Origin of the sequence: Streptomyces phaeolivaceus (genome assembly GCF_009184865.1) — a bacterium.
GTDB classification, from domain to species: domain Bacteria; phylum Actinomycetota; class Actinomycetes; order Streptomycetales; family Streptomycetaceae; genus Streptomyces; species Streptomyces phaeolivaceus.
Genome location: NZ_CP045096.1, coordinates 4,413,358 through 4,870,658, shown reverse-complemented (window position 1 = coordinate 4,870,658; position 457,301 = coordinate 4,413,358). Strand labels below are relative to the sequence as shown.

Annotated in this window: 409 protein-coding genes, 11 tRNA genes, 3 rRNA genes, 1 other RNA gene, 18 pseudogenes and 2 riboswitches (2 of these 444 only partly in view); of the genes and pseudogenes, 236 read left to right on the top strand and 206 right to left on the bottom strand. The window is 70.4% G+C overall.

Annotated elements, in window-relative coordinates; genetic code table 11:
* Positions 1-613: the 5' portion of a TauD/TfdA dioxygenase family protein gene (locus F9278_RS22945; RefSeq protein WP_226966876.1), read on the bottom strand. 434 nt of this gene lie to the left of the window's left edge; only the first 613 of its 1,047 coding nucleotides appear in the window; the start codon lies at positions 611-613; the stop codon falls past the left edge of the window.
* Positions 614-886: 273 nt separating this feature from the next.
* Here F9278_RS22945 and F9278_RS22940 point away from each other — a divergent pair, with 273 nt between their 5' ends.
* Complete coding sequence (locus tag F9278_RS22940) at positions 887-1,360, top strand: hypothetical protein (protein ID WP_226966875.1); 474 nt, start codon at positions 887-889, stop codon at positions 1,358-1,360.
* Positions 1,361-1,417: 57 nt separating this feature from the next.
* On the top strand, positions 1,418-2,365 hold the full coding sequence (locus F9278_RS22935) for an NAD(P)-dependent oxidoreductase (RefSeq protein ID WP_226966874.1): 948 nt from the start codon (positions 1,418-1,420) through the stop codon (positions 2,363-2,365).
* A 106-nt stretch (positions 2,366-2,471) separates the two neighbouring features.
* On the opposite strand, the gene F9278_RS22930 is transcribed toward F9278_RS22935, so the two are convergent.
* Together F9278_RS22930 and F9278_RS22925 are read right to left on the bottom strand one after the other, a co-directional pair.
* Complete coding sequence (locus F9278_RS22930; protein ID WP_226966873.1) at positions 2,472-3,863, bottom strand: cation:proton antiporter; 1,392 nt, start codon at positions 3,861-3,863, stop codon at positions 2,472-2,474.
* Between the two features lie 7 nt (positions 3,864-3,870).
* Positions 3,871-4,356 (bottom strand): cation:proton antiporter regulatory subunit, encoded by a 486-nt coding sequence (locus F9278_RS22925; RefSeq protein ID WP_193241593.1) that lies wholly within the window; start codon positions 4,354-4,356, stop codon positions 3,871-3,873.
* A gap of 635 nt (positions 4,357-4,991) precedes the next feature.
* Here F9278_RS22925 and F9278_RS22920 point away from each other — a divergent pair.
* Positions 4,992-5,417, top strand: a complete 426-nt coding sequence (locus tag F9278_RS22920; protein ID WP_152170011.1) for a hypothetical protein — start codon at positions 4,992-4,994, stop codon at positions 5,415-5,417.
* A gap of 328 nt (positions 5,418-5,745) precedes the next feature.
* On the opposite strand, the gene F9278_RS22915 is transcribed toward F9278_RS22920, so the two are convergent.
* Positions 5,746-6,981, bottom strand: coding sequence for an SWIM zinc finger family protein (locus F9278_RS22915; RefSeq protein WP_226966872.1), 1,236 nt, complete (start codon positions 6,979-6,981; stop codon positions 5,746-5,748).
* Positions 6,978-9,770, bottom strand: coding sequence for a DEAD/DEAH box helicase (locus tag F9278_RS22910; RefSeq protein WP_152170010.1), 2,793 nt, complete (start codon positions 9,768-9,770; stop codon positions 6,978-6,980). The genes F9278_RS22915 and F9278_RS22910 overlap by 4 nt, the downstream gene beginning before the upstream one ends.
* A 298-nt stretch (positions 9,771-10,068) precedes the next feature.
* Between F9278_RS22910 and F9278_RS22905 the strand changes: the two genes are divergently transcribed.
* The 3 genes from F9278_RS22905 to F9278_RS22895 all read left to right on the top strand — a co-directional run bounded on the left by F9278_RS22905 (position 10,069) and on the right by F9278_RS22895 (position 11,112).
* Entirely contained in the window at positions 10,069-10,347 is a 279-nt protein-coding gene (locus tag F9278_RS22905) for a calcium-binding protein (RefSeq protein WP_152170009.1), read from the top strand.
* A 118-nt stretch (positions 10,348-10,465) separates the two neighbouring features.
* The gene (locus F9278_RS22900; protein WP_152170008.1) at positions 10,466-10,714 is read left to right on the top strand and encodes a hypothetical protein; all 249 of its coding nucleotides are present in this window, start codon (positions 10,466-10,468) and stop codon (positions 10,712-10,714) included.
* Positions 10,711-11,112 carry a PIN domain-containing protein gene (locus F9278_RS22895; protein WP_152170007.1) on the top strand — a complete coding sequence of 134 codons (402 nt, stop codon included), beginning with the start codon at positions 10,711-10,713 and terminating at the stop codon, positions 11,110-11,112. The genes F9278_RS22900 and F9278_RS22895 overlap by 4 nt, the downstream gene beginning before the upstream one ends.
* Positions 11,113-11,604: 492 nt before the next feature.
* Here the strand turns inward: F9278_RS22895 and F9278_RS22890 are convergent, their stop codons facing one another.
* The 3 genes from F9278_RS22890 to F9278_RS22880 form a co-directional block, all read right to left on the bottom strand.
* The gene (locus F9278_RS22890; protein ID WP_152170006.1) at positions 11,605-13,026 is read right to left on the bottom strand and encodes an ATP-binding protein; all 1,422 of its coding nucleotides are present in this window, start codon (positions 13,024-13,026) and stop codon (positions 11,605-11,607) included.
* A gap of 236 nt (positions 13,027-13,262) precedes the next feature.
* On the bottom strand, positions 13,263-14,546 hold the full coding sequence (locus F9278_RS22885; protein WP_152170005.1) for a helicase-associated domain-containing protein: 1,284 nt from the start codon (positions 14,544-14,546) through the stop codon (positions 13,263-13,265).
* Positions 14,547-14,575: 29 nt separating this feature from the next.
* Positions 14,576-15,304: a hypothetical protein gene (locus tag F9278_RS22880; protein ID WP_152170004.1), complete on the bottom strand. Its 729-nt coding sequence runs from the start codon at positions 15,302-15,304 to the stop codon at positions 14,576-14,578.
* 227 nt (positions 15,305-15,531) lie between these two features.
* Between F9278_RS22880 and F9278_RS22875 the strand changes: the two genes are divergently transcribed.
* Positions 15,532-17,868, top strand: a complete 2,337-nt coding sequence (locus F9278_RS22875; RefSeq protein ID WP_152170003.1) for a 2OG-Fe(II) oxygenase — start codon at positions 15,532-15,534, stop codon at positions 17,866-17,868.
* 2 nt (positions 17,869-17,870) lie between these two features.
* Here F9278_RS22875 and F9278_RS22870 read toward each other — a convergent pair.
* Positions 17,871-18,096, bottom strand: a pseudogene (locus F9278_RS22870) (transposase); the annotation flags it as partial.
* Between the two features lie 283 nt (positions 18,097-18,379).
* Positions 18,380-18,464 (bottom strand) — tRNA-Ser (locus tag F9278_RS22860).
* A gap of 119 nt (positions 18,465-18,583) precedes the next feature.
* Between F9278_RS22860 and ffs the strand changes: the two genes are divergently transcribed.
* The 6 genes from ffs (at position 18,584) to F9278_RS22830 (ending at position 28,251) form a co-directional block, all read left to right on the top strand.
* Positions 18,584-18,680: signal recognition particle sRNA small type (gene ffs / locus F9278_RS22855), an RNA gene on the top strand.
* 99 nt (positions 18,681-18,779) lie between these two features.
* The gene (locus F9278_RS22850) at positions 18,780-21,236 is read left to right on the top strand and encodes a DNA polymerase III subunit gamma and tau (RefSeq protein ID WP_152170002.1); all 2,457 of its coding nucleotides are present in this window, start codon (positions 18,780-18,782) and stop codon (positions 21,234-21,236) included.
* Positions 21,237-21,488: 252 nt separating this feature from the next.
* Positions 21,489-22,742, top strand: coding sequence for a phosphoribosylamine--glycine ligase (gene purD, locus F9278_RS22845; RefSeq protein ID WP_152170001.1), 1,254 nt, complete (start codon positions 21,489-21,491; stop codon positions 22,740-22,742).
* A 579-nt stretch (positions 22,743-23,321) separates the two neighbouring features.
* Positions 23,322-25,406 (top strand): hypothetical protein, encoded by a 2,085-nt coding sequence (locus F9278_RS22840; RefSeq protein ID WP_152174056.1) that lies wholly within the window; start codon positions 23,322-23,324, stop codon positions 25,404-25,406.
* A 327-nt stretch (positions 25,407-25,733) separates the two neighbouring features.
* Positions 25,734-27,254, top strand: a complete 1,521-nt coding sequence (locus F9278_RS22835; RefSeq protein WP_152170000.1) for a N,N-dimethylformamidase beta subunit family domain-containing protein — start codon at positions 25,734-25,736, stop codon at positions 27,252-27,254.
* Positions 27,255-27,351: 97 nt separating this feature from the next.
* Positions 27,352-28,251: a phosphoribosylaminoimidazolesuccinocarboxamide synthase gene (locus F9278_RS22830; RefSeq protein ID WP_152169999.1), complete on the top strand. Its 900-nt coding sequence runs from the start codon at positions 27,352-27,354 to the stop codon at positions 28,249-28,251.
* Between the two features lie 62 nt (positions 28,252-28,313).
* On the opposite strand, the gene F9278_RS22825 is transcribed toward F9278_RS22830, so the two are convergent.
* The 8 genes from F9278_RS22825 to F9278_RS22790 all read right to left on the bottom strand — a co-directional run bounded on the left by F9278_RS22825 (position 28,314) and on the right by F9278_RS22790 (position 33,162).
* A tRNA-Gly gene (locus F9278_RS22825) sits at positions 28,314-28,386 on the bottom strand.
* A 23-nt stretch (positions 28,387-28,409) separates the two neighbouring features.
* Entirely contained in the window at positions 28,410-29,045 is a 636-nt protein-coding gene (locus F9278_RS22820) for a response regulator transcription factor (protein WP_152169998.1), read from the bottom strand.
* Positions 29,042-30,433: a sensor histidine kinase gene (locus F9278_RS22815; RefSeq protein WP_152169997.1), complete on the bottom strand. Its 1,392-nt coding sequence runs from the start codon at positions 30,431-30,433 to the stop codon at positions 29,042-29,044. The genes F9278_RS22820 and F9278_RS22815 overlap by 4 nt, the downstream gene beginning before the upstream one ends.
* 13 nt (positions 30,434-30,446) lie before the next feature.
* Positions 30,447-31,250, bottom strand: coding sequence for an ABC transporter permease (locus F9278_RS22810; protein WP_152169996.1), 804 nt, complete (start codon positions 31,248-31,250; stop codon positions 30,447-30,449).
* Positions 31,247-32,239: an ABC transporter ATP-binding protein gene (locus F9278_RS22805; RefSeq protein ID WP_152169995.1), complete on the bottom strand. Its 993-nt coding sequence runs from the start codon at positions 32,237-32,239 to the stop codon at positions 31,247-31,249. The genes F9278_RS22810 and F9278_RS22805 overlap by 4 nt, the downstream gene beginning before the upstream one ends.
* Positions 32,240-32,426: 187 nt before the next feature.
* Positions 32,427-32,499, bottom strand: a tRNA-Gly gene (locus F9278_RS22800).
* A gap of 80 nt (positions 32,500-32,579) precedes the next feature.
* Positions 32,580-32,651, bottom strand: a tRNA-Gly gene (locus tag F9278_RS22795).
* Between the two features lie 193 nt (positions 32,652-32,844).
* Positions 32,845-33,162 (bottom strand): histone-like nucleoid-structuring protein Lsr2, encoded by a 318-nt coding sequence (locus F9278_RS22790; RefSeq protein WP_152169994.1) that lies wholly within the window; start codon positions 33,160-33,162, stop codon positions 32,845-32,847.
* Between the two features lie 361 nt (positions 33,163-33,523).
* Between F9278_RS22790 and purS the strand changes: the two genes are divergently transcribed.
* The 3 genes from purS to purL are packed head-to-tail and all read left to right on the top strand — an operon-like array spanning position 33,524 to position 36,719.
* On the top strand, positions 33,524-33,787 hold the full coding sequence (purS, locus tag F9278_RS22785) for a phosphoribosylformylglycinamidine synthase subunit PurS (RefSeq protein WP_005482678.1): 264 nt from the start codon (positions 33,524-33,526) through the stop codon (positions 33,785-33,787).
* Entirely contained in the window at positions 33,784-34,464 is a 681-nt protein-coding gene (gene purQ / locus F9278_RS22780; RefSeq protein ID WP_152169993.1) for a phosphoribosylformylglycinamidine synthase subunit PurQ, read from the top strand. Before purS ends, purQ begins: the two co-directional genes overlap by 4 nt.
* Positions 34,461-36,719 (top strand): phosphoribosylformylglycinamidine synthase subunit PurL, encoded by a 2,259-nt coding sequence (gene purL, locus F9278_RS22775; RefSeq protein ID WP_152169992.1) that lies wholly within the window; start codon positions 34,461-34,463, stop codon positions 36,717-36,719. The genes purQ and purL overlap by 4 nt, the downstream gene beginning before the upstream one ends.
* Before the next feature lie 76 nt (positions 36,720-36,795).
* Here the strand turns inward: purL and F9278_RS22770 are convergent, their stop codons facing one another.
* The gene (locus F9278_RS22770) at positions 36,796-37,380 is read right to left on the bottom strand and encodes a Uma2 family endonuclease (protein WP_152169991.1); all 585 of its coding nucleotides are present in this window, start codon (positions 37,378-37,380) and stop codon (positions 36,796-36,798) included.
* Between the two features lie 473 nt (positions 37,381-37,853).
* Positions 37,854-38,060 carry a hypothetical protein gene (locus F9278_RS22760; RefSeq protein WP_152169989.1) on the bottom strand — a complete coding sequence of 69 codons (207 nt, stop codon included), beginning with the start codon at positions 38,058-38,060 and terminating at the stop codon, positions 37,854-37,856.
* A gap of 251 nt (positions 38,061-38,311) precedes the next feature.
* On the opposite strand from F9278_RS22760, the gene F9278_RS22755 reads away from it, so the two are divergent.
* From F9278_RS22755 to purM, 7 genes are all read left to right on the top strand, one after another.
* On the top strand, positions 38,312-39,232 hold the full coding sequence (locus F9278_RS22755; protein WP_226966871.1) for a helix-turn-helix domain-containing protein: 921 nt from the start codon (positions 38,312-38,314) through the stop codon (positions 39,230-39,232).
* Positions 39,229-39,447 (top strand): DUF397 domain-containing protein, encoded by a 219-nt coding sequence (locus tag F9278_RS22750; protein WP_193241592.1) that lies wholly within the window; start codon positions 39,229-39,231, stop codon positions 39,445-39,447. Before F9278_RS22755 ends, F9278_RS22750 begins: the two co-directional genes overlap by 4 nt.
* 8 nt (positions 39,448-39,455) lie before the next feature.
* Entirely contained in the window at positions 39,456-39,677 is a 222-nt protein-coding gene (locus F9278_RS22745; RefSeq protein WP_226966870.1) for a hypothetical protein, read from the top strand.
* An 18-nt stretch (positions 39,678-39,695) separates the two neighbouring features.
* Entirely contained in the window at positions 39,696-40,493 is a 798-nt protein-coding gene (locus F9278_RS22740; protein ID WP_152169986.1) for a maleylpyruvate isomerase family mycothiol-dependent enzyme, read from the top strand.
* Between the two features lie 147 nt (positions 40,494-40,640).
* Positions 40,641-41,456, top strand: a complete 816-nt coding sequence (locus F9278_RS22735) for an META domain-containing protein (protein WP_152174054.1) — start codon at positions 40,641-40,643, stop codon at positions 41,454-41,456.
* 84 nt (positions 41,457-41,540) lie between these two features.
* Entirely contained in the window at positions 41,541-43,067 is a 1,527-nt protein-coding gene (gene purF / locus F9278_RS22730) for an amidophosphoribosyltransferase (protein ID WP_152169985.1), read from the top strand.
* Between the two features lie 77 nt (positions 43,068-43,144).
* Positions 43,145-44,212: a phosphoribosylformylglycinamidine cyclo-ligase gene (gene purM / locus F9278_RS22725; RefSeq protein WP_152169984.1), complete on the top strand. Its 1,068-nt coding sequence runs from the start codon at positions 43,145-43,147 to the stop codon at positions 44,210-44,212.
* Positions 44,213-44,431: 219 nt separating this feature from the next.
* On the opposite strand, the gene F9278_RS22720 is transcribed toward purM, so the two are convergent.
* Complete coding sequence (locus F9278_RS22720) at positions 44,432-44,689, bottom strand: DUF3073 domain-containing protein (RefSeq protein WP_152169983.1); 258 nt, start codon at positions 44,687-44,689, stop codon at positions 44,432-44,434.
* A 312-nt stretch (positions 44,690-45,001) separates the two neighbouring features.
* Positions 45,002-46,096 (bottom strand): Leu/Phe/Val dehydrogenase, encoded by a 1,095-nt coding sequence (locus F9278_RS22715; RefSeq protein WP_152169982.1) that lies wholly within the window; start codon positions 46,094-46,096, stop codon positions 45,002-45,004.
* A gap of 223 nt (positions 46,097-46,319) precedes the next feature.
* Between F9278_RS22715 and F9278_RS22710 the strand changes: the two genes are divergently transcribed.
* Complete coding sequence (locus tag F9278_RS22710; RefSeq protein ID WP_152169981.1) at positions 46,320-47,177, top strand: hypothetical protein; 858 nt, start codon at positions 46,320-46,322, stop codon at positions 47,175-47,177.
* Positions 47,178-47,769: 592 nt separating this feature from the next.
* Entirely contained in the window at positions 47,770-47,976 is a 207-nt protein-coding gene (gene bldC, locus F9278_RS22705) for a developmental transcriptional regulator BldC (RefSeq protein ID WP_003949541.1), read from the top strand.
* A 511-nt stretch (positions 47,977-48,487) separates the two neighbouring features.
* On the opposite strand, the gene F9278_RS22700 is transcribed toward bldC, so the two are convergent.
* The 7 genes from F9278_RS22700 to F9278_RS22670 all read right to left on the bottom strand — a co-directional run bounded on the left by F9278_RS22700 (position 48,488) and on the right by F9278_RS22670 (position 55,278).
* Entirely contained in the window at positions 48,488-48,679 is a 192-nt protein-coding gene (locus F9278_RS22700) for a DUF6274 family protein (protein ID WP_152169980.1), read from the bottom strand.
* Between the two features lie 250 nt (positions 48,680-48,929).
* A tRNA-Asp gene (locus tag F9278_RS22695) sits at positions 48,930-49,004 on the bottom strand.
* A 100-nt stretch (positions 49,005-49,104) separates the two neighbouring features.
* A complete protein-coding gene (gene hrpA / locus F9278_RS22690) occupies positions 49,105-53,082 on the bottom strand; it encodes an ATP-dependent RNA helicase HrpA (RefSeq protein WP_152169979.1) in 3,978 nt (1,325 codons plus the stop codon).
* 161 nt (positions 53,083-53,243) lie between these two features.
* Positions 53,244-53,317: transfer RNA gene (locus F9278_RS22685), tRNA-Phe, on the bottom strand.
* 24 nt (positions 53,318-53,341) lie between these two features.
* A tRNA-Asp gene (locus F9278_RS22680) sits at positions 53,342-53,416 on the bottom strand.
* Between the two features lie 35 nt (positions 53,417-53,451).
* Positions 53,452-53,524 (bottom strand) — tRNA-Glu (locus F9278_RS22675).
* A 104-nt stretch (positions 53,525-53,628) separates the two neighbouring features.
* The gene (locus F9278_RS22670) at positions 53,629-55,278 is read right to left on the bottom strand and encodes a metallophosphoesterase family protein (protein WP_152169978.1); all 1,650 of its coding nucleotides are present in this window, start codon (positions 55,276-55,278) and stop codon (positions 53,629-53,631) included.
* A gap of 88 nt (positions 55,279-55,366) precedes the next feature.
* Here F9278_RS22670 and F9278_RS22665 point away from each other — a divergent pair, with 88 nt between their 5' ends.
* The 5 genes from F9278_RS22665 (at position 55,367) to F9278_RS22645 (ending at position 61,121) form a co-directional block, all read left to right on the top strand.
* A complete protein-coding gene (locus tag F9278_RS22665) occupies positions 55,367-55,717 on the top strand; it encodes a metallopeptidase family protein (protein ID WP_059249887.1) in 351 nt (116 codons plus the stop codon).
* 225 nt (positions 55,718-55,942) lie between these two features.
* Positions 55,943-56,479: a hypothetical protein gene (locus F9278_RS22660; RefSeq protein WP_193241591.1), complete on the top strand. Its 537-nt coding sequence runs from the start codon at positions 55,943-55,945 to the stop codon at positions 56,477-56,479.
* 252 nt (positions 56,480-56,731) lie between these two features.
* On the top strand, positions 56,732-59,026 hold the full coding sequence (locus F9278_RS22655; RefSeq protein ID WP_152169975.1) for a DEAD/DEAH box helicase: 2,295 nt from the start codon (positions 56,732-56,734) through the stop codon (positions 59,024-59,026).
* Between the two features lie 253 nt (positions 59,027-59,279).
* A complete protein-coding gene (locus F9278_RS22650) occupies positions 59,280-60,872 on the top strand; it encodes an amino acid permease (protein ID WP_226966869.1) in 1,593 nt (530 codons plus the stop codon).
* 176 nt (positions 60,873-61,048) lie between these two features.
* A tRNA-Lys gene (locus tag F9278_RS22645) sits at positions 61,049-61,121 on the top strand.
* Positions 61,122-61,248: 127 nt separating this feature from the next.
* Here the strand turns inward: F9278_RS22645 and F9278_RS22640 are convergent.
* A complete protein-coding gene (locus F9278_RS22640) occupies positions 61,249-61,578 on the bottom strand; it encodes a hypothetical protein (RefSeq protein ID WP_152169974.1) in 330 nt (109 codons plus the stop codon).
* Positions 61,579-61,833: 255 nt separating this feature from the next.
* On the opposite strand from F9278_RS22640, the gene F9278_RS22635 reads away from it, so the two are divergent.
* The gene (locus F9278_RS22635) at positions 61,834-63,498 is read left to right on the top strand and encodes an IS1182 family transposase (protein WP_193241490.1); all 1,665 of its coding nucleotides are present in this window, start codon (positions 61,834-61,836) and stop codon (positions 63,496-63,498) included.
* A gap of 207 nt (positions 63,499-63,705) precedes the next feature.
* On the opposite strand, the gene F9278_RS22630 is transcribed toward F9278_RS22635, so the two are convergent.
* From F9278_RS22630 to F9278_RS22620, 3 genes are all read right to left on the bottom strand, one after another.
* Complete coding sequence (locus tag F9278_RS22630) at positions 63,706-64,404, bottom strand: hypothetical protein (RefSeq protein ID WP_152169973.1); 699 nt, start codon at positions 64,402-64,404, stop codon at positions 63,706-63,708.
* 94 nt (positions 64,405-64,498) lie between these two features.
* A complete protein-coding gene (locus tag F9278_RS22625; protein ID WP_226966868.1) occupies positions 64,499-64,879 on the bottom strand; it encodes a hypothetical protein in 381 nt (126 codons plus the stop codon).
* Positions 64,880-65,002: 123 nt separating this feature from the next.
* The gene (locus tag F9278_RS22620; protein WP_152169972.1) at positions 65,003-65,689 is read right to left on the bottom strand and encodes a DUF317 domain-containing protein; all 687 of its coding nucleotides are present in this window, start codon (positions 65,687-65,689) and stop codon (positions 65,003-65,005) included.
* A gap of 357 nt (positions 65,690-66,046) precedes the next feature.
* Here F9278_RS22620 and F9278_RS22615 point away from each other — a divergent pair, with 357 nt between their 5' ends.
* The 10 genes from F9278_RS22615 (at position 66,047) to F9278_RS22570 (ending at position 71,851) form a co-directional block, all read left to right on the top strand.
* Entirely contained in the window at positions 66,047-66,277 is a 231-nt protein-coding gene (locus F9278_RS22615) for a hypothetical protein (RefSeq protein ID WP_152169971.1), read from the top strand.
* On the top strand, positions 66,255-66,767 hold the full coding sequence (locus tag F9278_RS22610; protein ID WP_193241590.1) for a DUF6879 family protein: 513 nt from the start codon (positions 66,255-66,257) through the stop codon (positions 66,765-66,767). Before F9278_RS22615 ends, F9278_RS22610 begins: the two co-directional genes overlap by 23 nt.
* A gap of 24 nt (positions 66,768-66,791) precedes the next feature.
* Positions 66,792-67,637: a helix-turn-helix domain-containing protein gene (locus F9278_RS22605; RefSeq protein ID WP_152169970.1), complete on the top strand. Its 846-nt coding sequence runs from the start codon at positions 66,792-66,794 to the stop codon at positions 67,635-67,637.
* A gap of 95 nt (positions 67,638-67,732) precedes the next feature.
* Positions 67,733-68,119 (top strand): hypothetical protein, encoded by a 387-nt coding sequence (locus F9278_RS22600; RefSeq protein WP_226966867.1) that lies wholly within the window; start codon positions 67,733-67,735, stop codon positions 68,117-68,119.
* On the top strand, positions 68,116-68,655 hold the full coding sequence (locus F9278_RS22595) for an NUDIX domain-containing protein (RefSeq protein ID WP_152169968.1): 540 nt from the start codon (positions 68,116-68,118) through the stop codon (positions 68,653-68,655). The genes F9278_RS22600 and F9278_RS22595 overlap by 4 nt, the downstream gene beginning before the upstream one ends.
* A 172-nt stretch (positions 68,656-68,827) precedes the next feature.
* Positions 68,828-68,983 carry a hypothetical protein gene (locus tag F9278_RS47280; RefSeq protein ID WP_226966866.1) on the top strand — a complete coding sequence of 52 codons (156 nt, stop codon included), beginning with the start codon at positions 68,828-68,830 and terminating at the stop codon, positions 68,981-68,983.
* 56 nt (positions 68,984-69,039) lie between these two features.
* Positions 69,040-69,840: a diaminopimelate epimerase gene (gene dapF / locus F9278_RS22585; RefSeq protein ID WP_152169966.1), complete on the top strand. Its 801-nt coding sequence runs from the start codon at positions 69,040-69,042 to the stop codon at positions 69,838-69,840.
* The gene (locus tag F9278_RS22580) at positions 69,837-70,928 is read left to right on the top strand and encodes a D-alanine--D-alanine ligase family protein (protein ID WP_152169965.1); all 1,092 of its coding nucleotides are present in this window, start codon (positions 69,837-69,839) and stop codon (positions 70,926-70,928) included. Before dapF ends, F9278_RS22580 begins: the two co-directional genes overlap by 4 nt.
* 36 nt (positions 70,929-70,964) lie before the next feature.
* Entirely contained in the window at positions 70,965-71,489 is a 525-nt protein-coding gene (locus F9278_RS22575) for a C39 family peptidase (protein ID WP_152169964.1), read from the top strand.
* Complete coding sequence (locus tag F9278_RS22570) at positions 71,489-71,851, top strand: glutamate ligase domain-containing protein (protein WP_193241589.1); 363 nt, start codon at positions 71,489-71,491, stop codon at positions 71,849-71,851. Before F9278_RS22575 ends, F9278_RS22570 begins: the two co-directional genes overlap by 1 nt.
* A gap of 58 nt (positions 71,852-71,909) precedes the next feature.
* On the opposite strand, the gene F9278_RS22565 is transcribed toward F9278_RS22570, so the two are convergent.
* Complete coding sequence (locus F9278_RS22565; protein ID WP_226966865.1) at positions 71,910-72,515, bottom strand: ImmA/IrrE family metallo-endopeptidase; 606 nt, start codon at positions 72,513-72,515, stop codon at positions 71,910-71,912.
* 138 nt (positions 72,516-72,653) lie between these two features.
* Between F9278_RS22565 and F9278_RS22560 the strand changes: the two genes are divergently transcribed.
* Complete coding sequence (locus F9278_RS22560; RefSeq protein ID WP_152169963.1) at positions 72,654-73,202, top strand: GNAT family N-acetyltransferase; 549 nt, start codon at positions 72,654-72,656, stop codon at positions 73,200-73,202.
* A 319-nt stretch (positions 73,203-73,521) separates the two neighbouring features.
* Here F9278_RS22560 and F9278_RS22550 read toward each other — a convergent pair whose 3' ends face one another.
* The 6 genes from F9278_RS22550 to F9278_RS22520 all read right to left on the bottom strand — a co-directional run bounded on the left by F9278_RS22550 (position 73,522) and on the right by F9278_RS22520 (position 78,835).
* Positions 73,522-74,223, bottom strand: coding sequence for an alpha/beta fold hydrolase (locus F9278_RS22550; RefSeq protein WP_152169962.1), 702 nt, complete (start codon positions 74,221-74,223; stop codon positions 73,522-73,524).
* Positions 74,224-75,144: 921 nt separating this feature from the next.
* Complete coding sequence (locus F9278_RS22540; RefSeq protein WP_226966864.1) at positions 75,145-75,738, bottom strand: GNAT family N-acetyltransferase; 594 nt, start codon at positions 75,736-75,738, stop codon at positions 75,145-75,147.
* Positions 75,739-75,873: 135 nt separating this feature from the next.
* Positions 75,874-76,704 (bottom strand): M55 family metallopeptidase, encoded by an 831-nt coding sequence (locus F9278_RS22535; protein ID WP_152169961.1) that lies wholly within the window; start codon positions 76,702-76,704, stop codon positions 75,874-75,876.
* 211 nt (positions 76,705-76,915) lie between these two features.
* Entirely contained in the window at positions 76,916-77,137 is a 222-nt protein-coding gene (locus F9278_RS48760; RefSeq protein WP_193241588.1) for a hypothetical protein, read from the bottom strand.
* A 311-nt stretch (positions 77,138-77,448) separates the two neighbouring features.
* Positions 77,449-78,072, bottom strand: coding sequence for an HAD family hydrolase (locus F9278_RS22525; RefSeq protein WP_152169959.1), 624 nt, complete (start codon positions 78,070-78,072; stop codon positions 77,449-77,451).
* 4 nt (positions 78,073-78,076) lie between these two features.
* On the bottom strand, positions 78,077-78,835 hold the full coding sequence (locus F9278_RS22520; RefSeq protein WP_152169958.1) for a DeoR/GlpR family DNA-binding transcription regulator: 759 nt from the start codon (positions 78,833-78,835) through the stop codon (positions 78,077-78,079).
* Positions 78,836-78,896: 61 nt separating this feature from the next.
* Here F9278_RS22520 and F9278_RS22515 point away from each other — a divergent pair.
* The 9 genes and pseudogenes from F9278_RS22515 to F9278_RS22475 all read left to right on the top strand — a co-directional run.
* A pseudogene (locus F9278_RS22515) lies at positions 78,897-79,439 on the top strand (MFS transporter); the annotation flags it as partial.
* Between the two features lie 28 nt (positions 79,440-79,467).
* Positions 79,468-80,049, top strand: a complete 582-nt coding sequence (locus F9278_RS22510) for an NUDIX domain-containing protein (protein ID WP_226966863.1) — start codon at positions 79,468-79,470, stop codon at positions 80,047-80,049.
* Positions 80,050-80,199: 150 nt separating this feature from the next.
* Positions 80,200-80,697, top strand: coding sequence for a hypothetical protein (locus tag F9278_RS22505; RefSeq protein ID WP_193241587.1), 498 nt, complete (start codon positions 80,200-80,202; stop codon positions 80,695-80,697).
* Positions 80,698-80,831: 134 nt separating this feature from the next.
* On the top strand, positions 80,832-81,596 hold the full coding sequence (locus F9278_RS22500; RefSeq protein ID WP_152169957.1) for a GNAT family N-acetyltransferase: 765 nt from the start codon (positions 80,832-80,834) through the stop codon (positions 81,594-81,596).
* A 158-nt stretch (positions 81,597-81,754) separates the two neighbouring features.
* Positions 81,755-82,438, top strand: a complete 684-nt coding sequence (locus tag F9278_RS22495; RefSeq protein WP_152169956.1) for a maleylpyruvate isomerase family mycothiol-dependent enzyme — start codon at positions 81,755-81,757, stop codon at positions 82,436-82,438.
* 211 nt (positions 82,439-82,649) lie between these two features.
* On the top strand, positions 82,650-83,588 hold the full coding sequence (locus F9278_RS22490; protein ID WP_152169955.1) for a MerR family transcriptional regulator: 939 nt from the start codon (positions 82,650-82,652) through the stop codon (positions 83,586-83,588).
* A gap of 74 nt (positions 83,589-83,662) precedes the next feature.
* Positions 83,663-84,232, top strand: coding sequence for a GNAT family N-acetyltransferase (locus F9278_RS22485; protein ID WP_152169954.1), 570 nt, complete (start codon positions 83,663-83,665; stop codon positions 84,230-84,232).
* Between the two features lie 214 nt (positions 84,233-84,446).
* Complete coding sequence (locus F9278_RS22480) at positions 84,447-85,235, top strand: GNAT family N-acetyltransferase (protein WP_226967319.1); 789 nt, start codon at positions 84,447-84,449, stop codon at positions 85,233-85,235.
* Positions 85,236-85,240: 5 nt separating this feature from the next.
* The gene (locus tag F9278_RS22475) at positions 85,241-85,477 is read left to right on the top strand and encodes a GNAT family N-acetyltransferase (protein WP_152169952.1); all 237 of its coding nucleotides are present in this window, start codon (positions 85,241-85,243) and stop codon (positions 85,475-85,477) included.
* Positions 85,478-85,997: 520 nt separating this feature from the next.
* On the opposite strand, the gene F9278_RS48755 is transcribed toward F9278_RS22475, so the two are convergent.
* The 3 genes from F9278_RS48755 to F9278_RS22460 form a co-directional block, all read right to left on the bottom strand.
* Positions 85,998-86,447, bottom strand: a complete 450-nt coding sequence (locus F9278_RS48755) for a DUF6907 domain-containing protein (RefSeq protein ID WP_404818935.1) — start codon at positions 86,445-86,447, stop codon at positions 85,998-86,000.
* 63 nt (positions 86,448-86,510) lie between these two features.
* Positions 86,511-86,696, bottom strand: a complete 186-nt coding sequence (locus tag F9278_RS47270) for a hypothetical protein (RefSeq protein ID WP_226966862.1) — start codon at positions 86,694-86,696, stop codon at positions 86,511-86,513.
* Between the two features lie 572 nt (positions 86,697-87,268).
* Complete coding sequence (locus F9278_RS22460) at positions 87,269-87,565, bottom strand: hypothetical protein (RefSeq protein ID WP_152169950.1); 297 nt, start codon at positions 87,563-87,565, stop codon at positions 87,269-87,271.
* Positions 87,566-87,655: 90 nt separating this feature from the next.
* Between F9278_RS22460 and F9278_RS22455 the strand changes: the two genes are divergently transcribed.
* A complete protein-coding gene (locus F9278_RS22455; RefSeq protein WP_152169949.1) occupies positions 87,656-87,859 on the top strand; it encodes a hypothetical protein in 204 nt (67 codons plus the stop codon).
* A 171-nt stretch (positions 87,860-88,030) separates the two neighbouring features.
* Positions 88,031-89,014: a LacI family DNA-binding transcriptional regulator gene (locus F9278_RS22450; RefSeq protein WP_193241586.1), complete on the top strand. Its 984-nt coding sequence runs from the start codon at positions 88,031-88,033 to the stop codon at positions 89,012-89,014.
* A gap of 18 nt (positions 89,015-89,032) precedes the next feature.
* Here the strand turns inward: F9278_RS22450 and F9278_RS22445 are convergent, their stop codons facing one another.
* Both F9278_RS22445 and F9278_RS22440 read right to left on the bottom strand, forming a co-directional pair.
* The gene (locus tag F9278_RS22445) at positions 89,033-91,510 is read right to left on the bottom strand and encodes an alpha-L-rhamnosidase (RefSeq protein WP_152169947.1); all 2,478 of its coding nucleotides are present in this window, start codon (positions 91,508-91,510) and stop codon (positions 89,033-89,035) included.
* Between the two features lie 227 nt (positions 91,511-91,737).
* The gene (locus F9278_RS22440; protein WP_152169946.1) at positions 91,738-92,328 is read right to left on the bottom strand and encodes a TetR/AcrR family transcriptional regulator; all 591 of its coding nucleotides are present in this window, start codon (positions 92,326-92,328) and stop codon (positions 91,738-91,740) included.
* 165 nt (positions 92,329-92,493) lie between these two features.
* Between F9278_RS22440 and F9278_RS48750 the strand changes: the two are divergent.
* Both F9278_RS48750 and F9278_RS22430 read left to right on the top strand, forming a co-directional pair.
* A pseudogene (locus tag F9278_RS48750) lies at positions 92,494-92,880 on the top strand (Scr1 family TA system antitoxin-like transcriptional regulator); the annotation flags it as partial.
* 292 nt (positions 92,881-93,172) lie between these two features.
* A complete protein-coding gene (locus F9278_RS22430) occupies positions 93,173-93,457 on the top strand; it encodes a hypothetical protein (RefSeq protein WP_226966860.1) in 285 nt (94 codons plus the stop codon).
* A gap of 114 nt (positions 93,458-93,571) precedes the next feature.
* Here F9278_RS22430 and F9278_RS22425 read toward each other — a convergent pair whose 3' ends face one another.
* Complete coding sequence (locus F9278_RS22425) at positions 93,572-94,927, bottom strand: chloride channel protein (RefSeq protein WP_193241585.1); 1,356 nt, start codon at positions 94,925-94,927, stop codon at positions 93,572-93,574.
* A gap of 258 nt (positions 94,928-95,185) precedes the next feature.
* Here F9278_RS22425 and F9278_RS47260 point away from each other — a divergent pair.
* The 7 genes and pseudogenes from F9278_RS47260 to cyaB all read left to right on the top strand — a co-directional run.
* Positions 95,186-95,443: pseudogene (locus tag F9278_RS47260) on the top strand (epoxide hydrolase N-terminal domain-containing protein); the annotation flags it as partial.
* Between the two features lie 403 nt (positions 95,444-95,846).
* Positions 95,847-96,311 carry a hypothetical protein gene (locus tag F9278_RS22415; protein WP_152169943.1) on the top strand — a complete coding sequence of 155 codons (465 nt, stop codon included), beginning with the start codon at positions 95,847-95,849 and terminating at the stop codon, positions 96,309-96,311.
* 3 nt (positions 96,312-96,314) lie between these two features.
* Positions 96,315-97,958: a hypothetical protein gene (locus F9278_RS22410; RefSeq protein ID WP_226966859.1), complete on the top strand. Its 1,644-nt coding sequence runs from the start codon at positions 96,315-96,317 to the stop codon at positions 97,956-97,958.
* A 57-nt stretch (positions 97,959-98,015) separates the two neighbouring features.
* Entirely contained in the window at positions 98,016-98,714 is a 699-nt protein-coding gene (locus F9278_RS22405; RefSeq protein ID WP_152169942.1) for an ABC transporter ATP-binding protein, read from the top strand.
* The gene (locus F9278_RS22400; RefSeq protein WP_152169941.1) at positions 98,711-99,916 is read left to right on the top strand and encodes an FtsX-like permease family protein; all 1,206 of its coding nucleotides are present in this window, start codon (positions 98,711-98,713) and stop codon (positions 99,914-99,916) included. Before F9278_RS22405 ends, F9278_RS22400 begins: the two co-directional genes overlap by 4 nt.
* A 171-nt stretch (positions 99,917-100,087) precedes the next feature.
* The gene (locus F9278_RS22395; protein ID WP_193241584.1) at positions 100,088-102,523 is read left to right on the top strand and encodes a beta-alanine-activating enzyme beta-propeller domain-containing protein; all 2,436 of its coding nucleotides are present in this window, start codon (positions 100,088-100,090) and stop codon (positions 102,521-102,523) included.
* Positions 102,524-102,665: 142 nt separating this feature from the next.
* Entirely contained in the window at positions 102,666-103,229 is a 564-nt protein-coding gene (gene cyaB, locus F9278_RS22390; protein ID WP_152169939.1) for a class IV adenylate cyclase, read from the top strand.
* 99 nt (positions 103,230-103,328) lie between these two features.
* Here the strand turns inward: cyaB and F9278_RS22385 are convergent.
* Together F9278_RS22385 and F9278_RS22380 are read right to left on the bottom strand one after the other, a co-directional pair.
* Positions 103,329-103,402 (bottom strand) — tRNA-Met (locus F9278_RS22385).
* 206 nt (positions 103,403-103,608) lie between these two features.
* The gene (locus F9278_RS22380; protein ID WP_152169938.1) at positions 103,609-104,775 is read right to left on the bottom strand and encodes a dihydrofolate reductase family protein; all 1,167 of its coding nucleotides are present in this window, start codon (positions 104,773-104,775) and stop codon (positions 103,609-103,611) included.
* A 66-nt stretch (positions 104,776-104,841) separates the two neighbouring features.
* On the opposite strand from F9278_RS22380, the pseudogene F9278_RS22375 reads away from it, so the two are divergent.
* From F9278_RS22375 to F9278_RS22350, 5 genes and pseudogenes are all read left to right on the top strand, one after another.
* A pseudogene (locus F9278_RS22375) lies at positions 104,842-105,372 on the top strand (MarR family winged helix-turn-helix transcriptional regulator); the annotation flags it as partial.
* 310 nt (positions 105,373-105,682) lie between these two features.
* Complete coding sequence (locus F9278_RS22365) at positions 105,683-106,333, top strand: GTP cyclohydrolase II (RefSeq protein ID WP_152169937.1); 651 nt, start codon at positions 105,683-105,685, stop codon at positions 106,331-106,333.
* Positions 106,334-106,555: 222 nt separating this feature from the next.
* Positions 106,556-107,686, top strand: coding sequence for a PP2C family protein-serine/threonine phosphatase (locus tag F9278_RS22360; RefSeq protein WP_152169936.1), 1,131 nt, complete (start codon positions 106,556-106,558; stop codon positions 107,684-107,686).
* A 309-nt stretch (positions 107,687-107,995) separates the two neighbouring features.
* Positions 107,996-108,157: riboswitch (cyclic di-AMP (ydaO/yuaA leader) on the top strand.
* Positions 108,158-108,167: 10 nt separating this feature from the next.
* Positions 108,168-109,235, top strand: a complete 1,068-nt coding sequence (locus F9278_RS22355) for a M23 family metallopeptidase (RefSeq protein ID WP_152169935.1) — start codon at positions 108,168-108,170, stop codon at positions 109,233-109,235.
* 239 nt (positions 109,236-109,474) lie between these two features.
* Positions 109,475-110,419: an aldo/keto reductase gene (locus tag F9278_RS22350; RefSeq protein WP_152169934.1), complete on the top strand. Its 945-nt coding sequence runs from the start codon at positions 109,475-109,477 to the stop codon at positions 110,417-110,419.
* Between the two features lie 458 nt (positions 110,420-110,877).
* Here the strand turns inward: F9278_RS22350 and F9278_RS22340 are convergent, their stop codons facing one another.
* The 4 genes from F9278_RS22340 to F9278_RS22320 all read right to left on the bottom strand — a co-directional run bounded on the left by F9278_RS22340 (position 110,878) and on the right by F9278_RS22320 (position 116,415).
* The gene (locus F9278_RS22340; protein WP_152169933.1) at positions 110,878-112,257 is read right to left on the bottom strand and encodes a PrsW family intramembrane metalloprotease; all 1,380 of its coding nucleotides are present in this window, start codon (positions 112,255-112,257) and stop codon (positions 110,878-110,880) included.
* 179 nt (positions 112,258-112,436) lie between these two features.
* Positions 112,437-113,252, bottom strand: coding sequence for a tRNA (guanosine(46)-N7)-methyltransferase TrmB (gene trmB / locus F9278_RS22330; protein WP_152169931.1), 816 nt, complete (start codon positions 113,250-113,252; stop codon positions 112,437-112,439).
* Positions 113,253-113,565: 313 nt separating this feature from the next.
* Positions 113,566-114,777: an L-2-hydroxyglutarate oxidase gene (gene lhgO, locus F9278_RS22325; protein WP_152169930.1), complete on the bottom strand. Its 1,212-nt coding sequence runs from the start codon at positions 114,775-114,777 to the stop codon at positions 113,566-113,568.
* Positions 114,778-114,990: 213 nt separating this feature from the next.
* Positions 114,991-116,415 carry an MFS transporter gene (locus tag F9278_RS22320; RefSeq protein WP_152169929.1) on the bottom strand — a complete coding sequence of 475 codons (1,425 nt, stop codon included), beginning with the start codon at positions 116,413-116,415 and terminating at the stop codon, positions 114,991-114,993.
* Between the two features lie 747 nt (positions 116,416-117,162).
* Here F9278_RS22320 and F9278_RS22315 point away from each other — a divergent pair.
* Both F9278_RS22315 and F9278_RS22310 read left to right on the top strand, forming a co-directional pair.
* Positions 117,163-119,250: an asparagine synthase-related protein gene (locus F9278_RS22315; protein ID WP_152169928.1), complete on the top strand. Its 2,088-nt coding sequence runs from the start codon at positions 117,163-117,165 to the stop codon at positions 119,248-119,250.
* Between the two features lie 223 nt (positions 119,251-119,473).
* Entirely contained in the window at positions 119,474-122,986 is a 3,513-nt protein-coding gene (locus tag F9278_RS22310; protein ID WP_152169927.1) for a BTAD domain-containing putative transcriptional regulator, read from the top strand.
* A 4-nt stretch (positions 122,987-122,990) separates the two neighbouring features.
* On the opposite strand, the gene F9278_RS22305 is transcribed toward F9278_RS22310, so the two are convergent.
* Both F9278_RS22305 and F9278_RS22300 read right to left on the bottom strand, forming a co-directional pair.
* On the bottom strand, positions 122,991-124,865 hold the full coding sequence (locus tag F9278_RS22305; protein WP_152169926.1) for a sigma-70 family RNA polymerase sigma factor: 1,875 nt from the start codon (positions 124,863-124,865) through the stop codon (positions 122,991-122,993).
* Positions 124,866-125,233: 368 nt separating this feature from the next.
* Positions 125,234-126,040 (bottom strand): TetR/AcrR family transcriptional regulator, encoded by an 807-nt coding sequence (locus F9278_RS22300; RefSeq protein ID WP_152169925.1) that lies wholly within the window; start codon positions 126,038-126,040, stop codon positions 125,234-125,236.
* A 486-nt stretch (positions 126,041-126,526) separates the two neighbouring features.
* Between F9278_RS22300 and F9278_RS22295 the strand changes: the two genes are divergently transcribed.
* Together F9278_RS22295 and F9278_RS22290 are read left to right on the top strand one after the other, a co-directional pair.
* Complete coding sequence (locus tag F9278_RS22295; protein ID WP_152169924.1) at positions 126,527-127,891, top strand: NAD(P)/FAD-dependent oxidoreductase; 1,365 nt, start codon at positions 126,527-126,529, stop codon at positions 127,889-127,891.
* A gap of 233 nt (positions 127,892-128,124) precedes the next feature.
* Entirely contained in the window at positions 128,125-129,810 is a 1,686-nt protein-coding gene (locus F9278_RS22290; RefSeq protein WP_152169923.1) for an ATP-binding SpoIIE family protein phosphatase, read from the top strand.
* 133 nt (positions 129,811-129,943) lie between these two features.
* Here the strand turns inward: F9278_RS22290 and F9278_RS22285 are convergent, their stop codons facing one another.
* Entirely contained in the window at positions 129,944-131,209 is a 1,266-nt protein-coding gene (locus tag F9278_RS22285) for an MFS transporter (protein ID WP_226966858.1), read from the bottom strand.
* A gap of 182 nt (positions 131,210-131,391) precedes the next feature.
* Between F9278_RS22285 and F9278_RS22280 the strand changes: the two genes are divergently transcribed.
* From F9278_RS22280 to rrf, 4 genes are all read left to right on the top strand, one after another.
* Positions 131,392-131,949, top strand: coding sequence for a MarR family winged helix-turn-helix transcriptional regulator (locus tag F9278_RS22280; protein ID WP_152169922.1), 558 nt, complete (start codon positions 131,392-131,394; stop codon positions 131,947-131,949).
* 690 nt (positions 131,950-132,639) lie between these two features.
* Positions 132,640-134,165, top strand: a 16S ribosomal RNA gene (locus tag F9278_RS22270).
* 304 nt (positions 134,166-134,469) lie between these two features.
* A 23S ribosomal RNA gene (locus tag F9278_RS22265) occupies positions 134,470-137,591 on the top strand.
* Positions 137,592-137,679: 88 nt separating this feature from the next.
* A 5S ribosomal RNA gene (gene rrf / locus F9278_RS22260) occupies positions 137,680-137,796 on the top strand.
* Together the 16S, 23S and 5S rRNA genes form the textbook arrangement of a ribosomal RNA operon.
* 62 nt (positions 137,797-137,858) lie before the next feature.
* Here the strand turns inward: rrf and F9278_RS22255 are convergent.
* Positions 137,859-138,530, bottom strand: coding sequence for a response regulator (locus tag F9278_RS22255; protein WP_152169921.1), 672 nt, complete (start codon positions 138,528-138,530; stop codon positions 137,859-137,861).
* Positions 138,527-139,810 carry a sensor histidine kinase gene (locus F9278_RS22250; RefSeq protein WP_152169920.1) on the bottom strand — a complete coding sequence of 428 codons (1,284 nt, stop codon included), beginning with the start codon at positions 139,808-139,810 and terminating at the stop codon, positions 138,527-138,529. The genes F9278_RS22255 and F9278_RS22250 overlap by 4 nt, the downstream gene beginning before the upstream one ends.
* Positions 139,811-139,902: 92 nt before the next feature.
* On the opposite strand from F9278_RS22250, the gene F9278_RS22245 reads away from it, so the two are divergent.
* Both F9278_RS22245 and F9278_RS22240 read left to right on the top strand, forming a co-directional pair.
* A complete protein-coding gene (locus F9278_RS22245; RefSeq protein WP_152169919.1) occupies positions 139,903-140,481 on the top strand; it encodes a GNAT family N-acetyltransferase in 579 nt (192 codons plus the stop codon).
* A gap of 30 nt (positions 140,482-140,511) precedes the next feature.
* Positions 140,512-140,892: a cupin domain-containing protein gene (locus tag F9278_RS22240; RefSeq protein WP_152169918.1), complete on the top strand. Its 381-nt coding sequence runs from the start codon at positions 140,512-140,514 to the stop codon at positions 140,890-140,892.
* A 20-nt stretch (positions 140,893-140,912) separates the two neighbouring features.
* Here the strand turns inward: F9278_RS22240 and F9278_RS22235 are convergent, their stop codons facing one another.
* From F9278_RS22235 to F9278_RS22210, 6 genes are all read right to left on the bottom strand, one after another.
* A complete protein-coding gene (locus F9278_RS22235; protein ID WP_152169917.1) occupies positions 140,913-142,541 on the bottom strand; it encodes a type IV secretory system conjugative DNA transfer family protein in 1,629 nt (542 codons plus the stop codon).
* A gap of 109 nt (positions 142,542-142,650) precedes the next feature.
* Positions 142,651-144,087, bottom strand: coding sequence for an ATP-binding protein (locus tag F9278_RS22230; RefSeq protein WP_152169916.1), 1,437 nt, complete (start codon positions 144,085-144,087; stop codon positions 142,651-142,653).
* A gap of 66 nt (positions 144,088-144,153) precedes the next feature.
* Entirely contained in the window at positions 144,154-145,692 is a 1,539-nt protein-coding gene (locus F9278_RS22225) for an SCO6880 family protein (protein ID WP_152174041.1), read from the bottom strand.
* Positions 145,693-145,715: 23 nt separating this feature from the next.
* On the bottom strand, positions 145,716-147,044 hold the full coding sequence (locus tag F9278_RS22220; protein ID WP_152169915.1) for a hypothetical protein: 1,329 nt from the start codon (positions 147,042-147,044) through the stop codon (positions 145,716-145,718).
* A complete protein-coding gene (locus F9278_RS22215; protein WP_152169914.1) occupies positions 147,034-147,903 on the bottom strand; it encodes a hypothetical protein in 870 nt (289 codons plus the stop codon). Before F9278_RS22215 ends, F9278_RS22220 begins: the two co-directional genes overlap by 11 nt.
* 220 nt (positions 147,904-148,123) lie before the next feature.
* Positions 148,124-148,432, bottom strand: a complete 309-nt coding sequence (locus tag F9278_RS22210; RefSeq protein WP_013002563.1) for a hypothetical protein — start codon at positions 148,430-148,432, stop codon at positions 148,124-148,126.
* A gap of 1,195 nt (positions 148,433-149,627) precedes the next feature.
* On the opposite strand from F9278_RS22210, the gene F9278_RS22205 reads away from it, so the two are divergent.
* The 3 genes from F9278_RS22205 (at position 149,628) to F9278_RS22195 (ending at position 152,114) form a co-directional block, all read left to right on the top strand.
* Positions 149,628-150,371, top strand: coding sequence for a hypothetical protein (locus F9278_RS22205; RefSeq protein WP_152169913.1), 744 nt, complete (start codon positions 149,628-149,630; stop codon positions 150,369-150,371).
* Between the two features lie 151 nt (positions 150,372-150,522).
* Positions 150,523-151,386 carry an immunity 49 family protein gene (locus F9278_RS22200; protein WP_152169912.1) on the top strand — a complete coding sequence of 288 codons (864 nt, stop codon included), beginning with the start codon at positions 150,523-150,525 and terminating at the stop codon, positions 151,384-151,386.
* A gap of 80 nt (positions 151,387-151,466) precedes the next feature.
* On the top strand, positions 151,467-152,114 hold the full coding sequence (locus F9278_RS22195; RefSeq protein WP_152169911.1) for a hypothetical protein: 648 nt from the start codon (positions 151,467-151,469) through the stop codon (positions 152,112-152,114).
* 47 nt (positions 152,115-152,161) lie between these two features.
* Here F9278_RS22195 and F9278_RS22190 read toward each other — a convergent pair whose 3' ends face one another.
* The 5 genes from F9278_RS22190 to F9278_RS22170 are packed head-to-tail and all read right to left on the bottom strand — an operon-like array spanning position 152,162 to position 154,304.
* Complete coding sequence (locus tag F9278_RS22190) at positions 152,162-152,629, bottom strand: hypothetical protein (protein WP_152169910.1); 468 nt, start codon at positions 152,627-152,629, stop codon at positions 152,162-152,164.
* Positions 152,626-152,925, bottom strand: coding sequence for a hypothetical protein (locus F9278_RS22185; RefSeq protein ID WP_152169909.1), 300 nt, complete (start codon positions 152,923-152,925; stop codon positions 152,626-152,628). Before F9278_RS22185 ends, F9278_RS22190 begins: the two co-directional genes overlap by 4 nt.
* A 22-nt stretch (positions 152,926-152,947) precedes the next feature.
* Positions 152,948-153,259 (bottom strand): DUF397 domain-containing protein, encoded by a 312-nt coding sequence (locus F9278_RS22180; RefSeq protein WP_152169908.1) that lies wholly within the window; start codon positions 153,257-153,259, stop codon positions 152,948-152,950.
* Entirely contained in the window at positions 153,252-153,449 is a 198-nt protein-coding gene (locus tag F9278_RS22175) for a DUF397 domain-containing protein (protein ID WP_152169907.1), read from the bottom strand. Before F9278_RS22175 ends, F9278_RS22180 begins: the two co-directional genes overlap by 8 nt.
* A 9-nt stretch (positions 153,450-153,458) precedes the next feature.
* The gene (locus F9278_RS22170) at positions 153,459-154,304 is read right to left on the bottom strand and encodes a helix-turn-helix domain-containing protein (RefSeq protein ID WP_152169906.1); all 846 of its coding nucleotides are present in this window, start codon (positions 154,302-154,304) and stop codon (positions 153,459-153,461) included.
* A 227-nt stretch (positions 154,305-154,531) separates the two neighbouring features.
* On the opposite strand from F9278_RS22170, the gene F9278_RS22165 reads away from it, so the two are divergent.
* The 3 genes from F9278_RS22165 to F9278_RS22155 all read left to right on the top strand — a co-directional run bounded on the left by F9278_RS22165 (position 154,532) and on the right by F9278_RS22155 (position 156,905).
* Positions 154,532-154,867: an ATP-binding protein gene (locus tag F9278_RS22165; RefSeq protein WP_152169905.1), complete on the top strand. Its 336-nt coding sequence runs from the start codon at positions 154,532-154,534 to the stop codon at positions 154,865-154,867.
* A gap of 66 nt (positions 154,868-154,933) precedes the next feature.
* Complete coding sequence (locus F9278_RS22160; RefSeq protein ID WP_193241581.1) at positions 154,934-155,941, top strand: C40 family peptidase; 1,008 nt, start codon at positions 154,934-154,936, stop codon at positions 155,939-155,941.
* Between the two features lie 235 nt (positions 155,942-156,176).
* Positions 156,177-156,905, top strand: a complete 729-nt coding sequence (locus F9278_RS22155) for a phosphatase PAP2 family protein (protein ID WP_152169903.1) — start codon at positions 156,177-156,179, stop codon at positions 156,903-156,905.
* A 189-nt stretch (positions 156,906-157,094) separates the two neighbouring features.
* Here the strand turns inward: F9278_RS22155 and F9278_RS22150 are convergent, their stop codons facing one another.
* Complete coding sequence (locus F9278_RS22150) at positions 157,095-158,636, bottom strand: FAD-binding oxidoreductase (RefSeq protein WP_152169902.1); 1,542 nt, start codon at positions 158,634-158,636, stop codon at positions 157,095-157,097.
* Positions 158,637-159,182: 546 nt separating this feature from the next.
* On the opposite strand from F9278_RS22150, the gene pstS reads away from it, so the two are divergent.
* From pstS to pstB, 4 genes are all read left to right on the top strand, one after another.
* Positions 159,183-160,313 (top strand): phosphate ABC transporter substrate-binding protein PstS, encoded by a 1,131-nt coding sequence (gene pstS, locus F9278_RS22145; RefSeq protein ID WP_193241580.1) that lies wholly within the window; start codon positions 159,183-159,185, stop codon positions 160,311-160,313.
* Positions 160,314-160,450: 137 nt separating this feature from the next.
* Complete coding sequence (gene pstC, locus F9278_RS22140; RefSeq protein WP_152169900.1) at positions 160,451-161,458, top strand: phosphate ABC transporter permease subunit PstC; 1,008 nt, start codon at positions 160,451-160,453, stop codon at positions 161,456-161,458.
* The gene (gene pstA / locus F9278_RS22135; RefSeq protein ID WP_152169899.1) at positions 161,455-162,510 is read left to right on the top strand and encodes a phosphate ABC transporter permease PstA; all 1,056 of its coding nucleotides are present in this window, start codon (positions 161,455-161,457) and stop codon (positions 162,508-162,510) included. The genes pstC and pstA overlap by 4 nt, the downstream gene beginning before the upstream one ends.
* Before the next feature lie 103 nt (positions 162,511-162,613).
* A complete protein-coding gene (gene pstB / locus F9278_RS22130) occupies positions 162,614-163,390 on the top strand; it encodes a phosphate ABC transporter ATP-binding protein PstB (RefSeq protein ID WP_152169898.1) in 777 nt (258 codons plus the stop codon).
* Between the two features lie 135 nt (positions 163,391-163,525).
* Here the strand turns inward: pstB and F9278_RS22125 are convergent, their stop codons facing one another.
* Both F9278_RS22125 and F9278_RS22120 read right to left on the bottom strand, forming a co-directional pair.
* Positions 163,526-164,524 (bottom strand): inorganic phosphate transporter, encoded by a 999-nt coding sequence (locus F9278_RS22125; RefSeq protein WP_152169897.1) that lies wholly within the window; start codon positions 164,522-164,524, stop codon positions 163,526-163,528.
* 7 nt (positions 164,525-164,531) lie between these two features.
* Positions 164,532-165,152, bottom strand: a complete 621-nt coding sequence (locus tag F9278_RS22120; protein WP_015659485.1) for a DUF47 domain-containing protein — start codon at positions 165,150-165,152, stop codon at positions 164,532-164,534.
* Positions 165,153-165,340: 188 nt separating this feature from the next.
* Between F9278_RS22120 and F9278_RS22115 the strand changes: the two genes are divergently transcribed.
* The gene (locus tag F9278_RS22115) at positions 165,341-165,715 is read left to right on the top strand and encodes a metal-sensitive transcriptional regulator (protein WP_152169896.1); all 375 of its coding nucleotides are present in this window, start codon (positions 165,341-165,343) and stop codon (positions 165,713-165,715) included.
* A 61-nt stretch (positions 165,716-165,776) separates the two neighbouring features.
* Here F9278_RS22115 and F9278_RS22110 read toward each other — a convergent pair whose 3' ends face one another.
* The 11 genes and pseudogenes from F9278_RS22110 to mshD form a co-directional block, all read right to left on the bottom strand.
* Positions 165,777-165,962, bottom strand: a complete 186-nt coding sequence (locus F9278_RS22110) for a hypothetical protein (RefSeq protein WP_152169895.1) — start codon at positions 165,960-165,962, stop codon at positions 165,777-165,779.
* 107 nt (positions 165,963-166,069) lie between these two features.
* Positions 166,070-166,894 carry a hypothetical protein gene (locus tag F9278_RS22105; RefSeq protein WP_152174040.1) on the bottom strand — a complete coding sequence of 275 codons (825 nt, stop codon included), beginning with the start codon at positions 166,892-166,894 and terminating at the stop codon, positions 166,070-166,072.
* Between the two features lie 431 nt (positions 166,895-167,325).
* Complete coding sequence (locus F9278_RS22100) at positions 167,326-167,595, bottom strand: hypothetical protein (protein WP_152169894.1); 270 nt, start codon at positions 167,593-167,595, stop codon at positions 167,326-167,328.
* A gap of 525 nt (positions 167,596-168,120) precedes the next feature.
* Entirely contained in the window at positions 168,121-168,552 is a 432-nt protein-coding gene (locus tag F9278_RS22095) for an NUDIX hydrolase (RefSeq protein ID WP_152169893.1), read from the bottom strand.
* A gap of 176 nt (positions 168,553-168,728) precedes the next feature.
* Positions 168,729-169,859 (bottom strand): CHAD domain-containing protein, encoded by a 1,131-nt coding sequence (locus tag F9278_RS22085; RefSeq protein ID WP_193241579.1) that lies wholly within the window; start codon positions 169,857-169,859, stop codon positions 168,729-168,731.
* The gene (locus F9278_RS22080; protein ID WP_226967318.1) at positions 169,840-172,074 is read right to left on the bottom strand and encodes an RNA degradosome polyphosphate kinase; all 2,235 of its coding nucleotides are present in this window, start codon (positions 172,072-172,074) and stop codon (positions 169,840-169,842) included. Before F9278_RS22080 ends, F9278_RS22085 begins: the two co-directional genes overlap by 20 nt.
* Positions 172,075-172,553: 479 nt before the next feature.
* A complete protein-coding gene (locus tag F9278_RS22075) occupies positions 172,554-173,558 on the bottom strand; it encodes an ABC transporter permease (RefSeq protein ID WP_226966857.1) in 1,005 nt (334 codons plus the stop codon).
* Positions 173,555-174,577: an ABC transporter permease gene (locus F9278_RS22070; protein WP_152169891.1), complete on the bottom strand. Its 1,023-nt coding sequence runs from the start codon at positions 174,575-174,577 to the stop codon at positions 173,555-173,557. Before F9278_RS22070 ends, F9278_RS22075 begins: the two co-directional genes overlap by 4 nt.
* Positions 174,574-175,542, bottom strand: a complete 969-nt coding sequence (locus F9278_RS22065; protein WP_226966856.1) for an ABC transporter ATP-binding protein — start codon at positions 175,540-175,542, stop codon at positions 174,574-174,576. Before F9278_RS22065 ends, F9278_RS22070 begins: the two co-directional genes overlap by 4 nt.
* Positions 175,543-175,646: 104 nt before the next feature.
* Positions 175,647-176,024 (bottom strand): annotated as a pseudogene (locus F9278_RS22060) (GntR family transcriptional regulator); the annotation flags it as partial.
* A 105-nt stretch (positions 176,025-176,129) separates the two neighbouring features.
* Entirely contained in the window at positions 176,130-177,056 is a 927-nt protein-coding gene (gene mshD, locus F9278_RS22055) for a mycothiol synthase (protein ID WP_152169890.1), read from the bottom strand.
* 273 nt (positions 177,057-177,329) lie between these two features.
* Between mshD and F9278_RS22050 the strand changes: the two genes are divergently transcribed.
* Together F9278_RS22050 and F9278_RS22045 are read left to right on the top strand one after the other, a co-directional pair.
* Positions 177,330-179,141, top strand: coding sequence for a bifunctional metallophosphatase/5'-nucleotidase (locus tag F9278_RS22050; RefSeq protein ID WP_152169889.1), 1,812 nt, complete (start codon positions 177,330-177,332; stop codon positions 179,139-179,141).
* A gap of 99 nt (positions 179,142-179,240) precedes the next feature.
* Positions 179,241-179,633 (top strand): erythromycin esterase family protein, encoded by a 393-nt coding sequence (locus F9278_RS22045; protein WP_152169888.1) that lies wholly within the window; start codon positions 179,241-179,243, stop codon positions 179,631-179,633.
* Positions 179,634-179,635: 2 nt separating this feature from the next.
* Here the strand turns inward: F9278_RS22045 and F9278_RS22040 are convergent, their stop codons facing one another.
* Both F9278_RS22040 and F9278_RS22035 read right to left on the bottom strand, forming a co-directional pair.
* Positions 179,636-179,935, bottom strand: coding sequence for a hypothetical protein (locus F9278_RS22040; RefSeq protein WP_152169887.1), 300 nt, complete (start codon positions 179,933-179,935; stop codon positions 179,636-179,638).
* Positions 179,932-180,177, bottom strand: a complete 246-nt coding sequence (locus F9278_RS22035; protein ID WP_152169886.1) for a hypothetical protein — start codon at positions 180,175-180,177, stop codon at positions 179,932-179,934. Before F9278_RS22035 ends, F9278_RS22040 begins: the two co-directional genes overlap by 4 nt.
* A 149-nt stretch (positions 180,178-180,326) precedes the next feature.
* Here F9278_RS22035 and F9278_RS22030 point away from each other — a divergent pair, with 149 nt between their 5' ends.
* The 4 genes from F9278_RS22030 (at position 180,327) to F9278_RS22015 (ending at position 182,127) form a co-directional block, all read left to right on the top strand.
* Entirely contained in the window at positions 180,327-181,160 is an 834-nt protein-coding gene (locus F9278_RS22030) for a helix-turn-helix domain-containing protein (RefSeq protein ID WP_152169885.1), read from the top strand.
* Positions 181,157-181,357, top strand: a complete 201-nt coding sequence (locus F9278_RS22025; protein WP_152169884.1) for a DUF397 domain-containing protein — start codon at positions 181,157-181,159, stop codon at positions 181,355-181,357. Before F9278_RS22030 ends, F9278_RS22025 begins: the two co-directional genes overlap by 4 nt.
* Before the next feature lie 66 nt (positions 181,358-181,423).
* Entirely contained in the window at positions 181,424-181,732 is a 309-nt protein-coding gene (locus F9278_RS22020; RefSeq protein ID WP_152169883.1) for a hypothetical protein, read from the top strand.
* Positions 181,729-182,127, top strand: coding sequence for a PIN domain-containing protein (locus F9278_RS22015; RefSeq protein ID WP_152169882.1), 399 nt, complete (start codon positions 181,729-181,731; stop codon positions 182,125-182,127). Before F9278_RS22020 ends, F9278_RS22015 begins: the two co-directional genes overlap by 4 nt.
* A 25-nt stretch (positions 182,128-182,152) precedes the next feature.
* Here F9278_RS22015 and F9278_RS22010 read toward each other — a convergent pair whose 3' ends face one another.
* From F9278_RS22010 to F9278_RS21995, 4 genes are all read right to left on the bottom strand, one after another.
* A complete protein-coding gene (locus F9278_RS22010) occupies positions 182,153-183,613 on the bottom strand; it encodes a HAMP domain-containing sensor histidine kinase (RefSeq protein WP_152169881.1) in 1,461 nt (486 codons plus the stop codon).
* Positions 183,610-184,350: a response regulator transcription factor gene (locus tag F9278_RS22005; RefSeq protein WP_152169880.1), complete on the bottom strand. Its 741-nt coding sequence runs from the start codon at positions 184,348-184,350 to the stop codon at positions 183,610-183,612. The genes F9278_RS22010 and F9278_RS22005 overlap by 4 nt, the downstream gene beginning before the upstream one ends.
* 178 nt (positions 184,351-184,528) lie before the next feature.
* Positions 184,529-184,720: a hypothetical protein gene (locus F9278_RS22000; protein WP_152169879.1), complete on the bottom strand. Its 192-nt coding sequence runs from the start codon at positions 184,718-184,720 to the stop codon at positions 184,529-184,531.
* Positions 184,721-184,819: 99 nt separating this feature from the next.
* Positions 184,820-186,112 (bottom strand): S1C family serine protease, encoded by a 1,293-nt coding sequence (locus F9278_RS21995; RefSeq protein WP_152169878.1) that lies wholly within the window; start codon positions 186,110-186,112, stop codon positions 184,820-184,822.
* Between the two features lie 410 nt (positions 186,113-186,522).
* Here F9278_RS21995 and F9278_RS21990 point away from each other — a divergent pair, with 410 nt between their 5' ends.
* Positions 186,523-187,332, top strand: coding sequence for a S1 family peptidase (locus F9278_RS21990; RefSeq protein WP_226966855.1), 810 nt, complete (start codon positions 186,523-186,525; stop codon positions 187,330-187,332).
* A 156-nt stretch (positions 187,333-187,488) separates the two neighbouring features.
* Here F9278_RS21990 and F9278_RS21985 read toward each other — a convergent pair whose 3' ends face one another.
* Positions 187,489-188,511 (bottom strand): LacI family DNA-binding transcriptional regulator, encoded by a 1,023-nt coding sequence (locus F9278_RS21985; protein ID WP_152169877.1) that lies wholly within the window; start codon positions 188,509-188,511, stop codon positions 187,489-187,491.
* A 106-nt stretch (positions 188,512-188,617) separates the two neighbouring features.
* The gene (locus F9278_RS21980; protein WP_152169876.1) at positions 188,618-189,409 is read right to left on the bottom strand and encodes a response regulator transcription factor; all 792 of its coding nucleotides are present in this window, start codon (positions 189,407-189,409) and stop codon (positions 188,618-188,620) included.
* A 158-nt stretch (positions 189,410-189,567) separates the two neighbouring features.
* On the opposite strand from F9278_RS21980, the gene F9278_RS21975 reads away from it, so the two are divergent.
* The 7 genes from F9278_RS21975 (at position 189,568) to F9278_RS21940 (ending at position 195,001) form a co-directional block, all read left to right on the top strand.
* Entirely contained in the window at positions 189,568-190,527 is a 960-nt protein-coding gene (locus F9278_RS21975; protein ID WP_193241578.1) for an alpha/beta hydrolase, read from the top strand.
* Positions 190,528-190,563: 36 nt separating this feature from the next.
* Complete coding sequence (locus F9278_RS21970) at positions 190,564-190,818, top strand: MoaD/ThiS family protein (RefSeq protein ID WP_152169874.1); 255 nt, start codon at positions 190,564-190,566, stop codon at positions 190,816-190,818.
* A gap of 10 nt (positions 190,819-190,828) precedes the next feature.
* Positions 190,829-192,004 (top strand): hypothetical protein, encoded by a 1,176-nt coding sequence (locus F9278_RS21965; protein ID WP_152169873.1) that lies wholly within the window; start codon positions 190,829-190,831, stop codon positions 192,002-192,004.
* 293 nt (positions 192,005-192,297) lie between these two features.
* Positions 192,298-193,032, top strand: a complete 735-nt coding sequence (locus tag F9278_RS21960; RefSeq protein WP_152169872.1) for an LmeA family phospholipid-binding protein — start codon at positions 192,298-192,300, stop codon at positions 193,030-193,032.
* A gap of 417 nt (positions 193,033-193,449) precedes the next feature.
* Complete coding sequence (locus F9278_RS21950; RefSeq protein ID WP_152169870.1) at positions 193,450-194,289, top strand: sulfurtransferase; 840 nt, start codon at positions 193,450-193,452, stop codon at positions 194,287-194,289.
* An 80-nt stretch (positions 194,290-194,369) separates the two neighbouring features.
* The gene (locus F9278_RS21945; protein WP_004986406.1) at positions 194,370-194,657 is read left to right on the top strand and encodes a DUF1416 domain-containing protein; all 288 of its coding nucleotides are present in this window, start codon (positions 194,370-194,372) and stop codon (positions 194,655-194,657) included.
* An 80-nt stretch (positions 194,658-194,737) separates the two neighbouring features.
* On the top strand, positions 194,738-195,001 hold the full coding sequence (locus tag F9278_RS21940) for a DUF3099 domain-containing protein (protein WP_152169869.1): 264 nt from the start codon (positions 194,738-194,740) through the stop codon (positions 194,999-195,001).
* A gap of 297 nt (positions 195,002-195,298) precedes the next feature.
* On the opposite strand, the gene F9278_RS21935 is transcribed toward F9278_RS21940, so the two are convergent.
* The 3 genes from F9278_RS21935 to F9278_RS48505 are packed head-to-tail and all read right to left on the bottom strand — an operon-like array spanning position 195,299 to position 196,156.
* Positions 195,299-195,661, bottom strand: coding sequence for a DsrE family protein (locus F9278_RS21935; protein ID WP_152169868.1), 363 nt, complete (start codon positions 195,659-195,661; stop codon positions 195,299-195,301).
* Between the two features lie 31 nt (positions 195,662-195,692).
* On the bottom strand, positions 195,693-195,935 hold the full coding sequence (locus F9278_RS21930; protein WP_152169867.1) for a DUF7848 domain-containing protein: 243 nt from the start codon (positions 195,933-195,935) through the stop codon (positions 195,693-195,695).
* Positions 195,932-196,156, bottom strand: a complete 225-nt coding sequence (locus F9278_RS48505; protein WP_319023113.1) for a hypothetical protein — start codon at positions 196,154-196,156, stop codon at positions 195,932-195,934. Before F9278_RS48505 ends, F9278_RS21930 begins: the two co-directional genes overlap by 4 nt.
* Positions 196,157-196,578: 422 nt before the next feature.
* Between F9278_RS48505 and F9278_RS21920 the strand changes: the two genes are divergently transcribed.
* The 5 genes from F9278_RS21920 to ygfZ all read left to right on the top strand — a co-directional run bounded on the left by F9278_RS21920 (position 196,579) and on the right by ygfZ (position 200,048).
* Positions 196,579-197,421, top strand: a complete 843-nt coding sequence (locus F9278_RS21920; protein ID WP_152169866.1) for a helix-turn-helix domain-containing protein — start codon at positions 196,579-196,581, stop codon at positions 197,419-197,421.
* On the top strand, positions 197,403-197,693 hold the full coding sequence (locus tag F9278_RS21915; protein WP_193241577.1) for a DUF397 domain-containing protein: 291 nt from the start codon (positions 197,403-197,405) through the stop codon (positions 197,691-197,693). Before F9278_RS21920 ends, F9278_RS21915 begins: the two co-directional genes overlap by 19 nt.
* A gap of 193 nt (positions 197,694-197,886) precedes the next feature.
* The gene (locus tag F9278_RS21905) at positions 197,887-198,462 is read left to right on the top strand and encodes an FABP family protein (protein WP_152169865.1); all 576 of its coding nucleotides are present in this window, start codon (positions 197,887-197,889) and stop codon (positions 198,460-198,462) included.
* A 164-nt stretch (positions 198,463-198,626) separates the two neighbouring features.
* Positions 198,627-199,073 carry a Fur family transcriptional regulator gene (locus F9278_RS21900; RefSeq protein ID WP_152169864.1) on the top strand — a complete coding sequence of 149 codons (447 nt, stop codon included), beginning with the start codon at positions 198,627-198,629 and terminating at the stop codon, positions 199,071-199,073.
* A gap of 9 nt (positions 199,074-199,082) precedes the next feature.
* The gene (ygfZ, locus tag F9278_RS21895) at positions 199,083-200,048 is read left to right on the top strand and encodes a CAF17-like 4Fe-4S cluster assembly/insertion protein YgfZ (protein WP_152169863.1); all 966 of its coding nucleotides are present in this window, start codon (positions 199,083-199,085) and stop codon (positions 200,046-200,048) included.
* 37 nt (positions 200,049-200,085) lie between these two features.
* Here the strand turns inward: ygfZ and dtd are convergent, their stop codons facing one another.
* Positions 200,086-200,511: a D-aminoacyl-tRNA deacylase gene (dtd, locus tag F9278_RS21890; protein WP_152174031.1), complete on the bottom strand. Its 426-nt coding sequence runs from the start codon at positions 200,509-200,511 to the stop codon at positions 200,086-200,088.
* Between the two features lie 224 nt (positions 200,512-200,735).
* Between dtd and F9278_RS21885 the strand changes: the two genes are divergently transcribed.
* The 3 genes from F9278_RS21885 to F9278_RS21875 all read left to right on the top strand — a co-directional run bounded on the left by F9278_RS21885 (position 200,736) and on the right by F9278_RS21875 (position 204,143).
* Positions 200,736-201,371 carry an RsiG family protein gene (locus tag F9278_RS21885; RefSeq protein WP_152169862.1) on the top strand — a complete coding sequence of 212 codons (636 nt, stop codon included), beginning with the start codon at positions 200,736-200,738 and terminating at the stop codon, positions 201,369-201,371.
* Between the two features lie 211 nt (positions 201,372-201,582).
* Positions 201,583-202,857, top strand: coding sequence for a GNAT family N-acetyltransferase (locus tag F9278_RS21880; RefSeq protein ID WP_152169861.1), 1,275 nt, complete (start codon positions 201,583-201,585; stop codon positions 202,855-202,857).
* A gap of 356 nt (positions 202,858-203,213) precedes the next feature.
* Entirely contained in the window at positions 203,214-204,143 is a 930-nt protein-coding gene (locus F9278_RS21875; protein WP_193241576.1) for a winged helix-turn-helix domain-containing protein, read from the top strand.
* A gap of 49 nt (positions 204,144-204,192) precedes the next feature.
* Here the strand turns inward: F9278_RS21875 and F9278_RS21870 are convergent, their stop codons facing one another.
* Positions 204,193-204,384, bottom strand: coding sequence for a hypothetical protein (locus F9278_RS21870; protein WP_152169859.1), 192 nt, complete (start codon positions 204,382-204,384; stop codon positions 204,193-204,195).
* A gap of 165 nt (positions 204,385-204,549) precedes the next feature.
* Between F9278_RS21870 and F9278_RS21865 the strand changes: the two genes are divergently transcribed.
* Both F9278_RS21865 and F9278_RS21855 read left to right on the top strand, forming a co-directional pair.
* A complete protein-coding gene (locus F9278_RS21865; protein WP_193241575.1) occupies positions 204,550-205,440 on the top strand; it encodes a GntR family transcriptional regulator in 891 nt (296 codons plus the stop codon).
* 113 nt (positions 205,441-205,553) lie between these two features.
* Positions 205,554-206,282, top strand: a complete 729-nt coding sequence (locus F9278_RS21855; protein WP_152169858.1) for an HAD family hydrolase — start codon at positions 205,554-205,556, stop codon at positions 206,280-206,282.
* Positions 206,283-206,337: 55 nt separating this feature from the next.
* Here F9278_RS21855 and F9278_RS21850 read toward each other — a convergent pair whose 3' ends face one another.
* Complete coding sequence (locus F9278_RS21850) at positions 206,338-206,520, bottom strand: hypothetical protein (RefSeq protein WP_152169857.1); 183 nt, start codon at positions 206,518-206,520, stop codon at positions 206,338-206,340.
* 167 nt (positions 206,521-206,687) lie between these two features.
* Here F9278_RS21850 and F9278_RS21845 point away from each other — a divergent pair, with 167 nt between their 5' ends.
* On the top strand, positions 206,688-207,545 hold the full coding sequence (locus F9278_RS21845; protein WP_152169856.1) for a GntR family transcriptional regulator: 858 nt from the start codon (positions 206,688-206,690) through the stop codon (positions 207,543-207,545).
* Here the strand turns inward: F9278_RS21845 and F9278_RS21840 are convergent.
* Complete coding sequence (locus F9278_RS21840; protein WP_152169855.1) at positions 207,526-208,350, bottom strand: HAD family hydrolase; 825 nt, start codon at positions 208,348-208,350, stop codon at positions 207,526-207,528. The two genes, F9278_RS21845 and F9278_RS21840, sit on opposite strands and share 20 nt — an antisense overlap.
* 220 nt (positions 208,351-208,570) lie before the next feature.
* Between F9278_RS21840 and F9278_RS21835 the strand changes: the two genes are divergently transcribed.
* The 3 genes from F9278_RS21835 (at position 208,571) to F9278_RS21825 (ending at position 212,997) form a co-directional block, all read left to right on the top strand.
* Positions 208,571-209,695 carry an aminoglycoside phosphotransferase family protein gene (locus F9278_RS21835; protein WP_152169854.1) on the top strand — a complete coding sequence of 375 codons (1,125 nt, stop codon included), beginning with the start codon at positions 208,571-208,573 and terminating at the stop codon, positions 209,693-209,695.
* Positions 209,696-210,054: 359 nt separating this feature from the next.
* Positions 210,055-210,672, top strand: a complete 618-nt coding sequence (locus F9278_RS21830) for a TetR family transcriptional regulator (RefSeq protein ID WP_152169853.1) — start codon at positions 210,055-210,057, stop codon at positions 210,670-210,672.
* A 51-nt stretch (positions 210,673-210,723) separates the two neighbouring features.
* On the top strand, positions 210,724-212,997 hold the full coding sequence (locus tag F9278_RS21825; protein WP_152169852.1) for a HelD family protein: 2,274 nt from the start codon (positions 210,724-210,726) through the stop codon (positions 212,995-212,997).
* A 259-nt stretch (positions 212,998-213,256) separates the two neighbouring features.
* Here F9278_RS21825 and F9278_RS21820 read toward each other — a convergent pair whose 3' ends face one another.
* Positions 213,257-214,153, bottom strand: coding sequence for a nitroreductase/quinone reductase family protein (locus F9278_RS21820; protein WP_152169851.1), 897 nt, complete (start codon positions 214,151-214,153; stop codon positions 213,257-213,259).
* Positions 214,154-214,597: 444 nt separating this feature from the next.
* Positions 214,598-215,197 (bottom strand): DinB family protein, encoded by a 600-nt coding sequence (locus tag F9278_RS21815; protein ID WP_152169850.1) that lies wholly within the window; start codon positions 215,195-215,197, stop codon positions 214,598-214,600.
* A gap of 160 nt (positions 215,198-215,357) precedes the next feature.
* Between F9278_RS21815 and F9278_RS47250 the strand changes: the two genes are divergently transcribed.
* Both F9278_RS47250 and F9278_RS21805 read left to right on the top strand, forming a co-directional pair.
* Positions 215,358-215,723, top strand: a complete 366-nt coding sequence (locus F9278_RS47250) for a hypothetical protein (RefSeq protein WP_226966854.1) — start codon at positions 215,358-215,360, stop codon at positions 215,721-215,723.
* Positions 215,724-216,075: 352 nt separating this feature from the next.
* A complete protein-coding gene (locus F9278_RS21805; RefSeq protein ID WP_226966853.1) occupies positions 216,076-216,516 on the top strand; it encodes a pyridoxamine 5'-phosphate oxidase family protein in 441 nt (146 codons plus the stop codon).
* 62 nt (positions 216,517-216,578) lie between these two features.
* On the opposite strand, the gene F9278_RS21800 is transcribed toward F9278_RS21805, so the two are convergent.
* The 5 genes from F9278_RS21800 to F9278_RS21780 all read right to left on the bottom strand — a co-directional run bounded on the left by F9278_RS21800 (position 216,579) and on the right by F9278_RS21780 (position 222,278).
* Positions 216,579-217,460, bottom strand: a complete 882-nt coding sequence (locus F9278_RS21800) for a hypothetical protein (RefSeq protein ID WP_152169849.1) — start codon at positions 217,458-217,460, stop codon at positions 216,579-216,581.
* On the bottom strand, positions 217,457-218,503 hold the full coding sequence (locus F9278_RS21795) for an ATP-binding protein (protein ID WP_152169848.1): 1,047 nt from the start codon (positions 218,501-218,503) through the stop codon (positions 217,457-217,459). Before F9278_RS21795 ends, F9278_RS21800 begins: the two co-directional genes overlap by 4 nt.
* Complete coding sequence (locus F9278_RS21790) at positions 218,494-220,584, bottom strand: Mu transposase C-terminal domain-containing protein (RefSeq protein WP_152169847.1); 2,091 nt, start codon at positions 220,582-220,584, stop codon at positions 218,494-218,496. Before F9278_RS21790 ends, F9278_RS21795 begins: the two co-directional genes overlap by 10 nt.
* Positions 220,550-221,326 carry a TnsA-like heteromeric transposase endonuclease subunit gene (locus F9278_RS21785; RefSeq protein WP_152169846.1) on the bottom strand — a complete coding sequence of 259 codons (777 nt, stop codon included), beginning with the start codon at positions 221,324-221,326 and terminating at the stop codon, positions 220,550-220,552. Before F9278_RS21785 ends, F9278_RS21790 begins: the two co-directional genes overlap by 35 nt.
* A 103-nt stretch (positions 221,327-221,429) precedes the next feature.
* Positions 221,430-222,278: an NAD(P)H-binding protein gene (locus tag F9278_RS21780; RefSeq protein ID WP_152169845.1), complete on the bottom strand. Its 849-nt coding sequence runs from the start codon at positions 222,276-222,278 to the stop codon at positions 221,430-221,432.
* 396 nt (positions 222,279-222,674) lie between these two features.
* Between F9278_RS21780 and F9278_RS21775 the strand changes: the two genes are divergently transcribed.
* From F9278_RS21775 to F9278_RS21735, 9 genes are all read left to right on the top strand, one after another.
* Complete coding sequence (locus F9278_RS21775; protein ID WP_226966852.1) at positions 222,675-223,511, top strand: TnsA-like heteromeric transposase endonuclease subunit; 837 nt, start codon at positions 222,675-222,677, stop codon at positions 223,509-223,511.
* Positions 223,508-225,781, top strand: coding sequence for a DDE-type integrase/transposase/recombinase (locus F9278_RS21770; RefSeq protein WP_152169844.1), 2,274 nt, complete (start codon positions 223,508-223,510; stop codon positions 225,779-225,781). Before F9278_RS21775 ends, F9278_RS21770 begins: the two co-directional genes overlap by 4 nt.
* Before the next feature lie 160 nt (positions 225,782-225,941).
* Positions 225,942-227,048 carry a TniB family NTP-binding protein gene (locus tag F9278_RS21765; RefSeq protein WP_226966851.1) on the top strand — a complete coding sequence of 369 codons (1,107 nt, stop codon included), beginning with the start codon at positions 225,942-225,944 and terminating at the stop codon, positions 227,046-227,048.
* Entirely contained in the window at positions 227,048-228,301 is a 1,254-nt protein-coding gene (locus F9278_RS21760) for a TniQ family protein (RefSeq protein WP_152169842.1), read from the top strand. Before F9278_RS21765 ends, F9278_RS21760 begins: the two co-directional genes overlap by 1 nt.
* Positions 228,302-228,519: 218 nt before the next feature.
* A complete protein-coding gene (locus F9278_RS21755; RefSeq protein ID WP_152169841.1) occupies positions 228,520-229,641 on the top strand; it encodes an LppU/SCO3897 family protein in 1,122 nt (373 codons plus the stop codon).
* Between the two features lie 217 nt (positions 229,642-229,858).
* Complete coding sequence (locus F9278_RS21750) at positions 229,859-231,136, top strand: TniQ family protein (protein ID WP_152169840.1); 1,278 nt, start codon at positions 229,859-229,861, stop codon at positions 231,134-231,136.
* A gap of 120 nt (positions 231,137-231,256) precedes the next feature.
* Complete coding sequence (locus tag F9278_RS21745) at positions 231,257-231,796, top strand: helix-turn-helix domain-containing protein (protein WP_152169839.1); 540 nt, start codon at positions 231,257-231,259, stop codon at positions 231,794-231,796.
* A gap of 182 nt (positions 231,797-231,978) precedes the next feature.
* Positions 231,979-232,584: a hypothetical protein gene (locus F9278_RS21740; protein WP_152174025.1), complete on the top strand. Its 606-nt coding sequence runs from the start codon at positions 231,979-231,981 to the stop codon at positions 232,582-232,584.
* A 308-nt stretch (positions 232,585-232,892) separates the two neighbouring features.
* Entirely contained in the window at positions 232,893-233,246 is a 354-nt protein-coding gene (locus tag F9278_RS21735; protein WP_152169838.1) for a DUF2516 family protein, read from the top strand.
* A gap of 71 nt (positions 233,247-233,317) precedes the next feature.
* On the opposite strand, the gene F9278_RS21730 is transcribed toward F9278_RS21735, so the two are convergent.
* The 3 genes from F9278_RS21730 to F9278_RS21715 form a co-directional block, all read right to left on the bottom strand.
* Entirely contained in the window at positions 233,318-234,820 is a 1,503-nt protein-coding gene (locus F9278_RS21730; RefSeq protein WP_193241574.1) for a response regulator, read from the bottom strand.
* Between the two features lie 1,253 nt (positions 234,821-236,073).
* Positions 236,074-237,207: a C40 family peptidase gene (locus F9278_RS21720; RefSeq protein WP_152169835.1), complete on the bottom strand. Its 1,134-nt coding sequence runs from the start codon at positions 237,205-237,207 to the stop codon at positions 236,074-236,076.
* A 257-nt stretch (positions 237,208-237,464) separates the two neighbouring features.
* Complete coding sequence (locus tag F9278_RS21715; protein ID WP_152169834.1) at positions 237,465-238,331, bottom strand: class I SAM-dependent methyltransferase; 867 nt, start codon at positions 238,329-238,331, stop codon at positions 237,465-237,467.
* A 292-nt stretch (positions 238,332-238,623) separates the two neighbouring features.
* On the opposite strand from F9278_RS21715, the gene mshA reads away from it, so the two are divergent.
* Together mshA and F9278_RS21705 are read left to right on the top strand one after the other, a co-directional pair.
* The gene (gene mshA / locus F9278_RS21710) at positions 238,624-239,964 is read left to right on the top strand and encodes a D-inositol-3-phosphate glycosyltransferase (protein WP_152169833.1); all 1,341 of its coding nucleotides are present in this window, start codon (positions 238,624-238,626) and stop codon (positions 239,962-239,964) included.
* A 150-nt stretch (positions 239,965-240,114) separates the two neighbouring features.
* Positions 240,115-240,714, top strand: a complete 600-nt coding sequence (locus tag F9278_RS21705; protein ID WP_226966850.1) for a type III secretion system chaperone family protein — start codon at positions 240,115-240,117, stop codon at positions 240,712-240,714.
* Here the strand turns inward: F9278_RS21705 and F9278_RS21700 are convergent.
* Entirely contained in the window at positions 240,680-241,606 is a 927-nt protein-coding gene (locus tag F9278_RS21700; protein ID WP_226967317.1) for a helix-turn-helix transcriptional regulator, read from the bottom strand. The two genes, F9278_RS21705 and F9278_RS21700, sit on opposite strands and share 35 nt — an antisense overlap.
* Positions 241,607-241,811: 205 nt before the next feature.
* Between F9278_RS21700 and F9278_RS21695 the strand changes: the two genes are divergently transcribed.
* The gene (locus F9278_RS21695) at positions 241,812-242,282 is read left to right on the top strand and encodes a DUF2000 family protein (RefSeq protein ID WP_404818934.1); all 471 of its coding nucleotides are present in this window, start codon (positions 241,812-241,814) and stop codon (positions 242,280-242,282) included.
* Positions 242,283-242,316: 34 nt separating this feature from the next.
* On the opposite strand, the gene F9278_RS21690 is transcribed toward F9278_RS21695, so the two are convergent.
* Positions 242,317-243,678, bottom strand: a complete 1,362-nt coding sequence (locus F9278_RS21690; RefSeq protein ID WP_152169831.1) for an MDR family MFS transporter — start codon at positions 243,676-243,678, stop codon at positions 242,317-242,319.
* 164 nt (positions 243,679-243,842) lie between these two features.
* On the opposite strand from F9278_RS21690, the gene F9278_RS21685 reads away from it, so the two are divergent.
* Complete coding sequence (locus F9278_RS21685) at positions 243,843-244,604, top strand: phosphoglyceromutase (RefSeq protein ID WP_152169830.1); 762 nt, start codon at positions 243,843-243,845, stop codon at positions 244,602-244,604.
* 91 nt (positions 244,605-244,695) lie between these two features.
* Here the strand turns inward: F9278_RS21685 and F9278_RS21680 are convergent, their stop codons facing one another.
* The 7 genes from F9278_RS21680 to F9278_RS21650 form a co-directional block, all read right to left on the bottom strand.
* Entirely contained in the window at positions 244,696-245,919 is a 1,224-nt protein-coding gene (locus F9278_RS21680) for a tyrosine-type recombinase/integrase (protein ID WP_152169829.1), read from the bottom strand.
* A gap of 610 nt (positions 245,920-246,529) precedes the next feature.
* Positions 246,530-246,772 (bottom strand): helix-turn-helix transcriptional regulator, encoded by a 243-nt coding sequence (locus F9278_RS21675; RefSeq protein ID WP_152169828.1) that lies wholly within the window; start codon positions 246,770-246,772, stop codon positions 246,530-246,532.
* Positions 246,773-247,023: 251 nt separating this feature from the next.
* Entirely contained in the window at positions 247,024-248,709 is a 1,686-nt protein-coding gene (locus F9278_RS21670; protein ID WP_226966849.1) for an ATP-binding protein, read from the bottom strand.
* Positions 248,710-248,747: 38 nt separating this feature from the next.
* Positions 248,748-249,353: an HNH endonuclease gene (locus tag F9278_RS21665; RefSeq protein WP_152169826.1), complete on the bottom strand. Its 606-nt coding sequence runs from the start codon at positions 249,351-249,353 to the stop codon at positions 248,748-248,750.
* Positions 249,354-249,356: 3 nt separating this feature from the next.
* Positions 249,357-250,232, bottom strand: coding sequence for a hypothetical protein (locus F9278_RS21660; RefSeq protein WP_226966848.1), 876 nt, complete (start codon positions 250,230-250,232; stop codon positions 249,357-249,359).
* Positions 250,229-250,645: an XRE family transcriptional regulator gene (locus F9278_RS21655; protein ID WP_152169825.1), complete on the bottom strand. Its 417-nt coding sequence runs from the start codon at positions 250,643-250,645 to the stop codon at positions 250,229-250,231. The genes F9278_RS21660 and F9278_RS21655 overlap by 4 nt, the downstream gene beginning before the upstream one ends.
* Positions 250,645-251,184, bottom strand: coding sequence for a hypothetical protein (locus F9278_RS21650; RefSeq protein ID WP_226966847.1), 540 nt, complete (start codon positions 251,182-251,184; stop codon positions 250,645-250,647). Before F9278_RS21650 ends, F9278_RS21655 begins: the two co-directional genes overlap by 1 nt.
* Before the next feature lie 232 nt (positions 251,185-251,416).
* Here F9278_RS21650 and F9278_RS21645 point away from each other — a divergent pair, with 232 nt between their 5' ends.
* Both F9278_RS21645 and F9278_RS21640 read left to right on the top strand, forming a co-directional pair.
* On the top strand, positions 251,417-252,175 hold the full coding sequence (locus F9278_RS21645) for a GntR family transcriptional regulator (RefSeq protein WP_152169824.1): 759 nt from the start codon (positions 251,417-251,419) through the stop codon (positions 252,173-252,175).
* Positions 252,145-252,741 carry an AAA family ATPase gene (locus F9278_RS21640; RefSeq protein WP_152169823.1) on the top strand — a complete coding sequence of 199 codons (597 nt, stop codon included), beginning with the start codon at positions 252,145-252,147 and terminating at the stop codon, positions 252,739-252,741. Before F9278_RS21645 ends, F9278_RS21640 begins: the two co-directional genes overlap by 31 nt.
* A 1,412-nt stretch (positions 252,742-254,153) precedes the next feature.
* Here the strand turns inward: F9278_RS21640 and F9278_RS21635 are convergent.
* From F9278_RS21635 to phoU, 3 genes are all read right to left on the bottom strand, one after another.
* The gene (locus F9278_RS21635) at positions 254,154-254,453 is read right to left on the bottom strand and encodes a hypothetical protein (protein ID WP_226966845.1); all 300 of its coding nucleotides are present in this window, start codon (positions 254,451-254,453) and stop codon (positions 254,154-254,156) included.
* A 280-nt stretch (positions 254,454-254,733) separates the two neighbouring features.
* Positions 254,734-254,895, bottom strand: coding sequence for a hypothetical protein (locus F9278_RS46255; RefSeq protein WP_193241573.1), 162 nt, complete (start codon positions 254,893-254,895; stop codon positions 254,734-254,736).
* A gap of 179 nt (positions 254,896-255,074) precedes the next feature.
* The gene (gene phoU / locus F9278_RS21630) at positions 255,075-255,764 is read right to left on the bottom strand and encodes a phosphate signaling complex protein PhoU (RefSeq protein WP_152169822.1); all 690 of its coding nucleotides are present in this window, start codon (positions 255,762-255,764) and stop codon (positions 255,075-255,077) included.
* Between the two features lie 286 nt (positions 255,765-256,050).
* Between phoU and F9278_RS21625 the strand changes: the two genes are divergently transcribed.
* Together F9278_RS21625 and F9278_RS21620 are read left to right on the top strand one after the other, a co-directional pair.
* On the top strand, positions 256,051-257,316 hold the full coding sequence (locus tag F9278_RS21625) for a sensor histidine kinase (protein WP_152169821.1): 1,266 nt from the start codon (positions 256,051-256,053) through the stop codon (positions 257,314-257,316).
* Positions 257,313-257,993: a response regulator transcription factor gene (locus F9278_RS21620; RefSeq protein WP_009340348.1), complete on the top strand. Its 681-nt coding sequence runs from the start codon at positions 257,313-257,315 to the stop codon at positions 257,991-257,993. Before F9278_RS21625 ends, F9278_RS21620 begins: the two co-directional genes overlap by 4 nt.
* Before the next feature lie 111 nt (positions 257,994-258,104).
* Here F9278_RS21620 and F9278_RS21615 read toward each other — a convergent pair whose 3' ends face one another.
* The gene (locus F9278_RS21615; protein ID WP_152169820.1) at positions 258,105-258,806 is read right to left on the bottom strand and encodes a copper chaperone PCu(A)C; all 702 of its coding nucleotides are present in this window, start codon (positions 258,804-258,806) and stop codon (positions 258,105-258,107) included.
* 665 nt (positions 258,807-259,471) lie between these two features.
* Here F9278_RS21615 and F9278_RS21605 point away from each other — a divergent pair.
* From F9278_RS21605 to F9278_RS21570, 7 genes and pseudogenes are all read left to right on the top strand, one after another.
* A complete protein-coding gene (locus F9278_RS21605; RefSeq protein ID WP_003953493.1) occupies positions 259,472-259,954 on the top strand; it encodes a CarD family transcriptional regulator in 483 nt (160 codons plus the stop codon).
* Between the two features lie 357 nt (positions 259,955-260,311).
* Positions 260,312-261,088: a 2-C-methyl-D-erythritol 4-phosphate cytidylyltransferase gene (ispD, locus tag F9278_RS21595; protein WP_152169819.1), complete on the top strand. Its 777-nt coding sequence runs from the start codon at positions 260,312-260,314 to the stop codon at positions 261,086-261,088.
* A complete protein-coding gene (gene ispF, locus F9278_RS21590; RefSeq protein ID WP_152169818.1) occupies positions 261,078-261,590 on the top strand; it encodes a 2-C-methyl-D-erythritol 2,4-cyclodiphosphate synthase in 513 nt (170 codons plus the stop codon). Before ispD ends, ispF begins: the two co-directional genes overlap by 11 nt.
* A gap of 110 nt (positions 261,591-261,700) precedes the next feature.
* Complete coding sequence (gene cysS / locus F9278_RS21585; protein WP_152169817.1) at positions 261,701-263,104, top strand: cysteine--tRNA ligase; 1,404 nt, start codon at positions 261,701-261,703, stop codon at positions 263,102-263,104.
* 152 nt (positions 263,105-263,256) lie between these two features.
* Positions 263,257-264,195 carry a 23S rRNA (guanosine(2251)-2'-O)-methyltransferase RlmB gene (gene rlmB, locus F9278_RS21580; protein WP_152169816.1) on the top strand — a complete coding sequence of 313 codons (939 nt, stop codon included), beginning with the start codon at positions 263,257-263,259 and terminating at the stop codon, positions 264,193-264,195.
* A gap of 103 nt (positions 264,196-264,298) precedes the next feature.
* Positions 264,299-264,394, top strand: a pseudogene (locus F9278_RS21575) (23S rRNA (guanosine(2251)-2'-O)-methyltransferase RlmB); the annotation flags it as partial.
* A 110-nt stretch (positions 264,395-264,504) separates the two neighbouring features.
* Positions 264,505-266,310, top strand: coding sequence for a DoxX family protein (locus F9278_RS21570; protein ID WP_152174016.1), 1,806 nt, complete (start codon positions 264,505-264,507; stop codon positions 266,308-266,310).
* A 188-nt stretch (positions 266,311-266,498) separates the two neighbouring features.
* Here F9278_RS21570 and F9278_RS21565 read toward each other — a convergent pair whose 3' ends face one another.
* The 3 genes from F9278_RS21565 to F9278_RS21555 form a co-directional block, all read right to left on the bottom strand.
* Positions 266,499-267,230, bottom strand: a complete 732-nt coding sequence (locus F9278_RS21565) for a nucleotidyltransferase family protein (RefSeq protein WP_152169815.1) — start codon at positions 267,228-267,230, stop codon at positions 266,499-266,501.
* A gap of 194 nt (positions 267,231-267,424) precedes the next feature.
* Positions 267,425-267,874, bottom strand: a complete 450-nt coding sequence (locus F9278_RS21560) for a hypothetical protein (protein ID WP_152169814.1) — start codon at positions 267,872-267,874, stop codon at positions 267,425-267,427.
* Positions 267,875-268,252: 378 nt separating this feature from the next.
* A complete protein-coding gene (locus tag F9278_RS21555) occupies positions 268,253-269,389 on the bottom strand; it encodes an ABC transporter ATP-binding protein (protein WP_152169813.1) in 1,137 nt (378 codons plus the stop codon).
* 233 nt (positions 269,390-269,622) lie between these two features.
* Here F9278_RS21555 and F9278_RS21550 point away from each other — a divergent pair.
* The 3 genes from F9278_RS21550 (at position 269,623) to F9278_RS21540 (ending at position 271,959) form a co-directional block, all read left to right on the top strand.
* Positions 269,623-269,696 (top strand) — tRNA-Thr (locus F9278_RS21550).
* A gap of 637 nt (positions 269,697-270,333) precedes the next feature.
* Complete coding sequence (locus F9278_RS21545) at positions 270,334-271,257, top strand: ADP-ribosylglycohydrolase family protein (protein WP_404818933.1); 924 nt, start codon at positions 270,334-270,336, stop codon at positions 271,255-271,257.
* Between the two features lie 132 nt (positions 271,258-271,389).
* On the top strand, positions 271,390-271,959 hold the full coding sequence (locus F9278_RS21540) for an AMIN-like domain-containing (lipo)protein (protein ID WP_193241572.1): 570 nt from the start codon (positions 271,390-271,392) through the stop codon (positions 271,957-271,959).
* Between the two features lie 16 nt (positions 271,960-271,975).
* On the opposite strand, the gene F9278_RS21535 is transcribed toward F9278_RS21540, so the two are convergent.
* The gene (locus F9278_RS21535; RefSeq protein ID WP_152169812.1) at positions 271,976-272,854 is read right to left on the bottom strand and encodes an aminoglycoside phosphotransferase family protein; all 879 of its coding nucleotides are present in this window, start codon (positions 272,852-272,854) and stop codon (positions 271,976-271,978) included.
* 117 nt (positions 272,855-272,971) lie between these two features.
* Here F9278_RS21535 and F9278_RS21530 point away from each other — a divergent pair, with 117 nt between their 5' ends.
* Complete coding sequence (locus F9278_RS21530; RefSeq protein ID WP_152169811.1) at positions 272,972-274,393, top strand: NAD(P)/FAD-dependent oxidoreductase; 1,422 nt, start codon at positions 272,972-272,974, stop codon at positions 274,391-274,393.
* Positions 274,394-274,501: 108 nt separating this feature from the next.
* Here the strand turns inward: F9278_RS21530 and F9278_RS21525 are convergent.
* A pseudogene (locus F9278_RS21525) lies at positions 274,502-275,188 on the bottom strand (alcohol dehydrogenase catalytic domain-containing protein); the annotation flags it as partial.
* An 83-nt stretch (positions 275,189-275,271) separates the two neighbouring features.
* On the bottom strand, positions 275,272-276,588 hold the full coding sequence (locus tag F9278_RS21520) for an FAD-dependent oxidoreductase (protein ID WP_152169810.1): 1,317 nt from the start codon (positions 276,586-276,588) through the stop codon (positions 275,272-275,274).
* Positions 276,589-276,747: 159 nt separating this feature from the next.
* Between F9278_RS21520 and F9278_RS21515 the strand changes: the two genes are divergently transcribed.
* On the top strand, positions 276,748-277,416 hold the full coding sequence (locus F9278_RS21515; protein WP_226966843.1) for a pentapeptide repeat-containing protein: 669 nt from the start codon (positions 276,748-276,750) through the stop codon (positions 277,414-277,416).
* A 252-nt stretch (positions 277,417-277,668) separates the two neighbouring features.
* On the opposite strand, the gene F9278_RS21510 is transcribed toward F9278_RS21515, so the two are convergent.
* Positions 277,669-278,169, bottom strand: coding sequence for a hypothetical protein (locus F9278_RS21510; RefSeq protein ID WP_152169809.1), 501 nt, complete (start codon positions 278,167-278,169; stop codon positions 277,669-277,671).
* Positions 278,170-278,176: 7 nt separating this feature from the next.
* Between F9278_RS21510 and F9278_RS21505 the strand changes: the two genes are divergently transcribed.
* From F9278_RS21505 to F9278_RS21475, 7 genes are all read left to right on the top strand, one after another.
* A complete protein-coding gene (locus tag F9278_RS21505; protein WP_152169808.1) occupies positions 278,177-279,718 on the top strand; it encodes a M1 family metallopeptidase in 1,542 nt (513 codons plus the stop codon).
* A gap of 276 nt (positions 279,719-279,994) precedes the next feature.
* Positions 279,995-280,621, top strand: coding sequence for a type 2 periplasmic-binding domain-containing protein (locus F9278_RS21500; protein ID WP_152169807.1), 627 nt, complete (start codon positions 279,995-279,997; stop codon positions 280,619-280,621).
* A complete protein-coding gene (locus tag F9278_RS21495; RefSeq protein WP_152169806.1) occupies positions 280,618-281,295 on the top strand; it encodes a cupin domain-containing protein in 678 nt (225 codons plus the stop codon). The genes F9278_RS21500 and F9278_RS21495 overlap by 4 nt, the downstream gene beginning before the upstream one ends.
* 20 nt (positions 281,296-281,315) lie before the next feature.
* Complete coding sequence (locus F9278_RS21490; protein WP_193241570.1) at positions 281,316-282,086, top strand: SDR family oxidoreductase; 771 nt, start codon at positions 281,316-281,318, stop codon at positions 282,084-282,086.
* A 13-nt stretch (positions 282,087-282,099) separates the two neighbouring features.
* Positions 282,100-282,849, top strand: coding sequence for an SDR family NAD(P)-dependent oxidoreductase (locus F9278_RS21485; RefSeq protein WP_152169804.1), 750 nt, complete (start codon positions 282,100-282,102; stop codon positions 282,847-282,849).
* 126 nt (positions 282,850-282,975) lie between these two features.
* The gene (locus F9278_RS21480; protein WP_226966842.1) at positions 282,976-284,340 is read left to right on the top strand and encodes an MFS transporter; all 1,365 of its coding nucleotides are present in this window, start codon (positions 282,976-282,978) and stop codon (positions 284,338-284,340) included.
* Positions 284,337-285,497, top strand: coding sequence for an aminotransferase class I/II-fold pyridoxal phosphate-dependent enzyme (locus F9278_RS21475; protein ID WP_152169803.1), 1,161 nt, complete (start codon positions 284,337-284,339; stop codon positions 285,495-285,497). The genes F9278_RS21480 and F9278_RS21475 overlap by 4 nt, the downstream gene beginning before the upstream one ends.
* Before the next feature lie 166 nt (positions 285,498-285,663).
* Here F9278_RS21475 and F9278_RS21470 read toward each other — a convergent pair whose 3' ends face one another.
* Positions 285,664-286,701: a bifunctional GNAT family N-acetyltransferase/NUDIX hydrolase gene (locus F9278_RS21470; RefSeq protein ID WP_152174009.1), complete on the bottom strand. Its 1,038-nt coding sequence runs from the start codon at positions 286,699-286,701 to the stop codon at positions 285,664-285,666.
* Between the two features lie 151 nt (positions 286,702-286,852).
* Here F9278_RS21470 and F9278_RS21465 point away from each other — a divergent pair, with 151 nt between their 5' ends.
* Positions 286,853-287,494 (top strand): hypothetical protein, encoded by a 642-nt coding sequence (locus F9278_RS21465; RefSeq protein ID WP_226966841.1) that lies wholly within the window; start codon positions 286,853-286,855, stop codon positions 287,492-287,494.
* Positions 287,495-287,596: 102 nt separating this feature from the next.
* Here F9278_RS21465 and F9278_RS21460 read toward each other — a convergent pair whose 3' ends face one another.
* A complete protein-coding gene (locus tag F9278_RS21460; RefSeq protein ID WP_152169801.1) occupies positions 287,597-288,172 on the bottom strand; it encodes a TerD family protein in 576 nt (191 codons plus the stop codon).
* A gap of 196 nt (positions 288,173-288,368) precedes the next feature.
* Here F9278_RS21460 and arfB point away from each other — a divergent pair, with 196 nt between their 5' ends.
* Complete coding sequence (gene arfB / locus F9278_RS21455; RefSeq protein WP_152169800.1) at positions 288,369-288,797, top strand: alternative ribosome rescue aminoacyl-tRNA hydrolase ArfB; 429 nt, start codon at positions 288,369-288,371, stop codon at positions 288,795-288,797.
* A 54-nt stretch (positions 288,798-288,851) separates the two neighbouring features.
* Here the strand turns inward: arfB and F9278_RS21450 are convergent, their stop codons facing one another.
* Positions 288,852-289,364 carry a flavin reductase family protein gene (locus F9278_RS21450; protein WP_193241568.1) on the bottom strand — a complete coding sequence of 171 codons (513 nt, stop codon included), beginning with the start codon at positions 289,362-289,364 and terminating at the stop codon, positions 288,852-288,854.
* 523 nt (positions 289,365-289,887) lie between these two features.
* Between F9278_RS21450 and cdgB the strand changes: the two genes are divergently transcribed.
* The 3 genes from cdgB to F9278_RS21435 all read left to right on the top strand — a co-directional run bounded on the left by cdgB (position 289,888) and on the right by F9278_RS21435 (position 294,628).
* Positions 289,888-291,639, top strand: coding sequence for a diguanylate cyclase CdgB (gene cdgB / locus F9278_RS21445; RefSeq protein ID WP_152169798.1), 1,752 nt, complete (start codon positions 289,888-289,890; stop codon positions 291,637-291,639).
* Positions 291,640-292,253: 614 nt separating this feature from the next.
* The gene (gene iscB, locus F9278_RS21440) at positions 292,254-293,642 is read left to right on the top strand and encodes an RNA-guided endonuclease IscB (RefSeq protein ID WP_152169797.1); all 1,389 of its coding nucleotides are present in this window, start codon (positions 292,254-292,256) and stop codon (positions 293,640-293,642) included.
* Positions 293,639-294,628 (top strand): carbohydrate-binding protein, encoded by a 990-nt coding sequence (locus tag F9278_RS21435; protein ID WP_152169796.1) that lies wholly within the window; start codon positions 293,639-293,641, stop codon positions 294,626-294,628. Before iscB ends, F9278_RS21435 begins: the two co-directional genes overlap by 4 nt.
* Positions 294,629-294,765: 137 nt before the next feature.
* On the opposite strand, the gene F9278_RS21430 is transcribed toward F9278_RS21435, so the two are convergent.
* The 3 genes from F9278_RS21430 to F9278_RS21420 form a co-directional block, all read right to left on the bottom strand.
* The gene (locus F9278_RS21430) at positions 294,766-295,167 is read right to left on the bottom strand and encodes a hypothetical protein (protein ID WP_152169795.1); all 402 of its coding nucleotides are present in this window, start codon (positions 295,165-295,167) and stop codon (positions 294,766-294,768) included.
* Positions 295,168-295,390: 223 nt separating this feature from the next.
* Positions 295,391-296,701, bottom strand: coding sequence for an N-acetylglucosamine-6-phosphate deacetylase (gene nagA, locus F9278_RS21425; protein ID WP_193241567.1), 1,311 nt, complete (start codon positions 296,699-296,701; stop codon positions 295,391-295,393).
* On the bottom strand, positions 296,701-297,654 hold the full coding sequence (locus F9278_RS21420; RefSeq protein ID WP_152169794.1) for an ROK family protein: 954 nt from the start codon (positions 297,652-297,654) through the stop codon (positions 296,701-296,703). Before F9278_RS21420 ends, nagA begins: the two co-directional genes overlap by 1 nt.
* A 172-nt stretch (positions 297,655-297,826) precedes the next feature.
* Here F9278_RS21420 and F9278_RS21415 point away from each other — a divergent pair, with 172 nt between their 5' ends.
* From F9278_RS21415 to otsB, 3 genes are all read left to right on the top strand, one after another.
* The gene (locus tag F9278_RS21415) at positions 297,827-299,134 is read left to right on the top strand and encodes an extracellular solute-binding protein (RefSeq protein WP_152169793.1); all 1,308 of its coding nucleotides are present in this window, start codon (positions 297,827-297,829) and stop codon (positions 299,132-299,134) included.
* Between the two features lie 217 nt (positions 299,135-299,351).
* Positions 299,352-299,579, top strand: a complete 228-nt coding sequence (locus F9278_RS21410; protein WP_152169792.1) for a DUF3263 domain-containing protein — start codon at positions 299,352-299,354, stop codon at positions 299,577-299,579.
* Positions 299,580-299,673: 94 nt separating this feature from the next.
* Positions 299,674-300,552: a trehalose-phosphatase gene (gene otsB, locus F9278_RS21405; RefSeq protein WP_152169791.1), complete on the top strand. Its 879-nt coding sequence runs from the start codon at positions 299,674-299,676 to the stop codon at positions 300,550-300,552.
* A gap of 129 nt (positions 300,553-300,681) precedes the next feature.
* Here otsB and F9278_RS21400 read toward each other — a convergent pair whose 3' ends face one another.
* Both F9278_RS21400 and F9278_RS21395 read right to left on the bottom strand, forming a co-directional pair.
* Positions 300,682-302,094: an alpha,alpha-trehalose-phosphate synthase (UDP-forming) gene (locus tag F9278_RS21400; protein WP_152169790.1), complete on the bottom strand. Its 1,413-nt coding sequence runs from the start codon at positions 302,092-302,094 to the stop codon at positions 300,682-300,684.
* 277 nt (positions 302,095-302,371) lie between these two features.
* A complete protein-coding gene (locus F9278_RS21395) occupies positions 302,372-303,316 on the bottom strand; it encodes a glucosyl-3-phosphoglycerate synthase (RefSeq protein WP_152169789.1) in 945 nt (314 codons plus the stop codon).
* A gap of 131 nt (positions 303,317-303,447) precedes the next feature.
* Positions 303,448-303,622, top strand: a riboswitch (SAM riboswitch).
* Positions 303,623-303,639: 17 nt separating this feature from the next.
* Between F9278_RS21395 and thrC the strand changes: the two genes are divergently transcribed.
* The 5 genes from thrC to F9278_RS21370 all read left to right on the top strand — a co-directional run bounded on the left by thrC (position 303,640) and on the right by F9278_RS21370 (position 309,242).
* Complete coding sequence (gene thrC / locus F9278_RS21390; RefSeq protein ID WP_152169788.1) at positions 303,640-304,944, top strand: threonine synthase; 1,305 nt, start codon at positions 303,640-303,642, stop codon at positions 304,942-304,944.
* A gap of 42 nt (positions 304,945-304,986) precedes the next feature.
* Positions 304,987-305,262, top strand: a complete 276-nt coding sequence (locus tag F9278_RS21385; RefSeq protein ID WP_152169787.1) for a ubiquitin-like small modifier protein 1 — start codon at positions 304,987-304,989, stop codon at positions 305,260-305,262.
* 462 nt (positions 305,263-305,724) lie between these two features.
* A complete protein-coding gene (locus F9278_RS21380; RefSeq protein WP_005486335.1) occupies positions 305,725-305,931 on the top strand; it encodes a cold-shock protein in 207 nt (68 codons plus the stop codon).
* Positions 305,932-306,283: 352 nt separating this feature from the next.
* On the top strand, positions 306,284-307,906 hold the full coding sequence (groL, locus tag F9278_RS21375; protein WP_152169786.1) for a chaperonin GroEL: 1,623 nt from the start codon (positions 306,284-306,286) through the stop codon (positions 307,904-307,906).
* A gap of 214 nt (positions 307,907-308,120) precedes the next feature.
* Positions 308,121-309,242, top strand: a complete 1,122-nt coding sequence (locus tag F9278_RS21370) for an NADH:flavin oxidoreductase (RefSeq protein ID WP_152169785.1) — start codon at positions 308,121-308,123, stop codon at positions 309,240-309,242.
* Positions 309,243-309,356: 114 nt separating this feature from the next.
* Here F9278_RS21370 and F9278_RS47240 read toward each other — a convergent pair.
* Positions 309,357-310,139, bottom strand: a pseudogene (locus tag F9278_RS47240) (hypothetical protein); the annotation flags it as partial.
* Positions 310,140-310,416: 277 nt separating this feature from the next.
* Here F9278_RS47240 and F9278_RS21360 point away from each other — a divergent pair.
* Positions 310,417-311,022, top strand: coding sequence for a hypothetical protein (locus F9278_RS21360; RefSeq protein WP_152169784.1), 606 nt, complete (start codon positions 310,417-310,419; stop codon positions 311,020-311,022).
* 21 nt (positions 311,023-311,043) lie between these two features.
* On the opposite strand, the gene F9278_RS21355 is transcribed toward F9278_RS21360, so the two are convergent.
* From F9278_RS21355 to F9278_RS21345, 3 genes are all read right to left on the bottom strand, one after another.
* Positions 311,044-312,468, bottom strand: coding sequence for an eCIS core domain-containing protein (locus F9278_RS21355; protein WP_152169783.1), 1,425 nt, complete (start codon positions 312,466-312,468; stop codon positions 311,044-311,046).
* Positions 312,469-312,587: 119 nt separating this feature from the next.
* A complete protein-coding gene (locus F9278_RS21350) occupies positions 312,588-312,794 on the bottom strand; it encodes a DUF397 domain-containing protein (RefSeq protein WP_152169782.1) in 207 nt (68 codons plus the stop codon).
* Entirely contained in the window at positions 312,778-313,617 is an 840-nt protein-coding gene (locus tag F9278_RS21345; protein ID WP_152169781.1) for a helix-turn-helix domain-containing protein, read from the bottom strand. Before F9278_RS21345 ends, F9278_RS21350 begins: the two co-directional genes overlap by 17 nt.
* 122 nt (positions 313,618-313,739) lie before the next feature.
* Between F9278_RS21345 and F9278_RS21340 the strand changes: the two genes are divergently transcribed.
* Both F9278_RS21340 and F9278_RS21335 read left to right on the top strand, forming a co-directional pair.
* Positions 313,740-313,970 (top strand): hypothetical protein, encoded by a 231-nt coding sequence (locus tag F9278_RS21340; RefSeq protein WP_226966840.1) that lies wholly within the window; start codon positions 313,740-313,742, stop codon positions 313,968-313,970.
* Complete coding sequence (locus F9278_RS21335) at positions 313,967-314,173, top strand: hypothetical protein (RefSeq protein WP_152169779.1); 207 nt, start codon at positions 313,967-313,969, stop codon at positions 314,171-314,173. The genes F9278_RS21340 and F9278_RS21335 overlap by 4 nt, the downstream gene beginning before the upstream one ends.
* Before the next feature lie 37 nt (positions 314,174-314,210).
* Here F9278_RS21335 and F9278_RS21330 read toward each other — a convergent pair whose 3' ends face one another.
* The 4 genes from F9278_RS21330 to F9278_RS21305 form a co-directional block, all read right to left on the bottom strand.
* Complete coding sequence (locus tag F9278_RS21330) at positions 314,211-314,789, bottom strand: hypothetical protein (protein WP_152169778.1); 579 nt, start codon at positions 314,787-314,789, stop codon at positions 314,211-314,213.
* 215 nt (positions 314,790-315,004) lie between these two features.
* Positions 315,005-315,238, bottom strand: coding sequence for a hypothetical protein (locus tag F9278_RS21320; protein WP_152169777.1), 234 nt, complete (start codon positions 315,236-315,238; stop codon positions 315,005-315,007).
* Positions 315,239-315,533: 295 nt separating this feature from the next.
* Positions 315,534-316,568, bottom strand: a complete 1,035-nt coding sequence (gene murQ, locus F9278_RS21315) for an N-acetylmuramic acid 6-phosphate etherase (protein WP_226966839.1) — start codon at positions 316,566-316,568, stop codon at positions 315,534-315,536.
* A 58-nt stretch (positions 316,569-316,626) separates the two neighbouring features.
* Positions 316,627-317,580, bottom strand: a complete 954-nt coding sequence (locus F9278_RS21305; RefSeq protein WP_152169776.1) for a MurR/RpiR family transcriptional regulator — start codon at positions 317,578-317,580, stop codon at positions 316,627-316,629.
* Between the two features lie 55 nt (positions 317,581-317,635).
* On the opposite strand from F9278_RS21305, the gene F9278_RS21300 reads away from it, so the two are divergent.
* Positions 317,636-318,055 carry a hypothetical protein gene (locus F9278_RS21300; RefSeq protein ID WP_152169775.1) on the top strand — a complete coding sequence of 140 codons (420 nt, stop codon included), beginning with the start codon at positions 317,636-317,638 and terminating at the stop codon, positions 318,053-318,055.
* Positions 318,052-318,339 (top strand): DUF4031 domain-containing protein, encoded by a 288-nt coding sequence (locus F9278_RS21295; RefSeq protein WP_152169774.1) that lies wholly within the window; start codon positions 318,052-318,054, stop codon positions 318,337-318,339. The genes F9278_RS21300 and F9278_RS21295 overlap by 4 nt, the downstream gene beginning before the upstream one ends.
* A 41-nt stretch (positions 318,340-318,380) precedes the next feature.
* Here the strand turns inward: F9278_RS21295 and F9278_RS21290 are convergent, their stop codons facing one another.
* The 7 genes and pseudogenes from F9278_RS21290 to F9278_RS47235 form a co-directional block, all read right to left on the bottom strand.
* Positions 318,381-319,493, bottom strand: coding sequence for a GNAT family N-acetyltransferase (locus F9278_RS21290; RefSeq protein ID WP_152174005.1), 1,113 nt, complete (start codon positions 319,491-319,493; stop codon positions 318,381-318,383).
* A gap of 29 nt (positions 319,494-319,522) precedes the next feature.
* A complete protein-coding gene (locus tag F9278_RS21285) occupies positions 319,523-320,215 on the bottom strand; it encodes an MFS transporter (RefSeq protein ID WP_152169773.1) in 693 nt (230 codons plus the stop codon).
* A gap of 98 nt (positions 320,216-320,313) precedes the next feature.
* Positions 320,314-320,997 (bottom strand): HD domain-containing protein, encoded by a 684-nt coding sequence (locus F9278_RS21280; protein ID WP_152169772.1) that lies wholly within the window; start codon positions 320,995-320,997, stop codon positions 320,314-320,316.
* Between the two features lie 88 nt (positions 320,998-321,085).
* Positions 321,086-321,907 (bottom strand): SGNH/GDSL hydrolase family protein, encoded by an 822-nt coding sequence (locus tag F9278_RS21275; RefSeq protein ID WP_404818932.1) that lies wholly within the window; start codon positions 321,905-321,907, stop codon positions 321,086-321,088.
* Between the two features lie 149 nt (positions 321,908-322,056).
* On the bottom strand, positions 322,057-322,395 hold the full coding sequence (locus F9278_RS21270; protein ID WP_152169770.1) for an SCO4225 family membrane protein: 339 nt from the start codon (positions 322,393-322,395) through the stop codon (positions 322,057-322,059).
* 132 nt (positions 322,396-322,527) lie between these two features.
* Positions 322,528-322,602: pseudogene (locus F9278_RS21265) on the bottom strand (hypothetical protein); the annotation flags it as partial.
* A gap of 50 nt (positions 322,603-322,652) precedes the next feature.
* Positions 322,653-322,808: pseudogene (locus F9278_RS47235) on the bottom strand (transcriptional regulator); the annotation flags it as partial.
* A 143-nt stretch (positions 322,809-322,951) separates the two neighbouring features.
* Here F9278_RS47235 and F9278_RS21255 point away from each other — a divergent pair.
* The gene (locus F9278_RS21255; protein ID WP_152169769.1) at positions 322,952-323,659 is read left to right on the top strand and encodes a copper homeostasis protein CutC; all 708 of its coding nucleotides are present in this window, start codon (positions 322,952-322,954) and stop codon (positions 323,657-323,659) included.
* A gap of 252 nt (positions 323,660-323,911) precedes the next feature.
* Here the strand turns inward: F9278_RS21255 and F9278_RS21250 are convergent, their stop codons facing one another.
* Positions 323,912-324,682 carry an NPP1 family protein gene (locus F9278_RS21250; protein ID WP_152169768.1) on the bottom strand — a complete coding sequence of 257 codons (771 nt, stop codon included), beginning with the start codon at positions 324,680-324,682 and terminating at the stop codon, positions 323,912-323,914.
* Between the two features lie 313 nt (positions 324,683-324,995).
* Between F9278_RS21250 and F9278_RS21245 the strand changes: the two genes are divergently transcribed.
* Positions 324,996-326,252 (top strand): trypsin-like serine peptidase, encoded by a 1,257-nt coding sequence (locus F9278_RS21245; RefSeq protein WP_152169767.1) that lies wholly within the window; start codon positions 324,996-324,998, stop codon positions 326,250-326,252.
* A 101-nt stretch (positions 326,253-326,353) separates the two neighbouring features.
* Positions 326,354-326,902, top strand: coding sequence for a hypothetical protein (locus tag F9278_RS21240; protein WP_152169766.1), 549 nt, complete (start codon positions 326,354-326,356; stop codon positions 326,900-326,902).
* Positions 326,903-326,930: 28 nt separating this feature from the next.
* Here the strand turns inward: F9278_RS21240 and F9278_RS21235 are convergent, their stop codons facing one another.
* On the bottom strand, positions 326,931-328,991 hold the full coding sequence (locus F9278_RS21235) for a HelD family protein (protein WP_152169765.1): 2,061 nt from the start codon (positions 328,989-328,991) through the stop codon (positions 326,931-326,933).
* A gap of 318 nt (positions 328,992-329,309) precedes the next feature.
* On the opposite strand from F9278_RS21235, the gene F9278_RS21230 reads away from it, so the two are divergent.
* Complete coding sequence (locus F9278_RS21230) at positions 329,310-329,507, top strand: hypothetical protein (RefSeq protein ID WP_086765221.1); 198 nt, start codon at positions 329,310-329,312, stop codon at positions 329,505-329,507.
* Positions 329,508-329,673: 166 nt separating this feature from the next.
* On the opposite strand, the gene F9278_RS21225 is transcribed toward F9278_RS21230, so the two are convergent.
* Together F9278_RS21225 and F9278_RS21220 are read right to left on the bottom strand one after the other, a co-directional pair.
* Positions 329,674-329,958, bottom strand: coding sequence for a hypothetical protein (locus F9278_RS21225; protein ID WP_152169764.1), 285 nt, complete (start codon positions 329,956-329,958; stop codon positions 329,674-329,676).
* Between the two features lie 89 nt (positions 329,959-330,047).
* The gene (locus tag F9278_RS21220) at positions 330,048-331,691 is read right to left on the bottom strand and encodes a DNA repair helicase XPB (RefSeq protein ID WP_152169763.1); all 1,644 of its coding nucleotides are present in this window, start codon (positions 331,689-331,691) and stop codon (positions 330,048-330,050) included.
* A gap of 132 nt (positions 331,692-331,823) precedes the next feature.
* Here F9278_RS21220 and istB point away from each other — a divergent pair, with 132 nt between their 5' ends.
* Positions 331,824-333,215 carry an IS21-like element helper ATPase IstB gene (istB, locus tag F9278_RS21215; protein WP_152169762.1) on the top strand — a complete coding sequence of 464 codons (1,392 nt, stop codon included), beginning with the start codon at positions 331,824-331,826 and terminating at the stop codon, positions 333,213-333,215.
* Between the two features lie 3 nt (positions 333,216-333,218).
* Here istB and F9278_RS21210 read toward each other — a convergent pair whose 3' ends face one another.
* Together F9278_RS21210 and F9278_RS21205 are read right to left on the bottom strand one after the other, a co-directional pair.
* Complete coding sequence (locus F9278_RS21210) at positions 333,219-333,410, bottom strand: hypothetical protein (RefSeq protein WP_152169761.1); 192 nt, start codon at positions 333,408-333,410, stop codon at positions 333,219-333,221.
* Between the two features lie 203 nt (positions 333,411-333,613).
* Complete coding sequence (locus tag F9278_RS21205; protein ID WP_152169760.1) at positions 333,614-336,238, bottom strand: helicase C-terminal domain-containing protein; 2,625 nt, start codon at positions 336,236-336,238, stop codon at positions 333,614-333,616.
* A gap of 267 nt (positions 336,239-336,505) precedes the next feature.
* Here F9278_RS21205 and F9278_RS21200 point away from each other — a divergent pair, with 267 nt between their 5' ends.
* Positions 336,506-337,600: a hypothetical protein gene (locus F9278_RS21200; RefSeq protein ID WP_152169759.1), complete on the top strand. Its 1,095-nt coding sequence runs from the start codon at positions 336,506-336,508 to the stop codon at positions 337,598-337,600.
* Between the two features lie 250 nt (positions 337,601-337,850).
* Complete coding sequence (locus tag F9278_RS21195) at positions 337,851-338,468, top strand: HAD family hydrolase (RefSeq protein ID WP_152169758.1); 618 nt, start codon at positions 337,851-337,853, stop codon at positions 338,466-338,468.
* 28 nt (positions 338,469-338,496) lie between these two features.
* Here F9278_RS21195 and F9278_RS21190 read toward each other — a convergent pair whose 3' ends face one another.
* Positions 338,497-338,748, bottom strand: a complete 252-nt coding sequence (locus F9278_RS21190) for a hypothetical protein (RefSeq protein ID WP_152169757.1) — start codon at positions 338,746-338,748, stop codon at positions 338,497-338,499.
* A gap of 63 nt (positions 338,749-338,811) precedes the next feature.
* Between F9278_RS21190 and F9278_RS46250 the strand changes: the two genes are divergently transcribed.
* From F9278_RS46250 to F9278_RS48495, 3 genes are all read left to right on the top strand, one after another.
* The gene (locus F9278_RS46250; protein WP_193242115.1) at positions 338,812-339,042 is read left to right on the top strand and encodes a hypothetical protein; all 231 of its coding nucleotides are present in this window, start codon (positions 338,812-338,814) and stop codon (positions 339,040-339,042) included.
* A 24-nt stretch (positions 339,043-339,066) separates the two neighbouring features.
* On the top strand, positions 339,067-339,606 hold the full coding sequence (locus tag F9278_RS48500) for a transposase (protein WP_319023146.1): 540 nt from the start codon (positions 339,067-339,069) through the stop codon (positions 339,604-339,606).
* Positions 339,607-339,946: 340 nt separating this feature from the next.
* Positions 339,947-340,330, top strand: a complete 384-nt coding sequence (locus tag F9278_RS48495; RefSeq protein WP_152169756.1) for a cold-shock protein — start codon at positions 339,947-339,949, stop codon at positions 340,328-340,330.
* Between the two features lie 31 nt (positions 340,331-340,361).
* Here F9278_RS48495 and F9278_RS21175 read toward each other — a convergent pair whose 3' ends face one another.
* From F9278_RS21175 to F9278_RS21160, 4 genes are all read right to left on the bottom strand, one after another.
* A complete protein-coding gene (locus tag F9278_RS21175; RefSeq protein WP_404818931.1) occupies positions 340,362-341,249 on the bottom strand; it encodes a 1,4-dihydroxy-6-naphthoate synthase in 888 nt (295 codons plus the stop codon).
* Positions 341,212-341,964 (bottom strand): futalosine hydrolase, encoded by a 753-nt coding sequence (locus F9278_RS21170; RefSeq protein ID WP_152169755.1) that lies wholly within the window; start codon positions 341,962-341,964, stop codon positions 341,212-341,214. The genes F9278_RS21175 and F9278_RS21170 overlap by 38 nt, the downstream gene beginning before the upstream one ends.
* A gap of 16 nt (positions 341,965-341,980) precedes the next feature.
* Positions 341,981-342,451 (bottom strand): hypothetical protein, encoded by a 471-nt coding sequence (locus F9278_RS21165; protein WP_152169754.1) that lies wholly within the window; start codon positions 342,449-342,451, stop codon positions 341,981-341,983.
* An 88-nt stretch (positions 342,452-342,539) separates the two neighbouring features.
* Positions 342,540-343,928, bottom strand: coding sequence for an MFS transporter (locus F9278_RS21160; RefSeq protein WP_152169753.1), 1,389 nt, complete (start codon positions 343,926-343,928; stop codon positions 342,540-342,542).
* Positions 343,929-344,433: 505 nt separating this feature from the next.
* Between F9278_RS21160 and F9278_RS21150 the strand changes: the two genes are divergently transcribed.
* The 4 genes from F9278_RS21150 to F9278_RS21135 all read left to right on the top strand — a co-directional run bounded on the left by F9278_RS21150 (position 344,434) and on the right by F9278_RS21135 (position 350,867).
* On the top strand, positions 344,434-345,366 hold the full coding sequence (locus F9278_RS21150) for a DUF3027 domain-containing protein (RefSeq protein ID WP_152169751.1): 933 nt from the start codon (positions 344,434-344,436) through the stop codon (positions 345,364-345,366).
* A 263-nt stretch (positions 345,367-345,629) separates the two neighbouring features.
* Entirely contained in the window at positions 345,630-348,812 is a 3,183-nt protein-coding gene (locus F9278_RS21145; protein ID WP_152169750.1) for a sacsin N-terminal ATP-binding-like domain-containing protein, read from the top strand.
* A gap of 187 nt (positions 348,813-348,999) precedes the next feature.
* A complete protein-coding gene (locus F9278_RS21140) occupies positions 349,000-349,833 on the top strand; it encodes a DUF5707 domain-containing protein (RefSeq protein WP_152169749.1) in 834 nt (277 codons plus the stop codon).
* Positions 349,834-350,018: 185 nt separating this feature from the next.
* Positions 350,019-350,867, top strand: a complete 849-nt coding sequence (locus F9278_RS21135; protein ID WP_152169748.1) for a hypothetical protein — start codon at positions 350,019-350,021, stop codon at positions 350,865-350,867.
* 52 nt (positions 350,868-350,919) lie between these two features.
* On the opposite strand, the gene F9278_RS21130 is transcribed toward F9278_RS21135, so the two are convergent.
* Both F9278_RS21130 and F9278_RS21125 read right to left on the bottom strand, forming a co-directional pair.
* Positions 350,920-353,328: an HAD-IC family P-type ATPase gene (locus tag F9278_RS21130; protein WP_152169747.1), complete on the bottom strand. Its 2,409-nt coding sequence runs from the start codon at positions 353,326-353,328 to the stop codon at positions 350,920-350,922.
* A gap of 146 nt (positions 353,329-353,474) precedes the next feature.
* Positions 353,475-353,891 (bottom strand): DUF2530 domain-containing protein, encoded by a 417-nt coding sequence (locus F9278_RS21125; RefSeq protein ID WP_152169746.1) that lies wholly within the window; start codon positions 353,889-353,891, stop codon positions 353,475-353,477.
* A gap of 169 nt (positions 353,892-354,060) precedes the next feature.
* Here F9278_RS21125 and F9278_RS21120 point away from each other — a divergent pair, with 169 nt between their 5' ends.
* Positions 354,061-355,512 carry an NCS2 family permease gene (locus F9278_RS21120; RefSeq protein WP_226966837.1) on the top strand — a complete coding sequence of 484 codons (1,452 nt, stop codon included), beginning with the start codon at positions 354,061-354,063 and terminating at the stop codon, positions 355,510-355,512.
* Between the two features lie 80 nt (positions 355,513-355,592).
* On the opposite strand, the gene F9278_RS21115 is transcribed toward F9278_RS21120, so the two are convergent.
* Positions 355,593-355,775, bottom strand: coding sequence for a ribbon-helix-helix protein, CopG family (locus F9278_RS21115; RefSeq protein ID WP_086764347.1), 183 nt, complete (start codon positions 355,773-355,775; stop codon positions 355,593-355,595).
* Positions 355,776-355,940: 165 nt separating this feature from the next.
* Here F9278_RS21115 and F9278_RS21110 point away from each other — a divergent pair, with 165 nt between their 5' ends.
* The 3 genes from F9278_RS21110 to thpR all read left to right on the top strand — a co-directional run bounded on the left by F9278_RS21110 (position 355,941) and on the right by thpR (position 358,721).
* On the top strand, positions 355,941-356,378 hold the full coding sequence (locus tag F9278_RS21110; RefSeq protein WP_152169745.1) for a MarR family winged helix-turn-helix transcriptional regulator: 438 nt from the start codon (positions 355,941-355,943) through the stop codon (positions 356,376-356,378).
* A 195-nt stretch (positions 356,379-356,573) separates the two neighbouring features.
* Positions 356,574-358,112: an MFS transporter gene (locus F9278_RS21105; protein ID WP_226966836.1), complete on the top strand. Its 1,539-nt coding sequence runs from the start codon at positions 356,574-356,576 to the stop codon at positions 358,110-358,112.
* Between the two features lie 36 nt (positions 358,113-358,148).
* Positions 358,149-358,721, top strand: a complete 573-nt coding sequence (gene thpR / locus F9278_RS21100; protein WP_152174001.1) for an RNA 2',3'-cyclic phosphodiesterase — start codon at positions 358,149-358,151, stop codon at positions 358,719-358,721.
* A gap of 307 nt (positions 358,722-359,028) precedes the next feature.
* On the opposite strand, the gene F9278_RS21095 is transcribed toward thpR, so the two are convergent.
* Positions 359,029-360,024 carry an aldo/keto reductase gene (locus tag F9278_RS21095; protein WP_152169744.1) on the bottom strand — a complete coding sequence of 332 codons (996 nt, stop codon included), beginning with the start codon at positions 360,022-360,024 and terminating at the stop codon, positions 359,029-359,031.
* A gap of 111 nt (positions 360,025-360,135) precedes the next feature.
* Here F9278_RS21095 and F9278_RS21090 point away from each other — a divergent pair, with 111 nt between their 5' ends.
* Together F9278_RS21090 and F9278_RS21085 are read left to right on the top strand one after the other, a co-directional pair.
* On the top strand, positions 360,136-361,026 hold the full coding sequence (locus tag F9278_RS21090) for a nuclear transport factor 2 family protein (protein WP_152169743.1): 891 nt from the start codon (positions 360,136-360,138) through the stop codon (positions 361,024-361,026).
* A 74-nt stretch (positions 361,027-361,100) separates the two neighbouring features.
* A complete protein-coding gene (locus F9278_RS21085; protein WP_152169742.1) occupies positions 361,101-363,755 on the top strand; it encodes a DUF6185 family protein in 2,655 nt (884 codons plus the stop codon).
* 27 nt (positions 363,756-363,782) lie between these two features.
* Here the strand turns inward: F9278_RS21085 and F9278_RS49045 are convergent.
* The 3 genes and pseudogenes from F9278_RS49045 to F9278_RS21065 form a co-directional block, all read right to left on the bottom strand.
* Positions 363,783-364,424, bottom strand: a pseudogene (locus tag F9278_RS49045) (MFS transporter); the annotation flags it as partial.
* A 477-nt stretch (positions 364,425-364,901) separates the two neighbouring features.
* Positions 364,902-365,522: pseudogene (locus F9278_RS48745) on the bottom strand (MFS transporter); the annotation flags it as partial.
* Between the two features lie 156 nt (positions 365,523-365,678).
* Positions 365,679-366,362 (bottom strand): GDSL-type esterase/lipase family protein, encoded by a 684-nt coding sequence (locus F9278_RS21065; protein WP_152169741.1) that lies wholly within the window; start codon positions 366,360-366,362, stop codon positions 365,679-365,681.
* A gap of 318 nt (positions 366,363-366,680) precedes the next feature.
* On the opposite strand from F9278_RS21065, the gene F9278_RS21060 reads away from it, so the two are divergent.
* Positions 366,681-367,715, top strand: a complete 1,035-nt coding sequence (locus tag F9278_RS21060; protein ID WP_152169740.1) for a WD40 repeat domain-containing protein — start codon at positions 366,681-366,683, stop codon at positions 367,713-367,715.
* Between the two features lie 75 nt (positions 367,716-367,790).
* Here the strand turns inward: F9278_RS21060 and F9278_RS21055 are convergent, their stop codons facing one another.
* Positions 367,791-368,633: a TetR/AcrR family transcriptional regulator gene (locus tag F9278_RS21055; RefSeq protein ID WP_152169739.1), complete on the bottom strand. Its 843-nt coding sequence runs from the start codon at positions 368,631-368,633 to the stop codon at positions 367,791-367,793.
* 89 nt (positions 368,634-368,722) lie between these two features.
* Between F9278_RS21055 and F9278_RS21050 the strand changes: the two genes are divergently transcribed.
* The 3 genes from F9278_RS21050 to F9278_RS21040 all read left to right on the top strand — a co-directional run bounded on the left by F9278_RS21050 (position 368,723) and on the right by F9278_RS21040 (position 372,416).
* Positions 368,723-369,838, top strand: coding sequence for an ATP-binding cassette domain-containing protein (locus F9278_RS21050; RefSeq protein ID WP_193241565.1), 1,116 nt, complete (start codon positions 368,723-368,725; stop codon positions 369,836-369,838).
* Positions 369,835-370,656 (top strand): ABC transporter permease, encoded by an 822-nt coding sequence (locus F9278_RS21045; protein WP_152169738.1) that lies wholly within the window; start codon positions 369,835-369,837, stop codon positions 370,654-370,656. The genes F9278_RS21050 and F9278_RS21045 overlap by 4 nt, the downstream gene beginning before the upstream one ends.
* Before the next feature lie 155 nt (positions 370,657-370,811).
* A complete protein-coding gene (locus F9278_RS21040) occupies positions 370,812-372,416 on the top strand; it encodes a cellulase family glycosylhydrolase (protein ID WP_152169737.1) in 1,605 nt (534 codons plus the stop codon).
* Positions 372,417-372,528: 112 nt separating this feature from the next.
* Here the strand turns inward: F9278_RS21040 and F9278_RS21035 are convergent, their stop codons facing one another.
* A complete protein-coding gene (locus F9278_RS21035; protein ID WP_152173999.1) occupies positions 372,529-373,512 on the bottom strand; it encodes a BtrH N-terminal domain-containing protein in 984 nt (327 codons plus the stop codon).
* Between the two features lie 246 nt (positions 373,513-373,758).
* Between F9278_RS21035 and F9278_RS21030 the strand changes: the two genes are divergently transcribed.
* Together F9278_RS21030 and F9278_RS48210 are read left to right on the top strand one after the other, a co-directional pair.
* Positions 373,759-375,378: an alpha/beta hydrolase gene (locus F9278_RS21030; RefSeq protein ID WP_152169736.1), complete on the top strand. Its 1,620-nt coding sequence runs from the start codon at positions 373,759-373,761 to the stop codon at positions 375,376-375,378.
* A 147-nt stretch (positions 375,379-375,525) separates the two neighbouring features.
* Positions 375,526-375,654 carry a hypothetical protein gene (locus F9278_RS48210; RefSeq protein ID WP_264300175.1) on the top strand — a complete coding sequence of 43 codons (129 nt, stop codon included), beginning with the start codon at positions 375,526-375,528 and terminating at the stop codon, positions 375,652-375,654.
* 91 nt (positions 375,655-375,745) lie between these two features.
* Here F9278_RS48210 and F9278_RS21025 read toward each other — a convergent pair whose 3' ends face one another.
* From F9278_RS21025 to F9278_RS48490, 6 genes are all read right to left on the bottom strand, one after another.
* Positions 375,746-376,003, bottom strand: a complete 258-nt coding sequence (locus tag F9278_RS21025; protein WP_193241564.1) for a hypothetical protein — start codon at positions 376,001-376,003, stop codon at positions 375,746-375,748.
* A gap of 387 nt (positions 376,004-376,390) precedes the next feature.
* Entirely contained in the window at positions 376,391-377,509 is a 1,119-nt protein-coding gene (gene serC / locus F9278_RS21020) for a phosphoserine transaminase (RefSeq protein WP_152169734.1), read from the bottom strand.
* 256 nt (positions 377,510-377,765) lie between these two features.
* Complete coding sequence (locus tag F9278_RS21015; protein ID WP_152173998.1) at positions 377,766-379,013, bottom strand: cytochrome P450; 1,248 nt, start codon at positions 379,011-379,013, stop codon at positions 377,766-377,768.
* 25 nt (positions 379,014-379,038) lie between these two features.
* Positions 379,039-379,386, bottom strand: a complete 348-nt coding sequence (locus F9278_RS21010; RefSeq protein ID WP_152169733.1) for a DUF742 domain-containing protein — start codon at positions 379,384-379,386, stop codon at positions 379,039-379,041.
* Positions 379,383-379,889, bottom strand: coding sequence for a roadblock/LC7 domain-containing protein (locus tag F9278_RS21005; RefSeq protein ID WP_152169732.1), 507 nt, complete (start codon positions 379,887-379,889; stop codon positions 379,383-379,385). The genes F9278_RS21010 and F9278_RS21005 overlap by 4 nt, the downstream gene beginning before the upstream one ends.
* Positions 379,886-383,116 carry a sensor histidine kinase gene (locus F9278_RS48490; RefSeq protein WP_319023112.1) on the bottom strand — a complete coding sequence of 1,077 codons (3,231 nt, stop codon included), beginning with the start codon at positions 383,114-383,116 and terminating at the stop codon, positions 379,886-379,888. The genes F9278_RS21005 and F9278_RS48490 overlap by 4 nt, the downstream gene beginning before the upstream one ends.
* Positions 383,117-383,398: 282 nt before the next feature.
* On the opposite strand from F9278_RS48490, the gene F9278_RS47210 reads away from it, so the two are divergent.
* The 3 genes from F9278_RS47210 to F9278_RS20970 all read left to right on the top strand — a co-directional run bounded on the left by F9278_RS47210 (position 383,399) and on the right by F9278_RS20970 (position 388,047).
* Complete coding sequence (locus tag F9278_RS47210; protein ID WP_404818930.1) at positions 383,399-386,854, top strand: FAD-binding and (Fe-S)-binding domain-containing protein; 3,456 nt, start codon at positions 383,399-383,401, stop codon at positions 386,852-386,854.
* Between the two features lie 375 nt (positions 386,855-387,229).
* Positions 387,230-387,475, top strand: coding sequence for a hypothetical protein (locus tag F9278_RS20975; RefSeq protein WP_152169731.1), 246 nt, complete (start codon positions 387,230-387,232; stop codon positions 387,473-387,475).
* Positions 387,476-387,729: 254 nt separating this feature from the next.
* Positions 387,730-388,047 carry a hypothetical protein gene (locus tag F9278_RS20970; protein WP_152169730.1) on the top strand — a complete coding sequence of 106 codons (318 nt, stop codon included), beginning with the start codon at positions 387,730-387,732 and terminating at the stop codon, positions 388,045-388,047.
* Between the two features lie 111 nt (positions 388,048-388,158).
* On the opposite strand, the gene F9278_RS20965 is transcribed toward F9278_RS20970, so the two are convergent.
* The 3 genes from F9278_RS20965 to F9278_RS48205 all read right to left on the bottom strand — a co-directional run bounded on the left by F9278_RS20965 (position 388,159) and on the right by F9278_RS48205 (position 389,012).
* Entirely contained in the window at positions 388,159-388,521 is a 363-nt protein-coding gene (locus F9278_RS20965; protein ID WP_152169729.1) for a DUF952 domain-containing protein, read from the bottom strand.
* Between the two features lie 78 nt (positions 388,522-388,599).
* On the bottom strand, positions 388,600-388,890 hold the full coding sequence (locus F9278_RS20960; protein WP_152169728.1) for a hypothetical protein: 291 nt from the start codon (positions 388,888-388,890) through the stop codon (positions 388,600-388,602).
* Positions 388,890-389,012, bottom strand: a complete 123-nt coding sequence (locus F9278_RS48205; protein WP_264300174.1) for a hypothetical protein — start codon at positions 389,010-389,012, stop codon at positions 388,890-388,892. The genes F9278_RS20960 and F9278_RS48205 overlap by 1 nt, the downstream gene beginning before the upstream one ends.
* 318 nt (positions 389,013-389,330) lie before the next feature.
* Here F9278_RS48205 and F9278_RS20955 point away from each other — a divergent pair, with 318 nt between their 5' ends.
* Positions 389,331-389,591, top strand: a complete 261-nt coding sequence (locus F9278_RS20955) for a GntR family transcriptional regulator (protein ID WP_152169727.1) — start codon at positions 389,331-389,333, stop codon at positions 389,589-389,591.
* Between the two features lie 21 nt (positions 389,592-389,612).
* Here the strand turns inward: F9278_RS20955 and F9278_RS20950 are convergent, their stop codons facing one another.
* The gene (locus F9278_RS20950) at positions 389,613-389,897 is read right to left on the bottom strand and encodes a hypothetical protein (protein WP_152169726.1); all 285 of its coding nucleotides are present in this window, start codon (positions 389,895-389,897) and stop codon (positions 389,613-389,615) included.
* A gap of 254 nt (positions 389,898-390,151) precedes the next feature.
* On the opposite strand from F9278_RS20950, the gene F9278_RS20945 reads away from it, so the two are divergent.
* Positions 390,152-390,709 carry a GntR family transcriptional regulator gene (locus F9278_RS20945; RefSeq protein ID WP_152169725.1) on the top strand — a complete coding sequence of 186 codons (558 nt, stop codon included), beginning with the start codon at positions 390,152-390,154 and terminating at the stop codon, positions 390,707-390,709.
* A 99-nt stretch (positions 390,710-390,808) separates the two neighbouring features.
* Here the strand turns inward: F9278_RS20945 and F9278_RS20940 are convergent, their stop codons facing one another.
* Complete coding sequence (locus F9278_RS20940) at positions 390,809-391,945, bottom strand: alpha/beta fold hydrolase (protein ID WP_152169724.1); 1,137 nt, start codon at positions 391,943-391,945, stop codon at positions 390,809-390,811.
* Positions 391,946-392,059: 114 nt separating this feature from the next.
* Complete coding sequence (locus F9278_RS20935) at positions 392,060-393,082, bottom strand: EamA family transporter (RefSeq protein ID WP_193241563.1); 1,023 nt, start codon at positions 393,080-393,082, stop codon at positions 392,060-392,062.
* Positions 393,083-393,542: 460 nt separating this feature from the next.
* On the opposite strand from F9278_RS20935, the pseudogene F9278_RS20930 reads away from it, so the two are divergent.
* From F9278_RS20930 to F9278_RS20890, 8 genes and pseudogenes are all read left to right on the top strand, one after another.
* Positions 393,543-394,374 (top strand): annotated as a pseudogene (locus tag F9278_RS20930) (ABC transporter transmembrane domain-containing protein); the annotation flags it as partial.
* Between the two features lie 225 nt (positions 394,375-394,599).
* Positions 394,600-395,397 (top strand): TIGR03084 family metal-binding protein, encoded by a 798-nt coding sequence (locus F9278_RS20925; RefSeq protein ID WP_152169723.1) that lies wholly within the window; start codon positions 394,600-394,602, stop codon positions 395,395-395,397.
* Between the two features lie 20 nt (positions 395,398-395,417).
* Positions 395,418-397,130, top strand: coding sequence for an acyclic terpene utilization AtuA family protein (locus F9278_RS20920; protein ID WP_152173996.1), 1,713 nt, complete (start codon positions 395,418-395,420; stop codon positions 397,128-397,130).
* A gap of 165 nt (positions 397,131-397,295) precedes the next feature.
* A complete protein-coding gene (locus tag F9278_RS20910) occupies positions 397,296-398,900 on the top strand; it encodes an acyl-CoA carboxylase subunit beta (RefSeq protein WP_152169721.1) in 1,605 nt (534 codons plus the stop codon).
* 11 nt (positions 398,901-398,911) lie between these two features.
* Positions 398,912-400,792: an acetyl/propionyl/methylcrotonyl-CoA carboxylase subunit alpha gene (locus F9278_RS20905; RefSeq protein ID WP_226966832.1), complete on the top strand. Its 1,881-nt coding sequence runs from the start codon at positions 398,912-398,914 to the stop codon at positions 400,790-400,792.
* 111 nt (positions 400,793-400,903) lie between these two features.
* The gene (locus F9278_RS20900; RefSeq protein ID WP_152169720.1) at positions 400,904-402,067 is read left to right on the top strand and encodes an acyl-CoA dehydrogenase family protein; all 1,164 of its coding nucleotides are present in this window, start codon (positions 400,904-400,906) and stop codon (positions 402,065-402,067) included.
* A gap of 38 nt (positions 402,068-402,105) precedes the next feature.
* Positions 402,106-402,843: an enoyl-CoA hydratase family protein gene (locus F9278_RS20895; protein ID WP_152169719.1), complete on the top strand. Its 738-nt coding sequence runs from the start codon at positions 402,106-402,108 to the stop codon at positions 402,841-402,843.
* A 26-nt stretch (positions 402,844-402,869) separates the two neighbouring features.
* Complete coding sequence (locus F9278_RS20890; RefSeq protein ID WP_152173994.1) at positions 402,870-403,502, top strand: TetR/AcrR family transcriptional regulator; 633 nt, start codon at positions 402,870-402,872, stop codon at positions 403,500-403,502.
* Positions 403,503-403,522: 20 nt separating this feature from the next.
* Here F9278_RS20890 and pdxH read toward each other — a convergent pair whose 3' ends face one another.
* Complete coding sequence (gene pdxH, locus F9278_RS20885) at positions 403,523-404,152, bottom strand: pyridoxamine 5'-phosphate oxidase (RefSeq protein ID WP_152173993.1); 630 nt, start codon at positions 404,150-404,152, stop codon at positions 403,523-403,525.
* Between the two features lie 199 nt (positions 404,153-404,351).
* Here pdxH and F9278_RS20880 point away from each other — a divergent pair, with 199 nt between their 5' ends.
* Complete coding sequence (locus tag F9278_RS20880) at positions 404,352-405,458, top strand: citrate synthase 2 (RefSeq protein WP_152169718.1); 1,107 nt, start codon at positions 404,352-404,354, stop codon at positions 405,456-405,458.
* Between the two features lie 28 nt (positions 405,459-405,486).
* On the opposite strand, the pseudogene F9278_RS20875 reads toward F9278_RS20880, so the two are convergent.
* The 6 genes and pseudogenes from F9278_RS20875 to F9278_RS20860 form a co-directional block, all read right to left on the bottom strand.
* Positions 405,487-406,514 (bottom strand): annotated as a pseudogene (locus F9278_RS20875) (isopenicillin N synthase family dioxygenase).
* A gap of 898 nt (positions 406,515-407,412) precedes the next feature.
* The gene (locus F9278_RS48740; protein WP_404819020.1) at positions 407,413-407,475 is read right to left on the bottom strand and encodes a hypothetical protein; all 63 of its coding nucleotides are present in this window, start codon (positions 407,473-407,475) and stop codon (positions 407,413-407,415) included.
* Between the two features lie 2 nt (positions 407,476-407,477).
* Positions 407,478-407,833 (bottom strand): annotated as a pseudogene (locus tag F9278_RS48735) (RRXRR domain-containing protein).
* A 51-nt stretch (positions 407,834-407,884) separates the two neighbouring features.
* Positions 407,885-408,037: pseudogene (locus F9278_RS48200) on the bottom strand (maltokinase N-terminal cap-like domain-containing protein); the annotation flags it as partial.
* A gap of 114 nt (positions 408,038-408,151) precedes the next feature.
* Positions 408,152-409,660 (bottom strand): PAS domain-containing protein, encoded by a 1,509-nt coding sequence (locus F9278_RS20865; protein ID WP_152173992.1) that lies wholly within the window; start codon positions 409,658-409,660, stop codon positions 408,152-408,154.
* A 199-nt stretch (positions 409,661-409,859) separates the two neighbouring features.
* Entirely contained in the window at positions 409,860-410,621 is a 762-nt protein-coding gene (locus tag F9278_RS20860) for an SIS domain-containing protein (RefSeq protein WP_152169717.1), read from the bottom strand.
* A 306-nt stretch (positions 410,622-410,927) separates the two neighbouring features.
* On the opposite strand from F9278_RS20860, the gene F9278_RS20855 reads away from it, so the two are divergent.
* Together F9278_RS20855 and F9278_RS20850 are read left to right on the top strand one after the other, a co-directional pair.
* Complete coding sequence (locus F9278_RS20855; RefSeq protein WP_152169716.1) at positions 410,928-411,620, top strand: metal-dependent transcriptional regulator; 693 nt, start codon at positions 410,928-410,930, stop codon at positions 411,618-411,620.
* A 987-nt stretch (positions 411,621-412,607) separates the two neighbouring features.
* Positions 412,608-413,465: an alpha/beta fold hydrolase gene (locus F9278_RS20850; protein ID WP_152169715.1), complete on the top strand. Its 858-nt coding sequence runs from the start codon at positions 412,608-412,610 to the stop codon at positions 413,463-413,465.
* Positions 413,466-413,605: 140 nt separating this feature from the next.
* On the opposite strand, the gene F9278_RS20845 is transcribed toward F9278_RS20850, so the two are convergent.
* The 3 genes from F9278_RS20845 to F9278_RS20835 all read right to left on the bottom strand — a co-directional run bounded on the left by F9278_RS20845 (position 413,606) and on the right by F9278_RS20835 (position 416,789).
* Positions 413,606-415,225: a transporter gene (locus F9278_RS20845; protein WP_152169714.1), complete on the bottom strand. Its 1,620-nt coding sequence runs from the start codon at positions 415,223-415,225 to the stop codon at positions 413,606-413,608.
* Positions 415,222-415,995 (bottom strand): ABC transporter ATP-binding protein, encoded by a 774-nt coding sequence (locus F9278_RS20840; protein WP_152169713.1) that lies wholly within the window; start codon positions 415,993-415,995, stop codon positions 415,222-415,224. The genes F9278_RS20845 and F9278_RS20840 overlap by 4 nt, the downstream gene beginning before the upstream one ends.
* A gap of 134 nt (positions 415,996-416,129) precedes the next feature.
* Positions 416,130-416,789 (bottom strand): bifunctional DNA primase/polymerase, encoded by a 660-nt coding sequence (locus F9278_RS20835; RefSeq protein ID WP_404818929.1) that lies wholly within the window; start codon positions 416,787-416,789, stop codon positions 416,130-416,132.
* 329 nt (positions 416,790-417,118) lie between these two features.
* Between F9278_RS20835 and F9278_RS20830 the strand changes: the two genes are divergently transcribed.
* Positions 417,119-418,501: a transcriptional regulator gene (locus F9278_RS20830; protein ID WP_152169712.1), complete on the top strand. Its 1,383-nt coding sequence runs from the start codon at positions 417,119-417,121 to the stop codon at positions 418,499-418,501.
* Positions 418,502-418,731: 230 nt separating this feature from the next.
* Complete coding sequence (locus F9278_RS20825) at positions 418,732-420,297, top strand: hypothetical protein (protein ID WP_152169711.1); 1,566 nt, start codon at positions 418,732-418,734, stop codon at positions 420,295-420,297.
* Positions 420,298-420,420: 123 nt separating this feature from the next.
* On the opposite strand, the gene F9278_RS20820 is transcribed toward F9278_RS20825, so the two are convergent.
* The gene (locus F9278_RS20820; RefSeq protein ID WP_152169710.1) at positions 420,421-421,734 is read right to left on the bottom strand and encodes an ABC transporter substrate-binding protein; all 1,314 of its coding nucleotides are present in this window, start codon (positions 421,732-421,734) and stop codon (positions 420,421-420,423) included.
* A gap of 128 nt (positions 421,735-421,862) precedes the next feature.
* Between F9278_RS20820 and F9278_RS20815 the strand changes: the two genes are divergently transcribed.
* On the top strand, positions 421,863-422,363 hold the full coding sequence (locus tag F9278_RS20815; RefSeq protein ID WP_152169709.1) for an SCO4402 family protein: 501 nt from the start codon (positions 421,863-421,865) through the stop codon (positions 422,361-422,363).
* A 120-nt stretch (positions 422,364-422,483) separates the two neighbouring features.
* A complete protein-coding gene (gene purU, locus F9278_RS20810; RefSeq protein ID WP_152169708.1) occupies positions 422,484-423,365 on the top strand; it encodes a formyltetrahydrofolate deformylase in 882 nt (293 codons plus the stop codon).
* A gap of 122 nt (positions 423,366-423,487) precedes the next feature.
* Here the strand turns inward: purU and F9278_RS20805 are convergent, their stop codons facing one another.
* On the bottom strand, positions 423,488-425,068 hold the full coding sequence (locus F9278_RS20805; protein ID WP_226966831.1) for a zf-HC2 domain-containing protein: 1,581 nt from the start codon (positions 425,066-425,068) through the stop codon (positions 423,488-423,490).
* Positions 425,065-425,643 (bottom strand): sigma-70 family RNA polymerase sigma factor, encoded by a 579-nt coding sequence (locus F9278_RS20800; RefSeq protein ID WP_152169707.1) that lies wholly within the window; start codon positions 425,641-425,643, stop codon positions 425,065-425,067. The genes F9278_RS20805 and F9278_RS20800 overlap by 4 nt, the downstream gene beginning before the upstream one ends.
* A 485-nt stretch (positions 425,644-426,128) precedes the next feature.
* Between F9278_RS20800 and F9278_RS20795 the strand changes: the two genes are divergently transcribed.
* Both F9278_RS20795 and F9278_RS20790 read left to right on the top strand, forming a co-directional pair.
* Positions 426,129-426,545 carry an STAS domain-containing protein gene (locus F9278_RS20795; RefSeq protein WP_226967311.1) on the top strand — a complete coding sequence of 139 codons (417 nt, stop codon included), beginning with the start codon at positions 426,129-426,131 and terminating at the stop codon, positions 426,543-426,545.
* 166 nt (positions 426,546-426,711) lie between these two features.
* Positions 426,712-427,224, top strand: coding sequence for an EF-hand domain-containing protein (locus F9278_RS20790; protein ID WP_152169705.1), 513 nt, complete (start codon positions 426,712-426,714; stop codon positions 427,222-427,224).
* On the opposite strand, the gene F9278_RS20785 is transcribed toward F9278_RS20790, so the two are convergent.
* Positions 427,203-428,714: an AMP-binding protein gene (locus F9278_RS20785; RefSeq protein ID WP_152169704.1), complete on the bottom strand. Its 1,512-nt coding sequence runs from the start codon at positions 428,712-428,714 to the stop codon at positions 427,203-427,205. The genes F9278_RS20790 and F9278_RS20785 overlap by 22 nt on opposite strands.
* Before the next feature lie 152 nt (positions 428,715-428,866).
* On the opposite strand from F9278_RS20785, the gene F9278_RS20780 reads away from it, so the two are divergent.
* From F9278_RS20780 to F9278_RS20760, 4 genes are all read left to right on the top strand, one after another.
* On the top strand, positions 428,867-430,060 hold the full coding sequence (locus F9278_RS20780; RefSeq protein ID WP_152169703.1) for an amidohydrolase family protein: 1,194 nt from the start codon (positions 428,867-428,869) through the stop codon (positions 430,058-430,060).
* An 11-nt stretch (positions 430,061-430,071) separates the two neighbouring features.
* Entirely contained in the window at positions 430,072-431,202 is a 1,131-nt protein-coding gene (locus F9278_RS20775; RefSeq protein ID WP_152169702.1) for an acyl-CoA dehydrogenase family protein, read from the top strand.
* 128 nt (positions 431,203-431,330) lie between these two features.
* A complete protein-coding gene (locus tag F9278_RS20770) occupies positions 431,331-432,218 on the top strand; it encodes an acyl-CoA dehydrogenase family protein (RefSeq protein WP_152169701.1) in 888 nt (295 codons plus the stop codon).
* Between the two features lie 529 nt (positions 432,219-432,747).
* On the top strand, positions 432,748-433,302 hold the full coding sequence (locus F9278_RS20760) for an ATP-binding protein (RefSeq protein WP_152173988.1): 555 nt from the start codon (positions 432,748-432,750) through the stop codon (positions 433,300-433,302).
* A gap of 476 nt (positions 433,303-433,778) precedes the next feature.
* On the opposite strand, the gene F9278_RS20755 is transcribed toward F9278_RS20760, so the two are convergent.
* On the bottom strand, positions 433,779-434,720 hold the full coding sequence (locus F9278_RS20755; RefSeq protein WP_152169700.1) for a cyclase family protein: 942 nt from the start codon (positions 434,718-434,720) through the stop codon (positions 433,779-433,781).
* A 117-nt stretch (positions 434,721-434,837) separates the two neighbouring features.
* Here F9278_RS20755 and F9278_RS20750 point away from each other — a divergent pair, with 117 nt between their 5' ends.
* The 3 genes from F9278_RS20750 (at position 434,838) to F9278_RS20740 (ending at position 438,166) form a co-directional block, all read left to right on the top strand.
* Positions 434,838-435,749 carry an SDR family NAD(P)-dependent oxidoreductase gene (locus tag F9278_RS20750; RefSeq protein ID WP_152169699.1) on the top strand — a complete coding sequence of 304 codons (912 nt, stop codon included), beginning with the start codon at positions 434,838-434,840 and terminating at the stop codon, positions 435,747-435,749.
* A 192-nt stretch (positions 435,750-435,941) separates the two neighbouring features.
* Positions 435,942-437,096 carry an acyl-CoA dehydrogenase family protein gene (locus F9278_RS20745; protein WP_152169698.1) on the top strand — a complete coding sequence of 385 codons (1,155 nt, stop codon included), beginning with the start codon at positions 435,942-435,944 and terminating at the stop codon, positions 437,094-437,096.
* Between the two features lie 20 nt (positions 437,097-437,116).
* Positions 437,117-438,166, top strand: a complete 1,050-nt coding sequence (locus F9278_RS20740) for a Zn-dependent alcohol dehydrogenase (protein WP_152169697.1) — start codon at positions 437,117-437,119, stop codon at positions 438,164-438,166.
* A 22-nt stretch (positions 438,167-438,188) separates the two neighbouring features.
* Here the strand turns inward: F9278_RS20740 and F9278_RS20735 are convergent, their stop codons facing one another.
* Entirely contained in the window at positions 438,189-439,214 is a 1,026-nt protein-coding gene (locus tag F9278_RS20735) for a GlxA family transcriptional regulator (protein WP_152169696.1), read from the bottom strand.
* Between the two features lie 71 nt (positions 439,215-439,285).
* On the opposite strand from F9278_RS20735, the gene F9278_RS20730 reads away from it, so the two are divergent.
* Together F9278_RS20730 and F9278_RS20725 are read left to right on the top strand one after the other, a co-directional pair.
* The gene (locus tag F9278_RS20730) at positions 439,286-440,716 is read left to right on the top strand and encodes an MFS transporter (protein ID WP_193241562.1); all 1,431 of its coding nucleotides are present in this window, start codon (positions 439,286-439,288) and stop codon (positions 440,714-440,716) included.
* 91 nt (positions 440,717-440,807) lie between these two features.
* Complete coding sequence (locus tag F9278_RS20725; RefSeq protein ID WP_152169694.1) at positions 440,808-441,350, top strand: hypothetical protein; 543 nt, start codon at positions 440,808-440,810, stop codon at positions 441,348-441,350.
* 17 nt (positions 441,351-441,367) lie between these two features.
* Here the strand turns inward: F9278_RS20725 and F9278_RS20720 are convergent, their stop codons facing one another.
* The 5 genes from F9278_RS20720 to F9278_RS20700 all read right to left on the bottom strand — a co-directional run bounded on the left by F9278_RS20720 (position 441,368) and on the right by F9278_RS20700 (position 447,643).
* On the bottom strand, positions 441,368-442,048 hold the full coding sequence (locus tag F9278_RS20720) for an alpha/beta fold hydrolase (RefSeq protein WP_152169693.1): 681 nt from the start codon (positions 442,046-442,048) through the stop codon (positions 441,368-441,370).
* Positions 442,049-442,093: 45 nt separating this feature from the next.
* The gene (locus F9278_RS20715) at positions 442,094-442,804 is read right to left on the bottom strand and encodes a flavin reductase family protein (protein ID WP_193241561.1); all 711 of its coding nucleotides are present in this window, start codon (positions 442,802-442,804) and stop codon (positions 442,094-442,096) included.
* 120 nt (positions 442,805-442,924) lie between these two features.
* A complete protein-coding gene (locus F9278_RS20710) occupies positions 442,925-443,728 on the bottom strand; it encodes an enoyl-CoA hydratase/isomerase family protein (RefSeq protein ID WP_152173986.1) in 804 nt (267 codons plus the stop codon).
* Positions 443,729-443,864: 136 nt separating this feature from the next.
* Complete coding sequence (locus tag F9278_RS20705) at positions 443,865-446,171, bottom strand: acetate--CoA ligase family protein (protein WP_152169692.1); 2,307 nt, start codon at positions 446,169-446,171, stop codon at positions 443,865-443,867.
* 248 nt (positions 446,172-446,419) lie between these two features.
* Positions 446,420-447,643, bottom strand: coding sequence for a flavin-containing monooxygenase (locus F9278_RS20700; protein WP_152169691.1), 1,224 nt, complete (start codon positions 447,641-447,643; stop codon positions 446,420-446,422).
* Positions 447,644-447,949: 306 nt separating this feature from the next.
* Between F9278_RS20700 and F9278_RS20695 the strand changes: the two genes are divergently transcribed.
* From F9278_RS20695 to F9278_RS20665, 7 genes and pseudogenes are all read left to right on the top strand, one after another.
* A complete protein-coding gene (locus tag F9278_RS20695) occupies positions 447,950-448,300 on the top strand; it encodes a trypco2 family protein (RefSeq protein WP_152169690.1) in 351 nt (116 codons plus the stop codon).
* On the top strand, positions 448,297-451,596 hold the full coding sequence (locus tag F9278_RS20690) for an NACHT domain-containing protein (protein WP_152169689.1): 3,300 nt from the start codon (positions 448,297-448,299) through the stop codon (positions 451,594-451,596). The genes F9278_RS20695 and F9278_RS20690 overlap by 4 nt, the downstream gene beginning before the upstream one ends.
* A gap of 109 nt (positions 451,597-451,705) precedes the next feature.
* Entirely contained in the window at positions 451,706-452,155 is a 450-nt protein-coding gene (locus tag F9278_RS20685) for a DoxX family protein (RefSeq protein WP_152173985.1), read from the top strand.
* Positions 452,155-452,628, top strand: a complete 474-nt coding sequence (locus F9278_RS20680; RefSeq protein WP_152169688.1) for a Zn-ribbon domain-containing OB-fold protein — start codon at positions 452,155-452,157, stop codon at positions 452,626-452,628. Before F9278_RS20685 ends, F9278_RS20680 begins: the two co-directional genes overlap by 1 nt.
* 24 nt (positions 452,629-452,652) lie before the next feature.
* Positions 452,653-453,243 carry a GNAT family N-acetyltransferase gene (locus tag F9278_RS20675; protein ID WP_152169687.1) on the top strand — a complete coding sequence of 197 codons (591 nt, stop codon included), beginning with the start codon at positions 452,653-452,655 and terminating at the stop codon, positions 453,241-453,243.
* A 143-nt stretch (positions 453,244-453,386) separates the two neighbouring features.
* Complete coding sequence (locus tag F9278_RS20670) at positions 453,387-454,181, top strand: class I SAM-dependent DNA methyltransferase (protein ID WP_152173984.1); 795 nt, start codon at positions 453,387-453,389, stop codon at positions 454,179-454,181.
* A gap of 78 nt (positions 454,182-454,259) precedes the next feature.
* A pseudogene (locus F9278_RS20665) lies at positions 454,260-454,892 on the top strand (DUF3500 domain-containing protein); the annotation flags it as partial.
* 25 nt (positions 454,893-454,917) lie between these two features.
* On the opposite strand, the gene F9278_RS20660 reads toward F9278_RS20665, so the two are convergent.
* From F9278_RS20660 to F9278_RS20650, 3 genes are all read right to left on the bottom strand, one after another.
* Complete coding sequence (locus F9278_RS20660; RefSeq protein ID WP_152169686.1) at positions 454,918-455,658, bottom strand: pyridoxine/pyridoxamine 5'-phosphate oxidase; 741 nt, start codon at positions 455,656-455,658, stop codon at positions 454,918-454,920.
* A gap of 13 nt (positions 455,659-455,671) precedes the next feature.
* Positions 455,672-456,097, bottom strand: a complete 426-nt coding sequence (locus F9278_RS20655) for a pyridoxamine 5'-phosphate oxidase family protein (RefSeq protein WP_152169685.1) — start codon at positions 456,095-456,097, stop codon at positions 455,672-455,674.
* A gap of 202 nt (positions 456,098-456,299) precedes the next feature.
* Positions 456,300-457,301 carry the 3' portion of a thiolase C-terminal domain-containing protein gene (locus F9278_RS20650; protein WP_193241560.1) on the bottom strand. The gene runs 180 nt beyond the window's last position, so only the last 1,002 of its 1,182 coding nucleotides appear in the window; its start codon lies beyond the right edge, outside the window; it ends in the stop codon at positions 456,300-456,302.

Genomic DNA, 457,301 nt, shown 5'->3' with positions numbered 1-457,301 from the left:
GCTCGGCGCGCAGCCCGTCGGCGAACCGGCGCACCGGCTCGGACAGACCCGCGTAGGCGGCGGCGAGGTTGGCCCACGTGGTGTCGCCGCCGTACGGGGGCACCCGCTCGGCACGGAGCAGGGTCAGGGCGGGCGGGTCGATACGCGCGGTGTGGTCGGCGTGCCAGCCGCGGAGGGTGGAGTGACGGCGGCGCTCCAGCCATTCGGCCTGGTCCATGCCGTGCTTGCGGCCCAGCTCCTGGCGGTCGGCCGTCGTCTCGATCTCGGGGTGCCCGGCGGGCGAGACCGAACCCCGCGAACGCAGCCGGATCGGCTCCCCGAAGCGGCGCGCGAACGCGATCTGCCCCTCGTGGTCCAGCTTCTGCCCCCGGAAGAACACGACCTTCCAGCGGAGCAGCGCCGCGCGGACACCCGCGACGGTCGCGTCGTCGAGCGGACCCGCGAGGTCGACGCCGTGGATGTCGGCGCCGATGTACCCGGAGGCCGGCCGTACGTCGAGACCGGCCGGCCGGACGTCGAGACCGGCCGGCCGTACGTCGAGGCCGCCACCGCTCGTGAGCCCGTCCGGCTCCTCCGCGTGCATGGCGGACGCGTTCGTGCCGTTGCCCCTCACTCGCTCACCCGCCCGTTCTCTCAAACCCTCGCGTCCGGCGTCCGGCGTCCGGCGTCGGATGTCCGGCGTCGGACGTCCGGCCGGTATTCGTGGTTCGGTCTTCTTCCCATGGTGCGGCCCACGCATGCGGCCCGGCCGGGAAAGTGTCCTGATCGTCTGCCACCGGCCACTGATCCGGAGCGGCGGCCCGAGCCCCCGACTCATCGGAGTCCCGATATCAGGAATGGACCTTCCTATTGGTACTCCGATTCCTTCCGAACCTACCTTCGTGTCATGACCACCAACACCAACACCACCCCCACCGTCCAGAACGCCATCACCTGGCCCGACCGCTACCTCCCCGGCACCGGCGACAACTTCGTCTCCAACGAGGTCGTCGTAAGGGACATCACGGCGTCCCAGGTCTGGCGGTACCTGACCGACACCTCCACCTGGGAGTCGTACTACGACAACGTCGCCGACATCTCCTTCCCCGAGGGCGACGGCCCCGAGCTGAGGACGGACGTGGCGTTCACCTTCGGCACCTTCGGCTTCCCGCCCCTCGCCGCGCACGTCGTCGAGTTCCAGGCCCAGGCGGAGGGCGTACCGGGACCCAGATCGGCGCCCCCGCCGCCGCGCTCGCCCAGGAGCGCCCCAACCCGATGCTCAACGGCCACCAGGCCTGGCTCGACGGCCTCGTCACCGCGGCCTCCAAGTGACCGAGACGGCGCCCGGTGTCGTACCGGCCTCCGGCCCGCCCCGGGCTGATAACACTTAGAAGAATCAACGCACTGTACGCGGCAGGAAGTTCAGGAAGTTGACGTCATGACCGACAAGCTCACCGTAAGTGTCCTGGGTACCGGCATCATGGGTGCCGCGATGGCCCGCAACCTCGTCCGCGCCGGTCACACCGTACGGGCGTGGAACCGCACCCACGCGAAGGCCGAGCCGCTCGCCGCCGACGACGCGTACGTCGCCGACAGCCCGGCCGAGGCCGTACGGGGTGCCGACGTCGTCCTCACGATCCTGTACGACGGTGCCGCCGCCCGGGACGTGATCCGCGAGGCGGCGCCCGCGCTGAGTCCGGGCACGGTCTGGGTCCAGTCGACCACCGCCGGGCTCGAAGCCGTAGCCGATCTGGCCGCGCTGGCCGCCGAACACGGACTGGTCTTCTACGACGCCCCGGTCCTCGGCACCCGGCAGCCCGCGGAGGCCGGGCAGTTGACGGTGCTGGCGGCCGGGCCGGTCGCGGGCCGGGAGACGGTGACCCCCGTCTTCGACGCGGTCGGCGCCCGCACGGTCTGGACCGGCGAGGACGGCGCGACCGGCACCGCTACCCGGCTCAAGCTGGTCGCCAACAGCTGGGTGCTCGCCGCCACCAACGCGGCCGGGGAGGTCCTGGCCCTGTCCCAGGCCCTCGGCGTCGACCCGGGGTCCTTCTTCGAGATCATCGAGGGCGGCCCGCTCGACATGGGCTATCTGCGCGCCAAGTCCGCGCTCATCCTCGACGGCGGTCTCTCCCCGGCCTCCTTCGCCGTCTCCACGGCCGCCAAGGACGCCCACCTGATCGTCGAGGCCGGCCGACAGCACGGCGTACGCCTCGACGTGGCCGCCGCCGGCGCCGCCCGCCTCACCCGCGCCGCCGCCCAGGGCCACGCCGACGAGGACATGGCCGCGGCGTATTTCGCCAGCTTCGACGAGACCGAGGGGACGGGCTCCGCCAAGACCGAGGGGACGGGCTCCGCCAAGGGCGAGAGGGACGGGGAGGGCTAGCCTAGGGCTAGCTAGGGCACGCGCGCGAGGGTGGGGGCGGGGGAAGAGGAGCCCCCTGCTCCCTGCCCCCTGCCCTTCGTCCCTTGCCCCCTGTGGCCCTGTCCCCTCAAGCTCGGTCGGCCGCGCCCACTGCCGTACCGTCCCCGCCGGATGCGCCCTCCCCTGCCCCGGCCCCTGCCTCTCCCGATCCACCCTCACTCAATCCACCCTCACTCAATCCGCTCTCTCCCGATCCGCTCTCTCCCGATCCCGTCGTCGCAGGTCGGTGCAGGCGGTCGGTGAGCCACATCCCCACCGGTTCGGTCCAGCGGGCGGTGAGTGGGCCGACGATGACGAGGATGAGGACGTAGGCGGTGGCGAGGGGGCCGAGGGAGGGTTCGATGCCGGCGGTGACGGCGAGTCCGGCGATGACGATGGAGAACTCGCCGCGCGCGACGAGCGTGCCGCCCGCCCGCCAGCTCCCCTTCGCGGAGATCCCGGCCCGGCGCGCGGCCCAGTAGCCGGTGGCGATCTTCGTGAGTGCGGTGACGACGGCCAGTACCAGCGCGGGCAGCAGCACGGGCGGAATGCTGGCGGGGTCGGTGTGCAGCCCGAAGAAGACGAAGAAGACCGCGGCGAACAGATCCCGCAGCGGCGCCAGCAGACTGTGCGCGCCCTCGGCGACCTCACCCGACAGCGCGATGCCGACGAGGAACGCGCCGACGGCCGCCGACACCTGCAACTGCTGCGCGAGCCCGGCGACGAGGAGCGTCACCCCCAGCACGACGAGCAGCAGTTTCTCGGGGTCGTCGCTGGAGACGAAGCGGGAGATGTGCCGCCCGTAGCGGACGGCGACGAGGAGGACGATCCCGGCCGTACCGAGCGCGATGGCCAGGGTCACGCTGCCGGCCGCCAGACCGGCCCCGGCCAGCAGCGCGGTGACGATCGGCAGATAGACGGCCATGGAGAGGTCTTCGAGGACGAGGATGCTCAGGATGACCGGGGTCTCGCGGTTGCCGAGCCGCCCGAGGTCGCCGAGGACCTTGGCGATGACGCCTGACGACGAGATCCAGGTGACTCCGGCGAGGACGACGGCGGCGACGGGTCCCCAGCCGAGGAGCAGGGCCATGGCGGCGCCGGGGAGGGCGTTGAGGGCGGCGTCGACGAGTCCGGCCGGGTACTGGGTCCTGAGGTTGGAGACGAGATCGCTGGCCGTGTATTCGAGGCCGAGCATGAGCAGCAGCAGGATCACGCCGATCTCGGCGCCGATCGCCACGAACTCCTCACTGGTCCCCAGCGGCAGCAGCCCGCCCTCCCCGAACGCCAGCCCGGCCAGCAGATAGAGCGGTATGGGCGACAACTGGAACCGCCCCGCGAACCGCCCCAGCAGCCCCAGCCCGAGGATGATCGCGCCGAACTCGACGAGGAACACGGCGGAGGAGTGCGAGGCGGACTCGGCGGCGGCCTGAGCGGAGACGGCGCCGGGGGCGGAGAGGGCGCCGGAGACGGAGACGTACATGAACCGCTCACTCCCGCCCGAGTATCGCGGCGGCCGTCTCCACGCCTTCCCGGGTGCCGATCACGATGAGCGTGTCACCGCCGGCCAGCCGGAAGTCCGGCGTCGGCGACGGAATCGCCTCGGCCCGCCGCAGTACGGCCACGATGGACGCGCCCGTCTCGGTCCGCATCCGGGTGTCGCCCAGCACGCGCCCGTTCCAGTGCGAGGTCGACGCCAGCTCGATCCGCTCCGCGACCAGCCCCAACTCCGTGGTGGACAGCAGATTCGGGCTGTGGTGGTCCGGTGCCAGCGCGTCGACGAGGGCGGTCGCCTCCCCCGACGTCAGCCGCAGCGACAGCGCGCACGCGTCCGGATCGTCCTGCCGGTACGCGCTCAACGTCCGCGCACCGTCCCGATGAGCGACCACCGAGATCCGCCGCTGCTCCCTGGTCGTGAGGTCGTAGCGGACCCCGATACCCGGCAACGGCGTACTGCTGAGGCGCGGAGCACCCACGGCTGGCCCCCTGTCTGATTCGGATATGTCGTCGGACAACCGTCGGTGCCACCCTAACGAGACCCCGAAAACCCTCCACCGCCCCCGAGACCACCGATCGACCACGGCGCCCGCCGATCGACCACGGCGCCCGCCGATCGACCACGGCGCCCGCCGACCGACCACGGCGCCCGCCGACCGACCACGACGCCCGCCGACCGACCACGACGCCCGCCGACCGACCACGGCGACCGCCCACAGACCCTGACCGACGGTTCACCGTCCCCCCGACCGCGAGACCAACCTCCGATGGAACAATCCCCCTTCGACCAATCCCCCTTCGACCAACCCCCGGCCCCGGCCCCAAACCCGGATCGGCCGCACCACGCCCCGCCCCGAGGGCTGACCGGACCGAAAGGACCCACCACCATGACCCCCACGGGTGTCCCCCCGACCCCCGCGGCGGACGCCCCGCCGAAGCACGGCGGCGACACCCCCACGAGCCATGGCCCGGCCGCCCTGGCCCCCCGCACCACGAAGGCGATACCCATCCCCCTCCAGCTCCAGGTGCCTTCCCGAACGAGCCGGACCGCCGTGACCTCCGTGACTCCCAGGACCCCCGAGGCGCAGGTGTCCGAAACCCCCGGAGGGCGTCCGTGATCCAGTGGGTGTCCCTGGGGAGCGGCCCCCGCCCGGTCCCCCAGCCCGTGGCCACGCCCCTGGTGTGGGCCACGGCCTTCGGGGGTGCGATGGCGTTGGTGGCCGTGCACAACGCGCTGGTCGGAACGGACCGCCCCGGCCTGGCCCTGGTCGCGCTGTCCCTGCTCGCCGCACTCCTCGGCGCGTACGCCCGCTTCACCGCGGCCCCGGGCACGGCAGCCCTGTGCTGGCTCTTCCTCAACGGTTTCGCCATCCCCCCGGCAGGCGTCCTGACCTGGACCAACCCGCGCGACACGGTCTGGCTGGTCTGCCTCCTCACCGCGGCCCTGACCGGCACCACCCTCGCCCGCCTACTCCAGGCCCGAGCCGCCTACCGCCGCCTCACCACCCCCGAGCCTTCGGACCGGCCCCCACCCCACTGACCACGACGCCCACCACCCGGCCGCAACAACCAACGTCGAAGGGCCCGTGAACGGTGGGGCCCTTCGACGTATTGCCCGGTGAGAGCAATGGCGGAGGATACGAGATTCGAACTCGTGAGGGGTTGCCCCCAACACGCTTTCCACATGTTCGTCTGGGGGTTCCGGGGCCTACGGCAACGTCCTGACCTGCGGTGCAGCTGGTCCTGGCGGGGGCTCTGAACGGTGCTGTGCGCCGATGAACGCAACCAGAACCGCAACCACGGAAGTGGAGCAGTGTGAGTGTGTCCAGCTTCTGCTCGTGGTTCCTGGTCAACGGGGAGTCGCCTCCTTACTCCCCGTTCTGCGACCAGGCCGAGGTGAGCGCGGTGACCGGGTCACTGTCGGCTGGTGCCGCGGGCCACCATTCGCCGTCGTCGTTCTGGAGGAAGGGGTACCAGCGGGCGTCGGGGCCCAGACGCAGCTGGATGCCGTGGTGGGTGAGGGTGAGGCGGTTGCGCCAGGTTCTGAGGTGTGTGGGGGAGTCGGTCATCTCGGCGAGGGCCGCGTCCAGGGCGGTGCGGGCGGCCTTCATCACCGTCGGGTCGGGGGCGTAGGGCTGTTCGGCGACGGTGATGCCCGTGGGGCCGCCGTGGCGCCAGGCGCGGGTGAGGCGTGCGAAGGCAGTGGGTTTGGTGCCGGTGTTCTGGATCAGGTGGTGGAACCACTCGGGTCCGGGGTTGCTCGCGGCGATGCGGACGGCGTCCTGGTACTGGGTCAGGTGCAGGTCGGCGGTGTCGCCCGCGAGGAGCCGGGCGGCGCGCGCGGTGGCGTGGGCCATGAGGCGTTCCAGGTCCGCGGCGGCCAGGCCGGTGCCGGGTGGCGGGGCGAGGGGCAGCGCTGTGGTGTGGGCGGTGGGTTCCGGGAGTTCGGGCAGTTCGGGGGGCTCTTCGGCCCAGCGGGCGTACGCGGCGGCGGCCGGGGTGCCGGCAGGTGCCGGTGGGGCGGCGGTCTCCAGCGCTGCCGTACGGCGTGCGCGTAGCTGGGCGAAGACCTCCTCGCGACCGCGGCCGCGCAGCGCGAAGAGCACGAACGGGTCGGTGTCGATGGTGGCGGCGATGGCGTAGCAGAGCGCGGCGGCGTGCTTGCAGGGGTATCCCCAGTCGGGGCAGGAGCACTCCGGATCGAGCTCGGTGGGCAGTGGGAGCAGTGGGACGCCTGCGTGCCGGGCGTCGTCCACGAGTTCGGCGGGCATCTCGTTGTCGAGAAGTGCCGCGCGATGTCCGGCGCGGGCCGCGATCGTGTCGAGCAGGGTGTCCCACTGAGGGTCGGTGAGGACGGGCAGGTGGACGGCGGAGCGGTAGGGGCGGGGCCTGCTGCCCTGGACGGCGGCTTTGACCTGGCCGGGGGCGATGGTGACGGCGCCGACCATGCCCTGGCGGGCGTAGGTGCGTCCGCGGGACAGGCGCCCCGAGTCCAGCGTGGAGTCCTCCAGGGCCGTCACCCATGCCTGGCCCCACCAGGTCGCGGCGAAGGTACGCCTGCCGCGAGCGGGCGCGCGGCGCTGGCCGGGAAACGAAGGGCTCATGTCTGCCTCCCCAGGGCGACGAGTTCGGCGAGGTCGGCATCGGACAGTTCGGTCAGGGCGGCCTCACCGGAGCCGACGACGGCGTCGGCGAGCGCGCGCTTGGACTCGAGAAGCTTCGCCACCTTGTCCTCCACGGTGCCCTCCGCGAGGAGTTTGTGGACCTGTACGGGCTTGTCCTGGCCGATGCGGTAGGCGCGGTCGGTGGCCTGGTCCTCGACGGCGGGGTTCCACCAGCGGTCGTAGTGCACGACGTGAGTGGCGCGGGTGAGATTGAGTCCGGTGCCCGCGGCCTTGAGGGAGAGCAGGAACACCGGCACCTCGCCGCGCTGGAAGCGGTCCACCATCTCCTCGCGCGCGGTGACGGGGGTACCGCCGTGCAGGAAGAGAGTGGGGACTCCTCGCTCTGCGAGGTGCTTCTCCAGCAGGGTCGCCATCTGCTTGTACTGGGTGAAGACCAGCACCGACTCGCCCTCGGCCGTGATGGTGTCGATCAGTTCGTCGAGCAGGTCGAGCTTGCCGGACCGGCCGCGCAGGGGTGTCGACTGGCGCAGGTACTGGGCGGGGTGGTTGCAGATCTGCTTCAACGCGGTGAGGAGCTTCAGAACCAGACCGCGGCGGGCGATGCCCTCGGCTTCGGCGATCTTCGTCATGGTTTCGCGGACCACTGCCTCGTACAGGCTCGCCTGCTCGGCCGTCAGCGGGACGACGCGGTCGGTTTCGGTCTTGGCGGGCAGCTCGGGTGCGATGCCCGGGTCGGACTTCCTGCGGCGCAGCAGGAACGGGCGGACAAGACGGGACAGCCGGTCGGCAGCTTGTGGGTCCTCGCCCGACTCGATCGCTCGGGCATGCAGGTCGCGGAAGGCCGTGAGCGGGCCGAGGAGTCCGGGGGTGGTCCAGTCGAGGAGCGCCCACAGTTCGGAGAGGTTGTTCTCCACGGGGGTGCCGGTGAGGGCGACCCGGGCGCGGGCGGGCAGGGCACGCAGCTCACGGGCGGTGACGGCGTAGGGGTTCTTGACGTGCTGGGCCTCGTCGGCGGCGATCAGCGACCATGCGTGCTCGGTGAGGGTCTCCCGGTCGCGGCGCAGGACGCCGTAGGTGACCAGGACGATCTCGTCATCGGCGAGGTCCTTCAGGTGGCGGTCGCCGCCGTGGTAGCGGCGCACGGGGATGGAAGGCGCGAACCTGGCGGCCTCGCGCTGCCAGTTGCCGAGCAGAGAGGTCGGGCAGACGACGAGCGTGGGGCCCGCGGTGGCGGGGTCGCTCTGGCGGTGCAGGTGCAGAGCGAGCAGGGTGATGGTCTTGCCCAGGCCCATGTCGTCGGCGAGACAGCCGCCGAGGCCGAGTGCGCACATCTCGGCCAGCCAGGCCAGGCCCCGCTTCTGGTACTCGCGCAACGTGGCCTCGAGCGCGGCGGGCTGGGGCGCGGGGGTGCGGGACTCGGGATCGCGGATACGAGCGACCAGGTCGCCGAACGCACCGACCGCCGCACAGGGAACCCGGTCACCGTCCCGCTCGGCCTCGCCGGTCAGCGCGGCGCCGAGCGCCTCCATGGGGGTGAGCGGTTCCATCCGGCGGCGCTTGGCGCGGGCCACCAGCTTCGGGTCGGCGAGCACCCACTGGTCGCGAAGCCGGACGAGGGGACGGCGTGACTCCGCGAGAGCATCCATCTCGGCCTCGGTGAGCGGCTCGCCGCCGAGGGAGACCTGCCAGCGGAAGTCGAGGAGGGCCTCGGTGTCCAGCAGGCCGCCCGCGGTGGAACCGGGGGCGGTGCGCTGCCCGATCTCCGCGGTCGCGGTGAGCGCCTTGACCAGGTCGCGCGGCCAGTGCACGTCGACACCGGCCGCGAGCAACGCGTCCGTGGCGTCCCCGAGGAGATCGAAGGCTTCGTCGTCGGTCAACCGGAGCTGATCGGGAGCGGCATCGTCGAGCAGCCTCCGCAGCGGGGGCCAGGCGCGGGCGCAGCGGCGCAGGGCGAGAAGGGTCTCGGTCTCGGCGCGCGGGCCGAGTAGCCGCTCCACCTCGGCCGGCTCGCTCCAGAGTCGTGCGGCCTCGATGACGAGCGCCGGGTCCGCCGCGGTGTGCAGTTGCAGGACGGCCCGGAACTGCCGTCGGCGTCCTTCGGGTACGTCGACGCGCAGGGAGACACTGACGTCGGCGGTGAGCGCCGCCTGGGTCTCCTCGGCCCATTCACGCAGGGCGGGCACGGCGCGGGCTTCGCGCCAGGCGTACGGCAGCGCCCCCATGGCGAGCGGCGCGGCCGGCGTACGGACCAGATCATCGGCGACCGCGTCGCAGAACTGCCGTACCAGCGCGGCCGGTTCGGCGATCCGTACCGGAGCGGGGCCAGGCTCGGGCAGGCAGTGGGCGTGGGGCGGGAAGGCGGCGGCCAGGGCGTCCAGCGCCTGGCGCTGGGCGGCGGTGAAGGGACCCACCTGCCAGGTGTCGTAACCGGCGGGGGTGAGGGCCGGGTGGAGGCGGCCGTCGGCGAGCAGCCGCAGCGCGAAGCGAGTGGCGGCCTGCCAGGCGGCGCCCGAGGGATGCGTCGGCTCCGCATCGACCAGGGCGGAGACAGCGACGGCGACAGGCACCACGTAACCCTCCACCTTTCGCCGCCTGACCGAACGGCCGTGCGGCAGAACCAGCTCCACCACCTCGGTCTCAAGGCCGGTGGGCGCCATACTGTCCCCGGCTGCTGCCCCGGTCGGCTTCCACAGCAGCAGCCGCCCGAGGCGGGCGGGCTCACCGGGCAGGAAAACCGCCGCCCAGCCGGCGCCGAGCAGCTCCCTCACGAAGGCGGATGTTTCCTGCCGGGCCAGCGGCGGTGCGCTCCTCGCGCCCGTACTCGGCTCTCGTACGACGACTCGTGCCACTCTCTTCCGCCCTGTCGCTTGCCGGACCCTCCCCTGGGCCGCGGACCACCTAACCCCACCAGGCAACGTCACACGCTGGCAACCGCGAGCCTCGGCTTGACTGCTGGCGACGGCGCCACGACGGATAAGCCGCTGCTGAACAACCGGTCCTCAACCCTACGGTGCAGCGCTACGGTGAGGCCATGGCAGCACCTGCGCCCCAGCCGCGCTGGAGGCGTTGATCGAAGAGGCCACCGTCGACGCCTACGGCGAGGATGAGCAACTCACCGGCTTCTTCACGATGATCGAGGAGACCCTTGCCGTGCCGTTCACCACGACAGTTCTCGGCGTCGAGGTGAGCGTGGTCGGTGGCGATCTGGCCAAGGACGGGCGCGTGGTCGCACGCTGCGCCCGGGAATCGGTCCGACAGGACATCGGAATTCTGGACCTGCCCCTGCCGGAACCCGCCCCCGAGGGCTGGCAGTGGATCGAGGCGTACCGCTACTGGGCCCGATGAACTGGCGAGTCGTACAGCTGAGCCCCCGCTGGAAGGGACGGTCGCCCCGACTGCCGCTGACCGGACCGGCTGCGGAAAGGGGAGGAAATGGCGTGCATACCGAAGTATGCTTGCCGCCATGGCTGACACCACACGTATCACGGTGACACTCCCCACCGAGCAGGTGGCGGAGCTGAAGAAGATCACGGACAACATCTCCGGCTATGTGGCCGAAGCGGTTGCCAGGCAGATCCGGCACCAGCTCCTGGGGGCCGATCTGCGCAGCCACACGGACGAGTACGGGGCCTTCAGTGAGGAAGAGCTGGCCGAGGCGCGAGCGCGGATCTTCGGTACGACGCAGGCCGCCGGTGGCGCGAGCGCCGCGTGAGCGGGCACATCGAGACCGTCGTCCTGGACAGCGAAGGGCTGTCGGCCTGGGTGGCGCAGGACCGGAAGGTTCTGGCGATGTTCCAGGTGTTCCACGACATCGGAGCGGACCTTGTCGTCAGCGCCAACACCATCGTGGAGGTGAGCCACGCCAGGGTGAACCTGCCCCGACTGCAATGGGCGCTCTCCCGGGTCAAGGTGGAGCCGATCACGGAGGCGGCGGCCAAGGCGGCGGCCCAACTGCTCAAGGGCGCCGGTCTGCACGGCCACAAGTACGCGATCGACGCCACCGTCGCGGAAGCGGCCTTGCGTCAGCCTGGCCCGGTCGCCATCCTCACGTCGGACGCCGATGACATGACCCGACTGTGCGGCAGCAAGGTCCGGATGATCGGGCTATGACCGCGACATCGTCCCGGGATCATGGACAGATCCGCATGGATCCGCCGAGAAAGCCAGAGTCGCCGCAGGCCGGCCCGCGATGGGTGAATCAGGCATCGACGGATGCGGGGCATGGCCGCGTTCGGTGTCAAAGCTCCTCAGGGTCTGCGCCGGTCGCCCCGTAGGACGCGGGCGTGCGCCTTTCCTGCTCGAGGATGTGTCCTAAATGTCACCTATAAATGCAACCGAAACTGCAACCAGGGCACGCCGAAGAGCCGGACCACAATGAGGGGTCCGGCTCTTCGTTTCGCCTGTTCAGGCGACTGCGGAGGATACGAGATTCGAACTCGTGAGGGGTTGCCCCCAACACGCTTTCCAAATGTTCGTCTGGGGGTTCGGGGTGGGTCGGGGGCGTTCTGACCTGCGGTGCAGCAGGGTCGGGTGGGGCTTCCGGACGGTGCCGTACACCAGTGAATGCAACCAGAACCGCAACCACAGGAGTGCAGCCGTTGCTCACGCCCTGCGCCAGGCGCTGAGCAGGTCCTCGGGGCCGTACACCGCCTGAAGGCCGGAACAACCGACCCCGCTGCGGGAGACCGCCACGAGCGGTACCGGCTCGTCGGTGATCGCCGCCCGGTGCTTCTGCAGCGCGGCCAGATCGTGGTTGTCGAACGCGGAGTTTTCCAGCCACTTGACCGAACCGAGAAAGAGCAACTGCTTGGCCACCGGCTGCCGGTCGGCGCCCACCAGGTCGATTTCGACGTCGTTGCTGCGGGTCCAGTACCCGCCGATCGCTGGAGCGGCGGGCAGGTCCTCGTCCGGCAGGAGCCGGGCGAGGGATTCCCGGACGAGAGGTTCGATCGCGCGGCCACGCCAACTCGTCCACTGCTCCTTGATCCGGCTCAGCGTGAGATCTCCCCGCATCCGCTCGATCTCCGCCATGTGCGGATCCAGAAATGCGAGCCAGAACCGGAGATAGGGGTCAGCCACGCGGTAGCGGCGTTCCTTCGACGGCCTCAGTGAGAGCGGCAGCTCGGCGGCCACGACCCGTTTCTCGGTCAGGACGTCCGTGGCTCGGGTGAGAGTCGTGTGGGCGATGCCGCCGGCCGCGCGCGCGATGTTGGTGAAGGTTCGCTCCCCGCTTCCGATGGCCCGCAGTACCTCCCTGCTCATCGCCTGCGGTGGAAACTCCGCGGCCAGTGAGCGCTCGGCGGAGACCAGCAAAGCGGAGATCGGGTTGTCCAGCGAGTCGCCCAGGAACTCCCAGACATCCGTTCCGGCCTGCCACTCGGCGCAGATCAGTGGAAGACCGCCCGTGATCAGGGCGGCGTCGAACGCGGCCGCCGGAGACAGGCCGAGCATCTCGCCGATGTCGGCCGGGTTCAGGGGCCCCACGACCATTTCCCGGCCCCGCTGGTGAAAGGGGCGGTCGTAGCTGTTCAGCGCCTCCATCATCGACAGATCGGACCCGACCAGGAGGAGAAGCACCGGCTTGCGGCTGAGCAGGCGGTCCCATGCCCGCTGGAGCATGCCCTCGAAGGCGTCGATGCGGTCCATGAGATAGGGAACTTCGTCGATGACGATCACGCTCGGGCTGTCGTCGGGAAGGATCTCCGCAAGCAGCCTGAACGCCGCGTTCCACTGTTCTGGAGCCTCCTCCGTGAACAGTTCCCGTTCCGGGAGGGTGGATCTGGCGACGGCGTCGAGCAGTTCCGTCAGCTCGTCCTCCGCGGTGCCGCCCGCCGCGGTGAAGAAGAGGTACGGCACCTCGGTGCGCCGAAGGAACTCTTCGACGAGGCTGGACTTGCCGACCCGCCGTCTTCCCCGCATGAGGATGCACTGCCCCGGTTTCGCCGCCCCGACGGCATCGTGAACCACCTGCAAGGCGTTGCCGAGCACGTTCAGCTCGCGGTCCCGCCCGATGAAGCGATGCATGGCAAGCCTCCCGATGGTAATAGTCTCGGCAGGGATACTATCTCCATCGATACCATCTATCTCCCTATTGGTGCGGTTCGCTCATGACGCTGTGGATGCGGGAGAGAGTGAAGACGCGCTCGCCGCTCTGAGGCAGGGCAGGTCGAGCACGAGGCGGCTGAGGGTGCGTACGGGCCGGTTGCCGGAGGCGGCGATGTACTCGACCGTGATGGCCGCACCGGTGGCGATGGCGTGTGTCAGCCGACGGGGTAACCCTGGGCAAGGGCGGACCTGCGGAATGCGGGGAGCTTGTCGAGGGGGACGGCGAGGTGGCGTTCGCCGAGGCGGGTGCAGTGGGCGCGGGTGCGGCGGTCAGTGGCGAGGAGGGCCGCGACGGCGGGGTCCGCGCACTCGATGAGATGCACTGGCCCGGTGTCACGGACCTGGCCGACGCGGCGGGTGGCATCGTCCAGGAGCGTGGTGACCGTCTGCGGGAGCGGACCAGCGGCGGCCTCCAGATGGCGGCGGAGTTCGGCGAGGTCGCGGCCTGTGCCGACGGCGGTGAGCAGTGAGGCGGAGGTCAGGGACCACACTCGGTCGCCGGTGCGCTCGGCGAAGGCGTCGAGGAGAAGGATCTCGGCGGGGGCGAGTCCGTCGAGGGCCACCACGTCGTGGTTGGGGAGGACCTTCAGGCCGCCGGAATCCTTCGGGGCGGTGTCGGCCGGTGCGAGGGTGGGGATGTAGGTGGCGGTCTGCCCGGTTGCGTAGGCGCCGAGCGGGTTGAGGCGGAGGGCGAGGAGGCCGTCGTAGCGGCTGATGCAGTCGGTCCAGTCGGCGCCCCAGTTGTCGCGGTAGTCGTCGCGGGCGCCCACCGGCGGCTGGTAGTCCACGTCGATCAGGCCGAGGACCGCGGCGTACTCGAAGAACACGGCGAGGGTGTAGCGGCCTTGGAGGAGTTCCCAGTTGTGGAACCCGTCGTAGCCGAGGCTGCCGTATTCGGGGTCCTCCAGGTAGAGCTTCCACAGGGCGCGCTCGGTGCGGGCGATCCTGGGATCGTGACCTGCCTTGCGCATGGTGCGGAAGAGCGTGTCGACGTCGGTCCACTCACCGGGTGTGCAAGCGGCCAGGGCCGCGCCGACCTGGGCTCGGCGAGGCTTGACGGCGGTGAGGACGTTCGCCGCGCGTTGGCCCTTGATCGCTTCGACGCGGGAGAACTCGTCGATCACACCGTGGCTGAGCCAGCGCCGCCACAGCAGGGCGAGCGTGTCGTATGCCGGTTTGGTCAGCGCCGCCCTGCCGCGTGCGGTCAGCGCGAGTTTTCCGGAAGCGAGTTCGGCGAGTCCGCCGGCCTGGAGCAGCAGCGGCCAGGCGAAGGCCGCGATGGGTTCCTCGGCGTAGAAGTCGCCGGCGCCGAGCGCTTCCGCGACCGCCTTGACCGTCGCCGCGGACGGACGGAGTGTCTTCTCGCTGCAGCGCAGTCGGCCTGCCGCGCACAGTTGGAGCACCGCCCGAAGGTTGGCCTGCGCCTCGTGCTCGGTCATGCGTACCTGACGCTCGTCCCGGTCGCCGGTCACATCGATCCCGTCCCCACGACGTAGTCGTAGTTGCCGGCGCCGCAGGTGCGCTCCAGCGTCCCTACGATCTTCCGGGCGTCGTCGCGTGGGCCGTTGATGTAGAACGGCTTGCCCTGGCGGCCGAAGCCGACCTGCGGGGCCGCCGGGCCGGGCTCACCGAGGTGTACGGAGACCTGCGCGAAGTCCGGCCCGGGCTCGAAGCCGAGGGTGCGGGCGTAGGCCACACCACCGTGCACGATGCTCTGCGCCTGCTCCAGACCGATCCGCAGCGGAGGTCGGTCGAACGCCCGGTAGTAGTCGCGTACGTAGGCGTCCAGCGATCCTCCGCCCATCACCTGAGGGCCGACGGTGTCCTTGACGCCGAGGCAGTAGACGTCGACCAGGAACCCGCAGACGGTGACCCGGCTGGCGCGTTCCTGACGGGCGATCAGGACCTGGGCGAAACCGGCGACCCCGGGATCCCCGGCGCCCTCGTCGTCCGCGCGCGCCCAGTCAGGGGCCGCGGACAGCTCCAGGTCCGTGCTCCAGTCGGCGCTCACCCAGCAGCCCACCACCGGGCGCGCGGCCGGCGCGGCCGTGCTCTGCTGTTCGTGGGCCACCTGGCGCACCAGCGCGCCGGCCCGGGCCGGTTTCAGCCCGAGGGCCCGTGCGATCTGCTTCGGTCCGCTGCCCTTCTCCCGCAGCGACCGTACCTGGGAAAGCAGTTGAGCGTCGTCGTCGTACACGGGGCCATTGTTCCGCAGCGCCGGGGCGTCAGGTGCGGGGGTCGGCTGTTCTCCTCGTCCCTGGATGAGTGACGTGCGGGAGCACGCGGGCCCGAACCAGGTGTTTCCGGGCCGCCCGTCCGTGCCGGGGAAGGCGTTCCCGTACGGGTGAGACGGCCACCCGCGGTCCCGCTGCTCCGTAGAGTCGGGGCAGGCGGCACGGCCGTGGGAACAGGGAGGGCGGAGTGATGACCAAGAGTGCGAGGGAGCGGCTGGGCGTGCTCCTCGGAGGTGCGAAGGCGGCGGAGTTCAGCGCCCGGCTCGAAGCACCGGCGGACGGCGTCCGCCTTGAGGTGGTCGGGGTCGGACCGGTGCGTCTGCCGCTGCGCGCGCCGCAGGTGAAGAAGCTGATCGCGGTGGCGCGTCCGGCGCTGTTCGGCCGGGGGGAGGACACCCTGAGCGACAGCAGTGTGCGCGACACCTGGCAGATCCCGCCGGACCAGGTCACGCTGGGCGGCCCGGCCTGGCCGACGCTGCTCGACGGCGCGCTGGAGTACGTCCGGGACGAGCTCGGGCTGCCCGCGCCGACTCGGCTCAGGGCCGAGCCGCACGCGCTCCTCGTGTACGGCAAGGGGCAGTTCTTCCTCCCCCACCAGGACTCCGAGAAGGACGACGCCATGGTGGGCACGCTGGTGCTTTCACTGCCCTCGGCGCACACCGGCGGCGAACTGGTCATCGGGCACGCCGGGCAGAGCCGGACCTACCGTGCGTCGAGGACGGAGCTGAGCCTGGTGGCCTTCTACGCCGACTGCCCGCACGAGGTGACACCGGTCAGGAGCGGCTACCGGGTGACCCTCACGTTCAACCTGCTGGCCGAGCGAGGGGCCCCGGAGCGGGAGTCCGGTCCGCTCGACGACCTGGCGCACTGCCTGGAGCAGCACTTCAACGCACCAGCCAGGCCGCGCTACGGCGGCCAGCACCTCGATCCGCCCCGTCGTCTCGTCTACCTGCTCGATCACGAGTACACCCAGCGGGGTCTCGGCTGGGACCGGCTCAAGGGCGCCGACGCGGAGCGTGCCGCGCTGCTGCGCGCCGCGGCGGCCCAGGCGGGGTGCGAGACGGTACTCGCCCTCGCAGAGGTGAAGGAGACCTGGGACGCCACTCCGGCCGGATACGACCCCTGGGACGACTACGGCTACGACGAGGAGGAGGGAGAGGAAGAGGGGGAGGAAGCAGCTGCGGTCGACGGCGCGGGCGCCGACGAGGACTACGAGCTCGGCGAGCTGGTCGACGACGAGATCACCCTCGGCTGGTGGACCGGTCCGGACGGCGCCGACGGCGAGGAGATCGCGCTCTACGTCCGCGACTACGAGAGCTGCGCCAGTACCCCGAGTGCTGACCTGAAGCCCTATGACTCCCAGTACGAGGGCTACATGGGCAACTACGGCAACACACTGGACCGCTGGTACCGGCGGGCCGCGGTCGTGGTGTGGCCACGGGAGCGGGCCTTCGCGGCGCGCGGCGAGGCCGGATCGCGGTGGGCACTGGAGGAACTGCAGGCCCGTATCACCACGGGTGACCGGGACGGCGCACGCGCCGCGGCCGAGTCCCTCGCGCCGTTCTGGAAGGGCAGTGGTGTACAGCCCGGGCAGCTGGGGAGCGCGCTGCGGGTGGCCGAGGGCCTTCGGGCGCCCGGGACCGCCGCGATGCTCCTTGAGCCGTTCCGGGTCGACGCGCTCACTCCGGAACACGCGGACGACCTGGCCGCAGTGGCGAAGCGGTACGGCGTCCCGTGGCTGGGCCGGGTCACCGAGGGCTGGTTCGGCGGCGCGCGGAACCGCTTCGAGGAACACCGGTACGACTGGACCGAGCGGCTTCCCCAGCTGTGCGCGGCGCTGCGCTCCGCCCGGAGCCCGGCGGCGGCCCAGCTGCTGTTGACCGGGGCCTGGACCCAGGTGGACGGTGAGCTGCGGCTGTGGGCCGCAACCGGGCCGGCCGAGATCCGCCGCGCGCGGTTGGAGCGGCTGAGCCTGCCACTGCTGCGCATCCTGGAAGCGGTCGACGAGCAGCTGCTCGGCCGGATCATGGCAGCGTTGCGTTCCTGCCCGGACACGGTCCTGGAGTGCCTGCTGCCGATGCTGCGCCACGCGGCGCGGGAACAGACGGAGGGCGAGCCCCGGACGGCCGGCCTCGCGGCGGTGGCACGGGAGTGCGGGGACCGGCTCGGCGCGCTCGCGCGCCGGGCGCCACGTGCCGCGGACGACTGGTCGGTAGCGTGGACCGGGTGCGGCTGTGAGCTGTGCGGCACCCTGGGTGCGTTTCTCGGCTCCCGGTCGCGGCGGACGCTGGAGTGGCCGCTGGCGAAGGACGGGCGGCGGCACGTGCACAGCAGGATCGACACGGCCGAGCTGCCCGTAAGTCATGTGACCAGGAGGCAGGGACGCCCGTACACGCTGGTGCTGACGAAGACCGAGGAGCTGTTCACGCGCGAGCGGGCGACCCGCCGTCAGGCCGGAGCCGACCTGGCCTGGCTGGCCTCGACATGGGACCTTTCCGACGAGGTCGGAGTTGACGCGAGGCCGTGACACGAGGCGCGGGGCGCCGGAGCGACGCCGGCGGAGAAGGCCGCCAGGGCGTCCGGCGAGGCGAACTCCTCCCAACCGCCGCCGACGGCCGCGAGGAACTCCGCGTCCAGGACGGCGCCGATGCCGGGGACGCTCTGGGCTGTCAGCGAGTTCGTGTTCGCGAAACGGGCCTTCGACGAGCTTGTCCAACTCAGTGATCTGCTCGTTGAGGGCCATCACTTCCCTGGCCGGGTCGGCGACTACCGCGTTGTCTACACCGCTGAAGACCGTCAGCTGATCGTGTGGGTCCTGGCCGTCGGCAACCGCCGCGACATCCACCGCCAAGTTCCATGGGACCTCCGCAGTGCAGGCCGGTGCCGACTGCCCGCCGGGGGTCGCGGCGTGCGCCTGCCTGTCCGTAGAAATGTCCTTAATTCCGCCTGTGAACGCAACCAAAACTGCAACCAACGCACACCGAAGAGCCGAGCCACAATCGTGGCTCGGCTCTTCGTTTCGCCTGTTCAGGCGGCTGCGGAGGATACGAGATTCGAACTCGTGAGGGGTTGCCCCCAACACGCTTTCCAAGCGTGCGCCCTAGGCCTCTAGGCGAATCCTCCGCCAGGAACATTACATGACGTCGAAGGGTGGTTGCGAACCCGTTCGAGGTGGGGTGATCAAGGAGGGCGGTGGGGGTGGAGAGGCGGGACGGCGGCCGTCCGGGATCGGGTAGGCTGGGCTCAGCCCCTCACGCGGCGCTATCTGACTGAACTCCCCCAGGGCCGGAAGGCAGCAAGGGTAGGTTGGCTCTGGCGGGTGCGTGAGGGGTCTTGTGCGTTCGGGCCCGCTCGTCGTCCCAGTCAGTTTCCCGGTCGGCGTCCCCGTCTCGTCCCGGCCGGTCCGTGTTGTCAGTGGGCGCCTATAACCTCGTATGCGTGTCGTCTCTCGCGCTGTACCGCCGTTATCGCCCGGAGTCGTTCGCCGAGGTCATCGGGCAGGAGCATGTCACCGACCCGTTGCAGCAGGCGCTGCGGAACAACCGGGTCAATCACGCGTACCTGTTCAGCGGGCCGCGCGGATGCGGGAAGACGACCAGCGCGCGCATCCTCGCCCGCTGTCTGAACTGCGAGCAGGGGCCCACTCCGACGCCGTGCGGAGAGTGCCAGTCCTGCCAGGACCTGGCACGCAACGGACCGGGTTCGATCGACGTCATCGAGATCGACGCGGCCTCGCACGGTGGTGTGGACGACGCCCGTGAGCTGCGCGAGAAGGCCTTCTTCGGACCCGCGAGCAGCCGGTACAAGATCTACATCATCGACGAGGCCCACATGGTCACGTCGGCCGGTTTCAACGCGCTGCTGAAGGTCGTCGAGGAGCCGCCGGAGCACCTCAAGTTCATCTTCGCGACCACCGAGCCCGAGAAGGTCATCGGCACGATCCGGTCGCGTACGCATCACTATCCGTTCCGGCTCGTACCCCCCGGCACGCTCCGCGAGTACCTCGGCGAGGTCTGCGGCAAGGAGAAGATCCCGGTCGAGGAGGGGGTTCTGCCCCTGGTCGTGCGCTCCGGGGCCGGGTCCGTGCGTGACTCGATGTCCGTCATGGACCAGCTGCTGGCCGGTGCGACGGACGAGGGCGTGACCTACGCCATGGCCACGTCGCTGCTCGGTTATACGGAAGGGTCGTTGCTCGACTCGGTCGTCGAGGCCTTCGCCTCGGGGGACGGGGCCGCGGCCTTCGAGGTCGTCGACACCGTCATCGAGGGGGGCAACGACCCGCGGCGGTTCGTCGCCGACCTGCTGGAGCGGCTGCGGGACCTCGTGATCCTCGCCGCCGTGCCCGACGCCATCGACAAGGGCCTCATCGACGCCCCCACCGAGGTCCTGGAGCGGATGCGCGCCCAGGCCGGCGTCTTCGGCGCCGCCGAGCTCAGCCGCGCCGCCGACCTCGTCAACGAGGGCCTCACCGAGATGCGCGGCGCCAACTCGCCCCGCCTCCAGCTCGAACTGATCTGCGCCCGCGTACTCCTCCCCGCCACCTACGGCGACGAACGCTCCGTCATGGCCCGCCTGGACCGCCTGGAGCGCGGGGTGAACTTCTCGGGCGGCGGCCCCGGCCCCGCCATGGGATACGTGCCGGGCCCCGACGCGCACGGGGGAGCGGCCGTCGTCGCCCCACCCATGGGCATGCCCCCACAGGCCCCACACGTCCCGCAGGTCCCGCAAGGCGCACCGGCCGCGCAGGTTCCGCCCGGCGGCGGACCCGCGGCTGCTCGCGCCGCGGTCCGGGGAGCCGGAGGCGGAGGCGCGAGCACCCCCGGTCCCGCCGCGGGTCAGGCTCCGGGTTCCGACGCGTACGGTGCCGGGGGCGCCGCCGGTGGACAGCCGGGCCCCGGCCCGGCGGCTCCCCCCGCCCCGCCGCACGAGCCCGCCCCGGCCCCGGCCGCCACCACCGGCGCTCCGACCGCCCCACCCACGGCTCCCGCGCCCGCCCCCGCGCCCACGAACCAAGGCGCGAGCCCCACGCCCCCTCCCCACCCCAACGCGCCCGGCGGTGCCGCCCCCGGCTCCTGGCCCACCCCGGCCGCCGCGGGCAGCGGACGTCGACCCGGCGGGTGGCCGACGGCCGCACCCGCCGGCGGTGGCCCCGCACCCGGGACCCCGGCCGCGCCCGCCCCCTCGGGCCCACCTCCCGCGTACGCCCAGCCCGCCCCCCCGGCGGCCCAGGCTCCCGCCGCGTACAACCCGGCCCCGGGCGGCCCCGACCCCCGCACGCTCTGGCCGAACATCCTGGAGACGGTCAAGAACCGCCGCCGCTTCACCTGGATCCTGCTCAGCCAGAACGCCCACGTCGCCGGATTCGACGGCACGACCCTGCAGATCGGCTTCGTCAACGCGGGCGCCCGGGACAACTTCGCGAGCAGCGGCAGCGAGGACGTCCTGCGGGCGGCCCTGGCCGAGCAGTTCAACGTGCACTGGAAGATCGAGGCCGTCATCGACACATCGGGTGGCTCGGCCTCACCGGGTGCCCCGGGCGGCTACGGATCTCCGGCACCGGCCGCCGGTGGCTACGGCGGCGGTGGCTACGGAGGTGGCGGCGCCGGCGGTGGCTACGGCGGCTCCCCGGCCCCGGCCTCCCGTCCCGCCGCGCCCCAGGCCTCGGCTCCGGCGGCCCCGCGTCCGGCATCCCCTGGCCCGTCCGAGCCCCACCAGTCGACCCAGGCCGCTCGGCCGACCGCCCCGCCACCGCCCCCCGAACCCCCGCCCGTCTCCCCCGAGGACGACACCCCCGAGGACGACGACCCCGACCTCGACGAGTCCGCCCTCTCGGGCCACGACCTGATCGTGCGCGAACTGGGCGCGACGGTGGTCGAGGAAATCGCGAACGAGTGACCGAGCAGGACGAGTTGACCGAGCAGGACGAGCCAGGACGAGCAGAGGGCGTAGAGCACAGCCGTACGGCGGCGCGTCACGACAGCGCCCGACCGTCCCCCTCATCCCTCCCTCCCTCCCTCCCTCAATCACTCACTCCCTCACTCACTTCATCTCTCACCCCCGCCTTCGTACGATCCAACGAACCCCCGCCGTCCCACTCCTCGGAAGCCCGCACAAAGCCCCCCGCCCCCTGCGGCTAGGCTGGCCCCTGTGAAGGTCCTCGTCATTGGTACCGGTGCTCGTGAGCACGCGCTGTGCCGTTCGCTGTCCCTCGATTCCGACGTCACCGCACTCCACTGCGCGCCAGGCAACGCGGGCATCGCGGAGGTGGCCGAACCGCACGCGGTCGACGCGCTGGACGGCGCCGCCGTGGCCGCGCTGGCCACGCGGCTGGAGGCCGATCTCGTGGTCGTGGGCCCGGAGGCCCCCCTGGTCGCGGGTGTCGCGGACGCCGTGCGCGAGGCGGGCATCCCGGTGTTCGGCCCGTCCGGCGAGGCCGCGCAGCTGGAAGGTTCCAAGGCCTTCGCCAAGGAGGTCATGGCCGGGGCCGGCGTCCCCACCGCGCGTTCGTACGTCTGCACGACCGCCGAGGAGATCGACGAGGCCCTGGACGCCTTCGGCGCGCCGTACGTCGTCAAGGACGACGGGCTCGCGGCCGGCAAGGGCGTCGTCGTGACGGCGGACCTCGCCCAGGCCCGTGAGCACGCGCTCGCCTGCGGCCGGGTCGTCATCGAGGAGTTCCTCGACGGCCCCGAGGTCTCCCTCTTCGCCATCACCGACGGCGTGACCGTCCTCCCGCTCCAGCCCGCGCAGGACTTCAAGCGCGCGCTCGACGGCGACGAGGGCCCCAACACCGGCGGCATGGGCGCGTACTCACCGCTCCCGTGGGCCGACCCGAAGCTGGTCGACGAGGTTTTGCAGACCGTGCTGCAGCCGACGGTCGACGAGATGCGGCGCCGCGGCACCCCGTTCTCCGGACTGCTCTACGCGGGCCTGGCGATCACCGGTCGAGGCGTACGGGTGATCGAGTTCAACGCCCGGTTCGGCGACCCGGAGACGCAGGTCGTCCTCGCCCGCCTCAAGACCCCGCTGGCCGGCGTCCTGCTCGCCGCCGCCAACGGCTCCCTCGGCGACCTCGAACCCCTCCGCTGGAGCGGCGACGCCGCCGTCACCGTGGTCGTGGCCTCGCACAACTACCCCGGCACGCCGCGCACCGGCGACCCCATCACCGGCCTCGACGAGATCGCCGCCGTGGACGCCCCGCACGCGTACGTCCTGCACGCCGGCACCAAGCGCGCCGGTGACGATGTCGTCAGCGCCGGTGGCCGCGTCCTCTCCGTCACCGCCACCGGCAAGGACCTGACCCAGGCCCGCGACCGCGCGTACACCGCCGTCGCCCGCATCGGCCTCGACGGCTCCCAGCACCGTACGGACATCGCGGCGAAGGCGGCGGCCGAGGTGTGACCGTCCGTGGCGCGCCCGTCCGTGGCGCGCCCGTCCGTGGCGCGCCCGGCTGACGCCCGGCCGCCCAAGCCCGGCCGCCCAAGCCCGGCCGCCCAAGCCCGACCGCCGTCCGGTCCCGCCGTACGCACCGCCAGGTGTCGCCGGGCGCCGCCATGCACCGCCACGCATCCGCACACAACCGAACACACCCACCCCCTTCGCCGCATCCGCATGCGAAGCATCACCAACGGGTACGAACCCCAGGCCCCGGAATCCCTCGGAGACCTCCAGGAACCACTGGAGAACCGGTCGGAATCCGGGGCCCGATCCTTGCCCAGCGTCATTCACCTCTCCCCATAGCCATTCCATCGAGTGAGCGATGGCCCATCCGGCTGACGGCGGCCGGGGCCCCAACTAGGGTGCGGCGCAAGTGTTCCGGCACTTGGCCCACCGGCATTGCGATGTCAGTGGTGGGTGCCACAGTGGGGGAGTGAGCAACGTCAGGGCGTTCGGCGGCGACCACTGCGACGAGCAGTCGGCGCAGGCGTCGCGGTGTGCGCCGCACGGGACAGCAGGGGGTGACGTCGGGTCGTGACCGGTATGGCAGGTGGTGAGGAGGCGGGCGCGCAGGCCGCGCGCTCCCGGGCCCTCGCCGTGCTGCGTGTCCGCAGCAGGGCGCTGGCCGTGGCGGTGCTGCCCGCGGCCGTCGCGGTCGTCCTGCTGGTCGGTGGGTCGACCGGCCATCTGACCGGGCCCGGCTGGTCCATGGCCGGCTGGGTCGTGTCGGGCATCGCCGCCGTCGTGCTGCTGGCCGCCGCGGGCATCGCGCTCGTCGTCGCCCGCGCCCGGCCCGCCGTGAGCCCGACGGTCTCGATCACCGAGGAGGCCGCGCCCGATCTCTACCGTCTGGTCCGGGACCTGGCCGACCGCCTCGACGTCCCGGCCCCCTCCGCGATAGCGCTCACCCCGGACTGCGACAGCTGGCTGGAGGACCGCACCCACCCGGCCCACAACACGTCCGCTCCGTCCCGCCCCGCCGATGCCCTGGCAGACGGGGCAGCCGGGACCGACGAGATGGCGGACGCCCGCGGATCGTCGCCCGGCCCACAGCCCCATCTGCGGTCCGGCCCACAGTCCGATCTGCGGTCCGGTGCGGAATCCGGCCTCTCCTCCCCTCGGCGGCACCGCGCGCCCACCGCCCCGGTGCTCGTCATCGGCTCGCCGTTCCTGTGGTGGATGCGGGTCGGCGAGCTACGAGCGGTGCTGGCACCGGTCGTCGCGGGTACGGGCCCGTCGGCGCACCCGGACATAGCCGCGGCCCGCCGTTTCGTACGCGGCCTGGACGCCGCCGTGGCCGTCACCTCCGCCCCGAGCGGCCCCCTCGTCCGTACGGTCCTGGCCGGCGTCGGCTGGGTGACCCGGCTGCTGCTGCGCGGCTGCCGGGGGCACGCGGCCGAGATGGAGCGTGGGGTAGCCGCCGCGGCGGCCGAGCGCGCACAGGCTGTGGACTACGGTCTGCGGATCGTCGCCCAGGAGCAGGTCGGCCTGGCCTACGCGGGCTGGGACCGGCTGCTCACCCGGGTCGCGCTGCCCGCCTGGCGGATGGGCCGCTGGCCGTCCCGTCTGGACGCGGGTGTCGTCGCCGCGCTCACGGAGCTGTCCCGCCGCGATCGCCTCGCCGAGGGCTTCGCCTCCCGGCTCGGCGAGCGCCCGGCCTGCGACCTCCTCGAAGAACCCGGCACGGTCGACGAGGCCGCGTCCCTCCTCGCCGCCCGTCTCTTCCACGGCGGCCCGGCCGAGCCCGGCCCCGACTGGTCCCCGGTCGACTGGCACGAGTACCCGGACGAGGTCGTCGACCGCAAATGGCGCACCGACGCGGCCCGCCTCCACCGCGTCCTCGACACCCTGGGCGTCCGCCACACCACGAGCGACCCGACCACCGACCCCACCGGCCCGACCCCCCACGGCCCCACCCTGTCCCGCGTACTGAGCCATCTGACCACCACGCACCAGACCCCCGGAACCGCCACCGGACCCCTCCCCGCGGCCTCGCACGACTCCCACGATCACGAACACGAGCCCGACCTGACCGAGACCCCGGCCCGGCACCAGATATCCCCTCTCGACGGCGACGGCGACGGCGACGGCCCCGACCCCGGCCCTGGTCACGACGGCGGCCCCGCCAAAGTCGCTGACCCCGGCATCGACGGAAACACCGACAATGACAATGACAATGACAATGACAATGACGACGACGAACCCGGCCTCACCAACCCCCACTCCGCCGCCCTCGCCGCCGCGCTGACCGCCGAGCTGGCGCGGGAGGAGGCTGCGGCCCCGCCCGCCGCACCCACCGCGACCGGCGGAGCCGAGACGCAGGGCCCGGACCGGGCGTTCTGGGACGACGGGCTGCTGCCCCTGTTCCCGATGCAGCCGCCCCGCACGGGCCGCGAGCTGCTGACGGAGCACGTCGCCGCGATGGTCTGCTGCGCGGCGATGGACACGGCGGGCGCGACCCCGGGCCTGGACTGGCTGGACGGCCCCTCCCTCCTCGTCGACGGAGTACGGGCGGCCGACCTGGCCCCCCGGGTCCTGACCCTCGTGGAGGACGGCGACCCGGCCCCCCTCCGCGACTGGCTCCGCCGCCTCGGGGTCCGCCCGGAGAAACCGGTCCGCCTGGTCTGATCGCCGCCTCCTCGCCCTCACCCCCGACCACTCACCACCCCCGACCACCCACCACCCCCGACCACCCACCACCCCCGACCACCCACCACCAGCCGCCACCGACCACCAGCAACAACCCACCGACCACCACCCACGACCGCCCCCTCGCTCACCCGCTGACCCGCTCATCCCGCCCGCCCAACTCCCCATCCGGACCCCGTTGTTCCACTCTCGCCAATTCGCGACGAACGGTGACGGAGCGCGTGCGTAATGTGATGTGCTGGGACCGATCGCGTACATAGCAAGGGCTTGCGAAAGCTCACGGGGGACGAGGGAGGGGAACAACTCATGGGCTCGGAGCACCACATCCGCCGTTGGGAGTCGGGCGCACTCGCCCACGCCGTGACGGACCCCTTCGGCCAGGGCCCCGTCCCCTGGCTCCGCGGCAATGTGACGTACTTCGACGACACCGGCCAAGTGGTCCCCTGGTACGTGGAGCCGGGCCCACCCGAGCCCGAGGCCCCGGCCAAAGGCACCCGGGCACGCGCACGCGCCCACGTGCCCGCCCCGCGCACCCCGTCGGGCCCCCGCTCCGCCGACGACGTGCGGCGGCAGATCAAGGGCTTCACGGCGACCGGCGCGGCCGCCCCCGGCGAGTCCATCGACTTCCACATCACCGTGGACCCGCCCCAGGAATTCGGCGTCGACATCTACCGCATCGGCCACTACAGCGGCGACGGCGCGGCGAAGATCACCACCAGCCCCCGGCTCTCCGGCATCGTCCAGCCCTCGCCCCTCACCGCCGACCGCACGGTCTCCTGCCACCACTGGTGGCTCTCCTGGCGGCTGCAGATCCCGAGCTACTGGAACACCGGCGCGTACGTGGCGGTCCTCACCACCGCCGACGGCTACCGCTCCCACGTGCCGTTCACCGTCCGCGACGACCGCCCGGCCGACCTGCTGCTCCTGCTCCCGGACATCACCTGGCAGGCGTACAACCTGTACCCGGAGGACGGCCGTACGGGCGCCAGCCTCTACCACGCCTGGGACGAGGAAGGCCGGCTGCTCGGGGAGTCCGAGGCGGCGACGACCGTCTCCTTCGACCGCCCGTACGCCGGCGCCGGCCTCCCCCTCCATGTCGGCCACGCCTACGACTTCATCCGCTGGGCCGAGCGCTACGGCTACGACCTCGCCTACGCCGACGCCCGCGACCTGCACTCCGGCCGCGTCGACCCCACCCGCTACCGAGGGCTGGTCTTCCCGGGCCACGACGAGTACTGGTCCTCGCCGATGCGCCGCACCACCGAGCTGGCCCGCGACGGCGGCACCTCCCTCGTCTTCCTCTCCTCCAACACCATGTACTGGCAGGTGGAGCTGAGCCCGTCCCCGTCCGGTGTCCCCGACCGTCTCCTCACCTGCCGAAAACGCCGGGGCCCCGGCAAACCCGCACTGTGGCGCGAAATCGACCGCCCCGAGCAGCAGTTGATGGGCATCCAGTACGAGGGCCGGGTCCCCGAACCCCACCCCCTGGTCGTACGCAACGCCGACCACTGGCTCTGGGACGCGACCGGCGCCCATGAGAACGACGAGCTGCGGGGCATGGTCGCCGGCGAGGCCGACCGCTACTTCCCGCGCACCCCGCTCCCCGAGCACCAGGGCCGTATCCTCCTCGCCCACTCCCCGTACCGGGACACCGAGAATGTGCTCCGCCACCAGGAGACCTCTCTCTACCGGGCCCCCTCCGGGGCCTGGGTCTTCGCATCCGGGACGTTCGCCTGGTCCCCGGCCCTGGACCGTCCGGGCCACGTCGACACCCGTGTCCAGCGCGCCACCGCAAACCTCCTGGACCGCATCTGCAAACGCGACTGAGCAGCGCATCGCATCCCGCCCGCACCACCCCTGGCCAAGATCGGTCGTCCCCGTACGGGAGAATCGAGCCACTTGGACATCACCACGGGGAGGAACCGTGTCCGGATTCGTAGAAAAGCCCGAGCCGATCGAGGTTCCGGGCCTGGTGCATCTGCACACCGGCAAGGTGCGCGAGCTGTACCAGAACGAGGCGGGCGACCTCGTGATGGTCGCCAGCGACCGCACGTCCGCGTTCGACTGGGTGCTGCCGACGGAGATCCCCGACAAGGGGCGCGTCCTGACGCAGCTGTCCCTCTGGTGGTTCGACCAGCTCGCCGACCTGGTCCCGAACCACGTCCTGAGCACCGAACTCCCGCCGGGCGCCCCCGCCGACTGGGCGGGCCGCACCCTGATCTGCAAGTCCCTCAGGATGGTCCCGGTGGAGGCCGTGGCCCGCGGCTATCTCACCGGCTCGGGCCTGCTGGAGTACGACGACTCCCGTACGGTCTGCGGCCTCGCCCTCCCCGAGGGCCTGGTCGACGGCTCGGAGCTGCCGGCACCGATCTTCACCCCGGCCACCAAGGCCGCCGTCGGCGAGCACGACGAGAACGTGTCGTACGAGGAGGTCGCACGCCAGGTCGGCGCGGAGACCGCCGCGCAGCTGCGCCAGACGACCCTCGCGGTGTACGGCCGGGCCCGGGACATCGCCCGTGACCGGGGCATCATCCTGGCCGACACCAAGTTCGAGTTCGGCTACGAGGACGACACCCTCGTCCTCGCCGACGAGGTGCTCACCCCGGACTCGTCCCGTTTCTGGCCGGCGGATCTGTGGGAGCCGGGCCACGCCCAGCCGTCGTTCGACAAGCAGTTCGTCCGCGACTGGCTGACCTCGGGCGCCTCCGGCTGGGACCGCAGGAGCGAGCAGCCCCCGCCGCCGCTGCCGGAGGAGATCGTCGCCGCGACCCGCGCCAAGTACGTGGAGGCGTACGAGCGTCTGACGGGCACGAGCTGGAGCTAGAAGCCGCCCGCCCGTGCGCACGAAGAAGGCCCCGGTCCAGTGGACCGGGGCCTTCTCTCACGAGCGGACGACCAGGTTCGAACTGGCGACCTCAACCTTGGCAAGGTTGCGCTCTACCAACTGAGCTACGTCCGCGCTGCGCCGTGGCGCGAGGCCTACTATACCCAACCTCGCTCCCGGGCGAGACGCACCGCCGCGTGCCGGTTCTCCACCCCCAGCTTGGAGACGGCCGACGAGAGATAGTTCCGGACAGTTCCCTGGGACAGCGAGGCCCGCTCGGCGATCTCCGCGACGGGTGCCCCGTCCCCGGCCAGCTCCAGCACCTCGGCCTCCCGCGCGGTCAGCGGGGAGTCCCCGGAGGAGATCGCGTCGGCCGCCAACTCCGGATCCACATAACGGTTCCCGGCGTGCACGGTCCGGATGATCTCCGCCAGCCGCTGCGCGCTGACGGTCTTGGGGACGAACCCGCGCACACCCGCCGCAAGCGCCCGCTTCAGATGCCCCGGCCGACCGTGGCCGGTCACGATCAGCACGCGGCAGCCCGGCAGTTCGGCCCGCAGTGATGTGGCCACCCTCACACCGTCGGCGCCCGGCATCTGCAGGTCCAGCACGGCCACATCCGGCTCGTGCGCCAGCGCCATCGCGAGCGCCTCCGGTCCGCTGGCCGCCTCCGCGACCACCACCAGATCGTCCTCCAACGCCAGCAGCGCGGCCAGCGCCCCCCGGATCAGATGCTCGTCGTCGGCGAGCAACAGCCGCACCGGCCGCCCAGCCGCCCCCGGTACGGCGGTCATGAGGCACTCCCCGGTACGACGGCCGACCCGACCGACCCGACCGACCCGACCGAGTCCGCCGAACCCCTCGCAGCCGAGCCCGACCCCGAGCCCGACCCCGAGCCGGAACCCCGACCCGGCGCGGAGGCCACCCCCGACCCCGCCCCCGAGCCCCCCGCCCCCAGCGGCACCCGCGCCACCACCCGGAACGCCTCCCCGTCCACCGGCCCCGCCTCCAGCGTCCCGTCCACGACCGCCAGCCGCTCCCGCAGCCCCGCGAGCCCGGACCCGCCGGCCCCCACGGAGCGCCCGGCGTCCCCCGCCTCCGTACCGGCCGCCGCCCGGATTCCGTCGTTCTCCACGGTCAGCACCACCTGCCCCTCCGCCACCTTCAACACCACCACGCACTGATCGGCGTTCCCATGCCGCAGCACGTTCGTCGTCGCCTCCCGCACCACCCAGGCGAGCGCGGACTGCACCTCGCCGGGCAGTCCCGTGGTGTCCGCCCCGTCGACCGAGCAGTCGATGCCGGCCGCCGCCAACACGCCCTGCGCACCGGAGAGTTCGACCCCGAGGTCGGCCTCCCGGTACCCCCGTACGACCTCCCGCACCTCGCGCTGCGACTCCTGGGCGATGCGCTGGACCTCGATCATCTGCTCGACGGCCGCGGGCTGTTCCCGGCGGGCCAGCCGGACGGCCAGCTCGCTCTTCAGGGCGATGACCGCGAGGTTGCGGCCTATCACGTCGTGCAGATCGCGTCCGAAGCGCAGCCGCTCCTCGGCGACGGCGAGGCGGGCGCGGGTCTCGCGGGCGTCGGCGAGTTCGTAGACGGCGTCGAGGAGCCAGACGGAGAAGACGGCCGTGAAGGCGAGGGCCCCACCGCTGATCAGCACGATCATCCCCGTGACCAGCGCGCCGGGCCCCGGGGTGCCCAGCAGGAGGACCAGGAGCGCGGAGCCCGCCGCGAAGCCGCCGACGATCGCCAGGACCCGCTTCCGGCCGCGGACGCCGAGCGTCACGTTACCGACGCCGAAGACCACCACGATGCTGAAGATGCCGGCGTTGTCGGCGACCTCCCCCTTCATCGCGTGGTCGGCGATCACGAAGGTGATGACGGCGATCACCGCGGTGACGGCGGTCAGCACCCACAGCAGCCGTACGGGCTGGGCCCGCTGTCCGCGCGTCCAGTCGAGCGCCCGGGACGCGGTCACCGCACAGGTCGCCGCGTGCGCGCCCACCACGAGCAGCATCAGCCAGCCGGCCGGCCGCCCCGGCCCCACCTCGGCGAAGGCGGGCAGTCCGGCCGCGAGGAGCTCGATCGCCGCGAACATGTGGAACGACCACCGCGTGTACGCCTCCACCTTCGCCGGTGTGCTCTTCACCCGCCACCAGGTCCCCGGCCCCCGCATGGCACAACTCCCCTCATCGGCGCGGTTCCCAGCGGAACCACCGCCGTACAGCAAACACCGAGAGCACGGTCCAGGCCAGCGCGGTGACGACGGCGCCCAGGGCCTCGTACGCGGACAGGTCGCCGGTCCAGCCGCCGCGCACCAGTGTGATGACGGGGCTGAGCGGCAGCAGTTCGAGGACGGACGCCACCCGGTCCGGCAGCACCTCCAGCGGCAGCGTGATGCCCGAGCCGAGCAGTGAGACGAACATCAGCGGCAGGCTCGTGACCTGCGCGCTCTCGGCGGTGCGGCTGAAGCTCGCGGTGACCGCCGCCAGCGCCACGCACATCACGACGCCCAGCAGCAGCCCCAGCACGGCCAGGTGCGGTGCCCGCGGCGCCCCGAGGTCCAGCAGGACCGAGCAGCCGACCGCCATGAGCACGCACTGCGCGATCCCGATGCCGACGGCGGGCAGCGCGGCCCCGATCATGATCTCCGGATCACGCAGCTCACCGGTCCGCAGCCGCTTCAGGACGAGTTCCTCACGGCGTACGACATAGATGTTGGTCAGGGCGGTGTAGATCGCGAAGAGCAGCGAGAAGCCGATGCCGGCGGGCAGGATGACCATCCCGACGCTCAGCCCCGCCTCCTTCAGATCCATCTGGTCCGTCGCCGAGCTGACGCTGAGCGGCAGCAGCAGCGGGATGAACAGCGCCGTGACCAGCGTGGCCCGGCTGCGCCCGAGGAGCGTCAGTTCGGCGCGGGCGAGCGCGGTCATCCGGCTCTTGAGGGTCGTGGTGCCCGTTCGACCGCCGTGTACGGGGATGGTGGTGCTCATCCGACCAGTTCCTCCTCGCGTGACTGCTTCGACTTGGCCGCCGTCTCCCGGGCGATCCGCAGGAACGCCTCCTCCAGCGACGCCGACCGGACTTCGAGGCGCCGCAGCTCGACCCGGGCCCGCTCGGCCCAGAGCAGCAGCCCGGTGGCCGCCCGCTGGAGCTCCTTCGTGCGCAGCACCACCACGCGGTCGTGCTCCTCGTGCCCGGTGACGCCCAGTTCGCCGAGTGGCGGCAGGTCGCCCAGGAAGTACCCGGTGGGTAGTTCGAAGGAGATTCGGGACGGCTGGGAGGCGGTCACCTCGGCCGGGGTGCCGGTCGCGGCGACGCCGCCCTCGTGGAGGATGGCGAGCCGGTCGGCCAGGTCCTCCGCCTCCTCCAGGTAGTGCGTGGTGAGCAGCACGGTCGTCCCCCCGTCGCGCAACTCCCGTACCAGCTCCCAGGTGTCCTGGCGGCCCTCCGCGTCGAGGCCGGTGGTCGGCTCGTCCAGGAAGAGGACCTCGGGGCGCCCGAGGAGCGCGAGCGCCAGGTCGAGGCGCCGCTTCTCACCCCCGGACAACTGCTTGACCCGTACGCCGGCCCGCCGCCCGAGTCCGACGATCTCCAGCGCCTCGCCGACGGGCCGCGCCACGCTGGTGCAGCCGGCCCACATCCGTACCGTCTCCGCGACGGTCAACTCGGAGGGGAAGCCGCCCTCCTGCAGCATCACGCCGATCCGGGGGCGTACGGCGGCGCGCTCCTCGTAGGGGTCGTGCCCCAGGACCCGTACCCGGCCGCCGGAGGGCGGCGCGAGTCCTTCCAGCAACTCGACCGTCGATGTCTTGCCCGCGCCGTTGGTGCCCAGGAGGGCGAAGAGTTCTCCCCGGCCGACGGAGAAGGTGATTCCCCGTACGGCCTCGAAACCGCCCCCGTACACGCGCCGCAGGTCGGTGACCTCGATCACGTTCTCGTGATCGTGAGTGTTCACGTCCTCGTGCCCGTTCGTTTCCATGTCTTCAGCGTCCCGGCGATACGGGCCGCGGAGCAGTGCGCGGTGTCATCGCTCGACATGACAAATGTCAGACGCGGAAGCGGAAGCGGAAGCGGAAGCGGGAGGGGGAGCGGGAGAGGGAGCGGGATACGAGGAAGAGGGGACACGAAGAAGGCCCCGATCCATTGGACCGGGGCCTTCTTTCACGAGCGGACGACCAGGTTCGAACTGGCGACCTCAACCTTGGCAAGGTTGCGCTCTACCAACTGAGCTACGTCCGCATTGCCTCCGACCGGCTCCCACCGATCGGCGCGAGGACTACTTTACCTGATCCACAGGAGTGGTCGGTCAAGTGATCCAGAGCGGGTGACAGGAATTGCACACTGCGCCTTCCCCCTGGAAGGGGGATGTTCTACTACTGAACTACACCCGCGTGACTCCGGTGAGCCGGGCCTTTCGGCCTTGCCCCTCGGCGTGCTCCAAACTCTAGCCGATCCGGCGGGGTGCAACGCAAGTCGGTTGTCCCCCGGTCCCAAGTCGGCCGTCCCCGGGGCCCGCTGACGGACCCTGAGAACGGCCGGCGGGAGGCGCGTCCACGCGGCACCCGCCGCGTGGACGCCACGTACCTACTGCGCCTCGGCGAACGCCTCGTAGACCTTCTTGGGGATCCGGCCGCGCGCGGGGACGTCCAGCTTGTTGGCCTGGGCCCAGGCGCGGACGGCCGCCGGGTCCGGGGCCACCTGGGTCTGCTTGTAGGCCTTGCCCGACTTCGACCGCTTCCGGCCGGCCTCCACGTACGGCGCGAGCGCCTTACGCAGTTTCTTGGCATTGGCTTCGTTCAGGTCGATCTCGTACGACTTGCCGTCGAGTCCGAAGGCGATCGTCTCCGCCGCTTCCGAGCCGTCGATGTCGTCGGAGAGAGTGACCACGACACGCTGCGCCACGAATATCGGTCCCTTCGTGCGACATCTCTCCGTCGACGTGCCCTGACGTCAGGAAGATGTCGGCTGTCCGGCTGTTAATTGGGCAAAGTATCGGCTAATGCCAATTCATTTGTACAGTGCCCGGCATTGCATTGCGAAGACAGACTTAATCCGCCCGCGTGTCCCTCGCGCAATAGGGTTCCGGGATCTTTCCCAGAAGTTTTCATGAGGGTGATCGCCCGACACCTGATCGTGACCGCCGTCACCGGGATTCTCCGTGGATCCCTGTAGTTTCCTACAAATCTACCCGCGTAGAAATTTTGTACGGGTAGTCTGAAGCCACCTGTAGGAACCTGCTCAGCACCACACACCGGGAGTGCCAGTGGCACGCGTCGTAGTCGACGTCATGCTCAAGCCGGAGATCCTCGACCCCCAGGGCCAGGCGGTGCAGCGCGCGCTGCCGCGCCTCGGTTTCGAGGGCGTCTCCGACGTACGTCAGGGAAAGCGATTCGAACTGGAAGTTGACGGACCGGTGGACGACGCCGCGCTCGCCCGCATCCACGAACTGGCGGAATCCTTCCTCGCCAACACCGTGATCGAGGACTTCACCGTCAAGGTCGAGGAAGTCGCGGAGGCGGGAAAGTGACCGCTCGTATTGGCGTCGTCACTTTTCCGGGCAGCCTCGACGACCGGGACACGCAGCGCGCGATCAGGCTCGCCGGTGCCGAACCCGTCGCCCTCTGGCACAAGGACAAGGACCTCCACCAGGTCGACGCCGTGGTGCTGTGCGGCGGTTTTTCCTACGGTGACTATCTGCGCGCCGGCGCCATCGCGCGCTTCTCGCCGGTGATGGAGACGCTCATCGAGCAGGCGAAGGCCGGACTGCCGGTCCTCGGCATCTGCAACGGCTTCCAGATCCTCACCGAGGCGCATCTCCTCCCCGGCGCGATGCTCGGCAACGACCACCTCCACTTCATCTGCCGCGACCAGAGGCTGCGGGTGGAGAACGCGGAGACCGCCTGGACGACCGACTACACGGCCGGCCAGGAGATCCACATCCCGCTGAAGAACATGGACGGCCGGTACGTCGCCGACGAGTACACCCTCGACAAGCTGGAGGCGGAGGGCCGGGTGGCGTTCCGCTACCTGGACTTCAACCCGAACGGCTCGCAGCGCGACATCGCCGGCATCACCAACGAGGCCGGGAACGTCGTGGGCCTCATGCCGCACCCGGAGCACGCCGTCGAGCCGCTGATCGGCACCGGTCGCACCGACGGCCTCCCCTTCTTCACCTCGATCCTCAAGAAGCTGGTCAACGCATGAGCCGGACGCCTCTGGACACGGTCGAGCACGCGGCCGAGACCCCCGACGTCGAGCTGCCCTGGGCCGAGCTGGGCCTGAAGAAGGACGAGTACGAGCGGGTCGTCGAGATCCTCGGCCGCCGCCCGACCGGCGCCGAGCTGGCCATGTACTCCGTCATGTGGTCCGAGCACTGCTCGTACAAGTCCTCGAAGGTCCACCTCCGCCAGTTCGGCGAGAAGGCGCCTCAGTCGGACGCCCTCCTCGTCGGCATCGGCGAGAACGCGGGCGTGGTCGACGTCGGCCAGGGCTACGCGGTCACCTTCAAGGTCGAGTCGCACAACCACCCCTCGTACGTCGAGCCCTACCAGGGCGCGGCCACGGGTGTCGGCGGCATCGTCCGCGACATCATCGCGATGGGCGCCCGCCCGGTCGCCGTCGTCGACCCGCTGCGCTTCGGCGCGGCCGACCACCCCGACACCAAGCGCGTTCTCCCGGGCGTCGTCGCGGGCATCGGCGGCTACGGCAACTGCCTGGGCCTGCCGAACATCGGCGGCGAGGTCGTCTTCGACGCCTGCTACCAGGGCAACCCGCTGGTCAACGCCGGTGCCATCGGCGTCATGCGGCACGAGGACATCCACCTCGCGAAGGCCTCCGGCGCCGGCAACAAGGTCATCCTCTACGGGGCCCGTACCGGCGGCGACGGCATCGGCGGCGCCTCGATCCTGGCCTCCGAGACCTTCGACGACGCCAAGCCGAGCAAGCGCCCCGCCGTCCAGGTCGGCGACCCCTTCCAGGAGAAGCTCCTCATCGAGTGCACCCTGGAGGCCTTCAAGGAGAAGCTGGTCGTCGGCATCCAGGACCTCGGCGCGGCGGGCCTGTCCTGCGCGACGAGCGAGCTGGCGTCGAACGGCTCCGGCGGCATGCGCGTCACCCTCGACGACGTCCCCCTCCGAGACTCGACCCTCTCCCCTGAGGAAATCCTCATGAGCGAGTCGCAGGAACGGATGTGCGCGGTCGTCGAGCCGGAGAAGGTCGACCGCTTCCTCGCGATCTGCGACAAGTGGGACGTCATCGCCACGGTCATCGGCGAGGTCACCGACGGCGACCGTCTCGAAATCTTCTGGCACGGCGGCAAGATCGTCGACGTCGACCCGCGCACGGTCGCGCACGACGGCCCGGTCTACGAGCGCCCGTACGCCCGCCCCGAGTGGCAGGACGCGCTCCAGGCGGACGACGCGAACAAGCTGCCGCGGCCCACGACGAGCGAGGAGCTTCGGGAGCAGGTCCTCGCGCTGGTGGCCTCCCCGAACCAGGCCTCCAAGTCCTGGATCACCTCCCAGTACGACCACTTCGTGCAGGGCAACACGGTCCTCGCCCAGCCCGAGGACTCCGGCATGATCCGCGTCGACGAGTCGACCGGCCTGGGCGTCGCCATCGCCACGGACGGCAACGGCCGGTACGCGAAGCTGGACCCGTACGCGGGCGCGCAGCTGGCGCTGTCGGAGGCGTACCGGAACGTGGCGACGACCGGCGCGAAGCCGCTGGCCGTCTCCGACTGCCTGAACTTCGGTTCCCCGGAGGACCCGGCGGTCATGTGGCAGTTCGCCGAGGCCGTACGCGGTCTGGCGGACGCCTGCCAGCAGCTGGGCACCCCGGTGACCGGCGGCAACGTCTCCCTCTACAACCAGACGGGCGAGGTGGCGATCCACCCCACCCCGGTCGTCGCGGTCCTGGGCGTCATCGACGACGTGGCCCGCCGCACCCCCGTCGCCTTCCAGGAAGAGGGTCATCTCCTCTACCTCCTCGGAGACACCCGCGAGGAGTTCGGCGGCTCGGCCTGGTCCCAGGTCGTCCACGACCACCTCGGCGGCCTTCCTCCGGCCGTGGACCTGGAGCGCGAGCGCCTGCTCGCCGAGATCCTGATCTCCGCCTCCCGCGACGGCATGATCGACTCCGCGCACGACCTCTCCGACGGCGGCCTGATCCAGGCCGTGGTGGAGTCGGCCCTGCTCGGCGGCAAGGGCGCCCGCCTGATCGTCCCGGACGGTCTGGACGCCTTCACCTTCCTCCTCTCGGAGTCGGCCGGCCGCGCGCTGGTGGCGGTCCCGCGCTCGGAAGAGGTCCGCTTCAACGACATGTGCGGCGCGCGGGGCCTCCCGGCCACCCGCATCGGCGTCGTGGACGGCGACACGGTCGAGATCCAGGGCGAGTTCACACTCCCCCTGGCCGAACTGCGGGCCGCCCACGAGGGCACGATCCCGGCGCTGCTGGCGTAGTCCCGGTAGTCGCACGGAAGCCCCGCCCGGTCGGTCATCGACCCTTTCGGGCGGGGCTTTCGTGGGTCCTGGCGGGTCAGCGGACGTAGGTCTTGAGGATCTCGGTGTCCAGTTCGATGCTCATCGGGCCCGGGATGCGGATCTTCTCGCCGAACTTCGCTGTGTGGATGTCGCGGTAGCCGCCGACCTGTCGGTCCGGATTGCTGTGCACGGTGACTGTGCAGGAGTCCCGGTCGATCAAGAGGTACAGGGGGATTCCAGCCTGGCCGTAAGCGGTCGGCTTCTCGTGCCGATCCCGTCGGTCGGTGTCCGAGTCATACGAGGTGACCTCGACGACCATGAGGGCACCCTCGGGATCAGCCCACTCTCCATGCCCGGCGAAGTGGGCTTCGGGAGTGATCACTGCATCCGGCTTCGCCCTGCCCTGTCTGTAGGACTCGACCCTGAGCCCGCGGCCCTGATACAGGTCCAGGTCTGGCCTGGCCTGCATACAGCGTCGTGCAAGCCACGTCACGATCGTGTCGTGGTCTCCGTCCGCCACCTTCTTGACCCCGATCTGTCCGTCGATGAACTCCAACGTGACGGTCTCGGGAGCGGAGGAAGCGATCGTTTCGAACTCCTCCACCGACATCTGAGACGTGCGCTCGGCCATAACCGTCATGTTGCCCCCCTTTCCAGGCGAAGGCCAGTGTCGCCAGCGGGCGTCGAACCGGGGCGTACTTCGCCGTCGATCACCCTCACGGATGACGGCCCTCCCCGGTCCGCGCAGCCCCGGCACGCGTACTCGGTACGCCCCGGCCCCGAACCCCCGTGGACGAAGGCCACGGGCACCGGCTTCTCTGCCGGGCACTGGCAGCGCGAACAGATCCGGGTCCGGCGCAGACAGTCGGCGCACATCCGCCCGGTGCGCTCCAGGGTGCCGTAGCGCAGGAAGGGGGCGCGGCCGGTACCGCAGATCGTGCACAGGAGTTCGGGGCGCGCTTCGTCAGCAGCGGCAGGCATGATCGCCCACTCGCTCGCTGCTCGTGGCCGGCCGGGGCCCGGACACACCCCAGCCCAGCAGCGGCGCCGGGGGCGTGACGTCCACCTGGTGTCGCCGCCGCACCAGCCGCCCGAGCCTCCGCAGCAGCGCCCTCACGACCGGCCTTCCCCGGCGACGAGTTCCGTCTCCTCGACGAGCGACTGCCGCTCGGTGCAGTCCGCGAGCCGCGCCCAGAGATACGGCCGCTCGTCCACATCGACCTGCCCATAGCCGGACCCGACCTGCACGACGACCCCCTCGAACGGTTCGGGCCGCTCACGGCGGAGGAGATCGGGCGGGACGTAGGTGACACCGCGCACGCGGTCACCGACACGGAAACGGGGGTGGGCATGGGGTTTGCCGCCTTTCGGGTGGGGGGTGTCCTGGGACCACTGTTGGGCGGCGGGGGTCTGCGGGCAATCGAACGTAGAAGTTCCGTCCTAAGTGGTATATGCCGGTAGGTAGGCAAATGGCTGCGCGTGCAGGGCATCGCCTGCCAGACTGGCGGCACTGAGTGGGATCGACCCGACACGGCTCGTAATCGCCGGGCATGGGTGCTCAGTTGGTGGGCATGACCGATGAGAAGGAGGGCACGTTGGCCGCGAAGACGGGACCGACGATCCGCCGCTTGCAGCTCGGGCAGGAGCTCCGCCGCCTGCGTGAGCAGACCGAGAGGGGCGACGGAACGGGGCGTGGGCTGACAAGGGAACAGGCGGTCAAGGGGACGAGCGTCACCGAGACGCAGCTGCACCGTGTGGAGAAGGGCGTGACCAGCCTCCCCAAGGTTCAACAGCTACGGCAGTTGCTGGACCGGTACGGCGTCACGGACCTCGACGACGTGGAGTTCCTGTTGGACGTCCACAAGAACTCGCTGGACCGCGGATGGTGGTCGCCTTACCGGACGTTCATGCCGTCCGGATTCAACATCAGCGTTGGCCTGGAGGGGGACGCGAAGATCATTCGCGCCTATCAGCCGAACGTCATCTTCGGTCTGTTCCAGACGGAGGGGTACATGCGGGCGATGTTCGAGATCTCCAAGCCCGTGGAGGAGCGCACGACCGAGTTCGTCGAGCGGAACATCGAGATTCGTTTGCGGCGCAAGGAGATCATCACACGCACCAACCGGCCGGTCGAGATTCACGCCATCCTGGACGAGGCCACGCTCGTACGGGTCTACGGCAGTGTGGAAGTGATGCGGAATCAACACCAACACCTGGCCGAGTTGGCCGCGTTGGAGAACGTGACCGTGCAGATCCTGCCGATGGGCCAGCCCGTCTACCGTTCCACCAAGAACTTCGCTCTCATGGAGTTCGAACAACCGCTGCCCTCAGTCGTCAGCATCGATACCTGGGAAGGGGTGTCCGTCACGGACAAGGACACCGAGATCTGGAACACCGCCCGCAGGTTCGACGCGATGAGAGCCGAGGCAGCCTCGCCACGGGAGACGCAGCGCTTCCTGGAGCGGGCTGCACGAGAATGGGAACAGACATGAGCACCCACCCCGATGCCCTTGAACCGGCCGAGACGCGGGCCTGGTTCAAGTCCTCCTACAGCGAGGACAACGGCGGCAACTGCCTCGAAGTCGCCGCCGACCTCATACCCACCCACAACCTCATAGCCCTCCGAGACTCCAAGAACCCCACCGGCCCCACCCTCACCCTCTCCCCGGACGCGTTCACCACCTTCGTCGACTCGGTGAAGGCATAGGCGAGGCCATGAGCGACGAGTCCACCCAGAGCGGCAGCCTGGAGCACTCGATCCGTGCGCTCGGTGGTCTGTGGGACACCACGCGTGGGATGACCGTCCTGAGAGACGCCGGGTACACGCCGAACGAGAAGCACGTGCGCCGAACCTACCGCCGTCTCGCCGAAGCCGGCCTGCTGACCAAGGTGCAGGATCGGCCCGTGCAGTACCGCGTCGAGTCAGGCGCGGTGTAGCCGCATAGGCTCCCCACCATGCCTCCTGCCGGAAAACGCGCCCGCGCCTACGACCCCGCCAAGACCCGCACCGCGGTCCTGGCCCAGTTCGGGAACGTACGGGAGGCCGTGGGCACCCTCGGGGAGGACCGGCTAGCGCTGCCCACTCGGCTCGGGGTGTGGACCGTGCGGGATCTCGCCGCGCACCTCACGATGGCCGTGGAGAGCGTCAGCAGGGCCCTGGAGCGGCCGGAGCCGCCGAAGGCCGAGCTGAACCCGCTCGACTACGCCTCCGCGACCGCCGCGTACGCGGGGGCCATCGCCGAGGGCAGCCACACCCTGGCCGAGGCCAACCCGGACGTCGTCGCTCTCTACTCCCACGTCGGGCAGCGGATCACCGACGCCCTCGCCGTCGCCCCGCGTGGCCGGATCGTCGACACCCGCGCCGGCGGCATGCTGCTCGACGACTACCTCCTCACCCGCACGATCGAACTCGTCGTCCACACCGACGACCTGAACGCCGCCGTCCCCGGCCTCGACATCCCGTACGACCGGCACGCCCTGGCCACCTGTGTCCGGCTGCTCGCCGACACCCTGGCCGCGCAGGCGCCCGGCGGCTCGACGGAGGTGCGGATCCCGCCGTACGCCGTCGTGCAGTGCGTGGAGGGGCCCCGGCACACCCGGGGGACCCCGCCCAACGTCGTCGAGACGGACCCACTGACCTGGATCCGCCTCGCGACCGGCCGCGTGGAGTGGGCGACCGCCCTGGAGGAGGCCGACGTCAGCGCGAGCGGCGAGCGGGCGGACCTGAGCGGACTGCTGCCGCTCATGGGCTGAGCCGGGCGCACCCCTGCCAAACGTTTGGCGACCCCTGCCAAACGTTTGATGGACCTCTGCCAAACGTTTGTTAGATCCGCCAAACGTTTGTTGGGCCCACCCCGCCCAGCCATGGAACCGCCCACCCACCCCACCCGTCCCACCGCCATGGACAAGCGACTGACCCTCACCGCCCTCGCCCTGCTCCCGCTCCCGCTGCTCGCGGCCTGTGGAACCGAGTCGTCCGGCGACTCCGGCAGCCAGAACGTCGGCTCGACCGCCCCGAAGTCCTCGGTCACCGGAGTCCGCTGGAAGGTCGACAGCCTCACCGTCGGCGACAGGACCGAACAGGCCCCCGACGGCGCCTGGCTCAAGATCGCCGACAACGGCCAGGTCGACGGCAACTACGGCTGCAACACCTTCGGCTCGACCGCCGCCTTCAAGGACGACGGCATCGACTTCGAGACCGCCCGGTCCACCGAGATGGCCTGCGACGATGCCCCGATGGAGTTCGAGAAGAGCTTCGCCCGCACGCTGGACGCCGAGAAGTTCACGGCCCGGACCACGGACGGCGGACTGACCCTCACCACGGGCGACGGCGACACCGTGAAGCTGAGCGAGGAGCAGCCCGCCGAGCTGTACGGCACCAGGTGGAGGATCGATTCGCTGCTCGACCACGACGTCGCCACCTCGCTCCCCGAGGCCGCCCAGGGCAAGGCCTGGTTCACCCTCGACAAGAAGGCGGGCACGCTGAGCGGAGGCGTCGGCTGCAACGACATCTCCGCCAAGGCGACGGTGAGCGAGGACCGGATCACCCTCGGCAATCCGCGGACCACCCGCAAGATGTGCTCCGACTCACTCATGGCCGCCGAACGAAGCCTCCTGGAGCTCTTCAAGGGCACGGTGGAATATCAGATCGATCACCGCACTATCACGCTGACCAGCGAAAACGACACTGGTATCGGTGCGGTCGCCGACAAGTGACCTGCGACCGCCCGCAGTCGGGAACCGGGGCGGGCGAGATCACCGGATTCGGACCGGTGCGCGATCTCGCCTACACTCGGTGGCGTGCCACGTGGTGACGGACGACTCAACCACGACCTTCTCCCCGGCGAGAAAGGCCCCCAGGACGCGTGTGGCGTCTTCGGTGTCTGGGCCCCGGGTGAAGAGGTCGCGAAGCTCACTTACTTCGGGCTCTACGCCCTCCAGCATCGGGGCCAGGAATCCGCGGGTATCGCGGTCAGCAACGGCTCCCAGATCCTCGTCTTCAAGGACATGGGCCTCGTTTCCCAGGTCTTCGACGAGACCTCGCTCGGTTCCCTCCAGGGTCACATCGCGGTCGGTCACGCCCGCTACTCGACCACCGGCGCCTCCGTCTGGGAGAACGCCCAGCCCACCTTCCGTGCGACAGCGCACGGTTCCATCGCCCTCGGCCACAACGGCAACCTGGTCAACACGGCCCAGCTCGCCGAGATGGTCGCCGACCTGCCCAAGCAGGAGGGCCGTACGCCCCGCGTCGCGGCCACCAACGACACCGACCTGCTCACCGCGCTCCTCGCGGCCCAGGTCGACGAGGACGGCAAGCCGCTGACCGTGGAAGAGGCCGCCCCGAAGGTCCTCCCGCAGGTCCGCGGTGCCTTCTCCCTGGTCTTCATGAACGAGCACACCCTGTACGCCGCCCGTGACCCGCAGGGCATCCGCCCGCTGGTCCTCGGCCGGCTGGAGCGCGGCTGGGTCGTCGCCTCCGAGGGCGCCGCCCTCGACATCTGCGGCGCGAGCTTCGTCCGCGAGATCGAGCCGGGCGAGTTCATCGCCATCGACGAGAACGGTCTGCGCAGCTCCCGATTCGCGGAAGCGAAGCCCAAGGGCTGTGTCTTCGAGTACGTCTATCTGGCCCGCCCGGACACCGACATCGCCGGCCGGAACGTGTACCTCTCGCGGGTGGAGATGGGTCGCAAGCTGGCCAAGGAAGCCCCCGTCGACGCCGACCTGGTCATAGCGACCCCGGAGTCCGGCACCCCGGCCGCCATCGGCTACGCGGAGGCCTCGGGCATCCCGTTCGGTGCGGGTCTGGTGAAGAACGCGTACGTCGGACGTACGTTCATCCAGCCCTCCCAGACGATCCGCCAGCTCGGTATCCGGCTGAAGCTGAACCCGCTCAAGGAAGTCATCAAGGGCAAGCGCCTGGTCGTGGTCGACGACTCGATCGTCCGCGGCAACACCCAGCGCGCACTGGTCCGGATGCTCCGCGAGGCGGGCGCCGCCGAGGTCCACATCCGGATCTCCTCGCCGCCCGTGAAGTGGCCCTGCTTCTTCGGCATCGACTTCGCGACCCGCGCCGAGCTGATCGCCAACGGCATGACGATCGACGAGATCGGCACCTCGCTGGGCGCCGACTCCCTCTCCTACATCTCCATCGACGGGATGATCGAGGCGACCACCATCGCCAAGCCGAACCTCTGCCGCGCCTGCTTCGACGGCGAGTACCCGATGGAGCTGCCGGACCCCGAGCTGCTCGGCAAGCAGCTTCTGGAGACCGAGCTGGCGGCCGGACCCGCCGCCACGGCTGCGGCCGACGCGATCCGTCGCCCGTAGGTCAGCCCGCCAACCGCCGTAGACAGCCGGTAACACCTGCTTACCTGCCGCAGTACGACACGAAAGTTCTCACCGTCATGTCTGAGACAACTGGTGCCAGCTACGCAGCCGCGGGCGTCGACATCGAGGCGGGCGACCGCGCCGTAGAGCTGATGAAGGAGTGGGTGAAGAAGACGCAGCGCCCCGAGGTCCTCGGTGGCCTCGGCGGTTTCGCCGGTCTCTTCGACGCCTCCGCCCTCAAGCACTACGAGCGCCCGCTGCTCGCCTCCGCCACGGACGGCGTCGGCACGAAGGTCGACATCGCGCGTCAGCTCGGCGTCTACGACACCATCGGCCACGACCTGGTCGCGATGGTGATGGACGACATCGTGGTGTGCGGCGCCGAGCCGCTGTTCATGACCGACTACATCTGTGTCGGCAAGGTCCACCCCGAGCGGGTCGCCGCCATCGTCAAGGGCATCGCAGAGGGCTGCGTCCTCGCCGGCTGCGCCCTCGTCGGCGGCGAGACCGCCGAGCACCCCGGGCTGCTCGGCCCGGACGACTTCGACGTGGCCGGCGCCGGCACGGGCGTGGTCGAGGCGGAGCGGCTGCTCGGCCCGGATCGTATCCGTACGGGTGACGCGGTGATCGCCATGGCGGCCTCCGGCCTTCACTCGAACGGGTACTCGCTGGTCCGGCACGTCCTGCTCAACCAGGCCGGCCTCTCCCTGGACGCCGAGATCGCCGAACTGGGCCGCACCCTCGGCGCGGAGCTGCTGGAGCCCACCAAGATCTACTCGCTGGACTGTCTGGCCCTCACCCGCACCACCGAGGTCCACGCCTTCAGCCACGTCACCGGCGGCGGTCTCGCGGCCAACCTGGCCCGGGTGATCCCCGACACCCTCCATGCCACGGTCGACCGCTCCACCTGGACCCCGGCCCCGATCTTCGACCTGGTCGGCAGGACGGGCCAGGTCGAGCGCCTGGAGCTGGAGAAGACCCTGAACATGGGCGTGGGCATGATCGCCATCGTCCCCCAGGAGTCCGCAGACGTGGCCCTGACGACCTTGGCGGACCGCGGCGTGGAAGCCTGGGTGGCCGGCGAGATCACCGACCGCACGGACCGCACGACGGGCGCGGAACTGGTGGGCGACTACGCACGCTGACCAGCGGCGCGTTCGGGGCACGACGGAAGCGCCCCTGATGGGCCGAAGGCCCAAAAGGGGCGCGGGGTACGGCGCGACCAGCCACGATGTACCCGCAGCAGCAAACGCACAGTGCCCCCCGAGCTGCTGGGCGCCCGGCACTCCCAGCGGAGCGAACACGCACAAAACCCGGTCCGGCGGGAGCAACCCGCCCGGACCGGGTGGAGCGCAAGTGGATCGTCAAGCGCCGCGACGATGAGAAGCGGGACCGGACTGATCGTCCTCGTCATCCTCATCGTCGTCGTTGTAAAGATCCGCGTACTGGGCGTACGGGTCGTCGTCGTCTTCGTCGTCCTCGAACGGTTCGCCGTTCGGAGGTTGGCTCGAAGTCGATGCGCCCAGCTCGCTGGCCAGACGCGACAGGTCAGTCCCGCCGCTGTTGTACTTCAGCTGGCGGGCGACCTTCGTCTGCTTGGCCTTGGCCCGGCCGCGCCCCATGGCTCGACCCCCTCGGTGACGGGGCTCGACGGCCCCAGAGTCTTGACACGCGTTCATGATCTAGAACGGGCTCTCCGTGGAGAGACCGGTCCGTAGGGCTTCCACGGTACCTGAGCCCACGCCCATACGGTACGTCGCCCGCAGGACGTGCCCGTGCCCAGAACCTGCGAGGAGCCCTTTCCCCGCTGGTCAACGGTGATTTTAACCGTTTCTCGGCGAGCGACCCGCCGACGGAAGTGAGAGTTCTCTCTAAAGCCGCCGACGGGTACCGGCCGGCGCCGTACGAAGCCGGTACGGCGCCTCCGCCGAGGCTCAGCGACCGCGCCCGGCGCCCGCCTCGTGCATCCGCTGCTCGGCGATCCGGTCGGCCGCGGCGGCCGGCGGAATGCCATCCAACTTCGCACGTGCGAAGATCGCCAACGTGGTGTCGAAGATCTGCGCGGCCTTCTCCTTGCACCGCTCGAAGTCGAAGCCGTGGAGTTCGTCGGCGACCTGGATGACCCCGCCGGCGTTCACCACGTAGTCCGGTGCGTAGAGGATCCCGCGGTCGGCGAGGTCCTTCTCGACACCGGGGTGCGCGAGCTGGTTGTTGGCCGCGCCGCACACCACGCCGGCGGTGAGCACGGGCACCGAGTCGTCGTCGAGGGCCCCGCCCAGCGCGCAGGGCGCGTAGATGTCGAGCCCCTTGGTCCGGATGAGCGCGTCGGTGTGCGCGACGGCGGTGACCCCTTCCGGGTACCGGTCGAGGATCCGCCGTACGGCGTCCTCGCGCACGTCCGTGATCACGATCTCGGCGCCCTCGGCCCGCAGATGCGACACGAGGTGGTGGCCGACCTTGCCGACGCCCGCGATGCCGACCCTGCGTCCGCGCAGCGTCGGATCGCCCCATAGATGCTGGGCGGAGGCCCGCATGCCCTGGTAGACGCCGAAGGCGGTGAGGACGGACGAGTCGCCCGCGCCGCCGTTCTCCGGGGAGCGGCCCGTCGTCCAGCGGCACTCGCGTGCCACGACGTCCATGTCGGCGACATAGGTGCCGACGTCGCAGGCGGTGACGTACCGGCCGCCCAGCGAGGCGACGAACCGGCCGTAGGCGAGCAGCAGCTCCTCGCTCTTGATCCGGTCGGGGTCGCCGATGATCACGGCCTTGCCGCCGCCGTGGTCGAGCCCGGCCATGGCGTTCTTGTACGACATCCCGCGTGCGAGGTTCAGCGCGTCGGCGACGGCCGCGGCCTCGGTCGCGTACGGGTAGAAGCGCGTGCCGCCGAGAGCGGGGCCCAGCGCGGTGGAGTGGATGGCGATGACGGCCTTGAGGCCGCTGGCCCGGTCCTGGCAGAGCACGACTTGCTCGTGACCGCCCTGGTCCGACTGGAACAGGGTGTGCAGGACGCCGTCAGATACATCGGTCACGGTGGTGACTCCTGGGTAAGAAGCGGCGGTTGCTGACAGGTCCCCGTACGGGTGGCGGGGTCTGTGAGCATGAGATTAGAGCCTGCGTCCGCCGTACAGCGGCGCAGCCTCAGGATCACCCCACTCCCGGAGTACGGACGTGGTGCGATCCGCACAGTTTTCCGGTCCGCCCGTGTGCGGGTTCGGCAGGTTTCCCCGGTGGCAGCCGGGGGAGGGAGCAGGCGTGCCCAAGGTGTCCTCGGTGATCGTCCCGTACGCGTCCTACCTTCGCGTGTACGAGCCGCTGGCGGCCTTCCCCGAGCCGGAGCGCGGCCACTGGGCCCGGTACGCGCGGCGCACCGACCGGCCCTCCTACCAGGACGAGCTGCGCCGTTCGCTGGCCGATCTGCTGCCGACCCCGCCGGTCCCGGTGCCGGTGCACGAGAGCGGCGACGCCTTCGTGCTGGACGTCGACGGGGTGGTCTGCGTCTGCCCCTGGCGGACCCGGCTGCGCGGCTGGCAGGCGCTCGGCGATCTGGCCGAGGAGCTGCCGGCCCCGGTGCTGGACGCGGTGCTGCCCCCGCTGGTGCGTCACCAGGCGAGCCAGGACTACGAGCGCTGGATGGCCGGCAACCCCGACGCCCGGCCGTGGATCCGCACCGCGACCTGGCAGGTGCCGCTCAGCTGGTTCGTCCTCGTCTCGGACGAGGAGCGGACGTACGAGAAGGGGTCGGGGGAGAAGGGATCCGGCGAGATTTCGCCGGTGCTTCGCTATCGCACGCCCATGGTGCAGGCCCGGCGGCGGGTGGCGCGGGGGCTGCGGGCGCTGCGCGACACCCTCGACGAGGGGCCGCTCATCGACGGTCTGATCGATGTGGGCCGCTGGCTGGAGGAGTTCCATCCGCGCTCGCTGGTCGAGCTGGACTACGGCGGCCTCGTGCATGTGCTGCCCGCCGACGAGCTGGACGGCGACCACTCGGCCGCGGACGTCGCCGAGGGCATCGAGGCCCTGCGCGGCGGGGACGGCCTGGCCGCCGGGGAGGCGTACGGGCGGCTGGTCGAGCGCTGGCGGGCGGTTCGGGACCGGCGCTCGGCGAACTGAACCGGATCGACGTTCTGGCCGTACTTGTGACTTGTGGGGCCTGTGGGAAAAGGCTTTCCACAAAAGCTGAAGCATGGTGAACTGTCCACCCTTGGCCCAGGCTTGACACGCTGAAGTTCCACAGGCATGTCATCGTGGGACTTAGGCCTCGATCCGGGCTTTTGTGTCAAGCAGGCGTCAAGCGTGACGGATTGCACTTACGCGGGCCTTGCCTCTTACGCACCTCCTCGTGTCAAAATAGGACAAGGAGCCCGGGGGAGGCTCCTTCTGCCCGCGTATGGGTGGAATCTCAGCATTGCACGCTATTGGGGGGTCTCGTGACTCCTGCACGCCACTGTGACTGATCGTCACAGTGGCGTGACTGTCCGCTATGGCATGGTCCATCGGCATCCGTCGCTGATGAACACCTGGGAGGGCAATTCCATCGGTTTGGCCGACGCGGCTGGACGGATGGTGTAGTTGTAGTGCCGAGGACAAGCCGTTCGTCCTATAACCGACTCGACTCGCGTCCGCCATTTCGGGCAACGCGGGTCAAGGTGCAGAATTTAGAGGAAAGAACCGAGAAGGTTCGGTTCTCCCGAGGAGGCCGCTCATGACCGCTCGCACCCCTGATGCCGAGCCGCTGCTGACCCCGGCTGAGGTCGCCACCATGTTCCGCGTCGACCCCAAGACGGTCACGCGGTGGGCGAAGGCCGGCAAGCTCACGTCCATCCGCACGCTCGGCGGACACCGCCGTTACCGCGAGGCTGAGGTCCGCGCACTGCTCGCGGGCATTCCGCAGCAGCGCAGCGAGGCCTGAACAATCGCATAACAGGGCATTTCGGCTGGTCCCCCAATCAGTCGGAAGCCTGAAAGCACCGCTCAAGCAGCTCCGAGCGACGCGGGTTCTGCCCCAACAGATCCCACGCCCGAGCCACACAGAACTTTCCGGGAGGCCCAGGCCCTCCGGACATCGACAGGCAAGCAACAAGGGTGCGTCGTAGATCGCGCTGGACTCCGCCGGGTCCAGCGCGATCTTTTTTGTGCGCCTGACCGGGGGTTTCGGGTCCGTGGACGAGGAGTTGTGCGCGGGCTTGTCGGACTCTGGGGAGGGCTGTCGGATCTCCTGTGCAGGTCCCCGGGGACTGGTGCAATTGCACATATTAAATTGACCAGTTGTAGGGGAGTGGTAAGAACCGGCGTTCTGAAAACTCGTACGGTGACACCCGTCACACGCCGGGATCCTTGCTGCCCGAGCGACATCTGCGGTAATGGGGACGGGAGTTGAGCGTGACGCACCCTAGTCGAGTGTGTTCCCTGCGGGACGCGTCTCACGCCTTGGAGGGCGCCTCGTCCTCCGCGGGCTCCTCCAGGTCGTCCTCGCCGTCGGCCCCGGGCTCCGTCGCCAGCCGCAGCAGCCGGTGGCAGATCGGGCAGTGGCGGGTGAGGTGGCGGTACGAGGAGGCGGCCGACAGATGGGCACGGAGCAATGCGCGGGTCTCGTGCCGAGCGGACGCCGCCATACGCCACCTCCGGGGGTCTCTGGGCCCTGAATCTGAGGTACCGGCGGAATGTGACGCCGTCAACCCCCACCGGGCCAAGGAGGGGTCGCAGGCCCCCTCCAGGGGCGCGGGGAACTGCGCGACCAGCCACAGCTGCCCCGCACGCGCCCAACAGCCCCGACATCCCGAGCTCTTGGGCGAAACCGGCGCACCCTGGCCGCCGAACAGCAAGAAGGCCCGCATCCAATCGGATGCGGGCCTTCGAATCGTGCGGTCCTGACGGGATTTGAACCCGCGGCCTCCACCTTGACAGGGTGGCGAGCACTCCAAACTGCTCCACAGGACCAGGTTTCGCAGTCCGCGCCATGTTCCCGCGCTGGCCTGCGAGAAGAGACTGTACAGGAGTCGAAGCCCCTCGGTCGAACTCACCCAGTGTGCGGGGTCCGTTACGGAACGGCCGCGTCGATCGCCTTCACGATCCGCTTGTCGGAGACCGGGTAGGCCGTGCCCAGGGCGTGCGCGAAGTAGCTGACCCGCAACTCCTCGATCATCCAACGGATCTCCAGCACCGAGGAGGGCACGGGCCGCCCCTGCGGCAGCTGTTCCAGCAGCCAGGCGTACTCGTCCCGCATCTCGTGCACCTTCTCCATCCGGGCCGTGTCCCGCTGCACCCCGGTCGGCATCTGCTGCAACCGCCGGTCGGCCGCCACCAGATAGCGCATCAGGTCCGGCAGCCGCCGCAGCCCCGCCTCCGTCACGAACCCGGGCCGCACGAGGGCGTCCAGCTGCCCGCGTACGTCCGCGAGGTTGGCGAGGAGGGCCGGACTGCGGGTGGACTTCAGACGGCGCTCACAGGCCTGCCAGGCGGCCAGCACCTGCTGCACCTGGCCGACCGTGCGGACCGTGGTGTCGACGATCTCGGCGCGGACCTTGTCGTAGAGCTTGCGGTACGACGACTCGTCCCAGGCCGGCCCGCCGAATTCGGCGATCAGTCTGTCGGCCGCCGCCATCGCGCAGTCGTCGAACAGCGCCTGGATCGAACCGTGCGGATTGGCGGACAGCGCCAGCTTCTGCGCGTTGGTGAGCTTTTCGCTCGCGAACTTCGCAGGGTTGACCGGAATGTTTCGGAGGATGAGCCTTCGGGTGCCCTTCCACATCGCCTCCGCCTGCTCCGCCTCGGTGTCGAAGAGGCGTACGGAGACGGTGTTCGCCGTCGGCCCGTCGTCCACGAGCGCCGGATACGCCTTCACCGGCTGCCCGGCCCGGCGGGTCTCGAAGACCCGGGTGAGGGAGCCGATCGTCCAGTCGGTCAGACCCTTGCGTTCCAGGGACTCGCCGCCCTGGCGCTCGGCGGTGGCGGCGGCCGCCTGGGAGAGGGCCTGGCGCGCCTTCGGCTTCAACCGCAGCCGCAGCGACTCCAGATCCTTGTCCTCGGCCACCTTCCGGCGGCGCTCGTCGACGATCCGGAAGGTGATCTTCAGGTGGTCGGGGACCCGGGCCCAGTCGAAGTCCTCTGGCGTCACCGGCACGCCCACCATGCGCTTCAGCTCACGGGCCATCGTCACCGGCAGCGGCTCCTGAAGGGGCACGGCCCGGTCCAGGAAGCGCTGGGCGAAGTTCGGCGCCGGTACGTAGTTCCGGCGGATCGGCTTCGGGAGGGAACGGATCAGCTCCGTCACCACCTCCTCCCGCAGGCCCGGGATCTGCCAGTCGAAGCCCTCGTCCGTGACCTGGTTGAGGACCTGGAGGGGGATGTGGACGGTCACACCGTCCGCGTCGGCGCCCGGCTCGAACTGGTAGGTGACACGGAACTTCAGCTGTCCCTGCCGCCAGGAGTCCGGATAGTCGGCCTTGGTGACCGCCTCCGCCGACTCCCGGATGAGCATCTCCCGCTCGAAGTCCAGGAAGTCGGGCTGCTCGTGCCGCTTGTGCTTCCACCAGGAGTCGAAGTGGGCGCCGGAGACGACATGCTCGGGGACCCGCTGGTCGTAGAAGTCGAAGAGCGTGTCGTCGTCGACCACGATGTCCCGGCGCCGGGCCCGGTGTTCCAGCTCCTCGACCTCGCTGAGGAGCCTGCGGTTGTCGCTGAAGAACTTGTGGTGGGTACGCCAGTCGCCCTCGACCAGCGCGTTGCGGATGAACAGCTCGCGGCTGGCCTCCGCGTCGATCCGGCCGTAGTTGATCTTCCGCTGGGCGACGATCGGTACGCCGTACAGCGTGACCTTCTCGTACGCCATCACGGCCGCCTGGTCCTTCTCCCAGTGCGGCTCGCTGTACGTCCGCTTGAGGAGGTGCTCGGCGAGCGGCTCGACCCACTCGGGCTCGATCCGCGCGTTGACGCGGGCCCAGAGGCGTGAGGTCTCCACCAGCTCGGCCGACATCACGAAGCGCGGGGGCTTCTTGAAGAGGGCCGAGCCCGGGAAGATCGCGAACTTGGCGTTCCGGGCGCCCAGATACTCGTTCTTCCCGGTGCTCCGCCCGCTCTCGCCGCCGGTCTCCTTCACGTCCTTCATGCCGATGTGGGAGAGCAGTCCGGCGAGGAGGGAGAGGTGGACGTGCTGCTCGGGGGCGTCGTCCTCGTTGAGATGGATGTCCATCTGCTTGGCGACCGTGCGCAGCTGGCTGTAGATGTCCTGCCACTCGCGGATCCGCAGGAAGTTCAGATACTCCTGCTTGCACATCCGGCGGAAGGACGACGAGCCGCGTTCCTTCTGCTGCTCGCGGACGTACCGCCAGAGGTTGAGATAGGCGAGGAAGTCGCTGGTCTCGTCCTTGAAGCGGGCGTGCTGCTGGTCCGCCTGGGCCTGCTTGTCGGCGGGGCGTTCGCGCGGGTCCTGGATGGAGAGCGCGGCGGCGATCACCATGACCTCGCGGGCGCAGCCGTTCTTGTCGGCCTCGACGACCATCCGGGCCAGCCTTGGGTCGACGGGCAGCTGGGAGAGCTTGCGGCCCATCGGGGTCAGCTTCTTGCGGACGTCCTTCTCCGCCGCGTCGAGCGCCCCGAGCTCCTGGAGGAGCTGGACGCCGTCGCGGATGTTGCGGTGGTCCGGCGGGTCGATGAAGGGGAACTTCTCGATGTCGCCGAGGCCGGCCGCGGTCATCTGGAGGATGACGGAGGCGAGGTTCGTCCGCAGGATCTCCGCGTCCGTGAACTCGGGGCGGGCCTCGAAGTCGTCCTCGCTGTACAGCCGGATGCAGACACCGTCGGACGTACGACCGCAGCGGCCCTTGCGCTGGTTGGCGCTGGCCTGGGAGATCGCCTCGATCGGCAGCCGCTGGACCTTGGTGCGATGGCTGTAGCGGGAGATACGGGCGAAGCCGGGGTCGATGACGTACTTGATGCCGGGGACCGTGAGGGAGGTCTCGGCGACGTTCGTGGCCAGAACGATCCTGCGGCCGGTGTGCGCCTGGAAGACGCGGTGCTGCTCGGCGTGCGAGAGCCGGGCGTAGAGGGGCAGTACTTCCGTGAACCGGTAGTTCTTCTTGACCAGCGCGTCGGCGGTGTCCCGGATCTCGCGCTCACCGGAGAGAAAGACGAGGATGTCGCCCTTGCCCTCCCCCTGAAGCTCCTCGACGGCGTCGCAGATCGCGGTGATCTGGTCCCGGTCGGCGTCGTCGCCGTCCTCCTCCAGAAGGGGCCGGTAGCGCACCTCCACCGGATACGTACGGCCGCTGACCTCGACGATCGGGGCTTCGCCGAAGTGCCGGGAGAAGCGCTCGGGGTCGATGGTCGCGGAGGTGATGACGACCTTGAGATCGGGGCGTTTGGGCAGCAGCTGGGCGAGATAGCCGAGCAGGAAGTCGATGTTGAGGGACCGCTCGTGGGCCTCGTCGATGATGATCGTGTCGTAGGCGCGCAGCTCGCGGTCCGTCTGGATCTCGGCGAGCAGGATGCCGTCCGTCATCAGCTTGACGAAGGTCGCGTCCGGGTTCACCTGGTCGGTGAAGCGGACCTTCCAGCCGACGGCCTCACCGAGCGGTGTCCGCAGCTCCTCGGCGACGCGCTCGGCGACCGTACGGGCGGCGATACGTCTCGGCTGTGTGTGGCCGATCATGCCGCGTACGCCACGCCCCAGCTCCATACAGATCTTGGGGATCTGCGTCGTCTTCCCGGAGCCGGTCTCCCCCGCGACGATGACGACCTGGTGATCACGGATGGCCGCCGCGATCTCGTCCTTCTTCTGGCTGACGGGCAGCTGCTCGGGGTACGAGACGGCCGGGACGCGCGCGGCGCGCTCGGCCATGCGGGACTCGCCCTTGGCGACCTCCGCCTCGATCTCGGCGAGCACGGCGGCGCGGGCCTCGGGCTTACGGATCTTGCGCGCGCCTTCGAGCCTGCGCCCGAGCCGGTGCGCGTCGCGCAGGGACAGCTCGGCCAGACGGGGGGCGAGGGCGCCGAAGGCGGGGGCAGGTGGCGTAGACATACGGAACCCAGGATCTCACCTCGACGAAACGAGGAGCGAACGCTTTTGCGTCCGCCCCCGTCGGCACTCCTGCCGACGCTCCCGCCGGCACTCTTGCCGGCGCTCCTGGCGGTATACGCGAAGACCCCCTCCGGTGGCCCGGAGAGGGTCTTCGTCTGATGTGGCTGGGGCCGGGGTCGAACCGGCGACCTATCGCTTTTCAGGCGATCGCTCGTACCAACTGAGCTACCCAGCCGCAGTGTTTCACGTGAAACACCAGCGGTCCTGACGGGATTTGAACCCGCGGCCTCCACCTTGACAGGGTGGCGAGCACTCCAAACTGCTCCACAGGACCAAGATGCGTACGACAGTCTCGCACACGTTCTTGCGTGCCCCCAACGGGATTCGAACCCGTGCTACCGCCTTGAAAGGGCGGCGTCCTAGGCCGCTAGACGATGAGGGCTATCGGCCCGCCTGGGCGCTTTGTCAGCGCGTCGGGGACGTGAGAAGCATATGGGATGCCGGGAGCTATCGCCAAAACGGTTTACGGGGCCGCCCGCGCGGGGGTTACGGGCCGTCGGGGGACCGCTCGCCCGATGTGCTGCCCGAGGGGGACGGAGGCTGTCCGCCCCCGGGTTCGGCACCCGGCTGGTTCTCCTTCGGCAGGTGGCGGCTGACCTCGGCCGTCGTCAGGCCCAGGCCGCCGAGTCTGATCTCGTCCCACGCCTGGAGGCGGCGGGTGTCGCGGTCGAGGTAGAGGACGGAGGCCTCGATCGGGTCGGGGTCCTTGCCCTCCACGGCCCGCAGACCACTGCCCCCGGTCGAGCCCTCGATACGGAGCCGGGTGCCCTGGCTCAGCATCTCCATCTCGGGGTGGTGGAGATGCCCGGCGAGCACGAGCGGGACCTGGCCGTCGGTCTCCCGGGCGGCGTCCGGGTTGTGGGCGACCGCGATGTCCACGGGGGTGCCCGCCGCCTTCTGGGCGCGCAGGGCGTCCGCCAGCCGCTGCCCGGCCGCCTCCTCCGAGGGCAGGCCCGACTTGTCGGTCGAGCGGTCCGGGGTGAACTGCGGGTCCCCCATCCCCGCGAAGCGCAGCCCGCCCACGGTCACCGCCTTCCCCTCGTCGAGGACGTGCGTGTTCTCGACGCCCTCCACATAGCGCTGGGTCAGGAGCGAGTCGTGGTTGCCGCGCACCCAGACGTACGGCGCCCCGAGGTCGGCGATCGGGTCGAGGAAGCCGTTCTCGGCGGCGCTGCCGTGGTCCATGGTGTCGCCGGAGTCGACGATGACATTGATCTCGTACTGCTCCACCAGCGAGGCGATGATCTTCCAGCTCGCCGGGTTCAGATGGATGTCGGAGACGTGCAGGACGCGGATGGTGGTCGGGTCCGGCTGGTACGCGGGGAGCGTGGACGTGACGTCGTACAGCTTGGTCACGTTCGTCACCAGGCGGGCCAACTCCTTCTGGTAGACGTCGAACTCGGTGACGATGCTGCGTGCGTTGCCGACGATGGAGGGTGCTGAGGAGAGCAGCCCCGAGAACTTCGGCTCCAGGACGGAGTTCGGGTTCCAGGTGGCGGCTGCGGTCCCTCCGGCGCCCGCCAGGAGCACGAAGGCGAGGCCGCCGGCGGCCAGGGCGCGGCGTGGACGGCGGTACACGGCGAGGCCCAGCGCGGTGGCCCCGGAGACGACGGCCACGCCGGAGCGTACGGCCAGGTCGATGGTGCCGTGCCGTACGTCGGAGGCGATCTCCTCCTGGAGTCCGGAGATCCGTTCGGGGTGGTCGACCAGGGCCTGGGCGCGCTCCGGGTCGAGCTGGTCGACGTTCACGTCCAGGCGTACGGGGGCGTTGTGGCTGCTCAGCTCCAGGGCGCCGAGCGGGGAGACGTTGATCTTCGTGCCGCCGGTGAGGGAGGGGCGCAGGGTCATCGTCGTGTTCATGGGGCCGACGGGGGTGCGGACGTTCCCCACGATCAGCAGGCCCAGCCAGGCGCCCAGCAGGACGACCGCGACCAGACCGAGCGCGCGGCCCCAGGGGTGGGGGTGGTGGACCACCTCGACCGTGGGGTGCGCGCGACGGGAGCGGTAGAGGCGGGCCAGGGCGCGGGGGGCCCTCGGCATGGCCCGGCGGAGGCGGCGCAGGGCGGTGCGCCAGGTCGTGCGCGGGGGGTTGGCGGCGGTGGTGGCGGTGGCTGGGGCGGCGGGGACGCGGGCCATTGGTCCCGTATGCCCAAGGGTGGGGGCGGATATGCGGGAGTGGATACGCGGGGGGCGGGTTGCACGGGTCGTGCCTGACAATGGCCGTGTGCTGGAGATGACGCGCGAGGAGTTCGAGGAACTGGTCGCCGAGGCGTTGGACCGGATTCCGCCGGAGCTGACACGGCTGATGGACAACGTGGCGGTGTTCGTCGAGGACGAGCCGCCCGCCGACGACCCCGAGCTGCTCGGACTGTACGAGGGCACTCCGTTGACGGACCGGGGGGAGTGGTACGCGGGGGTGCTGCCGGACCGGATCACGATCTACCGGGGGCCGACGCTGCGGATGTGCGAGACGCGGGAGGACGTGGTCGCGGAGACCGAGGTGACCGTGGTGCACGAGATCGCGCATCACTTCGGGATCGACGACGCCCGGCTGCACGCGCTCGGGTACGGATAGGGATGGCCGGGGTGCGTTGTCGGCTGCGGGTTCGTTGCGGCTGGTCGCGCAGTTCCCCGCGCTCCTGTCGGGGCGCTGCCTCGACGGGGCTGTGAAGTTCGGCACGTAGGGGGCGTGGTCGCGCAGGTCGCGCTCGTAGGGGCCCTCGGGTGCGCGTGTCCTCTTGTGCGCGGCGGGAGTTGGGCAGGGGGACTCCTCTTTCCGCCCCCCTCGGAGGTGGCCGCCGTGCGCGCCTTGAACGTATCCGTCCGTCTGGCCGCCACGGTCATGGCCGTAGCGGCGTCCGCCGGTTGTATGAGCGTGGGGGACGACGGGCGGAAGCCCGAGGCGTCGCCGTCCGCGGGGCATCGGGGCGGGGAGAAACCGGACGGGGGCTCCGCGGTGACCGGCGAGGGTGGTACGGGGTACCGGTCGGGGCAGGGAGAGCGGGGTGGTTCCGCCTCTCCCGGGCCGTCCGCGGCCAAGTCGGCCTCCGCCTCCGCGTCGGCCTCCGGGGCCGCCGAGCCGTCCGGGAAGGCGACGCCGCCCAAGGGGGGCAAGGGCAAGGGCGAGGGGAAGGGTGAGGGGCCCGAGGAGCCCGCGCCGCCGAAGGGGGAGCCGACGCCCACGCCGAGCGCGGTGGAGCCCGAGCCGGAGCCGACGAAGCCGGTGGAGCCGCCGGCGTCGCCCGAGCCCTCGGCCGAGCCGTCGTCCTCGGCGCATGAGCAGGGGCCGCAGCTCGTGGAGCGGGAACCGGCGCCTCGGGCGGGGAACACGGCGTAGGGGGTGGGGGGTGTGTCGTGCCCCCACCGGGCCATCGGCCCCTGACCTGCGGATATCTCCTCAGTTTGCCTTGGGGGGTGGTGGGTGCGTATGGTGGTAGATCGTTTGATCCCATTTGCCCGGCGCCACCGCAGAGCGCGCCGTGTGGCGCGTACTCTCCTTTGCCGTGGCGGACCGCATAGAGGCGGTCGTGTGCGAATCACGGAGTTGACGGGCGCGTGCCGACGAGACTCCGGAAGGTTTCGCATACGCATGTCCATTTCCAGTACTGATCACGTCGTCGTGCCCGAGAACGGCGAAGACGTCGAGAAGATCGAGAACGTCGAGAACGTCGAGAACGTCGAGAAGACCGCGAACATCGACGACGTCTCCGCCGACGAGGCCACCAAGGCCCCCGAGGTCACCTTCGCGGACCTCGGTCTCCCCGAGGGCGTCGTGCGCAAGCTCGCGCAGAACGGCGTGACCACCCCCTTCCCGATCCAGGCCGCGACCATCCCGGACGCCCTGGCCGGCAAGGACATCCTCGGCCGCGGCCGTACCGGCTCCGGCAAGACGCTGTCGTTCGGTCTGCCGCTGCTCGCGCAGCTGTCCGGCGGCCACACCGAGAAGAAGAAGCCCCGCGGCGTCATCCTGACGCCCACCCGTGAGCTGGCGATGCAGGTCGCGGACGCCCTCCAGCCGTACGGCGACGTCCTCGGCCTGAAGATGAAGGTCGTCTGCGGCGGTACGTCGATGGGCAACCAGATCTATGCCCTGGAGCGCGGCGTCGACATCCTCGTCGCCACCCCGGGCCGGCTGCGCGACATCATCAACCGCGGCGCCTGCTCGCTGGAGAACACGCGGATCGCCGTCCTCGACGAGGCCGACCAGATGTCGGACCTGGGCTTCCTGCCCGAGGTCACCGAGCTGCTCGACCAGGTCCCGGCGGGCGGTCAGCGGATGCTGTTCTCCGCGACGATGGAGAACGAGATCTCCACGCTGGTCAAGCGCTACCTGAGCAACCCCGTCACGCACGAGGTCGACAGCGCCCAGGGCAACGTCACGACCATGTCGCACCACATCCTCATCGTGAAGCCCAAGGACAAGGCGCCGGTCACCGCCGCGATCGCCTCCCGCAAGGGCCGCACGATCATCTTCGTCCGCACCCAGCTGGGCGCCGACCGTATCGCCGAGCAGCTGCGCGACGCCGGTGTGAAGGCCGACGCGCTGCACGGCGGCATGACCCAGGGCGCCCGTACGCGGACGCTGGCCGACTTCAAGGACGGCTACGTCAACGCGCTGGTCGCCACCGACGTCGCCGCCCGGGGCATCCACGTCGACGGCATCGACCTGGTCCTGAACGTGGACCCGGCCGGTGACCACAAGGACTACCTGCACCGCTCCGGCCGTACGGCCCGCGCGGGGCGCTCCGGCACGGTCGTGTCGCTGTCCCTGCCGCACCAGCGCCGGCAGATCTTCCGCCTGATGGAGGACGCGGGCGTCGACGCCTCGCGCCACATCATCCAGGGCGGTACGGCCTTCGACACCGAGGTCGCCGACATCACCGGCGCCCGCTCGATGACCGAGGTCCAGGCCGAGTCGGTCGACAACGCCGCGCAGCAGGCCGAGCGCGACGTCGCCCAGCTCACCAAGGAGCTGGAGCGGGCCACGCGCCGCGCCGCCGAACTGCGTGACGAGGCCGACCGGCTGACCGCGCGTGCCGCGCGGGAGCGGGGCGAGGACCCGGAGGCCGCTGTCGCCGCCGCGGCGGAGGCCGTCGCCAACGCCGCCGTCGCGACGGACGGCGCGCCGGTCGAGGCCCCGGTCACGATCGTCGAGCAGCCGGCCGAGCGCCCGGCGTACGAGCGTCCCTCGTACGACCAGCCGCGCCAGCGCCGCGACGAGCGGGGCAACGGCGGTTACGAGCGTCGTGACAACGACCGTGGTGACCGCGGTGACCGGGGTGACCGGGGTGACCGTGGTGGGTTCCGTCGGGACGACCGTCGGGACGGCGACCGTGGTGGGCGTTCGTTCGAGCGTCGGGACGACCGTGGTGGCAGTGGCTTCCGCCGGGACAACGACCGTCGGGACGGCGACCGTGGCGGCCGTACGTTCGAGCGTCGTGACGACCGTGGCGGCAGCGGCTTCCGTCGCGACAACGACCGCCGGGACGACCGTCGGGACGGCGACCGTGGTGGCCGTTCCTTCGAGCGTCGGGACGACCGCGGTGGCAGTGGCTTCCGCCGGGACAACGACCGCGGTGGGTTCGAGCGGCGTGACGGTGAGCGTGGTGGGCGTTCGTTCGAGCGTCGTGACGACCGTGGTGGCAGTGGCTTCCGCCGGGACAACGACCGTGGCGGGCGTTCGTTCGAGCGTCGCGACGAGCGGGGCGGGCACCGGGGCAGCGACCGTCCGTTCAACCGCGACCGGCAGGGCGGCGACCGTCCGGGCTTCCGCTCCGGCGGCCACGAGCGTCCGTACGGCCGTCGTGACGACCGCAGCGGCACCGGCACGGGCTCGTCCTTCGGCCGCCGTGACGACAAGCCGCGCTGGAAGCGCAACGGCTGACGTCGGCTGATCGACTGACAGTTCGGCTGAGAGTTCGGTCGGCAGTTCGGTCGGCAGTTCGGTCGGCAGTTCGGCTGCGAGTTCGACTGACAGCTCGACTGACAGCTCGGCTGAGAGTTCGGTTGGCAGGGCCCGTATGACTTCGGTCGTGCGGGCCCTGCTGTTTGCGCGCGCTTCCCTCGGATCTCGGCCCGCCGGTTTTCGGCCACGCTGTGGCGCATGTCACGTCCCCCGGAAGGGAATTGCTGGGGGCATGACAGATGACGACATAGCCCGTGGGGCAGCCGGGGCCTCGGCCCCGGACTCGGTGTCGGTCTCGGTGTCCGACGAGGAACGGCTCGCCCAGCTGGGCTACACGCAGGTCCTCGCCCGCCGTATGTCCGCGTTCTCCAACTACGCGGTCTCCTTCACGATCATCTCGGTCCTGTCCGGCTGCATGACGCTCTACCTCTTCGGCATGAACACCGGCGGACCCGCGGTGATCACCTGGGGCTGGGTCGCGGTCGGCCTGATGACGCTCTTCGTGGGCCTGGCCATGGCCGAGATCTGCTCGGCCTACCCGACCTCCGCCGGCCTGTACTTCTGGGCCCACCGACTGGCCCCGGCACGCAGCGCGGCGGCCTGGGCGTGGTTCACGGGCTGGTTCAACGTGCTCGGCCAGGTCGCCGTGACCGCCGGTATCGACTTCGGCGCGGCGTCCTTCCTGGCGGCGTATCTGAACCTGGAGTTCGGCTTCGAGGTGACGCCGGCCCGGACGATCCTCCTCTTCGCCGCGATCCTGCTCCTGCACGGCCTCCTGAACACGTTCGGCGTCCGTATCGTCGGCCTGCTGAACAGCGTCAGCGTGTGGTGGCACGTGGTGGGCGTGATCGTCATCGTCGGCGCGCTCGTCGTCGTCCCCGACAGCCATCAGTCGGCGTCCTTCGTGTTCACCGAGTTCGTCAACGAGACGGGCTGGACCAGCGGGCTGTACGTGGTGCTGCTGGGGCTGCTGATGGCGCAGTACACCTTCACCGGGTACGACGCCTCCGCCCATATGACCGAGGAGACGCACGACGCGTCCACGGCCGGCCCCAAGGGCATCGTCCAGTCCATCTGGACGTCCTGGGTGGCGGGTTTTGTCCTCCTCCTGGGCTTCACCTTCGCCATCCAGTCCTACGACGGTGCCCGCGAGTCGGCGACCGGGGTGCCGCCCGCGCAGATCCTGCTGGACGCGCTCGGCGCGACCGGCGGCAAACTGCTCCTCCTCGTCATCATCGGCGCGCAACTCTTCTGCGGGATGGCCTCCGTCACCGCCAACAGCCGCATGATCTACGCCTTCTCACGCGACGGCGCGCTCCCGTTCTCCCACGTCTGGCACACCGTCAGCCCGCGTACCCGCACCCCCGTGGCGGCGGTCTGGCTGGCGGCGGGCGGCGCGCTGGTCCTCGGGCTGCCGTATCTGATCAATGTCACGGCGTACGCCGCCGTCACCTCGATCGCGGTCATCGGCCTCTACATCGCGTACGTCATCCCGACCCTGCTGCGGCTGCGCAAGGGCGAGGCGTTCGAACGCGGCCCCTGGCACCTGGGCCGCTGGTCGCGGGCGATCGGCGTCGTCGCGGTGATCTGGGTCTTCGTCATCACCGTCCTGTTCATGCTCCCGCAGCTGTCCCCGGTCACCTGGGAGAACTTCAACTACGCCCCCGTGGCCGTCCTGGTGGTGCTGGGCTTCGCGGCGATCTGGTGGGCCGCCTCCGCCCGTCACTGGTTCCTCAACCCCGAGCACGAGCGCAGTGTGGCGCGGGCGGCGCGGGCGGCGCGGGTGGCGGCACGGAAGGGGGCGGCGGGGCCGATCGAACCGTGAGGTCGTGAGCGGGTCCGCCTTCCCCGCGGCCCAGCCAACTCGCCCTACTTCCGCCGATCTTCCGCCCGTTCTGTTCTACGGCGAACCTTTTTGCGGCCCTCCGACGCGGCCGGGTCACCGATACCCGATCGGACTCCCGGCCACGTCCGGCTATGCTCGGGGAGGCAACATCGCCTGGGCCCTTAGCTCAATTGGCAGAGCAGTGGACTTTTAATCCATTGGTTGTGGGTTCGAGTCCCACAGGGCCTACCGGTGGTAGGCGGGGGTTATCCCCTCTGACCTGCGGTGCAGCGCCTGAGTCGGCTTCGGCCGGGTCGGGCGCTGCTCCATTGTCGGGCCCGTGCGTGAGCGATGCGTGAGCGCACGTGCTGATGTCTCATGTAGCGCCGGGCGATGCACAGGCACGTCCACCTTGGTGGTCAGAGCCAGGGGTGCACCCTTGGGCAAGCCGCTTCTCTATGGCGTCGACTGCCTCATGGAGGTGGCGGAACACCTGCGTGGGGCGTGCTACACGTCTCACGCCGTGTGCCAGATGCTCGCGCATGTGCCGCTCGCAGACGACGAAGTCGGCGTACCCGGCGGCACACGACAGGTACACCATGTCGGTGCAGTCGTTCGGGTGCCACTTGGTGCCCTTGTTGATGTGCCTGCCATGAAACAGCTCACGGAAGAGTCCGAGTGCCGGAAGAGCACGGATGTCGCTCATGGCTCGCTCCTCTGCCCATGAGCGGAATTGGGCAACCGGCATCCCTACCAGAGCTGCGGCCTCGGCCACCTCACCGCCGATGTCGGCGAACAGAAACGCGTCGATCGCCTTCTTCTTCTGCTGTGAATCCCGGGACTCCCCATCCAGCCAGTCACTGAGCGACTCTGTCGGGAATCTTGAGGATGGGCAGTTAACGATCGTGACGTTGCGTCAGGCTCGTTGGAACGTTCCGCCCTCGTTCCCCAGGAGCCCGATGTGTCCCTCCAGCCTCACTCCGGAGCCGAGATCCCGCCGCTGACCGCCCGGGTTGCCCGCGCGGCCAACCCCAAAGGCACCACCGCGATGTGGATCCGCGACCGCCTCGACGGCCTCTGGAGCGACGAGGACTTCACCGCCTGGTACCCGCGTGACGGCCGACCTGGGCTCTCACCCGCCCAACTCGCCACCGTCTGCGTGCTGCAGTACGCGATGAACCTCTCCGACCGCCAGGCCGCCGAGGCAGTGCGCTGCCGAATCGACTTCAAGTACGCCCTCGGCCTGGACCTGGACGATCCCGGCTTCCACCACAGCGTCCTGTCCGACTTCCGCGACCGGCTCGCCGAAGGCGACCGCGCCGACCGGCTACTGGGCCTCGCACTCACCCGGATCCGACGGGCCGGCCTGCTCAAAGGGCGGGTCACGCAGCGCACCGACTCCACCCACGTCCTGTCCGCCGCACGGGAGCTGACCCGCCTGGAGCTGGCGTGCGAGGCGGTCCGCGCCGTGCTGGAAGAGGCGGCCCGCGACGCGCCAGAGGTGCTGGACGAGCTGGTCACCGCCGAATGGGCCCAACGCTACGGCCGGCCGGTTCGCCTGTGCTCCCAGCCCAGCCACCCCGTCGCCCGCCTGGAGCAGGTGGGCAACGACGCCCGCGAACTGCTGTACCGTCTCGACGCCCGGTTCCCCGGCGGCGCTCCGGCGCAGGCGAACGTGCTCCGAACGATCCTGGTGCAGCACTTCTTGGTGGATGCCAAGGGGCGGTTCAGGCCGCGCACGAAACGCGACGGCCAGCCGCCCTCCCGAGTCCGAATCGAATCCCCGTACGAGACCGAGGCCCGCTGCACCATGCGCGGTGACACACGCTGGACCGGCTACCTCGTGCACCTGACCGAGACCTGCGACGACAAGCGGGTCAACATCATCACCGACGTGGCCACGGCCGTCTCCAGCGCGGACAGCCAGGCGCTGCCCGGCATCCACGCCCGCCTCAGGCGACGGCGTCTACTGCCGAATCGGCACTTGGTCGACGGCGGCTACACCTCCGTGGCCGGCATGGACGAAGCCGCCCGCCTGCACCGCGTCACCCTGATCGGGCCGCTTCCGCCCAGCACCACCCCGCAGCACCGGGCAGGGGACGGCTTCGGCCGGGAGAACTTCATCATCGACTTCGACCAGCGCGAGGTGACCTGCCCCAACGGGCAGGTCAGCGGCAACTGGCAGGACCTGCCGACAGTCGAGCCGACCAAGGTCACAGTCCGGTTCGACGCCCGCCAGTGCGGCCGCTGCCCCGAGCGGGCCAAGTGCACTCCGGGCCGGTTTCGCAGCCTGTACTTCCCGACACGGCGCCTGTACGAACTCCAGGTCAAGAACCGGGCCGATCAGCAGGATGCGGACTGGCGCCGGCTCTACAGGCGGCGCTCGGGGGCCGAGGGCACCATCGAGGAGTTCGCGGACGGCCACCGCGGACGCCGGTGCCGCTACCGCGGCCTGGCCAAGACGCACGTCCAGCACGTCCTGACCGCACTCGCGATCAACATCGAGCGGCTGAGCCTTCAAGAACCCGCCGACAGCTCGTACCGGCCCCGCCCTCCCACAGCATTCCAGCAGTACCTCGACGCACGCGACTTACCCCGGCCGCTGTGGTGGCGCCAAGGGAAGTGACGCCCGTCCTCAAGATCCCCGACAGAGTCGCTCACTGCCCACTGCCCACTGCCCACCCGTCTCCTGGACGAGCGGTGCCCGACCCAGAAGACCATCAGGCTTTCCAGCCTGGAGCGCCTCGACCCGCTGAAGACCGGTTTCACCGGCCTCCAGAAGGCAGTCGCCATGTGCGCCGAAGGCGCGCGATAGCCCCTGCCACCGGTCGGGTCAGCCCGCGCGATGAGCCTTGTCGACGGCCTTCGCCAGGTGGGCGTCGACAAGGCCGGGGCCGCCAGAGACCACCACAACCACCGTCCCCATGCGGACAGCCGTCTGCTTGACGACACTGCTGCGTCCGCCGACGGTGAAGGTGAGCAGCTGGCTCCACCGCTCATCGCCCAGCCGGGCCGCAGCCACCTTCTGAGCCTGGACCGTGACGGGGGTGCTGCCGACGAGGACCTGGTACGTGGGGCAGGAGGTCATCGCGTCGAAGATCCGGCCCACGCCGCTGGAGAGCTTCGCCTCGGTGTCGCTGTACAACTCCTCGGCCACCTCCGAGTTGCTGCCGCCCGCATAGGTGAAGGACGCCTTCGCCTTGCGGGGGAAGTCGAGGCTGCCGCCGACAGCGGCGTCACGGCCGAGCTTCTCCAGCGCCAGGCAACCGGACACGACGACATCGTCCTGCGGCTTGGACTGCTGCGGCTTGCGGGTGTAGCCCTCGCCCAGGTCGCTCTCGTCCAGGAGGCGCTTGCTCAGCGCGGCCGACGACAGCAGAGCGGGCGTCGGCGCGTGCTTGCCCTCCTGCTCCGTGGGCGCGGAGGCGGAGAAGACCGGAGCGTCGGCGGGCGTGCCGCCGGCGGAGCAGCCCGCCAGGGCCAGGAGGGCGAGGGCACTCAGGCTGAGGACGGTCGTGGTGTGAAGGCGCATGCGAAACCCCAAAGTGGCTGCGGATCGGACGGTCTGACCAGCCGGGTCTCCGGCGCCAGCGGTATGTAGGGGGTAGGGAGTGGGGTTTCGCGGGTCAGTGGCCGAGGTGACGCAGCCCGTCCTCAAGGGTGGGGTGCCAGTGGTCGACCGGTCCGGAGTTGCGGTTGAACCAGGCCGCGTTCAGACGCGGCTCCTGCACCTGGTGACCGGCCCGGCAGCGCAGCCACACCGAGTCGTCGCGCAGGCAGAAGACGATCCAGTCCCGGTACGCGCCACACGTCGGACACGCGTGGACATCGCCATCGACGACGAGCGGCTGCATCCAGCGCATCATCACTCCCTCGACGTCCTGCGGGGCGGGCGCCCGGGGATCAGCTGGCGGGAAGTCCGGCACAACCGCATCCACGCCCGCCCCAGCCGACGCTGGTGTCTTCGCCTGGACGGCGTCGAAGGGCAGTGACTCCTGCGCCAGCATCTGCACCAGCGCAAGCGACTTACGCTGAACCTCATGGAACTCGCGGTCAGCGCGAGAACGTCGTCGGAACATGCAGTCTCCGTGAGTTGTTGGGCGGCCCGGGAGGGCCGGATGTGGCTGATGTCAGCTGCGGCGGACGATGGTGAGCCGGCCCTCCGCGCTCTTGGGCAGGGCACGACGGGGCACCGGGAGCGGTGAGGCGAGTGACAAGGCGAAGGCAGCGACCAGGTCGTGGGGGACGCTGGCGCTGAAGCTGGCGCACCAGAGATACGGTGCGCCGAGGGCGGGTTCCGCCCATGCCTGCCAGCCCACCAGGTCAGGGCGCGGATCGGCGTCCTGGATGAGCGGCGGCAGCATCTCCAAGGAGACGCAGGACGCGAACCCAGGGTCCGTGGCTGTGGTGCGAGGGCGGTCGACGTCGCGAATCCAGCCCCGGGCAGTGAGCCCGGCAAGGACCGTCTCCGGGTCGGCGAAGCCGACGTCGGGCGCCTCACGGGCGTCGAGCGCCGCGAGGAAATCAGCGAGCGCCTCGTACGGGAAGCCAGTGGTGAAGTACGCGTTCCACTCCGCCAACGCGGAAGCGGCATGCCGGCGGGCGCTCAGTTGCCAAGCCACCGGCAGTCCGCCCAGCTCGAAGGGGTAGGCCGCGAGAATCCACTCGGCGCCGCGCAGGCCGTCCGGACTTACGTACAGCAGGGTGTGGCGGGCAGTAGGCCACATTCGCCAGCCGAGGCTGGCCAGAGTGTCGCCGATTCGCTCGGCGAGCGCGTCGTCATCTCCGGCCAAGTGGCGCGGGGTGACCCAGTACACCGGGTCAGGCGATGCAGGGCTGGAAGGATCGGTGGGGTGGTGCGGTTGCAGGGGCGCCTCCGTAGGCTTGGGGACAGGTCACTGACCGTCGATGACCTGGGGTGTCGGAAGGGTGTCCACGTTGGCATGCCCGTTCGCAGTGCACCAGTAGTGTCGGGATCTTCCCTGTCTGCCCCCGGCGAACTGGTGAACCGCCGAGGTGCACCGCGTCCATGCCCCCGTACGCCGTCGCCAGGTTTCCTCGCTTGGGGTCGCCGCCCGAAAATCCTGGCAAGTTTGGGCAAGTTCCTGGCTTGGGAGCTCAGTCGCGGGCAAGCTCTGGCACATAGATCGTTACTGGCACCCGAGGAGGTCATCATGGCCCTGATCAAGCTCGGTAAGGATCCGGAGAGCCCCAGCGGCGGCTCCCCCACCGTCTACCTCGACGACGAGAAGGACACCTACCTCGTGCAGGGGTGGAGGGTGGAGGACGACGAGCGGCTCGGGCAGATGGACATCCCCGGACACGAAACGGTGGTGGAGATCCCCCGGCACATGGTGCAGTTCTTCCAGGAGGTGAAGAAGCGTGACGAGGACCCCGACGTTTGAGGAGTTGTTCCGCGACTGCCAGAGGACCGCTGTCCACCTGGAGATGCGTGACGCCTACATGAAGTCGGACCCGGCCTTCATCGACTGGCAGGCCGGTGTGGTCCTAGATCCGGCCGAGCGCTGGGCCGACTGGCACGCCATCGTGACGGAGGCGTCCTCGCGAGGTGTCGAGGTTCGGCGGGCCCGCGTCGTATCGACACCGGTCAGCGAGTACATCCGCTTCGAGTACGACGTGACGGACGGATTGAACATCGCTGCCGGCGAAAGCGTGCGGTGGCTCTCGCGGCGCAATGCGACTGACATCGCGCTTCCCGGCAATGACTTCTGGCTGTTCGACTCCAACCTCGTCCTCGTCAACCACTTCGACGGCGAGGGCGAGAACATGGAGGTCGAACTCACAGAAGACCCGGAGGTGGCGAAGCTTTGCGAGTCGGCCTTCGAGACCGTGTGGAAGCGGGCAACGCGGCACGCACAATTCGAGTTGGCCTGACAGTCCGAACAGCACCGCACTGACATGACATCGCCATCTTCGAGCGTCCAGGAAGCCCGCAAGGCGCTCGGACAACGTCTCGCCGAAATCCGGAAAGCAGCCGGACTCACCAAGCGATCACTGGCCCAGAGCCTGGATTGGCATGAGTCGAAGGCTTCGCGCTTCGAGAGCGGCACACGAGCCCCCTCGGAGCGCGATCTTCGCGATTGGTGCTCCGCATGCGGCGCGGAGGATGAGGCAGAGGATCTCATCTCCACGGCCCGCGGAATTGAGGGCATGTATGTGGAGTGGCGCAAGATGGAGCGCCACGGGCTCAAGTGGGCGCAGGAGTCCGTTGTTCCCCTCTGGGAGCGCACCGAGCGGTTCCGCATTTACTCGCCCTGGCTCATCCCTGGCCCCGTACAGACGGCGTCGTACATCACCGCACTCCTGACCTCCATTCGTGACCGCCGAGGACTCGTTGACGATGTGCCGGCGGCCGTCCGAGTGCGCGTGGAGAAGCAACAGGTCGTCTACGGGAAGCACACGTTCGCCATCATCCTCGAAGAGAGCGTCCTGCGATATCGCATCGGCGGCACGGACGTGATGGCGGGCCAACTCGGCTACCTTCTCAGCGTCATGGCCCTCCCCTCGGTGAGCATCGGCATCATCCCCCAGAGCGCCGACCGTTCGGGCCTGTGGCCCGTCGAAGGATTCTTCCTGTACGACGACGACTTGGTGAACGTCGAATTGATCTCGGCTCATCTCACCGTCGTTCAGAAGCACGAACTTGCCATGTATGCCAAAACGTTCAGCGAGCTGGCCGAACTTGCCGTCCACGGTCCCGCCGCGCGTGAAATCATCACCGCTGCCATCGAATCTCTAGGGTGAACGCCTGGCAAGTTCGGGCACACTCGTGGATCCCTACCCCTCCCCCTTCCTAGCTTTATTGCCACGGCTGAAAGCGTGCTCCGGAGGGGCCAGTGATGACTGTGGCAAGCACGGGCAAGGCGACGGAACTGGCCGAGGACTCTGAGGCCGAGGACTCCTCCCTCGACATGGCAGTGATCTCCTCGCGAACGGAAACCGTCCTCAATCTGCGGATGGACACTACTACCCGCGCGGCGATGGACGGGCACTTGCCAGGGCTTGCCAAGGGATTGAACCGCCTGCTCGGCGAGGACTTGGGCGCCGAAGTCGACAGCGAGGTGCGGGAGCTGGTCCGCAGGGGGACCAGGCTGATCGACCTCACGAACCGGCCGACCGCCGAAACTCCTGCGTTCGGGACGTTCCTGTACCTCCGCGATGTCGCACTGGTGACGCGGCGGCTGCTGTGGATCTACTCGGAGCGGAACGGGCTGGATGCGCCGTGACCGTCAGAGAAGACCAGATCATTCGAGAACTCTCCCACTACATCCACGAACATCCCGCCGAGCAAATGGCGTTGATGCCCGTGTACGACGCGGCGCTCGACCACTCGCGCCGCCGAGCCTGCACCCACGACCAGCGCTGCCCTCTTGTGATGACGGGAGCCGTCGTCGATGAGCGCAACCGCGTCCTTTGCCTGCGGCACGAGGGAGGCTACGCGCTCGCGGAGGCTGAGCCGGAGGCCGAGGACCAATCACTCAGGCAGGCGGCGCTTCGACTGCTGGCCGAGGAGGTCGGCATCCGGGACATCTGGACTCAGCCCGGCGCCGAAGGCCCCTTCCTGGTCGACGTGACCAGGCCAGGGCAGCACAGGTACGGGAGCCGCCTCCGGGTCGGCATCCGCTATCTCTTCCGGGCCCACTCGGGCGCGGTCTTCCCTTCAATGATCGAAACGGGCGCAGCGGCCTGGGTGCCTCTCACCGAGATAGGCATCCCGTCAGTCCGCAGCCGCGTTGAATGCCACCTGATCGGAACCCGATGAGCCCTCGAAGCCAACAACTCGCCCTCGCTGTAAGCCTCGTAGCCATCAGCAGCTCCTTGCTGCTCGGCGTCTGGAGGGGCTGATGTACGAGCGCAGGACCAAGGAGGAGCCCTCGATACCACCTCCGCCTGTTGGGACAGTTGGGGCCACGAGGCCGCCGACCGACGTCCGCATGGGCGACTTCATCCTGCTCGACGGCACGTATCAGCGGGTCGAGGACATGAGGTCCGCCGGCGGCGCCTCGGTCCGCATCCTGCACTTCGCCGGACGTGCCCCATTGATCATGCGGGAGGCCCGGACCACCTACCGGCCCCTCGAATTCCGCTGATCGCAGCCCGCTCGGGCGTCGCATCCTTCTCACCTCACCATGCGAGGAGCTTTGCCATGCGCTTCCGCAAGATCCACGGCGCAGGAAACGACTTCGTCCTCCTCTCCGACCTCGAACCGGACGACGACAAGGACTGGCCCAAGGAAGCTGAACGCCTGTGTGCCAGGCGTACCGGAGTGGGCGCGGATGGGCTGGTCATCAGCCATCTCGTCAGCGACAGCCCCGCCGTCCTCGAAATCACGTGCTTCAACGCAGACGGGTCGATCGCAACGATGTGCGGCAATGCCCTCCGGTGCTCCGCCTGGGCCGCGCACCACGATCGCGGCTTTCAGCGGATGAGTCTCCACATGGCCGGGGTCGTGCACGAGGCGGTCGTGGCCGACGACTCCGTGTGGGTCACGGCCGAGGTGGGCGCGATTCTGCCCCGGCTCTTACAGACCGTCATCAACGGCAGGCCCACCTGGTTCGACAGCGCCCACACCGGTACGGAACACGTCGTCGCCATCGTGAACGACGTGGACGCCATCGACGCGGTCATGGTCGGGCGCCTCGTCCGTCACCATCCCGACCTTGCCCCGCTGGGGACGAACGTCAACTTCGTCCAGTCCGCCGGCAGCCAGGCGTTGAAGATCCGCACCTACGAACGCGGAGTCGAAGCGGAAACCTTGTCGTGCGGAAGCGGGGCAGTCGCAGCCGTCATCGTCGCCACCATGCGTGGACTCGTAGCACGACGTGCCGTCACCGTCCACAACCGCGCCGGTGAGCCGCTCACGGTCCGGCCTCATGACGACCGACCGAACCGAACTCAGTGGGTCGGCGGGCCGGTCACCAACACCTTCGAAGGGGTACTCGTATGACTCTCTTCCTCAGCCTCAGCTCGGACCTCGCGGTGCAGAAGGCCGCTGAGGAACTTCGACAGTGGGGGCGGAGCCGCCAGGGCCTCGGCGTCGCCCTCATCTACGGGCCGGTGTCCGCCGAGGACAGGCTCTACCACGCGAAGTGCCCCGTCGAGCAGCGGTCCGTCACCGCCCTGGCCGAGGCCCTGGAGGAGATCGGCGCCCGCTGGAAGGTGCTGGACCCGTGCGAACCGGACTTCATCATGGATCTGGTCGGGTACGACGTGGCGCTCTCCAACCTGCACGGTCCGTACGGCGAAGACGGCCGGTTGCAGGGCCTTCTCGATTACCTGCGCGTGCCCTACTGCGGCAGCGGAGTCGGGGCATCCGCGGTGGCCGCAGACAAAATCCTCTGCAAGCGGGTGATGCTGACCCTCGGCGTCCCTACCCCCGGTTGGGAGGTCTGGGCTGGCGGACCAGCCAACTGGAACGGGCGCTCGGTGATGGTCAAGCCGCCTTTCGGCGGGTCCAGCGTGGGCATGAGCCTCGTACGCGATCCGGCGGACTTCCCTGGCGCCCTGGCGGATGCTGCCGGTGGCGAGGGTGCGGCCGTGCTCGTCGAGGAGTACGTGAGCGGCACGCCGCTGACTGTGGGGCTGCTGGAACTGCCGGGCGGCTCGGTCGTCGCCTTCCCACCGCTTGCCACCGAGGCAGCCGAGGCCGAGTTCTACGACGCCGACACGAAGCTCGACGTGGACTCCAGGGGCACCGTATCCGTGCTCGCAGCCGAGCTGGCGCCGGATGTGCTGGACAAGATCACCAGGGACGCCCGGACGCTGTGGGACGGAATCGGGTTGCGCGGTTCAGCCCGCATCGACTTCATCCTCACCGGAGGCGACGAGCCGTACGTGCTGGAGGTCAACAGCACGCCGGGCATGTCCCGTGACAGCAACTTCGCGGTGGGGGCGGCGATGGCCGGGCTCACGCACACGGATGTCGTCTTGGCGATGCTGCATGAGGCCCTGACCCGCCCGCCGTACGATGTCCCCCTGCCCACTCCCGTGTTCGCCGGCCCCACACTGACGCGGGAGGCTGTCGTCTCCCCGTAGGAGCCTGCCGCTGTGCCGCGCGTCCACGATGTCCCCATGTGCCGACAGCTCATCGACCCCGCCGAGTGGGATCTGCACGGCGGTTGGGCGCTCGGGGACAGGATCGAGTGGTCCAACCGGGCGTGTGGCCTGGCGTCGCTGAGAATGATCCTGCTCGCCTACGGGCGCGAGGCACCCACGGTCACGGAACTGCTGAAGCTCGCGGTCAAGCACGAGGTTCTGACCCCGCGTGGAGCACTCCACGCGGGGATCGCGAGCCTGGCGACCGACCTCGGGGTCCCTGCCCTCGCAGAGCCCGTGCCGGTCCAAGACCTTCTCGCCCGACTCGAACATGCACCGCTGATCGTGTCTGTCACCGAGCAGCTCCCCGACGACGGCCGCTCGGGCGGCCACCTCGTCATCCTTCACGGTTACGAGGAAGGTCCCGATCCAACGATCTTCATCCGAGACCCCTCGGCCTGGGGCCAGACGCACGACCGGGTTCCCCTCAGCCGACTGTCCCCTTCCTACACCGGCCGCGCGATCATCTTCGCGCCCCTGATCCCCGACGGAGAGTCTTAATGACCGAGGCAGACGGCGACACGACCGAGGCCGCAGGCGGCCGGAGGATCGCCGTACTCGGAGAGATGCTGGAGCTGGGCGACGAAGCAGTGGAAGCCCACCGCGAAATCGGCCGCTTCGCAGCCGAGACCGAGGTAGATCTCGTCGTGGCGGTAGGCGGAGACCTCGCCAAACAGCTCGCTCTCGCGGCCGGCGCGGCGGGCGTTCCCGACATCGCCCTGGTGGGTGACAACGCCACCGCTGCCGCCTACCTCGACTCCATCCTTCGCCCCGACGACGTGGTTCTCGTGAAGGCGTCACGTGGCGGCCAGCTCTGGCAGATCGCCCAAGCCCTCACAGGGCAGCCCGTTACCGGTCTGTGAGTTGCCTGCTGGCATGCTCGCGCCACCGCCCCAGCCAACCCCCGGCTGAGGATGACCATCAGCTGGGGAAGAGCGTCAGGACCTCAGGGACGGTCGGCTTCTCACCCTCAGAAACGTCCACGGCAAGGCGCGGCCTCGTCATGGGCGCGGTCGCGTAGACCTCGTTTGCCAGCTCGAAGGGCAGGCCCGAACGGGAGACAAGCTCATCGAACGAAACGCCCGTCTCCTCACAAAGACGGACTGCCTTTTCCAGCAGGAGGGGTGCTTCGCGGGGGCCGAGGTCGCAAGGCTCGGGATCGCCGTGCTGAGAGAGCATCATCATGGCTCGCTTGTGCGTTGTCTCCCGGAAGGCGCCGAAGGCATGGGCACGGTAGACGAGGGCTTTGAGGGAAGTGCCCCAGCGTCGCTTCAGCGCATAGAGCTCCTCCCAGTCGAGCCTCTGCGGCAATTCCGCGAGGATCTCGGCGCTGGGCATCAAGAACTCGGCGGCGAAGTCGTGCGCCTGGTTCTCGACAATGCGGCTGCCAGGCTCAGCGTCAAGGTGCATGACCAAGTGCCCAGCCTTCGCAGCGGCGTCCCGCTCACTGCGTCGTCGTGGAGGACGCGCCGACTGGCGTGTGCGCTGCCCGTGCCCGGCGGGGATGCGGTGCATCGGCGTCGGCACCTCGCGGATGTTGACGCCTCGTTGTCCGCCTGCTCGTCATCGCACTCTCCGTGAGAGCGTTGGTGATACCCGCACTCCGCGATCTGCTGGGCCTTCTCTTTCGGATCACTCTCACGGGTGTGCGATAGGTTGCCCGCCATGACTGGACTCGGACCCGTCGCCTGGCCCCCTGCCCCGATTAGGACCGAACGGCTCGTGCTCCGCGAGTCCGAGGCTCGGGACCGCGCGGCGTTCATCGAGCTGTTCGCATCGCCAGAGGTGGGCACCTACATCGGTGGCCCTCGACCGCGTGATGAGCTCGAACGCGCGGTGCCCGAGGTGCCCGGGCGGCGCCCTGGCCTTTTCGTGATCGAACTCGACGGAGCGATGATCGGCATGATCACGTTCGATCCGCGCGACGCACAGCGTCCGGGGCACGTCCGCCCGGATGCCGGGGAAGCCGAGCTCGGCTACATGTTCCTGCCGGAAGCGTGGGGATGCGGGTACGCCGCCGAGGCGTGCGCAGCGGCACTCGACTGGTTTGCCGACGTACTCCCCAGCGAGCCGGTGGTGCTCGCCACCCAGACCGCCAACGACCGCGCGATGCGCCTCGCAGCGAAGCTGGGGTTCACCGAGGTGGAGCGGTTCAAGGAGTACGGCGCCGAGCAGTGGTTCGGCGTGTGGTCCTCGGTCACGCCGTCCGGTTGAGCTAGGCGGTCGCCACGATGGTTACTGGTTGTTGACAGTGCGGGCAGTTGCGGGTCGTGTGGGCTCCAACGGATCTCGTTCTGCAGTGATTTGGCGGGTGGCGCCGTCGCGGCGTGTCATCCGCTGCACCATCCCGGACAAGGCCGACCAGGCCCGCAATCGCAAGAAGCGCGGTTCCCGTGGCGGACGGCCGCCCAAGTTCGACCCGCAGGGCTACAAGGCTCGCCACGTGCATCAATCACCCCAAAAGGCAGCGGCCGTGGCCACGCGGGACTACAAGCTCGCGGTCCGCTACGAAGCGACCGTCCTCTCGCGGCCATCAACGAGTGGCTGTAATCCCCCCGTCGGTTCCGCCCAGTGCGTCGGGGGCATCGAGCAGTTCCAGCACCAGGTCGATGACCAGCTCCGGCTGTCCGACAAACGGAGAGTGGCCCGTCTCCCACTTGCGAACGGAGGCGCAGCGCGCGGCCATGACCTGTTGGAGACCCGGGTCGATAGCCCGGTCCTCCGTGCAGACGACGTAGACGGAAGGGGTGTGCTTCCAGCCTTGACGTTCGGGGACTCCCCGCCCGCAGCCTGCCGCTTGGGCTCGTAGCAGTCCCACTGCCCAAGCAGCCAGGTGCTCAGGGCAGTCTGCATACAGTGCCTGCACGGCCCGGCTTGGGGCAAGGCGCGTAGAACCGTCTGCCTGCGGCTCGATGGCGGACTTCAACTGGACGGATGCATCGCCCAAGCTCGCCGCACTCTCATGCACATCCGGCACGAAGGCCGCCAGGTACACCAGACGCCCGACTCCGCGCAGACCGGTGATCACCGATCCCCCGTAGGAGTGGCCCAGAACCAGGGGAGGCTCGGCTAGCACGTCAACGACGGCCTGCACCGCCGCCGTATCCGCAGTCAAGGAGCCCCGGTGCAGTTCGGGAGTAACCACGTCCACGCCTGCCGCTCGCAGGCCCTCAGCAACCTGGATGAAGTGCTCAGGCTGGTGATACAGGCCGTGAACCAAAACCACGCTGGCCACTTGGTCAGACTCCCCGGGTCGACTTGTCGAAGGAGGTGATTCTGGAAGCCTAGCCTCGACAGTGATCCACTTCCGATACACGCCCTAACCCTGCGACTCGGAGGGCTCGACGGCTCTGCTCCCATGATCATCTCCCCCGCCTCGCCGTGATGCGGAGAGTGCCAACATTCTGAAGCAGCCCTCTGGGGGCCCTGGCTGCCTTGAAACCGATCAGTCGTGCTTGGGCTTCCGAAGCTGTCGCCGGCAGATGAGACTGTAGGCCAGGGAGACGAAGGCGTCGTGGAGTTCGGTGCGGCTTTCTCAGCGGACAGCGAGCCTCAATCAGATGCGGAGCGGTTCAGATGACCTCCGTCCGTATCTGCCTCCTCCAGGGCATGAACGCCTGGTTTATGCCGCCATCTCCTGGAAGGCCGATTTATGCCCTTTGCGGAATATATGACCAGTTCAAACTGCAGCGAGGGGCGGGGGGCGGTGCAACACCACTGTTGCCTCGCTGTGACCCATGTCAGAAGCCATCCGCTTCCGAACGCGATCGTTTGGTGAGGCTGGGCTGACATGAACTCCGGTTGTCGGCGGGAGAGATGGGCGCGGCTTGTCCATTCACGTCGCTTGCGGAAGTGGCTGATGCCGTCGGTGCTCGATCTGCTGGAGGCCCGGGAGAAGAAGATGCGCACGGCGGCGGGAGGAGGCCGAGCGGGTGCAGGCCGCGCTCGGTGAGGCGGAACGCGCACTTCGGCGTCTGGTGGATGCCCGGGTCAGGGTGGCCGTGGTGCTGACCGAGCCGACCTCCGCGGCAGCGGGGCCAGCGCCAAGGCCGGTGGCGGGATCGGTGGTGCCGCACCGGATCGAGGGCATGGCGGCGTCCGGCCTGGCCCCGGATTGCAAACGCATCGTGGATGGTGGAGGCTCGCGCCCTACTTTTCAGCGTGGGTCAGAGAGAGGAGACCGGGCCTTGAATGAGTGCAGGTCGGCTACGGCGAGGGTTTGCTCCGCGTCATGCGCCTTGAAGGTGCCGATGCACTGGAAGCCGAGGCGGATGGCGAGCTTGAGGGAACGCTCGTTGGCCGTCTGGGTCACGACCAGGACCGGCTGGTCGGGCAGCTCACCGGCGGCGGCGCGCAACATAGCCGTGGCGGCCTCGAATGCCAGTCCCGCACCCCAACTGCCGCGCCGGAGCAGGTAGGTCAGCTCCAGCTCCGAGCCTTCCTCGGTGACGTGTCCGGGAAGGTCGGCGGAACGGCGGTCGAGTACGAGTGTCCCGATGAACCGGTCAGTTTCCTTGTCGGCGATGACGTAGGTACCGGGCTTGGCGGCAATGGCGCTGATGCCATTCGCGTCGAAGTACTGCTCGACGACGCTACGGGGCCGCGGGCCGCCGAGGTGGGCACGGACCTGTGGATCGGTCTGGAGCTCGATGAGGCCGTCGATGTCGGCAGTGTGCGCTTTTCGCAGCTGGAGACGATCCGTGGTGATCTCCGTGGCAGACAGTGTGGGTGGTGCGTTCATGAGGTCCATTGTCCCGGCTCCTTGGATCGAGCCACCACTGCAGGGACGGCGGTCAGCTGGCCTTCGGGGATGCGCGGTTGGGGCACTTCCTGCACGAGGGAGGTGTCTCGGCGAGTGCAAAGTCGTCGCACTGCACCGACGGCTTCAGCAGTAGGGCGCTTGGCTGGTGAGAGACGCCGCTACCCGCATCCATATACCGAAGAGGCGGTACAGGGCGGGCAGTTCGCCTGTTGCCTGGGTGGTTCTGCTGTCTGTCGTGGTGACCCCTGGGATTCCTGCCAGAGTGGTTGCCACGGATGTCGACTGCCATCGCACAGCCAGGGTGGACTGCTCCCTGGTGGCTGCGGCTGCTAGCGGCCGTGTCGAGAGCACGGTGGCGACGGCCGCTTCGATGTCCTGGTGCGCTTGTGCCATGGGGCGTAGATCTGCCGCGAAGCGACCGTGCGCGTGCTTCACGGTCACGGTGGTGATCGAGTCGTCCCAAGCCGTCGCTTCCGCGCAGGCGATGTCATCACCGGTGAGCGCGACCAGCGGGACGCCGAGTGCTGCCGCTGTGGCCTGGGCGAGCCCGATTTCTCCCACGGGCCGGTCGTTGAGCCACATGTCCTCGATCTCGTGGCCCATGAAGCTGTGGCTCAGCACGCCAGGAGATCCGGCCCGGGAGTGATAGCCAATGCAAACCATGGCATCGTGCCCTGGTTCGAGGCCGGCCAGCATGCCCATGGTCTTGGGTTTGCCCCTTACCAGGCGTGCTGCCGGATGCAGGGTCTCGGGGAGGAGGTTGCGCATCGGACCGTGCGCGTCGTTGACGAGGATGTCGGTTGCCCCGGCTGCGAGTGCGCCGCGCACTGCGGCGTTGACGTCCTCGGCCATGAGCAGACGCCCACGTTCGTAGTCCCGCCCGTCCGGCTGGACGTCGGCGGCGTCGACGAGGCCGGTCACGCCTTCCATGTCGGCGCTGATGTAGATCCGCATGCGTGTACCTCTCGGCCTTCTGGTCAGTGATACGAGGGCTGGTCTGCCGCCGTCCGGCCCGCGCCGGGGCCGTGCTCGAGGTCTGGTTACTGGGCCTTCTGCAGGAAGGCGCGGGCAACAGGGCCTGCGTCCCGTCCGCCCAAGCCGCCGTCTTCGAGTAGCAGGGCCCAGGCGAGGTCCTGGTCAGCTTGGAATCCGATCATCCAGTGGCCTATGAGGGGCGCAGCAAGTTCGTTGTCCGACCGGAGACCGGCCCTGGGCAGTGGAGCCGTGCCTGGGCCACGGTGGGCAGCGAACACTGCAGGCGCAGCGTCCAGGTCTGTACGTCCCGGGCCTCGGTGGGTGCCGCTGCGACGCGGGGCAGGGAGATCTCCCGGTCCACGACCTTGCGGTTGGTCGGCAGGTCGAGTCCGAGTGCGCGCAGGGTGCGCACGAGAGCCAGCCGGGCGACGGCACCGTTTCGTAGAGCCGGTATGCGGCCGGCCTGAGGTCGGCCGGCGTCACGATCCGGGAATCGGAGTAGAACCGGATCGCCCTGACCATGAGGGCGGTCCGCTGGGCCAGTGCACCGATGGGAAAGAGGGTGTCGCTGTTCATGGGGACCCACCCTGGGGTCTCCCCATACGGGAGACTCAAGTACAACTGCTGCATGAAGTGGACCGTGCCGTTGCCAGATGGCGTCTTCGGACAGGAACTCTCTTGGGATTTCCGGAGCGCGATGGGTGCCGGTGACGGGTCCGAGAGTCATGGTCGAGATGACTCAGCTTCGCTCTGGGCGAGGCGTTCTCTCAGCCGGGCCGCGGTGGTGAAGAGGTGCCCCCGCATGCCGACGGCCTCGGCCGCCCGGATGTTGTCCTGACGGTCGTCGACGAAAAGGACGCGGTCCGGTGGCACCCGCAGGGCACGCTGGCACCACCGGTAGGCGTCCGGGTCGGGTTTGGCCCGGCCGATGCGGCAGGACAAGGCGCGTACCTCAAAGCGATCGAACCAGGCGTGGCGTACTTCGTAGTGGCTGGCCAACTCTCCGGGGATGTTGGACAGAAGCGCGATCCGCCGGTCCTGCGCGGCGAGTTCCTCGACGAGGTCGACCATGGTGTCGTCGACGCCGCTCCAACTGGCGATGTCGGCTGCGACGAGGCGCTCGATCTGGTGGTCGTCGAAGCAGGTGCCCAGGGTCTTGGCCACCCTGCGCCAGTAGCCGGGGCCGTTCACCTCACCGCGGTCGTACGGCGGACGCTGCGTCCAGTAGGCGTCCCAGAAATCGGGTGCAGGTATGCCCGCCGTCCGGACGATCCGGTCCTTGCCCTCGGCGGACTGGAGGCGCGCGATGACGCCGAAGAGATCGAAGAGAAACACAGCGCCGGTCATGAGGTCACACCTTCCGTATGGTCACGCCCGCCGCGCTCAGCCGGTCGGTCTGGTCGTCGGGAGCGGACTCGTCCGTGACGACGGCGTGCAAGGCGGAGGCCGGGGCGACGAAGCCGAGTGCGGTACGCGAGAACTTGGCGGCTTCCGCGACAGCGATGACCCGGCAGGAGGAGGCGATCGCCACACGCTTGACGGCGGCGTCGTCCAGGTCATAGGCGGTCAGGCCATTTTCCGCGTCCAGTCCGCAGCAGCCGATGATCGCGGTGTCGAAACGCAGGGCGGCCAGCGACGCCGTGGTGAGTGGACCGGTCAGCGCCAGCTCGCCCGGCCGCGGTCGGCCGCCCGGAACCAGCAGAGTCAACTGCGTGGCTCCAGCCAGCGCGTTCACGGCGTGCAGGGACAGCGGCAGCACGGTGAGCCGTCGGTGCTCCAGGGCGCGGGCCACCTCCAAGCACGTGGTGCCGCTGTCGAGGACGACGGACTCGCCGTCGGCGATCAGCCGGGCAGCCTCGGCGGCGATGCGCCGCTTGACCTCCAGCCCCTCCTGGGCCCGCAGCGCGAAGGGCGGCTCCTCGCCGCGCAGCAGCAGGCTCCTGGCTCCCCCTCGATAGCGCTCGAGCACCCCCTGCGCGGCCAGGACTTCGAGGTCACGACGGACGGTCATCTCCGAGGCGCCGGTGAGCCCGGCCAGTTCCGCGACGCCGATGCTGCCGGCTTCCCGCACCGCGTCGGTGATCTGCCTGAGTCGATCTGTACCAGCCATATCCGGATTGAACATCAAGGCTGTTCGAAAGGCAATCTTTCGAAAAGTAATCATGTTCTATATGTTCGATGTATGGGACAAGACCTGCAGGCCCGGCCGGCTGGCCACCTTCGCCTACTTCTCTCTGAACGGCTCCCTCATGGGGATGTGGGTCGTCCACATCCCCGGCATCGGGCACCGCGCAGGAATCAGCCATGCTGTGCTCCTGCTGCTCCTGCTGCTCCTGCTGCTCCTGCTGCCCCTGGGCGCGGGAGCCTTCGCCAGCATGCAGGCGGTCGGCCCACTCGCCGACCGCTTCGGGGCCCGCACCGTCGTCCCGCTCAGCCCGGCACTGTGCAGCGCGGCGGTTGCCCTGCCCGACCTCGCGACGAACATCTGGACGCTGGGGGCCGCGCTCCTGGCGCTCCGCGTCGGCAACGGCTGCCTGGATGTCAGCATGAACGCCCATGCCGTCCAGATCGAGCGCGGTTACCGGCGGCCCGTCATGTCCGCCTTCAACGCTGCCTTCTCCATCGGTGGTGTGCTCGCCGCGCTGGCGGGATCCCGCACGCTCAGCCTGGGCTGGAGCCCTGCGGTAACTCTCGGGGCGGTGGCGCTCGGCGGCCGCGACCGTGATCGGCTAGCGTCTGCGCATGCATACGGAGACATCTCAACCAGCGCTGCCCGAACATGAACTGGTGGCCACCAATACCACTGTCGTCTACACGAACCGCTGGATGACCGTCCGCGAGGACGAGACCCTGCGACACGACGGTGTCGAGGGCATCTACGGCTTGGTGGAGAAGCCTGACTTCGCGCTTGTCATCCCGTACGCCGACGGCGGGTTCCATCTTGTCGAGCAGTACCGGTATGCGGTCAAAGGTCGCTACTGGGAGTTCCCTCAAGGCTCCTGGGAGGACAAGCCGGACGCGGACCCACTCGCTCTCGCACGCGGTGAACTCGCCGAGGAGACGGGGCTGACCGCTGGCGCCATGACACCGCTGGGGCACCTGTTCGCGGCATACGGATACTGCAACCAGGGCTTCCACGTTCTTCTCGCAACGGACCTCACCGCCGGCGAAACCAACCTCGACGAGACGGAAGCGGGCCTGGTCAGCCGTTGGTTCTCCGAAGCGGAGGTGTGGCAGCTCATCGCCCAGGGCCGCTTCAAGGACGCCCCCTCCATCGCGGCCCTGGCCCTCTTCCAACACTATCGCGCAGAGCACGGTGAATAACTGACGTCAGGGCCACGCTGGGCGAACCGGGCAGGGCCCGACAGATCAGGCAACGGCCCCGGCAGTGGGCAGATGTGAAGCCCCGCCACGTGGTGGAGTACCTCGCGCGCCTGCTCGTTAGTACTGCGTTGGTTTCGCGAGCGCGGCTGCGTGCACTTCCTGGCCGGGGACGCCGGCGATTCCCAGGCCACCGGTTACCGTTACCTCCACGAAGGCATCGATGTCCTCGCCGACCAAGCTCCAGGTCCTGCACGAAAGGTCCTGGACCGCTGCCGACGTGTAGGCGTCACCCACGTGATCCTCGACGGCACGCTGATCGAACCCGACCGCCTCACTCGCGTCCGCGATAACAGCAACGACCTGTTGTTCAGCCAGAAACGCAAGGCGTTCGGCGGCAACGGGCAGTTTCTCGCCGTCCCAGACGGCACCCCGCTGTGGGTCTCCGGGGTCGAGCCCGGTTCCACCCCCGACATCACCGCCGCCCGCATCCACGCCCTGCCCACTTCTACACCAGCCCGCCGCCCGAAGGGCCGGTCCGAGCAGGCCCTGCATGCGGACACACAGACCACGAACAACCTCATCAGAGACCTCCGTGCACTCGGCGAACGCGAAGCCGCCGTGCTCAAACAACGATGGCGGACTCTGTAGCACGTCACCCTCAGCCCCGCCGGGTCTGCAACATCGCTCGCACTGCCCTCGTCCTCAACCAAATCCGGAAATGATCACCCCTGAGAAAACGTCAGTTACTACGAACGCCGAAGATCCCCGGAAAGGCATGCCTGGTGGAAGAGCTTGTACGACTCGGTGACATCGAGCAGGCCGCGGCCGGAGACGGGCGGCCGATCTGGGCCGCCCAGGGGCGGCACGACGGCAGTCTGGGGCCGGGCGTGCGGGCCTGGCGCCACGGAAGTGCCCTGGCGGTGGCGAGTCCAGACCTCTCGCAACGGGATCGGCTTGCGATCCAGGGCGACCGAACCGATGCGATCACCTTGGTGCGGCGAGTTATGGATGAAATCGGACCATCATATCGCCCCTTCGCAGAGGCACCCTTGATCGATGCCGTGGTGCGGCAGATACCCGGCCTCGTGCCGATCCACGAATTCTTCTGGATGGAGACTGCGTCCCGGCCCGGTACTGCCCCTGCAGGCGTGCAATGGTTGGAAGCTCGACAGGAGAAAGCAGCTACGGCCCTCTTCGATCGCTTCTTCCCTGACTCATACGCGCAACCGGGCCGCATCGGCGTACGCCGATGGGCCGGAATCCTCGGCAGCCTGGAAAGCGGCGCAGCCGCGGAGCCCTTGGCGGTCGCGGCCGATGCGTGGTCAGCAATCGGCTGCGGGTACATGGCCGGGGTATGCACTCACCCCGCAGCCCGCGGACGCGGGCTGGCACAGGCCGTCTGTGGCTTCGTCCTGGACGATCTGGTCCACCGGTACGGACGGGCCGCGCTCATTGTGGATGCTGCCAACACGTCGGCGATCGCCGCGTACGAGTGCCTCGGCATGACCAAATACCTCTCCGGAGCGGCGCGCTTCTCTCCCCGGTGAGTTCGAGGTGCACCGCCGGCCCCCCCACAAGTCGCACCAGGCACTGAACCGCGGGTTCCGCAACGGCGACTGCCGGTTTTCCAACGTCAGCTGGTTGACCAGGCGACCAGCATGGCCGACCGGGTGTCTGATCGCGCCCGGTTGGTAGCGTCACAGGTATGAATCAGGACCGTGTGCTCGAAGCGTTTCGTCGGGAATCCGGGGCGCTCACTGATGCAGTCTCAGGACTGTCTGAGGCCGAGTGGAACCTCCCGACACGCTGCACCCCCTGGACCGTACGCGACCTGCTCGGGCACGTGTCCGTCGTGATCGATTGGCTTCCGGGCATGCTGGACGCCCCAGCACCGAGTGAGGCCAAGGTTTCCGCAACGGAGTACTACCGTCCGGACGACCGGTTTTCACCCCGGACCAACAGTGCCCGGATCGCTCTGGCTCAGGACCGGGCAGCAGAATCCGCTGACGGTGCCGCTTTTGCCGACGATTTCGCCGCGATCTGGCGGCGAGTCGACCGGCTGTGCCGGGTCCAGCCGGCCAGCCGTACCGTGCGCACGCGTCATGGTGACGCCATGCTCTTGTCGGAGTTTCTGCTCACCCGAGTCGTTGAAGTCGCCGTCCACGGCCTCGATCTGGCTGATGCAGTTGGACGCGAACCCTGGCTCACCTCGTCGGCCGGTGACGCCGTGCTGGAGCTGCTTCTCGGCGCAGAGCAGCTGGCGGCCGCCGACAAATTGGGTTGGAGCCAGCCGCATTTCCTGCGCAAAGCCACCGGCCGCGAGCCGTTGGACGCATCAGAAACCGCGCAGATCGAACAGCTCGGCATCCGATGGCTCGCCCTGGGCTGACACCTGTGCTCGGCTGCAACCCCTCCAAGTTCACCTGTTGCCCACCTGAGCGGTCAGCTCTATTCGTAGATCGGCTCAGTGGCCCCGCTCCTCTCGCCACTGGGCGCCGGGGTGTTCGCGCTTTCCAGAACTAGAAGGCGAGCAGGAGGGAGCGTGGAGACGTAGCCGCAGACTTGAGTCTCCTGCAGGGGGAGACAGGAAGGTGGGTCTCATGGATGGCGGCACCCTCTACTCGATCGGTGAACTGGCCCAGCGCACCGGGCTGACAGTCAAGACGATCCGGTTCTACTCCGATCGCGGCATCGTGGCGCCGGCCGACCGTACCCACGCCGGCTACCGGCGCTACGCCTTGGATGCCGTCGCTCGCCTTGCCCTCGTGCGGACACTGCGAGAACTGGGACTCGGCCTCGACATGATCCGGCGGGTCGTGGATCAGGAACTCACGCTCAGCGAAGTCGCCGCGGAGCACGCCGCCGCACTGGACGTACAGATCAGCATCCTGCGTCTGCGACGGGCGGTGTTGACGGCCGCCGCCGAACGCGAGCCCACCCTCAAGGAGATGGAACTCATGCACCAGCTGGCCACACTGTCCGAAGCCGAACGCCGGCGCTTGATCGACGGCTTCCTCGACACCGTCTTCGACGGTCCGCACAACGGCTCCCGCCATGCCGCAGCTCGGCGGTCCATGACGCCCGAGCTCCCCGACAACCCCACAGACGATCAGGTCAGGGCGTGGATAGACCTGGCCGAATTGTCCCTGGACCCGGATTTTCGCGCCAGTGTGCGGAGCCTTGCCGAAGACCATGTGGCCGGCCTACCTGACGGCGCCACCACGCCACCGCGCCCGGATATGGTCGCCATCACCCGTGATCTCGTGGGACCAGCCGTCGCGTGCGGCATCAGCCCGGATTCGCCCCAGGCCGATCCTGTCGTCGCGGCGCTCACCGCCCACTGCGCGCTCGCCCACGGCCGCCCCGATGACACCGAGCTGCACCGATGGCTGCTGCACCGTCTGGAAGCCGCGAGCGATCCGCGCCGGGAACAGTACTTCCAGCTGCTCGCGCTGATCAACGGCTGGCCGGCGCCGGAACGCCTCGCCCCGGTGATCGACTGGTCCGTTACAGCTCTGCGGATACGGGCGGCTCGATGACGCAGCGGCCGCACAGCCCCGCCGCACAGCCAGACGAAGCACTCAAGGCCACTGTGGCCACATACTCTCGACCGATGGACAAGATCGCGGCACGACTGAGGGCAGACGCCACACCGTCGGCCCCAGCCCTCTTGCTGCGTCCCTGGAGCCGGGCGGACGCTCCCGACCTGGTTGAGCTGTATCGGGATGACGCCCTGCGCCGCTGGACGAACTCAGCGGTGAACGACGAGGCGAGCGCGGCACGGTGGGTTCAGGACCAGCAACGGGGATGGGAGACGGGAGACCGTTTCGGATTCGCCATCGTGGAAACGCAAGCTCCGGGTACTGACGGACAGTTGACTGGTCACGTGGTCCTCAAGAACGTCACCTTGGGCGCTTCGTCCGCCGAGGTCGGCTACTGGACCGCGGCACATGCGCGCGGCCGTGGAGTGGCGCCCCGAGCACTGCAGGCGCTCACGGACTGGGCCTTCACCGCCTTCCCCGGTGACGGACTGACGCGCCTTGAACTCCTGCACCAAGTAGACAACACAGCGTCATGCTGTGTCGCGCAGAAGAGCCGCTACGAACTGGCCACGCTCCTGCCCGCGGCACCGCCCGCATACCCCGTTGCCGGTCACCTGCACGTACGGACGCGCGACATCTGACCTCTACAGAGGGCGCCCGTCGAATCCGTGAGCGCGAGCTCGATAGGCCCGTGTAGATCAAGGTGACTGTGTAGGTGCCGTGACCGGATAGGTGCACCGGTTGCCTCCCGATCGTTCCAAAGAGTCGCCGGGTCCGCTCCTTCGGTCCTTGCTCGATTGGAGTTGCTGAGTGGCCTGGTCAAGTGGACCTGTTCTGCGTACCCAGAGGCTTGTGATGGAGCCGATCCGTCGCGAGGACAGTGACGATCTCTTTGCGGCTGTGGTCAGTCAGGACAGCGTCATGCGATGGCTGGCGACCGGCCGGGCGGACAGCCGATCCGCGGCCGAGGCCATGTGCGACGGCCACGTCGCCCACTGGACCAGACACGGCTATGGCGACTTCGCGGTCAGGGATGCCGCAACGCATGCGTTTCTCGGCCGGGTGGGACTGCGTAATCGGGCCCAATACAGAGTCGACCTCGGTTTCGCCCTGCACCAACGGGCGCAGGGCCGCGGGGTTGCCGGCGAGGCGGGCCGCGCGTGCCTGGACCTGGCATTTCGCCGCCTCTCGCTCCCTGTCGTTTTCGCGTTCGTCCTGCCCGACAACATGGCCTCGATCGCGGTACTGCGCCGCCTGGGCGCCCAGGCGGATGGGACTGTCCAGTCCAGTGGCCGGCACTGCCTGCGCTACCGGTTCGACCCCGCTGCCATGGCCGCTGCGGAGCATGTGGTGGACGACGCTGGTGCGGACCTCCAGCTGGTCCACGCGCCGGGCCCCGGTTCTGCGGATGACAGATCCGCACTCCGCGATGGCCTGCCCGACCCCTTCGGGGTGAACGGGCTCGGTCTGGTGTGGGCCGACAATCAGAACACCCTCACCGCTGTCTCCGAAGGCCGGCCGGTGGCATCCGCAGGATGGCTGCTGCGGGACATGGCCTTCGATGGATTGCCGCGCCGCGCCGCAGGGCTGGGCGGTGTGCTGGTGCACCCTTCATATCGGGCCGGGGCATCGCCCGGACGGTGATCAGTGTGGCGGTCGAACACGCGCGAGCGGCCGGCGCCGAGACGATGATTCTGCTGTGCCGCCCGGTTCTCGTCCCGCTCTACACACAGCTGGGATGGAGCCGGCTCTCCGTGCCCGTCACCGTCCAGCAGCCCGACGGCGCGCGGTCCTCGCCACTGACCACGATGATCTATGACCTGGCCGGCCTGCCTCATCCCAACATCAGTGCGGACCTGCGGGCCTGCCCTTCTGATGCGCGCTGAGCAGGAATCATCGTGCGGTCAGAAGTAGGTGACCGCCGCCGTGTCCGCTGTCATTGCGCGACAGCAAAGGCGACAGGTCACCTGGTTACTCGCCGACCGCCCCGGTTCAGGACTCTCCGTCGAGCGGTGTCTGGCAGGCGCCGCCGTATCTGCCGCAGGCTGAGACGACCAGGCGGCAGCGACGCTGACAGGGCTGTTCAGACGGCTTTTCTGCGTGAGCGATGCGTGAGCGGACGGATCCGCATGGGCCATCACGGAGAAGACCGCGTCACGAGTCACATCAGTCCTGACCAGGTGGTTCCGGACACCGAAGAACCGTCCGGAACCACCCGGCAAGCCTTGGCCAGGACTTTTAATCCATTGGTTGTGGGTTCGAGTCCCACAGGGCCTACCGAGGCCAGGGCCGATCTGCGGTTCTGACCAGCGGTTTCGTGGCCCCGACCAGTCTTCCTGGCCGGGGCCACGCCATGTGTGGAGTCCGTCTGCGTGAGCGGGTGTGCCGACAGGCAGCGTGGCTTGTTCAGCCGCTGCCTCCTTTCTCAGGGGTCGCCGCCGCAGGCATGCCCCCCTTTGCGGCATCGAAGGCGTTGGTGAGACCGTCGAGGCGGTCGGCAAGTTCCCGGAGCCGATCCGCGTGTGCCGTGGGGGTGTCCGAGAGGCGGCGCAAGTCGTCGGACCCATGCGGATGCCAGTCGCCATCCATCTCGACGTTCATGAAGGGGGCGTGACCGGGTGGGCGCTCGGTGAAGGGGCGCTGTTCGAAGCACGCACGCAGAACCACCGGCGTGCCACGGCTCGTTGAGACTGTGAATTCGCAGTCAGGGCTCGCGTGCGTGATGTCGACGCGGTAGCCGCCGGGCTGATGCTCTTTCTCGCTTCCCGCACACCAGTCGGGTTCCCAGACGGTGACGGGCCCGTGGTCGCACGTGGGGACAGTCACTGTCCGGGACGAGTTGTCATGATCCGGCATGAGCTCGTTTGCTGGTTCCGGTGGTCATCGGCCCTGCGCTGGTGTTGGGGTGGGGATCCCGGCTCATTCCTCGTTCAGGAGTTCAGCCGCGGCCTTCGGATCCATGAGGGTCGACCAGGCTTGCTCGGCGGGAAGAAGGGGGCGGCTGGGGAGGGCGTACTCGGGGTACCAGACGGTGGGATCGCAGCCGGGGACATGGCGCAGGATCACCGCGATGAGATCGTCGGGTACGGAGCCGGTGATGCGCACCGCAACATAGGTCTCATGGCCGTCGTCGGCGCGTACGAGGATGCCGAGGCGAAAAGTGGGAAGGTCGGCGGCGTGTTCATGCCCGTCGTGCAGTGATCCACGAGCCAGCTCCCGGATAGTCGCGGCGAGATGGCGGACAAGCCGGGCACCGGCTTCGAGTTGGTAGCGATCACGGTCGTTCTGGTCAGGGAGGAGATGCCCGACGTACGTTGTGGTGCTCAGGGGCTGGCGGTTGTCGGCGTTGTAGCGGGCTCGTGCAGCCCTCGCGGTTGTCTCCAGGGCTGAGTAGAAGTCGTCTGGTGACCCGTCCTCGCGTTGCCCGGCAGCGATGAGCCAGGGCAGATCCTCGTCGGTCCAGACCGCTCCGCGCCAGCGTCGGACCTTGGCTTTGAAGAGCCCTCATCATCGACCGAGCGGATCCGCTCATGTCCTGCCTCGTCGTCGGCGAAGTGTTCCCGGGCCTTGGCCAAGATCGGATGATCCAGTTCGTCGAGCGGTTCCCGGGCTGACGGAAGCGGTAGTTTCAAGTCCTCGCGGAGTGCGCGGAGGGTGGGTCGAGCGGGCCGCACGGATCAGTCGTCCTCGCCTACTCCGCCGAGTTCCTTGATCCGCTCCGGTGACAGTCCGGTGAGCAGCGAGACGCTCGATTCCACGGATCCGTCAAGCTTGCGCATCTTCTCCAGCATGTTGGCCCGAACCTCCTCACGGCGGATCTCCAAGTAGGTTCGGACGGCCTCCGCGACCAGGTCCTTCTTCGTCATCCCCAGAAAGTGGGCGCCGTCCGCGATCAGCTCGTCTATGGCCGCATCGACTTTCAACGGTGCTGTCGTCCGGGTTGTCCGACTGCGGGCTTCCTCTGTGATCCTCATGCTCACACCCTCTCTCTGGTACCAAAAGATACTCCTATTCTTCTCTACTTACGAGTGATAGGTGGACAGCGAAGCGCTTGCTCGACCTGCTTGCCCTTGCTCGAAGCGGCGCACGACGCGCTGCTCACGCACGGCATCGGCTGCCCGGACTGCCGGAAGTTCCGTGACGAGGACGGGAGGTCCACGGGCCAGTGCCCGACGCTGGACGCCCTGGCCGAGGAGTACCGCCGGGCACGGCGCGATGCCCGTGAGGAACGGCGTACGACCCGGCCCGGTCCGTCCCCCCGCCCTTGATGGACTGGACGGACCAACCCGGCTCAGTCCCGTACTCGTCTCCCCCCCCAGGACCCGGTCGTGCCGGTCGGCTCGGTGTGTGCGGCGTCGGGCGGCGCATACTCTGGCCGGAGACGAGGAAGAGGGGCTGGACGAGTGGGTGCCGGGGTACGCCGTCCGACGATCCGGGACGTGGCCAAGCTCAGCGGGGTGTCCGTGGCCACGGTCAGCTATGTGCTGAACGGCAAGGAGTCCCAGTCGATCAGCGAGGAGACGAAACTGCGGGTGGCCGCGGCGGTCTCCGAACTCGGATACGTGCGCAACCCCGTGGGTACCGCCCTGCGCCGCGGGCACTCGAACGTCGTCCTGGTGGTCCTCGACCCGACGTTCGTGGGGGATGTCAGCGAGCGCTGGAACGGCGCGGTCATCGGCGCCCTGTCCGACCTCGGATACACCGTCGTGACGCACACGCTGCGCCAGGAGGCGGAGGCGGAGGCGGAGGCGGTGAAGGTGGTGGGGTCGTTGCAGCCCTTGGGCGTCGCCCTGTTCGCCTTCGTGACCGTACGGACCCATGAGGAGATGCGTGCCGCCGGCGCCCGGCACGTGTTCGGTTTCCCCGCCGTCGAGGCCGACCCGGACGCGGCGGACCGGCCCTGGGAGCGGGCGATCGGCCGCGCCCAGGTGGCCCACCTGGCGGAACGCGGTTACGGACGGGTCCGGTACGCGTTCCCGGAGCCTTCGACCCGGCGTGTGGTGGCCGAGCACCGGCTCCGGGGGGTGCGGGAGGAGTGCGGGCGGCGGGGGATGCCGGAGCCCGAGGTGTTCACCCTGCCTCTCGACCGGCCACGGGCGGTGGCCGCCCTGTCGGCGCTCGAACCGTCGCCCGGTTCGGCGATCTGCGCGGCCGACGACCGTCACGCACTTGCCGTACTGGCCGCGGCCTCGGACCTGGGTCGGCTCGTCCCGTCGGAGGTGGCGGTCATCGGCGCCGAGGACACCGTGGAAGGCGGTCTGGCGCTCCCCGCCCTGACGACGACCCGCCTGGTCGATTCCGACGGTCTCGCGGGGCTGCGCGTCTGGCTGGAGACGGAGCTGAGCGGTGAGCGGACTCCGCTCGGCCGCGCGTTCTGGGCGAGCGCGGCCTCGGCGGAGGTCGTCGTACGCCGGTCCACCTGAAGGGGCCGTCCGGTCGGGTCAGGACACGTGGAACACGTGCGTCCCGCCCCGCACCCGGTAGACCACATGGCCGTCCTTCCGTTCGACGCGGGTCGCGCCCCGATCCGCGGTGACGCTCCGCGCACCACCGTCCGGGAGCGGGACCCGGACCTCGGTCGGTGTCCGCGCGGGCACCTTCACCGTGAGCGTCAGCCGGCCCTTCTCCTGGCGCCAGCCGGCACCGACCTCGCCGCGCGGGGTGGTCACCCGGGCCGAGGCGTGGCGCAGGCCGTCCGGTACGACCGGTGCGATCAGCACCTCGGCGTAGCCGGGAGCGGCGGCCCGGATGCCCGCCAGGTGCTGGTAGAACCAGTCGTCCACGGTGCCCAGGAAGGGGTGGTTCATCGAGAGGTCCTTCTTGGTCATGGACCAGGTCTCCCACGAGGTGGTGGCGCCCTGCTTCACCCAGTAGCCCCAACTGGGGTAGCTGGTCCGGGTGGCGATCCGGTAGGCCAGGTCGGCGCGGCCGTGCCCGGTCAGGACGGGGAGCAGGAGCTTGGTGCCGATGGCCCCGGTGTTCAGGTGGTCGCCCCGGTCGGTGATGTCCTTGACGAGGTTGGTGAAGACCTTGTCCCGGTGTTGGTCGGGGACCAGCCCGTACGCAAGGGCCACCAGGTTGGAGGTCTGGCGGTAACCGGCCTCCACGGGGGTCCGGTAGACGCCCGCGTCGGCGTCGAGGAACTTCTCGTTGAACTTCTTCGCGAGGGCGTCGGCCATGGTGTCGAACCGGGTGGCGTCGCCGGAGTGACCGAGTTCCCTCGCGATCCCGGCCAGGAGACGGGCCTCGTGGTAGAGGTCGGCGTTGGCCGTCAGCAGGGAGCCCTCCGGCGGCCTGAGGGCCACGGTGGCGGCGTTCTCCGCGCCGGGCGGTGACCAGTCGCCGAAGGAGAAGCCGGTGTACAGCCCGTCGGTCCCGGCGATGGTGGTGCGTATCAGGTCGAGCCAGCGCGCCATGGCCGGGTAGTTGTCGACGAGCACGCCGGTGTCGCCGTAGTGCTGGTAGTGGGTCCAGACGGAGGAGATCAGCGTGCCCGACCAGGACGGGTCGTTCCACAGCGGGAAGCCGCCGGGGTTCGGGGCGATCACCGGCAGGCTGCCGTCGGCCCGCTGGGATTCCCGGAACGTCCGCAGCCACTGGCGGTACAGGCCCTCGACATCGAAGTTGAGGGCCGCCGAGTCCAGATAGAGATAGGCGTCGGCCGTCCAGCCCTGCCGGTCCCGCCAGGGGGTGTCGCTGGGGATGCCCCACATGTTGTCCAGGAGGGACGCGCGCTGGATGGCGTTGATCCTGTTCAACAGCGGGTTGGCGCTGTCGAAGCGACCGGTCGACGCCACCGCGGTGTGCGCGACGCGGGCCTCGATCCCGAACGAGGTCAGCGGCGCCGAGGTGGTCACCTCGACATAGCGGAAACCGTGCCGGGTGAAGCTCGGTTCCCACGTCTGCGTTCCCTTGCCCTTGCCGCCCAGGGTGTAGGAGTCCCGGTGGGTGACGGCGGCGGGGCCGAGCATGGCCGACTGGAACACGGTGCCGTCGTCGTTCAGTTGCTCGCCGTAGACGAGGGTCACCGTCGTCCCGGCCGCGCCGCCGACCTTGATACGGGCCCAACCCGCCGTCGTACGGCCGAAGTCGTAGACCTTGGTGCCGGTCGTGAGCCGCGTGACGCCGACGGGGCCGAAGGTGTCGGTGACCTTGACCGGAGGCATGTCGGCGGGCACCACGCGCTTGGTCGGCGCGGGCTGGACGCGTGCGGTCTCCCAGGCCGAGTCGTCGTACGAGGCGTTCGTCCAGCCGGGGCTGGCCAGGCGGGCGTCGTACGACTCACCGAAGTACAGGGCGTCCCGGGTGGGCCCGTCGGTGATCCTCCAGGTGCCGTCGCTGACGACCCGCTGTCTGCTGCCGTCGCCGAAGACGATGTCCAACTGCGCCAGCAGCCGGGGCTCCTGGGTCCAGGGTGCCTTCGACAGGCCGAACAGCGTCGTCGGCGTGGTCTCCGGGGTGCTGAGGAAGCCCCGCCCCAGGGTGACGGCGATGGCGTTGTCCCCGCCGCGCAGCGACTTCGTGACGTCGAAAGAGCGCGAGAACGCGGTCTGGTCGTAGGCCGACGGCGGCGGGTCCAGGACCTGGTCACCGACCCGGTGGCCGTTGATCCACGCCTCGTAGTAGCCCATCCCGACGATGTTGAACCTGGCCTGCTTGACGCGCTTGCCCAGCGTGAACGCCCGGCGCAGCAGCGGGACGGGGTTCTGCTTGCCCAGCTCGGGCGCCGCCGAAGGGGTGTCCCGCCCGATCCACTCCGCCGTCCAGTCGTTCCCGGCGGACGGCGGCGAGGACGCGGCGGTGGACGCGGACATGGACGGTGAGCCGTGGGCGAGCCCCGGGCTCACCACGCCGATGACCACGGCCGCGGCGGCGGAACCCACCACCTGGCGACGCGTGGCCGACCTGTTGAGAGACATGCCGTTCCCTCCCTGTCAGTGAACCTGTCCGGCGCGGTACTCCGCCGTTTTGGAACGTTTCGGCGAACGGTAGTGAGGGGCCACGATGTGAGTCAATAGGGTTACTTAAACGTTTCTAGCTGCCAAGATCAGGATGCATAGCTGACTGTTCGGCGCACACCGGGCAGCACGGACGCCGGATGTGCCCACCTGACGGGTCAGCCGAATAAAACGATTCATCACGCCCGTCAGCCGACGGGTACCACGCGGGCGGCGAGGATCGCGGCGGCGAGCAGTTCCTCGCGGGGCGCGTCGGCGGCGGCATTGACGGCGAGGCCCTCGGCGGTGGCCATGAGGAAGCGCGCCAGGGCCTTGCAGTCGGTGTCCGCGGGCAGGTCTCCGTCGGAAACGGCCAGCTCGAAACGGTCCTGGACGGCCTGCCGGTAGTCGTTCCGGGCAGCCGCCAGAAGCTCCACGATCGCACGGCCGTCCTCGCCGGAGGCGAGTCCCGCCCGCACGGTCAGGCAGCCACGGGGCCTGCCCGGCATGGTGTACGCCTCGACCAGACCGGTCAGCAGCCTTAGCGCCACCTCGTGCGCCGTGGGCTGCGCCAGCGCCTCGCGCGACAGCGGTGTACGCGCCTGGGCGTAGCGGTCGAGGACCTTCTCGAAGAGCTGCCGCTTGTTGCCGAAGGCCGCGTACAGGCTGGGCGGCCTGATGTCCATCGCCCGGGTCAGGTCGGCGATCGAGGTGGCCTCGTAGCCCTGACGCCAGAACAGTTCCAGGGCCACGTCCAGCGCGACCCCCTCGTCGAAGGCGCGTTTGCCTCCCCTGGGCATGGCTTCCCCTCCCTCGTCCGGCTCCGCCGCGGGCGCCCGTCGCACGATTGCTTTAGTGGTCGTTACAGTGTAGCCGTCCACCGCTTTAGCGATCGCTACACGGAAGGGGTGGAAGGGCGGGTGCCGTCGTGGGCGAGCTGGACGGCACGAGCGCGCCCGTCACCGATGGCAGCGGCGGCACCGGTCCGGCCGGGAGGAACTGGCCAAGGTCCGGGCCGAGTTCGGCGGCGACGTCACAGCCGTACAGGTCGCGGCGACGTCACAGCCGTACAGGTCGCGGCGACGTCACAGCCGTACAGCTCGCGGCAGCACCACAGCCGTACCCGCCACTTCCGTGTGTACGCCTCCCACGTCATGCCGGGCCATCTGCAGACGCCCGGCCACGCGACGGCGCTGATGCGGACGATCGCGGGCTTCCGCGGTACTCCGGACGACGTGGCCGACGCGGTCGGGGTCCGCATGCGCCGCGCCCGTGTCATCCACGAGGGCGACCACCGGTTCGCGACTCTGATCGAGGAGAACGTCCTCCATCACCGGGTCGCCGACTCGGAGGTGATGGCCGCTCCCGCTCCCGCTCCCGCTCCCGCTCCCGTCCCCGCTCCCGCTCCCGTCCCCGCTCCCGTCCCCGCTCCCGCTCCCGCTCCCGTCCCCGCTCCCGCTCCCGTCCCCGCTCCCGTCCCCGCTCCCGCTCCCGTCCCCGCTCCCGCTCCCGTCCCCGCTCCCGCTCCCGCTCCCGCTCCCGCCCCCGCCCCCGACCACTCGCCCCCGACCACTCGCCCCCGACCACTCGCCCGCGCTCCGGCTTCTGCCCTGGCTGTCGTTCGAGGGGAAGCCCTGCTTTCTGGTGACCGACCACAATGGTGGCCGCCTCTCCCGTCTCGCCGACGAACTGGAGATCACCCAGCTCTCCACCGGCACCGACGTACTCGACCTCGCCCGTACGGTGCTGGAGGACCCGGCCTCGTCGTACACCGAGGTCCGCCACGCGGGCATCCGTCTCGCCGAGTGCCTGACGGACGCCCTGCGCGTCGCCGAGTCCAGGGGATTGCGCCTGCCGGTACCGGACACCGAAGCCACCGAAGCCACCGAAGCCACCGAAGACACCCACGAGTCGACGGCGTCGAAGTGACTGACGTGTCCGAAGCGACGGGACGCGGGATGTCGGCGTAGCCCGCGAATGCTCAGCCTCCGGTTCCTGCCGGCCGGTACCGCGCCGAACCGGCCGGAACCGGAGACCGACAGCTCACACCCGCGGTCGCCCCGCCCCCGACGGCTCCTGCCCCGTCCCCTTCCCCGGCGTCAACCGCGCCGTAGCGACATACGACACCACCACCGCGACGATCACCAGCGGCATGACGGTGACCCCCCGGTCCCCGATCAGCAGGGTGGCCAGCAGGACGGAGACGAGCGGAAGCTGCAGCATCGCGGTGCTCATCGCCCCGATGCCCATCGCGAACCCCGCGATCAGGCTGAGCCCCGGCAGATGGGAGCAGAGGATGCCGCCCGCCGCCCCCACGAACATCGCGGGAAAGATCGGGCCTCCCCGGAACGCGCTGAGCGACACGCAGTAGGCCAGGCCCTTGCACAGCACCAGCAGCGCCAGCGCCCCCACCGAGTACGCGGCGCTGTGCGTGAGGAACGGGTCCAGCGCCGTCTGCCCCGAGTACAGGACGTCGGTCGCCGGCTTGCCGCTGGCCTCCGCGTAACCGATCGCCAGTCCCGCCACGACCAGGCCCATCACCACCGTGGCCGGCAACCGCCGCCGCTCGACCCGCGTCCGGAGCCGCACGGCGAGCCAGCGGATGCCCGCTCCCACGAGCGCGGCCGACAGCCCGATGACCAGGGCCCAGCCGAACTCCGCCGCCGTCGGGCGGGTGGCCTCGGGGACGTCGTGCAGGGTCAGCGAGTAGGTGCCCAGCCCGGTCCAGGACCCCAGCCCGACGAAGATCAGCGCGCCGACGCCCGCGGCCAGCAGACCGGGCACCAGCACCATCGCCATCATCGGCCCGCCCAGCCCGGAGGCCTCCATCAGCAGGAACGCCCCCAACAGCGGCGACCCCAGCAGCGAACTGACGGCCGCGAAACTGCCCGCCGCGCCCAGCACCGCGCTCATCCGCTCCGGCGGGTCGCGTCTGACCAGCCGTACGGCACCGGCGGCGAGCCCGCTGCCGAGCGCCAGCAGCGGTGCCTCGGGCCCGAGGACGGCGGCGAAGCAGAGCGTCGCCAGCGCGGCGGCGAAGATGCCGGGCAGTTCGACGGGGGTGGGCGCGCCGGTCGCCTTGAACCCGGCGGTCGGCTCATGGCCACCGTGCCCCGGCAGGTACTGGACCGTCAGCGCCACGAGCAGTCCCCCGACGGCGAGCAGCGGCACCGGCCACCACACCGGCGTCCCGTCGAACCCGAGCGCCTCGGGCAGATCCGTGTAGATCAGCGGCTGGACCTCACCGACCAGCGCGAGGAAACCGAACGCCACCGCGGACACCGGTACGCCGATCAGCGCGGCCATCAGCAGCAGCACCAGATACGCGCGGCTGCGCAGCAGCCTCATCGGATCAGGGGGCGGCGCGGCGGCCTCGGACCCTGTCGTGCCGACCGGCATGCGCATTGCCTCCTCGCACTGCCTCCTCGCGGCGCGCATGATGCGAGCGGCGCGAATCCGAGCGTGGCACGCGGTTCCCGGTCGGGCATGTCGGTGCGGCCCATGCGGGTAACTCCTACGACTCCGACACTCTGCCCATGTCGACGACAGAGAGGAAGAAGAGGAAGGGAAGGGGAAGACGGAAAAGGGCAGGGCGGGGAGGGGGCGGCGTATGAGTGAGCCCTCGCAGACAGGGTCCGACGCCACGTCCGTCCCTTCCTGCTGGACATCCCGCAGGCGGACCTGGACGACCTGGCCGTACGGCTCGACGCCACCCGGTGGCCGGACCAAGCCACCGCGCCCGGCTGGTCGCAGGGCGTGCCGCTCGCGTATCTGAAGGAGCTGACGGCGTACTGGCGTACCGCCTACGACTGGCGGGAGCACGAAGCGCACCTGAATCGCTTCCCCCAGTTCATGACGGTGATCGACGGCGCGGACGTCCACTTCCTGTACATCCGCTCGCCGGAACCGCCGGCTGGTCAGAATTCCCCCGAGGTGGCCACTTCGCGGCCCTGGAACAGCCGGAACTGTTCACGGCCGACGTCCGCACGTTCTTCCGGGGGTTGCGGGAGCCGCGGGGGCTGCGGGGGTGCCGGGGCCGCGCTGACGACGGTCGCCATCACGCTCAGGTGTGAACAATGCCGACTGGCTGGTGGCTGAAACAGGTCAGGTGTCCTTCCGTGTGCGGCTGTCCATGACGGGGGTTGCCTGCCTTTGACGGTCCTTTCCTTGGGTGAGCCACGCGAATGCGCGTCGCTTTTCGGTCACTCTTCAGTATTTGCGCAACATATACAGTTCGTCGCCTGGTTGGGATGACATGTCTGCATGTGCGAGGCCGTGTGGTGAGGCCTGAGGCGTGCGGCGAACGGGGGAGGGGCGGATGAAGAGGATCCTGCTGACATCGGGGCTCGTCGGGACGCTGTGGGTGGGGTCCGCCGTGCCGACCATGGCTATTTCGGATGCCGGTTCGACGCCACTACCCGGTACGGGCGCGCGGGTCGAGGTCAGCGCGTGGCAGTGCAACGCCTACGCCGACAAGTGCTCCTTCAAGACGTCGACGAAGACGATGAAGGGCGGTGCGAAGTACACGGTCAGCAAGATCAGCAACACGGCCACGGTGAAGGCCAACGGCTGGCAGGCGACCCTCGCGCTGAGTCCGAGCGGTACGTCGGTGAGCGAGAGCACCCGGCAGGTCAGTTGGACGAACAAGAACACCTGGATCGCCGACATCAGCGGTATCGCCGACCCGGGAGGATCGCTCAACACCAGCATCACGACCTGCTCCGACGGCGGCGCCTTCAAGTCCGGTGTGAAGGCGTTCGCCTCGGCCTGCGCCAACGACTGAGCCGTGGGGACGCACGTGGATCGTCGTGGCCGGGTTCTCGTCGCCGTGGGCGTGGCGGCCGTCACCGCGGTGCTCGGCGCCTCGGTGTTCGGCGGCGGGCCGGTGGACCGGCCCGTGCCACCCGGCGGTGCCCTGGCCGGACAACTCGACGCTCTGCGCGGAGCGAACGATCTCGTACGAGCCACCCGTACCGACGTCGGGCGGGATCCCGCGCTGTACCCGACGGCGTACGGACGGCTGGAGGCCGCACTCGCGACGCGGCACCGCGGAGGCGCCGACGCACGCGGTGTGCCCGGGATCCGGCCCGCCCCGCTCGCCGACCTCGCCCGTAGCGACGTCCTGGACACCCCGGCATGGCGGGCCCATTACGTGTGTCTCGCCCTGAGGGGGACGGGACCGGCCGTGAGCGGCGGCGCGGTGGCCGTGCTGGAACGGGCCGGGCTCCGGAAGCGGGCCGGACGCGAGGCGCTCGGCTACCTGCGGGCGCCGGACGCCACGGATGACGCCCTCACCTCGCTCGCCACACGGGCCGCCTTCCTCCAGACCCTGACCTGCCTGGGACGGGACGGCGAGGTACCTCGGGCCACGGTGCGGGCCCTCGCCGCGGACACCGCTCGTGCCGGTCAGGCCGTGCCGGCGCTCTACGCGGTGGAGGCGTTGCGGGCAGTCGGCGTACGGGCCCGTGCGACGCGCGTGCTTCGGGGCGCCGATGCGCGACTGGCAGCGGGTTGCACCGGTGCCGACCCCATCCAACGGGCCGCTCTCACCCTGCTGCGGCAGCGGCTGACTCAGCGGACGTACGACTGTCTCGTGCCGTCCTTGTCGGACTCGGACACACAGACGCGGTGGCTGGTACGCCGTGCCCTCACCGTCGGAGGTGAGGGCGGTGACACGGCGGGCGGCACCGCCGGTTCGCTCCCCGAGCCGATCGGGCGGGTCCGGTCCGACGGTCTCGTCGCCAAGTCACCGGCCCAGCTGGGGACGCTGACCGCCACGTACAACGCCGCGCGGGCTCTCACGGCCAGTGCCCAGCAGAAGCGTACGCCGTACTGGCTCGAACGGCGGTTGACGAGGATGGGTTCGGACACCGGCCTGGAACCGTCCGACCGGCTGCTCCTCGCCATGACGTGCCACCGGCTGGCCCTGACCTGTGGGCCCCAGGCCGACATGGGGGCGAGGGAGGCCGCTCGGCTGAGGGTGCCGACGCGTCTGACGGCGGAGAACGAGCGCCGTTGGTACGGAGTCATGGCGGCCCGTGCGGAGTTCGGGCTCGGTTGTGGGCGTACGGCCGTCGACTTGCCGGAGCGCGAGGCCGGCGACTCGACGGCCCTGTCCGCCCGTTCGCTGCGCATCGTGGTCGTGCTCGCGGACGCCGGATGCACGGCCCAGGCGGAACGGCTCACCGAGGGGACCCATCTCGTCGCCCAGGCGCGCGAGTCGCTGCGCGAAGGGGACCTGCCGACCGCCTCGGACGCGGTCCAGGCGGCCCTCGTCTCCGAGCAGAGCATTCCGCAGGACCTTTGGGATGACCTCCCCGGGCTCCTTCGGCGCTACCGCGACACGAGGTTCCCCGACCTGTACGCGTCCTCGCCGGGCGGAACCGCTTCGGCGGACGCCACCAGGGCCGCGTACTACCTCCTCGCCTGACCCTGAGCCCACCCACATCCGGTTTCCGTCCGCCCCACCACAGAAGGACGTCGCCCCATGAACACCGCCTCCCCACCCGCCGTCGTGGCCGAAGGGCTGGCCTTCAGCTATGCGTCCGGCGGCGGTCTGACCCGCGCGGATCTCACTCTCGGCGCGGGAACGACGGCCGCCGTCGAGGGACCGTCCGGTTCCGGCAAGAGCACGCTCCTCGCGCTGCTCGGGCTGATCCTCTCCCCGGCTGCGGGCTCCCTGCACATCACCGGGACGGACACCGGGGCGCTGGCCGCCGCCGACCGGGATCTGCTGCGGAGGCGGTCGATCGGCATCGTTCTGCAGGATCTGGGTCTGCTGCCGTTCCTCAACGCCTGGGAGAACGTGGCTGCCGCATTCGGCCCCCGGCTCACCCGGCACCGCACCGCGGCCCATGCGCTCCTAGGCGACCTGGGCATGGCGGACCTGGCCGACTCCCGGGTCACCGAACTCTCCGGCGGGCAGCGCCAACGTATCGCCGTCGCGCGAGCGGCCGTGAAGCAGCCGGTTCTCATCCTGGCCGACGAGCCGACCTCGGGCCTCGACCCCAGGACGGCGAACTCGGTGATGGACGCGCTGCGTTCGTGCGCGGAGCGGGGCGCGGCCGTGCTGCTGGTCACCCACGACCCGGCGGTCGCCGGGACCTGCGACCTGCGCCATGTGCTCGACGCGGGGGTGCTGTCGGCCCTCGAACCGCGCAACGCCCATGAGGGGAGCCTCGGATGAGCCGTTGGAGCCTTCACACCTGGACGCGCGACGGGCGCTCGCTGCGCAGGGCGCTGCCGACGCTCACGGTCCTGGCCGCCTTGTTGACCACGTCCGCAGGGGTGGCGGCGGGGGCCTCCGGCGCCGTGGAGCGGGACGTACTCGGGTCGGGTGGACTCACCCAGATCGAACTGTCCTCGTTCGAGGGAGACGCGTCCGTCCGGTCCCTGACCACCTCGGCACTGCGGGACGCCGCGCACGTCCCGGGCGTACGGCGGGTCGTCGCCGACTACCCGTCCGTGCTGTACGCGGAGGAGGACGGGACGTACGACCTGGCCGGCCACACACTGACGCCGGGGGACGACCTGCCCGTGGTGAAGGGGAGGATCCCGGCGGCCTCCACCGGCCTCGGCCGGGCGGAGGTCGTGTTGCCGACCGCCGCGCAGGGGACCGACTTCGCCGCGCTCCTCGGTCGTACGGTCGCCTTCGGGTACACGAAGGCAACGGGGGCCGCGTCCGGCACCACCGAGGTCATCAGGCTGAAGGTCGTCGCCCTCTACGACCCCGCCTGGCAGGCCGACGGCCCCGACGTCGCCTATCTGTCGGAGGAGACGGCCGCGCTGCTGGCCGCGGCACGGGCCGGGCAGACACCGGAGACCTTCCGGGCGCGAGAGGGCGCGCAGTCCGCCGTCGTGCTCGTCGGGCACCAGAGCCGGGTGGCCGCGGCCACCCAGTCGCTGCAGAAGAAGGGGTTCTCGGCGTCGCCCGTGTCCGATCGCGTACGCAACCTGCCCGGCCTCTTCGGGGTGGCGGATCTCGCGATGCGGATCGGGGTGCTGGTGCTGGCGGTGGGTGCCGTCGCGCTCGGGACGGTTCGGGCGGCGGACAGCACACGGGCCCGGATCGGGCAGTTCGCCGTCCTGCGGATCCTCGGCTCCGGGCGGCCCGAACTGCGGCGGATCCTGCTCGGTGAGGCCGTTCTCTCGGGCGGGGTGGCCGGGGTGGTGGGCGTGCTCGTCGGTACGGGCGCGTCCGTGGCGCTGGCCGGTCCCCTCAGCGACCTCCTCGGCCTGCCCATCGGCCGCGCGGACGCCCTGCCCGGACCGGCCTGGGCCGCCGCCGCACTGCTGCTGCCCGCCGTCGGGCTCGCCGCCGGAACCCTTCTCGGCAGCCGCGAAGTCCTCCGCCGGGACCCCTACCTCACGGCGCGGGCGCACGCCTGACGGCACGGTCCCGTCTCCGTCCAGGGACAGAGACGGGAGCCCGGCCCGGGAACCTTCCTGGCCCTGTGATGCGTCCGAGCGCACAGTCAGGTGCGGATTTCGTGTGTCGCGGACATCATGGACGAGAAGGCATCCGGGGGTGGATTGCCCTCAGAAGGGGGCAGGGGGCCCATGGCGCAGGCGTTGGAGAGCGGTGACCCGCGGCAGGTGGGGCCGTACCGGATCGTGGGGCGCCTCGGTGCGGGCGGGATGGGGCGGGTCTATCTCGGATTGTCGCCCGGCGGGCGTGCGATCGCCGTCAAGACCATTCGGCCCGAGCTGACCCACGACCCCCAGTTCCGGCAGCGGTTCGCCCGGGAGGCGGCGGCCGCGCGGGCCGTCAGCGGGGCCTTCACGGCCGCGGTCGTGGACGCGGATCCGTACGGGGACCCGCCGTGGCTCGCCACCGTCCATGTCGCCGGAATCTCGCTCGACGACACCATCGCCCGCCACGGACCGCTGCCCGAGTCCTCGGTGCTCGCCCTGGGCGCCGGGCTGAGCGAGGCGCTCCAGGCCATTCACACCGCGGGCCTCGTCCACCGGGACCTCAAGCCCTCCAATGTGCTGCTGGCCCCCGACGGCCCCAAGGTGATCGACTTCGGGATCGCGATCGCCGCCGGGTCGAGTTCGCTGACCCGCAGCGGCGCCGTCATCGGCACCCCCGCGTACATGTCGCCCGAGCAACTGACGGGCGGCCGGGCCGGTACGGCCGCCGATGTGTTCGCCCTCGGTGGCGTACTCGTCTTCGCCGCCACCGGCGAGGCCGCCTTCGGGTCCGGCCCCTCGCTCGGCGTCGGCTACCGGGTCGTCCACGACGAGCCGGGCCTGTCCGCCGTCCCCATGGGGCTGCGGACCCTCCTCGGCCGGTGCCTCGACAAGGATCCGGACCGCCGGCCCACCGTCGCGGAACTGCTCGCCGAGTTCGCCGCCCGTATCCTCCCGGCGCCCGACGCGCGATACGGCACGGACACCGTGACCCTCGCCCTCCACGGCGACGCCTGGCTCCCCGCCTCCGTGGCCTCCTCGGTACGACGCGCCGGGGAGGCGGGAGGGGCGGGCGCGGCAGGAGGTGTGCCGGTTCCGGGGGTGTCGGACGCGCAGGAGGCGTACGAGGAGGAGGCGTACGAGGAGGAGACGTACGAGGAGGAGACGTACGAGGAGGAGACGTACGAGGAGGAGACGTACGAGGGGGAGGCGTACGAGGGGGAGGCGTACGAGGAGGCCGTGGACCCTCGCGTGTCCATCGACCCCCGCGTGCCCGCGGAGCCTCGCGTGCAGCCAGGCCGCCTCGGGCAGCCATGGGCACCGGAGCAGCCACAGCGGTCGGGGCCTTCGCGCTCCGAGCCCTCTCGGCCCGAGCCCTCTCGCTCCGAGCCCTCTCGGCCTGTTCCCGGCGCGGTCGGTGCGCCTCCGACCCGGCGTCGGGTGCTGGCCGCGCTCGCCGGGGTGGGGGGCGTCGCCGCCGTGGGCGTGGGGACGTATCTGCTGGGGCGGGGCGATCAGGACCCCGACGACGGTTCGGACAACGGCAGTGGCAACAGCAATGACACCGGCAATGACACCGGCAATGACAACGACACCTTGAAGGACCCGGACGGCGTGTCCGCCCCGGGCAAGCTCAGATGGAAGCGCGGTACCGGAGGCCCGGTCGCGCCCGCCCTCCTCGCCACGAACGGGCTGGTGTACGCGGGCAGCAAGGACGGGAGCATGTACGCCCTGGACGCCGAGACCGGCAAGCCGCGCTGGCAGTTCAGCACGGGCAACGGCGTCTACACCTGCCCCGCCGTGGCCGGCGGTCTGGCCTACTTCGGCAGCGCCGACTACCACCTCTACGCCGTCGACGTCAGGACGGGCGAGCAGCGCTGGCAGTTCAGCGCCGGTGGGGAGGTCAACTCCTCACCCGTGGTCGCCGGGGGAGTGGTCTACGCGGGCAGCGACGACGGACGGCTGTACGCCGTGGACGCCGGCTCCGGCGACCGGAAGTGGACGTTCGCCGCCGGGGGCCGGATCCGCTCCTCCCCGGTCGTCGCCTGGAACAAGGTCTACGTCGGCAGCGAGGACGCCCGGCTCTACGCCGTCGACGCCGCGACCGGCGAACGCGCCTGGGCCTTCGAGACCGACGGCGACGTCAAGTCCTCACCGGCGGTCGCCGACCGCGTCGTCTACGTGGGCGGCTACGACGGCAACCTGTACGCCGTCGACTGCGACACCGGCGAACTCCGCTGGACCTTCGCCACCCGTGGCGGAGTCGGCTCCTCGCCGACCGTGTCCGGCGGAGTCGTCTACGTCGGCAGCGACGACGGCAATCTGTACGCCGTGGACGCGGTCACCGGCAAGCAGAAGTGGAAGTTCACCGTCGGCGCGATCGTCTACTCCTCACCGACCGTCCTCGGCGACGACGTGTACGTCGGCAGCAAGAACGGCAACCTCTACGCCGTACGGACCGACACCGGCAAGTCCCGGTGGACGTACCGCACGGGCGCGGACATCCGCTCCTCGCCCACGGCGACCGACGCCACGGTCTACGTCGGCAACGACAGCGGCACGGTCTTCGCGGTCAGCCGCTGACCCCGCCCCCACCGATCACCAGGGCCCCACCTCGCCCACCACACATCCATGCCTCGGCCACCGGGACGCTCGCGGGAGACAGTTTGGAGAGAGCTGTGGGGACAGAGGTGTGGGGAGAGGGGTGTGGGGAGAGGGGTGGGGCGTGATCGAGGCGGAGTTGAAGGCTCGGGTCCGGGTGCCGGAGGCGGTCGCGCGGGCGCTCGACGAGCGGGCCGAGGGCAGGTCGGAGACCTATCAGGACACGTACTACGACCTGCCGGACGGCGGCCTGCGCGCGCGGGACGAGGAGCTGCGGCTGCGGTTCCTGGTGAACCACGGCACGGGCGACCGGCGGACCCTGCTCACCTTCAAGGCGGCGACGGTGGACGAGGCGTCCGGTTCGAAGCCCGAGTACGAGACACACGTCGGGGACTCGCGGACCGCGCACGCCATCCTCGAACACCTCGGCTATGAAACGGCGATCGTGTTCGAGAAGCACTGCCGCAGCCACGCGTTCGAGGCGTACGGCCGCCCCATGCTCGCCACCCTCGTACGGGTTCCCGAGCTGGACGGCACGTTCCTGGAGATCGAGACCCTGGTCGAGGAGGAGTCCGAGGTCACAGCGGCCCTCGACGACATCCGCGCCGTACTGGACGACCTGGGCATCGCCCCGGGGGATCTCACCCGCGAGCTGTACACGGACGCGGTGGCGGCGGCCCGCCGGTGAGGTGGCCCGCCGGTGAGGTGGACCGCGCCGACGGGGCGGCGCGCCACGCAAAACACCTGGGGCCGGAATCCTCATCGGATTCCGGCCCCAGGCCTTCAGTAGCGGGGACAGGATTTGAACCTGCGACCTCTGGGTTATGAGCCCAGCGAGCTACCGAGCTGCTCCACCCCGCGTCGTTGAAACCAGTGTACGCCATCCGCGGGACCCGAAGCACACGGGTTAATGCCGGCCGGTGCTCGCCGGGGGTTCACCCGGTTGCCCAAACGTTTGTTAGGCCCTGCCCTAACGTTTGTTAGGCGGACCAAACGTTTGTTAGACACCGGCCAAACGTTTGAGCAAGCCCCACCAAACGTTTGTTAGGCCCCGACCAAACACTTGCTCAACCAGCCAAATGTTTGTTAGGCGCCTTCGCCGCCCCCTCATACCCCTCCACCACCACAACCACAGCCCCCTCCGCCGCCAACACCGCGTTCCCCGCCGCCGCGTCCACCACGAACGTGTCCGGCTCTCTCCAGGCCGTGACGACGCGGCGGATGCCCGCGTCGAGGACGAGCCGGGCGCAGGGTGTGGGCCGGGAGGCGCGGCGGGCGCATGGTTCCAGGCTGCTGTAGACCGTGGCGGAGGCGAGGCGCGGATCGGCGGGGTCCATCTTGGCGAGGGCGGCCTCCTCGGCGTGGACCACGGGGTCGCCGCCCTCGCGGGAGTGGCCGCGGGCCAGTTCCGTACCGTCCGCCGCGACCACGACCGCGCCCACACTGAACGCGGTCCGTGAGGGCGGGCACTCGGCGGCCAGTTCGCAGGCCAGGGCCAGCCAGTGCCGGTCGGCGGGGGAGGCGGCCGGGCCGGTGCCGGGGACGCTGGGCGCGTACCGGATGAGGACGATGTCGCCGACCGGCCGGGTCTCCAGCAGCCGCAGCCGGCTCTTCGGCCCCCCGGGGTAGGCGCCCGTCCCGAACAGCCGTGGCGCGTCGGCCTCGCCCACGAAGATCGGCGCGACGGCCAGCTGCACCTCGTCCGCGAGCCCCTGCTGGAGCAACTGGGTGTGCACCCGGCCGCCGCCCTCCACCATGAGGCGCCGGACACCGCGTACGTCGCCGAGGTGGTCGAGGACGGCCGACCACTCCAGTTCGGGGCCGACGGGGACCACGTCCGCGCCGTTCGGTCCGGTAGGCAGGCCCGCCGCGCGCAGCCGCTCCAGCCGTTCCGCGCCCTTGTCCGTCGTGTACACGACCTTCTCGCCGCCGGTGTGCCAGAACCGTGCCGCCGGGTCGAGATCGCCGGTGGCGCTGACGGTGACCTTCAGCGGGTACTCCGGGAGCCCGGCGGCGACCCGGGCCGCGCGCCGCTCGGGGGAGTTGACCAGTAGCCGGGGGTTGTCGGTGCGCAGGGTGCCGGCGCCGATCAGGATGGCGTCGCTCGCCGCCCGCACCTCGTCGACCCGGTCGAAGTCGGCCGGGCCGGAGAGCAGTAGCCGTTCGGGCCCGGTGTCGTCCAGGTAGCCGTCGAGGGAGACGGCGGCGGACAACAGGACGTAGGGCTGGGGCATGGGCGGCGCTCCCTGATGAGGACGGCGGGGTTGGTTCAAGTTTTAAACAATAACTACACTGTAAATATGACGACCCGCTGGCTCACCCCCGAGGAACAGCGTGCCTGGCGTGCCTACGTGGCCGCGAGCTCACTCCTCGAGGACGCGCTCGACCGGCAGCTCCAGCAGGAGGCCGGCCTGCCGCACCTCTACTACTCCGTGCTGGCCGCCCTCTCCGAGGCGCCCGAACGCCGGATGCGGATGACCGATCTCGCCGAGCACCAGAAGATCACCCGCAGCCGGCTGACGTACGCCGTGACCCGGCTGGAGAAGGACGGTGTGGTGCGGCGCGAGGACTGCCAGTGGGACAAGCGGGGCAGTGTCGCCGTGCTCACCGACAAGGGCATGGCCCTGCTGGAGCGCACGGCGCCGGGTCATGTCGAGACGGTCCGCAAGGCGGTCTTCGACCATCTCAGCCCTGAGCAGATCGGCCAGTTCGAGGAGATCTGCGCGGCCATCGCGGGCGCGATCCAGGGCGACGACCCGAGGGCGTCGACCGGCTCCGAAGACCTGCCGTGGCGCCGCCGAGCATGCCCGTCGAGCCAGTCCGGTCACTCAGGTAACCCCAGTAACCCCAGTAACCCCGGTAACCCCGGTAACCCCGGTAACCCCGGTAACCCCGGTAACCCAGGTAACCCAGGTAACCCAGGTAACCCAGGTAACCCAGGCCAGTCGGGCCAGTCGGGCCAGTCGGGCCGCTAGGCCGACCCGGCCGCGGGGGCACCGCGAAAAACCCTCCCGCTGTTGCGGGAATGTGAGGCCGCCCCAATCCGGTTGCTTGAAATTTGAAGCACGGGTTAGAGTCGCTGCGAGCGCTGTGCTTCAAAACTGAAGCACAGCGACGCCCGCACCAGGACCGGAGAACCGCATGCCCGACTTTCCCGCTGCCACCCCGCGTGCCCGCGTCCGGGTACCGCTGCGTTTCCAGGACGGCTACGGCGTCGACGCCGAACTGGTCACCTTCCACGGCCTCGTCGACGAGCAGGAGCACCTGGCGATCGTCCTCGGTGACCCCGACCCGGGCACGGCCCCGCTGGTCCGGCTGCACTCCGAGTGCCTGACCGGCGATGTCTTCGGCTCGGCCCGCTGCGACTGCGGCCCGCAGCTGCGCGAGGCGGTGGAGCGGATAGCCGACCGCGGCGGTGTCCTCCTCTACCTCCGCCAGGAGGGCCGGGGCATCGGCCTCTACAACAAGCTCGACGCGTACGCCCTCCAGGACCAGGGCCTCGACACCTACGAGGCGAACGCGGCGCTCGGCCTGCCGGAGGACGCCCGCGACTACACGGCGGCGGCCCAGATGCTCGGTGCCCTCGGCATCGACGAACTGGACCTGCTCTCCAACAACCCCGACAAGGCGCGGCAACTCCGCGACCTGGGCGTCGGCGTCCGCCACCGCGTCCCCACGGGTGTCTTCACCACCGCGCACAACGTCCGCTACCTCCGCGCGAAGGTCCTCCAGACGCAGCACACCCTGCCGTTGCCGGAACTGACGGGCCTCACGGGCCTGACAGCCGGCTGACAAACCCCACCCGCGCCCCCGCCAGGGCCTGTCTCACAATTCCCGCCTGCCTCGCGACGCCATGCACGCTCCCCCACTCTCGGCTTCGCTCGACCGGGAGGTACCCCCACGACGCCGCGACGCCGCCCTCCGGGCGACGACGGGAATTGTCAGACAGGCCCTAGCTAGCCCACTCGGCCCCGCCGAGTAGCCCGGTTCCCGGCCGCCGGAAACCCTGTATCCGTGGGGCAGCGAGAGGGCGCGGAGGGCGTGAGGGAGCCGGGCGGGTGGCGGTTCTCGTACGCCCGTGCGCTCGTCCGCGTCGTCCCCGCACTGCTGATCGCCATCGGCCTCTTCTACGACCACTTCACCCCGAGCGAGTTCACGGCGGTCCCCTTCTTCACCGCCGCGCCCCTGGTGGCGGCCCCGCTCTTCTCGCTGCACGGCACGGTGATCACCGGCGTCGTCTCGGTCGCCGGCATCACCGCCGTACGGATCGTCTACGACGACGCGGGCCATGTGGACGCGATCACCGAGATCGCCACGGTGGCCACCGTCGCCGTACTGGCCGTACTGATCAACCGTCTCGTCCGCCGCAGCGACGCCCGGCTCGCGACCGCCCGGGAGATCGCCGAGGCGGCGCAGCGGGCCGTACTGCCGGTGCCGCAGGAGCGGATCGGCGGGCTGGAGATCGCCGCGCGGTACGAGGCGGCGCAGGCCGGGGCGTCGATCGGGGGCGATCTGTACGCGGTGCAGGACTCGCCCCACGGCGTACGGCTGGTCGTCGGCGATGTGCGCGGCAAGGGGCTGGGGGCGGTGTCGGCGGTGGCGGTGCTGATCGGCGCGTTCCGGGAGGCGGCCGAACAGGAGTCGACGCTCGAGGCGGTGGCCCAGCGGCTGGAACGGGCACTGGCCCGCGAGAGCACCCGGCGGGAGGCCGCGCGCCGGGACGCGGCGGTGAAGTACGAGGGGTTCGTGACGGCCGTACTGGCGGAGTTCCCGCACGGCGCCGGCCGCGCCCGGATCGTCAACCGGGGCCATCCGTCCCCCCTGCTGCTGTACGCCGACGGCACCCTGCGCACCCTGGACGCCCCGCGGCCCGCGCTCCCGCTGGGCATGCAGGACCTGGCCACCTGGCCCGACCGCGCGGAGGAGACCGACTTCCCGCCCGGCGCCACGCTGCTCTTCCACACCGACGGCCTCTCCGAGGCGAGGGACGCGCGAGGTGTCTTCTACGACCCGGCCGCCCGCCTGTCCGGCCGCGCCTTCTCCACCCCGGACGCCCTGCTGACGACCCTGGCGGAGGAGGTGCGCCGGCACACGGGCGGCCGTACGACGGACGACATGGCCCTCTTGGTGGTCCACCGCCCCTGACACACACGTCCCTCCGCACACCCGCCCCCGCACACACGTCTCTCACGTCTCTCACATCTCGCGCCTCCCATCTGTTCGATGTCACCGAGCGTGCCCGTCCGACCGTCCTGCGTATAACAACTGACGTACCGTCAGGACAACTGTTACTCGTGAGTCAATGCCAACTCGCCCGTTTTCGGCCCCTCATGACCCGTAAAGTCCAGCGCGAAAGCCGGAACGATCATTCGGAACAGCTTGGAATGGAGCACTCGTGTCTATTAACGTTCGATAACGCAGCGCGGTCGTCCCAGCCGTCACAAGAGACGGCTCCGTGCTCACGCGCCGAATCCCGCAAGGGAACCGGGGAACCACCACCCTGGGGTGAATCGCACGGAAACCGCCGTGGCAGTACGCACGTCCGGTTTACGCGCGTAGGAGACCTTCCTGCTCCGAACCCGTCAGCTAACCCGGTAGGCGAGGAGGAAGGAAGGAGTACGCCCACGTGGCGTCGAACCGGTCCGCGACCGAAGCCCCGTTCGTGCCGACCCAACGCGAAGGCGAGAGCCAGACGTTCGGTTACGGCAGCTACAGCAGCGACAACGAGGGCCCCTGGCAGGAGTGGAATCCCAGCGAGGACACCCTGCGTCCCGTTCGCGGCCGGCACCGTGTCGCCAAGCCGCGCGGCGTACTCGCCCGTGGCGGACTGGCCCGCAGCTCCACGGTTCTCGGCGTCGGTGTCATAGCCGCCGTCAGCGGAGCCGGTATGGCGAGCGCGCAGTCCGGCAAGGCCCCGGTCTCCATCTCGATGCCCGACATGCCGAACGTCGGCTCGGTCTTCGAGGACGAGCCCGAGGCCGAGACGCCGGAGCCCGAGGCCTCCACCTCCCCGCTCAGCAACGCCGGTCTGATCGCCACCGACACCGCCCAGGGCACGGCGGACGCCGGTGAGGCGCTGCGCGCCCGGATCATCGCGCAGGCCGAGTCCCAGCAGGACGCGTTCGACAAGGCCGCCGCCGAGGCCGCCCAGACCGCCGCCGCGGACAAGGCCGCCGAGCAGGCCGCCAAGGAGAAGAAGGAAGCCGAGGCCAAGGAGGCCGCCGCCGAGAAGAAGGCGGCCGAGGAGGCGGAGAAGAAGAAGGAAGCTGAACGCATCGCGGCCCTCGCGGGCCAGTTCACGCTTCCCACCTCCTCCTACACCCTCACCTCCACCTTCGGCCAGGCGGGCCCGTACTGGTCCTCCGGCTACCACACCGGCCTGGACTTCGCGGCCCCCACCGGCACCCTGATCAAGGCCGTCGGCAGCGGCACGATCACGCAGGCCGGCTACGAGGGCTCGTACGGCTACAAGACCGTCCTCACCCTCGATGACGGCACCGAGATCTGGTACGCCCACCAGTCCTCCATCGGCGTTAGCGTCGGCCAGAAGGTCACCACCGGCGACGTCATCGGCCGCGTGGGCGCCACCGGCAACGTCACCGGCGCCCATCTCCACATGGAGGTCCACCCCGGCGGCTCGGCCAGCGGCATCGACCCGGCGGCCTGGCTCCGCAGCAAGGGCGTCACCCCGTAGGACCACCCCCGCTCCCCGGAGCACAACAACAACGACGCCGCGCGGGCCACGGGCCTACGCGGCGTTCGCCATGCCGGGGCGAGACGGGACGGTAAGAGGACGAGGCACCCCTCCCCCTCCCCCTCCCCCTCCCCCTCTCCCCCTCTCTCCCCCCCTCTCTCCCCTTCTCTCTCCTCCCTTCACGTGCTGTTCATGGTGGGGCGGAATGCGAGGGTCCGGGCCGGGGGTTGACGCCCTACATGACTTCTCTTCGCAAGCTGGGCACGTCCGACATCGAGGTCTTCCCGCTCTCCCTCGGGGGCAACGTCTTCGGCTGGACGGCGGACGAGGCACAGTCCTTCGCCGTCCTCGACGCCTACAAGGCGGCCGGGGGCAACTTCGTCGACACGGCCGACGCCTACTCGGCGTGGGTGGAGGGCAACGAGGGCGGTGAGTCCGAGCGGATCATCGGCAAGTGGGTCAAGGCTCGCGGCAACCGCGCCGACGTGGTCATCGCGACCAAGGTGAGCCAGCACCCCGAGTACCCGGGCCTGACGGCGGCCAACATCAAGGCCGCGGCCGACGCCTCCCTCGCCCGCCTCGGCACGGACTACATCGACCTCTACTACACCCACTTCGACCAGCCCGAGGTGCCCGTCGAGGAGATCATCACCGCCCTCGACGAGCTGGTGAAGGCCGGCAAGGTCCGCGCGATAGCCGCGTCCAACATCACCCCCGAGCGCCTGAAGGCCTCCCTGGACTTCTCGGCCGCCGAGGGCCTGGCCCGCTATGTCGCCCTCCAGCCCCACTACAACCTGGTCTCCCGCGACACCTACGAGGGCGCCCTCCAGACCGTCGCCGCCGACGCGGGCCTCTCCGCCGTCCCGTACTTCGGCCTGGCCAAGGGCTTCCTCACGGGCAAGTACCGCCCCGGCACGACCGTCGACAGCCCCCGGGCGGCGGGCGCGGGTGCCTACCTCGAAACGCCGACCGGTACGCGGGTCCTCGCCGCGCTCGACGAGATCGCCGAGGCCCGGGGTGCCGCCCACGCGACCGTGGCGCTGGCCTGGCTCGCCGCCCAGCCGACCGTCGCCGCCCCCATCGCCTCCGCCCGCACCCTCGACCAACTCCCGGCCCTCCTGGCCGTCCCCGACCTCACCCTGACCCCCGAGGAACTGACCCACCTGACCAAGGCATCGGCGTAACTCCGACCCAACTCCGCGTACGTCCGCCTACGACAGCGTACGTCCGCCTATGGCCGCGTACGTCCGCCTACGACAGCGTACGTCCGCCTACGACAGCGTACGTCCGCCTACGACAGCGTACGTCCGCCTACGGCCGTCGGGATCCGCCTCTCGTTGCACATGGCACCCGGCGGCCGGTGCCGGGCCGAGCCGGGTCGCGCGACCCGGCGCTCACGGGGCACCGCCTGCGCCCACCCGTGCCGCCCCAGCGGCACGATTGCCCGCGGCTATAGCCGCGGGCACCCCGTACGGCGGGTCAGGGGCGTACGGCGAGAAGGGGGCGTGTCGGGGGGTGTCCGCCCGCAGCGGTTGGCGCGTCAACTCGTCCCACTTCTCAGCCAACCGATTCCGCGCCGTTCCGAGGACGGACACCCCCCGGCGCGCCCCCGACCCACCCACGCCCCCACGCCCCCACGCCCCTAGGACCGATACGGGTTGTACACGGCATAAGCCGACACCCCGTAGCCCACAGGCTGCGGATACCCCGACCCATACCCGCCGTACCCGTACCCACCGCCGTACCCGTACCCACCGCCGTACCCGTACCCACCGCCGTACCCATACCCGGACCACCCCCCGGCCCCCACCTCCCGCCCCGCAAACCCCATGGCCGACCGAGCCACCTCCCGCCTCCGCCACAGCTCGAACAACAACTCCCGCTCCCGCAGAGCGAAGTCACCCCCGGCCCACCCCCGCCGCCCCCGCCGCCGCAGAAACGCCAACCGCGTCGCGTACACCTCGTACTCGGCGATCGACCGCGCCCCCGCCTTCCCGAAGTGATGCGCCGCATACTCCCGCGCCACCCGCCGAGCCCGCATCGACCCCAGCACGAACGGCTCGGCCGGCGTCAGCCACCCCGCCGCCGCATACGCCGGCAACTCCTCCCGCACGGTCCGCAACTCCCGCTGCCGAGCCCAGATCACCAACCACGTCAGCAACCCGAACGCCGGCACCATGAACGCCGCGTACACCGCGAAGAACCCGTACTCCCCGAACGTCGCCGACCCGTTCCACACCGCGTGCATCCCCATGGCGAGCACCAGCCCCACCACCGGCACGAGCACCCGCCGCCCCCGCTGCCACTCCGCGGAGAACGCCGCGATCCCGAACCCGATCCCGGTCAGCACGGTGAACAGGGGATGCGCGAACGGCGACATGATCACCCGCACGAAGAACGTGGCGGCGGTGACCGACGCCAGCCCGCTCCCCCCACTGAGCTGATCCGTCCCGAACGCGGTGCCCAGGTACAAAATATTCTCGGTGAACGCGAACCCGGTCGCGGTGAACCCCGCGATCACCACCCCGTCCACGATCCCGGTGAAGTCCCGCCTGCGGAACAGGAAGACGAGTAAGACGGCCGCGGCCTTGGCGGTCTCCTCCACCACGGGCGCTATGACGGTGGCGCCGAGCGTGTCGGCATGCGTGGGATCGGCGGTTGCCGTGGCTATCCACCGCGTGGCGAAACTGTTCGCCACGATGGCTATCAGCGCCGCCGCGCACGCCCCCCAGGCGAACGCGAACACCAGGTTCTTCCAGGGTCCCGGCTCCACCCGGTCCAGCCACCGGAACGCGGCCATCAGCAACGGCACGGGCAGCACCGCGAGCCCCAGCCCGACAAGGAACCCCTCCGTGCCGGTCTGTTCCCGGACGAGCGCGAGGATGACGAGCCCGGAGAGCCCGAGCAGCCCTATCAGCGCCGTGTATCTGACGCTCTTCCGCTGCCACCAGCGCGTGGGCCTGAACACATACCCACCGGCCGGGCCGCTGGGGTGCGTCGGGTAGGGGGGACTGGTGGCCATTACATCGACCCTAACGAGGAAGGGACGCCGCCCGCGACGGCGCGTGGTACGCCCAGCCGGACCGCACCTGTCGGCACCGCACCTGTCGGCACCGCACCTGTCGGCACCGCACTTGTAGGCACCGCACCTGTCGGCACCTGTCGGAACCGCACTGCCGGCACCCTGCGGCACCCGTCGGCTCAGCCGCAGCCGGACTCGGGCTGCTGTACGCGGCGGAAGAGCAGATCGTTCACCACATGACCCTTGTCCAGTCCCTGTCCCTCGAAACGGGTCAGCGGCCGGAACCCGGGACGTGGCGCGAACCCGCCGTCGGCCCGGGTGTTCTCGAACTCGGGGTGCGCGGTCAGCACTTCGAGCATCTGCTCGGCGTACGGCTCCCAGTCCGTCGCGCAGTGCACGATCGCCCCCGCCCGGAGCCGTGACGCGACGAGCGTGAGGAACTCCTCCTGGATCAGCCGCCGCTTGTGGTGCCGCTTCTTCGGCCAGGGGTCGGGGAAGTAGACCCGCAGCCCGGACAGCGAGTCGGGCGTGAGCATCTCCCGCAGCAGGATGATGGCGTCCCCATTGGCCACCCGCACATTGGACAGCCCGTCCAGGTCCGCGAGGTTCAGCAGGTTCCCCTGGCCCGGCGTGTGCACATCCACGGCGAGCACATTGGTCTCCGGGTCGTCGGCGGCCATCCGCGCGGTGGCCTCGCCCATCCCGAACCCGATCTCCAGCACGACGGGCTTCTCGTCCCCGAACAGCCGGCCGAGGTCCAGCGCCCGCCCGTCGATGTCGAGCCCCCACTTGGGCCACAGCCGCTGCAACGCGTCCGCCTGCCCGGTCGTCACCCGGCTCCGCCGAGGCTGGAAACTCCTGATCCGCCGCTCGAAATGCGAGCCGGCGGGATCGGGCTTGGGCCCATCGGGGAACCGAGGCTCACCCTTGCCCCGGGCATGCCGAAGGGAGGCACCGGGGGTGCGGGACTCAGGGGAATTGGCGGAGTCAGACACAGTGCCCCGATTTTACGGCGCCGTGGAACCCACCGGTGCGCCGAGCCCACGCAGCCCCGGCAAGGCGGAGCCCACCCACCCCCGGCAAGGCGGAGCCCACCCACCCCCGGCAAGACGTAGCCCACCCACCCCCGGCAAGGCGAAGCCCACCCACCCCCGGCAAGGCGGAGCCCACCCACCCCCGGCAAGACGTAGCCCACCCACCCCCGGCAAGGCGAAGCCCACCCACCCCCGGCAAGGCGGAGCCCACCCACCCCCGGCAAGATGGAGCCCCCCGCAAGGCTGAGCCCACCCACCCCCGGCAGCGATCCCCTCACACCTGAGCCAACACCGCCAACGCCCGCCTCCCCACCTCCCGCCCGATCGGCAGCGAAGCCGTGGCCGCGGGCGAAGGCGCGTTCAGCACATGCACCGCCCGCGCGCCCTCCCGGATCAGGAAGTCGTCCACCAGCGTCCCGTCCCGCAGTACGGCCTGCGCCCGCACCCCCGCCGCCGCAGGCACCAGATCGCCCTCGGACACGGCCGGCAGCAGCCGCCGTACCGCCCCGGTGAACGCCTTCTTCGACACGGACCGCCGAAGCTCGCCCGCCCCGTACCGCCAGTGCCGCCGCGCTATCCGCCAGGACCCGGGCCAGGCCAGCGTCGCCCCCAGCTCCCGCATCCGTACGGTCCCCCACCCGTACCCCTCGCGGGCCAGCGCGGGCACCGCGTTGGGCCCGATGTGCACACCCCCGTCGATCCCCCGGGTCAGATGCACCCCGAGGAACGGGAACGCCGGATCGGGCACCGGATACACGAGTCCACGGACCAGCTCGGGCCGCGCCAGCTCGTAGTACTCCCCCCGGAACGGCACGATCCGCATCCCGGGCTCGTCCCCGGTCATCCGGGCCACCTCGTCGCAGCGCAGCCCGGCGCAGTTCACCAGCACCCGTCCCCGTACGACGTCACCGCCCCGGATCCGGACGGCGACCCCCAGCGAGGCCCGCCGGTCGATGCGCTCGACCTGGGCGCCGTAGCGGATCTCGGCGCCGGAGGCGCGCGCGAGCTGCCGGGCGACCTCCACGAAGTCGCAGATCCCGGTGGTGCCGACATGTATGGCCGCGAGTCCGCGCACCTCCGGCTCGTACTCGGCGATCTGGGCGGCGCCCAGCTCCCGCACCGGAATCCCGTTCTCCCGCCCGCGCTGCACCAGGGCGTGCAGCCGGGGCAGCTCGGACCGCTCGGTGGCGACGATCAGCTTCCCGGTGACGGCGTGGTCGATGCCGTACTCGGCGCAGAACTTGACCATCTCGGCGGCGCCCTTGACCGCGTACCGCGCCTTCAGCGACCCCGGCCGGTAGTAGATCCCGCTGTGGATGACGCCGCTGTTCCGCCCGGTCTGGTGCCGGGCCGGGCCCGGTTCCTTCTCCAGCACGGTGACCCGCGTGCCCGGCGCGGCCCGCGTGATCGCGTACGCCGTCGACAGCCCGACGATCCCGCCGCCGACCACGAGCACATCGCAGTCGTACGCGCCCTGCCTCCGCACGCGCCCCACCTCCCGACTCCGATAGTGCACTGCACCACTGACAATGCCCTCAAACCCGGAAGGAGTCTTCATGACCCCGGTCACGCGCCCTGAAAGAGGCGCGGGCGCGGGGCCGTATCGACATGCGGCTCCGCCGCGTGGGCGCGACCAGCCACGAACAATCCGCAGCCGCCGAACAAGGAGCAACCCGGCAGACGAGTAGGCACCCCAAACCTAGGCCGGCGTCATCAACAACGGCCGAGCCCTCTCCCGCAGCTCGATCACCCGCGGCTCATCCCCGTACGGCTCCAGCCGATGCAGAAGATCCTTCACATACTCGGTGGTGCGCGCGGACGAGATGCGCCCCGCGACCTCCACCGCCCGCACCCCCTGCTCGCACGCAGCATCGAGATTGCCGGACTCCAGCTCCGCGACCGCCGACACGACCAGCCGCAGCCCGTGCGAGCGTACGAACTCCTCCGTCGGCCGCGACAGCGCCTGCTCGGTGAAGCGGCGCACCTGACGCGGCGCCTTGAGGTCGCGGTAGCACTCCGCCGCGTCCGCGGCGAACCGGTCGTAGCCGTAGAACCCGAGCCAGGTCGGATCGTGGTCGCCGTCCCGGGCCCGCTCCAGCCACCCCTCGGCGGCCTTGAGGGCCGCCCCGGCGGCCACCGCGTCGCCCGCGCGCGCGTGCGCCCTCGCCTCGACGAGCCGGAAGAAGCTCATCGTGCGCGCGGTGGCCAGCCCCCGGTTGCGTTCGAGTGCGGCCTGCGCGAGATCGACGCCCTCGTCGCCGAAGCCCCGGTAGGTCGCTTGCAGCGACATGGTGGCGAGCACATACCCGCCCAGCGGCACGTCGGCCGCGGCCCGCGCGAGCCGCAGCGCCTGGATGTAGTACCGCTGCGCGGCCTCCTGCTGACCCGTGTCAAAGGCCATCCAGCCGGCGAGGCGGGTGAGTTCCGCGGACGCTCCGAACAGCGCGCGCCCCACTTCGTCGGAGTACGAGCCGAGCAGCAGCGGCGCCGCCTCGACCCGCAGGCACTCCGGCACCATCGACGAACGCCAGTCGCCGCCCCCGTACTTGGAGTCCCAGCGCCTGGCGTCCTCGGCGGCCTCCCGCAGCTTCCGCACATCGCTGTGGCCGACTTTCAGGGGCGACCCGGAGCCCTCCGCGGAGCCCGCCTCGCGCGCCACCGAACTGTCGGCCGGGGTTATGAGCCAGCGTGAGGCGGGGGTCGCGTACGCGCTCACCGCGAACGATCCGGCGAGGGACTGCCAGATGCCGCCGGTGCCCGCGCGGCGGCCGGCGAGGTCGAGGCGGTACAGCTCCGTCGCCGCGCGCACCGCCTGTCCGACGTCACGGGGGAAGGCGAGGCCCACTTCGGGGGCGGGATCCGCGTCCGCCAGGCCGATCTCGTGGAGCGGCACCGGGCGGCCGAGCTTCTGGCCGATCGCGGCCGCGATGAGGTGGGGCGCGGCGCCTTGCGGCACCATGCCCTTCGACACCCAGCGCGCCACCGACGTCTTGTCGTAGCGAAGTGTCAGTCCTCGCTGGGCGCCAAGGTCGTTGACGCGACGAGCGAGTCCTGCGTTGCTGATTCCCGCGAGGGCGAGAACGGCGCCGAGCTTTTCGTTCGGCCCGCGTTGCTCCCTGGACATTGCGCCACCCCTCGAACAGACGGCTGCCGCGGCGGCATAGGCACGCGGCATTCGTAAACCCAGCGTAGTTCGCCGCATCCCAAGCGTTAAGGGGCCCAAATCCGGATGGCGGGATTGTGGTCCGTACGAATTTGCGGGCGAAGTACGGAGTGTTGTCACGTGCTCCCGTTGTGTGGCCGTGCGCCTGTCCGTGCGCTCTTCTCCGGCCATCGGGGGAGCGGTTCCATGGTCTTGCGTGGGTCGGCCCGCTGTACTGGATCCAGTGGGCTGGGGGACACCGCCGCCTACATCCCCGCGGGCGGCGGACCGGTCCGGGAGGCGAACTCCGCCTCCCGGACTGTGTGTTGACGCTGTGTCGTCATCGGGGGTGGTACGGAGCGCGGGTCGACTTCGCCCTGCGGGGCCGATTTGGCCGAAAATCGACGGTGGTTGTCGAGGGTGAATACCGCTCCGACCACGTCTGTTGAGGGCGCGTTGGATGTTTTGGGGGAGCGTACCGGGGGCGCATTCACGTCGTAGACCCGGGGTCCGCCTTTGTCGACCACTCCGCCTCCACCCTTCCTCCCTCCCTCTCCGACCTCTCGTCCAGGGCGACTTGAGGGTGTGACGGGGGAGCACTGGAGGCTCCCCAGGGGCGCATTTGCCGGTGCGCAAGCCGCGCCGCACGCCCTCCGGCAAGCCTCCTTCGTGGCAGCATGGGGACCGTTCGTACGGTGCACCGGTTGTCCACAGCCTGTGGAGGCGTCGATGCGGTGGTTGGTGGGATGGAGCAGTACCGCCGCTGGCGCGCCCGCCTTCGGTTCCGCCGGGGCCACCGGACTCGACGGCGAGACCGTGCATCCGGTCGGCTCGCACCTCCTGTGGGGAGACCCCGATCCACTGTGGGCCGTCGGCGACTGGCGCCCCGACGAGGTGCGGGTCGTACAGGCCGACGCCCAGACGCGCATCGCCGTCCTCGGTATCTGCGGCGCCTCCGACGAGCAGCTGCGCGTGGGCCTGTTCGCCGCGCGCGGCGGCGCCCTGCGCCATCTCACCGCCTGGCCCGGCAGCTACACCGCCGTCGTCCAGGTCGGCCGCCGGCTGACGGTCTGCGGCGACCTCGCGGGCGCGCGCCCGGTCTTCTACACCCCCTGGTCGGGCGGCACGGCGTACGCGACGGCCGCACTGCCGCTGGCCGACCTCATCGAGGCCAACCTCGACTTCGGGCATCTGGCCGCCCTGCTGGCCGCCCCCGACGTACCGGACGCCCTCCACGACTCCACCCCGTACGACGGCGTGCGCCGCATTCCCCCGGGGCACGCACTGATCCTGCGCGCCGGGGCGCGAGAGATCGCCGGCTACGAGCCGGTCGCCTCCCTCGCGGTCGCCGCCCCCTCCGCCGACCCGGCCAGCGCGGTGGACGCCGTCCGCGACGCCCTCGTGGAGTCCGTACGGGTGCGCCTGTCCGCCCCCCGGCACGTGCCCGACGTCGACCCCGGCCCGGTCCCCGGCATGGGCCCCGCCGAGCGCCGCGCCGCCCGGGGCATGCCCGTCCCCGGCATCGGCGCCGATGTCTCCGGCGGCCCCGCCTCCGGCACCCTGGCCCTGCTCGCCGCGGGCCTCCCCGGCGCCCCCGGCACGGTCCTCGGCCACGGCACGGGCGCCGGCGAACGCCTCCTCGCCGTCACCTTCAACGATCTGGCCACCTCCGGCCGCGAGACCGAACTGGAGCGCGCGGGCACGCTCGCCGCCAACCCCCGCCTCCACCACGTGGTCGTGACGGGCGGCGAGGAGGTCCTCCCGTACGCCGACCTCGAAGTCCCCCTGACCGACGAGCCGGGCCCCTCCCTGGTGACGGCCGCCCGCCATCGCGCCCGTCTCGCCTCCGGCAGCGCGGACCACTTCACCGGCTACGGCGCCCGCCAGGTCCTGGACGCCCACCCCGCCCGCCTCGCCGACCTCCTGATGGACCGCAAGCGCCGCCACCTCGTCCGCCCGGTCGCAGCCCTCGCCCGCGCCGACGGCTCGGTGATGGTCCCCGCGCGCGTGTACAGCGCCGCGCGCAAGCTGTCCCGCACCCCGTACCGCTCCGGCGTCGAGGTCCTCGCCACCCGTCTGATGCAGCGCCGCTTCGAGGAGCCGGGCGGCGCGGTGGGCGCCTCGCTCGCCGCCCTGACATGGGCCAGACCGGGCCCCGCCGCCCGCTGGCTCACCGGCGAGGCATTGGCAGAAGTATCGATTCGCCTGGGCGCGACGACGGGCCGCCCCTCCGTCGGCCCCGGCCAGCGCCCCGGCGACTTCCGCGCCCGAGCGGCCCTGGCCCGGTACGCCACCGACATCCGCGTCCTCGAACAGGCCGCGGAGGTCCGCTCCCAACGCCTCCACACCCCCTTCCTCGACAACCAGGTCGTCCGCGCCTGCCGCGCCCTCCCCGAGGCCCTGCGCGTCCAGCCGGGCGCCCGCGCCGCGATCCTGCGTACGGTCCTGGAGGGCGCCGGCGTCACCGACCTCCCGCCCGGCTGGGGCGCCCCCTCCCACGCCAGCTCCCACGCCGCCGCCCGCACCGGCCTCCGCGTGGCCGCCGACACTCTCATCACCCTCTTCGACACCCCCCTCCTCGCCCAGGCGGGTCTGGTGGAGGCCCGAGTCGTCCGCAAGGCCCTGCGCGCCGCCGCCGAGGGCGAACCCCTCCCCCTGGACGGCCTCGCCGACCTGGTCGCCCTCGAACTCTGGCTGCGCCGCCTCCTCTCCCGCCGAGGCACCTGCTGGACAGGCACCCCCGCCGGACAACGAGCCGTACCGGCAGGCATCACCCCCCAGAGGGGAGCCCTGGGCGCGGGGGCGACGCGCCCCTGAGGGGCGCGGGGAACCGCGCGACAAGCCACGACGAACGCGAAGGAACGGACCCACCCAGGCCCCCATCCCACGGCGGGGGCCTGGGGGCGGCAGCCCCCAGAAGAAGGGCCCCGAGGGGCGCCGAAGGGGGGCGAAGGAGCACAGCCCCTGGAGGACGGGACGGGTAGGGGCGGCGGGGGCGAAATCCCCTCCCACCCCCGACGGACAAGGCGAGAATGACCCGGTGCGGTACAAGATCCTGGGAACAACCCACGCGGAGGACGACCACGGCACCCCCATCCCCCTCCCCGGCCCCCGCCTACGCGCCCTCCTCACCGCCCTGGCCCTCCGCCCGAACCACCCCGTCCCCACCCCCACCCTCATCGACGAGATCTGGCCGGACACCCCACCCGAGGACGCCCCCGCCGCCCTCCAGGCCCTGGTCGCCCGCCTCCGCCGCGCCCTCGGCAGACCCGCCATCACCTCGGAACCCGGCGGCTACCGCCTGGCCACCACCCCCACCGCCGTGGACCTGCACACCTTCGAACGCCTGGTCGGCGAAGCCAAGAACGCCCTCGGCCACGACGACCCCGCGACCGCCGCCACCACCCTCCGCGAGGCCCTCACCCTCTGGCGCGGCCCCGCCCTCGCCGACCTCCCCGACCGCACCGCCGCCACCCGCCCGGAGGCCCTGCGCACGGAGGCCCTCCGCACCCGTATCGACGCGGACCTACGACTCGGCCGCGCCCCCGACGTCGTACCGGAACTCCGCGAACTGACCGCCGCGCACCCCCACGACGAGCCCCTGCACGCCCTCCTGGTCCGGGCCCTGCACGCGACGGGCCGCACGGCGGAAGCCCTGACGGCCTACGAGCAGCTGCGCCGCACCCTCCGCGAATCCCTGGGCACGGACCCGTCCACGGACCTGAGGACCCTCCACCGCACCCTGCTCACCCCCCAGAACCCGGAACCCGCGCCCACCCCCACCCCCACTCCTCCCGCCGCTCCCTCCCCCTCCCCCTCCCCATCCCCATCCCCCTCCCCCTCCCTCTCCCGAACCGGCAACCTCCGGCACCGCCTGACGTCCTTCGTCGGCCGGGAACCCGAACTCGAAGCGATCCGTGCCGACCTGGGCGGCTCCCGTCTGGTCACCCTCACCGGACCGGGCGGCTCCGGGAAGACCCGCCTGGCCGAGGAGGCCGCCACCGGCCACCCCGAGGCCTGGCTGGCCGAACTGGCCCCGCTCGACAGCCCGGAGGCGGTACCGGGCGCGGTGCTCAGCGCCCTGGGCCTGCGCGAGACCGCGCTGATCACCCACGACCCGCATCTCTCGTACGACCTGACGCCCCCGCAGGACGACCCGCTCACCCTGCTCGTGGAGCACTGCGCCCGCCGGACCCTGCTCCTGGTCCTCGACAACTGCGAACATGTGATCGGCGCCGCCGCCGAGCTGGCCGAGACGCTCCTCACCCACTGCCCCGGCCTCACGATCCTCGCCACCAGCCGCGAACCCCTGGGCGTGCCCGGCGAGTCCGTACGCCCGGTGGAGCCGCTCCTTCCGGCCCCGGCCCAACGCCTTCTCGCGGAGCGCGCCGCGTCCGTACGCCCCGACGCGGACGCCGTCCTGCGCGCCGACCCCGAGGCGGTGGCGGAGATCTGCCACCGCCTCGACGGCCTTCCGCTGGCCATCGAACTGGCCGCCGCCCGGCTGCGCCTGCTCACCCCACGCCAGATCGCCGACCGCCTGGACGACCGCTTCCGACTTCTCACCTCGGGCAGCCGCACGGCCCTCCCCCGCCAACAGACCCTCCGCGCGGTCGTCGACTGGTCCTGGGACCTCCTCGACGATCCCGAACGCGCCCTCCTCCGCCAGGTCTCGGTCTTCGCCGGCGGCTGGGACCTGGAAGCGGCGGAACACGTCTGCACGGAACACGTCTGCACGGAACAGGAATCCGGTCCCGGTCCCGGCCCCGGCCCCGGCCCCGGCCCCGGCCCCGGCCCCGGTCCCGGTCCCGGTCCCGGCCCCGGCCCCGGCCCCGGTCCCGGTCCCGGCCCCGTGCCCGGCTCCGGACCGGGATCGACCGCCGACCTCCTCGGCGCCCTCGTCGACAAGTCCCTGATCGTCGCCGCGCCCTCCCTGCACGACACCCGCGTCATGCGCTACCGCATGCTGGAGACGATCCACGAGTACGCCACGGAACGCGCCGCCGAGACGCCCGCGCTCCGCGCGGCGGCCGAACACCGCCACCACACCTGGATCCTGGGCCTCCTCACCGAGGCCGACCCCCTTCTCCGCTCGGCCGACCAACTCCCCTGGATCCACCGCCTGGAGACGGACCTCGACAACCTCCGGGCCGCCCTCCACCGGGCGGTCACCGCCGCCGACGAACCGGCCGGCACCGCGCTCGCCCTCGCCGCGGGCTGGTTCTGGTGGCTGCGCAACTTCCGCCACGAGGGCACCCATTGGGTCGACCGGATCCTGGACCTGACCACGACCCCGGACGGCGCCGGCACGACACCGCCCTCGTCCCCCGACCACATCGCCGCGTTCCTCGCCGACCCCGCCCCCTCCCGGCACCCCCGCCACAGCCGGCGCGTCGCCCTGCGCCTCCTCCATCTCGCCCTGGCCGCCGAGTCGGGCCCCATCGGCGTACCGGACGACCCGAAGGCCCGCGCGTACGTGGCACGGCTGAAGCAGGAGTCCGGCCACACCGGCCCGGCCGCCGCCCGCTTCCCGGGCCTGGTCTGGCCGCTGACCGCGTACATCCTGGACGGCGCGGTCTCGGTCGACATCCGCGCGCTCATGGACGAGGCGGTCGCCAACTGCCGTGCGTACGGCGGTGACTGGGAGGTCGGCTTCACCCTGATGCTCCGCACCCACATGCTCGTCGACTCCTCCGGCAACATGCGCGGCGTCGAGGACGACCTCGCCGAACTCCGCACGATCGCCGACCGGGTGGGCGACCGCTGGATGCGCGCCCAAGTGCGCAGCGCGGCCGGCGAGGCCGCGATGACCCGTGGCGGTTTCACCGAGGCCAGGGGCGAGTACGAGGAGGCCCTGCGCCTGGCGTACGAGGTGGGCGCGAACGCGGAGGCCCCGTTCCTGATCGCCCGCCTCGGCGAGATCGCCTACCGCCTGGGCGACCGTGAGTCCGCCCTGACCGCGCTGGACGAGGCCACGGCGGCGGCCGAACGTTTCGGCGCCCCGGACTCCCGCGCGTTCGTCTGGCTCCTGCGCGCCCACATGGAGCTGGTCGACGGCGAGACCGCCCACGCCCGCGAGCTGTGGACGATGTCCGCCGAGGAGACCCTCCGGGGGACGCCCCCGCCGCAGCACCGGGCGTTCCTGGACCTGGTCGACGGCCTCCTCACGACCGCCGAGTCCGGCCCGGAGGCGGGTCTGCGCAGACTGACCGAGGCCTTCCGTACCGCCGTGGACAACCAGTGCGCCGAGACCGTCACGGCGGCCATGGCCGACAGCGCCGCGACCGTACTGTCCGGCCTCGGCGACCACCCCCGCGCGGTACGCCTCCTCGCCGCCGGCACCGCCTGGCGCGGCGAACACCCCCGCCCGCTCCCGCTCCCCGCCCAGCACGACGCCGAGCGCGCGGAGACCGCCGCCCTCACCGCCCTGGGCCCCACCCGCTACACGACCGAACAGGCCCTGGGCGCGGCCTACACCCCGTCCGACGCCTTGTCCGACCTGTCAAACGCGCTGACGATCCCCGGGAAGCCCGGGAAGGCCCCCGGCCCCTGACCCCTCACTCACAGCTGAACCGGGAGTCCGCCCAGTCCGCCAGCACCGGCAGCCCGCCGGGGCCGTGCGGCTCGACGACCAGCCGTACCGTCTCCCGGCCGCCGAGATCCACCCGCACCGGCACCGCCGGATCCCCGCCCCGCACCAGCCCGGACTTCCACAGCCGGACCCCGTCGCCGTAGACGGAGAAGAACACCTCGCCGAGGCCGTGCGTCATGTCGTCGACGCCGACGAGCGCGTCGTACGAGCCGCACCGGCGGTTGAGGTCGATGGTCACGGAGGAGCGGCCGTGCACGGTCACCCCGTTCGCGTACCGCTTCCCGGCGATCGACACCCCGTACCGCTGCCAGACCCAGCTGCTCTCCCCGAGCCGCATCTCGGGCTCGGTGCCGTCGCCGAAGGCGCCGTACCGCAGCGCGTTCCACTGGTAGACGGCCGGTGGCGCGGGCGGGGGAGGGGGCGTCGGTGTGGGGGACGGCTTCGGCGGCGCGGGAGTCGGTGTCGGCCTGGGCTTGGGCTTGGGCGTGGGTTTGGGAGTGGGGGTCGGGGTCGGCTTCACCGACGGAGCCGGTCGCACGGCCCGGGACGGTGAGGGTGACGGCTTCGGCGCCGACGACGCCTTGGACACCGGCATCACCAGCGCGGGCGCACCCGGCGCGGGCTCCTCCGGCGGCGCCGACGGCTGCGGCGCGGCCTCGACGGGCCGCGAGGCGGACGGTCCGGCCGACGGCTCCTTGGGCTTCACCTCGTCGTTCGCCAGCGCGAGCGCCACCGCCGCGGCGACCATCCCGGCCACACTCACCGCGATGCCGACCTTCGCCGGCGCCCCGAGCCCCTCCGCGGCGGCCCCACCGCCCGCGCCCGCGCCACCGAAGCCCCCGGCCGCCGCTGCGGCTCCCGCCGCCCCGGCGCCCGCGCCCCCGGCGACGAGCGCGGCCACCTTCGCGTACCCGGCCGCGCCGAACCACCCGATGACCGCGACCGGTACGACGGCGGGGATCCCGCTCGCGACCTCCTTGATCTGCCCGGCGGCCAGCCGGCACGCCGCGCACTCCTCCAGATGCGCGCGCAGCCCCCGCTCGGCCCGCGTCCGCAGCCCGCCCCGGGCGTACGCGCCGAGCCGGTCGGCGTACCGCCCGCACTCCGCCGAGTTCCCGGCGAGCGCGGCGCTCACATGGGCCTGCAGATACGCCTGCTTGAGCCCCTCCCGGGCCCGGCTGGCGAGCACCCGGGTCCCATTGGCGTCCAGCCCGAACAAGGTCGCGACATCACTCGGCGACTCGTCCTCGACCTCCGTGTGCCACAGCACGGCCTGCCAGCGCTCCGGCAGCGAACGGAACGCCCGCATCGCCATCGACTGCTCGGCCTCGTGCATCGCCCGCACCTCCGCGCCGAGATCGAGGGTGTCGGTGTCCGACACCTCGGCCCCGCGCGACGCCTGCGCCGCGAACACCGCGAAGTCGTCGACCAGCTGCTCCCGCTTCGCGGAACTCGTCCAGGTCGCCGCGACCCGTCGTACGGACGTGAGCAGATAGGCCCGTACGGCGTGCTCCGGCCCGGAGCCGCCCCGTACCGCCTGCAGCATCCGGGCGAAGACCTCGGCCGTCAGATCGTCGGCGGTGTGGGCGTCCCGGCAACAGGTGCGCGCGTACCGGCGTACGGCCTCCGCGTGACGCCGGAACAGCTCCTCGTACGCCGAGTCGTCCCCCGACCGCATCCAGGCGATCAGATCGGCGTCGGCGGGCTCACGCGGCGGCAGCACCCCGGAGTCGAACCGGTCCCACTGCGCCGGAACCCCACGCCTCCCTTGACTGGGCACCTGAGGATCCGCCTCGGCCGCCGCCTCCGACTTCGACTCGTCCCGCCCGTCAACACCCATCGCGGAAGCCCCCGCCGCCAGCCGACCCAGTCCCGAACACCAGGGCAGAGTGCCATATTGGCTTTTGTTCAGCCCCCAGCACTACGGGCATACCACTCGTCCGAGCGCACTTCCCAGACCGCGAACCACACGTTCACTCGAACGAGTAACCCGATCACGAAACCACGCCCCGCAAGGGGCGCGGGGAACTGCGCATTCTTCAGGGGCGCGGGGAACTGCGCGAGAAGCCCCGCCCACCCGCACCCGACCACGCACCCCCTCGGGGTCGAAGGGGCGGCGCCCCTGGGGATGGGAACGGGTAAGGGCGGCGGGGGCGAAAAACCCACCCCACACCGCCCCGGAGAGACCGAACCCTCACCCACCCACCATCAGGCAGGCCGAGACCGCAGCCCCTCCAACAGAATGTCCAGCAGCCGAGCCGACGCGGCAGCCTGCTGCGCCGCGTCCGGCAACGCCGGCGCCCCCGTGGCGATCACGAGCAACACATCCGCCACGGTCACGTCCTGCCGCAGCTCACCCGCGGCTCGGGCCCGCTCCACCAACTGCCCCACGACCTCGAGCAGCGCCGAAGCCCCGGCGTCGTCCACCGGCCCACCGAGACCACCGGCACCGGAGACGACACCCGCACCCGAATCCGCCGACACCAGCCGAAGCTCGGCAGTCGGCTGCACCCGCTGCTGCGGCACCCGCGCCTCGTCCACGACGATCGCGCCGATCCCGTCGGCACCGGCCGCGTCGTCCGCGACCCCGACCCGCAGCACCTGCGGCGGCAGCAGCCGCCCGGCACCCGAGGCCACCGACGTGCGAAGGAACCGCGACAGCGCCTGCCACGGGTCCTCCTCCTGCCCGAGCGCCACCCTGGCCTGTTCGGTGAGCCGGGACGTCTCCTCCTCGGCTATCCGGCGGACCAGGACGTCCTTGCTCGGGAAGCGCCGGTACACCGTGCCGACACCGACCCGCGCGCGGCGGGCCACGTCCTCCATCGGCGCGCCGTAACCCAGCTCGCCGAAGACCTCGCGTGCCGCGCGCAGCACGTGTTCGAGGTTGCGCTGTGCGTCCACGCGGAGCGGAGTGGACCGCACTCCGTCACCGCGTCCGTTGCCGCCCGCCGAGCCGATCGCACCACCGGGTGCGATCGTGGACGCGGACGACCAATGAGACTCCTGAATATGCATACGTGTTCCCCCGGTAATGACGTCTCCCCCCGGAGACTCTCCCCGTCATCGGAAGCCGGAGCGGCGGAACGAGCGTCCAAGGTCCTCGGCGGTCACCGATCACCTTCGTCGGAGACCCGACCCGGCCCCCGGACCGATCCGCCCGTCGCGGACCACCCGGAATCCGGACCCGAACCCGGAATCCACCATCCCGATCCCGAACCCGACCGAACCTCTTGAACGCATCCCCCCTACACCCCGTCGACACACGAACATAGTTGAGAGGGAGTCAATTCAGAAGGGGCACGTTCCGCACGGAGCGACCCTCGATCGGAGTACGGGCGGTTTACGTCCGGTTTGCGCCCCCTGCTGCTACCGGTCTCACACCATCTGACCTGCGCACCTGCCGCTCACGCCGGTAAATCGGCCAACCCCGCGCCCCCACGGCGACCGGTCACACAAATTGCCGGGCCTGTGGACAAACCAACGAGCAAGGTGCGTCATGGGATGGTGAAGGAACCGATGCGCATCCTCATCGTCGGCGGCGGATACGTCGGGCTGTACACAGCGCTGCGCCTGCAACGACAGCTGAAACCGGAACTGGGACGCGGTGACGTCGAGATCGTCGTCGTGTCCCCCGACCCCTATATGACGTATCAGCCCTTCCTTCCGGAAGCGGCGGCGGGCTCCATCTCGCCCCGCCATGTCGTCGTGCCGCTGCGCCGCGTCCTCGACCGGTGCAAGGTCGTCATCGGCGAGGCCACCGCGATCAACCACGCCAAACGCATCGCGACCCTCACCACCCTCGCCAACGAGGAGGAGGGCACGGAGCCCGAGCAGCTGACGTACGACGAACTGGTGCTCGCCCCCGGCTCGGTCTCGCGGACCCTGCCCATCCCGGGCCTCGCGGAGCACGCCATCGGCTTCAAGACCGTCGAAGAGGCCATCGGCCTGCGCAACCATGTCATCGAACAGATGGACATCGCCTCCTCCACCCGCGACCCCGCGATCCGCGACGCCGCCCTGACCTTCGTCTTCGTGGGCGGCGGCTACGCAGGCGTGGAGGCGCTCGGCGAGCTGGAGGACATGGCCCGCTACACCGCGCGGTACTACCACAACGTGGAGCCCGAGGACATGAAGTGGATCCTCGTGGAGGCCTCCGACCGCATCCTCCCCGAGGTCGGCGAGGAGATGGGCCGCTACACGGTCACCCAGCTGCGCCGCCGCAACATCGACGTACGGCTGCACACCCGCCTCGAATCGTGCGCCGACCGCGTCGCCGTCCTCAGCGACGGGGCCCGCTTCCCGACCCGTACGGTCGTCTGGACGGCCGGGGTCAAACCGCACCCGGTCCTCGCCGCCACCGACCTCCCGCTGAACGAGCGCGGCCGGCTGAAGTGCACCGCCGAGCTGACCGTGGAGGGCGTCGCGCACGCCTGGGCCGCCGGTGACGCCGCCGCCGTCCCCGACGTCACCGCCGAACCCGGCAAGGAGACCGCCCCCAACGCCCAGCACGCCGTACGCCAGGCCCGCACCCTCGGCGACAACATCACCCGCTCCCTGCGCGGCGAGCCCCTGGAGACGTACTCGCACAAGTACGTCGGCTCGGTCGCCTCCCTGGGCCTGCACAAGGGCGTCGCCCATGTCTACGGGCGGAAACTGCGGGGCTACCCCGCCTGGTTCATGCACCGCGTCTACCACCTGAGCCGGGTGCCGACCTTCAACCGCAAGGCCCGCGTCCTCGCCGAATGGACGCTGTCCGGGCTCTTCAAACGGGAGATCGTCTCGCTCGGATCACTCGAACATCCCCGTGCGGAGTTCGAACTCGCGGCCGGTGGAAAGCCTCCTGAGAACCCGAAGGGGTCGTCCTGACCGGATCCAGGAACTCCACCGTTCAGGCCGACGTCTGACGGATGTCGGTCCGGTCGGCCAGACTGGTCCGCGACGTGATCCATGATCTCGGGCGGGGCCACCCCCTCGCCCACACCCACCCACGACCAGGCGTCCCCCACCGCCGTACCCGGGGCAACCCCCCGGGTCATCGGCTGGATCCGGAGCCGGCCACAGACGACCACACGAGGCACGAGGCACGAGGCAAGGATTCGGTGAACTTCACGCGCTGGAGCGCCCGGCTCCCCGGTACGCAGCGCCGCGCCGCAGCGCGGACCGAACACACGGTCACCCAGGACCGGCGGGGGGACGGCTCCGTGCCCGCGGCCCGTGCCGAGCGGCAGACCGACGACCCCCCTGACGAACCACCGACCGTGCCCGCTGTCGACGACCTCCCGACCCGCGAGATCCTCGACCGCATCCCGGCCCTCGTCGCCCTCGTCCACGGCTCCGACCACCGCACCGCCTACGTCAACGACGCCTATGTCGCGGCCTTCGGCGTCCGCCCCCTCGGCGAACCCGCCCGCGAGGCCCTGCCCGAGCTGGACGACCTCGGCCTCCTCCCGCTCCTCGACCAGGTCCTGCGCAGCTCCAGACCCCGCACGGTCAAGTCCCGCAAGGCCGCCGGCGGGCGCAGCTACACGATCACCTGCACCCCCGTCGACGTACCCGACGGACCTGACGCGGAGCAGAGCGGTGGGAGCGGCGGCGTGCTGATCTTCGCCGCCGACGTCACCGACCACGCCGAGGCCGCCGAACGCCTCCGCGCCAGCGAGCGCCGCCAGCGCGAGACCGCCGTCACCCTCCAGCGCTCCCTGCTCCCCCAGGAACTGGAACAGCCCGACGACCTGCGCATCGCCGCCGTCTACCACCCCGGCGGCACCGAGACCGCCGTCGGCGGCGACTGGTACGACGTCATCACCCTCGGCGGCGGGCGCACCGCCCTCGTCATCGGCGACGTCATGGGCCGCGGTGTCCGCGCCGCCGCCGTCATGGGCCAGCTCCGCACGGCCGTCCGTGCCTACGCCCGCCTCGACCTGCCTCCGCACGAGGTGCTCCAGCTGCTGGACGGCCTGGCGACGGAGATCGACCCCAACCAGATCGCCACCTGCGCCTACGCCGTCCACGACCCCAACGAGGGCCGCCTCGTCTACGCCTCCGCAGGCCATCTCCCCATCCTCGTCCGGGACGAGAGCGGTACGGTCCTGCGCGCCGACGAACCGACCGGCCCCCCGCTCGGCACCGGCGGCTGGACCCACGCCTCCGGCTCGATCGCCCTCGGCCCCGGCTCCACGGCCGTCTTCTACACCGACGGCCTCGTGGAGCGCCGCAACGAGGACCTGGACGAGGGCATCGCCGCGCTGGAACGCGCCCTGTCCGGCGCCACGGGCACCCCGCAGGTCGTCTGCGACCGCCTGGTCCGCTCCACGGGCGTCACCGCCGACCACGACGACGACGTGGCCGTCCTGGTCCTCCAGCACCCGGCCCGTGTCGGCCCCGACAGCGAACTGTTCCGCAACGCCGCCCTGGAACTCCTCGGCGGCGTGGAAGCGGCCCCCCGCGCCCGCGCCTTCGCCTCCGGCGTCCTGTCCAGCTGGCGCTTCTCCCCGGAACTCCACGATCTGGGCGTCCTGGCCGCCAGCGAACTCGTCGCCAACTCCCTGCAGCACGGCACCCCGCCCATGCGGCTGCGGCTGCGCCGCACCGACCGCCGTCTGATCGTCGAGGTCACCGACGGCAACGACCACCTGCCTCGCCGCCGCCGGGCCGACCCCGCCGACGAGTCCGGTCGAGGGATCGCCATCATCGCCACGATCGCCTCCAACTGGGGCAGCCGCCGGGCTCCGGGCGGGGGCAAGGCGGTCTGGTGCGAGTTCGCCCTGCCTGGCCGGACGACGTAGGGGTAGGAGGGGGTGGGTGCGTTGTCGGGTGCGGGTGCGGGTGCGGGTGCGGGTGCGTGGGGCTTCTCGCGCAGTTCCCCGCGCCCCTGAGAAGCAGGGGCTGCGCCCCATGCTTTTCAGGCCGCAGCCCGTCTCACGCCCGCACCACTCCGGGGCGAGACGCAGCCCCACCCCGAGCCACCACCCGACTCCTCACCAACGCCGGGTGATCCTGCACCTCACTGAGCCGCCGCCCGAGCCGCACCGCCAACACCACGATCCCCAGTGAGAAGAGCAGGAACGTCACGATGTACGGCGCGTGCAACGACGCCCCCATCGGCCCACCCACCGCCGGCCCGACCGCCAACGCAAGCTGCTTCACCAGGGCGAACGCGGAGTTGTACTGCCCCGCCATCCCCACCGGCGCCAGATCGGCCACCAACGGCGCGACGGTCGGCGACAGCATCGCCTCCCCGAGCCCGAACAGCGCGTACGTCGACACGAACGCCGCGGTCGCCATGGTCTCGCTCGTCTGCCCCAGCCCGGCGAACCCGGCCACGGCCCACGCCACGGCCCAGATCAGCCCCACGGCGGCGATCACCCGCGACCGCCGGCGCCGCTCCACGAACCGCAGCACCGCGAACTGCGCCACCACGATCACCGCGGTGTTCGCGGCCAGCGCCGTACCGAGCGCGGACGTCGATATGCCGGCCGCCTCGACCCCGTACGCACTGAGCCCCGACTCGAACTGCCCGTAGCAGGCGAAGAACAGCACGAACCCCAGCACACACAGCTGCACCATGGCCCGATTGCCGAGCAGCTGCTTCCAGCTCCCCTTGGCCGCCGCCGCGCTCGGCACCCCTTCGACCTTCGGCGCCCGGGGCATCCGCACGGTCGCCATCACACCCACCAGCAGCAGGAACATCGCCGCCTGTATGGAGAACAGGAGAACGAAGGAGCCCGCGCGCGAGGCGTCGACGAGATGCCCGCCTATCAGTCCGCCGATCCCGAGCCCGAGGTTCTGCAGGAAGAACTGCGTGGCGAAGGCCCGAGACCGGTTCTCTGCGGTCGAACAGTCGACGATCATCGTCGCGAGCGCCGGCTGCGTCACGGCCTGTCCCGCCCCGAGCGCCACCGCCGACAACAGCACGGTCGTCGCGGTGGAGGCCAGCCCCAGGCTCAGCGATCCGACGGCGGCGGTGGCCAGGGCGGTGAGCAGCACCGGAAGCGGTCCGCGCCGGACTATGGCCCGCCCGGCGAAGGGCAGCACCACCAGCGCGGCCACGGCGAAGACCGCCAGCACCAGCCCCGCCGTCGTCGCACCGAGATCCCGCACCTGCGCCACATAGACGTACAGATACGGGACGGTGAAGCCGAGTCCGAACGCGCCGAGCGCGTTACCCACATGAATCCGGCGCATCGCTGCGCCCAACCCCCTGGTCACGTTCACCTGCCTAGGTAAGGGAAGCCCACTGGTTCGCTCGGTGACCGACTGGAACAGTCAACCGTTAGCAGTGAAGACTTCGAAGCTAAAACTTAGAACCTAAACAGTACATGCCGAAGGACTTCGATGCCAAGCGGCGTCGTGCCATACTTCGCCCCATGGGCGACACCCCAGGCACCGCCGACAGCGCCGAGCCGACACTCGAAGAGCAGATCGCCGCCTACCAGCGCGAGTTCCAGGACCTCGACCCCCAGGTCGAGAAGATCGTCTCGGCCCTCTCCCGCCTCAACCGCCGTATGAACGTCGCCTACGGCCGCCAGACCTCGGCGCTCGGCATCAGCAATGCCGAGTGGGAGGTCCTCAAGGCCCTCGTCCTCTCCGGCGCCCCGTACCGCATGGGCCCGAGCGAACTCGCGAAGCGGCTCGGCCTCACGCCGGCCGCCATGACCCACCGCATCGACCGCATGGTCGCCGAGGGCCTGGTGACGAGGGAGCGCGACGAGACCAACCGCGTACGCGTCATCGTCGAGCTGAACCCGGAGGGCCGCGAGAAGTGGCTGGAGGCCATGCGCCTCGCCTCGGTCTTCGAGGAGGACCTCCTCCAGGACCTCTCCCCGCTGGAACGCACGGTCCTGGGCGAGGTCTTGACGCGCCTCCTCCGCCGCGTCGAGCACGCCCAGCCGGACGCCGGCGGCCGTCTCACCGACCTCGACTGAGGCCGTACGGTTGAGGGGCGCCCGAGGTTTGACCGTGGGCCGCCATGGGGACGCTTGACAGTCCACCCCGCGATCCGTAAAGTTCTCCGGGTTGCCACGGAGCCTTAACGGTTCTGCGACAGCACCTCCGCCGCTTCGAGCGGCAACCAAACCAACCAGCACGATCTCCCACTCGGGATGAATTCGGTGTGCCCGTATTCAATTCGATTTGGGTTCGACAGCCCGATTGGGAACTGCCGAGTGGATCCGCTAAGGTTTGGGACGTCGGAACGGCCCAACAGCCGCGAAGGCAACTCCCGCTGACTGGGAATCAGGCCCGAAAGGATCTGATAGAGTCGGAACCGCCGGAAAGGGAAACGCGGAAGCGGAAACCTGGAAAGCACCGAGGAAATCGGACCGGAAAACGATCTGATAGAGTCGGAAACGCAAGACAGCAACACAGCAGGACCGAAGGGAAACTGCCCGGAGGAAAGCCTGAGTAACAACTTGGGTGAGTACGAAGGAAGCGTCCGTTCCTTGAGAACTCAACAGCGTGCCAAAAATCAACGCCAGATATGTTGATACCCCGTCTCCAGCTTCTGCTGGGACGAGGTTCCTTTGAAGAAAACACAGCGAGGACGCTGTGAACCATCGGATCATTCCTCCGGTGGTTCCGCTCTCGTGATGTGTGCACCCGATTACGGGTAAACATTCACGGAGAGTTTGATCCTGGCTCAGGACGAACGCTGGCGGCGTGCTTAACACATGCAAGTCGAACGATGAACCACTTCGGTGGGGATTAGTGGCGAACGGGTGAGTAACACGTGGGCAATCTGCCCTTCACTCTGGGACAAGCCCTGGAAACGGGGTCTAATACCGGATAATACTTTCTGCCTCCTGGCAGGGAGTTGAAAGCTCCGGCGGTGAAGGATGAGCCCGCGGCCTATCAGCTTGTTGGTGAGGTAACGGCTCACCAAGGCGACGACGGGTAGCCGGCCTGAGAGGGCGACCGGCCACACTGGGACTGAGACACGGCCCAGACTCCTACGGGAGGCAGCAGTGGGGAATATTGCACAATGGGCGAAAGCCTGATGCAGCGACGCCGCGTGAGGGATGACGGCCTTCGGGTTGTAAACCTCTTTCAGCAGGGAAGAAGCGAAAGTGACGGTACCTGCAGAAGAAGCGCCGGCTAACTACGTGCCAGCAGCCGCGGTAATACGTAGGGCGCGAGCGTTGTCCGGAATTATTGGGCGTAAAGAGCTCGTAGGCGGTCTGTCGCGTCGGATGTGAAAGCCCGGGGCTTAACCCCGGGTCTGCATTCGATACGGGCAGACTAGAGTGTGGTAGGGGAGATCGGAATTCCTGGTGTAGCGGTGAAATGCGCAGATATCAGGAGGAACACCGGTGGCGAAGGCGGATCTCTGGGCCATTACTGACGCTGAGGAGCGAAAGCGTGGGGAGCGAACAGGATTAGATACCCTGGTAGTCCACGCCGTAAACGGTGGGAACTAGGTGTTGGCGACATTCCACGTCGTCGGTGCCGCAGCTAACGCATTAAGTTCCCCGCCTGGGGAGTACGGCCGCAAGGCTAAAACTCAAAGGAATTGACGGGGGCCCGCACAAGCAGCGGAGCATGTGGCTTAATTCGACGCAACGCGAAGAACCTTACCAAGGCTTGACATACACCGGAAACGGCCAGAGATGGTCGCCCCCTTGTGGTCGGTGTACAGGTGGTGCATGGCTGTCGTCAGCTCGTGTCGTGAGATGTTGGGTTAAGTCCCGCAACGAGCGCAACCCTTGTTCTGTGTTGCCAGCATGCCCTTCGGGGTGATGGGGACTCACAGGAGACTGCCGGGGTCAACTCGGAGGAAGGTGGGGACGACGTCAAGTCATCATGCCCCTTATGTCTTGGGCTGCACACGTGCTACAATGGCAGGTACAATGAGCTGCGAAGCCGTGAGGCGGAGCGAATCTCAAAAAGCCTGTCTCAGTTCGGATTGGGGTCTGCAACTCGACCCCATGAAGTCGGAGTTGCTAGTAATCGCAGATCAGCATTGCTGCGGTGAATACGTTCCCGGGCCTTGTACACACCGCCCGTCACGTCACGAAAGTCGGTAACACCCGAAGCCGGTGGCCCAACCCCTTGTGGGAGGGAGCTGTCGAAGGTGGGACTGGCGATTGGGACGAAGTCGTAACAAGGTAGCCGTACCGGAAGGTGCGGCTGGATCACCTCCTTTCTAAGGAGCACTTCTCACTGATCCCTCCGGGGTGAGGTCAGAGGCCAGTTCATCAGCGAACGTCTGATGCTGGTTGCTCATGGGTGGAACGTTGATTATTCGGCATCGTCAGTCATCTCAGGCTGTGAGTACTGTCCTTCGGGGCGTGGAAAGCTGACCGGAGTGGCGAAGATGCCGGGCACGCTGTTGGGTGTCTGAGGGAATGAATCCCCTCGACGCCGACCCCAGTGAACTCGTCTGTGAAGGCGGGGTGGTGGGTGGTTGGTCGTTGTTTGAGAACTGCACAGTGGACGCGAGCATCTGTGGCCAAGTTTTTAAGGGCGCACGGTGGATGCCTTGGCACCAGGAACCGATGAAGGACGTGGGAGGCCACGATAGGCCCCGGGGAGTCGTCAACCAGGCTTTGATCCGGGGGTGTCCGAATGGGGAAACCCGGCAGTCGTCATGGGCTGTCACCCTTGCCTGAACACATAGGGCAAGTGGAGGGAACGCGGGGAAGTGAAACATCTCAGTACCCGCAGGAAGAGAAAACAACCGTGATTCCGGGAGTAGTGGCGAGCGAAACCGGATGAGGCCAAACCGTATGCGTGTGAGACCCGGCAGGGGTTGCGTATACGGGGTTGTGGGATCTCTCTTTCACAGTCTGCCGGCTGTGAGGCGAGTCAGAAACCGTTGATGTAGGCGAAGGACATGCGGAAGGTCCGGCGTAGAGGGTAAGACCCCCGTAGCTGAAACATCAGCGGCTCGTTTGAGAGACACCCAAGTAGCACGGGGCCCGAGAAATCCCGTGTGAATCTGGCGGGACCACCCGCTAAGCCTAAATATTCCCTGGTGACCGATAGCGGATAGTACCGTGAGGGAATGGTGAAAAGTACCGCGGGAGCGGAGTGAAATAGTACCTGAAACCGTGTGCCTACAAGCCGTGGGAGCGTCGCACAAGGACTTGTCCTTGTGTCGTGACTGCGTGCCTTTTGAAGAATGAGCCTGCGAGTTTGCGGTGTGTTGCGAGGTTAACCCGGGTGGGGTAGCCGTAGCGAAAGCGAGTCCTAACAGGGCGTTTGAGTAGCACGCTCAAGACCCGAAGCGGAGTGATCTAGCCATGGGCAGGTTGAAGCGGAGGTAAGACTTCGTGGAGGACCGAACCCACCAGGGTTGAAAACCTGGGGGATGACCTGTGGTTAGGGGTGAAAGGCCAATCAAACTCCGTGATAGCTGGTTCTCCCCGAAATGCATTTAGGTGCAGCGTCGTGTGTTTCTTGCCGGAGGTAGAGCACTGGATAGGCGATGGGCCCTACCGGGTTACTGACCTTAGCCAAACTCCGAATGCCGGTAAGTGAGAGCGCGGCAGTGAGACTGTGGGGGATAAGCTCCATGGTCGAGAGGGAAACAGCCCAGAGCATCGACTAAGGCCCCTAAGCGTACGCTAAGTGGGAAAGGATGTGGAGTCGCAGAGACAACCAGGAGGTTGGCTTAGAAGCAGCCACCCTTGAAAGAGTGCGTAATAGCTCACTGGTCTAGTGATTCCGCGCCGACAATGTAGCGGGGCTCAAGCGTACCGCCGAAGTCGTGTCATTCCAGCAGATACCCCCAACGGGGGCTGGGATGGGTAGGGGAGCGTCGTGTGCCGGGTGAAGCAGCCGCGGAAGCGAGTTGTGGACGGTTCACGAGTGAGAATGCAGGCATGAGTAGCGATACAAACGTGAGAAACGTTTGCGCCGATTGACCAAGGGTTCCTGGGTCAAGCTGATCTGCCCAGGGTAAGTCGGGACCTAAGGCGAGGCCGACAGGCGTAGTCGATGGATAACCGGTTGATATTCCGGTACCCGCTGTGAAGCGTCAAACACTGAACCAGGCGATGCTAAGTCCGTGAAGCCGCCCCGGAGCCTTCGGGCAAAGGGGAGTGGTGGAGCCGACGGACCAGACTTGCAGTAGGTGAGTGATGGGGTGACGCAGGAAGGTAGTCCATCCCGGGCGGTGGTTGTCCCGGGGTAAGGGTGTAGGCCGTGCGACAGGTAAATCCGTCGTACATCAAGGCTGAGACCTGATGCCGAGCCGATTGTGGTGAAGTGGATGATCCTATGCTGTCGAGAAAAGCCTCTAGCGAGTTTTATGGCGGCCCGTACCCTAAACCGACTCAGGTGGTCTGGTAGAGAATACCGAGGCGTTCGGGTGAACTATGGTTAAGGAACTCGGCAAAATGCCCCCGTAACTTCGGGAGAAGGGGGGCCATCACCGGTGATAGCACTTGCTGCTTGAGCTGGGGGTGGCCGCAGAGACCAGCGAGAAGCGACTGTTTACTAAAAACACAGGTCCGTGCGAAGCCGTAAGGCGATGTATACGGACTGACGCCTGCCCGGTGCTGGAACGTTAAGGGGACCGGTTAGTCAGGATTCGTCTTGGCGAAGCTGAGAACTTAAGCGCCAGTAAACGGCGGTGGTAACTATAACCATCCTAAGGTAGCGAAATTCCTTGTCGGGTAAGTTCCGACCTGCACGAATGGCGTAACGACTTCTCGACTGTCTCAACCATAGGCCCGGTGAAATTGCACTACGAGTAAAGATGCTCGTTTCGCGCAGCAGGACGGAAAGACCCCGGGACCTTTACTACAGTTTGATATTGGTGTTCGGTTCGGCTTGTGTAGGATAGCTGGGAGACTGTGAAGCTCGGACGCCAGTTCGGGTGGAGTCGTCGTTGAAATACCAGTCTGGTCGTGCTGGATGTCTAACCCGGGTCCGTGATCCGGATCGGGGACAGTGTCTGATGGGTAGTTTAACTGGGGCGGTTGCCTCCCAAAGGGTAACGGAGGCGCCCAAAGGTTCCCTCAGCCTGGTTGGCAATCAGGTGGTGAGTGTAAGTGCACAAGGGAGCTTGACTGTGAGACCGACGGGTCGAGCAGGGACGAAAGTCGGGACTAGTGATCCGGCGGTGGCTTGTGGAAGCGCCGTCGCTCAACGGATAAAAGGTACCCCGGGGATAACAGGCTGATCTTCCCCAAGAGTCCATATCGACGGGATGGTTTGGCACCTCGATGTCGGCTCGTCGCATCCTGGGGCTGGAGTCGGTCCCAAGGGTTGGGCTGTTCGCCCATTAAAGCGGTACGCGAGCTGGGTTTAGAACGTCGTGAGACAGTTCGGTCCCTATCCGCTGCGCGCGCAGGAATATTGAGAAGGGCTGTCCCTAGTACGAGAGGACCGGGACGGACGAACCTCTGGTGTGCCAGTTGTTCTGCCAAGGGCATGGCTGGTTGGCTACGTTCGGGAGGGATAACCGCTGAAAGCATCTAAGCGGGAAGCCTGCTTCGAGATGAGTATTCCCACCCACTTGATGGGGTAAGGCTCCCAGTAGACGACTGGGTTGATAGGCCAGATATGGAAGCCTGGTAACGGGTGGAGTTGACTGGTACTAATAGGCCGAGGGCTTGTCCTCAGTTGCTCGCGTCCACTGTGTTGGTTCTGAAACCACGAACAACCCCGCCCAGGGCCACTGGGTGGTGCGGTTGAGTGTTTCATAGTGTTTCGGTGGTCATAGCGTGAGGGAAACGCCCGGTTACATTCCGAACCCGGAAGCTAAGCCTTACAGCGCCGATGGTACTGCAGGGGGGACCCTGTGGGAGAGTAGGACGCCGCCGAACAAATATTGCGAAAACCCCCGCCGGGAATCCGGCGGGGGTTTTCTGCGTTCCGGGCACTTTGTTCAGGACGGCTCCACCAGTTTGGTGTCGTACGCCAGGATCACCGCCTGGATACGGTCCCGAGAGCCGGTCTTCGCCAGGATGCGGCCCACATGGGTTTTGACCGTGGATTCCGCGAGGTGGAGGCGGGCGGCTATCTCGGTGTTCGTCCAGCCCTTTCCGACGACGGTGAGGATTTCCCGTTCGCGGTCGGTGAGGGGTGCGAGGCGTGGGTCCGGGAGTTCGGGGTCGGTGGATTCCACGGACTTCGGCAGGTGATGGACGTAGGTGTCGAGGAGGCGGCGGGTCAGGCTGGGGGCGACCACCGCGTCTCCGGAGGCGACCGCCCGTATGCCGGAGAGAAGTTCCTCGGGGAGGGCGTCCTTGACCAGGAATCCGGAGGCGCCGGCGCGGAGGCCCGCGTAGGCGTACTCGTCGAGGTCGAACGTGGTGAGGATGAGGACGCGGGTGCGGTCGCCCGCGGAGACGATGCGGCGGGTGGCCTCGATGCCGTCCAGGCCGGGCATGCGGACGTCCATCAGGACCACGTCGGGGTGCAGCTCGGCCGTCATACGGACCGCCTCGCTGCCGCCCGGGGCCTCGCCGACGAGGGTCATGTCGTCCTGGCTCTCCAGAAGCATGCGGAAGCCGAGGCGCTGGAGGGGCTGGTCGTCGGCGACGAGGACGGTGGTCACTGCGGGGTTTCCTCCGGGAGGTGAAGGTGGACTCGCCAGCCGCGCTGCGGGTGGGGGAGTGGGCCGGCCTCAAGTGTGCCGCCGTACAGGGCTGTTCGTTCGCGCATGCCGGGGAGGCCGCGACCGCTGTGCGTGGGCGAGGGCGGGGTGGGGGGTGTGCGGGCGGTGTCGGTGAGGGTGAGGGCGACGGCGCCGGACTCCTCGTAGGAGATGTGGAGTTGGGAGGTGGCGCCCGGTCCCGCGTGTTTGAGGGTGTTGGTGAGGGCCTCCTGGATGACGCGGTAGACGGTGAGCTGGCGGCCGGGGGCGAGGGTCGGGGTGCCGCGGACGGTGGTGTGGACGGCGAGGCCCGCGGAACGTAGGCCGGTGAGGAGGCGGTCCAGGTCGGTCAGGGTGGGCTGGGGGGCGAGATCGGCCGGTGGGGTGGGGTGTGCGGGGTCCTCGGGGTCGTCGCGCAGGACGTCCAGGAGACGGCGTAGTTCGGCGAGGGCCTGGCGGCTGGTGGTGGAGATGGCGGTGAGGGCCTCGGTGGCGCGGGCGGGGTTCTTCGCCGCGGCGTAGCGACCGCCGTCGGCGAGGCCGGTGATGACCGAGAGGTTGTGTCCGATGATGTCGTGCATCTCGCGGGCTATACGGGCGCGTTCGGCGGCGGCGGCGAGGCGGAGCTGCTGGTCGCGTTCGACTTCCAGCTGGTGGGCGCGTTCGACGAGGGACGCCAGATAGTCCTTGCGGGTGCGGACGGCTATGCCGGCGACCGAGGCGAGGGCCAGGGCCGTCGCGGCCGGGACGACGTTCTGGTCGAGGCCCTGCTCGGCCGGGTAGCGGATGCCGCCGAACACATACGGCAGGACGGCCAGGGCGTACGAGCGGAGCAGGGTGCTGTGGCGGGTACGCAGCGCTATGTGGAACAGGGTGAGCAGACAGACCTCGCCGGCCTGGAGGGAGGCGCCGGTCCAGGTGTTGACGAGGGCGAACGGGAGTGTCGTCAGGAGGACCGCGAAGGGGTGTGTGCGGCGCTTGAGGAGGGGGACGGTGAGGCCCAGGGAGAGGGTGGTGATCAGCCAGCCGGGGTGCGTGGGGTTCTCGGCGACGTTCCGCCAGCCGCCGCTGGTCTGGTCGATGAGAGCGGCCGTCACGAAGAAGCCCGTGACGAGCAGGTCCCAGAGGAGGGGACGGCGGCGGTCGAGATCGCGGGCTCGTTGGGTGAGGCGCTGGAAGTGGCGGGTGAGGGGCTGGGGGCCGGTGGGGTGCCACTTGGTCTCGGTGCCGTCGGTTGTCACGGGGGCATCCTCGTACGTGGGCGGGGCCGGGGCGTCCGACCGGAGCCGGAAATCGGGTGAAGGTGTAGTACCCCGGTATTAGCGTGAGCGGGATGAGGCTGCCTGCGAGTGGTGAGAGTCCCGCCGTTCCCGAGGGGTACGGGATCCGGTCCGTCCGTGCCGACGAATGGCGCGAGGTACGGGAGTTGAGGCTGGCCGCGCTGCGGGATCCGGTGGCGCGGCTGGCGTTTCTGGAGACGTACGAGCAGGCCGTGGCGCGGCCGGACGCGTTCTGGAAGGAGCGGACGGAGGGCGCCGCGGAGGGGGTGCGGGAGCGGCGGCAGTTCGTGGTGGAGAGCGCGGGCGGTGAGTGGGTCGGGACCGTGACCGTGCTGGTGGAGGAGGCCGGGGTGCGGGACTTCTTCGGGGGGATCGTCGAGCGGCGGCAGGGGCATCTGGTGGGGGTGTTCCTGCGGGACGGGCACCGGGGGAAGGGTGTGGGCGAGGCGATGTTCGCCGTCGCGGTGGCGTGGGCGCGCGAGGTGGCCGGGGTCGAGCGGGTGCGGTTGTTCGTGAATGAGGGGAATGCGCGGGCCGTGGGCTTCTATCGGCGGGTCGGGTTCGTGGGGAGCGGGGTGATCGTGGTGGGGGACGAAGGGCGGGAGCTGGAGTGCGTGCTGCGGTCCGGGTAGGGGCGGGGGCCGGTGTTAGCGTTCGGCGGCATGGACGACAGCGTGTATGTGGGCAACGCGGGCAAGGACGCGGTGCTGGACCGGGGTTGGCTGCTCGGGCATTTCAAGGCCGAGGGGGATCCGCGCCGGAGCGAGGCGGTGGAGATCAAGTGGGGTGTGCATCCACGGGGTGACACCCGTGCGCAGTGGGTCCGGGGTGAGGAACGTACCGCCCTGCAAGTGCTGATCAGCGGTCGTTTCCGGGTCGACTTCCCCGGCCGTAGCGTCGTGTTGGAGCGCCAGGGCGACTATGTCGTCTGGGGGCGCGGGGTGGACCACTCCTGGGTCGCGGAGGAGGAGTCGGTGGTGCTGACCGTGCGGTGGCCGTCCGTCGCCGGGTATGCCGTGCCGGACGGGGACGCCTCTTCCTGACCTTGCCGTCGCGCTCGCCGTTACGGCAGCGGGAGTTCGGCGTTCGGCCAGCGGGAACGGGCCTGTTCGCGGGAGCGGAGGAGGGCCAGGGTGGGGAGGCCGTGGTCGGGGCCCGAGGTCAGGAGAGCCGGGAGCTGGGGGAGGGGGGCCACGGCCGCCACGTCGTCCAGGACCAGGGTGAGTGGTGGGTCGAGGCGGCCGGAGGATGACCGTTCGGCCATGCGCCGGCCGCGCTCGACCACGCTTGAGGCGAGGGCCGTCAACAGAGGCATGGCGGAGGGGTTCGCCTTGGGGTCCTCGATGGGGTCGCCGACCACATAGAGCGTTCCCCCCTCGTGCACGAAGGAATCCAGGGCGAGGGCGTCCGCTCGGTTCGGGGTGCAGGATTCCCGGACGTTGACCGTGGAGAGAGCGGAGAGCGCCCGTGCCGTCAACTGCTGCGCGATGTCCCGGCGTTCGGGGTGCGAGGTGAGGGCCGACTCCAGTTCGCCCGCGGCGCCGGGTGCCGCCTTCGGGTTCGTACGGAGGGTGCGTACCGCTTCCTGGACGTTGCCGCCCTGGGCCCAGCGGTGCAGATGGCGGATGGTGCGGCTGTCTATGGCGGCGGCGTGGAGGTAGCTGCGCAGAAGGGTCTCCGCGGTGTCCGCCATGGCCTGGTCGATCTTCGCCGTGGGGCGGATGGGCGCGAGGAGCGCGGTCGCCCTGGCCGCCGCCGTCGGTTTGTCCTCGCAGCCGGTGACGGGGGACCAGTGGAGGCGGGCCGGGGTGTCGCAGCGGTGCGCCGGGTCGTAGAGGAGGACCGGGCCGAGCTTCGCGCGGGCGTCCTTCGTGTCCGACCAGAGGGTGGGGTCGGAGGTGATTACCAGGGCGGGGCCCTCGGCATCCCGTACGGCCTGGGCGGCGGCGGGGCGGCGGGCCTCGGCGGGGCCCAGGACGACCGTGGGGGCCGGGTTCGCCCAGGCGGTCGGGTGAGCGGTGCCGGTGCCGGTGCCGGTGCCCGTGCCCGTGCCGGGGGCAGGGGCGGCGTGGGCTGCCGGGGGTGTCGCGGGTGCCGTGGCGACGGGGGTGGGCAGGGGGGTGTCGTGGCGGGGTTCGGGGAGGTGGGGCGTGGTGTCGTGTGTGACCGGGACCGGGACCGGGACCGGGGCCGGGGCCGGGACCGCGGCCGGGACCGCGGCCGGGGCCGGGACCGCGGCCGGGGGCGGGGGCGGGGGTGTCGCGGGGGTGGTGGCCGGGGCTCCGGGCGTTGCCGTCGGGCTCGTGCCCTGGGCCCGTGTTGCCTTCTCCCGGGCCCGTACGGCTCTCCAGCGGGCCAGGGTGCCCATGGTGAAGACGGCCAGGACGAGGAGGACCATGAGCTGGCTGATGAAGAGGCCCCAGAAGAGGCCGTAGCCGGAGAGCTGGGCGGCGGGGGTGTCCGGCCAGGCCGCGGGGAGGTCCTGGGGGGCGGAGACCAGGCTGCGTACCGCCAGGGGGGTGCGGGTGAAGGTGACGGCGTCGGGCCAGGCGCCGTGGGCGAAGAGGCCGGCCAGACCGGTGGCGGACCAGACCAGCAGGGTCAGGCACACCAGGAAGCCGAGGAGGGCGATCAGCAGCCCGTCGGGGATGCCGCCGCCGCCCTGCTCGGGGCGTCGGTCGTCCGGTCTCATCGCATGCCGCCGTTCACGCCGTTTCCTCCGCCGCCGTTCACGCCGTTCACGCCGTACATGTTCGTACCCCGCCCTGACCCTGCTCGTTCCGGCTCGTCACTGGTCCCGCTCAGGCCACCGTCGACTCGGAGGAGCCGTAGCCGTCGACCTCGCTCAGGCGGTGTTCGACGAACGCGGCTGCCCGTTCCTCGGCCTCCAGTTCGGCGGCGTGGAAGGCGTCGTCCTCGTCCAGCAGGTGGTCGACGGACGACTCGGTCATCGCGCGGTCGGTGAAGACCAGGGGGCGTTCGGTCTCGGTGATCAGGTGTTTGACCACCTGGACATTGCCGTTGACGTCCCAGACGGCGATGCCGGGGGTGAGGGTGGGGATGATCTCCACCGCCCAGCGGGGCAGGCCGAGGACGCGGCCCGTGGCGCGGGCCTCGTCCGCCTTCTGGGCGTAGATCGTCCTGGTCGAGGCCATTTTGAGGATGGCCGAGGCTTCCTTGGCCGCCGCTCCGTCGACCACGTCGGACAGGTGGTGGACGACGGCGACGAAGGACAGACCGAGCCGGCGGCCGAACTTCAGCAGGCGCTGGAACAGCTGGGCGACGAAGGGGCTGTTGATGATGTGCCAGGCCTCCTCGACCAGGAAGATGCGCTTCTTCCGGTCGGGGCGGATCCAGGTGTGCTCCAGCCAGACGCCGACGATCGCCATGAGGATGGGCATGGCGATGGAGTTGCGGTCGATGTGGGAGAGGTCGAAGACGATGAGGGGCGCGTCGAGGTCGATGCCCACGGTCGTCGGGCCGTCGAACATGCCTCGGAGGTCGCCGTCGACCAGGCGGTCCAGGACCAGCGCCACGTCCAGGCCCCAGGCCCGTACGTCGTCTATGGCGACGTTCATCGCCTCCGCGGACTCCGGTTCTGGGTGGCGGAGTTGCTCGACGATGTCGGTGAGGACCGGCTGGCGTTCGACGATCGTCTCGTTGACGTAGGCGTGGGCGACCTTGAGGGCGAAGCCGGAGCGTTCGTCCAGGCCGTGGCCCATCGCCACCTCGATGATCGTGCGGAGCAGCGCCAGCTGGCCCGTCGTGGTGATCGAGGGGTCGAGGGGGTTGAGGCGGATGCCCATGTCCAGGGCGGCCGTCGGGTCCAGGCGGATGGGAGTTATTCCCAGCTCCTGCGCGATGAGGTTCCATTCGCCGACGCCGTCCTCGCCCTGGGCGTCGAGGACGACGACCTGACGGTCGCGGAAGCGCAACTGCCGCAGGACGTACGTCTTCTCCAGGGCCGACTTGCCGTTGCCGGACTCGCCGAGGACGAGCCAGTGCGGGGCGGGGAGCTGCTGGCCGTAGAGCTGGAAGGGGTCGTAGATGTACCCCTTGCCGGAGTAGACCTCGCGGCCGATGATCACGCCGGAGTCGCCGAGGCCGGGGGCGGCGGTCGGGAGGTAGACCGCCTGGGCCTGGCCCGTGGAGGTGCGCACGGGGAGACGGGTGGTCTCGACCTTGCCGAAGAGGAAGGACGTGAAGGCGTCCGTGAGGACGGACATGGGGTCCCGCATCAGCGCCTCACCTCCAGGTGCGGTTGGGCTCCAGGGGCCCTCGGGTGATCCCGCATCGCGGTGGCCCTACCTTCGGATTCCGGTGGCGAACGGGAGCGTGTTGACAAAGGCCCGGTGGTGTTCGCGGTCGCACCACTCCAGCTTCAGATACGACTTGCCGGCTGAGGCCCTTATCGTGCGCTTGTCGCGTGCCAGGGCCTCCGGGGAGCGGGAGGAGACGGTGATCCAGCCGACCAGGTTGACGCCGGCCGCGCCGCTCGCGAGGTCCTCGCCGCGCTGGTCGAGCCGGGAGTGGGAGGCCACGTCCCGGGGGTCGACGGTGCGGTTCATCTTGGCGGCGCGGGAGGCCTCCGCCTCGTCGTTCGTCTTCTCGGTGAGCATGCGTTCGATGGCGACCTCGGTGGGTTCGAGGTCCATCGTGACGGCGACCGTGCGGATGACGTCCGGGGTGTGGACGAGCAGCGGTGCCAGGAAGTTGACGCCGACCGGGGTCATCGGCCATTCCTTCACCCAGGCCGTGGCGTGGCACCAGGGGGCGCGGGTGGAGGACTCGCGGGTCTTGGCCTGGAGGTAGTCCGGCTCCATCGCGTCCAGTTCGGCCGGCCAGGCATTGCGCTTGGTCATGGCCTGGATGTGGTCGATGGGGTGGTCCGGGTCGTACATGGAGTGGATGAGGGAGGCGAGGCGGCCCTGGCCCAGCGGCTGCCGTACGCGGATGTCGGCCTCCTGGAGGCGCGAGCAGATGTCCGTCAGCTCACGGGCCATGACGACAGCGAGCCCGGCGTCCTTGTCGAGCTTGCGGCCGTGCGGGCGGGCGGCGCGGGCCATGGCGTGGCCCTCGGCGGCGAGTTCGCGGGTGTAGTGCATACAGGCGACGAGGTACGCGCGGTGCTGCTCGCTGCTGGTGGAGACCATGGACTGCAGTTGGTCGTACGACTGCTGCAGCCAGCCGGGGGCGCGTTCGTCGCCGCGCTGGGCGACGTCCTTGGCGTGGGCGTCCGGGTCGGCGGGGAGCGTGCGGGCGAGCATTTGCAGGCGGGTGACGAAGCCGTCGCCGTTGGCCACGTGCTTGAGGAGGGTGCCGAAGCGGTCGACGAGGGCTTCCTGGTCCTCGGAGTCGCGCAGGCCGACGCCGGGGCCCTCGATCTCGATGGCGGCGGTGACGGTACGGCGGTCGGCGTGCAGCAGGACGGCGATCTCGTCCGGGCCGAAGGGCGCGGCGAGCCAGGTGATGCGGCCGATGCCGGGCGGGGGGCCGACCTCGACCTCACGGCCGTCGAGGCGGGTGCCCGCCTCCATGTTGGCGGAGCGGTAGGTGGTGCCGCTGCGCAGGCTGCGCTTGTAACTGCGGTTGATCTCGAACCACTTGTAGAAGGTCCGCCGCTTGTAGGGCACGTACACCGCGGCCAGCGCCAGCATCGGGAAGCCCGTCAGCAGGGCGATGCGCGGGACGAGCACCGGGACGAGGAGGCCGCACATCATGCCGAGGAACGCGCCCGCGATGATCAGCGCGATCTCGCCGGACTCGCGGTTCCGGCCGATGATCGCGTTCGGCCGGGCGCGGCCGATCAGATAGGTACGGCGGGGCGTGACCGGGTGGGACATATGGGCCGCGTGGGAATCAGCCGTCAACGCCCTTCACCTCCCGTGCGGTTGGAGCTGCTGTTGCGGGTGTTGCCGGCGTGGGGGGTGTTGACCGGGCTTGTGCGGGGCGGGGGTGCGGCGGAGGGGACAGTTCCGCCGCCTCCGTTCGCCGGGCGTGAGCTGTGGGCCGCCACGCCGCCGGATGCGGGGTTGGCCGGGCGGGGGGTGCTGCTGCCGCCGCCTCCGCCGTTGTTGTCGGCCCGGGAGCTGTGGGTCTTGATGCCCTGGGCGACGAGGCTGGCGGGGGAGCTGATCACGGCGGCGGCCTTGCCTTCGGCGCCGCGCATGATGCGGTTGTTGCGGGAGTTGGCGATCTCGTCGCCGAAGCCCGGGACGAAGCGGTAGATCATCGCCGAGGCGAAGATGGCGAGGAGGATGATGGCGAGGCCGGAGACGACCGCGGCGAGGGAGTCGGGGCCCTCCTCCGTGGTCAGGGCGCCGGCGAGGCCGAGCACGATGACGATGACGGGCTTGACCAGGATGATCGCGATCATGATGCCCGCCCAGCGGCGGACGTGGCCCCACAGGTCCTTGTCGACGAGGCCGGCGTAGACGACGACGCCGAGGAGGGCGCCGACGTAGAGCAGGACGGCGCGCAGGTACAGCTCCAGGTAGAGCACGCCTGCGGCGACGATGGAGATCAGCGACACCAGGATCAGCATGATCGGGCCGCCGCCGATGTCGTTGCCCTGCTTCAGGGCCTCGGAGAAGGTGCCGAAGAAGGTGTCCGTCTGGTTGCCGGTGGTCTGGGCGATGATGTCGCTGACGCCGTCGGTGGCCGAGACGACGGTGTAGAGGATCAGTGGGGTGAAGGCCGAGGCGAGCACGGTGAGCCAGAGGAAGCCGACGGCCTCCGAGATCGCCGTCGTGAACGGCACGCCGCGGACGGCTCGCTTGGTGACGGCGAGGAGCCACAGCACGAGGGTGAGGATCGCCGAGGCGGCGAAGACGACCGCGTAGTGCTTCAGGAACGTCATGTTCGTGAAGTCCACGTTCGCCGTCTCGTCGACGGCCTCCGAGAGCTTGTCGACGGTCCATGAGGCGGCGTCGGCGCAGCCTTGGGCGAGGGAGGAGAGGGGGTCGAGGGTGGTGGTTACGTCGTTGGGGAGGGTGCTGGTGTCGCCTTTTTGGCCGGCGCCTCGTTCGCAGTAGTCCTTGGCGGGGCCACGGATGAGGTCACACGGATCGTTGCTCGACGATGGAGACGGTGTAGGGGTGGGAGCGGCGAAGGCCTGGGCAGCCAGGAGCACCGTGGTGGCCTGGAGAGCCGTGACCGCAGCAGTGAGCTTGAGTGCGTAGCGCTTAGCGGGCATACGTGAAGCCTCCGTACTCCTCGACCGCCTTGGTCATGTCTTCAGAGGTGGAGGCTCTCTGGTCGCGGCCGACCGGGACTGGGCCGTCCTTCTGCGTGAAGTCGGTGACCTTCCAGTCCCCGTCAGTCCATTTGAGCTCGTATGTGGTCGTGTACCAGCTCTCGGACACAGGGTTGGTTGAGCCCTCGCCCGACAGGCCGAACAGTGACGTGTACCAGAGTTCGACCGTGGCGCTGGTCTCATCGAAGGAGGTGACCTTGGTGCCCACAGGGATGATGCGCGAGATGAACGTCTGACCGCTGGGCGCCGAGCCGTCAGTGTTCAGGCCGATGCTGGTCAGGAACCCCTCATTGGAGTACGCCTTGTCGAGGTCGGACTGGCGGGCGGCTACTACGTCGGACGGATAGACGGTGCTGACGATCTCGTCCCGACGCGTCTTGTTGAACATGTCGGCCGAGCCCAGCGCGATCCCGTAGTTGGTCGCCGCGCTCTCCGCCCCCTCCTGACTCTGCGCGAACCCCGTAGGAATTCCGGCGGTCTTCGACTTCACCGGCCGTTCCCCGGACGCCGCCGTGGGCGCGCTGTCCGCCTTGTCCCCGCTGGAGCCGCCGTCAGGGTCGGAGTCGCCGCCGCCCCGGTTCGCGAAGGCGATCGCGGCGATGAGGAGGACGACGACGCCGACGACGGTGACGAGGCTTCTGGAGGAGGAGCGGGGGCGGCGGGCGGGGCCGCCGTAGGGGTCGCCGCCGCCCTCGGGAAGGCGGGTGCGGGTCTGGCCGGTGCCGGCGTAACCCCCGTACGACCCGTCGTCACCGGAGCGCGAGGACCCGCCGTGCCCGTGCTCGTCGCCGAGACTCATGCCGCGGTCGCCCCTTCAACTTCGACGTCGTACCGAAAGGCGTAGCAGTACGACGGTAGCCGCGCTGGTTCCCGCGCGGGCGCGGTGTGGAGACTCGACATCAGGGAAACGCAACCTCAGCCGGTGGGCACGACGGACGGGTGGGGTGGAAGGGGGACCGGACGGAGCCGGTGGGCCCGGCCGGGACCGGGGCCGACCGGGGTGCGGGTCGGCAGGCGCGCTACACGGCCATGCCGTACACGATGGTGAAGAGCGTGCCCAGGGAGCCGATGATGAAGACGCCGGTGAGGCCGGCGATGATGAGGCCCTTGCCCTGTTCGGCGCTGAAGGTGTCGCGGAGGGCGGTCGCGCCGATGCGCTGTTTGGCCGCACCCCAGATCGCGATGCCGAGGCAGAGGAGGATGGCGACCGCCATCACGACCTCGATCATCACGCGCGCCTCGTTGCCCAGGCTGCCGAAAGGCCCCCAGTCCGGGGCGATTCCGCCGATGATGGTGGTGATGTCGCCCTTGTCGGCCGCAACGAACATGTAAGTCACCGCCCCTAATGGGTAGTTCTGTTGTCTGCGTGTGTCGTGCGACGTGCGCGCCCAGGCGTACGCGTCGCACGCCTCCGCGCGGGTGCGCAGAGGTCGGGCCCATTCTCGCTGACAATGACGCTGTCGTATGTCGACTTGGCGTCATTGATTGGCGGGTTTCGTACGGATCCCTTGCCGCCGACCCGCGTGGGACCCTAACGGGGGGCGCGGAACGGTAAACGAAGGGTCGTATCGTCACTCTGTGTATCACGGCAGGTCACGCCGGGCAATGAGGATCAACCGGAACCTGTGGTGTGGTTCGGTCGTTATTCCCCTTTCGCGGCCTCTGGGGCCTGGTCCGCCCGCTTCTGACGGGGTGTCGGACCTGCACTGTCGAGTGTGCCTGATCTGGACGTAAGGGTCGCGTGTGGGGGGTCGATTGCCCTGAGGGGCGACCTTTGGCCAGAAGTGCATGGGCTCGCGATCGCAATTTTGGTACAAATGATCGACTGAATCCGTGGGCATCTCTGGCTGCGCCTGGGCGTCCGGTTGGTTGAGGGAACGTGTCTGCGAGGGCGTCCACGGGGGTAGACGTGAGCGAGGACAGGCCCGTTGTCTCGGCCGGGATACCGGAGTTCACGGGGAATCTGGAGCAACTGGAGACGGACGCCGGGGACATCGCGTTCGACGCGATGGCGGTCGGTCGGTGCGGCGGGTCTGCTGATCGACGCCAACTTCCAGCTGCTGGAACCTTTCTACAAGGCACCCGAGGCCGACCAGCTCTTCGCGACGACCGCCCCGGTAGCGGCGGCGGGCCAGGACCTGCAGACCGAACTGAACACCGTCTCCCGGGCCTTGCTCGACTACGCGGCCGAGATACGGCCCCTGGTCGACCGGCTCGACACGCTCCGCGCGGAGGCGGCGGCGTTGGGGAGCGCGAGGTCGTGGGTGCCGGAGTGCGGGCCCATGTCGGCGACACCTCGGGTGTGGGTGGTCGACGTGGAGATGACCTCGCGGGTACCGGCGGCCGTGCGGGAGAAGACCGGGTGCGGGCCGCGGGAGCGGCGGGTCGGGTGGTCGCTCCGGCGGGGGTATGGACGATCTGGGACGTGGGGGCGACGACGCTGGCGGGAACGGGGCGAACCACGGCTCTGGTGCGGACGGCGGTGCTCCTACGGGAACGGTGGACGGTGCGCGACCCAGCTCCATGCGGGAGGGGAGTGACCCCTACGGTCCCCGGGGATCGCTCACCAGGGAGCAGATCGAGGAGATCCAGGTTTATCGGGCGAACAACGAGCCCGGATATCGCGAGCGCTACTACCGGAAGGACGGGACTCGTAAGAGCCTGGAAATCTACGACGAGAGCGGACAGACCCCGCCTCAACTGACTCGCCTTTCGGAGAATTCCCCGTGGGCTCGCGCCAGGGACGTTCCCGCGCCGCCCAAGCCGTACTTCCTGGACAACGACTACATCAGTGTCGGCGCGGACACCGTGTCCAGCGGGGCCGGGCTCCGCCTGCTGGAGGAGAGCGCGCAGACCCGTCACCTCGCCATCCGGTGGGACAACCTCATGTCGGAGTGGAAGACGGAGACCGGCGGGGCACACCAGGTTCAGCAGACCCATGAGTCGGCCGGGCTCTGGGGGGAGGCCAAGGGGTCGTACAAGGAATCCCACACAGCGATGGGCGATGCGGCCGAGGCGTTGGGGGAGAACGCCGCCCGGCACCACTACATCGCCGAGCGCTACCGGGATTCACGGACGAGCCTCTGCTCGGGCCGAAGAGCGGCAACGACCAGTTCGACCAGGTGTGGACGCATGAGGACGGCCGGGTGGTCGTCATCGAGGCCAAGAGCAGTCCGAGAACGGATTTCGGTAGGCGCACACTTCCCGACGGAAAGCAGGTATCCCAAGGGAGCAGGGAGTACTTCTACGACATTCTGGAGGCCATGAAGAGTCGAGGGTAATTCGATGTGGTGGACGCAGTAGAAAGGGCCATCGAGAGCGGGAAGTTGGAATACACGGTCGTCAAGGGAGAGAAAGACGCGGGGACATACACTGGCTACCAGTACCGTCGGTTCGACATCAGCAAGGGGACGCTTCCGTGACCGTGCACATCGCCAGGCACGGGCGGTCGGCAGGACCTGAGGCTGAGCAGTTCGCGGAGCGGGTGAACGAGCACCTGGCCAAAGGGATCGACCGCCTCGAAGGATCGACGGCGGTGATCGATTCGATGTTCGGCACTGCTGTCATGGCACTGCGCGCCCGTTGCGTCGTCGACCCCCGGGCCGCAGCGGTGGAGACCTGGGAAGCCGCGGTGAACGCGATGCAGCTGGGTTCGGCGCTGTTCGCCGTGGCTGGTGTGACTGAGGGAACCGTCGAGTGCCGGATCAACCACAAGACCCGGACCCTACCGGCCGCCGGACCGCTGCCGACCGCCGATGCGGGGACGTGGCTCACTGCCTTCTGGCTGGCCGTCATCTGCCGTGATCAGCCGCGTATGACGGAACTGTGCGAGATCCCCCTGGACCGGTTGCGTTCACCGGAAGGGCAGTACGACGAGTACGTCTACCACTGGGTCGACACTCTGCGGACCTACTGGCTGCGGAGTCCGGGCCTGGTGGAGAAGCTGACTGCCACCTTCCAGGCATCGGATCCCGCCGTGGCCCGGATCGCTCCACGCGACCTGCTGGACGGCGTGCTCTACCCGCCGATCAACCTCTTCTACACCTTCGTCCGCAGGAACGAGGAGGGCTTCGGCCCCGCGCTGGCCGATGCGCTGAAACTCCACCGGGCGTACTGGACACGCGACGAAGAGAGGGAAGCCAAGCTCGACGGAGCCGTCGCCCTCGGCCCCCTCGCCATCGCCTGCCTCGCCTTCGACGGTGAATTCTCCATCGATGCCGAGTCCGAGTACCTGCCTGAGCACCTTCTCCGGCGCGGCTGGCTTGGCGAGTTCCCTACCTGAGGCCGTGCGCCGCGCTGTCTCCTGTCCCCATTGGTCCTCAGCCGCGCTTCGTCCGACTTCTGAGGCCTACGATGCCTGGCATGATCACTCGCATTACTTGGCGGTCGGCGTCGGCCGGTGCCTCGTTGGTCCTCGCGCTGACCCTCGCCGGCTGCGGTGCCGACGACGGGGCGGGTGCCGCCGACGACAAACCTGCGCCGCGAGTCTCCGCCTCCGGTTCCCCCGAGTCCTCGCCGTCTCCCACTTCCAGTGTGAACGAGGACGGTACGGCGAAGGCGGGGACCAAGGCGAAGCTCGGGGAGCCGACTCTGCTCCGCTATGAAGGGGGGACGAAGTCGGGCCTTCTCGAAGTCACCGTCACCGGCATCGAGAAGGGCAGCAAGGCGGATGTGGCCTCGCTGGGGCTGAAGGACGACGCCAAGAAGATGACGCCGTACTACGTGCGGGCGACCATCAAGAACGCGGGCAAGAACGATCTCTCCCACGCGGCTGTCGACCCGCCGGGCGGCATGCTCGACGACGGGACCGCCGCCCGGCAGCTCCTGGTCATCGGGACCTTCGCCGCCTGCGACTCCTACCCGAAGACCAAGAGCTTCCCGCCCGGAGCCTCGTACGAGACGTGCGCACCGGTTCTCGCCGAGCCCGGAACCGAGGTCACCGGCGCGGTGTGGACGGGGCAGGGCTACCCGGACTTCCCGCCCTCTTCGGGAGTGATGTGGACGCCGTGAGTGAGGTACTCCCGGCGTCCACGGGGCGGCAGGAGTGGGGGTGTGGTTCAGACGGCTACGGCGGAGACACCGCTACCGGGCAGTGTCGCGGCGTAAGCCTGGATGTCGTCGCGGTCCGAGGTGAGGATGCTGCCTCCGCCGTGGCCGGCCGCGATGAGGACGGCGAGGGCGTCGACCGGGTCGGGGCGCTTCTTCGGTGGTAGGGCAGCGGCGCCGATCATGTCACCGAGTGTTTTCCAGCCCTCGGTGTCCACGCCGCTCGCGCAGGGGAGGCAGCGAGGCACGTTGTCCAGGTTGCGGGCTCTGGCGACCGGGTACACGACGACATCGGCCAGGAGACGCTTCCAGGCGTAGGCCGTTTTCGGGCTTGTCCGCCATGCCTGTGACAGGGCGGGGCCGGGGATGATCGGCTTGTGCCCCCTGGCCGCGACGAAGCCCTTGTGCAGGACGTGAGCCCGGCGGTCCTGGCCGACCAGCGCCATCAGCATTCCCGTGTCGTACACGACCACGTTCACGCGGCGGCCTCGTCGCGCGGAGTACGGCCGAGGATCGCGTCGATCTCTGCCTGCTCCTCCTTCGTCGGCTCGATGTCGTCGCCGGCCCAGACACCGGTACCGGCTTGGTCCTCGGCTTCCGCGCGGGCCTTCTCGAAGGGCTCGAAGATCTTCCTGACCTGGTCCTGTTGGTCCATCTGCGCCTGCGCGGCGATGGTCAGGAAGGTGGATACGTCGAGTCCGGCGTTTGCCGCGTGCTCCTTGATTCGGTCGCGCACGGTGTCGGGCATGCTGATCGAGAAACGCACGGTAGCCATGGCATGATGGTAACACTCAGTGTTACTCCTGCCCGGTGGGCCCGGCGTCGTCTCCCTGCCCCTTCCGCTCGCTCACCGTCGGCTCGAAGCCCTCCACGCCCTCCACGAAGTGGTCGAACTCGCCTGCCTGTACACCCAGGACGAAGGCGTCCCACTTGCGGCGGTTCGTGGTGACGACGTTGTCCGGGTCGCTGGTCTCGCGGATGTAGACGGGCGCTTCGGGGTCGTCCTCGCCGTTGCCCTCCCCGAAGGCAAGTTCGATCCAGGGGCCGGGGCCGGTGGCGTCCTCGGGGGCGGCGCGGATCCAGTCCAGGTTCGGGGGGATGTCAGGCACGGGCGGGGTCCTTGTCGAGTTTGAGTACGTGGAGGAGGGCTCGGAAGGAGGAGGGGGTGGTGGTGAGTATGGCTTGGGTGGGGTCGGCGGATTCGATGAGGTGGATCGTGGGGGAGCCGGTGGCTATGTGTATGCAGGAGTCGCCTGCCCCGCAGTAGGACGACTTCTGCCAGGAGATGCGCGGGTGCATGTCGTTCCTTCACAGGTCGTGGACCAGGTTGTGGATGAAGTCGCGGGACTTCTGGGGTTTGAGGGCCAGGCCGTCCAGGCGGTCGAGCAGGACCCGGTACATGGACAGCTGTGTTTCGGCGTCGAGGAAGGTCGGCCCATGGGACTGGTCGAGGTGAACGGTGTCGAGTAGCGGTACCGGGCCTCCGGAGTAGAAGATCGACTGTCCCGAGCCGGGGAACGAGCCGGCATCGAAGGTGAGCACCTTCACGGTGATGTGCTCACGTTCGCTCATGGCCAACAGGTGTTGAAGCTGTTTCCTGGCCACGGCCGGTCCGCCGAACTGCATCCGCAGAGCTGCTTCGTGGATGATCGCCGCATACGGGGTCGGCCGGTCCCTGAACAGCACGTCCTGGCGCTTGATACGGAACGACGCGCGGTGCTCGATGTCGGGAGGGGACAGCTCGGGCACGACCTGGCGGAACAGTTCGCGGGCGTGGTCGATGATCTGCAGCAGGCCGGGGATGTGGACAGTCACGGCTGCGCGCAGGTGTACGGCGTGGTGCTCCAACTCCGCGAGATCGAGCAGAGCGGCGGGCAGGCGGTCGCGGTACTCCTCCCACCAGCCGCGGGTGCGGTCGGAGGTCATGTCCGTGAGCGCCTCGATCAGGTCTCTGTCCGGGCACTTGTAGTGGCAGCCGAGCGTACGCACGCGCTCGGGGCTCACCCCGGCGCGCCCGGCCTCTACGTTGCTGATCTGGTTCTGTTGAACGCCGAGCAGGCGGCTGGCCTGTGTGGACGACAGTCCGGCGCGCTCCCGGAGCTTGCGCAGCTCGGTGCCTAGCCGGAGTTGACGTCCCGTCGGGTTGCTCCTCACGGGCTTGCCCGTTCCTTTCGCACACTGCCACCCACACGAGTGTTAGTTAAATACTTTTCTAGATTCCATGTATGACCTTTTATTGGCGTCGCTATCGTAGGTCATGCACCAACTCCCCTCAGTAACCGGAGGCTTCCAAGGCCACCGTAGCCCCGTCCTGGAACCACACCCTGAGCCTTCCCCGAGACCCCCGCTCTCCCGGCGTCGGACGCGCCCCCCTCCGGGCCGTGCTCGACGCCCACGGGCTCTCCGAACTCACCTCCACCGCCGAGCTGTTGGCCACCGAACTTCTCACCAACGCCCATCGGCACACTCCGCACGAGTACGCCCTGCGGGTGCTGGAGATCGGTGGGCGGCCGCGGGTGGCCGTACGGGACCAGGACTGGCGGGTTCCGCCCGGGTTCGAGGAGGACGCCGGGCCCGTCGACCTCGACGCGGAGCGCGGGCGTGGACTCCCTCTCGTGCGGGCCTGCTCCGAGGGCCGGGGTGTGTCCGTGCCGCGTGATCTCGGTGCCTCGCGTGGCGGAAAGCTGTTGTGGGTCGACTGCGGGGCCGTCGAGTGATCATTCCGCCGGGGCGCGGTCCGCCCTACACTTGCTGCCGGCGGACTGGCGCGCGGTGAGGGGCGGTTGACGGTGCGTAAGGCATGGATCGTGGTGATCGCCGCCGGCAGCGCCGGGCTCGCCTTCGTGATGGTGCTGGTCGTGGGTGTCTATCTGGTCGCCGGGAATCTCGCGAACGGGGTCGGCGGGAAGTCGGTCGGACTGGCCAAGGGGGCCGTTCCCGCCGCTTATCAGGCGCTCGTGCAGAAATGGGGCAATCTGTGCGACGCCATCAATCCGGCGTTGCTCGCCGCGCAGCTGTATCAGGAGAGCGGATTCAATCCGAAGGCGCAGAGTCACGCCGCCGCGCAGGGGATCGCGCAATTCATTCCGGGGACCTGGGCGACGCACGGGCTCGACGGTGACGGTGACGGCGACCGCGATGTGTGGGACCCGAATGACGCGATTCCATCGGCCGCTTCGTACGACTGCTCCCTCGCGAAGTACGTGAAGGACGTACCCGGTGATCCGACGGCGAACATGCTCGCTTCCTACAACGCGGGCGCGTACGCCGTCATCAAGTACGGGGGCGTTCCGCCGTACAAGGAGACCCAGAATTATGTGAAGACGATCACGACGCTGTCGGAGAGTTTCGCCGCGCCGACGACCCGGGTCGATCCCAGCGAGCAGGCCGCCGGGGCCATCGCGTACGCGCAGAAGAAGCTCGGGACGCTGTATCTGTGGGGCGGTACCGGTACCGCTGAGCAGGGCGGACGCTTCGACTGCTCGGGGCTGACGCAGGCGGCGTACGACAGTGTGGGGATCACGCTGCCCCGGGTCGCCAACGACCAGTACAACGCCGGGCCGCACCCCTCGCGGGACGAACTGCTGCCGGGGGATCTCGTGTTCTTCTCGGACGACCTCACCAACTCCCGGGCCATTCGGCACGTCGGGATCTATGTCGGGGGCGGATACATGATCGACGCTCCGCGAACCGGGGCGGTCATCCGTTTCGACCCGATTGACACCCCCGACTACTTCGGTGCCACCCGGGTCACCGAGGATGGCGCGAAAGCGTTGCCCACGTCGGTCTGACAGCGGCGTAATTCTCCGTGAACCCCTGCCCTGAGCTGCGGAGACGTGTCTCTCTTCGATAACGTCTGAGTGATCATTCAGTGGAGGGTGGAACGCATTGAAGGGGAGTGTGCGTTCCTATTTGACGTAGCCCGTTGACGCTCACGCGGAAGCACTACGTACACCACGGGGGTGGCACAGCGCGGCGCACGTACGGGTGCGGTCGCGAGAACGATGACGAAAGGGCCGCAGCACGATGGCTGGACTCGCCGCGCATGCCGCTACCGCATTGGCCGCTGAATCCGGATCGAATCCCGACGTCGAGCTGCTGTACGACATCAATGGTCTGGCCAAGGACGCGCCGACCTGGCTCGACCGGGTGATGGAGTTCGTCGGGGAGTACGGGCTGCTCTTCGCGATGGTGCTGCTGATCCTGTGGTGCTGGTGGGGTGTGCGGAAGCGGGGCGGGGAGGACGCGGCCCCGTCCGTGGCCGCGTTGGTGTGGGCGCCGCTCGCCGCCGGGATCGCGGTGCTGGTGAACGTGCCGATACGGGGGTTCGTGGAGCGGCCCCGGCCCTTTCTCGATCATGAGGGGCTGGAGGTGCTGGTCTCCGGCAAGACCGACTACTCGTTCGTGAGCGATCACGCGACGCTGATCATGGCGATGGCGGTGGGACTGTTCGTCGCCGACCGGAAGTTCGGGATGGTCGGGCTGGTCATCGGGCTGTTGGGCGGGTTCATCCGGGTCTACATGGGTGTGCACTATCCGACCGATGTGATCGGTGGGTTCGCGCTCGGGACCGCGGTGGCGTTGTTGTTGTCGCCGGTGGCCATGGCGATGCTCACGCCGTTGATGCGGGCGGTGGAGCGGTCGCCTCGGGTGGGGTGGGTTGTGCGGGCTCGGGGGCGGGATGGGGGGCGTGCGGTGATTCCGGGGGCGCGGGTTGAAGGGGCGTCCGCGGAGGAGCGGGATCTCGCGGCCTGAGGGGTCGCCCGATTTTTTTCTCGCCTCCGCCGCCCCTACCCGTCCCATCCTCAAGGGGCTGTGCCCCTTTGACCCCCATGCTTGATCCCCATGCTTGATCCCCACGCTTGATCCCCACGGCTTCAGCCTTGCAGCGCGCGTTCGGTGGGGGTTCTCGCGCAGTTCCCCGCGCCCCTTGCGGGGCGCGGACTACAGCGCCTGAGGGAACGTGAAGAAGCGGTTGGGGTCGTATTTTTTCTTCAGGGTGGTCAGGCGGGGGGCCGCTTCGCCGTAGTAGGACTTTTTCCAGTCGGTGAGGGTGGGGTCGGTGTAGTTCTGGTAGGCGGCGCCCGAGGCGTGCCGGTTCATGGCGTGGTGGGCCGTGGTGAGCCAGGACTGGGCCGTCGTGCCGGAGGTGCCGGGCTTCCAGGAGGCGAGGTACTGCGCCAGCATCCGGGAGCGGCGGTGGACGAAGGCCGTGGCCGTGGGCGAGACCCGGTTGACCTGGCCGCCGAGAGCGGTGAACGCGATGCCGCCCGCGCCGCCCTTCACCCCCGCGACCTGGGTCAGGAGGGTCTGGACGCCCGCCGACGAGATCGAGCGGTCGAAGAAGTCCGAGCGCGCGGCGTACGTCTCGCGGCCCAGCGCGCCCTGCGGGGAGCGGCCCGGTGTCGAGCCGGGAAGGTGGCACTTGGCGTCGGCCGAGAAGGAGGCGCAGCCCGCGTAGCCCTCCATCGCGTCCTCGTACGAGCGGCGCTTCAGGGAGACGCTGCGGGCCGGGGTGCCGACGCGGTCGGCCAGGCGGTCGAGGGCGTTCTCCAGGTCGCCGTACGTGCCGAGGGTGAAGGCGGCTATCGCCACGGTCGGGCCGCCGCCGTTCTCCAGGTGGCAGGAGGACCAGATCTCGTCGGGCTGTGTCGGGCCCCACTCCTGCCAGGCCTTCAGTACGGCGGCGGCCTTCGACCACGGCCAGGTGAGATACGCGGTGACGCCCCGGGCGGCCGGGTGGGTCCTGAAGCGGAGTTCGGTGACCACGCCGAAGTTGCCGTTGCCGGCGCCCCGCAGGGCCCAGAACAGGTCCTTGTTGGTGGTGGCGTTCGCGGTCAGTTGTCTTCCGTCGGCGGTTATCAGTGTGGCCTGGGTGAGGCTGTCGCAGGTCAGGCCGTACGCGCGGGAGGTGACGCCGTGGCCGCCGCCCAGGGTCAGGCCGGAGACGCCGACGGTCGGGCAGGAGCCGGCGGGGACGGTGACGCCCTTCGCGGCCAGCGCGCGGTAGACGTCGATGAGTTTGGAGCCCGCGCCCACGACCGCCTCGTTCGCGGAGGCGCGGACCTTGTTCAGTTTCGAGACGTCGATGACCAGGCGGCCGTTGCCGGAGGACCAGCCCGCGTAGGAGTGGCCGCCGTTGCGGATCGAGACCTTGATGTCGTGGGCCCTGGCGTAGGCGAGCGTCGTACGGATGTCGTCGGGGTGGGCGACATAGGCGACGGCGGTGGGCTTCAGGGTGTCGAAGCGGGTGTTGTAGAGCTGGCGGGCCGTGGACCAGGCCTTGTCGCCGGGGCGGATCAGGGGGCCGTCGAGGTCGCGGGCCAGGGCGGACCAGTTGGCGGCGGTGACCTTGGAGGTGGTGGTCGTGGTGGTGCGCAGGGCGGTGTCCGTGGCGCGGGTGGCGGGGGAGGGGGTGGTGGTGCAGGCGGTCAGGGTGGTGAGGGTGGCGGCTGCGGTGCCGCCTATGAATGTGCGCCGTTCCATGTGGGTCTCCCGGTGCGCCGCGCGTGGGGTGGGTCGTGGAACGAGACGGGGATCGTGGGGGTGAGGTTCCCGGTTGTCGCCCCCCGCCGCCCTTACCCGTCCCTCCCCCACTCTCGGCTGCGCTCGATCGGGAGGTGCCCCCATCCAGGGGCTGCGCCCCTTCGCCCCCCTTTCGCGCTCCGCGCGGGAGTGGGCGTGTGGGGGTACGGGTGATGTGGAACTGTTGAGTCCGGTGGTGTGCGTGAGGTGAGGGAAGCGGGGTCGTGGCATTGGAATCCGCACGTGCCCTCCCCGTGAGCATTCCGTGACCTCACCGCACTGTCGGCAGGGGTTCACTCGCCGTTCACTTCCGTCCATTGGCGGCTTCACCTGATCTGCCTAATTTCGGCCTTACCCGGTGCGGGCTGCGGGCCGAATCACGGCCGCGCAACCCGTGACGACAGCAGTCCGAGGGACCAGAGGCATCAGCAGGACGGGTCCCGAGGCTGATACGACGACTTCGCACGCCGCCATGTGGACGGCGGCTCCTGGAAGGAACTCCCGAAAGTGAAGCTTCAGCGCAAGAACCGACTGCGCGCCCTTTCTCTCGGTGCTGTCGCCGTCACCGGCGTCCTGACCCTCACCGCGTGCGGGTCCGACGACACCAGTGGTGGTGCGAGCGGCACCAGCGACAGCTCCGCGCCCGCCAGCAAGATCGACTGTGGCGACGCCAAGGGCCAGCTGCTGGCCGACGGCTCCTCCGCGCAGAAGAACGCGATCGACGCCTGGGTGAAGCAGTACCAGACGGCCTGCAAGGACGTCGTGATCAACTACAAGGGCAGCGGTTCGGGCGCGGGCATCACCGCGTTCACCCAGGGCCAGGTCGCCTTCGCGGGCTCCGACTCGGCGCTGAAGCCCGAGGAGGTCACGGCCTCCAAGGAGGTCTGCACCGACGGTCAGGGCATCGACCTGCCGATGGTCGGCGGCCCGATCGCCGTCGGTTACAACGTCCCGGGTGTCGACAACCTGGTCCTGGACGCCAAGACCCTCGCCCTGATCTTCGACAGCAAGATCAGCAACTGGAACGACGCGGCCATCAAGGCGCTGAACCCCGACGCCGAGCTGCCCGACCTCAAGATCCAGGCCTTCCACCGCTCGGACGAGTCCGGCACCACGGACAACTTCACCAAGTACCTGATCGCCGCGGCCCCCGACCAGTGGAAGTACGAGGGCGGCAAGGCCTGGCAGGCCAAGGGCGGCCAGTCCGCGCAGGGCTCCTCCGGTGTCGCGCAGGGCGTGACGGACACCAAGGGCGCGATCTCCTACATGGAGCTCTCCTACGCCAAGGACGGCATCAGCACGGTCGACGTCAAGACCGACGCCGCCGAGCCGGTCAAGGCGACCGTCGAGAACGCCACCAAGGCCATCTCCGAGGCCAAGGTCGTAGGCACGGGCAAGGACCTGGCGCTGGAGCTGAACTACAAGCCCACCGCCGAGGGCGCCTACCCGATCACCCTCGTCACCTACGAGATCGTCTGTGACAAGGGCAACAAGGCGGACACCCTGCCCGCCACCAAGTCCTTCCTCACCTACATCGCGTCCGAGGACGGCCAGGCGCTGCTCTCCGAGGCCGGGTACGCCCCGATGCCGCCGGAGATCATCACCAAGGTCCGTACGACCATCTCGGAACTGAGCTGACCTGAGTGCGGTCCGGTCCCCGACGGGACCGGGCCGCACCGTCCGGTGCACCGCCGCCAGGAGTCCTCCGCCACCGCGGGCGGCTCCGCCCCGAGCCGCCGCCCGCACGACGACGGCTCCGCAGACCGGAGAACCTGATGGACATATCGACCAAAGACACTCCCGCACCCCCCACCCCATCGACTTCCGAGACCGCCGACGAGAAGCGCGCCGCCCGCGGCGTCACCCGTCCCGGCGACCGGGTCTTCCTGGGCCTCTCCAGAGGTTCTGGCATCTTCCTCCTTGTGCTCATGGCGGCCATCGCCGTGTTCCTCAGTTACCGCGCCGTGCTCGCGATCAGCAAGGACGAGGCCAACTTCTTCACGACCTTCGAGTGGAACCCCACCGGGGTCCCGCCGGAGTTCGGCATCGCCGTCCTCGCCTTCGGCACGATCGTCTCGTCGCTCATCGCGATGGCCATCGCCGTGCCGGTAGCGGTCGGTATCGCCCTCTTCATCACGCACTACGCCCCGCGCAGGCTCGGCGGCCCCATCGCGTACGTGATCGACCTGCTCGCCGCCGTGCCGTCCATCGTGTACGGCCTCTGGGGCATCCTGGTCCTCGTACCGCAGCTCGACGGCCTCTACGGCTGGCTGAACGACTACCTCGGCTGGACCGGCATCCTCTCGTGGGAGGGCGGCGCCCCGCGCTCGCTGCTCACCGTCGGCATCCTGCTCGCGATCATGATCCTGCCGATCATCACCAACGTGAGCCGTGAGGTCTTCCGGCAGGTGCCGCAGATGCACGAGGAGGCCGCCCTGGCCCTCGGCGCGACCCGCTGGGAGGTCATCCGCATGGCGGTGCTGCCCTTCGGCCGCTCCGGCGTGATCTCCGCCTCGATGCTCGGCCTCGGCCGCGCGCTCGGCGAGACCATGGCCGTCGCGATGGTCCTGTCGTCCAGCTTCGAGATCAACCTCAGCCTGCTCGACCCGGGCGGCGGCACCTTCGCCCAGAACATCGCCAGCAAGTTCAGCGAGGCCACCGACATGGGCCGCGACGCCCTGATCGCCTCCGGTCTGGTCCTGTTCGTCATCACCCTGCTGGTCAATGGCGCGGCCCGACTGATCATCGCCCGCCGCAAGGAGTTCTCGGGGGCCAACGGATGAGCAACGCAACTCTCACCCCGAAGGGCCCGAGCACCCTGCGTGCCGCGTCCCTGCCCAAGTGGTTCGCGTGGGCGGTCGCCGCCGGCTCGGTCGCGCTGGGCCTCGGCATCAGCGCCGTGGCCGGCCTCGAAAGCTCCATCCAGTGGGCCCTGATCGCCGGCATCCTCTTCGTCCTCGGCTCCTACGTCATCGCCGCGCGCGTCGAGGGCAAGCGGCAGGCCAAGGACCGGGTCGCGACCAGCGTCGTCTGGGTCGCCTTCCTGCTCGCCGTCATCCCGCTGGCCTCCCTCGTCTGGGAGACCGTCGCGCGCGGTGTGAAGGTCCTCGACGGCTACTTCCTCAGCCACTCGATGGGTGTGGTCGCCGTCTCCGAGCCCGGCGGCGGTATCTACCACGCCATCCTCGGCACCCTGGAGCAGGTCGGCATCGCCACCGCCATCTCCGTGCCGATCGGTGTGCTGACCGCGATCTACCTGGTCGAGTACGGCCGGGGCCGGCTCGCCCAGGCGGTCACCTTCTTCGTCGACGTCATGACGGGCATCCCGTCGATCGTCGCGGGCCTGTTCATCCTCAGCACCTGGATCCTGATCCTGGACATGGGCTACTCCGGTTTCGCCGGCGCGATGGCGCTGACGATCCTGATGCTGCCGGTCGTCGTCCGCTCCACCGAGGAGATGCTCAAGCTCGTCCCGAACGAGCTGCGCGAGGCCTCGCTGGCGCTGGGCGTGCCGAAGTGGCGGACCATCCTCAAAATCGTGCTGCCGACCGCCATCGGTGGTATCACGACAGGTGTGATGCTCGCGGTCGCCCGTATCGCCGGTGAGACCGCTCCGGTCCTGCTGCTGGTGTGGGGTTCGTCCTACATCAACGCGAACCCGTTCGAGGGTCCGCAGGCCTCGCTGCCGATGTACATCTATCTGCAGTTCCAGCAGAGCGGCGGTTCCGGAGCGGCGTACGACCGTGCCTGGGCGGCGTCGCTGACGCTGATCGCCTTCATCATGATCCTGAACCTGGCGGCCCGCGGCATCGCCCGCTGGAAGGCGCCACGATGACAATCATGCGGCTCCGCCGCGTGGCCGGTCGCTGACGCGGCCATACAGCGACCAGATCCCCCGAATTCCCCGCGAATTCCTCGCGAAAGAAGCAGTGATCCACATGGCCAAGCGAATCGACGTCAGCGGCCTCAACGCCTACTACAGCTCCTTCCGCGCCATCGAGGACATCTCGATGGCCATCGAGCCCCGTACGGTGACGGCCTTCATCGGCCCCTCCGGCTGCGGCAAGTCCACGTTCCTGCGCACGCTGAACCGGATGCACGAGGTCACGCCGGGCGGCCGTGTCGAGGGCAAGGTCATGCTCGACGACGAGAACCTGTACGGCGCCGGGGTCGACCCGGTCTCCGTACGGCGTGAGGTCGGCATGGTCTTCCAGCGTCCGAACCCGTTCCCCACGATGTCGATCTACGACAACGTGGCGGCGGGCCTGAAGCTGGTCGGCGGCAAGAAGAAGTCCGAGTTGGACGAGATCGTCGAGAAGTCCCTCAAGGGCGCGAACCTCTGGAACGAGGTCAAGGACCGCCTGAACAAGCCCGGTTCGGGTCTCTCCGGTGGTCAGCAGCAGCGGCTGTGCATCGCCCGCGCGATCGCGGTTGAGCCGAAGGTGCTGCTCATGGACGAGCCGTGCTCCGCGCTGGACCCGATCTCGACACTCGCCATCGAGGACCTCATCGGTGAGCTGAAGGAGCAGTTCACGATCGTCATCGTGACGCACAACATGCAGCAGGCGGCGCGTGTCTCGGACCGCACGGCCTTCTTCAACCTCGCGGCGGTCGGCCAGCCCGGCAAGCTCATCGAGATAGACGACACGGAGCGGATCTTCTCCAACCCGTCCGTCCAGGCCACGGAGGACTACATCTCCGGGCGCTTCGGCTAGGCCGACGTCTCCAAGGAACCCCTCGCGGTGCTGCATGGCGGTGCCGCCGCGAGGTAGGTAAAGGGCCCGCCCCCGGCTCCCGGGGGCGGGCCCGTCCTCGTTCGGGGCGAGCCCGGGGCGAGGTGCCCCTCGGGTCTACAGGAACGCCAGGTTCACGATCCAGAAGCTTGTCGCGGCCACCAGGGCGGCGGCCGGCATGGTGATGAACCAGCCGAGGATGATGTTCTTGGCGACGCCCCAGCGCACGGCGTTGATGCGCTTGGTGGCGCCGACGCCCATGATCGCCGAGGTGATGATGTGGGTCGTGGAGATGGGGGCCTTGAAGATGAAGGCCGTGATGAACATGATCGACGCGCCGGTGGTCTCGGCGGCGAAGCCCTGCGGCGGGTCGAGTTCGATGATCTTCCGGCCGAGGGTGCGCATGATGCGCCAGCCGCCCGCGTAGGTGCCGAGCGAGAGCATCACCGCGCAGACGATCTTCACCCAGACCGGGATCGGGTCGCCGTAGTCCTCGACGTCCGCGATGACCAGGGCCATCACGACGATGCCCATCGTCTTCTGGGCGTCCTGGAGACCGTGCCCGAGGGCCATACCGGCCGCCGACACGGTCTGCGCGATACGGAAACCGCGCTTGGCCTTGTGCGGGTTGGCCCGGCGGAAGATCCACATGATCGCCGCCATCACCAGATAGCCGACGACCAGGCCGACCACCGGTGACACGAACATCGGGATGACGACCTTTTCGAGGACGCCGGACCAGTAGACCGTCGTACCGCCCGCGAGCGCCGCGCCCACCATGCCGCCGAACAGCGCGTGGGAGGAGGACGAGGGCAGGCCGAAGTACCAGGTGACGAGGTTCCAGGTGATCGCGCCGACCAGCGCCGCGAAGAGGATGCCCATCCCCTTGGAGCCCTCGGGTGTGGAGATCAGCCCTTCACTGACCGTCTTGGCGACGCCGCTGCCGAGGAAGGCACCGACCAGGTTCATGACCGCGGCCATGGCGAGCGCCGCGCGGGGCGTCAGCGCACGGGTCGACACCGAGGTCGCGATGGCGTTCGCGGAGTCGTGGAAGCCGTTGGTGTACGTGAAGAAGAGCGCGACCCCGATGGTCACGACCAGAGCGAAGGTGTCCATGAAGGGGTCAGGACTCCTTGACGGCGATGGTCTCCACCGTGTTCGCCACGTGCTCGAACGCGTCCGCCGCCTCCTCCAGCACATCCACGATCTGCTTGAGCTTGAGGACCTCGATGGCGTCGTACTTGCCGTTGAAGAGGTGGGCCAGGAGCTTGCGGTGGATCTGGTCCGCCTGGTTCTCCAGCCGGTTCACCTCGATCCAGTACTCGGTGAGGTTGTCCATCGTGCGGAGGTTGGGCATCGCCTCGGCGGTCAGCTCGGCGGCGCGCGCCAGGACCTCGATCTGCTGCTCGACGCCCTTGGGCAGTTCCTCCACGTTGTAGAGGACGACCAGGTCGACGGCCTCCTCCATGAAGTCCATGATGTCGTCGAGGGAGGACGCGAGGGAGTAGATGTCCTCGCGGTCGAAGGGCGTGATGAACGAGGAGTTCAGTTGGTGGAAGATCGCGTGTGTGGCGTCGTCACCGGCGTGTTCAGCGGCCCGCATACGCTCTGCGATCTCGGCCCGGCCGGCGGTGTCCGCCCCGAGCAGTTCCATGAGGAGTTTCGAGCCCGTGACGATGTTGTCCGCGGACGCGGCGAACATGTCGTAGAAGCTCGTCTCCCTGGGGGTCAGACGAAAGCGCACGTGGGGTCCTCGGTATGCATTGGTTTCGGTCAGGCTGATGCTAGGCGCATCATCCGGCCACGGCTAATGGGCCGTCCCCCAGTGTCGCCCATCAGGCATATTTACCGGCAGGGGGGCCGCCCGCAGGGCGTATACCCGCCAAAGTTCGCTACCATATACCCGGTAGGGGTATATGTCTGGAGGCTGCGATGACGACCACAGGGGCCGGCGCCGAGGTTCCCTCCGCCGTGGACGCCGCGGGCGGTGCGGTGCCGGACGTCGTGACCGACCACGACCGCGGAATCCACGGGTACCACAAACAGAAGGACGAGCATCTCAAGCGTCTGCGGCGCATCGAGGGGCAGATCCGTGGGCTGCAGCGGATGGTCGACGACGACGTCTACTGCATCGACATACTCACCCAGGTCTCCGCCTCCACCAAGGCCCTGCAGTCCTTCGCGCTCCAGCTCCTGGAGGAGCATCTGCGGCACTGCGTCGCCGACGCGGCCCTGAAGGGCGGCGCCGAGGTCGACGCGAAGGTGGAGGAGGCCACGAAGGCGATCGGGCGGCTGCTGCGGACCTGAGGTTCCGGGGGTGGGGGCGCCGGGGTCGGTTTTCGGCCACGGCTCCCTGTGTGGACGTCCGCTAGCGGGGCGGTTCGTCCTCGTGGGCGCGCTCTTCCCGGACACGCAGCACCTCGTCGATGCGGTCGTGGCTGAGGCGGTCGCCGTCGGTGGTCGAGGCCGCGATGATGAGGTCGCCGCAGAGCTCGATCTCGGCGAGGGCCACGTGGTCCTGAACCGCCGTACCGCCTGCCGGAGCCACGCGCATCACCTCTTCTCCGCCGTCACCGACTCCTAGGTTAGGCAGCGGCCCATGGCCCGCGCATGGCACCAACGGACCATTTCCAGCCCGGTACTTTCGGCTCCACCTCGGGGCTACTCCTCCGCGATCTTCCCGGCGTAGATGTCCTCGGGGCGCGGCAGCCGTACGGCGACGGGGACGCCGAAGTCGTACAGCAGGGTTGTCGAGGCGACGGCGATGGTGCCCGGTTGTGCGCCGTTGACGAAGCTGAAGCGGTGGCGGACCTTGCGGATACGGCCCTCGTCGTCGAGATAGGCGTCGAAGGGGACCCGGGCGGTGGCGAAGCCCCGGGCCGCGGCGCGCAGCGGGGCCCGGTTCCCCTCGGAGGCCGCGCGGGAGGCCGTCGTGAGATCGGCGGTGCCCCGGTAGTGCCGGACCCGGGTGCCGTCGATCTCGGTCTCCCCGATGTACTCCGCCGTGCGCGCCCCGCGCAGCACCTCGGCCGCCGCGAACGGGTCGGTGGCGCCGCCGGTGACCAGATTGCCGTCGGAGAGGGTGCCCGTGTCGACGCGGACCCATTTGTCGGCGGGGACGCCCGCGCCCCGGTTCTTCATGAACAGGGCGCCGGGGGCGAGGAGTTCGGTGATCGGGCGGTGTTCGCTGCGGCCGGCGGGGTCGTGCGGGAGGAGCACCTTGAGCCGGCCGAGCCGGCGACCGTAGTCGTAGACGCCCTCGCCGTGGATGGTCACACGGGTGCCGCCGGTGGCCATCTCCATCTCCGTACGGGCCTTGGAGCTGCCCGCGCGGACGAGGGTGGGGGCGGCGCGGTGCATCAGGTCGACCGGGTCGGTGGGGAGGGAGTCGTCGTCGGTGCCGGGGCCGGCGCAGCCGGTGACGCCGGCCACGAGTCCCGCCGCGACGAGGGCCGCGCTCGTCCTGGTGTGCCGCCGCGTCACCATCGCCATCCCCTGCCGGGTCGTGCCGGGTTCTTGTGGTCGTTTCGGATAACGACGGCCGGGGGTGGTTGTCACGCTGGGGGCGGCGCCCAAGGGCTCGGGGGTGCGGGTGCGGGTCCGGTGGGGCTTCTCGCGCAGTTCCCCGCGCCCCTTACGGGGCGCGGGTGCTTGCCCTGGGTAACGTTGTTGGTGTGGCGCATCAGGACGAGCCGATATCCCCGCACGAGCACCGCACGGTCACCGTCGAGCAGGGGCGGTTCTGTGTGGCGAGATGCAACTGTGGGTGGCGTGGTCCGGCCCGCCGGGCCAGGAGTCTGGCCCGTACGGACGCGGAGGGGCACTTGGCGGGCCCTGCGTGACGTGGGGGTATTGCGTGGCGGCGGTCGCAGGGAACGCCGGGCGGCACGTCTGCGCAGTGGGGCGCCGGTGAGGTGTCAGTAGCAGACGTAGACGGAGATGGACCACCAGCCGCCACCGGAAGCCCACGTTTCCCGGGACTTCAGCGAGCCGAGGCCGGAACTGCACTGGCCTAGCGCCGCCCACCTGCCTTCGTCGACGGCGGCATCACGACTCGGTTCCCAGCCGGTTCCAGTCACCTCGCCGCCCGAAGTCTGCCAGCCGGCGGCGGACGCGGGAGTGGCCGCGGCGATTCCGGCGGTGCCGATGACGGCGGCTATGGCGAGTGCTCTCGTGGTCTTCTTCATGGCTTCGCTTTCCTGCTGGGGGGCAGTGGGTGTGAACGGCCGTCGTTCAGGGGGTCGGGTGCTCGGCACTCGACGGTCCCGGGATGTCGGGCCGGAAGTGACACGGGATCTGTGTGGCCGTCGTCGCGCTGGGCGAGGGCCATTCCCGTCCTGATCCTTCACCTTTTCCCTGCTCGAAAATAGAGCCAAATATCACTTCAGGAACGCCGGTTGACGCGTCATCGGCATGCGGAGTCCATGTCGGCGAGGGCAGCCGGACCATTCCCGTGGGGGTCGCGGTATGAGCACCGGAGCGGAGTCCATGTGGGAAGGGAAAGTTGCCGTACCTCTCGACGAGTGGTTTGCGGCGGAGTTGGAGCGTGCGCCCGAGCCGCCCCCTGAACAGCCGGGAAGCCTGAAGGCCCTATTCGACTCGACGGCGGTTCCCGAGGAGAGCGATCACTGATCGCCCCGCCCGAACAGATGTGAAGAGCCCCGCTCGGCGATGCCGAGTGGGGCTCTCTGTGTTGGTCGGTCGGCGACTTCTCAATGGTTCGTCCCGGCCTTGTGCAAGGCGTCGAGGAGAGTGGACACCATCGTTCGGTCCCTCTCGTGTGTGAGGTGCCGCGCAGCCGCCTCAGGGGGCAGCCAGAGGAGTTGGGAGACTTCGCGGTTGGGGGTGAAGGTGCCATTGGTCGCTTCGGCCGCCCAATAGCGCACTTGCTTGGGGCGCCCCTGGTGGTCGGTGTAGTGGACGGTCGGGAGCTCCGGGCCGAGAGCGCAGTGCATGCCGGTTTCCTCCAGGACTTCGCGGAGGGCGCCGTCACGAGCGTCTTCGTCGCGCTTGAGCTTTCCCTTCGGCAAGGACCAGTCCGACCACTTCGGCCGGTAGACCAAGGCCAGCTCGATGCCCTCCCCGGAGGACGACCGACGCCACAGGGCGCAGCCTGCGGCACGTACCAGTGGTGTGACGTCCATCACTACCTCGATCTCGTTGCGCCTCTGACCAGCAGTTTTCTGCACCCTTCCCAGAGATCACACGACTCGTCGTACTTCGGCCGGTGGACCAGGCAGATCTGCAGGTCCTCGCCGTCGGGGGAGCGGCGCCACAGGACGCAGCCCGCCAGCCCGGACGACGGGGTCCGGGGTCTCGGTCACGACGTGCTCACCGCCTCCTTCTGCCAGGACTGCTGGAACGCGAACCGGGACGCCTCCACCTCGTGGCGCTGGTCGGCGTGGAGGACGCCGAGGGTGTAGGCCGTGGCCGGGGCGATCCGGGGGGTGCGGGCGGCGGAGGCCGCGGCGGAGGCCGCCTCGGAGGCGTCGCGGTGGCGGTTGAGGGCCTCGCCGGCCGTGAGGAGGCGGACGTCGACCGGGACGGCGCCGGGGTGCAGCACCTCCAGGGCGTAGCGGTGCAGGCGGAGCAGCAGTCGTACCTGGTGCCAGGGGGCGTCCTGGGGGTGGGGCGCGGTGTCCGGGGAGAGGCCGTGGACGAGGGCCTCGGCGTTGTAGGGGTGGCCGGCCGTGTGCAGCGGGAGGCCGGTGACCGCGTCGCGGAGGCGGTCGTGGGCGGCGGCGGCGAGGGGCCGCAGGTCCGCGGCGGGGGCGGCGGGGGTGAGGGGGACCTCGCTGGCGAGGACGGCGACGCTGTCGGCGACGGCGTGGAAGCGGGACGAGCCGAGGGCCTGGAGGGCCGCCGAGTGGGCCCGGGTGCGGGCCAGGGTGAGCTGGCGGTCGAGGAGGGCGCCCGCCTTGGCCGCGCCGACGGTCAGGCTGCCGCGGTCGGGGGTGGCCGTGGGGCGGGTACCCGGGCCTGCGGTGGCGGGGGCGGCGGTGGTGGAGCGGCTGCCGGCGGCGGTGGAGCCGGCGCGGGTGCCCGCCGAGCCGGGGGCGGTGCGGGCCGGGAGGGTCGCCTGGGCCGGGAACGGGGCCGCTCCCGACAGGCGGTTCAGGGCTGTCACCAGGCGGTCCAGGCGGGCCGCGTAGGCGTGTTCGCGGCCCAAGGCGCCCGACAGCCAGGCCAGTTCGGGGCGGAGGGACTCCGACCAGTCCGTGTCGAGGAGGGGCCGGAAGGTGTGCAGCGTGCCGCTGATGCGGCGGGCCGAGCGGCGCAGGGCCAGCGCCGCGTCGGTGGACTCCTCGGCACCCGCCGCCGCGCCCCCGCCGGTCTCCCGGTGGGTGCGCAGCGCGCGGAGGAACTCCGTGGCCTGGGCCCGCAGATAGCCGGCGACGGCGTCGGCGGGTACGGCCGTGGGGTTCGTGGGGTCAAGGTGTTGCTGTGCCACGCCGGCGCCTCCGGGCGTCAATGAGCATCTCCTGGACGTTGCGCAGGGGCTGGCCGTCCGCGTCGGTGGAGTGCCGGATCCACTCGCCGTCGGGACCGAGGTGCCAGGAGGAGGTCGTGTCGGACATACCGGTCTCCAGCAGGCGGTTGAGCGCCGCCCGGTGGGCCGGGTCGGTGATCCGGATCAGGGCCTCGATCCGGCGGTCGAGGTTGCGGTGCATCATGTCGGCGCTGCCGAACCACACCTCCGGCTCGCCGCCGTTGCCGAAGATGAAGATCCGCGAGTGTTCGAGGAAGCGGCCGAGGACCGAGCGGACCCGGACGTTCTCCGAGAGGCCGGGGACACCGGGGCGGATGGCGCATATGCCGCGCACCCAGACGTCGACCGGCACGCCCGCCTGGGAGGCCCGGTACAGCGAGTCGATGAGCGCCTCGTCCACGATCGAGTTGACCTTGATACGGACGTGTGCGGGACGTCCGGCACGGTGGTGCTGGACCTCCTTGTTGACGCGGGCGATCAGCCCGTCGCGCAGGGACTTGGGCGCGACGAGGAGACGGCGGTAGGTCTCGCGGCGCGAGTAGCCGGAGAGCCGGTTGAAGAGGTCGGAGAGGTCCGCGCCGACCTGCGGGTCCGAGGTGAGCACGCCCAGGTCCTCGTACAGCCGGGCCGTCTTCGGGTGGTAGTTGCCCGTGCCGACATGGCTGTAGCGGCGGAGGGTGTCGCCCTCCTGACGGACCACCAGGGAGAGCTTGCAGTGGGTCTTGAGACCGACCAGGCCGTAGACGACATGGCAGCCGGCCTCCTCCAGCTTGCGGGCCCACTTGATGTTGGCGTGCTCGTCGAAGCGGGCCTTGATCTCGACCAGGACGAGGACCTGCTTGCCGGCCTCGGCCGCGTCGATGAGCGCGTTGACTATGGGGGAGTCGCCGGAGGTGCGGTACAGGGTCTGCTTGATCGCCAGGACGTCCGGGTCCTCGGCCGCCTGCTCCAGGAACGCCTGCACCGACGTCGAGAAGGAGTCGTACGGGTGGTGCAGCAGCACGTCCCGGTTGCGCAGGGCGGCGAAGATGTCGGGCGCGGACGCCGACTCGACCTCGGCCAGATCGCGGTGCACGCCCGCGACGAACTTGCGGTACTTCAGCTCCGGCCGGTCCAGGGAGGCGATACGGAAGAGGCCGGTGAGGTCCAGGGGCCCGGTCAGCGGGTAGACCTCGGACTCCTTGATCTTCAGCTCGCGCACCAGCAGGTCCAGGACCTCCTGGTTGATGTTCTCCTCGACCTCCAGGCGCACCGGCGGCCCGAAGCGGCGCCGCATCAGCTCCTTCTCCAGGGCCTGGAGGAGGTTCTCGGCGTCGTCCTCCTCGACCTCCAGGTCCTCGTTGCGGGTGACCCGGAAGGCGTGGTGCTCCAGCACCTCCATGCCCGGGAACAGCTCCTCCAGATGGGCGCCGATCACGTCCTCCAGCGGGACGTACCGGCCCGGGGAGGCCTCCAGGAAGCGGGAGAGCAGCGGCGGGACCTTGACCCGGGCGAAGTGCGAGGTGCCCGTCACCGGGTTCTGCACCCGCACGGCCAGGTTCAGGGAGAGGCCCGAGATGTACGGGAAGGGGTGCGCCGGGTCGACGGCCAGCGGTGTCAGGACCGGGAAGATCTGGTGCCGGAAGAGGGTGAACAGGCGGGCCTGCTCCTTCTCGGCCAGTTCGCTCCAGCGGACCAGGTGCACGCCCTCCTCGGCCAGCGCCGGGGCGACGTCCTCGTGGAAGCAGGCGGCGTGCCGGGCCATCAGTTCGCGGGAGCGGGCCCAGATCATCTCCAGCACCTCGCGGGGCTGCAGGCCGGAGGCGGAGCGGGTGGCCACGCCGGTGGCGATACGGCGCTTCAGACCGGCCACCCGGACCATGAAGAACTCGTCGAGGTTGCTGGCGAAGATGGCCAGGAAGTTCGCCCGTTCGAGCAGGGGGGTGTTCGGGTCCTCGGCCAGTTCCAGGACGCGTTCGTTGAAGGCGAGCCAGCTGCGCTCCCGGTCGAGGAAGCGGCCCTGCGGCAGCTTCTCGCCGTCGTACTCCTCCTCCTCGTATCCGTCGAGGTCGGCGTCGATGTCGGGTTCCAGGTCGGAGACCGCGGCCGACACCGTGTGCGGGCGGTGGCCGGTTATGGAGCCGACGGTCGGCTGTGCGTGCTGGACCTGGTCTGCCTGGGCGTTGGACTGGCTCATGGCACTATTCTTCCGCGCCGCGAGCGTCACCGGCGCGTCGGACAGGGCCGGTGGGAGTGCCGGGACGGGTGAGGAGGCGTTCGCCGCCTCGTTCTCGGCGATGTCCGCGTCGATGCGCGCGACGACGTCCACGACGCCGGCGGGGTGCCGCGGGGCGACGGGGACGGTCGCACGGGGGCCGCTCCCCGCGCTCTTCCCGTTGCTTGGGCCGTTGCGTGGGGGAGGCGAGGGCTCGGGCACGACGGGGTTCATTGCGGAAGCGTCGCAAGGTCGTCTGAATCACCGGTTACGGCGACCTTACGTGCGGGATAGCGCAGGGAGGACCGCCGGTTCCGCGGAGGCGCGGGGAAAGGCCCCGGCGCGCGCCGTTCCGCCCACGCGCGCCGTTCACCTTCCGTACGCCGTTCACCTTCCGTACGCATCCGGGCACGCCCCTCCCCCCGTAGGAGGGGCGTGCCCGGAAGGGGGCCGGCCGTTCGTCAGCGGGCGCGGCGGCGCAGCAGGAGGAAGGTGGCGGTGGTGGCGAGGAGGGCGACGGCGAGGACGATGCCGGTCGTCATCAGGTGCAGGGGCCAGAAGTGGGATTCCGGGTGCACCTCGGCGTACAGGTCGGTGAAGCCCTTCCCGCTCACGCATCTGGTGTAGTCGATGTCGGCGTCGGCGTCGAAGCAGGTCAGGTCGTCGACGCGGGCGCCCGTGGCGGTGATCGCGCCCAGGTCCAGCTGCTCCGCCGTCATCGGTAGTCGGCTCGCGGCGGTGCCGGTGAGCGTCGTGGCGGGCCACAGCTCGGGGGTCAGCTCGTCGAGCCACAGGTGGAACCAGACCATGAAGCCCAGGGACACGGCGAGCGCCGGCAGCGCGCGCTTCAGGGCGAGGCCCGCCAGGGCGCCCACCGCCAGCGCGCACAGGGCGTACGCCACGAGCAGGGGGCCTCGGTTCACCATCGGGTCGGGGTAGTACCACTCGTCGCCCAGGATGCTCCGGTCCGCCGCCCAGGCCGAGCGGTAGAGCAGGACCAGGACGGTGGTGCCGAGGACGAGTGCGACGGCGGGCAGCGCCAGTTTGGCGGTCAGCCAGCGCGTCGGGGTGACCGACTGGGTCCAGGCCAGCTGTGCCGTGCCCCGCTCCAGCTCGCGGCCGATCAGCGCGGCCCCGGCCCAGGCGGCCACGCCGTAGCAGAGGTAGGAGACGAGCGTGCCGATCGTGCTCAGGGCCGTGCCGTACGACATCGCGGACTCGATGTCGACGCACCCGCCGTTCCTCGCGCACGAGTCGCTGTCCCGCCGGACCCCGTCCAGGGTCACGATCCGCAGCCAGAGCATCCATCCCGCCATGCCCAGGACGTACGCGCCCCACACCAGCAGGGCCGGGCGGTGCAGGCGCAGCACGGTCCAGACCGGGCCGCGCGGACGCGGGCCGCGGCGGGCGGGGCCCGGAGGGGTGGCGGGGCCCGCAGGGGCGGCGGGCGCGGTCGCGGCGGTCATGAGGTGCCTCCCGTGGCGCGGCGCAGCAGCCGGAACGCGGCCCACACCAGCAGGGCGGTGACGGTGAGGACGATGGCGGTCTCGACGAGTTGGAGGGGCCAGAAGTGGGAGGAGGGGTGGAAGTCGGCGTAGAAGGAGACGGCGTCTTCGAACCGGCCGCGGACCTCGTCCGTGAACTTCACGTCAGAGATGCGCTCGCCCGTCGCGGTGACGAAGCCGCGGTCGACCAGCTCGCCCGTCCAGTCCCGTTCCTCGGTCTTGGAGACGACGGTCTCGACCGGCCACAGCAGATGGCGGTTGAGCTGGAGCGCGCCCGCCAGGACGGCGGTGCCCGCGACGCCGACGGCGAGGGCGGGGAGCGCGCGGCGCAGCAGCAGACCGGCGACCACGCCGACCGCGAGGCCCAGCAGGGCGTAGGCCGTGGCGAGGGTGCCGTGGCCCATGAAGGTGCTGGACTCGAACCAGTTCCGGGTCCCGTACGCCTCCCGCAGCCGCTCCTCGCGCCACCACACCAGGCGGTTCAGCAGGGTCAGCAGGACCGTCCCCGTGACGATCAGGGCGGCCGGGACCGCGAGCTTGGCGGCGAACCAGCGGACCGGGGTGACGGACTGGGTCCAGGCCAGCTTCGCCGTGCCGCTCTCCAGCTCGCGGGCGATGAGCGCGCCGCCCGCCCAGGCGCCGATCAGGGCCGGGGAGATGGCGAGAAGCGCGAGGCAGAGGCCGACCACCAGTTCGTACCGGCTGTACGGGGCGCCCAGCTCGCAGTAGTCGGCCGCGCAGCCCCTCCGCACGTACTCCGCCCAGACCGCGTCCACCCCCGGCCCGGCGGCCCACAGCAGCCCGGCGGCGGCGAGGCCCACCAGCAGCCCCCAGAACCACAGGGCGGACTGATGTACGCGGAGCACGACCCGGATCAGTCCCCGGGCCGGGGTCAGGGCCGGGGCGGGGGCCGGGTCCCCGGCGGGGGCGGTGCCGACCGTCTCGGTGGTCGTGGTGGTCGTGGTGGTCGTGGTGCTCATACGGCCGCCTCCCGCGTCCCCGCGCCGTTCGTCCCGGCGGCGAGGTCGACCCCGCCCCCGCTCCCGCCGCCTTCGCCGTCGTCCTCGTCGTGGCCCGGGTCCTCGATGCTGAGCCCCGGCGCGTCCGGTGCCCTCAAGTGGGCGAGGACCAGCTCCTCCAGGGTCGGTTCGGCGGTCTGCCAGCCGGGGCCGACCGGGCCCCGCGGGCGGATGAGCGCGGTGAGCTGACGTCCCGTCGTGCGGGACTCGACGACCGTGTGCGGGGCGAGATCGCCGGCCGGGCCGGTGACCAGGGTGTGCGCGGCGAGCACCTCGTCCAGCGGGCCCGCGAGTCGGACGCGTCCGGCGCCCAGCAGGAGCAAGTGGTCGCAGGAACCCTCCAGTTCGGCCACCACGTGCGAGGACATGACAACCGTGGTGCCGTGCTCGGCGGAGTCCGCGAGCAGGGTGCCCATCAGCTGGTGCCGGGCGAGCGGGTCGAGATCGGCCATCGGCTCGTCCAGGAGCAGCAGTTCGGGCCGCTTGCCCAGGGCGAGGGCGAGCGCGACCCGGGTGCGCTGGCCGCCGGAGAGGGAGCGGATCTTGGCGTGCCGGTTCAGCCCGCCCTCGTCCACCACCCGCCCGGCGACGGCCGCGTCCCAGCGCCGGGGGTTCAGCTCATGCCCCAGCCGCAGGGTCTCGTCGACGGTCAACTGCGGGTACAGGGGCTTGTCCTGGGCGACGTACGCGATGCGCTCGCGGGCCGCCTCCGGGGTCGTCCCCAGCACGCTGATGGCGCCCTCGGTGGGGGCGAGCAGTCCGGCCGCGTGGGCCAGGAGTGTCGACTTGCCCGCGCCGTTCGGTCCGACGAGCGCGCACACCCGCCCCGTCGGCAGCCGCAGCGTGCAGTCGCGCAGCGCCCAGCCCCCCTGCCGCCACCCGAACTTCTTGCCGAGCGCGGCCGCTTCCATAGCGGTCCCGGTCATGCTTCGTCCCCCTGGTCCTGTGGGTCCTGCTGGTCTTTCGTGAACTGCCGGTCCTTCGTGAACCGGCGGTCGTTCGTGAACCGGCGGTCGTTCGTGAACTGCCGGTCCTTCGTGAAGTGTTCGTCCAGGACGGAGGCGAAGAGCGCCTCCACGTCGTCCCGTTCGAGTCCGGTCTCACGGGCCCGTACGGCCCATGCGCCCAGCTCGGCCCGCAGCGGGGAGTCGACGGGCGTGGCGCCCAGTGACTTCCGTACGAACGTGCCGAGGCCGCGGCGGGCCTCGACCAGGCCCTCGCGCTCCAGCTCGCGATAGGCCTTCAGCACCGTGTTCGGGTTGATCGCGGTGGCCTCCACGACCTCGCGGGCCGTGGGGAGCTTGTCGCCGGGCTCCAGCAGGCCCAGTCGCAGGGCCTGTTTGGTCTGCTGGACGATCTGCACATAGGTGGCGACACCGCTGCGCCGGTCGATGCGGTACTCGACCACTCGGACAACCACCCTTTCACTAATTGAGTAGTGAAAGGGTGGTGCAAGAGAGGGGGCGGTGTCAACAACACCGCCCCCTGCCTGTGGACAAGCTCTGGTCGCGCGCTATGTCTCCGAGCGGTACATCAGGTCCGTCTCGTACGTCACGAAGCCCAGGCGCTCGTACACCGTCACCGCCGCCTTGTTGTCCGCGTCGACGTAGAGCATCGCGGTGGGCAGGCCCTGGGCGGCGAGGTGGCGCAGGCCGATCGTGGTGAGGGCCTTGCCGAGGCCGCCGCCCTGGGCGCCGGGGCGTACGCCGACGACGTACACCTCGCCGAGCTGCTCGGCGGCGTGCGCCTTCGTCCAGTGGAAGCCGATCAGTTCCCCGCCCCGGTGGGCCAGGAAGAAGCCCGCCGGGTCGAACCAGGGTTCGGCCTTGCGGTCGTCCAGGTCGCGCTGGCCGAGGGAGCCCTGCTCGGGGTGGTGGGCGAAGGCCTCCGCGTTCGCGGCGAGCCAGGCCGTGTCGTCCTCGCCGGGGCGGAAGGCGCGCACGGTGACACCGTCCGGGAGCACCGGCTCGGGAGGGTCGAAATCGGCCAGGGAGCGGCGCATCTGCCGGAGTTCGCGGAACAGGGTGAGGCCGAGGACCTGGGCGAGATGGCGGGCGGCGGAGTGGCCGCCGTGCGCCCAGACGCGCAGCCGCTTGCCGGACTCGGCGAGCAGCGCGGAGCCCAGCGCCCGGCCGTGGCCGTGGCCCCGGTGGGAGGGGTGCACCACCAGCTCGGCGGCGGGCGCCTCGATGGGGTCGGTGTCCTCCAGCTGGGCGTAGCCGACGAGGGTGTCGCCGACGGTGAGGAGGAGATGGGCCACGCCTTCCCGGGGGCCGCCGCGGAGCTGGAGGCGGCCCTGCTCGGAGACCGCCTGCTGGCCGTCGACCTGCGCGGCTTCGGCCAGCAGGGTGAGGACGGCCGCCGTTTGGTCGGGGGTGAGGTCCAGGCTTGTCTCGATGCGGCGCGCTCCGCTGGGCTGGGCCGTGTCGTCGCTGGTCATGGGTACGAGGTTAGCTCCGCGGGGGGGCGCCTATGGGGTGGGCGGTTCTGGCGTCTGGCGGGTGCGGCCTGAATGTGGCTGGTCGCGCAGTTCCCCGCGCCCCTTTGGGGCACGCTGTTCGCCCCCTTTCGTCACCAGTCCTCCTTGATGGCAACCAGGTCGTAACCAGGAACCCCCTGTCGCGCTACGCGCGTTGACCCTACGCTTCGGGCCGACGGGGCCTGTTCTTACGTTTCTCTCGTTCTCTTACTCCTCACGAGCCCAGGGGGGCACATGTCAGCCACACCCCAAGCGCGGCGGCGCAGAAGTCGTCGTAACCGGATCCTCGCCGTCGCGGCCGGCCTGGCGACCGTCGGGGCGCTGGCCGCCGCGATCCCGGCGAGTGCCGGTGAGGCGCAGTCGCAGAAGCCCGGCAAGAACAAGCCGCGCTACCAGGACGTGCAGCTGCTGTCGTTCAACGACCTGCACGGCAACCTGGAGCCGCCGGCCGGTTCCTCGGGCCGGGTGACCGAGCTGCACGAGGACGGTACGACCACCACGATCAACGCCGGTGGTGTCGAGTACCTGGCCACGCACCTGCGCGAGGCCCGCAAGGTCAACCCGAAGTTCTCGATCACCGCCGCCGCCGGTGACATGGTCGGTGCCTCCCCGCTGATCTCGGGCCTGTTCCACGACGAGCCCACCATCGAGGCGCTGAACGGTCTCGAACTCGACGTCACGAGCGTCGGCAACCACGAGTTCGACGAGGGCGCCAAGGAGCTGGCCCGCCTGCAGAAGGGCGGCTGCCACAAGGTCGACGGCTGCTACGTCGAGGGCAAGAAGTTCAAGGGCGCCGACTTCCCGTACCTCGCGGCGAACGTCATCGAGGACAAGACCAAGAAGCCGCTCCTGAAGCCCTACTGGGTGTGGAAGAAGAACGGCGTCAAGGTCGGCTTCATCGGTGTGACGCTGGAGGACACCCCGGGCGTCGTCTCCGCCGAGGGCGTGAAGGGCCTCACGTTCAAGGACGAGGTCGAGACGATCAACAAGTACGCCAAGGAGCTGGAGAGCCAGGGCGTCAAGTCGGTCGTCGCGCTGATCCACGAGGGCGGTCTCCCCGCCTCCCAGTCGTACAACTACGACTGCGACTCGCCGGGCGCCGGTGACGGCATCTCCGGTCCGATCGTCGACATCGCCAAGAACATCACGCCGAAGGTCGACGCCGTCGTCACCGGTCACACGCACGCCGCGTACGCCTGCACGATCAACGACCCGGCGGGCAAGCCGCGCATGGTCACCTCGGCCGCGTCCTTCGGCCGCCTCTACACCGACACGACGCTGACGTACGACCGCCAGACCGGCGACATCGCCCGTACGGCCGTGAAGTCCGCGAACCACGTCGTCACCCGTGACGTCGCGAAGGCCGCCGACATGACGGCCCTCATCAGCAAGTGGAACACCCTCGCCGCGCCCATCGGCAACCGTGCCATCGGCTACATATCGGCCGACGTGCCCAACGCCGGCACCGAGTCGCCCATGGGTGACCTCATCGCCGACGCGCAGTACTGGTACGGCAAGACGCTCGACCCCGAGGTCGACCTCGCGCTGATGAACCCCGGCGGGGTGCGCGCGCCGCTGACCTACGCGGCCAAGGGCACCGAGGGCGACGGCGTGGTGACCTACGCCGAGGGCTTCACCGTCCAGCCGTTCTCCAACACGGTCAACCTCCAGGACTTCACCGGCGCGCAGCTCGTCTCGGTCCTCAAGGAGCAGGTCAGCGGGTCGAACACCGCCGCGCCGAAGGTGCTGCTGCCGTCGTCCGGTCTGACGTACACGCTCGACCTGACGAAGAGCGGCGCGGACCGCGTCGTCACGGACACCATCAGGCTCAACGGTGCGCCCATCGACCCGGCCGCCACGTACCGCGTCGCGACGAACAGCTTCCTCGCGGGCGGCGGCGACGGCTTCCCGACGCTGGGCCAGGGCACGAACGACCTGGTCGGCGCGGACGACCTCGCGGCCCTTGAGCAGTACCTGCTGGCCAACTCCTCGGCCACGGCCCCGATCGCGCCCCCGGCGGCCAACCGGATCGCGATCATCAGCTAGCGGCTTCCGAACACCGAGTCACCCGCGCCCCCTTCGTTTCTCCCGGGGCGCGGGTGATTTCTGTTTCACGCCCCGCGCAGCGCGTAGCCCAGGCCCCGGATGGTGTGCGCGGTCGAGGCCGGCCGCGGCCCCACTCTGGTCGTCGGCCACAACGTCCACCTCCAGCGCGGCCCCAGCCATATGCGCATGCGCGGCCTGGACCTCCGCTGGTACGGCGCCGGTGCCGTCCTGGGGCCGCTGGTGGGCGAGCGCTACGTCTTCGTCGCGGGCAGCCTGGGCCGCAGCGAGGCACTGGGCCTCCCGGACCCCGCCCCGGACACGTACGAGGCCATCGCGCCGCGCGGGACCACCTGGACCCTGACCCCGGCCCCCGACCCGTCCTCCGCCCGCGCCCGCACCCACCCCTCCGGCGATGACCTGCGGTACTTCCCGCTGGACGAGTCGACGCTGACGGGGGCCGCCGGGGTGCTGCACGTGAACGCGGGCGACTGAGGTCAGCCGTCCCGGACTTGGGCACCGCGGATCCGCCCGCCCCTGCTGACCGCGATCCGTACGACATCCTCCAGCGACTCCACCGCCCGCGTCAGCGCGAACCGTACGGCCCGCTCGCCGGCCGCCGGGTCGCCGAGTACGGCTCTGCTTCCGGCCAACACCTCCTCCGCAGAGCCGAGTTGGGACACCTCCACGCTGTCGGCGAGGAGGGAGAGGGCCCCGGGGTGCGCGGTGTCCGGGTCGAGGTAGCAGGGCTTGCCGTCGAGGTTCGTCCACGGCAGCAGGCGCAGACCGTCCATCATGCGGGGACCTCCAGGTCATGGCCGGTGTGGACGCCGTGGACGTGGTGGACGTACAGCTCCTCCGGGCTGAGCACGTACGGCCGTACGAAGGTGGCGTAGGGCTCGAAGGGCCAGATGTCGTCGGGCCGCCGAGGCGGCGGGGGCGGGGCGGGCTCCAGCGGCTCCGCCGCCCCCGCCGACGGCGGATCGGGCACGGTCCAGCGGAGCAATGCCTCGCAGAGCCGTACGACGAGTGTGCGCATGCCGATGCCTCAGCTTTCGTCTCAGGGTTATTTCGGGGTCGGCCTGACGAGCGGGTATCACCGTTCGTGTTCAGATCGTCACGGGTAGGCCGTACGTTGGGGAAGAGGCCTGGCGTTGCCTGGAGCGCCAGACAACGGCGAGGGGTGACATGGGCGAAGTCGTTGACGGGGCACGGGAATCGGGACGCGTCGCGCTGGGGCGGACCCTGCAGTTCCTGCGGGAGAAGGCGGGCAAGACGCTGACCCAGCTGGCGGCGGAGACGTCGTACGACAAGAGCTATCTCTATCGCCTGGAGAAGGGGGAGCGGCTCTCCAAGCGGGCGGTCATGGAGGACCTGGACACCTATTACGGCTCCGGTGACCTGCTGGTTCGCCTGTGGCGGGACGCGCGCAAGGAGGTCATCAAGGACAAGTACAAGGCGTTCATGGAGTGGGAGGCGACGGCTCGGGTCATGTGGATGTTCCAGCTGCGGGTGCCGGGCATCTTGCAGACCGAGGACTACGCCCGCACGGTGTTGTCAGGGTTGTCTGGCGCCCAGACAACGGCAGACAACAGCGAGGAGATCGAGGAGCAGGTGGCAGCACGAATGGGACGGCAGGAGTTGTTGTACCGTCGGCCGGCACCCAGCATCCGCGTGATCCTCGATGAAGGAGCCGTGCGCCGAGCGGTGCCCAACGCCAAGGTGTGGGCGGACCAGCTCTCCCGCCTGGTCGAGGCGGCGAAGCTGCCGTCCGTCGTACTTCAGGTGATGCCATGGTCGGCCGGTGTGCACGACCTCATGGACGGCCACCTCTGGCTGTTCTGGCAGCGAACCGGTGATCCCGTCGCCTACGCGGAGGGCACCAACATCGGCGAGTTGATCGAGGATCCGGACAAAGTGATGGCTCTCCGGCTGTCCTACGATCTCGTCAGGGACGCAGCGCTGACCCCAGCGGAGTCGACCGCGTTCATCAAGCGCCTGTTGGAGGAGTGCAGATCATGAACCGGACCCTCGACCTCAGCACCGCTGTGTGGCGCAAGTCGTCGTACAGCGACGGGGGCGGAACGAACTGCCTCGAAGTCACCGACGAAGTCCCCGGCATAGTCCCCGTCCGGGACAGCAAGGTCCCGGACGGCCGCCCGCTGCTGTTCTCCGCCGGGGCCTGGACCGTGTTCGTCAAGGTCGTCGTGGTCGGCTGAGCACCTTCGGGTGAAAGGGGCCGAAGACCTGGCACTCTGCCGCCGTGGTGTGGCTATGGTGAACCCATGGCAGAAACCACCACCATCCAGGTGTCCAAGCAGGCCCGCGATCACCTCGCCCAGGTCGCCAAGGAGCGCGGCATGAACCTGGGGCAGCTCATCGAGCAACTGGCCGCCGAGCAGCCGACGGCGGAGCAGATCGCGGAGCGGGTCGCGGCGACCCGCAAGGTGTTGCGTGAGCGCATGGGGTGCACGCTCACGGACGAGGAGTTCGACAACGGCCCGGACGTCCTGGCCAACATCTACGCGATGGCCGCGGAGAAGATGCACTCCGGCCGTGAGGCGACGCGATCCGGACAGGGGCACGCCGCGTGATCGTCCTCGACACCGACGCGGCTCTCGCGCTCGCCCGTGGCCACGAGGCCCTGCACCGCCTCGCGGACAACGTCGCCCATACCCCCGGTGACTGGCTGCACATCCCCGCTCTCTGCCTCATGCGGGCAGAGGAGAAGGACGAGGGCATCGGGCGGGCACTGCTCTCGCTGCCGGGCATCCAAGTGGACCCACTCGGGCAGACAGCGGCTGTGACAGTGGGCGGGATGGTGCGTGACGGGTGGGGCGGAGCCGACACCTGCCACGCTCTCTACGTCGCCACGCCGCATCTGGAGACGGGCGGCATGTCCATCATCCTCACCGGACGTAAGGACGACTATCCGCCGGGCGTACTCGCCATCGACATCGACTCCCCCGGAATGCTCGGCTTCCACTGACGCCCGCCGGGCGGAGGCGGCCCGGCTACGCCGCCTCCGGCGGAGGCGTGGGCGCCCCCGGCAGCCGTACCGTCGCCAGCGTGCCGCCGCCGTCCGCGCGGGACAACGACACCTCGCCGCCCGCCTGTTCGACCGTGCGGGCCACGATGGAGAGGCCCAGGCCCGAGCCCGGCAGGGCCCTCGCGCTGGGGGAGCGCCAGAAGCGGTCGAAGACGTGGGGGAGTTCGTCGGCGGGGATGCCGGGGCCGTGGTCGCGGACCGTGAGGGCGCCCTCGGACAGGGAGACCTCGATCGTGCCGCCCTCGGGGCTGAACTTCACCGCGTTGTCGAGGATGTTGACGATCGCCCGCTCCAGGGCCGAGGGCTCGGAGCGTACGTACCAGGGCCCCAGGTCCGCCGTGATCGTCAGCTCGGGGCCGCGCAGCCGGGCCCGGCGCAGGGCCGCCTCCACGGTCTCCTGGAAGTCGACCACCTGGAGGTGGGGACCTCCCTGCTGACCCGCTTCCGAGCGTGACAGCTCCTGCAAGTCACCGATCAGCGAGGCCAGTTCGGTCATCTGGGCCTTCACCGAGGCGAGCAGGGCCTTGCGGTCCTCCGCCGGGATCGGGCGGCCCGTCTCCTCGCTGCGGGTGAGGAGTTCGATGTTCGTGCGGAGGGAGGTGAGGGGCGTACGGAGTTCGTGGCCCGCGTCCGCGATCAACTGCTGTTGCAGCTCGCGGGAGTTCGCGAGCGCGCCCGTCATCGAGTTGAAGGAACGGGACAGCCGGGCGATCTCGTCGTCGCTCTCCTCCTCCACGGGGATACGGATGCTCAGATCCTCCGTGCGTGCCACGTGCTCGACGGCCTCGGTCAGCTTGTCGACGGGACGCAGCCCCGCCCGCGCCACGGCCAGCCCGGCCGCGCCGGCGCCGACTACTCCGATGCCTGAGACGAGGAGAAGCAGCAGCGCCAGCTCGTTGAGCGTGGACTCGGTGCCCTTGAGGGGGACGGCCACGACATAGGCGGCGTCCTGCACCACGTACTGGCCGCCGCCGTCCTCGACGACGAGTGCCGTGGCCAGAACGCGCACCGAGTTGCCATTGCTGTCGGTGCCGTTGCGGATCGTCCCAGATTTGATCTTGGGATTCGCGGCCACGTCCTTGTCGCTTCCGGCGACGTTCACCACACCCGTGGAGTTGGGGAAGACACACTTGGTGCCGTCCGTCCTGACCACCTGGGAGTAGCCCTTGTTCCGCGGCCCGAAGAAGGTCTGCGACGGCGCCTCGGGGCAGGCGTTGAGGACGCTCTCCTCGACCATCTGCTTGGGCAGCGCACGGCTGACCATGGACTCCAGGTCGGTCTTGACCTCCTCGTACAGCTTCCCCTGCACGATGAACCAGCACGTCACCGACACCGCCGCCACCGCGAACGCCACCGCCGCCGCGACCAGCATCGACAGCCGGGCCCGGATCGGCAGGGAGCGGTACCGGCTCAGGAGCTTCCTCACTCCGCGCCGCCCTGCCGCAGGACGTACCCGACACCCCGCACGGTGTGCACGAGCCGGGGTTCGCCGCCCGCCTCGGTCTTGCGGCGCAGATACATGACGTAGACGTCCAGGGAGTTGGAGGACGGCTCGAAGTCGAAGCCCCAGACCGCCTTCAGGATCTGCTCCCGCGTGAGGACCTGGCGCGGGTGCGCCATGAACATCTCCAGGAGCGTGAACTCCGTCCGGGTCAGCTCCACCGGCCGCCCGCCCCGGGTGACCTCCCGCGTCGCCAGATCCATCCGCAGATCCGCGAAGGTGAGCGCCTCGTCCACCTCGGCGGTGTCCGTCGCCGCCGCCGCGTACGTGCTGCGGCGCAGCAACGCGCGGACCCGGGCGAAGAGTTCGTCCAGCTCGAAGGGCTTGACCAGGTAGTCGTCGGCGCCCGCGTCGAGGCCGGTGACACGGTCGCCGACCGTGTCGCGGGCCGTGAGCATCAGGATCGGGGTCGTGTCGCCCGCGCCACGGATCCGCCGGGCGGCCGTCAGCCCGTCCATCCGCGGCATCTGGACGTCGAGGATCACCAGGTCCGGCCGGTACGCGGTCGCCTTCTCCAGCGCGTCCGCGCCGTCGACGGCGACCTCGGTGCCGTACCCCTCGAAGGCGAGGCTGCGCTTGAGGGCGTCGCGCACGGCCGGCTCGTCGTCGACGATGAGGATGCGCTGGGGTTCGGGGGCGCGGGCGCCTTCGGCGGAGCTCATGTGGTCTTCGTCCCTCGGAAGCGGTGGATGACTGTGGCCGGGGCGCCGTGGGGGTTCTCGTGCGTTGCCTGGTGCGGGTCCGGTGGGGCTTCCCGCGCAGTTCCCCGCGCCCCTGAGGGGCGTGCGCGGTTCCGCCCTAGCCTCGCACGTCGCCCGGCCGCGCAGTAGCCCGTGACGATCAGCCGCGAACCGTACGCCGACGTGGGCGCGCCGCGGTGGCGCGGCGGATCGTGGCACCCGTGGCCGCCACCTCGGGCGCCCTCGTCACCGCCGGGTGCAGTTCGGCCGCCACCGCGAGGGCGAGGCCCAGTCCGGCCGGGTCGCCGGCCGTTGCGACGGTGTGCGAAATCTGCGCGATCTGCCTGTTCATGTCGAACTCCTCGGACTCAGCGGGACGGGACGGAGGAACTGCCTGGGACGGGAACTGCCTGGGTGGGGAACTGCCTGGTCGTGATCGGTGGGCCGGGCCTCAGTCCGAGCCGCCCGCCCGCAGCGTGCTGAGGTCGGCCTTGACCGTGTTGATCGGGATGGCGAAGCCGAGGCCGACGCTGCCGGCGCTGGAGGAGGTGGCGTCCGCGGCCGAGTACATCGCGGAGTTGATGCCGATGATGTTGCCGTTCATGTCGATGAGGGCGCCGCCGGAGTTGCCCGGGTTGAGGGAGGCGTCCGTCTGGAGCGCCTTGTACGTCGTCGTCGACGACCCCGTGTCGCCGTTGAACTCCTGGCCGCCGAACTCGAACGGCCACTGCCCGCTGCCACCGCCCTGCTGTTGCTGCTGCTGACCCTGGCTCTCGTCCGTCGAGACCGTCACATCACGGTCGAGCGCGGAGACGATTCCGCTGGTCACCGTGCCGGTCAGGCCCTCGGGGGAGCCGATCGCCACGACCTCGTCGCCGACCTTGACACCGGCGGAGTCGCCGAGGGTGGCGGCCTTCAGCCCGGAGGCGTTCTGCAGCTTGATGAGGGCGAGGTCCTTCTTGCTGTCCGTGCCGACCACCTCGGCCGTGTAGGACTTGCCGTCGCTCGTCGTCACCTTGATCTGGGAGGCGCCCGAGATCACATGGTTGTTGGTGATGATCTCGCCGCCGCTGGTGATGATCACACCGGAACCGGTGGACTCACCCGCGTTCGAGGTGGCGCTGATCTCCACGATGCTCGGGCTGACCGCCGTGGCGACGCCGGAGACCGTGCCCTTCTCACTGGTCGGCACCACGCTGGTGCTGGTGCTGGTGGAGCTGGAGGCCACGGTGTCCGTGCCGGTCAGCTCCTGGATGCCGTACGCCGTACCGCCGCCGATCGCCGCCGCGACGAACGCCACGGCCGCCAGCAGCGCGATCGGACCCCGGGCCCGCCTTCTCGACACGGGCGCCGCACCCGCCCCGGGCTCACCGGCGGAGGACACCGGCTCGGTGAGAAGCGCGGTCGGAGCGGCGTGAGCCGAACCCGCCGGGGCCGCCGAACCCGCCGAACCCGCCGAACCCGCATAGCCCGCCGGGGCCGCCGAACCCGCCGGGGCCGCATAGCCCGACTGACCCGCATAGCCCGACTGACCGGCCTGACCCGGCTGACCCGCCGAGGGGTCGTACGCCGGCGGGGGCGGCCACTCCGGGTTCACCGGGGCGCCCGGGTTCACCGGGGCGGAGGCCTGCTGCTGGAGGTACGCGGGCTGCTGCTGGGTCTCGCCCTCGGCGGACCCGGAGTGCTGCTGCTGACCCTGGTAGGGGTTCTCGTACTCGCCGCTGCGGCGGAAGCTCTCGGTCATGACTCAGAGCCTGCCGCCCGACCATGAGACGTTCCTGAGTGCTCCCTGAGAACCCCACCAGAACCTCGTTCACCCCATATAAAGGCGGCTACGAAGGCGCTGGGCCCCGCAGGCATGGGAAACAAAGGGTTGCCGTGCGGTGATGCGACGGAACGCGGCATCCGAATACTTGTCCGATTGCTGTGAATTCCGTGTCCGGCGGGATGCGTGGTGCCTACGATCACCCAGCCGGAGGGGGGCTCCGCGATACGAACCGAGGCCGGGACGACCGGTTACGGGGCGGTCGGCGTCGTACGCCCTGCTCGGGCTTCCCACGACACCCACGCATCCCAGGAGCCCTGAGTGATACGTGCCTTCAAGGCACTGCCCGCCGCCGCCCTCGCGCTCGCGCTCGCGGTGCCGGCGTCCTCGTGGCGCAGCCCGCGACGGCGGCCGACGCCTCGTCCCGGCCCACGGTCACCCTCGACCACCCGGCCGCCCCCAAGACCCCCGCCAAGGAACTCCGCCAACGCGTGATCAAGGCGGCGGAGGACCAGGCGGCCCCGGCACCGGACGCCTCCGAGGCCTCCGACGACACCTCCTCGCCCTCGTCGCCTGCCTCGCCCGCTTCCCCTTCCTCCCAGTCGCCGTTCATCATCGGCGGCAGTGAGACGACCATCTCCGCCGCGCCGTGGATGGTCCAGCTCGCGTACTACGACGCGACGACCGACGAGGGCTTCTTCTGCGGCGGCACCCTGGTCGCCCCGAACAAGGTCCTCACCGCCGCCCACTGCCTCGACGGCCTCGACTGGACGGCGAACGGCGCGGTCCTGGCCGGCACGACCGACCTGTACGACGACACGACCGGCACGGTCGCGGGCGTCCACCGCCAGTGGCAGCACCCGAAGTACGACGGGGACCTCATCAAGAACGATGTCGCCGTCCTCACCCTGGACCGCCCGCTGGAGCAGAAGACGCTGCGGCTGGCCGCGTCCGACGACAAGGGCACCGGCAAGTCCGCGACCCCCTGGTCCCCCCGGATCAAGGCCCGCACCGGCTGGAAGTTCACGGCCTACGTCACCAACGGCGACGTCACCGGCGACGCCATCGCCGACGTGATCGCCCGCGACTCCGGCGGCACGCTCTGGCTCTACCCGGGCACGAACAAGGCGTCATCGTCACTGTTCGCCAGCCGCATCAAACTCGGCACGGGCTACAACCAGTACAACGCGCTGTTCTAGGCCCACCCAACAGCAGAGCCCCGCGCCCGTCTGTGCTTTTGAGGGGCGCGGGGCTGTGTCGATATGCGGCTCCGCCGCGTGGGCGCGATCAGCCACGACGAACCCGCGGTCGGCAACGGCGGGCGGGCAACCCCTACGGCGCCCTCCGCGACCGCGCTACTCGCAACCGCAAGACCGCCGAGCCACCAACGTGGACGGGAACAACTTCACCCGATCCCCCCGAGACCCGGCCACCCGAATCCCGTCGTCCAGCACAAGATCCACCGCGGCCCGAGCCATCCCCGTACGGTCCGTCGCGATCGTCGTCAGCGGCGGATCCGTCAGCGCCGCCTCCTTGACGTCGTCGAACCCGGCGACAGCCAACTCGCTCGGCACCTCGATCCGCAGCTCGCGCGCGGCCCGCAGCACCCCGATGGCCTGGTCGTCCGTGGAACAGAAGATCGCCGGCGGCCGTTCCGGCCCGGCCAGCAGCTTCAGCGCCACCTGGTACGCGTCGTACCGGTTGTACGGCGCCTCGAAGAGCCGCCCCTCGGTCGGGATCCCGGCCTCGTCCATCGCGCGCCGCCAGCCCTCGACATGGTCGGAGACGGGGTCGCCGACGAGCGGGGTCTCGGCGATACCGCCCAGACAGGCGACGTACTCGTAGCCGTGCGAGAGGAGGTGCTCCACGGCGGACTTCGCGCCGCCGAGGTCGTCCGTCACCACGGCCACGTCGTCGATCGCCTCGGGCCGCTCGTGCAGCAGCACGACCCGCGCGTCCCACGCCTCTATCTCGGCGGCGGCGTTGTCGCTGAGCGCGTGGCTGACGAGGATCAGTCCGGAGACGCGCATCCCGAGGAACGCCCGCAGATAGTGGACCTCGCGCTCGGCGATGTAGTCGGAGTTCCCGACGAGGACCATCTTGCCGCGCTCGGCGGCTGCCTGTTCGACCGCGTGCGCCATCTCGCCGAAGAACGGCTGGCGCGCGTCCGGGACGATCAGGCCTATCAGCTCGGTGCGCCGCGACGCCATCGCCTGGGCGACGCGGTCGGGCCGGTACGCCAGTTCCTTGATGGCGGCGAGGACACGCTCGCGCGTGGCCGGGGCGACCGGCCGGGGTCCGTTGTTGATGACGTAGCTGACGACGGCGGTCGACGTACCCGCCAGTCTTGCCACGTCATCCCGAGTCACCTTGGCCACGCGCGGAGTCTACGCGGATAAAACGCCCCTGGGCAGGGCGTACGGGAGCCTCCCTGTGCGGCGGTTGCGCCGTGGTCGCCCCACAGGGACCCGGTGAGGTCGGTCACTACGCCTCGGCCGCGATCTCGACAGGCTCAAGAGACGCCGTCTCGTCCGCATCCGCCGCCTTTGAGGGGGCGGTCGAGGGGACGGACTTGCCCTTCGCGTCGTCACCGGCGCGCTCCGCCTTCTCGGGCGTAACGAATCGATAACCGACGTTCCGGACGGTCCCGATCAGCGACTCGTGCTCGGGGCCGAGCTTGGCGCGCAGCCGCCGTACGTGGACGTCGACCGTGCGCGTGCCGCCGAAGTAGTCGTAGCCCCAGACCTCCTGCAGCAGCTGGGCGCGGGTGAAGACGCGGCCCGGGTGCTGGGCGAGGTATTTGAGGAGCTCGAACTCCTTGAACGTGAGGTCGAGGACGCGGCCCTTGAGCTTGGCGCTGTAGGTCGCCTCGTCCACCGAGAGATCGCCGTTGCGGATCTCCATGGGGGAGTCGTCGTTGACGATCTGCTGCCTGCCCATGGCCAGCCGCAGCCGGGCCTCGACCTCGGCGGGGCCCGCCGTGTCGAGCAGGACGTCGTCGATGCCCCAGTCGGCGGTGACGGCGGCGAGACCGCCCTCGGTGACGACGAGGATGAGGGGGCAGCCGGGGCCGGTGGAGCGGAGCAGCTGACACAGGCTGCGGACCTGCGGGAGGTCACGGCGTCCGTCGATCAGGATGACGTCCGCGCCGGGGGTGTCGACGAGGGCGGGGCCTTCCGCCGGTGCCACGCGCACGTTGTGCAGCAGCAGCCCGAGGGCGGGAAGCACCTCCGTGGAAGGCTGGAGGGCGTTGGTCAGGAGCAGCAGAGAACTCATACGTCTGGTTCCTCCTCGGTCCCTGCGAGGACGTGGGTGGCGAGGGCCGTATATCCGCGGTCACCTGGAGTTTCCCGCTCGTATACAACACTTGCCGAAAGCACAAAAGGACCCGGGGGCGACCTTGCCCGAGTCCTCTGTCCAGCAGAATAGCCCACATGAGTGCTGGTCCGGCAGGTCATGTGATGCGATCTTTCGACATTCCGAACTCTGAGACGGCCCTCGGAGCCCTTTCGGCGCCGCCCGCAACCCCTTTGCGCAGGTTTCTGCGCACTGACGACGGGGTGAATATCGAGACCGTATACGATCCGAAAGCCGTTGTATACAACGCGTCCGACGACACCGGAACGCCACCCTCCGGCCATCTCCCCGACCGCCCCGTCGGCCGCCCCGCCGACCGTTCGCCCGCCCGTCTCGCGGTGGTTGTCGCACACGGCTTCACGGGTCACGCCGACCGTCCGCATGTTCGAAGGGTGGCCGGGGCGCTCGCCCGGTACGGGTCCGTCGTCACCTTCTCCTTCCGCGGCCACGGAAGATCCGGCGGCCACTCCACGGTCGGCGACCGCGAGGTGCTCGATCTCGCGGTGGCGGTCCGCTGGGCCCGCGAACTCGGCCATGAGCACATCGCCACGGTCGGCTTCTCCATGGGCGGCTCGGTCGTCCTGCGGCACGCGGCCCGGCCGGACGCGGGCACGGACGCCGTGGTCTCCGTCAGCGCGCCCGCCCGCTGGTACTACCGGGGCACGGCCCCCATGCGCCGCGTCCACTGGCTCATCACCCGCCCCGAGGGCCGCCTCGTCGGCCGCTACGGCTTCCGCACCCGTATCCACCACCGCGACTGGGACCCCGTCCCCCTCTCCCCGGTGGAATCCGTCCCCCTCATCGCCCCGACCCCGCTGCTGATGGTCCACGGCGATCAGGACGGCTATTTCCCGGTCGACCACCCGGAGACGCTGGCCGCGGCGGCGGGCGACCACGGGGAACTCTGGCTGGAACGCGGGATGGGGCACGCGGAGAACGCGGCGAGCGGGGAATTGCTGGAGCGGATCGGGGAGTGGGTGGAGAAGCGAGTGCCCCGGTACGGGCACGGTTTCCCCACCACCCCGGCCGCCCCGTAGCCTGAGCCCGTCACGACCGATACCAGAGGAACGCAGATGCCAAAGGGCACCGTCCGCTACTGGGCCGCGGCGAAGGCCGCGGCCGGCGTCGCCGAGGAGCCCTACGACGCGGCCACCCTCGCGGACGCCCTGACCGCCGCCCGCGACCGACACCCCGGCGAACTCGTCCGCGTACTGCGGCGATGCTCGTTCCTCGTCGACGGGAACCCCGTGGGTACCCGCGCGCATGAGACGGTACGTCTGGCCGAGGGCGGCACGGTCGAGGTGCTCCCGCCGTTCGCAGGAGGGTGACCCCCACATCATGAGCAACCAGCCGCCGTACGGGTACGAGGGCCACCCGGGCCACGACCCGTATCAGCAGCCCCAGTGGCAGGGGTACGACGAGAGCCAGGCCGCCCAGGCCCAGCAGTACACCCAGCAGTGGGAGGGCCAGACCTGGGAGACCCAGGTCCAGCCCCGCACCGCACCCGCCGCCCACCTGACGGAGACGGCGTACCTGCCCCCGCAGTCGGCGGACGGCCCGACCGCGCAGCCGTACGGCGAGCACGGCCAGTACGGCGAGCACGGCCAGTACGGCGAGCACGGCCAGTACGGTCAGTACGGTCAGTACGCCCCCCAGGGGCAGCCGCAGCCTCAGGCGCCCGCGCAGGCCCAGCCGCCGGAACCCGCCCCGGCGGCCGGTCCCGGTTACGGTCCCGCCACCGTCACCGGCAACACCCGGGTCACCGACGCCCAGCGGGCGCGGGCCGAGGGGCGGTCGCCGATCATCGAGCCCGGGATGCGGCCCGCGCTGATCACCGCCGTACTGGGTCTGCTGCTGGCCGGTGCCGCGGCGATCGGCGAGTACGCGCTCGCCGTACCCCTGGTGGTGCTCCAGGCGGTGACGGCGGCGGGCTGGTTCCGGCTGAACGGCATGTGGCCGGCCCGGCAGGGCATCGTGCTGGCCTTCGCGGGCGCGCTCGCGGCGGACGCGGCCCTCTTCACGGCAGGCCGGGAGCACGCGCCCGCCGCGATCCTCGGCACGCTCGGTGTGTGGGTGCTGCTCGGCATCGTCCTCGGGCTGCGCAGCCACGCGGATCCGGACGAGCGGATGTACGGGCTGATGGCGACGGTGGCCTCGTCGGCGCTGGCCATCATCGCGACGGGATATCTGGCGGCCGTGGCCGACGCGGTGACGGTCGGTGGGGTCGCGGTCGCGGTGGCCGTGCTGGCCCGTGCGCTGCCGTTGCCCACGCCGGCGTCGGTGATCGTGTCGCTGCTGGCGGCGGCCGGTGCGGGTATCGCCGTGGGCGGCGCGACCGACCTCGGGACCTCGGGGGCGCTCCTCGGCGCGGGCGCGGCGCTCTGTGCCCTCGTCGGCCACCGGGTCGCCAGTTACGACTACCCCTCCCGTTTCGTCCACTTCACCGCGGGTGTGGCCCTGCCGCTGACGGCCGCGGCGCCGGCGGTGTATCTGCTGGGCCGCGCGCTGGTCTGACAGGGGTGCGTTGTCGGGCGCGGGTCCGGTGGGGGCTTCTCGCGCAGTTCCCCGGGCCCCTAAGAGCAACGGCCCCTGCGGGCCGTTGAAAAAGCACGGGGCGCGGCCCCTGCTTTTTCAGGGGCGCGGGGAACTGCGCGACCAGCCCCCACCGGACCCGCACCCGACAACGCACCCCCTGTCACAGATGATCGACAAGCCGCCCCAACCCACCCCGCCCCCACCCCCACCCGATTACCCTCGCGTAGACACCGCCGACCGGTCACTCAGGACTACGTGGGGAACCCCGAACCATGCGCGCACTGCGAATACTTGTCATCGTCGCCGTGATCCTGGGCGGCCTCTTCGTGATCGCGGACCGCGTGGCCGTCGGCTTCGCCGAGGACGAGGCCGCGCAGCAACTGAAGACCAGCGAGGGCCTCACCACCACCCCCGACGTCTCCATCAAGGGCTTCCCGTTCCTCACCCAGGTCGCGAGCGGCGAACTCGACGACGTCGAGGTCGGCATCGCGAACTACGAGGCGAGCACCGGCAAGGCCGACGAGAGCATCCGCATCGCCGACCTGAAGGCGAACATGCGCGGCGTCGCCTTCTCCAGCGACTACAGCTCCGCCACGGCCACCAGCGCCACCGGCTCCGCGACCATCTCGTACGACGAACTCCTCAAGGCCGCCAAGTCCGAGCCCGCGGACATCGGCCTCGGCTTCACCGCCCGCGTGGTCGGCCTCTCCGACGGCGGCAAGGGCAAGATCAAGGTCAACGTCGAGATCGACCCGCCGGCCCTCGACCCGCAGACCGTCTCCGTCCTAAGCACCGTCAGCGTGAAGGGCGACACGGTCGAGGTGCACGCCGACTCCCTGCCCTCCGTGGGCGGTCTCGACCTCGCCGAGGACGCGGCCCGTTCGATCACCGACTTCCAGCAGGCCATCGACGACCTCCCCGGCGGCATCAAGCTCGACAAGGTCGAGGCCGCACCGGACGGCGTGGAGATCACGGTCAAGGGTTCGAACGTCAGGCTGGCGGGGTAGGACGACGGGCGGCGTCCCGGCGCGCGTCCGTAAGGTGAGACGCCGTCGTCCGTACCGTAGGCCTGATGACAGCGACGCAGGCCCCGGGGCCCCATCGGTGCAGCCTCGATGGTCACTCCATCCCACATTCCGGACGATCGCGTCTCAGAATACGACATGCCGGTGACACACCTGCCTGTGCGTCCCTACGATCGATCCCTATGAAGCGACAGGCGGATCTCACGAAGCGGCGGGCAGTAGACCTGTGCCGCGTCGCCGCCATGCTCTGTCGCACTTTCTGAGCGAACGGCGGAGCATGTCCTGCCGCCGCGCCCCCCGACGCCTGCCCTGTTCGAGCCAGGGCCCATCCCCGCGCGCCCCGGCCGAACCGCCGGAGGCACCCGCACACCGCCGTAACTGCCCCGGAGGAGAAAGAGCATGAGCCGCAGCGACGTCCTGGTCGACGCCGACTGGGTCGAGGCCAACCTCGACGACTCGAACATCGCCATCGTCGAGGTCGACGAGGACACGACCGCGTACGAGAAGAACCACATCAGGAACGCCATCCGGATCGACTGGACGAAGGACCTCCAGGACCCGGTACGCCGTGACTTCGTCGACCAGGAGGGCTTCGAGAAGCTCCTGTCGGCCAAGGGCATCGGCAACGACACCCTCGTGATCCTCTACGGCGGCAACAACAACTGGTTCGCGTCCTACGCCTACTGGTACTTCAAGCTGTACGGCCACGAGAACGTCAAGCTGCTCGACGGTGGCCGCAAGAAGTGGGAGCTGGACGCCCGCGAGCTGGTCGACGAGGTGCCGGCGCGCCCCGCGACCGAGTACCAGGCCAAGCCGCAGAACACCGCGATCCGTGCCTTCCGCGACGACGTCGTGGCGGCCATCGGCTCGCAGAACCTGGTCGATGTCCGGTCGCCCGACGAGTTCTCCGGCAAGCTGCTCGCCCCGGCCCACCTGCCGCAGGAGCAGTCGCAGCGTCCGGGCCACGTCCCGTCCGCGCGCAACATCCCGTGGTCGAAGAACGCCAACGACGACGGCACCTTCAAGTCGGACGACGAGCTGAAGGAGCTGTACGCCGAGGAGCAGGTGGACCTGGCGAAGGACACCATCGCCTACTGCCGCATCGGTGAGCGCTCCGCGCTGACCTGGTTCGTCCTGCACGAGCTGCTCGGTGTGGAGAACGTCAAGAACTACGACGGCTCCTGGACCGAGTACGGCAGCCTCGTCGGCGTCCCGATCGAGCTGGGCGCCAACAAGTAAGCCCCCCGCGGCAAGCGAGCACCCGTATCCCCGACCGGCCTTCCCTCCGGTCAGACCCCTATCTGTATCTGGAGAAAGACATGTGTGGAGCGAAGGCCGGCGGCCCGGACGCCTCGACGATCAAGCCCGGTGAGACCACGATCCAAGGTCAGGTGACCCGCGACGGCGAGCCGGTGACGGGCTACGTCCGTCTGCTGGACTCGACCGGCGAGTTCACGGCGGAGGTCCCGACCTCCGCGACGGGCCAGTTCCGCTTCTACGCGGCCGAGGGCACCTGGACCGTCCGCGCGCTCGTCCCCGGCGGCACCGCCGACCGCACCGTCGTCGCCCAGCAGGGCGGTCTGGCGGAGGTCGCGATCGCCGTCTGAGGCAGCCTTGTCGAGCACTGAGGGCCGCACTCCCCACCGGGAGGGCGGCCCTCAGCCGTGCGCGGACCTACCCTGGACATATGTACGCCCGCCGGCGCCACACCTACTTCGCCATGATGGGCACCTGCCTCGCCCTCTTCGTCCTGGCCTGGGGCGTCGTACGCCTCTGGTCGGTCCCCGTCGCCGTCGGCATGTGCGTGGTCGCCATGCTGATCCCCCCGCTGGCCGCCATCGTCGCCAACCGCCGAGGCCCCGACGACCGCTGGTGGGACGACCCCTCCGGCGACCCGAAGTCCGACGAGTGGTGGGACGAACTGGACGGGAAGCGACGCCCGCCGAGGTAGGGGGTGGGGTGGGCCTGTGCTTTTCGCCCCGTCCCCACCTGACCCCTGCACAAACTGGGGGCTGCGCCCCTGGACCCCTGGGCGGGTTGTTTGCCTGCGGGCCGGTGAGGGCTGGTCGCGCAGTTCCCCGCGCCCCCAAGAACACAGGCCCTGCCGGCCTGAGAAGACCAGGGCGCAGCCCGGACTTTTCAGGGGGGGCGCGGGGAACTGCGCGAGCAACCACACCCAACCCGCACTCGCCAACGAACCCCATGTGCCCGAGTGCTCCTGCGGGACGGGGGCGAGAAGTGACCCGGCTCAGTAGACGAGCGCCTGGGCGTCGTCCGCCATGGCCTCCTGGACGAACACCTGTGCCCCCGCGATCCGTACGCCCTCGATGACGTCCTTCTCCGTGATGTCCCGGCGGGCCGCGCACTGGGTGCACAGGGTGAGCCGGCCGCCCGCGAGGACCGAGTCGATCAGGTCGGGGAGCGGGGCGGCGTGCGGCAGTTCGAACTCGGCGGCCCGCCCCGGCAGCGCGAACCACGCGGACTCACCGGTCAGCCACAGCGACACCTCGACACCGCTGGCCACCGCCACCGCCGCCACCGTGAACGCCTGCGAGCACCGCTCGGGAGCATCCGCCCCCGCCGTCACCTTGATCACGAGCTTCTTCGCCATGGCCGCAGCGTAGTGCCCTGTCGGGCGGCGACTACCTCTCCTCCACCGGGTTCAGGACCGCGTAGTCCGCGAAGGTCCGCCGGTAGCGCGTGTGCCGGGTGTCCTGGGTGTGCCGCCGCTGCCACTCCTCCACGTCCGCCGGATCGGACCGGGCCCCCGACTCGGCGCCGCAGTCGGTCTCGTCCCCCGACACACAGCGTGACGTGTACTCGGGGGCGGCGGTCGGGTCCTGCGCGATCACGTACGGCACGTAGCGGAACACCCGGCGGGTCACGGGTGGCGTCGCTTCCGCCGGGGCGGCGGCTCCGGCGCCGACAGGGCCTGCGGCGCGGGCTCCGGGCGCCGGTGTTCCGCCCGCTGGTGCTGGCGCAGCAGCACGTTCGCGTCGGTCACCGCGCTGTGGTCGTACACGTCCCGCGCGTTCCGGCGCAGCCGGTCCAGTTCCGCGCAGTCGGCGCAGCCGGGGGCGGGCTGCGGCGGGCGGTCGAAGTGCATGTCGACGCCGCCGACCCCGTACGTCGCCGTCGCCGGCCGCCCCGGGTCCGTTCGTTCGCGGCGCGCACGCGTGCGCTCAGCCGTTCGCGTTCCGTGGCCGGGCGCAGTGCGGAGGGGTCGGCCTGCCACTCCCTGCCACCGCCGACCGGCCGCAGCATCGCGTACGGCCCCGCGCGGTCGCGGTACTCGCCGACTCTGTCGGCGGCGGGGTCGTAGAAGAGCGATCCGGATTCCATGGCTTTTCTCCCTCTTCACCCAACTTCTATACGAAATGCGTTACTTGGACTACTCTGAGTGATTGTGGTTGCTGCGAGCATGGCCCATGAGCGGGGCTGGTACGCCGGTGACGAGGGGTTCTTCGTCGGCGGGCGGCGTTAGTTCCACAAATTCCACAGCGCGGGGTGGAGGAGAGGGAGGGCGCGATGCCGCCGAGGCGGGTGGTCACGGGCCGGAGTCAGGAGCCGAGGCAGAGGTTCGCGGAGGAGCTTCGGTTACTGCGACAGGAGAAAGGGGTGAGCCTGCGGCAGCTGGGCGAGGTGGTGGGCTGGGACTGGTCGCAGTTCGGGAAGATGGAGAGCGGGGGGACGCTGGGCAGCCCGGAGTTGGTGCAGGCGCTGGATCAGTACTACGGGACGCCGGGGTTGCTGCTGGCGATGTGGGAGCTGGCTGTGGCCGACCCGAGGCAGTTCAGGGAGCGGTATCGGCGGTACATGGTGCTGGAGTCGGAGGCGGTGAGTATGTGGCAGTACTCACCGAGCATCGTGCCGGGTCTGCTGCAAACCCCGGAGTACGCACGCGAGTTGCTCCAGGCAGGCGGGCTCAAGGGCGTGGAGCTGGAGACGCAGATCGACGCGCGCATGGGGCGTCGCGAGGCGTTGCTGGCGGAGGAGGCCCCGCACTTCAGGGCGATCGTCTCGGAGGCGGTACTGCGTACGCCGCTCGCGTCGGGGGAGGAGTGGCGGGCGCAGCTGGAGTACCTGGTCGACATGGGGAGCCGGTTCAACATCGCCGTCCAGGTGCTGCCCCTGTCGGCTGGCCTGCACGGGCTGCCCAACACCGACACCATGTTCCTGCGGGGATCGGACGGTCAGACGGTGGCCTGGGTGGAGACCGCCTACTCGGGAGAGCTGGTGCAGGAAAACAAGGGCGTTGAACAGCTCCAGCTCCGATACGATGGAGTACGCGATTTGTCCCTATCCCCGGATGAATCACGGCAGTTCATCGGCAGGATGTTGGAGGAAGCGCCGTGCGAGACATCGACCTGAGCACAGTGTCGTGGCGCAAGAGCAGCTACAGCAATCCCGACGGCGGCAACTGCGTCGAAGTCTCCGACGATCTCCTCGCCGCCGCCACCTGGCGCAAGAGCAGCTACAGCAACTCGGACGGCGGCAACTGCGTCGAAGTCGCCTCCAAGCTCACCCCCCGCACCCCTCTCGTCCCCGTCCGCGACAGCAAGGACCCGGCCCGAGGAGCCCTGCTCTTCGACGCCGGGGCCTGGGCCCTGTTCCTGGACGGAGTCAAGCGCGGACCTTGCTGAAAGGGCTCGGCCCCGGCCGCGTAAGCTGGGGTCGGCCCCGCGTCCCGCTCATCCGAGGAGCACTCCGTGATCATCTTCTTCGAGACCCTGCTGGTCCTGGTCGCCGTCGGCGTGCTCGCCTTCGCCGGGCTGACCGTGAAGAAGCTGTACCAGGGCCAGCGCTGAACCGTATCCAGTCCAGGAAGCCCCACTCATGATCGAGATCCCGTCCGACCTGCACAAGGACCTCGTCCCCCTCGCCTTTCTGCTGGGCGACTGGGCCGGCGCGGGCGTCCATGACTTCCCCGGCTCCGAGAAGTGCAACTTCGGCCAGGAGGTCACCTTCACCCACGACGGCCGGGACTTCCTGGAGTACCACTCCCACACGTGGGTGCTGGACAACGACGGCAACAAGGTCCGCCCGCTGGAGACCGAGTCGGGGTTCTGGCGGATCGACGCCGACCGCAAGGTCGAGATCGTGATGACCAGGGACGACGGCGTCGTCGAGATCTGGTACGGCGAGCTGGCCAAGCAGAAGCCGCAGATCGACCTGGTCACGGACGCGGTCGCCCGCACGGCGGCCTCGGGCCCCTACAGCGGCGGCAAGCGCCTCTACGGCTATGTTCACAGCGACCTGATGTGGGTCGGCGAGAAGTCGACCCCCGACGTCGAGCTGCGCCCCTACATGTCCGCGCACCTCAAGAAGGTCGTCACCCCCGAGGACGTCGAACGCTGGGCCAAGGCCCTCCCGGACGACATGCCGGACGACGGCATCGCGTTCTTCAAGTAGGCGTCAAGCAGGCGTTCGGGTCTGCGGGGCCAGGTCAGTGGCCCCTGCCCTCACGCTCGTCGCGTGAGGGCTGGACGCGGCCGGGCCTCATCGAAGCCATCGATGACCCGAGCGCAAACCCGGGACGGCTCCCTGGGTGGCTGACGTAGTTCTAGACTCAAGGCGTGGTGAGCACCGACTGGAAGAGTGACCTCAGGCAGCGCGGCTACCGGCTGACGCCGCAGCGGCAGCTCGTGCTCGAAGCCGTGGACACCCTGGAACACGCGACCCCCGACGACATCCTCGGGGAAGTGCGGAAGACGGCGTCGGGGATCAATATCTCGACGGTCTACCGGACCCTGGAGCTGCTGGAGGAGCTGGGGCTGGTCAGCCACGCGCACCTCGGGCACGGGGCGCCGACGTACCACCTGGCCGACCGGCACCATCACATCCACCTCGTCTGCCGGGACTGTACGAACGTGATCGAGGCGGATGTGTCGGTGGCGGCGGACTTCACGGCCAAGCTGCGCGAGACCTTCGGCTTCGACACGGACATGAAGCACTTCGCGATCTTCGGCCGCTGCGAGGACTGCTCCCGCAAGGTCTCCAAGAGTTCAACTACCGAGTCGTAGGCTTAGCGTATGAAGAGCCCTCTGCTGTCCCTGCCCGGAGCCGTCCCCGCCGAGGGTGTGGACGAAGGTGTCGCCGCGCACTACGGCGACCTGTTCCGTGAACAGCGTGCCCTCGCCGACGGCAGAGGGTTCGTCGACCTCTCCCACCGGGGCGTCATCGCGGTCTCCGGCGCGGACCGGCTCAGCTGGCTGCATCTGCTGCTCACCCAGCACGTCAGCGAACTCCCCACCGGCGAGGCCACCGAGGCGCTGATCCTCTCCGCCAACGGCCACATCGAACACGCGCTGTACCTGGTCGACGACGGCACCACCGTCTGGGCCCATGTCGAGCCCGACACCCAGGAGGCGCTGCTCGCCTACCTGGAGTCGATGAAGTTCTTCTACCGGGTCGAGGCGGCCGACCGGACGGCCGAGTTCGGGGTCGTGCATCTGCCCGCCGGTTCGATCGCCGAGGTCCCGGAGGGCGTCGTCGTCCGCGAGACGCCGTACGGCCGTGATCTGTTCCTGCCGCGTGCGGAGTTGGAGACGTACGCGGAGAAGGCGGGGCCCGCCGCTGGTCTGCTCGCGTACGAGGCGCTGCGGGTCGAGCAGCACCGGCCCCGGCTCGGCTTCGAGACCGACCACCGCACCATTCCGCACGAGCTGGGCTGGATCGGTACGGCCGTGCATCTGCAGAAGGGCTGCTACCGGGGGCAGGAGACCGTCGCCCGGGTGCAGAACCTCGGCAAGCCCCCGCGCCGTCTGGTCTTCCTGCACCTCGACGGCAGTGAGGTGCACCTTCCGCCGCGCGGTGCGGAGATCCGTCTCGCGGAGGACGGGCCCGAGGGGCGCAAGCTCGGGTTCATCACCACGTCCGTACGCCACCACGAGCTGGGTCCGGTGGCGTTGGCCCTGGTCAAGCGCAACATTCCGCTGGACGCACGGCTGATGGCGGACACGACCGCGGCGGCGCAGGAGGTCGTGGTCGAGCCGTAGGGCCCGCGCCTTCGGCAGTGCTGCATCTCCGGCGGTGCTACATCTCCAGCAGCACCGTGAACGGGCCGTCGTTCGTCAGGGAGACCCGCATCGACGCGCCGAAGCGGCCCGTGGCCACCGTCGCGCCCAGGGAGCGCAGCTGGGCGACGACCTCCTCGACCAGGGGTTCGGCCACGTCCCCGGGGGCCGCCGCGTTCCAGGTCGGGCGGCGGCCCTTGCGGGCGTCGCCGTACAGGGTGAACTGGCTGATCACCAGCAGCGGGGCGTCCACGTCGCTGCACGACCGCTCGTCGTGCAGCATCCGCACGGACCACAGCTTGCGCGCCAGTTGCGCCGCCTTCTCCTTGGTGTCGTCGTGCGTCACCCCCACCAGGACGCACAGCCCCTCGCCCTCGATCGCCCCGACCGTCTCACCGTCCACGACGACGCTCGCACCGTCGACTCTCTGCACCACCGCACGCATACCGACCATCATGCCGCCGCCGTCCATCGCCGTACGTGACCGGGTCCCTCTTACGGGGGGTTTGTGATCACCAGGGTTTGAAAGGCGGTTTGCCCGGTCTTTCTCATTGATCCATTACCGCCCATCTGGACCATCTGGGGTGGATCGCGGGGACTCGGTCACATAGGGACTACCGGGAGTGGCACCATGCTCACACACACCGGTCGAGGGGACGGTTGAGGCGCATGAGCACATCGAGTACCGGGCAGCCCCCGGGGACTGCGACGTTTGACCGTACGACCCCGGGGCCCGGCCCCGGCGTCCGCCGGCCACCGGTCCAGCGGACGGACAGCGGACCACTGCCGCCGCCGGACCGGGCCGAGCACGATCTGTCCCGGCTGCGGCTGCCCGAACTGCGCACCCTGCGCCGGGACGCCCAGCGGGACGAGGCCGACCTCAGTTATCTGCGGCGGCTGCTCCAGGGCCGTATCGACATCCTGCGCGCCGAGCTGGCCCGCCGGGGCGGTGCGGCGGACCCCGGGGCCCCGGGAGAGCCCTCGGCGCTCGTCGACCGGCTCTCGGCGATTCTCACGGACGCCCCGGCCCGGCACCGTTCGTCGGCCCGGCATGTCACCGTGGGCACGCCGCACGGGGAGGAGCACCGGCGGCTGGCCGCCGAGATGCTGGACGAGGTGGAACTCTCCGACCTCGAAGCCCGCACCGACGACGAGCTCACCGCCGGTCTCGCCCGTCTCGTCCACCACGAGCAGCAGATCTCCGGCCGCCGCCAGCACCTCCAGCGCACCGCCGACGACTGCAGCGCGGAGATCGCGCGGCGGTATCGGGAGGGTGAGGCTCAGGTGGATGATCTGCTGATGTGAGGGTGCGTTGTCGGGTGCGGCTCCGGTGGGGGCTGGTCGCGCGGTTCCCCGCGCCCCTGAAAAAGCGGGGCTGCGCCCCTGCTTTTTCGGGCCGAAGAGCACGGGGCGCAGCCCCCGCTCTTCAGGGGCGCGGGGAACCGCGCGACCAGCCCCCACCCACCCGCAGAAAACCGCGAGACACTCCGCTGGCACCCCCCCTAGCGTGACCCTTATGAGCCCCTCCCGAGACATACAGGACATAGCCGTACGCTCCGTCACCGAGGACGAGATCCCGGCCTGGCTCACCGCGCTGAACACCGGCTTCCTCCGCGCCACGGAGCCCCTGACCGAACAGGAGCTCAAGGACCGCACCGCCCACATAGACCCACCCCGCACCCTCGCCGCGTTCGACCCCACCACCCCCACGCCCCACCCGGTCGCGACCTTCCGTTCGTTCCCCCAGGAGCTGACGGCCGTCGGCGGCCGATCCGTCCCCGCCGACGCCATCTCGAACGTCATGGTCAGCCCCACCCACCGCCGCCGGGGCCTGCTCACCCGGATGATGGCCGAGGACCTCACCGCCGCGAAGGACCGGGGCGACGTCGTCGCCACCCTGATCGCCGCCGAGTACCCGATCTACGGCCGCTACGGCTTCGGCCCGGCCACCTGGACCACCGAGTGGACCGTGGACGTACCCCGCAGCGGCCTGGACCCCCGCTGGTCCGGCCCGGCGGACGGCGGCCGGGTCGACCTCGTCGACGGCGCGGCCGTACGCGCCCTCGGCCCCGCCCTCCACGACCGCCTGCGCGCCGCGCAGCCCGGCGCGGTGAGCCGCGACGAGCGCTGGTGGCGGATCAACACCGGTGATCTGCGCGTCCACGGCCCCTGGACCGAGCCGTTCTACGCGGTGTACCGCTCGGCGTCCGGCGAGGTCGAGGGCCTGGTCTCGTACGAGGCGGACGACACCTGGCAGATGAAGCAGCCGCAGAACACGGCCGAGGTCAACTGGCTGATCACCAGTACCCCCGCCGCCGAGCGCGCCCTGTGGCACTACCTCTGTTCGATCGACTGGATCACCAAGGTCAAGTCGGGCTGGCGGGCCCCCGACGACCTTCTCCCGCACTTCTTCCCCGACCCGCGCGCCGTGAGCGTCACCACCCACGCGGACTGGCTGTGGGTGCGGATCCTCGACGTCGTACGGGCGCTGGAGGCCCGTACGTACGCGGGAACGGGCTCGCTGGTGCTGGAGGTCGTGGACCGGGGAGGGTTCGCGGACGGGCGCTATCGGCTGGACGCGGGCCCGGACGGGGCGAGTTGCGCGGCGACGGGCCAGGACGGGGACCTCGTGCTGGAGGCCGCGGACCTGGCGGCGCTGTGGCTGGGCGACGAGTCGGCGGTACGGCTCGCCGCGCTCGGCCGGGTGCGGGAACAGCGGAAGGGCGCCGCCGCGATGGCCGACGCCCTGCTGCGGACGTCCAGGCGCCCTTGGTGCCCGGACATCTTCTGAGACTTCTCCTGGGGACCTTTCCTGTCCTGGTGGGTGCGGGTATCCGTAGCTGTAGCTGTAGCTGTAGCTGTAGCTGTAGCTGTAGTCGTTGCTGTTCAGTTGTGGTTGTGGCTGCGCATTCAGTTGTGGCTGAACCATTCAGTTGTGGCTGTGCGGACCGGTCGGACTCCCGGCTCCCCTCCGGAGGGGAGGACGAACGGTCGGTCAGGGTGGCATGTGCCAGGGTCACCAACCAGCTGAAAGTTTGACCATGTTGCAAAAGTTGGTGACCAACTCCACCTTACTTATCTCCGCTTGGAGTCGTCTCATAACCACCTTCCCACGAACTGCCCAAAGATGGCGAGAAGTTGTAGTGTTTGTTCGTGGAGCGGGAACGCACGGCCGTCGATGGGCGGAAGTCGTCACAGCGGCCCCAGAGGTCACATCACGAGGTGGCCGACGTGTTGCGCGGCCGGATCAGGTCCGGCGAGCTGCGACCGGGGCAGCGCATGCCCACCCAGGCGAAGCTGGCCGACGAGTTCGGCGTGGAGCGCGGGGCCGTCCGGCAGGCCTTGCGCATCCTGCAGTCGGAGCACCTGCTCACCAACGTTTCCAAGGGCAGCCCCGCGACGGTCGCCGCACGCCAGGGAGCGTCGGCCGTGGGCGGCCCGGGAGCGGCGCCGCGGCCCACGATGGTGGAGCTGGCCCCGCGTATATCCGCCGCCTTCGCGGCCCCGCAGGTGAGGATCGACGCCCTCTGTCTGACCTCCGTGTCCCTCACGCTCGCCGTGGGTGAGCCGTTGCGCGAGATTCACGCGGGGCGTATAAAACCGGCCAGGGTCGATGTCCGGGTGATGCTGCCCAGCCGTGACATCCCGCTCGCCTTCCCGACCCCGGTCGACACCCTGGACGACGCCTCGGTCGACGGCCGGGTGCAGCGCCGCTGGCTCGCCCAGCGCAACGCCCAGGGGCAGGTGCTGAAGCACAACCTGCTGGCGTTGCGTTCCACGCACGGCGTGGACGTCCATGTCTCCTTCCGGGCGCTGCCCTTCACCCCGCCGGTGAAGCTCTATCTGCTCAACGGCCGGGAGGCGCTGTTCGCGTACTACACGGTCCAGCGGAGGGCGGCCGAGGTGGACAGTGAGCAGCTGGAGATGTACGACGCCGAGGGCACCCAGTCCACGCTGTTCGCGTTCGAGCGGAGCGCGGTGGCCGCGCCACGGGACACGACGTTCGTCGAGCAGTCCGGGCTGTGGTTCAACGCGCTCTGGGAGACGATCAGTTCGGACCTGCTGCTCACCAGCTGAAGCTGACGGTCGTCGTCCGGCTGTCGGCCGTCGTATCGGCTGTCGGCCGTCACATCGCCGGGCCGGCGAACATCAATGCGAGGATGACCGCGCCGATCGAGCTGCACGTGTGGTTGTTCGCCTTCAGCCCGACGGTGAGGAGCAGCAGGCCGACGATTCCCATGGTGCCGTAGCGCCACTCGACGAATCGCTGGAGGGCGACGACGGCGAGGGCGGGGGCGAGGGCGAGGACAGCGGGCATGGTGGTACCTCCTCCGAGGGGGCTGGGTGGTGGGGCCGGTGCGGGGTGGAACTTTCGCCAACTTCGCCAAGTTGGCAGCCAACTTCGTTTAAATGGTTCCCTCTTGGTCTATGTTCATAACCACCTTTCCGTGAACTCCCCAAAGATGGGTGAGAGTTGTAGCGTTTGGTCGTGACCCAGGAGAACGTTGCAGTGAACGGCAGCAGAAAGCTCTCGTCCCAGGAGATCGCCGCGACCCTGCGGGACCGCATCCGCGGCGGCGACCTCCGCCCCGGCGAGCGCCTGCCCACCCAGGCCGAACTCGCGGAGGAGTTCGGCGTGGAGCGCGGCACGGTCCGGCAGGCGCTGCGCGCGCTCCAGGAGGACGGGCTGCTGAGCAACGTGAGCAAGGGCAGTCCGCCCCGGGTCGCCGAGGCCGGGCACACCGCGGGCCATGAGCCGCAGCCGACGATGGTGGGCCTCGGCCCCCGCCTCGCCGAGGCCTTCTCCCAGCCGCACGTCCGGGTGGACGCGGCCTGCCTCACCGCCGAGACCCTGATGATGGCCCTCGGCGAACCGGTCCGCCGTATCCATGAGGGAACGGTCCGTCCGGAGTCGATCGACGTCCGGATCCTGCTCCCCTCCCGGAAGATCAACCTGGCGTTCCCGGTCCCGGTGGCGGCGCGCGGCGAGGACGACGAGGAGGACCCGGTCCACAAGCGCTGGCTCGACCAGCGCAACGCCCAGATCCGCGTCCTGCGCCACAATCTGCTGGCCCTGCGCACCTCCCATCAGCTCGACGTCCGGGTGACCTTCAGGGCGCTGCCGTTCACCCCGCCCGTCAAGCTCTACCTCCTCAACGGCCAGGAGGCGCTGATCGCGTACTACATGCTGATGAAGCGCGAGGAGCAGATGGAGAACGGCCCGCTGGAGATGTACGACGCCTTCGGCACCCAGTCCCTCCTCTTCTCCTTCGAGAAGGAGACCGGTCTTCGTGACGCCGCCTTCGTGGATCAGTCCCAGCAATGGTTCAACGCCCTCTGGGAAACCATCACGACGGACCTGACACTCTCCTAGTGACTTCTGATACGGCGCGGAACACGGCGCAGAACGAGGCGCGGAACACGGCGCAGAACGAGGCGCGGAACACGGCGCAGAACGAGGCGCGGAACACGGCGCAGACTGAACCGGTGACAGCAGAGACAGAGTCCCTTCGAGAACTGCGAGAACTGATCACTCCCGTCCGCTTCGTGCTCTGGGACCTGGACGGGCCGATCTGCCGACTGTTCTCCGGGCATCCCGCGCACCAAGTGGCCCGCGATCTCGTGGCGTTGATCGAAAGACGCGGACTGGGCGGCCTGCTGACGGAGCGGGAACGGAGTACGGCCGACCCCCAGGTCGTCCTCCTCGGGCTGGGCCGGCGCCATCCGAGCAGCGACCTGATCACCGACGTGGAGGAGTGGCTCACCCAGCAGGAGCTGACCGCCGCGCCTAAGGCGTACCCCACGAGTTGGGCCGATCCGCTGATCCGGACCTGGTCACGGCGGGCCAGGTTCGCCATCACCACCAACAACTCCGCGCTCGCGGCGGCCCGTTACATCGAGACCCGCGGCCTCACCGACTGCTTCCCCTACATCTACGGCCGCACCCGCGACCTCGACCGGATGAAGCCGCACCCCCACACCCTGCGCCAGGCCCTCAACGCGATGGGCGCCGACTCCGCGCGCGCCCTGATGCTCGGCGACGCCCCCACCGACTTCGAGGCGGCCCGCGAGGCCGGCGTCCCCTTCCTCGGCTACGCGCGTAACGAACACAAACTCAAGGCCCTCCTGGACGCGGGCGTCCAACTCCCGCACACCGTGAACTCCCTGAAGCCCGTACTGGACGTGCTCCGGACCCAACTCCCCGACCAGGCCTGACTGAACGATCGGCAGGCCCGAAGCAGGCCCGGATCAGGCCCGATGCAGGCCCGGATCAGGCCTGCATCATCAGGAGGAGGAAGAGGAGGGCCGTCCACCAGGCCAGCCGCACCTGGCCGATCCGCAGGGCCGTGCCCACGACGACCAGGAGTAAGAGCCCGATGGGGCCGAGGGTCTGTCCGACCAGGTGGGCCGCGGCGAACCGGAACGCCGCCACCACCACTTCCCATACGACCATGTTCTCCACCCCGTTCCGCCGACTGCCCCGTCGGCCAGTCCAATTGGTCGGCTATTGACCTGTGATTGGTATTCCCGATTGGGCTGATCCCTTAACAACCGGTCCAATTGGAACGCTTGTTGACCGGAACCGGTTTGCCTGTCGACGGGGAGCGGTACGGTCGAGAGGTGGGCGATACGCGGACCGGTGAGGGCGGCAGCAAGTTCGAGCTGGCGTTGGAAGCGCTGCGGACCGGGATGGAGGACGGCACCTACCCGGTGGGCGCCTCCCTTCCCGCGCAACGGAAACTGGCCGACAGGCTCGGCGTCTCCCGTGACACCGTCCAGAAGGTCCTGACCAGGTTGCGCGAGGAGGGCTGGGTCGAGTCCCGGCAGGGGAGCGGGACCCGGGTGCTGGGAGTCCGGCGGACACGGCACCCGGCGGCGGGCAGGGTGACCCTGCGCTCGTTCTTCGACGACGCCTTCGCCCGGCCCGAAGTGCTCCTGGACATCCACACGTTGACGTCGGAGTCCCTGAGCACGCACATCTGGCTCCAGGCGGAACGGATCAGGGAAGGGGCGATCGCGCCCGAGCGCATCGCGCTGCGCATGCTGCTGCCCCAGGAGTCGACACCACTGCCGTACCCGACGGTCAGAGGGCGCCGGAACGACACCCGGCCGCAGGAACGCCTTCGCGGGATCACCAGGGTGAACGAGGCGTCGCTGCGCGAGGCGCTGGAAGATCTCCAGCGGGGCGGGTTCGTCCCGCAGGTCGACGTCGAGACCCGGTACGCGCCGCTCACCCCGACCTTCAAGGTGTATCTGCTCAACCGGACCGAGGCGCTGCACGGCTTCTACACGGTGGTCGAGCGCATGATCTCGGTCGGCGACGAGGAGATCGAGGCCCGCGACGTACTCGGCCTGGGCGCCACTCTGACCCACCACGTCAAGGACGCCGAACCACCGTCCCAGGGACCCGACTTCGTGGACGCCGCGCAGGCCTGGTTCGACTCGGTCTGGAACCTGCTCACGGACGAGAGCGACTGACCTGCGGCGGGGCGCACGCCGTGACGAGCCGGGCGTGCGAGGCGACCACGCCGTGCGCGCCCGCGCACCGCAGCAGCCGAGCCCGCTCGGGTTCCGTGGAGTACCCGAGGAACCCGACCCCGGCGGACACGGCCGCCCGGAGGTCGGTGAGCTGGTCGCCGATCATGACGGCGTGGGCCGGGCTCGTAGGGCTCAGGGCGCGCAGGGCCCGGTGGACCGACGCCGGGTCGGGCTTCATACGGCGGGGCTCACCCGGATCACGGCCGCAGACCGCCTCGAACTTCCGGGACATCCCGTGAAGTTCGAGGAACCTCCGTACGGGTCCTTCGGCGTTGTTCGTCACGATCGCCAGCCGCTTCCCCCGGCCGAGCAGGGAGTCCAGCAGCGACTGGATTCCCGGTGCCGGCTCGGCGGAACCCGCGCACTCGTACTCGTAGCGCGTGACGATGTCGTTCGCCTCGCGCAGGACGGCCGGGTCGAGGCCGGCGTCCCGCTTTCGGTCCAGCATGTCCCTGAGCGGGTGCAGGATGCCGTGCGAGTCGTCGCAGGCCTCGACGGCGGGGTCGAGCGTATTCCACTTCCGCCGGGCCATGGCCTTGATCTCCAGGGCGGCGGGCCGTGTCGACCGTCCGCCGAACAGGTCGCAGACGGGGCCGTCGAAGTCGAGGAGAACGGTTCGGGCCGTGTCGAGGAGCCGCCGCAGCCGCAGCGGTTCGGTCGTCTCCGCCGTCTCGCCGGAGTCGTCCGTCCCGTGCGTACCGTCCGTCTCGTCCGTCTCGTCGAGCGTGGGGTTCTTCGCTGTCATCGTGGTCAGTGTGGTTCAGGGGGCCACCCGTCGCGGGGACGAGGTGTCTTCGGGCAGTCGCTCGAATGCGTGTCTGTACGGGTTGGGGCGCGTGAGCGTTCAACCGGTGGACCGGCACCTGCGAATGAATCGCTTCTGGCACGATGCTCGCCCATGGAGGAGTAACGTGCCTCCACTTCTTGATTTCACCACTGGTGCGACCACGGCGAGAGAACGGGCAATGCCAGCTGAATCGGAGTCCATGGGGCGGCGCCGCGCCGGTGAGATGAGCGCCGCCCCGGACGAGGTGGAGGGACCGCTCAGCGGCTACCACCACGAGACCTATGTCTTCCGGCTGCCGGCCGAGGCCAGCGTCGCCGAGGGCGGACGCTGGAAGTGCCGCGAGCCGCGCGAGAGCCTGCTGTGGTTCGACCGCCGCTGCTTCGACTCGGAAGAACGCCTTCTCACCGAACTGCGCGGGCGCATCGACAACATCCCCGATCTCATCGAGGTCGAGGGCACCGTCCTCCAGCGGTTCATCGAGGGCGACACGCTCGGGGCGCTGCACGCGTCCGGCACGGCCGTCCCGGAGCGGGAGTTCGAGCAGATCCTCGGCCTCTTCCGGCAACTGGTCGCCGTCCGACCCCGGTCCCTTCTGGTGAAACGGAGGTGCGATCAACGGGACCGCGCGCCGGACGACGACAGCGCGGGATTCCTCGACCGGCTGATCTGCTTCACCGAGGAGCGCGTCTACGGCGACAACCTCCCTGAGTACGGGGCCCTGTTCGCGGATCTGAGGCTCGACCCCGACTCGTTCAACCAGCTCAGAAAACATGTGGCAGGCCTGCGGGAGCGCCCCTTCTGCCTCCTCCACGCCGACCTCCACCGCGAGAACCTCATCGTCGACCACGAGCGCCGCCTCTGGGCCATCGACTGGGAACTGGCGATGTTCGGCGACCCCCTCTACGACCTCGCCACCCACCTCTACCTGATGCACTACCCGCTGGAACAGGAACGGCGGATGACGGAACGCTGGTGCGCGCTCGCCGAGAGCGTCCGGCCGGGGAGTTCGCGCGGCTGGCGGGAGGACCTGCCGAAGCTGCTGGACTACAAGAAGGCGCAGTCGGTGTTCACCGACGTCATCCGTACCTCGCAGTCCCTGCGCCTGGCGCCGAGGGTGGACCGCGACCTGCTGCGCCGGGCGACCTGGACGGTCTGGGACGTGCTGAGCAGGGGCGCGCGGTCCCTGGGCGTGGAGAAGGTGCCGAGTGTGTCGGTGATCGAGTCCGCGCTCGCCCGCTGGCTGTGGCCGCGTCCGGCCGCCGCGCGGCGAGGGCGAGGGCGACGGCGACGGGAACGCGTCTAGGGCCTGTCGTTCGGATCACGCCGGCTTCGGGCCACGGTGCCTGGTGACCGCCGGTGAGCGGGGCTTGGTGCGTGCGGCTGGGGGTCCCCCACGCCCTTGAGGCAGTGGGGGAGTGTGTGTGCCAAGCCCCGCGGCCCAGGCGTGATCCAAACGACAGGCCCTGGCCGTGCCGTAGCCGCTGTCGGCTGTCGGCGGCCCTCCGCCCTCGCCCTCCGCCCTCGCCCTCCGCCCTCGCCCTCCGCCCTCCGCCCTCGCCCTCCGCCCTCGCCCTCCGCCCTCCGCCCTCGCCCTCCGCCCTCCGCTGTCGGCCGTCGGCCGTCGGCCGTCCGCCGGACCCGGGGCCGCTTACGCTCGATCGCATGAGTGAGACCGGCCTGCGGGAGCGCAAGAAGCGGCGGATGTACGAGAACGTGTCGGAGGTCGCGATCCGGCTGTTCTTGGAGAAGGGGTTCGACGCGGTGTCCGTGGCCGAGGTGGCCGCGGCGGCGGAGATCTCCAAGCCGACGCTCTTCCGCTACTTCCCCGCCAAGGAGGACCTCGTCCTCCACCGCATCGCCGACCACGAGGACGAGACGGCGCGGGTGGTCGCGGGGCGGGCGGAGGGGGAGTCGGTGGTCGGGGCCGTACGGGCGCACTTTCTGGCGGGGCTGGCCCGGCGGGACCCGGTGACCGGGCTGAACGACCATCCGCAGGTGCTCGCGTTCCACCGGCTGCTCTACAGGACGCCGTCGCTGGTCGCGCGGGCGTACGGCCATCTGGAGCGGGCCGAGGCCGCGCTCACCGAGGTGCTCGGCGGCGGACTCGACGCGCGGGTCGCCGCCGCGCAGATCGTGGCCGTACGGCGGGTGCTCGCGGAGGAGAACCGGCGGCGGGTCGAGCGGGGGGAGCCGGTGGAGGAGGTCGAGCGGGACGCCGTGGCCGCGGCCGAGCGGGTGTTCGGGCGGCTGGAGGGGGCGCTGCCGCTCACGAACGAGTGATTCTCGGTAAAAAATTTAACTTGGTTACGTTATTTCGGTACGCTCGGTGGAATGACGTCTCTCGAACCCGCCGCGGACCCCGCCCTCCGGGACGCCCTCGCCCATGAACGCGCGCACCACGACACCTGCCGGGCCGCCCTCGCCGCGATGGTCGAAGGGGCGGGGGAGCAGGTCGTCGTGGGGGAGGACGTCTCCGCCTCGGGCGCCGACGCCGAGGTGCTCGGATACCGGCTGCGCAGCCGTGCCAAGGAGATGCGGGAGCTGCCGGAGGGGCCGCTGTTCTTCGGTCGGCTCGACTTCGCCGCCGAGACGCGGAGCGACCACGCCGGGCAGAGCTATCACCTCGGGCGGCTGCGGATCAGCGAGGATCCGACCGTGCCGCCGCTCGTCGTGGACTGGCGGGCACCGGTGTCGCGCGCCTTCTACCAGGCGAGTTCCCGCGATCCCCGGGGTGTCGCCGTCCGGCGTCGCTTCGGCTGGGCACCGGGAAGCCGGGGCGACTCGGCCGACCTCACAGGGCTGGAGGACGAGCACCTGGAGCGCCGCGACGGCTCGGAGGAGAGGGCGGGCGAGGGGGAGGTCGAGGGGGAGGTCGATGGGGAGGGTGGCGGGGAGGGTGGCGGGGAGGAGGTCGGCGGGGAGGGCGGCCGGGGCGCGGCCCGCCCCGGGGGCCTTCTCGCCGCCGAGATCGAGCGTCCCCGGCTCGGCCCCATGCGGGACATCGCCGCCACCATCCAGCCCGAGCAGGACGACCTGGTCCGGGCGGACCTCACCACCTCCGTCTGTGTGCAGGGCGCCCCCGGCACCGGCAAGACGGCCGTCGGCCTGCACCGCGCCGCGTACCTCCTCTACACCCACCCCCACCGCATCCGCCGCGGCGGCCTGCTGATCCTCGGCCCGAACCGCACCTTCCTCTCCTACATCGCGGAGGTCCTGCCCGCGCTGGGCGAGACGGGCGTACGCCAGTCGACGGTCACGGACGAGATCGCCCGGCATCCGGTCACGGGGGAGGACGACGAGCGGGCGGCGGTGGTGAAGCACGACGCCCGCATGGCGGAGGTGCTGCGCCGGGCCCTGTACGCCGGGGTCGCGGGCGACGGCGGGCCCGGGGAGCGGCTGCCCGGGGAGCAGATGCCCGGGGAGCGGTTCGACTCCCTTGTCCTGGCGGAGGGTTCGTACCGCTGGCGGGTCTCCGGGGACCAGCTGCGGCGGATCGTGGCGGACGTACGGGCGCGGGAACTGCCGTACGACACAGGGCGCGAGCGGGTCCGGGCGCGGGTGGTGGGGCTGCTGCGGGAGCAGGCGGAGCGGCGGGCCGGGCCGCGCCCGAACGCGTGGCTGTACCGGATCTCGCGGTCACGGCCGGTCGGCGCGTACATCGACGCCGTATGGCCGAAGGTCCGGCCGGAGGAGGTGGTGGCGCGGCTGCTCTCGGACCCGGACGCGCTGGCCGGCGCGGCGGAGGGGCTCCTCGACGCGGACGAGCGGAAGGCGGTCGGCTGGGCGAAGCCGCCGCGGACCTGGCGGTCGGCCCGCTGGTCGGCCGCCGACCTCGTCCTGCTCGACGAGGTCGCGGGGCTCCTCGCCCACCCCGACGGCTACGGCCATGTCGTCGTCGACGAGGCCCAGGACCTCTCCCCGATGGAGTGCCGCGCGATCGCCCGCCGGGCGGCCTACGGCTCGGTGACCGTCCTCGGCGACCTCGCCCAGGGCACGACGCCCTGGGCCGCCCGCGACTGGCCCACACTCCTCGCCCACCTGGGCAAACCCGACGCGCACATCGTCCCCCTGACCATCGGCTTCCGGGTGCCGCGCGCCGTCGTGGCGCTGGCGAACGGGTTGCTGGGGCGCCTGGGCGTGGATGTGCCCGCCGCCCGGTCTCTGCGGAGCGATGGGGAGTTGAGGATCAGGAGGGTGGAGGGAGAGGGAGAGGGCGGGGGCGACGCCGAGGAGGAGGAGGAGGGGGTCGTTGCTGAGGCCGTGGCCGGTGAGGTGGTCTCCGCCGTGGCGGACGCGCTCGCTCATGAGGGGTCTATCGGGGTCATCGCGGCCGATGGACCGGATGTCGAACGGCTGCGGGGCGCTCTCTCCGAGGGCGGGGTCGCGTCCGCGATCGCTACGGGCGGGGGCCCGGGTGAACTCGGGGCGCGGGTGACGGTGTTGGGCGCGGGCGTGGCGAAGGGACTTGAGTACGACCATGTCGTGGTCGTCGAGCCGGCCGCGATCGTGGCGGCGGAGGGGCGCGGGCTGCACCGGCTGTACGTCGCGCTCACCCGCGCGGTGTCGCGACTGGACGTCGTGCACGCGCGCCCGTTGCCGTGGTGAGCCCGCAGGGAAGGGCACGGGCCGTGTTACCGGACGGCGGCGGAGTCATGACCGTACCGGCACCTCGGTGATCGGGCCCGTGGCTACGGTGAGCGGGCGCCGGTGAGCGGCGGCACACGAGCCCGTTCTCCCTCCCCCCAGGGGGCTCGTACGCCGCTCACCGGTCGACGACATACACCGCCACGCAGACCGTTCGCGCCCCCTGGCCCCCTGGCCCCCTGGCCCCCTCGCTCACTCCTACGGTCTTGCCTTTGCTTGCCTACGGAACCGCGGGCTCGCTCTCCGGCTCCGCCGTCCACCCCTCGGGGCGCGTCGCCGCGTCCAGCGTCGGGATCAACTGCTCCTCCTCGTAGGCGAGATGGGCTTCGAGCGCGGCGATGAGGCGCTCCACCTCGGGGAGTACGGCGTCGGGGTCGGCGTTCTCGGCGGTCACGACCCGGCGCAGGTCCGCGACGAGCGCGGCGATGCGCTGATGCTCCTCGTCGAGGCGGGCGAGGGTCGGGGCCAGCTCGGGGTGGCGCTCGCCGAGGAAGGGGAACAGGCCCATGTCCTCGCCGGTGTGGTGGTTGTGGAGGCCCTGGCAGAAGGTGAGGCAGTTGACGCGGAGCTGGGCGCCGAGGTCGGCCTTGCCGCCGCTCGCGATCAACTCCTTCTTGATCAGAGCGAGTTCGCGGCGGAAGGCGTCATGGACGACCTTGAGGCCCTCGCCCATGGAATCGGCGTTGACGTTCGGCGGACCGGCCACGGGGATCTCCCGCAGGGCGACGACCGGGATCGTACGGTCCGTCTTCGCCTGGTACTCGGCCCATCCCGGCTCGCTCTCGACCGCCCGCGCGAACGCCCGGTCCCGTTCCCCGGCGTCCAGGACGACGGCCTCGGCGTCGTAGGTGAAGGCCCCGGTCTCCACGGTGACATGGGGGTCGGCGGTGATGTTCCGGTACCAGTCCGGGTGCTTCGGTGACCCTCCGGCCGAGGCGATGACCAGGATCGTGCCGTCGCCGTCGGGGAGGTAGCCGAGGGGAGTGGTGTGCCGGTTGCCGGTACGGGCGCCGGTGGTGGTCAGGAGGATCAGACGAGCGCCCTCGAAATATCCGCCGACCTCGCCGTGCCGGGCGCGGAATTCGTCGATGACTTGCTGGTTGAAGGGGTTGGGCATTCTCTGCTTTCCAGGCTGGCGACATGATTTGCCGCTGAATTCGGGCAGGGGTGAGCGAAGGAAGGGCTCAACGCGTGTGAGGTGAAAGAAACACCTGAAGGAACACCCAAAGGAACACCGAAGGAATCCGAAGCGCTCGGAGAACTCGGAGCGATGGACAACTCAGAGGGCTCAGAGGGCTCAGAGGGCTCAGAGAACTCGAAGAACTCGAAGAACTCGGAATGAAGAGAACGGTGTTCGGTGCGCGGAACCTCGGTGGCAGGCGGGCTCCTGGCCCGCCCCGGCCTCACTCGGAGGCCGGGTAACCGATCCGCTCACGGCCCATGGCCGACCCGGCAGTCATACGGCCAACAATAGGGGCAGCGGGCGCGGCGAGGCAATGCGTATTCGGCCGGAATTCCGACGCATTCCTGTCCGGTGGTCGGCTTCGGTGGCCGACCCGGGTCACGCCTTTCGTTCGGCCTCCTCGGCGGCCTGTTCCAAACGACCGCGATAGGCCTCCCACCATGCCGGGTCGTTCGACGGGACGCTCGTGTTGCCCTCGTTCATTCCGACCGCGCCGTCGAGGAGTTCCCGGAGGATGTCGGCGTGCCCGGCGTGCCGGTGGGTGTCGGCGATCACGCGGACGACGGCGTGGTGCAGCGTCACCTCGTCCCGGTCGTCGGGCCACCACGGCACCCGGCCGACGGTGTCCAGGGGCAGCGCGCCGATGGTCGCGTCGGAGTGGGCCCAGGCCCGGCGGTAGAGGCCCACGATGTCCTCGCGGGACTCGTCGGCGGTGGCCCACATGTCCCCGTTGGGCACGGCATCGTCGTCGAGCCAGGGCAGCGCCTCGCCGGAGGGCCGGCCGAACGTGTCGCCGAGGTAGCCCAGTTCGACACCGGCCGCGTGCTTGAGCAGCCCGAGGAGGTTGGTGCCGGTCGGCGTCAGCGGACGGCGCGCGTCGTACTCCGACAGCCCGTCGAGCTTCCAGAGCAGTGCTTCGCGGGCGGACCGCAGATAGAAGAGGAGATCGGCCTTGGCGTCCGAAGCGGTGGCGGTCATAAGACAAGTCTGCCGCGCACCCACCCGCTGTCCACCACCTTTCGCTCCCCAGGGCTTGGCCCACCACGTCAGCAGCCGACGCCAGACCTCGACAGACCTCGGTGGGCCTCAGTACGTACGGGGCGGGGCAGGCCCATTGCCCCTCAGTAGGCTCACGGCCATGGATGCGTTCTCACCGTTCCTGCCGTTCCTGATCTCGGTGGTCGGCTTCGCCGTCGCGCTGGTCCCTTTCGTGTGGCTGGGGGTGCGGATCCGCCGCCGGGGTCCGGGCGGCGGGGCGATGAGCGGGGCCATGGCCGCGTACGAGGAGGCGTTCCGCGCCACCGCGCACGCGTCGCACGTCGAGATCCGCGCCCAGGCCGAACGCAAGGACCCACTCCTGTCACCCGACGACCACTGGCCCCGAGGCCCACGTGAGGCCACCGCGCGCACCGCCCCACCGACGACGCCGCCGCCCCGCCCGCGTCCGTTCCGCGCCCACCGAGTCCTACGCCGCTGGACCGCCCGCGTGAGGCCGGGCCGCTGACCCGGGGAGGGGCAGGAGATGGGGACGGAGCACCGTGTCCCCGCCGGTCGCCGTCAGCCGCCCTCGGGTGCGGCCGACCGGAACTCGTACACGGTGAAGTCGGCGAGCCGGACGTATGCGAGGCGTAGTGACCTGTCTCGATGGATCTGAGCCACCACGGCTCTCTGACCAGCTGTAGCTCAGATTGAGCGAGACGTAGTGGCTGTGGTCGTCTCGGTCAACCTGGGTTGTCGGGAGCTAAGTTGCCTTTCGGGTTGTCACCGCTGGTGACGATCATTCGTCTTCCGTGCTGCTGTGGTCCTAGGTCGGAGGTCGGTAGGCAAGAGGCTTGTGGCACCACAAGATTGGAGCTGTGACCTCTCATAGTTTCGATGTGGACGCGTTCCTACAGCAGCCGCTTGTCGCTCGCGTTGCCACCAGTGGGCCCACGGTGCGCCCTCTCTGGTTCCTGTGGGAGGATGGCGCATTCTGGGTGCTGACCGGCCCGTGGACCCGGTTGTTCGACCGTGTGAAGAACGACCCGAACGTCGCGCTCGTGGTGGACGAATGCGATCTCGTGACGGGACGTGTTCAGCAGGTGATCGCCCGGGGGCAGGCTGAGCTTGTGCCGTTCGACGTGCCAAGAGGCCGACGTAAGCTGTCCCGCTATCTGGGAACGGACGAGGCTCTGTGGGACGAACGGTTCGTGGGCTATCTGTATGACGATCCGAGCGAACGAGGCACGACGTGGCTGCGTCTGACGCCAGCCTCGCTCACGGTCAGCGACCTCAGCTATTCCGTCGCTCCGTCCTGAGACCGATGAAACCGGCCGGGTGAGAGACCTACTCCCGCCGCAGACTCGTTCCGGTGCTCGGCTTACTCGATCGCCGAGGGCGCCACTTCCTCGATGGTGTGCGCGATCATGCGGAGTTGGTGGATGAACCACGGCTTGGCGGTGGTGCGGAGGGAGCTTTCGTTGGGGAGCCGTCGGACGAACTCCGCATGGAAAGCCCGGAAGTCCTCGTCAGCGCCGGAGAGTGCCAGGCCGCGCCAGCGCGGGGCTGCGTAGAACACCATGGCCTTGACGATCTCGGGATAGATCGCCGCATAGCGCTTGGGATCCCACGGCCGGACGGAGCGGGCAGGGCGGGGCTGGAGCCGGGCGAGCCGCCGCGTGAGGTCGCTGATCCGGTAGCCGTGCTGCAGGAGGGTGGTCCAGAAGCGGGAGGTCTGTTCGTAGCAGACGTTGACCATGTCGGGGCCGTAGCGGCGAAGGAGCCGGTAGTGACGCTTCTGGGCGGCGACGATCTCCGGCAGATCAGCGAGGTCGAACTGGTAGGCGGGGGCTTCGACGGCCCGGCCGATCCAGAGGCGGTGCGGGATGCAGACCTGGTCGTGGAGTTTCGACATCCAGGCCATGACGCCTTGGCCGGGGCTGCCGGTCCTGCGGGCGACACAGCGTCGGCATGCCCATCGGGGAGTCACGGCGAATGCACCTTGCGGGATGTTCCACGCCTGTCGCTCCCAGCGGGGGATCGCGTACTGGATCGAGGTCCGGGGCTGTCCGCTGAGGACACTGAGCCGGCCGACCGGATCCAGGCGGGACTCCAGCCAGTGGGAAGGCCGTTGAAGGCGTTGGACGGGCATCGCGTTGGCCGTGGCGAGGCGGTCCAGGAACGAGGCTTCGGTCTCCTGCGGGAAGGGCTTGAGCGGTCGCGGCAGCGGACGGAAGACGACGGCCTCGAACGGCCTGTTCATCCCGCTTCCCTGCCTGCGTCGGGCGGGGAATCCGACTCGCTGTTGTGGTCGATGCGGATATTTCGCAGGGAGGCTTTGGTGATGCGCTCACTGCCGTCGAGGACGGCGGAGATCGCCGCGGCACGGATCAGGTGGGAGAGGCTCCCGATCATGCCGCCGGTTCGCTGGTGCAGGTATTTCGACAGACCGGCCAGGGTGTCGGGCGTGTGGCGGTGCAGGCGAAGGGTGCTCTCCAGCGAGGCGATCAGGGCCTTCCACTCGGTGTTGCGGGGGAAGGCGCCGGTGCGGACCAGGATGCAGCGGCCCCCGAGCTGCTTGCCACGGATCCCGGTGAACAGCCCGGACTTCTCGACGTTGATACCGGCATAGACGAAGGTCGCCGGCAGGTGCTCGGTGAAGTACTTCAGATGATCGGAGAGGTCCTCGCCTGCAGTGGTCGCGTGGTTGAGCAGGTGTATTTCGTCGACCAGGACCAGGTCCGTGCGTGCCTCGATCAGCACCTGGCAGACGGCGCTGGTGACATCGATGGTGTTGTGCCGCGGGTTGATCACGGGCAGGCCCAGGAACCGGGCGAACTCCAGGGCGAGTTTGCGCGGGGAGCCTTTGGGCGGGGCGGTGATGTAGACGACGGGAATGCGGTCGCTGCCCGGATACCGCTGCTGGATGCGCAGTTCGTGGGTGCGGCCGAGCTGTTTCAGCGCCGTGGTCTTCCCGGTCGTCCACTGGCCGGAGACGATCATCCCGCGACGGGCGCCGTGTTCACGCTGGTTGAGCAGGGTCAGCAGCCGTCCCTGATGCGCGATCTCCTTGACCGTGGACGTGCGCACGACCTGCAGCTCGGAGTGATAGGCGATCCGGGCCTCGTCGTAGGTCTTCCGCAGCTGCGGGGTCAGGGCCTGCCACCGCTGATCGGGCAGCAGCTCGAAGACGGCCGGATCAGCCTCCACGAACCGCCGCCAGCCCTCCAGCCGGGTGGAGGGATCGGCCCGGTCATCCGGCAGACCGGTCTCATTCCCGCCCGGCTCCGCGGCGTTCACCACCACTTCTCGGCCTCCTTGCGCGCGTCGAAGATCTCCAGCGGGACGACATCGGCGAGTTCGCCGGCCTCCTCGTCCTCGTCCTCCGCCGGTTCCGGCTCCGGCGCGGGCGCCGGCCGCGGCCAGGCGGGTTCGCTGGTGGCCCGGGTGCGGGCAGCGACCTTTCGGTCGCGCCGCCGGGCTGGCCGGTCCCTCCCCTCCGTCCGGCGGCCAGGCTCGTCACCGGGCCCGTCCGAGGCCCGGTCCAGCAGCTCTGCCGCGGCCTGTGCGACGGCTTCCTCGTCCGGCTTGCGCTGCCCGCGTTCGGTCAGGATCTGGTGAGCCCGGTCGAAGACCAGCTCGCCCATCGGGACGGGAGACGTGCGCAGATGCCGCCAGGCCGCGGTGATCCAGCCCGTGCCGTGGTGGTTGCGTACCCAGACGCAGGAGATGTCGTAGGGGTCGTAGTGGACCTCCCAGAGCTTGCCGTCCGGACCCGTCCCCGAGGGCTGACGCCGGAAAGGCGTGAGTGCGGGGGCGTCGTAAGTACGGTTGTTGATCCGCACCCCGCTGCGGCCGATCACCCGCCATTCGCGGGGCATCAGCTGGATGTACTCCTGCGGGCTGAGCGCGACGGGGACGTATCCGGCCGCTGACACCAGCGCGGCGTACTTCTCGTTCGGGCTCAGCGGCCGGTCCGGCATCAGCGGATCGCGCAGCCCGTCGTGCGGCCTGGCCTGCCAGACGACGATCCACTCCTGGAGAAGTTCCTGGAGTTCGTGGATGGACCAGGCCGCCTGCGCGGCCGGGTCCTTGCCCCGCATCTCGGCACTGCGTCCCGTGTAGCCGGCCACGTACTGGGCGAACATCGCCGACACCGAGCCCAGCGTCCGCTCGATGTGCGGTCTGTCGGTCGGGGTGTCCGGGTGCGCGGGCTGGAACGAGATCCCCAAGTGGCGGCAGGCATTGCGGAAGTTGTCCGAGATGAACGCCTTGCCGTGGTCGCTGACCACCGTCTCCGGGACGATCACCGGGACCGCGGCGGCCTTGTCCAGCCGCTCGTCCAGCGACAGCAAGGAAGCGTAGGGGAGCACGGAGCGCGACATGCGCAGAGCGTCGGACCAGCCGGGCCGCACCGGTTCCGGCGTCATGGCGCGGGCCAGCAGCAGCGCGGCATCGACCGCCTTCGTCGACGGCCGCAGCACCACCGCAGCCAGCGTCCGCGTGACCAGGTCGATCAGCCCGGTCAGCTCGCAGCGGTCCACCGTCCCGTCATCGTGGATGACCATGACGTCCAGCGGCGTGGAGTCGATCTCCATCACCTCGCCGGGCCGGGCTGCCGTCAGCTGCCCGAACATCCGCTTCGGCTGCTTGCCCAGCGAGCGGCGGGTGCGGGCCGAACCGAACAGATGCTGCCCGGTCGAGACCGCTTCCAGCAGACGGTAGAACGCCGCCCTCGACGGCATCCGGACCACTCCGGGACCGTGCTCGGTGACCAGGAGCCGTTCGACGCGGCGCCGCAGCACCTGCGCGGAGACGGTCGGCTCGTCCGTCCGGCTGCCCGCGACCTTCGCGATCGCTTCGACCACCCGGGGATCGGCCCGGCTCGTGCCCGTGGCGGGCCTGCGCAGCCTGCCGTCCACCAGGCCCGCCACCCCTTCGTTCTCGAAACGGGACCGCATCCGGCGCAGCGTGCTCAGCCCCACCGCCTCACCGCAGTCCCGCAGCTCGGCCACCTTGGCCAGCTCCCGCTGCCGCAGAGAGCGCACCGTCGGGTCGTACTCAGCCCGCACCGGGCCGCTGGCATCGCCGTCCGGGCGGCCGGTGAGCAGCTCCGTCAGATGCCGCCTCCACCACTCAGCCCGCTGTACCGCTTCCTCCCGCAGCCCCTCCAACACCCCGACCTCCGGCAGCGGCGGGCGGCTCAGCGCGGTGCTGAGCACGGTGAAACCCTCCGACGCCAGCAGGTGCCCCAGCAGCACGACGCCGGCGGCCTGGGCATCATCGACCAGCCGCACCAACGTGCCATGCAGTGCGGCAACCGTGTGCTCCCGCCCGTCGTAGCGGACCCTGTCACCCAGCGACAGCAGCCTCGGACGTGCCGGCATCCCCACCCACCTCCTCCGCGACCACGGACACCGGGCTCACCTGCGTGGCCGCCGACAGCAGACCGGCCTCCAGATCCACCGCCAGCTCCCCGCACCAGAGCAGATGGAAGAGCACCGGCAACACGGCGATCGGATCGCCCACCGCACAGGCGCCCGCCAACAGACCCCGAGGCCGGGCGAATGCCGCCCGCAACTCCTCCGCCACCGGATCTCGCCGCACCCGCGGATGCCGGTAGCCCGACAACCAGCGCAGATTCGCCGCCAGCACCGGATCGAGAACACCCACCCGCTCAAAGCTCCAGCCCACCCGTGCGCAGGCCGCCGCCGTGACCTCGAACATCACCGCGTCCTCGGGCTCGATCCGGTCGTCGGGACGCACGTCCAGCACCACACCGGTGCCGTCCCGACGGCGAACGAAATAGTCCGGAGTGTGGCTGATCCGCCGGTTCCGTCCGTCAGACCGCCACGAGAGCCGGAACGGCTGCGACGCCATCGCCACCACGCCGGGATCACAGTCCAGCCGCATCAGCTGACCGAGTTCCACCCACGACTCATAACCCACCAACTCGGCACCCGTAGCGGCCCAGTACCAGCCGGGGAAACTGCGCTGACCCCGGTAGGACGGAAATGCCCGCACCTGCCTGGCCGCCTCGAAAGGCGCCGACCACATCACCTCAAACGGTCCCTCGTGCAGCTCACCGCGAGCGTCGACGTACTCCAGCCAGAAGTCCTCAGCCTCCACCAGCCACCTCCACTCCGCGCTGACCACGTGCAACGACCTGCGACTGAGTGCTTGAGTCGGCCCCGCTGAGCGTCGTCGTGGCCCGCTCGGCGGTGTCCGGCTCTCACCCGTGTGCTGACAGGACGTCGCGGAGAGCGAGAGGGGAGCGGCCGGTCAGCTCGGTGTAGTCGCTTCGGACTTGATCCCAGCGCTGCTCGCGCACCGAGGCGAACATGGACGAAAAGGCATAGAGCCACCAGGGATCCAGGCCGGTCGCCGCAGTCTCGGCATGGTAGTTGTCATCAGGGATGTCCACGTAGGTGACAGGCGTCTCCCACGCCTCCGCTGTGATCGAGGCGATGCCTGCCAGGTCCACCGACTCGGGCCCCGTGATGTCATGGTGACGGCCGGTCGGCTCACCCACCGCGAGTGCGGCGAGGGCGCGCGCCACGTCGTCGCGCGCCACCAGGGAGACCCGGCCATCCGCTGCCGGAAGCCGCAGCAGCCCGGTCGCGCGCGCCTCGGTGAGCCAGCCTTGGAAGAACTCGATATAGAGCGAAGCCCTGGCGAACGAGCACGGGACGCCGGTAGCCAGAAGCAGATCCTCGGTGAGCCGGTTGACCACGGCATAGCAGAACGGGGACGCCATGTCGGCGTCAACGCTGCTCAGCGCCGCGACATGGCCGACACGCTCAGCCGCCACGGCGGCGACAACGTTGCGGTGGTGCAGCAGCACCCGTGCATCGGGCCCGTCACTGGAGACGAAGACCAGCGTGTCCACGCCCTTCAGCGCCGCACGCAGCGCCGGTGGATCGGCGTAGTCGGCGACGGCGATCTCCACCTGCGGCGGAAACGCCTCGGCAGGCAGCCTCCTCCTGGTCATTGCTACGACGTCCACGTCGGCCCGGTCCGCGAGCAACTGCACGACCCGCCCGCCCAGGCTGCCCGCCGCCCCCGTCACCGCGATGCGCATCGTTGCCCCCGTCGCCTTGTCGCCAGTCGTACAACCGTAGGCAGCCAAGCGCGGCAGCGGCTCAGAAAGAGCGAGACAGAACAGCAGATGGCCAAGGTTGACTGAGACGCGCGGGTAGATGGCTCAGATAGACCGAGACTGGCCCACGTTCAGCGAGACAGGTCACGTAGGAAGAGGGCGTTCCTCTGTGACTGAGCACGGTGGTTGTCACCTGGGAGTCGTCCCGACATCGTCCGCCGCGATGGCGTGAGCGGGATTGTTGTCACTGGAAGTGCAGGACTCTTGTCACGCTGAGATCGTTTGCGGTCTTGTTGTCACCAGTACCGAAGATCGCCTACGGCGTACGCCGGGCTTCGCTTCCCTGGAGACGTGGCGGAGGTTCAAGGATCTGGCGGGGTGCACGCCCGGACGGCTGACGGTGCGGTGTATGGGCCGTTGTGGTCGCATTCGTGCCGGTGGGACGACCTGCTCGTACCGGTCTCCCTCGGCGCGGGGCGTCAGACGCTCGACCTGGACGAGGGCTGGACGCGGCGGTGGACGGCTACCTGGCGGTACGCCGGGGGCGAGGTTACAAGCGCGGTGGCTGATCTGGCAGCCGCTCCGGTCACCAGGCTGGGGCCGATGCGGGGCTTCACCTGGCGGCGCGACCAGCGACATCGTCCCGGGCTGGAGTACATGGTCAGCACCGGCCGCCTGCACGGCTTCGAGAGTCTGGAGGAAGCCGGGCTGCTGCTGGTCCTGGATTTCGCCGGCCACGTGGTCGAGGTCCTCTCGCAGCCACTTCGGCTGAAGTTCCGTACCGTCGACGGATGGCGCAGGCACACCCCCGACTTCCTTATGGTCAGCCGCCTGGGCATCTGGTTGATCGACGTCCGCCCCGCTGACCTGATCGGTGACGAGGACCGGGAGTCCTTCGCAGCGGCGGCCGAGGCCGCGTTGGCCTGCGGCTGGCACTACACGGTGGCTGCGCGGTGGAAGCCGTGCGTGCTAATGGTGGTGGATGCGATGTCGGCCAGGCGTCGGCCGCTCACGGACCCGCTGGGTGTCAGGCCGGGCCTGCTCGCCGGAGCCGGTGCGGCCATGACCTTCGGGGAGATCGCGGCGGGAAGCGCGTTCGAGCCGGTCGCACGGGCCCATCTGTTGCACCTGCTGTGGCACCGCCGCGTCGGCATCGATCTGGGCCGGCCTCTCGGGGACCGTTCCACAGTTGTCCTCGGATCGGAGTCGTCGTGAGTACCGCTCGCGTGCTGGACCTGTCCGTGGGTGCCGGGGTTGTGCTCGACGACGTCGAATGGATCGTCGAACGGCGTGAACCGCATCTCGGGCGGGTTCAGTTGGTGGGACCCGACGGTTCAAGGCAGCGCTTGACGTTCCGATTCCTGGCCAATCACCAGCACTGCCGTCCTTCGTCCCGGACGTCGGGCTCGGGGGCGGGCCGTGGTCGGCAGCCCGCTTCGGTGGGGGACTTGAAGCCGGACAGGCGTCGGCTGGCCGAGCTGCGCGTGGCCCATCTGCTGGAAGTGAAGACGGGGTTCCGCAGCGGCGATCCACTGCGGCCGGGGCCGGGGGAACCGAAGCCCGAGTACGACCCGGAGACGACCACGCTGACCGAACGGCGGATGGCGAAGGTCGCCGAACTCAAAGCCCTGAACCGTGAGGAAGCAAAGCTACTCGGCCTCGCGGAGGTGGGCTACCGCACGCTGATCCGCTGGGAGAAGAACCGCAGCCGCTTCGGGCTGATCGGCTGCGCAGACGATCGATGGCTGCGGGAGAGCGGCGGGCATCCGAGCATCAGCGAGGAGGTCCGGGAGGCGATCTTCGCGGTGCGGGCGGAGACGCTGCACCGCTCCCGAGTACATGGCCGCACCCGCGAGGCCATGATCCACCAGTACGTACGGGAGACCTTCGGCCCGGACACCGCGGTCCCGGGCTATCACACCCTGCTGAGGGTCTGGAAGGAGTGGTTCGGCCCGAACGGAGCGCGTCAGCGCTATGAGCGCTCGGCCCAGCTGCCCACCAAGGCTGGTCATGTGGTGGTCCACCGCCCCGGGCAGGTAGTGGCGCTGGACACCACGGTGCTGCCCGTCATGGTCCGTGAGGGCGTGTTCGGTGATCCGGTGAAGGTCCACCTGACTCTCGCCATGGATGTCTACACGCACTCGCTGTGCGCTTTCCGCCTCACCCTGGTCTCCGACACCTCGGTGGACGTGGCGATGCTGCTACGGGACGTGATGCTGCCGCTGCCGATGCGGGCGGACTGGGGCGAGGACATGGAGTGGCCCTATCCCGGGCTGCCTGCCGCCGTGGTCGCCGAGTTCGCAGGATACGAGGTCGCCGGGTTGCCGTTTTTCGCCCCGGAGACGGTGACCACCGACCACGGGTCGGTCTACCGCAATCACCATCTCGTCGATGTTCAGCGCGTGCTCGGCTGCAACATCCTTCCCTCCAGGATCCTGCGTCCCACGGACAAGCAGGTGGTGGAGAGGGCCTTCGGCAGCATCCGGTCTCTGCTGTTCGAGCACCTGCTGGGCTACACCGGGGTCGATGTCGCCGATCGTGGGGCCGACCCGGAGGGCGACGCAACGTGGACCATCGAGGAGATGGAGCACGTGATCGCAACGTGGATCGTGAAGGTGTGGCAACAGCGCCGCCTGGGCGAGTACGCGCCGAGCTGGGACCCGGGCGGCGACCACAGCCCGAACTCGCTCTTCGCGGCCTCGTTCGCCCAGGGCGGCTTCGCGATGGAGATCCCCTCGCCCGAGCTCTACTACCAGCTGCTGCCGCAGCACACGGTGACGAAGATCCACGGCCGCCGCGGAGTGAAGATCCGTGGGCTCTGGTACGACGGCCCGGCTCTGGATCCCTACCGTGACCAGCGGTCCACCCGTGGCGGCAGACGCAAAGGGCAGTGGATCGTCCACCGCGAGCCCCGTGACCGCCGCACCGTGTTCTTCCAGGACCCGCTCACCCACGCATGGCACCCGCTGCGCTGGACCGGACTCCCACCGGAGGGTAGGACGCCGGCCTTTGGCGACGCTCGGGTGCGCGACTTCTTACAGCGGGCACAGAAGGCGGGACTGAAACCGAAGACGGACGCCGAACTCCTGCCGCTTCTCCTCGACGTGATCGGCCTGCACACACCGGTCGCGCACTGGCCGACGCGCCTGAAGAAGTCCCGGCGCACCGAATACGCCCGCGATGTCATCCAGGCCAGTACCGCTGCCGCCGACCGTCCAGCTACGCAGGCCGAGCAGGAGCCTGCCAACCGGGCGGCAGGAGACACCGTCGTTCACCTGCACTGGCCGGAGCAGGCGCGCAGGGCCGAGGAGAGTTTGGACGCCGAGCGCCGCCGACGCAGAGAAGTAGCCGGGCCGCCCCGGCCCGCGCTTCCGCCCCCGCTGGGCGCCAGCTACCGCAAGAGGAACTTGTTCATCCTGCCTGACGGGGACGAGAACGACGAGGGTGAGCCGGGCGGCAGTTCGCTCCCGGCCGGAGGGGAATGACGTGGTCGATGGCCAGAGCGGACCGCAGGATGGTGTCGTCCCGTTCCTCCGGATCGGTCCCTCGCCGAACCGGGTCACCCACGAGGGATACCAGCAGTGGCGGCGGACACGAGGAGCCTTCATTCCGGCCCCAAGACTGACGCTGGACCAGTATCGGGCCATGAGCCCCCGCAAGCGCGGGCTGCATGACCTGCACCGAGCGGCGACCCATGTGAACCTGCGGATGCAGGAAACCCCGATGAGCGCGCAGGTCACCGCGCTGATGCGGGCCAGACTCCAGAACAACGCGCTGAAGCAGACACCCGGCACCCGCGACGGACTGATGATCAACGGTGGCGGTTACCAGGGAAAGACGGAGACGGCCTGCGAGACCGCCGCCGAGTTCGAGGACTTCTGGCGCGACCTGCACCACCAGCTCAACCCGAACGCGATCCCCGGCACCCGGGACCTCTTCCTGCCGGTGGCCTACTGCCAGACGCCGGTCAAGGCCACGCCGAAGGGACTGTGCGAGGCGATCCTGGACTTCTACGGAGCCCCGCACGCCAAGACCCTGCGTGGGCTGATCCGCAACGTCCGCGAGTCCCTGCACGCGCACTGCACCACAGCGCTGCTGCTCGACGACATCACTCGGTTGAAGATGCACAGGGAAGACGACCAGGACACCCTCGATCTCATCCGGGACCTGATGAGCCTGAACGTCACTCTCGTCCTCATCGGCGTCAACATCCCTAGCTCCGGGCTGTTGCGGGAAGGCCGTCACGACCCGCGCACTGGGCAGACGGCGCTGTCGCCCGTCAAATGCGGCAGAAGCCACAACGACGAGGCGGCCACCCAGACCGAGCGCCGCTTCGACATGATCAACCTCGACCCGTTTCACTACGACACCCCCGACGGCATTGCCGCTTGGGTCAACCACCTCGCCGGCATCGAAGACCAGCTGCGGCTCTTCCGGGCAGCGCCGGGCATGCTCACCGGCGGCACGATGCCCGAGTACCTGTTCCGCCGTACCGAGGGGATTGTCGGGCTGCTGAAACGCCTCATCGAGGACGGTTGCACCAAGGCCATAGAGACCAGCCAGGAGAACCTGACCATCGACCTGCTCCAGGAGATCCCCATCAATCTCGGCAACGTTCCCGGGCGGGACCCGGGCTCCGGTGAGGTCCCCGTGCTCAAGGACGAGGGAAGAGGAGCCCCGCCCAAGCGCCGCAGGCGCGGCCGGAACACCGCCTTCGACGACCAGGGCGGCCGCCCCGCCGCCGATGCCTGATGGCAGGCCGCCTGCGACTCCTGCCCCGGAGCCTGGACCCGCTGGAGGACGAATCGATCCACGGATATCTTCTCCGGCTCGCCCACCGGTTCGGCGCCGCACCCCTGGAGATCGCCGTCCGAACAGGGCTCGTCGATCCGGTCCCCGCTCGAAATCGCATTCCCGTTCGCCTTCTGCACGACCTGGACGAGCGGCGGCTCGACGCGTTCGCTCGCGCCACTCGCCTCACGCGTGATGAGGCCCGGGGGTTGCTGACGGCTCCGCTGGGCGAGCGCTACGGTCCGCTGAGCGCACGTCTGCTGGCCGAGTTCCGTACGCCCAAGGGAATGGTCCACAACAACCGCTGGATTCTCACCAGGACGACCCGGTACTGCCCGCGATGCCTCTCCGGCGACGGAACCGAGATCGAAGAGCGTCACGGTGGGTGCTGGCGCCGGGCCTGGAGATTGCCTCCCGTCTTCGCCTGTCTACGTCACCAGCGCCTGCTGCTGTCCGGCTGCCCTCGCTGCGGGCAGGACGTCAACGCGGCTCGCACGGGAAGCCTGATCGCCCGAGCCTCCGAGGCGGGCCTCCACCCCGCTCAGTGCAGAGCCACCGTCCCCAGCACACGAGCGATGTGTGGCGCGGGCCTGGCCGGCCAAGAGGACCGGCTTCCCCGCGCTCCCTCCGCGGTCGCCGCGTTGCTGAGGCTTCAGCACCACTTCGACGGGCTCTTGGACCCCGATGGGCCGAAGTTGGTGGGCAGCTTCGGATGGCTGATTCCCGCGGCCCAGTACTTCATCGACCTCCGCGCTCTGAGCGCGTTGATCTTCATGACCTGGCCCCGCGCCAGGGCACTCGCCGACACAGAGGCTCTGGCCGTGCTGGTTGACCGGGAGGCGGAGGAACGGCACGCCGAGTTCGCCAAGTCCCGGGCCGAGGCCAAGGCCGGCCGACGGCGCCAAGCCTCGCACCACTACAGCGACCCGGCAGCGGATCCCGCCGTCGCGGGCGCGGTGCTGGGCATCGCCGCACGGCTTCTGTCGGCCCCTGACGAGAATGAGACCCACGAGTTGATGGCGCCGATCATCGATGGAGCCAAGGAACGGAACTTCTCGATGAGTTACCAGTTCCGACGCCTCAGCGGGACCTCCTACCCGCTCCAGGCCATCCTCCTGACCTCGCGTCAGGACCGTGGGGCGTTCCAGCGCATGGGGCAGCGGATCGAGGGACAGGGCTTCAGGCGCCTTGCCGCAGCCCAGCGACTCACCTGAAGTTGCATGTGGGGGCGGCGGGATACGAAGACTCCGCCCATGACCGTCTCTCTGCCCACGGGGATAGCGGCCACCACGGTGATCAGCATGGAGTGCCGTTGCTCGGGGCTTGGTTCTGTCGACGATCAGGGGCCGGATTTCCGCTGCTCAACCTCTGGTAAATGCTCCTTCCATGAGGCGTTACGATCCCGCCCTGGGGTAGCGAGTGAGGGGGCCTGGTGGAGATCCAGAGGTACAAGTCTTGGCAGCGCATCCGTAGTTACGTGCGGGAGGACGAGCGGCTGCTCTCGATCTGCGAGTTCGAAACCTTCCTGGTCCTGCTGGGACAGCTTACGGCAGGGGAGCGGGCGATCGAGCGTCCTGGTGGAGTATTCGCAGTCACTGACCTGCGTATCCTCATAGTGCAGGACAACTTCACTTGTACCTCTATCGCTCATCCCGATGTGGTCAGAGTCTTGACCGAGAAGCGATTCCCTTTCCGTCTCTCTGCTTTCATCGATGCCGGTCCGCTAGGCCAAATCGGCCTGCTGGGTAGACGAGGAGGAATGCGGAAGGCTGTACGGGCGATGGTACCGCTTGCTGGTGCCCCGATCAGAGAACAGCCCAAGAGTCGACTGACCCCCCTGCCGCCTCACGGGCCGCTTGTGTGCGCAGAGTGCGGCGGATGGCAGCAAGATGAGTGGAACGTATCCCCAGATTTTTGCCACATGTGCCTGCGTCATTTCGAGTGGACAGCGGAGCACGCCAAAATGGTTGCCGAGTTCCGTGAGTGGGTCGATAACGGGAAACCTTCGATCGCTGCGTCGCTTTGGGCCTGGATTAAGGCGGAAAATCCAGAATTTGCCCGAAAGGTCGCGGACCAGAGGTATGGGTTGGACTCTGCGGTGTCAGAATCCGGCGCTATTGATTCTTCATCTCTCCCCCAGATGCCTGCTCGAACAGGGCGGCTCAGACGGCTAGTGCGCCTCGTATGGCACGGTGGCAAGCTGTTTGTGGCGGGTTCCGTGTTCCTCTTGCTGGCGGTTGGCTTTGTCTACGGAGCATTTTTTGCGGACGCTGGCGAGGACAGTGACCCGAATGACCAGCCGGTTCCAGTGGTGGGTGACTGCATCGCCGCCGACCGGGATCAGCCAATCGCAGTTCCTTGCGAAGATCCCAATGCCACTGTCCAGGTTGTCCAGGTCATAGACGGAGACAGCATGTCGCAGTGTGCGCTGGTACCCGGAGTAACCGGCGCCCTCCAGCACAAGTCGGTCCTAAAGGTGGGGGGCGCGGACGGTGTGGATGTGAGCAATGCCGAGGTCCGGACGCTCTGCGTGAAGGACATTGCAGTCGGGTGAGAGGGGCGGCCTTGCCGTGGAGTACACGGGGCGGGCCAGGGCATCAACGACCGGTTTTTTTCGGATATTAGACGGCTGGTGACCTCGGCGTTCGCCTCCGTGGAGGAGTGGTAGAACGTGCCAACGGCGGTGTGAGCGTCTGGAGGGACACGGACCTGCTCTCCGGTGGTTTGGCCAGCACGGCGTTCGGGCCAGCACCGCGGGGCAACATGCGGTCATGCGCGCGTTGCCCCGCAGCCTCGACCCACTCCCCGACGAGGCGCTGACCGGCTACATCCTTCGCCTCGCGCACCGCCTCGGAACTTCGCCAGGGGCGATCGCCATCTGGACCGGTCTGACCGGCGGCCGTAAGGAGAACGTGCTGTTCCGCATCCCCATGCGGCTGCTGCACGACCTGGAGCCCGGACAGGTGCGGCTCTTCAGTCGAACCACCCGCCTCTCCCCGGACGAGATCGGCCGACTGGTGACCTCCTCGTTCGCCGGCCGGTACGGGCCGGCGAACAGGAGGTTCACCCCGCGCAGTAGCGCCGCGAGGATGATCAACGACAACGCGTGGCTGCTGACTCGAACGCCGAGGTACTGCCCGCAATGTCTCACCGGGGACAGGAGCGAGATCCAACGGCGCCACGGCGGGGCCTGGCGGCTTTCCTGGCGCCTCCCGCCGGTCTTCGCCTGCCCTCGGCATCGTCGTCTCCTTCGGACCAACTGCCCGGCCTGCCGTCAGCCCGTCCACGCGGTCGAGATGAACAGCATCATCGCCCGCCCCTGGGACGAGGATCTTCATCCGACGCAATGCCGGACCACGATCGCGCCGCGCACCGTCGGGCGCCTCCAGTCAGCCTGTGGCGCACAGCTCGCGGAGCCAGTCGGGGCTGGTCCCGAGATCGCACCGGACCCGCAGACGCTGGAGCATCTCCTCGGCCTTCAGCGACGGCTCCTGAAGCTCCTCGATCCCGTCGGCCCGGCCGTGACCCCGAGCGTCGGCTGGCTGATCCCCGCCGCTGACTACTTCGCCGACCTGAGGGCCTTGCTCGGCCTCGTGTTCCTCTCTTGGCCTGCGGCTCGCTCCTTCGCCGCGACCCCGGCGCTCGCGGAGGCCATTGACCGGGAAGCCGAGGAGCGCCTTGCCCGTGCAGCGGCCCTTCGTGACAGGCCTGGGAAGAAGCACAGCTCGCGTCCCTTCACCGACCCACCGCTGGACCCGTTTCTCATGGGCGCGGTGCTCGGAATCGCCGAGCGGCTGCTTGATGCCCCGGACGAGGAACAGGCGCGGGAGCTCATGCTGCCGCTCATCCACCAGGCCAGCTGCGTCGATCAAGCCCTGTCGATCTACCTCCGGCGCGAGGCGTGGGTCTCGTTCCCGCTGCGGATCGTCAGCATGAACCGCCCCAAGAGCATGATGGCGATGGGCGACATCATCGCCCGCGGACCGATCCCCAAGGGCGATGGCAGTGGGGCGCGCTCGGAGGGGTATCGCCGGCGCGAGCCTTGGTGACAGTTGCCTTGCTCAAGTGACAACCAGCGTGCTCAGTCACATCCTCGGCCGAGAGTGGGGTAGCGCACTTTTGCAAGCGGGTGCTTGCAAAAGTTAGCGGGGGTGGGGCATGGTGGGGGCATGGCATCGCTCAACGTCGGCAATCTCGGTGAGTATCTGCGTGAACAGCGGCGGAACGCGCGGCTGTCGCTCAGGCAGCTCGCCGATGCCGCCGGGGTGTCCAATCCGTATCTGAGCCAGATCGAGCGCGGGCTGCGCAAGCCGAGCGCGGAGGTGTTGCAGCAGGTCGCCAAGGCGCTGCGGATCTCCGCCGAGACGCTGTACGTGCGGGCCGGCATCCTCGACGCCGAGCGGGATCGCGACGAGGTGGAGACGCGCGCCGTCATCCTCGCCGATCCCACGCTGAACGAGCGGCAGAAGCAGGTGCTGCTCCAGATCTACGAGTCCTTCCGCAAGGAGAACGGGTTCGAGATCGACAGCGAGGTCGTCAGTCACGTCGTCCGTGTGATCGACAGTGAGATCGACGGTGACGACGTCGTCGGCGGCCGTGGGGTCGGGACCGGTGTGGCGACTGACGCGGTGGATACCGGAGAGGCATCGGCCCCCGGCCCTCGTACGGCCGACGGCGACGATGCCGGTCCGCGGCAGACGGCGAGTTGACCGAGTTGGCCGAGTCGACTGATTTGATCGAGCTGATCGAGCTGATCGAGCTGGCCGAGTTGATCGATTCGACTACGACGATGCCGGATGCGGTGGTGACGCCTGTGGTGGCCGAGCCGTCCGCGTGGACCGGAATGACGACACACAACCCTCAGCAGCAAGCAACCCGGAGGACCCTCACCATGGCCATCACCGACGACATCCGCAAGGCCGTCTCCGACCCGACGCCGTTCTACTTCGCCGCCGGCACCGCCGACCTCGCCCTCCAGCAGGCGAAGAAGGTCCCCGGCATCGTCGAGCAGCTGCGCGCCGAGGCGCCGGCCAGGATCGACGCCGTACGCCAGACCGACCCGAAGGCCGTCCAGGAGAAGGCGACCGCCCGGGTCAAGGAGACCCAGGAGAACCTTCAGACCAAGGTCACCGAGCTGATCGGCACCCTCGACACCGACCTGAAGAAGCTCGGTGAGACCGCTCAGGACCTCGCGCTGCGCAGCGTCGGCGTCGCCGCCGAGTACGCGGTCAAGGCCCGGGAGACGTACGAGAAGGTCGCCGAGCACGGTGAGCAGGCCGTGAAGACCTGGCGTGGCGAGGCCGCGGAGGAGATCGAGGAGCTGGCGATCGCCGTCGAGCCGAAGACCCAGCCGGTCGAGGTCAAGGACGAGCCGGCCGTGAAGCCGGTCCCGGCCCAGGCCGCGCCCGCCCCCGCCGCGGCGAAGAAGCCCGCGCCGAAGAAGGCCCCGGCCCGCAAGACCACGACCGCGAAGAAGACCACCCCGCCTGCCAAGTAAGCGGCAGGACGCGCTTCCGCGTGGGCGACATAGCCGACGGCGAGGTCGGTGACAGAGCGAGAGGTGCCCGTGCGGTGCCTCCCATGGATTGCGTACATCGCGTATATCGGAGGTATCTGGGGTATCTGGGGTATGCGCGACGTGGTCGCGTGACACCTCACGGTACGGAGACGGGCCGGGCACCTTTGGGGTGGCCGGCCCGTTCTACGGGTACGGTGGCCGCGTAGGAGCCTGGCGGCCGGAAGATCGGAAGATCGGAAGATCGGAAACCGGACGTCGAAAGAGCGAATGCGAATGGAACGGGTGGTGTGGGCGGCATGCTGATGACGGGCTTCGCGGGGTTCCTGGGACTTCTGAAGATCGTCCTGATGGCTCTCGCCGCGTTCGGGCTGTTCGACGCCGCGTTCCGGCGTGAGGACGCGTTCCGTGCGGCGGACAAGCAGACCAAGGTGTTCTGGCTGATCATCCTCGGGATCGCCCTCATCGTGAGCTGGCTGTTCTCGATCCTGTCGTTCCTGCCGATCATCGGCGTCATCGCGAGCATCGTCTACATCGTGGATGTGCGGCCCGCGGTCAAGCAGGTCTCCGGTGGCGGGGGCGGCGGCGGGCGCCGCGGCTCCAGCAGCGACGGTCCGTACGGGCCGTACAACGGCGGTCGGTGACCCCGGCGAGGCCGAGGGCCGAGGGCTGCTCAGCCGGCCGGTGCCCAGCTGACGGCCCAGACCTGCTCCGGTCAGGCTTCGCGGTCCAGTAGGAGGACCGCCACGTCGTCGGTCAGTTCGCCGCCGTTGAGGTCGCGGACCTCGCTCACCGCCGCGCGCAGCAGGTCCTCGCCGCGCAGGCCCTCGGCGAGCTGGCGGCGGACCATCTCCACCATGCCGTCCTGGCCCAGCCGCTCTTTGCCCTGGCCGATCCGGCCCTCTATCAGGCCGTCGGTGTAGAGCATCAGACTCCAGGCGGCGCCCAGTTCGATCTGGGTGCGCGGCCAGCGGGCGTTCGGGAGCAGGCCGAGGGCGGGACCGCCGTTGTCGTACGGCAGCAGCTCGGCCGGCGGGGTGGGCCGGCCGTTGCGGCCGTGGCGGACGATCAGCGGGGCCGGGTGGCCGGCCAGGCAGAGGCCCGCGCGGCGGCCGTCGGGCGCGATGTCGACCGTGCAGAGCGTCGCGAAGATCTCGTCGCTCTCGCGCTCGTGCTCCAGGACGCGCTGGAGTGTGGACAGCAGCTCGTCGCCGCACAGCCCCGCGAACGTCAGCGCCCGCCAGGCGATCCGCAGCTCCACTCCGAGCGCCGCCTCGTCGGGGCCGTGCCCGCAGACATCGCCGATCATGACGTGCACGGTGCCGTCCGGGGTGCGGACGGTGTCGTAGAAGTCGCCGCCGAGCAGGGCGCGCGAACGGCCGGGTCGGTAGCGGGCGGCGAACCGCAGGGACGAGCCCTCCAGCAGGGGCGTCGGCAGCAGGCCGCGCTCCAGACGGGCGTTCTCCTGGGCGCGCAGCTTGGACTCCGTGAGTCGGCGCTCGGCAGTGTCCGACCGCTTGCGCTCCACCGCGTAGCGGATCGCGCGGCTCAGCAGACGGCCGTCCACTTCGTCCCGGAAGAGGTAGTCCTGGGCGCCGACCCGTACCGCCTCCGTGCCGCGTTCGGCGTCGCCCGAGTCGGTGAGGGCGAGGACGGCGTGGCGGGGGGCCAGCTCCAGTACGTGCTTGAGGACGGCGAGTTCGTCGTCCGGGCCGTCGGCCGTCTCGGTGTCCGCGTCGGGGTCCGTCGCGGTGGTGGGGCGGGCCGGGGCCGGGAGTGCCAGGTCCAGCAGGATGCAGTTGACGTCGTCGGTCAGCAGCCGCTGGGCCTCGGTGAGGTTGCGGGCGGTGCGGACGCGGATCGGCTTGCCCGCGGAGTCGAGCAGTTCGGGCACGTTGAGGGAACCCGCCGGGTCGTCCTCGATGAGGAGGACCGTGAGGTTGGTGGGGCCGCCGGGCTGCGCGGTCGGACCGGTCTGACCGGTGGGTCCGGTCGGGCCCAGGCCTGTCGGGCCCAGGCCTGTCGGGCCCAGGCCTGTCGGGCCCGGGGCGCGGTCGCCGGTGGGGCCGGGCCGGGGTGTGGAGTTGTCTGCAGGGGCCAGGGCCGAGGCGTTCATGGCCGCCCCCTCTCCGGACGGTCCGCTGGGTGCGGACACGGCGTGCGCCTGACCACTTTCCGCGGCCGGGATCGCTCTCTGCCGCGGTACGGGTACGGGCATCGTGTTGGGTTCCTTCCCTCCCCCCGAGGGCATGGTGGGGCGAGGGACCTCGACCCACCGACGGGGACCATAGCGCCCGGCGCCGCCGCAACGGAATGCTCGGCGGGGCGTCGGGCGGCAAACGGCCGCCGTCATATGCCGCATCCTGTACCGCACTTGGACATGGCGGGGCTTTCTCCTGGGATGACGAATGTCACGCGGTGAGGGTTGAGCCGGGTGGTGAAGGTGGTGAGAGTCACGTGGGGTGGGTCACTTGGGGAGGGGGTGGGTGACTGGGGTTGGGGGCTTGGGGTTGGGGGCTGGGGGCTGGCAACCCGGGGCTGGGGCCGGGGGTTGCGGGTGGGGCGGGGTGAGGTCGGGTGGGGGCGGGGCGAGGTCGGGTGGAGTGGGTGTGTGGCTGTGGCTGTGGGTGGGTGGCGGGTTTGGTCGGGGTGGCGGTGGGATTGGGGTGAGTTGCGATGTTTGTCGGGCTGAGGCTGGGAGATTTCGCCCCCGCCGCCCCTACCCGTCCCATCCCCAGGGGCTGCGCCCCTTCGACCCCGCCCGCTCGCGTACGGGCTCACGCCCCCGGCCCCGGCACATGTCCCGAGCCATGACTCATGGCGCCGCTGTGACTCATAGCCCCAGCTTTGGTTCACGCCCAGCCTCGCCTGTTGACTCAGCCCTGGCTCGCGCCCCGGCCCGGTGCCTGCCCTGGCCTCGGCTGACGCCACAACCCTGGTTCGCATCCCCGGTCCGGGTGTGTGCCCCGGCCTCGGCCGACGCCACACCCTGGCTCGCGCCCCGGCCTCGGCCGACGCCACACCCTGGCTCGCGCCCCGGCCTCGGCCGACGCCACACCCTGGCTCGCGCCCCGGCCTCGGCCGACGCCACACCCTGGCTCGCGCCAGGCCTTGTTCAAGCCCTCGGCCTTGGCTGACGCCTCGGCCTTGGCTGACGCCTCAGCCTTGGCTGATGCTCAGCCCTGGTGTACGCCCGGCCTCGGCTGACGTCACAGCCCTGGCTCGCTCCGGCCCGCGTCCACACCCCCGGCCCCGGCCTCAACTCACGCCCCGGCCTCAAGCCCCGAACCGTCACCGCACCCCGGCCTCAAGCCCCGAACCGTCACCGCACCCCGGCCTCAAGCCCCGAACCGTCACCGCACCCCGGCCTCAAGCCCCGAACCGTCACCGCACCCCGGCCTCAAGCCCCGAACCGCCACCCCACCCCAGCCTCAAGCGCGCGGACGGGCCACCCCACCCGGCCCACCCCGATCACGCATCCGGTCGTACGACCCCCAGGATCTGCATCGTCCCCGCGCCCGCGATCGTCACCTTTCGGTTCGGTCGGGGGGCGTGGACCATCGAGCCGTTGCCCAGGTACATGGCCACATGGCTGGCGTCGGCGTTGTAGATGATGAGGTCGCCGGGGCGCATGTCCTGGATGTCGATGTGCTTGAGCTGACGCCACTGCTCCTGGGACGTGCGGGGGACGGTCAGACCGGCGGCGGCCCACGCCTGGCTGGTGAGGCCGGAGCAGTCGTATGTGTCGGGACCCTCGGCGCCCCACTCGTACCACTTGCCTATCTGGTCCGTCGCGAACTTCACGGCCTTCTTGCCCTGCGGCGACGCCTTGCCGTTGATCTCGTCGAGGATGCCGGAGTCCAGCCACGCGGCCTGCGACTGCTGCGCGGCCTCCTCCTCCAGCTGCGCCAACCGCTCCCGCTCGTCGTCCTCCAGCTGCGCTTCCAGCTCCTGCGCGGCGGCGATCTGCTTCTTGATCTTCTTCTTGGCCTTCTCCTTGGCCTTGCGGTTCGCCTCCAGCTTCTCCCAGCGCGCGGAGGCGTCCTTCGAGTACTGCTCCAAGTCCTGCTGGGTCCGCGTCATTTCGGCGAGCAGCCCCTTGGTCGCGAGCTGGCCCTGCCGCAGGCGGTCCGCGCCCTCCAGGAAGTCCTGTGGGTTCTCGCTCAGCCACAGCTGCACCTCGGGCGGAAGGCCGCCGCCGCGGTACTGCGCGCGGGCCGCGGCACCGATGAGGTCCTGCAACTTGTCCAGCTTCTGCTGGCCCTTGACGACCTCGTGCGCCAGGTCGACGAGCTCCTCGGACTGCTGGTCGGCCCTCTCCTCGGCCGCGTTGTACGCGTCCGTCGCGACCGCCGCGTCGTGGTACAGGCCCTCCAGCTTGGTGCGTACGGCCTCCAACTCCTCGTTCGTCACGGGCGTCGACGCGGACGAGGGCGAGGACAAGGGCGACGGTGAGGGTGACGGTGAAGAGGAGGACGAGGGGCTCGGGGTCGGCTCGGTCGGTTTCGTCTGGCTCGCGTACGCGTGGACCGGTGCGCCCAGCACCGTCATCGCGCAGACCACGGCCACGGCCGCCATGGTCAGGTTCCGCTTGCCGGCTCCCATACCCCTTGCCCCCAACCCCAATAGAAACAGCAATAGTTAACCGTCAGTAACTTGCCGGTGCCCGGGTGATCGTGTCACGGCGTCGCGGAATGCGACAGAGGCGGGCAAGAACTCACTTCTCCTCGCTCCCCCTTGTTTCTCTCCCGCTCTCACCTGCGTGACATCGGCCCCGACTGTGTGACGAACGGCCCGAGGCGATCGTTCCCGTCCGTCGCTATTTCGTCGCTCTGAGTCACGAAGTCGACGGCCTCCATCGCTCAGCGGCGCGGTGCCAACGCCTCCCACGCCACCGTGACTTCGCCCTGCCGCCAGCGCTTCACCCCGTCCCGGACCGGCCAGTCCGTACTGAGGGTGCGGACCGTGCGGATCCAGCGCTGGCGTGCGCCGTACGAGGCGTACGGCGCCGCGGCGGCCCAGGCGCGGTCGAAGTCGCGGAGGAAGGTGTGCACCGGTTCGCCGGGGACGTTGCGGTGGATGAGTGCCTTGGGGAGGCGTTCGGCGAGGTCGGAGGGGCGGTCCAGTGAGCCGAGCCGGGTGGCGAAGGTGACCGTGCGGGGGCCCTCCGGACCGAGCGCGACCCAGACGTGCCGACGGCCGATCTCGTCACAGGTGCCCTCGACGAGCAGCCCTCCGGAGCCCCCCGAGCCCCCCGAGCCCCCAAAGCCCCCGGAGAAGGAGGATGAGGGGAGGGGTGAAGCGGGGAGGGGTGAGGGCGCGGCCGGTTCGAGGAGGGCGCACAGCCGTTCCCAGACGGCGGCGACCTCGTCCTCGTCGTACTGGCGCAGGACGTTCGCCGCCCGGATCAGGGTCGGTCGGCCCGGCACCGGTACCTCGAAGCCGCCGTGCCGGAAGGTCAGCCCCTCGCACTCGTACGGTTTCGCCGCCGTGACCCTGGCCGGGTCGATCTCGACGCCGACCACCTGGGTGCGGGGCGCCGTCGCACGCAGGCGTCGCAGGAGTTCGACGGCGGTCCAGGGGGCGGCGCCGTAACCGAGGTCGACGGCGAGGGGGGTGGCGGCGCGGCGGAGTTCGGCTCCGTGGGTCGCCGCGATCCAGCGGTCCATGCGGCGCAGGCGGTTGGGGTTGGTGGTGCCGCGCGTCACGGTGCCGACTGGTCTTGCCATGGGGTGAGCGTATGTCGGGCGATCGGGGAGGCGCCCCCACCCATCCCCGCCCCACCCCACCCCCATTCCCGCCCCACCCCGTCCCTGGCACCCTCCCCTCCCCTCCCCTCCCCTCCCCACCCCGTCCCATCCCTCGCTCCTGTCCCCCCACTCACCAGTTGCTCGAACGGTTGAGCGAAGCTCGGTAATAATTGCGCAAAGAGGAAATGGAACAGCCCCCTCCGGCGTTCCCCCTGCCTAGAGGGACCCCACGCCCTCCGAACGGCATGCCCGGAGCGAGGAGGAACGCCACGTGAGCCACTACGTCAGCAGGCTCGGGCGACGCTCCCCGGCCGCCGCGGCGCGGCTGCGGCTGCACCGGAAGCCGCGCCGGGTCGCGATGCTCTCGGTGCACACCTCGCCGCTGCACCAGCCCGGCACGGGCGACGCGGGCGGGATGAATGTCTACATCGTCGAGCTGGCGCAGCGGCTGGCCGCGCAGAACATCGAGGTGGAGATCTTCACCCGCGCCACGACCGGCGCCCTGCCCCCCACGGTCGAGCTGGCCCCGGGCGTCCTGGTCCGGCACGTCGACGCGGGCCCGTACGAAGGGTTGGCGAAGGAGGAACTCCCGGCCCAGCTGTGCGCGTTCACGCACGGGGTGATGCAGGCGTGGGCGGGCCACCGCCCCGGCCACTACGACCTCGTGCACTCGCACTACTGGCTCTCCGGCCACGTCGGCTGGCTCGCCGCCGAACGCTGGGGCGTGCCCCTGGTGCACGCCATGCACACCATGGCGAAGGTCAAGAACGCCGCGCTCGCCACCGACGACACCCCCGAGCCCGCCGCCCGCGTCATCGGCGAGACCCAGATCGTCCGCGCCGCCGACCGCCTCATCGCCAACACGGCCGAGGAGGCCGACGAACTCGTACGCCACTACGAGGCCGACCCCGCCAAGGTCGCCGTCGTCCACCCGGGCGTCAACCTCGACCGCTTCCGCCCCGCCGACGGCCGCGCGGCGGCGAGGGCCCGTCTCGGCCTGCCGCAGGACGCCCTGATCCCGCTCTTCGCCGGCCGTATCCAGCCCCTCAAGGCCCCCGACGTCCTGCTCCGCGCCGTAGCCGTCCTCCTCGACGAACGCCCCGAGCTGCGGTCGCGGATCGTCGTCCCGGTGGTCGGCGGGCCCAGCGGCAGCGGCCTCGCCAAACCCGAGGGCCTGCAGAAACTGGCGGCGCGGCTCGGCATAGCCGATGTCGTACGGTTCCGGCCGCCGGTGGGGCAGGAGCAGCTCGCGGACTGGTTCCGGGCGGCGTCCGTGCTGGTCATGCCCTCGTACAGCGAGTCCTTCGGGCTGGTCGCGATCGAGGCGCAGGCGGCCGGTACGCCGGTGCTGGCGGCCTCGGTCGGCGGGCTCCCGGTCGCCGTGCGGGACGGGGAGACGGGTTTCCTGGTCCAGGGCCACGATCCCGTCGCCTACGCGCGCGTGCTCCGCGATTTCGCCGACAGCCCCGAACTGCCCGCCCGGATGGGCGCCGCCGCAGCCCGCCACGCCGAGTCCTTCGGCTGGGACACCTCGGCCGCCGCCACCGCGGACGTGTACACGGCCGCCATGCACGACCACCGACGCCAGCGAGTGCGGGGCCACTACGCCTGAGGTCACCGCCGGACAGCTGTGGGCCCGTGAGCCGTGAGCCGTAAGCCGTGGGTCCGTGAGCCATGGGGCTATGGGTCATAGGGCTATGGGTCATGGGGGCATGAGCTATGAGGCCGTGGGCCTGTCCGTACCGGCGGGTACCCTCGCCCCATGGCTGACAAAGCGTCGATCGTCGAGCCGGTGTCGATCATCGAGCAGGTCCTCACCGAGGCCGAGCTGGAGTGGGAGAGCCCGGCACCCGGCTCCTATGTCGTGAAACTCCCCGGCACCCGCAAGCTCTCGACGACCGTCTCCCTGATCGTCGGCCGGCACTCCCTCTCCCTCAACGCCTTCGTGATCCGCCACCCCGACGAGAACGAGGCGAACGTCCACCGCTGGCTCCTGGAACGCAACCTCAAGCTGTACGGCGTGAGTTACGCCGTCGACCCGCTCGGCGACATCTACGTCACGGCCCGGCTGCCGCTCTCCGCCGTCACCCCCGACGGCATCGACGGCCTCCTCGGCCAGGTCCTGGAGGCGGCCGACGGCGCCTTCAACACCCTTCTCGAACTGGGCTTCGCCTCCGCGATCCGCAAGGAGTACGCGTGGCGCGTGTCCCGGGGGGAGTCGACCCGCAACCTGGACGCGTTCAGCCACCTGACGCGCGAGCAGCGCGAGACACGCGAGACACACGAGACACGTGAGACATGCGAGAAGCGCGAGACGCGTGAAGCGACTACGGCCGACCGCTCCGATAGCGGCCAGGGGTGACCCCCACCCACCGCTTGAAGTGCCGCGTCAGATGCGCCTGGTCGTAGAAGCCGGCGACCGCCGCCGCCTCGCCCGGCCGCATTCCGTCCAGCAGCAGCCGCCTGGCCCGCTCCACCCGACGGGACATCAGATACTGGTGCGGCGCGATCCCGAAGGCCGCCCCGAACGCCCGTACGAGATGGGCCGGATGGGCATGGACCGTCCGCGCGGCCTCCTCCAGCGTGATCCTTCCTGCCCCGTCCGCCCCGTCCGCCCTGTCCGTCCTGTCTGCCCTGTCCGTCCCGTCAGTGCTGTCCGCACCGTCCACCTCGTCCACCCCGTCCGCGATCCGCTCGTCGAGCAGTTCGCGCAGCTGGTGGGCGACGGCATGACGGGTACGGCCGCCGGATGCCCGGAGGGACGAGTCCTCCGCCGGTCCGCGCAGATGCCCTCGCAGCCGCTCTCCGACGAGCGCGAGCCGGCTCTCCGCCTCCAGTTCGTCCCCCGGGCGCGCGAGCGCCGCGTGCAACTGCCCCACCCGTAGCCGCAGCAGCGGATCCCGGAGGTCCGGTTCGTCCACCGCCGCGCCGATGAGGCCCTCGTCCAGCGCGGTCGACCCCGGGTCCAGATACAGCACCCGCTTGCGAAAGCCCGCGTCCGTGACCGGCGCCCCGTTGTGCGGCACGTACGGCGGCAACAGCGAGACCGTGTCGTTCGGCGTCCCGTGCTCATGCCGGTCCAGCTCGTACCGTACGGCCCCGTCGTCCACGATCAGCAGCGTCCAGACGTCGTGCACATGCATCGGGTACGCGTACTCCGTGTAGTGCGCGTGGAACACCTCGACGACGCCGGGTACACGGGGCCGCCACGCGGAGACGTCACGCTGGGGGGCCTGCTGCCGCTGCGGGCACATGCAAAGAACGTACAAGACGAGGGTGAACACCGCTCGGCAGTCTCGTCCCATGAACACCCCGATGAGCAGTCCCACGAGCAGTGCCACGAACAGTCCCACGAGCAGTGCCACGAACAGTCCCACGGGCAGTGCCACGAACAGCCCCACGAACAGTCCCACGGGCAGTGCCACGAACAGCCCCACGAACAGTCCCACGAACAACCGTGTGCACAGCTCTGTGCACACGCCTGTGCACAGCGAGACCCCTCTGGACGCGTCGCCGCCCGTCCGGTTCGACACCAAGATCGCCGTCCTCCTCCGCGACGACCTGGAGACCTGGCAACGCCTCAACGTCACGTCCTTCCTGGTCAGCGGCCTCGGCCCGACCGTCCCGGAGGTGATCGGCGAGTCGTACGAGGACGCCGACGGCACGGCGTACCTGCCGATGTTCCGGCAGCCGGTCTTCGTCTTCGAGGGCACGAAGGAGGTCCTGAAGGCGGCCCACACGCGCGCGCTGACCCGTGCCCTGCCCCGCGCCGTCTTCACGTCCGACCTCTTCACCACGGGCAACGACCGTGACAACCGCGCGGCCGTACGAGCGGTGGCGGCGGCCGGCCTGGACCTGGTGGGGCTCGCGGTGTACGGCCCGCGCAACAGCGTGGACAAGGTGGTGAAGGGGGCGCGGATGCACCCGTGACGATGGCGATGCTCGCGCCGGATGCTCGGAAGGCTCAGTCCTGGCCGCCGGTACCGGCCTTCGCCTCCGGAGCCGTCGTACGGGCCTCAGCCCGCGCGGGCGTACCTACGCCGGACTCCCCGGGGGCGACCGGCCTCTCGGCGACCTCCTCCACTCCGTCGGTCTCGGTCTCGGTCTCGGTCTCGGTCACCGGCATCCGCCGCATGAGCACCCCGTACCCCACGCCCGCCACGGTCCCGATCACCGCGCACAGCCCCCACAGCCACTCCGCTCCCCACCGGTCGATGACGACACCGGACATGAGGGGAGCGACGAGCGCGGCGACGGACCAGGACATCGTGTACATGCCCTGGTAGCGGCCACGCCCCTGTGCGGGCGAGAGGCGGACGACGACGCCGGTCTGGGTGGGCGCGTTGACGATCTCGGCGAGGGTCCAGACGCAGACGGTGAGGGCGAACGCGCCGATCGACCCGGCGAAGGCGGTGAGGCCGAAGCCGTACCCGGCGAGCACGGACGAGACGACGAGCAGCCGCCGCGGATCCCGGTGTTCGATGAACCGGGTGACCGGGATCTGCAGTACGACGATCAGCACGCCGTTGACGGCGATGGCGAGGCCGTAGTCGGCGGGCGTGAAACCCGCCTCGCCCATCGCGACCGGCAGCCCCACCGACCCTTGCTGAAAGATCAGCGCGACGAGGAAGGACAGCCCCACGACACCCATGAACCGCCCGTCACGCACGACGGTCCCCAGCCCGACCGCGTCCGTGCGGCCGGCCTTCCCCACCCCTGCCGTACCGCTCTCGGGCCGTGACTCGGGCAGCTTCAGGAAGACGAGGATCGCGCAGGTCATCGTCATGCCGGCCTCGATCAGAAACCCGGCGCGGTAGCTGACCTCGGCGATGAACCCGGCGGCCATGGAGGAGACGGCGAAACCGAGGTTGATGGCCCAGTAGTTGAGGGAGAACGCGCGGACGCGGTCCTCGGGCCGGACGATGTCCGCCATCATCGCCTGCACGGCGGGGCGGGACGCGTTGCTGGTCGCGCCGACGAGGAAGGCGACGGCGGCGATGGCGGCGGGATGCTGGACGTAGCCGAGGAGCGCGACGGAGACGGCGGTCGACGCCTGCGCGATGAGCAGAGTGGGCCGCCGCCCGAGCCGGTCGGCCATGACGCCTCCCCCGAGGGACGAGACGACTCCGCCGAGGCCGTGCAGCGAGGCGACGAGTCCGGCGTAGGAGGCGGAGTAGCCGCGGTCCAGCGTCAGATACAGCGCCATGAAGGTGGCGACGAACGCGCCCAGCCGGTTCACCAGCGTGCTCGTCCACAGCCACCAGAACTCCCGGGGCAGCCCCGAGACGGACTCCCGGACGGCACGTCTGACGGCGACGAGTGGCATGGAGATCCCCCACGGACGTAAGCGGCTAAGGCGGCGAACACAACTTACGAACGCGTGCGGAACCCGGGCCACTCAATTAGCAACCCCCGTCAACTGTCAGCCCGGCCTGTCCGCCTGTCGGCCGGGCGTTTGGCCGATCCCGGCCGTCGATTACGCTCGGAGCCATGGCCGACGCACCGTACAAGCTGATCCTCCTCCGCCACGGCGAGAGCGAGTGGAACGAGAAGAACCTGTTCACCGGCTGGGTGGACGTCAACCTCACGCCGAAGGGAGAGAAGGAGGCGACGCGCGGCGGTGAGCTGCTGAAGGACGCCGGCCTGCTCCCGGACGTACTCCACACCTCCCTCCAGCGGCGCGCCATCCGCACCGCGCAGCTGGCCCTCGACTCCGCCGACCGCCACTGGATCCCGGTCCACCGCAGCTGGCGCCTGAACGAGCGCCACTACGGCGCCCTCCAGGGCAAGGACAAGGCGCAGACCCTCGCGGAGTTCGGCGAGGAGCAGTTCATGCTGTGGCGCCGCTCGTACGACACCCCGCCGCCCCCGCTCGCGGACGACTCGGAGTTCTCCCAGGCCTCGGACGCGCGCTACGCGACCATCCCGCCGGAGCTCCGCCCCCGCACGGAGTGCCTCAAGGACGTCGTCACCCGCATGCTCCCGTACTGGTACGACGGCATCGTCCCCGACCTCCTGGCCGGCCGCACGGTCCTCGTCGCCGCCCACGGCAACTCCCTGCGCGCCCTCGTCAAGCACCTCGACGACATCTCCGACGCCGACATCGCCGGCCTCAACATCCCGACCGGCATCCCCCTCTCCTACGAACTCGACGCCGACTTCAAGCCCCTGAACCCCGGCGGCACCTACCTCGACCCGGACGCGGCAGCGGCGGCAATCGAGGCGGTCAAGAACCAGGGCAAGAAGAAGTAGGTTGAGTGATCATGCCCCCGACCTGCGCATACGGCGCGGTGCGGGGGCATTTTCACGGCCTGGGCCCACTGCGGGCCCTCAGTGCCGGTGATCAGTCCGGCCGAAGAGCCTTGCCGAGAGCGTTCCGCGCGCGGTCCCGGCTCGTGGGCATGAGGTGGGCGTACACCTTGAGCGTCAGCCCCGGATCGGAGTGCCCCAAGTACTCGCTGACGGCCTTGATGCTCTCCCCGGCGTCCAGCAACACGGACGCGTAGAAGTGCCTCAGCGCGTGCATGCCGTGCTCACGCGCGGCGGCATGCTCCCGACTCTTCGCTGTGGGGATGACGCCCACCTTGGCGAGCGCGGGCTTCCAGTGGTCTTCGTTCAGCGACGTACGCCAGACGTGCCCACCCAGAGGCCCGGTGAAGATCAGGCGCTTGGTCACGGGCGGACCGCCGGCGCGCATCCACGGCAGCGTGATGTCTACCGGCGGGAAGAGCTTCATGTGTGCCTTGAGCCCGTCCGCCACGGGATTGGGCAACGGCACGTCCCGCAGCTTGCCGCCCTTCGGCGGGGCGAACACGGGCGTACTCAGGCTGAGCTTGAGCTGTTGGACGACGTGAACCGTGGCGTTGTCGAAGTCCAGCTCTTCGACCGACAGACCGAGGATCTCGCCCTGTCGGAGCCCGCACCCAGCGCCCACGTCCACCATGGGGCGGAACCGCTCGACCAGGGCGCCGCGCATGGCGAAGACCCGCTCAGGCAGCCACGGGACCACGCGGCGCGCGCCCATCTCCGGGAGCGTCACCGTGCGCGAGTTGCAGGGGTTCCGGGGCAGGTACCCATCTTCGACGGCCGCGCTCAGGATGGCGCGCACGTTGGAGAAGATGACGCGGGCGTACGAGCCGGACATGCCGGAAGCTTCGAGCTGGGTCACGAACTCGCGGATGTGGCTGGGCTGGAAGCCACCCAGGGGCCGGGCCCCGATGCGCGGGAAGGCGTGAAGCTTGAGCTGGGACTGCATCGAGGCTCGGGTGTTCGGGTCGCCGCTCTGGCTCTCCAACCACTTCTCCGCGAAGTCCTGGAACGACGTCTTGGCCGCGTTCGGGTCGATGTACTGACCGCGCGCCACGTCCGCGCTGATGTTGCTGAGCCACTGCTCAGCGAGACGCCTCTGTCCGTCGGCGAACGACTTCGACTTGCGCTTGCCGTCGGGCGCGAAGTAGCGGGCCCGGTAGCGCAGACCGGTGCCGTGACGCTCGGTCTTGACGCGGACGGTCTTGCCGCCGGTGGTGGTCTCGGTCGTGAACCAGCGGTCTTGGATGCTGCCTGCCATGGGCTGTGGGCTCCTCGTTGGGTGGCCGCAGATGCGCGGCCGGTAGCAGGGCGCGGGACGGCCAGATGGCGGCCGTCCGGCCGGTTTCGGGGTGTGCTGGGCCGGGCCCGCTACTTGCTACGGGCCTGATCACTTGGGGTCTGGGTTGCTAGCGGGGTTGCTACCGGTAGCGGGTGGGGCTGCTACCGGTAGCAGCGTCCGGCGGGGGTTCAGGGAGGCGGAGACAGGGGGTGTCGGGTGGCCTCTGGAGGGGGTTTTCGGGGGTGTCGGGGGTGTGCCTCCCTGCCTCCCTGAGGGGGTGTCCGCGCTGGTCAGGGTGAGGGAGGCGGGTCAGGGAGGGGGCAGGGAGTTCTCCCTGCCTCCCTTGGCCGGGTGGGTGTTCCTCCCTGCCGGTCGCGGTGCCCCGTCGGGTGCCCGGCGGGGAGGCGGAGACAGGGGCCCCGAAGGGCTTCCAGGGGCGGTTTTCGGGAGGGTTCCGACGGTGCCTCCCCGCCTCCCCAAACAGGTCTTTGCACTGGTCACTGCGGGGGATGCGGGCCGGGGAGGCGGTGGGGGAGTTCTCCCCGCCTCCCCGGCCCGGCGGGTGGTGCCTCCCCGTCGGCTGGACGGCTCAGGCCGCGTCCGTGAGGGTGGTCCGTTCGGCCTCCCATGCCTGTACGGCGGCGGGGTTGAAGCGGAGGTAGCGGCCGACGCGGAAGCCAGGCGGGCCGATGCGCTTGCGGCGCCACTGGTAGACCGTCTCGACGCTCGGGAGGCTGAACATGGTGACCAGGTCTTCGGGGGTGAGGTAGCGGTCAGGGAGGCCGCCGCGCAGGGTGGCGCGTAGGTCGGTCGGCTCTTCGGTGGTGGCCATGGTGGTGGTGACTCCTCGTGTCCGGGGTGCGGTGCGGGGGAGTGGTGCCGGGCGGCCGTCCTAGAGAGTTGGTGTATCTCAGCGTCCGCAGCGCCCTAGCGTCCGCACGGCCGCGTTACGGCAGGCCAGTGGGGGTGAGAGGTGTGGACGCTAGGGCGGACGCTGTGGACGCTGGACGGCCGTAGCGTCCGCAGCTTCGACGTGTCCGGGCCGCTGGTGTGCGGCCCGGCCCGGTGGGTGTTCCGGCTACGTCAGTGCTGGTGGGGTGGGGTTCTGCCGTGCCCCGGCGGGGCGACCTCCGGCCAGAGGGAGGACTGTTCGGAGGTGGACGCTGAGTCGTCTTCGTCGGGTGCGCGGGACAGGGTGAGGAGTCGGTGTCGGTGCCGGTCGCGGCTACGTTGCGTGTCGTCCACGGTGATCCCGATGGACCGCAGCAGCGGGGCGAGTCGCTTGACGCGTCCGCTCGCGCGGGTGGCGTCCTTGGGCCAGTTCGGCGGCCGTACGAGCGGGGCGGGGAGCACTTCAAGCAACTGGGCGGCCGTGCCCTGCCAGGTGCCCGCCTGGTCGACCAGGGCGGCAATCGCCATGGCGAATTGGTCGCCTTCCATCGCGTCCGTGGCGACGTTCGCGGAGGTGGCAAGGTAGTCGTCCAGGGTGCGCCACCCCTGTGTCTGGTCGACTGCGGCGAGGACGCGGGCGAAGTCGGCCATGCGAGGCATGGACTCCAGCCGCACCGACGGCAGCACTGCGAGGGCGCACGCCAGGACGTCGAACAGGGCCCCGAGCACGGCCGGGCGGACCGCCTCAAAGGTGGCGTCCAACTCCTCCTCAGAGCGGCGCCGGGTGGAGTCGATGAGCTGCAAGTCGAGCAGCAGCACCCGTTCGGCGAGGTCTCCGGCGAGAGCTCCCGCGTCGATGGTGGTCATGGCCAGCACCCGCTTGAAGGTGAGGACCACCACGTCGTCATCGGTGTACAAGGCGCGATCGACCACGCCGTCCCCGGTCACCGCCTTGCACAGGGTGTCGGAGAGCCATGGCGGGATGGTGCTGATGTTGTCCAGGCAGAGTGCCCATGAGCTGAACGCCTGCCGTGACCACGCCTTTTCGTCCCGTGGCTGACTGCGCTTGGCGGCCGGGGAGGGGTCGACCAGGTTGATGAACATCTGCGCGGCCTTGGACTTGCCCGTGCCCTGCTCGCCCTTGCAGACCAGGGCGGGGTGGGGGATGTCCGGAATCCAGGCCGCGACCAGCCAGCCCACGAGCTGACGGAACGTCGACTCGTCCATGTTCAGCAGCGCGTGCAGTTTGGCCAACCCGTCCCCGTCCAGGACCGGTTCGGGCATCGGGGCCATGGCGCCGGACCGGCGGAAGAGCACCGGGGCCCGGTCGACCACGTTCCAGCCGACACCGGTCACGACGACCGCGCGGCCGTCGGCGCTGCCCAGGTCGACCACGATGGCGCCGGCGGGGTCACGGCCCACCCGGAGGTTCACCGGGACGGGGTCGGTGTCCTCGCAGATGCCTTCCAGGACGGTCATGGCGTCCGCGAGGGCGGACTGTGAGGCGACCTCGCCGGGGTAGGCGTCCGCGAACTGCCGGGCGAGGCGCTGACGGACACCGGCCCGGCCCCGCAGCGGGAGCGCGATGTTCGGGCCGTCCAGGGCGACCGCGTAGGGGCGGCCGTCGGTGGACGTCACGAACCGGTACTGCTCGCGCGCCATGGCCACGATGCGGGCGGCGGCGGGCGGTGGCTTGCCGTCGGTGTCGGTGTGCGGGGGCCGTGCGGGCGTGCGACCTGCGCGTGTGGGTGTGCGGTCCGCACGGGCGGGCCCGGAATCCGCACGGGCGGGCGTGCGGTCGACCCGTGCGGGGTCGGTGTGCGGATCGGTGTTCACGGCCGCGTTCACCGTGTTCACCGGTCGGGCTGTTCCGTTCACGGGTCGGGTCGATCCGTTCACGGGGGTGTTCACCGCGTTCACGCGGGCACCGCCTCTCCGGTCGGGCCCGCGCACGTCCGCACTGGTCGGGGTGCGCGCAGGCAGTTCGGTCGGGCCGACGGCCGCTGTTCACGGCGGCCGTGGCAGGTCGATCGAGGCTGGTCAGGGGTCGACCGTCGGCCGGTCGGGTCGGGCGACCACACGGCCGCGAAAGTCGGCTGGTTGGCGTGGGCGAGTCGGGCCAGCAGTCGCCAGATGTCGAGCGTGAACGGCGCCGTGAACACGTCGTGAGCGGCCGTGAACGCGGGGCCGTCGACGTGAACAGTCGGGGCGTCGACGGTCGGGTTGACGGGCGTCGAGGTGGTGTTGACGCCCGTCGACCGCAGCGTCGCGCAGATCAGGAGGGCGATCGACAGAGGGAAGCGGTCGCCCTTGCGGTGGTTGCAGTCCCAGCACGCCAGCACGAGCGCGGTGACGGACCAGGTACGCCACAGCGAGTACGGCACGACGTGATCGAGGGTGGCGTCCCGCAGGGTGGTGAACGGGCGGCGGCAGTAGGCGCAGTGCCGCCCGAACCGTTTGGAAAGCTGCCGCTTGCGCAGGCGGCGCCGCTCGGAGTTCAGGTGCGGAGAGGTACGGGCCACGGGTTACCACTCCGCCCGTAGCGTGCGTGCCCATGTGCCGTCGGGGCCCGGCGGCGGGGTGGCGCCGACCGCGTAGGCGCCGCCGTCCAGGCGGACGATGAGCGGGGAGGGTTGACGGGCGTCGAAGCGCATGAGGTCGAAGCAGAACCGGCGCCGGTGGTAGTCGGGCAGAGCCTGCCGGTAGAGCCAGTCACGGCCCGCCGGGAGCGCTGTGACGACCCTTGGCGTCGACGGGGCGTCAACGGCGTTGACCTGTGTGACGACGGGCGTCACACCCGGCGTCACGGGGGGCGTGACGGCCGTGACGGCGAACTCCCGTGTCATGGCCGCCCCGAGGCGCATCAGCGTCTCGACGGGCACCAGGGCGGCGCCCTGCCGGATCGCTCGGGACACCAGCAGCGGGGTACGGCGGAAGGTGGCCGGGTCGATGTGGTGGTGGCGGTAGGCGTCCGAGAGGTACAGCGCAACGGCCGCCTCCCCGGCGGTCATGGGCCGGGCGCGGGCGCCCTCGTACCAGAGGGACAGGGCCAGCCGGTAGGCGTACCGCTGGCAGTAGGCCACCTCGAAGAACTCGACCGGATCGAGGGTGGTGAAGATGGCGGTGACTTCGGCGATCCCGGCCGGGCCCAGGGCGCTGGCCGACTCGCGCAGCACCGCGTACAGGGTGTCGGTGCTGGGCACCGTCTCCCCCAGCTCGGCATCGGCCCCCGCCTCGAAGAGCGCGGCGGCCACCTCGACCGGCGCCCACTCCAGACCGGCGGCCGGGACGGTGGGGAAGTCCTCTCCCGCCCGGCGGCGCTCTCGCCATGCCAGAGGCACGGTGGGAGCGGCCGGAGCCGCCACGCGGGCGAACAGCCCGTTCAGGTCGGTGGCACTCATGCGCTCGCCCCCTGCACGCCGCCCAGGGCGACCGTCAGCCGTTCGACCACGGCGGCCAGTTCGTTGACCCGCGCCGACAGGTCGTCCATGGCGGTCTCGCGCCGGGGCGCGGTGAAGCCGAGGTCGTCCGGCGTGGCCCGGTACAGGGTGGACAGCAGGACGCGGTACGTCTCGTTCGGGCGGCGCACCCCGCGCTCCCAGTCCGACATGTACACGCGCAGCGACTGCTCAGCAGCGATCTGCCAACCCCAGTTGTCCGCAAGGAGCATCAGGGCCCGCACCACCTTGTCCTGCGACCAGCCACGGGCCACCCGCGCCCGGCCCAGGGGCGTGTCAGCCGAGTGCAGATCAGACGGCTGCCGGGGCACCGCACCCTCCACCCGAACACGCAGCTCCGACACGACGGCGGACATCAGCGACCCGCCCGGACGAACTGAGGGGTGGACGCGTGGACCGGGCAGTCCACCTCGTACGACAGGTCGGGGTCACCGTCGATGTCGATGAACATCCGGCCGGTGTCCTCGCACGGGCACTGCCCGTCGACCTTCGCCGCCGCGTTCCGCTTCATCGCAGCCTTGCTCATGCCGTCGAAGAGCACGCTGGTCGCCGTCGCCTGCCCGGCCACCGTCAGTCGGTACGCGTCCGGGAACCGCTCGTCGTGCCTCGCCTGCACCGGGGCCGGAACGGGAACCAGACCACCCAGCGCCAGCAGGAACTGCCCGTTGAAGAACAGCGCCCGGCGCGTCAGCTCCCTACGGCCCAGCCGCTCGACACCCTGAACGACCCACGCCCGCACCTGCTCCTTCGAGCCGTACCGGCGCCGGGTCGGCATGTCCGACGCGTACAGCGCCACGGTCCGCTCAGCACTCGTGAGACCGGAGACATCAACGGCCGCACCAGCCTCAACCTTGACCATGTCGACACGCCGTTGCGCGATGGTTCCAGGCATCATGAAGACACCCCTTCGAGGGTCAGGGAGCGGCGGTCTTTCTTGGCGGTTAGGGCGCCGCTCCTTGCTTCCCCCTGGGTTGACCAGGGGTTTCTTAGATCAGTGCACGCCAGATAGGGCCGTCCCCGATCGAGCGATCCGACCGGCGGGCACATCCCTAAGGTTCCCTAGGGCACCCTATGGTGTCAAGCGGTACGCTAGGGAAGTGACCCACTGAGACAAGGGAGCAAGCGAGATGTCGGATCAGGCCGACAATCGGGCGCCGTACGCGCAGATTGCCGCCCACTACGCGGAACTGATCACGTCCGGTGAGCTACAGCCGGGCTCACTCCTGCCGAGCATCAAGAACCTCTCGCAGGAGTGGAAGGTCAGTACCGCGACCGCCGAGAAGGCATTGCGGAAGCTGCGCAACGAGGGGCTCGTGAGGGGGATTCACGGCATCGGGACGGAGGTACTGGATCGTCCCGCTCCGATGTCCTCGGGGGCGCAGCGCCAGGACCGGGGACGCCAGACCGGGTCTAGCTGGGGGTCCGGGGAACGGTCCGACTCTCACCAGGCAGCCGTGGTGTCAGCACCTACAGACGTGGCGCAAGCACTGGACATCAAGCCTGGCGCGGACGTGATCAGGCGGCGCCGTGTGTACCGCGACCGGCACGGCATCGTCGCGCACTCGACCTCATGGATTCCTGACCGGTACGGCAGGCTGATCCCGCAGCTAGCGAAGAGCGAGCGCCTGACCGGCGGGACTTCGCTACAGCTCATCGCCCAAGCCACCGGCCGCCCGATCACACACCGGATCGACACCGCTTCGGCGCGCCTGCTGACGGCGGAGGATGCGGAGCTGTTGGAGCTGGACCCTGCGGAGCCGCCCACGGAGCCAGTGGTCGTGATGACCGCGAAGTTCGTCGACAGCGAGGGCAACGTTGTTGAGTACGGCGTTGACCTCGGGGGCCCTGGTCGCAAGTGGCGAACGGAATCGGAAGTCGCGCAGTGACAGGCGCCAACGACGCCCGCCGGCCGTTTTGCGTCCTGATGGCGGGGCTTCCGGGCTCAGGAAAGACGACTCTGTCACGTGAGCTGACGGCCCGTGGCTTCGTCAGACTGTGCCCAGACGAAGAGATGTACCGCCGACATGGCGTGTACGGGGTGGACTTCCCGCGAGGGACGTTCCCGACCCTTGAGCGTCCTGTCCTCGAAGAGATCTCTGTGGAACTCAGTCAACAACTCCTGGCCGGGCGCGATGTGGTGGTCGACCATGGTTTCTGGACGCCGGACGACCGTGCTCACTGGCGGTCGATCGCGACCGACGCGGGTGCGAACTCGGTGGTGGTCTACCTGGAGGTCAGCCATGGGGAACTCTGGTCGCGTGTGAGCAAGCGCAACGCGCGCCATGAAGCCGATCCGAACTCGATCTACTTCGCGGAAAGCGACCTGATCCGTTACCGGAACCGGTTCGTACCACCCGCATCAGGTGAGCCGTACTTGGTCTACAACGGCGACCCTGACTCGGTCTTGAAGGTGCTGGAAGAAGACCCAGAGTCTCGTCAGAGCAGAGGCTAGAAGGTGCGGCCACGGCCGCACGATCCTTGGCAGCGAGCTGCGCTCGCGCGCGATGGCCGCCGTGTCTGCGGGGCTTCGTCGCGCGCGTGCGCTGGTCTGCCCGAAGTGTGACGCTGGTCGGTCGGCGGGTGTGACGGGCTGGTGTGAGGTGGTGTGACGCTCGCGTCACAGCGGGTCTGCCTAGGGGTTTGGGTGTGACGCGGCCGTCACGTGTGACGGTGTGACGCGGTGGCGGTCGGGAGCTCCCGAGTGCCCAGGGATCGGCCGGTCGCGCTTGTCGCGTCACTTGTCGTCTCGCTTGTCGTGCGGCTTGTCGCTTGTCTTGTCTTGTCGCTTGTCGCATCCCAGGTCAGAGCCCGTTTCTCGGCCCTCTGCGGGCGGAGGTGCCATCTGCCGGTGGTACGAGCAAGAGGAGCACGACAAGCCGGGTGGTGCTCCTCTTGCTCGTACCGGCGTGAGCGTCCGACTTGGCGCGACCGAGGACCAAGACACCACCCGCCGCCGGGCTGGTCTCTTCCCCTTCGAAGTGCCAGTGTCCGCAGCGTCCGCACCCGCCTCTCTCTAAGAGCACGTCGTGACCTGCGGAAACCGGCTCTTAGTAGCGGAGGGTGGTCGGACGCTGCGGACACTGACGGACGCTGCATATTTTGTTTAGCGTCCGCAGGAAAAGTGCTGGTCAGAGGTGGTGTGAGAGGCGCGCCGGACGCTGCGGACGCTGTCTTCCCTCAACTCTCTAGGAAGGGGAGCAGGGACGGCTTTTCCGGCGGGGACAGCGGCGCGGTGGGTACGGCCGTCCTGCCCCCTGCTGAAAAGCCTCCCGAACCCCCTCGGAGCGGCAGGGGCCCGACGGTGCCCGCTGGTCTGCCGTCTGCCCCTTGGAAGGCCCCGAGGACGGCATTCCAGGCGGGGCGAGCGGGAGTCCCCCGCCCTGGACTGCCGTCCTCGGGCGCGTACGGGCTGGGTGTCAGGGTCGGGTGTCAGAAGGTGTCAGGCGGCCGTCAGCCGGGGCGAGGCATCCGGGTTCGATGTCCTGACTGCACGTCGCCAACGTGGCACGCGACGGACGCGGGTGGGCGCCGAAAGACGCGCGGCCGTAGGCCGCTCCTTCTAGCTCTTCCCCACACGACGGCCGACGGCCCGGCCCGGTGGCCCGCCCCGAGAGCGGCAGATCGGGCCCCGTCACCGGGCCCTCTGTGGGCCCTCCGAGGACGACCAACGACGACAGATGACGACCACCAACGACCGCTCGACAGCAGGTCAGTTGAGGTGCACACCCCTCTGACCAGGGCCCAAAAACGGGCCCCCCAGACCCAGGGCAAGAAGAAGTAGGCAACGCCCGACAAGCGCCCCCTGACCGCGGATCAGCCGCGCGGCAGGGGGCCTTGTCGTGTCGGGGTGGGGTGGGGCCGGAGCTACTCCGTGCCCGTGATGTTCGGGGCGATGAAGCGGCGGTGGAGGGGGGTGATGGTGGTTTCGGGGGTGCCTGTGAGGGCGGCTTTCTGGAGGGCGGGGGCCAGGCGTTCGGTGAAGAAGGCTTCGAAGGCCTGTTGGGTGTCCCAGACGTCGGTGACGTGGAGGCCCCGGTCGTCGAACCAGGCCACGTGGATCTGACCCCCGGCCGCCGCGACCCCCTCCCAGTCGACCGCGTCTCGCACGGTGTCGTACTGCTCCGGGGTTACCTCTGGCCAGTGCATCGACATCACTACGGACATGTGCGGGACCCCCTGTTGTTGTCACTGCCGGTGTCGGCATGGGGATGGTTCCATCCCGGGGGCGCTGCCGGACAGGGCGTGCGGAGGTGTGCGGCGCGGGTCGAAATGCCTCGCGCGCTTGTTGCGCGTTCGCCCCACTTGGGCTCGTTCATCCCGCAAAGGTGAGTCGCGTACATAAGAGAGTCGCGTACATAAGTGAGTCACGCACGCATGAGTGAAGGGGGCCTGTCCGTCACAGCGACAGGCCCCCTTCACCCCGTACGAGAGCGACCGTGTGCGGTCAGCCGCACTGGCACGGGTTGCCGGACTGGCACCCGCACGCGCATCCGGAGCCGCAGCCGCAGGCGCCGAAAAGGGGCAGGGTCTTGAGGTCGGCGGGCTGATGGGTGTCCCGGACCTGTGTCGGGTCCGGGGTGCTCGGGGTGGCGGGGGATTCGGCCATGGTCCCTCCTCGAAGGCATGGAAGGCGGCGCAGCGAAGGCTGGCGCCCGTGCCCATTGGTTGCCCCATTGCACGCCCGCTCAGCCGGGCGCATCAACGGCGCATGGAGGCGTCCGCACGCCCCACCGAGGCCCCGACCGCCGGAGCGCCGCGGCACCGAGAGGCCTGCCCCCGAAGGGCCTACGCCCCCTCCACCCCCGTAACGGGCTGGATGTCCGCCTGCAGCTCGTCCGCGTGTTCGCCGGTCACCAGGTAGACGACGCGCTTGGCGACGGACACCGCGTGGTCGGCGAAGCGCTCGTAGTAGCGGCCGAGGAGGGTGACGTCGACGGCGGTCTCGATGCCGTGCTTCCAGCGGTCGTCCATGAGGTGCTGGAAGAGCGTGCGGTGCAGGAGGTCCATCGCGTCGTCGTCCTGCTCCAGCTGGAGCGCGAGGTCGACGTCCTTGGTGATGATCACCTCGGCGGCCTTGGCCATCAGGCGCTGCGCGAGCTGGCCCATCTCCAGGATCGTGGCGTGCAGGTCGCGCGGGACCGTCTTGTCGGGGAAGCGGAGCCGGGTCAGCTTGGCCACGTGCTGGGCGAGGTCGCCGGAGCGCTCCAGGTCGGCCGACATCCGCAGCGAGGTCACGACGATCCGGAGATCCGTCGCCACCGGCTGCTGCCTGGCCAGCAGGGCTATCGCGCGGGCCTCCAGGTCGTGCTGGAGGTCGTCGACCTTCTTGTCGGCCTCGATCACGCTCTCGGCCAGCTTCAGGTCGGCGTCGAGCATCGCCGTCGTGGCGCGCCCGATAGCCGACCCCACCAGTCGGGCCATCTCGACCAGGCCCTCACCGATCGAGTCAAGTTCCTCGTGGTACGCGTCCCGCATCAGGGTGTCCCTCTCTTACGTACGTCTGCTCGTGGGTAACCAGAAAAGCCGTGCCGGAAGCCGTTCCGCCAGGCCAGGACGACCGAACGACCGAGTGAACGGCGAAGGTGAACGGTGACCGGGGGCCCGGACGAACCCCACGCTCCCACGTTCCGACCCGTACGCGTCCGTTTCAGCCATCTCAAATGAACCAATACTGGCTCCAAGGTGAACTCTGGGCGACGAGTGTTCGAGGTCGCCCTCCGATCGCTGTGGGGATGTCCGACCTCGTGCCTAACCTGGTTGCATGGACGTGAACGCGGCGGTCGCCGCAGCGGCAGCGATCGCCGGAGTGCTCACCGGCGTCATCGCCATGCTGGCGTTCCGTTTCAGCGAGCGCGAGCAGAAGCGTCCCACCAGAACCTCCCTGCACACGGACCCGGTGCTGCCGCCCGGCGTCGACACCGTGCTGTCCGTGCTCCGCTCCTCCGCCGTCGTGCTCGACGAGGCGGACGCCGTCGTCAAGGCCAGCTCCGCCGCGTACGCCCTCGGGCTGGTGCGCGGGGGGAAGCTCGCCGTCGAGCCGATGATGAAGATGGCCCGCGAGACCCGCCGGGACGGCGAGATACGGCAGGTCGAGCTGGACCTGCCCCGGCGCGGCACGGGACGCGGCGAGGCGCTCGCCGTCTCCGCGCGCGTGGCGCCGCTGGGCTCCCGGCTGGTGCTGCTCCTGGTCGAGGACCTCACCGAGGCCCGCCGGATAGAGGCCGTGCGGCGGGACTTCGTCGCGAACGTCAGCCATGAGCTGAAGACTCCCGTCGGCGCGCTCTCCCTCCTCTCCGAGGCGGTCATGGGGGCCTCGGACGACCCGGAGGCGGTGGAACGGTTCGCCGGGCGCATGCAGATCGAGGCCACCCGGCTCACCAATCTCGTGCAGGAACTCATCGACCTCTCCCGGGTGCAGAACGACGACCCGCTGGAGGACGCCGAGCCCGTCCGGGTGGACGAGCTGGTCGCCGAGGCCGTCGACCGCTGCCGCCACCAGGCGGGTACCAAGCAGATCACCATGGCCGCCGGCGGCACCGCCGAACTGCGCGTCTGGGGCAACCGCGGACAGCTGGCCGCCGCCCTCGGCAACCTCGTCGAGAACGCCGTCAACTACTCCCCGGCCCGCACCCGTGTGGGCATAGCCGCCCGCCGGGTGACCGCGCCCGGCGGTGACAACATCGAGATCGCCGTGACCGACCAGGGCATCGGCATCTCGGACAAGGACAAGGAGCGCATCTTCGAGCGCTTCTACCGCGTGGACCCGGCCCGTTCCCGCCAGACCGGCGGTACGGGTCTCGGTCTCGCGATCGTCAAGCACGTGGCCGCCTCGCACGGCGGGGAGGTCACGGTGTGGAGCTCGGAGGGACAGGGCTCCACGTTCACCCTCAGGCTGCCGGAGGCGGGCGCGTCCCGCGACCGCGCGGACCCGCACCCGGACCTCGACGACGAGGACGGACAGCCTCACCCCGACCCATCCCCGTACGGACCGTACGACCCGCTTCCCGCCCCGGAGGTCCTTCCGTGACCCGAGTGCTCGTCGTCGAGGACGAGGAGTCCTTCTCCGACGCCCTGTCCTACATGCTCCGCAAAGAGGGCTTCGAGGTCGCCATCGCGACCACCGGGCCCGACGGTCTCGACGAGTTCGAGCGCAACGGAGCCGATCTCGTCCTCCTGGACCTGATGCTGCCCGGTCTGCCGGGCACCGAGGTCTGCCGTCAGCTGCGCGGCCGTTCCAATGTCCCGGTGATCATGGTGACCGCCAAGGACAGCGAGATCGACAAGGTCGTGGGCCTGGAAATAGGAGCCGATGACTATGTCACCAAGCCCTTCTCCTCCCGCGAGCTCGTCGCCCGTATCCGGGCCGTACTGCGCCGCCGCGGCGAGCCCGAGGAGGTCACCCCGGCCGCGCTGGAGGCCGGCCCCGTCCGGATGGACGTCGACCGTCACGTGGTCACTGTCTCGGGCTCCAAGGTCGACCTCCCCCTCAAGGAGTTCGACCTGCTCGAAATGCTGCTGCGAAACGCGGGCCGCGTCCTGACCCGTATGCAGCTCATCGACCGCGTCTGGGGCGCCGACTACGTGGGCGACACCAAGACCCTCGACGTCCACGTCAAGCGCCTCCGCGCCAAGATCGAGCCGGACCCGGGCGCGCCCCGGTATCTGGTGACCGTGCGTGGCCTCGGATACAAGTTCGAGCCGTAGACCGGCCCGGCTTCGGGCCGTAGGCCGTACGGCCTACACGCGCGTCGTACGCCGAAGGGCGGCACCCCCTGGGAGGGTGCCGCCCTTCGGCGTGGTCGGGCTGTACGGGCCTCAGTGGCCCGCGGTCTCCTCGGAGGCCGAGGCCGACGTGGAGGGGGAGGACGTCGAGCCCGCGGCGGTGCCCTCCTCCTCGGTGTCCGTCCCGTCGGCGGACGGCGAGCCCGTGTCGGACGGGGACGGGGAGCCGGTGGTCTCCTCGGACGGCGAGGCGGAGGCGGTGGGGGCCTCCGGGATGTCGGTCGGGCCCCACTTCTCGAAGTAGTGCTCGGCGGGGACCACGAAGGCGCGCAGGCCGACCTCGCCGGTCTCGCTGAAGTTGAAGGTGACCTGCTGGGCGTTGCCGTCCTTCACCGTGTCGGTGATGTCCGTCAGGACCGCGGAGGCGTTGTTCTCGCCGCCCAGGATCACGGAGCCGCCGGCCGGGACGACGACCTTGCCGCCCTTGCCCTCGCCCTTGGCCGGGGTCAGCTCGGCGGTGCCGGCGCCGTCCACGGTGATCGAGTCCAGGGTCTGGTCGGTCGTGGCGGTGTTGAACAGCGTCGCGGAGACGACGGCGGGGCCCTTGGTCTCGGTGCCCGGCTGGGTGACCACGATCGCGTTCTGGATCTTGATGTCGCCGACGCTGGTGGCCGCGTTGTCCGGCTTGACTTCCAGCGTCTGGGCGTTGTTGCCGGCGGCGCACGCGGCGAGTGAGGCGATCGAGAACGCGATGGCGGCGGCGGCGAGGGCGCCGCGTCGAAGGCTGCTGCTCACGGCGGCGGCAACTCCTAGAACGTGGGCGGTACGTGGTCGTTAGCGGCCTTAGGTTACCGAGCCGTCCCACCGCCGCCGCACCCGACCCTCCCCAAGTCCCCGACATGTCACCGGAAGCAATTGAGGACGCGCCACCCACACCTCTGTCCGGCATTCACATAACCACCATCGAACTCGCCGCCGCCGCGCCCCGGATTTCCGCCAAGGAATGCGAGGCGCCACGAGAAAGCGATCGACCGCCAGAACGCGACGGAACGCCACAGGAACGGGTGCCGGAACGAGTGTCGGAACGAGTGTCGGAACGGCGTCAGAACACGATCCGGTAACGGCGGAACAGCGCCCGTAGATCGAACTTCTTGATCAATTCCGGATTCGACTCGTACCCGACTCCGCTCGCCGAACGGAGTAGCGGAAGTCGCACACTTGGGCGTGGACAAAGCGGGACGTTCGGCCGCTCGTGGACTCCTCCGGATGCGTGTAACGTACGCGTTTCACTGTGCCCGGAGAGCCGCTCCGACCTGCGAATACCCTCTTCCGTTCGGCCCTCGCAGCACGTTCCTGTTGCTGTTGTCAAGCCCCGAGATGCGCCCTGACCTGCGAAAACGCCATTCAGAACACGCCGTTTCCGTGTTACCCTGGATAGCCACGGAAGGGGTACCTGTCACATGACGTTCAAGGTTGGCGACACCGTGGTCTATCCCCATCACGGGGCCGCGCTGATTGAGGCCATCGAAACTCGCCAGATCAAAGGCGTGGACAAGACCTACTTGGTGCTCAAGGTCGCTCAGGGCGACCTGACGGTGCGTGTGCCAGCGGACAATGCGGAGTTCGTCGGCGTACGTGATGTGGTCGGTCAGGACGGCCTGGACCGGGTCTTCGAGGTGCTGCGCGCGCCGTATGCCGAGGAGCCCACGAACTGGTCGCGTCGCTACAAGGCAAACCTGGAGAAGCTCGCCTCCGGTGATGTCATCAAGGTCGCGGAGGTCGTGCGTGACCTGTGGCGTCGAGAGCGTGAGCGCGGACTGTCCGCCGGTGAGAAGCGCATGCTCGCCAAGGCCCGCCAGATCCTGGTGAGCGAGCTCGCCCTCGCGGAGAACACGAACGAGGACAAGGCCGAGGCCCTGCTCGACGAGGTCCTCGCGTCCTGAACTGACTGCATTCCCGAACTGACCTGTGGCAGGCAGCCAGCCCGCTCAGCCGTTCAGTGCAGCAGCAAGCAGCACATCGAAATGCCGCGGTGCCCGATGACGTACGTATTGTCGCCGGGCGCTGCGGCATGTTCGTACCCGGATGCCGTACGCCTGGATGGGGTCCCCGATACTTGGCGATGCTCGGCGTGCCCCGGTGCTCATAAGTACTGCGAAGTACTGCGTACTCGTGCTGGTGTGCCGGGCCCGGGGCAGCTGGCTCGACCAGATGTCACGGAAGGGTCCGGTCAAGGTGTCGCGCCCGGCACGCTGTGGCCATACCCACGTAGGCCGAGCACACAAACCTGACAGGAACCGATGTCTGACGATTCGCGCCCTTCGCCTTCCGGAACCGGTACGGCAACCCCCGCGCAGACCCGTACGGCGGCCGTGATCCCGGCCGCCGGCCGGGGCGTACGCCTCGGTCCGGGCGCCCCCAAAGCGCTCCGTGCGCTGAACGGCACTCCGATGCTGATCCACGCCGTGCGGGCCATGGCCGCGTCCCGGGCCGTCTCCCTCGTGATCGTCGTGGCGCCGCCCGACGGCGCGCCCGAGGTCAAGACCCTGCTGGACGCGCACGCCCTGCCCGAACGGACCGATTTCCTCGTCGTCCCCGGGGGCGAGTCGCGGCAGGAATCGGTGAAACACGGCCTCGACGCGCTGCCGCCCGGCTACGACATCGTCCTCGTCCACGACGCGGCCCGTCCGCTGGTGCCCGTCGACACGGTCGACGCCGTCATCGAGGCCGTACGGGACGGGGCGCCGGCCGTGGTGCCCGCGCTGCCGCTCGCCGACACGGTCAAGGAGGTCGAGCCGGCGGACGCGCCGGGGGTGCCCGAGCCGGTCGTCGCCACGCCGTCGCGGGCGCGGCTGCGGGCCGTGCAGACGCCGCAGGGATTCGACCGGGAGACGCTGGTGCGGGCGCACGGGACGGTCACCGGGGAGGTGACCGACGACGCGAGCATGGTGGAGCGGCTCGGGCTCGGGGTCGTGGTCGTCCCCGGGCACGAGGAGGCGTTCAAGGTCACCAGGCCGCTCGACCTGGTGCTCGCGGAGGCGGTTCTGGCGCGCAGGAGGCTGAACGATGGGTTCTGAGACGCCGGGGCTGCCGGGATCCGTGGTGTTGCCGCAGGTCGGGATCGGTACCGACATCCACGCCTTCGAGGAGGGGCGGGAGCTGTGGTGCGCCGGGCTGAAGTGGGAGGGCGAGGGGCCGGGGCTCGCCGGGCACTCCGACGCGGATGTCGTGGCGCACGCCGCGTGCAACGCGTTGTTCTCCGCCGCCGGGATGGGGGACCTGGGGCAGCACTTCGGGACCGGGCGGCCGGAGTGGTCCGGGGCGTCCGGGGTGACGTTGCTGGCGGAGGCCGCGCGGATCGTGCGGGCCGGGGGGTTCGTGATCGGGAACGTGGCGGTGCAGGTGGTGGGAGAGCGGCCGAGAATCGGGAAGCGGCGGGACGAGGCGCAGAAGGTGCTGTCGGAGGTCGTCGGGGCGCCGGTGTCGGTGTCGGGGGCGACCACCGATGGGCTCGGGTTTCCCGGGCGGGGGGAAGGGGTGATGGCGGTGGCCACGGCGCTGGTGGTGCGGGTGGGGTGACGTGCGGAGACGGGAGGGCCTGCGCGGGTCCGGTGGGCATACGTCACGAATTCCTCGTCCTTGAGGTGAAGGGCTCGGGGCATGGGTGACGGGCCACTACGCTTGGAGGCGTGACTATTCGCCTGTACGACACCAGCGCCCGGCAGATTCGTGACTTCGCCCCGCTCACGCCGGGTTGTGTCTCGATCTACCTGTGTGGCGCCACGGTGCAGGCGGCCCCGCACATCGGGCACATCCGGTCGGGGCTCAACTTCGACATCATGCGCCGGTGGTTCGAGTACCGGGGCTATGACGTGACGTTCGTCCGGAACGTCACGGACATCGACGACAAGATCATCGCCAAGTCGGCCGACCAGGGCCGCCCCTGGTGGTCGATCGGGTACGAGAACGAGCGCGCGTTCAACGACGGGTACCACGCGCTCGGTTGCCTGCCGCCGACCTACGAGCCGCGTGCCACGGGGCATGTGACCGAGATGGTCGAGATGATGCGCGGGCTGATCGAGCGCGGCCACGCGTACGAGGCCGACGGGAACGTCTACTTCGACGTGCGCTCCTTCCCCGGGTATCTGCAGCTGTCCAACCAGGAGCTGGACAACCTGCTGCAGCCCTCCGGCGAGGGCGAGACCGGGAAGCGCGATCCGCGGGACTTCGCCATGTGGAAGTCGGCGAAGCCGGGGGAGCCGACCTGGGAGACGCCCTGGGGGCGCGGCCGGCCGGGCTGGCACCTGGAGTGCTCGGCCATGGCGCACAAGTACCTGGGCAGCGCCTTCGACATCCACGGCGGCGGCCTCGACCTGATCTTCCCGCACCACGAGAACGAGATCGCGCAGGCCAAGGCCTTCGGCGACGCCTTCGCCGCGTACTGGGTGCACAACGCCTGGGTCACCATGAGCGGCGAGAAGATGTCCAAGTCGCTGGGGAACAGCGTCCTCGTCTCCGAGATGGTCAAGCACTGGCGGCCGATCGTCCTCAGGTACTACCTGGGCACCCCGCACTACCGGTCGATGATCGAGTACAGCGAGGAGGCCCTGCGCGAGGCCGAGTCGGCGTTCGCCCGTATCGAGGGGTTCGTGCAGCGGGTCGTCGAGAAGGCGGGCGGGGTCGTGGAGCCCGCGGCCGAGGTGCCGCCGGCGTTCGCCGAGGCGATGGACGACGACCTCGGGGTGCCGCAGGCGCTCGCCGTCGTGCACACCACGGTCCGGCAGGGCAACAGCGCGCTGGCCGCCGACGACAAGGAAGAGGCCGTGGCGCGGCTCGCCGAGGTGCGGGCCATGCTGGGTGTCCTCGGCCTCGACCCGCTGGACCCGCACTGGGCCGGTGACGGCGCCGACCGCGGCGAGGACCTCCACGGGGTCGTCGACACGCTCGTCGGGCTGGTGCTCCAGCAGCGCGAGGCGGCCCGTGCCCGTAAGGACTGGGGCACCGCGGACGCCATCCGGGACCAGCTCAACCAGTCCGGTCTGGTCATCGAGGACAGCCCGGACGGCCCGCGCTGGACGCTCGGCCCGCGCTGACCCGGACAAATCACCTCCGGTCACCTTGATCGATTGTGCCGCCCGGCCATCCGGGCGGCACACTGCATTACGTACACAGGACGACGTACGCGTGATCGGGCCGCACGGCTCGTGGCGCGTACGCGCACACGCTTCTCAGAGACGGGTAGGTCATGGCCGCTAACAACCGCCGCATGTCCGGCAAGAAGGGCGCGCAGGTCGGCAGTGGCGGCCAGCGGCGCAAGGGTCTTGAGGGCAGGGGGCCGACGCCGCCCGCCGAGATGCGCAAGAAGCACAAGGCGAACCGGATCGCGAACGCCAAGGCGAAGCAGGCCGCGCGCCGGCCCGTGGCACGCCGGGGCGGCAAGGGCACGTCCGAGATGGTCGTGGGCCGCAACCCCGTCGTCGAGGCGCTGCGCGAGGGCGTGCCCGCGTCGACGCTGTACGTCCAGCAGTTCATCGACAACGACGAGCGGGTGCGCGAGGCGCTCCAGCTGGCGGCCGAGCGCGGTGGCATCAACCTCATGGAGGCGCCGCGCCCCGAGTTGGACCGTATGACCAACGGGCTCAACCACCAGGGGCTCGTCCTCCAGGTCCCGCCGTACGAGTACGCGCACCCCGAGGACCTGGTGAGCGCGGCGTTCGACGAGGGCGAGGACCCGCTGATCGTCGCCCTCGACGGGGTGACCGACCCGCGCAACCTCGGTGCCGTCGTCCGGTCCGTCTCCGCGTTCGGCGGTCACGGCGTGGTCGTGCCCGAGCGGCGCGCGGCCGGCATGACCGCCGGCGCGTGGAAGACGTCCGCCGGTACGGCCGCCCGTACGCCCGTCGCCCGCTGCACCAACCTCACGCGCGCGCTGGAGGCCTACAAGAAGGCCGGTGTCGTCGTGGTCGGCCTCGCCGCCGACGGCGAGGCCGAGGTCGGCGAGCTGGAGGCCCTGTCCGGCCCCGTCGTGATCGTCGTCGGCAGCGAGGGCAAGGGCCTGTCCCGCCTGGTCGGCGAGACCTGCGACTTCCGGGTGCGGATTCCGATGCCGGGTGGGGCCGAGTCGTTGAACGCGGGTGTGGCGGCGGGCGTTGTGCTGTACGAGGCGGCGCGTCGGCGGGCCTGATGGCGTGCTCGGTCGGCGGAGCCCGACGGCCGGAGGCCGGCGCGGTGGCGCGAAGCCCGCGTAGCGGTGCGAGGGGCGCGGGTGGGAGGGGTCCTGCGACTTCCGGGTGCGGATTCCGATGCCGGGTGGGGCCGAGTCGTTGAACGCGGGTGTGGCGGCGGGGGTTGTGTTGTACGAGGTGGCGCGTCGGCGGGCCTGAGGAGGGCTCTGACCGGGGGTTCTGGATGTTCTGGATCACCTTGACGGGGTCCGGACAGATCGGGGCGGTCAAAGCAGTGTCCTAACGACACGTCACTCGGTTAGATGAGTGTGGACACCAGAACACCCCGCACACCCACGGGGGACCGTTCGTCGCGATTCGACTCGGGATCCAACTCTGGATCCCAGTCGGGATTCGACGACGCTCCCGCGCTGAGCATGGTGAAGGTGCCGAGCGATCCGGCGCAGGTCATCGTCAACCACGCGAGCTTCCGCGTGCAGTTGGGCGTCTCCACGCGGGCGTCCCCGCGCATCGCACGGCACTTGAGCGCCACCGAGGACACCGCGCGCATCCCCGTCGTGGGCACGGCGGGGCGCTCCGGCGCGCCCGCTGCCGGGCGTCGGCGTGCGCCGGTCGTCTGGAGCGGGAAGTCCGCGCCGGACGACACCGGGGCCCACCGGCTTCTCCAGGCGGTGCGCGGCGGCGTCGTCGGCGCCGCCCCCGACCCGCTGAGCGACACGGGCTCGACCCAGGTCATCCCCCGCGTCGACGGCACGGGCGGCGGTGGCTACGACCCCGAGAGCGGACGCTACGGCGACGAAAGCGCGCGCTACGCGGCCGACTTGACCGTGGAGACGGTCGAGACGCCCATCGTCGGCAGCCAGCGCACCCACGGTGACCATGCCGCCGACGGAACCCGGCTGCTGCCCGCCATGCGCACGGTGGACAGCGCGTACGACGAACCCCGGTACGACCGGACGCGGTACGGCCAGGACGCCTACGCCGACGGGGAGTTCGCCGACGGCGAGTTCGCGGACGGGGAGTTCGCCGGCTCGTACGACGGTGACGCGGGCGAGCGTGGCGGGCGGCGGGTCGGCAACGAGCCCGTGCGGCACGCCTATTACCCCGGCCGGCGGATGAACCTCGGCGTGGTGCTGCTGCCGCTGCGCGTCTTCCTCGGCTTCATCTCCATCTACGCCGGCATGGGCAAGCTCTGCGACCCGCACTACTTCGACGGCGGCAGGCGCGGCTCCATGGTGAAGTGGCTGAACACGCTGCACCCCTGGGAAGTCGCCGAGCCGCTGCGGCAGTTCGCACTCGAACACCCCGTGGGCTCCGGGCTGGTCATCGCCTTCGCCCAGGTCATCGTCGGTGTGCTGACCGTCTTCGGACTGTGGCAGCGCCTCGCCGCCGGAGTCGGGGCGCTGCTGTCGGCCGCGCTGCTGGTCACCGTCAGCTGGAAGACCGTCCCCGTCTACGAGACGCCCGACATCATCTACCTCGCCGCCTGGTCCCCGCTGATCATCGCGGGCGCGCCGGTGTACTCCGTCGACGGGCGGCTCGCGGGCGGCGCCTGGCGCACGCTCGGGCCGCGCGCCGACATCTGGGAGCTGCGGCGCTACGTACTGCGCCGGGGCGCGCTGATCGCCGCGATCGTGGTCGGACTGACGCTGCTGGTGGGGTCGTTGCTCGGCGGTGCCGTGCGGGACGCCGACCGGATCGTGGTTCCCGGACCCGGGGAGGCGCCGCGCAACGAACTGCCGGGGTCCCCGCTGCCGGGTGAGCCGAGCGCCCGCCGCGAGAACAGCCCGTCCGCGTCCAACTCGCCCACCGCGGGCGCCACTTCGGCCCAGCCCTCGCAGGAGGCCACCACGCCGGGGGCCACGCGGGACACCGGTGCGGTCACCGGGGGGCAGCCGACTCAGACGCAGGGGGCGACGGCCGGGCAGGCGCCGCCGCAGCAGTCGTCCCCGGTGGAGCAGCAGGTGCCGAGCACCACTGCCGGGCCGAGTTCCAGTGGGGGGGCGGGTGCCTCCGGCGGTACGACCGGTGGGGCCACGGGGTCCTCCGGGGGGTCGACCGGGGGTAGTTCCTCGGGTGGGCAGCCTGGGCTGGTGGGGGGCTTGCTCGGGTAGTTCGGTCAGCTGTTGGGATGTGGCTGTGGGCCCCGCGTGAATCTTGCGCGGGGCCCATGGGCGTGTGAGACAAGGGCGCCTGAGAGCTCGGGGGTTCGGGTTCGTCGGCGGGTGCGGGTGTGTGGGGCTTCTCGCGCAGTTCCCCGCGCCCCCAAGAACCAAGGGGAGCCGTGGCTGCGAAAGGTGCCCTAGCGGCCCAGGGCCGCCAGTTCCTTCGCTGCCTCTGTGAGGTCCTTGGCCGTGTCGATGGCTCGCCAGTAGGCGCCCTGGGGGATGGGGAAGCCCGCGAGGCGGCGTTCTCGGGCGAGGCGGGGGAAGGTGGTGCGCTCGTGGTCGCCCCGGGCGGGGAGGAGGTCGGTGAACTCCGGGGAGAAGACGTAGACGCCGGCGTTGATCTCGTACGTCGTGGGCGGGGCCTCGATGAAGTCCGTCACGCGGCCGAAGCCGTCCGTCTTCACGGCGCCCCAGGGGATGCGCGGGCGGGCCAGGGCGAGCGTGGCGAGGGCGTCGCGCTCGGCGTGGAAGTCCGCCATGTCACGCAGCGAGAAGCGGGTCCAGATGTCGCCGTTGGTGGCGTACCAGGGCTGGTCGGGGTGCGGGAGGTGCGAGGCGGCGTACTTGAGGCCCCCGCCGCGGCCCAGGGGCTCCGTCTCGACGACCGTGGTGACGCGGACCGGCAGGTCGACCGAGTCCAGCCACTTCTGCAGGACGTCGGCGAGGTGGCCGCAGGAGACGACCACGTCGGTCACGCCCTCCTCGGCGAGCCAGGTGAGCTGATGGCCGATGATCGGCGTGCCCGTACCGGGGATCTCGACCATGGGCTTGGGCCGGTCGTCGGTGTACGGACGCAGCCGTGAGCCCTGGCCACCGGCGAGGACCACGGCTTGAACGGGGCGCGACGCGGCGTTCGGATCGGTCATGACCCGAACTGTACGTGGCGCCCCGTTCGCGGGAGCACGGCCCTGTGATCGGTGTACGGGGGTGGAAACGGGGCGGTGTGGCGCTACTGGCGTGGGGGCGAGCCCCGGGGCCCTCGGGGCGCTCCCGGGGGCCCGGCGGCTCCCCGGGGAGCCCCTGCGGCGCCGGGAGGCCCCCAGCGGTGTCCTGCGTGGTCTCAGCCGAACTGGGCGGCCACCCCTGTCGCGAAGGAGGTGTCGCAGACCGGGCGGGCGAAGGACTGCGCGCGCGTGGGGCCGTAGGCACGGACGGCGGCGCGGCCGAGGGCGCGGGCGATGGAGGTGCAGTGCTTCGCCAGTGCCGGGCGGCCGTTCACCGCCTGCTGGAGGTGGGTGAGGGCGACGCCGGGGTCCTCCTCCTGGAGTTCGAGGAGGAGTTTGTCGCGCAGCACCTCGTGCGCGGCACGGGTCTTGGCGCGCTGGGAGACCTCCGAGGCGGCGAGCATCGACTCCGAGGGGTCGGTGCCCGACCAGTTGACCCGGGTCACCGCGAGGGTGCCGGAGAGGACCATGACGACGGGCAGGACCAGGGCCAGGGAACGGCCGATCCGGCGGGCGGGGCCGCGACCGCGCCGCGTCCGTTGGGTGTGGGTGTGGGTGTGCTTCACGCGAGTGAGGGTAGCGCGGGGTAGTGATATGGCGACATTAGGTCACCGATACGGGGGATGTCGAAGCGCCGTGTCCGGGGCGCCGGGTTGACGAACGAAGGTCGAAACAGACGTATTTGCCGGGGTAGTTGGGGGCAATGAAAAAGGCCCCGCGAATGTTTGCGGGGCCTTTTTCGTCAACCTGGGTGATTTATCCCGGCTGGGGGGTTTCACCGACGGCCGTCACGGATGATGATCGCAACGGCCGTGTCCGGCGCGTCCGTCCCATCCGTCCGTCCGTCCGTCCGTCCCGTCCGTCCCGTCCGTCCCGTCCGTCCGTCCGTCCCGTCCGTCCCGTCCGTCCCGTCCGTCCCGTCCGTCCCGTCCGGTTCATCCGGCTCAGTCGGAGAGGCGCTCGCCCGTGGAGGTCGAGAACACGTGGTTCTCGCCCGGACGCGGCACGACGTGCAGCGTGGCGCCCTTCTCGGGGACCTGGCGGCCGTTGACGCGGACCACGAGGTCCTTGGTCTCGCCGCCGACCTCGGCGGTGCCGTAGACGTAACCGTCGGCGCCGAGCTCCTCGACGACGTTGACGGAGACGGCGAGGCCGGCCGGGGCGTCCTCGGTGTCCTTCGACAGGGTGGTGGCCGCGGCGCCGCCGTGCTCCACGATGTCGAAGTGCTCGGGACGGACGCCGACGGTGACGGTGGTGTCACCCTTGTCGGAGGCGGCCTTGAGGGCGTCACGGTTGACCGGGACGACGCTGTTGCCGAACTTCACGCCGCCGTCGGTGATCGGGACCTCGACCAGGTTCATGGCCGGGGAGCCGATGAAGCCGGCGACGAAGAGGTTGGCGGGGCGGTCGTACATGTTGCGCGGGGTGTCGACCTGCTGGAGCAGACCGTCCTTGAGCACGGCGACCCGGTCGCCCATCGTCATGGCCTCGACCTGGTCGTGGGTGACGTAGACGGTGGTGATGCCGAGGCGGCGCTGGAGGGACGCGATCTGCGTACGGGTCGAGACACGGAGCTTGGCGTCGAGGTTCGACAGCGGCTCGTCCATGAGGAAGACCTGCGGCTCACGCACGATGGCGCGGCCCATCGCGACACGCTGGCGCTGACCGCCGGAGAGGGCCTTCGGCTTGCGGTCCAGGTACTCGGTGAGGTCGAGGATCTTCGCGGCCTCCTCGACCTTCTGCCGGATCTCCGCCTTGTTGACGCCGGCGATCTTCAGGGCGAAGCCCATGTTGTCGGCGACGGTCATGTGCGGGTAGAGCGCGTAGTTCTGGAACACCATGGCGATGTCCCGGTCCTTCGGCGGCAGGTGCGTGACGTCGCGGTCACCGATGCGGATGACGCCGCCGTTGACGTCCTCGAGCCCCGCGAGCATGCGGAGCGAGGTGGACTTGCCGCAACCGGACGGGCCGACCAGGACGAGGAACTCGCCGTCCTCGATCTCGATCTCGAGACTGTCGACGGCGGGCTTCGTGGAACCCGGGTAGATCCGGGTCGCCTTGTCGAACGTAACTGTGGCCATGGGTCGTAGGCCCCCTTCACCGGCAGGAACGTGCCGGACGATCCGAGTAAAGGTGGTGATCCGCCGCGGATCGTTCCGCGGTGGTGTAGTCCACGGGAGTGGATTGGGTCAGGACGGTACCTCCCGTTCACCGGGTCTGTCAGTACCTGGACCCCTGTGAACTTCGCGGAAATTTTCGACGAGCGCACCCTGTGACGTGGGTACACTGCACGGGCGCCCCCGCGAGGGGCCACGCCTCCTTAGCTCAGCTGGCCAGAGCAACGCACTTGTAATGCGTAGGTCGTCGGTTCGAATCCGACAGGGGGCTCTTTCTCTGGCCGGCGGTTTCCCTCGGGGAGCCGCTGAGTCGTTTTCGGTGTCGTCGCAGTTGCCGGTCTCGTGGGGATTCGGTTGCTACGAAGCGAGGCGGAAAGGCCGGTCCAGACCATCCCCGCGCGGCTGCTGCGTGGCGCATCACCCTCGCCGAAGCGGTACTGATCAGTGACTGCGAGTAGCTCAAGCTCGTTCGATCCGTCAGCTCAGCCGTTTCGATGACCGGACCGCACTGCCGCTCGGTGGTCCGCAGCTCGATCGTGAAGCTGTCCACGTCGATGTCGCCGTACGTCGGCTCCGGGTCCGGCTGTTGTGCGGTGTGTTGGATGTCTTATGGCCCTGTGGGGTGACGGGCGCGGGGAGCGGACCGACGGGTGGGCGCTGGTGCCCATCCTTTGAGGTGGTCGGGCGTCTCGACAGAGTTCCGGACCCGTGTGTACGTGGCGTCTCTCGTCCTCGGTCAGCGGCACCGGTGCTTCGGCCGTGCCGTGCGCCTGCCGCTGCGTGGCCATGGTGCGGACCTGAGCCTGGTCGACGAGGGAGCAGCCGATCAGATGCGGGTCCCGGTCGTCCGCACGGCTTCCGGAAACAAACGCAGTGTGGGAGCGCCGTCGTGCTGCGAAACTCTGCCGGTGATCACCGTGCCCGCTGTTGTGCTGGATTCGTTGTACGGGCTCGCGTTCGGCGATGCCTTCGGTGACCGTTGGTTCGGCATCCTGCGCCGGGACGGTCCGGCCGTCCTGGAGGCGCGGACGCTGCCGCCCGAACCTCTGTGGCGGTGGAGTGACGACACCGCCCAAGCACTCGTTCTCGTCCGGGAACTCGCCGAAGGCGATGGCACCGTCGACCAGGACCGCCTGGCTCTGGCCTTCGCGGCGGCCTACGCCGACGACACGCACCGCGGGTACGGAGCCTCGATGCACGACGTGCTGCGCTGGATCGGCGCGGGCGAGCCCTGGCAGGAGGTGGTCGCCGGACAGTTCGGCGGCCAAGGCTCGTGGGGCAACGGCGCGGCCATGCGTGCCGCCCCGCTCGGCGCCTGGCACTCCGCCGACCTCGACGCGGTCGCCGAACAGGCCGCCCGTCAGGGCGCGGTCTCGCACCAGCACCCGGAGGCGGTCGCCGCGGCGGTCGCGGTCGCCCTCGCCGCGGCGTTGGCCAACCGCAGCCGGGGCGGGCACGCCCCGGTCCGGTCGGACTTCCTTCAGGCGGTCGCCGAGCGGCTCCCCGACAGCGACGTCCGGTCGGGAATACGGGTCGCGGCCCGGATGCCGGAGCGCACCTCGGTCCGGCACGCCGCGGAGGTCCTGGGCTCCGGCTACCGGATGTCGGGGCCCGACACCGTCCCGTACGCCCTGTGGTGCGCGGCGGGGCACCTGGACGACCTGCACGAGGGCTTGTGGTTCACGGTCGCCGGTCGCGGCGACATCGACACCACGTGCGCCATCGCGGGCGGGGTGATCGCCGCGCGCACGGGCGTCGCCGCACTTCCCCCTGCCTGGCACGCGGCCTGTGAACCGCTGCCTCCGGTCGTGACGGAGCAAGAACACCTGTAACGGAGGGGAGGCTCCCTGTTTTGTCCCTTTCTGTCGTACAACCTTCCGGCGTACCGGGCCGTCTCAACCGGCATCAGCGACGTCAAGCGACGTCAAGCGACGTCAAGCGACGGACACGGGGGGCAGGGGGACATGGTGCGGCGAATCGGAGTGGTGGCGGCGGTGTTCGTGTTGGCGGGGGCCACCTTGGGGGCTGCGGCGGGGACCGCGGGGGCCGTGGGGGAGGCCTCGAAGGTGGCGGCTGTCTGTCCGGTCGGGTGGGGGAGTGGCGGCAAGGGGGGTGTCGCTCAGGGGGGCGAGCATCTGGTGGATGTCAGGGCCGGGCGGCATGAGTGCTATGACCGCCTCGTGTTCGACGTGCCGGGAGGGGGGAGCGCGGTCGGGTATCACGTGCAGTACGTGGACCGGCTGGAGGCGGATCCCTCGGGTGAGTACATACCGGTCGCCGGCGGTGCGGTTCTCGACATCCGGATCGGTGCGTGGAGCTACGACCTGGAGGCCGGGGAGCCTACTTACCCCGGTGAGTTCGGGGAGGCCCTGCCCGGTGTGAACCTCGCCGGGTACAGCACCTTCCGGGACACCAAGTTCGCCGGCACCTTCGAGGGGCAGACCCAGGTCGGACTCGGGGTCCGTGCCCGGCTGCCGTTCCGGGTGATCCAGCTGCCCGACCGTGTCGTGGTGGACGTGGCCCACACCTGGTGATCCCGGCCGGGACCGGTCAGCGGAGCCGGTGGCCCAGTTCCACGTCGTCCGGGTCGAGGGAGCGGTGTTCCTCGATCTCCCAGAGGGCGTTCTGGAGGAGGCGGGCGAGGGTCCAGGCCCTCGCCCGTTCGCGGTTCAGGCCCAGGACCTCCGTCATCGCGTCGAAGCGCCAGCGGACGTCGGCCGGGTCGAAGCGGTTGTTCAGGGCCGGCCAGAGGTCGAAGCCGGGGTCGCCGGCGAGGGGCTTGGGGTCGATGGCGAGCCAGGGCGCGCGGTCGGCGGCCAGGACGTTGTCGAAGTGCAGGTCCCAGTGGAGGAGACGGTCGCCGGGTTCGGTCATGACCTCGCGGAGGGCCGCCGCGCAGTCGGCGAGCAGACGGCGGTCGGCCGGGTCCGGGACGCGGGCCAGAACCGGCGGGGTGCGCTCCAGCATGTCCGTGGCGATGTCGGACAGGCGGCGCACGGTCGGCGGGGCCGGGGTGGCGGTCAGGTGGGCCAGGAGGTCGGCGATGACCAGGACGGCCCGGTGGGTGTCGGGGTCGTGGGACAGCATGCGGGCCGGGTCGAGGCGTTCGAGCAGCATCGTGCCCGTGTCGGGGTCGTGGCCCAGGAGCCGTACGGCCCCGTCGCCGTCCCAGACGCGCAGGGCGATCGGCTCGCCCTCGCTCTCGTCGTCCAGGATCTGGAGCTTGAGGACCGCCGGGGTGCCGTCGGTCGTCCGGACCACCGGGAGGACCAGGGCGCACATGCCGTGCATGGGGTGGCCGTCGAGGCGCAGGTCCCAGCGGTCCAGGAAATCGGCCGTCAGACGTGGGAGGTCCGTGATGAACCTCCGGCCCGCCTCCCCGTTGATCTCTTCCTGGGTCTCGGCCAGTTCCTCCGGAACATCGATCATGCGGCCGACCCTACGCGCGCCCCGGCCAGGAGTGCTTTGGATTTCCGGGGCGAAGGCGCCCGCGCGCCACGGAATCCGTAGGAGACAGGGGGCCCGGACAGGGGTTAGCGTCCGGCCATGAGCAGCTCGACGAGCATCTCGGACGCGATCGCCGGCGCCGTCAACGGCGGGATCTCCTTCTGGTACGCGCAGGCCGGCATCCCGGTTCCCAGGGAGCCGTTGGCGGGGGACGCGTCCGCCGATGTGGTGATCGTGGGGGGCGGGTACACCGGGTTGTGGACCGCCTACTACCTCAAGAAGGCCGACCCCGGGCTGCGGGTCGTCGTCCTGGAGCGGAAGTTCTGCGGGTACGGGGCCTCGGGGCGCAACGGCGGCTGGCTCTACAACGGGATCGCCGGACGGGACCGGTACGCGCGGCTGCACGGGCGGGAGGCCGCCGTGCGGTTGCAGCGGGCCATGAACGAGACCGTCGACGAGGTCGTGCGGGTGGTGGGGGAGGAGGGCTTCGAGGCCGACATCCATCGGGGTGGGGTGCTCGAAGTCGCCTACACCCCGGCGCAGTTGGGACGGCTGAAGGCCTTTCATGAGCATGAGGCGGCCTATGGGGAGGACGACCGTGAGCTGTACGGGGCCCGGGAGACCGCCGAGCGGATCAGGGTCGCGGACGCCGTGGGGTCGACCTGGACCCCGCACGGGGCGCGGCTGAATCCGGTGAAGCTGGTGACCGGGCTGGCGGCCGTGGTCGAGGCGCTGGGGGTGACCGTCCACGAGCTGACGCCCGTCACCGCGATCCGGCCGGGGCACGCCGTCACGCCGTACGGCACGGTCCGGGCGCGCTATGTGCTGCGCTGCACCGAGGGCTTCACGGCGAACCTCAAGGGGCAGAAGCGGACCTGGCTGCCGATGAACTCCTCGATGATCGCCACCGAGCCGCTGACCGCCGAGCAGTGGGCGACCATCGGCTGGGAGGGGCGCGAGACGCTCGGCGACATGGCGCACGCCTATATGTACGCCCAGCGCACCGCCGACGACCGGATCGCGCTCGGCGGGCGCGGGGTGCCGTACCGGTTCGGGTCGCGGACCGACAACGACGGGCGTACGCAGCCGGCGACGATCGAGGCGTTGTACGAGATTCTGGTGCGGTTCTTTCCCTCGCTGACGGGGGTGAGGGTCGAGCATGCCTGGTCGGGCGTGCTCGGGGTGCCCCGCGACTGGTGTGCCACGGTCACCCTCGACCGGGCGACGGGGCTGGGCTGGGCCGGTGGTTACGTCGGCTCCGGTGTGGCCACCACCAACCTCGCCGGCCGTACGCTCCGCGATCTGGTCCGGCGGGACTCCGGGCAGGGCGGGGCCACCGAGCTGACCGCGCTGCCGTGGGTGAACCACCGGGTGCGCAAGTGGGAGCCGGAGCCGTTCCGTTGGGTGGGCGTGCAGGGGATGTACGCGACGTATCGCACGGCCGATCGGCGCGAGGCGGCTTCGCGGAGCGGGGAGTCGTCGCGGTTGGCGCGCGTGGCCGATCGGGTCGCGGGGCGGTAGCGAGGAGGGCCTCACCGCCGCGACCGTCCGCTTCCCTCCTCGGGGTCAAGTGGCGGCGTGCTGTGGCGCCTTGGCCGTGATCGTCGTCGCGGCGATGGCGGTCGCGAGGAGGAGGGCGTCGGACTCCCGTGCCACCGCCCCGCCGACGCCGTCGAAGACGATCGTGGCTTTCCCCCGGTACGTGGCGACCTTCTCCGGCCAGGCCGGGTCGGTGTAGTCGACGGCGAGGTCGGCGCCGTTCGCCGCCACCCGGGCCGTCTTCCCGGGGCCGCCGGCGAGGCCGACGACCGTGGCGCCCGCGTTCTTGGCGTACCGCACGAGGAGCGTGCCGATGCCGCCGGCCGCCGCCGGGACCACGACCACGTCGTCGGGGCCGGGTTCGGCGAAGAGCAGGATCCCCATCGCCGTACGGCCCGTGCCGATCATCGCGACCGCCTCGGCGAAGTCGAGGTTCTCCGGGATTTCGTGCAGGCGTTCGACCTCGGTGACGGCCAGTTCGGCGTAACCGCCGGGTACGAAGCCGAGGTGGGCGGTGACCCGCCTGCCGAGCCAGGGCTCTGGAGCGCCCTCCCCGAGCGCCTCGACGACTCCGGCGACCTCGCGGCCGGGGATCGTGGGCAGTCGCGGTGTCGGCCCCGGCCCCGGAAGGCCCTCGCGGAGCGCCGCGTCCAGCAGGTGCACGCCCGCCGCGGCGACGGCGATACGCACCTGGCCCGGACCGGGTTCGGGGTCCGCGACCTTCTCGTACGTCAGGTTCTCGGCCGGACCGAAGGTGTGCAGACGGATGGCGTGCATGTGGGGCCCCCTTGGGCGTTCGGCGAACCCGAGCGGTGTCGCGTGAGCACCTGGTTTCGCTCGGTGGGCCCCAGCCTCCGACCTCAAGCATGCTTGAGGTCAAGCGTGTTCCTCGACCTCCTTCCCAGGGCCAGCGAGACGGCCGCGAGGGCGCTGTTGAAGGACACCTCCGAGAGCACACCGGGCGCCGCGACCTGGTCGCCCACGAGGTACACGCCGTCGCCCCGGTCCACGGCCGGGCGGTCGCGCCAGCTGGTGCCGGGCAGATCGACCGCGCCCGTACGGCCGTTCGAGGTCGCCTCGCGCCGCCAGGTGATCCGGTCCCGCCAGCCGGGGAAGCCCAGGTCGAGCAGGTGTTCGGCGCGGGCGACACCGTCCGCCCGGGACTCCCGAGGACCGATCGGGAACTGCCCCTGGAGCAGCTGCTCGCCCGCCGGGGCCAGCGTGCGGTCCTGCGCGGTGAACCGTTCGATCCAGCCGGGCGCGTCCAGGTCGGAGATCGCGAACGGGTCGCCGCGGCGGGTGCGCAGCGCGAGATCGAGAAGCGCGGTACGGCCGCTCGGCCAGGTCAGCGAGTCGTCCCCGAGCAGACGGCGGGCGGCGTCGAGCGAGGTGGCGACGATGATCGGACCCGTGCCTGATCCCTTGCCGATAGTGGTGCCGGTGGTGGTGCCGATAGTGGTGCTGGTGGTGGTGCCGGTGAGGGAGTCGAGGCTGTCGACTCGGCTGAGGGTCTCCATACGGACCCCGAGGTTCCAGGCGCGGGCCGCCATCCGGTCGACGACGCTCGCCCAGCCGCCGCGCGGGTAGTGCGCCTCCGGGGGCAACTTCGTGGCCCGGCGCAGCCGTTCCTGCACGAACGCGGCGGACAGGGAGCCCGGGTCGTGGTGGAACAGCGCCACCGCCGCGTAGTTGGCGGCGGTCCGCGCGGCCTCCTCGCCCGCCTGTTCGGTCGCCCAGGTGAGGAAGTCGACGTCCACGGGCGCCTGTCGGCCCGTACGGCCATGGCCCCGGCGCGGGCGGAGGAGCTTGAGCATCGCGAACGGCGGGGTGCGGCGCAGGACGCCCCTGTGGTGCAGGCGCAGCCGGGCGGCCTCCAGGGGCGGGAGGGGGGCGAGCGGTCCGATCAGATCCCGTTGGGCGAGCCAGGTCCAGTGCGGGCCGCCGCTGTACAGGGCGTGCGGGCCCTCGTTCGTCCGGTACGGGCCCTCCGCGGTCCTGGCCCGGCCGCCGAGGGTGTGGTGCGCCTCGTACACGGTGACCCGCGCGCCCGCCTCGGCGGCGGTGATCGCCGCGGTGAGCCCGGCGAAACCGCCGCCGACGACGGTGAGGGGGGTGGGGGCGGGGCCGGAGGCGCGGTGTGCGGCTGGGGCTCGGTGCGGGGCTGGAGCGCGGTGCATGGCTGGGGCTCCCTCGGTCGGTGCCGGGCCGTCCTTGCGGCTGTCCTGGGTACGACGGGCCGGGGGCGCCGGAATGTGACATGGGGGCCGGGGTGGGGGCTCGGGGCGCGTTCGCGCAGGTCGGGGGGATTGTCAGTGGGTGGGTGCAGGATGGGGGGCATGGTGCGGACCAGGTCGGTGGTGAAGGCGGCGCGGCGGCCGGAGGTGCGGTTGCCGGCGCTGGAGGCGTACGCGGGCGGGGAGTTGGAGCCCGACGGGGACTACGACGGGCTGGAGTTCCGGGAGGAGGACTTCGTCGGGCAGGACGGCGGGGGCGCGCGGTTCATGGACTGCGCGCTGACGGGGTGCGCGCTGGACGAGACGCGGCTGCACCGGGCCCGGCTGCTCGATTCCGTCCTCACCGGGATACGCGGCGTCGGCACTGATCTGGCCGAGGCGACCCTGCGTGATGTGGAGCTGGTGGAGGCGCGGCTCGGTGGGGTGCAGGCGCACGGGAGCGTGTGGGAGCGGGTGCTCGTGCGTGGGGGGAAGATCGACTACCTCAACCTGCGGGAGGCCCGGCTCAAGGACGTCGTCTTCGAGGACTGTGTGCTGGTCGAGCCGGATTTCGGGGGTGCGCGGCTGGAGCGGGTCGAGTTCGTGGGGTGTGCGGTGAAGGGGGCCGATCTGAGTGGGGTGACCTTGGTGGATGTGGATCTGCGGGGGGCCGCGGTGGTGGAGATCGCTCGGGGGGTGGAGCGGTTGTCGGGGGCGGTGATCAGTACGGCGCAGTTGATGGATCTGGCGCCGGTGTTGGCGGGGGAGATGGGGATTCGGGTGGAGGGGTGAGCGGTTCGGTGTGCGGTGTGCCGGGTGCCTAATAGCTCGGGAGTTCGGGTGCGTTGGCGGGTGCGGCTCCGGTGGGGCTTCTCGCGCAGTTCCCCGCGCCCCTGAAAAGCAGGGGCTGCGCCCCGTGGCGCTTTCAGGCCCGCAGGGGCCGTGGTCTTTTTTCAGGCCCGCAGGGGCCTGATCTTTTAGGGGCGCGGGGAACTGCGCGAGAAGCCCCACGCGCCCGCAGACGAACGACGCGCCCCTCAGTTCCTACGGCACCCTCGGGAACCGCGCCTGCAGCGTCCAGATCGCCGGGTTCTCCGCGAGCGCGTCATGCAGATCGCACAGATCGGCGATGACGTCGTGCAGGAAGTCCCGCGCCTCGCGCCGGAGTTCGGCGTGCGGAAAGGTCAGCGGTGGCTCCTCCGCCCGCATCCAGTCCGCCTCGACATCCACCCACCCGAAGCGGCGCTCGAAGAGCATGCGGTCCGTGGACTCGGTGAAGTCCAGCTCCGCGTACTGGGGCCGGGACGCCCGGGACCCCGCCGGGTCCTGGTCGATCCGTTCCACGATGTCGCACAGCGCCCACGCGAAGTCCAGCACCGGCACCCATCCCCAGGCTGTGGACAACTCCCGGTCCGCCTTGGTGTCGGCGAGATACACATCCCCGCAGAACAGGTCGTGCCGCAGCGCGTACACGTCGGCCCGCCGATAGTCCGTCTGCGGTGGGTCGGGGAAGCGGTTGGAGAGGGCGTAGCCGATGTCGAGCACGTAGGCGATGGTGTCATGTCCTCATAGGATCGCCGACGTGTCCCGATCCGCACCGGTCGTCCCGGTCGTCCCGGTCGTTCCGGTCCTCCCGGTTGTTCCGGTCGCCCTGCTCACCCTCACGCTGGCACTCACGCTCACCTCGTGCACCGAGGGCGGCGGTGAGGCCGCGGCGGCCCGAGGCTCCGCCGGTCTCCGGGACCCGTACTTCCCCGGGCTCGGCAACGGCGGATACGACGTCACCCACTACGCCCTCACCCTCCGATACGACCCCGAGGCGAAGGCCCGGCTGCGCGCCACCGCCGTCGTCACCGCACGGGCGACCCGGGACCTCGGCTCCTTCAACCTCGACCTCAAGGGCATGGACGTGACGTCGGTCGCCGTCGAGGGTACGGCCGCGCGGTGGAAACGCGCGGGGCAGGAGCTGACCGTCACCCCCGGGAACGGTGCGCTCGCCGAAGGGGAGACGTTCCGTACGACCGTGCGCTACTCCGGCACCCCGGAGACGCTCACCGACCCGGACGGCTCCCGGGAGGGCTGGCTGCCCACCGCCGACGGCGCCCTCGCGCTCGGTGAACCGGCGGGCTCGATGACCTGGTTCCCCGGCAACCACCACCCCTCCGACAAGGCCGCCTACGACCTCACCGTCACCGTCCCCGAGGGCCTGCGGGCCGTATCCAACGGGGAGTTGAGGAGCGAGGCCACCGAGGACGGCCGTACGACCTACTCCTGGCACACCCCCGAACCGATGGCGAGCCATGTGGCCACCCTCGCCATCGGCAGGTACGAGATCCAGCGCTCGACAGCGGGGGACGGAGAGGAAGGGGGTGGCGTCGGAAGGGGTGCGGGGCGGCTTCCCGTGTACGTCGCTGTCGATCCCTCCCAGGTCGAGCGCAGCCGGGCCGTGCTTCGGCGGATTCCCGAGGTGATCGCGTGGGCGGAGGGGAACTTCGGGCCGTATCCCTTCTCCTCCACGGGGGCGATCGTCGACAGGCCGGAGGATGTCGCGTACGCGCTGGAGACCCAGAACCGGCCCGTCTTCCCCGGCGCCCCCGACCTCCTGCTCCTCGTCCATGAACTGGCGCACCAGTGGTACGGCGACTCCGTCACCCCGGAGAGCTGGCGGGACATGTGGCTCAACGAGGGGTTCGCGACGTACGCCGAGTGGCTGTGGGAGGAGGACCACGGCGGTGACAGCGCCCAGGAGATCTTCGACGCGCTGTACGAGGGCGACTATTTCGAGGACGCCGCCTCGAACGAGGCCGTCTGGGACTTTCCGCCGGCGAGGCCGCCGAGTGCCGCCCGGATCTCCGACAGTCCGGTGTACGAACGCGGTGCCATGGTCCTGCACAGGATCAGGCAGGCAGTCGGCGACGACGCCTTCTTCGCGTTGATCCGGGGCTGGGCGACCGCGCACCGCCACGGCAACGCGGACACGGCCGACTTCACGGCGTACGTGGAGGAGTTCGCGGAGAAGGCGGCTCCGGGGGCGGATCTGACACCGGTCTGGGACGACTGGCTGTACGGGGACGGAAAGCCTCCGCTGGCCTGATCCCGCCGCCGCGGACTTCCTCCGGGTTTTTCGCGCGCCTGGTCCGCCGAGGTCAGGCGGGACGGCGGTGACAACCGGGACTTTCCCGTCCTCGGGGAACTCGCTTATTCGTGGCGGAATTACTTCACTTGCGATGTGTGGCGGCAGGCCGAAAATCGATGGCCTGATCGCCGGATTACTTGTTGTTCCGTGCATGGAATCTGGTGGAAACAATCCTTCGTGAGGCTTGCGCGTGCTCGCCTGTGCTGTCTCTGGGGGAAAGGTGAGGTAGGAAGTATGGAGACGCTTCGGATCTCCGGTGATGAGAAACGTGCGCTGATCGCGCTGGTGGGGGACGGGTCGCGACGTTCCGTGAAGCTCGGCACGCTGGGACCCGAGGGGACCAGTAGTGAGTACGTGGCCCGGCTGATGACGCGATTATTCGGTGACCAGGGACGCTTCGGCATTGTGCTGGAGGAGACCTTCGAGCACTGCATGGGCGCGCTCACCGAAGGTCGTATCGATCTCGCCCTGGTGCCGCACGCCTACGCCAACATCAACGCCTTCTATATGAATCCGCTGCTGGAACCCTCGATCGTCTTCCGTGGGAGCACGCCGGAATACGGTCTCGCCGCGCGGTCCGATTTCGCCTTTCACGAGGAACTGCTGTTCACCGACACGGTGGTGACCCATCCGGCGCCCATTCCGCTGCTGGAGTACTACTTCGACCGGCCCGTGAAGCTGGTCACGACGACATCCACGAGCCAGGCGGCCGGCCAGGTGGCCGATGGTCTCTACAACATCGCCATCACCAATGAACAGGCGGCCCGACAGCACAATCTGAAGTTCGTCTACCGGTTCTCACCGATACCCATGACGTGGACCGTCTTCTCGAAACGACTCGAAAAGGAAGGACCGCGATGACCACGCACGTGTATGAGCGCCCCTATTTCCCGGACTCCGCCGTGGTGTTCCACGACAACGGGATCCGGATGGAGTCCTACCGGCGCGGTGACACGGAGGTGCTGGTGTCGTACCTGCCGCCCGGTGCCGTCGTGGCGCCCCACTCCCACAAGGAGGCGCAGGTGGGGATGGTCGTCCGGGGCGAACTCGCCATGACGGTCGGCGGGGTGACCCGGCTGATGCGCGCCGAGAAGGACGTGTACATCGCTCCTTCCCATGTCGAGCACTCGGCGGTGAACCCGACCTCGGAGGAGACCGTCGCGCTGGACGTCAAGCGCTACAAGCCGGGCGAGAAGTACACCGCGCCGAGCGAGTACTTCCTCGGCCCGATCGAATCGCGCAAATTCGTCGGAATGGACGTCACGTTCTTTCTGGAGAGCTGGATCGAGCTGATGGTCGCCGACATTCCGGGCGGTGGTGAGATGCCGTACCACAAGCACTCGCACGAACAGATCGGGATCTGTCTGGAAGGGCGCTACGACATGACGGTCGAGGAGACGACCCACGAACTCGTCTTCGGCGCCACCTACTTCTGCGAGAGCCAGGAGGGGCACGGTGCCGCGAATCCGCACGAGAGCGTGGCGCGCTCCCTCAACATCTTCATTCCGCCCCGGTACCACCGGGTCCCCAAGTAGACGACCGGCAGAGGAGCGCGGTGCCACGCGTAGCGATTGTGCTGGGTGCCGGCAGCGGAATCGGGCGGGCGACCGCGCTGCGACTGCTGTCCGGGGCGTACACGACGGTCCTGAGTGCCCGGGGCCGGGACGCGCTGGAGAAGGTCGCGAAGGAATCCGGCGACGAACAAAACGCCTATGTCGTGCCGGGTGACATCACCTCACCGGAATTCCGTGCCGAACTGGTCGAAAAGGTGGCACGCCGGTTCGGCCGGGTCGATGTACTGGTCAACAACGGGCCCGGTCCGGCGCCGGGCCCGTTCGACGGGGTGCGGGTGAACGACGACGTGTGTGCCGCGATGCATCAGAAACTGGTGCCGTATCTGGATCTCATCAGATCCGTCGCGCCGATGATGACGAGGAACGAATTCGGCCGGATCATCAATGTCGTCGGAAACATCGGAAGAGAGCCCCTGCCGGGCATGTTTCTCTCCGGTCTGGTCAACGCGGCCATGTCCAACGCCAGTAAGTATCTGGCGGGTCAGTACGCCGGGCACAACGTCACGGTGAACTGCGTACACCCCGGAACCATCCGGACCCCGCGCTACGACCAGGCCGTCCACCACCTGAGCCGGGACGGCGGTGTCCCACGGCCCGAGGTGGAGGACCGCCTCGTACGGGCCATCCCCATGAACCGGCCGGGGCAGGCCGACGAGGTCGCCGCCCTCATCGGATTCCTGGCCTCCGACGAGGCGTCCTACATCACCGGCCAGCAGATCTCGGCCGACGGCGGCCAACTGAAGAGCGTGTGAGGAGGGACCGAGATTGTTCGAGGACAAAGTCGTCGTGGTCACCGGGGCCGCGTCGGGGATCGGGAGGCGGACGGCGATCGAGTTCGCCCGGCAGGGCGCGACGGTCGTCGTGGCGGACGTCGACGGGACGAACGGCCCCGAGGTCGTCGCCAAGCTGAACAGCGACGGGCACCGGGCGGTCTTCGTCCGGGCCGATCTGACCGCCGAGGCGGACTGCGAGCACCTCGTCGCCGTCGCCGCGGAGCGGACCGGCCGGGTGGACGTCCTGGTCAACAACGTCGGCATCGAGATATCCACCCCGATCCACGAGATGTCGGTGCCCGAGTGGGACCGGCTCTTCGACACCAACCTGAAGAGCATGTTCCTGTGCTCCAAGCACGCGCTGCGCCCGATGATGGCGGCGCGGAGCGGGGCGATCGTGAACGTCTGCTCCGTCAGCGGGCTGGTGGCCTGGCCCGGCATCGCCGCCTACAACACCACCAAGGGCGGCGTGCTGATGCTGACGAAGTCCCTCGCCGTCGAGTACGCGAAGCACGGCATCCGGGCCAACTGCGTCTGCCCCAGCATCATCGACACCCCCATGACGGACGCCTCCATCGGCCATGACGCCGCCGTCAAGGAGGCGAAGGCGAAGCTGAATCCGCTCGGCCGCCTGGGCACACCCGAGGACGTCGCGCACGCGATCCTCTTCCTCGCCTCCGACAAGTCGTCCTTCATCACCGGCGCCGCGCTCACCGTCGACGGCGGCTACACGGCCATCTGAGCGGGCCCCCGGGCACACAAGCGGGCAAGAAAGAGCAGCACGCAAGAAAAGCAAGCACGCAAGAAAAGCAAGCGGGCAACAAAGCAAGCACGCAAGAAAGCAAGAAAGCAAGAGAGGTTGGCTGGAGTGGCGGAACGCTTGGACGGCGGGCAGCGCGCGGCGGGGTTCCCCCTGCTGACGGTCCTCGCACTCATGGCGGGGATCTTCGCCGTCGGCTCGGAGGAGCTGGTGGTGTCCCCGCTGCTCCCGGACATGTCGGAGTCGTTCGACACCTCGGTCGCCGTGATGGGGCTGTCGGTCAGCGTCTACGGCGTCTGTACGGCGATCGGCGCGCTGATCTTCGCCCCACTCGGCGACCGGATGTCGCGGCGGGTCGGTCTGGTGACCGGGATGACGGTGTTCGTCGCGGGCACCCTGCTGTGCGCGTCCGCCGGCTCCCTGGGGATGTTCTTCGCGGGGCGGGCGCTGGCCGGTCTGGCGACGGGCGCCTTCGTACCGACCGCGTACGCCTTCGTCGGCGACCAGATCCCGTACCGCCACCGGGCCAGGGCCATGGGCATCGTCGTGTCGAGCTGGTCACTCTCGCTCGTCCTGGGTGTGCCGATGGGGGACTTCGTCGGGCAGCGGGTCGGCTGGCGGTGGACCTTCGGGCTGCTCACCGTGCTGGGCGTCCTCGTGATCGGCGTGCTCTTCCGGGCCGGTGGCCGAGCCCGGCCCGCCCCCGGCGGCCCGTCGGGAACGCAGGACGGGGCCGCGCCGGCACCGGACGACTCCGTGGGAACACCGGCGCGGCAGGGCGACGGCGGCTGGAGCCGCTCGGTCGTCCAGGCGTTCCGCGCGCCGAAGGTGCTGGTGTACGTCCTGGCGACGTTCCTCAACATGCTCGGCTTCTACGGCATGTACACATACCTCGGCAGCGCGTTGCAGTACCGCTTCGGCGACGAGAGCTCCTCGACGTCCCTGATGATCCTGCTGTACGGCCTCGGCTTCGCGACGAGCTTCGTCACCGGCAAGTGGGCCGACGACCTGGGCAAGGAACGGGTGCTCGTCGGTCTGCTCGCCGGGCTGGTCCCGGCGCTCGCGGTGATTCCGCTGGTCGACCACCTCACTCCCCTGCTCGTGCTCTGCCTCTTCCTGTGGGGCGCGATGCAGAGTCTGGTCGTCACGCTGCTGAGCACCCTGCTCAGCGAGTGCTCGCCCGGCCACCGCGGCACGATCCTCGCCTTCTACACCCTCGCGACCAACCTCGCGGTGGCCCTGGGTGCCGCGCTCCTCGGCCCGCTGTTCACCGAGTACGGCTTCTCCGCCGTCGGCTTCGTCTGCGCGGGCATCACACTCGCCGCCTGCGGCCTGAGCCAGTGGGCGCGGGGACGCGACGCCGGGACCCCCGCCGAGGACCACCGCGCCGGACCTCTCACCGAGGACCACCGTGCCGAACTCCTCACCGAGGACCGTCGCGTGGAAGCGGCCGACCGTGAGGATCGCCCGTGAGGATCGAGTCCGCCCGGCGGCTCCGGGACCTCCCCAGGAACTCGTTCGCGACGACCGCGGCCAGGATCGACGGGCTCGTGCGGTCGGGCGAGGACGTCGTCAACCTCTGCCAGGGGAACCCCGATCTGCCCACCCCACCGCACATCGTGGAGTCGCTGCGCACGGAGGTCCTCGACCCCGCCACCCACCGCTACGGCTCCTTCTCGGGCCTCCTCGCGCTCAAGGCCGCCATCGCCGGGTGGTACGCCACCCACCACCGGGTCGAGCTGGACCCGGAGACCGAGGTCGCGATCCTGTTCGGCGCCAAGGCCGGACTGGTCGAGCTGAGCCAGTGCTTCCTGGACCCGGGCGACGTGTGTCTGATGCCGGACCCCGCCTTCCCGGACTACTGGGCGGGCGTCGCCCTCGCCGGGGCGCGCACGCACCCCCTGCCGCTCCGCCGCGAGAACGCCTTCCTGCCCGACTACACGGCCCTCGACCGGGCGACGCGCGAGCGGGCCCGGCTGATGTTCCTCAACTACCCGAACAACCCCGCCTCGGTGACGGCCCCGCCGGAGTTCTACGCCGACACAGTCCGGTTCGCGGACCGGCACGGGGTGCTGGTGGCGTCCGACTTCGCCTACGGGGCGCTGAGCTTCGACGGCGAGGCCCCGGTGTCGTTCCTGCGGGCGGACGGGGCGAAGGAGGTGGGCGTCGAGTTCATCTCGCTGTCGAAGATGTTCAACATGGCCGGCTGGCGGGTCGGCGCCGTCGTCGGCAACCGCGAGGTCGTCGCCGCGATCGACCTCCTCCAGGAGCACTACTTCGTCTCCCTGCCGCCCTTCATCCAGCGCGCGGCGATCACGGCCCTGACCGGCCCCCAGGACTGCGTCCACGAACTCTCGAAGATCTACGAACGCCGTCGGGACGTCTTCGTGTCCGGCGTACGGGACGTGGGCTGGGACCTCGACGTCCCCCGGTCCGTCTTCGCCTGGCTGCCGACCCCCGGCGGCGAGCCCTCCGTCGCCTTCGCCGACGCGCTGCTCGACCGGGCCAAGGTGGCGGTGTCGCCGGGCCGTTGGTTCGGGGGGCACGGCGAGGGATACGTACGGGTGAGCCTGCTGGCCCCGGAGGAACGGCTCAGGGAAGCGGTCGCCAGGCTGGCCCGGTTCCGGTGAGGGCGGCCCGTGAGTCCGGCCCGTGAGTCCGGCCCGTACGTCCGGCCCGTACGTCCGGCGAGTCGTACGGTCGGTCCGTCGTACGGTCGGTCCGCCGTGCGGTCGGTCCGCCGTGCGGTCGGTCCGCCGTGCGGTCGGTCCGTCGTACGGTCGGTCCGTTGTACGGTCAGTCCGTCGTACGGTCGGCCCGTGACCGCGGAGGGTTCTCGTCGCCGTCGGCCGCCACGAAATCCGCCAGCAGGCGCGGCAGTTCCGGTGGCCACACGGGCTCGGCCGTCGGGTCGGCGAGGTCCGCGGGGGTCCACCAGCGCCAGGTCAGGATGCCCTCCGCGGCGCGGGCGGCGGTGAGGAGGCCGCCGACCGGTTCACGGCGGGGGCCCCGGGCCGCATAGATGTGGTCGTACTGGCGGACGAGGATGTCGGCCCGGGTGAAGTCGTGCTCCCAGGAGCAGAGGAAGGCGCCCGGCTCGATGTCCGTCCAGCCCGTCTCCTCGCGCAGCTCCCGCAGCGCGCCCTCGCGCGGTGTCTCGCCCCCCTCCAGACCGCCGCCGGGCAGCGCCCAGTGGGGGCCCAGCTCGTCGTCGACATACCGGAACAGGAAGACGGCGCCCTCCGGATCGACCACGGCGATCCGCGCGGCACGGCGGGACCTGCGCAGCGTCTTGCGCACCACCGCGCAGGGGCGCCCCAGTTGGCGGTCCCGGCGGCGTTCGACCACCTCGTAGCCGAGGGAGGTCCAGAACGCCAGGGCGCGTGGGTTGTTGTCGAGCGCCGCCAGCCGTACGGCGGCCCGCCCGGCCCGCCGGAACCGCTCCTCGACCAGGGCGGCCAACCGCCGCCCGTACCCCCGTCGTTGCTCCCCGGCGTCGACGATCAGCAGCCCGATCCACGGGTCGGGGTCGGCCGGATCGGGATGCCGAGAGAGGGTGATGGCGACCCCGACGAGCCGCCGCCCGCCGCGACCACCCTCCCCACCCCCACCCCCACTCTCCCCTTCCCTCGCGAGCAGGATCTCCACGTGCGGGTCGGCCAGCTCCACCGACAGGGCCGCGGCCACCTGTTCGGGACGGATGTCGTTCGCGTCCGGGAAGTCACCGCTCAGGGCGTAGAAGTCGCGGTTGGAGGCGTACAGGGCGGTGAGTTCGGCGAGGAGGGGACCGGGAAGGGTGCCGTCCTCGGCCGTACGGAGTGGTTCGAGCTGCAGCATGCCCGCACGCTATCGACCGGGTCTGACATCCGGTCCTGACACCCGATCCTGACATCCGGTCCTGACATCAGGCTTTGACATACGGCTCTGACGAGCAGGTCTACAGTTCCTGCGGACGTATGGGAGTCGGGGGCGTGTGGAGCAGCGGGTGCGTGTGCACAGGGCGCGGCTGGGCGGTGATGAGTTCCGGGTGATCCGGCCGGTCCCGTCCCCGGCCCGGCTGGCGTTGCGGGACGACCATCACTGGCTGTCGATGTACGTGGACCGGGCCGGCGCGGAGCAGCTCGTCGCGCTGTGGGCGCTCGCCGCCCGGTCCGCCCGGTCGCTGGTCCATCTGCCGATCCGCGCCGAGCCCGCTCCCGAGGGTGTCATGGCCGGTGACGGCGAACCCGTCTCGCTGGACCTGGTCCTGGTCCACCACAGCCTGCGGTTCCCGACGGCCTCGTGGAAGGAGGTGCGGGCCAGGCTCGACGCCGGCCGGCTCCAGACGGCGGCCACTGCCGACCATGACTTCCCGGACCCGGGCACGAGCCGTCATCCACGGCGCCTGTACCGGTCGTACCGTGACCATTTCGCCTTCGCCGTCGCGGCGCACACGCTGTTCGTCGTGGGCAGTCCCACCGCGTTCCGCGAGTACGGCAGTACGCTGCGCGGTCTCGTCGACGAGGCCCCGTCGTTCCCGCACCGGTATCCGCACGCCGGGCACTTCTGCGTCGAGTTCGGCGCGGGGCCCTGGTACCGGACCCGGAACCGGCGGCTGCTGCCCGGCCCGCCGCACATCCGGTACTGAGCCGACTGGCGGGTGTGACGGCCGAAGGCCCCGCCGCGACGTCCGGCGTCGCGGCGGGGCCTTCGGTGGTCGGGGCCTTCGGTGGTGCGGTGGACCCGGAACTCAGACGTTGACGCCGAAGTCCTGGGCGATGCCGACGAGACCCGAGGCGTAGCCCTGGCCGACCGCGCGGAACTTCCACTCGGCGCCGTTGCGGTACAGCTCGCCGAAGACCATCGCCGTCTCGGTGGCGGCGTCCTCGGAGAGGTCGTAGCGGGCGATCTCGGAGCCGCCGGCCTGGTTGACGATGCGGATGTAGGCGTTGCGGACCTGGCCGAAGTTCTGCGAGCGGTTCTCCGCGTCGTAGATGGAGACCGGGAAGACGATCTTGTCGATGTCGGCGGGGAGGCCCGCCAGGTTGACGTTGATCGCCTCGTCGTCGCCCGCGCCCTCGCCCGTGCGGTTGTCACCGGTGTGGACGATCGTCTGGTCCGGGGTCTGCTTGTTGTTGAAGAAGATGAAGTGGGCGTCCGAGTAGACCTTGCCCTGCGTGTTGACCGCGATCGCGGAGGCGTCGAGGTCGAAGTCCGTGCCGGTGGTGCTGCGGACGTCCCAGCCGAGGCCCACGGTGACGGCGGTCAGGCCCGGAGCCTCCTTGGTGAGCGAGACGTTGCCACCCTTGGACAGGCTTACAGCCATGGTTGGGAGTCCTTCCCTCGTTGCTTACGTGCCTTACGGGCTTCGTGCCGGGGACGAAGCTACCTGTACCCCTATGAACGTCGGGAGGGGCGCCAGAGGTTCCTGCGCTTTTTACTTTCTTTACCCGGCTTCGCGCTCGGCCCCGGCTCCGGAAAAGAGCGTGACGTGGACCGGACATTCGGGTGACCATGGGGGCATGTCCGGTCCTCACGTCATCCGTGGCTCCGTCTCGCTTCCCGAGGCCGAGCTGATGTGGCGTTTCTCCCGTTCCTCCGGTCCCGGTGGACAGCACGTCAACACCAGCGACTCGCAGGTCGAGCTGCGGTTCGACCTCGCGAACACCGAGGCGTTGCCCGAGGTGTGGAAGGCACGTGCGCTGGAGCGGCTCGCGGGGCGGCTCGTCGACGGGGTCGTCAGTGTGCGGGCGTCCGAGCACCGGTCGCAGTGGCGGAACCGGGAGACCGCGGCCGTGCGGCTCGCGGCGCTGCTCGCGGAGGCGACCGCGCCGCCGCCGAAGCCGCGGCGGGCGACGCGGATTCCCCGGGGGATCAACGAGCGGCGGTTGCGGGAGAAGAAGCAGCGGTCCGACACCAAGCGGGGGCGGTCGGGGCGCGACTGGGGGTGACCGGGGGTGACGGGGGGTCGGCCGCGCAGTCCCCGCGCCCCCGACGGGCGCGGTCTACGGCGCCAACTGCCTGTAGCGGCCCCGGAAATACGTCAGTGGGGAGCCGTCCGTGCCGGGGGACGTCGACGCGAGGACCCTGGCGATGACCAGCGTGTGGTCGCCGGCGGGCACGCGTTGTTCGGTGCGGCATTCGAGGGTGGCCAGGGCGCCGGTGATCAAAGGGGCGCCGGTGATCCCGCCGCGGGTGTGGGGGAGGTCCGCGAAGAGGAGGCGGTCGCTCACGCGGTTCTTCATGGCGAAGCGGGCCGCGGCCGTGCGCTGCCGGTCGCTGAGGACGGAGACCGCCCACAGGGGCTGCTCGGCGAGCAGATCGTCCATGCGGGAGCCCTCGCGGAGGCCGACCATGACGAGCGGCGGGTCGAGGGACACCGACATGAAGGAGGTGGCCGTCATCCCGACGTCCTCGCCGCGCGGCCCTTCCGGATCCAGCGCCGCCTCGTGCGCGGTCACCAGAACCACACCGGCCGCCAGCCGGGACATCGCGGCACGGAACTCGTCTTCACTCACCCCCTCAGCATGCCCGCCGGGGAGGGAGGGCAGGAAAGCGGGGGCGGCCCGCGTCGCCTCGGCGGCCACCGGCGGATTCGCGAGAGAAACGGGAGAAGGGGGGAAAGGAGGAGGGGAAACGGTCACCTCCGCACGCTGGACCGCACCACCCGACCACCACATCGGCCCAGCGCCGGACCCCCGCCCGGACCTCCGACCTAGGGCCACGTCACCTCCGCGCAACCCCCGCTCAACACCGCTCACAGTGCCTACACAGAGTTCTGAATTCTGTTCAGGAAACGCACGAGGGAAACGCATAAACTCCACTCAATTGCTCATCTTCTGTTGTGACTTGAGTCACAGGAGCCATATTTTGTTGACCCTGTGTACCGAGTGGGCTTCGCGCTGTGATTCAGTGGCGGGGACGCTGCAAGCTGTAAGCGGGAACTGTAAGCGGTTGTAAGCCCGCGAGTTAAGCCGGTCGAGCAGGTTGAGCAGGTTACCTGGAGCCTGGAGCTGCCACGAGATATCGGGGGGAGGGCGAATGGAGACCGAGTCGGAGCCCTACGTCCGTCTGACGACGCTGCGGCAGCTGCACCAGGTGATGGCGGACATGAACACCGCGCGCAGCCTGGCCGACACGCTGCAGACCGTCGCCGACGGTGTGGTCAACGGCCTGGGCTATGAACTGGCCTGCGTGAACCTCGTCCGCCCCGACGGCGACCTGGTCGTCGCCGCCCTCTCCGGGAACAGCGCGGCCGAGGCCCTCATCACCGGCCGCGTCGGCTCCCGCGCCTCCTGGGACCGCCGGCTCAACATGGGCGAGGCCTGGGGCGACCTGCGGTTCATACCCCACACCGAGGGCTGGGTGCTGGACGAGGACGACGTCCCCCAGTGGTACACCGACGGCCCCGCGCCCCGCTTCGAGGACGAATGGCACCCCTCCGACCGGCTCTTCGCCCCGATGTACACCCCGGGCGCCGGCGGCACCTCCTGCGGTGAGCTGCTCGGAGTGGTCTCCGTCGACCGGCCGCGAAACGGTCGCCGACCGGGCGCATGGGGACGCGAAGCGCTCCAGATGTACGCCTTCCAGGCCGCCATCGCGATCAGCAACGCTCGGCTGCGCGCCAACATGCAGCGTGCACTGGTCAGGCTCGAAAGGGAGCAGCAGGCGCTGCGCGCCAGCGAGGAATCCTTCCGACAGGCCTTCGAGTACGCCCCCTCCGGTATGGCCATCGCCGAGATGGGCGGCGACCAGCACGGCCGGATCCTGCGGACCAACGACGCGCTCTGCCGACTGCTCGGCCGCCCCGCCTCCGCGATGCGCCGCTACGCCTTCTCCGACCTCGTCCACCCCGAGGACATAGGCACCCTGCTCCGGACCTCCGCCGAGGGCGGGCGCGCCGAACTGCGGCTCGGGCGCCGCGACGGGACGTACGTCTGGGTGTCGCTGCGCAACAGCGTGGTCGCGGACGCCGCCGACGGGCCCCGCTTCCTGCTCACCCACGTCGAGGACATCGAGGAGCGCAAGCGGCGCGAGCTGCAACTCGCCCACCGCGCCTCGCACGACGCCCTCACCGGCCTGCCGAACTCCGCCGAGCTGCGCTCGCGCCTCGCCGCCCGCCTCTGTCAGCGCCCCCAGTCCCTCCCCGCCGGTGAGCCGGCCGACGCGATGAACGTGGCCGACTCGATGAACGCGGCCTTCGGACAGTTCGGGGAACCGGGGGAGTACGGCGGCGCCGAGCAGCCGGCCCGGCTGCCGCACCCGTCGTTCGACGAGTACGAGGCCGCGGGCCACGGCGGGCACGCCTTCGACTTCCACGCGGCGGGCGGGCCGTACGACGCCTTCGACCACCATGTGCACACCGTCGCCCCCGAGGACGAGCGGGACGACGGGACGAAGGGGCTCGCGGTGCTCTTCTGCGACCTCGACGGCTTCAAGTCGATCAACGACCGGTTCGGGCACAACGCGGGCGACGCCGTCCTCATCGAGGTGGCCCGGCGGCTCAGCCGGGGTGTGCGCGACGGCGACACGGTGGCCCGGCTGGGCGGTGACGAGTTCGTCGTCCTCGCCGACGGCCTCGGCCGCGCGGACGCCCAGGACCTCGCCGTAAGGCTGCGCAACGAGATCATCCAGCCGATCCGGGTCGACGGCCGCGCGATGCGCGTCGGCGCCAGTTTCGGCATCGGATGGGCGCACTGCGGAATGACGGCGGACGAGGTGTTGAAATCAGCTGACGAGCGGATGTACGTCGAGAAACGATCTCGTCCCAGGCAGCACAGACGGGCCGGATAGCGCCCGGAGTGACGTCCGAGACACCCCGGCAAAAGCCCAGGTCAGCGGCGGGTCGCGGGGGGAAGTCCGCTGGTGGGCGGTGGCCCGGCCCGGCGATGAGGTCCGAGTCACCCGTTTGGACCTACGCGAGCGGGTAGGCTCGCTCGCATTGAGGAGACCTAGGGGTCATTCGCTCCCCGGCCAGGTGGCCGGGCCTCGCTCACGCAGTGGATGAGGCTCTGAATGACCAGCCCGAGCCGTCGCCGATGAGGGGGTGACCTTGATGGCTACGTTCCGTGTGGGTGTGCTGACCCACCTGGCCGTGCTTCCTCAGCGGCCTGCTCTGGAACCTGTACCTGCAGACACCTCTTGGAGCAGGGACGAAACGGGGTACAGGGCCCTGCCTTGATCAAGACAGGGAAGCCGGCACGGAACATGGGCGAGGGGATACCCGTGACGCGATCACCTTCGCATGCGGGAGTCACACGGCACTCACACTCTGGCTGTGAGCGCCGGAGAACGCGCTGTCGGTGACGGCAGCACCATCAGCGAGGGAACGGATGACGCGCGACGACAGGGCACCGGGACTACCAGAGCTGCGCGAGCGGTCAGCGCCCGGCGCAGGGGCGCCAAGGGTGTTCGTTCTGGACCGCAAGGGGCGACCGCTCATGCCCTGCCATCCGGCTCGTGCACGTGAACTCCTGAGGAAGGGGCGGGCGGTTGTGGCCCGGCACACTCCCTTCGCCATCCGTATCAAGGACCGTCTCCTGGAGGATTCGGAAGTCGGGGGCGTCGCTGTGCGTATCGACCCAGGATCGAAGGCCACGGGTATTGCTCTGACTGACGACATCACTCGGATGCCCGACAGCAGTGGTGAAGTCATGGTTCTTCGACGTGGTCTGTACGCGATGGAGCTGGTGCACCGTGGTGCGGCCATCCGGAAGGGTATGGAACGGCGCGCGGGCTACCGGAGGCGGCGGCGAGTGGCCAACACACGCTATCGAGCCCCCCGTTTCGACAACCGTCGCTCCACTGAGGGCTGGTTGCCTCCTTCTCTGCAGCACAGGGTTGACACGACTTGGTCTCAAGTGCAGCGCCTGTCACAGCTCGCTCCCCTGACCGAGGTCCATGTCGAGCGGGTTGCGTTCGATACTCACGCCATGGCGGCCGGACGGGAGCTCAAGGGGGTCGAATACCAACAAGGAACCCTTGCTGGATACGAGCTGCGTCATTACCTGCTTGAGAAGTGGGGACGGAGTTGCGCCTATTGCGGCCAGAGTGATGTCCCCCTCCAGGTCGAGCATGTTCAGCCCAGAGCGCGGGGCGGATCAGACCGTGTCTCGAACCTCACGCTGTCCTGTGCCCCCTGTAATCAGGCCAAGGCATCCCGCCCGATCGAGGACTTCTTGAAGGACCGGCCTGAGGTTGTTGCGAAACTCAAGCGAGAGGTGAAGCTCCCTTTGAGGGACGCGGCAGCGATGAACGCAACCCGTGATCGGCTTTCTGAGAGGCTTCGCGCGCTTGGGCACCCGGTCTCGTGTTGGTCCGGCGGGAGAACGAAGTACAACCGGGATCTGTTCCGACTGGCCAAGTCGCACACGTTCGATGCCCTGGCTGTCGGCGAGGTCGGATCAAGATGTCGCGTTGTCCGCTATGCGTCGAGCACGCTGATCGCCGTCGCCACCGGGCGCGGTGACTACGCACGCACCCGTACGGACAAACACGGTTTTCCGCGCCTCGCGCTGCCTCGCACGAAGACTCATTTCGGCTTCCGGACGGGCGATCTCGTGCGGGCGGTCGTGCCCGTCGGCAAGAAGGCAGGCACGTACACGGGCCGGGTTGCTGTCCGATCGTCAGGACGTTTCAACATCCGCACCTCACACGGCATCGTGCAAGGCATCGGCCATCAACATGTGAGCCTGCTCCAGAGGGCGGATGGCTATAGCTATGCCGTCCGGGCAGAAGAACAGAACACACAGGCCCCAGTCGCATCCGCTGGCGGTCAGGTAGGAGATGTCCGATGACGCCCGGCAACAACGGCGCGAGCACGCCCGAGGACGACGACCCGTTCGGCTACCTCTATGAGGACGGGCAGGCCCGAGGAGCCCAGCCGCCCAGCGGGAGCTACGGCTACCCCAACGCGGTCAACCGGGTGCGACCGGTCGGCGAACGCCAGTACGGGCAGCAGACCCAGCAGGCTCCACAGGCCGCGACCGCCCAGTACGGGCAGGTCCCACAGCAGGGTTACGGGCAGCCGCAGGCCGGCCCCGGCCAGCCGAACGCGCACTACCAGGCCCCCGAGAGCTTCGGTGGCGGCGGCGCGCAGACGACTCGTCAGCAGGCGCACGGCAGCGGTGGGGGCGGTGGCCGCGGCCGGGGCCCCAACACCAAGGGCCTCCTCATCGGCGCGATCGCCGTCGTGGCGGCCGTGGTGATCGGCATCGGCGTCGCCATGTTCGGAGGCGACGACGGTGACGACGCCTCCGGCGACAACACCGGGGCGTCCACGACCCCGACCACCGGGGAGAGCGCCGATCCCAGCCCGTCGGCCGGCAAGTCGAAGAAGGCGGAGAAGACCGAACTCCCCAAGGCAGAGGCCAAGACCCTCCTCCTCGGCGGCGCCGCGGCGATCGCGTCCGACGTTCCCGGCGCGAAGTCGGAGGGCGGGTTCTACGTCGGCAACTTCAACTCGGTCGGCTCGTCGGTGACATGGAAGGTGAAGGACATCCCGAAGAGCGGCAAGTACACGCTCTACACGGGCTACGGGGTACCGGGCAAGGATGCCACCGCCACCCTCTCGGTGAACGGGACGGCGTCCACGAACCCCGTGGACATGAAGAACTGGGCGAACGCCAAGGACGGCGACTACGAGAAGGGCTGGACGGAGACCTACAACTTCATCCAGCTCAACGAGGGAACCAACGAGATCAAGATCTCGTGCGAGCAGGGCAATCAGTGTGACGCCAACATCGACCAGCTGTGGTTGGTCAAGGACTGGGTCGACGACTGATCGACTGTTCTTGGAAAGGCGCCGCCTCCCGAGAGTAAGAGAGAGGCCCCGCGCATGCCTCATGCACGGGGCTAATCTTGGGTAGCACTTATTTCACCAGGTCATGTGTCTCGGTGGCGCTCCTGGCGAGAAAGCTTCTACCAGTCTGTGCAGGAATTAAGCTTTTCGTCCTTCTCGAATCGAGCCACTTCTACACCAGCCTCGAAGATTCCTCGATCGCTGTCCTCTGCGGTGGTGTCGAAGGTGCTGGTGCCCACTCCGCCGGTGTTCTTGCGCCATGGCCAGTAGTGGATTGAGCCATCTGCCCGTTGGGTGAGGAGGCGCATGCGGGCGTGGTGGTCGTCCGATTTGGTGTCCGTTAGCTCGCCATGAATGCTGATCTTGGCGGTGGGGTCCGTCCAGTTCGATATTCTCACTTGGCCGGAGGCGCCCGTGGTGGTGCATCCGCGGTATGAATCTGCGTATGCAGAACCAGCCATACTTACGGTGAGGAGTAATGCTGCTCCGATGGACCCGGCCGCCGTAATCGACTTGCGCACTCTGGGTCTTCCTTCTGTCGGGCTGAAGCTAACTTGACGTGTTCAAATCATATCGGGCGCGGCAGGTAATGCCAGGAATTCCCGTGGTTCCGCCGGGGTCAGCCCGCCCCCTTGAGTCTCGGCTGCGCGGAGGCTCGATCATGCCAAACGGGCGGCGGTCGGCCCAGCCCTCCGGACCAGCCGCCGTATTCCGTGTGGCACGTCAACAAACCGACGGATCAGGTCAGTTGGGATCCGCCGGCGAGGGGCGGTCGCCGAACGGGTCGACCAGCCACTCGCCCTTGCGCAGCACACCCTTGAGGCCGAAGTCCGCGTCGAGCAGGACGAGATCGGCGTCCTTGCCGGGCTCCAGGGAGCCGACGCGGTCGTAGAGGCCGAGGAGGCGGGCCGGGTTGGCGGAGAGGGCGGCGACGGCGTCCTCGATCGGCAGGCCGTCGACGGTGACGGCTCGCTTCAGGGCACGGTCCTGGGTGAGCGTCGAGCCGGCGATCGAGCCGCCCTCCACCAGCCGGGCCACCCCGTCCACGACCTCCACCGCCATCGGGCCGAGCGTGTAGCGGCCGTCGCCGAAACCGGCCGCGTCCATCGCGTCGGTGATGAACGCGACCCGGGCGGCGCCCGCGTGACGGAACGCCAGCTGGAGGGAGGCCGGATGCAGATGCGTCCCGTCGTTGATCAGCTCGACCGTGATCCGCTCGTCCTCCAGCAGCGCCGCGATCGGGCCGGGCTCGCGGTGGCCCAGCGGCGGCATCGCGTTGAAGAGATGGGTCGCCACGGTCGCGCCCGCGTCGATGGCCTCGACCGTCTGCTCGTACGTCGCGTCCGTGTGCCCGATCGCCGGGATGACGCCGTGTTCGGCGAGGAGGCGTACGGAGTCGAGGCCGCCCGGGAGTTCGGTGGCGAGGGTGACCATCGCGGCCCGGCCGCGCGCCGCGTCGATCAGTTTGCGGACCTCCGCCGGGTCGGGGTCGCGCAGGAGTTCCTCCAGGTGCGCGCCCTTGCGGCAGGGGGAGATGAACGGGCCCTCGAAGTGGATGCCCGCGATGTCGCCCTGCTCGGCGAGTTCGGAGAGGAGGCCGGCGCGGTGGGCGAGGCCGTCCATGTCGTCGGTGACCGTGGAGGCGACGAGGGTGGTGGTGCCGTGCAGGCGGTGGGTGCGGATGCCGTGGAGCACGTCGTCGACGGTGCCGGAGGTGAAGGAGGCTCCGCCGCCGCCGTGGTTGTGCAGGTCGATGAAGCCGGGGACCACCCAGTGGGCGCGGACGTCGATGGTGTGGGCGTTCTCGGGGTGGTTGGCGGCGATTTTGGTGCCGTCGATGGTGAGGCGGCCGTTTTTCACCGTGCCGGTGGGGAGGACGACGTTGGCGCCGTCCAGGGTGAACGGTTGCGCTGTGTTCGGCGGGTGCGGGTCGGTGGGGGCTGGTCGCGCAGTTCCCCGCGCCCCTGACGGGGCGCTGTCGGGACCGGCGGCAGGACGCGCGGCCTCTGACGGGGCGCTGCTGTCGGACCCGGTGTCGGCGAGTGCGGGGGGCATCAGGTGGTTACCTCCGAAGGGTCCGTGGGGGCTGTGGGGGTGAGGAGGTCCCAGGCCATCAGGCCGGCGCCTCGGCAGCCCGCGGTGTCTCCCAGGGCGGCCGGGACGATGGTGGGGACCTTCTGGAAGGTGACCCGGTGTTCGACGGCCGCGCGCAGGGGGGTGAACAGGGTTTCGCCGGCCTCCGCCAGGCCGCCGCCGAGGATGAGGGTGCGGGGGTCGAGGAGGGTGAGGGCGGTGACGAGGCCGTCGGCCAGGGCGTCGACGGCGGTCCGCCAGACGGCGCTCGCGCGCGGGTCGCCCGACTCGACGGCCTTGGCGCAGTCCGCCGCGTCGGCCTCCGGGTCGCCGGACGCCTCCGCCCAGGCCTGGCTGACGGCCGCCGCGGAGGCGAACCGCTCCAGACAGCCGTGCTGCCCGCACGGACACGGGATGCCCCCGGGCCGTACGACGATATGGCCGATCTCGCCCGCGAAGCCGTGGGCGCCGGCCTCCACCCGGCCGTCGACGCCGATCGCGCCGGCGATGCCGGTGCCGAGCGCCACGAAGAGGAAGCGGTCCGCGCCCCGGCCCGCGCCCACCCGCCCCTCCGCGAGCCCGCCGGTGCGCACGTCGTGGCCGAGGGCGACCGGGACACCGCCCAGCCGCTCGGTGAGGAGGGCGCGCAGCGGGACGTCACGCCAGCCGAGGTTGGCGGCGTAGACGGCGACGCCCCGGCCGGAGTCGACGATGCCGGGCACGGCGACCCCGGCTCCGGCCGCGGGCTCGCCGAAGCGCCGCTCGCCGTACGCGCGCAGCTCGGCGGCGAAGTCGAGGATCGACGCGACGACGGCATCGGGCCCGCGCTCGCGCCCGGTCGCCCGGCGCGCCTGGTGCAGCAGCTCGCCGTCGGCCCCGACCAGTGCGGCCTTCATCCCGGTGCCGCCCACATCGAGGGCGATGACATGTCTCACGGAGAACAGTGTGGCCCTTCGACCCGCGAGAGGTCTAGTCCACTCGCGTGGTGTAGACCTTATGGAGAAGTTCGAGAAGGTTCGAGTAGTTGAGAGATTGACGGCATTGAACACGGGCCGGTGATCCAGGCTGTTGTGCGCGGGGCCGGTACGACAGGTTGGGGCACTACGAGTGGGACAGCGGCAGCGGCAGCGGCGAACGAAGACCGGCGTCGGGAACGGCGGAACGGCGGCACTGGCCGCCCTGTCGGCGCTGGGACTGATGGCGACGCTTGCGGGCTGCGGTGCCTCGGAGACGAGCGGCCCCGGCGTCACCCTGAAGCTGGTCGCCGCCGACTACGGCGACTCCGAGGCGAACAGCTCCCAGAAGTACTGGGACGCGGTCGTGAAGGCGTACGAGAAGAAGACCCCGGGCGTCGACGTCGACGTCAGCGTCTACTCCTGGAACGACGTCGACCGCAGGATCAAGGAGATGGTCGCCGCCGGGGACCCGCCCGACCTGGCGCAGGCCGGCACGTACGCCGACTACGCCTCGGCCGGCCGGCTCTACGAGGTCGACGACCTGCTCTCGATACCGGTCCAGGCCGGGTTCCTGCCCCAGCTCGCCGACTCCGGCAAGGTGCGCAGGGTCGCGTACGGGATGCCGTTCGCGGCGTCCACCCGCGTCCTCTTCTACAACAAGAAGCTCTTCGCCGAGGCGGGCATCGACAGCGCCCCGCGCAGCTGGAGCGAGCTGGCGGCCGACGCCCAGGCCCTCGACGAGGCGGGGGTCGAGACCCCGTACGCCCTGCCGCTCGGGCCCGAGGAGGCCCAGGCCGAGACCATGCAGTGGCTGCTCAGCGGCGGCGCGGGCTACACCGACGACGTCGGCACCTACCGGCTCGACTCCGACGAGAACGTGCGGACCTTCACCTGGCTGAAGAACAAGCTCGTCGACAAGGGCCTCACCGGGCCCACCGCGCCCGCCGAACTCAACCGCGCCGACGCGTTCACGGCGTTCGCGCGCGGGGAGGTCGGCATGCTCAACGGGCACCCCAGTCTGATGCGGATGGCCGCGGACCAGGGGGTCGAGTACGGCACGGCCGCGATGCCCGGGTACGACGGGCGGGAGCACGCGACGATGGGGGTGACCGACTGGATGATGGCCTTCAAGCAGAACGGCCACGGGGAGGAGATCGGGGACTTCCTCGACTTCGTCTACAGCGACGAGAACGTGCTCGACTTCTCCCGTGAGTACGACCTGCTGCCGGTGACCGCTTCGGCGTCGGAGGAGATGGCCGCGTCGTCGCGTGACGCGGGGTTGGCGCCGTTCCTCGACGAGTTGCCCAGCGCGGCGTTGTATCCCGTCGGGAAGACGTCCTGGGCGGATGTCAGCGCGGCGGTGAAGGAGCAGATCGGACGGGCGGTGCGGCCTGGGGCGAAGCCGGGGGTTGTGCTGGAGCAACTGCAGCAGACGGCGACTGTCGCTGATCGGGAGTGAGGGCGCCTGGTGGGGTGGGGGGTGCGGCGTTCGTCGGCGGGTGCGGGTCCGGTGGCGCTTCTCGCGCAGTTCCCCGCGCCCCTGAAAAGGCAGGGGCCGCGCCCCGTGCTTTTTCAACGGCCCGCAGGGGCCGTTGCTCTTGGGGGCGCGGGGAACTGCGCGAGAAGCCCCCACGCACCCGCGGCCGAATGTCACACCCGTCCGTTACCGTCCTCCCATGGACGAGCTGGGCCATCGTGAACAAGCCATCCTCGCCGTGGAGCGGCAGGGCTGGGTGGGGCCGGGGGCCAAGGAGCGGGCCATCCGGGAGCGGCTGGGCATCGCACCCGTGCGGTACTACCAGCTGCTGAACGCCCTGCTCGACGACCCCCGCGCCCTCGCCCACGACCCGGTCACGGTGAACCGGCTGAGGAGAGTCCGGGCGTCCCGCCGGGACGAGCGATGACGAGGCGATGACGAGGCGATGACGAGGCGATGACGAGGCGATGACGAGGCGATGACGAAGCGCGAGCTGACCGATCGCGGATAGGGTCGCGGACATGGGCAGCCACAAGGACGCAGAGAACCCCGAAGCCCCCGAAGCCCCCAAGGCCACCTTGCCGACACCCGTGACCCCGGCCGGACGGGACGCGCTGGACGCGATCCTCGCCCGCCCCGGCCGTACGGTGATCGCGCTCGACTTCGACGGCACCCTCGCCCCGATCGTCCCCGACCCCGAGCAGGCCCGCGCGCACCCCGACGCGGTCGCCGCCCTCGCCGCCCTCGCCCCGAAGGTCGCCTCCGTCGCCGTGGTGACCGGCCGCCCCGCGGGCGTCGCCGTCCGCCACGGCGGCTTCGCCGGTGTCCCCGGCCTGGAGCGCCTCGTCGTCCTCGGCCACTACGGCGCCGAACGCTGGGACGCCGTCACCGGCACGGTCAGCGCGCCCGCCCCGCACCCCGGTGTCGCGGCGGTCCGCGCGGAGCTGCCCGGCTTCCTGGACAGCGTCGGCGCCTGGCAGGGCACCTGGATCGAGGAGAAGGGCCGGGCGCTCGCCGTCCACACCCGCCGCGCCACCGACCCCCAGGCCGCGTTCGAGGCCCTGCGCGCCCCCCTGACCGACCTCGCCACCCGCCACGGCCTCATCGTCGAACCCGGCCGTCTGGTCCTCGAACTCCGCCCCCCGGGCATGGACAAGGGCGTAGCCCTCCGCGACTACCTGACGGAGACCGCCGCCGAGTCCGTCCTCTACGCCGGCGACGACCTCGGCGACCTCCCCGCCTTCGCCACCCTCGAACAACTCCGCACCGAGGGCACCCCGGGCCTGCTGGTCTGCAGCGGCAGCACAGAGGTGAGCGAGCTGTCGGAGCGGGCGGACCTGGTGGTCGACGGCCCGGCGGGAGTCGTACGCCTCTTGGCAGCCATCGCCGAGCACGTATAGGTCACGCATAGGCAGAGGACGCCCCGTGCTTTTTCAACGGCCCGCAGGGGCGGTTGTTCAGGGGCGCGGGGAACTGCGCGAGAAGCCCCACCGAACCCCACCCGCCGACGAACGCCGACCCCCCCCGAGCTACTGGGCGCCCTCCAACTCCCTCAACTGATCCAGGAACCACCGCGTCGGCGGCAACGCCGTAGCCGCCGCGGCCAGCCGCTTCGAACGCTCCGCCCGCTCGTGCACCGGCACACTCAGCGCCTCGTGCAGCGCCGCCGCCGTGCCCACCACGTCGTACGGGTTCACCACCACCGAGTCGTCCCCCAACTCCTCGTACGCCCCGGCCTCCCGCGACAGCACCAGCACGCATCCCTCGTCGGAGACCACCGGCACCTCCTTCGCGACCAGGTTCATGCCGTCGCGGATGGGGTTGACGAGGGCCACGTCCGCGAGCCGGTACGCCGCCAGGGAGCGGGCGAAGTCGTCCTTCAGATGGAGGATGACCGGGGTCCAACCCGGCGTCCCGTACCGCTCGTTGATGTCGTCCGCGACCCGCTGGACCTCGGCCGTGTAGTCCCGGTACACCGCGAGGTCCTGCCGCGACGGGTACGCGAAGGCGATGTGCGCGACGCGTTCGCGCCAGGAGGGGTGCTCGTCGAGGAGGTGCCGGTAGGCGTGCAGGCCGCGCACGATGTTCTTCGACAGCTCCGTGCGGTCGACGCGGACGATCGTGCGGCGCGGACGGCCGTCCGGGGCCGTACCGATCTGCTCCCGCAGCAGGGCGACGCGGTCGTCGACGTCCGCCTGGTGCGCGCGGGTCCGCAGGAAGTCCGCGTCGGCGCCCAGGCCGTGCACGCCGATCCGGGTGCCCGACAGGGCGTCGGGGCCGAGGACGGCACGCGCGCACTCGGTGAACGCGTCCGCCCACCGCCGGGTGAGGAACGCGGCCCGGTCGGCGCCGAGGATGCCGTCGAGGACCTGGGCGGCGATGTCGTCGGGGAGCAGCCGGAAGTAGTCGACGGGTGCCCACGGGGTGTGCGAGAAGTGGCCGATCCGCAGGTCGGGGCGGAGTTCGCGGAGCATCCGGGGGGCCAGGGTCAGGTGGTAGTCCTGGACGAGGACGGCCGCGCCGTCCGCCGCCTCCTGCGCGAGGGCCTCGGCGAAGGCGCGGTTGTACGTCTCGTACGACGCCCACTGGCGGCGGAACTCCGCGTCGAAGGCCGGCTCCAGCGGGGTCTGGTAGAGCATGTGGTGCACGAACCACAGCGTGGAGTTGGCGACGCCGTTGTACGCGTCGTGGTGCACGTCGGCCGGGATGTCCAGCATCCGTACGCCCGGCTCTGCGACTCCGCGTCGTACGGCCTCGCGGTCGCCGTCGCCGAGTGCCGAGCACACCCAGACCGCGCCCGACTCCGGGTCGATCGCGGAGAGCCCGGACACGAGGCCGCCGCCGCCGCGCTTCGCTGTGAGGGCGCCCGTGTCGTCCTGTGCGTACGTGACGGGGCCGCGGTTGGAGGCGACGAGGATCTGGGCACCGCGTGTGGAGGCCATAGGGCTCAACCTAGCCAAGGGCTCCGCCGGTCAAACGTGGGGTTCGGCCGTATACAGGAGTGCCCAGTGGGGTGGGGGGTGCGGCGTTCGTCGGCGGGTGGGGGTCCGGTGGGGCTTCTCGCGCAGTTCCCCGCGCCCCTGAGAACAACGGCCCCTGCGGGCCGTTGAAAAAGCACGGGGCGCGGCCCCTGCTTTTTCAGGGGCGCGGGGAACTGCGCGACCAGCCCCCACCGGACCCGCACCCGACAACGCAACGCACCCCCGCCGCCCCAAAAGATCACGCCGCCTTGCGCTCCACGTACTCCTCGACATCCACCATCGGCGGCCGTTCCTCCAGGTCCACCGAGTACGTGCGCGGCTCGAAGCCCTCGCGTCCGCGTTCGAACTGGGTGAGGACGGGCCGGATCAGGTGGCCGCGGGCCAGCCGCAGCTGGGCGGTGCGATAGATCGCCGCGGACATCCGCCCCAGTGCCGCCCCGTCCTGGTGCCGGTGCTTGCGGACACCCACATCGACCTGGGAGAGCGCGTCGAGGCCGACGAGGTGCAGCGCGTCGACCAGCATGCCCAGCTCGACGCCGTAGCCGACGGGGAACGGAAGCTGCTCCAGCAGCGACCGCCGCGCCGCGTACTCGCCGCCGAGCGGCTGGACGAAGCCGGCCAGCTGGGGCCAGTGCATGTTGAGGAGGGGGCGGGCCATGAGTTCGGTCACACGGCCGCCCTGGCCGGCGGCGGAGCCGAGGGGCCGGTCGTACATCGCCTTGACGAGGTCCACACCGGGGTCGGTGAGCAGCGGGCCGACGATCCCGGAGACGAAGTCCGACGAGAACTCCTTGAGGTCCGCGTCGATGAAGCAGACGATGTCGCCCGAGGTCACCAGGAGCGACCGCCACAGCACCTCGCCCTTGCCGGGGACGGCCGGGAGGCGGGGCAGAATCGCGTCGCGGTGCACGACCCTCGCCCCGGCGGCTGCCGCGACCTGGGACGTCCGGTCGGTCGAACCGGAGTCGACGACCACGATCTCGTCGACGAGCGGGACCTGCCGCATGAGGTCATGACGGATGATCGCGACGATGTCGCCGACCGTCTCCTCCTCGTTCAGCGCGGGCAGGACGACGCTGACCGTCTGTCCCGTGGCCCGTTTGGCGGCCATGATCTTGTGGAGCGGGCGGTCGGACATGGACCAGGAGCGGGTGCTCAGCCAGCGCTCGACTTCCTTCAGCACAGTGCGCGGCTCCTCTGCGTTCATCTCGCGGTTCGGACGGCTCTCTCAACTGTCCTGGCCTTCGGTTACAGTCTTGGACAACGCTGGTGACCATCGCATGTCGGTGCCCGTCGGCGTATACAACCAAATACCGCTCATCCAGAGGGGCAGAGGGATACGGCCCGATGAAGCCCCGGCAACCCTCCAGCCGGTCTGACCACGTCATCCGATCATCGTCATTCGATCATCGTCATCGTGGTGAGGCTCCCGGCTCGGGAAGGTGCCAAATCCGTCTCACGGCGAAGTGCGTCGTGAGGAAGATGAGGAGAAAGGGCCTCGCCTCCATGGCTGCGCAGACTGTTGCAAGCACCACCGAATCCGAATCCGGCTCCGCCTCCACAGTAGACCTCGGCCCCGCCGCCGCCCTGAGCTGTCGCGAGTGCGGACACCGCGTACCTCTCGGACCGGTCTTCGCCTGCGAGGAGTGTTTCGGGCCGCTGGAGATCGCGTACGACTACTCCTCCTACGACACGGAGGAGCTGCGGAAGCGGATCGAGTCCGGGCCCGCGAACATCTGGCGTTACGCGCCCCTCCTGCCCGTCCCCGCCGATGTGGCCACCAAGCCGAACATCAACCCCGGCTGGACCCAGCTCGTCAAGGCCGACAACCTGGCCGCCGCGCTCGGCGTCGACACCGGCAAGCTCTTCATCAAGGACGACTCGGGCAATCCGACGCACTCCTTCAAGGACCGCGTCGTCGCCCAGGCCCTCGAAGCGGCCCGTGCCTTCGGTTTCACCACCCTCTCCTGCTCCTCCACGGGCAACCTGGCCGGTGCCGTCGGCGCCGCCGCCGCCCGCGCCGGCTTCCGGTCCTGTGTGTTCATCCCGCACGACCTGGAGCAGGGCAAGGTCGTCATGGCCGCCGTCTACGGCGGCGCGCTGGTCGGCATCGAGGGCAACTACGACGATGTGAACCGCTTCTGCTCCGAGCTGATCGGCGACCCGGCCGGCGAGGGCTGGGGCTTCGTGAACGTCAATCTGCGGCCGTACTACGCGGAGGGCTCCAAGACCCTCGCGTACGAGATCTGCGAGCAGCTCGGCTGGCAGCTGCCCGACCAGCTGGTGGTGCCGATCGCCTCCGGGTCGCAGCTCACGAAGATCGACAAGGGGCTCCAGGAGCTGATCAAGCTCGGGCTCGTCGAGGACAAGCCGTACAAGATCTTCGGTGCGCAGGCGGAGGGGTGCTCGCCGGTGTCGGTGGCCTTCAAGGCCGGGCACGACGTGGTGCGCCCGCAGAAGCCGAACACCATCGCGAAGTCGCTGGCGATCGGCAACCCGGCGGACGGGCCGTATGTGATCGACATCGCGCGGCGGACCGGTGGGGCCGTGGAGGACGTGACGGACGAGCAGGTCGTCGAGGCGATCAAGCTGCTGGCGCGGACCGAGGGGATCTTCGCGGAGACCGCGGGCGGGGTGACCGTGGGGGTCGCGAAGAAGCTGATCGAGGACGGGGTGCTCGACCCGACGCTGACGACCGTCGTCCTCAACACGGGGGACGGTCTCAAGACCCTGGACGCGGTGGCCGGGACCGGGCTGACCGCGACCATCCGGCCCAACCTCGATTCGTTCCATGAGGCCGGTCTCGCGTAAGACCGCCTCGAACAGCACACATTCCCGACCGGAGGTCCCATCGTGAGCGTTTCCGTCCGCATCCCCACCATCCTTCGCACCTACACGGGTGGGCAGGCCGAGGTGACCGCCGAGGGGGCCACCCTTGGCGAAGTCATCGCCGATCTCGAAAAGAACCACAATGGGATCGCCGCCCGGGTTCTGGATGATCAGGGCAAGTTGCGGCGGTTCGTGAATGTGTACGTGAACGACGACGATGTCCGGTTCGAGCAGGGGCTGGAGACGGCGACTCCGGACGGTGCGGGTGTGTCGATCATTCCCGCGGTCGCCGGTGGCTGACCGCCGGTCGGTACCCGCCGGTAGTAACCGTCGGTAACTTTGATTACCGAGAGTTCATCGAATTGCCCCCTCCGCGAGAGAAGCGGAGGGGGCAATTCTCTATGGTTGAGCGCGGTACAGTTGGGGAACCCGGTCCGATCACCGTAGTGATTGCATGCCGGGCGCATATTTGATCGCGCCGCACGCCCTATATGAAGTAGCCAAAGTGTGCAGGCCTTTTGCGTATTTCTTCCCTTTTATGGGGCCCGACTTGCCCTGAATTCGGGCGAATTGTTCGTACATTCCCGACCGGTCGTGTCCAGAATTCTCGTCCCATTGACCTGTTGCAGAGGGCAGTTGGACAGATACATTCGGCCGCGGTCGACGCGTTCCGGCGCACACCCCCAACCGTTGGGGGGTGAGGTCTGACCCGGATCCGCGAAGTGTGGATCTGTGCAAGGGCCAGTAATAGGGGAGTTAGGCATGGCTCAGGGCACCGTCAAGTGGTTCAACGCGGAGAAGGGGTACGGCTTCATCGCGGTCGACGGTGGTGCGGATGTATTCGTCCACTACAGCGCGATCCAGATGGACGGTTACCGCACCCTGGAAGAGGGCCAGCGGGTCGAGTTCGAGATCTCGCAGGGTCAGAAGGGGCCGCAGGCGGACATGGTCCGACTCGCGGCCGGCTGAAGTGCGCGCCGGGCTTTAACGCAGCGACGTTCTTCGTTCTTCATCGGAGGGCTCGCATCCCTGTACGGGGGTGCGAGCCCTTCCGTGTGCCCGGGGGCGGGCTCGCCGGGGGGTCGCGCACGGGAGGCGCACGGGCGCGTTCACCTGCGGATCATCAAGAGCCGCTTGCACTCGCAGGGGGCGAGTGCTAATCATTGGCGTTAGCACTCTGAAGGTGAGAGTGACAACGAGGATCGGGTCGGTGAGGCCCGCAGGCCATGTGGGGCAAGGAACCACGAGGCAGGCGAGCCGTCCGTCGCGGGCGCCAGCGCGGTCCGGAGCAATCCACCCCAGTCCGGGAGGACCACTTCACATGGCCAAGATCATCGCGTTCGACGAGGAGGCGCGGCGCGGCCTCGAGCGCGGCATGAACCAGCTCGCGGACGCCGTCAAGGTGACGCTCGGCCCCAAGGGCCGCAACGTCGTCCTCGAGAAGAAGTGGGGCGCCCCCACGATCACCAACGATGGTGTCTCCATCGCCAAGGAGATCGAGCTCGAGGACCCGTACGAGAAGATCGGCGCCGAGCTGGTCAAGGAAGTCGCCAAGAAGACGGACGACGTCGCCGGCGACGGTACGACCACGGCGACCGTTCTCGCCCAGGCCCTGGTCAAGGAAGGCCTGCGCAACGTAGCCGCCGGTGCCAACCCGATGGCCCTCAAGCGCGGTATCGAGAAGGCCGTCGAGGCCGTCTCCGGTGCGCTGCTCGACCAGGCCAAGGAGGTCGAGACCAAGGAGCAGATCGCCTCCACCGCCTCCATCTCCGCCGCCGACACCCAGATCGGCGAGCTGATCGCCGAGGCCATGGACAAGGTCGGCAAGGAAGGCGTCATCACCGTCGAGGAGTCGCAGACCTTCGGTCTGGAGCTTGAGCTCACCGAGGGCATGCGCTTCGACAAGGGCTACATCTCGGCGTACTTCGCGACCGACATGGAGCGCATGGAGGCGGTGCTGGAGGACCCTTACATCCTCATCGCCAACTCCAAGATCGGCTCGGTCAAGGACCTGCTCCCGCTTCTGGAGAAGGTCATGCAGTCCGGCAAGCCGCTGCTGATCATCGCCGAGGACATCGAGGGCGAGGCCCTGTCGACCCTGGTCGTCAACAAGATCAAGGGCACCTTCCGCTCGGTGGCGGTCAAGGCCCCGGGCTTCGGTGACCGCCGCAAGGCCATGCTCAATGACATCGCCATCCTCACGGGCGGCGAGGTCATCTCCGAGGAGGTCGGTCTCAAGCTGGAGAACGCGACGCTGGACCTGCTGGGCCGCGCCCGCAAGGTCGTCATCGCCAAGGACGAGACCACGATCGTCGACGGTGCCGGTGAGACCGAGCAGGTGCAGGGCCGGGTCAACCAGATCCGCGTCGAGATCGAGAACAGCGACTCGGACTACGACCGCGAGAAGCTCCAGGAGCGCCTGGCGAAGCTCGCGGGCGGCGTGGCCGTCATCAAGGCCGGTGCCGCGACCGAGGTCGAGCTGAAGGAGCGCAAGCACCGCATCGAGGACGCCGTTCGCAACGCGAAGGCGGCCGTCGAGGAGGGCATCGTCGCCGGTGGTGGCGTGGCCCTGCTGCAGGCCTCCTCGGTCTTCGAGAAGCTGGAGCTGGAGGGTGACGAGGCGACCGGCGCCAACGCCGTGAAGCTCGCCCTGGAGGCCCCGCTCAAGCAGATCGCCGTCAACGGTGGTCTTGAGGGCGGCGTCGTCGTGGAGAAGGTCCGCAACCTCGCGGTCGGCCACGGCCTCAACGCCGCGACCGGTGAGTACGTCGACATGATCGCCTCCGGCATCATCGACCCGGCGAAGGTCACGCGTTCCGCCCTGCAGAACGCCGCCTCCATCGCCGCGCTCTTCCTCACCACCGAGGCCGTCATCGCCGACAAGCCGGAGAAGTCCTCCGCGCCCGCCGGTGGCGGTATGCCGGGCGGTGACATGGACTTCTGATCGACCCCGGTCGATCACCGTCCTGCGGTACCGAGGGCGGCACCCCCTGGAAACGGGGGGTGCCGCCCTCGGGCGTTTCCGGGGCGTGTCACGGGTCACACCGATGCCGTCGCGCCGGTGGAATTCCGCGTAGGCGGGGGCGGTTGTGCGGAGGGACGTGCGCTATATGCGTGCGCATGGAATTGATTCCGCTCTCCCTCCTAGGAGTCCCCACGTGACCACCGCGCCCACCTCCCGTGCCGCCGAAGTGCTGTCCCGGCCCGTCACGATCAACGGGCTGACCGTTCCGAACCGGATCGCCATGGCGCCCATGACGCGGGTGTTCTCGCCCGGTGGTGTGCCGGGGGCGGACGTGGCCTCGTACTACGGGCGACGGGCCGCCGCGGGGGTCGGCCTGATCGTGACCGAGGGGACGTACGTCGGGCACGAGACGGCCGGGGACCTGGACGGGGTGCCGCGGTTCGCCGGTGAGGAGCAGCTCGCCGGGTGGGCGAAGGTCGCGGAGGCCGTGCACGCCGGGGGCGGCACGATCGTCCCGCAGCTGTGGCACATCGGGACCGTCCGGCAGCAGGGCAAGCTCTTCCCCGAGGCCCCCGTCCTCGGCCCCTCCGGGCTGCGGCCCGACGGCACCGAGGCGGCGGGCGGCCGGGCGATGACCCAGGCCGACATCGACGAGGTCGTCGCGGCCTTCGCCAAGTCCGCCGCCGAGGCCGAGCGCATCGGCATGGACGGCGTCGAGATCCACGGCGCCCACGGCTACCTCATCGACCAGTTCCTCTGGGCGGGCACCAACCGCCGCACCGACGCCTACGGCGGTGACCTCGTCGCCCGCACCAAGTTCGCGGCGGAGGTCGTGGCGGCCGTACGGGACTCGGTGTCGGCCGACTTCCCCGTCATCTTCCGGTACTCGCAGTGGAAGCAGGAGGCGTACGACGCGCGCCTCGCCGAGACGCCCGAGGAGCTGGAGGCGCTGCTGAACCCGCTGGTGGCGGCCGGTGTCGACGCGTTCCACGCGTCCACGCGCCGCTACTGGCAGGCGGAGTTCGAGGGTTCCGAGCTGAACCTCGCGGGCTGGACGAAGAAGCTCACCGGCAAGCCCACCATCACGGTCGGCTCGGTCGGTCTGGACGGGGAGTTCCTCGCCGCGTTCGCCGGTGAGGGGGCGACGCTCAAGGGCATCGACGATCTGCTGAACGGTCTGGAGGCCGAGGAGTTCGACCTCGTCGCCGTGGGCCGCGCGCTGCTCCAGGACCCCGAGTGGGCGGCGAAGGTGCTCGACGGCCGCTTCGACGAACTGAAGGCGTTCGAGCCGGCGGCGCTGGGGTCGCTCAGCTGAGGCGGAGGGATGATGACGCCGGGCTCGCGAGTGTCGCGGGCCCGGTGTCGAGGGCTCGGCGCCCCGGGTCAGGCGTAGTCCTTGAGCTTCTCGGTCTTGAGCGTGATGTTGACGGGGGCGGGCGGGGGCGCGTTCGCCTCGGCAGGCGCCGCACATGCCGCCCGGCAGGGCCTCCGGGCGGCCCGGGGCGCGGCACTTGGCGCATTCCAGCATGCGGAGGGGCGGGCGTACGGGGGCGGGGGCGGGGGCGGGCGCCTGTTCCGGGGGCAGCTTGGTGACCAGGCGGGTGCGGAGGAGGGCGGCCGGGCTGTGGACGGGCGTGGGGAGGCCGGAGGTCAGGGCCCGGTGGATCGTCTCGTCGGTCGCGCCCCGTTCGAACCATGGCAGCAGGAGGGGCGCCAGCTCCGCGCAGTCCGCCTGGGAGAGGGAGAGGGCGGGGGTCTCCCGGCCCAGGGCGGCGAGCAGGATGTGGGCGCGGGAGCGGGTCGGCGGTGGTTTGTGCGATTCCTGCGGTACGTCACCCCGGGTGAACCTCGCCCACCAGCCGTCGTCCCGTGCGGTCCTGGAGAACCACGATCGGGTGATCCAGCGGGAGCTACCCGACTCGGCGGTCACGTGCTCCCGGCCCCGGCGCAAGTGGCCCGCCTCCTGGAGCCTGTTGAGGGCCGTGCGGAGCGCGCACTGCCCGTACGGGAGTTCCTTGGCCAGCGTCTTCACGGAGATGTCGGCGCCGCCGGGGAGGCGGTCGATGTACGCGGCGATGGCTGCTTCGCGGGGTGGGAGGTCCGTGAAGTCGTGGGCCGTACGGGGGTGTTGGCCGGGGGCGGTGCGTTTGCCGTAGCCGGGGCCGGCGAGGGGGTGGGTGCGCGGAGGGGGTGGGTCCGGGTGCGTGGGCATGGGGACAGGACTAAGGTTGGCGTCAGCCATGGGATCGGTCTCCTTGTCAGACGGCGATCTCGTAGGTCAGGCCCCCGTTTCAGATGTTCGCTGCATCTGGCGGGGGCTGATTTGTCTCCGGGAACGGTACCAGCATCGTCACCGTGTGTGGCAAGTCGAACGCGTCAAGTCAACTCACCGGGTGGGAGGGTGGGTTGAGGCCCGCCTCCCATTCCTTGAAAAGAGGGCTCGAAGCTGGGAGCTTGAGCCTCGGAGGTGCGTGGTGGGGAAGAGACGTGTGCGGAAGATGTTGCGGAAGATGGAGAGCGGTGAGCCCGTGGAGCTGGTCTTCGGCATGTCGACGATGACGGGGCTCACCCGACTCGCCTTCATCGCCGAGCAGTTCGGGTACGAGTACGTGGACCTGAACATCTCCGTCGACAACAAGATGGCGCTGCGTCTCGTGCCCGCGCTGAACCCCGAGGCCCGGGAGCGTGCCGCGCGGAACCGGGCGCGGTATCCCGACGCCCGGGACGGGGGTGAGCTGCCGCCCGTCGTGGGCGACGAACTCGAACTCCTCAAGGCGCGGATGGTGTTCGACCTGGGCCATCAGTACACCGACAAGCAGCGGGCGGTCATCGCGGGTTTCGGGTTCGCCGGGCTGGTCGCGGGCATCGGGTTGGCGTTCGTGGACAGCGCCACGGGTGTCGGCGTCGCCGTCGGCTCCTGGGTCGCGCTCATGGGGCTGGTGTACGCCGGGCTCGCCGCCACCCGGCGTCGCAACGTCCGGTACACCGCGCAGCTCCAGGCCGCCGGGTTCACGCCGGTGACCGACCGGGGCGGGCGGCTGCGGTATCTGCCGCCGGGGCGACAGCTACCGGGTCACGGCAACCCGTTCGCCTAGTGCTGCGACCCGGTCACAGGACTAGGGCCCGTACACCGCCTTGTTGTAGGCGAAAAGTTTTTGCACCTCGGCCATCTTCTTCGAAGGTTCGATCGCGCTCATGTGCTGCGCCTTGTCTGCCGGGTCCTGCATCTTGAGAAGGAACTCGGCCATCTCCTCCTTCTTGACCACCTCGCGGAACTCTCCCTCGGTCAGCGGGGTCAGTTTGTCCACCCCCTGGTCCTTCCGCTCGATCCCGACGATGTCGTAGGGCGCTCCCTGTCGCGCGATCCAGCCGCTCTCGTTACCGGTCGCGCCCTTCGCCAGGAACTTCCTCTTGATCTTGATGGTGAGCACGATGCCGAAGGAGGCCTCCCCGGCGAACCCGGTGGCGATATGGGACTTCGTCGAGAACTCGATGAGCTTGGCGACTTCGGGGTTGTCTTTATCCTGGTTCACGTATCCCCGGACATGTTCGGGGTCGGGCTTCGTGGCATCTTCGTCGGGCTTCGCCGTCATCTTCGAAAGGCTGATGAAGGAGCCGCGGATGACCTCCTTCACCATGGCCTTCCGCTGCGTGGGCGTGATGCCGCGCTGGAGGATCACTTCTTGATCGCTGTCCTCGGGCAGCGACGCGACGTGGTCCTCACCGCTGAGTTCCGACGGACCGTCCTGGAGGGCGATCCGTCGCCCCTCCTCCGACGACTGTCCTTCCTCCAGCATCCGCTGCACGGGCCCGGCGGAGGCGTTCGCCCCCGTCTGCGACGCGACGAGGGACGGGGCGGTCCGTTGACCGGCGGCGTAGGCGTGACCGTCCCGTTCGGCGTCCCGTTCGGAATTCTGGCGCGGGTTGGTGACGGTGACTCCGGCGCCGTTGTTGTGGCCCGTCTCGGGCACGCCCTTGAGGTTCTTGTCGACGTGGCTGAGTTCGTGGCCGATCAGCTCCTCGCTGGCGGCGGCCCCGGCGGAGAGGAAGATGTGGTTGCCGACGGTCATGGCCGCGGCCCCCATGGCCTCCGTGGCACGCTGGGCCACCACGTCCTGGTGGACGCGCGTGGAGGCGAGGGCGTCGTTCTGGTAGAACGCCCCGGCCTTCGCCACGACCGACGCGGGCAGCGCCGCGCTCGGCGACTTCATGGCGGCGGCCAACAACGCGCTCTGCCCCTCCGGCCCGGTGTCGTGAGCGTGCTCGTGCTCATCCTCGGCCCGCGCCACGGTGACATCGGTCGCGCAGCGCTGCACCGCCGCCCGCTCCCGGTGCCCGCACGCCGGACCGTGCTGATGGGGTGCCTGCGCCTCCGGCAGCCCGCCACGCCGCACCATCTCGGCCGCGGCCCTGTTCCCGGCGGTGCTCTGGAGGGCGAGCATCCGTTGCACGGTCGTTCCGGGGGAGGAGGGAGCCACACGCGGCTGTTGGGGTATCTTCCCCTTCACCGTCATGACGTCCTTTTTCCGGGCCAGGCTCATACCTTTTCCTCCAGTGGTTCCAAGCTCATTGAGCGACTCACCCTCGCACGGCCGACGGGGCAACCGTCAGAGCCTTTTGGGCAGGGTTGAGCCCTGCGGGGGTAACACTGTTCACAGCGCTAGCGTCGCTTCAGTTCTTCGACGAACGCGGACCAGGACTCGGCCCGGAACACGAGCTTCGGGCCGAGGGGGGTTTTGGAGTCGCGTACGGGGATGTGGGTGACGTGGGATACGGAGGCCTCCAGGCAGTTGCCGTTGCCGCCGCCGCTGTAGCTGGACTTGTGCCATATTGCGCCGCTCAGGACGTGGTCAGAGATGCTCCTCATGGGTGTAATCCTGCGCCAACTTGTCGACCAGAGCCAGGGACTTCTCGGGCGGGAGCGCGGCGGCGGCGAGAAGTTCGAAGGTGAGCTTGAGCTGGGCGACCAGGGCCGGGTCGTCCTCCAACCGCCCGACCCGGACGCCCTCGAAGTAGACCAGCGGCGGGGCTTCGTCGAAGTCCATCAGCTTCAGCGCGCCCTCCATTGCCGTGTGGGCACCCGCGCTGAAGGGCAGCACCTGCATGATGACTCGGTTCCTGCGCGCCAGGTCGGCGACATGGTTCAGGGCTTCGGCCATCACGGCTCGGCCGCCGGTCTCCCGGCGCAGCGCCGCTTCGTCAAGGACCACCCACAGCAGCGGTTTTGTTGGATCATCGAGCAGGCGGGTGCGGGCGACTCGGCCGTCGACCCACTCGTCAATGGTCGCCTCCGGTGCCGTTGGGGCGAAGCCACGGTTCACGGCTCGTGCGTAGGCGGGCGTCTGGACGAGGCCGGGGATCAGCGTCGGCGCGTACTCCCTGATCGCAGTGGCGTCCGCTTCCGCCTCCGCAGCGGCTGCGAAGTGCTCGGGATAGCGGGACTTGGCCATCGCCAGGCAGTTCCGCGAGAAGAAGTCGTCCGTGTCGAGGGCGACATCGATCAGGCGGGCAATCTCGGGCTGCATACGCCGTACCGCCGCCTCCAACTGGCCCACGAACGAGCCGCTCACAAACAGTCGCTGGCCCAACTCCTCCTGGCTGAGCCCCGCCTTCTCTCTCGCGTGGCGCAGCTCCGCTCCCAGGAGCGCTCGGGGTGATGACGACGGGTCCAGATCCTTCGGTCCGGGCATGGCCGTGGCTCCCTGTCCAGCAGAACCCCTGTTGGGGCGTGGTATCTGGCCAGGCTAGAGCCGTCTCGGCCACGCTGTGTGGTGAATCGGAAACCCAGCGTGGAGGCTTGGAGGAAGTGGACGTGAAGAACAGAGCCGCGGCGAAGGCGCGGAGCACGGTGCGGTCGACCGAGGAGGCCGTGGAGCAGCTCGACCACGCGCTGCGCGGGGTCGGCATCGTGCTGCCCTCCCTGCGCGTCGACCCGGTGACCGGGGCCAGCGAACTGCCGTTCCCGCTCGTTGAGTTGGGCTGCTGCAACCTTCAGGTCGCCGCCAACCTCGCCGCCGTGCTGCGGAAGGCGGCGGAGACGTGACGCGGCGGTCGTACGCCGTGGACGTACGGGACGGGCGGCTCGGCGAGGTGATGGGCCGCGAGGGTGGCTATGTGCGGCTGCGGCCGGTCGGCGGCGGCCGGGAGTGGGACTGCCCGCCGGACGCGCTGCGCGAGGCCGCCCCGGCGGAGGTGTTGCGGGCCCGGGTGCGGCGGGTCAACGCGCAGGGGCGGCTGCCGTGTTGAGCGGGTGCGGGCCGGGTGCGAGGGGGTGCCGGGGCGCTCAGACGTTCCCCATCGGCTCGATGTCCATCCGGACCGGCTCGCCCCAGATGCGGGTGACGTCGTAGTCGGTGAACTCCTGGACCAGGCGGTAGGCGAGGGCGGGGCGTGGGCCCCGGCGCTGCGCGGCGAGGTACAGCTCGGCCTCGCGGCGGTCGCGGCGGGGGGTGCCGCAGAGCTGCCAGATCTGGCCGTTCCACGCCTCGGGGAGCCAGCGCTGCTGGGGCTCGGGGCGCTCGTCCCGTACGCCGTAGCGGGAGGGGGTCGGGGTGGCGGGGCCGGTGGGGCGGGGAGGGCCGTAGCTGTCGTTGAGCTGGGTGCGGCGGGCGGTGCGGCGGCGGGTCTCGCAGAGCAGACAGCGGTCGGGGGCCTCCTCGTCCACCGGGCCGTTCGGATGCTCGGCGCAGCGGGTCGTGGGGGCGGCCGTCGAGACCGTCTCGTCCAGCAGCTCCAGCGCTCGCTTGATGTCCGCCTTCACCTCGTGGAGCCGCGCGTCCGGGGTGTCGGCGTTCAGTGCCTCGCCGTGCTCCCCGAGCACGCGCAGGGCACGGCCGAGGGCGGTCAGCTGAGCGTGGTTCACGGGCTCGGTCCTTCCCTGGGACAACAATCCCCACCACGGTGCCACACCCCACTGACAGCCCCGTCGAGGCCGGGCTCGGACCCGCGCCACGGCCCTGTCGTCCTGCACGACGACAGGGATTTCGTGACCGCTGCTCGCCCGGCGGTCGAACTGCGGCAGCTCAACGTGCATCAGGGGCCGCTGTAGGGCTGCGTCGAGCTCGTCCGGGGTGGCGCTCAAGGGTGGTTCATGTCCGATGTGCCGCAGCCGTTCGCCTTCGGCTCGGCGCGGCAGCGGGCTATGTCCGCGCGGAAGGCCAGGCCGGCCGAGACGAGGAGGGCGGTCAGGAGGGCGCCGTACAGGATCCGCCAGGGCAGGGGCGGGCGTTCCGGGCCCCGCATGTTCGGCAGGCCGATGATCAGGGTGAAGAAGGCGGCGAAGAACAGCAGCACGCCCAGCAGGGCCAACATCCTCGGACTCCCTCGGTCGGGCCGCGCCGGGGCGGGCGATGCGCGGTGCGCTGCCCACGGCGACGGCGACGGCACGATCGAGGCTGGCAGAGGCCGCCGTTTCCCGCGTCCGCGATTTCCCGTACTTGATCTACGTATTCACTCCGCGCGCCCCCACCGATACGCCCACGCCCCCTCCGGGCAGCGGCGTACGGCCCGCGCGCCCTCGGGCCTGGCAGTCGAGCGCCGAGGGGAGGGCTGACCGCGAGGAATGGGAAGGCGCGAGAGGGCTGGGAAGCGTGGAAGGCGGGCAACCTCAGCCCGGCGAACCCGTCGTCGCCGCGGCCAGGGCCGCTCGTAGGTGGCCCTCGTTCGCTGTCAGCAGGCGCGCCGCCGTGGAGGCGTCGACGCCGCTCAGGATAGTGAGGATGGCGTTCTTGACCTGGCCGTTGGTGGCGGTGAGGGCCGTTTCGATCTCGGTGTCCGTCGCGCCCGTGGCGAGCGCGACGATGCGGTGGGAGCGCGCCCGGAGCTTGTCGTTGGTCGCGCGCACGTCCACCATCAGGTTCCCGTACGTCTTGCCCAGCCTGATCATCGTGATCGTCGAGAGCATGTTCAGCACCAGCTTCTGGGCCGTGCCCGCCTTGAGCCGGGTCGAGCCGGTGACCAGTTCGGGCCCCGCGACGATCTCGATCCCGTGATCCGCCGCCGCCGCGAGCGCGCTGGCCGCGTTGCAGGACAGGCCCACCGTCAGCGCGCCGGCCGCCCGCGCGTGCTCCACCGCGCCCACCGCGTACGGCGTGCGCCCCGACGCCGACACACCCACCACCGTGTCGTCGGCCGTCAGCCCCAGCGCGTCGAGGTCGGCCCGCGCCAGCTCCGCCGAGTCCTCCGCCCCCTCGATCGAGGTGACCATGGCCTCGATACCGCCCGCGATCAGGCCCACGACCTGTGACGGCGCCGTATTGAACGTCGGCGGGCACTCGGACGCGTCCAGGACCCCCAGCCGCCCGGCCGTGCCCGCGCCCGCGTAGATCAGCCGGCCGCCCCGGCCCATCCGCTCCGCGATCGCGTCGATCGCCGCCGCGATCTGCGGCAGCCGCACGGCGACCGCCGTCGGCACGGTCGCGTCCTCGGCGTTCATCAGCTTCGCGATGTCCAGCGTCGGCAGCCGATCGATGTCGGCCAGCTCCGGGCGGAACGCCTCCGTCGTCAACGACTCCAACTCGGCCCGCACGGAGAGGTGGTTGGAGAGGGGGAAGGGAGAGGAGGGAGGGGAGGGGGAGGAGGGAGGGGAGGGGGAGGGCGGGGTGGCGGATGAGGAGGCGGTGGAGGGGGACGTGTTGGGCATGGCTGCTCATTCCGTGCGGTGTCGTGCTGATGTGCCACGGCGGATGTCGTCGTTCCGCCTACCGCGACGGCCCGCCGATCCGATGCCGGTGTGCCAGCGCCTCGTACGACGCGGACAGGGCCGGTGCCGCCGACTCGTACGTCCGTTGCGCGACCCCGATGAACAGGCAGTCCACCACCAGCAGCTGGCTCGTCCGGGACGACATCGCGGCCGGCCGCAGCTCGCTCTCGCGCGCGGTGGACGTGGTCAGGACGTGGTCGGCGTACTGGGACACCGGTCCGTCCGGCCGTCCGGTGATCGCGATCGTCGTGGCCCCGTGGTCGAAGGCCACCCGCAGCGGCTCGATGACGTCGCCCGTCGAGCCGGAGTGGGTGATCGCTATCGCCACGTCCTTCGCGCGCAGCTGCACGGCGTTGGTGACGGCGAGGTGCGGGTCGCTGTGGGCGTGGGCTATCAGCCCTATGCGCAGCAGCTTCTGGGTGAGGTCCTGGGCGACCAGCCCGGACGCCCCGACGCCGTAGATGTCTATGCGGCGGGCCCCGGCGAGCGCGGCGACCGCCGCGCCGAGCTGGGCCATGTCCAGCCCGGCCGCCGTGTCCGCGAGGGTCTGCTGCTCGTCGTACGCGAGCTTGGCGACCACGTCGGGCAGCGGGTCGTCGACCGCGATGTCGGCCGTGACCGACGGCGCGCGGCCCGACTGCTGATGGGCGGCGAGACCGGCGAGGGCGAGCCGCAGATCGCGATACCCGGGGTAACCGAGGATGCGGGCCGTGCGGACGACCGTGGCCTCGCTGGTGCCGGTCAGCTCGGCGAGTCCGGTGACGGTGAGCGCGGCACAGGCCGCCGGGTCGCTCGCCACGGCCTCCGCGACGCGCTGCATCGAGCGGGTCATGGAGGGTGCCAGCGTCCGCACCTTCGCCGCGAGGGCGGCGGGGGCGGGGGGTGCCGGTGGCCCCGGCGATCCTGGTGGCGTGGACGCCGGTGCGAAAATTTCCTTCACGTCATCGCTCACATCTTGAAAGATATTTTCTGTCCGGGGGTGTGGTCAAGGGCCGCACAATGGACCCATGAGTACCGGCAGTGACCATGGCAGTGATCCCGTGAGCCCTCTTGAGCAGGCGTTGCACGGCGCCCGTGCCCTCGTGCTCGCCGATCTGGTGTCCGGCGAGGTCGCCGAGGCGGACGTCGTGTCGATGGTCGAGGAATCCGTCGTACAGCGCCGGTGGTGGGTCGAGCAGTGGCCGGACGGGGCGGCGTACGTCGCCGGGCTCGTCGCCCAGGACGTGCAGGACGCGCTGCTCGAACGGTACGGACGCTGGCCCCTCTGCCCGGTCTGCGGCGCCGACGACCCGCACGCGCTCGACGTGGAACCGGAGCTGGGCCCCGATCCGCAGTGGGTGTGCCACAAGGCGGGGGTGCGGGTCGCGGCGCTCGGCGCGCTGGGCGAGGCGTCCGGCCGTTCGTCCGGCGGGGCGTCGGCCACGTGACCCTCTACATAGACCCGCCCACCTGGCCGGGGCACGGGCGGATGTGGTCACACCTGGTCAGCGACGCGTCCTTCGACGAACTGCACGCCTTCGCGCGGGAGTTGAACATCCCCGAGCGCGCCTTCGAGCGCGACCACTACGACATCCCGTCCCACCGGTACGTCGAGGTCGTACGGGCGGGCGCCGTGGAGGTCGGCTCGAAGGAGCTGCTGCGGCGGCTGACGGGGGCGGGGCTGCGCAGACCGAAGCGGCGGGGGCCACCGCAGGGGCCCACCACGGTCTGACGATCGCCGCCCGTCACCGCCGTCACCGCCGTCACCGCCGGTCACAGCCGGAGTTCGTACGCGAACTGCTCCCCGTGTTCCCCGTGTTCCCCGTCGCCCCGGTCCTCGCTGACCTTGGTGAATCCGGCCCGTGAGACCACGCCCTGCGAAGGGGAGTTGGTCTTGTCGACGACCGCGAACAGCGACCGTACGTCACCTCGTTCCCGGGCCCGCTCCCGCGCCCAGTCGGCCAGCGCGCCCAGCGCCTCGGTCATGTAACCGTGCCCGCGCGCCCCCTCGACCAGGTCGTAGCCGACCTCGGCACGGCCCTCCTCGTCCGGGACGCCGTGATGGCCGAGCGCGCCGACGGCCAGCCCGTCCTCCTTGCGCACCAGCACGAACATGCCCCACTCCGGCCGGTGCACCCCCGCCTCGTACGCCTGGAACACCAGGCCCGCGCCGACCCGGGTCCCCTCCACCGGGCCGCCCGCGATCCACTCGAAGCCGCCGGTGCCGCCCTCGGCGAGATCGGCCGCGGCGGCGGGGTGGACGCCTTGCAGGACGAGCCGCCCGGTCTCGATGTGCAGCGGGTTGTTCCACCGCCACTCCGTGACCGGCGGGCGGCCCGGCAGCTCGCCCCGGCCGGTGGCCCACAGCAGCGTCGCCCAGGGGTCGTCACCGGGCCTGACGTGCGGGAACAGGCGCGCGAGTACGGTCTCGCACAGTCCGGGTCCGGCGGGCGGCAGGGAGGCGGACGCGGGGAGCCCGAGGCCCTCGGCGATGTCGTGGGTGTGCAGCAGCACCTCGGCGACACCCATCGCCGCGAAGCCCTCGCGGTCGGCCGCGCGGAACGGATACGGGTGGAAGGCGCGGACCTCGCGCGGGGTCGCGGCGATCGTGGCGGAGAGCAGGGTGCCCGTCGTCCGGATCACCTCCAGGACGTCGGCGTTCTCCTCGCACTCCGCCATGTCGATCTCGAACGGCGCCCAGCGGGTCGCGGGCCGTCCCGCCAGCTGTCCCGCGTAGGCGATCAGGTCCGACGCGATGTGCTCGGCGGTCTGTCGGCAGTTCCAGTCCAGCCGGCCGGCCTTGGCGCCCTCCCAGTCGCGGTCCAGCACCGTCCCCAGCACGGAGAGACAGTGCTCGACGGACTCCTGTACCTGTTCCCCACCCATTGGTCGCATGGCCGCGAGGATAGGCGGGGTCAGACGTCCGTACGTACCGGATTTACGGCGGCGTCGGCGACGGCGGTGTCACTCACGGCGGTGTCACCCACCGCGAACTTGGCCACCAGGCGGGAGGCGCGGGTGCGCCGGTGCAGGCGGAGCGAGACGGCGGTGGTGCCGAGGGCGGCGGCGGTGAGGGCGGCGCCCGCCCAGGCCGTGGCGGCGAAGCCCTGGCCCGCGTCGATGACGACCCCGCCGATCCAGGGGCCACCGGTGTTGCCGAGGTTGAACGCGGCGGTCGTGGTGGCACCGGCCAGGGTCGGGGCGGCGCCCGCGACGTTGAAGAGGCGGGCGTTCAGGGCCGGGGCGGTGTAGAAGCAGGACACCCCGAGGAGGAAGGAGAGGAGGACGGCGGCCACGGCGTACTGCGCGAGCAGTGCCAGGGCGACCAGGAAGACCGTGGAAGCCGTGATTCCGCTGAGCAGGACGCCGAAGAGGTGCGCATCCGCGACCCGCCCCCCGATCACCATCCCGATCGCGAACGCCGAGATCAGCAGCCCGGCCCGTGGAATGGACACGTCCATGTCCTCGGCGATGGGCGGCAGCAGCCCCGAGAGCATGAACTCGCTGGTCCCGAGCGCGAAGACGGCGAGACCGAGGACGTAGACGGAGAGCGGTATGCGGAAGCGGGCGTGGGCGTCGTCGGGCGCGGGAGCGGCGGATGAGGACATATACCGGGGCAACCGAGGGACGCCGGGCCGCGTTCCCGTACGCACGCGTTCCCGTACGCACGCGTTCCCGTCAGCCGTCAGCCGTCAGCCGTCAGCCGTCAGCCGTCAGCCGGTGTGCCCTCCAGGGCGGTCAGCTCCGTCCGCAGGTTCTCCCGGGCCCGTTCCTCCCACTCCCGCTCGCCGTGCGGTGTCCTGAACAGCCGCGGCAGGTCCAGGAGTTGGCGCAGTACGGCCGCCCGGCCCGCCCGGAAGGCGTCGTCGGGCACGAACCCGTACTCCTCCCGTACGGCGGCGGCGTACGCCGTGTACACGTCCGGCTCGGAGGCCAGGATCGCGAGGTCCGCGTCGCACAGGACCTGGCCGTTCGGGTCGTCGTCGGCCGGGTCGTGGGTGACGGTGAGCCGCACCAGCCGGGCGACCTCCGCCACCCTCGCCCCGGGCACCCCGGCCTCGGTCAGCGCCCGCTCGGCGAGCCGCGCCGACCGCTCCTCGTTCTCCGACCGGTCCGGCGCGTACACGGCGTCGTGGAACCACGCGGCCAGCCGTACGAGATCGGCGTCGGCCGCGTGGTCCTCCAGCGTCTCGACGCGGTCCAGCACCGCGACGAGATGATCGAGCGTGTGGTACTTCCGCTGCGGCTCGGCCCACCGCTCGATCAGGTTGTCGGCGTACGGGAACGGCGCCGGATCACAGGCGCCGTCCCGTGCGGAGAGCAGCGCGGGCAGCCACCGGTAGCGGAGGGCTTCCCGGCGGGCGTCGACGGTGTCAGGGTCGGGCGGCATACCCGCATTGTGCCGTGTCCGCGCGACCGGGCGACCGAGGCCGGGCTCAACCCCCACGGCTGGGCCCGGCCGTGCGGTCACCCGGGGATCAGCCCCAGGTGGCGAGGAACTTCGCCGCGTAGCCCTGCTCCTGGCCCGCCGCGTTGGGGTGGAAGGTCGCGGCGCTCTCGGCCAGGTTGACGCCGTGGATCCACGGGGCGGTGCCGCAGGCGCCGTGGCCGGCGAACTGCTTGCGCATGTCGACGAAGTAGACGCTCGCGTCGACCGTGGCCTTCTTGGTGCCCTCGGCGAGCGCGTCGGCGAAGCCGTTCATCGCGGTGCGCTTGCGGGCGCTGAGTTCGATCGGGGCGCACGTACCGGTCGTGGAGATCGCCTGCGGATAGCCGAAGACCAGGATCAGCGCCTTCGGGGAACGGGCCTTGATGTCCTTGTACAGGCTGCTGAGTTCGTTCACCATCTGGTTCCTGGCGTAGTACGACGCCCAGATGGTGCCGGTCTCGCAGTAGCTGTCGTCCTTGGTGAGGCAGCCCTCGACCACCGGGGCGAACTGGGCGTCGTTCCCGCCGACCGTGAGGGTGACGAGATTCGTCGTCGGCTTCAGCGCGGACAGCTGGTTGGCCCGTACGTCGGGGATCTTCGCCCCGCTGCAGGTGACGTCCTTCAGCTTGTACTCGGGGTTGGCCGCCGCCCACAGGTGCGGGTAGTTCTTCGTGCTCCGCTTGCAGTCACCGCTCGCCGGGTCGTACGAGCCGGCGCCGACACCGGAGGCGTACGAGTCGCCGAGCGCGACGTACTCGGCTGTCGGCGCCGCCGCCTGGGCCGGGGCGGCGCCCGCCGCGCCCAGTCCCGCGAACGTCATCAGAGCGGCGGCGACAGCCGACGTTAATCTGCGCATGAGTTTCCTCTTCACCTTCATCGTTGTGCCGGAACAGAATCGAACGGAATCGACCGGTGGAAGAGAGGGGGCGGCGGCGCGCGAGGTTCCGCCGCGGTACGGGATTCTTCGGGAAGACGGTCGACCCGCGCGTCAAATTGCCGAGGAAAGACGGTCCCGAAGCGTCAGGCGTTGCCCAAGTGGGCGTTCTTCATGGGCCGTTCGACGGCCCAGCGGTACGCGGCCCCGACCACGAAGGCCTGGATCACGGCCCCGAGGACGACCCCGACGAAGGGCAGCCCGCCGGGAAGCGCGGCGAACAGGAACGAGGTGGGCGCGGTGACGAGGAAGAGCCAGACCCCCGCGAAGCTGGCGTCCGCGTGCTCGACGAACAGCGTGTCCACCCCGACCCAGACGCCCACGGCGGCCACGAGGGCGAGATAGCCCAGGGCGGCGGGGTTCAACAGGTTGCGGCGCAGGGTCCGGGACAGGGAGCGGGACGAGGAACTGGGCGAGGCAGTCATTTTGTGAACTCCGTTGCGACGACGGGACGTTGACCATTGCGGTGCTGCTTGCGCTGAGGTCAACGATGTCGTCCCGGAGAGCCGGGCACCTGAGTACGGCTACCTAGGTTCTACTCCGTGATCGGACGTGACTCACGAGTACGTCCGCCTCACGTCCCCCACGAAACGGGACCAGGCGGCGGCCCGGAACACGAGGACACCACGGGCGGGGTTCTTGCTGTCGCGGACGGGGACGAGGCCGGGGAGATCGGGGGAGACGCCCCCAGTTCTTCCTGGGACATGCCCGCCCGTTCGCGCCGGTGGCGCAGCTCCGCGCCGTACATCGCTCGGGTGGACTGGGACGGGTCGATGGTCTTCGGCTTCGGCATGGCCAACTCCCTCTCACGCAGCCGGTCTTGTTGAACGGCGCCCAAATCAGGGTAGATGCGGACGGTGGTCGTCCGCGTGCTGAACGTGACGATCGCGTCCAGCAGTCCTGCTTGTTGCTAGATTGGGCAATTGGACTAGACCTGTTGTCATCACGTGTAGCTCGACGAAGCCCGAAGGAAGGGGCCCCATGACCACGCGCGCGCTTCTGGAGGTGATCGCCCTCGACGCCGAGGACGCCGTCGCCGCCCAGGCCGGAGGTGCCGACCGGCTGGAGCTGGTGGCGGATATGGCGGCGGACGGGCTCACCCCGAGCGTCGCGACGTTCGTGGAGGTGCAGGCGGCGGTCGACATCCCGGTACGGGTGATGCTGCGGCTCGCGGACGGGTTCGCGGCGGGGGACGTGGACGCGTTGGTGCGGGTGGCGTGCGATATGCGCGCGGCGGGGGCGGAGGAGTTCGTGCTCGGGTTCCTGGGGGAGGGGGGCGGGCCGGATGTGGACGCGGTGGAGCGGGTGGTGGCGGAGCTGGACGGGCGGTCGTGGACGTTCCACCGGGCGATCGACCGGGCCGCCGACCGGGACGCCTTGCGCAAGCAGGTGGCGGATCTGCCGGGGTTGGACACGTATCTGACGGCGGGGTCGGGGGCGGGGGTCGACGACGGGCTGCCGGTGCTCCTGGCGGAGGCGGCGCGGCGGGGGGACCCCGGCTACACGCAACGGCTCATGATCGGCGGTGGGTTGCGGCTGGCCCATCTGCCGCGGCTGCGGGTGGCGCGGGTGGACGCGTTCCACATCGGCGGGGCGGCCCGCCCGGACGGCTGGGCCGCGCCGGTCGCCGCGGAGGCCGTACGCGCATGGCGTACGGCCCTGGACACCCGCGTGGCCGCTCCGCGCTGACCGAGGGGGGTGCGTTGTCGGGCGCGTCGTTCGTCTGCGGGCCCGGTGGGGGCTGGTCGCGCAGTTCCCCGCGCCCCTGAAAAAGCAGGGGCTGCGCCCCGTGCTTTTTCGGCCCGAAAGGGCCGTAGGCACTTAAGGGGCGCGGGCACTTAAGGGGCGCGGGGAACTGCGCGAGAAGCCCCACCGGGCCCGCACCCGACAACGCACCCACCCACCCACCCCCGCACCCCCCGGCCAAGCCCCCCGCAGGGGCTACGCGTTGGGGTTGAACGAGATACCCGACGGCATCGCAGCGGTCAGGTTCGACTCGAAACTGCCGTCCTTGAGACCGAAGTTCGCGCTACCGAAGTCGTACGCGACGAGCGTGTCCCGGATCGCCGTCGACGGGTACCCGTTCCAGCCGACGAGCGGCGGGTACTGCCACGTCCCCTCGTGGTTCTCCGGCGGCTCGTCGTTGGAGTCGCCGAGACGGAAGCAGTGCGTGCTGATGCCGTCCTTGTGATAGACGATCTTGGGGTGCGTGCCGGTCCAGAGGACCGAGGACGCGGCGTGCACGGTGAAGCTGCCGTGGTTGGACGTGGAGACGTACTTCGCCGTCCCGTCCTGCACCCAGACCGCCACATGCTCCCAGTCGTTTCGGTGCCCGCCGATGCTGCTGTTGGCGAGCGCCTGGTCCTTCTCGAAGTAGAGGTCGTACATGATCGCGCACCAGCCGTTGTTGCACTTGTAGCGCGAGTAGCCGTTGGTGTTGTCCAGGTCGGACTGGTCGTGGCAGTCCCCGCTGAGCGAACCGGTGGGCTTCAGACCGCCGTTGACCGTGCCGGTGGGGCCGATCGCCGGGGTCGGGTAACAGCCGTCCGTGTCGTAGTCGTACGCCGGCTGCCAGGTGGTCTCCAGCGTCTCCGCGTTGGCCGGCAGCGCGGCCGGGGGCGCCGCGTACGCGCTGCCGGCGATGCCGACGACGAGCGCGAGGGCGCCGCCGACGGTGAGTACGGATCTGCCGATGCGGGAGCCTGTCTTCACTGCGTCCTCCTGGTGGACCGCGGCGCGGGGATGCCGATGTGGGGGGTGGCATGCGCAGGTCAGATTCGCCCTACCGATGGGTAGCGCACAAGTGCCGGGAGGTGTCGGAGTGATGAAGAATCAATAGTTGTGAGGAATCTGTGACTTGCCTCGCTGCTCACATCACGGGCAGATCTCCCCCGCGTAGTTGTTGTGTGCGAAGTCGCCGGGAAGGCCCGCTCGGAGATCGTTTCGCGCCCGCGCGCGGGCATAGTTGTCCCCGCCCCGCTAAGCGAGGGCATGACAAGGTTGCAGTCACACGGGGGACGTCTCCATGCCATTCATACGCCGCCGCGGCCTCACGGCCGCGGCCGCCGTGATCGCCGCGATCATGGTCACCACCACCGCTTGCGGCAAGACCGAGGAGGGCGGGGCCAAGGCCTCGGACTCGACGACCGCCCAGGCCGACGCGGGCGACGGCGTCGACACCGGCGAGAACGAGGGCGGCGGTGACACGACCGTCGGCGGATTCAAGCTCCCGGAGGGCGTGCCCACCGAGCTGTCCGGCGACGCGCTGCGCCAGTGGAAGGACGGTGGCTGGCAGGACTTCAGCGGCGACTGGGCCTCCAGGGCCGAGGACTTCGCCAACCCGTACATCGAGGACTTCTGGACGCCCGAGCGCATCGCCGAGGCCCAGGAGAACCTGCCCGACCTGCCGGCCGTCGCCGAGGCGGGCAACACCGCCACCGGGTCGAGCAAGACCACCCAGGTCTGGCTGCCGGACGGCAAGGTCAAGAAGCAGCAGGCCGCCAAGGTCAAGGCGACCTACCACAAGAACGCCGCCCCGGTCGGGAAGCTCTTCTTCACCACGCCCCAGGGGTCGAGCGTCTGCTCCGCCGCGGTCGTGAAGGACCCGGCGCACCCGGGCAAGTCCAACCTCGTGTGGACCGCCGGGCACTGCGTCCACGCGGGCAAGGGCGGCGGCTGGTACCGCAACATCGCCTTCGTCCCGTCCTTCAACAACACGGGCAAGCTGAACATCGCCCAGGCGTCCAAGAACTACCGCGCGGGCAACGTCTCCCCGTACGGCATCGCCTGGGCCGACTGGGCCACCACCTCCGGCACCTGGATCAAGGGCGGCGCCGCGAGCGAGGGCACCGTGGCCGCCGCGTACGACTACGCCGTACTGCACGTGAAGCCGGAGAAGGGCGCCAAGTCCCTTGAGGAGCGCCTCGGTTCGGCGCTGCCGGTGTGGTTCGACGCCCCCGCCGCCAACAAGGTCAAGAACATGAAGGTCCGCGGCTACCCGGCCGAGGCCCCGTACGACGGCTCGAAGATGTACCACTGCCAGGGCGCCACCAAGCGGTTCGTCCTCGGCTACAGCTACCCGAGCGACTACCCGGCCCAGTACATGGTCGGCTGCACCATGAACGGCGGCGCCTCCGGCGGCCCCTGGTTCACGACCTACAAGGGCCGCACCTACCTGGTCTCCAACAACTCCCTCAGCGACCGCTCCACGTTCATCACCGGGCCGCGCCTCGGCAAGAACGCCAAGCAGGTCTATCTGGCGACCAGCAACAAGTTCAAGTAGGCCCCCCGCACGACAGCCCGGCCCCGGCCCCGGCCCCCGGTGACCTTCGCGGTCGGTCGCCGGGGGCCGTCGCGTCCGCGCCTTCCCGTACCGTCGACGTCATGAACACGTCCGAGTGGTCCGAGTGGTGGGAACGACTGCCCGCCGGCATCCGTGCGCAGGTCGACGGATACGTCCTTCAGGACGCCATGCTCCCGGCGGTCCGCGCCGTCCTCGCCGCCGGCCGCGCCCAGGGTCTCGGCCTGAACGACGCCCAGCACGTCGTCCACGACCGCTATCTCCACCACGGCGAACGCGTCGCCCGCACCCCCGACAGCCCCCTCGACGAGGACTCCCTGACCGCCCTCGCCACCGGCCTCCCCGGCCGCGTCGTCGCCATCGAGGCGATCTGGGACGGCGACACGGTCCACGACTGGTTCGTGATCCTGCTGGCCCACACCGCCGACCCCGAGGGCGAGCACCCGCTGGCCACCATCTACCGGGGCACGGCCGAGCGCCATCTCGGCGAGGAGCGGACGGCCCGCGCCCCGGGCCACCCCTCCGCCGAGGCCGCCACCCACGCCGGCCGGGCCCTGGCGACCCGCCTGTCGGTCCCCTTCCACTTCGCCAGCCCCGACACCCCGGACGAAGAGGCGAGATGGGAGGGGTGACGGACACCGAGGGCGACGACGACAGGCCCTAGGCCAGCTGCGGCGGCAGCGGTGCCGCGTGGGTGACGATCAGGCCCGAGACCGCTCGGGTGAGGGTGACGTAGAGGCGGCGCAGGCCGGTTCGTTCGTCGGGTTCGCCGTCCACGATCGCCCGGGGCTCGTCCAGGACCACGTAGTCGTACTCCAGACCCTTCGCCAGCGAGGCCGGGACGAGGGTGAGGCGGGTCTCGTACGTCGTCTCCTCGCCCGGCGCCAGATATCCGATGCCCGCCGCCGTGAGCGCCTCGGCGAGCGCGGGGACACGGGCGTCGGCGGCGATGAGGCCGGTGGAACCCTCGTTGCGGAGCAACTCCTCGCAGGCGGCGATGGTCTGGGAGTCGTCGGCGGTGGGCCGTACGTCGAAGAAGCCCGGGTTCTCCCGGACCGACGCGACCGGGGTCAGGCCGGGCGCGATGTGGGGGAGGAGGCGGGAGGCGTACGTGATGACGTCGGTCGGGACACGGAAACCGGCCGTCAGCTCCTCCACATGGGCCTCCGCCTTGCCCAGGTGCGTCAGCGCCTCCGCCCAACTCCGCGTCGCCCACGGGGTCGTGCCCTGCGCGAGATCGCCGAGGACCGTCGCGGACCCGGTGGTGCAGCGCCGGCCCACCGCCCGGTACTGCATGGGGGAAAGGTCCTGCGCCTCGTCGAGGACGACATGCCCGAGGGAGTGTGTGCGCTGCACCAGATCGGTGGTCTCGTCGACGAGTACGGCGTCGGCGGCCGACCACTTCACCGACTTCACGCTCCGCGCCGGTTTCGCCCAAAGGATCGTCTTCCGCTCGTCTTCGGTCAGGATCCCGTCCGCGTGGGCGGCGAGGAAGTCCGCGTCGGAGAGCAGCCGCAGCACCAGCCTGGCCGGGTCGACGGGCGGCCAGATCGCCTTGACGGCCGCCTTCACCGCCGCGTTGCGGGCCACCGCGTCCTGCACCCGGTCGTCGGGCGCCTCCCCGGACCGTTCCATCTGCACCAGCACGGCGTGCGCGATCCGCTGCGGCAGGGCGTCCCGCGCGGCCCCGTAGCGGATGTCCCGGTCCAGCAACTCCCGCACGATGGCTTCGAGTTCGTACGCCGGTACGCGCCAGCGACGCGAACCCCGCACGACCATCACCGGCTCGGTGGGGAGGGTGACGTGCGACCGTACGGCCCGGCGCAGCACCTCGGCCATCCGGGCGTCGCCCTTGACGACGGCGGCCGGTGCCTCGTCCGCGCCCCGCACCTCGACATGGGCCACGAGGTCGTCGACGGTCGCCTGCTTGACCTCCAGCTCGCCCAGCGCCGGGAGCACCTGCTCGATGTAGTGGAGGAAGGAGCGGTTCGGGCCGATGACGAGCGTGCCGGTCCGGGAGAGACGCTCGCGGTGGGCGTAGAGGAGATAGGCGACCCGGTGCAGACCGACGGCCGTCTTGCCGGTGCCGGGGCCGCCCTGGACGCAGAGGGAACCGGCGAGGTCGGAGCGGACGATCTCGTCCTGCTCCGGCTGGATCGTCGCCACGATGTCCCGCATCGGGCCGACACGCGGACGCTCGATCTCCTGCTGGAGCAGCTTGCTGGTGGCCGCCGTCTCGGCGGGGTCGGAGAGATGCTCGTCCTCGTACGCGGTGAGGTCGCCGCCGGTGTACCCGAAGCGGCGCCGCAGGCCGACGTCCATCGGGTCCGTCCTGGACGCCCGGTAGAAGGGCTGGGAGACGGGGGCGCGCCAGTCGATCACCATCGGGTCGCCGTCCGCGTCGTGCACATGCCGCCGCCCGATGTAGAACCTCTCCCCGTCCGCGCCCTCGGCCCGATCCGCGCCGGGGGCGTGCAGATAGTCGAGGCGGCCGAAGAAGAGCGGGGTGTGGCTCAGGTCGGCCAGCGCCTTGATCCGCTCGTCGATCTGGCGGGCCAGCACCTCCGCGTTCACCCAGTTCGCGGTGACGTCCTTGATGTCCAGCGCCTGCACGTCCTCCCGCATCGCACGCAGGGCGGAACGGGAGGCGGCGAGGTGGGAGCGCTCACGCGAGAGGGGATCGGCGAGATCGGTGGGGCCGGCGGTGGGGTGCGCGGACAAGGGGGTGCCTCCGGGTGCCTGCGGGAGCTGGGGGTACGCCTGACGGCGATACGTCTGACGGCGGTGACCGACCGGTTTCCGTCCGGGCGGCGGCGCTCCACGAACGGGAGGCGGGCAAGAGCGGAGAGTGTAGGTGAGGGGGCGGGGCGGAGGCCAACGAGTTTTTTCTCCACCCGGGGTGTGTTCGGCCGCCGTACCCCTAGGGGCCCGTACTTCGCGGGTACTACGGGTGGGCCGGACCTGAGAGGGAGCCGGAGGCTCAGCGGGTTCACTCCGGAGACCGACGTAATCCAAAGGCGGACGTTCCACCATGGAGACATGAGTGCAGCGACCTTCATCCCAGCCTCGGCCTCCGGCCGACCCGGTCCGCCGCCCGGCGCGACCGGCCTCGACGACCACCACAACCGCCACCGCCTCGCCGACGCCCTGCGCGCCGTCAAGGTCTTCGCGAGCGCCGCGTTCGGCGTCGTCATCCTCGGCGAGTACGCGGAGGAAGCGGGCATACGCCGCCGGTGAGCCCCGGGCTCACCGCGCGTACCCCGCCGCCTCCACTGATCCCCGCCGTCCGCCTACGGGGTGGTCACTCCTGCGGAAGAGCAGGGAGCCCCACACCGCTCCACCGACACGACCCTCCGATCATCCTGCGCGTCGACCGTCCTGCCACTCAAGCACCCTCGCCGCCTCAGCCTTCCTCCGGCAGCAGGATGTCCGCGTCGTCGAAGATCCGCAGCATCACCAGGAGCAGACGACCGCGGGAGACCATGTACTCCGCGACGATCTGTGAGGTGAGCCGGATCTCGCGGTCCTGGTCGCCGACTCCTATGGTGCGGGAGAGCTCGGTGTACGGGTCGCGGGCGAGCAGTTCGATCGCTTTGTCGAAGGTGGCCCGGCGCGTGGGGTCGAGCCGGTCGCGTTCACGGGCCGCCGGCTCGGTGTACAGCACCTCGTGGATGTCCTCGTGAGGCATGGTGCCCTTCTTCCCTGCCCTGGTGAGCGCCGGCACGACTCAGCGTACCGAGCGCGGGCACCCCCGGTGACCTGTTGCTCAGCTCCCCGTCAGCCCTCTGTCAGAAGCTCGTCCGCGTCCATGATCCGGTAGGCGTAGCCCTGTTCGGCCAGGAAGCGCTGGCGGTGGGCGGCGAAGTCCTGGTCGATGGTGTCGCGGGCGACCACCGAGTAGAAGTGCGCCTGGTGGCCGTCGGACTTGGGGCGCAGGACACGGCCGAGGCGCTGGGCCTCCTCCTGGCGGGAGCCGAAGGTGCCGGAGACCTGGATGGCGACGGTCGCCTCCGGGAGGTCGATGGAGAAGTTGGCGACCTTGGACACGACCAGGACGTTGATCTCGCCCTGGCGGAACGCGTCGAAGAGCTTCTCGCGCTGCGCGTTGCTGGTCTCGCCCTTGATCACCGGCGCGTCCAGATGGGCGCCCAGTTCGTCGAGCTGGTCGATGTACTGCCCGATGACGAGGATCTGCTGCCCCGCGAAGCGGCGGACGATCGCCTCGGCCACCTTCCGCTTGGTCGCGGTGGTGGAACAGAAGCGGTACTTCTCCTCCTGCTCGGCCGTGGCGTAGGCGAGCCGCTCGGCGTCGGTCAGGTTCACCCGGACCTCGACACAGTCGGCGGGCGCGATATAGCCCTGCGCCTCGATCTCCTTCCAGGGCGCGTCGAACCGCTTGGGCCCGATGAGGGAGAACACGTCCGACTCCCGCCCGTCCTCCCGGACGAGCGTCGCCGTCAGCCCGAGCCGCCGGCGCGCCTGGAGGTCGGCGGTGAACTTGAAGACCGGAGCGGGAAGGAGATGCACCTCGTCGTAGACGATGAGACCCCAGTCGCGGGAGTCGAACAGCTCCAGATGCGGATAGACGCCCTTCCGGCGGGTGGTCAGCACCTGGTACGTGGCGATGGTGACCGGCCGGATCTCCTTGCGCGTCCCGCTGTACTCGCCGATCTCCTCCTCGGTCAGCGACGTCCGCTTCACCAGCTCGTGCTTCCACTGCCGCGCGGAGACCGTGTTGGTGACGAGGATCAGGGTGGTGGACTTCGCCTGGGCCATGGACCCGGCGCCGACGAGGGTCTTCCCCGCGCCACAGGGGAGGACGACCACACCGCTCCCGCCGTGCCAGAAGTTCTCCACGGCCTGCTTCTGGTACGGCCGCAGCGCCCAGCCGTCCTCGGCCAGCTCGATCGGGTGCGCCTCGCCGTCCACGTACCCGGCGAGGTCCTCGGCGGGCCAGCCCAGCTTCAGCAGGGTCTGCTTGATCTGGCCGCGCTCGGAGGGGTGCACGGCCACGGTGTCCGGGTCGATCCGGGCGCCGACGAGCGGGGTGATCCGCTTCGACCGCAGGATCTCCTCCAGCACCGGCCGGTCGGTGGTGGTGAGCACGAGCCCGTGGACCGGGTGCTTGGAGAGCGTGAGGCGGCCGTAACGGTCCATCGTCTCGGCGACGTCCACGAGCAGCGCGTGCGGCACCGGATAGCGGCTGTACTGCACCAGCGCGTCGACGACCTGCTCGGCGTCGTGCCCGGCGGCCCGCGCGTTCCACAGACCGAGCGGGGTCACCCGGTAGGTGTGGATGTGCTCGGGCGCCCGCTCCAGTTCGGCGAAGGGCGCGATGACCCGACGGCACTCGTCCGCCTGCTCATGGTCGACCTCCAGGAGCAGCGTCTTGTCCGACTGGACGATGAGGGGACCATTCACGCGCGGCACCTTTCGATTCGGCCAAACGTCCAGTGTGCCTGATCGTTCCCGCCGACGGGCTCCAGTCCTATTGGATGTCTATTCATTCCGATGAGTGGCAGGAATTCAGATTTGCGCCCAGGGTTCCGAAGAATGCGAACCGTGCAGCCAACCACCCCGCCAGACCCGCTCACCCCGTCCGTCTCCCCGCAGGGCACCACGCTCGGCTACGCCCTCTTCGCCACGCGCTGGCTCCAGGCGCCGCTGTACTTCGGACTGGTCGCGGCGCAGGGGGTGTACGTCTACAAGTTCTTCAACGAGCTGTGGACGTTAATCGTCCGCTGCGTGAGCGGCAGCGCCACCGAGACCTATGTGATGCTCGCGGTGCTCAAGCTGGTCGACGTCGTCATGATCGCCAATCTGCTGATCATGACCATCGTCGGCGGCTATGAGACCTTCGTCTCGCGGATCGGTCTCCAGGGCCACCGTGACCAGCCGGAATGGCTCTCGCACGTCAATTCCAACGTGCTGAAGGTCAAGCTGGCCACCGCCATCGTCGGCATCTCCTCCGTGCATCTGCTGCAGATGTTCGTGGACGTCCACCACACCTCCCACCACGCGCTGCTGTGGGGCACGGTCATCCATATGGCCTTCATCGCCTCGGCGGTGCTCCTGGCGTACATGTCGGGGCCGATGCTCCGCGAGGACAAGGGCCACGGCTCCCACCACGGGATGCCGGAGGGCCCGCGGCCGGCCAGGGGACCGGTGGAGCGGGACCGGCCGCAGGGGCCCGTCGACCCGCCCGTCCCGCTCCGGGCGCCGCTGCCGATCCCGGCCCAGGCCACCTCGAACGAGAACTACGAGACCCGTTTCGCGCGGGGCACCACCCGGCTGGTGCGGTACGAGGCCCGGCGCGAGCCGCAGGCGGGCGGGGCCGGGACCGGGAACGGGAACGGGACCGGGAACGGGAACGGGGTCGAGGGGCGGATCCGGGCGGCCGGGTTCCCGGCGCGGAAGCTGCTGGAGGAGTTCGACGAGGGGCACCCGCGCTCCTTCGACCGGCTGCTGCTGGCCCGGCTCGGCACGCTGGACTTCGTCGCCACCGGGCGGAACGTGGTCTTCGTCGGCGCCCCCGGCACCGGCAAGACGCATCTGGCCATCGGGCTCGGCGTACGGGCCTGCCAGGCCGGGCACCGGGTGCTGTTCGCGACCGCCGCCGAGTGGGCCGCGCGGCTGGCCGGGGCACGGGCCGAGGGCAGGCTCGCCCAGGAACTGTCCGAGCTGGACGCCTGCCCCCTGCTGATCGTCGACGAGGCCGGCTATCTCCCCTTCGACCCGGACACCGCACGGCTCTTCTTCCAGCTGATCGCGCACCGCTACGAGAGGGCCTCGCTGATCGTGACCAGCGACCGTCCGCTCGCCCGCTGGGAGGAGATCTTCGGCGGGGCCGCCCCGGCGATGGTGGACCGCCTCGCGCACCACGCCGAGATCGTCCGTCTCGAAGGGGACAGCTACCGGCTGCGCCGCGCTACCTCGGCGGGCTGACGTTCACTTCAGCAGGCTGACGTTCTGGATCAACGGCCCCTCCACGCTGAGGCCCTCGCCCACCAGCGTGCCGAGTTCGGGCAGGGGGAGGGGCGGGTTCGCCGCGGCCGGGGTGGCGAGCGCGCCCACCAGGGCGACGGCGACGGCGGCGGAGACGAGCGTGGTGACCTTGGTGAGCGTGGCGAGAGGGCGCATGCGTAGAGGTGGGCCTTTCGAGCGCAGGAGTCGATCTCGATCGGACACAGGGTGGCTGCCCCGCATCACGGGACGGGATGCGCCGGATGCCGCCGCCTCGCCCGTGCGAGGGAAAACCGGGCATGGCCTGCATGAACGCCCGTATACACCCGAACGGGTGATGGCCAAGAAGCGGTTTGATCGAAGCGGTCCGATCGACCTGCTCAGGGCGCGTCGTCCACCAGTTCCGCGACGCCCGTGATCCGGTGCAGCGGGAACGTCCGTACCTCGTCCGCCGTGTGGTCGTACGCCGTCACGAAGCCGCCCTCGACCCGCACCGGGGCGATGACGCGCTGGCTGGCGGAGCCCTCGGCGTTGACGTAGCCGATCCACAGGGCCTCGCCGGTGAGGACGGCGGCCTGCATGGTCGCGAGGGTCTCGGCGGAACCGGTGCGGGGCAGGGCGCCGGACGGGGCCGGCTCCCCGCTCGTCCTGCGGGGCGTGGTGGACGCCAGGTCACCGGCGCGGATCGCGCGGATCGCGGCGCCCAGCAGGGTGTCGTCCGGCACCGGGGGGCCGTCCGGCACGGGCTCCGGGGCCGTGCGGGGCGGGGTGCGATGGGCGTGCGCCCGGGTGATCAGGACATCACCCTCCGCCGACTCGGCCGCCGGCGCGTACCCCATCGCGCGCAGCCCGTCGAGCAGCGTCGCCGGATCCGCCACGGCGGCCAGCACGGTCGGCGCCAGCCGCCGCAGCCCGAGCCCCTGCGACCGCTTGTCGGCGAGGATCTCGCTGAGCATCGCGTCGTCGTCGCAGCGCACATACGCCGAGGCCGCGCCGATCCGCAGATGCCCGTGGCGCCGGGCCACGTCGTCGATCAGATACGCCAGCGGCTGCGGGACCGGCGTACGGGAGTGGGCGGTGAGGAAGTCGTGCAGATCGGAGGCGCTGCGGCCCGCGTCGAGCGCCCGGCGCACCGACCCCGGCGTGAACCGGTACACCGTCGCACCACCCTTCGACTCCACGTCCGCCAGCACACCCAGCGCGTCGGCCAGCGGCCGTTTCAGCGGGCCGGGCGCGACGGCCGTCAGGTCCGCCTGGAGCAGCACGTGGTCCAGTGGCTCGGGAAGCAGCGGCGCGAGCAGCCGGGCGGCAAGCGACGCGGCGGCGGCCCGCTCGGCCACGGGGTCGGCGGCGGGCGCCGGGTGGGCCGCCACGGGCACGTGAGGGGCGGGCAGCTTGTCGCCGGGGGTCTCCGGCAGCTCCGCGTCGGCCGCCACCCCGGGCGGGAGACCGAGGAGGGCCCGCCCGTGCGAGGACAGCGCGCCGCGCCCGGTGACACCGAGCGACTCGGCCTCGGAAAGGGCCCACCGGGCGATCCGCGCCCGCAGATCGTCGCCCTGCCGGGGCGGCTGCGCGTGCCCCGACTGCTGCGGGGACTGCTGGGCAGGTGGGGGCTGCTGGCCGCCCCGGGTGGGGCGCTCCCAGTGCAGCCGGGCCAGCAGGGAGTCGGGACCGGCCGAGGTGCCCTCGGGGAGCCCGGCGAGCAGCGCCAGCACCCGGTGCCGCACCTCGGGCGCCGCCGAACGGTCCAGCCCCGGGCCCAGCGCCGACAACGTACGGTCCTTGGCGTCCCGTTCGCCGATCACCCCGGCCGTACGGGTCGCGCCCAGCCAGGCGGCGGCCAGCCGCGCCCAGCGCTCGGCGGCGGGCAGCTCCAGCCACTCGTCGTACGCGGGGGTCGCCGCGTACCGTTCGTCGGCCTCGCCGTCCGAGGCCAACAGCCCGGCGGCGTAGGCGAGTTCGACCCAGAAGGCGGCGACCGGCTCGGGCATGTCGAGGGCCACCGCCGTGCGTTTCAGATCCCGCACACTGAGCCCGCCCGCGCGCAGGACGCCCGGCCCGCCCTCGTCCCAGTCCTTCAGCAGCTCCTCCACGGTCGCCAGCGCGGTGTACGCCTGCCCGGCCGCCGTCGCGTCCACCACCTGTGGACGGTGCGCGGCGGACGCCTCCACCGGCGGCGGCACCGGCCGGACCTCCCGGTGCGCCCGCCCCGACCGCAGATGCAGGGCGACCTCACGGGGGATGACGACCGTGCCCGGCGCGGTCGGCAGCAGCAGCCCCCGGTCCAGCAGCCAGCGCAGATGCGCCGCCGGACTGGCCGTGACCTGGCCGTACGGCGGCCCCCACACCAGCCGGGTCAGCACGTCCAGGGACTCCGGGGGCGCGGCGGCGAGGAGCGCGGCCATGCGGCGACGGTCGGTGAACAGCGCGCCGAGCGCGGTGACGGCCGACACCGAGTCGTGCGTGCTCGCCAGCCCGGCCTCCGCGACGAGCTCCTGCACCCGCCCCGGCGACATGCCCGCCGTGGCCTCCGCGACGGTCGGGCCGAGACCGGTGGGGGACGGGTGCTGCGGCGAGGGGGAGAGCAGCTCACGGGCCGTGCGGACGAGCCGGAGACGGTCGTCCGGGCCCCAGACGAGGGCCTGGTCGCGCAGGGCGCCGAGGGCGTGGGGCAGCACGGTGGTGACGGCCGGGTCGGCGTCGTCACCGGCCAGCAGGCCCGCGAGCGCGTCGTACGACGCCGGGTCGGGCGCCACGGCCAGGGCCTGGGCCGTCTGGAGGGCGAACCGGTCCAGGCGCTCCAGGGCGCGGACCACCGACGCGCGGGTTCCCGCGCGGGTCGCCAGCTGGGTCAGGTCGGTCGGGACGGGGGTGATGAGGTCCGGCCGTGCCCGCAGCAGCACGGCGAGCGAACGGTCGTCCCGCCCGCGTAGGGCTTCCGCCAGGGAACGGGGGGCTCCACCGGCGGGGGCCGTCTCCGTGGGGGTGTGCTCCTCGGGGCTCATCCGGCCAACGTTAGCGGCTGCGGTGGGGCGGGGTGCCTAGTAGCTCGGCGGGTGCGTGTATTCGGGCGGCTGCGGCTGCGGCTGCGGGTGCGGGTGCGCGGGGGCTGGTCGCGTCGACATGCGGCGGGGCCGCATGTCGATACGGCCCCGCGCCCCTGAAAGGGCCGCGCCCCTTCCCGCCGTCGCCGCTCGGCGCCGACCGCCGAGGAACCCCGCTGTGAAGCGATACCGTCGGAGGACGTATGCGCGCCAACCCCGGAGGGGCTCGTGGGGATTGAGAGCGACCAGGTCGTCTATGAATACCTGAGCCGCGTCGGTGATCTGGCTCAGCGGCGGCAGCTGCCGTCGGGCACGCGGATGCGTCTGGTGTCGGGACTGCGGGACGAGATCGACCGGCGCCGGGCGAAGGCGCCCGTGGACAGCCCGGCCGCCGTGCGCCGCATCATCGCCCGCCTGGGTACGCCGGACGAGGTCGTCGAGGCGGCGGGCGCGCCCGGTGACGTACCGGAGCCCCGGACCGCCGCCGTGCCCGTACAGCGGGCGGCCGGTGGGGACGGGGCCGCCGACGAGAACGCCGAGGACGCCGGGGAGCGGGGCCGGGGGAAGGCCCGGGGGCTGCGGCGGGTCGTGCCGCGACCCCGTCCCGCCGACGACGCGCCGGCCTCTCCGGGGGCGGGGGGTGCCGCTCCGCCGCATCTCGCCCCGCTGCACGAGCTGGGGGACGGGGATGTGCAGCCCGACTGGTGGCGGGTCGGTGGGGGTGGGGGGCCCGGGGGCGCGGACATCGGATTCGGGCTCGGGGACTCCGTGCCGGGGTTCGTCGGGGGTGTGGAGATTCCGGAGCTGTTGAAGCCGCCGCCGGTGAAGGGGGAGGGCGCCGCCGGTCGGGGGGCGGTCGAGAAGGAGGCTGTTCCGGCGGCCGTTCCGGCGGCCGTCGTGGAGGAGAAGGAGGCGCCTCGGCGGCGTCGGCTGCCGTTGCCTCGGTTGCGGGGTGGGGGCGGTGGTGCGGGCGAGGGTGGGGGCGCGGGGTGGAGCAATCCGCTGTTGCTGCTGGCGGCCGTGTTGTTGGTCGCGGGGGCGGTCATGGGGAGTCTGGTGCCGCTCGGGCTGGGGTGGTTGATCGCCTATCTGTCGCGGAGGTTGTCGCCGGCGGAGTCGAAGTGGGCGGTGATGGGGGTGCCGGGGGTGGTGGCCTCGGGTGGGGTGGTGTGGCTGTGGGGGCGTAGTGACGGGCGGTGGGGGGATCCCATCGCTCAGGGGCAGATGAACGACGCGGTTGCCGGGACTTGGCCGTGGGTGCTTCGGGTGGCTGCCGTGGCTTCGGCGCTGTATTTGCTGTGGCGTTCCCAGCGGGCCCGCTGAGCGGGCTTTTCTCTCGCCCCCGCCGCCCCTACCCGTCCCATCCCCAGGGGCTGCGCCCCTTCGACCCGCCTTTCGCGCTTCGCGCGGGGGCGGGTGGGTACGTGCGGGTTCGGTGGGGGTTCTCGCGCCGTTCCCCGCGCCCCTTGAAAGCGTGGGGTGAGCCCGGGTTGCCTTTGAGGGGCGCGGGGAACTGCGCGACCAGCCCCACCGGGCCCGCACGTACTCACCCACCCACCGCACAATGGACGTCATGGACTCTCGCGTACTGACCGTCGGGTTCGATCTCGACATGACGTTGATCGACTCGCGGCCGGGGATTCACGCCTGCTATGTCGCGTTGGCGGCGCGGACGGGGGCGTACATAGACGCCGATCTGGCGATCACCCGGCTGGGGCCGCCGCTCGCGGAGGAGCTGGCGTACTGGTTCCCGGCGGCGGAGATCCCGGCGATGGCGGATCTCTACCGGGAGATGTACCCGGCGATCGCGATCGCCGCGACCCCCGCGATGCCGGGCGCGCCGGAGGCGATCGCGGCGGTCCGGGCCGCCGGTGGCCGGGCGATCGTGGTCACCGCCAAGTACGAGCCCAACGCCAAGCTGCACCTGGAGCACCTCGGCATGGAGCCCGACGAACTCGTCGGGGACCTGTGGGCGGAGGCCAAGGCGGACGCGCTGCGCGAGCACGGCGCGACCGTGTACGTCGGCGACCACACCGGCGACGTACGCGGCGCGCGCACGGCACAGGCGTACTCGGTCGCCGTCGCCACCGGGCCCTGCGACGAGCGGGAGCTGCGCGAGGCCGGCGCCGATGTCGTCCTCACGGATCTGACCGCGTTCCCCGAGTGGTTCACGACCCACCGCCACCGGTAGCCGGACATCGGCAGCGGGGCGCCGGTGGCTAGAAACGCGCCTCGCGTGCCCTTCTGCGGCCCGCCGCGGCGGACTGGAGGACTCCCGCTCCCGCGATGAGGAATCCGACTCCCATCAGCATGCTCAGGACGAACATGTAGGTGGGGAATGGGTTCGTTCCGAGGAACAGCGGGGCCACGGTGACGAGTGTGGCCACGGCGCCGACGATGAAGACGATGACACCGGCACGGATCAGCCGGTCACCGGGTTCGGCGGAATTCGGTTGGGTTTTGTCACGCACCCGACCAGGGTAGTTCCCAGCGAGGGGCAAGCGGTGTAGCGGTCGCGGTCCTATGACGACCGGATGCTGTCCTGGCAGCACAAGCAGCGCACGGTGTCGATCTGGACCACAGCCGGGAGGATGAAGAACGTCGCGTTCACCGGAGAGCCAGGGCAGGTGGCTGTGGTGGCCGCGCACCGCAACGGCGAGTCCGATCTGCTGTGCCGGGACGGGCAGTGGTATCTGCTGGTGACCTGGGCATCGTCAACATCGCCACCACCTCCAGCGGCAAGCGGTACTGCGGGCGCCGCTTGAACCGGAGCCGCGAAGCGGACCGGAATCTGCGCACGAAACTGCAGAAGAAGAACAGCAAGTCCGCCGAGCGGCGGGCGAAGAAGCGCGCGGGCAAGGAGAGACGCAGGGCCCGCGACATCAATCACCGGATCAGTAAGCGCATCGTGGCGGAGGCAATGGGGGCACCTGCCGCCCGAGCGAAGCCGAGAGTGGGGGAGCACCGGTCGCGGAATCGCCCTGGAGGACCTGACGGGGATCCGCGAACGGGCACGGCTGAGAAAGCCCCAGCGCGTCACGCCGCACTCCTGGTCCTTTCACCAGCTCGGCAGGTTCATCGCCTACAAGGCGAAACGCGCCGGCGTTCCGGTGGTCCACGTCGATCCGGCATACAGCAGCCGGGAATGCCCCCGCTGTCACCACATTGAGAAAGCCAACCGGCCCTCGCAGGCCGTGTTCGTCTGCCGGTCGTGTGGCTTCGCTGAGCACGCCGACCGCAATGCGTCCCACGACATCAGCCACCGCGGCTGGTACGCGTGGGTCCGCGGGGCCGAGTCACAGGCCCCTGCCCTCACCCTCATAGCCTGACCGGCGACACCATTGAGTGCGAGAGCCGGACGCAGCCGGGTTCACCGAAGCCATCGGTGAACCCGAGCAGCAAGCCCGGAACTTCGGTCCCCGGGAGTTGACACGCAGTTTCCGACGCCGATGTCCTGAAGGCAGTTTCTCTGGACAGGTTTCGGCAGGGAAGACTTGTTCCCTCATACTTCCTGCACCACTTTGCGCCTCTGCCGACACAGGCGGGGCTCAGTCTCGCTTCTGGCGTGGTTAAGGGCGTGTTTGGTTGGGGTAGGCCCCGGTAGGCTGGTGCGACGCCAGCTCAACGGCGTCCGGATGGCGTCCGGGACGGATCGAGGGAGTGTGTGCTTTGCCGACTGGCAAGGTCAAATGGTTCAACAGCGAGAAGGGCTTCGGCTTTCTCTCCCGTGACGACGGCGGTGACGTCTTCGTCCACTCCTCGGTACTGCCCGCCGGTGTCGACACCCTGAAGCCGGGCCAGAAGGTCGAGTTCGGAGTCGTCGCGGGTCAGCGCGGCGACCAGGCTCTTTCCGTGACGATTCTGGAACCGGCCCCCTCGGTCGCCGCCGCGCAGCGCAAGAAGCCCGACGAGTTGGCCTCGATCGTGCAGGATCTGACGACGCTGCTGGAGAACATCACGCCGATGCTGGAGCGGGGCCGCTATCCCGACCGCACCGCGGGCAAGCAGATCGCGGGCCTGTTGCGCGCCGTGGCCGACCAGTTGGACGTATAGCGACGGGTAGGCACGTCAACCCCGAGGATTCTCAAGGGAATCGGAGTGCGTCCGGGCCGAGGGGCGGTACCAGTCCCTCGGCCGCCGCGCGGGTGAGCAGGCCCCGGACCGCCGCGTAGCCGTCGGTGCCGAGGTCGGCCGTGAACTCGTTGACGTACAGGCCGATGTGCTGGTCGGCGACGGCCGGGTCCATCTCCTGGGCGTGTTCGAGGACGTACGGGCGGGAGGCCTCGGGGTCGTCCCAGGCCGCGCGGACGGAGGCGCGGATCGTCTCGGCGAGACCGGTCAGCGTCTCCGCGCCCAGCGAGCGCTTCGCGATGATCGCGCCCAGCGGGATCGGCAGCCCCGTCGTGTCCTCCCAGTGCTCGCCCATGTCGGCGAGCTTGTGGAGGCCGTAGTTCCGGTACGTGAAGCGGGCCTCGTGGATGACGAGACCGGCGTCCACCTTCCCGTCCCGCACGGCCGGCATGATCTCGTGGAACGGCATCACCACGATCTCGCCGACCCCGCCGGGCAGGGTGTCCGCCGCCCAGAGACGGAAGAGCAGATACGCCGTCGACCGCTCGCTCGGCACCGCCACCGTACGGCCGGTGAGGTCCGTGCCCGGCTCCCGGGTCAGCACCAGCGGCCCGCAACCCCGCCCGAGCGCACCGCCGCAGGGCAGCAGCGCGTAGGTGTCGAGGACGTACGGCAGGACGGCGTACGACACCTTCAGTACGTCGAGGTCACCGCGTTCGGCCATGCCGTTGGTGATGTCGATGTCCGCGAACGTCACGTCGAGCGCGGGCGCGTCCGGGATCCGGCCGTGCGCCCAGGCGTCGAAGACGAAGGTGTCGTTGGGGCAGGGCGAGTACGCCATCCGCAGCGTGCCGGTCGGCGTCTCAGGGCTCGTGGGGCTCGTACGGCTCTTGGGGGTCATATGGGTTCCAACTCTCCAGTGCGGGCGTCAGCTTCCCGAAGGCCTCGGTGAGTGCGGTCAGGGCGTCGCCGATGCGCCAGGCGGCGCGGTCGCGCGGGCCCACGGGGTTGGAGACGGCGCGCAGTTCCAGGACGGGCGTGGTGTGCGCGGCGGCGGCCTCGGCGACCCCGAAGCCCTCCATCGCCTCGGCCAGCGCACGCGGGTGGCGGGCGCGCAGGGCCGTCGCGCGCCCCGCGCTCCCGGTGACCGTGGAGACGGTCAGCACCGTGCCGGTCAGGGCGCCGGTGGCGGTCGCGGCGGCGCGTACGAGCACGGGGGGCGGGCGGTGGGTGACGGTGCCGAAGCCCAGCTCGGTGACCGGGAGGAAGCCGTCCGGCGACTCGGCTGTCTCGGCGCCCAGATCGGCCGCCGTGATCTCGTCGGCCAGGACCAGCGAGCCGAGGGGCGCCCCGGGCGCGAAGCCGCCGGCGATCCCGGCGGACACGACCAGCCCGTACGGCCGCCCCGCGAGCACCGCCGCGGTCAGCGCCCCCGCGGTGGAGGCGGCGGCGAGGGCGGGGCCCACACCGGCGGCGAGGAGGTCGTACTCCAGGCCGGAGGCCCGGTGGGTGTGGAGGGTCGCCGCCGGGAGCCGGAGCTCGGCGGCGGGGCCCGCAAACGCTCGTGCCACCGCGTCCCGTTCGGCGGGGACGGCGGTGGCTACGAGGACGCGCATGGGCGGCGGCAGCGGATCAGGCGTCCGGGTTCTTCAGCTCGAAGTTCCACACGCCCTTGATCTGCGAACCCGCCTCGTTCTGCTCGACGATGCTGATCGTCAGCGACTTCTGGGCGGTCTGGCCGGGCTGGGCGGCGAAGAGACCGGGGTTCTCGAACGACCAGTACGTCTTGTCGAACGTCTCGCTGGTGGCCTGCTCGCCGTTGATCCACAGCGCCCAGCCCGTGTCCGCCACCTCGGGGTCGACACCGATGCGCAGGGCCTTGCCCTCCGGCAGCTCGATCGACTTGGAGGGCTTCTCCTGCGCGCACTCCCTGGCCTGGGCGGCGTCGAGGGTCCGGTAGCACGCGGCCTCGGAGCTGATGGAGTCGGTGCCGATCGTGACGGTGGCCATCGGCGTCGGCTCATCGCAGGCCGACAGGACGAGAAGTCCGGCGGAAACGGCGCCGAGAGTGGCTGCGGCGCGACGGGAACGCGGGAAGGTCATGGGCGAAGGCTATCTGGCATGTCCAGGGGTGCCCCTACGTGGGGTACGGCGTGCCGGGTCGCCCGGCGCGGCGCGGGGGGTCCGCCGGTCAGGCCACGCGTGCGCGGGGCGCGCCGCCGTGGCGGGCGGAGGAGAGCAGACCGCGGACCGTGGTGAGCCAGCCGGCCGCGACGATCGCGGCGGCCACGGCCATCCCCAGGGTGCCGTTGAGGGGGAGGGCGATACCGATGGCGCCGCCGACCACCCAGGACATCTGGAGCAGCGTCTCGGAGCGGGCGAAGGCGGAGGTGCGGACCAGTTCGGGGACGTCCCGCTGGATCAGGGCGTCCAGGGACAGCTTCGACAGGGCCTGCGAGAAACCGGCGACCGCGGCGAGGAAGGCGACGAAGAACCAGCCGAAGAACAGGGCCGCCGTGATCGCCACCCCGAGTTCCACACCGACGACGGTCACGATGATCAGCTCCGGCGACCGCTGTCTCGCCCACGCCCCGACGGCCGTGCCCAGCGCGTTCCCCGCACCGGCCGCGACGGCGACCATGCCCAGGGAGACGGCGGCGCTCTGCCCCTGCAGCGGATGGATGCGCAGCAGGAACGCCAGGAAGAAGATCAGGAAGCCGGAGAGACCGCGCAGCGCGGCGTTCGCGGCGAGCGCGTGGGTGACCGCCGGGCCGACCGTCCGCAGCCCCGGCCGCTTGAGGGTGCTGCTGCGGTGCGGCCCGTGCAGATGCTCGGGGTCCGCGGCGAGCAGGGCCCGGTCCTCGCCCTTCGCCGAGTCCACCTTCGCGGGCAGCGTGAAGGAGAGGAACGTACCCGCCACGAAGATCAGGAAGGCGCCGTAGAGCGGCCAGCGCGGGCCGAGCGCCTGGAGTCCGGCGCCGATGGGCGCGGCGACACCGGTGGCGAGCAGCCCGCACAGGGTGACCCGGGAGTTGGCCTTCACCAGGGAGAACTTGGGCGGCAGCAGGCGCGGGACGACCGCGCTGCGGACCACGCCGTACGCCTTCGACGCGACCAGGACGCCCAGGGCGGCCGGATACAGCTCGATACCGCCGGTCTCGACGGCGCCGACGAGGATCAGGGCGAGGAACGCCCTGGCCAGCATCGCGCCCGCCATCGCGGCGCGGCGGCCGTGCGGGAGCCGGTCCAGGAGGGGGCCGACGACGGGGGCGAGGAGGGCGAAGGGGGCGAGGGTGATCGCGAGATACAGGGCGACCCGGCCGCGGGCCTCGTCGGTGGGGACCGAGAAGAAGACCGTGGAGGCGAGCGAGATCGTGATCATCACATCGCCCGCGCCGTTCACACCGTGCAGTTCGATGAGTTTGCCGAGGCCGGACTCGCCGGCGCCGTGGGCGTGCGTGGCCTTGCGGATGCCTCGGGCCGGGCCGGTGACCGGGAGGTGCAGGGCGCGGCCCACCGAGCGGACGGCGCCGGTCACCCGGCCCGATCCGCGCGCTCCGCTCCGCTCGGCGCCGGTCACCTCGTCATAGTGCCCCGAGAAGGGGAGGCGTAGTGGGTTTACCGCTCGGATGGCTGTGGGGCGCGTTGCGGGACGGGCAGGGGGGTGTGTTGTCGGGTGCGGGCCGGTGGGGCTTCTCGCGCAGTTCCCCGCGCCCCTTGGGTGTCCCGGGCTCACCCCGTGCTTTTCAGGGGCGCGGGGAACTGCGCGACCAGCCCCCACCGGACCCGCAGACGCCCGACGACCTGGCCACCCCACCCCTCATGCGCCCCGTTCCAGCCAACCCCGGCGGAGCGGAACCGTACGTCGGTGTGGGCGTGGAGCCCGGGAGAAGGTAGCGTGCATAGCGCGCCTGCGGCGGTTGTTCTCGGCCGCGCGCCTCTCGTTCATCCCGCAGAATGGATGACATAGGTGCGCCCGAGTGCGATCGGGCGCGGACGTCGACGCGGCCCACTGGTCCGCTCCGTCCGCACCCCCCGCCGAGGGAGGCGCACTCGTGAGACGGCGTAGGAGAGAAGCGATACCTGTGAGCGCAGCGACAACGCGAAGCCGCACCCCCGACCGTCTGTGCGCCGAGGCCGTCGACCTCGCCCGCTCCGCCGCCGAGGAGGCCGCCGCGCCAGGCGTGGTCGGCGAACACGCGGGGCTCGTCTCCGAGGGCGACCGGGTCGTGACGCACTTCTTCGAATGCAAGGAGATGGGCTACCGGGGCTGGCGCTGGGCCGTCACCGTCGCCCGCGCCTCCCGGTCGAAGTTCGTGACGCTGGACGAGGTCGTCCTGCTCCCCGGCCCCGACGCGCTGCTCGCACCGGAGTGGGTGCCGTGGAGCGAGCGGCTCCGGCCCGGTGACATGGGCCCCGGCGACCTGCTGCCCACGGACGCCGAGGATCTGCGCCTGGAGCCCGGGTACTCCGGCGAGGACGAACCGCTGCCGAACTCCCCCGTCTCGCACGACATGGCCGAGCTGGTGGAGGCGGAGGACGCCGAGGTCACCGGCGGGGTGCCGGCGAACCTGCCGTTCGCGCCGACCCGTGGCTCGATCGCGGCCGTCGCCGAGGAACTCGGCATGCGGCGCGCCCGTGTCCTGTCCCGGTACGGGCTGCACACGGCCGCGGACCGCTGGGATGAAGGGTTCGGCGCGAAGACGGCGATGGCGCAGGCCGCGCCCGCCGCGTGTGTCAGTTGTGGATTCCTTGTGCCGATCGGCGGCTCCCTCGGGCAGGCCTTCGGGGTGTGCGCGAACGAGTTCGCCCCGGCGGACGGGCGGATGGTGTCCCTGACGTACGGGTGCGGGGGGCACTCCGAGGCGGCGGTCATGCCGGCCCCGCCCCGGTCGGCCCCGCCCCGCCTCGACGAGACCCGGGTGGACCCCTTCCCGCTGCGGCCGTCGCCGGATTCCGGGTCGGTGTCCGTGGGGTCGGAGGAGACCGAGGCCGAGGCGGATCTGGGGCATTCGTAGGGGCGCCTCATAGCTCGGGGGTTCGGGTCTCGTCGGCGGGTGCGGGTGCGTGGGGCTTCTCGCGCAGTTCCCCGCGCCCCCAGAAGCAAAAAGCACGGGGCGCAGCCCCTGCTTTTCGAGGAGCGCGGGGAACTGCGCGAGAAGCCCCCACCCACCCGCACCCGCCCACGTACCAGCTACCCCCCACCCCCCTGGTCGCCCGGCCCAGGCAGCGCAGCGACCCGGTACCTTCGTGGACACCAGGCGACAGGGAGAAGTGAACCGTGAGCAAGTTCGTGCGGCCGGCGGCCGAGGGCGCGGACCCGTTCGGGACGGCGCGGCTGCGGCGGGGCGTGCTCGACGCCTGGGCCACCAGTCCGGCCCGGTTCCGTGAGGACGCCAACGCCGAGGAGGATCTCGTTCTCGGCGGCTACCGGGACCGCCTCGTCGTGGAGCTGGCGCAGAACGCCGCCGACGCCGCGGCCCGCGCCAAGGTGCCGGGACGGCTGCGGCTGACCCTGCGCGACGGCGTCCTCGTCGCCGCCAACACCGGCGCCCCGCTGGACGCGGGCGGCGTCGAGTCGCTGTCCACGCTCCGGGCGTCCGCGAAGCGGGAGCCGGCCCACGGCACCGACGGCCGTCACGACGGCGCGGTGGGCCGGTTCGGCGTCGGTTTCGCCGCCGTGCTCGCCGTCACCGACGAGCCCGCCGTCGTCGGTCGGCACGGCGGTATCCGCTGGTCGCTCGCCGAGGCCCGGCTGCTCGCCGCCGACACCGCCCGGCACAGCCCCGGCCTCGGGGACGAGATCCGCCGCCGGGACGGTCATGTGCCGCTGCTGCGGCTGCCGTTCGCCGCCGAGGGGACCGCCCCGGACACGTACGACACCGTCGTCATCCTGCCGCTGCGCGACACCGCCGCCGCCGATCTCGCCGAGCGGCTGCTGCACGCGGTCGACGACGCGCTGCTGCTCGCGCTGCCCGGCCTCGACGAGGTCGTCATCGAGGTCGGCTCCGGTGACGTACGGACCCTGCGGCGGAGCGTGGACGGGGCGCACGTCGTCGTCGAGGACTCGCGGGACGGGGTCACGCGCTGGCGCACCGCCGCCGCGCACGGACCGATCGAGGCCGCGCTGCTCGCCGACCGGCCCGTCGAGGAGCGGCTGCGGCCGTACTGGTCCGTCACCTGGGCCGTGCCCACCGGGCCCGACGGGGCGCCGGTCCGGCCGCGCACCAGCGCCGTCGTGCACGCGCCCACCCCCAGCGACGAGGCCCTCGGTGTGCCCGCGCTGCTCATCGCCTCCTTCCCGCTGGACACGACCCGGCGGCACGCCGCCCCCGGGCCGCTCACCGACTTCCTGGTGCAGCGCGCGGCGGACGCGTACGCCGCGCTCCTCGCCGCCTGGGAGCCGGTGGCCGAGGGGATCATCGACCTGGTGCCCGGCCCGCTGGGCAGGGGCGAGCTGGACGGGTCGCTGCGCCAGGCGATCCTGGAGCGGCTGCCGCGCACCGCGTTCCTGCCGCGCGCGGTACCCCCGGAACCCGGCGACGAGCCGGACGAGATCTCCGGCATCCCGGACATCTCCGAGACGTCCGCGGCCATCCGGCCCCGGGACGCCGAGGTCGTCGAGGGGGCCGGCGCCGAGACCGTACGGGTCCTCGCCGACGTACTGCCCAGCCTGCTGCCCGCCGGGCTCGAACGGCGCGCGGAACTGCGCACGTTGGGCGTCGCACGGCTGCCGCTGGGCGACGCGATCGACCGCCTCGCGGGCCTGGAGAAGGCCCCCGACTGGTGGCGGCGGCTGTACGACAGCCTCGCCGGGGTCGAGCCGGACCGGCTGTCGGGCCTGCCGGTGCCGCTCGCGGACGGCCGGACGACCATCGGCCCCCGGCAGGTGCTGCTCCCCACTCCCGACGGCCCGCAGACCGCCCCCGAGACCCTCGCCCGCCTCGGCCTCAAGGTCGCCCACCCGGACGCCGCGCACCCCCTGCTGGAGAAGCTGGGTGCCCTGCCCGCGACCCCGCGGGCCGTGCTCACCACCCCGCAGGTGCGGGCCGCCGTGGCCGCGTCGCTGGACGACGACGGCGGGGTGTGGGACGAGGAGGACGGGCGGCCGGACGCCGACGAACTGGCCGACCTGGTCCTCGCGCTGGTCCGTGACGCGGCCCTCGACCCCGGTGACGAGCCCTGGCTCGGCGCCCTCGCCCTGACCGACGAGGACGGCGAACTGGCGCCCGCCGGTGAACTCGTCCTCCCCGGCAGCCCCTTCGCCCGGGTGATGCGCGAGGACGAACTCGCCTTCGTGGACGCCGAACTGGCCGACCGCTGGGGCGAACAGCCCCTGGCCGCCTGTGGGGTTCTGGCGAACTTCGCCCTCGTACGGGCCACCGACGTCGTTCTCGACCCGGACGAACTGGAGCCGCGCGACGGGGACTTCGCCGAACCCGACGACGCCGGGCTGCTGGACGCGGTGGACGTCTGGTCGGAGGACATCCTCGACCGGTTCCCGGACAGCCCCGTGCCGCCCGTCGCCACCGAGATCGTGGCCGTGCGCGACCTGGACCTCGTCGACGAGGACCGCTGGCCCGAGGCGCTCGCCCTGCTCGCGAAGCCGCCGCTGCGCGACGCCCTCGTCCAGCCGGTGCGGATCCTGCTCCCGGACGGCACGCACGAGGTGGTCCGCCCCTACACCGCCTGGTGGCTGCGCGGGCACCCGGTCCTCGACGGCCGCCGCCCGGCGGGCCTGCTCGCGGCCGGCGGCGACCCGCTGCTGCGCGGCCTGTACGACGAGGCCGACGCCACCGGCTTCGACGACGAACAGGTCCTGCGGGCGCTGGGCGTGCGCACCTCGGTGGCCGCGCTGCTCGACGAGCCGGGCGGCGCCGCCGAACTGCTGGACCGGCTGGCCGACCCGGACCTGCCGGTGGGCTCCGCACAACTGCACGGTCTCTACGGGGCGTTGGCCGACCTCGACCCCGAACAGGTCACTCTTCCGGATGAGTTGCGCGCGGTCGTGGACGGTGAGGTGACCGTCGTGGACGCGACCGACGCCGTGGTCGTCGACTCGCCCGACCTGCTGCCCTTCACCTCCGGGGTGCCCCTGCTCCCCGTACGGCCGTCACGGGCCGCCGAGTTGGCCGAACTGTTCCAGGTGCGGCGGCTCAGCGAGTCGGTGACGGGCGAGGTCGACTCGGAGGGCACCGAACACGACGTCCCGGAGCCGGTACGGGTCCTGCTGGGCCCCGCCACCCCCTCCTCGTACTTCGAGCACGAGGAACTGGTCGTCGACGGCGTCGAGTTGGACTGGCGCCGCACCCGCGACGGGGTCCTGCACGCCGCCACCCTGGAGGGCGTCGCGGCCGGTCTCGCCTGGTCGGCGGGTCAGTGGCCGCGCCGCTTCGAGGTCGCCGCGCTGCTCGAAGACCCTTCCAGGACGGCGGAGTTGGCCCGGGACCGCTGGTTCGACTGAACCAAATTCGACTGAACCAAACCCGCGAGATGTGATCTGCGCAACATTCTCGAAATATCTTCACCTCTCGTACAACCATTCCCATCCGTCACGTGTCCGATCTTGTGAGCCGACTGGCTCACGAGATCGACCGGGCTCCGCGCGACATCAGCCGTGCCGCGGAGTCCCCTTTCTACGTGGGGAATACATGCGCATTCGTGCCACTGTGGCCGCCGTCTCCGGCGCCCTGGCCCTGTCCGCCCTCGCCGTGCCGGCCGCGCAGGCCGACGAGGCGCCCGGCAGCCTCGCGGCGGTCACCCCGTTCGGGGCCGTCGCGGACGAGGTCGTCGGCGACACCGTCATCAAGAAGGTCACCGTCAACGGTGGCAAGGACATCGTCGTCGGTACCTCGAAGAAGAAGAGCGTCACCATCTCGGTGACCGCGACCGACCCGTCCGGCATCGAGGACGGCTACGCCTTCCTGTGGAAGGGCAACGACATCGACTCCGGCGACGTCGTGGGCGCGATGGTCCCGGACGCGGAGACGGGCACCTGCACCACCGTCAACGCGACCACGTCCACCTGCAAGGTGACCGTCGTGGCCGACCCGAAGGACAACATCTACAGCAACGTCCTGGCCGGCAAGTGGCACGTCTTCGCCGGTGCCGCGGCCAACGACGGCGACTACAACATCCGGGAGAAGTACTCCTCCGTCAGCGTCAAGCGTGAGGCCGCGCTGACCACGAACGCCGCTCCCGAGCCGGTCAAGAAGGGCAAGACCATCACGGTCACCGGCAAGCTGACGCGCGCAAACTGGGACACGCTCAAGTTCGCGGGCTACACCAGCCAGTCCGTGAAGCTCCAGTTCAAGAAGAAGGGCACGTCCACCTACAAGGACGTCAAGACGATCAAGTCCGGCTCCGGCGGCGCGCTCAAGACCACGGTCAAGGCGGGCGTCGACGGTTCGTACCGCTTCGTCTTCGCGGGCACCTCGACCACGCCGGCCGTGACCTCCACGGCCGACGCCATCGACGTGAAGTAGGTCGTGCGCGGCGGCAGGTGAGACAGGGCGTCGGCTCCGGGGTTCCCGGGCCGGCGCCTTTTCCGTAAGGCGGGAGTCGGACTTTCGTAAGAGGTGACTGAAGAGGGCGGGGAGCGTGAAGAACGCGTGTTCTGATCATCCGGGCCAAAAGGCCCCACGATCACTCTCTCTCCACTTGGGAACGCATGCGCACAAGAGCCACTGTGGCCGCCGCCCTCGGCGCCCTGGCCCTCTCCGCCCTCGCCGTGCCGGCCGCGCAGGCCGCCGGGTCGGCCGCGACGAGCGGCAAGCCGTACACGCTGAACGTCAGCTTCTCGAACTTCAAGGTCGCCAAGTCCCTCAAGGTCGGCATCGGCGGGAAGGTCACGACGGCCGTCTCGTTCACGCTGACGCACGGTTCCGGTGTGGATGTCACCGCGGAGGACTTCTTCGCCGAGCCCTTCCTCTACCACGGCACCTTCGGCGACGAGGACACCCCGCAGCTGTTCGGCGACGACTTCGCCACCTGCGAGGTCGCCACCTCCACGACGGAGAGCTGCAAGGGCGACATCGTCGTTCGCCCCGGCGAGGACGATCTGCTCAACTCGCAGGCCGGGGCCTGGAAGGCGGGGGCCGACGCCATCGCGTTCAACGGCCAGGACCCCGCCGGCGACAAGATCGACTACACCAAGATCGGCTACAAGGAGCAGGGCAACCTCGCCTCCACCCTGGTCCAGCGGATCTCGAAGCTGACCGTCAACGCCTCCCCGGAGCCGGTCAAGAAGGGCAGGACCGTCACCGCGACGGGCAAGCTCACCCGCGCCGACTGGCAGAGCCACAGCTACAAGGCCTTCGCCAAGCAGCCGGTCAAGCTGCAGTTCCGCAAGGCGGGCAGCGGCACCTACACCACGGTCAAGACGGTCTACTCGGACGCCTCCGGCAATGTGAAGGCCACCGGCACCGCCAAGTACGACGGCTACTGGCGCTTCAGCTACGCCGGCGTGACCACGACGGCACCGGTCAGCGCCACGGCCGACTACGTCGACGTGAAGTAGGGCCGTACGTGAAGTAGGGCCGTACGTGAAGTAGGGCCCGGGAACGGCCTGTTCACGCGGGGAAGCGGCGGTCCACCCACCTCCACAGGAGCTCCAGGGCCGCCGCGGCCCCGGCCGCGACGGCGACCGCGATCCACGGCATCGTCGTACCGACCAGACGCAGGGCGAAGAAGTCCTGCAGCCAGGGGACGACGAGCACCACCACGAAGCAGGCGGCCATCGCGGCGACCAGGCCGAGGCGCCACCAGGTGTACGGGCGGGCGATGATCGCCAGCACCCACATGGAGATCAGGAAGAGGGTGAGGGTGGCGGCGCTGGTCTCCGCCTCCAGGGCGCCCTCGCCCGTGTAGTGGTGGCGGGCGATCAGATACGTGGCGAAGGTGGCCACGGCCGCCAGGACGCCGCCCGGGATCGAGTAGCGCATCACCCGCCGGACGAAGTGCGGTTTCGCCCGCTCCTTGTTGGGGGCCAGGGCGAGGAAGAAGGCCGGGACGCCGATCGTGAGGGTGGACAGCAGGGTGAGGTGGCGGGGGAGGAACGGGTACTCGACCTGCCAGCAGACCACCAGGACGGCCAGCAGCACCGAGTAGACCGTCTTCACCAGGAACAGGGTCGCCACGCGGGTGATGTTGCCGATCACCCGGCGGCCCTCCGCGACCACCGACGGCAGTGTCGCGAAGCTGTTGTTGAGCAGCACGATCTGGGCGACCGCGCGGGTGGCCTCGGAGCCGGAGCCCATCGACACACCGATGTCGGCGTCCTTCAGGGCGAGCACGTCGTTCACGCCGTCGCCGGTCATCGCGACCGTGTGCCCGTGCGACTGGAGCGCGCCGACCATGTCCCGCTTCTGCTGCGGGGTCACCCGGCCGAAGACGGTGCCCGAGTCGAGGGCCGCCGCCATCTCCTCCCGCTCGGCGGGCAGCCGGCGGGCGTCGACGACCTCGCCGGTGAGACCGAGCTTTCCGGCCACCGAGCCCACCGACACCGCGTTGTCTCCGGAGATGACCTTCGTCCGGACGTTCTGCTCCTCGAAGTAGCGCAGGGTGTCGGCGGCGTCGGGGCGCAGCCGCTGTTCGAGGACGACGAGGGCGGTCGGCTCCGCGTCCAGGGCGACCTCCGGGTCGTCCAGCTCGCGGCCCACCCGGGCCAGCAGCAGTACCCGTAGCCCCTCCTCGTTCAGGCGTTCGGTCTCGGTGAGGGCCGGGTCGTCCTCGGGGAGCAGGACGTCGGGGGCGCCGAGCAGCCAGGTGCTGGACTCGCCGCCGCCCTCGTTGAAGGACGCGCCGCTGTACTTGCGGGCCGAGGAGAACGGCAGCGACTCGGTGCACCGCCACTCCTCGCTGTCCGGGTAGGCGTCGATGACGGCCTTGAGGGAGGCGTTCGGGCGCGGGTCCGACTCACCGAGCGCGCCGAGAACCTTGCGTACGTACGACTCGTCCGCGCCGCCCAGGGGGCGCAGCTCGGTGACGTCCATGCCGCCCTCGGTGAGGGTGCCGGTCTTGTCGAGGCAGACGGTGTCGACGCGGGCCAGGCCCTCGATGGCCGGGAGTTCCTGCACCAGGCACTGCTTGCGGCCGAGGCGGATCACCCCGATCGCGAAGGCGACCGAGGTGAGCAGGACGAGGCCCTCGGGGACCATCGGGACGATGCCGCCGACCGTGCGGGCGACGGAGTCCTTGAAGTCGTTCTCCTTCACGATCAGCTGGCTGATGATCAGACCGATCGCGGTCGGGAGCATCATCCAGGTGACGTACTTGAGGATCGTGGAGATGCCGGAGCGCAGCTCCGAGTGGACGAGGGTGAAGCGGCTCGCCTCCTCGGCCAGCTGGGCGGCGTAGGCCTCCCGGCCGACCTTCGTGGCGGTGAACGCGCCGCCGCCCGCGACCACGAAGCTGCCCGACATCACCTGGTCGCCGGGTTGTTTGACGACCGGGTCGGCCTCGCCGGTGAGCAGCGACTCGTCGATCTCCAGGCCGTCGGTCTCGACGCACTCGCCGTCCACGACGATCTTGTCCCCGGGGCCGATCTCGATCAGGTCCCCGAGGACGATGTCGGAGGTGCCGACGGACGCGGCGACCCCGTCCCGGCGGACCGTCGGTTTCGCCTCGCCGATCACCGCGAGGGAGTCCAGGGTCTTCTTGGCCCGCCACTCCTGGATGATGCCGATGCCCGTGTTGGCGAGGATCACGAAGCCGAACAGGCTGTCCTGGATCGGCGCGACGCCCAGCATGATCACCCAGAGGACGCCGATGATCGCGTTGAACCGGGTGAAGACGTTGGCGCGGACGATGTCCACCATGGAGCGGCTGCTCCGCACGGGTACGTCGTTCACCTCGCCGCGGGCCACGCGTTCGGCGACCTCGGTCGCCGTCAGCCCACGCGCCCGCCCCGGCCGTGCGGGGGCCGGGGCGGGGGTGGGGTGCACAGGATCGAGCTCGGTACCCGCGTCGATGTGCGTCATGCATTCGACGGTACGTGCGGATTTGGGGCTTCACCCGCCGAGTGCGCGAAAGATCCGACCTGGGGAGGAGGGGTTTGCTTCGCGGTGATGCCGGGGTCGTACGCGGCGGGGGTGAGGTGGGTGCCGTCGGCGATCGCCGGACGGGCTCAGTTGGGGGTGGGGCGGGCTGTCGCGTCGTTGGCCTCGGGCTCGGCCTTGGCTGCGATTCGGTCGGCTTCGGCGGCCTCTTGCCTTGCCTCTGCCTCCTCTGCCTCCTCTGCCTCCTCTGCCTCCTCTGCCTCCGCGGACACCGCGGCCTCCGCCCCGGCGGCGGCGTCGCGTGCCGCGTCGCGTTTGATCGCGGCGTCGCGGCGGCGGACGTAGTAGATGCCGATGAAGCCGAGGCCGCCGCCCGCGAGGCAGGTCCAGACCCACCAGGTGTGTCCGTGGTCCTCGAACCAGCCGTAGAAGGGGAGCTGGACGACGAAGAGGACGAGCCAGAGGATCGTGCCGCCGATGATGACCGGCACCACGGGGCCCTCAAGGGGCTCCGGTGCCTCGTGCTTGGGGGTCCACTTCGCCATGGGGCACAGCTTACGAGGCGCGCGGGTCTACGCGCGGAGATGGTGTTCCCCGCAATGTATGTTCATACTGAAACGGTTTCTGGCTGGCTACTTCTGTTCGTAGAAAACTCCAATGGTGCGTGGGTGACCGGTGGGTGTCCGCCCTTCCCCGTTGGGGATGAGGTCTCTTATGTCCCCGCAGTCCCCGCAGTCCGGGCGGTCCGTGCGGTCCCCGCAGTCTCCGCAGGGCTCCTTCGATCGCTACTTTCGGATCACCGAGCGCGGCAGCACGCTGTCGCGTGAGATCCGGGGCGGGTTCGCCACCTTCTTCGCGATGGCGTACATCATCGTGCTGAACCCGATCATCCTGAGCAGTGCGAAGGACATGTACGGGCATCAGCTGGACTACGGCCAGCTGGTCACCGCGACCGTGATCACCGCCGCCTTCACCACGCTCCTCATGGGCGTCATCGGCAATGTGCCGATCGCGCTGGCGGCGGGCCTCGGCGTGAACACGGTCGTCGCCCTCCAGCTCGCGCCGCGCATGTCCTGGCCGGACGCGATGGGCATGGTCGTGCTGGCCGGTTTCATCGTGATGCTGCTGGTCGCGACGGGGCTGCGGGAGCGCGTGATGAACGCCGTGCCGCTGAGCCTGCGCAAGGGCATCTCCATCGGTATCGGTCTGTTCATCATGCTGATCGGGCTGGTGGACTCCGGTTTCGTCACCCGTATCCCGGACGCCGCGCACACGACCGTGCCGTTGCAGCTGGGCGCGGACGGCCATCTGAACGGCTGGCCGGTGCTGGTCTTCGTGCTCGGCGCGCTGTTGACGCTCGCGCTGATCGTGCGCAAGGTGCCGGGGGCGATCCTGATCTCGATCGTCGCGATGACGCTGCTCGCGGTCGTGATCGAGGCCGTCGCCAAGCTGCCGGCCGGGTCCTGGGGGCTGACGACGCCGAAGTGGCCCGGCAACCCGGTCGCGACCCCCGACTTCGGGCTGATCGGTGAGGTCAGTCTCTTCGGCGGCTTCTCGAAGGTCGGTGTGCTGACCGGCGTCCTCTTCGTCTTCACGGTCCTGCTGTCGTGCTTCTTCGACGCGATGGGCACGATCATGGGCGTCGGCGACGAGGCCAAGCTGACCGACGCGGACGGTCAGATGCCGGGGATCAACAAGGTGCTGTTCGTCGACGGCATCGCCGTCGCCGCCGGTGGCGCCAGCTCCTCGTCCGCCACGACCTGCTTCGTGGAGTCGACGGCGGGCGTGGGCGAGGGGGCGCGCACCGGTTTCGCGAATGTGGTGACCGGTGCGTTGTTCGCGGTCGCGCTGTTCCTGACGCCGGTCGCCACGATGGTTCCCTCCCAGGCGGCGACCCCGGCGCTGCTCGCCGTCGGGTTCCTGATCCTCGCGAACTCCGTCCGCGAGATCGATTGGGCCGACTATACGATCGCGATTCCGGCGTTCGTGACGATGGTGATGATGCCGTTCACGTACTCGATCACCAATGGCATCGGCATGGGCTTCCTCACCTTCGTCGTGCTGCGCCTGGCCGCGGGGCGCGGACGTGAGGTCCCGGTCGCGATGTACGTGGTGGCGGCGGTCTTCGGCTTCTACTACCTGATGCCGGCGCTGGGTCTGACGTGAGCGACCGCCGCCACCGCCCTGGCGCCCCCCCTGACCCCTGGCGCCCCCCTGACCCCTGACGTCCCCCGTCAGGTCCCCCGTCACGTCACCCCGTAGAACTTCTCCGTCTCCTCGACGGCGGTCTGGAACCGCTCGTCGAAGTCGTCCCGAATGAGCGTCCCGATCACGTAGTCCTGGACGCTCATTCCCCTTTTCGCGGCGTGGGTCCGGAGCCGTTCGAGCAGCTCCTCGTCTATCCGCAGGCTGAGCACAGTGGTCCCCATGTGTACGAGGGTCAGCTGTGTTCCGGTGCCTTGTGTCACGTTCTGCGTACCAGTCACTCATATGAGTGACGTGAGGATCTGGATCGGTGTGAGTGGCGGGTCTCACGGGCACGGCTGTGGAGTTCCGGTGGTCTTTAGCGAGAGTAATGAGTTACGCTAAAGAACATGCCTGACCTGAACCATGGCGACGACGAGGCCGCTGTGAACGCCCTCCGTTCCGCCGTGATGCGCCTGTCCCGTCGGCTCAAGCACCAGCGCGTCGACGAGTCGCTGAGCCCGACCGAGATGTCGGTGCTCGGCACACTCGCCCGCTGCGGCACCGCCACCCCCGGTGAGCTGGCCCGCAAGGAGCATGTGCAGCCGCCCTCGATGACCCGGATCGTCGCCCTGCTGGAGAGCAAGGGGCTGGTGAAGCTGGAGCCGCATCCCGAGGACCGGCGGCAGAAGGTGGTCACCCAGACCGAGCGGGCCGAGGCGATGTTGGAGGAGAGCCGGCGCAAGCGCAACGCGTTCCTCGCCACCCTCGTCGAGGGCCTCGACGAGGACGAGTGGTCCGCGCTGCGGACCGCCGCGCCGGTGCTGGAGAAGCTCGCGCATCTCTGACCCCGCGCCCGGCCGCCGGATGCGCCGAAGCCGTGGGGACACGCCGGATCGGCCGCCGGTACGCCCCTGCCGACAGCCCGTGCGCCCTGCGGGGGCGGGCATGGGCCGACCCGAAAACCAGCAGACAGAACAGGAGCGGTGAGGCTTACGCAACCGCACGACGTACACGCGTTTCACGCAAGGAGGCGAACCCCTTTGAGTACGGGCCCCGGAACACCTTCCGTCCCCGCACCCCCGCCCGCCCACGAGACCCCGCCGACCCCCGCCGAAGTGCCGGAGGCACCGCCGGATACCGCCGGGTCGGTGAAGCCCCGGGCGCCGATGCCCACCGACCCGCCCGCGATTCCCGGCCCCCCGGCCCCCGAACAGGCGGCCCCGGCCCCGGACAAGGGCCCTGCGGCCTCCGCCCCCGACGCTCCGGCCCCGGTCGCGCGTGAGCGGGTCTCCATGTTTCGGTCCTTGCGGGTGCGGAACTACCGGCTGTTCTTCGTGGGGCAGGTCGTGTCGAACATCGGCACGTGGATGCAGCGGATCGCCCAGGACTGGCTGGTGCTGAGCCTGACGGGGTCGTCGACGGCCGTCGGCGTGACGATGGCCTTGCAGTTCCTGCCGATGCTGCTGTTCGGGCTGTACGGCGGGGTGCTGGTCGACCGGTTCCCGAAGCGGCGGCTGCTGTTCGTGACACAGACGTCGATGGCGGTGACGGGGCTGGCGCTCGCCGCGCTGACGATCTCCGGACATGTCCAGGTGTGGCACGTGTACGTGGCCGCCTTCGCCGTGGGCATGGCGACCGTGGTCGACAACCCGGCCCGGCAGTCGTTCGTGTCGGAGATGGTCGGGCCGGAGCAGCTGCAGAACGCGGTCAGTCTGAACTCCGCGAACTTCCAGTCCGCCCGGCTGGTCGGACCCGCCGTCGCCGGTGTGCTGATCACCACCGTCGGCACGGGCTGGGCCTTCCTCTACAACGGCCTCTCCTTCATCGCCCCCATCACCGGCCTGCTGCTGATGCGGACCCGTGACCTGCACCCCGTGCGCCGCGCTCCTCGCGCCAAGGGCCAGCTCCGGGAGGGCCTGCGCTATGTGGCCCGCCGTCCCGAACTGCTCTGGCCGATAGTGCTCGTCGGCTTCATCGGCACCTTCGGCTTCAACTTCCCCGTCTGGCTGTCGGCGTACGCGGACGACGTGTTCCACGCGGACGCCGGCTCGTACAGCCTCTTCAACACGCTCATGGCGGTCGGTTCCGTCGCCGGCGCGCTGCTCGCGGCCCGTCGCGGCACCGCGCGGCTGCGGGTGCTGATCGGGGGCGCGCTCGCCTTCGGCCTGCTGGAGATCGTGGCCGCGCTGGCACCCACGTACTGGATGTTCGCCCTGCTCATGGTCCCGATAGGGATGTTCGGGCTGACGGTGAACGTCACCACCAACACGGCCATCCAGATGAACACCGACCCCGCGATGCGCGGCCGGGTCATGGCCCTCTACATGATGGTCTTCCTCGGCGGTACGCCGCTGGGCGCGCCGATCGCCGGCTGGGCCACCGACGCGTACGGCGCCCGTGCGGGCTTCGTCGCCGGCGGTGTCGTCGCCACGGCCGCCGCGGTCGTCGTGGGCCTGGTCCTCGTCCGGGCCGGAGGGCTCCGGCTCTCGGTGGGCTGGAACCACGGACATCCGAAGGTGCGGTTCGTACCGAAGGAGCAGGCCGAGGGGTCGGCGGTTCCGGTGACGACCGCGGCCTAGGGCTGCGAGGGTGGGGGCATGAGTGCGACGAGTGCCGTGCGGCTGTTCGCCGCGGTGTTGCCGCCCGCCGAGGTCGTCGAGGAACTCGGCCTGAAGGTGGGGGAGTTGAAGGGGGCGGCCGGTGCGGACCGGTTGCGGTGGACCGCGCCGCCCGGCTGGCACTTCACGCTCGCCTTCTACGGAGAGGTCGAGGAGGACGTCGTACCGGAGCTGTCGCGGCGCCTGGAGCGGGCCGCCGGGCGGAGCGGGCCGTTTCCGCTGGCGGTGCGCGGGGGCGGGCAGTTCGGGCACGGGCGGGCGCTGTGGGCCGGGGCCGAGGGCGACCTCGACGCGCTGCGGCTGCTGGCCGACCGGGCGGAGGCGGCGGCGCGCAGGGCCGGGGTGCCGATGGGGGAGCACCGCCGGTACCGGCCCCATCTGACGGTGGCCCGCAGCCGGGCGGACGCCGATGTACGGCCGTACGTCGCCGCGCTCGACACCTTCGCCGGGCGGACGTGGACCGTCTCCGACCTCGCGCTGGTGCGCAGCGAGCTGCCGACGTCCGGGGTGGCGGGGGAGCAGCCGCGGTACGAGGTGGTCGCCCGTTGGCGGCTCGGGGCCGCCGGTTAGGCTCGGGGGGTGGACCCGAAGACCCGTAACCGGATCATGGCCGGTGTGCTTGTGCTGATGTTCGCGGTGGTCGCTCTCGCGGCGGCGGTCGGTAGGTAGCCGTTGTGTCGTTCGTCGGGTGCGGGCCGGTGGGGGCTGGTCGCGCGGTTCCCCGCGCCCCTGAAGAGTCGGGGCTGCGCCCCGTGCTCTTCGGGCCGGAAAAGCAGGGCGCAGCCCGCTTTTTCAGGGGCGCGGGGAACCGCGCGACCGGCCCCCACCGGCCCCCACCGGCCCGCACGACAGCGCCTGAAGACGTACGGCGCCCCTGTTACCAGGCGAACGCCTCCGGGGACGGGCCCGGACCAGGGAAGATCTCGTCCAGGGACGTCAGTAGTTCCTCGCTCAGGTCCAGCTCGGACGCGCGGATCGCGGAGTCGAGTTGTTCCGCCGTGCGGGGGCCGACGATCGGGCCGGTGACGCCGGGGCGGGTGAGGAGCCAGGCGAGGGCGGCCTCGCCGGGTTCGATGCCGTGCTTGTCGAGGAGGTCCTCGTACGCCTGGACCTGGGCGCGGACCGCGCTGTCGGCGAGGGCGTCGGCGGACCGGCCCGAGGCGCGGCGACCGGCCTTGGCCTCCTTCTTGATGACCCCGCCGAGCAGTCCGCCGTGCAGCGGTGACCAGGGGATGACCCCGAGGCCGTACTCCTGTGCGGCCGGGATGACCTCCATCTCGGCGCGGCGCTCGGCGAGGTTGTAGAGGCACTGCTCGCTGACGAGGCCGATGGTGCCGCCGCGGCGGGCTGCGGTCTCGTTGGCCTGGGCGATCTTGTAGCCGGGGAAGTTGGAGGACCCGGCGTACAGGATCTTGCCCTGCTGGACCAGTACGTCGACGGCCTGCCAGATCTCGTCGAACGGGGTGGCCCGGTCGATGTGGTGGAACTGGTAGACGTCGATGTGGTCCGTCTGCAGCCGCTTGAGGCTGGCGTCCACGGCCCGCCGGATGTTGAGGGCGGAGAGCTTGTCGTGGTTGGGCCAGGCGTCGGCGGAGGCCGCCATGTTCCCGTACACCTTGGTCGCGAGGACGACCTTGTCGCGGCGCTCGCCGCCGCCCTGGGCGAACCAGTTGCCGATGATGCTCTCGGTGCGGCCCTTGTTCTCGCCCCAGCCGTACACGTTCGCCGTGTCGAAGAAGTTGATGCCCGCGTCCAGCGCCGCGTCCATGATCGCGTGGCTGTCCGCTTCGTCCGTCTGCGGGCCGAAGTTCATCGTGCCGAGGACCAGTCGGCTGACCTTGAGTCCAGTGCGTCCGAGCTGTGTGTACTTCATGACTCCCTAGCCAAGGCGGTGGAGTGCGCTCTAGGCAAGCGGGATCTTGACGCTGACCAGGGGTCGGCGCTTTCCTTCGGGAAGCGTCATTAACTTGAACTTTCAAGGAAAATCGGGTCCCCCACCACGCCTGCCCGCCGCGCCGTCGTCCCGGCCGTCGCGGCACCGCGCGCGATCGTCGAGCGGGGCGCGCACGGCGATGCCGCGCGCGTCGGCCACTACCAGAAGGCCGTTGCCGTACGAGTCCTCAAGGGGGTGTTCGAGGACGGCGACACGGCGGTCGTGGACCGCTACGTGCGGCCGGACTACATCCAGCACAACCCGCTCGCCCCGGACGGGGCGGAGACGCTGAAGGGGCTCGCGGGAGCGGTGAGCGGGCAGTTCCCGGACGCCGCGTACGACATCAAGCGGGTCGTCTCGCAGGGCGACCTCGTCCTCGTGCACTCCAACGTCGTGCTCACGCCCGGCACTCGGGGCTCGGCCGTCTTCGACATCTTCCGGTTCCAGGGCGGGCGCATCGCCGAGCACCGGGACGTGGCGCAGGAGGTGCCGGAGTCCTCGGCCAACGGCAACGACATGTTCTCCACGGTCGGTCGGCCGCGCACCGGCGAGCCGGGCCAGGCCTGGCCGACCGCGTACAACGAGAAGCCGGTGACGAAGGCGTTCGACCGGCTGCTGGTACGGAAGGACCTGTCGGCGCTCGACACGTACTGGGGCCCCGAGTACCACCAGCACAACCCGACCATCGCCGACGGTGTGGCGGGGGTCAGGGCCGGGCCGGGCGGCTACTTCCGGCAGTTCCCCGACCTCACCGTCTCGCGCAAGCGCGTCATCGCCGAGGGCGACCTCGTCGCCGTACACAGCCACTACGACAACGCCCCGGGCGAGCGCGGCCAGGCCGTCCTCGATCTGTTCCGGGTGCGGAACGGGAAGATTGTCGAACACGGGGACGTCCTTCAGGACGTGCCGGCGACCTCGGCGAACGACAACACGATGTTCTGACCGGCGCACCGTTTTCCCGATGACCCCGGCGGTCATGATGTCCGGCACGGGTGCCGTTCGGGGGGACATGTGTGGTGAGAAGTCGTGCGTGCGCGTGGATCCTGCCGGTGCTGGCCGCTGTGGTCGGGGTGGTGACGGCGGCGGGGCCCGCTCCGGCGGCGGAGGCGTCGGCCGACGACCGCTGCCGGAGCGCGAAGCTGGCCGGGGCCGAGGTCGGTACGTCGGTGCGGTTGGAGCACGACGACCAGACGTACACCAAGGTGGTCACCGAGCTGACGGTCGACCTGCCGGGGACCTGGCCGCCGGCGCGGGACCTGCTGCTCAGCGAGAACAGCCGGCCGTACATCGAGGCGATGGCCTGTCTCCTCGGGCCGGACCGGGACGACCCGGGCTGGGACGAGCAGCGGACCCGGCCGCCGGTCGTCACCTCGACCGGCGGCCGGGTCCGTGTCGTCCACAAGGCCTACGGCTGGGTCAACTACCACGCGACCGTCAAGGTGGGCCTGTGGCGGATCCGGCCGACGCGGCTGGAGGAGTGGAAACTGTGGCTCGACGCGCCGGACCCCTTGCTGGGCGCCTGGTGGGACGAGATCAAGGTGGACCCCGGACGGCCGGGAGCCGAGCGGGCGGAGCCCGAGCCCCGGGCGGGCGAAGGGGCCACGGCGCTGGTGTGGCGGCCCGGCAAACCGGACCGGAACGACCTGGCATGGGTGGAACAGGACGAAGCCTCGAAAGAACTGCCCGAGGAAGTCGCCGTGACCGTCACGGTCCGGCCGCCCTGGCAGCGGGCATGGGCCGCGTGGGGCTTCCACCCGTACGCGGTGGCGCTGGACTTCCTCGGCATCGTGCTCTGGGCGGCCACCTTCGCGGCCCTGCTGCGGACGGCGGTGCGGCGCTACCGGCGGCGACCCGGTTCACCGACCGATCCCCGTGTCCGCGCGCTGGACAATCTGCGGCGATGGGCACCGACGCTCGTCGCCCTCCACGCGCTGGCCGCGGCGGACGGCCTGACCGAACGGATCCTGGAACTGCTGGGACAGCCCGCCTACATAGAGATCCAACTGATCGTCCAGCACGGTCTCGCCCTGCTCTCCGTTGTCGTCCTGCTCTCCTTCGCCCGTCCCCCACGGTCCGTCCGGAGGGTGATCGGCGGCCTGCTGCCGGCGGCGGTGGTGCTGTGGCTGGTCACGCTGTGGGCGACGACGACCCCGACTCCGCCGCCGCTGGAGGGCGAATACGCCGACGAGGCGGTCGAGATCGCACTCAACGGAGCCGGTTCGTTCTGCCTGGTGGTTCTGCTGCTGCTCTCCTTCGTCGCGGCGGCCTGGCGGCTGGCGGTCGACGGACGGCTGTTGCCGCCGAGCCGCCGCTTTCCCGGCCGGGACCGACGGTTGCGGCTCAGGGTTGCCGCGTCGACGGTCCTGTCGGCCACGGTGGCCATCGGCATATGTCTGGCGCTGGCCAACGAACGCAACTGGCAGCAGGCGAGTTGGCTGATGGACCGGATGGACTCCGAGTACGGCGAGGAACACAGGGACGATTTCGCCAGGACAGCGATGTGGGCGGTCAGTTGGGTGCAGGACTGGCTGGTCGTCGATCACGGCTGGCTGCTCACGAGCCTCGCTGTGATCGCCGTGCTCCGGGTCTGGCACGATTCGGCCGCCCTGTCACCCCTGCACGATGCGGCGGACCGTGTTCCGCTGCTGGTCCTCTTCCCGCTCGCCGTCGGCCTGGACACGGAGAACCACCTCGGCAACGCCCTGCTCGAATTCCTCTGGATCCCCCTCTACGCGCTGGCCCTCTACTGGACCACGGCCCTGTTCGCCCACCGTTCCGTCCTCGCTCAGCCCTTCGAGATATCGAGACGTCCGCTGTCCACGGTGGTGGGACCGGCCGCCCGCAGGACGCTGCTGGACAAGGCCCGCTCCTATCGTGAGATCCACGCCGAACTGCGCCGCCTCGACCAGGGGCTCTTCGGCGACGCACCGCCCGAACGGGAGAAACTGGAAAGGCGGTTGGGCAGGCTGCACAACTGGCGGGTGAACGACGCACCCGGCGCCGCCCCCGACCGGTTGCCCGACAAGGTGTCCGTCGTCGACGCGGCTCTCGCCCTGGGGCCGCGCGACGACTGGTGGGGCAATGGGGTGCGCGGTGCCCGGTTCGCGCTCGTGCCGGGGGTTCCGGCCGCCGTTCTCGACACCTGGTCGGAGTGGATTCGCGGGGAGGGCTGGCAGAACACCCTCTCCGACCTGCTCGGGTTCGTCGGCCTCGCGTCCACCCTCGTCTCCTGGACGGTCACCTTCGCCGGGGCGGGCTTCGTGCTGGGAGCGCTGTGGCGGGTGCTGCCGGGGCGGCGCGGCGCCGTCAAGGCATTGCCGGCCGCCGTGGCCTTCGCGCTACCGGTGGGGCTCGATGTGCTCGTCACCCGGCTCCTGCGCGAGAGCGCGGCCAATGTCGCGCTCTACGTCCTGACGATGCTCTTCGTCCTCACCGTCACGGGGATCGCCCTCGACCTCGACACCTTCGCGGGCGAACGGCGTTACTGGCAGAGCCGACTGGGACTGCTGCTGTCCGTCTACCAGATGCGGTACTACTCCCTCCAGGTCGCCTATCTCGTCGGTCAGATCATCGCCATCATCACCATCTGGCAGTTCTTCGCGGAGCCGACCGCGGTGCCGTGGGGTGGGGAGGCGCCCCCTTCGTCGTCGGACGAGGGGGCGGGCGGCTGAGCAGCGGGGGCGGCACGGCGCTCGGGCTCAGTTCTTCGGGAGGGGCTGAGAGGCCCGGCGGTCTTGGGGATCCTGGCCGGGGGAAGGCTCGGGTGGGCGGCGGTGGAAGGGGAGGAGGAGGGCGGGGGTGGTCAGGAGGAGCAGGCCGGCGGTGGCGATCGCGGTGCGGGGGGTGGTGACGGCGGCGAGGAGGCCCCAGAGGGCCGTCAGCGCGGCGGTGGAGAGTTTGCCGGTGACGGACCAGGCGGTGATGACACGGGCCACGCGGTCCGACGGGGTCCGGGTGAGGCGCTGGGTGACCATCACCGGGTTGAAGACGCTGATGCAGATGATCAGGCCCAGTTCGACGGCCATGACGAGGACGAGGCCGGCGGGGCCGGGGCCGATGAACGCCAGCCACAGCCCCCAGCACGCCCGCAGGGTTCCGGCGGTCCGGAGCACCCTGCGGTGACCGTGCCGGTCGACGAGGCGACGGGAGAGGCGGGAGCCGATCAGACCGCCGACGCACGGGACGGCGAAGGCCAGGCCGTACTGCCAGGGCGCGAAGCCGAGTTCGCCGACCATGAGGATCACCAGCAGCGGCGCGGGCGCCATGATCAGTGCGTTGACCAGGACGGTGTTGAGGAAGAGAGGCCGCAGGGTCGGGTCGGCGAGGATGAACCGCCAGCCGTCGAGGAGGTCGGCGGCACGGAGACGGGGGGAGCGGTTCGTCGGCGCCACCGTCGCCGCGCTCGCGTTTGCTGCGGCGCCTGTTCCCGCTGCGGCGCCTGTTCCCGCTGCCGCGCCTGCTTGCGCCCCGGCTGCCGGGCTTGCTTGCGTCCCGGCTGCCGCGTTTGCTTGCGCCCCCGCTTTCGCTGTCGCGCCTGCTTCCGTCGTCGCGCCTGCTTTCGCTGTCGCGCCTGCTTCCGTCGTCGCGCTCGCTTTCGCTGTTGCGCCCGCCCCCGTCGCCGTTCCCGCTTTCGCTGTCGCGCTCGTTTCCGTCGTCGCGCTCGCTTTCGCTGTTGCGCCCGCCCCCGTCGTCGCTCCCGCTTCCGCCGCCCCTCCCGCCCCCGCCGCCCCTCCCGCCCCCGTCGCCGCGCCCGCTCCCGCCGTCGCCTCCTCCCCCGGCTTGGCGAGGGGTTCTGTCCGTTTCGTGACGGGCCCCGGTGGGGCGGTCGCGGGGGTGTCGGACTGGTCGTCGGGGCGGCCGATCGCTCGGATGCCCGCTGCTGAGAGGAGGTAGCTGGTGGCGTCGATCAGCAGGGTGACGACCGGGCCGAAGACGCCCATCGCGGCGCCGCCGAGAGGTGGGCCGAGCATGGTCGTGGTCCAGGTCGTCGCCTCGAAACGGCCGTTGGCGGCCACGAGGTGCTCCGGCGGGACCAGCGACTTCAGGAAGGCACCGCTCGCCGCGGTGAAGGTGATGTCGGCGACGGCCACCACCACGGAGACCAGGAGGAGTTGGGGGAAGGTGAGCAGATCGAGGGCGTAGGCCACCGGGACGGTCAGCAGGGCGGCACAGCGGACCAGGTCCATCGTGATCATCACCGGGCGCTTGCGGCGGAACTCCACCCAGGGGCCGAGCGGTACGGCCACCGCCGCCCCCACCGCCAGACCGGTCGCCGCCAGCGCGGAGACCTGCGTCGGACCGACGTGCAGGACCAGCACGGCGATCAGGGGAAACGCGTCGAACGACAGCCGCGTACCGAACGCGCTGACCGTGTACGCCACCCACAGCCGGCGGAACTCCGGCCCCAGCCCACGGTCCCGCTCCGCTCGCGTCGCCATACCCACCCCGCCCCGCGTTCGCCGACGTGCCGTTCGACCGGGTCATCCAAGCGGGTGGGAGGTGGCCGATCAAGTCACCGATCAAGTCACCGATCGGGAGAGCACGACGGGGGGAGGGGAACGGGCGCGGGACGCGCGGGGCGGTGGTCGTCGCGGCTACGCCTGTTCGTACGGGCCTCCGAGCGCCCACGCCTCGTGCATCGCGTTGGCGAAGGTCGACGCGATCTTGTGTTCGCCGGAGGCGTTGGGGTGGGTGCCGTCGTAGGTGTCCCAGTGGATGTCGTACGCCGGGGGCGGGGAGGCCAGGAGCAGGGGGGAGCGGTGTTCGTCGAGGTCGGCGGCGGTCTTGGCGAGGAGTTCGTTGAAGCGGGCGACCTGCGCGGCGAAGGGGGCGTCGGTCTCGGCGCGGACGTTCGGGGTGACCGGGAGGAGGACCATGCGGACGTGCGGGTTCGCCTCGCGGGCGGCCTCGACGAAGCGGCGGGTGTTCTCGGCGGTCTGCTCGGCGTTCGTGTAGAAGCCGAGGTCGATGAGGCCGAGGGAGACGAGGAGGACGTCGGCCCGCTGGCGGCGGACCGCGTCGGCGATCAGCGGGGCCATGTGCAGCCAGCCCTCGCCCCAGCCCGCGAGATGGGCGCGGGGGAAACGCGGGTCGGTGTCGGCGTACTCGTACGACGTGGGGGCGTCCAGCGCCTTGTCGTAGAGCGTCTCGCGCGGGCCCACGATCTTGAACGGGCCGTCGTACGTCGTGCGCAGGTGCTGCCAGAGCCGGAAGCGCCATGTGTGTTCGCCGGCGCTTCCGATCGTCATGGAGTCGCCTACGGGCATGAACCTGAGCATGCGCTCATCATGAACGATCGCTACCGGCTGGTAGGCGGGCGCGGCCCACTGAGCGTTGTGAACCTGGCCACGTGCGCCTCATGGGGGCGGGTGCGTTGTCGGTTGCGGGTTCGGTGGGGCTTCTCGCGCGGTTCCCCGCGCCCCTGAAAGAGGCCTACGGCCCTTTCGGGACGAAAAGCATGGGGCGCAGCCCCTGCTTTTCAGGGGCGCGGGGAACTGCGCGACCAGCCCCCACCGAACCCGCACCCGACAACGCACCCGACCCCCCACGGCGCTCCCCACCCCCACCCAGCGGAGCGAGATGGCAGGCTTGGGCCCATGCGCCGTCGCCCCCTCCCTCCCCTCCGCCGCCGCCTCCGCGCCGGCTTCGCCGGTCTCGCCGCGGTCCTGCTCGCCGCTCTCCCGGCCGCGCCCGCGGTCGCCGACGACGACGGGTTCACGATGAAGGACTCGCGGATCACCGAGTCGAGCGGTCTCGCCGCGTCGCGTCAGCACCCCGGGGTCTACTGGACCCACAACGACAGCGACGACGGGGCGTTCCTCTACGCCGTCGACAGCGAGACGGGCGAGACGGTCGCCACGGTCACCATGACGGGCGTCGGCACCCCCCGTGACGTCGAGGCCATCTCCATGGGCCCGGACAACAAGCTCTACGTCGGCGACATCGGCGACAACCTCGGCGGTACCTGGGCGTACGTGTGGATCTACGAGCTGCCGGAGCCCAAGGAGTTGAAGGACCAGACGGTCAAGGCCACGCAGTACGTCGTCAAGTACGAGGACGGGGCGCGGGACGCGGAGGCGCTGATGGTGCATCCGAAGACCGGGCGGGTCTACATCGCCGACAAGAACGAGGCGGGCGGGTCCTTGTACGAGGGGCCGGCCGAGCTGTCGGCCTCCGACACCAACGTCTTCAAGAAGATCGACTCCGTGCCCGATCTGGAGGTCACCGACGGCGCGTTCTCGCCGGACGGCAAGCGACTCGCCCTGCGCGCCTACTTCGGCGGCATCCTCTACGACTGGAACGGCGGCAAGATCAAGAAGGTCGAGCAGCTGAGCGTGCCGTTGCAGCGGCAGGGGGAGTCGGTGACCTTCGAGACCGACGGCTCGAAGATCATGTACGGCAGTGAGGGGTCGGGCAGTTCGGTCGTCGCCCGGGACGTCCCCGGCGGCGGCTCCGGGAGCGGCGGCTCCGGTTCGTCCTCCGGCTCCTCCGACGGGAGCGGCTCCGGCACCGGCGCGGCGGGCGGCGACGGCACCGGCTCCACCTTCAAGGTCGGCGCGCTCGCCGTCGCCGGCACGGTCGTCGTCGTATGGGGCTTCAAGCGGCTGCTCCGCCGCCCGTCGTCATCGTGAGCCGCCCGTCGTCATCGTGAGCCGCCCGTCGTCATCGTGAGCCGGCCGTGGTGATGAGTCGGCCGTCGTCGTGAGTCACCCCTCCGCGTCCGCGTCCGCGTCCGTGGCCGCGTCCGTGGCCCGTCGGCCGACGAACACCTCCAGTCCGTCCAGGATGCGCTGGAGGCCGAACTCGAAGTGGTCGAAGTCCGCGCCGAAGGCGTCCTCCGAGAGGCCGGCGAGCAGGGGGTAGCGGCCGGAGGTCATCAGCTCGGTGAGGAAGGGCGCCTGGGCCTGCCAGAACTCCGCGTCGGTGAGGCCCGACCGGTGCTCCGCCTCCTGCTGGTAGAGCTGCGTACGGGCGGCGCCGACGACATAGCCGTCCACGGCGATGATCGCGGAGATCAGCTCGGGGTCGGTCAGCCCCGTCGACTTGATACGGGAGAGCACCTTCTCCATGCCGTCCAGGGCGCTCGGGCCGAGGACCGGGCGGGACTGGTTGACCTGGAGCAGCCAGGGGTGGCGGCGGTAGAGGGCGAGGGTCGCGCGCCCCATCGCCTCCAGGGCTGAGCGCCAGCTTCCGTCGCCCAGGTCGGCGGGGTTCCCGGAGGGCCGCTGGACGTGGTCGAGCATCAGGTCCAGCAGTTCGGCCTTGCCGGGCAGGTAGCGGTACAGGGACATGGCGCCGGTGCCGAGTTCGGTGGCCACCCGGCGCATCGACAGGGCGTGCAGCCCCTCCGCGTCGGCGACCTGGACGGCCGCCTCCACGATCCGGTCCAGGGTGAGCGCCGGCTTGGGGCCGCGGCTGGGCCGTCGGCCGGTGTCCCACAGCAGCTGGAGGGTGCGCACGATGTCACCGCTGCCGCTGGCCTCCCTACCGTCGCCGCGCGCGCCCTGGCCGCGTGCGCCCTCGCCCGTACCGCCCTTGCCCCTTGTCATGGCCCCGAGTTTAGGTCCTCGCGAAAAAACTGGGTACGTCGTACGCGCAATCGGGTACGGTGTACCCAATTAAGGAGATAGGGGGAACCATGAGCTACGGAAGCGCCGGAAACGAAGGAAACGACGGAAGCGGAGCCGGGGGCGGCGACGGATACGCGGTGCGGGCGGAAGGGCTGGAGAAGCGGTACGGGGAGAAGCGCGCGCTCGACGGCTTCGACCTCACCGTCCGCGCGGGCACGGTGCACGGCCTGCTCGGCCCGAACGGCGCGGGCAAGACCACCGCCGTACGCATCCTCTCCACGCTGCTGCGGCTGGACGGCGGCCGGGCGACGGTGGCCGGTCTCGACGTGGCTGCGCACCCGCGCGAGGTGCGCGCCAGGATCGGCCTCACCGGTCAGTACGCGGCCGTGGACGAGGTGTTGACGGGGCGTCAGAACCTGGAGATGTTCGGCCGGCTGTTCCATCTGGGCGGGAAGCGGGCCAAGTTGCGGGCCGTCGAGCTGCTCGACCAGTTCGATCTCACCGACGCCGCCGACAAGGGCGTCGGCAAGTACAGCGGCGGTATGCGGCGGCGGCTCGACCTCGCCGCCTCGATGATCCTCGCCCCGGCCGTCCTCTTCCTGGACGAGCCGACGACCGGCCTCGACCCGCGCAGCCGGGGCGAAGTCTGGGAATCCGTACGGGCGTTGGTGGCGGGCGGCACGACCGTGCTGCTCACCACGCAGTATCTGGAGGAGGCCGACCGGCTCGCCTCGCACATCACCGTGATCGACCAGGGGCGGGCCATCGCGGACGACACCCCGGACGGGCTGAAGAGCACGGTCGGCGGCGACCGTATCGAGGTCGTCGTCGCCGAGCGCGCCGACATCCCGCGCGCGGTGAAGGTCGTCGCCCGGGTCTCGGACGGTGAACCGGAGTCCGACGACACGGAGTTGCGCGTGCACGCGCCCGTGACCGACCGCGTCTCGGCCCTCACCGAGGTGGCCCGCACCCTCCAGGACGAGGGCGTACGGGTCGAGGACATCGGCCTGCGCCGGCCCAGCCTGGACGACGTGTTCCTGCGCCTGACGGGCCACCGCACGGAACGGCCGACCGGCGGGAACACGGCCGACGGGAACACGGCCGACGGGAACGCGACCGGCAAGAACGCGACCGGCAAGAACGCGACCGGCAAAGGTACTGAGATTGAGGGGGCCGCCGTATGAGCGTCGTCGATCTGGAGGTGTCGGGTACGCGCGGGCGTACGTACTGGCTGCTCGCCGACGTCTGGAACGTCGTCCGCCGGGGCCTCACCCACTACCAGCGCCAACCGGTCAACATCGCATGGCAGTTGGGCTTTCCCATCCTGTCCGTGCTGCTGTACGGCTATGTCTTCGGCAGTGCCATGAAGGTGCCCGGGGGCGGGGACTACCGGGACTTCCTGATGCCGGGCATGTTCGTGATGACGATGGCCTTCGGGTTCATCAACACCGCGACCCTGGTGGTCTACGACTCCACCAAGGGGGTCATCGACCGTTTCCGCTCCATGCCGATGGCGCCCTCGGCGGTGGTCGCGGGGCGAGGGGTGACCGATCTCCTCGCCGCCTGCGCCGAGTTGGCCATCATGATGCTGACGGCCTTCGCGATGGGCTGGCGCCCCGACGCGGGCCCCGGCTTCCTGGGCGCGTTCGGGCTGCTGCTCTGGCTCCGCTTCGCGCTGATCTGGATCGGGGTGTGGCTGGGTCTGATGGTCCCCAACCCGGAGGCGGCGGGCGGTCTGTTCGCGGTCGCCTTCCCGCTCACCATGATCTCCAGCATCTACGTCGCCCCGCAGCTGATGCCCGACTGGCTGGGCTGGATCGCCGCGTGGAACCCGATCTCCTCCACGGCCGCCGCGAGCCGCGAGTTGTTCGGGACGCCGGTCGGCGGCGGGGACTCCTGGGTCGAGCAGAACGCGCTGCTGATGGCCGGGGTGTGGCCGCTGGTGCTGACGCTGGTCTTCCTGCCGCTGGCGGTGCGGAGGTTCCAGAAGCTGAGCCGGTGACGCGGGTCGTCATGGCCATGCGTCGGGGCGTCCGGTGTATCAGGTGGCGCCGTACGCCTTGACGTGTTCATGCGACCTGTCTTCCATGGGGGGTACGGGTGGTGGGAGCGCTCCCACCGGTTCCGGGCCCGGGGTCCCGAGGAGGAAGCAGCGAAATGTTCCGCAGCTTACGGAGAACCCTGGGCGCGCTGTGCGCGACCGCCGCCGTGCTCGCGCTGCCGCTGGCCGGCGGCGCGCACCCGGCGAGCGCGGCGGCGCGGGCCGCGACGGCGGATGTCGACGCGGCAGTTGATGTCGGAGCGGGGGCGGGAGCGGACGTCGGTGCGGCGGCTGCCGGTGCCGGTTACTGGCGTACCAGCGGTCGGCAGATCCTGGACGCGAACGGGCAGTCGGTCCGGATCGCCGGGATCAACTGGTTCGGCTTCGAGACCGCCAACCACGTCACCCACGGCCTCTGGTCCCGTGACTACAAGAGCATGATCGACCAGATGAAGTCGCTGGGCTACAACACCATCCGGATGCCCTACAGCGACGACATCCTCAAGCCCGGCACCATGCCCGACAGCGTCAACTACTCCGACGGCAAGAACGCCGACCTCCAGGGCCTGACCTCCCTCCAGGTGCTCGACAAGATCGTCGCGTACGCCGCTCAGACCGGCCTGAAGGTCATCCTCGACCGGCACCGCCCGGACGCGGCGGGGCAGTCGGCCCTCTGGTACACCTCGGCCGTCCCCGAGACGACATGGATCACCAACCTCAAGGCGCTGGCGACCCGTTACAAGGGCAACTCGACGGTCGTCGGCATCGATCTCCACAACGAGCCCCACGATCCCGCCTGTTGGGGCTGCGGCGACACGGCCCGGGACTGGCGGCTGGCCGCCCAGCGCGCCGGGAACGCGGTGCTGTCCGTCAACCCCGAGTTGCTGATCCTCGTCGAGGGCGTCCAGACGTTCAACGGTGTCTCGGGCTGGTGGGGCGGCAATCTGATGGGCGTGGCCCAGTACCCCGTACAGCTCGATGTCGCCAACCGGGTCGTTTACTCGGCCCACGACTACGCCACGAGCGTCGCCCAGCAGAGCTGGTTCAGCGACCCGTCCTTCCCGGCCAACATGCCCGGGATCTGGGACAGGTACTGGGGCTACATCTTCAAGCAGAACATCGCGCCGGTGTGGGTCGGCGAATTCGGTACGACCCTGCAGTCCACGATCGACCAGCGCTGGCTGGCGGCCCTGGTCACCTACCTCCGCTCGACCTCCGCCTACGGCAACGACTCCTTCCACTGGACCTTCTGGTCCTGGAACCCCAACTCCGGTGACACCGGCGGCATCCTGAAGGACGACTGGCAGACGGTCGACACGGTCAAGGACGGCTATCTGGCGAGCGTCAAGGCCCCCGGCTTCCCACCCGGGACCGGCGACCCGACCGACCCCGGCGATCCCGGTGACCCCGGCGGCGGCACGCCCGCCTGCACCGCCGCCTACACCGTCACCAGCGACTGGGGCAGCGGCTTCAACGCCGATGTGAAGGTCACCAACTCCGGTACGACCGCGCTCACTTCCTGGAAGGTCACCTGGACCTGGCCCGGCGCCCAACGGGTCACGAACATGTGGAACGCGTCGTACACCCAGAGCGGGGCGACGGTCACCGCCGTCAACGCCGCCCACAACGGCGCGCTGGCGGCGGGCGGTTCGGCGACCTTCGGGTTCGGGGGCGCGCCCGGGGGTGGAGGTGCGCCGAGTGTGAGTTGTACGGCCACGTGAGGCGAGCGACGGCATGAGATGCGGTGAGAGAAGGTGAGAGGGGGTGAAGTGGGGGCGCTCGGTGGTCGCCGGGTGCCCCGGCGGGCCCGGCGCCCCTGCAGGACCCGGTGCCCTAGAGCCGGCTGAGGGCTCGCATCGCGTCGTGTTCGATGCGGGCGAGGTCGTGGAGGGTGGAGGCGGCCTGCGTCAGGAGTCGCGCGTCGCCGGATTCGCCCGCTGAGGCGAGGAGGGCGGCGACCTGGGTCCAGAGGGCGGCGGCCTCGGTGCAGAGGGTGTGGCCGGTGCGCAGGTGGGGGCTGTTGATCAGTTCGGTGGACTCGGCCAGGAAGTCGCGGTAGAGGTTGCGGAACAGGGCGCCGCCGGTGCCGGCCTGTTCCATGAGGACGGCGGTGCGGCACAGGCCCTCCCGTGGATCGCCGTCGCGCCGCAGCCACTTCGGTACTCGCTCGGCGGCCTTCCGGATGCCCCGGTGGCCCAGGTTGGCGATGGGCGGGTTCAGGAAGGCGTCGGCGCAGGTCTTGATCGCGGGGATGATCCGGTCCCTCGGCGACGGCGGGTCGTCGGGCGCCGTGAGGGTGAAGGAGCGGTGCCGGGCGGTCATGGGGCCGCGCGCGGCTCTGGCGTCGGCCAGGGAGGCGAGGCTCGTGGTGACGGCTCCGCCCTGCGGGGCGGTGTCCACCAGATACGCGTTCCGGTCGTCGTAGCCGTACATGGCGACTACGTGTCCGCCGAAGTGCGCCTTGGTGCCGAAGTAGTCCAGGTGGTAGCTGTCGAGTTGGAGGCCGACAGGGCGGCCCGCGTCGATCGGGGCCGCCACGTTCCGCCATGCCTTGCGCGCGGAGGTGGTCTCCTCGACGGTCAGATCGAGCCCGAGGGCGGTGGCCAGGTTCCTGGTCAGCTCGAACGGTTTGACCCGGCCGCCAAGGAAGGGGAAGTCCATGGCCTTGCTGTCCCAGTAGACGAAGGACAGTCCGGAGCCGAGTCCGAACAGCATCGGCTCGGAGAGGTCGAGGCCCTGGTGCCGCAGCAGCACGCCCAGCGCCGTCGTCTCACAGTGCCGCATGCCCCGGGCGTCGACGCCCTTCACCATGACCATGCGGCGCATTCTCCCTCCCCCGTCCCGGTGTCCGGTGTCCCGGTTCCCGGTGTCCCGGTGCCCGGTGCCCGGTGCCCGGATCGATTCAAGTGCACCGTTCTGTGAAGTTCTTGAGTGGATCCCATGACTCAATTCGGTCAAGTCTTCGTCTAATGAGTGCTTGTGTGGCGGGTTCATCCGGAACCATGCGGCACGGGCCGCGTACCTCGCGGACCTGAACCCCCCTCATCGTTCTGAGAGATGTCTATGAGAAGAAGCGCAGCCGTGTTGAGCGGTGCCATCGTGGTCCTGGCCGGGACGGTCAGTGCCGTTCCCGCCAATGCCAGCGGGGCGTCCGCCGCGAGCAACACCGTCCAGGCCGCCGCCGCGAAGGTCGCCTGGAAGAAGTGCGCCACGGACAACTCCCCGACGCTGCAGTGCGCGTCGGTGAAGGTTCCGCTCGACTACGCGAAGCCGAGCGGGAAGAAGATCACGCTGGCGCTGACCCGCGTACCGCACACCTCGAAGACGTACCAGGGCCCGCTGCTGGTCAACCCGGGCGGCCCCGGCGGCAGCGGCACCGGTCTGGCCTCGTTCGTCGCGTCCTCGCTGCCGAAGAAGGTGGCGGCGCAGTACGACGTCATCGGTTTCGACCCGCGCGGCGTGGGCGAGAGCAAGCCCGCCCTGAACTGCAAGCCGGGTTACTTCGACCCCGTGCGCCCGGACTCGGTGCCCAGCACCGCCGCGATCGAGAAGGCGAACGTCTCGCGCGCCCAGTCCTTCGCCAAGGCCTGCGGCACGAAGTACAAGGACGTGCTGCCGTACGTCAACACGATCAGCGCCGCGAAGGACCTGGAGTCGATCCGCAAGGCCCTCGGCGCGAAGAAGATCAACTACTTCGGTTACTCGTACGGCACGTACCTGGGCGCGGTCTACGCCAAGCTCTACCCGACGCGCGTACGGCGTCTGGTGCTGGACTCGATCGTCGACCCGACCGGCGTCTGGTACGAGGACAACCTCGACCAGGACTACGCCTTCGACAAGCGCCACAAGGCGTTCACGAAGTGGGTCGCCAAGTACAACTCCACGTACAAGCTCGGCACCGATCCGAAGAAGATCGAGGCCAAGTGGTACGCCATGCGCGCGGCCCTCGCCAAGAAGCCGGCGGGCGGCAAGGTGGGCGCCTCCGAGCTGGAGGACACGTTCATCCCGGGCGGCTACTACAACGGCTACTGGCCGTTCCTCGCCGAGGCGTTCGCGGCCTATGTGAACGACAAGGACGCCGACCCGCTGGTCGAGACGTACGAGAACTTCGCCGCCATCGACTCCTCCGGTGACAACGGCTACAGCATCTACACCTCGGTGCAGTGCCGTGACGCGTCCTGGTCGCGCGACTGGAAGAAGTGGACCAAGGACAACTGGGCGGTCCACAAGAAGGCGCCGTTCATGGCCTGGAACAACGCCTGGTACAACGCGCCGTGCGCGTTCTGGCCGACCAAGTCCCTGAAGCCGGTGAACGTCGCCAACTCCAAGCTCCCGCCGACGCTGCTGTTCCAGGCGACGGACGACGCGGCCACCCCGTACCAGGGTGGTGTCACCGTCCACAAGCTGCTCAAGAACTCCAGCCTGGTCGTCGAGCAGGGCGGCGGCAACCACGGCATCTCGCTGAGCGGCAACAGCTGCCTCGACAAGCACCTGGCCACCTACCTCACCAACGGCAAGGTGCCGCGCGGCAAGGGCACGGTCGACGCCACCTGCGAGAAGCCGGCCGACCCGAAGCCGGCCGCCGCGCAGGAGGCTTCGGCGCAGTCGACGCTGAACTCGACACAGGGACCGACCGCGACCAGCGGCGCCACCCTGCACGGGATACTCGGCTTCCGCGGCTGAGTACGGCCGACGGGCTGATCGACGGGCCTTTCGGTGTGGCCACTGGTCGGGTGACTCGGGTGACTCGGGTGGTGCGCGCAACGCAGGAGGTTCCTGTGCTGTGGGGGGAGGCGTCCGACGTCTCGACCGACGGGCACAGGAGCCGCGTTGCTGCCGCATTCCGCCGCGCTCGACCTGCCGCCGGCCCTGGTCGAGTGGGTCACGATGCTCGTCATCGACGCGATGGCGCTGCTCCACGTCTCCGTACGCATGGCGGAGGAGGTGCCGTGGGCGTGAGCGCGTTGTCCGGCTGTGTGGGGGGTGCGGCGCGAGAGCGACACGGGGGTCGGTGCGCGTCCGTGGCGCGTGCCGCCGTGGAGCCGGACTGTCAGCCGCGCTTGGACGCGCACCAGATGTAGGCGCGCGAACCGCCGTCGTAGGGGACGACTCCCGAGTTCGTGACCTGGTAGTCCCTGCTGGTGCATTCCTTCATCAGGGCCTGGATGTCAGGGTTGAAGTTGGTGCCGTTGGTGGGGCGGGTGGGGCCGTACATGATGTACTGATCGCGGGCCTGCGCCGGCGTGGACACGCTGACCAGCGCGGCAACGGTCGCTATGAGTACCGCGACCGCCCCTCCTCGCCGCATCTTCGATCCATGTCTCTTCGTGGTTTCGGAAGACATCTGCCTCTCCACATCTGTGCGTTGCCGGAAGGATGTGTACGTCGTGCGCGGCGGACCCCGTAGCCGAAGTGGCACGTTTCGACCGGCCCGCCGAGCCGAATGTGAGACATTGTGTCTCGAAATGGGGTTGTGGGTCAAGTTGTCGTACAGATTGCTCCGAAAGAGGTTGCGCGGGTGACGCGGCCGGGACGCGCCCGGCCCAACCGGTCCGGGGAATCGGCGACTTGAGGGCCGAGTGCGACACGCGAGGGCCGAGTGCGACACACGAGGGGCGAGTGCGACACACGAGGGGCGCCCGGCGGCTGCGCCGGGCGCCCCTCGATGTCGTACGAGAAGGTGTTCGGGACGGTGTTACAGCTTCTCGATCACGTGGTCGACGCACTTGGTGAGGGCCTCGACGTCCGCCGGGTCGATCGCCGGGAACATCGCCACGCGGAGCTGGTTGCGGCCGAGCTTGCGGTAGGGCTCGGTGTCGACGATGCCGTTGGCGCGCAGGACCTTGGCGACGGCGGCGGCGTCGATCTCGTCCGAGAAGTCGATCGTGCCGATGACCTGGGACCGCTTGGCCGGGTCGGTGACGAACGGGCTCGCGTACTTGCTCTCCTCCGCCCAGGTGTACAGCCGGGTCGAGGAGTCCTTCGTACGGGCCGTGGACCAGCTCAGCCCGCCCTGGCCGTTGATCCACTTCAGCTGCTGGTCGAGCAGGAAGAGGGTGGCGAGGGCCGGGGTGTTGTACGTCTGGTTCTTGCGGGAGTTGTCGATCGCCGTGGGCAGGCTGAAGAACTCCGGGACGTGACGGCCGGAGGCGTGGATCCGCTCGGCGCGCTCGATCGCGGCCGGGGAGAAGACGCCGATCCAGAGGCCGCCGTCGGAGGCGAAGGACTTCTGCGGGGCGAAGTAGTAGACGTCGGTCTCGGCGATGTCGACGGGCAGGCCGCCGGCGCCGGAGGTGGCGTCGACCAGGACGAGGGCGCCCTCGTCGGCACCGGCCACGCGCTTCAGCGGGGCGGCGACACCGGTGGAGGTCTCGTTGTGGGTGAAGGCGTAGACGTCGACGCCCGCCTCGGCGGCCGGGTCCGGGTGCGTGCCGGGGTCGGAGGAGACGACGGTGGGCTCGGCGAGCCAGGGGGCGAGCTTCGCGGCCTTGGCGAACTTCGAGCTGAACTCGCCGAAGGTCAGGTGCTGGCTCTTGTTCTCGATCAGGCCGTGGGTCGCGACGTCCCAGAAGGCCGTGGAGCCGCCGTTGCCGAGGACGACCTCGTAGCCCTCGGGGAGGGAGAACAGCTCGCTGATGCCCTCGCGGACCTGGCCGACCAGGTTCTTCACCGGGGCCTGGCGGTGGGACGTGCCGAGCAGAGAGGTACCGGTCGCGGCCAGCGCGTCCAGCGCCTCCGTCCGCACCTTGGAGGGGCCCGCGCCGAAACGTCCGTCGGCGGGCTTGATGTCAGCGGGGATCTGGATATCAGCCACGGCAGCGAGCGTAGCGCTCCGCATAAGGGGGGTGAAACGTGGTCCGTCGGATGAGACGGCGTTCGTCGACGGGTGCGGATTCGGTGGGGACTGGTCGCGCAGTTCCCCGCGCCCCTGAAAAAGCGGGCTGCGCCCTGCTTTTTCGGCCCGAGGAGCACGGGGCTCAGCCCCTGCTCTTCAGGGGCGCGGGGAACTGCGCGAGAAGCCCCACCCACCCGCACCCGAAACACAACCCAGGGGCCGGACGAACACCCGTTCAAGCCCCGCGGGCCGGCCCCGGTGTGAAGCGCACCGGCAGTTCCACCAACCCCCGCAGCCAGGGTGAGGCGCGGCGGGTCAGGGACGTCGGGGGGATCGCGAGGTCCAAGTCCGGGAGGCGGTCGAGGACGACCTCGATGCCCGTACGGGCGATGACCTCGGCCGTCTCCTGGGCCGGGAAGGGACAGCGGTGGTCGCCGTGGCCGAAGGAGAAGTGCGCGTTGTTGCCACCGGTGAGCGCGGAGCCGTGCGTGCGGACGCGGGGGTCGGAGTTGGCGCCCTGGAGCCCGAGGATGACGAGATCACCCGCACGGAGGACCCGCCCGCCGAGCCGGGTGTCCCGGGCCGTCCAACGACCGGCCATGTTCTGGATCGGCGTGTCCTCCCACAGCACCTCGTTCATCGCCTCGGCCACACTGCTGCGCCCCCCGAACAGCGACGCCGCGAACCGCTGGTCCGTCAGCATCAGCCGCAGCGAGTTGCCGATCCAGTCCGCCGTCGGCTGGTGCCCCACCGCCAGCATCACCATCACGTCATGGGTGACCTCCTCGACGGTCACCTCGTACGCCCGCGCGTTCGCCAGCAGCCGTGAGACGACGTCGTCCCCGGGCTGCTGCCGCCGCTCCGCCACCAGCCGGGCCATCGCCGTCCGCAGATACCCCTCGGCCGCCATCGCCCGGTCCTGGCCGTCGAGGATGTCGTTGAGCGCCGCCACCAGCCCGGGACCGTGCTCCTCCCGGAAGCCGAAGAGATGCGCCAGGACCCGTACGGGCAGCGGCGCCGCGAACTGCCCCACCAGATCGGCCGCGCCCACCCCGCACACCCCGTCGATCAGCTCGTCGGCGAACCGCTCGACATGACCGCGCAGTTCGAGCGGCTCCACCGCCTCCAGCGCCTCCTCGATCAGCGCGGCCCGCTGCCGGTGCCGTTCACCGACCGTGCCGAGGACCGACGGCTGCTCCGGGCTGATCACCGGAAGCAGCGGCCAGTCGGCCGGAATGCGCGGCCACTGGTTCCACCGCGCGGAGTCCCGGCTGAACAGTTCCGGATCACTCGTCACCTGGTGCAGCTCCCGATAGCCGAGCACCAGCCACGCCGGTACGTCCCCGTCGAGCAGCACGGGCACCACCTCCCCGTGCTCCCGCCGCAACTCCCGGTACAGGGAAGCGGGTTCACCCCGGAAACGCGCGCCGAAGAGAGGTACGGGCGCGGGCCCGTAGGAGAGCTCGGGGGCGGGCTCGGGCAGGGGCGCCGCGTGGCCGTCGCCGGTCTCAGAGATTGCGAAGTCCAACTAGCACCTGCTCCAGAGTGTCCAGATCGACCAGCGTGGCCTGGTTCGGATGCCGGGCGCTGACCCGGCCCGCCGTGAGGAGGTCGGAGAGCAGCACCTTCGTGATGCTCACCGGCAGCCGCAGCTGGGCGGCGATCTCCACCACCGCCGTCGGCCGCTCCGTCAGCCGCAGGATCGCCACATGCTCCGACTGCATGCCCGGCGCCGGCTGGCTCTCCGCGACCACCAGCGTCACCAGGTCGAACGGCGTCCCGGGCGCGGAGCGGCTGCGCCCCCCGGTGAGCGTGTACAGCCGGTCGGGCAGGTCGTCCCTGCCGGGCCGGCTCATGACGTACGGGGCGCCAGAGCCGTAGCGGCGGTCGTCGTCGTAGCCGTGGTTGTGGTCGTGGTCGTGGTCGTGCCGGTGGCCGGGTCCCCCGGGCGGCGTGGCTTCGCGCTCAGGTGCTCGCCCAGCTGTTCGACCAGCTCGCTCATGTTGTGGCCGACGAGCCCGGCGTCCGCCTCCTCGTCCGTCACGACGGCCAGGTGCGCGCCCTCGCCCGCCTCCACGATGAGCAGCACCCCGCCGTGGAACTCCGCCATCGCCGAGCGCACGCCCCCACTGCCGTCGCCGAACTCCAGGGACGCCCCGTGGGACAGCGACTGGATGCCGGCGGCGATCGCGGCGAGCTGGTCGGCCCGGTCGACGGACAGCTCGGGCGTACGGCACAGCCGTAGGCCGTCCCGGGAGAGGACGAGCGCGTGCCGGGCGCCCGGAGTGCGTTCCAGCAGTCCTTCCATGAGCCAGGTGAGCCTGTCGTCGGCGGTGGTGCCGAAGCCGGTGCCGGTCATGGGGTGGGGTCGCCTTCCAGGTGGGGGTGCGTGCGCGGGTCCGGGGCGGGGGGCCGCTCGTCGGCAGGGTCGGGGTCGGGGTCGGGGTCCGGATCAGGGGCGTGGTCCGGCGCCGGGTGGGAGGGGGCGGCGGAGGCGGTGCCGTCGTCCGGGGCCGGGCGGGTGTCCCCTACGGGTTCCCAGGCAGGCTCCCGCTCCCGTACGGGGTCGAGCTCCCACTTCGCCTCCCGCACGGGGTCGGGCGCCCACAAAAGCTCCCGCGAGGCATCCACCTCCCACGCCGCGTCCCCGACCGCGCCCTTCGCCGGGTCCTCGACCGGGTCCCGCACCGTCTCCGGCTCCCATGCGGCGGGGTCTCCGGTGGGGTGCGGTTCCCATGGGGTGGTCTGTCCGGTGGGACGCGGGTTCCGTGCGGCGGCTTCCCTGGCGTGTTCCGGTTCCCATGCGCCGGGTTCTCCGGTGGGTCGCGGTTCCCGTGCGGCGGTTTCCCCGGTGGGTCGCGAGTCTCGTGCGGCGGGTTCTCCGGTGGGTCGCGAGTCTCGTGCGGCGGGTTCTCCGGTGGGTCGCGAGTCTCGTGCGGCGGGTTCTCCGGTGGGTCGCGAGTCTCGTGCGGCGGGTTCTCCGGTGGGTCGCGAGTCTCGTGCGGCGGGTTCTCCGGTGGGTCGCGAGTCTCGTGCGGCGGGTTCTCCGGTGGGTCGAGGTTCCCATGCGGTGGTTTCCCCGGCGTGTTCCGGTTCCCAAGCGGAGGTCTCTCCGGCGGCGCGCGCGTCCCATACGGCGGTTTCCCCGGCGTGTTCCGGTCCCCCCACGGTGGTTTCCCCGGCAGGTCCGGGTTCCCATGGGCTGGCCTCTCCGGCGGGTCCCGGCTGCCAGGCCGGTTCCTCGGTGGGTGTCGGCGTCCACGCGGGCTCCTCGCCGGGTTGCGAGGTCCATGCCGCTTCCCCGGCGGCTGCCGGTTCCCAGGCGCGTCCCCGCGCGGGCTCGGGCTCCCAGCCGGTCTCGTGCACGGGTCCGGGATCCCACGCGGTCTCCCGTACGGGCTCGGGCTCGGGCCCGGACTGCCACGGTGATCCCCCCATGGCTCCTACGGCACCCCACTCGGACTCCCGGGCCGGCTCCAACTCCGGCTGCCGTACGGCCTCCGGGGGCGGAGCGGCATCCCGTACGGGTTCCAGGGCGGCGTCCGGTACGGGCGGCGCGGCCGGGGCCGGGTGGTAGCGGTCGACGGCGGCGGACGGCTCCGGCGCGGCCGGCGGAAGCGGCGTGCCCGTGGAGGCGTCGTCCCCGGTCGCCGTTCCCTGGACGAACGCCTGGTCCAGCCCGCTCGTGCCCCGTACCGCCCGGCGGAAGCTGCTGAAGCGGACGGCGCCGGTGCTGGCGTCCTCGGCGGGCCGGGCGGGCCGTTCCGTCCGTGCGGCGGCCTCGGCGGCCTGCGCCTGGATGCGGGCCTCCGCCTCGGCGAGTGACTGGCCGCGGCGGCGCCGGGGGAGGGCGTCGGAGGGGGCGGGGTCCTCGTGGCCGCCCGAGCCGAATTCGGAACTCAGCGAGGAACCGTACGCCGGAGAACCCGTCGGAGCCCCTGCGGCCGAACCCGTCGCCGAATCCGAAGTTGAACCCGGCAACGAACCCGGCAACGAACCCGGCAACGAACCCGGCAACGAACCCGGCAACGAACCCGGCATCGAATTCGTCGCGGGGCCCATCGGCGTCGCGGTCGAGGCGTCGGCCGGTGCCGGGGGTCCGGTCCGGTAGCCGGACAGGGAGTCGATCAAGGCGTCGGCCACCGGGTCGGACACGGGCGCGACGGGCGCGTCCGTCGGGAACTCATGGGTCGGCGTCGGCTCGGTGTCCAGATCACGCGGGGCGCGCACACCCGCGTACGGCGGCGGCTGCGCGGGAGCGTACGCCCCCGGCGCGGAAGGCGCGGAAGGCGCGGACGGGGACGATGCCGACGTGAAATCCGAGGCCGTGGAAGGGGCGGCGTTCGCCGACCGTGCCGTCGCGGAATGCGAGGAATGCGAGGAATGCGTGGAAGGCGCCGTCGTCGGGAGCGTGCTCGCCAGGACGTCCTGCGGGATGAGCATCAGCACGCCTGTGCCGCCGCGCGCGGACGGCCGGAAGGAGATCCTCAGCCCGTGCTTGCGGGCGAGACGCCCGACGACGGCGAGGCCGAGGCGCGTACCGGTGAGGTGGGTGAGGTCGGCCGCCTCGCCGGACACGGTGCGTTCGGCGCGCCGGAGCTGTACGTCGCTCATGACGAGCCCCGAGTCCTCGACGGAGATGATCGCGCCGGCGGGGACCTCCTCGACGTACACATGGACCTCGGCGGTCGGCGGCGAGAAGTTGGCCGCGTTGTCGAGGAGTTCGGCGAGCGCGTGCATGACACCCTCGGCGGCGTGACCGGCGACGGCGGCCTCGCTGGAGGAGTGCAGCCGGACCCGGCGGTAGGCGCCGATACGGCCCATCGCGCCGCGCAGGATCGACTCCATCGGGATCGGCCGCGCCCAGCGGCGGCCCGAGCGCGCGCCCGCGAGGACGGCGACGGAGTCGGCCAGCCGCCCGGCCTGGGCGGTGCGGTGGTCGAGGTGGAGGAGGTCGGCGAGGACGTCCTCGTCGGCGTGACGTTCCTCCATGGCCCGCAGATCGGCGAGGGTGCCGGTGGCGAGGGCCTGCATACGGCCGGCCACGTTGGCGGTGACGGCGAGGAGGGCCGTACGGACGGTCTCGGCCTGCTTGGCGCGTTCGGTGAGCAGGACCCGTTCCTGGGTGGTCTCCTCGGCCGTACGGTCCCGTTCGTCGGACAGCTGTTCGCGTTCGCGGTCGGACTCCGCGGTCAGCCGGGCCCGTTCCCGTGCGAAGTCGGCCGCGATCCGGGCCCGTTCCTGTACGAACTCCTCGGTCAGCCGTCCCCTCTCCTGCGCGAACTCCTCGGCCAGCCGGGCCCGTTCCTGGAGCAGCAGACCGGCGTCCCGGGCGACGGCGTCCAGCCGGTGGCGCAGCAGCCGTACCGACACGCGCGCGTGCACGGCGACCGCGACGGCCACCGTGAGCAGCAGCCCGGCCCCGCCCGCCCCGCCCGCGACGGGCAGCCGCGCGGCCTGCGGGGTGAACGCGACCGCGGCCCCGACGGCGACCGCGGCGAGCAGGGCGGTCACCAGGGGCAGGGGAAGGACTGAGCGCAGGGCGGGGCGATCGCCCGGTGGGCGAGGGGGGCTGGGCGCGGTCATCGGCTGGTGTCCTCGGTCGGTTCTGAACTCGGTAACTCAGTCGGTTCCTGGAGTTGGTAACTCGGTCGGTCCCTGAACGAGAAGCGACGTCTGGTGCTCAATCTGTGCTCAATTGGGCGTCACTATATGGGAGTTCGCGACGGGGGTTGGCCGGTTTCAGGTTGGCTCTCCGGAATCAAGCCAACGTGCCCGGTGAGCGGCGCGCCGCCTGTCCGCCGGAGTCACGGCGCTCGTTCCGTCACTGGAAGGTCACTGTCAGTGGTCGGGTGCATCCTGGGACGCATGACGGAATTCGGGGGTTCGGTGGGTTCGGTGGGTTCGACGGGTTCGGTGGGTTCGGTGGGTTCGGTGGGTTCGACGGGTTCGGCGGGTTCGGCGGAGCTGCGGGGCGCGCTGGCGGCGGCGCTGCGGTCGGCGGGCGTGCGCGGCGAGGTCTCCTTCGGTGCGACCGCACGCGCGCTGACGACGATGGACGCGTCCAACTACCGGCGCGTGCCCCTGGGCGTGGTCGCGCCCCGGGACGCGGACGACGTGGCGGCCGTCCTGTCCGTCTGCCGGGAGCACGGCGTCCCGGTCGTCGCGCGCGGCGGCGGCACGTCGATCGCCGGGCAGGCCACGGGCACGGGCGTGGTCCTGGACTTCACCCGGCACATGAACCGGCTGCTCTCCCTCGACCCCGGCGCGCGGACGGCGGTCGTGCAGCCCGGCCTCGTCCTGGACCGCCTCCAGGAGGCCGCCGCCCCGCACGGCCTCCGCTTCGGCCCCGACCCGTCCACCCACAGCCGCTGCACCCTCGGCGGCATGATCGGCAACAACTCCTGCGGCTCCCACTCGGTCGCCTGGGGCACGACGGCCGACAGTGTGCGCGAGCTGTCGGTGATCGGGGGCAGAGGGGGCGTACGCCGGCTCGGACAGGACTGGGCGGGGGCACCGGACGGCCTCCGTCCGCTGGTGGAGCGCGAGTTGGCCCGGCTGCGCACCGGCTTCCCCGACCTCCCCCGCCGTATCTCCGGATACGCCCTGGACGCGCTGCTCCCCGAGAAGGGCGCCGACGTCGCCCGCTCCTTCTGCGGCTCCGAGGGCACGCTCGGGGTGCTCACGGAAGCGGTCGTACGCCTCGTCGAGGCCCCACGCGCGCGTGCCCTCGCCGTGCTGGCGTACGCCGACGAGAGCGCGGCGGCGGAGGCGGCCCCCGGTCTGCTGCCGCACGGCCCGCTGACGGTGGAGGGCATGGCGGCCGATCTCGTCCCGCCGGGGACGACCGGCCTCCCGGTGGGCGGGGCCTGGCTGTTCGTGGAGACGGGCGGCGGCACACCCGCCGAGGCACGGGCGCACGCCGGCGCGCTCGTCCGCGCGGCCGGCGCCGACGGCACGCTCATGGACTCCCTGGTGGTGACGGACGCCGCCGGCCGGCGCGCGCTGTGGCGCGTCCGGGAGGACGCGAGCGGTACGGCGACCCGGATGCCGGACGGCAGCGAGGCCTGGCCCGGCTGGGAGGACTGCGCGGTACCACCGGCCCGACTCGGCCCGTACCTAAGGGACTTCCGCACTCTGCTCCGCGCCCACGACCTGCGCGGCACGCCCTACGGCCACTTCGGTGACGGCTGCGTCCACGTCCGTATCGACTTCGACCTGCTGACACCGCCGGGCATCGCCCGCTTCCGCCGCTTCTCCGAGGAACTGGCCGAGCTGGTCACCGCGCACGGCGGCTCCCTCTCCGGCGAACACGGTGACGGCCAGGCCCGCGCCGAACTCCTGCCGACCATGTACGGCACCGAGATGGTCCGGCTGTTCGAACAGGTGAAGGGTGTCTGGGACCCCGACGACCTCCTCAACCCCGGCATGCTCGTCCGCCCCGCCCCCTTGGACTCGAACCTCCGCTTCGCGGTCCTCCCGCGTACGCCCGTGCCGGTGGAGTTCGCGTACCCGGACGACGGCGGTGACTTCTCGGCGGCGGTACGGCGCTGTGTGGGCGTCGCCAAGTGCCGTACGACCGAGGTGAGTCCGGCGTCCGGAGCGGTCATGTGCCCCTCTTTCCGCGCCACCGGGGAGGAGGAGCACTCCACCCGGGGCCGGGCCCGCCTCCTGCACGAGATGCTGGCCGGCGAGGTGGTCACCGACGGCTGGCGCTCCTCGGAGGTACGGGACGCGCTCGACCTCTGCCTGTCCTGCAAGGGCTGCCGCTCCGACTGCCCGGTCGGCGTCGACATGGCCACGTACAAGGCGGAGTTCCTCCACCACCACTACGCGGGGCGCCGCCGCCCCGCCGCCCACTACGCGATGGGCCGGCTGCCGGTGTGGCTCGGCCTGGTCGCCCGTACGCGCACGGCGGGCCTCGTCAACCTCCTCGCCGGAGTACGCCCCTTGGCCGCGCTCGCCAAGCGGCTGGGCGGGATCGCGGGGGAGCGGGAGCTGCCTCGGCTGGCGAGGGTGCCGTTCGGGCGGTGGTACGCGGGGATGGTCAGGGAGGAGACGCGGCGGGAGGAGGCGGAGGAGGCGGAGGAGGAGGCCGAGGGGTTGGCGGCGGGGTTGGCGGCGGGGGAGGAAGGGGGTGTCGAAGGGCCGTTCGGTGGGGCGCCGCCGGGGCCGTTCGGTGGGGTGCCGGGCGCCGGTCGGGGCTTCTGGGGGCGGCGGCGGAGGAGGGGTGAGGGCGGCGGCCGTCCCCTCAGCCCGGCCGAACTGGCGGACGCGCTCGCCGAGATGGGCGCCGACGTGGACTTCGAGGCCGGTGGGGACTGGGAGGACGGCGATGAGGATGGCGAGGGGAACGGCGAGGGGAACGGCGAGGGGAACGGCGAGGGGAACGGCGAGGGGAACGGCGAGGGGGACGGCGAGGGGGACGGGGCCAGGGCTCATGAGGCGCCCAGGACCGTGCTGCTGTGGACGGACACCTTCACCGAACACCTCTCGCCGTCCGTGGGGCAGGCGGCGCTGAAGGTGCTGGAGGCGGCCGGGCTCCGGGTGATCGTGGCGCCGACGCTGTGGATGAAGCGGAAGCCGGCCTGGGCACGGCGGGCTGCGGCGGGCGAGGAGGTCTCGCACACCCGACTCAGGCTCGGCCTGGCCCAGTTCGGGCTGCGGCGGGGCCGGGTCTGCTGCGGACTGACGTACATCTCGACGGGCCAGCTCGACCGGGCCCGCGCGGTGCTGCGCCGCACGCTCGACCTGCTGGACGTGTTCCTGGCCCCGCCGTCACAGCGGCTGCTGGACGAGTTCCCGGACCTTGCGCCACCAGCCCTCCCCGTCGTCGTCCTCGAACCGAGCTGCGCGGCGACGCTCCGCACCGACCTCCCCGAACTGCTCCCCGACGATCCCCGGGCCCACAGACTCGCCGCCTCGGTCCTCACCTTCGCGGAGGCGCTCGAACGCCATGCCCCGCACTGGACCCCGCCCGCCGTCGACCGCCCGGTGGTCGGCCAGACCCACTGCCACCAGCACGCGGTACTGGGCGACGCCCCCGACCGCCGCCTGCGCACCGCCGCCGGCCTCACCGGCGAACTCAGCGGCGGCTGCTGCGGTCTCGCCGGCAACTTCGGCTTCGAGAAGGGCCACTACGACGTCTCCGTGGCCTGCGCCGAGGACCAACTCCTCCCGGCGGTAAGGGCCGCGACCGCCGACACGCTGGTCCTGGCGGACGGCTTCTCCTGCCGGACCCAGCTGGAGCAGCTGGCGGGGAGGCGAGGGGCGCACCTGGCGGAGGTGCTGGCGGAGGCGCTGGAGCGTGCGGATGAGGTGTAGGTGTACGGAGCGGACGGGTCGGAACCGTCGGCGTCCCCCTCCCGCTGCTCCTCTCCCCCTGACCACCTCCCCCTGACCACCTCGAAGAACGTCCGGAAACGCACCCTTCGGGACCGGATGGGCCGAACAGGGGTGGCCTGTTGACGCTTTCTGGTGCCCTGCGGACGCCTGCATCCGGGGAGGGGGCCACGGACAGCCACCGGGCGGCGCCCCTGCCGGCCCATGCCCCTCTCGCTTCCCCTTGTTTCCATGGGGACGCACCGGGCGGAACTCGCCGACGTCCGCAGGGGATGCTCCGTCGCCTCATCGCCATCTAATAGGAACTGTCTTGCGAATAGGGGCAAATGGCGAACGGGGGAAGCCATGGCTTCAGGTATGCCCACTCACGGCGCCGGCAGCGGCGGTGGAAGCGGTGGTGTCGGCAGCGGTTCGGGTCTCGGTGGAAAGATCGGCGGCTGTCTGGGGCAGCTGGGATGCGCCGTCGTCTTCATCGCCGTCATCGCGGGGATCGGATCGTCCTGCGCCTCCGACTCCGACAGCGATCCCGAACAGGGGGATGTCTGCTACGACGTCGGCGAAGAGGTGACGAACTCGGCGGGGGAGACCTTCATCTGCCGCTAGTCGCTAGTCGCTAGTCGCTAGTCGCTTGCCGCTAGTCGCTTGCCGCTTGCCGCTTGCCGCTGGGCGTTTCCGGTGACGTCGGCATGTGCGCACGGGCGCGGATCGGAGGCAGGCGGGGCCGCGGAACCGGCGCCCGGCGGGCCGGGGCTCCGTGCTTGCGCTCCCGTGCGCCACCTCGCTCACCGTTCGTGTCCACCCGGACACGGGGAGCATCGGGAGGGTTGCACCCCCAGCTCTCGGCGCGAGGGAGGCGCATGGACCGGCACGACGGGCAGACGGAGGAGGAGGGTGGCGAGTCGGCATCGGGAGAGGCGGCGGCGCCCCGGAAGTACGAGAAGGACCGCATCGCCGAGCATGTGATCGGGCATGTCGTCGGCGGGTCCATCGTCGGCGTGATGGCCTGGTTCTGGACCCAGACCCCGATCGGTTTCGTGATGACCGTGATCTGGGGCGCCGGCGTCTACGGCTGGAACAAGAGCCCCCAGGTCCAGGCCTGGTCCCGCCGCCGAAGGATCCGCCTGGGCGTCGCGATCACGGCGGCGTACTGGACGCTCGCGTTCCTGGTGATGTGAACCGTCATGTGAACCGTCATGTGGGCCGTCGTGTGGGCCGTCATGTGAACCGTCGTGTGGGCCGTCGTGTGGGTCGAAATGTGGGCCGTCATATGAACCACGCAGACCGCTCTAGCTCGTCGCGGTCAGCCCCGCCGCGCGGCCCTCCTCGTCCCACCGGATCTCCAGGACCCGCACGACGGCATCACGGTTGAGCGGCCCGAACACATGGGGGAACAGCACCTCCACCCCGACCCCCGGCGGCGGTACGGGGTCGGCCGCCTCGAACTCCACCCTGGCGTCCAGCCGTTCCTCGTCCAGCACCAGCACATGCAACGGCTTCGGCGCGTCCCGGTAGAAGGCGTTGACGACGGCCAGCGTCGTCGCCTCATCGGGAGAACAGTGCACGAACCCGTCCTCCGACAGCGACACGGGGGCGTACGGCTGCTCGGGGCGAGCGCTCCAGGCATCGAGGGACACGACGTGGTAGATCATGGCCCGGTTATAACAGCAGCGACGGACGCGGGGCGACGGTCCTCAACTCCCGCCACCCCTCACCCCTCACCCCTTGCCTCAGTTCAGCCGCCCCAACCGCCGCCCACGGCTCTCGGCCACCCGAAGCGCGTCACCGAGCGCATCGGCCAACCGCTCGGCGATGAAGCGGAGTTCCCCATGCGGAGTGTTCGGCAGTAATTCGCGGGCGTGGTTGAGAAGTTCCGTCCCCATGCCCAGCTGGATGGACTCGGTGGTGTCGGCGAGCCGTGAGACCAGTCCGCCCCGCTCGTCGGTGACGAGATAGCAGGGCTTGCCTCCCGCCCCCGTCCACGGCAACAAACGCAGCTCCCCTTCCTCCGCCGCCGCCATCAGGCCGCCACTTCCATCTCTTGCGCCCAGTGCGAACCGGGTACGGCGATGACGTACGGGCGTACGGCGACGGTGGCGGTGCCGTCGAGGAGGCCGTGAACACCGTAGGGGCTGCGGTGCACGGGGAGTCGGGAGTTGGGGGTTGAGGTTGGGGGCGGAGGGATGCGTACGGGAGGAGCGGACGGGGGTGTGTAGGGGGGTGCGACGCGACGGTGTACGCCGGTGGGGTTGAGCGCGAGGCTCATCCACGCGAGGAGACGACCGATAAGGTCGGTCATTGTCATCAGCTCCGATCTGGTTCGGCTGGTGGCCGCGCCCCCGGACGGCTTGCTCCCGTCGCGGGGGTTTCTGCGTGCCCACTGTAGCTGTAGTAGACCCTAGTGTACTAGGGCCTATCAGGGATCGCACTGGTGTCCTCGGTTCGGCATGGTGGGGTAGTGATGCAGTTCGTGCCAGACATCCCACGTTGGCGGCAGGTAGCCGAGGTTATCCGTGAGCGGATCGCGGACGGTACCTATCCGCCGCGCACCCGAGTGCCTTCCGTCCAGCAGATCATCGCCGAGTTCGGGATCGCGACGGCCACCGCGCAAAAGGTGCTCATCAACCTTCGCAAGGAAGGCCTCACCTACACCGAACCCGGCCTCGGCTCCTTCGTCGCGCGGAACCCACCGGCGGCCGACTCCGTCGCGGAGACGGACTGAGCGAAGCGCTCAGGCGTTGGTTCAAGCGGTCTGGCGGCGCCGTGCCATTCCCCAGGCGAGGTTGAGGCGTCGGGCGGTGTCGCAGTTGCCGTTCGCGTGGCCGTCCTCGTCCAGGGTCCGGCATGTCGGGCAGTTCATTCCGTGGTCCAGGATGCGTCGGTATGCCGTCTCGGGGTCCTCGTCGACGCAGCCGTACACCTCCACCCGCACGGTGTGGCCGGGGCCTGATCCGGTGTCGAGCCAGCGTTTCTCGATGTGGGGCGGGGCCGGGCTCCTGGGGGTGTTCTCGCGGCTGTCCACGGTCATTGCCTCGCCTTTCGGCGCTTCGGGTGGTGGGCGCGGATGAGGACGTTGCAGTCGGAGACGCGCGACCAGTCGTCGGCAGCCCTCGCTTCCGTCCACTGCTCGGCCAGCCGCGCGCACCGCTCGCAGTCGGCCGGCGGCACCGGCGCCTTCGTTCGGGAGCCCGAGGAAGGGCGGCGGATCCATGGTGGTCCGCCGGGCCGGGCGGGTCGTAGCCATGGCCATGCCGGGGGCTCCCGAGCAGTCAGGAGGGCGCGATGAGCGCGAGCGGTTGGGTCAGTGTCTCGATGCCGTATCTGATCCCGCGGGAGGCGGGGCAGGGTGATGCGTGGGGTGTGGAGGCGGCGGCTCAGGGGCGGCGGGGGAGTCAGCGGATTCTGTACGCTGGGGAGGCGGGGGCGCCCGGGGAGGTGGCGCGGGTGTTCGGGGTGGCCGAGGGGGAGGCCGTTGTCGTACGCCGTCGTCTCATCCTTCTCGACGATCAGCCGAACGAGTTGACGGACACGTACTACCCGGTCGGCATCGCTCGCGGCACCGGTCTCGCCGGAACCGCCAGGATTCCGGGCGGGGCCGTCACCCTGCTCGCCGCGCTGGGCCATGTCGGCGCACTCGTCCGCGAGGACGTGACGGCCGACAACCCGGACGACGAGGAGCGCGAGACCCTCCGGACGGCACCGGGAGAACCGGTGCTCCGGCTGACCCGGGTCACCCTGGACCGCGACGGCCGCCCGATCCAGGTCGACCGCATGGTCATGCCCGCGAGGCGTCAGCGACTGCGTTACGAGATCGCGATCGAGGCGGGGGCGGAGAGCTGACACGACGAGGGCCGGCTGCGCGGGCTCGCGGCGTGATCGGTGCCCGTGTGTCGGGCGGCGTGGCCCGTCAGCCCGTCAGCCCGTCAGCCCGTCACGCCGTCATCGCGAGGTGCCGGGCAGGGCAGCGAGCCACGTCGTCAGCAGGTGGTTCGTCTGCTCGGCGCGTTCCTGCTGGATGAAGTGGCCCGCGCCGTCGAGGAGATGGGTGGCGGTGAGGCCGGGGAGCGTGGTCGGTTGGGCCGCGATCGCGTCGGCCAGCCAGGTGGTGGAGGGGTCCCGGGTGCCGCCGATGAACAGGGACGGCTGCGGGACGGGGGCGCCCGTGTGGTCGGCCAGGTCCGCCCAGTCCCGGTCCATGTTCCGGTAGCGGTTCAACGCGCCGGTCAGACCCGTACGTTCGAACTCCCCGGCGAAGACGTCGAGATCGTCCTCGCCGAGCCAGCCCGGCAGGCGTCCCACCGGGAACCTGTCGCGCATCGTGCCGCCACGGCCGACGAAGTGCGGGTCCGGGGCGTCGGCCGCGGGCATGGTGTCGGCGGACAGCGCGGCGTAGAACCCGGCCAGCCAGCCCCGTACATCGGGTTCGATCTCGGCCTCGGCCCGGCCGGGTTGTTGGAAGTACGAGACGTAGAACTCCTCGGACGGTTCCTTCGCGGAAGCCGTGCCCGGCTCCGCCGCCGCCCCGCCTCCCATCCGTGCGAAGACCTCGCTCGGCCTCGGTCCACCGGGTGGGGTGTACGGAACGCTCAGCAGGGCGACCGCGTGGAAGACGTCCGGGCGGAGCAGCGCGGACATGGCGGCGATGTTCGCGCCCCAGTCGTGTCCGACGATCACCGCGGACTCCCCGCCCAGGGCCTCCACCACGGCGACGTTGTCCGCCACCAGGTCGAGCATCCGGTACGCCTCCACGGCCGTGGGGCGGGACGAACGGCCGTACCCCCGTACGTCGATCGCCACCGCGCGATACCCGGCGGCGGCCAGCGCGGGCAGTTGGTGCCGCCACGAGTACCAGGACTCCGGGAAACCGTGCACGAGCAGCACCACGGGGCCACTGCCCTGCTCGACCAGGTGGATCCGGCCGGCGGGGGAGGGGATCAGGCGGTGCGTACGGGTACTTGGGGCGGGGGCGGGGGTGAGGGCGGATGCGGACGCGGACGCTGACGTGGGGGTGGGGGTGGGGGTGGAGGTGGAGGTGGAGGTGGAGGTGGAGGTGGGGAAAGGCGGGGGCGGCGGCATGGGTCCTCCCGAGGTCGGGCAAGAGGTCGGGCGAGCGGTCGGGCGGGCGGTGCGTGCCGATTCTGCGGCGGACCGCACCCCGCCCACGAAGCCCGTTGCCGTTTCGGCAACACCTCAGCCCGCACCACCGGATCCCGGCTCGCCCCGCCCCCCGGCCTTCCCCCTCCCCCCAACCTTCCCCCGCCCCACCTGCGTCCGCACCGCCCCCATGCTCGCCCCGATGACCAGGGCGATCGCCAGGGCCTCCGTGGCGGCCAGGGCCTGGTCGAGGATGAGGAAACCGGCCGTGGCGGCGATCGCGGGCTCCAGGCTCATGAGGACCGCGAAGGTGGAGGCGGGCAGACGGCGCAGGGCGAGGAGTTCGAGGGTGTAGGGGAGGACGGAGGAGAGTACGGCGACGGCGGCGCCCAGGGCCAGCGTCTTCGGGTCGATGAGCCGCGTCCCCGATTCCACGAGCCCCAGCGGCAGGAACAGCACCGCCGCGACCCCCATGGCCAGCGCCAGCCCGTCGGCCTGCGGGAACCGCCTCCCCGTACGCGCGCTGAAGACGATGTACAGCGCCCACGCCAGCCCGGCGGCCAGCGCGAACGCGACGCCCAGGGGGTCGAGCGCGCCGAAGCCGCCGGCGCCGCCTCCGCCGAGGAGGAACACTCCGCAGAGGGCGAGCCCGGCCCACACGAGGTTCACCGCCCGGCGGGACGCGAGGACGGAGAGGGCCAGCGGGCCGAGCACCTCCAGGGTGACGGCGGGGCCGAGCGGGATACGGGCGACGGACTGGTAGAAGAGGCCGTTCATCGCGGCCATGGTGACGCCGAAGACGATCACCGTGGTCCAGTCGGTGCGGGAGTGCCCGCGCAGCCGGGGGCGGCAGATCACCAGCATCACCAGCGCGGCCACCGCGAGCCGCAGCGTCACCACCCCGAGCGCCCCGGCCTGTGGCATCAGCGTCACCGCCAGCGCCCCGCCGAACTGCACCGATATCCCACCGGCCAGCACCAGCCCCACGGGCCCGAGGGAACCCAGGCCCCGGGGCGCGCGGGAAGCGCCGGGGGCGGAGGAGGCGCCGGGGGCGAGGTCGGCCGGTGGTGTCGTCGTCGCGGCGGTGGGGGCGGACTGGTCAGCGCTGGGGCGTGTCACGGGGGCCGTCCAAGAGAGCGGAGAACGGAGGGGCGGGGTGCGCGGGCTGGGCGCTTCGTTCAGTATGAGCGACTTGATAGTGCAAAGCAATGGACTAAGTCAGGCACGTAACCAGCTTTGCCACTTACGACCACCGTCCGCAACCTTTGAGATCGCGCCCGTCGCGGCGCCGGTCGCCCAGGGAAATAGCGAGAACGGTGAGAACGGTGAGAACGGTGAGAGCGGTGGGGATGGTGGGAGGGGGCGCCGCAGGCACCTCAAAGGGCCCTCCGGCGATGCCGAGGAATTCGACCCCGTCTATCCCGTCTATCCCGCCTATCCCGTCGACGCCGTCGCATACGAAGAAGATCCCGCCCCCACGGAAGACGAAGGCGCCGCCACCCCCGCCCCGGCCTCCCCCCTCGGCACCCCCACCCTCCCCACCCTCCCCACCCGAGCCGCCTTCCGTCGCTTCTGGCCCATGACCAAGGGCCTGCGCCGCTGGCTGGTCGCCATCTGGCTGTGCACCGTGCTGGGGCGCGCTCGCCGAGACCTCCGCGATCCTGCTGTTCAGCCAGCTCACGGACAACGCGCTGCAGAAGGGCGCGCTGGACGCGTTCTGGGTGCCGGCGGCCCAGTGGCTGGGCATCGCGGTCGTCGGCGCGGCCATCGGGTACGCGGGCGGCTCCCTCTCCGTCTGGGTGTCGGAGCGGTTCGTGATGCGGCTACGCGAACGCGTCTTCGACCACGTCCAGAAACTGCCCCCGCACTTCTTCCAGCACCACCGCCAGGGCGACCTGCTCTCCCGTCTCACCGGCGATGTCGAAGCCATCGAACAGATGGCCGTCTCCGGGCTGCTCGGCACCGCGACCGCCCTGTTCAGCGCCGTCTTCTACGCGGCGGCGGCGTTCTGGCTGCGCTGGGACCTCGCGGCGGCCACCTTCGTCCTCGCCCCGCTGTTCTGGCTGGCCGCCCGGCGGTTCTCCGCAGGCGTCAAGTCGGTCGCCCGCGAGGGCCGGGTCGCCAACGGCGCGGTCACCTCGGTCGTCGAGGAGTCCCTCGGCAACCTCGTCCTCACCCAGGCGTACGGCCGTCAGGACGCCGAGCGGCGCCGGCTGCGGCAGGAGGCCACGGCATGGTTCCGGGCGGCCGTCCGCTCGGCCCGCCTCAACCAGGCGTACGGGCAGCTCGTCCAGGTCATCGAGACCGTCTGCGTACTGGCGGTCATCGGCATCGGCGTCTGGGAGATCTCCGAGGGCGAGATGACCCTCGGCCAGCTCCTCGCCCTCGGCGGCACCTGCGCCCGCCTCCACGGCTCCCGGAAGCGGGAACAGTACGACGCGTACGGCCGAGCTGAGCCGTACGCCCCCCACGCCCCGTACATGTACGAGGGCCACGCCTCCTGAAAAAGGGTCCCCGGGAGGTTCCCCGAAAGGGTTCCCCGAAAGGGTTCCCCAGCGGCCCTCGGCGACCCCCAAAGATCCCCCAAAAATGCAAGCACGCTTGCTTGTTTCTTTGCCCGCTGCCATGCTCCCCCCATGGCCGACCCAACGCCCGTGATCGACGACCTCCGCGCCGAGAGCGAGGAACTCGACCTGCTCGTCGCCGAGTCGAGCCCGGAGAGCTGGGCGCTCGCGACGCCCGCCCCGGGCTGGACCGTGGCCCACCAGATCGCCCACCTCGCCTGGACCGACCACTCCTCCGTGCTGGCGGTGACCGATCAGGCGGCCTTCGCCCGTGAGGTCGAGAGCGCGCTGACCTCGCCCGGGGACTTCGTGGACATGGGCGCGGAGGAAGGGGCCGGGAAGCCGCCCGGGGAACTGCTCGCGGACTGGCGGGCCGGACGCGAGGCCCTGGAAAGCGCCCTGCGCGCGGCCCCCGAGGGCGCCCGGTTCCCCTGGTACGGCCCGCCCATGTCCACCGCCTCCATGGCGACCGCCCGCCTGATGGAGACCTGGGCCCACGGCCTGGACATCGCCGACGGACTCGGTGTCCCCCGGATCGCCCCCACCGACCGCCTCCGGCACATCGCCCGACTCGGCATCCGCACCCGCGACTTCGCCTTCGGGGTGCACGGACTCACTCCGCCCTTCGAGGAGTTCCGCGTCGAACTAGCCTCCCCTGACGGCGAGTTGTGGATCCACGGCCCCGAGGACGCGACCGACCGGGTGACCGGCCCCGCCCTCGACTTCTGCCTCCTGGTCACCCAACGCGCCCACCGCGCCGACCTGGCCCTGCACGCCGACGGCTCCGACGCCGACCGTTGGCTGGACATCGCCCAGGCCTTCGCCGGACCACCGGGCACCGGCCGCGAGCCCAAGGAAGCCACCCCGTGAGCGCGCTTCGGGACCGCCCCGTGAGCGTGCTCCGCGTCGGCAACGCCTCCGGCTTCTACGGCGACCGCTTCGCCGCGATGCGCGAGATGCTCACCGGCGGCGAACTCGACGTCCTCACCGGCGACTACCTCGCCGAGCTGACCATGCTCATCCTCGGCCGCGACCGCCTGAAGAACCCCGCCGACCGCACCGCCGGATACGCGCGCGCCTTCCTCCGCCAGCTGGAGGAGTGCCTCGGCATCGCGCGCGAGCGCGGCGTACGGATCGTCGCCAACGCGGGCGGCCTCAACCCCGCCGGACTCGCCACCGACGTAAGGGAGTTGGCGGACCGGCTCGGCATCCCCGTCCGCGTCGCCCATGTGGAGGGCGACGACCTGACCGCCCTCCACCCCGGCACCCTCGCCGCCCACGCCTATCTCGGCGGCTTCGGTATCGCGGCCTGTCTGCGGGAGGGCGCCGACATCGTGGTCACCGGCCGGGTGACGGACGCGGCCCTGGTCACCGGGCCCGCCGCCGCCCACTTCGGCTGGGGGCCGGAGGAGTACGACCGGCTCGCGGGCGCGGTCGTCGCCGGGCACGTCCTGGAGTGCGGGGCGCAGGCCACCGGCGGCAACTACGCCTTCTTCCACGAAATCCACGAGGACGACCCCGAGCGGCTGCGCCACCCCGGCTTCCCCCTCGCCGAACTCCACGCCGACGGCACGGCGGTGATCACCAAGCACCCCGGCACCGGCGGTGTCGTCGACGTCGGCACGGTCACCGCCCAGCTGCTCTACGAGACCGGTGGCGCCCGGTACGCGGGCCCGGACGTCACCGCCCGCCTCGACACCGTCCGGCTCACCCAGGACGGCCCGGACCGCGTCCGGGTCGAGGGCGTACGCGGCGAGGCCCCGCCGCCCACCCTCAAGGTCGGCCTCAACCGCCTCGGCGGCTTCCGCAACGAGGTCACCTTCGTCCTGACCGGCCTGGACATCGAGCGCAAGGCCACCCTCGTCCGCGACCAGCTGGAGACCTCGCTCGCCACCGCCAAGTCCCGCCCGGCGCACGTGGACTGGGAGCTGGCCCGCACCGACCATCCCGACGCCCGCACCGAGGAGACCGCGAGCGCCCTGCTCCGCGTCGTCGTCCGCGACCCCGACCAGAACACCGTCGGCCGTGCCCTCGGCGCGGCGGCCGTCGAACTCGCCCTCGCGAGCTACCCCGGCTTCCACGTCCTGGCCCCACCCGGAAAGGGCGCGCCCTACGGGGTGTTCGAGGCGGCCCACGCCGAACAGGCCACCGTCCCGCACACGGCCGTCCTCCACGACGGCCGCCGGCTCCCCGTGCCCCCGGCCGCCGCCGGCCTCGTACTCCGGCCGGTTGACGAACCACCCCTGCCGGACCCGTTGCCGACCGGGCCGCCCACCCGCCGCGCCCCCCTCGGCCTCGTCGCCGGCGCCCGCAGCGGCGACAAGGGCGGCAACGCCAACATCGGCCTCTGGGCCCGTACGGACGAGGCCTGGCGGTGGCTTGCCCACACCCTCACCACCGACCGCCTCCGCGAACTCCTCCCGGAGACAGCCGACTTGACCATCACCCGGCACACCCTCCCGAACCTCCGCGCCCTCAACTTCGAGATCGAGGGCATCCTCGGCGAGGGCGTCGCCTCACAGGCCCGCTTCGACCCCCAGGCCAAGGCCCTCGGCGAATGGCTGCGCTCCCGCCACCTGGACATCCCGGAGACCCTCCTGTGACCGCCCACCGCCACCGCCACCGCCACACCCACCGCCACACCCACCGCCACCGCCACACCCACCGCCACACCCACACCCACCGCCACACCCACACCCACGGCCCGGCCGCCGCGGAGGTAGGCCCATGACCGCCCATCGCCGCCCGGACCCCGCGGAGACACGCCCATGACCGTCCTCGGCTCCGCCCTCGACCCGAACACGCCCGACCACGCCGCGAACCGCGAGGTCATGCTCGCGCACCTCTCCGCCCTCGACGCCGAGCACGCGAAGGCCCTCGCGGGCGGCGGCGAGAAGTACCTCGCCCGGCACCGGAAGCGCGGCAAGCTGCTCGCCCGCGAACGCATCGAACTGCTCCTCGACCCGGACACCCCGTTCCTCGAACTCTCCCCGCTCGCCGCCTGGGGCAGCGAGTACACGGTCGGCGCCTCCCTGGTCACCGGCATCGGGATCGTCGAGGGCGTCGAGTGCCTGATCACCGCCAACGACCCGACCGTACGCGGCGGCGCGAGCAATCCGTGGTCGCTGAGGAAGGCCCTCCGGGCGAACGACATCGCGCTCGTCAACCGCCTCCCCTGCATCAGCCTGGTGGAGTCCGGCGGGGCGGACCTCCCCTCCCAGAAGGAGATCTTCATCCCCGGCGGCGCGATCTTCCGCGACCTCACCCGGCTCTCCGCCGCCGGCATCCCCACCGTCGCCGTCGTCTTCGGCAACTCCACGGCGGGCGGGGCGTACATTCCCGGCATGTCCGACCACGTGATCATGGTCAAGGAGCGGGCGAAGGTGTTCCTCGGCGGCCCGCCCCTCGTCAAGATGGCCACCGGCGAGGAGAGCGACGACGAGTCGCTGGGCGGCGCCGAGATGCACGCGCGCGTGTCGGGCCTCGCCGACCACTTCGCCGTCGACGAGCCCGACGCCCTCCGCCAGGCCCGCCGCGTCGTCGCCCGCCTCAACCACCGCAAGGCGTACGCCGATCCGGACCCGCACCTGGTCCAGCCCCCCAAGTACGACCCGGAGGAACTGCTGGGGATCGTCCCGGGGGACCTCCGCGCCCCCTTCGACCCCCGGGAGGTCATCGCCCGGATCGTCGACGCCTCCGACTTCGACGAGTTCAAGCCCCTCTACGGCACCAGCCTCACCACCGGCTGGGCCACCCTGCACGGCTACCCGGTCGGCATCCTCGCCAACGCGCAAGGCGTGTTGTTCAGCGAGGAGTCCCAAAAGGCGGCCCAGTTCATCCAGTTGGCCAACCAGCGCGACATCCCGCTCCTCTTCCTCCACAACACCACCGGCTACATGGTCGGCAGGGAGTACGAGCAGGGCGGCATCATCAAGCACGGCGCGATGATGATCAACGCGGTCGGCAACAGCCGCGTCCCCCACCTGTCCGTCCTCCTGGGCGCCTCGTACGGCGCCGGTCACTACGGCATGTGCGGACGCGCCTACGACCCCCGCTTCCTCTTCGCCTGGCCCAGCGCCAAGTCGGCGGTCATGGGCCCGCAGCAGCTCGCGGGCGTCCTGTCGATCGTCGCCCGCCAGTCGGCCGCCGCGAAGGGCCGACCGTACGACGAGGACGCCGACGCCGCCCTCCGCGCGATGGTGGAGCAGCAGATCGAGTCCGAGTCGCTCCCCATGTTCCTGTCCGGACGGCTGTACGACGACGGGGTCATCGACCCCCGCGACACCCGCACCGTCCTCGGCCTGTGCCTGTCCGCGATCCACACGGCCCCCTACGAGGGCGCACGTGGCGGGTTCGGCGTCTTCCGGATGTGAGGTTGTCTCCCTTGACCGCACCATTGATCCAGACGATCAACTCTGTTCTCGTCGCCAACCGCGGTGAGATCGCCTGCCGCGTCTTCCGCACCTGCCACGAACTCGGCGTCCGCACGGTCGCCGTGCACTCCGACGCCGACGCGAACGCCCTCCACGCGCGCGTGGCCGACGCGACCGTACGACTGCCGGGCGCGGCCCCCGCCGACACCTATCTGCGCGGCGACCTGATAGTGAAGGCCGCCCTCGCCGCCGGCGCCGACGCCGTCCACCCCGGCTACGGCTTCCTCTCCGAGAACCCGGACTTCGCCCGCGCGGTCCTCGACGCGGGCCTCACCTGGATCGGCCCGTCCCCCGAGGCGATCGAGGCGATGGCGTCCAAGACCCGCGCCAAGCAACTGATGGGCCTCGCCCCCCTCGACGAGAACGAGGTCACCGAGAACGACCTCCCCCTCCTGGTGAAGGCCGCGGCGGGCGGCGGCGGACGCGGCATGCGCGTCGTACGCCGGCTCGACGACCTGGCCACCGCCCTGGAGAGCGCCCGCGCGGAGGCCACGAGCGCCTTCGGTGACGGCGAGGTGTTCGTCGAGCCGTACGTCGAGAACGGCCGCCACGTCGAGGTCCAGATCCTCGCCGACACCCACGGCACGATCTGGCCGCTCGGCACCCGCGACTGCTCCCTCCAGCGTCGCCACCAGAAGGTCGTCGAGGAGGCCCCGGCTCCTTCTCTCTCCGATCAACTCACCGCGGAACTGCACACCTTGGCCATACGCGCCGCCCGAGCCGTCTCCTACGTCGGCGCGGGCACGGTCGAGTTCCTGGTCGCCGACGGCAAGGCCCACTTCCTGGAGATGAACACCCGCCTCCAGGTCGAACACCCGGTGACGGAGGCCGTGTTCGGCCTCGACCTGGTCGCCGAACAGCTCCGCGTCGCCGAGGGCCACGCCCTCCCCGCCGACCCCCCGCCCGCGCGCGGCCACGCGATCGAGGCCCGCCTGTACGCGGAGGACCCGGCCCAGGACTGGACCCCGCAGACCGGCACCCTGCACCGCCTCACCGTCCCCGACGGCATCCGCCTGGACACCGGCTACGAGGACGGCGACACGATCGGCGTCCACTACGACCCCATGCTCGCCAAGCTGATCGCCCACGCCCCCACCCGCGCGGAGGCGATCCGCAGGCTGGCGGGCGCGCTGGACCGGGCGACGATCCACGGCCCGACCACGAACCGGTCCCTGCTGGTGAACTCCCTGCGCCACGAGGAGTTCACGACGGCCCGCATGGACACGGGCTTCTACGACCGCCACCTCCCCGCCCTCACCACCGGCACCCCCGACCCGCACGCCCCCCTGGCCGCCGCCCTCGCGGACGCCGCCGCCCAGGGCGACCCCCGCTTCGGCGGCTGGCGCAACGTGCCCTCCCAGCCCCAGGTCAAGCGGTACGCGATGGCGGGGGAGGAGCACGAGGTCCACTACCGGCACACCAGGAACGGCCCGGAGACGGACGGGGTCCGCGTCGTCCACGCGGACGCGCGTCTCGTCGTACTCGAAGTGGACGGCGTACAGCGGAAGTTCGGAATCGCCCGCCACGGCGACCGCGTCCACGTCAACACCACCACCCTCACCGCCCTCCCCCGCTTCCCCGACCCCACCACCCAACAGGCCCCCGGCTCCCTCCTGGCCCCCATGCCGGGCACGGTCGTACGCCTGGCGGAAGCCCTGACGCCGGGCACACCCGTGGAAGCGGGCCAACCCCTCCTCTGGCTGGAGGCGATGAAGATGGAACACAGGATCACGTCCCCGGCGACGGGCACCCTGACGGCCCTGCACGTCGCACCTGGCCAACAGGTGGAGATGGGCGCCGTTCTGGCCATGGTCGAACAGCAGCCCACCTGAAAGAGGCGCGGGGCCGTATCGATGTGCGGCTCCGCCGCGTGGGCGCGACAAGCCACAACCCACCCGCACCCTCCGAACGACGACCGGACCCTCCCCCTTAGGAGTCCATCCATGTCCCCCGTCCTCGAATCCGAAGAACACAAAGCCCTACGAGCCGCAGTCTCCGCCCTAGGAAACCGCTACGGCCGCGACTACATGGCCACGGTCAACAAGGAGGGCCGCCACCCCGACGAACTCTGGTCCGAGGCAGCCAAACTCGGCTACCTGGGCGTCAACCTTCCGCAGGAACACGGCGGCGGAGGCGCCGGCATAGCCGAACTCTCCATCGTCCTGGAAGAACTCGGCGCCGCAGGCTGCCCGTTGCTCATGATGGTCGTGTCACCGGCCATCTGCGGCACGGTGATTGCCCGCTTCGGCACCAAGGCCCAACAACAAACCTGGCTGCCCGCGCTGGCGAACGGCACCCGCGTCATGGCCTTCGGCATCACCGAACCAGACGCCGGCTCCAACAGCCACCGCATCACCACCACGGCCCGCCGAGACGAAACCGGAGACTGGCTCCTCACGGGCCGCAAGGTCTTCATCTCCGGAGTCGACCGGGCGGACGCCGTCCTCATGGTCGGCCGTACGGAGGACGCCCGCACCGGCACCCTCAAGCCCTGCCTGTTCATCGTCCCGACCGACACCCCCGGCTTCGAGTACCGCCAGATCGACATGGAACTCCGCGCCGCCGAGAAGCAGTTCGAGCTGACCTTCGACGACATCCGGCTCCCCGCGGACGCGCTGGTCGGCGACGAGAACGCCGGTCTCCTCCAGCTCTTCGCCGGCCTCAACCCCGAGCGGATCATGACGGCGGCCTTCGCGATCGGCATGGCCCGGTACGCCCTCGCCAAGGCCGTGGAGTACGCCCGCGACCGCACGGTCTGGCGGCAGCCCATCGGCGCCCACCAGGCGATCGCCCACCCCCTCGCCCAGTCCCACATCGAACTGGAACTGGCCCGCCTGATGATGCAGAAGGCGGCCCACCTCTACGACGCGGGCGACGACACGGCGGCGGGCGAGGCGGCCAACATGGCCAAGTACGCGGCGGGGGAGGCCTGTGTGAAGGCCGTCGACCAGGCCGTGCACACCCTCGGCGGCAACGGCCTCACCGCCGAGTTCGGCCTCGCCTCGCTGATCACGGCCGCACGCGTGTCTCGTATCGCGCCGGTGAGCCGGGAGATGATTCTCAACTACGTCTCCCACCAGACCCTGGGCCTGCCCAAGTCTTACTAGGCCCGGAAGATACTCCGCCGCGAACTCAGGGAGCGCCTGTGACCGACCTGATCCACCGTGCCCACGACCGGGGCGTCACCACCCTCACCCTCGACTCCCCGGCCAACCGCAACGCCCTCTCCGCCGCGCTCGTCGCCGAACTCCGCGCCGCCCTCGACGAGTACGGCAAGGACGACACCGTACGAGCCGTCGTCCTCACCCACACCGGCACCACCTTCTGCGCGGGCGCCGACCTGCGCGACCCGCCCGACCCGGCGGCCCTGGTCGGCCTCCTGCGCCGGATCCTCGACCTGCCCAAGCCCGTCGTCGCCCGGGTCACCGGCCATGTCCGGGCGGGTGGCCTCGGACTGCTCGGCGCCTGCGACATCGCCGCCGCCGGGCCCGACGCCACCTTCGCCCTCACCGAGGTCCGCATCGGCGTCGCCCCGGCTGTCATCTCCCTCACCCTCCGCCCCCGCACCGACCCCCGCGCCCTCGCCCGCTACTACCTCACCGGGGAGCGGTTCGGCCCCGCCGAGGCCGCCCGGATCGGCCTGCTCACCGCCACCGGAGCCGACGTCGACGATGTCCTCGCACCCGTCCTCGACGGACTGCGCCGAGCCTCCCCGACCGCCCTGGCGGAGACGAAACACCTGCTCACGGCTAAGGTGCTGGAGAACTTCGACCAGGACGCGGACGAACTGACCCGCCTCTCGTCCCGGCTGTTCGCCTCCGCCGAAGCCCGCGAGGGCATGACGGCGTTCCTCGAAGGACGGGAACCGGGATGGGTGTTGTGAGCACGGTGAACAGCGCGGCGAACGGCATGGCGGGTGGCGCGGTGGACAGTGGCTCGGAAGCCGGGCCCGTCGTCGACCGGGGCCCCAAGCAGGACCGCAGCCGGGTCACCCGCAAACGCCTCCTGGAGGCCGCCGTCTCCTGTCTCGCCGAACACGGTTGGGCCGGCTCCACCGTCTCCGTCGTCGCCGAGCGGGCCGGTGTCTCCCGGGGCGCCGCCCAGCACCACTTCCGCACCCGCGAGGACCTGTTCACGGCGGCCGTCGAGTACGTCGCCGAGGAGCGCTCCCTCGCCCTGCGCGCCCTCTTCCCCGAGGGCCCCGCCGACCGCCGGGCCGTCGTCGCCGCCGTCGTCGACCTCTACACCGGCCCCCTCTTCCGGGCCGCCCTCCACCTCTGGGTCGCCGCCTCCAACGAGGAGCAGCTCCGCCCCCGCGTCACCGAACTCGAAGCCCGCGTCGGCCGCGAGACCCACCGCATCGCCGTGGAGCTGCTGCGCGCCGACGAGACCGTCCCCGGCGTCCGCGAAACCGTCCAGGGCCTCCTCGACATGGCCCGCGGCCTCGGCCTCGCCAACCTCCTCACCGACGACACCGGCCGCCGCGACCGGGTGGTGGCCCAGTGGGCGGCCCTGCTGGACGAGGTACTGGACCGGGTCTAGGGACATGGAAACCAAAGGGCTCAGGGACTCAGCCGCTCCACCCGCCACGACCCGTCCGGCTCCGCCACGTAGCGCAGCCGGTCGTGCAGCCGGTTCCACCGCCCCTGCCAGAACTCCACGCTCTCGGGCGCCACCCGGAACCCACCCCAGTTCGGCGGCACCGGCACCTGTTCGCCCTCCGGGTAGCGGGTGTGCAACTCCTCGTACGCGGCGTCCAGTTCGGCCCGCGAGGCGATCACGGAGGACTGCGCGCTGGCCCACGCGCCGAGCTGCGAGCCGTGCGGCCGGGTCCGGAAGTACGCGGCCGTCTCGTCCCGGCCGGTCCGCCGCGCGGTGCCCGTCACGATCACCTGCCGGGAGATCCCGTGCCAGGGGAACAGCAGCGACACATGCGGGTTCTCCGCCAGATCACGGGCCTTGCGGGAGCCGTAGTTCGTGTAGAAGACGAAGCCCTGCGCGTCGTACGCCTTCATCAGCACCGTACGAGAGGCCGGGCGCCCCTCCGCGTCCGCCGTGGACACCACCATCGCGTTCGGCTCGAACACCGCGCCCTCCAGCGCGGCCTGCGCGAACCACCGCCCGAACTGCTCCATCGGATCGGCGGCCAGCTCGCTCTCGTCGAGCCCGTCGGCGCGGTACTGCTTGCGCATGAGAGCGGGATCGGCGGGATCAGCGGGATCGTGATCGTTCACATGGTCATCCTGCCGTATGAACGGCAGGAGGGAGGGGGCGGTGGGAGAGTGGCACTGAGTGCCGCGAACCCTCCCCAAAAGTGGCACTCAGGCGTATGGTGCTTGGACCGTCTTTCCACGGCCTGCCCCTGTCGCCCACATCAAGAGGAGCCGCCTGATGTCCGACTTCGTACCCGGGCTCGAAGGAGTCGTCGCGTTCGAGACGGAGATCGCCGAACCGGACAAGGAAGGCGGCGCCCTGCGCTACCGCGGCGTCGACATCGAGGACCTGGTCGGCCACGTCTCCTTCGGCAACGTCTGGGGCCTGCTCGTCGACGGCGCGTTCCGCCCCGGACTGCCGCCCGCCGAGCCGTTCCCCATCCCCGTCCACTCCGGCGACATCCGCGTCGACGTCCAGTCCGCGCTGGCCATGCTCGCCCCGGTCTGGGGCCTCAAGCCCCTCCTGGACATCGACGAGGAGCAGGCCCGCGCCGACCTCGCCCGCGCCGCCGTGATGGCCCTCTCCTACGTCGCCCAGTCCGCCCGTGGCCAGGGCCTGCCCATGGTCCCGCAGCGCGAGATCGACAAGGCCCAGTCCGTCGTCGAACGCTTCATGATCCGCTGGCGCGGCGAGCCCGACCCCAAGCATGTGGCGGCCGTGGACGCGTACTGGACCTCGGCGGCCGAGCACGGCATGAACGCCTCCACCTTCACGGCACGCGTCATCGCGTCCACCGGCGCGGACGTGGCGGCGGCCCTCTCAGGCGCGGTGGGAGCCATGTCCGGCCCCCTGCACGGCGGCGCCCCCTCCCGAGTCCTCGGCATGATCGAGGAAATCGAACGCACGGGCGACGCGGACGCCTACGTCAAACAGGCCCTCGACAAGGGCGAACGCCTCATGGGCTTCGGCCACCGCGTCTACCGCGCCGAGGACCCCCGCGCCCGCGTCCTGCGCCGCACCGCCCGCGACCTCGGCGCCCCCCGCTTCGAGGTCGCCGAGGCCCTGGAGAAGGCGGCCCTCGCGGAGCTCCACGCCCGCCGCCCCGACCGCGTCCTCGCCACCAACGTCGAGTTCTGGGCGGCCATCGTCCTCGACTTCGCCGAGGTCCCCGCGCACATGTTCACCTCGATGTTCACCTGCGCCCGCACGGCCGGCTGGTCCGCGCACATCCTCGAACAGAAGCGCACCGGCCGCCTGGTCCGCCCCTCCGCCCGCTACGTGGGCCCGAGCACCCGGGGCCCCCAGGAGATCGAGGGCTACGCGGACATCGCGAGCCAGTCGTAGTCAGTTCCGCAATCGGTCGTCCTCCGCGTCACGCGGGGCTGAGGAGCCCCGCGTGATACCGCTCGGCGACCAGCGGATGCGCCCGCAGCTTGCCCTTCAGCTCATTGAACCCGTACTCCGCGAACAGCGGATTCCCCGGATCGTCGGTGACACCGGGCGCGGTGGAGGCGTACGGGAAGGCCAGCGGCTCGACCCGGGCGTCCAGCCGGGGGTTGTAGAAGAAGGGCACGGAGAACCGCTCGGTGGCCCCGGGCGGGCTGACCACCCGGTGCCGGGTGGCGAGCAGATACCCGTTCGTCGCCACCTCCAGCAGCTCCCCGAGGTTGACCACGAACGCCCCCGGGATCGGCGGCACGTCATGGAACACCCCGTCCGCCCGCTCCACCTGAAGCCCACCGACCGCGTCCTGCAACAGCAGGGTCAGGAACCCGTAGTCCTTGTGGGCCCGACCCCCTGGTCGCCCCCGTCGCCCGCACTCCCGGGATACCGCACCAGCTTCAGATGAGGATGCGCCCGCTCCCCGAAGATCGGGTCGTAGAAGTCGGCGGGCGCCCCGATGGACACCAGCAGCTCACGCAGCAACCGCTGCGCCACGGCGCTGAGCCGGTCGATCCACGCGAGGGCGGCGGTCCGCAGCCCCGGCAGCGAGCCGGGCCACTGGTTCGGCCCCTCCAGCCACCAGTACGCGGGCTCACCTGCCCCCGGTGTCCGGGCCGCCCGCTCGGCCCCGACATCCAGCTGATCCCGCCAGTCCCGGCTGCCACCGGTCCGCTCGTCCCCGGTCCGCGTGTACCCCCGGAAACGCGGCGAGTTGATGTTGTCGATGGCCAGCCGCTCGGCCTCGGGAAGCGCGAAGAACTCCCGCATGGCCGAGGTGAGCCGCCGGGTCTCCTCCTCACCCACCCCATGCCCGACGAGCTGGAAGAACCCCACGTCATGCGCGGCACTGTGCAACTGCGCGTGCAACAGCTTCCGTGCCTCGGGCCCGCGATCGGCGGCCGAGAGATCGATGAGGGGCAACTGCGGATACGACGATGCCGTCGCTGAGTTCGTCATGGGACGCGTCCGAAGGTGAGAGAGGAAGTACTGGGCCGGGCTCCGAGGTCACACGGAAAGCCGACAGCCCATGCTCGTGACGCGCACGAAATCCACGTGCCGGCGTCGAACGAGTATCGGAAGCATGGTGAAAGCATACTGCGCCCTACGAAACGCAGACGACCCGCAGGCTCGTGGTCCCTCCGCCCCAGAGGACGAAGAAGCCGGCCGGACGTACCGGCGAGCCTGCGGGTCGGGTGACTGCGTTGGATTGGGCCGCCTGCACGTTCACACTCACGTGTAGGTCCGGCACCGCACAGCGTGTGGTGGCGGGCCGCTAGCCCGCAGCCACCTCGCGCGTCCGGGTTCCATACATGTAACCGGTCACCTCCTCTCTCACGTGGCACCTACCCTAGGAACCGACCGGGAGGCACTCAAGCGGTTTTTCGAGGAGGATGCCCGGCGATGTCTTCGCGCCTGGCGTAGCTGTACCCGTCGCTCCGCCGCGGCAGCCGCAGATTGCGGTGCCGGACGTTGAACCGTCCTTGCGGTGTGGTGGGGCTGTGCTGCCCTGTGGTTCGCACAGAGATGTGCCCTGTCCAGGTGCCTCTCCATCTTCCGGAAGGCACGATGGCCCGTACGAGATCCCCCGTCACGTACCCGAAGTGCTCCTTTGTCCGAGAGCGCCTCAGCCGGGGGAACCCGAACCGATCGGGTGTGGTGCGAGCGTACGAGCCGCGCCCGGTGGCCCTGGAGACAAGGACGGGTCCCGCAACCCGGACGATGGCATCCCCGCCTTCGTGATTCAGCGCTCCGACACAGAGAGCATCGAGGGTGTGTGTCTTGTGCAGCCTGGCGGAAGTACGGTTCTGCTTGGTCAGGGTGCCTGGCCAAACGTGGACGGGTCTCCCCGCAGCCTTCAGAGCGGCCAGTTGGAGATACGGTCCGAACCTCCTCGACTGCGGGGCCGCAGATGATCGATGTTCAGGGATACGCCAGTGGCGTCACAGTAGGAACATGCGTTGCCCCACTTCGCATGAAGTAGGCGCGGGCATCGGTGTCCGCGAGCGGGCCGTGACGATACTCGATGCTCCTCAGCGCCCTGCCCGCGCTCATGGAGTGGGTGTCGAAGGCGACGCTCTCCACGTGAATCTCGGTGACGGGCGCGTAGCGGCACATGCGGGTAGTGATGGAGAGAGTGGTGTCGACGCGGTGCCGCAGGGATGGAGCAGCCAGCCTTGGGCTGCGGTGCGGTTTTGTGAACGGCGTGCCCGGTAACGGCAGTTGGCGGAACGCCGCCGGTGTCGGTAACCAGCGCGCTGTCGCATGGACTTGTGGATCTGATCACCCCGGTGCTGCGACTCGACAGAGATCAGGCCACGCCTGACGATGACGGCGCGCTCCGGATCGTCGAGCCGGAAGCCACCGGCCTTGGTCAGCACCGGGGCGTCCGGGCCACCGGTGTACCAGGGGCGTCCGGGCAGCCAGGCGGTGAGGAGTTCGAGCTTGGTGGGCGTGAGGGTGGTGCGGTGGATGATCGCCATGCCGGGATTCTCCGCCGGACCGCCGAGCGGACGCCAACCTTTGCTTTCCCGACGGGCCTACGACCCGTAAGTGGCGCGAGGCTGTTGCACAGGCGCCCCTGCCCCCCGCTCCCCTTACTCCGACGACCTCTCCAGCGCCTCCAGATCCAGCGCCGAGGCGATGCGCAGGGCGACGCCCTCGGCGTAGGTCGCGTCGGAGCGTTCGAAGGGGGTGCGGCCGGCGGTGCGGAGGAAGGTGACGACGCCGAGGGTGCGGCCCCGGCTGCGCAGGACCGCGCAGAGGGCGTGGACGGTGTCCGGGGGCCACTGCCGCCCGGCGGCCCAGTCGCGGGCCGCCTCCGCCGCGGCCGTACCGGCGCTGGCGCGGACCGAGCCCGCCCGTTCCACGCACTGCAGGGCGGGATGGCCGGTGCCGTAGCGGACGGGGATGCCGGCGTGCCCGGCGAGATGGCTGGGGCCGGGCTGCCCGGAGGGCGTCGCGGCGGCCCGTACGAGCCGGGCGGGGCCCTCGCCGTCGGTGAGGGAGCCACCGGCGACACGGTCGATGAGGGCGTGGTCGGCGAAGCCGGCGAGGGCGAAGTCGAGGTGGACCGTGGCGGCCTCGCCGGGGTCCTCGCACTCGGCGGCGGCCCGCGCGGCCCGGTGCAGCTGGTTGACGCGGAAGCGGAGCTGGGCCGCCTCCTGCTCGGTCTGTTTGGACTCGGTGATGTCCTGGAAGAGCCAGCCGACACCGAGCGGTACCGGTTCCTCGGCGAGCGGGGAGGCGAGGCGGAGGAAGCCGCTGCGCCAGCAGCGCCGCCGGTCGCCGTCGGGGGTGCGGACGCCGACCCAGATCTCGGCGGGCGCGGGCGGCGCGCCCTCGGCGAGGACATGGGTGAGGGCGCTCTCCAGCTCCTCGACGCCCTGGGCGAGCAGTTCGCCGAGGGGGCGCCCGAGGACCGCCGTACGGCCGATGCCGAGGGCGCGGGCGGCGTGCGCGTTGACGACGGCGGGGCGCAGGTCGGCGTCGACGAGGACGACGCCCCAGGACGCGTCCTCGAAGAGGGCCTCGCTGAGGGCGATGGAGCGTTCGAGGTCGATCTGCGCGTGGACCTCGCTGAAGGCGCAGTACAGCCCGGCGGGCTTGCCGTCGGGTCCGCGTACGGCGGCGGACTGGGTGCGCACGAGGACCCGGCCGCCGTCCTTGGTGACCAGGGCGAACTCGTGCACCTGGCGGCCGGTGGCGTGCATGGCGGCCATCAGCCGCCCCTCGACCTCCTCGGCGTCGGCGGTGCGTACGGCCCAGCCGGCGAAGCCGCGGCGGCCCACGGCCTCCTCCGCGTTCCAGCCGAGGATGCGTTCGGCCTCGCGGTTCCAGTGGGTGACGACGCCGTCGGCGTCGAAGGCGCACAGGGCCGCGTCCATCCCGTCGAGGAGGGCGGCGAGCAGATCCGAGCCGCCGGAGTCCGCGGAGTCCATGGAGTCCTCGGTGCCTTCGGCGTCCTCGGTGTTCACCGCGCCCTCGATGTCCTCGATGTTCTCGGTGTCCTCGGTGTTCTCGGTACCCATGTTCTTCGGACCGTCCCGCTCGGGCTTGTCGGGCCCGAGCTCGTCGGTGGCCCCACCACGCCGGGAAGCACTCACCTGAACCCCCTCCAGGCTGCGTTGCGTCCGCGTGTACGGCATGCACGGCGCGTCGGTTCGCTCACTGGCCATCATTCAACTCGAACGTGACCCAGCCCACATCTGGTTCACGCAAGATTTGGACGAAATCGTTGTACGCCGGATTTCCTCCTCACCTTTCCTCACCCTTCTCAACGTTCCCACGTCTCCGGGAGCTCGGTCAGCGCAGGTAGAAGATCCGATCTCCGTACTCCCGCATGACCCGGTCGTTCCAGGCGAGCCCGCCGTCGACGTTGCCGGAGCGGAGCAGCGGCGGCTCGATGCCGCGGGCGGCGAGGCGGGCGGCGGCGGTGGCCATGACCGACTGGAGGATCGCGGAGGTGACGACGGTGGAGGCCGGGGCGAAGGGGGCGGGGATGGTGTCGAGGGTGAGTTCCGCGTCGCCGACCGCGATCTTCGAGTCGAGGACGAGATCGCAGTGGTCCTTGAGGAAGGTGCCGGAGGAGTGGCGGGATTCGGTCTGCGCGGCGTACGCGACCGAGGTGACGCCGACGACCTTCACGCCCAGCTCGCGCGCGTGTGCGGCCATCTCGACGGGCAGGGCGTTGCGGCCGGAGAGCGAGATGATTACGAGCAGGTCCCCGGCGCGCAGGGGGCTGGTGTCGAGGACGGCGGTGGCCAGGCCGTCGACCCGTTCCAGGGCGGAGCCGAGGGTGGCGGGGAGGACGTCGACGCCGACCGCGCCGGGGACGGCCAGCAGGTTCATCAGGGCGAGGCCGCCGGCGCGGTAGACGAGGTCCTGGGCGGCGAGCGAGGAGTGGCCGGCCCCGAACGCGAACAGCCGGCCGCCGTCGGCGACCGTCTCCGCGATCAGCTCCCCGGCGGCGGCGACGGCCTCCGCCTCCTCGTCCCGCACGCGCTCCAGCAGCCCGATCGCCGCGTCGAGAAACCGTCCGCCCGCCGTACCGCCGTCCAGCCCCATCCGCCGACCCCTTCACCGAGTCCTGAGTGACTCCGGTCACGTTAGTGGTCTGGACCAGTGGGGTGTCAATATGGCCCCCACTCACCCGCACTCGGCAGCGCGATGTCAGGAAAGGTGCGCAAGGTCATAAATCGGCCACCGGACCGGAGTCATGTCGCCGTCGGTCCCCCGGCACCACCCGGTTGTCAGCCGGATGCGTAAGAATTGAGTCCAGGGCCAGCGCAGCAAGCCGCGGTAAGCCGAGGCAAGCCGAAACAAGCCGGTACGGCCTCGAAGCCTCCGGCTGAATCTCATCGAGGGGCACGTATGTCCGGACTGATCGATACGACGGAGATGTATCTCCGCACCATCCTCGAGCTGGAGGAGGAAGGTGTGGTCCCCATGCGCGCCCGGATCGCCGAGCGGCTCGACCAGAGCGGCCCCACGGTGAGCCAGACGGTCGCCCGTATGGAGCGTGACGGCCTGGTGTCCGTCGCCGCGGACCGCCACCTGGAGCTGACCGAGGAGGGCCGTCGGCTGGCGACGCGCGTGATGCGCAAGCACCGCCTCGCGGAGTGTCTGCTCGTCGACGTGATCGGCCTGGAGTGGGAACAGGTCCACGCGGAGGCGTGCCGCTGGGAGCACGTGATGAGCGAGGCGGTCGAGCGCCGCGTCCTGGAGCTGCTGCGCCACCCCACCGAGTCGCCGTACGGCAACCCGATCCCGGGCCTGGAGGAGCTGGGCGAGAAGGACGGCGCCGACCCCTTCCTGGACGAGGGCATGGTGTCGCTCGCGGACCTCGACCCGGGCACGGAGGGCAAGACCGTCGTCGTACGCCGTATCGGGGAGCCCATCCAGACGGACGCCCAGCTGATGTACACGCTGCGCCGCGCGGGTGTGCGGCCCGGTTCCGTGGTGAGCGTGACGGAGGCGGCCGGCGGGGTCCTGGTGGGCAGCGGCGGCGAGGCGGCGGAGCTGGAGGCGGACGTCGCCTCCCACGTCTTCGTCGCCAAGCGCTGACACCGCTCCGCGACACCGCTCCGCGACACCGCTCCGCGACACCGCTCCGCGACACCGCTCCGCGACACCGGGCGGCGACACCGGTCCGCCGGTCGAATCCCCTGTCCCCTATCCCCTGTCCGCCAGTCGAATCCTCTGTCCGTCGACCGAATCCGACCACCCGGTGACAGCCCGTGCCACCCGCTGTCGGCAGCTGGTCGACGCGTGTCGAGGGATGGTCGAGGGATGTCCGTATCGCCCGCCAACTCCCGGTGCGGGAGGGGAAGTTGTGACCTATTGGGGTCCCTGTCCGGGATCCCGGCCAATCGAAGATTCAGTGCGCCGAATCGCAGCGCGCGGGCCGTTCGCGTGCGAGGCTTGCGCGTGAGGCATATGACCTGAGGGGCTCTTGGCCGCCCGAGACGGCGATCTCCGGTGGCAGGGGAGGGGGCGGGGCGGATGTGCCGTGAGCATGAGGAGGGCCCCGGCGCCGTGCGGCGCCGGGGCCTGTCCTCCCCTGTGCTGACCCGGAGCCCCGAGCTCCCAGGGTCATTTCCCTCGGACCGTTTTCCCCGAGCGGTCCGCCTCCCGTGGAAGATCTCCCCTCGGCGGCGGCGGGCAATCCTTGAGGGAGGTCACTCGAATGAGGGGTGTTGCCGCCAAGAGCGACATCTTCGAATGTGTATTCGATAGCGTGTGCGGCGTGGCGTCGCGTGCCCCGTACCCTGACTGACGCGCGCACCCCACACGTAACGTGTCACCCGATATGCACGCTGTAACACAAGTGCTCGCCGTCCGAGCGGCGCGCACGGCGGCGACGGCGGCCGGAGCACCGGCGGACGCCACGCGGAAGCAACGCAGGAGCCACGGCGGAAGCGACAGCGGATGCGGCGCAGGAGCAGCAGCACGACAGCGGTACGACAGCAGTTGGGACGAGTGGACCGGCCGGCTCGAAGCGGGAGCGAGAGGCGGGAGCGAGCGGTCCGGGCGGGAGTCTGGGGGGTGCCAATGGTGCGGCGCATCGACGTGACGGGAGCGGGCGGTCTGAGTCTCGCCGCCTGGGAGTTCGACGACCCGCCCAAGACCGGCGAGCACGAGCCCCGGCCCGGGGTGCTGTTACTGCACGGCCTCATGGGCCGCGCCTCCCACTGGGCACCCACAGCCCGCTGGCTCTCCGAACGACACCGCGCCGTCGCCCTGGACCAGCGCGGCCACGGCCAGAGCGCCAAGCCCGAGCAGGCCGCGTACACCCGTGAGGCCTACGTCGAGGACGCCGAGGCCGCCGTCGAACAGCTGGGCCTCGCCCCGGTCGTCCTCATAGGCCACGCCATGGGCGCGCTGACCGCCTGGCAACTGGCCGCCCGCCGCCCCGACCTGGTGCGCGGTCTGATCGTCTGCGACATGCGGGCCTCCGCGCTCGGCGCCGCCTCGCAGCGCGAGTGGGAGAGCTGGTTCAAGGCCTGGCCGCTGCCGTTCGCCACGCTCGCCGACGTCCGCAAGTGGTTCGGCGAGGACGACCCCTGGGTGGAGCGCCCGAGCCCGTCGCGCGGCGAGTTCTACGCCGAGGTCATGCACGAGGGCCCCGACGGCTGGCGGCCCGTCTTCGACCCCGAGCAGATGCTGAAGACCCGCGAGACCTGGGTGTACGACGCGCACTGGGAGGAGCTGACCCAGGTCCGCTGCCCCGCCCTCGTCGTCCGTGGCCTCGACGGCGAGCTGGGCCGCGCCGAGTCCCAGGAGATGGTCCGCGTCCTGCCGCACGGCCAGTACGCCGAGGTCGCCGACGCCGGCCACCTCGTCCACTACGACCAGCCGGACGCGTGGCGCGCGGCGATAGAGCCGTTCCTCGACAGCTTCTCGGACTGAGCGAACGATGCCGGAGAGCAGGCCGACGGGCAGTCCGGAGCCGGTGCCGGTGTCCCGGTAGGTCGTCACGGCCTGGACGCTGGTGCTCCTGGTCCTGTCCAGGCCCGGGTGTTCGAGGTCGACGCGCGCCGAGGGCACCGCTACGCCTTGCTCACCGCCGTGAGGATCTCCGGCAGGCGTCCGGCCGTGCTGGGGGCCGACAGGCGCAGTCCCAGTTCTGTGATGCCCGCCCCGTACGCCGTGCCCACGGGGAGCAGGAGCCAGGTCCAGGAGTCGCCGTTCGCCGAGATGTGGAGCCAGATGGTGAGGCCGAGGACCGGGAGGCAGAGGAGCACGGCGGCGACCATGCCGCCGATGAGGGAGAGCCAGACGATGCCGGCCTGGCCCGGGGCGGCGCCCTTGTAGCCCTCCGAGGGGATGGAGTAGGGGTAGCGGGCGGAGGACCAGGCGCCGGTGGCGAGCAGCGCGCCGAGGAGGGCGAAGGAGAGGCCGAGGGCCTCGGGGAGGGTGCGCCAGTCGCCGAGGACCGCGGTGGTCAGGACGGTGACGAAGGCGGCGTACGGCAGGGCGACGGTCAGCAACGCCAGTGCCCGGCCGCGCAGTTCGACGTACGCGTCCCGCGTCGAGGAGATCGTCATCGCGACCGTCCAGAACGCCGACGCGTCCTGGCCGAACTGGTTGTACATCAGGATGCCGAGCATCCCCGCCGCGAAGCAGGCGAAGTAGACCGAGCCGGTGCCTTGCAGGGCGTTGAAGACGGGCACGATCAGACCGATGGCGAGCGAGGTCACCCACGCGGCCTTGGTCTTGGGGTCCCGCCAGATGTACCGCAGCCCGCGTTCCATGATCGTGCCGGTGCGGCCGGCGGGCAGGAGGCGGCTCAGGCCGCTGGAGCGCGTCCGGGCCCGGCCCGTCCCGGCGGACTGGAGGGTCGAGCCGTCCGGGGAGGTCATCAGCCGGGTGAGGGTCCCGGCCCACAGCCGCAGCAGCAGCGTCAACGCCAGTGCCGTCACGGCGAGTTGCGCCAGCGCGAGGCCGTACGATCCCTCGTCCGCCGCCCGGATCGCGCCGATCGCGGACGACGGCGGCACCCAGCTCAGTACGTCCGCCACCGGCTCCAGCTCGCCGAGGCCGGACGAACTGAGGCGCTGGGCGCCGAAGTTGACGAGCTGGGCGCCGACCGCGATCAGCAGCCCGCTGAGGACGGCGAGGTCACGGCCCCGACGGCTGCTCAGCAGACCGGTGTTGGCGGCGGCCACCGCGCGGGCGAGCGCGACACAGCACAGGAGGGCGAGCGGGACGGCGGCCACGGCGGTGACGTACGCGGCCGTGCTCCGCGCCACCGCGATCACCGTCCCGACGAGCACGCACAGCGTGAACAGCGGGCCGATGCCGACCAGTGAGGCCGCGAGCAGCGCCCGGACGAGCGGGCGCGGGCGCAGCGGCAGCATGACCAGCCGGGTCGGGTCCAGCGTCTCGTCCCCGGTGGGGAAGAACAGCGGCATCACCGCCCAGCCGAGCGCCAGCAGCGCCACCAGCGGCACGGCCACCGCCGCCGCGTGCTCGTCGCCCCGCAGCGCGATCAGCCCGAGCATCTGGAGCGCCGTGAACAGCAGCACGACGACGATCGAGAAGACGTACGCGGCCCGCCGCCCGGCGGACTGCCGCAGCCCGTTGCGCAGCAGGCACAGCTTCAGCCGTACGACGACGGAGGTCACCGACGCGGCACCCGTCGCACCGGCGGGGCCTCGCGTGCTCATCGCCCGCCGCCCAGCCAGTCCAGGTCCGAGCCGGTGGTCCGGTCGCCCGCGCCCACCAGCTCCAGGAACGCCCGTTGCAGCGAGGGCGCGTCACCGCGTACGTCGGCGAGGGTGCCGTGCGCGCGGATACGGCCGGCGACCAGGACGGCCACCCAGTCGCAGAGGGACTCGACCAGCTCCATGACGTGGGAGGAGAAGACGACGGTGGCGCCGGAGGCGGTGTAGCGCTCCAGGACACCCCGGATGGTCTGGGCGGAGACGGGGTCGACGCCCTCGAACGGCTCGTCCAGGAAAAGGACTTCGGGGTTGTGGAGGAGGGCCGCGGCGAGGCCGGTCTTCTTGCGCATGCCGGTCGAGTAGTCGACGACGAGCTTGTGCTGGGCGCCCGCGAGATCGAGGACGTCCAGCAGTTGCGTGGCCCGCTTGTCGACCTCGGCGCCGGGCAGTCCGCGCAACCGGCCTGTGTAGGAGAGGAGTTCACGCCCGGTGAGGCGGTCGAAGAGCCGTAGCCCCTCCGGCAGGACCCCGATCCGGGCCTTCACCTCGACCGGGTCCCGCCACACGTCGTGCCCGGCGACCTCCACGGACCCCTGGTCGGGGCGGAGCAGTCCGGTGACCATCGACAGGGTGGTGGTCTTCCCGGCGCCGTTCGGCCCGACCAGCCCGATGAACCGCCCGCCGGGCAACTCCAGATCGATCCCGCCGACGGCGACCTGCGCCCCGAACCGCTTCCAGAGCCCCTGGACACGAACAGCGACGGCGTCAGTCACACCGGTGCTCCTTCCGGTAGACGGCTCCCCCGATTGTTCAGGGGCGCGGGGAACTGCGCGAGCAACCACGACCTACCCGCAGCCGCGGAACCGACCCGCAGCCCCCGCCCGGAGCGTTACCGCTGACCGGAGCGCTACCGCCGCCCGTCCCTACCGCACGCATAGGCGAGCGGCGAGATCAGTTCCTCCGCATCCGGCAGCCACCGATTCGCGGGCGTGGGCCGCCGGGCCCACTGCACGGCCCCCCGCGACCCGTACCGCGTCGGCGGAGCCGCCACGTACTCGCCCTCACCCAGCGCCTTGAGGTCGAGCGCGAGCGGCGACCAGCCCAACTTCCGTACGAGATCGGGGACCTTGGCCGAGGCGCCCGGCAGCACGAAGAACTGCATACGGCGGTCCGGCGTCCAGGTCACCGGACCGAGCGTCAGCTCCATGCGCTCCATCCGGGCGAGGGCGAGGAGCCCCGAGGTCTCGGGAACGTCGATCGTGTCGAACGTACGGCCGGTCGGCAGCAGGATCGACGCGCTCGGCTGCTTCGACCACAGACGGCGTGCGACGGTCGCACTGCCTGTCGCCTGGGTCGCCCAGTCCTCGCGCGCCGGGTGCGCGCCGGGGGTGGCGCACGCTGCGTTGCCGCAGGAGCAGATCTGCACCCCGTCGACGGCTTCCAGCCAAGTGCCGGGGAACACGTCCCAGTGGCGCTCTTCGGCGTATCGAACGGCGGTGTCCAGCAGCGATTCACCACGCTGCTTCGGGATTTGGGCAGCTTCAGGGCCCGCGATGGTCTCTTCCACGATGAACACAACTCTAGCGGTCATCAGGGGTTACGGAAGTCACATGCGCGGGGGAGAGCATCGTCAACGGGGCCGGGGCGCATGGGTGCACGGCCGGGGGCGCGCGGGAGGGATCACGGAGTGACCCGGGTAGCCACGTGTGGGGTACGGCATCCGTGTTTACCCCGGCAATCCTGGCATGTCTCGCATCTTCGGTATGTCGGCGGGGCATTGATCTTCGAGGCCGGATCCTTTCGATACATGGGTACACGTATGCGAAGGCGATCCGGTCGCTGAAGACACGTCAACTCGGTGCGTGGGCAAGGCACCACAGCCACAGGGGGTACGCAATGGCCGCAAGGCCGCTCGTCGCCAGGCAGCCGAACGAACGACTGCAGGCGCTCATCCAGGAAGCGGGCTGTTCCAACGCGGGACTGGCCCGGCGGGTCAACATGTGCGGCGCGGAGCACGGACTCGACCTGCGCTACGACAAGACGTCCGTCGCGCGCTGGCTGCGGGGACAGCAGCCCCGGGGCCGGGCGCCCGCCATCATCGCCGAGGCCCTCGGCCGCAAGCTGGGCCGTACGGTCACGATCGACGAGATCGGCATGGCCAACGGCAAGAACCTGGCGTCCGGTGTCGGTCTGCAGTTCTCTCCGACGGTCCTCGGCGCCATCGAGCAGGTCTGTGAGCTGTGGCGCAGCGACGTGGGCCGGCGCGACTTCCTCTCCGGGTCGTCCGTGGCCGCCTCCGCGCTGGTCGAGCCCAGCCGCGACTGGCTGATCTCCGCGCCGGACTCCCAGGTGGCCCGCTCGGCGGGACCCCGGGTGGGGCTCGCCGACGTGGACGCCGTGCGCGCGATGACCCAGGCCCTCGTCGACCTCGACCACCAGTACGGCAGCGGGCATGTACGGCCGGTCGTCGTGCACTACCTCAACAGCGTGGTCTCGGGGCTGCTCGCCGGCTCCTACCGGGAGGCGGTGGGGCGGGAGTTGTTCGCCGCGGTCGCCCGGCTGACCGAACTCGCCGGATACATGGCCGTCGACACCGGGCAGCCCGGCCTCGCCCAGCGGTACTACATCCAGGCGCTGCGCCTCGCCCAGGCCGCGGGCGACCGCGCCTACGGCGGATACGTCCTCGCCGCGTCCATGAGCCACCTCGCCGCACAGCTCGGAAACCCGCGGGAGATCGCGCAGTTGGCGCGCGCCGCGCAGGAAGGGGCGCGCGGGCGGTCCACACCCCGGGCGGAGTCGATGTTCCACGCGGCGGAGGCGCGCGGGCACGCGCTGATGGGCGACGCGCGCGCCGCGCAGACGGCGGCCGGGCGGGCCGTGGAGGCGCTGGAGGCGGCGGATCCGTCCTCCGGGGACGACCCGGCGTGGATCAAGCACTTCGACGAGGCCTATCTCGCGGACGAGTTGGCGCACTGCCACCGGGATCTGGGGCAGGCGGAGGCGGCGGCCCGGCGGGCCGAGGAGTCGCTCGCCAAGCACCCGGAGTCGCGGGCGCGGCGGCGGGCGATCGGGTATGTACTGCTCGCCACGGCGCAGGTGCAGCAGCGGGAGATCGAGCAGGCCTGCCACACGGGGACGAAGGCGGTGGAGCTGCTGGGGTCGCTGCGGTCGAACCGGGGGGCCGACTATCTGGAGGACTTCCAGCAGCGGTTGGAACCGTTCCGGGAGGAGGCGGTGGTCCGGGAGTTCGGGGCGCGGATGGACTTGCAGGCGGCGTAGCGCTTCGCGCGGGGGCGTAGGGCGCTTCGGGTGGGGTACTCCGGTCGTCTCGCGGCTGCGGGCCGGTGGGGCTTCTCGCGCCCACGCGGCGGAGCCGCATATTGATACAGCCCCGCGCCCCTGAGGGGGCTTCGCCCCCCTCATCAGGGCGCGGGTGGTGCTCGGGAGTTCATGGGGACCCGGTAGCGTGAGCCGACGATTCCACAAGTCCCCCATTCGTAGGAGTCTCGGTGACGCAGAGTGGACAGGGCGAGGAGCCCTCGCGGCAAGCGCGCGAAGGCATCGTGCTGCCCTCGGACGGTGGGGCGCCGCTCCATCCGAGCGATCTGCCGCCGGCGCCGCTGCCGCCGGCCCCGGTCCAGCCGTGGGACCAGCAGCGGCAGTGGGGCTCCGAGAACGCCCAGCCACCCGCCGACCAGTGGAACAGCGCGCCGTACGTGTCGCACGCGCCGGAGTGGGGCGGCCAGGGGACGTACGACGCGTACGGCACCCAGGGCGGGATGCCCTTGCCGCCGGAGGGCGCGCAGCCGTCGCAGGGCGCGCCGCTGCCGCCGATGGACGAGGGGGCCACCCAGTACATCCCGTATGTGCCGGCCGCCGGGGCCATGCCGGTGGACGAGGGCGCGACACAGTACATACCGCCGGTGGTCGCGGAGGCGCCCGTCGCCGAGGCCGCCACACAGTTCCTGCCGCCGGTCGGGCCGGGCGCGCTGCCGCCGGAGGCCTCGGCGGACGCGACGACGTATCTGGGCCGGGTGCCGGACCACGGCGCCGGACCGCTGCCGCCGACCGCGAACCCCGTACCGCCCATGCCCGGGGCGCCCGCCGGGGACCCGGACGCGCAGGCCACGCAGTACATACCGCCGGTGGCCGCGCAGGCGCGGCCCCAGCAGCAGCGCCGGCCGTACGGTGCGCAGGCGCCGCAGCAGCAGCCGGACGTGTTCGACAGCCTCTTCCGGAACGACGCGGGGGCCGCGGGCGTCTCCGGGGCCACACAGCAGATGCCGAAGATCGACCACGGCCACGCCCCGCAGCCGCCGCAGAGCCCCGCCGGGCCCGCCGCGCACGGTGGCCACGCGAGCCACGGTGGCCACGGTGGCCATGGGGGTCATGGCGGCGGTCGGGCTTCCGCGAGACGGGACAGCGGGAACGGGGGCCGAGGAGGCGGTCGTACGAGATCGCGGGTGCCGCTCATCGCGCTCGTCGGTGTGGGGATCGCCGTGCTCGGGATCGGGGCGGGCGCCCTGATGGCCGGGTCGGGGGACGAGACGGCGCCGAGCGACAACAAGCCCGTGGCGGCGACCGGGGGCCCCGAGGAGTCGGTGTCCGCGTCGGCGGACCCGGCGAAGGAGCAGGCGGTCGCGCTGGACAAGCTGCTGGCGGACAGCGGTGACAGCCGGAGCAGTGTGATCAAGGCGGTCGCGAACATCAGGACGTGCACCGGGCTGGGGCAGGCCGCCACCGATCTGCGGGACGCGGCGAAGCAGCGCAACGACCTGGTCACCCGGCTCGGCGGGCTGTCCGTCGACCAGTTGCCCGACCACGAGGCCCTGACGACGTCGCTCACCAAGGCCTGGGAGGCCTCCGCCTCCGCCGACAACCACTACGCGGCGTGGGCCGACCAGACCGCCGGGAAGAAGGGCTGCCGGAAGGGCCAGGCCCGTTCCACCGGCCAGACCCAGGCCGGCAACCAGGCCAGCGGCACCGCGAGCGCCGAGAAGAACAAGGCCGCGAAGCTCTGGAACGCGATCGCCAAGACGTACGGCCTCACCGAGCGGCAGGCGGTTCAGCTGTAGGGGCCTTGTCGGACGTCCGCGGGTCCGGTGGGGCTTCTCGCGCGCGCGGCGGAGCCGCATACTGATACAGCCCCGCGCCCCTGAAGACGCGGCCCTGCGGGCCTGTCTTCAAGGGGCCCGCGGTCAGCTTTCCGCCTCCACCAGAGTCTTCTCCACGTCGACGAATCCCCGGCGGGCGGCGACGAGTTGGCCCTTGCGGACGACCTGGAAGGTGACCTCGGGGTTGATGAGGCGGGGGAAGCCGGCGGAGGCGATGAGGTCCTCGAAGCGCCAGCTGAGGGGCGGGGTGAGACCGCCCGTGTTCACCTTCAGACCGTCGTCGAGGACACGGCGGACCGCCTGGGAGGTGACCTCGCCGTCGCCGATCCTCTCGATCGCGGCCTTCAGCACGGTGTACGCGATCCAGGTGGTCTGCACACCCGGATCCGCCGGGTCGATCCGGTTGTCGTCGAACGCGTGCTCACGGATCACCTGCTTCATCCGATCCCACCGCTTGTCCTTCTCCACCGGGTACCAGCCGGTGACGTACGCCCCCTCGTACGGCCCCGACTTGCCGCCGGTCGCGTCGATCACCGTCTGGTCGACGCTGCCGAGGACGGTCCCGGTGCGCACGTTCGGGTAGTCCTCGCGGTCCCGGCGGAAGGAGTCCATGAAGGTGAAGGTGCGGTCGCCCAGCGCGGGCACCACACAGCCCTCCGCGACCGGATCGGTGCTGGCCCGCCGCAGCGCCTCCCGGGCGTGCCCCCCGTACTCGGTCGCGTCCTCGGCCGCCAGCTGGTCCTCGGACCCGCCGTGCCCTCCGGACGCCAGCCCCGAGTCCAGCAGCAGCGGCAGCTGGTCGCCGGCTATCGAGTCGGGCCGGACGAGGGCGACCGGCCCGCAGGCCTTGGCGAGCTGTTCGCCGAGGCCCGCCATCAGGGAGGCCTGGCCGCCGTTGACCGGGTAGGACAGCGCGCTGGCGAACTCGTCGTCGGTGACGCCGTAGCCGCCGATGTAGGGGATGCCCGCGGACTCCAGCGGGGCGAGGAAGGACCGGCCGTGCTGGCTGTAGGACCCGACGACCGCGACGACGTTCTCGTCGGCGGCGCGCCGGGCGCACTTCGCGGCGCTCACGGTCTGGTTGCGGTCGTTGCAGGTGAGGATCTTCAGCTCGTGGCCGTTGATGCCACCATTGGCGTTGACCCAGCGCGCGTACGCCTTCGCCATGGCGGGCATGCCGGGCTTGTTGGTGGCGGCCGTCTTCTCCGGCGCCCAGGTCATGATGGTGACGGGGCCCTCCCCGGAACCCCCCGTGGTCCCAGGGATGACCCCGCACCCGGCGACGAGTGAGGCACACGCCGCCAGCGTGGTGGCTCTGACCAGGCTTTTGGCGCGGTCCCTGGCAAAGGTGGCAAGGCTTGTGGTCGGAGCGGTCCGTCGTGCCTGGAAGCCAGTCATGGCTCCGCACGATTCCGCCACATCACCAACCCGGGCGTGACGGGTGGTCAACGTGAGGTGACCGGGAGGTGAATTGCAAAGAGCTACGATCGCATTTTCGAGCGGTTTCAGAGAGGAACGCACGATCGATGACCGTCCAAGGTCCGGAGACCCCTTCCCGTCGCGGGCGTCGCTCATCCACCATGGGCGGCATGCCACTGAACGACATGCCGTGGTGGCGCTGGCGCAGCAATGTGCGCTCCGCGCTGCACATGCTCTCCGACCCCGCGTTCCAGCAGAACGTCTGGCTGGCCGGTGTCGACGGGTACGGGGACGTCACCGACGCCGTGTACCGACTGGTCGAGGACACCTGGCTGGACAACTGGTCCGCCGAGAAGTACGTCGGCACGATCTTCCGTGACGCCCAGGAGGCGGCCCTCGTCGACACCGCCGTGCTGCGCGTCCTGCGGATCATGCACCAGGTCGGCCCGGACGCGCCCGTCTCCGCGTACCTCGACCACGAGGCCTGGCCCGAGGCCGTCCGCGCCGCCCGCGAGGCCCACGTACGCCTCTCGACGAGCGACGGGGAGGACCCGGACACCCCGCCGCGCACGCTGGAGGTGCTGCGGATCATGACCAGGGCGGCGTAGGGCGGCGGAGGGTGGGGCGGAGCGGCGGGCCGGGTGGTCCGGGCCGGGTGGTCCGGGCCGGGTGGTCCGGGCTTCGGGACGATTGCCGACATGGGTACGCCATATGGGACCCTGTCGGGCATGAACGAGCAGTCCACCCGAGCCGCGGCGCCCGCCGACCAGTACGTCCTCACCCTCGCCTGCCCGGACAAGCCGGGCATCGTGCACGCCGTGTCGAGCTACCTCTTCATGACCGGCGGCAACATCGAGGACAGCCAGCAGTTCGGCGACCACGACACGGGACTGTTCTTCATGCGCGTCCACTTCTCGGCCGAGGCGCCGGTGAACGTGGAGAAGCTGCGGGCCAGCTTCGCGGCGATCGGTGACTCCTTCCGCATGGACTGGCAGATCAACCGGGCCGACGAGAAGATGCGCATCGTCCTCATGGTCAGCAGGTTCGGGCACTGCCTGAACGATCTGCTGTTCCGCGCGAGCATCGGGGCGCTGCCGGTGGAGGTGGCGGCCGTGGTCTCCAACCACACCGACTTCGCCGAGCTGGTGGGGTCGTACGACATCCCCTTCCACCACATCCCGGTGACCAAGGAGACCAAGGCCGAGGCCGAGGCGCGGGTGCTGGAGATCGTGCGCGAGGAGAAGGTCGAGCTGGTGGTGCTGGCCCGCTATATGCAGGTCCTCTCCGACGACCTCTGCAAGCAGCTCAACGGCCGCATCATCAACATCCACCACTCGTTCCTGCCGAGCTTCAAGGGCGCGAAGCCGTATCACCAGGCGCACGCGCGCGGTGTGAAGCTGATCGGGGCGACGGCGCACTATGTCACCGCCGACCTCGACGAGGGGCCGATCATCGAGCAGGAGGTCGAGCGGGTGGGGCACGGGGTGACGCCCGAGGGACTGGTCGCGGTCGGGCGGGACGTGGAGTGCCAGGCGCTGGCGCGGGCCGTGAAGTGGCATGCGGAGCGGCGGATTCTGATGAACGGGCGGCGGACGGTCGTTTTCGCGTAGGGGCTCCGCCGGGCTGGGGCGCCTCATAGCTCGGGGGCGTCCGTGTGTTTGGCGGCTGCGGGTTTGTTGTGGCTGGTCGCGCCCACGCGGCGGAGCCGCAAATTGACGCAGCCCCGCGCCCCTTACATGCGGCTCAGCGCGGCTGCCGCGAACAGTACGTCCCTGATCGCCTCGCGGTCGCCGCCCTGGCCCGCCGCGGCCTCCTCCGGGGGGACGTGACCGGCGGTGAGGCGGCAGAATTCGACGCCGTCCAGGGCCACGTGGGCCACCTCGTGGTCGGCGGAGCCGAGGGCCGCGGGGGAGTCGAGGGGGATGAGCCACTCACCGCCGCCGGAGCCCTCGATCTCCAGACGGAGGCTGCGGCCGGGCGTGCCGGCCGGTACGAGGTGACGGCCGGACGGCGGCGACGCGAGCCCGGTCCGGCGGCGCTCGGCCAGCGAGAGGGGCAACATCCGGGCCGCCAGGTCGATCATGCCGTGCAGATGACGGCCCGAGGGCGGCTCGTACGGATAGTCCACGGCCTCCGCGATGTCCTCCGCATGGATCCAGCACTCGAACGCCCGGTCGAGCATCGCGTCCCGCAGCGGCAGCGCGAAGCCGCCGTACGAGACCGCCAGACGGCCCGACCGGTCGGAGTCGTCCGAGCCGCCGCCGCCCGTGAACGACGTCGTACGGACGATGTCGTGACTCTGCTGCCGCCAGGGCGCGCGCAGGGCGCGGGTGGGCGGGAAGTGCGACGCCTTCCAGTACGCCTCGGTGCGCGCCGCGGGCGAACCGTCGTCCGGTCCCGGTCCCGGACCCACTCCCGGTCCCGCTCCCGGTGTCGGCTCCGGCTCCGGCCGCAGCCGGGCGAGCGGGTCGTCCAGGCCGAGCGCGGACGCGACGAGCCCGTCGACGGTGAGCAGGTGGGCGATGACCCCGGCCACGGTCGTACGGCGGCTCACCGGACCGTCGCCCTCGAACCAGCGCAGCCGGACGGGCGCGTGCCAGTCGGCGGTGCCGATGTCCTGGAGCAGCGCGTCGAGGCGGGCCGTCTCCGCGTCGTACGGGGCGGCCCAGCGCGGTACGGGGATGCGGGGTGGGCGGCGGCCCAGGCAGAGGTCGAGCACCTGGGTGCGCAGGGCCGGGTCCAGGTCGAGGCTCTCCGGCGGATGCAGCAGGCCCACGGCCTCCCGCAGCCGCCGCGCCTCGTCCGCGCACGCCCCGCACACCCCGAGATGCTCCTCCACGGCCAACGCCTCCTCCGCCGAGCAGGCGGCCAACGCCCACGCCCCGAGCAACGCCTTCAGCACGCGGTGCTCCAGCACGGGAGGGGCGGGGGTCGGGGGTGCTGGTGGTAGCTGGGGGTCCGGCAGCGGCAAGCCGGTGTCCTCCACGGAGGTACGCGGCAGCGGTATCCGCGGCGGCCCGACAGGCTCGTCGCCGTCGCCGTCCCCGTCGTGGGGGTCGTCGGGTCCGGAGCCGGGCGGTCCACCCGAGCCGTTGCCGCGGCCACCCGGCTCCTTTGGGCCGCTCCCGCCGGGGGTGTCCCCGTCACCGAGTGCGCCGCCGTCGCCGGGCCCGCCGGCCCCGTCGTGCCGCCCGTTCTCGCCCGAGCCCTCGTCGTCCAGTGGGCCCCTGGCCGCCGGTACCCGGCCGACGCCCGGTGCCCGGCTCTCCGGCTCGTCGTCGTACGCGTCGGACGGGGTCGGTTCGCCGGTCATGTCGTGAGCCCGGGTTCGGGCGGGGTACCGGAGGGGCGGGTGTCGTGGGCGGTGGAGAGGAGCTGGAGGCCGAGGCGGAGGCGGCGACGGGCCTCGTCCGCGGTGACTCCGAGATCCGTGGCGGTCTGCCGGTAGTCGCGGCGCTGGAAGTAGGCCAGCTCCAGCGCGGCCCGCAGCGGCGTCGGCATCGCCTGCACTATGTAGTCGGCGCGGGCCGCGACCGAGGCGTGGTGCACCTTGCGTTCCAGATCCTCCGCCGTGCCTCCGCCGCCCCGGGCGAGCGCGGCGGTCTCGGTGGCCCGCAGCCGCTGCACGGCCAGGCGGTGGGTGAGCGCCGCCACCCAGGAGCGCAGCGGGCCCTGCTTGGGGTCGTACGCCTCGGGGTCCTCCCAGAGCTGGAGGAACACCTCGCGGGTGAGGGAGTCGGCCGCTCCCTCGTCGCCGAGGACGCGGTGGGCGAGACCGTGCACGAGGGACGCGAACCGGTCGTACAGCTCACCGAGCGCCGCCGCCTCGCCGCGCGCCAGCCGCTGCTGCATCTTGCGGTCCCAGCGGGGCGGTGCGTCCTTCGCCATACGGCCCCCTCACCCTGCTCGTACCTGCGCCGTTCCCGCTGACCGGGTCGGTCCGGTTCCGGCCCGTTTCCAGCCTGTGCGCACTGCCGTCCCGAATGTAGTCGGCACCGCTGACCGCGCACGCCCCTTTATGGCAATGTGCGCCCCTCGCCGGGCCGGAGGTGGTATGCACCACCCGGGTAAGCCGTTTCCACGCCGCCCACGTGGGCGTCTGCCCGCCTTTCGGATGCCTGTACGACCCCGTACGGCGTCTGAACTGCAAGAATTCGATCGCTTGGTGTCTCCTTGAGTCCGTCTCCGATCCATTCGCGATCAATAATCGATCACATGTGACCGTACTCGATGGAAATCGCACCGAAAAGGCCCCTGAAATGGCTCGCTTACCACGCGCCTTCGGTGGGCCACGGGTGTTTCATGGAACGACGGCGGGGCAGCCGCGCAAGCAGGAAGCGGTGTATTGGCTTCCGGTTCGGCGACTGAGAGGCATCGCGGTGGCGTTCGAAGTGACCGACGACGAGCAGGACGGGCACGGTGAGTGGGCCGTGCTGCACGTGTCCGGGGAGATGGACCTCGTCACCTCGCCCGTGCTCCGCCAGCGAGTGCACGACGCGGTGGCCGACGGCCGCCGAAGTCTCGTCCTCGACCTCTCCGGCGTCGTCTTCTGCGACTCCAGCGGCGTGGGTGTGCTGGTCGCCACCCGCCGTCTGATGCGGTCCTGCCGGGGACGGCTGCGGCTGATCCTCCCCGCCGACGGCCACGCGGGCGGCGGCCCGGCCGAGGGCGCGCACGTCAGCCGTGTCCTCGCCGCGCTCGGTGTCCGCCGCCTCTTCGACGTCCACCCGGACGTCCGCTCGGCGGTCGCCCCGGAGCCCGACGCCGAGGCCGGCCCCCTCTCGGCCTGACCTCCCGCACCTCACACAGTTGTCCCGGAATTCCCGCAGTCTTGGTACAAGGGTCGCTTTCCCGCTCCGTCCGGGCCGCTGACGTCGTACGCTCCGTCCGAGCAGCACCTGAAGCACCTGTAGGAACTGAAGCACCCCACATCACGTAAGGCGGGCCCGAGGAGACATGGTCAGCAGCGAGTACGAGCGCCGGATCGCCGCCCGGTTCGCCACCTTCGACCAGGACGGCAACGGCTGGATCGACCGCGAGGACTTCAGCGCGGCGAGCAAGGCGGTGCTCAACGAGTTCGGCACCACCGCCCGTTCGGACAAGGGCCAGGCCCTGTACGGCGGTGCCGAGGCGTTCTGGCAGGGGATGGCCGGCATAGCGGACCGGGACGGCGATCAGCGCATCACCCGGGACGAGTTCGTGAACGGCGCGGTCAAGCGGCTGCGCGACAACCCCGACCGTTTCGCCGAGATCGCCCGTCCCTTCCTGCACGCGGCCCTCGCCGTCGCGGACACCGACGGGGACGGAAAGGCCACGGTCGAGGCGACCGCCCGGGTCCTCAAGGCCCTCGGCGCCCCCGAGGAGGTCGCCACCGCGGCGGCGGCCACCCTCGACACCGACGCCGACGGCAAGGTGGACGAGGCGGAGGTCGTGAACGCGTTCGCGCGCTACTTCACCGTGCCCGAATAGCGTTCCCGCAGCTTGTACTTGAGCACCTTGCGCAGGGTCTCGTTGCGCGGAAGGGCCTCCACCACCTCCAGCCGCTCCGGCAGTTTGTGGACGGACAGCCCTTCCGCGCGCAGCCAGTCGGTGACGTCCGTCAGCGTCAACGGCCCTGCCCCCGGCGGCTGTTCGACCACCGCGCAGACCCGTTCGCCGCGCTCCGCGTCCGGCAGCCCGACGACCGCCACGTCCTGGACGGCCGGATGCCGGTGCAGCAGATCCTCGATCTCCTTCGCCGAGATGTTCTCGCCCTTGCGGATGATGACGTCCTTGAGGCGGCCGGTCAGCACCAGATGGCCGCTGTCCGTGAGCCGCCCGAGGTCGCCGGTGAGGAAGAACCCGTCCCCGTCGAAGGCCGCCGCCGACTGCGCCTGATCCAGATACCCCTGGCAGACGGCCTCCCCGCGCAATCGCACCTCCCCGCCCTCCGCGATCCGGATCTCCATCCCCTCCGGTGGCCGTCCCTCCGTCGTCGCCAGGTTCTCCACGCTGTCGTCCGGCGCCCCCATCGTGATCATCGGCACCTCCGTCATGCCGTACCCATGGGTGAGCTGCACGCCCATCTCCCGTACGACCGCGTGGTACACCTCGGGCGGCTTCGGCGCCCCGCCGCCCGCGAGCAGCCGGAGGGTGGGGATCACCGGCACGTCCGGCCGCTCGCGCTGCTCGGCGAGGAACATCGAGTAGAACGCCGTCGACCCGCCCGCCACCGTCACCCCGTGCTTGCGGTAGCCCTCCAGCGCGGCCGGCAGCGCGAAGTGCTCGAACAGCACCGCCGGGAAGCCGTACAGCAGCAGCATCACCATGTAGTCGGGGCCGCCGATGTGCGCGTACGGGAAGGCGATCGAGCCGACGTCGTCCTGCGTGAGCCGGAGCGCGTGGGCGAGGCAGGAGCCGCCCGCGATCAGTGAACGGTCCGTGTGCAGCACGCCCTTGGGGTCGGAGGTGGTGCCCGAGGTCCAGTAGATCCAGCGGACGGAGGTGCCGTCGCCGGGCGGGGCCGGGAGCACGGCGGGGTCGCCGTCCGGGAGGCGGTCGTACGCCTCGAAGACGCCCCGCGCCGCCAGCCGCCGTGCCATCTCCGTGTGGTCGAAGCCCCGCCACTCGCCGGGTACGGCGAAGAACGCGGCCTCGGACTCCCGGAGCGCGAAGCCGACCTCGCGGTCGCGGTAGAAGGGGATGACCGGGGACTGGACGGCACCGAGGCGGGCCAGCGCGAAGGAGAGCAGGACCGTCTCGATCCGGGTGGGCAGCTGCCAGGCGACGACCGTGCCGGGGCGTACGCCCCGGTCGTACAGCCCGGCCGCCACGCGCTCGGCGCGGGAGCGCAACTCGCCGAAGCTCAGGGTCCGGTCGTCCTGGAGCAGGACCGGCCGGTCGGGGGTGAGATCGGCGCGACGGGCCAGCAGCTCCCAGAGGGTGCGGGACTCGCCGAGCGCGTGGGCCATGTCGTTCACGGCTGGTACCCCCTGGCCTGAAGAGCTGACGAGGTGTCAGATCGTGGGCAGAGCGTAGGGCCGGGCGCCTTGTCGGTCCAGGGGTGCGCCACTAGCCTGCTGGGGAGTAGATGTCTGACGGTCCGTCAGATCCGGCTCGGTGGAGGGGACCCATGACCGAACTGCCCCGCATCATCAGCGTCGACGACCATGTGATCGAGCCCGCGCACCTCTTCGACACCTGGCTGCCGGAGAAGTACCGCGACCGGGGCCCGAAGCCCCTCACCGCCGGGATCGGCGAGCTGGCGTACGTCGCCGGGAAGTACCAGATCACGATGGACCCGGACGGGCAGCAGACGGACTGGTGGATCTACGAGGACCTGAAGTTCCCGTACAAGCGGAACATCGCGGCCGTCGGCTTCGACCGGGACGAGATGACGCTGGAGGGCATCACCCGCGAGCAGATGCGGCGCGGCTGCTGGGACCCGAAGGCACGGCTCGCGGACATGGACCTCAACCACGTCGAGGCCTCGCTCTGCTTCCCGACCTTCCCGCGCTTCTGCGGACAGACCTTCGCCGAGGCGCACGACAAGGAGGTCGCCCTGGCCTGCGTACGCGCCTACAACGACTGGATGGTCGAGGAGTGGTGCGGCGACAGCGGCGGCCGGCTGATCCCGCTCTGTCTGATCCCGCTGTGGGACATCGACCTCGCGGTGGAGGAGATCCGGCGGAACGCCGCCCGGGGCGTACGGGCCGTCACCTTCTCCGAGATCCCCACCTACCTCGGCCTGCCCTCCATCCACTCCGGCTACTGGGACCCCTTCTTCGCGGTCTGCCAGGAGACCGGCACGGTCGTCAACATGCACATCGGCTCCAGCTCCCAGATGCCCGCCGCCTCCCCGGACGCGCCGCCCGCCGTACAGGCCTCGCTCTCCTTCAACAACGCGATGGCCTCGATGATGGACTTCCTCTTCAGCGGCGTCCTGGTGAAGTTCCCGACCCTCAAACTCGCCTACAGCGAGGGGCAGATGGGCTGGATCCCGTACGCCCTGGAACGCGCCGACGACGTCTGGGAGGAGCACCGGGCGTGGGGCGGCGTACGGGACCTGATCCCCGAGCCGCCGTCGACGTACTACTACCGGCAGATGTTCTGCTGCTTCTTCCGCGACAAGCACGGCGTCGCCTCGCTGGACGTCGTGGGGCGGGACAACGCGACCTTCGAGACCGACTATCCGCATGTCGACTCGACCTTCCCGCACACCGAGGAGGTCGCCCTCGACCATGTGAAGGGCCTCGACGACGAGACGGTCTACAAGCTGATGCGCGGCAACGCGATCCGCATGCTCGACCTGGACTTCGACAAGTAGGGCCCCGGGCGATGGAGTTGGCGTACAGCCCGCAGGAGGAGGAGTTCCGGGCGCGGCTGCGGGAGTGGCTGGCGAAGGCGCTGCCCGCGCTGCCGCCCAAGCCGTCCCCGGACGACTGGCCGGGGCGGCGCGCGTACGACCTCGGCTGGCAGCGGACGCTGTACGACGCCGGGTACGCCGACGTCCACTGGGACGCCTCGCCGACCACGCGGCTGATCTTCCTGGAGGAGACGGAGAAGGCGGGCGCCCCGTACGTGGGCGCCGGGTTCGTCGGGCTGCTGCACGCCGGGCCCACCATCGCCGCCGAGGGGACGGCCGGGCAGCGGGCCCGCTGGCTGCCGCCGATCCTGCGCGGCGAGGAGGTCTGGTGCCAGGGGTTCAGCGAGCCGGACGCCGGCTCCGACCTCGCGTCGCTGCGCACCCGCGCGCGCCGGGACGGTGACGAGTACGTGGTGAGCGGGTCCAAGATCTGGACCTCGCACGCCGAAGTCGCCGACTGGTGCGAGCTGTTGGTGCGCACGGACGGGGACGCGCCGAAGCATCGGGGCATCTCCTGGCTGGCGATGCCGATGGACGCGCCCGGCGTGACCGTACGGCCGCTGCGGACGCTCGCCGGCTCCACGGAGTTCGCCGAGGTCTTCCTCGACGAGGTGCGGGTGCCGGTCGCCAACCGGGTGGGGGACGAGAACGACGGGTGGCGCGTGACGATGGTGACGCTGTCGTTCGAGCGGGGGACCGCGTTCGTGGGTGAAGTGGTCGCCTGTCGGCGGGTGTTGGCGGAGATCGCGCGGGAGGCACGGGCGAACGGGCGCTGGGACGACTCCGGTGTGCGGCGGCGGCTCGGGCGGCTGAACGCGGAGTTCCGGGCGCTGTGGCGGCTCACGCAGTGGAATGTGAGTGAGGGGGAGGCGTCCGGAGGGGTGCCGGGGGTGGGCGGGTCGGTTTTCAAGCTGCGGTATTCGCGGGTGCGGCAGGAGTTGTACGAGGTGGCCGCGGAGGTGTTGGGGGTGGGGGCGCTCGATCTGGGGCGGCCGTGGGTTCTCGACCGGCTGAGTTCGTTGTCGTACACGATCGCTGCGGGGACGTCGGAGATTCAGCGGAACATTGTGGGGGAGCGGATTCTGGGGTTGCCGAAGGGGTGATCCGGGGGTTTGGGCGCCTAGTGGCTCGGGGGTTCGGGTGCGTCGGCGGGTGCGTTGGCGGGTGCGGGTTCGGTGGGGCTTCTCGCGCAGTTCCCCGCGCCCCTCAAAAGCTAAGGGGCTGGTGGCTGGTGCGGTTTCGGCTCACGGATGACCAACTGGCGTTGCGGAGTGGTGTGCGGGAGGTGTTGGGGCGGGTTTTCGGGCGGGAGGAGTTGTGGGGCGCCGTTGAGGGGGGCGGTGGGCTGGATCGGGGGCTGTGGCGGGAGTTGGGGGCGGCGGGGTTCTTCTCGCTGCGGGTGCCGGAGGCCGAGGGTGGGGTCGGACTCGGGGTGCCGGAGGCGGTGTTGGTGTTCGAGGAGGCGGGGCGGGTGCTGCTGCCGGGGCCGCTGGTGGCCACGCATCTCGCGGCGGGGGTGGTGCCGGGGGCGGCGAGCGGGGAGGTCGTCGTGACCGCCGTCGGGGGCGGGGGGTTGGTGGAGTGGCTGGCGGAGGCGGACGTGGTGACCGGGGACGCGGCCGGGGCCCTGCCGCTGCGGTCGGTGGATCCGTTGACGCCGTTGCACCGGGTGCCGGAGGCGGACTCCCCCGGCCGTCCTGATGATCTGTTCGTACTGCTCACCGCCGCCGAGCAGTTGGGGACGGCTGTTCGGGCCTGTGAGGCGGCGGTGCAACACGCGCGGACCCGGGAGCAGTTCGGGCGGCCGGTCGGGGCGTTCCAGGCGGTCAAGCATCTCTGCGCCGAACTGCTGGTGCGGGTGGAGGTGGCGCGGGCGGCGGTGTACGCGGCGGCCGTGACCCTCGATCCGGTCGACATCGCGGCGGCCCGGCTCCTCGCCGACGAGGCGGCGGTGCGCGGGGCCCGCGACTGTCTCCAGGTGCACGGCGGCATGGGGTTCACCTGGGAGGCCGACGTACACCTGTGTCTGAAGCGGGCGTGGGTACGGGCGGAACGTGGCGGATCGCTTACGGAGAGTGAGGAGTTGTTGGCGGGGGAACTGCTGGTCGAGGCGTGTTGACCGCGCTGACCAGCGCGGGAACGGAATTCTGTGGCAGCGGATCGGCCGAATGTCGCGGAACGTGGCATGCCGGAATTACCGAGCGTTGATACCGTGTTGTGTCCTAGGTGTGACTTGTCACGGCCTGGAGTCGGAGTTCCGCTCCGGTACCTTCTGGTGGATGCGAGTGGTTCCGAGGTCGAGCCGAGTCGGTGTTGCCCCTGTGGCGGCCCCGGGAGCGGCGGTGCGCGGCGCTCGTGAAGTGGGCCGGAGTCTCGACGCCCCGGTCTGTTCGACTCCCCGCGATGAGCGTCGCACAGTATGCCGTATGCGTACTCCTTCGCGCTGGAATATGCCCGAAGCGCTTGTTGGGGTGACTGTACGTCAACCATGCTGTCCTGTAAGGGGATCACGTTCCGTGATCCCGGTGCCGATGGTGTCGATGGCGGTGGCGTCGGCCAGGCAGCAGATGACCACGATCGTGGCCCCTGAGGGGCGTGCGGCGATGTGTCCGCCGGTTCGGATGGTGTGAGCGGTGCAGGTGCTTCAAGTGCAGCTGGAGATCCGGCCCGACCCCGCAGAGGTGGGTCGTGCACGGAGATGGGCCCGTTCACGGCTCGCCGGGTCCGGGATAGGGGGCGACGAGCCGCTCGCCGAGACGCTGATCCTCCTCGTCTCCGAGCTGGTCACCAACGCGGTCGTGCACACCGGCCGGCCCGCCGTGCTGCGGCTGTTGCTGTCCGGGCTGCGGGACGGGGTGATCGGGAAGGTCCGCCTGGAGGTCGCCGACACCAGTGCGTGTCCGCCGGCGCCGCGCTGTGCCGACGGCGACGAGACGGGCGGGCGGGGTCTCGCCCTCGTCGAGGTCCTCGCGGATCGCTGGGGCTGGTCCTACGAGGGCGTCGGCAAACGGATCTGGTGCGAGCTGGACCGGGTGGTGCCGGGGTCTTCGGGGGCGGCGAGCGGTGTCGGTGCCTCGGGGAGGGGCGGCGGCGGGGTCGTGACTCCCGCGGTCTACCCGGCGTGCAGCGCGGTGACGGGCGTCGCGGCGGTGACCCGGGAGGGGTTGGCCGTGCGCGAGGGGTTGGCGTACGAGGTGGTGTAGGGCGGGGCCTGCGACCGTGCCCCTTGAGGGGTACGGGGAACTGCGCGATCGGCCACGTACGGCCTGCGGTCGCCCTGTGGCGCGCACCCCCGAGCTATCAGGCGCACTCGGTCGTCGAGACGCGCGCCGCACACGCCTGCGCGTGAGCGCACGGTGTTGGGCGGTTGCCCGGTGGCGGCCACATCGTGCGCCGGGACGTGCTTCCGTACGCACCGCCGCGACGCCGGTTTCGCGTGGCTGATCCCCGAACGGGTGTTGACGTGGCGTGTCCGTTTGATCACGCTTGTGTTCAGCGATTCGCCGCGAGGGGACGACGAGGGTCTCGGTGACGGAGGCCCTCGACGAGCGCGGGTCGCGTTTCGGCGTCGGCTCCCGACAGGGCCCGGGGGTGGGCGGGGCGGGTACGTCGAAGTCGGACGGTGGCGCGCGGTGCCGTGCTCGGGGCGGGCAACGGCGCGCCGCCGGCCGGCCGGGGGCTACAGGACGGCGATCGGCGCCACCGGCGTGCCCGTCGCGCCGACGAACGGCTCGGGCATCGCCGAGAGCAGGAAGTCGTACCGCCCAGCTTGTCCACAGGCTGTGGACAACTCTTCGAGATTCCAGTTCTGCCCCTGCGGCATCCCCATCTCGACCAGATCGAGCGCGTGCACCGGCAGCCACAGATCCTCGACCTCCGGCGGGAAGATCTCGAACGTCAGGGTGTCATTGGCGACCGCCGCGACATCCCGCGCGTGGAACCACTCCGGCGTACGCAGCGAAAGCCCCGGCGACGGGAACGCGTACGCGTGCTTGTCCCCGGCCAGGTACGCCCGGATCTGCCCGGTGCGGACCAGGACGATGTCGCCCGCCCGGACCCGGGTGCCCGCCAACTCCTCGGCCGCGTCCAGGTCTTCGGGGGTGACGGCATGGCTGCCGGGCAGCCGGTCGTCGGCCAGGCCCAGGGCGCGCGGGATGTCCAGGAGCACCCCGCGCGAGACGATGTGCCGGGCCTTGTCGATACCGGCGAAGGCCGCGCCGCCGTGCGGGGTGATGGTGTCCGCCGGGCGGCCGTTGTAGATCCGGCCCGAGTGCGAGACATGGGTGAGCGCGTCCCAGTGGGTCGCCGACTGGAGCCCCATGGTCACCGCGTCGTCGCTGCACGCCACCGTGCCCGGACCGAAGATCTCCTGGTTGATCTGCACCATCGCGTGCAGCGGGTTCACCCGGCCCGGCATCATCCCCGTCTGCACACCGTCCTGTTGCAGGGGCAGCGCCAGCGGCACACGGCGCCCGGAACGGACCGAGGCGGCGGCCTCCCGTACGACCTCGTCGGTGATCAGGTTGAGGGTGCCGATCTCGTCGTCCGGCCCCCAACGGCCCCAGTTGTTCACGCGCTTGGCGATCTCGGTGAACGCGGCGAACTCCGTGGGCGATGACATCGGGCCCTCCCCGGGGCTTGTGGTGGTGTGTCCGACGGGTCGTAGAATCGCCGTGAGTGAATCTAACGGTCCGTCAGAAACTGTCGTCAGAAACCGTGGTGAGGGGAAGGGGCCGGGGTGGGGAACTTCTTGGCAGGCAAGGTCGTCGCCGTCACGGGCGCGGGGCGGGGGATCGGCCGGGCGGTCGCCGTCGGCGCCGCCGCCGAGGGCGCGCGGGTCGTCGTCAACGACTACGGCGTCTCCGTCGACGGCTCGGATCCCACCAGTTCCGTCGCCGACACCGTCGTCAAGGAGATCGAGGCGGCCGGGGGCGAGGCGGTCGCCGTCGCCGACGACGTCTCCACGATGGCCGGGGGACAGCGGGTCGTGGACACGGCGGTCCAGACGTACGGGCGGATCGACGGGGTCGTGTGCGTCGCCGGGATCCTGCGGGAGCGGATGCTGTTCAACATGGCCGAGGAGGAGTGGGATCCGGTGATCGCCACCCATCTCAAGGGCACGTTCACGGTGTTCCGGGCCGCGTCCGCCGTCATGCGGCAGCAGCGGGCCGGGACGTTGATCGGGTTCACCAGCGGCAACCACCAGGGGTCCGTCTCCCAGGCCAACTACAGCGCGGCCAAGGGCGGGATCATCTCGCTCGTGCGGAGCGCGGCGCTCGGACTGCACCGGTACGGGGTGACCGCGAACGCGGTGGCGCCGGTCGCGCGTACGCGGATGTCCGCCGGGGTGCCGATGGAGCTGACCGAGATCGGTGAACCGGAGGATGTAGCCGCGTTCGTGGTGTATCTGCTGTCCGACCGGGCTCGGGAGGAGCGGATCACGGGGCAGGTGTACACGGTGGCCGGGCCGAAGATCGCGGTGTGGGCCCAGCCGGGTGAGCTGCGCTCGGCCTACGCGGAGGAGGGGTGGACGCCGGAGAGGATCGCGGAGGTGCTGCCGGGTTCTGTGGGGGTGGATCCGATGCCGATGCTGGAGCGGGTGGAGGGGATGGCTCGGGCTGCGGCGGCGGGGGAGCGGCCTAACGCGTGAGGGGGTGGGGGTGCGGTTCGTTGGCGGGTGCGGGTCCGGTGGGGGCTGGTCGCGCAGTTCCCCGCGCCCCTTGGTAACCCGGGCTCACCCCATGCCTTTGAGGGGCGCGGGGAACTGCGCGAGAAGCCCCACGCACCCGCAGCCGAACACCCGCGTTCCCTCATATGGCGCGGCGGTCGACTTGGAGGTGGCATGGACTTCGGGTTCGGGGAAGAGGACGAGGCGTTCCGGGCGGAGGTCAGGGCCTGGCTGGGGGCGCACGCCGGGGCGCGCGCGGAGCGGCGCGCGTGGGAGCGGACGCTCGGCGCCGCCGGGTGGATCGGGCTCGGGTGGGAGGAGGACGGGTACGGCAACCGGACGGCCACGCTCACCCAGCAGGTCGTATGGGCGGAGGAGTACGCACGGGCCGACGTACCCGCCCGGTCGGGCCACATCGGCGAGAAGCTGCTCGCGCCGACGCTGATCGCGTTCGGGAGCGAGGAGCAGAAGCGGCGGTTCCTGCCGGCCATCGCGCGCGGCGACGAACTGTGGTGCCAGGGATACAGCGAACCCGGTGCCGGGTCGGACCTCGCCGGCGTACGGACCAGGGCGGAACGGGCGGAGGACGGGGCGTCGTACCGGATCACCGGGCAGAAGATCTGGACCTCGCTCGCCCATGAGGCCGACTGGTGCTTCGTGCTGGCCCGTACCGAGGCCGGGTCCGCCCGCCACCACGGACTGTCGTTGCTGCTCGTGCCGATGGACCAGCCGGGGCGGATCGAGGTGCGGCCGATCCGGCAGCTGACCGGGACCAGCGAGTTCAACGAGGTGTTCTTCGACGGGGCGCACGCCCGCGCGGAGCATGTCGTCGGGGGCGACGGCAACGGCTGGCGGGTGGCCATGGGGCTGCTCGGCTTCGAGCGCGGGGTGTCGACCCTCGCGCAACAGATCGGGTTCGAGGCGGAGTTGGGGGATGTCGTACGGGCCGCCGTGGACAGCGGGGCCGTGGACGACCTCGTCGTACGGGACCGGCTCGTACGGCAGTGGGCGGAGCTGAAGGTCATGCGGTGGAACGCCCTGCGGACGCTCGGCGGGGCGGCAGGGGGCGCGGAGCCGGGCGCGCCGAGCGTGGCCAAGTTGCTGTGGGGACGGTGGCACCGGCGGCTCGGGGAGCTGGCGATGGAGGCGCGGGGCGCGGGGGCGGCGGTCGGGCCCCGGGAGTGGTCGGCGGAGTCGTACGTGCTCGATCCGTTCCAGTACCTGTTTCTGTTCAGTCGGGCCGACACGATCTACGGCGGTTCGGACGAGGTGCAGCGCACGATCATCGCCGAGCGGGTGCTCGGTCTGCCGAGGGAGCCGAGAGGCTGAGACGCCGAGGGGCGGGAGCCATGCGCGGAGTGGTGTTCGACGGGAAACGGGCCGAGGTCGTCGACGACCTGGACGTACGGCGGCCGGGCCCCGGTGAGGTGCTGGTGGCGGTCTCGGCCGCCGGGCTCTGCCACAGCGATCTGTCGGTGGTGGACGGGACCATCCCCTTCCCGGTCCCCGTGGTGCTCGGGCACGAGGGCGCGGGGGTCGTCGAGGAGGTGGGCGCGGGGGTCCGGCACGTCCGCCCCGGGGACCATGTCGCCCTGTCCACCCTCGCCAACTGCGGGGCCTGCGCCGACTGCGACCGGGGCCGGCCGACCATGTGCCGGCGGGCCGTCGGGCGGCCCACCCGGCCGTTCACGCGGGGCGGGCGGGAGGTGTTCCAGTTCGCCGCGAACTCCGCCTTCGCGGAGCGGACGGTGGTCAAGGCCGTGCAGGCGGTACGGATACCGGACGACATCCCGCTGACCTCCGCCGCGCTGATCGGGTGCGGGGTGCTGACCGGGGTGGGGGCGGTGCTCAACCGGGCGCGTGTCGACCGGGGGGAGAGCGTCGTCGTGATCGGGGCCGGGGGGATCGGGCTCAATGTGGTGCAGGGGGCGCGGATCGCGGGGGCGACGCGGATCGTCGCCGTGGACGCCAATCCGGAGAAGGAGGGGGTGGCACGGCGGTTCGGTGCCACGCACTTCCTCACCTCCGTGGCCGGGGTGCGGGACATCCTGCCCACCGGCGCGGACCACGCGTTCGAGTGCGTCGGCCGGGTCGAACTCATCCGCCAGGCGATCGACCTCCTCGACCGGCACGGGCAGGCGATCCTGCTCGGCGTCCCGGCCGCCACCGCCGAGGCGTCCTTCCTCGTCTCCTCCCTCTACCTGGACAAGTCCATCCTGGGCTGCCGCTACGGCTCGGCCCGGCCACAGCGGGACATCGCGCTGTACGCCGACCTCTACCGTGAGGGGCGACTGTTACTGGACGAACTGGTCACCGCCACCTATCCGATCGAGGACTTCACGAAGGCGGCCGAGGACGCGGGGGAGGGGCGGGTGGCGCGGGCGGTGCTCACGTTCTGAGGGTGGGGCGGGAGCCGGATACTCACGTACGGCTGTGGCGGAAAGTGCGGCGGTAGGTCGTCGGGGTCACCCCCAGTGCGCCCTGCAAGTGCTGGCGCATGGACTGGGCCGTGCCGAAGCCCGCGTCCTGGGCGATCTGGTCGATGGTGAGGTCGGTGGATTCCAGGAGGTGGCGGGCGCGTTCGACGCGTTGCCGGGTGAGCCACTGGCCGGGGCTGATGCCGGCCTCCTCGCGGAAGCGGCGGGTGAAGGTGCGCACGGACATGGACTCCTGTGCGGCCATGTCACGGAGCTGGATCGGCTCGTGGAGGCGGGCCAGCGCCCACGCGCGCGCGGCGGTCGTGGTCGGTGCCTGCGGCTCGGGCAGGGGGCGCTTGACGTACTGGGCCTGGCCGCCGTCCCGGTGCGGGGGTACGACCGTGCGCCGGGCCACGTCGTTGGCGACGCCGGTGCCGTGGTCGCGGCGTACGAGATGCAGGCACAGGTCGATCCCGGACGCGACGCCCGCCGAGGTGAGGACGTCGCCGTCGTCCACGAAGAGGACGTCCGCGTCGACCCGTACCTTCGGGAAGAGCCGCTGGAAGTGCTCGGCGTGGTACCAGTGGGTGGTCGCCGGGCGGCCGTCGAGACAGCCGGCCGCGGCCAGGACGTAGCCGCCGGTGCAGATGGAGACCAGCCGGGTGCCGGGGCGGATGTGGGCGAGGGCGGCGGCCAGTTCGGGGGTGAGGACGCCCTCCTCGTAGACCGGGCCCAGCTCGTACGAGGCGGGGACCACGACGGTGTCGGCGGTGGCGAGGGTCTCCGGGCCGTTCGCGACGAGGATCTCGAAGTCGGCGTCCGTCTCCACCGGGCCGGGCGGCCGGATCGAGCAGGTGACGATGTCGTACAGCGACCGCCCCGCCGCGTCCCGCGCCTTGCCGAAGATGCGCTGCGGGATGCCGAGTTCGAAGGGGAGCAGTCCGTCGAGGGCGAGTACGACGACGCGGTGGCGGGGGGTGAGCCCGGTGGTCGGCCCGGTGGTCGGCTCGGTGGTCGGCTCGACGGTCATGGCCCGATCCTAGCGAATGCTGTCCCTTCGGCCACTCGTCCGGGATGACCGCAGGTCGGAAGCTTGACGTCATGACCCAGACAGCCGACGACGCGTCGATCGGCGGTACCGCCGGTACCGCCGACTCCCGTAGTGCCGCCGCCGACTCCCTCCCCACCGGCGTCCACCCGGGCCCCGAGGACGCCCGCCCTCGCCCCGGCCGTGATCGGGGTCATGGCCGGGGGCGCGGCCGGGGCCGTATCCACCGCGCCTGGTTCGTCGCCGCCGTCACCTTCGTGACGATCATCGGGGCGGCGGCCTTCCGTTCGCTGCCGGGGCTGTTGATCGATCCGCTGCACGAGGAGTTCGACTGGTCGCGCGGCACGATCGCGTCGGCGGTCTCGATCAACCTCGCGCTGTACGGGCTGACGGCCCCCTTCGCCGCCGCGCTGATGGACCGCTTCGGTATCCGCCGGGTCGTCGCGGTGGCGTTGACGGTGATCGCGGTCGGCGCCGGTTCGACGGTGTGGATGACCTCGGCCTGGCAGCTGATGCTCTGCTGGGGCCTGCTGGTGGGGCTGGGCTCCGGTTCGATGGCGCTGGCGTTCGCGGCGACCGTCACCGACCGCTGGTTCACCGAGCGGCGCGGCCTGGTCTCGGGCATCCTGACCGCCGCCTCGGCGTCCGGGCAGCTGATCTTCCTGCCGCTGCTGTCGTGGATCGTCTCGGAGCACGGCTGGCGGCCGGCCTCCGTCACCGTGGCCCTCGCCGCGCTGGCCGTCGTCCCCTTCGTCTGGCTGCTGCTGCGCGACCACCCGGCGGAGGTGGGGCTGAAGCCGTACGGGGCGAAGGAGTTCGTGCCGAAGCCGGGGCCGGTGCGGGGCGCGGCGCGGCGGGCGGTGACGGTGCTGTTCTCGGCGATGCGGACCGGGCCGTTCTGGCTGCTGGCCGGGACGTTCGCGATCTGCGGCGCCTCCACCAACGGTCTCATCCAGACCCACTTCGTTCCCGCCGCCCACGACCACGGCATGCCCATCACGGCGGCGGCCTCGCTGCTGGCGGTCATCGGCGTCTTCGACGTCCTCGGCACGATCGCCTCGGGCTGGTTCACGGACCGCTTCGACTCACGGCGGCTGCTGGCGGTGTACTACGCGTTCCGGGGTGTCTCGCTCCTCTTCCTCCCGATGCTGCTCGCGCCCTCCGTGCATCTCCCGATGGTCTTCTTCATCGTCTTCTACGGCCTCGACTGGGTCGCCACCGTCCCGCCCACCATGGCCCTGTGCCGGGAGCACTACGGCGAGGACAGCGCCATCGTCTTCGGCTGGGTGCTCGCCTCCCACCAGGTCGGCGCCGCCCTCGTCGCCTTCCTCGGCGGCCTCGCCCGCGACACCTTCGGCTCGTACGACGTCGTCTGGTACGCCTCGGGCGCGCTGTGCGCGGCGGCGGCACTGATGGCGCTGGTGATCCGGCGGCGACCGGTGGGGAAGACGGGCGGGACGGCGGGAGCGGTGGCGACGGCCTGAGTCCGCCCGCCTTCGGCCGGGACCCCGTGTGGGGCAACCGTTTCGGCCGGGGCACACTCCCTCTGGGCGGGGAGGGATTCTGGCGATGTGCATGGCAACGGCTGGGGTGACGGACGAGGGCGCGGTCCGGAAAGGGGCCGCGCCGTCGGCGGTGGCGATGGCGGTGCTGGGCGTGGAGGGCGCGCTGCTGTGCGCGGTGCTGTTCCTGCTGGGGCTCGGCGCGTCGTCGGGGCCCGGGGGCGGAGAGTCCGCCACGGCCTTCGCCGTCGCCCCGCTGCTGCTCGTGCTCGTCCTCTTCGCCGCCACCGTACTGACCGTCGCGTACGTCCTCCCGGCCGTCGCGCTCGCCCACTGGACCGCCCGGCAGCTGACCGGCCGTACCGCCTGGTGGTGGGTCCCGCCCGCCTGCACCCTTTGGGTACTGCCCGCCCTGGCCGTCCCGTCCTTGCACCTTCCCGCCCTCGCCGTCTACGCGACGGCCCTGCCCCCGGCCCTGGCCGCCCACCACACCCTGGCCCGCGCCGACATGGGCCGTCCCGTCCAGCCCTGCGCGGCGATCCTCACCTGGGGCGCGCTGGCCGTGCTGTGCGTGGTGGTCGTGGGCGGGGTGGTGACGGTGGCCGGGGGCGGGTAGCCGAGCGGTCGTACGCGTCAACCGCGCGCGGCGATCATCTTCTCGATCTCGCCGAGCACCAGGTCGGGACGGTCCACCGGTACGTCGTGCGAGCTGCCTTCGGCCGTGACGAGGGTCCGGTCGGGGCCGGCCTCCACGAACGCGGCGGCGGCCTCCCGCCAGAGCCGGGCGTCCTCGGGCGACCCTTCGAACGGGGTCTTCCCCGACACGATGACGGTGGCGGGGACGCTGTCGGGCCAGGAGACCCGGTGGTACGCCCGGTGCGCCGGCACGTAGTTCGCCGCGGTGGCGACCAGTCGACGGTTCTCCTTCGTCGAGGGATCCGCCTTCGCGGCCTCGACCTGCGGTGTGCTCAGGGCCATGAGACGGGCGATCGTCCCGTCGGTGTAGAGCTGCGGCAGGTTCGCGTCGACCAGTACCGTGCCGGAGACCGTCTCCCGGTGCGCGCGGGTGAAGTAGGTCGCGACCTCGCCCGCCTGGGAGTGCGACACCAGGATCACGTCCCGGGTGACGCCGAGTTCCCGCAGACCGGCCTCCAGATCGCTGACGGCGTTCTCCACCTTCCAGGGACCGGGCACCTCGTCGCTGTCGCCGAGCCCGGAGCGGTCGTATGTGATGATCTTCGATCCGGTGGCCGCCGCGAGTCTCGGAACGAGGTCCTTCCAGTACGAGGAGTCCAGGCCCCCACCCGCGTCCAGGACGACGGCGGGAAGACGCGCGTGGTGGGGCCACCCCCTCGCCGCTCAGCCGGTCGTGAACCCGCCGAACCGGCCCCGGTGGAACAGCAGCGGCGCGCCCTCCCCGGCCCCGGCCCCGGCCCCGGTCCCGTCCTCGTCGCCCGTGCCCAGGGACTCCACCCGGCCCACCACGATCAGGTGGTCGCCGCCCGTGTGGACGGCGTGGATCGTGCAGTCGATCCAGGCGGTGGTGCCGGTGAGGCGGGGGGAGCCGGTGGTGGGGGCGGGGGTGTGGGTGACACCGGCGAACTTGTCCGTGCCGCTCGCCGCGAAGCGACGGCACAACTCGCCCTGGTCCGCGCCGAGTACGTTCACACAGAAGACGCCCGCGCGCGCGATACGGGGCCAGGTCGTCGACGTACGGCCGACCATGAAGACGACGAGGGGCGGGTCGAGGGAGAGCGCGGAGAAGGACTGGCAGGCGAAGCCGGCGGGGTGGTCGGCGGGGTGGTCGGCGGGGTGGTCGGTGGTACGGCCGTCGGCCAGCGGGGGTGGTGCCGGGGCGGTGATCACCGTGACGCCGGTCGCGAAGTTGCCCAGGACGCGGCGGAATTCGGCCTGCTCGACCGGGGCGCGTTCGTTCTCGCCGACGCAGCGCAGCTCGGGGCGGGGCAGGGCGTCGAGGATTGGTGGTGTGTTCGTCGTCCTACGGCTCCCGCGGGCCGGGTCCGCTCTCAGGTAGCGGACGGCGGCGGCTGCCATTCCCGCGTGTCCCATCACACCGCCCATTGAACCTGACGGTCCGTCAGAAGTGAAGCGCCGTGCTCGGGCCGCTCGTTGGCCATCGGCGACGGCCTTTCGGCGAGGCCGACGGCGACGGGCCGCTTGCGGTGACGGTCAGCGGCCCTCGAAGCGTGGGGTTCGTCGTTCCGCGAAGCTCGCCACGCCCTCCTGGGCGTCCGCCGTCGTCATGTTGATCTCCTGGGCGGCGGCCTCGGCGGCGAACGCGGTGGCGCGGTCGGTGTCGAGGGAGGTGTTGACCAAGTGTTTGGTAGCCGCCAGGGCGCGGGTCGGCCCGGCGGCCAGCCGTTCCGCCCACTCACGGGCCGTCTTCTCCAGGTCCTCGGCCGGGACGACACGGTTGACGAGCCCGAGGCGCTCCGCGTCGGCGGCGGACAGGGCGTCGCCGAAGAACATCAGCTCCTTCGCCCGGTGGGGGCCGACGAGGCGGGGGAGGAGATAGGCGCCGCCGCCGTCGGGGACCAGGCCGCGCCGTACGAACACCTCGATGAAACGGGCCCCCTCGGCCGCCAGGACCAGGTCGCAGGCGAGGGCGAGGTGCGCGCCGATACCGGCGGCGGTGCCGTTGACCGCCGCGATCACCGGCTTCTCGCAGTCGAGGACGGCCGCGACGAGGCGCTGGGCGCCGAGCCGGATGACGCGCGCCACGTCTCCCGACACTCGCTCCCCGCCGCCGGGCACCCGTGCCCCGCCGACTGTCGCCGCGCCCCGCAGGTCCGCTCCCGCGCAGAAGCCGCGGCCCGTCGCGGTGAGGACGACGGCGCGTACGGCGGGGTCGGCGGAGGCGTCGGAGAGGAGGCCGATGAGACGTTCCCGCTGGTCGGGGGTGATCGCGTTCATCGCCTCGGGGCGGTTGAGAGTGATCCACGAGACGGCGTTGTCAGTGGCGTGCAGTATCAATGAGTCACGCGAGTCGCGGGATTTTTCCGGCTGTTCATGCCTATTGGTCTGTTCCGGCTGTTCGAGGGGGGAAGTGGACATGTGGGTGCTCCTGTTCCTACAGGGAGTGGCGCGGCTGCTGGGCGTGTGGTCGCGCTCAGCGGCACACCGCCAGCGCGTCCAGGGCGACCGCCCCCTGCCCCCTCGGCAGCACCATCAGCGGGTTGATGTCCAGCTCCGCGATGTCGTCCCCGAGTTCGAGCGCCATGCGCTGCACCCGGAGCACGACCTCCACGAGGGCGTCCACGTCGGCCGGGGGAGCCCCGCGCACCCCGTCCAGCAGGGCCCGCCCGCGCAGTTCGGCGAGCATGGCGTGGGCCTGGTCCTCGGCGAACGGGGGCACGCGTACGGCGGAGTCGCGCAGGACCTCCACGAGGACACCGCCGAGACCGACCGTGACCGTGGGCCCGAAGAGGTCGTCGTGGGTGACGCCCACGACCATCTCCACCCCCCGCTCGACCATCTGGCACACCAGCACCCCGTCGAGGGAGACGTCCTCGTAGCGGGCGATGTCGGTGAGTTCGCGATAGGCGTCCCGGATCTGGCTCGCGGAGGTCAGGCCGATCTTCACCAGGCCGAGTTCCGTCTTGTGGGCGATGCGGGCGCCGGACGCCTTCATCACCACCGGGTAGCCGACGAGGCCCGCCGCGCGGACGGCCGCCGCCGCGCTGGTCACCAACTGCTCGCGCGGCACCCGTATCCCGTACGCGCGCAGCAGCTGCTTGGCCGCGTGCTCGCTCAGCTGCTGCCCCGGCCGCATCAGCGCCTTGGCCTTGCGGAAGGAGGGCGAGGGGGAGCGGGGTGCCTCGTCGAAGGGGGAGCGGTAGGCGCTGGTGAAGCGGGTGTGGTCGAGGTGGGCGCGGACGGCCGTGATGCAGTTGGCGAAGGTACGGAAGGTCGTCACCCGGGACGACCCGAGCAGGGTCTCGCGGTAAGCGGCCTCGGTGCCCACCGGCGACCCCCACACCACGCACACCAGCTTGTCCGTGCGCTCCGCGGCGGCCACCAGGTCCTGGGCGAGCTTGTCGCTCATGGGCGGGAAGGGGCCGGTGATGGGACAGATCAGCACCCCCACCGCCGGGTCGTCGAGGATCGCGTCGAGGATGCGGGGGCCGCGCCGGTCGCCCACCGGGTGACCGCCGTTGTCCACGGGGTTGGCCACGCTCAGATAGTCGGGGATCCACTGGTGCAGCTCGGCCTGCTTGGCCTCGGAGAGGGTGGGCAGGGGCAGTCCGGCCTCGGTGGCCAGGTCGGCGAAGTGCGCGCCCGTGCCGCCCGAGATCGAATAGACGACGACGCCCTCGGGCAGGGGGTCGGCGGCTGAGCCCGGGACGGTAGTACCGGTGGTCCCGATCATGCCCGTTGTCCCGGTCGTGCCCGGGGTGCGAGGGCGGCGTGCCCGCGCCAACAGGGTGGCGGTGTCCTGGAGTTCGTCGAGGCCGTCGACGCGGATCACGCCGTACTGCCGCATCGCCGCGTCGACGACCGCGTCCGCGCCGGTCAGCTTGCCGGTGTGGGAGGCGGCGGTGCGGGCCCCGGTCTCGGTGCGGCCGACCTTGACGGCGACGACGGGGACACCGCGCCGGGCGGCCCGGTCGGCGGCCAGGAGGAAGGCGCGGCCGTCCTTGAGGCCCTCGACATAGGCGGCGATGGCGCCGACCTCGGGGCGTTCGGCGAAGTAGGAGATGAAGTCGGCGGTCTCCAGATCGGCCTCGTTGCCGGTGGGGGCCCAGTGGGAGAGGCGGATGCCGAGTTCCTGGAGGGAGAAGACGGGGCGGCCCTGGTGGCCGGACTGGGTGATGAGCGCGATGGCCGGACCGTCGAGGTCCTCCCTGAACCGCTCGAAGGCGTTGAGGTTGGTGTTGGGGCCGAGCAGGCGCAGTCCGTCGGCGCGGGCCACGGCGGCGGCCAGCCGTTCCTGCGCGGCGGCGCCCTCCGCGCCGGTCTCGGCGAAACCGGAGGCGAAGGCGACGGCGAACCGCACCTTGGCGGCGGCCAGTTCGTCGATCACGGGGAGGGGGTCGGAGACGAGCAGGACGGCGAGGTCGACCTGTCCGGGCAGGGCGGCCACGGAAGGGGCGCAGGGGATGCCGAAGACCGACTCGCGGGTGGGGTGCACGGGGTGGAGCCGGGCGCCGACCCGCTCGGACCAGGCGAGCAGCTGCCGGGTGATCCCGGTGTTCGGCCGGCCCTCCGCGTCCGAGGCGCCGACGACGGCGACGGATTCCGGCCGGAAGAATCGGTCCAGATCGGGGACCTCGGCATGCAGCGGGCGCCCGCTGACGTCCAGGTCGCCGACCTCGGCGGGCCTGCCGTGCACGACCTGCGCGGGGTGCTCGCCGCACGCGACGGTCCGGGCCCGGCGGGAGTCGGTGGTGAGGGTGCCGTGGGTTGATCCAAGCATCGGTCCGCCCGCTCCTGTGTGACAGCCAATTCAGTGACGTGACGAGCGACGTGACGCGTGCACGTTTCTGACGACACGTCAGATTTCAGACTACTGAACTGACGCTGTGTCAGGAATGGGTGTGCGAGCAAAGTTACGCGGCGGTAAGGGCGTTCGAGGGGGTTGTACCCGCGCGGGGCGCGGGTCAGACGTGTACGACGGGGTCGGTCTGGGGCCCGATCGGGGGCGATCGGGCCGATCGGGGCGGCTCAGGGGGTGGTGCGGATGCGGACGGTGACCGCGTCGCGGGTGGCGACGCCGCCCGTTCTCGCGACGGCCTTGGCGATCTTCTCGGCGTCCAGGGCGAGTTCACGGAACATGCCGCTGATGGGGTTGGTGAAGCCGGTGAAGTAGAGGCCCGGGGCGTTCTGGGGGGAGCGGGCGCCGTGCACGACCGGCTTGCCGCGTCCGTCGAGGACGTCGAGATGGCCGACGAGCCCCTCCAGGGCGCGCCGGTAGCCGGTGGCGGCGATCACGGCGTCCGTCTCGATCCGGCCGCCGTCGCCGAGGGCGACCTTGCCGTCCTGGAAGCCCTCGACCGGGCCGACGATCTCGACCTTCCCCTTCCGTACGGCGTCGATGAGGCCGACGTCCTGCACGGGGATGGAGCCCTCGTTCACCCGGGAGTAGAGGCCGGTGTCGGGGCGGGACAGGCCGTGCTCGGACAGGTCCGGCACGCTGAGCTTCGCCATCGGTCTGGCGAGCCGGTCCACGACGGCGACGGGCAGCCGTCGTACGAGGACGCCCGTGTACTGGGCGGCCCAACCGGCGGTCGACCGGCGCACGATGTGCGGGGCCGTCCGCACCGCGAGCCGGACGCGCCGGGCGCCGCCCTCGACGAGGTCGACGGCTATCTCGGCGCCGGTGTTGCCGATGCCGACGACGAGGACGTCACGGCCGGCGTAGGGCTCGGGGTTGCGGTACTCGGAGGCGTGCACGAGACCGCCGGTGTAGGAGTCCCGGCCGGGCCAGTCGGGGATGTGGGGCGTGTGGTTGTAGCCGGTGGCGACGACGACCGCGCTGCCGGTCAGCTCACGGCCGCCGGTGGCGCGCAGCAGCCAGCCGGTGCCGTCGGCGCCGCGCTCGACCCGGGAGACCTCGACGCCGGTCACGATCTCCAGCTCGTGCACCTCGGCGTACTTCTCCAGATAGCGCACCACGTTGTCCCGCGACACCCACCGGCCGAAGCGGCGCGGCATGGGCAGACCGGGCAGGCCCGACAGCCGCCGGGTCGTGTGCAGGTGCAGCCGGTCGTAGTGCCGCCGCCAGGACGCCCCGACCCCGTCCGCCTTCTCCAGCACCACGGCCCGTACCCCCTGGGCCCGCAACGCGTACGCGACGGCCAGCCCGCCGGGGCCGCCGCCGATCACGTAGACGGGGTGGTCGGAGGGGGCAGGGGTGGTGGATCCCGCGGATGCTCTGGAGTCGGCCATGTGCCCGAGCGTATTCACGCCCTCACTTGTTGGGTCTCGGTCAAGCCCGGAATTGGTTGCGGATTGATCACGGCTGTAGGAGAGGTGGGTGGGGTCTGTGGCGTAGGTCTCCTGGTATGTGAGGAGGCGGTGAGGCCTCCGGCGTGAGTGGGGTGGTGGTGGGAGCGGGCCCGGCTGTACATGCGGGTGCGGGTGGAAGGGCCGTGGGCCTTTTTGGGTGAATGTCAGGATCTTCCGAATGCGGGGGCGTTCGCTGCATCATCATGTGGGTGACAACTTCCCCTGTGGAGAGATCGGTTGACGTACATGAGGCACACTTCGGACGACGACGGCCTCGGCTCTGACCATGTGCCGATCGATCTGGTCTCGGCCGTCAAAGCCCTTCGTGCGCAGATCACCGAGGCCGCCGCGACCGACCCCGAGTCGGATATCCGGTTCCAGGTGGGGCCGATCGAGCTGGAGTTCACCGTGGCCCTCACCCGTGACCGGAGTGTCAAGGGTGGCGTGAAGGCGTGGGTCGTCACGGCCGACGCCGAGGGCAAGCGGTCCACGGCGCACACGCACCGGGTGACGCTCAACCTGACGCCGATCTCGGCGGCCACCGGGGAGAGCCCCGAGATCAATAACTCCGACTCCGGCCACCGCATCGTCCGGTGAGCACCGTCCGTCATCCCAGCCGCGCGCATCTGGTTGCCGTCACGACGGTGGACGACGAGGTGCGGGGCAGCGGCTATCTGCTCGGCAGTCGGCTCGTGCTGACCGCCGGCCATGTGGTGACGGCTGTCGGCGGCGGGGAGATGCGGGTCTGCCGCATGCAGACGCTGCGTGGTGCGTCGGCCAGGGTCCTGCGGACCGAGGGGGACGTCGCCCTTTTGCTGCTGGCCGAAGAACTCGCCGACCCCGGCGAGCTGGGCGACGTGGAGATAAGCACCCTGGCGGCCGACGCCCGCTTCGAGGACTGCGCTGCGCTCGGGCTGCCCGCCGTGATGACGAGGGTCGCGGCGGGCGTGACACTGCTGGAGCCGTCGTTCCACATCGCGTCCAACAGCGCCGAGAGCCACGGATACCTGTCGCTCGAACTCGTCGGCCATCCCCCCGAGGGAGCGGCGCCCTGGAGCGGGATGTCGGGGGCGCCGGTGTTCCACGCCGGGCGGTGGCTGGTGGGGGTCGTACTGCGGGACTCCGCCGGGTGGGGGCACGCACGGTTGGAGGCCGCGCCGCTCGGCGCCTTCTTCGAGGCGGTGCCCGAACTCGACGCGCTGTTCGGGGTCGCGCAGCCGGTCCCGCGGCAGGAGTTACAGCAGGCACTCCGGCAGGTCGCCCCGCTGGTCACCGAGTCGGACGCCCGTGACGCCGTGTTCCTGGACGCGTACCGCAGGGAGGTCGTCCGGCGATATGGGCACATCCAGCTGTTCGGGCTCGGACTGCGCGGGCTCGACGACGAGATCGGTATCGAGCATGCCTACGTCAGTCTGCGGGCCGGGCTGCCCGCGCCGGGTTGGCTCTCCTCGGGAAGCACGACCCCCGACCAGGCACGCCCCGTCGAGCATCTGATTCCGAAGAACACCCGGCTGTTGCTCAGAGGCGACCCCGGTGCCGGCAAGTCCACGCTGCTCGAATGGCTGGCCGTCTCCATGGCGCGCGGCTCCTGTCGGGGCCCGCTGCGGTCGTTCAACCACCGAGTTCCCTTTCTGCTGCGGCTGCGCGACATGTACGCGCCGCGTTGGAAGAAGGTCGAGGGCCTGGACGGGATCCCCCCGGAGCCCGAACGGTTCCTCGACTTCAACCGCATGGCGGTCGGTTTCGTACCACCCGACGGCTGGGCCCGCCGCATGCTCGCCCAGGAGCGGGCGCTGCTCCTCGTCGACGGTTTGGACGAGGTGTTGGAGTCGCACCGGGACGGCGTCATCGACTGGATCAGCCGCCTCCTGCGGGACCACCCACAGTTGCACATCATCGTCACCGGGCGCCCCGAGGCCGTACGTGACTGGCCGCCACCGCAGCGCCTAGGGTTCGCCGAGCTCAAACTGCTGGAACTGAACGGGCCGCAACGGGCCGAGCTGATCCGTAAGTGGCACGAGGCGGCCGCGGTCGGCGTCCGTTCCGCCCGCTTCGGCGACGAGGAGCGCGAGCGCCGGATCAGCCGACTGACTGATCTGGAAACCGCCCTTGTCCGGCACATCGACGGTTCCGGCGACCTTGCCGTGCTCGCCGCGACGCCGCTGCTGTGTGCCGTGCTGTGCAAGCTGCATGAGGTGCACGGCGCCCGACTCCCCCGTTTCCGGCAGGAGTTGTATGCACGCACCATCAATATGATGCTCGGACTGCGCGACGAGGAACGGGAAGTTCCCGACCCGCTGCCCCACCTTGACGTGGACCAGCGGCGGGCGATCCTGTCCTGGATCGCCGGGTACCTCACGACCGAGGGCGAACGGGAGATCACCCTCCAGCGCTTCGACGAGAAGGTGGAGGAACGGCTCCGCAGCCTCGGCCGCGACGCCGACACCTACACCGCCGAGGAGATACGCGAGGCCCTGCGGAAGCGGAGCGGTCTGCTCGTCGCGCCGAGCGAGGACAGCCTCCGTTTCAGCCACCGCACATTTCAGGACTACCTGGCCGCCACGGATATGGTCGCCAAGCGCGCCTTCGGGCAACTGGCTGGTCACGCGGGGGACGAGACCTGGGGCGATGTCCTGCGGTTCGCCATGAGTCAGTGCAATCTGGCGGACACGGGGGAGTTCGTCGCGCAGTTCCGGCGCAAGCTGCGGCTGGTGACGGACCGGAAGCTGCGGACGCGTATGCGGTTGGCGGCGGGGCAGTGCATTCCGTATGCGGTGCAGATGGCGGAGAGGGATCGCAGGACGCTGGCCTCGGGGGTGGCGAAGGTCTTCTGTGCGGTCGCGAAGAGGGATTTCGTCAGCCATGTCTGGTTGCAGCAGGTTGCGGAGGCAGGGCCCGATCTTCTGTCGGTTCTCGAGCGGGACTACAACTGGGACAGTGGCTTCCTCGCCGTGGCCGGGGTCAACTTGGCGGGCGTGGTCGGCGGTCCCGAAGCCATCCGATTTCTCGCGCGGATTCCGGGCGGGCAGAAGCGCCAGGCACTGTCGCATCTGCTCGTGCAGGAGTGGACGAACATTCCTGGTGCGGAGTACGCCAATGAGGTGCTCGCGGGACTGCGAGTGAGCGTCCTGCGCATCGACGCGGCTGAACAACTTGACTACGGACAGGCCCTCGGCCGGGTGAACACGCTCATGATCCGCACGGCGGCACCCATCGACGCGGTCGCTGCCTTCGCCGATGAACACTCGGTACAGGCTCTCGTCCTGAGTGCTGCTCCGCAGGGTGGAGCCTCCCTCGCCGTTCTCACCACCCTCAGTGCACTGTCCGCCCTTGCTGTTGGGACCACTGTCCTGGGCGCGGTCAGCTCCTACTTCGAAGACCCGTCGTTCCATGAATTGGCGCGGAGTCACAACGAAGTCCGTTGCACAACACCCGCGTTGCCAAATGTGATCGACCTCACTCTCTCTGCTATGCCGGACAACTGGTCGTTAGGGGCAGCGGGTTGGACGCGTCTCACTCACCTGGGTCTCGTCGGCGGGGCGGCGGCGTGCGGGATGACCGAACTCGGCGATCTTCCTGCCCTGACCCACTTGTTCGTCGCGTCGGCGCACGAGTACGCGATACCCCGGCAACTCGCCCACCCCGGTGTGACACATGTGGGGGTAGTCAGTGTCGGTGAATCCTGGGAGTTGGACTTGGCCCACCTGTCGACCGCTTTTCCTTCGCTGGCCGAACTCACCGTCAACGCGTCCGTGGACAGCCGCCAGATCATCGACCTGACACACCTCGATTCCATACCGCGACTCAAGGTCCGCCTCTTCGGCTTCGAACCCGGCGACGACCGCCTCCGCGGCGTCGACGCTTTCCCGGTGGACCGCATCAGTTGGACGTAGTACCTCCATGCACCCCCTTGCGTATCCACCCCCCATCCGCTGAACTGACGTTCCGTCAGATGCCCAGTACCCGGATACCCCGTGTGGACGCGGAAGGGTGGCGATGTCCATGGACACGGTCTGGCTCGGTGGTGCCGAATGGCTGGCCGTTCTGCGGATCGGGCTCGGGGTGTGGTGGCTGGAGAGTTGGCGGCACAAGGACAAGAAGGCCTGGTTCCGGGAGGGGGCCGGGATCGCCTGGGCGGCGGGGGTGGCGGAGAAGCACCGGTGGGCAGCGGTGCGGAGCGGGTTCGACGTCGTCGTCCGGCCCCGGCCGAAGGTCATGGCCCATGTCGTCGTGTACGCCGAACTCGCCCTCGGGCTGGGCCTGATACTCGGCGTGCTGACACCGATCGCGCTCGTGGGCGGCCTGGTCCTCAACCTGCTCTATCTCGTCCTGATGATCCACGACTGGGCCGAGCAGGGGCAGAACTCGATGATGGCGCTGATCTCGGTGGTCGCGCTGTTCGGGATGTCCTGGCAGACCTGGTCCGTCGACAGCGCGCTGGGGCTGTTCTGATGGGCGCGCGGTTCGACCTGCCGGAGGTCGACGGGCTCAGCCGTACGTACTGGGAGGCCGCCGCCGAGGGGCGGTTGCTGGTGCGGCGCTGCGGGGCCGCGGGCTGCGGTCGGGCCCACCACTATCCGCGGGAGTTCTGTCCGTACTGCTGGAGCGAGGACGTGCGCTGGGAGGAGGCCTCCGGGCACGCCACGCTCTACACCTGGTCCGTCGTCCACCGCAACGACCTGCCGCCCTTCGGGGAGCGGACGCCGTACGTCGCCGCCGTCGTCGATCTCGTCGAGGGGCCGCGGATGATGACCGAGGTGGTGGATGCCGAGATCGGTGAAGGTCCAGCGGGCGGTGAAGGCGAGGGCGAGGGCGAAGGCGGGGGTGGAGGTGGGCGTGGGGAGTTGTGGGTCGGGATGGGGCTTGAAGTGGTCTTCCGGGACGGCGGTGACTTCGTGGTGCCCGTATTTCGCGCGCGTTCGTGAGGGGGTGCGCGTTTCAATGGGGGCGTGAGCCGTACTGATGAGCGAGCCGCCGCCGAACCGCACGGGCACGGGCTGCGGCTGTGCGCCTGGGACGCCGGGTCCGACGCGGATGTCGAGGCCTGGTTCCGGGGCCGTACCGATCCGGACTTCCGGCGGTGGAACACGCCCATGCTCTGGGACGAGAGCTACGAGGGCGCCCGGGAGTCCCCGCGCCGGCGGACCGAGTCCGACGCCGAGGGGAAGACCGTCTCCTTCCGGATCACGGACGCGGCGAGCGGGGCGACGCTCGGGCAGGTCGGGCTGAGCGGCATCGACGCGCATCTGCGCCGGGCCGTCGTCGGCTACTGGGTGCTGCCCGAGGCCCGTGGCCGCCGGGTCGCCACCCGCGCCCTCGACCTCGCCGCCCGCTGGACCTTCACCGAACCCGGCATCCACCGGCTCGAACTGGACCACGTCATCGGCCATGCCGCGTCCTGCCGTATCGCCGAGCTGTGCGGGTTCCCGTACGAGGGGAACATGCGCGGGGCGGCCTTCGACGAAGGGCGCCACGACGCCTTCCGGGACGCCCATCTGCACGCACTGCTGGCCACGGACCCTGCCCCGGAAGGGATTTGATGAGCACGGACACGGACGGCCACCGGAACGTACACGAGGACGTACACGAGGACGGGCGGGTGGACGGGCGGGTGGACAGGCGGGTGGACGGGCGCGAGGACGGGCGGAAGGACGCATACGTGGGCGGGTACATGGACGGGTACATGGACGTGGACGGGTACGCGGAGGTCGACGACCCCGACGGGTACTTCGGGGAAGCCGTCGCCGCGCACTACGACGACCCCTCCTCGGACGCCTCCGAGGACATGTCCGGCCTGGCGGCCGTGGAGCCCGCCGTCGAGCTGATCGCCGGGCTCGCGGGCGGGGTTCCCGGAGCCGAAGGGGGCGCGCGGGCGCTGGAGTTCGGGGTCGGGACCGGGCGGATCGCCCTGCCGCTCGCCCGGCGGGGTGTGCCGGTGCACGGGATCGACATGTCGCGGGCCATGGTGAAGCGGATGCGGGCCAAGCCGGGCGGCGCGGACATCGGGGTCACCATCGGGGACTTCGCCACGACCCGGGTGGACGGGCCCGCCTTCACCGTCGCCTACCTCGTCTTCAACACGATCAACAACCTGACCACGCAGGACGCCCAGGTGGACTGCTTCCGCAACGCCGTCGCGCATCTCGTGCCCGGCGGCCGTTTCGTGATCGAGGTCGGGATGCCGGACCTGCGGCGGCTGCCGCCGGGGCAGAACGCGGTGCCGTTCCATGTCGGGCCGACGCGGCTGGGGTTCGACACGTACGAGGTGGCCACGCAGGGGCTGCGCTCGCACCATCTGACGGTCGTCGAGGGGCGGCCGGTGTACCGGTCGATCCCGTTCCGGTACGTCTGGCCGGCCGAGCTGGATCTGATGGCCCGGCTGGCCGGGATGCGGCTGCGGGACCGGTGGGCGGGGTGGAAGGGGGAGCCGTTCACCGACGACAGCACCAAGCATGTGTCCGTGTGGGAGAAGGTCTGACCCCGCGCGGCCCCCGGCACAGCCCGCCCACAGCCCCACTTCAGAAACCCTTCAGCTCCGCCCCCGACCTTGGGGCCCATGACTGACAACGCGCACCCGCACCCGCACCCGCACCCGCACCCGCACCCGCACGATCACCCGCACCCGCACGATCACCCGCACGGCCACAACCACGCCCACAGCCACACTCACCCGCACGGCCACCGCCCCCGCACGCCCGAGGCCCAGCGCACCCGGCGCTGGTTCATGAAGCTGAACGCGTTCCTCGGCGAGTACAGCGGCGGCGGCCGGGACACCGTCACCGAGGGCGCCTACTTCTTCACCTTCATGGGCACGCCGTCCACCAGCGAGCCCTGGGGCTTCCAGTACGAGGGCCACCACCTGGCCATCGACTACTTCGTCCTCGGCGACCAGGTCGTGATGACCCCGACCTTCATGGGCTCCGAGCCGACCTCCGCCACCTACGACGGCGAGAAGATCACCACGTTCGGGAAGGAGACCAAGGCCGGGCTGACCGTGCTGCGCGCCCTCACCGACGCCCAGCGGAAGAAGGTGATCTCGTCCGAGTCGAAGGCCGGGGACAACCTGAAGGCCGGGGCCGGTCAGGACAACCTGCAACTCGCCTACGAGGGCCTCGCCGCCGACTGGACCGACGCCCAGCGCGACAAGCTCCTCGCCCTCGTCCGTGTCTACGTCGGCAACATGGCGGCGGGCCCGCTCGGCCGCCGGACCGCCGTCAGGGCCACAGCAGCTCCGTGGCCCAACGGCCGTCCTCCCGCCGGTAGTCGAGCCGCACATGCCGTCGCCGCGCGTCCCCCTGGAAGAACTCCACCTCGTCCGGCTCCACGACGTACGCCGTCCAGGACGGTACGGCGACATCCGGCTCCCGCTCGGCCCGTGCCCAGGCGGCCTCCGAAGCGCGCTCCAACTCCTCGTAGGAGGAGAGGACTTCACTCTGGTGTCCCACGAGGGCGGCGGCCAGCGCTCCCGTCGAGCGGGTGTGCAGGTCGGCGTGCGCGACCTCGGCGGGTTCGACCGTGACCCGGCCGCGTACCCGGACCTGGCGGCCGAGGAGGGGCCAGTAGAAGCCGAGGGACGCGTACGGGAGGGCCGCGAGCTGGCGTCCCTTGCGGCTGCCGGAGTGGGAGGCGAAGTGCCAGCCGCGCGCGTCCACGTCGTGCAGCATGACCGTACGGACGTCCGGGCGGCCCTCCGCGTCGGCCGTGGCCAGCGACATCGTGTGCGGCTCCACCTCCCCGGCCGCCACGACCTCGCCGAACCAGGTGGCGAACAGCGCCACCGGTTCGGCCGGGGCCGCCGCCGGGTCGAACAGCGGCAGCGCGCTGACCCGCGGATCCCAGACCCGCAGCCCGCGCAGGGCCTCGACGAACTCGGACGGCTGGGAGGAGGGCTCGGACGGCTGGGCAGAGGACCGGGACGGGGGCTGGGACGGGGGCTGGGCGGGGCGCTCGATCATGGGTGGGACGGTCTCACACCGAGCCCAGATCGGACGAGACCCACCTCTCGGGGCGCATCCGGACGATGACCTGCTCGCCGTGGTTCTTCGACGCGAACTCCACGTAACCGTCGACCTTCTCGGCCGGGAGATAGCGGGCGGAGATCTCCCGGAGGTCGTCCAGGGTGGCGGGGGTCGTGCCGGTGACCGGGCCCTCGACGGAGACGTACCGGATGGTGGGTTCGACCCGGTCGATCATCAGGGAGAAACGGCCGGCGGCCTGGATCAACCGGTTCTTGCGGCTGTCCAGCCCGGTCATGACCCACAGGTCGCCCCCAGGCGCGTACTGGTACCAGATCGGCACCGTCAGCGGCGCCCTTCCCTCTCCGGCGCCCACCGCCAGCGCGGCCACATGCGCCTCGGCCAGAAACTCCTCGCGCTCCTTACGGGACAGTGCCATGCCACTTCCTCCGGGATACCTCGGGACCGCCTTCGTCCACCTGTACCTCTATTGCCTCTACCTCTACGGGGTCAGCGCGCCACCCGCACGCCGTATTCCGCACGCCGTATTCCGCTTGAGCCATGGCAGGAAATTAATGCAAGCATTAATTCGATGGCTCTGATCAGGCCTGATTCACCCGAACGGGTAGCCGGGCGGGGGCTCAGGCCCGGCCCAGTACCACTGTTCCCGAGGAGCAGAACCAGCCGCCCGTGCCTGAGGCGACGGCCAGGCGGGGGAGGTGGCCGGTGGGGGTGTGGAGTTGGTGGGGGCCGGCCTCGCCGCGTAGTTGGCGTACGGCTTCCACGAGGAGGAAGAGGCCGCGCATGCCGGGGTGTTGGGCGGAGAGGCCGCCGCCGTCGGTGTTGACGGGGAGGTCGCCGGTGAGGGTCAGGCGGTTCTTCTCCACGAAGGCCCCGCCCTCGCCCTTCGCGCAGAAGCCGAGGTCCTCCAGGGTCACCAGGGTCATGTACGTGAAGGCGTCGTAGATCTCGGCGAAGTCGATCTCGGCCGGGGTGACCCCCGCGCGCTCGAAGGCCAGCCGGCCGCTGACCGCCGCAGGGGAGACCGTGAAGTCGGGCCACTCGGACATGGTCGTGTGGGAGGTGTACTCGCCGGTGCCGAGGATCCAGACGGGGACGGCCGGGCGGCAGTCCCGTACGTACTCCTCCGCCGCCAGCAGCACCGCCGCGCCCCCGTCGGAGCGGATGCAGCAGTGCAGCTTGGTGAACGGGTCGGCGATGGGCGGGGAGGAGAGCACGTCGTCGACGGTGATCGGGGTGCGGAACATCGCCTCCGGGTTCGCCGCCGCGTTCGCGCGGGCCTGTACGGCGACGGAGGCCAGCTGCTCCAGGGTCGTGCCGTACTCGTGCATATGGCGGCGCGCGGCCATCGCGTACTTGGCGATCAGGGTGTGCCCGTAGGGGACCTCGTACTGCAGGGGGCCGCGCGCCCCGAAGGAGAGGTTGCCGGTGCGGCGGCCCGCCTTGATGTCCGCGCGGGCCGTGGAGCCGTAGACGAGCAGGACGACGTTCGCGTGCCCGGCGGCGATCGCGTCCGCCGCGTGCGCCGCCATGACCTCCCAGGTCGCGCCCCCGACGGACGTCGAGTCGACCCAGGTGGGCCGCAGGCCCAGATACTCCGCCACCTCGACCGGCGCCAGCGT

Coding starts and splice junctions, on each gene's coding strand:
- F9278_RS22940 (WP_226966875.1), top strand. CDS start 887: ATGACCACCAACACCAACACCACCCCCACCGTCCAGAACGCCATCACC.
- F9278_RS22935 (WP_226966874.1), top strand. CDS start 1,418: ATGACCGACAAGCTCACCGTAAGTGTCCTGGGTACCGGCATCATGGGT.
- F9278_RS22930 (WP_226966873.1), bottom strand. CDS start 3,863: ATGTACGTCTCCGTCTCCGGCGCCCTCTCCGCCCCCGGCGCCGTCTCC.
- F9278_RS22915 (WP_226966872.1), bottom strand. CDS start 6,981: ATGAGCCCTTCGTTTCCCGGCCAGCGCCGCGCGCCCGCTCGCGGCAGG.
- F9278_RS22900 (WP_152170008.1), top strand. CDS start 10,466: ATGGCTGACACCACACGTATCACGGTGACACTCCCCACCGAGCAGGTG.
- F9278_RS22890 (WP_152170006.1), bottom strand. CDS start 13,026: ATGCATCGCTTCATCGGGCGGGACCGCGAGCTGAACGTGCTCGGCAAC.
- F9278_RS22885 (WP_152170005.1), bottom strand. CDS start 14,546: ATGACCGAGCACGAGGCGCAGGCCAACCTTCGGGCGGTGCTCCAACTG.
- F9278_RS22875 (WP_152170003.1), top strand. CDS start 15,532: ATGACCAAGAGTGCGAGGGAGCGGCTGGGCGTGCTCCTCGGAGGTGCG.
- F9278_RS22840 (WP_152174056.1), top strand. CDS start 23,322: ATGGCAGGTGGTGAGGAGGCGGGCGCGCAGGCCGCGCGCTCCCGGGCC.
- F9278_RS22835 (WP_152170000.1), top strand. CDS start 25,734: ATGGGCTCGGAGCACCACATCCGCCGTTGGGAGTCGGGCGCACTCGCC.
- F9278_RS22820 (WP_152169998.1), bottom strand. CDS start 29,045: ATGACCGCCGTACCGGGGGCGGCTGGGCGGCCGGTGCGGCTGTTGCTC.
- F9278_RS22815 (WP_152169997.1), bottom strand. CDS start 30,433: ATGCGGGGGCCGGGGACCTGGTGGCGGGTGAAGAGCACACCGGCGAAG.
- F9278_RS22810 (WP_152169996.1), bottom strand. CDS start 31,250: ATGAGCACCACCATCCCCGTACACGGCGGTCGAACGGGCACCACGACC.
- F9278_RS22805 (WP_152169995.1), bottom strand. CDS start 32,239: ATGGAAACGAACGGGCACGAGGACGTGAACACTCACGATCACGAGAAC.
- purL (WP_152169992.1), top strand. CDS start 34,461: ATGAGCCGGACGCCTCTGGACACGGTCGAGCACGCGGCCGAGACCCCC.
- F9278_RS22770 (WP_152169991.1), bottom strand. CDS start 37,380: ATGACGGTTATGGCCGAGCGCACGTCTCAGATGTCGGTGGAGGAGTTC.
- F9278_RS22755 (WP_226966871.1), top strand. CDS start 38,312: ATGACCGATGAGAAGGAGGGCACGTTGGCCGCGAAGACGGGACCGACG.
- F9278_RS22750 (WP_193241592.1), top strand. CDS start 39,229: ATGAGCACCCACCCCGATGCCCTTGAACCGGCCGAGACGCGGGCCTGG.
- F9278_RS22745 (WP_226966870.1), top strand. CDS start 39,456: ATGAGCGACGAGTCCACCCAGAGCGGCAGCCTGGAGCACTCGATCCGT.
- F9278_RS22740 (WP_152169986.1), top strand. CDS start 39,696: ATGCCTCCTGCCGGAAAACGCGCCCGCGCCTACGACCCCGCCAAGACC.
- F9278_RS22735 (WP_152174054.1), top strand. CDS start 40,641: ATGGACAAGCGACTGACCCTCACCGCCCTCGCCCTGCTCCCGCTCCCG.
- purM (WP_152169984.1), top strand. CDS start 43,145: ATGTCTGAGACAACTGGTGCCAGCTACGCAGCCGCGGGCGTCGACATC.
- F9278_RS22720 (WP_152169983.1), bottom strand. CDS start 44,689: ATGGGGCGCGGCCGGGCCAAGGCCAAGCAGACGAAGGTCGCCCGCCAG.
- bldC (WP_003949541.1), top strand. CDS start 47,770: ATGACCGCTCGCACCCCTGATGCCGAGCCGCTGCTGACCCCGGCTGAG.
- F9278_RS22700 (WP_152169980.1), bottom strand. CDS start 48,679: ATGGCGGCGTCCGCTCGGCACGAGACCCGCGCATTGCTCCGTGCCCAT.
- hrpA (WP_152169979.1), bottom strand. CDS start 53,082: ATGTCTACGCCACCTGCCCCCGCCTTCGGCGCCCTCGCCCCCCGTCTG.
- F9278_RS22670 (WP_152169978.1), bottom strand. CDS start 55,278: ATGGCCCGCGTCCCCGCCGCCCCAGCCACCGCCACCACCGCCGCCAAC.
- F9278_RS22655 (WP_152169975.1), top strand. CDS start 56,732: ATGTCCATTTCCAGTACTGATCACGTCGTCGTGCCCGAGAACGGCGAA.
- F9278_RS22650 (WP_226966869.1), top strand. CDS start 59,280: ATGACAGATGACGACATAGCCCGTGGGGCAGCCGGGGCCTCGGCCCCG.
- F9278_RS22640 (WP_152169974.1), bottom strand. CDS start 61,578: ATGAGCGACATCCGTGCTCTTCCGGCACTCGGACTCTTCCGTGAGCTG.
- F9278_RS22630 (WP_152169973.1), bottom strand. CDS start 64,404: ATGCGCCTTCACACCACGACCGTCCTCAGCCTGAGTGCCCTCGCCCTC.
- F9278_RS22625 (WP_226966868.1), bottom strand. CDS start 64,879: ATGCTGGCGCAGGAGTCACTGCCCTTCGACGCCGTCCAGGCGAAGACA.
- F9278_RS22615 (WP_152169971.1), top strand. CDS start 66,047: ATGGCCCTGATCAAGCTCGGTAAGGATCCGGAGAGCCCCAGCGGCGGC.
- F9278_RS22605 (WP_152169970.1), top strand. CDS start 66,792: ATGACATCGCCATCTTCGAGCGTCCAGGAAGCCCGCAAGGCGCTCGGA.
- F9278_RS22600 (WP_226966867.1), top strand. CDS start 67,733: ATGACTGTGGCAAGCACGGGCAAGGCGACGGAACTGGCCGAGGACTCT.
- F9278_RS47280 (WP_226966866.1), top strand. CDS start 68,828: ATGGGCGACTTCATCCTGCTCGACGGCACGTATCAGCGGGTCGAGGAC.
- dapF (WP_152169966.1), top strand. CDS start 69,040: ATGCGCTTCCGCAAGATCCACGGCGCAGGAAACGACTTCGTCCTCCTC.
- F9278_RS22580 (WP_152169965.1), top strand. CDS start 69,837: ATGACTCTCTTCCTCAGCCTCAGCTCGGACCTCGCGGTGCAGAAGGCC.
- F9278_RS22575 (WP_152169964.1), top strand. CDS start 70,965: ATGTGCCGACAGCTCATCGACCCCGCCGAGTGGGATCTGCACGGCGGT.
- F9278_RS22570 (WP_193241589.1), top strand. CDS start 71,489: ATGACCGAGGCAGACGGCGACACGACCGAGGCCGCAGGCGGCCGGAGG.
- F9278_RS22560 (WP_152169963.1), top strand. CDS start 72,654: ATGACTGGACTCGGACCCGTCGCCTGGCCCCCTGCCCCGATTAGGACC.
- F9278_RS22540 (WP_226966864.1), bottom strand. CDS start 75,738: ATGGACCTCATGAACGCACCACCCACACTGTCTGCCACGGAGATCACC.
- F9278_RS22535 (WP_152169961.1), bottom strand. CDS start 76,704: ATGCGGATCTACATCAGCGCCGACATGGAAGGCGTGACCGGCCTCGTC.
- F9278_RS22525 (WP_152169959.1), bottom strand. CDS start 78,072: ATGACCGGCGCTGTGTTTCTCTTCGATCTCTTCGGCGTCATCGCGCGC.
- F9278_RS22520 (WP_152169958.1), bottom strand. CDS start 78,835: ATGGCTGGTACAGATCGACTCAGGCAGATCACCGACGCGGTGCGGGAA.
- F9278_RS22510 (WP_226966863.1), top strand. CDS start 79,468: ATGCATACGGAGACATCTCAACCAGCGCTGCCCGAACATGAACTGGTG.
- F9278_RS22495 (WP_152169956.1), top strand. CDS start 81,755: ATGAATCAGGACCGTGTGCTCGAAGCGTTTCGTCGGGAATCCGGGGCG.
- F9278_RS22490 (WP_152169955.1), top strand. CDS start 82,650: ATGGATGGCGGCACCCTCTACTCGATCGGTGAACTGGCCCAGCGCACC.
- F9278_RS22485 (WP_152169954.1), top strand. CDS start 83,663: ATGGACAAGATCGCGGCACGACTGAGGGCAGACGCCACACCGTCGGCC.
- F9278_RS22480 (WP_226967319.1), top strand. CDS start 84,447: ATGGAGCCGATCCGTCGCGAGGACAGTGACGATCTCTTTGCGGCTGTG.
- F9278_RS48755 (WP_404818935.1), bottom strand. CDS start 86,447: ATGCCGGATCATGACAACTCGTCCCGGACAGTGACTGTCCCCACGTGC.
- F9278_RS22460 (WP_152169950.1), bottom strand. CDS start 87,565: ATGAGGATCACAGAGGAAGCCCGCAGTCGGACAACCCGGACGACAGCA.
- F9278_RS22445 (WP_152169947.1), bottom strand. CDS start 91,510: ATGTCTCTCAACAGGTCGGCCACGCGTCGCCAGGTGGTGGGTTCCGCC.
- F9278_RS22440 (WP_152169946.1), bottom strand. CDS start 92,328: ATGCCCAGGGGAGGCAAACGCGCCTTCGACGAGGGGGTCGCGCTGGAC.
- F9278_RS22425 (WP_193241585.1), bottom strand. CDS start 94,927: ATGCCGGTCGGCACGACAGGGTCCGAGGCCGCCGCGCCGCCCCCTGAT.
- F9278_RS22415 (WP_152169943.1), top strand. CDS start 95,847: ATGAAGAGGATCCTGCTGACATCGGGGCTCGTCGGGACGCTGTGGGTG.
- F9278_RS22405 (WP_152169942.1), top strand. CDS start 98,016: ATGAACACCGCCTCCCCACCCGCCGTCGTGGCCGAAGGGCTGGCCTTC.
- F9278_RS22400 (WP_152169941.1), top strand. CDS start 98,711: ATGAGCCGTTGGAGCCTTCACACCTGGACGCGCGACGGGCGCTCGCTG.
- F9278_RS22395 (WP_193241584.1), top strand. CDS start 100,088: ATGGCGCAGGCGTTGGAGAGCGGTGACCCGCGGCAGGTGGGGCCGTAC.
- F9278_RS22380 (WP_152169938.1), bottom strand. CDS start 104,775: ATGCCCCAGCCCTACGTCCTGTTGTCCGCCGCCGTCTCCCTCGACGGC.
- F9278_RS22365 (WP_152169937.1), top strand. CDS start 105,683: ATGCCCGACTTTCCCGCTGCCACCCCGCGTGCCCGCGTCCGGGTACCG.
- F9278_RS22350 (WP_152169934.1), top strand. CDS start 109,475: ATGACTTCTCTTCGCAAGCTGGGCACGTCCGACATCGAGGTCTTCCCG.
- F9278_RS22340 (WP_152169933.1), bottom strand. CDS start 112,257: ATGGCCACCAGTCCCCCCTACCCGACGCACCCCAGCGGCCCGGCCGGT.
- F9278_RS22320 (WP_152169929.1), bottom strand. CDS start 116,415: ATGTCCAGGGAGCAACGCGGGCCGAACGAAAAGCTCGGCGCCGTTCTC.
- F9278_RS22315 (WP_152169928.1), top strand. CDS start 117,163: ATGCGGTGGTTGGTGGGATGGAGCAGTACCGCCGCTGGCGCGCCCGCC.
- F9278_RS22305 (WP_152169926.1), bottom strand. CDS start 124,865: ATGGGTGTTGACGGGCGGGACGAGTCGAAGTCGGAGGCGGCGGCCGAG.
- F9278_RS22300 (WP_152169925.1), bottom strand. CDS start 126,040: ATGCATATTCAGGAGTCTCATTGGTCGTCCGCGTCCACGATCGCACCC.
- F9278_RS22295 (WP_152169924.1), top strand. CDS start 126,527: ATGGTGAAGGAACCGATGCGCATCCTCATCGTCGGCGGCGGATACGTC.
- F9278_RS22285 (WP_226966858.1), bottom strand. CDS start 131,209: ATGCGCCGGATTCATGTGGGTAACGCGCTCGGCGCGTTCGGACTCGGC.
- F9278_RS22280 (WP_152169922.1), top strand. CDS start 131,392: ATGGGCGACACCCCAGGCACCGCCGACAGCGCCGAGCCGACACTCGAA.
- F9278_RS22245 (WP_152169919.1), top strand. CDS start 139,903: ATGAGGCTGCCTGCGAGTGGTGAGAGTCCCGCCGTTCCCGAGGGGTAC.
- F9278_RS22240 (WP_152169918.1), top strand. CDS start 140,512: ATGGACGACAGCGTGTATGTGGGCAACGCGGGCAAGGACGCGGTGCTG.
- F9278_RS22235 (WP_152169917.1), bottom strand. CDS start 142,541: ATGAGACCGGACGACCGACGCCCCGAGCAGGGCGGCGGCGGCATCCCC.
- F9278_RS22230 (WP_152169916.1), bottom strand. CDS start 144,087: ATGCGGGACCCCATGTCCGTCCTCACGGACGCCTTCACGTCCTTCCTC.
- F9278_RS22225 (WP_152174041.1), bottom strand. CDS start 145,692: ATGTCCCACCCGGTCACGCCCCGCCGTACCTATCTGATCGGCCGCGCC.
- F9278_RS22220 (WP_152169915.1), bottom strand. CDS start 147,044: ATGCCCGCTAAGCGCTACGCACTCAAGCTCACTGCTGCGGTCACGGCT.
- F9278_RS22215 (WP_152169914.1), bottom strand. CDS start 147,903: ATGAGTCTCGGCGACGAGCACGGGCACGGCGGGTCCTCGCGCTCCGGT.
- F9278_RS22210 (WP_013002563.1), bottom strand. CDS start 148,432: ATGTTCGTTGCGGCCGACAAGGGCGACATCACCACCATCATCGGCGGA.
- F9278_RS22205 (WP_152169913.1), top strand. CDS start 149,628: ATGCGGGAGGGGAGTGACCCCTACGGTCCCCGGGGATCGCTCACCAGG.
- F9278_RS22195 (WP_152169911.1), top strand. CDS start 151,467: ATGATCACTCGCATTACTTGGCGGTCGGCGTCGGCCGGTGCCTCGTTG.
- F9278_RS22185 (WP_152169909.1), bottom strand. CDS start 152,925: ATGGCTACCGTGCGTTTCTCGATCAGCATGCCCGACACCGTGCGCGAC.
- F9278_RS22175 (WP_152169907.1), bottom strand. CDS start 153,449: ATGCACCCGCGCATCTCCTGGCAGAAGTCGTCCTACTGCGGGGCAGGC.
- F9278_RS22155 (WP_152169903.1), top strand. CDS start 156,177: ATGGCTGGACTCGCCGCGCATGCCGCTACCGCATTGGCCGCTGAATCC.
- F9278_RS22150 (WP_152169902.1), bottom strand. CDS start 158,636: ATGGAACGGCGCACATTCATAGGCGGCACCGCAGCCGCCACCCTCACC.
- pstC (WP_152169900.1), top strand. CDS start 160,451: ATGGACATATCGACCAAAGACACTCCCGCACCCCCCACCCCATCGACT.
- pstA (WP_152169899.1), top strand. CDS start 161,455: ATGAGCAACGCAACTCTCACCCCGAAGGGCCCGAGCACCCTGCGTGCC.
- pstB (WP_152169898.1), top strand. CDS start 162,614: ATGGCCAAGCGAATCGACGTCAGCGGCCTCAACGCCTACTACAGCTCC.
- F9278_RS22125 (WP_152169897.1), bottom strand. CDS start 164,524: ATGGACACCTTCGCTCTGGTCGTGACCATCGGGGTCGCGCTCTTCTTC.
- F9278_RS22115 (WP_152169896.1), top strand. CDS start 165,341: ATGACGACCACAGGGGCCGGCGCCGAGGTTCCCTCCGCCGTGGACGCC.
- F9278_RS22110 (WP_152169895.1), bottom strand. CDS start 165,962: ATGCGCGTGGCTCCGGCAGGCGGTACGGCGGTTCAGGACCACGTGGCC.
- F9278_RS22105 (WP_152174040.1), bottom strand. CDS start 166,894: ATGGTGACGCGGCGGCACACCAGGACGAGCGCGGCCCTCGTCGCGGCG.
- F9278_RS22100 (WP_152169894.1), bottom strand. CDS start 167,595: ATGAAGAAGACCACGAGAGCACTCGCCATAGCCGCCGTCATCGGCACC.
- F9278_RS22095 (WP_152169893.1), bottom strand. CDS start 168,552: ATGGACGTCACACCACTGGTACGTGCCGCAGGCTGCGCCCTGTGGCGT.
- F9278_RS22080 (WP_226967318.1), bottom strand. CDS start 172,074: ATGAGCCAGTCCAACGCCCAGGCAGACCAGGTCCAGCACGCACAGCCG.
- F9278_RS22075 (WP_226966857.1), bottom strand. CDS start 173,558: ATGACCGCCGCGACCGCGCCCGCCGCCCCTGCGGGCCCCGCCACCCCT.
- F9278_RS22070 (WP_152169891.1), bottom strand. CDS start 174,577: ATGAGCACCACGACCACCACGACCACCACGACCACCGAGACGGTCGGC.
- F9278_RS22065 (WP_226966856.1), bottom strand. CDS start 175,542: ATGACCGGGACCGCTATGGAAGCGGCCGCGCTCGGCAAGAAGTTCGGG.
- mshD (WP_152169890.1), bottom strand. CDS start 177,056: ATGACCAGCGACGACACGGCCCAGCCCAGCGGAGCGCGCCGCATCGAG.
- F9278_RS22050 (WP_152169889.1), top strand. CDS start 177,330: ATGTCAGCCACACCCCAAGCGCGGCGGCGCAGAAGTCGTCGTAACCGG.
- F9278_RS22045 (WP_152169888.1), top strand. CDS start 179,241: ATGGTGTGCGCGGTCGAGGCCGGCCGCGGCCCCACTCTGGTCGTCGGC.
- F9278_RS22040 (WP_152169887.1), bottom strand. CDS start 179,935: ATGATGGACGGTCTGCGCCTGCTGCCGTGGACGAACCTCGACGGCAAG.
- F9278_RS22035 (WP_152169886.1), bottom strand. CDS start 180,177: ATGCGCACACTCGTCGTACGGCTCTGCGAGGCATTGCTCCGCTGGACC.
- F9278_RS22030 (WP_152169885.1), top strand. CDS start 180,327: ATGGGCGAAGTCGTTGACGGGGCACGGGAATCGGGACGCGTCGCGCTG.
- F9278_RS22025 (WP_152169884.1), top strand. CDS start 181,157: ATGAACCGGACCCTCGACCTCAGCACCGCTGTGTGGCGCAAGTCGTCG.
- F9278_RS22020 (WP_152169883.1), top strand. CDS start 181,424: ATGGCAGAAACCACCACCATCCAGGTGTCCAAGCAGGCCCGCGATCAC.
- F9278_RS22005 (WP_152169880.1), bottom strand. CDS start 184,350: ATGAGCTCCGCCGAAGGCGCCCGCGCCCCCGAACCCCAGCGCATCCTC.
- F9278_RS22000 (WP_152169879.1), bottom strand. CDS start 184,720: ATGAACAGGCAGATCGCGCAGATTTCGCACACCGTCGCAACGGCCGGC.
- F9278_RS21995 (WP_152169878.1), bottom strand. CDS start 186,112: ATGACCGAGAGCTTCCGCCGCAGCGGCGAGTACGAGAACCCCTACCAG.
- F9278_RS21980 (WP_152169876.1), bottom strand. CDS start 189,409: ATGAGTTCTCTGCTGCTCCTGACCAACGCCCTCCAGCCTTCCACGGAG.
- F9278_RS21975 (WP_193241578.1), top strand. CDS start 189,568: ATGAGTGCTGGTCCGGCAGGTCATGTGATGCGATCTTTCGACATTCCG.
- F9278_RS21970 (WP_152169874.1), top strand. CDS start 190,564: ATGCCAAAGGGCACCGTCCGCTACTGGGCCGCGGCGAAGGCCGCGGCC.
- F9278_RS21965 (WP_152169873.1), top strand. CDS start 190,829: ATGAGCAACCAGCCGCCGTACGGGTACGAGGGCCACCCGGGCCACGAC.
- F9278_RS21960 (WP_152169872.1), top strand. CDS start 192,298: ATGCGCGCACTGCGAATACTTGTCATCGTCGCCGTGATCCTGGGCGGC.
- F9278_RS21950 (WP_152169870.1), top strand. CDS start 193,450: ATGAGCCGCAGCGACGTCCTGGTCGACGCCGACTGGGTCGAGGCCAAC.
- F9278_RS21945 (WP_004986406.1), top strand. CDS start 194,370: ATGTGTGGAGCGAAGGCCGGCGGCCCGGACGCCTCGACGATCAAGCCC.
- F9278_RS21940 (WP_152169869.1), top strand. CDS start 194,738: ATGTACGCCCGCCGGCGCCACACCTACTTCGCCATGATGGGCACCTGC.
- F9278_RS21935 (WP_152169868.1), bottom strand. CDS start 195,661: ATGGCGAAGAAGCTCGTGATCAAGGTGACGGCGGGGGCGGATGCTCCC.
- F9278_RS48505 (WP_319023113.1), bottom strand. CDS start 196,156: ATGCACTTCGACCGCCCGCCGCAGCCCGCCCCCGGCTGCGCCGACTGC.
- F9278_RS21920 (WP_152169866.1), top strand. CDS start 196,579: ATGCCGCCGAGGCGGGTGGTCACGGGCCGGAGTCAGGAGCCGAGGCAG.
- F9278_RS21905 (WP_152169865.1), top strand. CDS start 197,887: ATGATCGAGATCCCGTCCGACCTGCACAAGGACCTCGTCCCCCTCGCC.
- ygfZ (WP_152169863.1), top strand. CDS start 199,083: ATGAAGAGCCCTCTGCTGTCCCTGCCCGGAGCCGTCCCCGCCGAGGGT.
- dtd (WP_152174031.1), bottom strand. CDS start 200,511: ATGCGTGCGGTGGTGCAGAGAGTCGACGGTGCGAGCGTCGTCGTGGAC.
- F9278_RS21885 (WP_152169862.1), top strand. CDS start 200,736: ATGAGCACATCGAGTACCGGGCAGCCCCCGGGGACTGCGACGTTTGAC.
- F9278_RS21880 (WP_152169861.1), top strand. CDS start 201,583: ATGAGCCCCTCCCGAGACATACAGGACATAGCCGTACGCTCCGTCACC.
- F9278_RS21870 (WP_152169859.1), bottom strand. CDS start 204,384: ATGCCCGCTGTCCTCGCCCTCGCCCCCGCCCTCGCCGTCGTCGCCCTC.
- F9278_RS21850 (WP_152169857.1), bottom strand. CDS start 206,520: ATGGTCGTATGGGAAGTGGTGGTGGCGGCGTTCCGGTTCGCCGCGGCC.
- F9278_RS21840 (WP_152169855.1), bottom strand. CDS start 208,350: ATGACAGCGAAGAACCCCACGCTCGACGAGACGGACGAGACGGACGGT.
- F9278_RS21835 (WP_152169854.1), top strand. CDS start 208,571: ATGCCAGCTGAATCGGAGTCCATGGGGCGGCGCCGCGCCGGTGAGATG.
- F9278_RS21830 (WP_152169853.1), top strand. CDS start 210,055: ATGAGTGAGACCGGCCTGCGGGAGCGCAAGAAGCGGCGGATGTACGAG.
- F9278_RS21825 (WP_152169852.1), top strand. CDS start 210,724: ATGACGTCTCTCGAACCCGCCGCGGACCCCGCCCTCCGGGACGCCCTC.
- F9278_RS21820 (WP_152169851.1), bottom strand. CDS start 214,153: ATGCCCAACCCCTTCAACCAGCAAGTCATCGACGAATTCCGCGCCCGG.
- F9278_RS21815 (WP_152169850.1), bottom strand. CDS start 215,197: ATGACCGCCACCGCTTCGGACGCCAAGGCCGATCTCCTCTTCTATCTG.
- F9278_RS47250 (WP_226966854.1), top strand. CDS start 215,358: ATGGATGCGTTCTCACCGTTCCTGCCGTTCCTGATCTCGGTGGTCGGC.
- F9278_RS21800 (WP_152169849.1), bottom strand. CDS start 217,460: ATGAACAGGCCGTTCGAGGCCGTCGTCTTCCGTCCGCTGCCGCGACCG.
- F9278_RS21790 (WP_152169847.1), bottom strand. CDS start 220,584: ATGCCGGCACGTCCGAGGCTGCTGTCGCTGGGTGACAGGGTCCGCTAC.
- F9278_RS21780 (WP_152169845.1), bottom strand. CDS start 222,278: ATGCGCATCGCGGTGACGGGGGCGGCGGGCAGCCTGGGCGGGCGGGTC.
- F9278_RS21765 (WP_226966851.1), top strand. CDS start 225,942: ATGAGCCCCCGCAAGCGCGGGCTGCATGACCTGCACCGAGCGGCGACC.
- F9278_RS21760 (WP_152169842.1), top strand. CDS start 227,048: ATGGCAGGCCGCCTGCGACTCCTGCCCCGGAGCCTGGACCCGCTGGAG.
- F9278_RS21750 (WP_152169840.1), top strand. CDS start 229,859: ATGCGCGCGTTGCCCCGCAGCCTCGACCCACTCCCCGACGAGGCGCTG.
- F9278_RS21745 (WP_152169839.1), top strand. CDS start 231,257: ATGGCATCGCTCAACGTCGGCAATCTCGGTGAGTATCTGCGTGAACAG.
- F9278_RS21740 (WP_152174025.1), top strand. CDS start 231,979: ATGGCCATCACCGACGACATCCGCAAGGCCGTCTCCGACCCGACGCCG.
- F9278_RS21730 (WP_193241574.1), bottom strand. CDS start 234,820: ATGCCCGTACCCGTACCGCGGCAGAGAGCGATCCCGGCCGCGGAAAGT.
- F9278_RS21720 (WP_152169835.1), bottom strand. CDS start 237,207: ATGGGAGCCGGCAAGCGGAACCTGACCATGGCGGCCGTGGCCGTGGTC.
- F9278_RS21715 (WP_152169834.1), bottom strand. CDS start 238,331: ATGGCAAGACCAGTCGGCACCGTGACGCGCGGCACCACCAACCCCAAC.
- F9278_RS21705 (WP_226966850.1), top strand. CDS start 240,115: ATGGCTGACAAAGCGTCGATCGTCGAGCCGGTGTCGATCATCGAGCAG.
- F9278_RS21700 (WP_226967317.1), bottom strand. CDS start 241,606: ATGTGCCCGCAGCGGCAGCAGGCCCCCCAGCGTGACGTCTCCGCGTGG.
- F9278_RS21690 (WP_152169831.1), bottom strand. CDS start 243,678: ATGCCACTCGTCGCCGTCAGACGTGCCGTCCGGGAGTCCGTCTCGGGG.
- F9278_RS21685 (WP_152169830.1), top strand. CDS start 243,843: ATGGCCGACGCACCGTACAAGCTGATCCTCCTCCGCCACGGCGAGAGC.
- F9278_RS21680 (WP_152169829.1), bottom strand. CDS start 245,919: ATGGCAGGCAGCATCCAAGACCGCTGGTTCACGACCGAGACCACCACC.
- F9278_RS21675 (WP_152169828.1), bottom strand. CDS start 246,772: ATGGCCACCACCGAAGAGCCGACCGACCTACGCGCCACCCTGCGCGGC.
- F9278_RS21660 (WP_226966848.1), bottom strand. CDS start 250,232: ATGAGTGCCACCGACCTGAACGGGCTGTTCGCCCGCGTGGCGGCTCCG.
- F9278_RS21655 (WP_152169825.1), bottom strand. CDS start 250,645: ATGTCCGCCGTCGTGTCGGAGCTGCGTGTTCGGGTGGAGGGTGCGGTG.
- F9278_RS21650 (WP_226966847.1), bottom strand. CDS start 251,184: ATGATGCCTGGAACCATCGCGCAACGGCGTGTCGACATGGTCAAGGTT.
- F9278_RS21645 (WP_152169824.1), top strand. CDS start 251,417: ATGTCGGATCAGGCCGACAATCGGGCGCCGTACGCGCAGATTGCCGCC.
- F9278_RS21635 (WP_226966845.1), bottom strand. CDS start 254,453: ATGTCCGTAGTGATGTCGATGCACTGGCCAGAGGTAACCCCGGAGCAG.
- F9278_RS46255 (WP_193241573.1), bottom strand. CDS start 254,895: ATGGCCGAATCCCCCGCCACCCCGAGCACCCCGGACCCGACACAGGTC.
- phoU (WP_152169822.1), bottom strand. CDS start 255,764: ATGCGGGACGCGTACCACGAGGAACTTGACTCGATCGGTGAGGGCCTG.
- F9278_RS21625 (WP_152169821.1), top strand. CDS start 256,051: ATGGACGTGAACGCGGCGGTCGCCGCAGCGGCAGCGATCGCCGGAGTG.
- F9278_RS21605 (WP_003953493.1), top strand. CDS start 259,472: ATGACGTTCAAGGTTGGCGACACCGTGGTCTATCCCCATCACGGGGCC.
- ispD (WP_152169819.1), top strand. CDS start 260,312: ATGTCTGACGATTCGCGCCCTTCGCCTTCCGGAACCGGTACGGCAACC.
- ispF (WP_152169818.1), top strand. CDS start 261,078: ATGGGTTCTGAGACGCCGGGGCTGCCGGGATCCGTGGTGTTGCCGCAG.
- rlmB (WP_152169816.1), top strand. CDS start 263,257: ATGGCCGCTAACAACCGCCGCATGTCCGGCAAGAAGGGCGCGCAGGTC.
- F9278_RS21565 (WP_152169815.1), bottom strand. CDS start 267,230: ATGACCGATCCGAACGCCGCGTCGCGCCCCGTTCAAGCCGTGGTCCTC.
- F9278_RS21555 (WP_152169813.1), bottom strand. CDS start 269,389: ATGGCCACAGTTACGTTCGACAAGGCGACCCGGATCTACCCGGGTTCC.
- F9278_RS21540 (WP_193241572.1), top strand. CDS start 271,390: ATGGTGCGGCGAATCGGAGTGGTGGCGGCGGTGTTCGTGTTGGCGGGG.
- F9278_RS21535 (WP_152169812.1), bottom strand. CDS start 272,854: ATGATCGATGTTCCGGAGGAACTGGCCGAGACCCAGGAAGAGATCAAC.
- F9278_RS21530 (WP_152169811.1), top strand. CDS start 272,972: ATGAGCAGCTCGACGAGCATCTCGGACGCGATCGCCGGCGCCGTCAAC.
- F9278_RS21520 (WP_152169810.1), bottom strand. CDS start 276,588: ATGCACCGCGCTCCAGCCCCGCACCGAGCCCCAGCCGCACACCGCGCC.
- F9278_RS21515 (WP_226966843.1), top strand. CDS start 276,748: ATGGTGCGGACCAGGTCGGTGGTGAAGGCGGCGCGGCGGCCGGAGGTG.
- F9278_RS21505 (WP_152169808.1), top strand. CDS start 278,177: ATGGTGTCATGTCCTCATAGGATCGCCGACGTGTCCCGATCCGCACCG.
- F9278_RS21500 (WP_152169807.1), top strand. CDS start 279,995: ATGGAGACGCTTCGGATCTCCGGTGATGAGAAACGTGCGCTGATCGCG.
- F9278_RS21495 (WP_152169806.1), top strand. CDS start 280,618: ATGACCACGCACGTGTATGAGCGCCCCTATTTCCCGGACTCCGCCGTG.
- F9278_RS21460 (WP_152169801.1), bottom strand. CDS start 288,172: ATGGCTGTAAGCCTGTCCAAGGGTGGCAACGTCTCGCTCACCAAGGAG.
- arfB (WP_152169800.1), top strand. CDS start 288,369: ATGTCCGGTCCTCACGTCATCCGTGGCTCCGTCTCGCTTCCCGAGGCC.
- cdgB (WP_152169798.1), top strand. CDS start 289,888: ATGGAGACCGAGTCGGAGCCCTACGTCCGTCTGACGACGCTGCGGCAG.
- F9278_RS21435 (WP_152169796.1), top strand. CDS start 293,639: ATGACGCCCGGCAACAACGGCGCGAGCACGCCCGAGGACGACGACCCG.
- nagA (WP_193241567.1), bottom strand. CDS start 296,701: ATGCCCCCCGCACTCGCCGACACCGGGTCCGACAGCAGCGCCCCGTCA.
- F9278_RS21410 (WP_152169792.1), top strand. CDS start 299,352: ATGGACGAGCTGGGCCATCGTGAACAAGCCATCCTCGCCGTGGAGCGG.
- otsB (WP_152169791.1), top strand. CDS start 299,674: ATGGGCAGCCACAAGGACGCAGAGAACCCCGAAGCCCCCGAAGCCCCC.
- F9278_RS21400 (WP_152169790.1), bottom strand. CDS start 302,094: ATGGCCTCCACACGCGGTGCCCAGATCCTCGTCGCCTCCAACCGCGGC.
- thrC (WP_152169788.1), top strand. CDS start 303,640: ATGGCTGCGCAGACTGTTGCAAGCACCACCGAATCCGAATCCGGCTCC.
- F9278_RS21380 (WP_005486335.1), top strand. CDS start 305,725: ATGGCTCAGGGCACCGTCAAGTGGTTCAACGCGGAGAAGGGGTACGGC.
- groL (WP_152169786.1), top strand. CDS start 306,284: ATGGCCAAGATCATCGCGTTCGACGAGGAGGCGCGGCGCGGCCTCGAG.
- F9278_RS21355 (WP_152169783.1), bottom strand. CDS start 312,468: ATGAGCCTGGCCCGGAAAAAGGACGTCATGACGGTGAAGGGGAAGATA.
- F9278_RS21350 (WP_152169782.1), bottom strand. CDS start 312,794: ATGAGGAGCATCTCTGACCACGTCCTGAGCGGCGCAATATGGCACAAG.
- F9278_RS21345 (WP_152169781.1), bottom strand. CDS start 313,617: ATGCCCGGACCGAAGGATCTGGACCCGTCGTCATCACCCCGAGCGCTC.
- F9278_RS21320 (WP_152169777.1), bottom strand. CDS start 315,238: ATGTTGGCCCTGCTGGGCGTGCTGCTGTTCTTCGCCGCCTTCTTCACC.
- murQ (WP_226966839.1), bottom strand. CDS start 316,568: ATGCCCAACACGTCCCCCTCCACCGCCTCCTCATCCGCCACCCCGCCC.
- F9278_RS21300 (WP_152169775.1), top strand. CDS start 317,636: ATGAGTACCGGCAGTGACCATGGCAGTGATCCCGTGAGCCCTCTTGAG.
- F9278_RS21290 (WP_152174005.1), bottom strand. CDS start 319,493: ATGGGTGGGGAACAGGTACAGGAGTCCGTCGAGCACTGTCTCTCCGTG.
- F9278_RS21285 (WP_152169773.1), bottom strand. CDS start 320,215: ATGTCCTCATCCGCCGCTCCCGCGCCCGACGACGCCCACGCCCGCTTC.
- F9278_RS21280 (WP_152169772.1), bottom strand. CDS start 320,997: ATGCCGCCCGACCCTGACACCGTCGACGCCCGCCGGGAAGCCCTCCGC.
- F9278_RS21270 (WP_152169770.1), bottom strand. CDS start 322,395: ATGACTGCCTCGCCCAGTTCCTCGTCCCGCTCCCTGTCCCGGACCCTG.
- F9278_RS21255 (WP_152169769.1), top strand. CDS start 322,952: ATGACCACGCGCGCGCTTCTGGAGGTGATCGCCCTCGACGCCGAGGAC.
- F9278_RS21245 (WP_152169767.1), top strand. CDS start 324,996: ATGCCATTCATACGCCGCCGCGGCCTCACGGCCGCGGCCGCCGTGATC.
- F9278_RS21240 (WP_152169766.1), top strand. CDS start 326,354: ATGAACACGTCCGAGTGGTCCGAGTGGTGGGAACGACTGCCCGCCGGC.
- F9278_RS21230 (WP_086765221.1), top strand. CDS start 329,310: ATGAGTGCAGCGACCTTCATCCCAGCCTCGGCCTCCGGCCGACCCGGT.
- F9278_RS21225 (WP_152169764.1), bottom strand. CDS start 329,958: ATGCCTCACGAGGACATCCACGAGGTGCTGTACACCGAGCCGGCGGCC.
- istB (WP_152169762.1), top strand. CDS start 331,824: ATGCGAACCGTGCAGCCAACCACCCCGCCAGACCCGCTCACCCCGTCC.
- F9278_RS21210 (WP_152169761.1), bottom strand. CDS start 333,410: ATGCGCCCTCTCGCCACGCTCACCAAGGTCACCACGCTCGTCTCCGCC.
- F9278_RS21205 (WP_152169760.1), bottom strand. CDS start 336,238: ATGAGCCCCGAGGAGCACACCCCCACGGAGACGGCCCCCGCCGGTGGA.
- F9278_RS21195 (WP_152169758.1), top strand. CDS start 337,851: ATGGACTCTCGCGTACTGACCGTCGGGTTCGATCTCGACATGACGTTG.
- F9278_RS46250 (WP_193242115.1), top strand. CDS start 338,812: ATGCTGTCCTGGCAGCACAAGCAGCGCACGGTGTCGATCTGGACCACA.
- F9278_RS21175 (WP_404818931.1), bottom strand. CDS start 341,249: ATGACCCCCAAGAGCCGTACGAGCCCCACGAGCCCTGAGACGCCGACC.
- F9278_RS21170 (WP_152169755.1), bottom strand. CDS start 341,964: ATGCGCGTCCTCGTAGCCACCGCCGTCCCCGCCGAACGGGACGCGGTG.
- F9278_RS21165 (WP_152169754.1), bottom strand. CDS start 342,451: ATGACCTTCCCGCGTTCCCGTCGCGCCGCAGCCACTCTCGGCGCCGTT.
- F9278_RS21140 (WP_152169749.1), top strand. CDS start 349,000: ATGCGCATTCGTGCCACTGTGGCCGCCGTCTCCGGCGCCCTGGCCCTG.
- F9278_RS21135 (WP_152169748.1), top strand. CDS start 350,019: ATGCGCACAAGAGCCACTGTGGCCGCCGCCCTCGGCGCCCTGGCCCTC.
- F9278_RS21130 (WP_152169747.1), bottom strand. CDS start 353,328: ATGACGCACATCGACGCGGGTACCGAGCTCGATCCTGTGCACCCCACC.
- F9278_RS21125 (WP_152169746.1), bottom strand. CDS start 353,891: ATGGCGAAGTGGACCCCCAAGCACGAGGCACCGGAGCCCCTTGAGGGC.
- F9278_RS21120 (WP_226966837.1), top strand. CDS start 354,061: ATGTCCCCGCAGTCCCCGCAGTCCGGGCGGTCCGTGCGGTCCCCGCAG.
- F9278_RS21115 (WP_086764347.1), bottom strand. CDS start 355,775: ATGGGGACCACTGTGCTCAGCCTGCGGATAGACGAGGAGCTGCTCGAA.
- F9278_RS21110 (WP_152169745.1), top strand. CDS start 355,941: ATGCCTGACCTGAACCATGGCGACGACGAGGCCGCTGTGAACGCCCTC.
- F9278_RS21095 (WP_152169744.1), bottom strand. CDS start 360,024: ATGAAGTACACACAGCTCGGACGCACTGGACTCAAGGTCAGCCGACTG.
- F9278_RS21065 (WP_152169741.1), bottom strand. CDS start 366,362: ATGCTCAGGTTCATGCCCGTAGGCGACTCCATGACGATCGGAAGCGCC.
- F9278_RS21060 (WP_152169740.1), top strand. CDS start 366,681: ATGCGCCGTCGCCCCCTCCCTCCCCTCCGCCGCCGCCTCCGCGCCGGC.
- F9278_RS21055 (WP_152169739.1), bottom strand. CDS start 368,633: ATGACAAGGGGCAAGGGCGGTACGGGCGAGGGCGCACGCGGCCAGGGC.
- F9278_RS21050 (WP_193241565.1), top strand. CDS start 368,723: ATGAGCTACGGAAGCGCCGGAAACGAAGGAAACGACGGAAGCGGAGCC.
- F9278_RS21045 (WP_152169738.1), top strand. CDS start 369,835: ATGAGCGTCGTCGATCTGGAGGTGTCGGGTACGCGCGGGCGTACGTAC.
- F9278_RS21040 (WP_152169737.1), top strand. CDS start 370,812: ATGTTCCGCAGCTTACGGAGAACCCTGGGCGCGCTGTGCGCGACCGCC.
- F9278_RS21035 (WP_152173999.1), bottom strand. CDS start 373,512: ATGGTCATGGTGAAGGGCGTCGACGCCCGGGGCATGCGGCACTGTGAG.
- F9278_RS21030 (WP_152169736.1), top strand. CDS start 373,759: ATGAGAAGAAGCGCAGCCGTGTTGAGCGGTGCCATCGTGGTCCTGGCC.
- F9278_RS21025 (WP_193241564.1), bottom strand. CDS start 376,003: ATGCGGCGAGGAGGGGCGGTCGCGGTACTCATAGCGACCGTTGCCGCG.
- F9278_RS21010 (WP_152169733.1), bottom strand. CDS start 379,386: ATGAGCCGGCCCGGCAGGGACGACCTGCCCGACCGGCTGTACACGCTC.
- F9278_RS21005 (WP_152169732.1), bottom strand. CDS start 379,889: ATGACCGGCACCGGCTTCGGCACCACCGCCGACGACAGGCTCACCTGG.
- F9278_RS48490 (WP_319023112.1), bottom strand. CDS start 383,116: ATGACCGCGCCCAGCCCCCCTCGCCCACCGGGCGATCGCCCCGCCCTG.
- F9278_RS47210 (WP_404818930.1), top strand. CDS start 383,399: ATGACGGAATTCGGGGGTTCGGTGGGTTCGGTGGGTTCGACGGGTTCG.
- F9278_RS20975 (WP_152169731.1), top strand. CDS start 387,230: ATGCCCACTCACGGCGCCGGCAGCGGCGGTGGAAGCGGTGGTGTCGGC.
- F9278_RS20970 (WP_152169730.1), top strand. CDS start 387,730: ATGGACCGGCACGACGGGCAGACGGAGGAGGAGGGTGGCGAGTCGGCA.
- F9278_RS20965 (WP_152169729.1), bottom strand. CDS start 388,521: ATGATCTACCACGTCGTGTCCCTCGATGCCTGGAGCGCTCGCCCCGAG.
- F9278_RS20960 (WP_152169728.1), bottom strand. CDS start 388,890: ATGGCGGCGGCGGAGGAAGGGGAGCTGCGTTTGTTGCCGTGGACGGGG.
- F9278_RS20955 (WP_152169727.1), top strand. CDS start 389,331: ATGCAGTTCGTGCCAGACATCCCACGTTGGCGGCAGGTAGCCGAGGTT.
- F9278_RS20950 (WP_152169726.1), bottom strand. CDS start 389,897: ATGACCGTGGACAGCCGCGAGAACACCCCCAGGAGCCCGGCCCCGCCC.
- F9278_RS20945 (WP_152169725.1), top strand. CDS start 390,152: ATGAGCGCGAGCGGTTGGGTCAGTGTCTCGATGCCGTATCTGATCCCG.
- F9278_RS20940 (WP_152169724.1), bottom strand. CDS start 391,945: ATGCCGCCGCCCCCGCCTTTCCCCACCTCCACCTCCACCTCCACCTCC.
- F9278_RS20925 (WP_152169723.1), top strand. CDS start 394,600: ATGGCCGACCCAACGCCCGTGATCGACGACCTCCGCGCCGAGAGCGAG.
- F9278_RS20910 (WP_152169721.1), top strand. CDS start 397,296: ATGACCGTCCTCGGCTCCGCCCTCGACCCGAACACGCCCGACCACGCC.
- F9278_RS20900 (WP_152169720.1), top strand. CDS start 400,904: ATGTCCCCCGTCCTCGAATCCGAAGAACACAAAGCCCTACGAGCCGCA.
- F9278_RS20890 (WP_152173994.1), top strand. CDS start 402,870: ATGGCGGGTGGCGCGGTGGACAGTGGCTCGGAAGCCGGGCCCGTCGTC.
- pdxH (WP_152173993.1), bottom strand. CDS start 404,152: ATGCGCAAGCAGTACCGCGCCGACGGGCTCGACGAGAGCGAGCTGGCC.
- F9278_RS20880 (WP_152169718.1), top strand. CDS start 404,352: ATGTCCGACTTCGTACCCGGGCTCGAAGGAGTCGTCGCGTTCGAGACG.
- F9278_RS20860 (WP_152169717.1), bottom strand. CDS start 410,621: ATGGGGCTGGACGGCGGTACGGCGGGCGGACGGTTTCTCGACGCGGCG.
- F9278_RS20855 (WP_152169716.1), top strand. CDS start 410,928: ATGTCCGGACTGATCGATACGACGGAGATGTATCTCCGCACCATCCTC.
- F9278_RS20850 (WP_152169715.1), top strand. CDS start 412,608: ATGGTGCGGCGCATCGACGTGACGGGAGCGGGCGGTCTGAGTCTCGCC.
- F9278_RS20845 (WP_152169714.1), bottom strand. CDS start 415,225: ATGAGCACGCGAGGCCCCGCCGGTGCGACGGGTGCCGCGTCGGTGACC.
- F9278_RS20830 (WP_152169712.1), top strand. CDS start 417,119: ATGGCCGCAAGGCCGCTCGTCGCCAGGCAGCCGAACGAACGACTGCAG.
- F9278_RS20820 (WP_152169710.1), bottom strand. CDS start 421,734: ATGACTGGCTTCCAGGCACGACGGACCGCTCCGACCACAAGCCTTGCC.
- F9278_RS20815 (WP_152169709.1), top strand. CDS start 421,863: ATGACCGTCCAAGGTCCGGAGACCCCTTCCCGTCGCGGGCGTCGCTCA.
- purU (WP_152169708.1), top strand. CDS start 422,484: ATGAACGAGCAGTCCACCCGAGCCGCGGCGCCCGCCGACCAGTACGTC.
- F9278_RS20805 (WP_226966831.1), bottom strand. CDS start 425,068: ATGACCGGCGAACCGACCCCGTCCGACGCGTACGACGACGAGCCGGAG.
- F9278_RS20800 (WP_152169707.1), bottom strand. CDS start 425,643: ATGGCGAAGGACGCACCGCCCCGCTGGGACCGCAAGATGCAGCAGCGG.
- F9278_RS20790 (WP_152169705.1), top strand. CDS start 426,712: ATGGTCAGCAGCGAGTACGAGCGCCGGATCGCCGCCCGGTTCGCCACC.
- F9278_RS20780 (WP_152169703.1), top strand. CDS start 428,867: ATGACCGAACTGCCCCGCATCATCAGCGTCGACGACCATGTGATCGAG.
- F9278_RS20775 (WP_152169702.1), top strand. CDS start 430,072: ATGGAGTTGGCGTACAGCCCGCAGGAGGAGGAGTTCCGGGCGCGGCTG.
- F9278_RS20755 (WP_152169700.1), bottom strand. CDS start 434,720: ATGTCATCGCCCACGGAGTTCGCCGCGTTCACCGAGATCGCCAAGCGC.
- F9278_RS20745 (WP_152169698.1), top strand. CDS start 435,942: ATGGACTTCGGGTTCGGGGAAGAGGACGAGGCGTTCCGGGCGGAGGTC.
- F9278_RS20740 (WP_152169697.1), top strand. CDS start 437,117: ATGCGCGGAGTGGTGTTCGACGGGAAACGGGCCGAGGTCGTCGACGAC.
- F9278_RS20735 (WP_152169696.1), bottom strand. CDS start 439,214: ATGACCGTCGAGCCGACCACCGAGCCGACCACCGGGCCGACCACCGGG.
- F9278_RS20730 (WP_193241562.1), top strand. CDS start 439,286: ATGACCCAGACAGCCGACGACGCGTCGATCGGCGGTACCGCCGGTACC.
- F9278_RS20725 (WP_152169694.1), top strand. CDS start 440,808: ATGGCAACGGCTGGGGTGACGGACGAGGGCGCGGTCCGGAAAGGGGCC.
- F9278_RS20715 (WP_193241561.1), bottom strand. CDS start 442,804: ATGGGACACGCGGGAATGGCAGCCGCCGCCGTCCGCTACCTGAGAGCG.
- F9278_RS20705 (WP_152169692.1), bottom strand. CDS start 446,171: ATGCTTGGATCAACCCACGGCACCCTCACCACCGACTCCCGCCGGGCC.
- F9278_RS20700 (WP_152169691.1), bottom strand. CDS start 447,643: ATGGCCGACTCCAGAGCATCCGCGGGATCCACCACCCCTGCCCCCTCC.
- F9278_RS20695 (WP_152169690.1), top strand. CDS start 447,950: ATGAGGCACACTTCGGACGACGACGGCCTCGGCTCTGACCATGTGCCG.
- F9278_RS20685 (WP_152173985.1), top strand. CDS start 451,706: ATGGACACGGTCTGGCTCGGTGGTGCCGAATGGCTGGCCGTTCTGCGG.
- F9278_RS20680 (WP_152169688.1), top strand. CDS start 452,155: ATGGGCGCGCGGTTCGACCTGCCGGAGGTCGACGGGCTCAGCCGTACG.
- F9278_RS20670 (WP_152173984.1), top strand. CDS start 453,387: ATGGACGTGGACGGGTACGCGGAGGTCGACGACCCCGACGGGTACTTC.
- F9278_RS20660 (WP_152169686.1), bottom strand. CDS start 455,658: ATGATCGAGCGCCCCGCCCAGCCCCCGTCCCAGCCCCCGTCCCGGTCC.
- F9278_RS20655 (WP_152169685.1), bottom strand. CDS start 456,097: ATGGCACTGTCCCGTAAGGAGCGCGAGGAGTTTCTGGCCGAGGCGCAT.